The 461373-nt window shown below is 34.0% G+C and carries 430 protein-coding genes, 3 tRNA genes and 1 other RNA gene (2 of these 434 running past the window's edge); 201 read left to right on the top strand and 233 right to left on the bottom strand.

The window, feature by feature from the left end; all coding sequences use genetic code 11:
• From ACFSR1_RS22070 to ACFSR1_RS22050, 5 genes are all read right to left on the bottom strand, one after another.
• Positions 1 to 332: the 5' end (the start) of a CinA family nicotinamide mononucleotide deamidase-related protein gene (locus ACFSR1_RS22070; protein ID WP_378295197.1), read on the bottom strand. Its footprint begins 910 nt before the window's first position; 332 of the gene's 1242 nt are visible here — the first part of the coding sequence; the start codon lies at positions 330 to 332; its stop codon lies off the left edge, out of view.
• 1 nt (position 333) lies between these two features.
• Positions 334 to 672, bottom strand: a complete 339-nt coding sequence (locus ACFSR1_RS22065; protein ID WP_378295196.1) for an Hpt domain-containing protein — start codon at positions 670 to 672, stop codon at positions 334 to 336.
• Positions 673 to 1284, bottom strand: a complete 612-nt coding sequence (locus ACFSR1_RS22060; RefSeq protein ID WP_378295195.1) for a fumarylacetoacetate hydrolase family protein — start codon at positions 1282 to 1284, stop codon at positions 673 to 675.
• Between the two features lie 18 nt (positions 1285 to 1302).
• Entirely contained in the window at positions 1303 to 2082 is a 780-nt protein-coding gene (locus ACFSR1_RS22055) for an exonuclease domain-containing protein (RefSeq protein ID WP_378295194.1), read from the bottom strand.
• An 81-nt stretch (positions 2083 to 2163) separates the two neighbouring features.
• Positions 2164 to 2847 (bottom strand): metal-dependent transcriptional regulator, encoded by a 684-nt coding sequence (locus ACFSR1_RS22050; protein WP_378295193.1) that lies wholly within the window; start codon positions 2845 to 2847, stop codon positions 2164 to 2166.
• A gap of 51 nt (positions 2848 to 2898) precedes the next feature.
• Here ACFSR1_RS22050 and ACFSR1_RS22045 point away from each other — a divergent pair, with 51 nt between their 5' ends.
• From ACFSR1_RS22045 to ACFSR1_RS22010, 8 genes are all read left to right on the top strand, one after another.
• On the top strand, positions 2899 to 3693 hold the full coding sequence (locus ACFSR1_RS22045; RefSeq protein WP_378295192.1) for a transporter: 795 nt from the start codon (positions 2899 to 2901) through the stop codon (positions 3691 to 3693).
• Between the two features lie 38 nt (positions 3694 to 3731).
• Positions 3732 to 4646: a metal ABC transporter solute-binding protein, Zn/Mn family gene (locus ACFSR1_RS22040; RefSeq protein WP_378295191.1), complete on the top strand. Its 915-nt coding sequence runs from the start codon at positions 3732 to 3734 to the stop codon at positions 4644 to 4646.
• Positions 4646 to 5383 (top strand): metal ABC transporter ATP-binding protein, encoded by a 738-nt coding sequence (locus ACFSR1_RS22035; RefSeq protein ID WP_378295190.1) that lies wholly within the window; start codon positions 4646 to 4648, stop codon positions 5381 to 5383. The genes ACFSR1_RS22040 and ACFSR1_RS22035 overlap by 1 nt, the downstream gene beginning before the upstream one ends.
• A gap of 62 nt (positions 5384 to 5445) precedes the next feature.
• Positions 5446 to 5814 carry a four helix bundle protein gene (locus ACFSR1_RS22030; protein ID WP_378295189.1) on the top strand — a complete coding sequence of 123 codons (369 nt, stop codon included), beginning with the start codon at positions 5446 to 5448 and terminating at the stop codon, positions 5812 to 5814.
• Positions 5815 to 5854: 40 nt separating this feature from the next.
• Complete coding sequence (locus ACFSR1_RS22025; protein ID WP_378295188.1) at positions 5855 to 6985, top strand: metal ABC transporter permease; 1131 nt, start codon at positions 5855 to 5857, stop codon at positions 6983 to 6985.
• Complete coding sequence (locus ACFSR1_RS22020) at positions 6978 to 8141, top strand: metal ABC transporter permease (protein ID WP_378295187.1); 1164 nt, start codon at positions 6978 to 6980, stop codon at positions 8139 to 8141. The genes ACFSR1_RS22025 and ACFSR1_RS22020 overlap by 8 nt, the downstream gene beginning before the upstream one ends.
• Before the next feature lie 70 nt (positions 8142 to 8211).
• Positions 8212 to 8889 (top strand): hypothetical protein, encoded by a 678-nt coding sequence (locus ACFSR1_RS22015; protein WP_378295186.1) that lies wholly within the window; start codon positions 8212 to 8214, stop codon positions 8887 to 8889.
• 205 nt (positions 8890 to 9094) lie between these two features.
• On the top strand, positions 9095 to 10114 hold the full coding sequence (locus ACFSR1_RS22010) for a hypothetical protein (RefSeq protein ID WP_378295185.1): 1020 nt from the start codon (positions 9095 to 9097) through the stop codon (positions 10112 to 10114).
• 37 nt (positions 10115 to 10151) lie between these two features.
• On the opposite strand, the gene ACFSR1_RS22005 is transcribed toward ACFSR1_RS22010, so the two are convergent.
• Together ACFSR1_RS22005 and ACFSR1_RS22000 are read right to left on the bottom strand one after the other, a co-directional pair.
• Entirely contained in the window at positions 10152 to 10865 is a 714-nt protein-coding gene (locus ACFSR1_RS22005) for a metallophosphoesterase family protein (RefSeq protein WP_378295184.1), read from the bottom strand.
• A gap of 60 nt (positions 10866 to 10925) precedes the next feature.
• On the bottom strand, positions 10926 to 11417 hold the full coding sequence (locus ACFSR1_RS22000) for a hypothetical protein (protein ID WP_378295183.1): 492 nt from the start codon (positions 11415 to 11417) through the stop codon (positions 10926 to 10928).
• A 186-nt stretch (positions 11418 to 11603) separates the two neighbouring features.
• On the opposite strand from ACFSR1_RS22000, the gene ACFSR1_RS21995 reads away from it, so the two are divergent.
• The 4 genes from ACFSR1_RS21995 to ACFSR1_RS21980 all read left to right on the top strand — a co-directional run bounded on the left by ACFSR1_RS21995 (position 11604) and on the right by ACFSR1_RS21980 (position 13206).
• The gene (locus ACFSR1_RS21995) at positions 11604 to 12098 is read left to right on the top strand and encodes a MarR family winged helix-turn-helix transcriptional regulator (protein ID WP_378295182.1); all 495 of its coding nucleotides are present in this window, start codon (positions 11604 to 11606) and stop codon (positions 12096 to 12098) included.
• 300 nt (positions 12099 to 12398) lie between these two features.
• Positions 12399 to 12755: a hypothetical protein gene (locus ACFSR1_RS21990; RefSeq protein ID WP_378295181.1), complete on the top strand. Its 357-nt coding sequence runs from the start codon at positions 12399 to 12401 to the stop codon at positions 12753 to 12755.
• A gap of 54 nt (positions 12756 to 12809) precedes the next feature.
• Positions 12810 to 12983 (top strand): hypothetical protein, encoded by a 174-nt coding sequence (locus ACFSR1_RS21985; protein ID WP_378295180.1) that lies wholly within the window; start codon positions 12810 to 12812, stop codon positions 12981 to 12983.
• Positions 12984 to 13071: 88 nt separating this feature from the next.
• Positions 13072 to 13206: a hypothetical protein gene (locus tag ACFSR1_RS21980; protein ID WP_378295179.1), complete on the top strand. Its 135-nt coding sequence runs from the start codon at positions 13072 to 13074 to the stop codon at positions 13204 to 13206.
• Between the two features lie 393 nt (positions 13207 to 13599).
• On the opposite strand, the gene ACFSR1_RS21975 is transcribed toward ACFSR1_RS21980, so the two are convergent.
• From ACFSR1_RS21975 to recR, 3 genes are all read right to left on the bottom strand, one after another.
• Entirely contained in the window at positions 13600 to 14946 is a 1347-nt protein-coding gene (locus ACFSR1_RS21975; RefSeq protein ID WP_378295178.1) for a dihydrolipoamide acetyltransferase family protein, read from the bottom strand.
• Positions 14947 to 15036: 90 nt separating this feature from the next.
• Positions 15037 to 16146, bottom strand: coding sequence for a glycosyltransferase family 2 protein (locus ACFSR1_RS21970; protein ID WP_378295431.1), 1110 nt, complete (start codon positions 16144 to 16146; stop codon positions 15037 to 15039).
• A gap of 45 nt (positions 16147 to 16191) precedes the next feature.
• On the bottom strand, positions 16192 to 16812 hold the full coding sequence (gene recR / locus ACFSR1_RS21965; RefSeq protein ID WP_378295177.1) for a recombination mediator RecR: 621 nt from the start codon (positions 16810 to 16812) through the stop codon (positions 16192 to 16194).
• 182 nt (positions 16813 to 16994) lie between these two features.
• Here recR and ACFSR1_RS21960 point away from each other — a divergent pair, with 182 nt between their 5' ends.
• The 4 genes from ACFSR1_RS21960 (at position 16995) to secA (ending at position 21858) form a co-directional block, all read left to right on the top strand.
• Entirely contained in the window at positions 16995 to 17159 is a 165-nt protein-coding gene (locus ACFSR1_RS21960; protein WP_378295176.1) for a hypothetical protein, read from the top strand.
• A 169-nt stretch (positions 17160 to 17328) separates the two neighbouring features.
• A complete protein-coding gene (locus tag ACFSR1_RS21955) occupies positions 17329 to 17904 on the top strand; it encodes a cob(I)yrinic acid a,c-diamide adenosyltransferase (protein WP_378295175.1) in 576 nt (191 codons plus the stop codon).
• Between the two features lie 140 nt (positions 17905 to 18044).
• Complete coding sequence (locus ACFSR1_RS21950) at positions 18045 to 18266, top strand: DUF2795 domain-containing protein (RefSeq protein ID WP_006989959.1); 222 nt, start codon at positions 18045 to 18047, stop codon at positions 18264 to 18266.
• Positions 18267 to 18501: 235 nt separating this feature from the next.
• Positions 18502 to 21858, top strand: a complete 3357-nt coding sequence (gene secA / locus ACFSR1_RS21945) for a preprotein translocase subunit SecA (protein ID WP_378295174.1) — start codon at positions 18502 to 18504, stop codon at positions 21856 to 21858.
• An 83-nt stretch (positions 21859 to 21941) separates the two neighbouring features.
• On the opposite strand, the gene ACFSR1_RS21940 is transcribed toward secA, so the two are convergent.
• On the bottom strand, positions 21942 to 22550 hold the full coding sequence (locus ACFSR1_RS21940) for a hypothetical protein (RefSeq protein WP_378295173.1): 609 nt from the start codon (positions 22548 to 22550) through the stop codon (positions 21942 to 21944).
• The gene (locus tag ACFSR1_RS21935; protein ID WP_378295172.1) at positions 22547 to 22885 is read right to left on the bottom strand and encodes a PadR family transcriptional regulator; all 339 of its coding nucleotides are present in this window, start codon (positions 22883 to 22885) and stop codon (positions 22547 to 22549) included. Before ACFSR1_RS21935 ends, ACFSR1_RS21940 begins: the two co-directional genes overlap by 4 nt.
• A gap of 146 nt (positions 22886 to 23031) precedes the next feature.
• Between ACFSR1_RS21935 and ACFSR1_RS21930 the strand changes: the two genes are divergently transcribed.
• Positions 23032 to 23610 (top strand): DUF4377 domain-containing protein, encoded by a 579-nt coding sequence (locus tag ACFSR1_RS21930; RefSeq protein WP_378295171.1) that lies wholly within the window; start codon positions 23032 to 23034, stop codon positions 23608 to 23610.
• Positions 23611 to 23687: 77 nt separating this feature from the next.
• Here ACFSR1_RS21930 and ACFSR1_RS21925 read toward each other — a convergent pair whose 3' ends face one another.
• The 5 genes from ACFSR1_RS21925 to ACFSR1_RS21905 all read right to left on the bottom strand — a co-directional run bounded on the left by ACFSR1_RS21925 (position 23688) and on the right by ACFSR1_RS21905 (position 27752).
• Positions 23688 to 24329 (bottom strand): hypothetical protein, encoded by a 642-nt coding sequence (locus ACFSR1_RS21925; RefSeq protein WP_378295170.1) that lies wholly within the window; start codon positions 24327 to 24329, stop codon positions 23688 to 23690.
• Positions 24330 to 24684: 355 nt separating this feature from the next.
• Entirely contained in the window at positions 24685 to 25374 is a 690-nt protein-coding gene (locus tag ACFSR1_RS21920) for a peptidoglycan DD-metalloendopeptidase family protein (protein ID WP_378295169.1), read from the bottom strand.
• Entirely contained in the window at positions 25374 to 26702 is a 1329-nt protein-coding gene (locus ACFSR1_RS21915) for a flavin-containing monooxygenase (protein ID WP_378295168.1), read from the bottom strand. Before ACFSR1_RS21915 ends, ACFSR1_RS21920 begins: the two co-directional genes overlap by 1 nt.
• Before the next feature lie 86 nt (positions 26703 to 26788).
• Complete coding sequence (locus ACFSR1_RS21910; protein WP_378295167.1) at positions 26789 to 27181, bottom strand: hypothetical protein; 393 nt, start codon at positions 27179 to 27181, stop codon at positions 26789 to 26791.
• Complete coding sequence (locus tag ACFSR1_RS21905; RefSeq protein WP_378295166.1) at positions 27165 to 27752, bottom strand: RNA polymerase sigma factor; 588 nt, start codon at positions 27750 to 27752, stop codon at positions 27165 to 27167. The genes ACFSR1_RS21910 and ACFSR1_RS21905 overlap by 17 nt, the downstream gene beginning before the upstream one ends.
• 148 nt (positions 27753 to 27900) lie before the next feature.
• On the opposite strand from ACFSR1_RS21905, the gene ACFSR1_RS21900 reads away from it, so the two are divergent.
• On the top strand, positions 27901 to 28251 hold the full coding sequence (locus ACFSR1_RS21900; RefSeq protein WP_378295165.1) for a DUF6249 domain-containing protein: 351 nt from the start codon (positions 27901 to 27903) through the stop codon (positions 28249 to 28251).
• A 97-nt stretch (positions 28252 to 28348) separates the two neighbouring features.
• Here the strand turns inward: ACFSR1_RS21900 and ACFSR1_RS21895 are convergent, their stop codons facing one another.
• From ACFSR1_RS21895 to ACFSR1_RS21870, 6 genes are all read right to left on the bottom strand, one after another.
• Positions 28349 to 28987: a hypothetical protein gene (locus tag ACFSR1_RS21895; RefSeq protein ID WP_378295164.1), complete on the bottom strand. Its 639-nt coding sequence runs from the start codon at positions 28985 to 28987 to the stop codon at positions 28349 to 28351.
• 363 nt (positions 28988 to 29350) lie between these two features.
• Positions 29351 to 29650, bottom strand: coding sequence for a hypothetical protein (locus tag ACFSR1_RS21890; protein ID WP_378295163.1), 300 nt, complete (start codon positions 29648 to 29650; stop codon positions 29351 to 29353).
• Positions 29651 to 29912: 262 nt separating this feature from the next.
• A complete protein-coding gene (locus tag ACFSR1_RS21885) occupies positions 29913 to 31292 on the bottom strand; it encodes a hypothetical protein (RefSeq protein ID WP_378295162.1) in 1380 nt (459 codons plus the stop codon).
• Positions 31264 to 31875 carry a hypothetical protein gene (locus ACFSR1_RS21880; RefSeq protein WP_378295161.1) on the bottom strand — a complete coding sequence of 204 codons (612 nt, stop codon included), beginning with the start codon at positions 31873 to 31875 and terminating at the stop codon, positions 31264 to 31266. Before ACFSR1_RS21880 ends, ACFSR1_RS21885 begins: the two co-directional genes overlap by 29 nt.
• Entirely contained in the window at positions 31859 to 32350 is a 492-nt protein-coding gene (locus ACFSR1_RS21875; protein ID WP_378295160.1) for an RNA polymerase sigma factor, read from the bottom strand. The genes ACFSR1_RS21880 and ACFSR1_RS21875 overlap by 17 nt, the downstream gene beginning before the upstream one ends.
• A gap of 813 nt (positions 32351 to 33163) precedes the next feature.
• Positions 33164 to 34783, bottom strand: a complete 1620-nt coding sequence (locus ACFSR1_RS21870; RefSeq protein WP_378295159.1) for a phytoene desaturase family protein — start codon at positions 34781 to 34783, stop codon at positions 33164 to 33166.
• A gap of 64 nt (positions 34784 to 34847) precedes the next feature.
• Between ACFSR1_RS21870 and ACFSR1_RS21865 the strand changes: the two genes are divergently transcribed.
• Together ACFSR1_RS21865 and meaB are read left to right on the top strand one after the other, a co-directional pair.
• The gene (locus ACFSR1_RS21865; protein WP_378295158.1) at positions 34848 to 35408 is read left to right on the top strand and encodes a DUF2911 domain-containing protein; all 561 of its coding nucleotides are present in this window, start codon (positions 34848 to 34850) and stop codon (positions 35406 to 35408) included.
• Between the two features lie 94 nt (positions 35409 to 35502).
• Positions 35503 to 36561 (top strand): methylmalonyl Co-A mutase-associated GTPase MeaB, encoded by a 1059-nt coding sequence (meaB, locus tag ACFSR1_RS21860; RefSeq protein ID WP_378295430.1) that lies wholly within the window; start codon positions 35503 to 35505, stop codon positions 36559 to 36561.
• Between the two features lie 115 nt (positions 36562 to 36676).
• Here the strand turns inward: meaB and ACFSR1_RS21855 are convergent, their stop codons facing one another.
• Entirely contained in the window at positions 36677 to 39283 is a 2607-nt protein-coding gene (locus ACFSR1_RS21855) for a M4 family metallopeptidase (RefSeq protein WP_378295157.1), read from the bottom strand.
• Positions 39284 to 39717: 434 nt separating this feature from the next.
• The gene (locus tag ACFSR1_RS21850; protein ID WP_378295156.1) at positions 39718 to 40008 is read right to left on the bottom strand and encodes a hypothetical protein; all 291 of its coding nucleotides are present in this window, start codon (positions 40006 to 40008) and stop codon (positions 39718 to 39720) included.
• A 309-nt stretch (positions 40009 to 40317) separates the two neighbouring features.
• Here ACFSR1_RS21850 and ACFSR1_RS21845 point away from each other — a divergent pair, with 309 nt between their 5' ends.
• Positions 40318 to 42564: a transglycosylase domain-containing protein gene (locus ACFSR1_RS21845; RefSeq protein ID WP_378295155.1), complete on the top strand. Its 2247-nt coding sequence runs from the start codon at positions 40318 to 40320 to the stop codon at positions 42562 to 42564.
• A gap of 27 nt (positions 42565 to 42591) precedes the next feature.
• Here ACFSR1_RS21845 and ACFSR1_RS21840 read toward each other — a convergent pair whose 3' ends face one another.
• The 19 genes from ACFSR1_RS21840 to ACFSR1_RS21750 all read right to left on the bottom strand — a co-directional run bounded on the left by ACFSR1_RS21840 (position 42592) and on the right by ACFSR1_RS21750 (position 75182).
• Entirely contained in the window at positions 42592 to 45861 is a 3270-nt protein-coding gene (locus ACFSR1_RS21840; RefSeq protein ID WP_378295154.1) for a VIT domain-containing protein, read from the bottom strand.
• An 80-nt stretch (positions 45862 to 45941) separates the two neighbouring features.
• Positions 45942 to 46505: a phosphatase PAP2 family protein gene (locus ACFSR1_RS21835; protein ID WP_378295153.1), complete on the bottom strand. Its 564-nt coding sequence runs from the start codon at positions 46503 to 46505 to the stop codon at positions 45942 to 45944.
• A gap of 45 nt (positions 46506 to 46550) precedes the next feature.
• Complete coding sequence (locus ACFSR1_RS21830; RefSeq protein WP_378295152.1) at positions 46551 to 46778, bottom strand: hypothetical protein; 228 nt, start codon at positions 46776 to 46778, stop codon at positions 46551 to 46553.
• Between the two features lie 118 nt (positions 46779 to 46896).
• Positions 46897 to 47961, bottom strand: a complete 1065-nt coding sequence (locus tag ACFSR1_RS21825; RefSeq protein ID WP_378295151.1) for an OmpA family protein — start codon at positions 47959 to 47961, stop codon at positions 46897 to 46899.
• 146 nt (positions 47962 to 48107) lie between these two features.
• Positions 48108 to 49496 (bottom strand): MATE family efflux transporter, encoded by a 1389-nt coding sequence (locus tag ACFSR1_RS21820; RefSeq protein ID WP_378295429.1) that lies wholly within the window; start codon positions 49494 to 49496, stop codon positions 48108 to 48110.
• A gap of 130 nt (positions 49497 to 49626) precedes the next feature.
• Positions 49627 to 53517, bottom strand: a complete 3891-nt coding sequence (locus tag ACFSR1_RS21815; protein WP_378295150.1) for a carbohydrate-binding protein — start codon at positions 53515 to 53517, stop codon at positions 49627 to 49629.
• Between the two features lie 449 nt (positions 53518 to 53966).
• Complete coding sequence (locus ACFSR1_RS21810) at positions 53967 to 56351, bottom strand: cellulase family glycosylhydrolase (RefSeq protein WP_378295149.1); 2385 nt, start codon at positions 56349 to 56351, stop codon at positions 53967 to 53969.
• Positions 56352 to 56548: 197 nt separating this feature from the next.
• Positions 56549 to 63163, bottom strand: a complete 6615-nt coding sequence (locus ACFSR1_RS21805) for a glycoside hydrolase family 48 protein (RefSeq protein ID WP_378295148.1) — start codon at positions 63161 to 63163, stop codon at positions 56549 to 56551.
• 1276 nt (positions 63164 to 64439) lie between these two features.
• Positions 64440 to 65765, bottom strand: a complete 1326-nt coding sequence (locus tag ACFSR1_RS21800) for a M20/M25/M40 family metallo-hydrolase (RefSeq protein ID WP_378295428.1) — start codon at positions 65763 to 65765, stop codon at positions 64440 to 64442.
• Positions 65766 to 65874: 109 nt separating this feature from the next.
• Positions 65875 to 66753, bottom strand: coding sequence for a PPK2 family polyphosphate kinase (locus tag ACFSR1_RS21795; RefSeq protein WP_378295147.1), 879 nt, complete (start codon positions 66751 to 66753; stop codon positions 65875 to 65877).
• Positions 66754 to 66826: 73 nt separating this feature from the next.
• A complete protein-coding gene (locus ACFSR1_RS21790) occupies positions 66827 to 67348 on the bottom strand; it encodes a hypothetical protein (RefSeq protein WP_378295146.1) in 522 nt (173 codons plus the stop codon).
• Positions 67349 to 67364: 16 nt separating this feature from the next.
• On the bottom strand, positions 67365 to 67886 hold the full coding sequence (locus ACFSR1_RS21785) for a hypothetical protein (RefSeq protein ID WP_378295145.1): 522 nt from the start codon (positions 67884 to 67886) through the stop codon (positions 67365 to 67367).
• Between the two features lie 48 nt (positions 67887 to 67934).
• Positions 67935 to 69098 (bottom strand): sigma-54-dependent transcriptional regulator, encoded by a 1164-nt coding sequence (locus ACFSR1_RS21780; protein ID WP_378295144.1) that lies wholly within the window; start codon positions 69096 to 69098, stop codon positions 67935 to 67937.
• Entirely contained in the window at positions 69098 to 70000 is a 903-nt protein-coding gene (locus tag ACFSR1_RS21775; RefSeq protein ID WP_378295143.1) for a hypothetical protein, read from the bottom strand. Before ACFSR1_RS21775 ends, ACFSR1_RS21780 begins: the two co-directional genes overlap by 1 nt.
• Positions 70001 to 70028: 28 nt before the next feature.
• The gene (locus tag ACFSR1_RS21770; protein WP_378295142.1) at positions 70029 to 70943 is read right to left on the bottom strand and encodes a mechanosensitive ion channel family protein; all 915 of its coding nucleotides are present in this window, start codon (positions 70941 to 70943) and stop codon (positions 70029 to 70031) included.
• A gap of 1 nt (position 70944) precedes the next feature.
• Complete coding sequence (locus ACFSR1_RS21765; protein ID WP_378295141.1) at positions 70945 to 72246, bottom strand: ABC transporter permease; 1302 nt, start codon at positions 72244 to 72246, stop codon at positions 70945 to 70947.
• The gene (locus ACFSR1_RS21760; protein WP_378295140.1) at positions 72239 to 73168 is read right to left on the bottom strand and encodes an ABC transporter ATP-binding protein; all 930 of its coding nucleotides are present in this window, start codon (positions 73166 to 73168) and stop codon (positions 72239 to 72241) included. Before ACFSR1_RS21760 ends, ACFSR1_RS21765 begins: the two co-directional genes overlap by 8 nt.
• Before the next feature lie 345 nt (positions 73169 to 73513).
• Positions 73514 to 74629, bottom strand: coding sequence for a molecular chaperone DnaJ (gene dnaJ, locus ACFSR1_RS21755; protein ID WP_378295139.1), 1116 nt, complete (start codon positions 74627 to 74629; stop codon positions 73514 to 73516).
• Between the two features lie 10 nt (positions 74630 to 74639).
• On the bottom strand, positions 74640 to 75182 hold the full coding sequence (locus ACFSR1_RS21750; protein WP_378295138.1) for a nucleotide exchange factor GrpE: 543 nt from the start codon (positions 75180 to 75182) through the stop codon (positions 74640 to 74642).
• A 161-nt stretch (positions 75183 to 75343) separates the two neighbouring features.
• Here ACFSR1_RS21750 and ACFSR1_RS21745 point away from each other — a divergent pair, with 161 nt between their 5' ends.
• Positions 75344 to 76015, top strand: a complete 672-nt coding sequence (locus tag ACFSR1_RS21745) for a YceI family protein (RefSeq protein ID WP_378295137.1) — start codon at positions 75344 to 75346, stop codon at positions 76013 to 76015.
• 74 nt (positions 76016 to 76089) lie between these two features.
• On the opposite strand, the gene ACFSR1_RS21740 is transcribed toward ACFSR1_RS21745, so the two are convergent.
• From ACFSR1_RS21740 to ACFSR1_RS21730, 3 genes are all read right to left on the bottom strand, one after another.
• On the bottom strand, positions 76090 to 76992 hold the full coding sequence (locus ACFSR1_RS21740) for a TIGR01777 family oxidoreductase (RefSeq protein ID WP_378295136.1): 903 nt from the start codon (positions 76990 to 76992) through the stop codon (positions 76090 to 76092).
• Between the two features lie 108 nt (positions 76993 to 77100).
• Positions 77101 to 77787 (bottom strand): tRNA (5-methylaminomethyl-2-thiouridine)(34)-methyltransferase MnmD, encoded by a 687-nt coding sequence (gene mnmD / locus ACFSR1_RS21735; RefSeq protein WP_378295135.1) that lies wholly within the window; start codon positions 77785 to 77787, stop codon positions 77101 to 77103.
• Positions 77787 to 78293: a DUF4920 domain-containing protein gene (locus ACFSR1_RS21730; protein WP_378295134.1), complete on the bottom strand. Its 507-nt coding sequence runs from the start codon at positions 78291 to 78293 to the stop codon at positions 77787 to 77789. The genes mnmD and ACFSR1_RS21730 overlap by 1 nt, the downstream gene beginning before the upstream one ends.
• Positions 78294 to 78477: 184 nt before the next feature.
• Here ACFSR1_RS21730 and ACFSR1_RS21725 point away from each other — a divergent pair, with 184 nt between their 5' ends.
• The gene (locus ACFSR1_RS21725) at positions 78478 to 79545 is read left to right on the top strand and encodes a branched-chain amino acid aminotransferase (RefSeq protein WP_378295133.1); all 1068 of its coding nucleotides are present in this window, start codon (positions 78478 to 78480) and stop codon (positions 79543 to 79545) included.
• A gap of 74 nt (positions 79546 to 79619) precedes the next feature.
• Here the strand turns inward: ACFSR1_RS21725 and ACFSR1_RS21720 are convergent, their stop codons facing one another.
• The gene (locus ACFSR1_RS21720; RefSeq protein WP_378295132.1) at positions 79620 to 80006 is read right to left on the bottom strand and encodes a pyrophosphohydrolase domain-containing protein; all 387 of its coding nucleotides are present in this window, start codon (positions 80004 to 80006) and stop codon (positions 79620 to 79622) included.
• 659 nt (positions 80007 to 80665) lie between these two features.
• Here ACFSR1_RS21720 and ACFSR1_RS21715 point away from each other — a divergent pair.
• The 7 genes from ACFSR1_RS21715 to ACFSR1_RS21685 all read left to right on the top strand — a co-directional run bounded on the left by ACFSR1_RS21715 (position 80666) and on the right by ACFSR1_RS21685 (position 87775).
• Positions 80666 to 81745, top strand: coding sequence for a hypothetical protein (locus ACFSR1_RS21715; protein ID WP_378295131.1), 1080 nt, complete (start codon positions 80666 to 80668; stop codon positions 81743 to 81745).
• A gap of 13 nt (positions 81746 to 81758) precedes the next feature.
• Entirely contained in the window at positions 81759 to 82412 is a 654-nt protein-coding gene (locus ACFSR1_RS21710) for a hypothetical protein (protein WP_378295130.1), read from the top strand.
• Positions 82413 to 84305 (top strand): sensor histidine kinase, encoded by a 1893-nt coding sequence (locus ACFSR1_RS21705; protein ID WP_378295129.1) that lies wholly within the window; start codon positions 82413 to 82415, stop codon positions 84303 to 84305.
• Positions 84302 to 84928 (top strand): response regulator, encoded by a 627-nt coding sequence (locus ACFSR1_RS21700; RefSeq protein WP_378295128.1) that lies wholly within the window; start codon positions 84302 to 84304, stop codon positions 84926 to 84928. Before ACFSR1_RS21705 ends, ACFSR1_RS21700 begins: the two co-directional genes overlap by 4 nt.
• Positions 84929 to 85031: 103 nt before the next feature.
• Positions 85032 to 85949 carry a YfaP family protein gene (locus ACFSR1_RS21695; RefSeq protein ID WP_378295127.1) on the top strand — a complete coding sequence of 306 codons (918 nt, stop codon included), beginning with the start codon at positions 85032 to 85034 and terminating at the stop codon, positions 85947 to 85949.
• A 108-nt stretch (positions 85950 to 86057) separates the two neighbouring features.
• Positions 86058 to 86255 carry a hypothetical protein gene (locus tag ACFSR1_RS21690; protein WP_378295126.1) on the top strand — a complete coding sequence of 66 codons (198 nt, stop codon included), beginning with the start codon at positions 86058 to 86060 and terminating at the stop codon, positions 86253 to 86255.
• 350 nt (positions 86256 to 86605) lie between these two features.
• Positions 86606 to 87775 carry a cupin domain-containing protein gene (locus tag ACFSR1_RS21685; RefSeq protein WP_378295125.1) on the top strand — a complete coding sequence of 390 codons (1170 nt, stop codon included), beginning with the start codon at positions 86606 to 86608 and terminating at the stop codon, positions 87773 to 87775.
• 79 nt (positions 87776 to 87854) lie between these two features.
• On the opposite strand, the gene ACFSR1_RS21680 is transcribed toward ACFSR1_RS21685, so the two are convergent.
• Positions 87855 to 89906: a dipeptidyl-peptidase 3 family protein gene (locus ACFSR1_RS21680; RefSeq protein ID WP_378295124.1), complete on the bottom strand. Its 2052-nt coding sequence runs from the start codon at positions 89904 to 89906 to the stop codon at positions 87855 to 87857.
• Positions 89907 to 90092: 186 nt separating this feature from the next.
• Here ACFSR1_RS21680 and ACFSR1_RS21675 point away from each other — a divergent pair, with 186 nt between their 5' ends.
• From ACFSR1_RS21675 to ACFSR1_RS21660, 4 genes are all read left to right on the top strand, one after another.
• Complete coding sequence (locus ACFSR1_RS21675; RefSeq protein ID WP_378295123.1) at positions 90093 to 91127, top strand: SRPBCC family protein; 1035 nt, start codon at positions 90093 to 90095, stop codon at positions 91125 to 91127.
• Between the two features lie 84 nt (positions 91128 to 91211).
• Positions 91212 to 91577: a fluoride efflux transporter CrcB gene (crcB, locus tag ACFSR1_RS21670; protein WP_378295122.1), complete on the top strand. Its 366-nt coding sequence runs from the start codon at positions 91212 to 91214 to the stop codon at positions 91575 to 91577.
• Positions 91578 to 91636: 59 nt separating this feature from the next.
• Positions 91637 to 91975, top strand: coding sequence for a P-II family nitrogen regulator (locus tag ACFSR1_RS21665; protein WP_378295121.1), 339 nt, complete (start codon positions 91637 to 91639; stop codon positions 91973 to 91975).
• A gap of 300 nt (positions 91976 to 92275) precedes the next feature.
• A complete protein-coding gene (locus ACFSR1_RS21660) occupies positions 92276 to 93379 on the top strand; it encodes a porin (protein WP_378295120.1) in 1104 nt (367 codons plus the stop codon).
• An 84-nt stretch (positions 93380 to 93463) separates the two neighbouring features.
• Here the strand turns inward: ACFSR1_RS21660 and ACFSR1_RS21655 are convergent, their stop codons facing one another.
• The gene (locus ACFSR1_RS21655) at positions 93464 to 94180 is read right to left on the bottom strand and encodes a hypothetical protein (RefSeq protein WP_378295119.1); all 717 of its coding nucleotides are present in this window, start codon (positions 94178 to 94180) and stop codon (positions 93464 to 93466) included.
• A 102-nt stretch (positions 94181 to 94282) separates the two neighbouring features.
• Complete coding sequence (locus tag ACFSR1_RS21650) at positions 94283 to 94897, bottom strand: DUF1684 domain-containing protein (RefSeq protein ID WP_378295118.1); 615 nt, start codon at positions 94895 to 94897, stop codon at positions 94283 to 94285.
• Positions 94898 to 95023: 126 nt separating this feature from the next.
• Between ACFSR1_RS21650 and ACFSR1_RS21645 the strand changes: the two genes are divergently transcribed.
• A complete protein-coding gene (locus tag ACFSR1_RS21645) occupies positions 95024 to 96253 on the top strand; it encodes an MDR family MFS transporter (RefSeq protein ID WP_378295117.1) in 1230 nt (409 codons plus the stop codon).
• 11 nt (positions 96254 to 96264) lie between these two features.
• The gene (locus tag ACFSR1_RS21640) at positions 96265 to 97026 is read left to right on the top strand and encodes a DJ-1/PfpI family protein (RefSeq protein WP_378295116.1); all 762 of its coding nucleotides are present in this window, start codon (positions 96265 to 96267) and stop codon (positions 97024 to 97026) included.
• 717 nt (positions 97027 to 97743) lie between these two features.
• Here ACFSR1_RS21640 and ACFSR1_RS21635 read toward each other — a convergent pair.
• From ACFSR1_RS21635 to ACFSR1_RS21615, 5 genes are all read right to left on the bottom strand, one after another.
• On the bottom strand, positions 97744 to 99162 hold the full coding sequence (locus ACFSR1_RS21635) for a hypothetical protein (protein ID WP_378295115.1): 1419 nt from the start codon (positions 99160 to 99162) through the stop codon (positions 97744 to 97746).
• A gap of 79 nt (positions 99163 to 99241) precedes the next feature.
• The gene (locus tag ACFSR1_RS21630; protein WP_378295114.1) at positions 99242 to 100060 is read right to left on the bottom strand and encodes a mechanosensitive ion channel family protein; all 819 of its coding nucleotides are present in this window, start codon (positions 100058 to 100060) and stop codon (positions 99242 to 99244) included.
• A gap of 419 nt (positions 100061 to 100479) precedes the next feature.
• The gene (locus ACFSR1_RS21625) at positions 100480 to 102078 is read right to left on the bottom strand and encodes an alanine/glycine:cation symporter family protein (protein ID WP_378295113.1); all 1599 of its coding nucleotides are present in this window, start codon (positions 102076 to 102078) and stop codon (positions 100480 to 100482) included.
• A 102-nt stretch (positions 102079 to 102180) separates the two neighbouring features.
• A complete protein-coding gene (locus ACFSR1_RS21620) occupies positions 102181 to 103326 on the bottom strand; it encodes a helix-turn-helix transcriptional regulator (RefSeq protein WP_378295112.1) in 1146 nt (381 codons plus the stop codon).
• A gap of 31 nt (positions 103327 to 103357) precedes the next feature.
• Entirely contained in the window at positions 103358 to 103798 is a 441-nt protein-coding gene (locus ACFSR1_RS21615) for an Lrp/AsnC family transcriptional regulator (RefSeq protein WP_378295111.1), read from the bottom strand.
• A gap of 111 nt (positions 103799 to 103909) precedes the next feature.
• Here ACFSR1_RS21615 and ACFSR1_RS21610 point away from each other — a divergent pair, with 111 nt between their 5' ends.
• On the top strand, positions 103910 to 104293 hold the full coding sequence (locus tag ACFSR1_RS21610; protein ID WP_378295110.1) for a hypothetical protein: 384 nt from the start codon (positions 103910 to 103912) through the stop codon (positions 104291 to 104293).
• 11 nt (positions 104294 to 104304) lie between these two features.
• Here the strand turns inward: ACFSR1_RS21610 and ACFSR1_RS21605 are convergent, their stop codons facing one another.
• Both ACFSR1_RS21605 and ACFSR1_RS21600 read right to left on the bottom strand, forming a co-directional pair.
• Positions 104305 to 105486, bottom strand: coding sequence for a hypothetical protein (locus ACFSR1_RS21605; RefSeq protein WP_378295109.1), 1182 nt, complete (start codon positions 105484 to 105486; stop codon positions 104305 to 104307).
• 156 nt (positions 105487 to 105642) lie between these two features.
• Positions 105643 to 109077 (bottom strand): methylmalonyl-CoA mutase family protein, encoded by a 3435-nt coding sequence (locus ACFSR1_RS21600; RefSeq protein WP_378295108.1) that lies wholly within the window; start codon positions 109075 to 109077, stop codon positions 105643 to 105645.
• A gap of 519 nt (positions 109078 to 109596) precedes the next feature.
• Between ACFSR1_RS21600 and purU the strand changes: the two genes are divergently transcribed.
• Positions 109597 to 110451, top strand: a complete 855-nt coding sequence (purU, locus tag ACFSR1_RS21595) for a formyltetrahydrofolate deformylase (protein ID WP_378295107.1) — start codon at positions 109597 to 109599, stop codon at positions 110449 to 110451.
• Here purU and ACFSR1_RS21590 read toward each other — a convergent pair.
• Entirely contained in the window at positions 110446 to 111402 is a 957-nt protein-coding gene (locus tag ACFSR1_RS21590) for an MBL fold metallo-hydrolase (protein WP_378295106.1), read from the bottom strand. The two genes, purU and ACFSR1_RS21590, sit on opposite strands and share 6 nt — an antisense overlap.
• A gap of 149 nt (positions 111403 to 111551) precedes the next feature.
• On the opposite strand from ACFSR1_RS21590, the gene ACFSR1_RS21585 reads away from it, so the two are divergent.
• The 4 genes from ACFSR1_RS21585 (at position 111552) to ACFSR1_RS21570 (ending at position 117304) form a co-directional block, all read left to right on the top strand.
• Positions 111552 to 112271 carry a DUF4197 domain-containing protein gene (locus tag ACFSR1_RS21585; RefSeq protein WP_378295105.1) on the top strand — a complete coding sequence of 240 codons (720 nt, stop codon included), beginning with the start codon at positions 111552 to 111554 and terminating at the stop codon, positions 112269 to 112271.
• Positions 112272 to 112547: 276 nt separating this feature from the next.
• A complete protein-coding gene (locus tag ACFSR1_RS21580; protein ID WP_378295104.1) occupies positions 112548 to 115562 on the top strand; it encodes a SusC/RagA family TonB-linked outer membrane protein in 3015 nt (1004 codons plus the stop codon).
• A gap of 48 nt (positions 115563 to 115610) precedes the next feature.
• Complete coding sequence (locus ACFSR1_RS21575) at positions 115611 to 116975, top strand: RagB/SusD family nutrient uptake outer membrane protein (protein ID WP_378295103.1); 1365 nt, start codon at positions 115611 to 115613, stop codon at positions 116973 to 116975.
• A 176-nt stretch (positions 116976 to 117151) separates the two neighbouring features.
• Positions 117152 to 117304, top strand: coding sequence for a Lacal_2735 family protein (locus ACFSR1_RS21570; RefSeq protein WP_378295427.1), 153 nt, complete (start codon positions 117152 to 117154; stop codon positions 117302 to 117304).
• 6 nt (positions 117305 to 117310) lie between these two features.
• Here ACFSR1_RS21570 and ACFSR1_RS21565 read toward each other — a convergent pair whose 3' ends face one another.
• From ACFSR1_RS21565 to ACFSR1_RS21550, 4 genes are all read right to left on the bottom strand, one after another.
• A complete protein-coding gene (locus ACFSR1_RS21565; RefSeq protein WP_378295102.1) occupies positions 117311 to 118096 on the bottom strand; it encodes an alpha/beta fold hydrolase in 786 nt (261 codons plus the stop codon).
• Positions 118097 to 118177: 81 nt separating this feature from the next.
• Positions 118178 to 118960, bottom strand: a complete 783-nt coding sequence (locus ACFSR1_RS21560) for an ABC transporter substrate-binding protein (protein ID WP_378295101.1) — start codon at positions 118958 to 118960, stop codon at positions 118178 to 118180.
• A 343-nt stretch (positions 118961 to 119303) separates the two neighbouring features.
• Positions 119304 to 120125 (bottom strand): orotidine-5'-phosphate decarboxylase, encoded by an 822-nt coding sequence (gene pyrF, locus ACFSR1_RS21555; RefSeq protein WP_378295100.1) that lies wholly within the window; start codon positions 120123 to 120125, stop codon positions 119304 to 119306.
• A gap of 28 nt (positions 120126 to 120153) precedes the next feature.
• Positions 120154 to 121362: an NAD(P)-dependent oxidoreductase gene (locus ACFSR1_RS21550; RefSeq protein ID WP_378295099.1), complete on the bottom strand. Its 1209-nt coding sequence runs from the start codon at positions 121360 to 121362 to the stop codon at positions 120154 to 120156.
• Positions 121363 to 121469: 107 nt separating this feature from the next.
• Between ACFSR1_RS21550 and ssrA the strand changes: the two genes are divergently transcribed.
• Positions 121470 to 121869, top strand: a transfer-messenger RNA (tmRNA) gene (gene ssrA, locus ACFSR1_RS21545).
• 732 nt (positions 121870 to 122601) lie between these two features.
• Positions 122602 to 125115 (top strand): T9SS type A sorting domain-containing protein, encoded by a 2514-nt coding sequence (locus ACFSR1_RS21540; protein ID WP_378295098.1) that lies wholly within the window; start codon positions 122602 to 122604, stop codon positions 125113 to 125115.
• Positions 125116 to 125222: 107 nt separating this feature from the next.
• On the opposite strand, the gene ACFSR1_RS21535 is transcribed toward ACFSR1_RS21540, so the two are convergent.
• The 9 genes from ACFSR1_RS21535 to ACFSR1_RS21495 all read right to left on the bottom strand — a co-directional run bounded on the left by ACFSR1_RS21535 (position 125223) and on the right by ACFSR1_RS21495 (position 140194).
• Entirely contained in the window at positions 125223 to 125555 is a 333-nt protein-coding gene (locus ACFSR1_RS21535; RefSeq protein WP_378295097.1) for a hypothetical protein, read from the bottom strand.
• A gap of 302 nt (positions 125556 to 125857) precedes the next feature.
• The gene (locus ACFSR1_RS21530) at positions 125858 to 127879 is read right to left on the bottom strand and encodes a hypothetical protein (RefSeq protein WP_378295096.1); all 2022 of its coding nucleotides are present in this window, start codon (positions 127877 to 127879) and stop codon (positions 125858 to 125860) included.
• A gap of 50 nt (positions 127880 to 127929) precedes the next feature.
• Positions 127930 to 128691, bottom strand: a complete 762-nt coding sequence (locus ACFSR1_RS21525; RefSeq protein WP_378295095.1) for a T9SS type A sorting domain-containing protein — start codon at positions 128689 to 128691, stop codon at positions 127930 to 127932.
• A 48-nt stretch (positions 128692 to 128739) separates the two neighbouring features.
• Positions 128740 to 131004, bottom strand: a complete 2265-nt coding sequence (gene bglX, locus ACFSR1_RS21520) for a beta-glucosidase BglX (protein WP_378295094.1) — start codon at positions 131002 to 131004, stop codon at positions 128740 to 128742.
• A 9-nt stretch (positions 131005 to 131013) separates the two neighbouring features.
• Positions 131014 to 132381 carry a glucoamylase family protein gene (locus ACFSR1_RS21515; protein ID WP_378295093.1) on the bottom strand — a complete coding sequence of 456 codons (1368 nt, stop codon included), beginning with the start codon at positions 132379 to 132381 and terminating at the stop codon, positions 131014 to 131016.
• 54 nt (positions 132382 to 132435) lie between these two features.
• Positions 132436 to 133875 (bottom strand): RagB/SusD family nutrient uptake outer membrane protein, encoded by a 1440-nt coding sequence (locus ACFSR1_RS21510; protein WP_378295092.1) that lies wholly within the window; start codon positions 133873 to 133875, stop codon positions 132436 to 132438.
• Positions 133876 to 133885: 10 nt separating this feature from the next.
• A complete protein-coding gene (locus tag ACFSR1_RS21505; RefSeq protein WP_378295091.1) occupies positions 133886 to 136879 on the bottom strand; it encodes a SusC/RagA family TonB-linked outer membrane protein in 2994 nt (997 codons plus the stop codon).
• A 192-nt stretch (positions 136880 to 137071) separates the two neighbouring features.
• Positions 137072 to 139813 (bottom strand): helix-turn-helix and ligand-binding sensor domain-containing protein, encoded by a 2742-nt coding sequence (locus ACFSR1_RS21500; RefSeq protein ID WP_378295090.1) that lies wholly within the window; start codon positions 139811 to 139813, stop codon positions 137072 to 137074.
• Positions 139814 to 140002: 189 nt separating this feature from the next.
• Positions 140003 to 140194 (bottom strand): hypothetical protein, encoded by a 192-nt coding sequence (locus tag ACFSR1_RS21495; protein ID WP_378295089.1) that lies wholly within the window; start codon positions 140192 to 140194, stop codon positions 140003 to 140005.
• Positions 140195 to 140398: 204 nt separating this feature from the next.
• Between ACFSR1_RS21495 and ACFSR1_RS21490 the strand changes: the two genes are divergently transcribed.
• Entirely contained in the window at positions 140399 to 143797 is a 3399-nt protein-coding gene (locus tag ACFSR1_RS21490) for a VPS10 domain-containing protein (RefSeq protein WP_378295088.1), read from the top strand.
• Positions 143798 to 144097: 300 nt separating this feature from the next.
• On the opposite strand, the gene ACFSR1_RS21485 is transcribed toward ACFSR1_RS21490, so the two are convergent.
• The gene (locus ACFSR1_RS21485) at positions 144098 to 144454 is read right to left on the bottom strand and encodes a T9SS type A sorting domain-containing protein (protein ID WP_378295087.1); all 357 of its coding nucleotides are present in this window, start codon (positions 144452 to 144454) and stop codon (positions 144098 to 144100) included.
• Positions 144455 to 145205: 751 nt separating this feature from the next.
• Here ACFSR1_RS21485 and ACFSR1_RS21480 point away from each other — a divergent pair.
• From ACFSR1_RS21480 to ACFSR1_RS21470, 3 genes are all read left to right on the top strand, one after another.
• Positions 145206 to 145865 (top strand): response regulator transcription factor, encoded by a 660-nt coding sequence (locus ACFSR1_RS21480; RefSeq protein WP_378295086.1) that lies wholly within the window; start codon positions 145206 to 145208, stop codon positions 145863 to 145865.
• Between the two features lie 144 nt (positions 145866 to 146009).
• The gene (locus ACFSR1_RS21475; protein ID WP_378295085.1) at positions 146010 to 148433 is read left to right on the top strand and encodes a peptidoglycan DD-metalloendopeptidase family protein; all 2424 of its coding nucleotides are present in this window, start codon (positions 146010 to 146012) and stop codon (positions 148431 to 148433) included.
• 123 nt (positions 148434 to 148556) lie between these two features.
• A complete protein-coding gene (locus ACFSR1_RS21470; protein ID WP_378295084.1) occupies positions 148557 to 150863 on the top strand; it encodes an N-acetylmuramoyl-L-alanine amidase in 2307 nt (768 codons plus the stop codon).
• A gap of 91 nt (positions 150864 to 150954) precedes the next feature.
• Here the strand turns inward: ACFSR1_RS21470 and ACFSR1_RS21465 are convergent, their stop codons facing one another.
• The 4 genes from ACFSR1_RS21465 to ACFSR1_RS21450 all read right to left on the bottom strand — a co-directional run bounded on the left by ACFSR1_RS21465 (position 150955) and on the right by ACFSR1_RS21450 (position 153004).
• Positions 150955 to 151356: a rhodanese-like domain-containing protein gene (locus tag ACFSR1_RS21465; protein ID WP_378295083.1), complete on the bottom strand. Its 402-nt coding sequence runs from the start codon at positions 151354 to 151356 to the stop codon at positions 150955 to 150957.
• 18 nt (positions 151357 to 151374) lie between these two features.
• Positions 151375 to 151689 (bottom strand): rhodanese-like domain-containing protein, encoded by a 315-nt coding sequence (locus tag ACFSR1_RS21460; protein ID WP_378295082.1) that lies wholly within the window; start codon positions 151687 to 151689, stop codon positions 151375 to 151377.
• Positions 151690 to 151804: 115 nt separating this feature from the next.
• On the bottom strand, positions 151805 to 152431 hold the full coding sequence (locus ACFSR1_RS21455; protein WP_378295081.1) for a thioredoxin family protein: 627 nt from the start codon (positions 152429 to 152431) through the stop codon (positions 151805 to 151807).
• Between the two features lie 51 nt (positions 152432 to 152482).
• Entirely contained in the window at positions 152483 to 153004 is a 522-nt protein-coding gene (locus ACFSR1_RS21450) for a TlpA family protein disulfide reductase (RefSeq protein ID WP_378295080.1), read from the bottom strand.
• Positions 153005 to 153223: 219 nt separating this feature from the next.
• On the opposite strand from ACFSR1_RS21450, the gene ACFSR1_RS21445 reads away from it, so the two are divergent.
• The 11 genes from ACFSR1_RS21445 (at position 153224) to ACFSR1_RS21395 (ending at position 162842) form a co-directional block, all read left to right on the top strand.
• Positions 153224 to 153676, top strand: a complete 453-nt coding sequence (locus ACFSR1_RS21445; RefSeq protein WP_378295079.1) for a MarR family winged helix-turn-helix transcriptional regulator — start codon at positions 153224 to 153226, stop codon at positions 153674 to 153676.
• A 40-nt stretch (positions 153677 to 153716) separates the two neighbouring features.
• Positions 153717 to 154283 carry a YceI family protein gene (locus ACFSR1_RS21440; protein WP_378295078.1) on the top strand — a complete coding sequence of 189 codons (567 nt, stop codon included), beginning with the start codon at positions 153717 to 153719 and terminating at the stop codon, positions 154281 to 154283.
• A 229-nt stretch (positions 154284 to 154512) separates the two neighbouring features.
• The gene (locus ACFSR1_RS21435) at positions 154513 to 155910 is read left to right on the top strand and encodes an anthranilate synthase component I family protein (RefSeq protein ID WP_378295077.1); all 1398 of its coding nucleotides are present in this window, start codon (positions 154513 to 154515) and stop codon (positions 155908 to 155910) included.
• A 27-nt stretch (positions 155911 to 155937) separates the two neighbouring features.
• Positions 155938 to 156507, top strand: coding sequence for an anthranilate synthase component II (locus ACFSR1_RS21430; protein WP_378295076.1), 570 nt, complete (start codon positions 155938 to 155940; stop codon positions 156505 to 156507).
• A 148-nt stretch (positions 156508 to 156655) separates the two neighbouring features.
• A complete protein-coding gene (gene trpD / locus ACFSR1_RS21425) occupies positions 156656 to 157651 on the top strand; it encodes an anthranilate phosphoribosyltransferase (protein WP_378295075.1) in 996 nt (331 codons plus the stop codon).
• 91 nt (positions 157652 to 157742) lie between these two features.
• Positions 157743 to 158525 carry an indole-3-glycerol phosphate synthase TrpC gene (trpC, locus tag ACFSR1_RS21420; protein WP_378295074.1) on the top strand — a complete coding sequence of 261 codons (783 nt, stop codon included), beginning with the start codon at positions 157743 to 157745 and terminating at the stop codon, positions 158523 to 158525.
• Between the two features lie 6 nt (positions 158526 to 158531).
• On the top strand, positions 158532 to 159665 hold the full coding sequence (locus ACFSR1_RS21415) for an SDR family oxidoreductase (RefSeq protein ID WP_378295073.1): 1134 nt from the start codon (positions 158532 to 158534) through the stop codon (positions 159663 to 159665).
• Between the two features lie 18 nt (positions 159666 to 159683).
• Complete coding sequence (locus ACFSR1_RS21410; protein WP_378295072.1) at positions 159684 to 160361, top strand: phosphoribosylanthranilate isomerase; 678 nt, start codon at positions 159684 to 159686, stop codon at positions 160359 to 160361.
• Positions 160362 to 160412: 51 nt separating this feature from the next.
• Complete coding sequence (gene trpB, locus ACFSR1_RS21405) at positions 160413 to 161594, top strand: tryptophan synthase subunit beta (RefSeq protein WP_378295071.1); 1182 nt, start codon at positions 160413 to 160415, stop codon at positions 161592 to 161594.
• Positions 161595 to 161681: 87 nt separating this feature from the next.
• Positions 161682 to 162443, top strand: a complete 762-nt coding sequence (trpA, locus tag ACFSR1_RS21400) for a tryptophan synthase subunit alpha (protein WP_378295070.1) — start codon at positions 161682 to 161684, stop codon at positions 162441 to 162443.
• 216 nt (positions 162444 to 162659) lie between these two features.
• Complete coding sequence (locus tag ACFSR1_RS21395; RefSeq protein ID WP_378295069.1) at positions 162660 to 162842, top strand: DUF6576 domain-containing protein; 183 nt, start codon at positions 162660 to 162662, stop codon at positions 162840 to 162842.
• Between the two features lie 3 nt (positions 162843 to 162845).
• On the opposite strand, the gene ACFSR1_RS21390 is transcribed toward ACFSR1_RS21395, so the two are convergent.
• On the bottom strand, positions 162846 to 164108 hold the full coding sequence (locus ACFSR1_RS21390; protein WP_378295068.1) for a hypothetical protein: 1263 nt from the start codon (positions 164106 to 164108) through the stop codon (positions 162846 to 162848).
• Between the two features lie 215 nt (positions 164109 to 164323).
• Between ACFSR1_RS21390 and ACFSR1_RS21385 the strand changes: the two genes are divergently transcribed.
• Positions 164324 to 164905 (top strand): DUF1287 domain-containing protein, encoded by a 582-nt coding sequence (locus tag ACFSR1_RS21385; protein WP_378295067.1) that lies wholly within the window; start codon positions 164324 to 164326, stop codon positions 164903 to 164905.
• A gap of 17 nt (positions 164906 to 164922) precedes the next feature.
• Here the strand turns inward: ACFSR1_RS21385 and ACFSR1_RS21380 are convergent, their stop codons facing one another.
• The 4 genes from ACFSR1_RS21380 to ACFSR1_RS21365 form a co-directional block, all read right to left on the bottom strand.
• Positions 164923 to 166059 carry a nucleoside hydrolase gene (locus ACFSR1_RS21380; RefSeq protein ID WP_378295066.1) on the bottom strand — a complete coding sequence of 379 codons (1137 nt, stop codon included), beginning with the start codon at positions 166057 to 166059 and terminating at the stop codon, positions 164923 to 164925.
• A 27-nt stretch (positions 166060 to 166086) separates the two neighbouring features.
• On the bottom strand, positions 166087 to 167838 hold the full coding sequence (locus ACFSR1_RS21375) for an alpha-keto acid decarboxylase family protein (protein ID WP_378295065.1): 1752 nt from the start codon (positions 167836 to 167838) through the stop codon (positions 166087 to 166089).
• A gap of 12 nt (positions 167839 to 167850) precedes the next feature.
• The gene (locus tag ACFSR1_RS21370) at positions 167851 to 169596 is read right to left on the bottom strand and encodes a flavin monoamine oxidase family protein (protein WP_378295064.1); all 1746 of its coding nucleotides are present in this window, start codon (positions 169594 to 169596) and stop codon (positions 167851 to 167853) included.
• Positions 169597 to 169731: 135 nt separating this feature from the next.
• Positions 169732 to 170424 carry a uracil-DNA glycosylase family protein gene (locus ACFSR1_RS21365; protein ID WP_378295426.1) on the bottom strand — a complete coding sequence of 231 codons (693 nt, stop codon included), beginning with the start codon at positions 170422 to 170424 and terminating at the stop codon, positions 169732 to 169734.
• 417 nt (positions 170425 to 170841) lie between these two features.
• Between ACFSR1_RS21365 and ACFSR1_RS21360 the strand changes: the two genes are divergently transcribed.
• The gene (locus tag ACFSR1_RS21360) at positions 170842 to 171660 is read left to right on the top strand and encodes a phosphatase PAP2 family protein (protein ID WP_378295063.1); all 819 of its coding nucleotides are present in this window, start codon (positions 170842 to 170844) and stop codon (positions 171658 to 171660) included.
• 443 nt (positions 171661 to 172103) lie between these two features.
• Here ACFSR1_RS21360 and ACFSR1_RS21355 read toward each other — a convergent pair whose 3' ends face one another.
• From ACFSR1_RS21355 to ACFSR1_RS21340, 4 genes are all read right to left on the bottom strand, one after another.
• A complete protein-coding gene (locus tag ACFSR1_RS21355) occupies positions 172104 to 173762 on the bottom strand; it encodes an MBOAT family O-acyltransferase (RefSeq protein ID WP_378295062.1) in 1659 nt (552 codons plus the stop codon).
• Positions 173755 to 175035, bottom strand: a complete 1281-nt coding sequence (locus ACFSR1_RS21350) for a GDSL-type esterase/lipase family protein (protein ID WP_378295061.1) — start codon at positions 175033 to 175035, stop codon at positions 173755 to 173757. The genes ACFSR1_RS21355 and ACFSR1_RS21350 overlap by 8 nt, the downstream gene beginning before the upstream one ends.
• The gene (locus tag ACFSR1_RS21345) at positions 175022 to 176509 is read right to left on the bottom strand and encodes a lipase (protein ID WP_378295060.1); all 1488 of its coding nucleotides are present in this window, start codon (positions 176507 to 176509) and stop codon (positions 175022 to 175024) included. The genes ACFSR1_RS21350 and ACFSR1_RS21345 overlap by 14 nt, the downstream gene beginning before the upstream one ends.
• A gap of 193 nt (positions 176510 to 176702) precedes the next feature.
• Positions 176703 to 177425 (bottom strand): CDC27 family protein, encoded by a 723-nt coding sequence (locus ACFSR1_RS21340; protein WP_378295059.1) that lies wholly within the window; start codon positions 177423 to 177425, stop codon positions 176703 to 176705.
• 322 nt (positions 177426 to 177747) lie between these two features.
• On the opposite strand from ACFSR1_RS21340, the gene ACFSR1_RS21335 reads away from it, so the two are divergent.
• Positions 177748 to 181914 carry a T9SS type A sorting domain-containing protein gene (locus ACFSR1_RS21335; RefSeq protein WP_378295058.1) on the top strand — a complete coding sequence of 1389 codons (4167 nt, stop codon included), beginning with the start codon at positions 177748 to 177750 and terminating at the stop codon, positions 181912 to 181914.
• 77 nt (positions 181915 to 181991) lie between these two features.
• Here the strand turns inward: ACFSR1_RS21335 and ACFSR1_RS21330 are convergent, their stop codons facing one another.
• On the bottom strand, positions 181992 to 185444 hold the full coding sequence (locus tag ACFSR1_RS21330; protein ID WP_378295057.1) for a pyruvate carboxylase: 3453 nt from the start codon (positions 185442 to 185444) through the stop codon (positions 181992 to 181994).
• A 297-nt stretch (positions 185445 to 185741) separates the two neighbouring features.
• Here ACFSR1_RS21330 and ACFSR1_RS21325 point away from each other — a divergent pair, with 297 nt between their 5' ends.
• Both ACFSR1_RS21325 and ACFSR1_RS21320 read left to right on the top strand, forming a co-directional pair.
• Positions 185742 to 185927 (top strand): CsbD family protein, encoded by a 186-nt coding sequence (locus ACFSR1_RS21325; RefSeq protein ID WP_378295056.1) that lies wholly within the window; start codon positions 185742 to 185744, stop codon positions 185925 to 185927.
• A 104-nt stretch (positions 185928 to 186031) separates the two neighbouring features.
• On the top strand, positions 186032 to 186841 hold the full coding sequence (locus tag ACFSR1_RS21320) for a TerC family protein (RefSeq protein WP_378295055.1): 810 nt from the start codon (positions 186032 to 186034) through the stop codon (positions 186839 to 186841).
• A gap of 55 nt (positions 186842 to 186896) precedes the next feature.
• Here ACFSR1_RS21320 and ACFSR1_RS21315 read toward each other — a convergent pair whose 3' ends face one another.
• The 7 genes from ACFSR1_RS21315 to ACFSR1_RS21285 form a co-directional block, all read right to left on the bottom strand.
• Complete coding sequence (locus ACFSR1_RS21315) at positions 186897 to 188030, bottom strand: TRAP transporter substrate-binding protein (RefSeq protein ID WP_378295054.1); 1134 nt, start codon at positions 188028 to 188030, stop codon at positions 186897 to 186899.
• A 58-nt stretch (positions 188031 to 188088) separates the two neighbouring features.
• The gene (locus ACFSR1_RS21310; protein WP_378295053.1) at positions 188089 to 189435 is read right to left on the bottom strand and encodes a TRAP transporter large permease; all 1347 of its coding nucleotides are present in this window, start codon (positions 189433 to 189435) and stop codon (positions 188089 to 188091) included.
• Positions 189435 to 189938 (bottom strand): TRAP transporter small permease subunit, encoded by a 504-nt coding sequence (locus tag ACFSR1_RS21305; RefSeq protein ID WP_378295052.1) that lies wholly within the window; start codon positions 189936 to 189938, stop codon positions 189435 to 189437. Before ACFSR1_RS21305 ends, ACFSR1_RS21310 begins: the two co-directional genes overlap by 1 nt.
• A gap of 101 nt (positions 189939 to 190039) precedes the next feature.
• On the bottom strand, positions 190040 to 190801 hold the full coding sequence (gene yaaA / locus ACFSR1_RS21300; protein ID WP_378295051.1) for a peroxide stress protein YaaA: 762 nt from the start codon (positions 190799 to 190801) through the stop codon (positions 190040 to 190042).
• A gap of 174 nt (positions 190802 to 190975) precedes the next feature.
• Entirely contained in the window at positions 190976 to 191167 is a 192-nt protein-coding gene (locus tag ACFSR1_RS21295; RefSeq protein ID WP_027392365.1) for a cold-shock protein, read from the bottom strand.
• Between the two features lie 131 nt (positions 191168 to 191298).
• Positions 191299 to 192342, bottom strand: a complete 1044-nt coding sequence (locus ACFSR1_RS21290; RefSeq protein ID WP_378295050.1) for an RluA family pseudouridine synthase — start codon at positions 192340 to 192342, stop codon at positions 191299 to 191301.
• Positions 192343 to 192367: 25 nt separating this feature from the next.
• Entirely contained in the window at positions 192368 to 192946 is a 579-nt protein-coding gene (locus ACFSR1_RS21285) for a PASTA domain-containing protein (protein WP_378295049.1), read from the bottom strand.
• A gap of 94 nt (positions 192947 to 193040) precedes the next feature.
• On the opposite strand from ACFSR1_RS21285, the gene ACFSR1_RS21280 reads away from it, so the two are divergent.
• From ACFSR1_RS21280 to ACFSR1_RS21245, 8 genes are all read left to right on the top strand, one after another.
• Positions 193041 to 194045 (top strand): D-alanine--D-alanine ligase, encoded by a 1005-nt coding sequence (locus ACFSR1_RS21280; protein WP_378295048.1) that lies wholly within the window; start codon positions 193041 to 193043, stop codon positions 194043 to 194045.
• A gap of 60 nt (positions 194046 to 194105) precedes the next feature.
• The gene (coaD, locus tag ACFSR1_RS21275; RefSeq protein WP_378295047.1) at positions 194106 to 194567 is read left to right on the top strand and encodes a pantetheine-phosphate adenylyltransferase; all 462 of its coding nucleotides are present in this window, start codon (positions 194106 to 194108) and stop codon (positions 194565 to 194567) included.
• A gap of 27 nt (positions 194568 to 194594) precedes the next feature.
• Positions 194595 to 195329, top strand: coding sequence for a hypothetical protein (locus ACFSR1_RS21270; RefSeq protein ID WP_378295046.1), 735 nt, complete (start codon positions 194595 to 194597; stop codon positions 195327 to 195329).
• Positions 195329 to 195724 (top strand): VOC family protein, encoded by a 396-nt coding sequence (locus ACFSR1_RS21265; protein WP_378295045.1) that lies wholly within the window; start codon positions 195329 to 195331, stop codon positions 195722 to 195724. The genes ACFSR1_RS21270 and ACFSR1_RS21265 overlap by 1 nt, the downstream gene beginning before the upstream one ends.
• Positions 195725 to 195781: 57 nt before the next feature.
• On the top strand, positions 195782 to 197179 hold the full coding sequence (locus tag ACFSR1_RS21260) for a DUF1800 domain-containing protein (protein ID WP_378295044.1): 1398 nt from the start codon (positions 195782 to 195784) through the stop codon (positions 197177 to 197179).
• 13 nt (positions 197180 to 197192) lie between these two features.
• Positions 197193 to 198386: a DUF1501 domain-containing protein gene (locus ACFSR1_RS21255; protein ID WP_378295043.1), complete on the top strand. Its 1194-nt coding sequence runs from the start codon at positions 197193 to 197195 to the stop codon at positions 198384 to 198386.
• 331 nt (positions 198387 to 198717) lie between these two features.
• The gene (locus tag ACFSR1_RS21250) at positions 198718 to 199059 is read left to right on the top strand and encodes a hypothetical protein (RefSeq protein WP_378295042.1); all 342 of its coding nucleotides are present in this window, start codon (positions 198718 to 198720) and stop codon (positions 199057 to 199059) included.
• Between the two features lie 97 nt (positions 199060 to 199156).
• Positions 199157 to 199978, top strand: coding sequence for a class I SAM-dependent methyltransferase (locus ACFSR1_RS21245; RefSeq protein WP_378295041.1), 822 nt, complete (start codon positions 199157 to 199159; stop codon positions 199976 to 199978).
• Here ACFSR1_RS21245 and ACFSR1_RS21240 read toward each other — a convergent pair.
• The 4 genes from ACFSR1_RS21240 to ACFSR1_RS21225 are packed head-to-tail and all read right to left on the bottom strand — an operon-like array spanning position 199975 to position 203958.
• Positions 199975 to 200193, bottom strand: a complete 219-nt coding sequence (locus ACFSR1_RS21240; protein ID WP_378295040.1) for a hypothetical protein — start codon at positions 200191 to 200193, stop codon at positions 199975 to 199977. The two genes, ACFSR1_RS21245 and ACFSR1_RS21240, sit on opposite strands and share 4 nt — an antisense overlap.
• Positions 200190 to 201584: a radical SAM protein gene (locus tag ACFSR1_RS21235; RefSeq protein ID WP_378295039.1), complete on the bottom strand. Its 1395-nt coding sequence runs from the start codon at positions 201582 to 201584 to the stop codon at positions 200190 to 200192. Before ACFSR1_RS21235 ends, ACFSR1_RS21240 begins: the two co-directional genes overlap by 4 nt.
• Entirely contained in the window at positions 201574 to 202317 is a 744-nt protein-coding gene (locus tag ACFSR1_RS21230; RefSeq protein ID WP_378295038.1) for a prolipoprotein diacylglyceryl transferase, read from the bottom strand. The genes ACFSR1_RS21235 and ACFSR1_RS21230 overlap by 11 nt, the downstream gene beginning before the upstream one ends.
• Before the next feature lie 42 nt (positions 202318 to 202359).
• Positions 202360 to 203958, bottom strand: coding sequence for a SulP family inorganic anion transporter (locus ACFSR1_RS21225; RefSeq protein WP_378295037.1), 1599 nt, complete (start codon positions 203956 to 203958; stop codon positions 202360 to 202362).
• A gap of 152 nt (positions 203959 to 204110) precedes the next feature.
• Here ACFSR1_RS21225 and ACFSR1_RS21220 point away from each other — a divergent pair, with 152 nt between their 5' ends.
• Entirely contained in the window at positions 204111 to 205856 is a 1746-nt protein-coding gene (locus ACFSR1_RS21220) for a M14 family metallopeptidase (protein WP_378295036.1), read from the top strand.
• Between the two features lie 6 nt (positions 205857 to 205862).
• On the opposite strand, the gene ACFSR1_RS21215 is transcribed toward ACFSR1_RS21220, so the two are convergent.
• From ACFSR1_RS21215 to ACFSR1_RS21205, 3 genes are all read right to left on the bottom strand, one after another.
• On the bottom strand, positions 205863 to 206540 hold the full coding sequence (locus ACFSR1_RS21215) for an ABC transporter ATP-binding protein (protein ID WP_378295035.1): 678 nt from the start codon (positions 206538 to 206540) through the stop codon (positions 205863 to 205865).
• Positions 206537 to 207241, bottom strand: coding sequence for a hypothetical protein (locus ACFSR1_RS21210; RefSeq protein ID WP_378295034.1), 705 nt, complete (start codon positions 207239 to 207241; stop codon positions 206537 to 206539). The genes ACFSR1_RS21215 and ACFSR1_RS21210 overlap by 4 nt, the downstream gene beginning before the upstream one ends.
• A gap of 322 nt (positions 207242 to 207563) precedes the next feature.
• Positions 207564 to 208172, bottom strand: coding sequence for an NUDIX hydrolase (locus ACFSR1_RS21205; RefSeq protein ID WP_378295033.1), 609 nt, complete (start codon positions 208170 to 208172; stop codon positions 207564 to 207566).
• 8 nt (positions 208173 to 208180) lie between these two features.
• Between ACFSR1_RS21205 and pyrE the strand changes: the two genes are divergently transcribed.
• Together pyrE and ACFSR1_RS21195 are read left to right on the top strand one after the other, a co-directional pair.
• Positions 208181 to 208822, top strand: a complete 642-nt coding sequence (gene pyrE, locus ACFSR1_RS21200) for an orotate phosphoribosyltransferase (RefSeq protein ID WP_378295032.1) — start codon at positions 208181 to 208183, stop codon at positions 208820 to 208822.
• A 13-nt stretch (positions 208823 to 208835) separates the two neighbouring features.
• Entirely contained in the window at positions 208836 to 209228 is a 393-nt protein-coding gene (locus ACFSR1_RS21195; RefSeq protein ID WP_378295031.1) for an SRPBCC family protein, read from the top strand.
• 15 nt (positions 209229 to 209243) lie between these two features.
• Here the strand turns inward: ACFSR1_RS21195 and ACFSR1_RS21190 are convergent, their stop codons facing one another.
• Positions 209244 to 209975, bottom strand: coding sequence for a biotin--[acetyl-CoA-carboxylase] ligase (locus ACFSR1_RS21190; RefSeq protein ID WP_378295030.1), 732 nt, complete (start codon positions 209973 to 209975; stop codon positions 209244 to 209246).
• A 90-nt stretch (positions 209976 to 210065) separates the two neighbouring features.
• Between ACFSR1_RS21190 and rsfS the strand changes: the two genes are divergently transcribed.
• From rsfS to ACFSR1_RS21160, 6 genes are all read left to right on the top strand, one after another.
• The gene (gene rsfS, locus ACFSR1_RS21185) at positions 210066 to 210437 is read left to right on the top strand and encodes a ribosome silencing factor (protein ID WP_299213551.1); all 372 of its coding nucleotides are present in this window, start codon (positions 210066 to 210068) and stop codon (positions 210435 to 210437) included.
• 11 nt (positions 210438 to 210448) lie between these two features.
• Positions 210449 to 212395 carry an ATP-dependent zinc metalloprotease FtsH gene (gene ftsH, locus ACFSR1_RS21180; RefSeq protein WP_378295029.1) on the top strand — a complete coding sequence of 649 codons (1947 nt, stop codon included), beginning with the start codon at positions 210449 to 210451 and terminating at the stop codon, positions 212393 to 212395.
• Between the two features lie 120 nt (positions 212396 to 212515).
• On the top strand, positions 212516 to 213127 hold the full coding sequence (locus ACFSR1_RS21175; protein WP_378295028.1) for an LUD domain-containing protein: 612 nt from the start codon (positions 212516 to 212518) through the stop codon (positions 213125 to 213127).
• A 1-nt stretch (position 213128) separates the two neighbouring features.
• The gene (locus ACFSR1_RS21170; protein ID WP_378295027.1) at positions 213129 to 213938 is read left to right on the top strand and encodes a phosphatidate cytidylyltransferase; all 810 of its coding nucleotides are present in this window, start codon (positions 213129 to 213131) and stop codon (positions 213936 to 213938) included.
• Positions 213928 to 214575, top strand: coding sequence for a phosphatidylserine decarboxylase family protein (locus tag ACFSR1_RS21165; protein WP_378295026.1), 648 nt, complete (start codon positions 213928 to 213930; stop codon positions 214573 to 214575). Before ACFSR1_RS21170 ends, ACFSR1_RS21165 begins: the two co-directional genes overlap by 11 nt.
• A 2-nt stretch (positions 214576 to 214577) precedes the next feature.
• On the top strand, positions 214578 to 214847 hold the full coding sequence (locus tag ACFSR1_RS21160) for an acyl-CoA-binding protein (RefSeq protein WP_378295025.1): 270 nt from the start codon (positions 214578 to 214580) through the stop codon (positions 214845 to 214847).
• Between the two features lie 57 nt (positions 214848 to 214904).
• Here the strand turns inward: ACFSR1_RS21160 and ACFSR1_RS21155 are convergent, their stop codons facing one another.
• Positions 214905 to 217535 carry a valine--tRNA ligase gene (locus tag ACFSR1_RS21155; RefSeq protein ID WP_378295024.1) on the bottom strand — a complete coding sequence of 877 codons (2631 nt, stop codon included), beginning with the start codon at positions 217533 to 217535 and terminating at the stop codon, positions 214905 to 214907.
• Positions 217536 to 217661: 126 nt separating this feature from the next.
• Between ACFSR1_RS21155 and ACFSR1_RS21150 the strand changes: the two genes are divergently transcribed.
• Positions 217662 to 218066, top strand: coding sequence for a DUF1573 domain-containing protein (locus ACFSR1_RS21150; RefSeq protein ID WP_378295023.1), 405 nt, complete (start codon positions 217662 to 217664; stop codon positions 218064 to 218066).
• Between the two features lie 54 nt (positions 218067 to 218120).
• On the opposite strand, the gene ACFSR1_RS21145 is transcribed toward ACFSR1_RS21150, so the two are convergent.
• Positions 218121 to 219500, bottom strand: a complete 1380-nt coding sequence (locus ACFSR1_RS21145) for an aspartyl protease family protein (protein ID WP_378295022.1) — start codon at positions 219498 to 219500, stop codon at positions 218121 to 218123.
• Between the two features lie 105 nt (positions 219501 to 219605).
• Here ACFSR1_RS21145 and ACFSR1_RS21140 point away from each other — a divergent pair, with 105 nt between their 5' ends.
• The 4 genes from ACFSR1_RS21140 to ACFSR1_RS21125 all read left to right on the top strand — a co-directional run bounded on the left by ACFSR1_RS21140 (position 219606) and on the right by ACFSR1_RS21125 (position 222834).
• Positions 219606 to 220835: a pyridoxal phosphate-dependent aminotransferase gene (locus tag ACFSR1_RS21140; protein ID WP_378295021.1), complete on the top strand. Its 1230-nt coding sequence runs from the start codon at positions 219606 to 219608 to the stop codon at positions 220833 to 220835.
• A gap of 71 nt (positions 220836 to 220906) precedes the next feature.
• Positions 220907 to 221920, top strand: a complete 1014-nt coding sequence (gene murB, locus ACFSR1_RS21135; protein WP_378295020.1) for a UDP-N-acetylmuramate dehydrogenase — start codon at positions 220907 to 220909, stop codon at positions 221918 to 221920.
• Between the two features lie 102 nt (positions 221921 to 222022).
• Positions 222023 to 222229 carry a membrane or secreted protein gene (locus tag ACFSR1_RS21130; protein WP_378295019.1) on the top strand — a complete coding sequence of 69 codons (207 nt, stop codon included), beginning with the start codon at positions 222023 to 222025 and terminating at the stop codon, positions 222227 to 222229.
• 26 nt (positions 222230 to 222255) lie between these two features.
• The gene (locus ACFSR1_RS21125) at positions 222256 to 222834 is read left to right on the top strand and encodes an RNA polymerase sigma factor (protein WP_378295425.1); all 579 of its coding nucleotides are present in this window, start codon (positions 222256 to 222258) and stop codon (positions 222832 to 222834) included.
• Positions 222835 to 222890: 56 nt separating this feature from the next.
• Here the strand turns inward: ACFSR1_RS21125 and ACFSR1_RS21120 are convergent, their stop codons facing one another.
• Entirely contained in the window at positions 222891 to 223124 is a 234-nt protein-coding gene (locus ACFSR1_RS21120) for a hypothetical protein (RefSeq protein WP_378295018.1), read from the bottom strand.
• Between the two features lie 527 nt (positions 223125 to 223651).
• On the opposite strand from ACFSR1_RS21120, the gene lipA reads away from it, so the two are divergent.
• The 3 genes from lipA to ACFSR1_RS21105 are packed head-to-tail and all read left to right on the top strand — an operon-like array spanning position 223652 to position 227804.
• Positions 223652 to 224524 (top strand): lipoyl synthase, encoded by an 873-nt coding sequence (gene lipA / locus ACFSR1_RS21115; RefSeq protein ID WP_378295017.1) that lies wholly within the window; start codon positions 223652 to 223654, stop codon positions 224522 to 224524.
• A gap of 23 nt (positions 224525 to 224547) precedes the next feature.
• Entirely contained in the window at positions 224548 to 225552 is a 1005-nt protein-coding gene (gap, locus tag ACFSR1_RS21110) for a type I glyceraldehyde-3-phosphate dehydrogenase (RefSeq protein ID WP_378295016.1), read from the top strand.
• Between the two features lie 29 nt (positions 225553 to 225581).
• Entirely contained in the window at positions 225582 to 227804 is a 2223-nt protein-coding gene (locus ACFSR1_RS21105) for an ATP-binding protein (protein WP_378295015.1), read from the top strand.
• A 102-nt stretch (positions 227805 to 227906) separates the two neighbouring features.
• Here the strand turns inward: ACFSR1_RS21105 and lpxK are convergent, their stop codons facing one another.
• A complete protein-coding gene (gene lpxK, locus ACFSR1_RS21100; RefSeq protein WP_378295014.1) occupies positions 227907 to 228914 on the bottom strand; it encodes a tetraacyldisaccharide 4'-kinase in 1008 nt (335 codons plus the stop codon).
• Between the two features lie 197 nt (positions 228915 to 229111).
• On the opposite strand from lpxK, the gene ACFSR1_RS21095 reads away from it, so the two are divergent.
• From ACFSR1_RS21095 to ACFSR1_RS21085, 3 genes are all read left to right on the top strand, one after another.
• A complete protein-coding gene (locus ACFSR1_RS21095) occupies positions 229112 to 230206 on the top strand; it encodes a Nif3-like dinuclear metal center hexameric protein (RefSeq protein WP_378295013.1) in 1095 nt (364 codons plus the stop codon).
• A 3-nt stretch (positions 230207 to 230209) separates the two neighbouring features.
• Positions 230210 to 230989 (top strand): zinc ribbon domain-containing protein, encoded by a 780-nt coding sequence (locus ACFSR1_RS21090; RefSeq protein WP_378295012.1) that lies wholly within the window; start codon positions 230210 to 230212, stop codon positions 230987 to 230989.
• Between the two features lie 73 nt (positions 230990 to 231062).
• Positions 231063 to 232298, top strand: a complete 1236-nt coding sequence (locus tag ACFSR1_RS21085; RefSeq protein ID WP_378295011.1) for a glycosyltransferase family 4 protein — start codon at positions 231063 to 231065, stop codon at positions 232296 to 232298.
• A gap of 83 nt (positions 232299 to 232381) precedes the next feature.
• Here the strand turns inward: ACFSR1_RS21085 and rpsT are convergent, their stop codons facing one another.
• The 4 genes from rpsT to proS form a co-directional block, all read right to left on the bottom strand.
• Positions 232382 to 232630 carry a 30S ribosomal protein S20 gene (gene rpsT, locus ACFSR1_RS21080; RefSeq protein WP_378295010.1) on the bottom strand — a complete coding sequence of 83 codons (249 nt, stop codon included), beginning with the start codon at positions 232628 to 232630 and terminating at the stop codon, positions 232382 to 232384.
• 35 nt (positions 232631 to 232665) lie between these two features.
• Positions 232666 to 232737: transfer RNA gene (locus ACFSR1_RS21075), tRNA-Glu, on the bottom strand.
• A gap of 67 nt (positions 232738 to 232804) precedes the next feature.
• Positions 232805 to 232876 (bottom strand) — tRNA-Glu (locus tag ACFSR1_RS21070).
• A 79-nt stretch (positions 232877 to 232955) separates the two neighbouring features.
• The gene (proS, locus tag ACFSR1_RS21065) at positions 232956 to 234434 is read right to left on the bottom strand and encodes a proline--tRNA ligase (protein WP_378295009.1); all 1479 of its coding nucleotides are present in this window, start codon (positions 234432 to 234434) and stop codon (positions 232956 to 232958) included.
• A gap of 99 nt (positions 234435 to 234533) precedes the next feature.
• Between proS and ACFSR1_RS21060 the strand changes: the two genes are divergently transcribed.
• A complete protein-coding gene (locus tag ACFSR1_RS21060) occupies positions 234534 to 235592 on the top strand; it encodes a hypothetical protein (protein WP_378295008.1) in 1059 nt (352 codons plus the stop codon).
• Positions 235593 to 235627: 35 nt separating this feature from the next.
• The gene (locus tag ACFSR1_RS21055) at positions 235628 to 237145 is read left to right on the top strand and encodes an OmpP1/FadL family transporter (protein WP_378295007.1); all 1518 of its coding nucleotides are present in this window, start codon (positions 235628 to 235630) and stop codon (positions 237143 to 237145) included.
• Positions 237146 to 237209: 64 nt separating this feature from the next.
• Here the strand turns inward: ACFSR1_RS21055 and ACFSR1_RS21050 are convergent, their stop codons facing one another.
• Positions 237210 to 240935, bottom strand: a complete 3726-nt coding sequence (locus ACFSR1_RS21050; RefSeq protein ID WP_378295006.1) for a T9SS type B sorting domain-containing protein — start codon at positions 240933 to 240935, stop codon at positions 237210 to 237212.
• Between the two features lie 210 nt (positions 240936 to 241145).
• Complete coding sequence (locus ACFSR1_RS21045) at positions 241146 to 242687, bottom strand: T9SS type B sorting domain-containing protein (RefSeq protein ID WP_378295005.1); 1542 nt, start codon at positions 242685 to 242687, stop codon at positions 241146 to 241148.
• Positions 242688 to 243070: 383 nt separating this feature from the next.
• Here ACFSR1_RS21045 and folE point away from each other — a divergent pair, with 383 nt between their 5' ends.
• From folE to lgt, 4 genes are all read left to right on the top strand, one after another.
• Positions 243071 to 243748, top strand: coding sequence for a GTP cyclohydrolase I FolE (gene folE / locus ACFSR1_RS21040; protein WP_378295004.1), 678 nt, complete (start codon positions 243071 to 243073; stop codon positions 243746 to 243748).
• Between the two features lie 39 nt (positions 243749 to 243787).
• Positions 243788 to 245284 carry a cysteine--tRNA ligase gene (cysS, locus tag ACFSR1_RS21035; RefSeq protein ID WP_378295003.1) on the top strand — a complete coding sequence of 499 codons (1497 nt, stop codon included), beginning with the start codon at positions 243788 to 243790 and terminating at the stop codon, positions 245282 to 245284.
• Positions 245285 to 245293: 9 nt separating this feature from the next.
• A complete protein-coding gene (yidD, locus tag ACFSR1_RS21030; RefSeq protein ID WP_378295002.1) occupies positions 245294 to 245557 on the top strand; it encodes a membrane protein insertion efficiency factor YidD in 264 nt (87 codons plus the stop codon).
• Between the two features lie 94 nt (positions 245558 to 245651).
• On the top strand, positions 245652 to 246602 hold the full coding sequence (lgt, locus tag ACFSR1_RS21025; protein ID WP_378295001.1) for a prolipoprotein diacylglyceryl transferase: 951 nt from the start codon (positions 245652 to 245654) through the stop codon (positions 246600 to 246602).
• Positions 246603 to 246679: 77 nt separating this feature from the next.
• Here lgt and prfA read toward each other — a convergent pair whose 3' ends face one another.
• A complete protein-coding gene (gene prfA / locus ACFSR1_RS21020) occupies positions 246680 to 247756 on the bottom strand; it encodes a peptide chain release factor 1 (protein ID WP_378295424.1) in 1077 nt (358 codons plus the stop codon).
• 123 nt (positions 247757 to 247879) lie between these two features.
• Between prfA and ACFSR1_RS21015 the strand changes: the two genes are divergently transcribed.
• The 3 genes from ACFSR1_RS21015 to ACFSR1_RS21005 all read left to right on the top strand — a co-directional run bounded on the left by ACFSR1_RS21015 (position 247880) and on the right by ACFSR1_RS21005 (position 249152).
• Complete coding sequence (locus ACFSR1_RS21015; RefSeq protein WP_378295000.1) at positions 247880 to 248251, top strand: hypothetical protein; 372 nt, start codon at positions 247880 to 247882, stop codon at positions 248249 to 248251.
• Positions 248252 to 248340: 89 nt separating this feature from the next.
• Positions 248341 to 248538 (top strand): hypothetical protein, encoded by a 198-nt coding sequence (locus tag ACFSR1_RS21010; protein ID WP_378294999.1) that lies wholly within the window; start codon positions 248341 to 248343, stop codon positions 248536 to 248538.
• Positions 248539 to 248660: 122 nt separating this feature from the next.
• Positions 248661 to 249152, top strand: coding sequence for a peptide-methionine (S)-S-oxide reductase (locus tag ACFSR1_RS21005; protein WP_378294998.1), 492 nt, complete (start codon positions 248661 to 248663; stop codon positions 249150 to 249152).
• A 26-nt stretch (positions 249153 to 249178) separates the two neighbouring features.
• Here ACFSR1_RS21005 and ACFSR1_RS21000 read toward each other — a convergent pair whose 3' ends face one another.
• The 8 genes from ACFSR1_RS21000 to ACFSR1_RS20965 form a co-directional block, all read right to left on the bottom strand.
• Entirely contained in the window at positions 249179 to 250360 is a 1182-nt protein-coding gene (locus tag ACFSR1_RS21000) for an AIR synthase related protein (RefSeq protein ID WP_378294997.1), read from the bottom strand.
• Between the two features lie 77 nt (positions 250361 to 250437).
• Complete coding sequence (locus tag ACFSR1_RS20995; RefSeq protein ID WP_378294996.1) at positions 250438 to 251928, bottom strand: carboxypeptidase regulatory-like domain-containing protein; 1491 nt, start codon at positions 251926 to 251928, stop codon at positions 250438 to 250440.
• A 13-nt stretch (positions 251929 to 251941) separates the two neighbouring features.
• Positions 251942 to 253417: a CsgG/HfaB family protein gene (locus ACFSR1_RS20990; protein WP_378294995.1), complete on the bottom strand. Its 1476-nt coding sequence runs from the start codon at positions 253415 to 253417 to the stop codon at positions 251942 to 251944.
• Between the two features lie 6 nt (positions 253418 to 253423).
• Positions 253424 to 253831: a curli production assembly/transport component CsgF gene (locus ACFSR1_RS20985; protein WP_378294994.1), complete on the bottom strand. Its 408-nt coding sequence runs from the start codon at positions 253829 to 253831 to the stop codon at positions 253424 to 253426.
• Positions 253832 to 253849: 18 nt separating this feature from the next.
• A complete protein-coding gene (locus ACFSR1_RS20980; RefSeq protein WP_378294993.1) occupies positions 253850 to 254575 on the bottom strand; it encodes a CsgE family curli-type amyloid fiber assembly protein in 726 nt (241 codons plus the stop codon).
• 20 nt (positions 254576 to 254595) lie between these two features.
• A complete protein-coding gene (locus tag ACFSR1_RS20975) occupies positions 254596 to 255111 on the bottom strand; it encodes a hypothetical protein (protein ID WP_378294992.1) in 516 nt (171 codons plus the stop codon).
• A gap of 83 nt (positions 255112 to 255194) precedes the next feature.
• Positions 255195 to 256385: a hypothetical protein gene (locus ACFSR1_RS20970; protein ID WP_378294991.1), complete on the bottom strand. Its 1191-nt coding sequence runs from the start codon at positions 256383 to 256385 to the stop codon at positions 255195 to 255197.
• Between the two features lie 327 nt (positions 256386 to 256712).
• Positions 256713 to 258899: a glutamine synthetase III family protein gene (locus ACFSR1_RS20965; protein WP_378294990.1), complete on the bottom strand. Its 2187-nt coding sequence runs from the start codon at positions 258897 to 258899 to the stop codon at positions 256713 to 256715.
• Positions 258900 to 259117: 218 nt separating this feature from the next.
• On the opposite strand from ACFSR1_RS20965, the gene ACFSR1_RS20960 reads away from it, so the two are divergent.
• The gene (locus ACFSR1_RS20960) at positions 259118 to 260140 is read left to right on the top strand and encodes a glutamine synthetase beta-grasp domain-containing protein (protein WP_378294989.1); all 1023 of its coding nucleotides are present in this window, start codon (positions 259118 to 259120) and stop codon (positions 260138 to 260140) included.
• A 323-nt stretch (positions 260141 to 260463) separates the two neighbouring features.
• Here the strand turns inward: ACFSR1_RS20960 and ACFSR1_RS20955 are convergent, their stop codons facing one another.
• Positions 260464 to 261417, bottom strand: coding sequence for a calcium/sodium antiporter (locus tag ACFSR1_RS20955; RefSeq protein WP_378294988.1), 954 nt, complete (start codon positions 261415 to 261417; stop codon positions 260464 to 260466).
• A gap of 184 nt (positions 261418 to 261601) precedes the next feature.
• Between ACFSR1_RS20955 and ACFSR1_RS20950 the strand changes: the two genes are divergently transcribed.
• The 4 genes from ACFSR1_RS20950 to ACFSR1_RS20935 all read left to right on the top strand — a co-directional run bounded on the left by ACFSR1_RS20950 (position 261602) and on the right by ACFSR1_RS20935 (position 265244).
• Positions 261602 to 261958, top strand: a complete 357-nt coding sequence (locus tag ACFSR1_RS20950; protein WP_378294987.1) for a BlaI/MecI/CopY family transcriptional regulator — start codon at positions 261602 to 261604, stop codon at positions 261956 to 261958.
• Positions 261959 to 261962: 4 nt separating this feature from the next.
• The gene (locus ACFSR1_RS20945; RefSeq protein ID WP_378294986.1) at positions 261963 to 264089 is read left to right on the top strand and encodes a M56 family metallopeptidase; all 2127 of its coding nucleotides are present in this window, start codon (positions 261963 to 261965) and stop codon (positions 264087 to 264089) included.
• A 69-nt stretch (positions 264090 to 264158) separates the two neighbouring features.
• The gene (locus ACFSR1_RS20940; protein WP_378294985.1) at positions 264159 to 264311 is read left to right on the top strand and encodes an SsrA-binding protein; all 153 of its coding nucleotides are present in this window, start codon (positions 264159 to 264161) and stop codon (positions 264309 to 264311) included.
• Between the two features lie 114 nt (positions 264312 to 264425).
• Entirely contained in the window at positions 264426 to 265244 is an 819-nt protein-coding gene (locus ACFSR1_RS20935) for a hypothetical protein (protein WP_378294984.1), read from the top strand.
• 67 nt (positions 265245 to 265311) lie between these two features.
• Here the strand turns inward: ACFSR1_RS20935 and ACFSR1_RS20930 are convergent, their stop codons facing one another.
• On the bottom strand, positions 265312 to 265824 hold the full coding sequence (locus ACFSR1_RS20930) for an adenine phosphoribosyltransferase (protein WP_378294983.1): 513 nt from the start codon (positions 265822 to 265824) through the stop codon (positions 265312 to 265314).
• A 379-nt stretch (positions 265825 to 266203) separates the two neighbouring features.
• Here ACFSR1_RS20930 and ACFSR1_RS20925 point away from each other — a divergent pair, with 379 nt between their 5' ends.
• The 11 genes from ACFSR1_RS20925 (at position 266204) to ACFSR1_RS20875 (ending at position 273669) form a co-directional block, all read left to right on the top strand.
• Complete coding sequence (locus tag ACFSR1_RS20925; protein WP_378294982.1) at positions 266204 to 267544, top strand: SPFH domain-containing protein; 1341 nt, start codon at positions 266204 to 266206, stop codon at positions 267542 to 267544.
• 65 nt (positions 267545 to 267609) lie between these two features.
• Positions 267610 to 267837, top strand: coding sequence for a putative signal transducing protein (locus ACFSR1_RS20920; RefSeq protein WP_378294981.1), 228 nt, complete (start codon positions 267610 to 267612; stop codon positions 267835 to 267837).
• A gap of 44 nt (positions 267838 to 267881) precedes the next feature.
• A tRNA-Arg gene (locus tag ACFSR1_RS20915) sits at positions 267882 to 267955 on the top strand.
• 553 nt (positions 267956 to 268508) lie between these two features.
• On the top strand, positions 268509 to 268907 hold the full coding sequence (locus ACFSR1_RS20910) for a hypothetical protein (RefSeq protein ID WP_378294980.1): 399 nt from the start codon (positions 268509 to 268511) through the stop codon (positions 268905 to 268907).
• Positions 268908 to 269782: 875 nt separating this feature from the next.
• Positions 269783 to 270097 (top strand): LapA family protein, encoded by a 315-nt coding sequence (locus tag ACFSR1_RS20905; RefSeq protein WP_378294979.1) that lies wholly within the window; start codon positions 269783 to 269785, stop codon positions 270095 to 270097.
• Positions 270098 to 270129: 32 nt separating this feature from the next.
• Positions 270130 to 270618 carry a Dps family protein gene (locus tag ACFSR1_RS20900; RefSeq protein ID WP_378294978.1) on the top strand — a complete coding sequence of 163 codons (489 nt, stop codon included), beginning with the start codon at positions 270130 to 270132 and terminating at the stop codon, positions 270616 to 270618.
• Between the two features lie 507 nt (positions 270619 to 271125).
• Positions 271126 to 271758 carry a nitroreductase family protein gene (locus tag ACFSR1_RS20895; protein WP_378294977.1) on the top strand — a complete coding sequence of 211 codons (633 nt, stop codon included), beginning with the start codon at positions 271126 to 271128 and terminating at the stop codon, positions 271756 to 271758.
• A 56-nt stretch (positions 271759 to 271814) separates the two neighbouring features.
• Entirely contained in the window at positions 271815 to 272198 is a 384-nt protein-coding gene (locus ACFSR1_RS20890; protein ID WP_378294976.1) for a hypothetical protein, read from the top strand.
• An 11-nt stretch (positions 272199 to 272209) separates the two neighbouring features.
• The gene (locus ACFSR1_RS20885) at positions 272210 to 272509 is read left to right on the top strand and encodes an HPF/RaiA family ribosome-associated protein (protein ID WP_378294975.1); all 300 of its coding nucleotides are present in this window, start codon (positions 272210 to 272212) and stop codon (positions 272507 to 272509) included.
• Between the two features lie 10 nt (positions 272510 to 272519).
• Positions 272520 to 273200 (top strand): type 1 glutamine amidotransferase domain-containing protein, encoded by a 681-nt coding sequence (locus ACFSR1_RS20880; RefSeq protein ID WP_378294974.1) that lies wholly within the window; start codon positions 272520 to 272522, stop codon positions 273198 to 273200.
• A gap of 121 nt (positions 273201 to 273321) precedes the next feature.
• The gene (locus tag ACFSR1_RS20875) at positions 273322 to 273669 is read left to right on the top strand and encodes a DoxX family protein (protein ID WP_378294973.1); all 348 of its coding nucleotides are present in this window, start codon (positions 273322 to 273324) and stop codon (positions 273667 to 273669) included.
• 7 nt (positions 273670 to 273676) lie between these two features.
• Here the strand turns inward: ACFSR1_RS20875 and ACFSR1_RS20870 are convergent, their stop codons facing one another.
• The 6 genes from ACFSR1_RS20870 to ACFSR1_RS20845 all read right to left on the bottom strand — a co-directional run bounded on the left by ACFSR1_RS20870 (position 273677) and on the right by ACFSR1_RS20845 (position 279158).
• Positions 273677 to 274060, bottom strand: coding sequence for a DoxX family protein (locus ACFSR1_RS20870; RefSeq protein WP_378294972.1), 384 nt, complete (start codon positions 274058 to 274060; stop codon positions 273677 to 273679).
• Positions 274061 to 274070: 10 nt separating this feature from the next.
• Entirely contained in the window at positions 274071 to 274319 is a 249-nt protein-coding gene (locus tag ACFSR1_RS20865; protein WP_378294971.1) for a DUF7218 family protein, read from the bottom strand.
• Positions 274303 to 275214 (bottom strand): mechanosensitive ion channel family protein, encoded by a 912-nt coding sequence (locus ACFSR1_RS20860; RefSeq protein ID WP_378294970.1) that lies wholly within the window; start codon positions 275212 to 275214, stop codon positions 274303 to 274305. Before ACFSR1_RS20860 ends, ACFSR1_RS20865 begins: the two co-directional genes overlap by 17 nt.
• Before the next feature lie 67 nt (positions 275215 to 275281).
• Positions 275282 to 277021, bottom strand: a complete 1740-nt coding sequence (locus ACFSR1_RS20855) for a thiamine pyrophosphate-dependent enzyme (RefSeq protein WP_378294969.1) — start codon at positions 277019 to 277021, stop codon at positions 275282 to 275284.
• A 57-nt stretch (positions 277022 to 277078) separates the two neighbouring features.
• Positions 277079 to 277537: a hypothetical protein gene (locus ACFSR1_RS20850; RefSeq protein WP_378294968.1), complete on the bottom strand. Its 459-nt coding sequence runs from the start codon at positions 277535 to 277537 to the stop codon at positions 277079 to 277081.
• A 259-nt stretch (positions 277538 to 277796) separates the two neighbouring features.
• On the bottom strand, positions 277797 to 279158 hold the full coding sequence (locus ACFSR1_RS20845; protein ID WP_378294967.1) for an NAD-dependent succinate-semialdehyde dehydrogenase: 1362 nt from the start codon (positions 279156 to 279158) through the stop codon (positions 277797 to 277799).
• A gap of 181 nt (positions 279159 to 279339) precedes the next feature.
• Between ACFSR1_RS20845 and ACFSR1_RS20840 the strand changes: the two genes are divergently transcribed.
• From ACFSR1_RS20840 to ACFSR1_RS20830, 3 genes are read left to right on the top strand one after another with little or no spacing between them, the layout of a single operon-like run.
• On the top strand, positions 279340 to 279669 hold the full coding sequence (locus ACFSR1_RS20840) for a YtxH domain-containing protein (RefSeq protein ID WP_378294966.1): 330 nt from the start codon (positions 279340 to 279342) through the stop codon (positions 279667 to 279669).
• A complete protein-coding gene (locus ACFSR1_RS20835) occupies positions 279669 to 280016 on the top strand; it encodes a hypothetical protein (RefSeq protein ID WP_378294965.1) in 348 nt (115 codons plus the stop codon). Before ACFSR1_RS20840 ends, ACFSR1_RS20835 begins: the two co-directional genes overlap by 1 nt.
• 10 nt (positions 280017 to 280026) lie before the next feature.
• Complete coding sequence (locus ACFSR1_RS20830) at positions 280027 to 280230, top strand: DUF6327 family protein (RefSeq protein WP_378294964.1); 204 nt, start codon at positions 280027 to 280029, stop codon at positions 280228 to 280230.
• Positions 280231 to 280239: 9 nt separating this feature from the next.
• Here ACFSR1_RS20830 and ACFSR1_RS20825 read toward each other — a convergent pair whose 3' ends face one another.
• From ACFSR1_RS20825 to ACFSR1_RS20800, 6 genes are all read right to left on the bottom strand, one after another.
• Complete coding sequence (locus ACFSR1_RS20825; protein ID WP_378294963.1) at positions 280240 to 281301, bottom strand: AraC family transcriptional regulator; 1062 nt, start codon at positions 281299 to 281301, stop codon at positions 280240 to 280242.
• Between the two features lie 194 nt (positions 281302 to 281495).
• Positions 281496 to 281963 carry a hypothetical protein gene (locus tag ACFSR1_RS20820; protein ID WP_378294962.1) on the bottom strand — a complete coding sequence of 156 codons (468 nt, stop codon included), beginning with the start codon at positions 281961 to 281963 and terminating at the stop codon, positions 281496 to 281498.
• 40 nt (positions 281964 to 282003) lie between these two features.
• Positions 282004 to 282510, bottom strand: coding sequence for a Dps family protein (locus ACFSR1_RS20815; protein WP_378294961.1), 507 nt, complete (start codon positions 282508 to 282510; stop codon positions 282004 to 282006).
• Between the two features lie 187 nt (positions 282511 to 282697).
• Positions 282698 to 283243, bottom strand: coding sequence for a DUF2652 domain-containing protein (locus tag ACFSR1_RS20810; RefSeq protein ID WP_378294960.1), 546 nt, complete (start codon positions 283241 to 283243; stop codon positions 282698 to 282700).
• A 67-nt stretch (positions 283244 to 283310) separates the two neighbouring features.
• Entirely contained in the window at positions 283311 to 284594 is a 1284-nt protein-coding gene (locus ACFSR1_RS20805) for a DUF2254 domain-containing protein (protein ID WP_378294959.1), read from the bottom strand.
• A 35-nt stretch (positions 284595 to 284629) separates the two neighbouring features.
• Entirely contained in the window at positions 284630 to 285349 is a 720-nt protein-coding gene (locus ACFSR1_RS20800) for a flavodoxin family protein (protein ID WP_378294958.1), read from the bottom strand.
• Between the two features lie 310 nt (positions 285350 to 285659).
• On the opposite strand from ACFSR1_RS20800, the gene ACFSR1_RS20795 reads away from it, so the two are divergent.
• The 5 genes from ACFSR1_RS20795 (at position 285660) to ACFSR1_RS20775 (ending at position 289863) form a co-directional block, all read left to right on the top strand.
• Entirely contained in the window at positions 285660 to 286235 is a 576-nt protein-coding gene (locus tag ACFSR1_RS20795) for a hypothetical protein (protein ID WP_378294957.1), read from the top strand.
• Between the two features lie 87 nt (positions 286236 to 286322).
• Entirely contained in the window at positions 286323 to 286757 is a 435-nt protein-coding gene (locus tag ACFSR1_RS20790) for a hemerythrin domain-containing protein (RefSeq protein WP_378294956.1), read from the top strand.
• A gap of 36 nt (positions 286758 to 286793) precedes the next feature.
• Positions 286794 to 287876: a DNA topoisomerase IB gene (locus tag ACFSR1_RS20785; RefSeq protein WP_378294955.1), complete on the top strand. Its 1083-nt coding sequence runs from the start codon at positions 286794 to 286796 to the stop codon at positions 287874 to 287876.
• 22 nt (positions 287877 to 287898) lie between these two features.
• The gene (locus ACFSR1_RS20780; protein WP_378294954.1) at positions 287899 to 288786 is read left to right on the top strand and encodes a mechanosensitive ion channel family protein; all 888 of its coding nucleotides are present in this window, start codon (positions 287899 to 287901) and stop codon (positions 288784 to 288786) included.
• Between the two features lie 45 nt (positions 288787 to 288831).
• Positions 288832 to 289863 carry an AI-2E family transporter gene (locus ACFSR1_RS20775; RefSeq protein ID WP_378294953.1) on the top strand — a complete coding sequence of 344 codons (1032 nt, stop codon included), beginning with the start codon at positions 288832 to 288834 and terminating at the stop codon, positions 289861 to 289863.
• Between the two features lie 82 nt (positions 289864 to 289945).
• On the opposite strand, the gene ACFSR1_RS20770 is transcribed toward ACFSR1_RS20775, so the two are convergent.
• Positions 289946 to 290098, bottom strand: coding sequence for a YqaE/Pmp3 family membrane protein (locus ACFSR1_RS20770; RefSeq protein ID WP_378294952.1), 153 nt, complete (start codon positions 290096 to 290098; stop codon positions 289946 to 289948).
• Positions 290099 to 290379: 281 nt separating this feature from the next.
• Positions 290380 to 290595: a hypervirulence associated TUDOR domain-containing protein gene (locus ACFSR1_RS20765; protein WP_378294951.1), complete on the bottom strand. Its 216-nt coding sequence runs from the start codon at positions 290593 to 290595 to the stop codon at positions 290380 to 290382.
• Positions 290596 to 290981: 386 nt separating this feature from the next.
• Between ACFSR1_RS20765 and ACFSR1_RS20760 the strand changes: the two genes are divergently transcribed.
• Entirely contained in the window at positions 290982 to 291431 is a 450-nt protein-coding gene (locus ACFSR1_RS20760; RefSeq protein ID WP_378294950.1) for a ferritin-like domain-containing protein, read from the top strand.
• Positions 291432 to 291569: 138 nt separating this feature from the next.
• Here the strand turns inward: ACFSR1_RS20760 and ACFSR1_RS20755 are convergent, their stop codons facing one another.
• Positions 291570 to 292586 carry a helix-turn-helix domain-containing protein gene (locus ACFSR1_RS20755; protein ID WP_378294949.1) on the bottom strand — a complete coding sequence of 339 codons (1017 nt, stop codon included), beginning with the start codon at positions 292584 to 292586 and terminating at the stop codon, positions 291570 to 291572.
• A 241-nt stretch (positions 292587 to 292827) separates the two neighbouring features.
• Here ACFSR1_RS20755 and ACFSR1_RS20750 point away from each other — a divergent pair, with 241 nt between their 5' ends.
• Complete coding sequence (locus ACFSR1_RS20750) at positions 292828 to 293529, top strand: SOS response-associated peptidase (RefSeq protein ID WP_378294948.1); 702 nt, start codon at positions 292828 to 292830, stop codon at positions 293527 to 293529.
• Here ACFSR1_RS20750 and ACFSR1_RS20745 read toward each other — a convergent pair.
• From ACFSR1_RS20745 to ACFSR1_RS20735, 3 genes are all read right to left on the bottom strand, one after another.
• Positions 293519 to 293851 (bottom strand): hypothetical protein, encoded by a 333-nt coding sequence (locus ACFSR1_RS20745; RefSeq protein ID WP_378294947.1) that lies wholly within the window; start codon positions 293849 to 293851, stop codon positions 293519 to 293521. The two genes, ACFSR1_RS20750 and ACFSR1_RS20745, sit on opposite strands and share 11 nt — an antisense overlap.
• Before the next feature lie 145 nt (positions 293852 to 293996).
• Positions 293997 to 295028: a helix-turn-helix domain-containing protein gene (locus ACFSR1_RS20740; protein WP_378294946.1), complete on the bottom strand. Its 1032-nt coding sequence runs from the start codon at positions 295026 to 295028 to the stop codon at positions 293997 to 293999.
• Positions 295029 to 295193: 165 nt separating this feature from the next.
• A complete protein-coding gene (locus tag ACFSR1_RS20735) occupies positions 295194 to 296237 on the bottom strand; it encodes a helix-turn-helix domain-containing protein (RefSeq protein WP_378294945.1) in 1044 nt (347 codons plus the stop codon).
• 209 nt (positions 296238 to 296446) lie between these two features.
• Here ACFSR1_RS20735 and ACFSR1_RS20730 point away from each other — a divergent pair, with 209 nt between their 5' ends.
• Together ACFSR1_RS20730 and ACFSR1_RS20725 are read left to right on the top strand one after the other, a co-directional pair.
• Positions 296447 to 296611, top strand: coding sequence for a DUF1328 family protein (locus tag ACFSR1_RS20730; protein WP_378175535.1), 165 nt, complete (start codon positions 296447 to 296449; stop codon positions 296609 to 296611).
• 22 nt (positions 296612 to 296633) lie between these two features.
• Positions 296634 to 296816, top strand: coding sequence for a hypothetical protein (locus ACFSR1_RS20725; protein WP_378294944.1), 183 nt, complete (start codon positions 296634 to 296636; stop codon positions 296814 to 296816).
• Positions 296817 to 297190: 374 nt separating this feature from the next.
• Here the strand turns inward: ACFSR1_RS20725 and ACFSR1_RS20720 are convergent, their stop codons facing one another.
• Entirely contained in the window at positions 297191 to 297607 is a 417-nt protein-coding gene (locus tag ACFSR1_RS20720) for an arsenate reductase family protein (RefSeq protein ID WP_378294943.1), read from the bottom strand.
• Between the two features lie 123 nt (positions 297608 to 297730).
• Here ACFSR1_RS20720 and cls point away from each other — a divergent pair, with 123 nt between their 5' ends.
• Positions 297731 to 299152 (top strand): cardiolipin synthase, encoded by a 1422-nt coding sequence (cls, locus tag ACFSR1_RS20715; protein ID WP_378294942.1) that lies wholly within the window; start codon positions 297731 to 297733, stop codon positions 299150 to 299152.
• 4 nt (positions 299153 to 299156) lie between these two features.
• Here the strand turns inward: cls and ACFSR1_RS20710 are convergent, their stop codons facing one another.
• The 6 genes from ACFSR1_RS20710 to ACFSR1_RS20685 all read right to left on the bottom strand — a co-directional run bounded on the left by ACFSR1_RS20710 (position 299157) and on the right by ACFSR1_RS20685 (position 308788).
• Positions 299157 to 300050, bottom strand: coding sequence for a DUF6268 family outer membrane beta-barrel protein (locus tag ACFSR1_RS20710; protein WP_378294941.1), 894 nt, complete (start codon positions 300048 to 300050; stop codon positions 299157 to 299159).
• 9 nt (positions 300051 to 300059) lie between these two features.
• On the bottom strand, positions 300060 to 303770 hold the full coding sequence (locus ACFSR1_RS20705) for a metallophosphoesterase (RefSeq protein WP_378294940.1): 3711 nt from the start codon (positions 303768 to 303770) through the stop codon (positions 300060 to 300062).
• Between the two features lie 2 nt (positions 303771 to 303772).
• Positions 303773 to 305311, bottom strand: a complete 1539-nt coding sequence (locus tag ACFSR1_RS20700; protein WP_378294939.1) for a GH3 family domain-containing protein — start codon at positions 305309 to 305311, stop codon at positions 303773 to 303775.
• 8 nt (positions 305312 to 305319) lie between these two features.
• Positions 305320 to 306543 (bottom strand): Pycsar system effector family protein, encoded by a 1224-nt coding sequence (locus ACFSR1_RS20695; protein ID WP_378294938.1) that lies wholly within the window; start codon positions 306541 to 306543, stop codon positions 305320 to 305322.
• Positions 306544 to 306588: 45 nt separating this feature from the next.
• A complete protein-coding gene (locus tag ACFSR1_RS20690; protein WP_378294937.1) occupies positions 306589 to 307167 on the bottom strand; it encodes a hypothetical protein in 579 nt (192 codons plus the stop codon).
• Positions 307168 to 307351: 184 nt separating this feature from the next.
• Positions 307352 to 308788, bottom strand: coding sequence for a CotH kinase family protein (locus tag ACFSR1_RS20685; RefSeq protein WP_378294936.1), 1437 nt, complete (start codon positions 308786 to 308788; stop codon positions 307352 to 307354).
• A 160-nt stretch (positions 308789 to 308948) separates the two neighbouring features.
• Here ACFSR1_RS20685 and pafA point away from each other — a divergent pair, with 160 nt between their 5' ends.
• The 5 genes from pafA to ACFSR1_RS20660 all read left to right on the top strand — a co-directional run bounded on the left by pafA (position 308949) and on the right by ACFSR1_RS20660 (position 316074).
• Positions 308949 to 310592, top strand: coding sequence for an alkaline phosphatase PafA (gene pafA / locus ACFSR1_RS20680; RefSeq protein ID WP_378294935.1), 1644 nt, complete (start codon positions 308949 to 308951; stop codon positions 310590 to 310592).
• Between the two features lie 18 nt (positions 310593 to 310610).
• A complete protein-coding gene (locus tag ACFSR1_RS20675) occupies positions 310611 to 311501 on the top strand; it encodes a YihY/virulence factor BrkB family protein (protein WP_378294934.1) in 891 nt (296 codons plus the stop codon).
• A gap of 491 nt (positions 311502 to 311992) precedes the next feature.
• Positions 311993 to 312502, top strand: coding sequence for an RNA polymerase sigma factor (locus ACFSR1_RS20670; RefSeq protein WP_378294933.1), 510 nt, complete (start codon positions 311993 to 311995; stop codon positions 312500 to 312502).
• Positions 312503 to 312573: 71 nt separating this feature from the next.
• Positions 312574 to 313479 carry a FecR family protein gene (locus ACFSR1_RS20665; RefSeq protein ID WP_378294932.1) on the top strand — a complete coding sequence of 302 codons (906 nt, stop codon included), beginning with the start codon at positions 312574 to 312576 and terminating at the stop codon, positions 313477 to 313479.
• Positions 313480 to 316074 carry a TonB-dependent receptor domain-containing protein gene (locus ACFSR1_RS20660; RefSeq protein WP_378294931.1) on the top strand — a complete coding sequence of 865 codons (2595 nt, stop codon included), beginning with the start codon at positions 313480 to 313482 and terminating at the stop codon, positions 316072 to 316074.
• A gap of 167 nt (positions 316075 to 316241) precedes the next feature.
• On the opposite strand, the gene ACFSR1_RS20655 is transcribed toward ACFSR1_RS20660, so the two are convergent.
• The 8 genes from ACFSR1_RS20655 to ACFSR1_RS20620 all read right to left on the bottom strand — a co-directional run bounded on the left by ACFSR1_RS20655 (position 316242) and on the right by ACFSR1_RS20620 (position 324401).
• The gene (locus ACFSR1_RS20655; RefSeq protein ID WP_378294930.1) at positions 316242 to 317108 is read right to left on the bottom strand and encodes a M57 family metalloprotease; all 867 of its coding nucleotides are present in this window, start codon (positions 317106 to 317108) and stop codon (positions 316242 to 316244) included.
• Between the two features lie 574 nt (positions 317109 to 317682).
• Entirely contained in the window at positions 317683 to 318531 is an 849-nt protein-coding gene (locus tag ACFSR1_RS20650; RefSeq protein WP_378294929.1) for a M57 family metalloprotease, read from the bottom strand.
• A 353-nt stretch (positions 318532 to 318884) separates the two neighbouring features.
• Positions 318885 to 319160 (bottom strand): ATP-dependent Clp protease adaptor ClpS, encoded by a 276-nt coding sequence (locus tag ACFSR1_RS20645; protein WP_378294928.1) that lies wholly within the window; start codon positions 319158 to 319160, stop codon positions 318885 to 318887.
• A gap of 57 nt (positions 319161 to 319217) precedes the next feature.
• Positions 319218 to 320057 carry a 50S ribosomal protein L11 methyltransferase gene (prmA, locus tag ACFSR1_RS20640; RefSeq protein ID WP_378294927.1) on the bottom strand — a complete coding sequence of 280 codons (840 nt, stop codon included), beginning with the start codon at positions 320055 to 320057 and terminating at the stop codon, positions 319218 to 319220.
• 95 nt (positions 320058 to 320152) lie between these two features.
• Entirely contained in the window at positions 320153 to 320905 is a 753-nt protein-coding gene (gene tpiA / locus ACFSR1_RS20635; RefSeq protein ID WP_378294926.1) for a triose-phosphate isomerase, read from the bottom strand.
• Positions 320906 to 320959: 54 nt separating this feature from the next.
• Complete coding sequence (locus ACFSR1_RS20630) at positions 320960 to 322030, bottom strand: ABC transporter permease (protein WP_378294925.1); 1071 nt, start codon at positions 322028 to 322030, stop codon at positions 320960 to 320962.
• Between the two features lie 2 nt (positions 322031 to 322032).
• Positions 322033 to 323769 (bottom strand): BT_3928 family protein, encoded by a 1737-nt coding sequence (locus tag ACFSR1_RS20625; protein ID WP_378294924.1) that lies wholly within the window; start codon positions 323767 to 323769, stop codon positions 322033 to 322035.
• An 89-nt stretch (positions 323770 to 323858) separates the two neighbouring features.
• Entirely contained in the window at positions 323859 to 324401 is a 543-nt protein-coding gene (locus tag ACFSR1_RS20620) for a DUF1599 domain-containing protein (protein ID WP_378294923.1), read from the bottom strand.
• An 82-nt stretch (positions 324402 to 324483) separates the two neighbouring features.
• Here ACFSR1_RS20620 and folP point away from each other — a divergent pair, with 82 nt between their 5' ends.
• The 4 genes from folP to ACFSR1_RS20600 all read left to right on the top strand — a co-directional run bounded on the left by folP (position 324484) and on the right by ACFSR1_RS20600 (position 327871).
• Positions 324484 to 325314 carry a dihydropteroate synthase gene (gene folP / locus ACFSR1_RS20615; protein ID WP_378294922.1) on the top strand — a complete coding sequence of 277 codons (831 nt, stop codon included), beginning with the start codon at positions 324484 to 324486 and terminating at the stop codon, positions 325312 to 325314.
• 178 nt (positions 325315 to 325492) lie between these two features.
• Positions 325493 to 326269 carry a diadenylate cyclase gene (locus ACFSR1_RS20610; protein ID WP_378294921.1) on the top strand — a complete coding sequence of 259 codons (777 nt, stop codon included), beginning with the start codon at positions 325493 to 325495 and terminating at the stop codon, positions 326267 to 326269.
• Positions 326269 to 327063, top strand: coding sequence for a DUF3667 domain-containing protein (locus tag ACFSR1_RS20605; protein WP_378294920.1), 795 nt, complete (start codon positions 326269 to 326271; stop codon positions 327061 to 327063). The genes ACFSR1_RS20610 and ACFSR1_RS20605 overlap by 1 nt, the downstream gene beginning before the upstream one ends.
• A gap of 31 nt (positions 327064 to 327094) precedes the next feature.
• The gene (locus tag ACFSR1_RS20600) at positions 327095 to 327871 is read left to right on the top strand and encodes a DUF3667 domain-containing protein (protein ID WP_378294919.1); all 777 of its coding nucleotides are present in this window, start codon (positions 327095 to 327097) and stop codon (positions 327869 to 327871) included.
• A 2-nt stretch (positions 327872 to 327873) separates the two neighbouring features.
• Here the strand turns inward: ACFSR1_RS20600 and ACFSR1_RS20595 are convergent, their stop codons facing one another.
• Both ACFSR1_RS20595 and truA read right to left on the bottom strand, forming a co-directional pair.
• Positions 327874 to 329634 (bottom strand): ABC transporter ATP-binding protein, encoded by a 1761-nt coding sequence (locus tag ACFSR1_RS20595; protein ID WP_378294918.1) that lies wholly within the window; start codon positions 329632 to 329634, stop codon positions 327874 to 327876.
• 1 nt (position 329635) lies between these two features.
• On the bottom strand, positions 329636 to 330382 hold the full coding sequence (gene truA / locus ACFSR1_RS20590) for a tRNA pseudouridine(38-40) synthase TruA (RefSeq protein WP_378294917.1): 747 nt from the start codon (positions 330380 to 330382) through the stop codon (positions 329636 to 329638).
• A 118-nt stretch (positions 330383 to 330500) separates the two neighbouring features.
• Between truA and ACFSR1_RS20585 the strand changes: the two genes are divergently transcribed.
• Complete coding sequence (locus tag ACFSR1_RS20585) at positions 330501 to 330995, top strand: metallophosphoesterase family protein (RefSeq protein WP_378294916.1); 495 nt, start codon at positions 330501 to 330503, stop codon at positions 330993 to 330995.
• A gap of 57 nt (positions 330996 to 331052) precedes the next feature.
• On the opposite strand, the gene ACFSR1_RS20580 is transcribed toward ACFSR1_RS20585, so the two are convergent.
• Positions 331053 to 331463, bottom strand: a complete 411-nt coding sequence (locus ACFSR1_RS20580) for a DUF4293 domain-containing protein (RefSeq protein ID WP_378294915.1) — start codon at positions 331461 to 331463, stop codon at positions 331053 to 331055.
• A 203-nt stretch (positions 331464 to 331666) separates the two neighbouring features.
• Between ACFSR1_RS20580 and rho the strand changes: the two genes are divergently transcribed.
• From rho to ACFSR1_RS20565, 3 genes are all read left to right on the top strand, one after another.
• Positions 331667 to 333346 carry a transcription termination factor Rho gene (gene rho, locus ACFSR1_RS20575; RefSeq protein WP_378294914.1) on the top strand — a complete coding sequence of 560 codons (1680 nt, stop codon included), beginning with the start codon at positions 331667 to 331669 and terminating at the stop codon, positions 333344 to 333346.
• A gap of 171 nt (positions 333347 to 333517) precedes the next feature.
• Positions 333518 to 334189, top strand: coding sequence for a peptide-methionine (S)-S-oxide reductase MsrA (msrA, locus tag ACFSR1_RS20570; protein ID WP_378294913.1), 672 nt, complete (start codon positions 333518 to 333520; stop codon positions 334187 to 334189).
• A 905-nt stretch (positions 334190 to 335094) separates the two neighbouring features.
• Entirely contained in the window at positions 335095 to 336261 is a 1167-nt protein-coding gene (locus ACFSR1_RS20565; protein WP_378294912.1) for an SH3 domain-containing protein, read from the top strand.
• 287 nt (positions 336262 to 336548) lie between these two features.
• On the opposite strand, the gene ACFSR1_RS20560 is transcribed toward ACFSR1_RS20565, so the two are convergent.
• The 5 genes from ACFSR1_RS20560 to ACFSR1_RS20540 all read right to left on the bottom strand — a co-directional run bounded on the left by ACFSR1_RS20560 (position 336549) and on the right by ACFSR1_RS20540 (position 343521).
• Positions 336549 to 337433 carry a bifunctional 5,10-methylenetetrahydrofolate dehydrogenase/5,10-methenyltetrahydrofolate cyclohydrolase gene (locus ACFSR1_RS20560; protein ID WP_378294911.1) on the bottom strand — a complete coding sequence of 295 codons (885 nt, stop codon included), beginning with the start codon at positions 337431 to 337433 and terminating at the stop codon, positions 336549 to 336551.
• Between the two features lie 49 nt (positions 337434 to 337482).
• Positions 337483 to 338811 (bottom strand): signal recognition particle protein, encoded by a 1329-nt coding sequence (gene ffh / locus ACFSR1_RS20555; RefSeq protein ID WP_378294910.1) that lies wholly within the window; start codon positions 338809 to 338811, stop codon positions 337483 to 337485.
• A 237-nt stretch (positions 338812 to 339048) separates the two neighbouring features.
• Positions 339049 to 341229 carry a fasciclin domain-containing protein gene (locus ACFSR1_RS20550; protein WP_378294909.1) on the bottom strand — a complete coding sequence of 727 codons (2181 nt, stop codon included), beginning with the start codon at positions 341227 to 341229 and terminating at the stop codon, positions 339049 to 339051.
• A 132-nt stretch (positions 341230 to 341361) separates the two neighbouring features.
• Positions 341362 to 342714 (bottom strand): fasciclin domain-containing protein, encoded by a 1353-nt coding sequence (locus ACFSR1_RS20545; protein ID WP_378294908.1) that lies wholly within the window; start codon positions 342712 to 342714, stop codon positions 341362 to 341364.
• Positions 342715 to 342846: 132 nt separating this feature from the next.
• Positions 342847 to 343521 carry a hypothetical protein gene (locus tag ACFSR1_RS20540; RefSeq protein ID WP_378294907.1) on the bottom strand — a complete coding sequence of 225 codons (675 nt, stop codon included), beginning with the start codon at positions 343519 to 343521 and terminating at the stop codon, positions 342847 to 342849.
• Between the two features lie 95 nt (positions 343522 to 343616).
• Between ACFSR1_RS20540 and ACFSR1_RS20535 the strand changes: the two genes are divergently transcribed.
• The 3 genes from ACFSR1_RS20535 (at position 343617) to ACFSR1_RS20525 (ending at position 347592) form a co-directional block, all read left to right on the top strand.
• Positions 343617 to 344132 carry an RNA polymerase sigma factor gene (locus tag ACFSR1_RS20535; RefSeq protein WP_378294906.1) on the top strand — a complete coding sequence of 172 codons (516 nt, stop codon included), beginning with the start codon at positions 343617 to 343619 and terminating at the stop codon, positions 344130 to 344132.
• Between the two features lie 62 nt (positions 344133 to 344194).
• Positions 344195 to 345100 (top strand): FecR family protein, encoded by a 906-nt coding sequence (locus tag ACFSR1_RS20530; protein WP_378294905.1) that lies wholly within the window; start codon positions 344195 to 344197, stop codon positions 345098 to 345100.
• Positions 345097 to 347592, top strand: coding sequence for a TonB-dependent receptor plug domain-containing protein (locus ACFSR1_RS20525; RefSeq protein ID WP_378294904.1), 2496 nt, complete (start codon positions 345097 to 345099; stop codon positions 347590 to 347592). The genes ACFSR1_RS20530 and ACFSR1_RS20525 overlap by 4 nt, the downstream gene beginning before the upstream one ends.
• Here ACFSR1_RS20525 and ACFSR1_RS20520 read toward each other — a convergent pair.
• Positions 347589 to 348056, bottom strand: a complete 468-nt coding sequence (locus ACFSR1_RS20520) for a GNAT family N-acetyltransferase (RefSeq protein ID WP_378294903.1) — start codon at positions 348054 to 348056, stop codon at positions 347589 to 347591. The genes ACFSR1_RS20525 and ACFSR1_RS20520 overlap by 4 nt on opposite strands.
• A gap of 152 nt (positions 348057 to 348208) precedes the next feature.
• Between ACFSR1_RS20520 and ACFSR1_RS20515 the strand changes: the two genes are divergently transcribed.
• Positions 348209 to 350197 carry an ATP-binding protein gene (locus tag ACFSR1_RS20515; RefSeq protein ID WP_378294902.1) on the top strand — a complete coding sequence of 663 codons (1989 nt, stop codon included), beginning with the start codon at positions 348209 to 348211 and terminating at the stop codon, positions 350195 to 350197.
• Between the two features lie 4 nt (positions 350198 to 350201).
• On the opposite strand, the gene argS is transcribed toward ACFSR1_RS20515, so the two are convergent.
• Positions 350202 to 351980: an arginine--tRNA ligase gene (gene argS / locus ACFSR1_RS20510; protein WP_378294901.1), complete on the bottom strand. Its 1779-nt coding sequence runs from the start codon at positions 351978 to 351980 to the stop codon at positions 350202 to 350204.
• Between the two features lie 103 nt (positions 351981 to 352083).
• Here argS and ACFSR1_RS20505 point away from each other — a divergent pair, with 103 nt between their 5' ends.
• The 3 genes from ACFSR1_RS20505 (at position 352084) to ACFSR1_RS20495 (ending at position 354746) form a co-directional block, all read left to right on the top strand.
• A complete protein-coding gene (locus tag ACFSR1_RS20505) occupies positions 352084 to 352515 on the top strand; it encodes a hypothetical protein (RefSeq protein ID WP_378294900.1) in 432 nt (143 codons plus the stop codon).
• Positions 352516 to 352608: 93 nt separating this feature from the next.
• On the top strand, positions 352609 to 354042 hold the full coding sequence (locus ACFSR1_RS20500; RefSeq protein ID WP_378294899.1) for an SDR family oxidoreductase: 1434 nt from the start codon (positions 352609 to 352611) through the stop codon (positions 354040 to 354042).
• An 80-nt stretch (positions 354043 to 354122) separates the two neighbouring features.
• The gene (locus ACFSR1_RS20495; RefSeq protein ID WP_378294898.1) at positions 354123 to 354746 is read left to right on the top strand and encodes a chromophore lyase CpcT/CpeT; all 624 of its coding nucleotides are present in this window, start codon (positions 354123 to 354125) and stop codon (positions 354744 to 354746) included.
• Here the strand turns inward: ACFSR1_RS20495 and ACFSR1_RS20490 are convergent.
• From ACFSR1_RS20490 to rpsL, 38 genes are all read right to left on the bottom strand, one after another.
• Positions 354743 to 355153, bottom strand: coding sequence for an RrF2 family transcriptional regulator (locus tag ACFSR1_RS20490; protein ID WP_378294897.1), 411 nt, complete (start codon positions 355151 to 355153; stop codon positions 354743 to 354745). The genes ACFSR1_RS20495 and ACFSR1_RS20490 overlap by 4 nt on opposite strands.
• An 81-nt stretch (positions 355154 to 355234) precedes the next feature.
• The gene (ctlX, locus tag ACFSR1_RS20485) at positions 355235 to 356170 is read right to left on the bottom strand and encodes a citrulline utilization hydrolase CtlX (protein WP_378294896.1); all 936 of its coding nucleotides are present in this window, start codon (positions 356168 to 356170) and stop codon (positions 355235 to 355237) included.
• Positions 356171 to 356173: 3 nt separating this feature from the next.
• On the bottom strand, positions 356174 to 357088 hold the full coding sequence (locus tag ACFSR1_RS20480; RefSeq protein WP_378294895.1) for a dimethylarginine dimethylaminohydrolase family protein: 915 nt from the start codon (positions 357086 to 357088) through the stop codon (positions 356174 to 356176).
• Positions 357089 to 357395: 307 nt separating this feature from the next.
• Positions 357396 to 358682: a citrate synthase gene (locus tag ACFSR1_RS20475; protein WP_378294894.1), complete on the bottom strand. Its 1287-nt coding sequence runs from the start codon at positions 358680 to 358682 to the stop codon at positions 357396 to 357398.
• A 210-nt stretch (positions 358683 to 358892) separates the two neighbouring features.
• Entirely contained in the window at positions 358893 to 360185 is a 1293-nt protein-coding gene (gene eno / locus ACFSR1_RS20470) for a phosphopyruvate hydratase (RefSeq protein ID WP_378294893.1), read from the bottom strand.
• A 184-nt stretch (positions 360186 to 360369) separates the two neighbouring features.
• Entirely contained in the window at positions 360370 to 361485 is a 1116-nt protein-coding gene (gene carA / locus ACFSR1_RS20465) for a glutamine-hydrolyzing carbamoyl-phosphate synthase small subunit (protein ID WP_378294892.1), read from the bottom strand.
• Positions 361486 to 361613: 128 nt separating this feature from the next.
• Positions 361614 to 362081, bottom strand: a complete 468-nt coding sequence (gene rplQ / locus ACFSR1_RS20460) for a 50S ribosomal protein L17 (RefSeq protein ID WP_280930728.1) — start codon at positions 362079 to 362081, stop codon at positions 361614 to 361616.
• A gap of 64 nt (positions 362082 to 362145) precedes the next feature.
• Positions 362146 to 363138 carry a DNA-directed RNA polymerase subunit alpha gene (locus ACFSR1_RS20455; RefSeq protein ID WP_378177734.1) on the bottom strand — a complete coding sequence of 331 codons (993 nt, stop codon included), beginning with the start codon at positions 363136 to 363138 and terminating at the stop codon, positions 362146 to 362148.
• A 23-nt stretch (positions 363139 to 363161) separates the two neighbouring features.
• Positions 363162 to 363767, bottom strand: a complete 606-nt coding sequence (gene rpsD / locus ACFSR1_RS20450; RefSeq protein WP_378294891.1) for a 30S ribosomal protein S4 — start codon at positions 363765 to 363767, stop codon at positions 363162 to 363164.
• A 139-nt stretch (positions 363768 to 363906) separates the two neighbouring features.
• The gene (gene rpsK / locus ACFSR1_RS20445; protein WP_027392532.1) at positions 363907 to 364290 is read right to left on the bottom strand and encodes a 30S ribosomal protein S11; all 384 of its coding nucleotides are present in this window, start codon (positions 364288 to 364290) and stop codon (positions 363907 to 363909) included.
• Between the two features lie 112 nt (positions 364291 to 364402).
• Positions 364403 to 364777: a 30S ribosomal protein S13 gene (gene rpsM / locus ACFSR1_RS20440; RefSeq protein ID WP_298543194.1), complete on the bottom strand. Its 375-nt coding sequence runs from the start codon at positions 364775 to 364777 to the stop codon at positions 364403 to 364405.
• 2 nt (positions 364778 to 364779) lie between these two features.
• Positions 364780 to 364896: a type B 50S ribosomal protein L36 gene (gene ykgO, locus ACFSR1_RS20435; protein ID WP_013621733.1), complete on the bottom strand. Its 117-nt coding sequence runs from the start codon at positions 364894 to 364896 to the stop codon at positions 364780 to 364782.
• A 117-nt stretch (positions 364897 to 365013) separates the two neighbouring features.
• A complete protein-coding gene (infA, locus tag ACFSR1_RS20430; RefSeq protein WP_010181908.1) occupies positions 365014 to 365229 on the bottom strand; it encodes a translation initiation factor IF-1 in 216 nt (71 codons plus the stop codon).
• Complete coding sequence (gene secY / locus ACFSR1_RS20425; protein WP_378294890.1) at positions 365229 to 366569, bottom strand: preprotein translocase subunit SecY; 1341 nt, start codon at positions 366567 to 366569, stop codon at positions 365229 to 365231. The genes infA and secY overlap by 1 nt, the downstream gene beginning before the upstream one ends.
• A 10-nt stretch (positions 366570 to 366579) precedes the next feature.
• Entirely contained in the window at positions 366580 to 367032 is a 453-nt protein-coding gene (rplO, locus tag ACFSR1_RS20420) for a 50S ribosomal protein L15 (protein WP_378294889.1), read from the bottom strand.
• Positions 367033 to 367041: 9 nt separating this feature from the next.
• The gene (gene rpmD, locus ACFSR1_RS20415; protein ID WP_027392536.1) at positions 367042 to 367221 is read right to left on the bottom strand and encodes a 50S ribosomal protein L30; all 180 of its coding nucleotides are present in this window, start codon (positions 367219 to 367221) and stop codon (positions 367042 to 367044) included.
• 14 nt (positions 367222 to 367235) lie between these two features.
• Positions 367236 to 367760, bottom strand: coding sequence for a 30S ribosomal protein S5 (gene rpsE, locus ACFSR1_RS20410; RefSeq protein ID WP_027392537.1), 525 nt, complete (start codon positions 367758 to 367760; stop codon positions 367236 to 367238).
• Between the two features lie 6 nt (positions 367761 to 367766).
• A complete protein-coding gene (gene rplR / locus ACFSR1_RS20405; protein WP_378177752.1) occupies positions 367767 to 368123 on the bottom strand; it encodes a 50S ribosomal protein L18 in 357 nt (118 codons plus the stop codon).
• Between the two features lie 10 nt (positions 368124 to 368133).
• Positions 368134 to 368676 carry a 50S ribosomal protein L6 gene (gene rplF / locus ACFSR1_RS20400; RefSeq protein WP_378294888.1) on the bottom strand — a complete coding sequence of 181 codons (543 nt, stop codon included), beginning with the start codon at positions 368674 to 368676 and terminating at the stop codon, positions 368134 to 368136.
• A gap of 20 nt (positions 368677 to 368696) precedes the next feature.
• Positions 368697 to 369095, bottom strand: coding sequence for a 30S ribosomal protein S8 (gene rpsH, locus ACFSR1_RS20395; RefSeq protein WP_027392540.1), 399 nt, complete (start codon positions 369093 to 369095; stop codon positions 368697 to 368699).
• Between the two features lie 68 nt (positions 369096 to 369163).
• Positions 369164 to 369433, bottom strand: a complete 270-nt coding sequence (gene rpsN, locus ACFSR1_RS20390; RefSeq protein ID WP_010181917.1) for a 30S ribosomal protein S14 — start codon at positions 369431 to 369433, stop codon at positions 369164 to 369166.
• A gap of 2 nt (positions 369434 to 369435) precedes the next feature.
• Positions 369436 to 369987: a 50S ribosomal protein L5 gene (rplE, locus tag ACFSR1_RS20385; protein WP_378294887.1), complete on the bottom strand. Its 552-nt coding sequence runs from the start codon at positions 369985 to 369987 to the stop codon at positions 369436 to 369438.
• 2 nt (positions 369988 to 369989) lie between these two features.
• Positions 369990 to 370301, bottom strand: coding sequence for a 50S ribosomal protein L24 (rplX, locus tag ACFSR1_RS20380; RefSeq protein ID WP_378294886.1), 312 nt, complete (start codon positions 370299 to 370301; stop codon positions 369990 to 369992).
• Between the two features lie 13 nt (positions 370302 to 370314).
• Positions 370315 to 370683: a 50S ribosomal protein L14 gene (rplN, locus tag ACFSR1_RS20375; protein WP_027392543.1), complete on the bottom strand. Its 369-nt coding sequence runs from the start codon at positions 370681 to 370683 to the stop codon at positions 370315 to 370317.
• 2 nt (positions 370684 to 370685) lie between these two features.
• Positions 370686 to 370943, bottom strand: a complete 258-nt coding sequence (rpsQ, locus tag ACFSR1_RS20370) for a 30S ribosomal protein S17 (RefSeq protein WP_027392544.1) — start codon at positions 370941 to 370943, stop codon at positions 370686 to 370688.
• A 12-nt stretch (positions 370944 to 370955) separates the two neighbouring features.
• Complete coding sequence (gene rpmC, locus ACFSR1_RS20365; protein ID WP_027392545.1) at positions 370956 to 371150, bottom strand: 50S ribosomal protein L29; 195 nt, start codon at positions 371148 to 371150, stop codon at positions 370956 to 370958.
• A gap of 15 nt (positions 371151 to 371165) precedes the next feature.
• Positions 371166 to 371585: a 50S ribosomal protein L16 gene (rplP, locus tag ACFSR1_RS20360; protein WP_378294885.1), complete on the bottom strand. Its 420-nt coding sequence runs from the start codon at positions 371583 to 371585 to the stop codon at positions 371166 to 371168.
• Positions 371586 to 371605: 20 nt separating this feature from the next.
• A complete protein-coding gene (gene rpsC / locus ACFSR1_RS20355) occupies positions 371606 to 372334 on the bottom strand; it encodes a 30S ribosomal protein S3 (protein ID WP_027392547.1) in 729 nt (242 codons plus the stop codon).
• Positions 372335 to 372344: 10 nt separating this feature from the next.
• Entirely contained in the window at positions 372345 to 372752 is a 408-nt protein-coding gene (gene rplV, locus ACFSR1_RS20350) for a 50S ribosomal protein L22 (RefSeq protein ID WP_118461079.1), read from the bottom strand.
• 8 nt (positions 372753 to 372760) lie between these two features.
• Entirely contained in the window at positions 372761 to 373039 is a 279-nt protein-coding gene (rpsS, locus tag ACFSR1_RS20345) for a 30S ribosomal protein S19 (protein WP_027392549.1), read from the bottom strand.
• Positions 373040 to 373045: 6 nt separating this feature from the next.
• Entirely contained in the window at positions 373046 to 373870 is an 825-nt protein-coding gene (gene rplB, locus ACFSR1_RS20340; RefSeq protein ID WP_378294884.1) for a 50S ribosomal protein L2, read from the bottom strand.
• Between the two features lie 9 nt (positions 373871 to 373879).
• The gene (rplW, locus tag ACFSR1_RS20335) at positions 373880 to 374170 is read right to left on the bottom strand and encodes a 50S ribosomal protein L23 (RefSeq protein ID WP_378294883.1); all 291 of its coding nucleotides are present in this window, start codon (positions 374168 to 374170) and stop codon (positions 373880 to 373882) included.
• Between the two features lie 5 nt (positions 374171 to 374175).
• A complete protein-coding gene (gene rplD / locus ACFSR1_RS20330) occupies positions 374176 to 374805 on the bottom strand; it encodes a 50S ribosomal protein L4 (protein WP_378294882.1) in 630 nt (209 codons plus the stop codon).
• Entirely contained in the window at positions 374805 to 375422 is a 618-nt protein-coding gene (gene rplC / locus ACFSR1_RS20325) for a 50S ribosomal protein L3 (RefSeq protein ID WP_378294881.1), read from the bottom strand. The genes rplD and rplC overlap by 1 nt, the downstream gene beginning before the upstream one ends.
• Before the next feature lie 148 nt (positions 375423 to 375570).
• Complete coding sequence (rpsJ, locus tag ACFSR1_RS20320; RefSeq protein ID WP_010181931.1) at positions 375571 to 375876, bottom strand: 30S ribosomal protein S10; 306 nt, start codon at positions 375874 to 375876, stop codon at positions 375571 to 375573.
• A gap of 10 nt (positions 375877 to 375886) precedes the next feature.
• Complete coding sequence (gene fusA, locus ACFSR1_RS20315; protein WP_378294880.1) at positions 375887 to 378013, bottom strand: elongation factor G; 2127 nt, start codon at positions 378011 to 378013, stop codon at positions 375887 to 375889.
• A gap of 12 nt (positions 378014 to 378025) precedes the next feature.
• Complete coding sequence (gene rpsG, locus ACFSR1_RS20310) at positions 378026 to 378502, bottom strand: 30S ribosomal protein S7 (RefSeq protein ID WP_027392555.1); 477 nt, start codon at positions 378500 to 378502, stop codon at positions 378026 to 378028.
• A gap of 23 nt (positions 378503 to 378525) precedes the next feature.
• Positions 378526 to 378900 carry a 30S ribosomal protein S12 gene (gene rpsL / locus ACFSR1_RS20305; protein ID WP_024770883.1) on the bottom strand — a complete coding sequence of 125 codons (375 nt, stop codon included), beginning with the start codon at positions 378898 to 378900 and terminating at the stop codon, positions 378526 to 378528.
• A 183-nt stretch (positions 378901 to 379083) separates the two neighbouring features.
• Here rpsL and ACFSR1_RS20300 point away from each other — a divergent pair, with 183 nt between their 5' ends.
• The 5 genes from ACFSR1_RS20300 (at position 379084) to rlmB (ending at position 387789) form a co-directional block, all read left to right on the top strand.
• Entirely contained in the window at positions 379084 to 380778 is a 1695-nt protein-coding gene (locus ACFSR1_RS20300; RefSeq protein ID WP_378294879.1) for a ShlB/FhaC/HecB family hemolysin secretion/activation protein, read from the top strand.
• 407 nt (positions 380779 to 381185) lie between these two features.
• Entirely contained in the window at positions 381186 to 384398 is a 3213-nt protein-coding gene (locus ACFSR1_RS20295; protein ID WP_378294878.1) for a SusC/RagA family TonB-linked outer membrane protein, read from the top strand.
• 25 nt (positions 384399 to 384423) lie between these two features.
• Complete coding sequence (locus tag ACFSR1_RS20290) at positions 384424 to 386112, top strand: SusD/RagB family nutrient-binding outer membrane lipoprotein (protein WP_378294877.1); 1689 nt, start codon at positions 384424 to 384426, stop codon at positions 386110 to 386112.
• A gap of 25 nt (positions 386113 to 386137) precedes the next feature.
• A complete protein-coding gene (locus ACFSR1_RS20285; protein ID WP_378294876.1) occupies positions 386138 to 386971 on the top strand; it encodes a hypothetical protein in 834 nt (277 codons plus the stop codon).
• A gap of 83 nt (positions 386972 to 387054) precedes the next feature.
• Positions 387055 to 387789 (top strand): 23S rRNA (guanosine(2251)-2'-O)-methyltransferase RlmB, encoded by a 735-nt coding sequence (rlmB, locus tag ACFSR1_RS20280; RefSeq protein WP_378294875.1) that lies wholly within the window; start codon positions 387055 to 387057, stop codon positions 387787 to 387789.
• Between the two features lie 17 nt (positions 387790 to 387806).
• Here rlmB and ACFSR1_RS20275 read toward each other — a convergent pair whose 3' ends face one another.
• Positions 387807 to 388547, bottom strand: coding sequence for a rhomboid family intramembrane serine protease (locus tag ACFSR1_RS20275; protein WP_378294874.1), 741 nt, complete (start codon positions 388545 to 388547; stop codon positions 387807 to 387809).
• 152 nt (positions 388548 to 388699) lie between these two features.
• Between ACFSR1_RS20275 and ACFSR1_RS20270 the strand changes: the two genes are divergently transcribed.
• Positions 388700 to 389977 carry a replication-associated recombination protein A gene (locus ACFSR1_RS20270; protein ID WP_378294873.1) on the top strand — a complete coding sequence of 426 codons (1278 nt, stop codon included), beginning with the start codon at positions 388700 to 388702 and terminating at the stop codon, positions 389975 to 389977.
• A gap of 2 nt (positions 389978 to 389979) precedes the next feature.
• Here the strand turns inward: ACFSR1_RS20270 and ACFSR1_RS20265 are convergent, their stop codons facing one another.
• The 6 genes from ACFSR1_RS20265 to radC are packed head-to-tail and all read right to left on the bottom strand — an operon-like array spanning position 389980 to position 395544.
• On the bottom strand, positions 389980 to 390816 hold the full coding sequence (locus ACFSR1_RS20265; protein ID WP_378294872.1) for a hypothetical protein: 837 nt from the start codon (positions 390814 to 390816) through the stop codon (positions 389980 to 389982).
• On the bottom strand, positions 390816 to 392204 hold the full coding sequence (locus ACFSR1_RS20260) for a DUF5723 family protein (RefSeq protein WP_378294871.1): 1389 nt from the start codon (positions 392202 to 392204) through the stop codon (positions 390816 to 390818). The genes ACFSR1_RS20265 and ACFSR1_RS20260 overlap by 1 nt, the downstream gene beginning before the upstream one ends.
• Positions 392201 to 392809, bottom strand: coding sequence for a hypothetical protein (locus tag ACFSR1_RS20255; RefSeq protein WP_378294870.1), 609 nt, complete (start codon positions 392807 to 392809; stop codon positions 392201 to 392203). Before ACFSR1_RS20255 ends, ACFSR1_RS20260 begins: the two co-directional genes overlap by 4 nt.
• A gap of 47 nt (positions 392810 to 392856) precedes the next feature.
• Positions 392857 to 393546 (bottom strand): YjjG family noncanonical pyrimidine nucleotidase, encoded by a 690-nt coding sequence (locus ACFSR1_RS20250; protein ID WP_378294869.1) that lies wholly within the window; start codon positions 393544 to 393546, stop codon positions 392857 to 392859.
• Positions 393527 to 394837, bottom strand: coding sequence for a polysaccharide deacetylase family protein (locus tag ACFSR1_RS20245; RefSeq protein ID WP_378294868.1), 1311 nt, complete (start codon positions 394835 to 394837; stop codon positions 393527 to 393529). Before ACFSR1_RS20245 ends, ACFSR1_RS20250 begins: the two co-directional genes overlap by 20 nt.
• A gap of 8 nt (positions 394838 to 394845) precedes the next feature.
• A complete protein-coding gene (gene radC, locus ACFSR1_RS20240; protein WP_378294867.1) occupies positions 394846 to 395544 on the bottom strand; it encodes a RadC family protein in 699 nt (232 codons plus the stop codon).
• A gap of 228 nt (positions 395545 to 395772) precedes the next feature.
• Here radC and ACFSR1_RS20235 point away from each other — a divergent pair, with 228 nt between their 5' ends.
• The 3 genes from ACFSR1_RS20235 to ACFSR1_RS20225 all read left to right on the top strand — a co-directional run bounded on the left by ACFSR1_RS20235 (position 395773) and on the right by ACFSR1_RS20225 (position 397391).
• Complete coding sequence (locus ACFSR1_RS20235; protein ID WP_378294866.1) at positions 395773 to 396219, top strand: hypothetical protein; 447 nt, start codon at positions 395773 to 395775, stop codon at positions 396217 to 396219.
• A gap of 120 nt (positions 396220 to 396339) precedes the next feature.
• The gene (locus ACFSR1_RS20230; RefSeq protein ID WP_378294865.1) at positions 396340 to 396783 is read left to right on the top strand and encodes a DUF1569 domain-containing protein; all 444 of its coding nucleotides are present in this window, start codon (positions 396340 to 396342) and stop codon (positions 396781 to 396783) included.
• An 8-nt stretch (positions 396784 to 396791) separates the two neighbouring features.
• Positions 396792 to 397391, top strand: a complete 600-nt coding sequence (locus ACFSR1_RS20225; protein ID WP_378294864.1) for an FMN-binding negative transcriptional regulator — start codon at positions 396792 to 396794, stop codon at positions 397389 to 397391.
• A 3-nt stretch (positions 397392 to 397394) separates the two neighbouring features.
• On the opposite strand, the gene ACFSR1_RS20220 is transcribed toward ACFSR1_RS20225, so the two are convergent.
• On the bottom strand, positions 397395 to 398747 hold the full coding sequence (locus ACFSR1_RS20220; RefSeq protein ID WP_378294863.1) for a UDP-N-acetylmuramate--L-alanine ligase: 1353 nt from the start codon (positions 398745 to 398747) through the stop codon (positions 397395 to 397397).
• Positions 398748 to 399014: 267 nt separating this feature from the next.
• On the opposite strand from ACFSR1_RS20220, the gene ACFSR1_RS20215 reads away from it, so the two are divergent.
• From ACFSR1_RS20215 to ACFSR1_RS20105, 23 genes are all read left to right on the top strand, one after another.
• Positions 399015 to 405125: an alpha-2-macroglobulin family protein gene (locus tag ACFSR1_RS20215; protein ID WP_378294862.1), complete on the top strand. Its 6111-nt coding sequence runs from the start codon at positions 399015 to 399017 to the stop codon at positions 405123 to 405125.
• Between the two features lie 238 nt (positions 405126 to 405363).
• Complete coding sequence (locus ACFSR1_RS20210; RefSeq protein ID WP_378294861.1) at positions 405364 to 405687, top strand: hypothetical protein; 324 nt, start codon at positions 405364 to 405366, stop codon at positions 405685 to 405687.
• Complete coding sequence (locus tag ACFSR1_RS20205; protein ID WP_378294860.1) at positions 405668 to 406375, top strand: TauD/TfdA family dioxygenase; 708 nt, start codon at positions 405668 to 405670, stop codon at positions 406373 to 406375. Before ACFSR1_RS20210 ends, ACFSR1_RS20205 begins: the two co-directional genes overlap by 20 nt.
• Before the next feature lie 102 nt (positions 406376 to 406477).
• Positions 406478 to 407455, top strand: coding sequence for a hypothetical protein (locus ACFSR1_RS20200; RefSeq protein ID WP_378294859.1), 978 nt, complete (start codon positions 406478 to 406480; stop codon positions 407453 to 407455).
• A gap of 135 nt (positions 407456 to 407590) precedes the next feature.
• Positions 407591 to 408040, top strand: coding sequence for a hypothetical protein (locus ACFSR1_RS20195; RefSeq protein ID WP_378294858.1), 450 nt, complete (start codon positions 407591 to 407593; stop codon positions 408038 to 408040).
• A gap of 72 nt (positions 408041 to 408112) precedes the next feature.
• Positions 408113 to 409843, top strand: a complete 1731-nt coding sequence (locus ACFSR1_RS20190; protein ID WP_378294857.1) for a WD40/YVTN/BNR-like repeat-containing protein — start codon at positions 408113 to 408115, stop codon at positions 409841 to 409843.
• Positions 409844 to 410182: 339 nt separating this feature from the next.
• The gene (locus ACFSR1_RS20185) at positions 410183 to 410551 is read left to right on the top strand and encodes an FEKKY domain-containing protein (protein ID WP_378294856.1); all 369 of its coding nucleotides are present in this window, start codon (positions 410183 to 410185) and stop codon (positions 410549 to 410551) included.
• Positions 410548 to 410979, top strand: coding sequence for a hypothetical protein (locus ACFSR1_RS20180; protein WP_378294855.1), 432 nt, complete (start codon positions 410548 to 410550; stop codon positions 410977 to 410979). Before ACFSR1_RS20185 ends, ACFSR1_RS20180 begins: the two co-directional genes overlap by 4 nt.
• Positions 410980 to 411073: 94 nt before the next feature.
• Positions 411074 to 411493, top strand: coding sequence for a DUF3592 domain-containing protein (locus ACFSR1_RS20175; protein WP_378294854.1), 420 nt, complete (start codon positions 411074 to 411076; stop codon positions 411491 to 411493).
• 216 nt (positions 411494 to 411709) lie between these two features.
• Entirely contained in the window at positions 411710 to 411985 is a 276-nt protein-coding gene (locus ACFSR1_RS20170) for a hypothetical protein (protein WP_378294853.1), read from the top strand.
• Between the two features lie 27 nt (positions 411986 to 412012).
• Positions 412013 to 412279, top strand: a complete 267-nt coding sequence (locus ACFSR1_RS20165; protein WP_378294852.1) for a GNAT family N-acetyltransferase — start codon at positions 412013 to 412015, stop codon at positions 412277 to 412279.
• Between the two features lie 161 nt (positions 412280 to 412440).
• On the top strand, positions 412441 to 413577 hold the full coding sequence (locus ACFSR1_RS20160) for a hypothetical protein (RefSeq protein WP_378294851.1): 1137 nt from the start codon (positions 412441 to 412443) through the stop codon (positions 413575 to 413577).
• A 131-nt stretch (positions 413578 to 413708) separates the two neighbouring features.
• Complete coding sequence (locus ACFSR1_RS20155) at positions 413709 to 414278, top strand: hypothetical protein (RefSeq protein ID WP_378294850.1); 570 nt, start codon at positions 413709 to 413711, stop codon at positions 414276 to 414278.
• Between the two features lie 222 nt (positions 414279 to 414500).
• A complete protein-coding gene (locus tag ACFSR1_RS20150; RefSeq protein WP_378294849.1) occupies positions 414501 to 415061 on the top strand; it encodes a hypothetical protein in 561 nt (186 codons plus the stop codon).
• 139 nt (positions 415062 to 415200) lie between these two features.
• Complete coding sequence (locus ACFSR1_RS20145) at positions 415201 to 416259, top strand: ligand-binding sensor domain-containing protein (protein WP_378294848.1); 1059 nt, start codon at positions 415201 to 415203, stop codon at positions 416257 to 416259.
• 210 nt (positions 416260 to 416469) lie between these two features.
• Entirely contained in the window at positions 416470 to 416943 is a 474-nt protein-coding gene (locus tag ACFSR1_RS20140; protein ID WP_378294847.1) for a TlpA family protein disulfide reductase, read from the top strand.
• A gap of 95 nt (positions 416944 to 417038) precedes the next feature.
• Positions 417039 to 417764, top strand: coding sequence for a hypothetical protein (locus ACFSR1_RS20135; RefSeq protein ID WP_378294846.1), 726 nt, complete (start codon positions 417039 to 417041; stop codon positions 417762 to 417764).
• Between the two features lie 747 nt (positions 417765 to 418511).
• Entirely contained in the window at positions 418512 to 419192 is a 681-nt protein-coding gene (locus tag ACFSR1_RS20130) for a carboxypeptidase-like regulatory domain-containing protein (RefSeq protein WP_378294845.1), read from the top strand.
• A gap of 15 nt (positions 419193 to 419207) precedes the next feature.
• Positions 419208 to 420251 (top strand): transglutaminase domain-containing protein, encoded by a 1044-nt coding sequence (locus ACFSR1_RS20125; RefSeq protein WP_378294844.1) that lies wholly within the window; start codon positions 419208 to 419210, stop codon positions 420249 to 420251.
• A gap of 27 nt (positions 420252 to 420278) precedes the next feature.
• On the top strand, positions 420279 to 420404 hold the full coding sequence (locus tag ACFSR1_RS20120) for a DUF2200 family protein (protein WP_378294843.1): 126 nt from the start codon (positions 420279 to 420281) through the stop codon (positions 420402 to 420404).
• An 8-nt stretch (positions 420405 to 420412) separates the two neighbouring features.
• Positions 420413 to 421063, top strand: a complete 651-nt coding sequence (locus tag ACFSR1_RS20115; RefSeq protein ID WP_378294842.1) for a DUF2459 domain-containing protein — start codon at positions 420413 to 420415, stop codon at positions 421061 to 421063.
• 170 nt (positions 421064 to 421233) lie between these two features.
• Positions 421234 to 421644 carry a hypothetical protein gene (locus ACFSR1_RS20110; protein ID WP_378294841.1) on the top strand — a complete coding sequence of 137 codons (411 nt, stop codon included), beginning with the start codon at positions 421234 to 421236 and terminating at the stop codon, positions 421642 to 421644.
• Between the two features lie 200 nt (positions 421645 to 421844).
• A complete protein-coding gene (locus tag ACFSR1_RS20105; RefSeq protein ID WP_378294840.1) occupies positions 421845 to 422762 on the top strand; it encodes a hypothetical protein in 918 nt (305 codons plus the stop codon).
• A 119-nt stretch (positions 422763 to 422881) separates the two neighbouring features.
• On the opposite strand, the gene ACFSR1_RS20100 is transcribed toward ACFSR1_RS20105, so the two are convergent.
• Entirely contained in the window at positions 422882 to 423472 is a 591-nt protein-coding gene (locus tag ACFSR1_RS20100; protein ID WP_378294839.1) for a fasciclin domain-containing protein, read from the bottom strand.
• A 345-nt stretch (positions 423473 to 423817) separates the two neighbouring features.
• Here ACFSR1_RS20100 and ACFSR1_RS20095 point away from each other — a divergent pair, with 345 nt between their 5' ends.
• The 4 genes from ACFSR1_RS20095 to ACFSR1_RS20080 all read left to right on the top strand — a co-directional run bounded on the left by ACFSR1_RS20095 (position 423818) and on the right by ACFSR1_RS20080 (position 428483).
• Entirely contained in the window at positions 423818 to 425227 is a 1410-nt protein-coding gene (locus ACFSR1_RS20095) for an amidohydrolase (protein WP_378295423.1), read from the top strand.
• A gap of 15 nt (positions 425228 to 425242) precedes the next feature.
• The gene (locus tag ACFSR1_RS20090) at positions 425243 to 426295 is read left to right on the top strand and encodes a strictosidine synthase family protein (RefSeq protein ID WP_378294838.1); all 1053 of its coding nucleotides are present in this window, start codon (positions 425243 to 425245) and stop codon (positions 426293 to 426295) included.
• Between the two features lie 156 nt (positions 426296 to 426451).
• On the top strand, positions 426452 to 426778 hold the full coding sequence (locus tag ACFSR1_RS20085) for a GNAT family N-acetyltransferase (RefSeq protein WP_378294837.1): 327 nt from the start codon (positions 426452 to 426454) through the stop codon (positions 426776 to 426778).
• 277 nt (positions 426779 to 427055) lie between these two features.
• Complete coding sequence (locus ACFSR1_RS20080; protein WP_378294836.1) at positions 427056 to 428483, top strand: polysaccharide lyase; 1428 nt, start codon at positions 427056 to 427058, stop codon at positions 428481 to 428483.
• A gap of 41 nt (positions 428484 to 428524) precedes the next feature.
• Here the strand turns inward: ACFSR1_RS20080 and obgE are convergent, their stop codons facing one another.
• The 3 genes from obgE to ACFSR1_RS20065 are packed head-to-tail and all read right to left on the bottom strand — an operon-like array spanning position 428525 to position 431191.
• A complete protein-coding gene (gene obgE / locus ACFSR1_RS20075) occupies positions 428525 to 429523 on the bottom strand; it encodes a GTPase ObgE (RefSeq protein WP_378294835.1) in 999 nt (332 codons plus the stop codon).
• A gap of 53 nt (positions 429524 to 429576) precedes the next feature.
• On the bottom strand, positions 429577 to 430074 hold the full coding sequence (locus ACFSR1_RS20070; RefSeq protein WP_378294834.1) for a hypothetical protein: 498 nt from the start codon (positions 430072 to 430074) through the stop codon (positions 429577 to 429579).
• 10 nt (positions 430075 to 430084) lie between these two features.
• The gene (locus ACFSR1_RS20065) at positions 430085 to 431191 is read right to left on the bottom strand and encodes an adenylate kinase (RefSeq protein WP_378294833.1); all 1107 of its coding nucleotides are present in this window, start codon (positions 431189 to 431191) and stop codon (positions 430085 to 430087) included.
• Between the two features lie 167 nt (positions 431192 to 431358).
• On the opposite strand from ACFSR1_RS20065, the gene ACFSR1_RS20060 reads away from it, so the two are divergent.
• The 3 genes from ACFSR1_RS20060 to ACFSR1_RS20050 all read left to right on the top strand — a co-directional run bounded on the left by ACFSR1_RS20060 (position 431359) and on the right by ACFSR1_RS20050 (position 435692).
• Entirely contained in the window at positions 431359 to 432516 is a 1158-nt protein-coding gene (locus ACFSR1_RS20060; protein WP_378294832.1) for a 5-(carboxyamino)imidazole ribonucleotide synthase, read from the top strand.
• A gap of 79 nt (positions 432517 to 432595) precedes the next feature.
• On the top strand, positions 432596 to 433081 hold the full coding sequence (gene purE, locus ACFSR1_RS20055; protein ID WP_378294831.1) for a 5-(carboxyamino)imidazole ribonucleotide mutase: 486 nt from the start codon (positions 432596 to 432598) through the stop codon (positions 433079 to 433081).
• 589 nt (positions 433082 to 433670) lie between these two features.
• On the top strand, positions 433671 to 435692 hold the full coding sequence (locus tag ACFSR1_RS20050) for a M3 family metallopeptidase (protein WP_378294830.1): 2022 nt from the start codon (positions 433671 to 433673) through the stop codon (positions 435690 to 435692).
• 95 nt (positions 435693 to 435787) lie between these two features.
• Here ACFSR1_RS20050 and ACFSR1_RS20045 read toward each other — a convergent pair whose 3' ends face one another.
• Positions 435788 to 438301 carry a M20/M25/M40 family metallo-hydrolase gene (locus ACFSR1_RS20045; RefSeq protein WP_378294829.1) on the bottom strand — a complete coding sequence of 838 codons (2514 nt, stop codon included), beginning with the start codon at positions 438299 to 438301 and terminating at the stop codon, positions 435788 to 435790.
• 174 nt (positions 438302 to 438475) lie between these two features.
• Here ACFSR1_RS20045 and ACFSR1_RS20040 point away from each other — a divergent pair, with 174 nt between their 5' ends.
• From ACFSR1_RS20040 to ACFSR1_RS20010, 7 genes are all read left to right on the top strand, one after another.
• Positions 438476 to 438979: a GbsR/MarR family transcriptional regulator gene (locus tag ACFSR1_RS20040; RefSeq protein WP_378294828.1), complete on the top strand. Its 504-nt coding sequence runs from the start codon at positions 438476 to 438478 to the stop codon at positions 438977 to 438979.
• 96 nt (positions 438980 to 439075) lie between these two features.
• Positions 439076 to 439450, top strand: coding sequence for a hypothetical protein (locus tag ACFSR1_RS20035; RefSeq protein ID WP_378294827.1), 375 nt, complete (start codon positions 439076 to 439078; stop codon positions 439448 to 439450).
• Positions 439451 to 439786: 336 nt separating this feature from the next.
• The gene (locus tag ACFSR1_RS20030) at positions 439787 to 440197 is read left to right on the top strand and encodes a hypothetical protein (protein WP_378294826.1); all 411 of its coding nucleotides are present in this window, start codon (positions 439787 to 439789) and stop codon (positions 440195 to 440197) included.
• Between the two features lie 40 nt (positions 440198 to 440237).
• Positions 440238 to 441119 (top strand): methyltransferase domain-containing protein, encoded by an 882-nt coding sequence (locus tag ACFSR1_RS20025; RefSeq protein WP_378294825.1) that lies wholly within the window; start codon positions 440238 to 440240, stop codon positions 441117 to 441119.
• Positions 441120 to 441122: 3 nt separating this feature from the next.
• Positions 441123 to 441563: a hypothetical protein gene (locus tag ACFSR1_RS20020; RefSeq protein ID WP_378294824.1), complete on the top strand. Its 441-nt coding sequence runs from the start codon at positions 441123 to 441125 to the stop codon at positions 441561 to 441563.
• 11 nt (positions 441564 to 441574) lie between these two features.
• Complete coding sequence (locus ACFSR1_RS20015; protein ID WP_378294823.1) at positions 441575 to 442483, top strand: TIGR01777 family oxidoreductase; 909 nt, start codon at positions 441575 to 441577, stop codon at positions 442481 to 442483.
• Between the two features lie 5 nt (positions 442484 to 442488).
• Entirely contained in the window at positions 442489 to 442944 is a 456-nt protein-coding gene (locus ACFSR1_RS20010; protein WP_378294822.1) for an SRPBCC family protein, read from the top strand.
• Between the two features lie 194 nt (positions 442945 to 443138).
• Here the strand turns inward: ACFSR1_RS20010 and ACFSR1_RS20005 are convergent, their stop codons facing one another.
• Positions 443139 to 443702, bottom strand: a complete 564-nt coding sequence (locus ACFSR1_RS20005) for a hypothetical protein (RefSeq protein ID WP_378294821.1) — start codon at positions 443700 to 443702, stop codon at positions 443139 to 443141.
• Positions 443703 to 443878: 176 nt separating this feature from the next.
• On the opposite strand from ACFSR1_RS20005, the gene ACFSR1_RS20000 reads away from it, so the two are divergent.
• From ACFSR1_RS20000 to ACFSR1_RS19990, 3 genes are read left to right on the top strand one after another with little or no spacing between them, the layout of a single operon-like run.
• Entirely contained in the window at positions 443879 to 444433 is a 555-nt protein-coding gene (locus ACFSR1_RS20000; protein WP_378294820.1) for a sigma-70 family RNA polymerase sigma factor, read from the top strand.
• 6 nt (positions 444434 to 444439) lie between these two features.
• A complete protein-coding gene (locus ACFSR1_RS19995) occupies positions 444440 to 444700 on the top strand; it encodes a hypothetical protein (RefSeq protein WP_378294819.1) in 261 nt (86 codons plus the stop codon).
• Between the two features lie 39 nt (positions 444701 to 444739).
• A complete protein-coding gene (locus ACFSR1_RS19990; protein WP_378294818.1) occupies positions 444740 to 444994 on the top strand; it encodes a hypothetical protein in 255 nt (84 codons plus the stop codon).
• Here ACFSR1_RS19990 and ACFSR1_RS19985 read toward each other — a convergent pair.
• Positions 444983 to 445810 carry a hypothetical protein gene (locus tag ACFSR1_RS19985; protein ID WP_378294817.1) on the bottom strand — a complete coding sequence of 276 codons (828 nt, stop codon included), beginning with the start codon at positions 445808 to 445810 and terminating at the stop codon, positions 444983 to 444985. The genes ACFSR1_RS19990 and ACFSR1_RS19985 overlap by 12 nt on opposite strands.
• A 134-nt stretch (positions 445811 to 445944) precedes the next feature.
• Here ACFSR1_RS19985 and gcvP point away from each other — a divergent pair, with 134 nt between their 5' ends.
• A complete protein-coding gene (gene gcvP, locus ACFSR1_RS19980; protein WP_378294816.1) occupies positions 445945 to 448797 on the top strand; it encodes an aminomethyl-transferring glycine dehydrogenase in 2853 nt (950 codons plus the stop codon).
• A 67-nt stretch (positions 448798 to 448864) separates the two neighbouring features.
• Here the strand turns inward: gcvP and ACFSR1_RS19975 are convergent, their stop codons facing one another.
• From ACFSR1_RS19975 to ACFSR1_RS19925, 11 genes are all read right to left on the bottom strand, one after another.
• Complete coding sequence (locus ACFSR1_RS19975; protein WP_378294815.1) at positions 448865 to 449047, bottom strand: hypothetical protein; 183 nt, start codon at positions 449045 to 449047, stop codon at positions 448865 to 448867.
• Between the two features lie 218 nt (positions 449048 to 449265).
• On the bottom strand, positions 449266 to 449988 hold the full coding sequence (locus tag ACFSR1_RS19970) for an alpha/beta hydrolase (protein ID WP_378294814.1): 723 nt from the start codon (positions 449986 to 449988) through the stop codon (positions 449266 to 449268).
• Between the two features lie 108 nt (positions 449989 to 450096).
• Entirely contained in the window at positions 450097 to 451476 is a 1380-nt protein-coding gene (locus tag ACFSR1_RS19965) for an exonuclease domain-containing protein (RefSeq protein WP_378294813.1), read from the bottom strand.
• A gap of 91 nt (positions 451477 to 451567) precedes the next feature.
• The gene (locus tag ACFSR1_RS19960) at positions 451568 to 451978 is read right to left on the bottom strand and encodes a DUF3010 family protein (RefSeq protein ID WP_378294812.1); all 411 of its coding nucleotides are present in this window, start codon (positions 451976 to 451978) and stop codon (positions 451568 to 451570) included.
• 22 nt (positions 451979 to 452000) lie between these two features.
• A complete protein-coding gene (locus tag ACFSR1_RS19955; RefSeq protein ID WP_378294811.1) occupies positions 452001 to 452813 on the bottom strand; it encodes an SH3 domain-containing protein in 813 nt (270 codons plus the stop codon).
• A 30-nt stretch (positions 452814 to 452843) separates the two neighbouring features.
• Positions 452844 to 453902 carry a bifunctional transcriptional activator/DNA repair enzyme AdaA gene (locus ACFSR1_RS19950; protein ID WP_378294810.1) on the bottom strand — a complete coding sequence of 353 codons (1059 nt, stop codon included), beginning with the start codon at positions 453900 to 453902 and terminating at the stop codon, positions 452844 to 452846.
• 1 nt (position 453903) lies between these two features.
• Positions 453904 to 454659, bottom strand: a complete 756-nt coding sequence (locus ACFSR1_RS19945; RefSeq protein WP_378294809.1) for an isocitrate lyase/PEP mutase family protein — start codon at positions 454657 to 454659, stop codon at positions 453904 to 453906.
• A gap of 227 nt (positions 454660 to 454886) precedes the next feature.
• Positions 454887 to 455294 carry a hypothetical protein gene (locus tag ACFSR1_RS19940; protein WP_378294808.1) on the bottom strand — a complete coding sequence of 136 codons (408 nt, stop codon included), beginning with the start codon at positions 455292 to 455294 and terminating at the stop codon, positions 454887 to 454889.
• A gap of 81 nt (positions 455295 to 455375) precedes the next feature.
• Positions 455376 to 456284, bottom strand: a complete 909-nt coding sequence (locus ACFSR1_RS19935) for an alpha/beta fold hydrolase (RefSeq protein WP_378294807.1) — start codon at positions 456282 to 456284, stop codon at positions 455376 to 455378.
• A gap of 33 nt (positions 456285 to 456317) precedes the next feature.
• On the bottom strand, positions 456318 to 457067 hold the full coding sequence (locus ACFSR1_RS19930) for a DUF6597 domain-containing transcriptional factor (RefSeq protein ID WP_378294806.1): 750 nt from the start codon (positions 457065 to 457067) through the stop codon (positions 456318 to 456320).
• 106 nt (positions 457068 to 457173) lie between these two features.
• Positions 457174 to 457995, bottom strand: coding sequence for a CPBP family intramembrane glutamic endopeptidase (locus ACFSR1_RS19925; protein WP_378294805.1), 822 nt, complete (start codon positions 457993 to 457995; stop codon positions 457174 to 457176).
• Between the two features lie 137 nt (positions 457996 to 458132).
• Between ACFSR1_RS19925 and ACFSR1_RS19920 the strand changes: the two genes are divergently transcribed.
• A complete protein-coding gene (locus tag ACFSR1_RS19920; RefSeq protein ID WP_378294804.1) occupies positions 458133 to 458456 on the top strand; it encodes a winged helix-turn-helix transcriptional regulator in 324 nt (107 codons plus the stop codon).
• 200 nt (positions 458457 to 458656) lie between these two features.
• Here the strand turns inward: ACFSR1_RS19920 and ACFSR1_RS19915 are convergent, their stop codons facing one another.
• From ACFSR1_RS19915 to ACFSR1_RS19905, 3 genes are all read right to left on the bottom strand, one after another.
• Positions 458657 to 459517, bottom strand: a complete 861-nt coding sequence (locus tag ACFSR1_RS19915; RefSeq protein ID WP_378294803.1) for a M57 family metalloprotease — start codon at positions 459515 to 459517, stop codon at positions 458657 to 458659.
• Between the two features lie 553 nt (positions 459518 to 460070).
• On the bottom strand, positions 460071 to 460730 hold the full coding sequence (locus tag ACFSR1_RS19910; protein WP_378294802.1) for a CPBP family intramembrane glutamic endopeptidase: 660 nt from the start codon (positions 460728 to 460730) through the stop codon (positions 460071 to 460073).
• Between the two features lie 124 nt (positions 460731 to 460854).
• Positions 460855 to 461373: the 3' portion of a LytR/AlgR family response regulator transcription factor gene (locus ACFSR1_RS19905; protein WP_378294801.1), read on the bottom strand. The gene runs 318 nt beyond the window's last position; only the last 519 of its 837 coding nucleotides appear in the window; its start codon lies off the right edge, out of view; its stop codon occupies positions 460855 to 460857.

The raw sequence follows: 461373 nt of genomic DNA, 5'->3' as shown, positions 1-461373 counted from the left end.
ACTGGCGTGTGAATATATTTTGCAAAAAGCGCTTCGATATGACGCAGTACATCGTCATTCTGAATTAGTGTATCATCAAAAAACTCGCAAATAGTATGTTTTGTGATATCATCCTTTGTAGGTCCTAATCCACCTGTGATAAGCACAACATCTACTCTATTCTTAGCATCTTCCAGTGCATTAAGTATATGTTGTTTATCATCTTGGACAGAAGTTATTTGATATACATCAATACCAATTTTATTGAGCTCTTTGCCTATAAAAGCAGAGTTAGAATCCACAATCTGACCGATAAGGATTTCATCTCCTATGGTGATTATCTCTGCAAGCATATTATTGAAAGTCGGCTTTCAGATCTTCAATAGCACCATTAACTGTAGTAACTATATGGTTTAATATAGGCTCTATTTCTGACTGCGTTTTACCTGATCTAGACCAAGCCTCTACTTGTTTTATCTCTTTTAAAAGATCTATCCCGAATAACTGAAGATTTGGTTTCATTTTATGAGCAAACTGATATGCAGTCTTGGGATCATTATCTTTAACTGCTTGTCCCATGCCCTCTAGGTCAGGAGGTATTTCTTCCAAAAATGTTTGCACTAATACTGTTATAAACTCATCATCTCCACCAGACAATTCGTTGACACTTTCTAAGCTGTAACCTTTGCTCATTTACTTAATTCTTATTGAAAAAATTTGTTGTTTTTCTATAAAACCAGCCAGCGTATCCTCTGCTTTAACAGCGCCAACTCCTGCTGGTGTTCCTGTAAAGATAACATCTCCGATCTTTAAAGTAAAATATTTTGACACATATTCTATCAATTCATCAATCTTCCAAAGCATAAACCTTGTATTTCCTTTTTGAACAATCTCTCCATTTTTTTCCAAATGAAAATCAATATTATCTACATCCTGAAAATTTTCTTTAGACACCCAACTTCCGATAACAGCAGCTCCATCAAAAGCTTTAGCCTTTTCCCATGGTAATCCTTTAGACTTTAATTTGCTTTGTAAATCCCGGGCTGTAAAATCAATACCTAACCCAATCTCATCATAGTATTTATGAGCAAATTTTCTATCAATATGCTTTCCGACTTTTTTAATTTTCACCAAAATTTCGACCTCGTGATGTACGTCATCAGAAAAATCCGGAATAAAAAATGGTTGTTTTTTTAATAAGATAGCAGTATCCGGCTTCATAAACACCACCGGATCCGTTGGTTTTTCGTTCTCTAATTCCTCAATATGATCCGTATAATTACGGCCTATACAAATAAGCTTCATACAATTAGTTATAAAGAATTATAGTTTAAGGCTATTGTTTAATTTGCGAAGTCTAACCGCTGTAAGCACTTTCTTTGTGTATAAGGGAAAATCAGCATTCTGAAGCCACCCAAAATACCCAGGCTCTTCTTCCATTACTTTTTCTACCAATTTACCTTTATGCTTACCAAAAGAGAATATCTCTCTTCCTTCTTTATCATAAGCGATAAAACCGGCAAAATCTGCAAATTGTTTTCTGGAACTAAATTCTGCAAGAAACTTAGTGTCATTTTCTAAATCAGGATATCTGTCTAGCTGTGCTTTTAAAACTTCATAAGTTGCCATAGTATCTGCCTCTGCAGAATGCGCATCTTCAAGATCTTTATCACAATAAAATTTATAGGCTGCAGCTAAGGTTCTTTTTTCCATTTTGTGAAAAATAGTTTGCACATCAACAGCAACTGTATTCTTCATATCAAAATCAACGTCAGCACGTAACAACTCTTCTGCCAACAAAGGAATATCAAAACGATTAGAATTAAACCCTCCTAAATCACACCCTTTAATCATTTCACTAACTTTACTGGCCAATTGCCTGAAAGTTGGTTCATTAGCTACCTTTTCATCAGTGATCCCGTGTACTTCAGTAGTTTCTGGTGGAATTGGCATCTCTGGATTGACAAGCCATGTTTTGCTTTCCTTATTACCATTAGGGAAAACTTTTAGAATAGAAATTTCTACAATTCGATCTTTAGAAATATTAATACCGGTCGTTTCCAGATCAAAAAAACAGATCGGTCTTTTTAAATTAAGCTCCATACATTGATTGTGTGACCCAAAGATAATAGGTATATCTTACAAACCATTACAGTGTTACTTTTTTTAACATTTATTGTCGTATCATAGCACCTTTACAAAAACATTATCTGCAAATTTTCTGGTAACCGTTTCTTCTATATCATTAAATTTAATTTTTATCGAACTGTCGAATTCTCTTACTTCCAAAACTTTTATCTCACTACTTAGCGCCAACCCTATTTCTGATACATATTTTAGAAATGTAACAGAAGCATCGTTTACAGAAACCAATTTACAGGTCGCCCCTTCTTCTAATGATGATAACGTAATCTTAGGCAATATAGAATACTCTCCATCTGCATTTGGAATCACCTCTCCGTGAGGATCTCTGGCAGGAAAATCCATAAAGCGATCCAGTTCATTAATTAATTTTTGAGATTTAATATGTTCTAATTGCTCTGCAACCTCGTGCACTTCATCCCAACTAAAATTTAAGTATTTACAAAGAAACGTTTCCCAAAGCCTATGCTTTCTAATCAGCCGTACCGCGATAGACCTTCCTTCTTCAGTAAGCTCCAACTTACCGTACTTCTCACTAACCACGTATTTTTTGGTCTTTAACTTCTTAACCATATTGTTTGTGGAAGCAGGAGAAACCTTGAGATAATCAGCCAGTTGGTTGTTTCCAACTTTGCCGGAGCTATCCTCTATAAGTAACTGAAAAAGAGCTTTTAAATAATCTTCCTCACTCTTTGTTAAATTATTCAAATTTAATTTGTTAGTCATAGCTAACTTTTTTAGTTTTGCATCAATAATAAAACAAAAGTACTAAACCTAATGCAATTACACAGAATCATCTTACTCACTTTTTTGAGTTGTCTAAGTTTCAACTCCATTTTCTCTCAAGACACAAATACTTTGGGACCTCTTGTCACTGATAGACCTGATGCAACAGAATCACCTACAGTAGTACCCAAAGGATATTTACAAATAGAAACGGGAGCCTTTTATGAAGATGCCGGAGATGATACTTTTAAACAAAAAACCACAACCTTCAACACCGCTTTACTGAGATATGGATTATTAGATAACCTGGAACTTAGAGTGGGATGGGATTTTGCAGAAACCAAAACCGAAATTAACGGTACTGAACTTGACGATGTGGCTAGCGGATTATCACCACTATTATTAGGAGCAAAAATTGGAATTACAGAAGAAAAAGGATTATTACCGGAAATAGGTATTATTGGACATCTATTTTTACCGTTTACCGCAAGTGAAGACTTTAGACCAGAAACTACAGGTGTAGATTTTCGGTTTTCTTTTGCACATACACTTAGCGAAAAATCAAGTTTATCATACAACCTTGGAGCCGAGTGGGGAAATGATTCTCCAGAAGCTGCCTATGTATACACAATTGCTTATGGATATAGTATCACCGATACTTTTGGTATTTATGCAGAGTTGTACGGAGATTTACCAGAGGATAGCAGTGCTAATCATCTTTGGGATGCAGGATTGACTTACTTATTAAGCGATAACATTCAATTGGATGCCACTGTAGGCTCCGGAATTACTGAAGGACAAAATCTATTACTTAGTGCAGGTATTAGTGTTAGAATACCTAACTAATTAGTTTAATTTCTAAATAAAAAAAAGAATAAATAGTGATGAAAAAGATAGTATTAATTCTTACAATTTCTCTGATATTGTTTTCCTGCAAACAGGAAGTAAAAGATCCAAATCAAAAACTCAATGTGGTTACAACTACAACAATGATTACGGATCTAGTAGAAAATATTGGAGGCGATCTCATAACCGTAAATGGGTTAATGGGTTCTGGGGTAGATCCACATTTATATAAAGCCAGTGAAGGTGATGTGACAAAATTGGTGAATGCAGATGTTATATTCTACAATGGACTTCACCTGGAAGGAAAGCTTGTAGAAGTATTCGAGAAAATGGGGAGACAGGACATGAAAACTATTGCTATTGGAGAGGTTTTAGACAAAAATATCCTTATTGGATCCGATTACTTTGCCTCCAACTATGACCCACACATTTGGTTTAGCATCAACAACTGGAAACAGGTAGCTACTTTTACTATCAAAAAATTAAAGGAACTTGACCCTAAAAACGCCGAAGCTTTTGAAACCAATGGAAAAGCATATCTAGAAAAACTAGATAAACTTGAAACCCAACTTAAAACAACCATAGAAACCCTACCAATAGAAAAAAGAATACTTGTCACAGCACACGATGCTTTTAGTTATTTTGGTAAAGAATATGAGTTTAATGTAGTAGGTTTACAAGGATTATCTACAGCTACAGAAGCCGGTGTGCAAGATGTACAAAAGTTAGCCAGCTTTATTATAGAAAACGAAGTAAAAGCTATTTTTGTAGAAACCTCGGTTCCCAAACGCACCATTGAAGCACTACAAGCGGCTGTAAAATCTAAAGATCACGAGGTAACTATAGGAGGAACTTTATATTCTGATGCTCTAGGTAATCCGGGAACTATAGAAGGAACCTATATAGGAATGTTTGAGTATAATGTAAACACGATCATAAATGCATTGAAATAATGAAAAATAAAATCGCTGTACAAATAGATGACCTTACCGTTGCTTATAATTATAAACCGGTACTATGGGATATTGACCTTGCTATACCTGAAGGCGTCCTTATGGCAATCGTTGGTCCTAATGGGGCAGGAAAATCTACATTGATCAAGTCGATTTTGGATATCATAAAACCTATTGCAGGAAGTGTAAAAATATATGACAAACCTTACAATAAGCAACGATCTCTTGTTGCATACGTACCACAGAAAGGGAGTGTAGACTGGGATTTTCCTACTACCGCACTAGATGTAGTCATGATGGGAACTTACGGAAGTTTAGGCTGGATTAAAAGACCCGGACAAAAAGAAAAGAAAGCAGCGCTCGAAGCTCTAGAAAAAGTAGGAATGCTTGCTTTTAAAAACAGACAGATCAGTCAACTTTCCGGAGGACAACAGCAGCGTATTTTTTTGGCAAGGGCATTAGTTCAAAACGCATCGATCTACTTTATGGACGAACCATTTCAGGGAGTTGATGCCACCACAGAAAAAGCAATTATCAATATTTTAAAAGAGCTTAGAAAGTCTGGAAAAACAGTAATCGTAGTACATCACGATCTACAGACGGTTCCTGAATATTTTGATTGGGTAACTTTCTTGAATGTAAAGAAGATTGCAACAGGTCCGGTAAAAGATATTTTTAACGATGACAACTTGACTAAAACCTACGGGATCAATTATAAAGTAAGCGTTCAACAGTAATAGTTTTTAGTTGTTAGTTGTTAGTTGTTAGTTGTTAGTAAAAACTACAAATATTATTTTTAATGGAAGATTTGAAATTTAATTTTGAAGATTTAACGGTATATCAAAAAGGTTTAGATTTTGTGGATTCGGTATATGATACTTGTAAAAAAATTCTTAACACTAAAACCTACAATATTTCTTCTCAATATATTAGAGCTGCTACTTCCATTACATTAAACATTTCTGAAGGATCCGGAAATACTGATGCGCAGTTTAATCGTTATTTACAAATTGCGTTAGGATCTATTAGAGAATGTATAGTTTGTTCTACAATTGCCAAAAGAAGAAATTATATTTCATATGAGAGTGATCAGGCCGCTAGAACAAAACTAGTTGAACTATCCAAGATGATTACACGTTTACAGAAATACCTTAAAAGTAAAACATGATACACTCCCTACTACCTTCTAAAGACTAAAGACTATTATTATGGATATCCTAGAATACATACAGCTTGTTTTTACAGATTACACCCTTCGTACTATTACGCTAGGAACAGCCGTTTTGGGAGCAATATGTGGTATGCTTGGCAGTTTTGCTGTATTAAGAAAACAAAGTTTATTAGGAGATGCCATTTCACACGCTGCATTACCGGGTATTGCCATTGCTTTTTTAATTATTGGAGCAAAAAACAGTAATGCATTTTTATTAGGAGCTTTGGTAAGTGGTTTAATTGGTAGTTTTTGGATTAGAGGAATCATTAAAAAAACTCATCTTAAGTCAGATACAGCTTTAGGGCTTATACTTTCGCTATTCTTTGGATTTGGAATGCTTTTGCTTACTTATATTCAAAAACTACCAAATGCCAATCAGGCCGGACTAGAAAATTATCTTTTCGGACAAGCAGCTACATTATTAGAAAGTGATGTTTGGATGATGTCACTGGTAACCGGAATCTGCCTTATCGTCTTACTACTTTTCTGGAAAGAACTCAAACTATCCCTTTTTGATGCTGATTATACCAAAACTTTAGGGTTTAACACCAAATTTCTCGACATCCTTGTTACAACTTTTATCGTTATTGCCATTGTTCTGGGCTTACAAACGGTAGGCGTCGTATTGATGAGCGCTATGATTCTTGCTCCTGCAGCTGCGGCAAGACAATGGACTAATAGTTTATCAGTAATGGTCATTCTAGCCGCTATCTTTGGAGCATTTTCGGGAGTAGTAGGAACAGCAATAAGTGCTAGTCACAATAATCTATCTACCGGACCTGTCATTGTATTAGTCGCAGCAGTTTTTGTATTAGTTTCTTTTATATTTTCACCAGGTCGTGGATTACTATTCAGAGAGATTCGCTTTAGAAAAAACAGAAACGATCTTCAGTTACATAAAACACTTTCGTTTATGTACAATATTGCCAGAGATCACGATGATATTTCGCATCCGCATGCTATCAAAATATTGAATAATTTCCAAGGGTTTACCAAACGATCCTTGCAAAAGCTCGAAGACAAGCATTATGTGAAAATCGAAGGCAGTATGTGGTCTATGACTACATCTGGATATGAAACCGCAGCAAATTTATACAATCAATTAACACAGACAGAAGATGAGTAGCGCACAGATCGAAATACAATTAATTGCCAGCTTAGTAGCTGTAGCCTGCGCTATTCCGGGAACCTTTTTGGTTCTGCGCAAAATGGCTCTAATCACAGACGCTATTAGTCATTCTATTTTACCTGGTATAGTCATTGGTTTTTTTATAACACACGACCTCTCATCTCCTCTATTAATTCTTCTTGCTGCTCTAAGTGGAGTGCTGACAGTTGTTTTGGTAGAGTTTATACAAAAAACCGGATTGGTTAAAGAGGACACTGCGATCGGATTGGTTTTTCCGGCCTTGTTTAGCATAGGAGTCATTATGATTGCTCAGAACGCTAATGATGTACATTTAGACATAGATGCTGTACTTTTAGGAGAACTTGCTTTTGCTCCGTTTGACAGACTCATTATTAGCGGCGCTGATATGGGGCCTAAATCTTTGTGGATTATTGGCACTATATTGTTAGTGACTATAGGGTTACTTGTTGCCTTTTTTAAGGAACTAAAAGTTAGTACGTTTGATGCGGGTCTGGCAGCCGCATTAGGATTATCACCAGTGATTATGCATTACGGATTGATGACTGTAGCATCTATCACAACTGTTGGAGCTTTTGACGCTGTTGGAGCTATTTTGGTCATTGCATTTATGATCGCTCCAGCCGCTACCGCATATTTACTAACCAACAATCTTAAAAAAATGCTGCTTTTAGCCTGTATATTTGGTGTTATTGCAGCTATAGCAGGCTATTGGCTAGCACACGGATTAGATACTTCTATTTCTGGGTCGATGACCAGTGTACTAGGTATCATTTTTTTGATTGTCTATTTATTTGCTCCCAGCAGAGGATATTTCTCTGTATTATATCGTCAAAGACAACAACGCATTGAAGTTTCTTTATTAACATTTTTATTACACTTAGGAAATCACTCAGATGATGAAACAGAAAGACATGTAAAACATCTTAATGAGCATATTAACTGGCAAAAGGTAAAAGCAAAATCCGTATTAGATCTTGCACTAAAAAATAATATGATCATAATAGATAATGACATAGTTTCATTAACAGAAAAAGGGCAACATTTCACGACAGAAGCTATTGATTATATCGTAACTAATAAAAATTCTGAAATCGAAAAAATGAAGGATCGATTTTTCTTATTTAGAGGGTAGACAAAAAGCATCTGTTACGAATTTTAGCGAAAGAAAAACGAATCACTTATCTTTATTACAAAAAAGAAAGATGAAGCAAATTCTTAAAACCTATTCTAATTTTCTTCTTCCATTACTAGTACTTGGTTCTCTCTCAATTTATGCACAGGAAAAAACCGTCCATTTAGTTGAAGATGTTCAAAAAAAACGTACTACTATTTATGTACAAAATGATACAGACTCAGATAAAAGTGTTTTTCTAAAAATAAACCCTATCGGATATCGCAGAAGTGCACAGCGACCCATTATCAAAAACATACCAGCCAATAGTAAGGAAGAAATGTTAATTTTAATTCCATTGACAGATGTAGCATCTTCTTATACTTATGATTTAGTGGTGAATGAAGAATTAGAAAACATTGATGTTAAGCGACAAAAAGAAAAACCAAAAGAAGTCCCACCCCAAACAGTATCGAAATACAAGCTTTTTGTTTATACTGAACAAAATTGTGCAAGGTGTGATTCATTAAAACAAAAATTAAATGACAAAAAGGTAGAATTTCTCGAAGTTGATATTGATAGCAGAAACAATTTATTATCTCCTGTATTTTGGAGAAAAATGCAAGAAGAAGGATATACCAGAGAAAACATAGAACTACCTTTTGTTAAAAAGAACAAAAAGTTATATTATCCAATTTCAGATTTTGACACTTTTATTGAGGAAATTACCAGAAAACCAAAACGGGTAAAAAGAAAAACTCTTTTTTAGAAAAAAAAATTCTAATCGTTAAGTTCAATCACTTACTTAGCTAAGTATATAATACTAGTAAATCATATCACTCTAAAACTACTATATTAGCAGCCTAAATAATTTATAAAAAATGCATAACTTTTTCTCATCTATTTTAACTGGCCTACTATTATTTATCTGCTTTTCCTGTAATTCGGAGGATGATTCTATTGAATCCGAGAGAATGCCCAGTTTTATTGTTTTAGGAAAAAAAAACAACTCAGATGCCTTTCAATTTGATTATAATGAACAATCACAGTCAGGAACACTAATTAACCTTACCGAACAAGATCAAATACCTGAAAATTATAACTTTATAAGATTTACCGAAGATATTGTATCCTTTTATTTATTGAGTGATATATGGATTAAAAATATGAATACTAACACGGTAAATAAAGTAGAGTCTTATTTTGAAAGCACTAATGGAGAATTAGCATATCTGACTACAAACTCTGAAGACCGTATATTTACTGTTTATCTGAAATCATCTCAATCTAATGATCTGTATGTAAGATCTCGAAACATATCAAATTCCTCTATTGACGATACCCTTCTTGGGCAAGCAAATAACGTCTCTAATATATTATATTTTCAGAATCATTTGATAGTTTCATATAATTATTTTGATGGTCAGGAAAGAAAATATTATGTAACAGTACTCAATACAACAACCAATGCAATTATAAAAACTATAGAGTTTACTGAAGACATTAGATATGTTACAACAAGTTATTCCGGGGATTTAGTACTAGGTTATAGCCCTGATAGACTTCTGTTTGATATTAAGAGTTACAGATTAAATACGATGGAATTGATCAACGAATATAGTCCAAACACTTTCTTTTTTGGAGTTATTGAAGGACAATATAATCAGGGAATAATATATTATCAAAGTCCTTTCGCTCAACCGAGTCCTATTTCTTATCTTCCTGCTACGTACAATTTAGATAACAACATTGCCAACAATATCAACATTTTACCAGCTTTAGATAATTACGCACAAAAAGATGAGATTTTACGAGTTTCACACATAAACAATATTTTTGATTACGAAAGAAACACACTTATTGTTTCTACAACTATTACCTATGAAGATTTTACAAATAAAGTCGGGGTATTTTTATTCGACTTAAATGGTAACTTACTTAACAACGTAGTTATTGACGAAGATTTTATACCAAATTACGTTTTTTTAAGATAAGATGAGCTTTTAAGTTTTCGGGTTTTAGAATCATCATTTAATTAAATAAAATTAACTCGGTATAAAGTTGATCTTCATCTAGCTCAATAATCCTATATCCAAAAGTTCTATTATGCACCTTTATTTCTTTTGGATCTTTTTCTATTTGATAAGAAGCTGCCGGAGTGACGAATTGTGTTATGTTTTTATGAATACAATGATCTTCCATATGATAATGTCCGCAGAAAATGATTATATCATTATCTACTTTATGTAATAAAGCTTGTATTCTTTCTCTTCCTTTTAAATAAAAACGCTTATCCATAATATTGGGTATTGCTAAAATAGGATGATGAATAAATAACAATACTTTTTTCGGAGTAACTAATTCAGTCTTCAACCAACTTAGCTGCTCATCGCTTATCACTTCTGTACTGGAATCTAAAAATATAAACTTGAAATAACTTTGTTCCCAGCTATAATAAAGCGAATCAGCATCTATATAAGCTTCATTTTTATAATATTTTATGACTTCATAAAAATCATCATGATTACCCAAAGAGATAGACAATTTATACTCTTGTAGTGATTCAAAAAACCACGGATTAGATGACTTCTCACCGATGTCACCTCCATAGATAACCTCATTAATATCTCTTGAAGCTAAATCCTTAAGAATCATTTTCCAATTTTGACGTGCGTTTACCCCAACAGTTTTAGGAAATTCTTCGTCGATATGAACATCGGTAATATAAGCGATCCTTTCGATCATGCAAGAAATGTAAGGAATTTAAAAGAAGTTGTCTAATAAGATCTTTTCTCATTCAAAGTATTAAGCATACTTAGTGCTTAATACTTTACCTTCTTTTTTTGCCTTAGCATCCATCGATGCTCCAATAGCAAGTCCGATCGACATACCAATCATCATTCCGAAAGTCATTCCATAAATCAACCCGTTAGACACTTCAGAACCAGAACCAAAAACTATCCCAAAAGTCATTCCTAAACTCATACCAAAACACATCCCTAAACTCATTGCTAAGGTCATGTAATAGGCTTCTGTGATCATCGAGAATTCCTTTTTTAAGAAACTTAAAAACTCAGTAAGTTTTTTACGGTAGTATTTTTTTCTATCTCCTCGAGGTATCTCTACATCGAATGTGTCTAATCTATCTTCGATAACCTTTTCTTCTTCTTCAGACAAATTTTTATGTTCTAACTGCGATAAAATAGTAATGAATTTTTCATACACTCTTATTTCAGATTTTACATCGGTTTCAGTAATCAGATTTTTAAAAAATTTAGATGCTTCATTAATATTCATAGTTCATTGCAATTTAGTATTGTAAAATATACGCTACATAATTAGTAGCACTATGACCCAAATTGTTACAAATTGCTTTCTAGTAATTAATCAAATACAAAAGAGCATACAGTATATAGTTAAGACATTATTACCGGATGGTATATAATGTTTCTATCTTTGTGCATTACATTAAAAACCAGAACTGTGAAATATATTGAAATACTTGTGAAGCTTCGTAAAATAATTCGATCTATTAATTTAGAAAGCAAAAAGATCGAAAAAGAGTTTGGTATTAGTATTCCACAGTTATTAGTTCTACAGTTTTTATCGGAACAGGAAGATTATAGAGCTTCTTCTAAAGAAATTAAGTTGTATATCAATCTGAATGCGAGCACGGTGTCTGGAATTATTAGTCGATTAGAATCAAAAGGACTGGTAGCTAAACTCCCTAAACCGAATGATAAAAGAACCACTTACATTACACTTACAGCAAAAGGTGCAGATGTACTACATAGATCTCCTACTACTCTGCAGCAAAAAACCACAGAGAAGTTGCAGAAACTTACCCAAGAACAAATCAATGAACTAGACAGAAATATAGAACTATTGGCATCTATAATGGATGCTGAAAACATAGATGCAGCTCCATTAATTACTATCAAAGAAATGACCTCTGAAAATAATAAATCTTCAAAGTAAAAGGATTTTCTTCCTCCCTTTTTTCATTTTGTATTGGTTACACATTTCTAAAATATTTCTAGCGTCATTTGAGCACTAGGATGGTTGTTTCAACAATAATTTTAATTTATTTTCTATAGAAAGTAAATACTATTTTTTACAAATAAAAACTTGCACAAATTTTTAAAAAATGTTTTATAATTATGATATTAATAAAAAATAAATAGCAAATAGTTTCTATAGGAACTAATTTTTTTGTAGTTTTGTAAAACTCCTAATTAATCTAGGAGTTAAAAATTTTGTATCACTTAAAAGATTAGTATGAAAAAAGAAACTTATTTGGAGAAAGCATTAGCCTGGGCAGAAAAAAGAGCAACAATATCGTTAAAAGCGTTACCCGATGGCTATGAGGATCCGAAAGTTTTTCGAAGCACAAAAACTGATCTAAAGATTCAGCCGGATATATCTTTTGTAACACATGGTGGATCAAAACATTTTTCTGATATCGCTTTAAAAAATGAAGATGATAAAACACTAGTCGTTCGATGGAAGTTATTAGGATTCATGGCTCAGATGAAAAGAGGAAAACTGCACTTATTAGCTCCGCGTGGACACAGGTCATTTACAGAGAAGCTAGTAGCTCGTCACAATATCAACGCAGTGATTCACTCTATTTAAAAGCTTTATTCATTATTACCCAAAATAAATTTTAGTAGTAACCAAAATTAATATATGTCAATAAATACCTTTATTCCACAACAAAACGGAAGAACAATTAAAACAAAAGATGGTAAGAAAGTAAAAAACCAAATTGATTACTGGAAGACCAAAATTAATAGCAGAAAGTGCCAAGAGTTTTCTGAAATGTCTTATTGGGAAGTCGTATGTACCAGTAACGCACTATAAGATTCAAACCAGCTGACAACCCAATTTATTTATGAAAATTGTTAAAATTAAAAGAAAAACCAAAATTAAAAATATACATTCGAAAAACATGGGTAGGCTAAGCTCCCACGTAACTTCTATCAAGAAGTATTTACTAGGAATCCCAATTGCTACGCTGCATAAATACAGAGAAACGTATTACGGAGAAGTAAAAGACTGTAAGGATTGTATATTACAAGCGTAAACTTTAACCTAAAAATTACAAAAACAACAAAACCCTAATCCTCAGATTAAGGTTTTGTTTGATACTATTCATCTACTCAATTGACAAACATCTTTTTGGTTAGAAAGAATGATCATATAAAACAACTACTTTATTTTAACTAGACATCTTTGACAAAAAAAGAGAAACAAATACTTTAATCTCTATAACCATCTATGGTAACAATTTACAATAGTAATTATTGATATTTTAATTTATTATAACTGTTTATAAATATATTATAAACGTTTCATATTAGAATTGAAATCTCAATTTCAATAAATAAAAAAACCACAACAGGTTTGTCGTGGTTTAATTTATATAGTATTGTCAACATCACACTTCGACAAGCTCAGTGTTCGGTATAGTGTAATTTTAAAACTCTCTATTCACATCAAACGCTTCCAGGTAGTCTTTTACGCGTTGTACAAACTGCCCTCCCAATGCCCCGTTTACGACTCTGTGATCGTAAGAGTGTGATAAGAACATTTTATAACGGATACCAATAAAATCTCCGTCTGGCGTTTCGATCACAGCAGGTACTTTGCGGATCGCTCCTAATGCCAAAATAGCAACCTGTGGTTGATTGATAATAGGTGTCCCCATAATACTTCCAAAAGTACCTACATTAGTTACTGTATAGGTTCCTCCCTGGATATCATCCGGTTTTAATGCATTGGTACGAGCTCGGTTTGCCAAATCATTTACCGCTTTAGTCATACCTACCAGATTTAACTGATCTGCATTTTTGATTACCGGCACAATCAGATTACCATCTGCTAAGGCTGCTGCCATACCCAGATTGATATTTTTCTTTTTGATCACTGTATCACCAGATACAGAAATATTGATCATCGGAAAATCTCTGATGGCTTTTGCTACTGCTTCCATAAAGATCGGAGTAAACGTTAGATTCTCTCCTTCTCTTTTCATAAAATCTCCTTTCACCTTCTTTCTCCAATTCCAGATATTGGTCACATCAGCTTCGATAAACGATTGTACGTGGGCAGAAGTCTGAACAGACTCTACCATATGATGTGCAATCAGTTTACCCATTCTGGTCATTTCTATAATCTCGTCTTCTCCTGACGCTACTACTGGTGTTGCTTTTGGTGCTTCTACTTTCTTCACAGGTGTCGTAGGAGCTATTTTCTGTTCTGTTGCAACAGATGTAACAGGAGTATCTGTAGTTTTTCCTGTTTTACGATTTTCCACAAACTGTAGGATATCATTTTTGGTAACTCTACCGTCTTTTCCGGTTCCGGATATATTTTCTAATTCTGCAACAGAAATTCCTTCCGCCGCAGCAATATTTTTTACTAATGGAGAATAAAACTTAGAACTCTCAGAGAAATCAGCTTTTGCTGTTACAGTATCTGTTACCGCAGCCATATCATTTTCGATGACCTGCGCCGCTACTTCAGATGCAGCAATTACTTTTTCTTTAGTTTCTTGTGGAGCTACTGCCACAGTGCCTTCTCCTTCTGTCTCAATAATTGCGATGGTTTGACCAACTTTTACTACATCATCAACTTCAAAAAGTTTTTCAACCAATACACCTTCTACCTCGCAAGGGACTTCACTATCTACTTTGTCCGTAGCAATCTCTAATACTGCATCGTCCATCTCGATAGTATCTCCAACTTCTTTTAACCAAGTTGTTATTGTTGCTTCTGCAACACTCTCACCCATCTTCGGAAGTTTAAGCTCAAATTTTGCCATATTCTTAATCAAAGGTATTTATTAGTTATATTTTTTGCGAAATTAATAAAAGTTAAGCTCTTAAATTAATTTTTATTTATTAAAGTTTCTCTAAAAAGTGATCACCTCGCCTTTTCCGTCACTAAAATCACTTCCTAACACATATGTACAACCGGCGGGCCTGATCTTAAATGTTATATTTGATTTTTTTAATTCCTGCATTGCACTAATGATTTCTCCAAAGCTTAACATCTCATTGTCAAAGATAAGTTCGTTATTAGTATATCCCAAATTCTGCACCGATTCTAAAGAAATTAATTGGACTTCTTTTTGCAAAACCTCACGAAGCCTTTGTCTTAAGTGATCATTTTCTGATATCAAATAATATTGATCGACCACCTGCTTTTCTCTTTGGTGATTTTTGAACGATTGTACGACTGAGGTTAAACGTATTCCGGCAGACACCAGAATATCCAAAAACCAGTTACTCTTAAAATGCTTGTCATAAAACAATCTCATCGCTCCGTAAAAGCGTTTGATATATTCAGCATTTCGGTCTGTACTTTCACCTTTATAGTGAATAACAGGAACGGTTCCTATGTAATAATTTACCAAACCTTTCTTTTTCATCTTGTAAGAGAGATCGATATCTTCTCCATACATAAAGTAGTCTTCATCAAATCCCTTTACGGATTCATAATCTTCCTTTCGAACCAAAATAAAAGCTCCCACTAAAATATCTACATCACCAATCCCTGTTTCTGTTATATGATCTGCATAGTAGTCCTTCACTTTTCCAAGTTTAATTCCAAACAATCTTTTAAAAGATGTTAATGGCGAAGGTACATTACGCTTGCTTTCTGGCAAGAAATTACCAGTACCATCGATTAATCTTGGACCAAGCATTCCTGTATGTATTAACTTTTCTGATGCTTTGATCATCTTTGTGAAAGTATCTTCTGCCACCACAGTATCTGGATTCAAAATACAAATGTATGCTCCTTTAGCTAAGGCAACTCCTTGATTATTGGCTTTTGCAAAACCAACATTTTCTTTATTTTCAATCAACGTAATATCTGGAAAACGCTCTTTGATCATCATACAACTGTCATCCGGTGAGTTATTATCAACCACAATAATCTCAGCTTCTAAAGAAGCTACAGCTTTTTGTACACTAAGAACACATAGTTCCAGAAAGTAACGAACGTTATAATTAAGAATGATTACAGAAAGTTTCAGGAGGCAGGCTTTTAAAAGTGTAACATGTTATGAACTTTTTAATGCATTTTCAAACGGGATTCTATTGATAATACTTCTTCCTAAAGTTACCTCATCAGCATACTCTAATTCATCATTCACCCCAATTCCTCGTGCAATAGTAGATGTTTTCACCTCTACACCTTCTAATTGTTTATAGATATAAAAATTAGTGGTGTCACCCTCCATAGTTGCGCTAAGTGCAAAAATCAATTCTTTTACATCATCGGATTTTGCTTTTTCTACCAACGTACTAATCTTCAAGTCCTGAGGACCAATACCATCCATTGGACTTATCTTCCCACCTAAAACGTGATACAAACCTCTGTACTGACTTGTACTTTCGATCGCCATCACATCTCTGATATCTTCTACAACACAAATCAAATCCTGGATACGGTTAGGATTACTACAGATATCACAAACGTCTACATCGCTGATGCTATGGCATTTTTTGCAAAATTTTACCTCTTCTCGTAAGGTCCCTAATGCTTTTACCAAATGCTGTGTTTGCGTCTCCGGCTGCCGCAAAAGGTGCAACACCAATCGTAATGCCGTTCGTTTACCAATACCTGGCAACTGTGACATCTCGTATACTGCGTTTTCTAATAATTTTGACGAAAATTCCATAGCGATACAAATGTAATAAAATAGTAGATGAGTTTGTTAGTTTTTGGGACTATGAGTTTATGAGATGATTCTGTAAAAAGTGGCACTTCAAATACTCTGACGTTCTCAAACTCCAATACTCCATTGCTCAACGACTCAAATACTCATCACTATTTACTACTTTTACCACAAAAGAAGAAATCATGTTTGATGCATTTTCTGAAGAAACCCAGTTGGTATTAGTCGTTATAGGAATAGCGCTATTATTTTTTATCGTGCGATGGAATTCTGGGCGAAATAAAAGAAAACTATACGATCGGGACAAAAGAGATTTTAGAAAGAATTATTTCAAAAAGAAGAAAAAATAATCCTTAAGTGGTTATTTGCCATAAAACACAATTAGTATTGAATATACAATTGAACTAATACCCTCTCTGTCCCGATACTCGGGACATCTCTCCCAAAGGGAGAGAAGCTTGAATTGTTCTTTAATCAAAATCTATAACTTACTTGATATTACACACCTAAATAAAACAAATGAAGATATACACCAAAACAGGAGATAAAGGTACAACCGCATTATTTGGTGGAACCAGAGTTCCTAAGCATCACATCCGTATAGACAGTTACGGTACTGTGGATGAGTTAAACTCACATATAGGTCTGATTAGAGACCAACAAATTGATGAATTAAGTAAAAAAGTACTGATTAACATACAGGACAAATTATTTACTGTAGGAGCAGTTTTAGCAACCGATCCGAAGAAAGCGATACTAAAAAGTGGACAAAAACGGCTGAATATCTCGACCATCTCTGCAGAAGACATCATACTTTTAGAAACAGAAATGGATCGAATGAATGAATCATTACCACCCATGACGCATTTTGTTTTACCCGGAGGACATCAAACAGTGTCATTCTGTCACATTGCCCGCTGTGTATGTAGGAGAGCCGAGCGTTTAGCAACAGCTTTATATGAATTAGAGCCTTTTGAAGAGACCACTTTACAGTACTTAAACCGACTATCTGACTACCTATTTGTACTGGCACGAAAGTTGTCCAACGATTTGCAGGCAGATGAAATACAATGGATTCCTAAAAAAAATTCGTGACACTTTAATAAGCCTAAAAATAAGTTAAGGGTAATACCCGAAAAATCACGTTCTTATAATTATTGTTTAAATAATTAATTTTTTACTTGACTTTTTAAACTAAAAAATTATTTTTGCAAAAAAATTAAACCAGTAAGCATATGTATTGGACTTTAGAATTAGCATCTTATTTAAGTGATGCACCTTGGCCAGCAACCAAAGATGAGTTAATTGACTATGCAATTCGTACGGGAGCACCGCTAGAGGTTGTGGAAAACCTACAATCCATTGAAGATGAGGGAGATTCGTATGATTCTATAGAAGAGATATGGCCAGATTATCCTACTGACGAAGATTATCTTTGGAATGAGGATGAATATTAAAAAAATATTTAAATAGTATTAAAAGTCTCGCAAGAGGCTTTTTTTTTGCGTAAATTACGCCACTTTTTCAAGCTATCCTATAGCCTGAAAGGTATTGTATAATATTGCCGTTGAGGCGCTGAGATCACAATAGTTTCCAAGAATTGGAGTTTAACTTAGAATCACCTTTCACAGGTTCAACAAGTTAGTTTCATTTCAAGATTAAATCTCATTAAAAAAACACATAACCATAACCATGGGAGTTTTAGATTCTGTATTAAAAGTATTTGTTGGAGATAAATCCAAAAAAGATATAAAAGAAATCCAACCAAAGGTTGAATTGATCAAAAAGGAAGAACAAGCTATTGCAGCACTTTCTGACAATGAGCTTCGTGCAAAAACCATAGAGTTCAAAAATTTTGTTAACGATGCCCGTGCTGATATCAATGCTAAAATAGACGCTCTTGTAAAAGAAGCTGATGCTACAGAAGATATTGATAGAAAAGAAGACATCTACGCAGAGATTGATAAGCTGAAAAAAGATGCTTACGAAATAACAGAAAAAGCTCTAAACGAAATTCTACCACAAGCTTTTGCGGTGGTAAAAGAAACTGCTAAGCGATTTGCTGAAAACGATACAATTACCGTAGAAGCTACTGCTTATGACCGTGAACTTTCTGGAAACAGAGAACACATCACTCTAGATGGAGATCAGGCGATCTGGTCTACAAGTTGGGATGCTGCAGGAAAAGAGGTAAAATGGGATATGGTGCATTATGATGTACAGCTCATTGGTGGTATTGCTCTACACGAAGGAAAAGTTGCAGAGATGCAAACAGGTGAAGGTAAAACTCTGGTAGCGACACTTCCGGTATATTTGAACGCATTATCTGGGAATGGTGTACACTTAGTAACTGTAAATGATTATCTGGCACGTCGTGATAGCGAATGGATGGCACCAATTTTCCAATTCCACGGATTGACAGTAGATTGTATCGATAACCACAGACCTAACTCTGCAGAACGTAGAGCCGCTTATAATGCTGATATCACCTACGGAACCAATAATGAATTTGGTTTTGACTACCTGAGAGATAATATGTCTCATGCACCGGAAGATTTAGTACAACGCCCGCACAACTATGCAATCATTGACGAGGTAGATTCTGTATTAATTGATGATGCACGTACACCATTAATTATTTCCGGACCTATCCCAAAAGGAGATATACACGAATTTGACGAATTAAAACCGAAAATCGCTGATATCGTTGGGGTACAGCAAAAATATTTAACAACAGTTCTTGCCGAAGCAAAAAAACTTATCAAAGAAGGAAATACTAAAGATGGTGGTTTTAAACTATTACAGGTATATAGAGGGATTCCTAAAAACAAAGCATTAATCAAATTCTTAAGTGAAGAAGGAGTAAAAATGCTACTTCAAAAAACGGAGAATTTCTATATGCAGGATAATAATCGTGAGATGCATAAGATTGATGCAGACCTTTACTACGTAATAGAAGAAAAGAATAATCAAATTGATCTTACCGACAAAGGTGTTGATTATCTTTCTGGTAAAGATGATCCTGATTTCTTCGTATTACCACAGATTGGTATGGAAATCGCTAAGATTGAGGATCTAGGTTTATCAAAGGAAGATGAAGCTGAAAAGAAAGAAGATTTATTTAGAGAATACAGTGTAAAAAGTGAACGTATCCACACATTACGTCAGTTATTAAAAGCATACTCATTATTCGAGAAAGATGTAGAGTATGTAGTGATGGATAACAAAGTAAAAATTGTTGATGAACAGACCGGACGTATTATGGATGGTCGTCGTTATAGCGATGGATTACATCAGGCAATTGAAGCAAAAGAGAATGTAAAGATTGAAGATGCCACTCAGACTTTTGCTACGGTAACACTACAGAACTACTTCAGAATGTACGGTAAGCTATCTGGTATGACCGGTACTGCCGTTACAGAAGCAGGAGAACTATGGGAAATCTACAAGTTAGATGTTGTAGAGATTCCAACAAACAGACCTATCGCCAGGAAAGATATGGAAGATTTGGTTTACAAAACCAAACGAGAAAAATATAACGCCGTAATCGAACAGGTTACAGAGCTGTCCAGAGCAGGAAGACCTGTGCTGATCGGTACTACTTCTGTAGAGATTTCAGAATTATTAGGTAGAATGCTTACCATCCGTAAAGTACCTCATAATGTACTGAATGCAAAACTCCATAAAAAAGAGGCCGATATTGTTGCTGAAGCCGGTAATCCTGGAGTTGTAACAATAGCGACCAACATGGCAGGTCGTGGAACCGATATCAAGTTAAGTGATGAAGTAAAAGCAGCCGGTGGTTTAGCTATTATAGGTACAGAACGCCACGATTCTAGACGTGTAGACAGACAGTTACGTGGTCGTGCCGGTCGTCAGGGTGATCCTGGAAGCTCTCAGTTCTATGTATCATTAGAAGATAACCTGATGCGTTTATTTGGATCAGAACGTATCGCTAAGATGATGGATAGAATGGGACTGAAAGAAGGTGAAGTAATCCAGCATTCTATGATCTCTAAATCTATCGAAAGAGCTCAGAAAAAAGTAGAAGAAAACAACTTTGGAGTTCGTAAACGATTATTGGAGTATGATGATGTAATGAATGCACAACGTGAGGTGGTATACAAACGTCGTTACCATGCATTATTTGGAGAACGTCTTCGAGTAGATCTTGCGAATATGATCTATGATACTGCAGAAGTTATTACAGAAAGTAATAAAAATGCTCAAGATTTTAAAAACTTTGAGTTCGAATTAATTCGTTATTTCTCTATGAGCAGTCCAATTACTGCCGAAGAATTCGAAAAAATGGATGCTCAGAAAATTGCAGGAGAAGTTTATAAAGCTGCTTACGAACATTATCAGGACAAGATGAAGCGTAATGCTGAAGCTGCATACCCTGTGATCAAGCAAGTATACGAAGATCCTTCAAGCAAGTATGAGCGTATCCTAGTTCCTTTTACAGATGGAGTAAAAAGCCTGAATGTTGCTACCAACTTGGAGAAAGCATACGAAAGTGAAGGAAAGCAATTAATTACAGATTTCGAAAAAAATATCACTTTAGCGATTATCGATGATGCCTGGAAAACACATCTACGTAAGATGGATGAGTTAAAACAAAGTGTACAGCTAGCAGTTCACGAGCAGAAAGACCCATTGTTAATCTATAAGTTCGAAGCCTTTGAATTGTTTAAAGCCATGATCGAAGAAGTAAATAAAGACGTGATCTCTTTCCTGTTTAAAGGTGAATTACCTACAGGTAATACTCAGGACATTTCTGAAGCTCGTCAAGTACGCAGAAAAGAAAATCTGGAAACTTCTAAAGAGGAAATCCCTAATATGGATGAACGTGCTGCACAGAGTAGAGCTGCAGGACAAACACAGCAGCGCCCACAAGTAACAGAAACTATCGTTAGAGAACAACCTAAAATCGGACGTAATGACAAAGTTACTATCAAACACGTAATGAGTGGAGAAAGCAAAACAGTTAAGTATAAACAAGCGATTCCTTTAATAGAAAAAGGTGAATGGGTACTTATGAATGAATAGTCCTAAAAAAACAGCTCAATAAAAACAAAAAAACCTGAATATTACTTCAGGTTTTTTTTGTCACTATCAATCCTACATTTACCCTAGGCAAATGATCGTTTATACATCGTGAAGAACAAAAATGGTAGATATCCAATTGCGAAAATAAAAGCACCGGCTAATAATAACACCTCTGCTCCCATCCAATGCATCAACTTAAACAATCCCGACATACCAATAATAACACCAGAAACACAACCTAAAATAATTTTCAATCTTTCTGAAAGTGTTTTAGCTATTGCAACTTTATATCTGTCAAAAGCCAACATTGGTACAAAAACTAACAACAGTAACAGGAAACCGGTTATAAAAAGCTTATTGGCTCCAGGATACCATAAAATCTTAAATGTAATTCCGGTTGTTAATGTCAATGCTCCAATAAATCCAATAAAATACATCAGTTTTTTCATCATAATAATTCGTTTTGAGTTTAATAAAAAAAATGTTTTACGTTCTAAATCGATCAAACCATTGGGCGCCAATTCTGATATAGCATCCTGCAATGATTGTTCGAATGTTTTACCTGCTTTTAACTCGCTCTCCACAACACAACATAAATGATCCAATATATCATCACGTAAAGCAGGTAATTTTAACCCTTGTTTATCAACGAAGATTTTAATCTTCTCTTCCTGTTCTATGGTTAACTTCATATAATATCTAACTTTGGAAAAATGACATTGTTAAGAGTCATCATAAAATCTTTGAGTTCTTCTACATAAGTCACCTTCTTCTCTTCACCTTTTGGTGTTAACAAATAGTACTTTCTTACTCTTTTTCCTATATACTCTTCTTCGGAAGTCAATAAACCATCCTTCTTCATTTTTTGTAAAGCAGGATATAAAGAGCCGTCCTTTAACAAAATTTTGCCATCAGAGCGTTCCTTTACTTGCTGAAAAATCTCATAACCATACATTCTCCCTTTTTCTGATAAAAGATTTAGAATCATCACAGATAAGGTTCCCTTAAGTAGTTCTTTTGAATACATAGTTCAAATATACATAAAAATATAATACATCATAATTCTATGTATTATATTTTTGCAAAACCCTTACGTTATATTTTTCATCACCATTAAACAAAAAAGCTGAAGCAACCTTTTGGGCTTTTATTATCTTATAAAAAATGATTCTTATGAAAAAGACACTCCTATTACTGATCGTATTATTAACTCTTGGCTCCTGCAACGATGATGATGAAGTAATTGCAATTACTACGATTAGAGTAAATCATTATAAAACCACAACCAATGGATTCTTTTTTGGTGGTTTAGGCACTGTATTGTTAATTGAAGAAGGTGATCAGATCGGACAAGATAACTTTACACCAACTTTTAATGGAATTAACGGCTTTGATTATGAGTTAGGGTTTATATATGATCTAAAAGTTATTAAAACCAGGCTTGCAAATCCTCCTCAAGATTCTTCTAATATAAGGATCGACTTATTAGAAATTATCTCTAAAACACCAGTTTCAGTGGATACCGAGTTTAATGTGCGCTTGACCTTAAATCAGACTGATGGAGTATTTAACAATTGGATATTTGTAGATCAAGACAATAATTATTCAATTCTCAATTCTTCGATACGAATTGATTGCGAAAATTTATGTAATGAATTATCTACTAAGATTAGCAACCAAGAACAACTTACCGGTGTATTTACACACGGCGAAAACAATGAATATATTCTGATAGAGATTCTAAATGAATGATGTTGGATTTTATATAAAAAGCAAAAGCGAGTTCTTAATGAACCCGCTTTCGTTTTATTTCCCCTTTAATATCTATCCTATAAATCCGTAACACTGTTTTGAGCCTCTGTAAACTTTTCAACGATTACAGAATCTCCTTTATCATTCTCTAAAAGATACACACCAACAGGTAACTGACTTAAATCGATAACATTTGTAGTTTTTGACAAAACGTGTACTGTATCTTTTACTTCAAATAACTTTAGTTTATCACCTTCTTCAAAATCCAACACTATAATTTTACTACCTTCTCTCTGGATAGCTAATTGATTTTCGTTTGGGCTAATATAATCTTCAACAGATACTTCTTCAGCCTGTATCTCATCATTATCCTCCAAAGCTATTTCACTATCATTCTCAAGAGCAAATTCCTCTTCTTGCACAACAACAGCACCATTGATCACAAGTTCTTCTTCTAAGCGATCAATAATAATTGACTTCCCTTCATTATTTTCTAATAAATATGATCCCACAGGTAATTGACTAAGGTCTATACGTGAGTATGATTTTGAAAGGATATGATCCCCTGTTTCTAATTCAAATAATTTTAATTTATCTCCATCTTCAAAATCAGCTACTTCTACAACAAGACCATCCTGATAAACAGAAAGACCATCATCGGAGTTAGCGAAAATCGAAATAGATAAAAATAGACTGAATATTAGTGCTGTAACTTTCATAATTTTGGGGGCTTTGAAGTTAAGTTATTACGGCTTTACCATACAAGTATAACACTAAATACCTATGCCTCCAACTAGTAATCAGACTTTTAGACGAAATAGTCCGTATTTTCGTTAAACTACCAAAAATATGTTAAAATAAAGTTTAATAATTTGATTATCAGTATTTTATAAAATTTAAAAAGACGATAAAACAGATGAAACAATTATTTTTTCCGTCAAAAAACACACATTACCTGTTCTGATGTGCTTTTTTCTTAAAATCGAAATAACATTCATCGTGTAAAAAAGGATGAAATCCCTTTCTTGACTATGATCAACCTACTCTTATTCAAACATAAGCTGAAGTAATTATTCAAATTTTCAATAAAAGATTAGGATCTGGGCAATTCTGAAGGTAAAAATTAAGCTCCTTTCTATTAGACACTCCCGGATAATCTCCAACATTTCCTTGCATATCTTTTATTATCTGGAAATGTAGATGGGGTGCATAATCACCATTTACACTAGAATCTCCCAGCGTTGCCAAAACATCTCCCGGATTAAAACGCTGTCCAACTTCTAAATTTTCGATAGATTTTAGACTTAAATGTCCGTACAAAGTGTAAAAAGTAACATCCTCAATTTGATGTTGTAAGACAATCGTCGGACCATAATCGCCAAAATTCTCATTATTTTTAAAGCTATGTACTTTTCCCCCCAAGGGAGCTAAAACATCGGTTCCCGCATCACACCACACATCCAATCCTATATGAATATTACGCTCTGTTTCGGGATCTTGTTGGTTAAAATGTGTACTCCTTCTATAAATACCTCTGGTTTCATTATATCCTCCATAAGCAACCTTTGCTTTACTGATAGTCAAATAATGGTTTATATACTCTTCAAAAGCTTTAGAAGATGACACATCAACAGTTTTTAAACCATTACTGATTACTGATAAATCAATGAAAGTGTAATCTTCATTAGAAAATCCAGCATCTATAACAGGAATGAAATTTTGAGATAAACTTTTAATGAACTTAGGAAATAGAGAATCTGTCATCAGGCGCTTTTTGAAATTTTTAAAGGTTCTTTAGAAATCCAATTCTTTGGTAATTGCTTTAACAATGTTTTTCTAAATTTATGATAATCGACGGTGATGGTATGTCTTGGGGTATTAATCTGCTTATAATGAGGGTGCGTAACTTCTCGCTCACAAAGCTTCTTTATATTACCAGGCATTTTCCAATGACCGGTTAAGTAATTCGCTAATACTTTACTTTGTAACTCTGATCCCGGCCATATACAACCCAATGGTTGAAACATTCCGATAAAAAATAAATTATGAAAATCTTCATGAAACATTTTGAGATATAATGGAACGGACCCATTACTGTAATCAATTAAAGAAGGATCAAAAAAGGAATGTTTGAGCACGTATCCTGTACAAGCAATAATTACATCAAACTCTTCTTTCGTTCCATCCTTAAAGTAAACCATTTTACCATCCAGCTTTTCAATATCTACTTTGGGATGCACTTTGCCATGTCTCACCTTATAAAGAAGTTCATCATTAATCGTAGGATGAGTTTCACCAAACTTTGTCTTAACTTCTTGCAAGCCATACAACTTATTTTTGCCCAGCATTATATTCAACAACCTATCATTAAACCAGCTTCGGATTTTTACAGGAAGCCATGCAGATTTTGCTCCTACAATGTCTGAAGGCAATCCAAAAAAGAATTTAGGAATAATCCGATATCCTCTTCTCCAACTAATGGCAGTTTTCTGACTCACTCGACTTGTTTCTACAGCAATATCGCAAGCAGAATTACCGCCACCAATTACCAATACTCTTTTATCCACAAAAGGAGCTGCTTTTTTATAAGTGTGAGAATGCATAAACTTTCCAGAAAAACACCCTGGATACTTGGGCATTCTCGGAACGGAATGATGACCATTACAAACCACTAAGTCTGTAAAAGCTTCTGTTCGTTCTTTACCATTTTGTGTAATTCTTATACGCCATTCATTATTATTTATCCGCTCGCATCGCTCTACAGAAGTACTAAATTCTATATATGGATACAGATCAAAGTGTTTTGCATATGCCTGGAAATATCTTCTTAGCTCGTCATGAGATGGATAATCAGCCACCGTTTTATCAAAATCATCAAAAGTAAAATCTTCATATTGCGATAAAGTTTTTGAACTAATGATATGCGTAGTTTCAAACACACTCGAATGACTAATATCTTCAGAAAAAATCCAATTACCGCCCACTTCGTGATTTCGATCGTATACGACTACCTCCAGGTTTTTATCTTTTAGATTTTTAAGAGCAGTGATACCACTTGGCCCTGCTCCGATAATGCAAACTCTTCTTTTCATACTATATAACAAACGAGCATGTAAAATAAAGAATGTATTGAAGTTTAAAAAATATTTTATGAATTTCGATGGATAATCAATACAACTCAGGCAGCATACGTCTTATCAATTCTCCTTTTAATTACGGTAATTTGAAGCAAACATAAAATCGCAAGGAATATAATTCCATACGTAGTAGTCTTGTGAAACTTAAAACCAGAAAATGGATTTTTAATAGCATCTAAACTAAAAATTGAAAGGTCTAATGTATCCAGAATTGATGTTCCCTCTGATAAAAATGGTAACGAAACTAATAATACTATCACTGAAAGACTTATTAATACCCACGCCTTTTTTGAAATTAATGGCTGATACACCGGGGATTTGTCCATAGATACAGATGCTACCTCATCCATTACACTTTGCAAAAAATCCGTAGAAGGATTTTCTACTCCTGCTTCTTTTACTAATTTCTGTATGTCTTTATATTGCTCTTCCATTATTAGTATTTATTTCTGGTAAAACGTGATTCTTCAATATCGAATATAATTTTTTTCTGCTTCGATACAACTTTATTTTGATATTATCGTCTGTCAGACCTACGATCTCTTTGATCTCTTTTACGCTTTTCTCCTCAAAATAGTATAACGTTATAATTGCGGCCTCTTCTTCGGGTAATTTAAGAATACTATCGGATATCACCTGTTTTCTCTCTTTATCTTGTAAATAGCTCAATGCATCATTGATTATTCCAACTTCGCCTTCGCTAATTTCCTCTATGAGTTCTGTAGCAATAAAACGTTTATTTTTCTTAATCCTATCTAAACTTTTGCGATATACAATTGTATACAGCCAAGTAGAAAACTTAGCCTCTCCCCTGTAGTTGACCAAAGATTTATATGCCTTCACAAAAGCATCTTGCGCTACTTCTTCTGCTTCCTCCTTATTTCTAATCATTCTATATGCTACAGTATACACCATGCTCTGATAACGCTCTACCAGCACCGAAAAAGCATTTGTATCTCCTTCCAGTACCTGTTTGATATAATATTGATCTGATTGATGGTTCATTTAGCCATAAGACGACACTTTTTTATTTTCGGTTACATCTTTATACTAAAAAGATACAAAATATATTTTTTTAGATTTTTTGTAACCAGTATTTGATATTTGGCGTCATAGCTAAAAACGAACAGTTAAATCTTTAAATCTAAAAATTATGAGTTTTATTGAAGCTTTAATACCATTATCTATATTTGGATGCATCTTTGGTATTTTTTATTTATTTTTTACAGCGAGGAACAAGGAACGAATGGCTCTTATTGACAAAGGAGCAGATGCTTCTATTTTCTTTAGCAGCAAAGAGAAAAGAGTAACACCTGTATGGAAAGTTTTTATCCTTAACTTTTCTCTATTACTTATGGGAATAGGTGTGGGTATATTTATAGCTGGTATATTGCATTATTCTCTTGGGGTTGAAGAAGGTATAGCTTTCCCCGGAACTATCTTCCTAATGGCCGGCGTAGGTTTATTCACAGGCTTTACGATGACTAAGAACTTAGATAAATAACCAGACCTGTTTACAGAAACTATAAAGACCTATCATTGCTGATAGGTCTTTCCCCCAAATTCTACTTATTTTATAGTAATAAAATAAATTTAACTTTCTAGTTATAAGCTACTGTGTCTTCGTATTCCAGTTCCACATCGAACTTCTCTACCACAACAGCTTGCCCTCTGTCATTTTCTAAAATATATTTTCCGGAAGCCAATTGCGTAAGATCAACTACCTTAGTGGTTTTAGATAAAACGTGAATCTTACCAACCATTTCAAATAGCTTTATTTTATCTCCTTCTTCAAAATCTACAACTGTTATGATATCACCATCTCTTTTAATCCCTAATGGATTTACTTCTGATGTTAGGTAGTATTCTTCCAACTCTTCTTCAACACTTATACTATTAGCCGTCATTGATTCACTGTCATACTCCACGATATACTCAGCTCCTAATTCTTTTTCAATAAAGATATCATTATCAGTTTTCTCAATTACCACAGATTTTCCTTCGCTATTCTCTAATAAATATTTAGCAGGTGGTAACTGGCTAAGATCAATTTGTCCTCTTGTTTTAGATAAGATATGATCTCCTGTTTCTACCTCGAATAATTTAATTTTGTCACCTTCTTTAAAATCCAAAACAACGACAACAAGTCCTTCTCTTGCGATTTGCAAGTTATCATCTTCAATTCGCGCATTCACATTCGTGAAGAAAAGTAAGGCGAAAATAAATGCTAAAGTTCTCATTATCTGGATTTTTAAATTGTAATAATTTTACGTGATTACCTTACAATAATATCGTTAAATTGTCGTTTCCCGAAAAAAATAGCCCGTTTTTAGATCAAACGTTTTTGATTTTCGACCAATGACACAAAAAAGTGAGTTTTTACCGTTTTAAAAATCTAATAAACTGATTTACAGTGTATTAATTTTAAAAAGTTTGCCGAAATATAGATTAAAAGCATATATTTTAGACAAACAAACCAAAAATCAGAATTTGGACTACAACATCTTTCTTAAAAAAATATCAAGAATAGATTTAATATGTAAAGAAAATTAACAATTATGGTTGTGATTTGCCAGCTTACACCTTTTTTCATTGATTTCTCATCATTTGGCAAAAAACTCAGGATCGATTAATTTATCGACAACTACTTTTCGTCCATCTTTATCAATTAAAAGATATTTACCTGCCGGAAGTTGGCTAAGATCGAAGATTCCTCTTTTAGTTTTATAGGTAATAATCTTACCTGTTTTCAACTCAAATAGTTTGACTTTGTCCCCATCTTTAAAATCTACTACAGTAATAATGTTTCCATTACGTCTGACGATGAGGCTTTCGTCATTCCCATTATTTCCAAACAAAACTGTAGCACACATTAAAGAAAAAATTAGTAATAATTTTTTCATAAGCTACTAAAAATTAGATTAATATGATTTGTATTTCCCACTTTAAATTTACTACAAAAATGGACTGACAAAAAGAGGAATGATTTTTTTTAGTTTAAATTTTATTATATCCGATGAAATACACAAAGCAATTACGGCAGAATTTAAAGTGTAATCTAATGTTTACAGAAATATGATTTTTTACAGGTAAAATTATGTAATAAAAAAAGCCTTACTACATTGATTAGCAAGACTTTCTACAATTAACACATTATAAAAATCATTATTGTAATATAATATCGCTATACTTGGCGTTGATCGTAATCACTTTATCCGTATCTCTAGTTTTATTAAACCCATTTACAAATACATTTCCAAAATTTCTACGAGCATTTGTCTCTATAGTTTTTGGTAAAGAAATTCTACTCTGCACTCCACTATATGCAATATTAAATGCAGACTCTGGTAGCTTCAATTTAAAATCACTGTTCTCCACTGCCAGATCCAAAGTAGCGAATGAATCTGAAAGGTTAGCAACCGTTATAGCACCAAAACTACCTGATATAGCGGCGTTACCCTCTAACTCTTGAATAAAAATATTACTGGAATCAGCATTAACTCTAAGGTTTTTAGCGCTCTGGATTCTACAATTCTTCACGTAATTGACAGCTAGTCTGCCGTTATTCCATTGTTTAACAACTACAGGAGAATACGATGTTCTGATAAATGTGCGATCTCCATCAACGATATTAGCTTGAAGACTCGTATGAGATAAAGAAGCGATCATATTAATTGTTTTCTCTGCTAGTTGTACATTACCATGTCTAATATTTAATTTAAGCAATGCTTCTTTTGGCATTTTCACTTTTACAATTCTATGTATCGTTCCAGAATTATTCATTCTAGAACTATATCTATACACCGTCACATTAGAACCATTTGTTTGGGTTATTTCTAAATCTCCAGAAAACTGAGATGCCCAAGCTTGCATTCTTCTGGCAAATTCTTCTCCTCCCCAATCATTAGAAGTAATTCCGGTACTAGAAGGTATTTGCCCGGTACTCTTGCTTAATTCTTTCGTCCAGTTCTTTACTACGCTTTCATAATTATCACCAAACTTTTCTTTTATCTGGTCTCCCCACTGCTGAATATATTTTTCTTCATTCTCTTTAAACTTATTAGTATCGAAGTTCATACTCGCCAGATTTTCAGAAAGCGCACTTGGCATTGGATTATTTTCGATATTCTTCAGAATTGGTCTTAACATATCAGAAATAACCGGTTCTAATCGTCTAAGTTCAGGTGACTTGGTATTTTGCGCATTTGAGACAGGCGCTTTTCCCGACCAAAAATTTCCTGTAATAGAATTTATAGTAATTTCTTTACTATTCCCTAAAGCTTCTATTCTCCAATTCTGTAACAGTCGTTCTTTATTTTCATCTGTAATGTTATCACCCTCTATATACGCTTCGATCTCAACAGAGTTTTTATTCCAGGTTTCGAATACAACCTCGGTATGACTCGTATTTAGATGAATTGCAACATCTTTATTTACTACAAACTTTTCACTTAATTTATCTTGTTTATTCTGAGCAAACACTCCGGAAAAACATGCCAGACTAAGTGTTACAAGGTTAAGCTTGTATATCAATGTAATTTTCATTCTCAATTTTTTCTAATTCTTTTAGTTTGTCTTTTAGTCTATTCAAAAGGGAAAGTCTAAGTGTTAAATTTTCGATCATTGCTTCCGCACTTTGTACATTAGGCCCCACCTCTATTAATTCTTTATTAAGATCCTGATATTCTTTATTTAGATCACCTAACCGTTTCATAAAGCTTTCTACTAACTCTCTATTCGAATCATCTACGGTAATCTGGGATAATTGAAATTTTATACCTGTCAGTAAATAATTTTCTGTTTTTTCATACTCAGGAAACATTTCGGCGAGTGGCGATGTCTGCTTTGTTAACACAACAGTAGAATTTTTTGAATCTGGTATACCGGTATCTACAATCTGGGTATTATTCATTCCTTTGTTTCCAAACTCATTAAAAGCCAACAAGGAAACAGACAAAATTACAACCACACTTGCGGCAACCCTTAACCAGCCGTAATTAAACTTTCTAGCTTTTTTAGGAAGCTCTTCGTCTAACTTAGCCATAAAACGGTTTTGGTGACCTTCTGCCAAGCGTTCTGCAGGAATTCTGGTATCCTGTTTTAGTAACTCTCTAATATCCTGTCCCATCTCTCAAATGTTTTAATTGATCCTGAAGCTGTTTCTTTCCTCGATGCACCAATGTTCTGGATGCTACCGGAGTAATATCTAATATCTCACTAATCTCTTTATGATCATATCCTTCTATTAAAAACAACATGACCGCATACTTATATTTTTCTGGTAACCTTTCTATAGCGCTCTTCACCTCATCTACAGTAGTCGAATCCGAAACGGACCAGTCATCCTGCTCTTCGACTGTTGACATCACTTGTTCATTAATCGCAACCATATTCATTTTTTTTGCTTTGAGCATATCAATACTCTTATTAATCACTATGCGTTTTAACCATGCCCCAAACGTTACATCTCCTGTAAACTGATGCAGTTTCAAGAATGCTTTTATAAACGACTCCTGCATAGCTTCTTCTGCCTCAAAAGGATCCTTCAAAAACCTCAAAGCAACATAATACATGCCATCACAGTATTTGTTATAAAGCTTCATCTGCGCTTTACGATCGTTAGTCCTACATTTTTCTATTAGCTCGCTCTGTAACAAACTTTTCCGAATTATTTGGTTAGTGATTACTTCTTTAAAACTGTTCTAATTGCTATTCTCTTCTAAAGACGAGATTCATTAGCTATCTGTTGCAAAATTAAAGATAAAAACTTCAAAAAAAACAAAAGATATTGGATATCAAATATTTAACTAAAATATTGATTACCAAAATAGTGATAAACCATACTTATCTTTTTTAGATTCTTTTTCAATTCTAAAGAATAATACGATTTCATAAAACCATTATTGTTTTTTTTATCGTAAGTATCATAGCAAACCCTAAAATTTAAATTATGCAAGTTTTTATTGGTTCTAACTATGATGATTACAAAAGTACAGTTCAGCTGGAGAAAACAATTCACAAAATAGACCAGGTTTTAAACACTCAATTACTATCTGAATTAATATTAGAAAAATTAAGAAGAGAGCGCAGTGTAATTGCCATTTCTATAATGAATAGAAAAAGACTCGAAGTTTTATGAATACTTTTATAAAAAAGACCTAAATATTATCAATGAATAGTTAGGGCCCTTTAATAATGAATCTCCTATGACTTTACTACTTACTATTTATTTTTTTGTTTAAAAACTTCACGTATCCATTATAATCGAAACTATAAACCGGTTTAACTTGTATTCAATAGAGAATACATTTATAGTAAATTAAGCTTAGAAAGCTACAGATCATATTCGTAATACTGATAGACTCCTTAATTATATTCGAGACAGGTTACTAGAAGAACGGTCGTTAAAGCTAACCTTAATACTTAGCTGAAATCTCTTTAAACTGTTTACTCATATTCCATTTTATAATGGTTGTGGCGGTTAATATACCACTTCCCATGGCTCCACCCACTCCAACTAATGTAATATCCTGACCTGTAAGAAATAATCCTTTTATATGAGTTCGAGGTCGCAGAACTCTGGTCTTATAGCGTTCTGGAGCGTGTGTAACTCCATATATTTCTCCCTCGTTATAATTGCTAAATTTTTTGGTGGAAACCGGAGTAGAAACCTCGGCATGGATAATATGTTCTTCTAAATGTGGATATAATTCTCTTAGTAATGACAATCCTTTCTCTTTAAATTGATCTTTAATTTTGTCGTATTCTTCTCCCCTGTTTAACCAAGGCTTATCTTCATACGCTCTAAAATCTTTATACCAGGCTCTACCTATTAATTGTATAGTTGATTGATCAGGATGCTTAGTAGACCAAAGACTGTCCTTTGCAGATGGAAAAGAAATATATGCAAATGACAGCTGATCCTTGGATAAATTATCTTTGTCATTAAGAATACTATCTGTATCCTTATCAGCATACCACCATATGTTGTATTTTGGTAGCTTAAGCTCTGCATCGCTCTTATCTAGTCCTATATACAAACAAAGGTGACAGGTTGATGGTTTGATACTCCTAAAATCTATGTGTTTTTTATTATTCACAGATGAATCAAGCAAACGCTGAAAGGTATTATAAGCACCAGCATTACTAATAACTTTTTTACAAGAAAATTCTTTACCATTAATCAACAGCCCTTTTACAGATTTCCCTTTAGTAATAATTTTTTCAACATTAGCTTTGATAAATACTTTAACTCCCAGTGATTCTAAATTGTCAATAATCGTTTGATGAATACGATTGGCTCCTCCTCTTGGATAATATCCGCCTTCCATAAAATGATTAATAACAATACAATGAGAAGCAAAACTACTTTCTTTTGGAGATAACCCATAATTCCCGCATTGAGCACATAACACTGCAATAAGTTCCTGATTATCCGTTATGCTGCTTAACACTTGATATGTCGTTTTACTTGCAATGGGTTTTTGTATTCTTCTAAAAATAGGCCCCAAAACAGTATTTAGCAAACCTGGCAAGGCTTTTTGCACAAAATAAAGAAGATTCTTTTTAGTAGATTTTTCAAGTAATTCGAGGTATTTATCAATAGCATTCTTATCATTCGGAAAATACTCATGAAACTTTTTTCTAAAATTTTCTTTCCCTGAAACAAACTCAAATTTACGTCCTCCCACAAAGGCAACGTCATATGGATCGCCCATTGGATCCCATTCTAGTTTGTTGTCGGATAAATAATTAAAGATTCTTCGTAGTCCCGAATTTTCCTCCATATTCCCCACATAATGAACTCCAACATCCCAAACCAAACCTTTACGTCTTTTGAACGTATGCGTAAATCCACCAGGGGTGTAATGTTGCTCCAGAACTACTACTTTTTTACCAGCTTTGGCTAAAAAAACTGCAGTAGTTAAACCTCCAACTCCAGAACCTATGATAACATAAGTATCATTAGTAAACACAACATCCGATGTGAATTTTTTATAGGATTTTTCGACCATAAACCAGTAGTAAGAGCTCAAAAGTAAGCAATTATATGTACTTTCATAAGCAAATAAGTTATCTTTAATAATCAAATCTCCACATATGACAAAGCTTCTAAAAAGATCACTCATACTTATTATAGGAATTGTAATTATTGGTTTTACAGGAAGGTTTATTTTAAAATCAAACACTAAAAAACATAGTCCGGAGCAGACAGTTACACATAGTAGTAACGAGGCAAACTTTACAGTTTTCTACAATAGACCGTTTAAAAAGGACAGGGAAATCTTTGGTGATTTGGTTCCGTTTGATCAAGTTTGGAGAACCGGAGCTAATGAAGCCACTACTTTTACCACCGACAAGGATATTCTTGTAGACGGCTCCCTATTAAAGACCGGAACCTATACTTTATGGACTATCCCAGGACAAAATTCCTGGAAAGTTATTTTTAACAATAATAAATATAATTGGGGTGTAAGCTTTATGGATGGAAGCCCATCTCGTGATCCAAAACATGACGCACTAACGATAGAAGTTCCTGTGCAGCGTTTACTTAATACCGTAGAGCAATTTTCAATTTATTTTCAAGAAGCAAATAATTTTACCATTATGTATCTTGCGTGGGATCAAACTGCCATTGCTATACCAATAACATTAAAATAAATTCTTTTCTCTTTACATTACGCAAAATAATAATGAAGTATCCTAAAATGAATTTATAAATTTGTTCTAAAGCTACATTGTGAACAGGAAAGACATGGAATATCAAGATCAATCTTCTAAAACACCATCCGGAACTAATCAAGAGGCAATTGATCGTTTTAAAAAACTTCAACAAAAGGAAATTTCCGTACTTGATCTATTCGAAGGAATTATCTCAAAAAATACTGCGGCTCTTAGTAAAGGAATCACTTTAGTAGAAAGCACTCAGAAAAAACATAATAAAAAGGCGCAACAACTTATTGAAAAATGCCTTCCTCATGCTAATAATTCCATAAGAATAGGAATTACAGGAGTCCCTGGCGTGGGAAAAAGTACCTTTATTGAAGCTTTAGGCAATATACTTATAAAAAAAGATAAAAAAGTTGCTGTGCTCGCTGTAGATCCCAGTAGTACTATCTCAAAAGGAAGTATTTTAGGCGATAAGACAAGAATGGAATCACTGGTAAGATCACCTAATGCTTTTATCAGACCTTCTCCTTCGGGAAATTCTTTAGGCGGTGTAGCTCAAAAAACCCGTGAATCCATTATCCTTTGTGAAGCTGCCGGCTATGATGTGATCATTATTGAAACCGTAGGTGTTGGCCAGAGTGAAACTGCGGTACACGGAATGGTAGACTTTTTTCTATTGCTGAAGTTGGCCGGAGCAGGCGATGAGCTACAAGGAATTAAACGTGGTATCATAGAAATGGCCGACGCAATTGTAATTAATAAAGCTGATGGAGATAACCTAAAACGTGCACGAGAGGCTAAGAACCAATTTAGAAAAGCATTACATCTGTATCCTTTAGCCGAAAGTAGTTGGTCTCCGGAAGTATTGATGTGTAGTGCACTAAAAAATGATGGTATTGAAGAAGTTTGGAAACTGATTTTACAATATATCGAGGTTACCGCGATGAATAGTTATTTTGAAGAAAACAGAATCCGACAAAATAAATTCTGGTTGTTACAGACCATTGAAGAAGAATTGAAAAACTCGTTTTACAATCATCCCAAAATCAAAGAGGCCTTATCAGAACAAATTAAAGCTGTGCAGCAACATAAGATTACTCCTTTTGCTGCAGCAAAGTATTTATTGAGACTCATAAATAATTAAGCAAGATCTTTATTTCTGTAAGTAGTAATTGATAGTTTAAAAAAAATAAACGCTGCATAATAATAGAATTATCATGCAGCGCTTTATATACTTAAATTGCTATTCAGCTATTTGTCTATTGTCTTACTATTGGAATTACACCGTTCACACTTCCTGTAGTAATTGACATGAAGTAAACTCCACTTTTTAGATCGGTAATGTTAATCTCTTTTTCAATAGCCACATTAGAAAGATCAACAGTCTTTAACATTCTTCCATTTATATCATAAATCTCCGCTTTTACCAATTCGATATTGGTAAGCTTTCTTAAATTAACTATTCCATTTGATGGAATCGGATATACGCTTATATTTTGTGATATAAACTCATTATCTGCTACAGACAATGTTGTTTGAGCACAGTTAAACACAGTTACTTCATCGATATACCAACCAAATAATCCGCTACAAGAATCCGTTCCCATTTCAAATCTAAACTGAATGGTAGAATTATCAGTAACTCCTATGGATGATAGATCAACATGACTTCTACCCCAGCTTCCAGTATTAGAACCTTCATCTGTACCTGTAAATGCTGCTTCGCCTCTTAAAGGATTGTCATTAACAACATTTACCGTACTGCCGTCCGGCAAATCAAAATCTTGATCTGTAATAACCATAGCATTATAAGGACTTCTCAAAAAAGCGGAAGACGGTAATAATGTCCAGGCACCACCGTTTAAACTATATTTGATATTACCTCCATCCCAATCGGCTTCGGTAGCAACGAAATGATTAAAAGACATTTCAAAAGTTCCACCTTCAGCAACTGTTGGAATATTTATTACTGGACTCTGTAAACGTATAATACCATTTTGAAAGCTAGTTTGACAGTCCCCAAGGTTTGGATCTGTGCCAAAAATAGCTTGTCCTGCTCTTCCATCAGGAAGAGAAGACTCTAAAACCCAGTCCCTAGAAATCCACGTACTAGCATCTTCCGGAAGTTGCTCCATAGTCCATCTACCAGCCCCTGCTTCCCAATCCTCATAAAAAATAGCATTAGTGGTTGCATTACTACACAATGTCCCTCTATTAGAAAGTATTGTCGTATATCTACAAGAATTATCCGTTCTTAATTCCACAGCTAACATCGCGTTTTGTAATTGCGTAATATCATTGGCAGTAATTATCTCACCAGAAGGACCAGCAGGCGTTTCTGTTGTAGACAACCCTTCTAAATTAATTCCGAGTAGATCATTAGCAGAACCTTCTAAAGCATCGGCTAGATTGGCGAAATCACTTACTAATGTCAAATATTCACTCTGTGCTCTCCAAAATATATGCGCAGCCTTTGTTAAACCAATCGAATTGATGGTTTGACCATTAAACGCCCCACCATCTACCAATAAAGCAAACATATGATTAGGAATACCAGAATTAATATGAACACCTCCACTATCAGCTTCACCACATAAATATCTAAAATCATCTATACTAGCTGGATCGCCTTTACAATTGGGGCTCCACATATCTCTGATAGCTCCTCCAAAGGCAGAAGCATCTTCTCCCATCAACCACCTAACCGAAGTATCACAACCGGTACGAGCCGAAACATCTTCTCCATTGTCTGCATAGTTATTCAACAAATCAATAGTTTCTCCCCAGATATCTGAAAATGATTCATTTATCGCTCCTGACTCATATGCATAGATTAAATTATTAGTATATTCTGTGTATGCGTGCCCCCACTCATGTGCCACTACATCATCAGCAGCAGTCCCCGAACAATAATTGGTAGTAACACCGTTCCAAGATGCATTAGGGCAGTTACCATCTGGGTCATTATTAATAGTTATCATCCGTGCATCCTGACCATCATAAGAAACATACCCAAAAGCATTCTTAAAGAAATTATATGTATGAGCTGCAGCTTCTAACTCTGTTTGTTGCCATTCATCTAACGTTCCAGGAAAAGCATCTCCTTCTTGCCATACAAGATTACTTGTATCCCCTTCGTACAAAACTCTATCAATAGCATGAGCCATACCCGTAATTTGTTCTATAACGTTTCCTTTCTGAGCATTAACAAAAATATATTCTCTTACGTCCTTGTCATTACGTACTTCAACCTCATATGCTAAATATAACGGCCCATTCACTCCTTTAATTATACCTTTCTGAAAAACAAAAAGATTAGTTTTATTCACTTTTAAAGGAACACCCGATTTATTTAATCCCTGTTTTCTTACGGTTGATAGAGCAATAGCATTTACCTGAGATTCATTTAATCTTGGCTCTGTATTAAATTCTGATATTGGGATCACCTTACCGTTTATTGAAGTAATATTTTTATTTGAATCAAAATGGAATTTCAGTTCTCCTCCATACACAGGAACACCATTATGCTTTTGTTTAAGCACGACATGCTCTAAACCATAATTATCCTTCTTTGTTTTCTCTATAACCAAAGAATTATTAACGGATTCTATTTTATAAAGTGATTTGTAGTCTTCCAAAAAGTTGAACGCTTTTTGTTCAATAGTTCCTCCTTTAGCTTTCATCGCATTTCCAGCTGGGAACTTTACGAATTCTGTTAGTCCAGAATTTTCATCAACAGTTACAACAGCATTCGTTTGCTGTTGTAATTTTGCGATAGATTTTTGGATACTCTGTGAATTAACAGTTAAACCACTGAATAACAAAATCATCGACAAAACAATTTTAAAGGTAATCTTTAATTTCATAGTTCTTTTTTTATTGTTGAGTTTAATAAATTGAGTTTATCGCATAATCATTAAAAAAATGATCACACCTATTTACTATAAACAAGTGAAAACAAATAAACCCTAAAAAATAATTTAATTGATCCCTTACCTTACGATTTTGATTTCTTATCTAAATCAAAAAATATTCAGAAAAGAAAAATCTTAAGAATTATATCAAACGTGCAAATATAAATATTTTTTATCACTAAACATAAAATTATGTTAAAGCAGGATACCGAAGGGAATTAATTGAAAGTTCTCTTTATTATTAGAAATTAAGATTTTTTATTCTGTTTTCTTAAAGCTCATGGGCTTTTAAGAACAAATCAAAATCATTCTAAAACAACTTTTATTAAAATAGATATATTAATTTAGTAATTACAAAGTGCTATTTTAACCAAATCAAAAAAACATCAATCACCAAAATCCACTTCATCACCTACTTGTTCTTTTGAGACACTTGCAGGGATTTCTGAATCTGAAGAATTATCATCATAATCTTGCATTACACCTGCAAGACGTTCACTTATCTTAACTAAATAAATAGTATCGTCTGTTTTTACCTCTACCGCTTCAATAGTATCGTGATGATGGTTCTTAAAGGAAATAATATCCCGATCTGAATAACCATCAGGAAATTTCTCTACTAAAAGATTCAAAATATCTTTGTTCAGTTTTTTGTAGTCAACAATTACTCTTTTCATAATGTGTAGTTTTAGTTGGTTACTTCACTAACAAATAGTAAATAAGATTCTGTTTATATTACATTATTTTCTACAATACACTTAGAAGCATCATTCTATTGATGTTCTTTAGTTAATTTTCTTTTGATATTATATAATGGTATTCACCACTACAATTTATAATAAAAAAATTAAACTTTTGAGAAATAAGCTTCAAAAAAAGTAAGTGTTTTCCTTAAAATTATATCTATAAAAATTAAACGTAATCCTAAAGTCTTGTATCAGGCATTCCACCAATATTAACACTTTTTTTACGTTAAGAGTAATTATATGATGATACGTAAACTTTTACATAGAAAATGGATAAAGTGGCCGTTAATTGCCATTGGAGGATTTTTTTTAATTTTTACTACTTTTTACGTAAGTATTTATTTTGGTTTTTGGGGAGAAATTCCAACCAAGAACGAATTAAGCTCTTTAAAGCAGGCAGAAGCGACTCTGTTGTTGGACAAAGATGGGCGTTTGATTGGTAAGTATTTTATCTATGATAGACAACCGATAATTTATGATGATCTTCCTAAACACCTGATTGATGCATTGATTGCTACTGAAGATGTACGCTTTTATGAACACGATGGTGTTGATAATGTAAGTCTGGTCAGAGTATTTTTTAAAACTATATTACTCAGAGATAAATCTTCTGGAGGAGGAAGCACCATTACTTTACAATTAGTAAAAAACCTTTTCGGGAGAAAAAATTATGGATATTTTAGTGTGGTAGTAAACAAACTCAAAGAATCCATTGTTGCCAAACGTATTGAGGAAATATATACTAAAGAAGAAATCCTAACTCAATACTTTAATACAGTTCCTTTTCCTGATAACACCTATGGTATTGAGAGTGCTTCACAAAAATTCTTTAATAAATCCACCAGAGAACTCACCCTATCAGAAGCCTGCACTCTTATCGGAAGCCTGAAAGCAAATCACAGTTATAATCCAAGGCTTTTTCCCGAAAGAAGTCAATTACGAAGAGATGTGGTTTTACAACAAATGGCTAAATATGAATATATTACTCAGGATATTGCTGATCGGGTAATGAATCAAAACGTCAATTTGGACTATCAATATTTTAATCATGATCTTGGGTTAGCTCCTTATTTCAGAGAGGAGGTTAAAAAACAACTTAGTAAGATTCTAAAAAAATATAAAAAAGCTGACAATACTTTTTATGACATTTACAAAGATGGATTAATCATTCATACTACATTGGATTATAAAATGCAATCGCTTGCAGAAGAAGTGATGAAAGAGCATTTACAGAATTTACAAAAGGCATATGAAAAAGAGCACGGTAATAAAGCTCCATGGAAGACAAATACCGGCTTATTAGATAATGCACTGCAACAATTACCTATTTACCAAAAATATAAAGAACAGGGTCTTAATCGAAAGCAGATCATAGATTCTTTTTCGGTGAAACGCGAGATGGAACTTTTTGAATGGGGAGGAAATATTTCTAAAAAAGTTTCTGTACGCGATAGCCTACAACATTATCTGAAGTTCCTAAACGCAGGAATGATTGCAATTGATCCTTCTGATGGAGCCGTCAGAGCATATCTAGGAGGTATTGATTATAGATATTTTAAATATGATCACGTTTCTCAAAGTAAAAGACAAGTAGGTTCCACCTTCAAACCGTTTGTTTATACAGCAGCCATAGAAAATGGAATGAAACCTTGTTCATATTTCCCATTGAAAGAAGTTACATATACGAATTTGAAAGATTGGACACCAAAAAATTCATCTAGCGAAGAAGATCCTTATTTGAACTATAATCTAGAAACAGCATTGAGTAATTCTGTAAATACGATTGCTGTAAAGGTAATCGGCGAAATAGGTGTTAAAAAAGTTTTGGAACAGGTAGAAAAAATGGGAATCACTGAAGAGCTTCCAGAACAACCATCAATAGCTTTAGGAACAGCTGGAATAAAAATTAAAGAATTAGCAGGAGCTTATGCCAGCTATGTAAATCATTCTAAAGCAGTACAACCATTTTATATTACAAAAATTGAAGATCGACAAGGTAATCTTATTGCCTCATTTGAACCAAAAATATCAGAAGAAGTGGCTTTTAGTGATTACACGAGACAGATACTATTAGAAATGATGAAATCTACGGTTAATGAAGGTACAGCAAAAAGATTGAGATCTACTTATGGATTAAAAAATGAAATTGCTGGAAAAACCGGTACTACGCAAGATAACAAAGATGGATGGTTTGTGGGTATTACCCCTAATCTTGTAACAGTAACATGGGTCGGTAATGATAATTATACTATAGGATTTAAAAGTACTGCACAAGGACAAGGTGCTAATTCTGCTCTTCCGATTTTTGCCGGGCTTTATCAGAAATTGAATAAAGATGTTGCTTTTGATCCTATCACCAAAAGTAGTTTCGAAAAAACTTCAGATCAGGTTCTTGAAGATCTGGATTGTAAACCCGAAAAACGTGATAATTTTCTAAAAAGACTATTCAGTAAAAAAACGAAAAAGAAGAAATTTCGTAATAAATAAGTCACAACAACTAGTAATTAACTGAATCTAAAAAACAATTTTTGCAATAACTTCTTCATTATCTTTCTTAGTTAATCTAATAATTTTAGTCTCTCTTACTTCTTCTTTTGATCCATAGTTTTTGAACATAGTAACTTTCATAAAAGTCGGGTTTTCAACTTTCTGATACCTATCTCCATAGTATTTTATCTTAATAAAATATGTTCCTTTTATAGCTTCTTTTAATGTGAATTCTTCAGGACCAAATCCCTCCGTCATATCCTGTGACATATGACCGCCTATACTTGTTTTGTTATGACTGTAATAGCATTCTTCCAAATTAGGGTCTATAATGTGTAAATCAATATCTGTATCGTTATGATTCCAATCCGTAGTTACCCGGATATCGTACGTTACCGGAAGTAATAATTCTTTATCTATTTTACTGAGATCTAAATCATCTTTATATTTATGTACAAGAGTTCTTATTTCATTTTTTGAAATATTTTCGATTCCCTTAAATACACGCCTCTTGGAATTTTCATAAATCTCACCTGATACAATACTATTTAACAAATTCAGTGCTTCCTGACATTTTCCGTCATTTTCATATGCTAGTGCCAGATCCCTATATGATTGAGAATCTTCTGGCCTTAATTCTAATATTCGTTTAAAAATAAATACAGCCTGCGTATTATAATGATTGGCTTGTAACTGATATGCGTACACTTTTAATAATTCATAATTATCAAAATCTGTTTCTGGTATATTGGATAGTATTCTGGATGCATATACTTCCTCATTATATCTTTCTCTAAAATGATTAGAAACATCCACAAAATATGCCGGTAGTTTTATATACTGTTCTCGCTGCTTCAGATACATTTTGTAAGCTTCTTCTTTATTTTTTGCTTTTCTTAAAACCACTAAATAATCAAGTATTACTTTTCTGTCTTTTATTGTAAGATCTCCTGTATATTTTCTAAATGAAGGTTTCCTTATATTAGGTCTCGAGGAAGATATACTCCTATTGGAAGGTACTGTATTAGCTCTTAAAATCACATTATCCTCTTCAGTATATGTGCCCGATGATGCACCAATATCTTTTACATTTAAAACGATCGGAAGTACATAACTCACATCGACTGCTATATTTCTTTGCCTTCCTGGTGTCATCCTAGGCAATAACTTTAATACTCTGATTGCTTCTTCTGCTAACGTATTATGAGGTGCTCTTACTTCTATATTAACAACATCACCTTCTCTATCAATCATAAACCTTGCATATATTCTTTTGGTTCCTGGTGACAAATTAAAATCATTAGCTATCTCAGAATTAAATGATCTATTAATTAAGTTTTTCACACTATCAGAAAAACATTTCTTTCTGTCTTCATTAGTGTTATTTTGTTCACAACCAGGAAAAACAGGTACTTGTTCTATTACAGAAAAAGGTATTGACAACAATTCTTCATCTTCTTCAACATCAACTATTTCGTCTTCTTCTACGATTTCTTCTAAGTCATCATTAACCGATCGTAATAAAGGTTCCGCTAAAAACCCCTCTACTATCTTCTCTTCTTGTACAATTTCAAAATTTTGTTCAACTGGAATTTCTTCTTCAGTATCATCCATAGTACCTGAGAGTCTTCTTGCTAGGCCTTTCTTTATACCATCTTTTGATGCTAGAATCCGATTGTATTCTTCTAATAACTCCTCCGGAGGAGTTATTTGATATGCTATATAATCTTGCACATCTTCTAGAACAATTAATGAAGTATAATCCGTTACCAAACTATAATTTTTTCCTAAAGCTGTAATTTGTTCTTTATTGTTCTTTGCATCTCTCTGTAAATGATTTAACTTCTTCTGAGCCCAGATTCTATTTACATCAACACTTTTTATTGGACTGGCGTCTATTTTTATTCTTATGCTTTTTGTTATTTCATTACCGTATCCAAAATGTAACAACAAGGTTTCGCCTTTTGTAAAATCTTTTCCTGAAATAGAAAAATCATATGATAAGCCAACCGGTACATTCGGATATGCTTCTCCTTTTTTTGTTTTGGATTCATATCCTAAAAACTTAAACGGTTCATATTTAACAGCGACCATTGCATCCTCTATTGATTTTGTTTTCAGATTTATATAAGCTCCATTTGTTTTCTCTGCATTATTCTTTAAAAATGAATGATTTGCTTTAACAATGCTATTTAATATAAATACAGGACGATTACTCCCTATCGCAGACTCATCGCTTAAACTTGTAATGCCATCAGAAAATAAGAAGACAGCATCAGAGGCTTGTTTTCTTCCAAACAGGGAATCATACGAGGTTCCTCCATCATAGGATATAGTCTCTATTTTGTTTCTTAAAGATTTCCAATTGCCATCTTTTATTCTAAAAGTATCTTCTGATACTATAAGATTACTAAAAGCTATAAAATTTACATTTATGTCTGGTATATATAAGAAATAAGCATTTAAAAAATCTAATTCTTTCTGTAGATCTCTGTGTTTCATGGATAGAGAAGCATCCCAATATATAGTGATTTCATCAGATTTATCTCTCAATCTATTTTCTGGTTGTACTGTTTTATATACATAAAAATAATTCTCGGAAGTAATTACTTTCTCCGTATCTAATGGCACAGGTATTTTTATTAACAGATCCTTATTAGGTATGTAATTCTTTTTAGTTACTGTAGTACTGTACTGTTTTTCCCAATTAGAAAATTCAAGTCCTGATAGTTGTCCTTTCTCAATTATGGGCTTACTTTTTTGATCAAAAACAACTATTTTAAGTGAGAAATGATCTAATTTATTTTTAAAACTTAGTGGTAAATTATAGTAATGCGCTGTATCCGTATAAACTAATTCTTGTTCATATGCTAGTACAATTCTTTTATATCCATTAGCGGGTATTGGATAAATACGAGCTTTATAAGTATTTCCTGTTCCTTTTTCTAATAAAGCTGGATCCACTCTTTTCCTTACTACTGCTTCAAAAGCAATTCTACCCAACTCCTTTTCTACAACCACAGCCTCTCTAAGTTTACCATTAACATCTAATGCAAAACGGGAAACGTCGTGTCCTTCTCCTAAAGGAAATGAAAGTTCTCCTTCTAATACAGTATCCGTGGGGTTATAAAAAAGCATATCATATGTTGTGGTTGCTATATTACCTACAACATCAACTTTTATATCCAAAGAAGACAATCCAATTGGTTTATCAGATACTTTCAAAACAGGAATTTCCTGAGCCGATACTAAAAAAGAAAATAATAAAAACAGAAAAGAAGCGTATACTTTATTCATAAGATAACAATTAGCTGATGATGAATTTGATTGAATCAAGTTTTATGCCAATTGATCTTATCCTAAAAAATCAGAAAATATTATCCATATTTTTTAACGAGAAATGTATGTAATTTGAAGGCTCCAAAACCCAAAATTATACCCGTAGCCAAACCTGTGATCACATCTAAAGGATAATGGACTCCTAGATAAATTCTACTGTAACTTACAATTAAGGCCCAAATGACCATAAAAGGAAAAATATACTTCAAATGTTTTTGTAACGTTAAACCTGTAAAAAATGCCAGTGCCATGGAGCTAGTAGCATGTCCAGAAAAATAACCAAAACGACCACAATTCACTTCAATCGTTCTAAGAAACTCTGCTACGCCTTCTGCCCGGCAAGGTCTAGGTCGCATCACCAAGACATTTTTAAATAAAACAGAAATTTGATCTGATGCTGTAATTAAAAGTGCAACTGTGATTAAAGTGATAATTGTTCCTTTGACACCAAAATATTTATAAAAAAAATAAAGTAACACAAGATACAACGGAATCTGATAAAATTTCTCAGTCATAAATAACCAAAAGCTATCCCAAGTAACACTACCCAAGTTATTTAAGAAAATCATTAAATCTTTATCCAGCTGTATTAGTTCTTCCATAATTTTTAATGGTTATTGGTTCTATTTTTTTAAAAGCTAAACTAATTATTCATCATACCGTTGTATCTCTCGATCGTAAAAATCATTTGCTTCCTGGAACAGATTCTCAGCTTCGCTTTCTAATTCTTTTTCGTCACTTTTATCAAATTCTTCCAACCATTCTACTTCATCATCCTGCAGGTTAATGATAAATCTCGGAAACTCGGTATGAATCACAAAGATGGCTTCTGGATAATCTGTGTTATCTCCTAATAAGAATTTTGGAAAACTCATATGCTATAAATTAGATGTAGCAAAGCTACGAAGTTTACGCTCAAAGTAACAAAAACAATAAGAGGTAAATTCTAAAACTAAAATTTACCTCTCGTTGTATATAAACATTATTCTATCTCTATTCTATGATAATCTGTACTCTAGCGTTAGAACCTAATTCATTATTATCGATATCTTCTCCTTCTTTAGGTTGTGTATTGCTAACTCCCACGTATTCAATTAAGGTTTCGTCTATTCCATTTTCTATAAGATATTCTCTAACAAAACCAGCGCGAGCAGAGGAAAGAATTTCATTTTCAAACTCAATTTCAGAATCATTTGCGTGTCCAACAATTTTAATACTGTCGAACTTAAATACCTTCAGATACTGCAAATATGAATCCAGCGCAGCTTTAATTTCTTCATATACTTCACTTTCACCAATCAAATATTCAATATCTGAGAAATCTAATGCCATATTGCAAATATTATCTACATCTACTCCCTGAACATTTTGCATTTCTCTTAATTCTACATCATCTATATAGTAGTATGCATCGCTAAATGATCCCCCTCTTAATGATTTTCCGTTAGGGTTATCTGAAAAATATCCTAAAGAGATATACTTCTCAGTACCTTTTGCTTTATAAACACCACATACCTTGGTCCATTCCTTGGTATCACAAATCATTTCAGAAGATTCAATATGTAACTTATACGTGGATGTCTCAGTAATTCTTGGAACTCTGGCCGTAAAATAGGATCCAATAGAAGAAGTACACGAATTACTTACTCTTCCCTCTCCGAGTGAAACATACATATGAAAATAATAGTATTTACCAGCCTTTAGAGGACTAACCAATTTAGCTACGATAGATTCTTTTGTGTTATTACTGGTTATATATAATCCAACTTTGGATTCTCCTGATCTAGGTTCTTGGGGACCAAACTGGTTTAAAAAACCAGGTGCTTTGTGGTCAAATTTTACTTCACTTACCGCAGGATGATGCGCATCGGGTGTATTGGTTAATGCCTTCCAATCAGAAATAACGCCAAAATTCCGCATTTCATGCTTTAGTTTTTTAACTGCAGCATTGGTATTTTCAAAACTAGGATTCGGTATTAGATTCTGTGAGTAAGAATTGATATTTAAACCAATTATAAAAATTACAAGAAGGATAAGGTTAGATTGTGGGCTATTCATCTCTTTTCTTTTCGGGTTTTAGATATATTCGAAATATAGTTAAATATTTCTTAATATGAAATATACTTTGACAAGTAACAAAAACTAGTCCAAAAAAAGAAACGGAGTAAAACTGTCTATATTGTAACTGTTAAAAAAGATTATCTTCACAGGCTTATATTACCTTTTTTTAACACCAAATTCTTACTCAAATAATTAAACCTAAAATACAGTAACAATGCTGACACTGTTAATCCAGCCAGCAAACCAATCCATATCCCTTCACTTTTATATGCTGTATACAATCCCATATAATAACTAATAGGAAAACCTACAACCCAATAAGCAAAAAATGTAATGATCGTTGGAATTTTAACATCCTGTAATCCTCTTAAGGCACCAAGAACTGCTACCTGTATTCCATCTGATATTTGAAACAATGCTGCGATTACTAAAAGTTTTGCCGCAATACCAATCACCTCAGTGTTATCTGCAAAATTTTCTACATCTTTTACATTTAAGTAAATCTCAGGTAGCACATCATTAAAAACAATAAAAAATAATGCAAAAACAATCTCTATGAAGAGTGTTAATAGAAAAATCGAAAATGCGATTCTTCGTAATTCTCTAAATTGCTGCAATCCTTTTTGATTCCCTACTCTCACCATGGCTGCTACACTTAATCCCATAGCCACCATAAAGGTCATTGCTGCAAGATTTAATGCTATTTGATTAGCAGCTTGAGGATTTTTACCTAAAATTCCTGAAATCCAAATAGCAGCAGTAAAAATAGCTACCTCAAAAAACATCTGTAATGCAGATGGAAAACCTAAGGTTAGAATCTTCTTTAGCATATTGTTTTGAAGTACAAAAATTTTAATGTTGGTCACATATGCTTTTGACTTTTCTTTATATCTAAGAAAGACCCATAGAAAGACAACCATAATTAATCTAGACACCAGTGTACCCACTGCGGCACCAACTATCCCCATTTGTGGAAAGCCAAATTTCCCGAAGATCAACAAGTAATTTAAAACTACATTAACAATATTAGCAATCAGCGTTGCATACATAGGATATCTGGTCATAGATAATCCGTCCGAAAACTGCTTAAATGCCTGAAAGACTATTAAAGGAACTAAGGATATTGCCACTAAATCTAAGTAAGGGATTGCCAATTCCACCACCTCAACCGGTTGTTTCATTAGATACATCAAAGGTTTCGCGAATAATATACCAACGAATAAAACTATCCCAAGTGTAGTGCATAAAAACAATCCGTGTTTAAACGCCGATTTACCCTTAGCAAAATTATGTTCTCCATCAGCTTCTGCAACCAACGGTGTAATTGCCGTAGAGAATCCAATGCCAAGAGACATTGCAATAAACATAAAACTATTTCCTAAGGATACGGCTGCTAACTCTGCAGTTCCCAGCTGTCCAACCATAATATTATCGATCAACCCCACAAAAGTATGTCCTAACATCCCTAACATAACAGGTGCTGCTAATCGTAGGTTGTAGTTAAACTCCTTTGTGTATTGTTGTAACATTATTTCTTTTTATAGCTGCCAAAGATAAGGAGATTACTTTTCGAAATAAACCATCCTTAACGCAACTTTAATGGTACAAGAAAAGGCTGCCTTATTCAGACAGCCCTTTCCCACAGTTGAGTTTGTGGTTGAATTATTGTTTGATAACTTTCTTAGAAGAAAGTACCTTATTTGTTTTACCGGCTTCTAAAACATTCATAATATAGATTCCTGATGACAAATCAGTCATATCGACCGTATTTTGACCTTCTTCTAGCAATACTTGTTTTACGAGAACTCCAATAGAGTTGTACATTTTTATTGTCTTGCCTGAAGTACCTCCAGAAATGTTCAATACATTGACTACAGGATTCGGATAAAAACTGATGTCATCATTATTACCAATATCATCTCTGTTAGTTGTAAATGTAATTACCAATTGAGGTTTAGCAACAGATCCATTTTCTTTGGATGCAAATGCAAAATCATTACCAGAAACCGCATCGATAATCAGTGAAAGTCTATTTCCTGAAATCTGTGCCGTTTTTAACGGTATTGTTTTTGTGCTTCCTATTGGGAAATTTGCATTTAACGATCCTAATTGAGTGCCTTTTCCTGGTTTATTGGAATTCGACAAATTATTCTCTGTCCAATTGTTACTATTCCCTTTATTGACAGTTATATTACCATTTCCGGGATCAGAAAACACTGTAAACTTCAGGTCTGCTTTGGTAATTGTTCCATTGACAGAAGAAAGATCAAACATTAAATATCCGGTTCTCTTATTCAATTCTACTCGAACCATATCTGAATTATATCTTTTTGATCCTTCTAAAAATGCATCATGAATCGGTGACAAAGTAACCGTTTGTTCCACCGGTTGAAGCTTTGTAGTCACCACTTTATCGATATTATACAGATAACCAGATCCACCAATAAATGATAATCTCAATGTTTTCTCTCCTGATGTTAAAGAAACCGTTGTACTATATTTTTTATAATTGTGCCATTCTCCTGTTACAGGAATGTTAATTGAACCAACTACTGTACCTGATTCAACGATATCGATTTTTCCTCCTACACCTTTACTGGAAGCATAAAAATCAAATGTATATTCACCTGTAGCATCAACATTTACCGCATAATCTACGAAGTCTCCATTTCTAATATATCCTAAGTTTTTATCAGAGGTTGTTCCCGGAGTATTTTCGATACGAACACTACCAGATTTTATTTCGAAATCTTCTGCTTCAAAAGCCCCTGGAATGTCAATCACGTCCGTTGGAGGAACTGAATCATCTTCTACAGTAATATTTACAGATTGTGATGTAGTTTCTGCTCCTTCATTATCCGTAGCTTTGGCAACTATTGTATAGTTACCAGGAACATCTATAGTTGTCGAAGTATCATATGGTGTGATTTGCTCAGTAGCTACTAAGTCGTTATTAATAAAAAATTCAACTTTAGCAATACTGCCATCACCATCTGATGCATCTGCAATTAGAGGAATTGGTTCTCCTATTTCGAAACTAGCTCCGTTTGCTGGAGATGTAATTGATACTTGCGGAGAAGTGTTCTCATCTCCACAATCTACCAAGACTTCAGCAGGACCATTTCCGGTAGGTTTAGTATAACTCTTTGATAACACAAATTTATCTATCTCAAATCCATCTTCTCTCATTGAAAATGAAATTGTATGAACACCAGCAGAAGGTATATCTAAATATATTTGTTGTGCTTCTCCACAATGGTTAGCATTGGTACGTTGCTTACTTTCCCAAGTCCATTGATTTTTTCCTTGACACCATTGCATTCTTTGTCCTGATGCAGGCCAATTACCGTTAAGCCCAACGTGAATTCCATTGTCTTCAGACCCTGTAGAATAGGCACGCACCCAAACAAAATATTTCCCAGGAGTTGTAAACTTCACTTTATAATTTATGATTGCTACCTGGCCTGGGGTATTAGAAAAACTAACTCCATTCACTAAAGGATCATCATGTGTAACCCTTGTATCCGGTAAAATTTCAAGATATCCACCGTTACTCGCGCCAGAAGAATGGTCAGGATCCGGATCAGGCGTTGGTGTTGAACCACTTCCGTCCAGCACATACCACTGTCTGTCATTGGTTTTAGATTGGCTTTCAAAATGCTCAGCTTCTACGGCAACTACACCATTTTGTTCTAAAGCAACACATTGATCAGGGCCTCCACCGCCTCCGCCATCTTTTTTCTTGATTAATGCCACCCAGTCATTATTATCAGGAGCGACAAGATTTCCTCCTAGTGTTACTGCGCTAGTTAAACCACTACCTCCACGTGGGTTATACCATTGAACTTCATACTCTCCGTTTCCGGATGGCAAGCTAATCCCTGTAGAACCACCATTAGGTCTATAAACCGCATAAACTTCTCCTGCCTTTGCTAAAACGTAATCACTATTATTCGAGGTTACTCCATCTGCAGAAACCATATCTACTAAATCATCTTGCAAATAGCTATTAAAAAATCGCAATGCTCTGGCCGCATCAGAATACTTTCCGTCTCTTGATCGGTGGTTTTGAGCAGTTAAATCAGTTTGACCTGTACTATATCCGTAATAATATTCAACTCCGGCACCACCAGCCATCAATGCTCCCCATAAAACTTGGTGACGAACTAACTTATCATCTTTACCATCCTGATCTACTCCGATTTGGGCGTTTCCTTGTTCATCATTAGCCACTACCCATTTTTTGCCTGCATTTTTAGATTTTTCTATCCAGCGCTTCACATCATTATGTACTTTACTCTTATCTGTTTGGATCGATGCTCCTGTAAGCTCTGAATTATTTCCTAATAAAGGATTGTATCGCTGATCTTGCTGACCAGGATATGTATGAATTACAATATTATGATCATAAGGATCTTGTTGTTTGATAAAAGAAGCTGTGCTTTTTACAACATTATCTGGTATTGTCGTTTCTTCTGTAAGGTTCCAATTAAGGGCTAAATGATGTCCGAAACGAGCTATTAACTCTCTGTAATATAATTTCCTCTGGCGGCCAAAATTGTTTCCGTCCATAATATTATCATTCTCCGTCTCCATAGTTTTGAAATGCATATACATTCCTTTCTTATCAGCATATTCGAATATTTTTTCCCACTGTGCAAGTTTAGACACATCGAATCTGTCTTTGTGTACACCTTGGTTCCATTGTTGTCCATCATTGTAACTGTTATATGTTGAAACGGGTACTTTTAATAAATGTGGAAATACATTCTCATCATCACCGTGTAAGCTTAATGTCAAAAAAGAAAATGCATTTACTCCTTTATTTGACAGATAACGTACAGCTCCGAGCAATTCCGTTCCTTTTCCACCATCCCAAGTATAATTACTTGCATCACTTGCAGAATAATCTTGCTGATGAGGATTCCAGTTTTTTCTTCTATTACCTCTATTAGGTGTGTTATCAAAATCCTCATAGGCTAGTGTGTTTTCTGGAGCATCTGCACCTGCTTTTACAAACCAGTTTCCATTAGGATTATTTGGGTTTGTACCAACGTGTCTTAAATAGTGTTCTCCAACATATTTTAGTCTACCCAGATCCTTACTTCTAAAATCTCTACCAGATTTATCAGATTCGGTGATATTAAAAGATCCGGTATCACCATTCATAAATCCTGCATTAGATCCACCGCCATTGATTGCAACATTGGATCCAGATTTAAAAGAAACAGACCAATTCCAGGTTCCTGTTTGATCTGGCGTAAAGTGCACTCTCCATTTGTTTCCAGAGTCACAACTATTGTTTTCGGCATTTCCACAAGCAGCAAAGTAGCCTGGAACTTTATAGCTTCTGTTACTTCCTGAATGTGTAAAATTTACTTCTAAAAGATAATCCGAAAAAGGATTTGGATTTGCGGTCTCTGATGTGTTAGGACCGTTAAAAGTCAAAGTGACTTTATGCCATCTTTTCAATTCTCCTTCTGGAGTCTGTGCTTGCACCAAAAGGCCAAGAAATAAAAATGTAATTAAAATTCTGAGTTTGGTTAGTTTCATAATTTAAAATTTGACGATTGTGTGTGTGGTTTTAAGATGTTTATTTATTTACCTCTATTGCCATGAACGTTTTTTATTGTATTTAAGTCTTTAACAAAAAACCCAATAACTATCTAATTAACAGGTTTTAACACGTATTAAATATTTTAAAAACTATCGAATTTACTACATCATAAGTTCGTTATATTTAAGTAAACTATTAAATGACTCTACCGAAATAGAATTCGTTTAAATACAGAAAGAATTCGATTTAAAAATAGATTATCTATAATAGCTACATTTCTTACTTCATCATACCTACAGAAAGTTTATCTTAATAAAAAAGTGTTTTTTTTAACTTTTTTTTAACTATCAAATAAACCTTGTTTTAAGGCCGAAAGTAAAAAGAAGGAATTCAAGTTTTACAATACCTGATTCCTTCTTATCCTTTAATCTGCGATGAATATGGTTTACTTTTTCACTATTCTTTTTGTTGTAGTTACTTTATTATGATGAATCTTTATGAAATACAATCCTGAATTAAGATCAGATGTATTTATTTCTACTTCATTTCTTTTTGATGAAACAGAAGTTGTTCTAATAATTCTTCCTGTAACATCAACTAAATCGACTCTAGCGCCGTTCAGAACTTCTTGTGATTTCACAATCAATCGATCTGTCACAGGGTTTGGATATGCTTTAATTTCTATTTTACCTTCTGTAAATGGATCTTTTATTAAACTCTCACAGTTAGGAGCAACATTACTATTACTAAAGTAAATGGTAAAAGCGCCAGTTTTAGAAACTAGTGCAAAATTATCTCCATCTATAGTCGCACTATAAGCACCATCTAAATTAGGGAATCCGGTTCCGGACAAAGTAATACTTGGTTGTGAGGAATTAAAATTCTGACTAGTTACATTATTCTTAAGATCATTCCACCAACTTGGCACACCGTCATTGGTATTCATAGAAAATTGCCAAAGACCATTATTTTGTAAATCCCAATTAATTGTAAAATTAGTGACATTGCTTAAATCAGGACCTCCTGATCCTAGGATATACATCTTGGTATAAGCTACATTGGCAATAGTAGGTAATGGATTCGATAAAGGTGCTCCAAAACTACAATCTCCTCCATTATTAGGTTCAGTAATTACAATTGTAGTTGAAGCAGTATCTGATATTCCATCAGTATTAGAAACAGTTAATACCACATTATAAATACCTGCATTAATGAATTCATGATTTATTGTCACTCCAGAACCTGCGGATCCATCACCAAAATCCCAGTCATACGTCAATGCACTCCCATCAGATACCGTAGAACCCGAAGCATCAAAATTAATAGTTGTAGGTGCTACACCGCCATTAGCATCAGTAGAAATATTAGCTATTACCACTGGTGTATTAACATCTGGATCATTAACAGTGATTGTAAGAGTTTCTGTATCACTAAGCGTTCCGTCGCTTACAGTTAAAATCACTTGATACTCTCCCACATCTGTAAACAGATGAGAAATACTTTCTCCTGTAGCTGTGGTTCCGTCTCCAAAATTCCAACTGAATGTTAGATTATCGCCATCGGGATCTGAAGAAGTTGATGCATCAAATGAAACGGTTAGTGGTGCATCACCAGAAGTTATATTGCTCGTAAATCTAGCATTTGGAGGAAGATTACCTGTTCCTCCTATTACATTGGGAATTAATGGTGCAAAATATGGACTTAGCACATCTAATTTCCATTGATTAACAGTTGTCCAATCATCTTGTAAAATACCACCTGTATCACCAGAATTAGGATTCATTGTCCAAAAGGTCCAAGAGTAGATACCTCCCATGAAATCCGTAAACTCTGTAAACCAGGTATAAGAAATACCTCCAAAAGCGTCCTGGTCTTTAATTCCAAATTCTCCAACAAATAATGGAGAAGTTCCTTCTTCATATAAGTAGTGAAAATTATCTGTCCATAAACCAGGCATATTTTGTGGAAAGTCGCTCGCTGTAAACCAATCTTGTTGCGCTACTTCTGGGCCATATTCGTGTGCAGAATACATTAGTTTACTTGGATCTGACAATTGAATAGGATATTGCTTTGCTCCCATCAATTGTCCTCCCCACCAATAGGAATTTCCTTCAAACTCTCCAACTCCTTCTACAATAATTAGAACATTAGGATTTGCTGCTAGAACTGCATTACCACAACGTTCTGCAGCTTTGTTCCAATCGGTTGCCGGATTACTATCACCCCAGGTGGATCCGTGTGGTTCGTTATTTAAATCCATCCCCACAACAGCTGAGAAATCTTTATATCGATCTGCAATAAAAACCCAATCATTGATCCATCGTTCTTCAGAATACTGTGGTGTATACCAAACCGCTTCGTTTAAGAATCCATCAGCCGCTCTGGAATGATTGTCTAACACAATTTTCATGTCATTTTCCTGACACCAGCGAACAAAAATATCTAATAGTTCAATTGGTGTACTCACTGTAGTTTCTTCTTCATTCATCGGAGAAATCCCAGTATAAGGATCTGTACCATAAGAATTAATATTTATACTCGCTCCTGGATTTAGCATTTCATTACACCAAGGAACTCTAATTGTATTAAAACCTAAATCTTTGATTTGCTGTAGAACACTTTTCATGTCTCTACTCCAAATTCCATGTGGTTGATATAATGATGTTTCAAAACCAAACCAGTTCACACCCGTTAACCGGACTTCCTTTCCGGTAGTGTCATACAGTTTATTTCCGGATACCGTTAGGAAATTTTGTTGCTGCCCTAATACTTCTGATATATTGCCGACAAGCAATAACAGAATCACTAAATAATTTATGAATCGTTTCATGTATTTATTTTTTCACTTTTATGAATTGTTATGATATATTAAATCAAAAGTTTATGTAGAAATACGATCAAATGGAAAGTATGGTTAATCGTTTCTCACGATTTTAAAAATAACGATCGTGAGGTTTTCTATCTACTAAACTTGAAAGAGCTAAAAAATAAGAGAGAGGCTATATAACCTCTCTCTTTATTTTAAAATTAATTTTTGATAATCTTATTTCTGAATTTCTCTCCAGTAGTGATGTCAAAAATTTCCAAGATATACAAACCAGAAGGTAACCCGTTTACAGAAAGTCTGGTAGACTTTTGTTTATTAAGCATTGGTTCCGTTCTGATTACATTTCCCGCAATATCTATTATCCTAACTCTGGTGTTTTTCATATCAAAGTTAGTAGAAATCATTACATAATCCGATGCTGGATTTGGTGTAGCAGTAACTTTAAAAATCTCCTCAGGTGCTTTAACTCCTGGTTCTTGATCTCCGAAGAAGAATCCAAATTCTGCGTTAGCAAGAGCAACTTCTATTTGTGCCCAGCTTCTATGGTAACGTTGTGTAAAATCTTCTCCTGCATTGTAAGCTGTTTCTAATCTATCAAATTCCGGATCGTTCTTGTACCCTGATCTGATATCAAGAAACGTTACACCAGGCTTAATCTCATCTCCATTAGGCATCGTACCACTAAAACCACTTGGAATATAAACTTCCTCTTCAAAGATTCTTGTAAAATCCCCTCGATCCTCAGGAGAAGAAACTCCTTTATCATCTCTGTAGGTATTCCACATTCTGTCTAACACTTCTTTGGCAAGATCACGCGCATCTGTATCTAATGTAGCATGCTTTTGAGTTGCCGCTGCATAATAAATAAGTGCTTTTGCCATAGATGCTGCTACACCAAGGTCTTTTCCGTAATCTGTAACAACAACACTAAGATTATCATTACTTCCAGGACTGTTAGGATCCCAGGTATCGGGTTCTCCTGTCCATTCTAATGTTGCAGGAATTTCGAAATCATCGGTACCTATAAGTTTTACTTCACTCTTTACCCAAGTAGTCCATTTATCCATTAGACTTTTTGCCGTTGGATCATTAGTAATGTAGTAATACTCTGCTACTCTCTCCATAGACCAAGCTTGCCATCCAAACCAAGTTCCACTGCCTGGATCGTGATACACAGGATTGGTATCAAAAGCCATATCGTAGAATGTGGATTTCCCTGCCGGATAAGGACTATAATCTCCATTCCAACTATTAGTAGCGCCACCTGCGATAGCTCCTTCTTTAGACTGTAACCAGGTATAGAATTCCATCTGTCTTTTTAGACTTTCGTTCCAGTCCCTTTCTCCGTTTTGAGATTTTGGTTTTAATTCTTCTACTTGAGTCAAAGCATAGGCTGCCATAGGATTTTGATATCCAAAATGACAGTGACTAGAGCTTATTCTAAATGCCCATTGCGAAGCAGGATCTGCCGAACCACCCCAAGACATGTACCATGACATTAAGTAATGTGCACTGTCATATCCAGATCCCGCTCCACTGGTCGCACTTTGTACTCCCATAGGCTTAAAATATTTGTCAAACATTGCTAGTCTTAAGAAATCACCCATTTTAGATGCTTTATCTAAATCTAAATTTCCTAAGCTCGCTCCTTGTTCTTTAGCATACACCTGAGCCCAATACATTGCCTGTACTGCTCTGGCATCTGCGTCCGGAGCACTGGTATATCTCCATTGTTTAGCATAATTCTGATCTTCTATAAATAATGGAAGGTATCCATCTGATCCACCCCATTCAAAGCTTTCCCAAGATGGATGCGGAACTGTTTCATAAACAGATTCTTGCTCTCCTCTTTGAAAAGTATTGATATATGATGGAGTACTTACACCATCTCCTCTGTTACCAAATCCATAAAAATTATCGTTATCTAATAACCAATGCATCTGGTAAATATCGGCACCGTACGTTGCTGTTAAATCCGGAGAAACAGGATCCGATCCTACAGGGGCACTAAAATTAAGTGGTGCAGGATAATCACTTGGTAAAGGAAATTCACTTGCAAACGCTGCCGGAGAAGAAGGGTTGTATGCTCCATTCGTTGGTTGATCTGCTGTTGTTGGAATTATAAATTCTTCAATTTTATTCCATACATTGTTAAGAGGTGCCCAGTCTTGTGTGATTCTTCCGTTCATCACTTCTAACCACAACCAATATGAATACAATTCACTTGTCGACTCATGACCATAATCCGGAGCTTCTACGATTAAAGTCTCTACAGAATGATGTGGAGATCCATCAGCGCTGAAATACCCATTTGCCGGATCATAAAATTCATTTCGCATTTCTATAAAACGATCTATATATGCGTTCTCTCCTGTTGGTGGATTTATGATAATATCCCCATCAGTAACCGTAATTGTAATCACCGCTTGATCTATTCCCCCATTTCCATCATCTACCGTCAATGTAGTTGCATAATTTCCTATGGAAGCAAAAGTGTTCTCTACTGTTACGCCATTAGCGGTATTTCCATCTCCGAAATCCCAGTTATAACTTAGAGCGTCTCCATCTGCATCTGTAGAACCTGCAGCATCAAAAGTTACTAACAACGGAGCTTCCCCTGAAATAGGAGTTGCCGAAATATCTGCTATAGGATTGGTATTTCCTCCACCGGTATTATCGCAATCGGGAGCTATCGCAGAATTACTAAAATATATCGTAAACTCTCCGGTTTTTGAAACCATTACAAAATCGGTCTCATTGGTCGTTACCCAATAAGATCCATCAAAACCTGATATTCCTGTACCTGCTAAAGTGGCTTCGGGATTGGCAGTACTAAAATTATATGTTAGATTACCTCTAAGATCTACATACCAATTTGGTTGTCCGTCATTGGTATTCATTGCAAATACATAAAGTCCTGTATTTTGTAAATCCCAATTAATTGAGAATTCTCTAAAGTTACTAAGGCTTGGTCCACCATTTCCTAAAACGTGTACCTGAGAATATCTATTATTTATGCTAGGTAGTGCTGTTGAAATTGGTGTATCAAAAGTACAATCTCCACCACCATCAGTAACTGGGTTTCTAACAACCGATATTGAGTTAGAGAAATCAAAATCTCCTACTAAAGCAGAAACATTAGTATTTGCTGATAACCCTTGTAAACCATCTTCATAACTTAAGTGCCAAATCAAACAAGTACCGGTCCCGGCTCCATCAAAATCTACATCTTCTATATTTGCCGGCAATCCTAAAATGGTATTCTGATCATCAGTCACTACCCATTGCGAATTTGTACCGGAATTTCCAGATAAAGTGATTCCGGAAACATTATCTGCGATTCCATCTCCCACGGTAAAGGTAAATGGTCCTCCGCCAATAACACCACCATCAGGTCCTGGCTGATCTACTGGGTTTCTAATTACAGATATTGAATTAGAAAAATCAAAATCTCCTACTAAAGCAGAAACATTAGTATTTGCTGATAACCCTTGTAAACCATCTTCATAACTTAAGTGCCAAATCAAACAAGTACCGGTCCCGGCTCCATCAAAATCTACATCTTCTATATTTGTCGGCAATCCTAAAATGGTATTTTGATCATCAGTCACTACCCATTGCGAATTCGCACCTGTATTTCCAGATAAAGTGATTCCGGAAACATTATCTGCGATTCCATCTCCGATGGTAAAGATAAATGGTCCTCCGGCAATAACACCACCATCAGGTCCTATAGTTCCTCCCCCGCAATCTGGTGCTGTAGAAGAAGTACTAAAATAAATCGTAAATCCACCTGTTTTGGAAACTAATACGAAATTACTGTCATCAATAGTGGCATAATATGAACCATCAAATCCTGGAAATCCAGAACCAGTAATTGTCATTTCAGGTTGTGAAGCATTAAAGTTTTGTATCACGTTTGGCAAGAAATCATTCCACCAATTAGGAGTACCATTATTGGTATTCATAGAAAATTGATACAAACCATTATTTGCCAAATCCCAATTAATATTGAATTTGGTAACATTATCAAAATTAGGTCCACCATCTCCCAAAACAAATATATTCTGGAATTCTGAATTAATAGAAGGCAAAGCATCGACTCTTGGAGTATCAAAAGAACAGCTCACGCTACCATCTGTAACATTAATGGTTTTAGTTTCTGAATCTGTGTCGCCTGAGGCATTAGTTACCGTTAACACTACTGTTATTTGTCCAACTTCTGTATACGTAGTGGAAGTAGATACCGTAGAAGCAGTCTGACCATTTCCTAAATCCCAACTGTATGTAAGGTTTCCTCCTGCTGGATCTGAAGATCCCGAGGCATCAAATGTTACATCTAAAGGTGCCACTCCTGAGTCAGCACTTACTGTGAATGATGCAACAGGGCTTCCATCCGTAATCGTAATTGTTATGGTCTTGGTATCTTCTTTACTACCATCACTTACGGTAAGTTGAGCATCATATTCTCCTATAGTAGCATATTCGTGAGTAATTGTTACTCCAGACCCAGATTCTCCATCACCAAAATCCCATACATAGGTTAAAGAATCACCATTCTCATCAGACGATGCTGAGGCGTCGAAACTTACAGTCACAGGAGCAATTCCTGTAGTTGGAGTTGCTGTAAAATCTGCTACTGGCGCAATATTTCCGTCGAGTACAGTAATGGTTCTTGTAAATACTGAAGAAGTATTAGTTCCATCACTTACTGTAAGAGTCACTAAATAAGACCCAATTTCAGTATATGTAATTAAGGGATCGACTACAGAAGATGATTGTCCATTACCAAAATCCCAGTTATATGTTAACGTATCTCCGTTAGGGTCAGAAGAGGCTGATGCATCAAATGACACTTCCAATGGTGCCGTTCCTGACTCTGGTGTTGCTGTAAAAGAAGCTGTTGGCACTTCACCTCCATTAGGTTCTCTTCCTCCAACCAGTATTCCATCGGCATAAATAGGAACATTATTTGATATTTGTAAACCACTAGTTAATCCCTGGTAAGAAAAATCATTGGATGCATCCCAAGCAGATTCAGGCGCACTTGTAGGTAATGAAATTCTTAATTGTATTTCACTTCTATATTCTCCTTGTCCTCCGGGAAAAGGCATTTCATCTTGATCCACTTCTATTTCTGCATAATAAATATTACTAGTGGCATCCCATTCTTGTAAACCATTAATAGTTGTACTTCCAGCTCCTCTGGCAGTAAGCTCATAGTCACCAGCACTATAACCAGCTGCAATACCTTCAGAAATATCAACAAAATAACGAGCTTTTAAGGTGTTCGGAACTCTTGCAGGCCATCCAGAACGATTATTTAACCATATCGCTACTTCGGTAAATTTTGACTGGTCATTATTTAGTTTTACTTCATTAGCAAATTCCAATCCTGGAGTTTCTGGCTGTGGAAAGTTAGGTAATGGTGATCCTCCAAATTCCATGACCATCCTAGCAAGCACTCCTTGATAGCAGGCGTTATAGTCTGTTGCTACTTCATTAGCCTGAAAATCATCTCTATCTTCTTCAAAAGCATCATCGGGTTTAGAAGGACCTCCCATCAAGGCTCCCCACATGGTATGTCTCGATTCTACAGGATTTGCACTACTTCTTGTCCAACTAGAATGCTGGCCTCTATGATGTGGTTTTGTTGGCGGATTAACACCAAAACCAGTTACCAAACTTCTATTATTAGGGTTATCACCCAAAGCATAGTTCACTTGGTTTATAGCAAAGTTTTTATATTGACCGCTCTTAGGTGTATTTACATTATCACTATATATAAGTGCGGTTAAAGAAGCATTCATCGCGTGACGTAAAGATCCCCATTGTGTTAAATGAGCCTGACCTCCCGGAGAATAATTAACTCCTCCATTTCCTTCTTGCCACCAATCTAAATGACGTTCTGCATCAGCTTTATATGTTTCTTTTCCTGTGATAATTGACAACAAAACCATATTTCCATAGGATTTGTCTTCCCATACAAGACTCCATAAGAAATCTGGTTGTGCATATTCTGCTTCAGCTTTATCCAGATATTTTTGATCTCCGGTAGCTTTGTATAACCAAAGTGCTCCCCAAGTCAATTCGTCCTGATAATTTCCTGAAGTATAAGTTCCTACCGCAGGAATATTACCTTCTGCAGTGTAAAGACCTCTGTGGTTATCACCAAATTCATACAACTCGATGGCGTGACTCAATAATGTAGCACTATATGCCGGATCACTGTCTTTAAAAATGATACTAGCAGAAGCCAATGCCGCTGCGGTTTCACACGCCACATCTGTCCCCGGATTACTCGTAGTTAAAGCATAAGATTTACGTTGCCCATACATTGGGTGTACATCTACCATCTCTGCCGGCATCCAAAAATTATGATCCTGAGATTTACTATCGGCTACCTGTGCATAGAAAACATTTGGTGAAGGATGACATTTTATGAAGTAATCTGTCACCCATTTTATATTTCTCTTAAAGTGCTCTGTCTGATTTGCTGCATCGTATCCATCTTTGTATTCAAGAAAACCCCAATTAAGAGCGGTTACAGAAAAAGCCATAGGGAAACCAAATTTAACGTGGTCTCCTGCATCATTCCAACCACCGGTAAGATCAAGACCTACATCCGCCCCATCATTAACACCCGAATCGGATCGCCAACTTATTCTGTTCCAATCCGGTAATTTTCCTGATTGCTGTGTTTCATAGAAAAGCAACGATTTTTGCAAAGCTTCTCCATAATTAAACTGTGCTGAAGATTTAGCACAGAATAAGCACCATAGCATTATTGTGCTTATTTTAATTAAATTTCTCATTGTTAGTATAGTTTATTGATTTGTGTAATTTTTAAATTGTTTTGAATTTAACTTGTATATTTTTTAGTATTAAGATTAATATGAGGATGAAAATAGTCCTATACATACTTGTAGAAAGGCTTTAATTATTATGTGATGCCCCGTGGATAGAATTCGTAATGAATTGATTAGAATTCGATTTTAAATTGGTCAACCAATTTTTATCTCTGTTTTAACTTTCAATTCTAAATATTTATTAATTCAGAATTCATACTGAAGGAAGATCAAAAAATAATATGCTGGACTTTTACTTTATTTTGAAATTTTAAAGTCAGTTTTGAGCAAGACAGCTTATGGGATGTTACTGCCTTTTTGTTAGTAAGATCATTCATAGTTAGTATAGTTTTGAGTTTACGTTATTTCATTAAAACCATATCAGACATCAATTGAAAAATGCTTGATATGACGATAGTTCGGTTTACGTTTTTTCGTTCATCGATTCATTATTAAGCTAACATCGATTATGAAAACATTTCTTTATTATTGAAATATCTCAACGAACATTGATTAAAGTTATAACATCTTGAAGGTAAAAATATAGCTCCTTACACCTTTACTACATCTTAACATTGTATTCTATTTCTTCAACTAAATCAGTAAGTTATGCTCAGAACATACAGCTATAAGAGGATTAACAAATATTAAAAAACGTAATAATTTCTTATTTCAAAAAAAAGAAAAACCAAAATGTTAAGAAGATACTAAGAAAAAAGAGGAGAAAATAAAACAAAAAAAAGGCCATGTTATAATAAAAGAAAACTTTGCCAGTGGTAAAACCACAATAAAATTTAACAAAAATTCATTTTTAAGGAACAATTCCTACGAAAATATTGTTAAAAACGTTAAAAAATTAAACAAGAAACAACTTACATGATTTCTTTATTTTTACACAATATCAGATTAAAAACAGGAACTCATACTGATTCTAAAATCAAAAAAAGTAGTTATTTAACTTACCTAATACTATTTTAACGAATTCCACAAAAAGAAGGGCAATATTTTTACTTATTTAACCAAATCCGGTGCGTTTATTAGAATACTGACCCTTGTTATGATTTTATCCGAAACCTGAAGATAGCCTAACCACGATACTATTACTAATATAATATCTTTTTTAATTGATTATCCTTTGATGAGAATGAAAGGAATTATTTCAATAATACTGATTCGTATAATCTAAGATGAAAGTTTTAGGTTCATCTTTTAAATAAGGAATTGAATTATAATTAAATCATTGTCATTGTACACCATATTTATCAAAAAGATAGACCAAGCTTGCCATCGTAGCCGCACCCAGCTCTAACTCGCGTTTATTAATTGCATCGAATGTATCGTTCTTGGCGTGATGATAATCAAAATAACGTTGAGAATCCGGACGAAGTCCTGCCAAAACAATTCCATCTTTTTTAAGCGGACCGATATCGGCTCCACTACCTCCTTTAGCAAAATAATGAATCAAATAAGGTTCAAACAGTGGTTTCCAGCTTTGAATCTGAGTAAAGTTTTCATCATTACAATCAAAAGAGAAACCTCTGGGTGTAAAACCTCCTGCATCACTTTCTAAAGCAAAGACATGATTTTCTGCCTTATTTTTGGCAACTTCAGCATATTTTTTTCCTCCTCGTAATCCGTTTTCTTCATTCATAAAAAGAACTACACGAATAGATCTTTTTGGTTTGTATCCGGTTTCTTTAAACAGTCTTAATACTTCCATTGATTGAACCACTCCTGCTCCATCATCATGCGAACCATCTCCTAAATCCCAAGAATCCAAATGACCTCCTACTACCATATATTCGTTCGGAAATTCACTTCCCGTAATTTCTCCGATTACATTAAATGATTCTACATCTTTCCAGGTTCTGCAATTCATGTTGATTAAAAACTTAATATTTGGATTTAACGTAAGCATAGAATGCAATAATTCTGCCCCGTTTGTACTTATAGCTGCTGCAGGAATTTTTTCTAAATCCGTCAAATCACCATAACTCATAGTTCCTGTATGCGGAAAATCATCTAATCGTAAATTCATAGAGCGAACGATTACGCCAACAGCCCCAAATTTAGCAGCTTCTGCTGCTCCCGAGTATCGCTGATCTACACATCCTCCATATGCTTCAAAGGTATTGATAAGATCGGCTTGCATGGGGCGGTTATAGAATACGATTTTACCTTCTATATTGCTCGTTCCCAGCTTACGAAGATCTTCGAGTCCTTTTACCTCCACAATTTCTGCTTTGACCCCACCAATCGGCGTAGGTACTGATCCACCTAGGGCACAGATAGGAACATTAGTAGTTTGACCGGGCTCAGTTTCTATATACGCAAACTCCGTAACTCCTCTAGTCCATTTTGGGACCATCACAGATTGTAACCAAACCTTATCGAGTCCCACTTCTTTAAGTTCTTGTTCTGTCCATTCTACCGCTTTTTGCGCATTTAAAGAGCCTGATAATCTAGCTCCAATCTGATTTGATAAATGATCTAACCAAGCGTAACTTTTGCCTTTTAGTAATGAAGTATTGTAAAAATTTCTAATTGCGGTGGAATCTTGCTTATTCATATCCTTTTGACCAAAGGAAATCGAAGAAAAGACCATAAAAGTAATTAAGACTATGTTTTTCACAGAAATGTTTTTATATGCTGTTATTAGCTTACCGATTAAGATATCACTATTCGTTTTCTAGTTGCTGTTTATATAACTCTATATTAGATTTTGTTTCTTCATCTAATTCAGGTTCTCTGATATCATCATACTCCTTTAGGGTATCATATAGTGTTTTTGCCACAATATATCTGGCAGCGGGCTTATTGTCTGCTGGAATTATATACCAAGGTGCGTGTGGTAATGATGTTTTATTGATTGCATCTTGATAACAAGATTGATATTTATCCCACAATTTTCTTTCTTTAAGATCTCCGGAAGAAAACTTCCAGTTTTTTTCTTTTTTTTCTAACCTACGAAGCAATCTATTCTTTTGTTCATCTTTAGACAAATGCAAATAAAACTTATAAATCAACGTTCCATTCTCTGCAATATGTTTTTCAAAGTTTCTGATTTGCTCAAAACGTTTTTCCCAAAATGCATCATCAATATCTTCAACTGAATGAACATCTGGCAATTTTTCACTCATAATATATTGTGGATGTACTCTGGTTACCAAAACGTTTTCATAATGTGTTCTGTTAAAGACAGAAAACTTTCCTCGTTGTGGCAATGCAATATAATGTCTCCATAAATAATCGTGCCCCAGTTCTAATTCTGTGGGTACTTTAAAACTATGTACCACAACACCTCTGCTATTAAAATCTTTAAAAACCTCACGGATCAGGCTATCTTTTCCGGCTGTATCCATTCCTTGTAAACAAATGAGTACAGCATATTTATCGTGTGCATAAATAGTATCCTGAAATTTACCTAGTTTTTCTCTTACCTCTTCCAGTTCTTTTTTGACTTTTTTCTCACTTTCATCAAAATCATATGTAGTAGGAATCTTTGATAATTCTATAGACTGAGAAACTCTGAAGTCTTCGTGATTTATTTTATTCATAGTGTGATGCGTAATATCTCTGGTAAGATACTAAAGTTTTAGATGGCTCTAAAAAGAAAAATGTTAAGGAAGATTAAATACCTAAAGAATAGGTGAGGCCAAAGCCAAAAGTATCATAGCGTCTTCCAAAACTTTTCAGATTTAACTCCACAAATAGATGAATCGGATTAGTAATATTATATAATCCTCTAAATTTAAGTCCCACTCCGTGATTAAAATTTCCTGTCGAGAAAAACAGGTTAGAAGTATCTTCTGCTCGGCTTAATACTTCATAATCATTTCCGACATAACCAATTCCTCCGGTAATGCTTAAACTTTCCCATTGGATCAATCGTAGGTTATAAGAAAGTCCGACATCGTTAAACGCTCGAGTATTTTCTAACTCTTTAATAAAAAATCGATTATATTCTGCAACGTAAGTAGTTTTCCTGGATGAAGATGTATACTGAAATCTAATATCAAAACCCACTTCTTCTTGCAGGCCTACGCTAATAACAGCTCCCAACCCAAAATCGATAGTTCCTCTTTCGTAAATCTCCTGAGAAAACGTTGGGATCCAAATCAATACAACAAGAATAACTAGTACTTTTTTCACTTGTTAAACGTGGTATTTATCTTGCATCAAAGTCATAACTAAATCCAATAAGAAAGGTATCATATTGTCTGCCTAGACTTTTTATGTTTAATTCTGCAAAGATATGAACCGGAGTAGAAATCTGATGCAGCGCTCTCAACTTGATCTGAACCCCATGATTAAAATTACCTGTTCTAAAAGCAATTAATGCATCATCTTCTATCTCTTCAAAAACACTACTGTCATTTCCTATATAACCAAAACCTGCAGTTATTGTTGTAGGATACCAATTAAACAAAATTAAGTTTACTCCAAGAGCTAACTCGTTATAACCTTCTACCTCATCACCGCTGCTTAAAGAAAATAATCGATTATACTCTCCTAAATACGTAGTATAACAATTAGGGGCGTATTCAATTCTGGCTCCTAAACCAACTTCATCCACAGAGCCAAAACTTTTGATAGCTACCAACCCATAATTTATAGCACTTGGTTCATATTGCGCATTCGATGTAAACGAAAGGCATAATAGTATAATTATAAATAGTATTCTCTTCATTTAGGGGCAAACAAGTTTTAGAGATAGGTCGAAAGATAAGAACTATTCTTACTTAGCTGCAAAAAGTTTAACATCCTCTTCGCTTACTTCTTTTCCGCCCAAAATAATAAGGCGTTCTACCACATTACGCAACTCTCTGATATTACCTGTCCAATCATATTGTTGTAATTGTTTAACTGCTTTATCCGAAAAGGTCTTTACCGGTGATCCTTGTTCACCGGATATCTTCTTTGTAAAATAATCTACCAACAAAGGAATATCTTCTCTACGGTCGTTTAGTGCTGGTACTTTAATTAAAATAACCGCAAGTCTGTGATATAAATCTTCTCTAAATTTATTATCGGCAATTTCCTTTTTTAAATCTTTGTTGGTTGCAGCAACTACACGAACATCTACTTTGATATCTTTATCACTTCCTACGCGCTGAATTTTATTTTCTTGTAATGCTCTTAATACTTTAGCTTGCGCCGAAAGGCTCATATCACCTATTTCATCAAGAAATATAGTACCTCCGTTAGCTGCTTCAAACTTACCGGCACGGTCTTTATTAGCAGATGTAAATGCGCCTTTTACGTGACCAAAAAGTTCACTTTCGATTAATTCTCCAGGAATCGCAGCACAATTCACCTCTATCATTGGACCTTTAGAACGCTCACTTTTTTGATGGATCCAGTGAGCTACCAGTTCTTTTCCTGTTCCGTTTGGTCCGGTAATTAGAACTCTGGCATCTGTAGCTGCAACCTTTTCTATAATATTTTTGATATCTGAAATCGCATCAGATTCACCGATCATCTCATAATTTTTAGAGACTTTTTTCTTTAGCATTTTATTTTCTACTACAAGTTCTTTTCTGTCCAAAGCATTACGAACCGTATTTAATAATCTATTAAGATCCGGTGGTTTTGAAATATAATCGAATGCTCCCAATCGCATTGTATTGACAGCAGTATCCAAATCTCCATGCCCCGAAATCATAACCATAGGAATCTCTGGCTTAATTTTTTTAGCGGCTTCCAAAACTTCTACACCATCCATTTTAGGCATTTTGATATCACATAATACCAAATCATAATCATCAGTTTTGATTTTTTCAATACCGATTAATCCATCTTCTGCCTCAGAAACTTCATATTTATCACTTTCTTCTGATAATATTTTAACCAGCACTCTTCTGATCGCTGCTTCGTCTTCTATAACTAATATTTTCGCCATTATAATTTTAATTTAATTCCGCCTCTCATATAGAATGTATTTCTATCATTGAGAATTAAAACATTTTCTTGATTCTTATCTCTTAAACGGATTTCATTACTTAAAGTATATCCTGCATATGCAAAGAACAATAAGTGTTCCGTAAAATAATATTCATATCCCAAAGCGCTATTAACAATCAACATAGATGCGTTTTCTGCTACTTTGGTCTCACCATTTTCATCCACAAACACTCTATTATTCTGTATGTTTCCATAAAAACGATCCAACCCAATAAATGCTTGTAACGTATTTGTCTCATTAAAAAAAAACTTTATGCTCGTTTTTGGTGTACCCAATGCATAAGACCAACTAGGATGAAATCTTTTTGAATAATTAATAATTGGCAAAGGAAAATTAATACTCGCTGGAGATGCATATCTCAATCCTAAAATTAATCTTGCCGTCTTTGGTGATGTTTTGTCTCCATAACTTTTTACAAAATAAACAGATCCGGCATATCTAAAATCATCTCCATCTATTCCTGAAGCTTCTAAATTAGAGGAAAGTCTTGTTCCTAATTTAGCACCGAATCTCCAGTCATTTTTCATTTTATAAGTATATCCCAATTCAAATCCAATGGTATGAAATTCCTGTAAACCTTTTTTATCAAGAATTACCAGATCATCGTTTAATTGTAAGCTATTTAATCTATACTGAAAGGACATAACGAGGTATGTGCCTCGATCATTCATTTTTATAGGATAGTTTCCTGAAAATCTGAAACCATTGTAAACATTCTCACTTTTTGATTGAGGTATATACACATACTCTAACCTTGCCAAATTCGTATCCTGAGATCTTAATGTGTTGATAACACAGCAGATCGAAATACAAATCATCAGTAGGTTATTATTATTCATGTCTTACATCTAGGGACTTAACTTGATACTATTCTTTAGGTTTTAAGATAGTAACTTCTCTTTGAGGGAATGGAATATTAATATTATTCTCTCTAAACAAACGAATAATCTCAAATCTTATTTCACTTTTTGGAATTCCAGCCTGAAAACTGTCGTTCATGGTAAAAACAAGCTTAAAATTTAACGAGCTATCCGCAAAATCTGTAAACAATACTAATGGTTCCGGGGTTTTAAGAATCTTATCATTATCCATTGCAATTTTTATAAGCAACTCTTTTACCAAATTTACATCACTTCCATAAGCCACTCCAATCTCCACTGACTCTCGCGTAATAGACCCATTTTGAGTCCAATTGTACAATGTAGAAGTTAGATATTTATGATTAGGTATAATCAGCACTTTATTATCTATTGTCACCGCACGTGTCGTTCTTAGTTTGATCTCTTCTACTCTACCAACTTTACCATCAAGCTCTATAATATCACCAACGTGTACAGTTTGATCTATAAAAATAAATACGCCAGATATAATATCCTGAATTAGTGTCTGTAATGCTAAACCAACACCAACTAACAGTGCAGCAGAGGCCGCAAAAACTGCAGTAATATTGAATCCAATATTATCTAAGGTAATGAAGATAATAATGATATAAATAAAATACTTGGCAAATGAAAATACAGACTCAAACTTTACTTTATCCTGATGCGCTAATTTTTTGGTAATGATTCTTCTAACAAACTTCAAAAAAATTGAGGCTATTACTATCGATAACAACACCAAAACCACCACTCGAACCGTTAATATAACCGGGTCTTTAGTACCGAAATGAAATATTTCATAGTCTAAAAAATGTTTGATAGTACCCCAAACATCCTTTTCTATAACTTCTTTTACCTGTTCGGTAATTTCTCCTACCTGTTCTTTAATCTCTTCCTGGATCATGTTAATACTTTAGCCATTTAAACAACTCTTTATAGCTTGGCTTTTTACCATACATCAAGATACCAATTCTATAGATTTTACCAGCAAGCCAAACCATAAAAATAATACTCCCAATAAGTAACAAAATTGATATCAAAATTTCCCACCAGGGAACTCCAAAGGGTATTCGCATCAACATTACAATCGGAGATGTGAGTGGAATCATAGAAAACACTGTAGAAACAGTTCCGTGTGGGTTTTCTATCACTGCAAAGAAACCTACATAAATTCCTAACATCAACGGTAAAATAATAGGCAACATAAATTGTTGCGAATCTGTTTCACTATCAACCGCTGCTCCAATAGCCGCATAAATTGAACTGTATAAAAAGTAGCCACCTATAAAGTATACAAAAAATGAAAGTACTAATGTAAGTAGTGGAAGTTTCAATATATCCTGAATCAAAAGTTGAATTTCTTGTTGATTATTCTCTTGTAAAGCTATGGATGGATCTACTCCCACGGGTTGTGGTTCAATCCCAAAGACAGAAGTAGCGACTAACAATAGTACTCCTCCCAGAATTACCCAAACAAGAAATTGGAGAATTCCGGCAAAAGAGGTCCCCAAAATTTTACCCATCATCAATTGCATTGGTTTTACTGAAGAGATAATGATTTCGATAATACGATTGGTTTTTTCTTCGATTACCGAACGCATCACCATATTACCATAAATAATAATAAACATCATCAACAAATATCCTGCAAGACCACCAAATGCCATTTTTACGTAATTGGACATTTTAGAAGTTTTCTCTCCAGAAAAATTTTCTATCTGAATATTTATTTTTGCTCTCGAGTTCTCTATTGCTTCTAAATTAAGTCCTTCTGCCTTATAATTTTGTTTTGTTAGCTTATTCGCTATAATCCGTTCAATCCTGTTTAATATTGAAAAATTAGGAGATTCTTCTGCATAAAACTGAATAGACTCTGATAATTCTTTATTAGAAGATTTCTCTGGAATGTAGAGTAACCCATATAATTTTTTGGATATCACCGAGTCCTTTGCGGTCTCCAGATCAACATTACTATAATTAATATATGTTACTTCATCGGTATCTATAAGATCAGAAATAAACAATTCTGTTTCATCAACAACAGCAACTTTCTTAACCTCATCATTATTAATTGTTGTTAACCAAGTAATCAATGCAATCATTCCAACCACAATTAATGGGCTTAGAAATGTCATTACCACAAAAGTTCTGTTACGTACACGAGATATAAATTCTCTCCTAATGATTAACTGTAAATTACTACTCATTTTCGGTTATGGTTTTAATGAATATTTCGTTTACACTTGGTATTACTTCGTTAAACCGAACAACTTGTGCTCTTTCAGACAAATATCTTAGTAGTTCATTAGGCGAAGTATTTTGTTCTAAGGATATTTTTAACTTAAGCTGATCTTCTATAGTTTTAAAATCAGCAGGTGCAATTACGAATTTATCTTGTAAGCTTCTCTGTAATTCATCCTTGTCTTCTGACAATAATCCGACTTCGAATGTATTTGATTTATACTCTCTTTTGATATCAGAAACTTTCCCTTCTAATATTTTGTTAGATTTATTAATCAAAGCCATATGATCACATAATTCCTCTACGCTTTCCATCCTATGTGTAGAGAAAATTACCGTAGCACCTTCTTCACGTAATTGAAGGATTTCATCTTTGATAACGTTAGCATTGATGGGATCAAAACCACTGAAAGGTTCATCAAATATTAATAATTTAGGTCTATGAAGTACTGTTACAATAAATTGTACCTTCTGTGCCATCCCTTTAGATAGTTCTTGTATTTTCTTATCCCACCAGTGTGATATATCAAATTTATCAAACCAATATTTAAGTCGCTCTCTGGCTTCTTTTTTACTTAAACCTTTTAGTTGTGCAAGGTATAAAGCTTGCTCACCAACTTTCATAGATTTATACAATCCTCTTTCTTCCGGAAGATAGCCTATATCCTTAATATGATGAGGCTGCAAAGGTTCTCCATCCAGAAATACACTGCCGGTATCAGGAAGCGTGATTTGATTAATAATCCTAATCAAAGTGGTTTTACCGGCTCCATTTGGACCTAACAATCCAAAAATACTCCCTTTTGGCACTTTAATAGAAACATCATTTAGAGCTATAAAGTCTCCAAATTGTTTTGTTGCTTGTTGTACTTCCAAAAGATTGGTCATATAAAAAAATGTGATTTATTCTGAAATTAAAAAACGCTGCTAAGTAAGTTAAAATATTAATGAAATGAAATAAACACTGGTAGATTAAGTCATCTTATTATTAAATAAGACAAAGAATCAATAGTAAAACCATTCTAATATTACAAATCCACTCATCGCAACAATTTTGCTTTTATAAAAACAAAACCCACCCTAAATACAAGTATTAAGGATGGGAAAAAAATTGCTATGAAAAAGAAAAATTATCACTAAATGCGCTAGTGATGTCTCAAATATACGAATTTTTATTAAACAAAAATCAGCATTTAAGAATGATTGTACTTACACTGTAATCATTCTTGTTTTTTATGAAAACATATCTTTTACTTTTTCAAAAAATGATTTGTCTTTACTATCTGGGCTAGGTTTGAAATGATCATCCTGTGCCATTCTTTCAAAAAACTCTCTTTGTTCTTTATTGAGTGTTTTTGGAGTCCAAACGTTTACGTGTACTAAAAGGTCTCCTTTGCCGTAGCCATTAATACTAGGAATTCCTTTACCTCTAAGTCTTAATATTTTACCGCTCTGCACTCCTTCTTCTATCTTAATTCTAACCTTTCCGGATACGGTATCAATCTCTCTGGAGGCTCCAAGTGCAGCTTCAGAAAAACTAATATACAGATCATAATGAAGATTATCTCCTTCCCGCTGTAACTGCGGATGATCCTGTTCTTCTATAGCTACCAAAAGATCACCTGCTATTCCATTTCCTGGAGCTTCATTACCTTTACCAGCAACTTTTAGCTGCATACCATCTTCTACTCCAGCCGGGATTTTAATGCTTACTGTTTCTTCTGAAACTTTTAATCCTTGTCCATCGGCATCTGCAGGTCTGTGATCAATTGTTTGTCCGGCACCACCACAAGTAGAACAGGTAGTAGAAGTTTGCATTCTACCTAAAATTGTATTGGTAATTCTTGTCATCTGACCACTACCATTACAAGTTCCACAAGTTTTATACGTTGTTCCTGGAGCCTGAATCTTACGTTTTACTTTGATTTTTTTCTCTACTCCATTGGCGATCTCTTCTAGGGTAAGCTTTACTCGTATACGTAAGTTGCTACCTTTTACACGACGTTGTCTACCGCCTCCACCGCCAAAGCCGCCGAAACCACCAAAACCGCCGCCTCCAAAAATATCACCAAACTGACTGAATATGTCATCCATATTCATTCCGCCACCGCCGAAACCACCACCGCCTTCGAATGCTTGGTGTCCGAATTGGTCATAACGTGCTTTTTTATCAGGATCACTTAGTACTTCATATGCCTCTGCTGCTTTCTTAAATTTCTCTTCTGCAGAACTATCTCCTGGGTTTTTATCCGGATGATATTCTATCGCTTTTTTACGATACGCTTTTTTGATTTCGGCCTCGGTAGCATTCTTACTAATGCCCAAAATATCATAAAAATCTTCTTTCATCTAATTTGTCTTATTGTCCGGTTACCACCTTAGGAAAACGAATGACTTTATCTCCTAATTTATATCCTTTTTCTATTACATCTACGATCTTGCCCTTTAAGTCATCAGTTGGTGCAGGAATTTGTGTGATCGCTTCGTGATCATCTGCATTAAATACATCACCTGCTGCTACTTCTACTTCAGATAACCCCTTACTTTTCAAAGTTTCCTTCAGTTTATTATGAATAAGCTCCACCCCTTTCAATAAATCTTTGTCTGCAGATTTTTCTATCTCTTTCATCGCACGATCGAAATCATCTAAAACAGGCAACATAGATTGCATAACATCCTGACCAGCTGTCTTAAATAATTCTATTCGTTCTTTTGAAGTACGCTTCTTATAATTTTCGAATTCTGCAAAAAGTCTTAAGAACTTATCTTTTTCTTTTTCTAAGTCTTCTTTTAGTTGTGCTTCAACATCTATTTCTTTTACTTCTGTTTCCTCTACAGTTGTATCAAGTACTTCTTCTACTTGATCTTTTACATCTTCCTTATTTTTATTTTTCTTACTCATGTAACTAGTACCTTTTATAAGTTTCTTTTTTGAAGATGCAAAAGTACTGCCATTTTTGAATAAATGTCATAATGTCACTGGAATATTTTAGTATATATTTAAGAATATTCCTTTTCTAAAAAAATAATTTTGATTTTCTAAAACTATAAACTAACATTATTATGAAAACCAAATGGTTAAACCTATTCGCAATTGTTGTTATAATGGCAGCGGCGGTATCTTGTAAAGGAGAGAAAAAAAATGAAACAGAAGCAACTACTGCAGAAGAAGTAGTAGAAGCTCCTGCAGAAGCAGTTACATATGCCGTAGATACGGCAGCTAGTTCTATTGAGTGGACGGGTAAAAAACCTACCGGGCAACATACAGGAACTATTAGCATTGCCGAAGGAAAAGTAAAAACACAGGAAGGAAAAATCCAAAGTGGTTCTTTTGTAATTGATATGACGTCCATCAATGTGACGGATCTAGAAGGCGATGACAAAGCAGGCCTGGAAGGGCACCTTAAAGGTGAAGGCGAAGGAAAAGAAGATCATTTCTTTAATGTGGCTCAATTTCCAAACGCTTCTTTTGAAGTAACTGGTATTTCTGAAAAAGATGGAAAATCAATGGTGGAAGGAAACCTAACTATCAAAGGAATCAAGAAAAACATTTCATTTCCTGCTTCAACATCTGTAGATGGAGATACTATGACTTTGACAAGTGAGGTATTTACCATCAATCGTACTGAATGGGGAGTAAACTATGGTTCTAAATCTGTTTTCGAAAATTTGGGAGATAAATTTATCAATGATGATATCGAGCTAAAAGTAAGCTTAAAAGCGAACAAAGCTTAATTCCTAAACGAAATATATAATAAAAGGCTGGCACTTTTAAAATGCCAGCCTTTTATATTTTATTATTTATTCTGTTAAATAAGATCTTCAACTGCCTGGGTAATATTATCATACTTAAATTGAAAACCTGTCTCGATAATTTTATCATTACATACCCTTTGACTACTAAAAAGTAGAACATGCATTTCTCCTAAAATGAGTTTCATCATAAACCTAGGTATGTTAGGCAATATTATTTTTTTACCTACTTGATCAGCAACAACATTCGTTAATCGCTCATTAGAAACCGGATTAGGTGCTACAGCGTTATAGATTCCTGTTAATTCTTCTTCCACAACATACATAAACAAGCGTGCAAGATCTTCGAGATGAATCCAACTTTGCCATTGTTTTCCATTTCCAAAAGCTGCTCCTACTCCTTTTTCAATAGGTTTTGCTATTTTAGGAAATGCTCCTCCTTTATTAGCAAGAACTAGCCCTATTCTAAGGAGACTAACCTCAATATTCAGAGTTTCGAATTTACGAACAGCTGCTTCCCATTTGGTCACCACTTCCCCCAAAAAACCCGAATCTAGTTCTGTAGAATCTTCTTTGTAGTAATTCTGAAAAGAGTCCGGATATATTCCAATAGCACTTGCCGAAACGATATGACGTACCGAGTGTTTTATTTTTTTTAGGGATTCCAAAATAATGGAGGCAGTGTCTACACGACTATCTATAATTTCTTGTTTATACTTTTTGGTCCAGCGTTTTGCCACTGTTGCGCCAACAAGATTAATAATTACCTCCACATCCTCAAAGCAATCTAAATCTATTTCACCAGAAGAAGGGTTCCAGTAATATCCTTTATAATTCTTATCTGATGTTAGTTTATTTTTACTTGTTGTAAGGTAATTTACATCAATATTTGATTGATGACATAGTCCTACAATTTCCTGACCAATAAGTCCGGTTGCACCAGTAATTAAAACTTTCATTGTTGAGTTATTTAGTGCAAAGTAACATCCGCTTTTAACATAACCTACCTCTTTATTATAGGTTTAACAAATATTAAAATCATTGATTAAGAAAAACATAAATAACGTCTAATTCTTAGTTGCCCTTAACATTTCTCTTTTCCCTGGAGGCCCGGGAAGTCTTTCTACGAAAAAACCAACTTCCTGCATTGCACGTCTTACACTTCCTTTTGCTGAATATGTAACTAAAACACCATATTCAGAAAGTGCATCGTACATTTTTTTAAAAATATCCACACCCCACAACTCTGGTTGCACTCTTGCACCAAAAGCATCGAAATAAATTAAATCATAGCAATTTTCATCCTCGATATCTGCAAAAAATTGCTTTCGTTTTGTAAGAAAAAAAGAAGAAGATACTGTGTTCTGCTCTTCCCAAGACGATTCATGCAGCACATCAAAAATGTCTTGATCAGACTGAGCAGCTAATTGCTCTACATAATTTAATAATTTCGTTTCGTTGATTGAAACCGGATACGCTTCCACACCCACATAATTAATCTTTTGTTGAATTTTTGTAGCCTCTAGATAGGTTATAAAGGCATTTAATCCAGTTCCAAAACCGATTTCCAAAATATTTAATTCAAGAAACTTTCTGGAAGCTAAAATATGGTCAAAACCATTTTTTATAAAAACATGCTTCGCTTCATTAATAGCTCCGTGTTTAGAATGGTAATGCTCGTCTAACTCCGGAAAATGAATCGTAGTAGAACCGTCGGAAGTGGTTATAATCTCACGTTTTAGTTTCTTTTCCATTATTGTTTTACCAAAACCCCATCAGCCATAAAAGAATAGGTTTTCTTTGGAGCAGTAATCGCTGCTATTTCTTCTTCTGATTTTCCTGCATCGGAAGCCAAATGACGTAATTCTTCAACAGATGTTTCTGATACATATGCTCTACCCTGAACAATGATAGTATCATTTTCTATATCCTTTGGTACAAAAAATCCATAATCCTTAAACTTCACCATAGTCTCATTTTCTCCATCCAAAGCAACCTTCATCCAACAACCTTTGGCCTTACAAACATCATTTACGGTGCTCGAAAACGAAACGTCTATAGTATCACCTTCTGCAAGATTCTTATATTTTTCAGCAATTGCATCTTTATACAACACTGTTTCAGAAGAAATTTTTCCTCCGTAACCGCTATACTCACTTAATGCTATGTCCTGAACTGAGAAAGACTCTTTTTCTTTTTGAACAGAATTACAAGCTACTAAACATGACAATCCTGCAAAAAATAGTGTGATTTTTTTCATAATACATTATTATTAATAGTGTTTCGCAAAATTAAACATTTTTAAAATTCTTAATTTACCAGAAAAAGGTATTTTTGTTTAAAATTTTACTACGTGCCCAGATTCTGACTTTGTCAGGCTTTGTAAATAAAAAGCGTCGTAGTTGATTTTCAAAAACTTTCACAACCCTATAAATAACAATTGGATGAGAAATGCAGTTCCGCAGGAGATCGAAATCACCAAAGTAAATGAGTCAAAAATTGGACAAGTAGATTTTGAAAACTTAGCTTTTGGTAAAGTTTTTACAGACCATATGTTTGTATGCGACTATGTCAACGGTGCGTGGCAAACACCTAAAATTGTTCCTTACGGTCCTCTTACACTCGATCCATCTGCAAGAGTGTTTCATTACGGTCAAGCAGTTTTTGAAGGAATGAAAGCATATAAGGATGATAGCGGAGATACGTTTCTTTTTAGACCTGATGAAAACTTTAGACGAATCAATAAATCGGCAGAACGTTTAGCAATGCCCGAATTCCCAGAGGAATATTTTTTTGATGGCCTAAATACATTATTAAAACTAGACAATGAATGGATTAAGTCTGGTTTTGGCAATTCATTATACATACGTCCTTTTGTCATTGCTACGCAAGCAAGTGTTTCTGCATCAGAGGCAGATGAATACCGTTTTATGATCATTTGTTCTCCTGCACAATCCTATTATAGTGGTGATGTAAGTGTTTTGGTTGCAGAAAAATTTAGCCGTTCTGCGAGTGGAGGTTTCGGATATGCAAAAGCTGCCGGTAATTATGCGGGTCAATTTTACCCAACCAAACTTGCTAAAGAACAGGGCTATCAACAAATTATATGGACAGATTCCAACACTCACGAATATGTTGAAGAAGCTGGAACGATGAATGTTTTCTTTAGAGTAAATGACACATTATTGACAGCTCCTGTTAGCGATCGGATATTGGACGGTATTACTCGCAAAAGTCTTATTGCATTAGCAGAAAGACAAGGATATGCTGTAGAAGTCAGGCCAATAAAAGTAACCGAAATCGTAGAAGCCTATAAGAATGGTAGTTTAAAAGAGATTTTCGGAGCTGGAACAGCTGCTGTTGTAAGTCCAGTAAAAGCTTTTGGCTATAAGGGGGAACATTATGAGTTAGATAAACTAGATGACTCGTACGCCTCTCATTTTAAGAAAGAACTTATGAATATCCAATATAACAAATCTGAAGATCCATTTGGTTGGAGAGTGAAGGTGTAATTACGAATTAAGAGTTACGAATTAAGATAACTAAAAATGCCTCTAGAATATTCTAGAGGCATTTTTAGTTATCATTATCGATCAAGAATCTCTTTAATATTTGGTTTAAAGTAATTAGGTCCTTTCAGCACCTTACCATCTTCTCGATAGATTGGTTTACCGTTTTCTCCTAACTTACTCATATTGCTGCGCTGAATCTCTGTGAAAACTTCTTCTATTTTATGTTGCATTCCGTGTTCGATGATGGTTCCACACAGAATATATAACATATCACCAAGTGCATCTGCTACTTCTACTAAATCGTTATTCTGGGCGGCTTCAAAATATTCTTCATTTTCTTCTTTCATCAAATTAAAACGAAGTTTGTTTTTAGCTTCTCCCAGATCGGCAATAGGTTGGTTTTTATATCCGATTTCAAAAGCTGTATGAAATTCTTGTACAGCAGCAATTTTATCTTTCATCTGTATAATTTGAAGTTTTTAAAATTCTAAGAAGTAAAATTAAACAAATATATCGCTGTCAGCCTGAGCTTGTCGAAGACTTTTTCAACATAATAGTTAACTTCGCTTAGACAGACTCAGTGTGGCAAATTTATCTTTCATAAAATTTTATTTAAAAAACTTTTAAAATAAATCACTCATTCTTTTAGAGCCCTCATTCATATTTCTCCCGAGAGGAGAAAGGCACAAAGGTTTGTGTAATTTATTTTAAAAGTTTGTATAATGTAAATTATCTTTGCTGTAAAAATAACATAATATGTTTAGTACTGGTCAGTGGATATTTGCAGGATGTTTTGTAGTCGCTTTTATCATTTTAATGATATTTAGCTACCGAAAAGATCTTAAACTACATCGCAAATATTACAAAGGCAGTATTTATATTCTCATCGGTTTTATTATCTTTATTTTGTTGCTTTTTGTCTTAAAGATGTATTTAAGGCCAGAGTAAAAAAACTATACCCCTAGTTTTCAATCAAGTACTAGTTTTTATAGCCAATATCTTTGATAGTTGGTACAATATCTTTTGAGGTTTTTTACCTAGAAAAGGAAAAATACCTTGTATTGGGTATGGAACGCTTTTATTTTTTTGAAGAGATTTGGAATGACTAAATATTTTACTGATGTCTGGAACTGAAAACAAGTTTTATTCTTTTAATATTGACTACAAATATCAACTGCAAACCAATTGGTGTTGGGCAGCTTGTTTTCAATGGATTTCAGAGATACTAAATTTCACTCCTAAAATGGGTAAAGAACAGCATAATTTCGTTTCTTATTATAATGACAATTACAAGAACGGCTCTTGGAATTGTAATAAGGAAAACCCAGATTACAATTGTAACATTCCAATAGAATTTGATGATGTAGAAGGCTTGGTAGAAGATGTATTTGGCTTTGAATGCAATGAAATAGATCTCGTGTCATATAGCAATAGTGCAGAACGGACTTCAACTCTAAATAAATTACTCGATTATGATTATGTAAAAAGAACCCTGAAAGAAAACAACTTCCCGATAATCCTGGCAGTTTCAAATCATATCCTATTAGTTACTGGTTATGGAATCAAAAATGAATGTAAATATATTTTAGTTTCGGATCCAAAAAACAACAAGGGAGAGAGTTTTTGGGTAGATGACAATTACATCGGCAATAACATACTTCGAATCAAAAGAATTTGGATTACAAACAACACTTTTAGCCCTGATAAAAAAATAGTTGAGGATTCATTTATAAATTTCTATTCTCAAAAATCAATTGAATTCAATAATTCCATAAAAGAGAACATTCAGGCTCCTTATGAGGATGACTTTAGTATATTCTTTTTAGCCCAAGATATTAATCAAACTATTATCAACTATAAAGATCGTGATTCAAATTTGTTATTGGATCATATAGTACATAAAATAAAAGAGTTTGATATTAAAACTTCCTGTAGCATCAAAATTAAGAAAAAGGAGGTAGACAACTTAGAATTAATATATAATAGTGTTAGAAACTATCTAAAAACCGGAGAGTTGAATATTGACATAAATGATTTCGAAAACCATATCAATGAATATAGTACTCGCGTAAAATTAAATACTATTAAAGGAGGTTTATTTCTAAATATTATTGAAGCACCTGAAGAATTCGATATCATCAATAAAAATATTCCAAACGATGAATTTCATAAAATTTTAGAAGAATACAATAATAACTAAACTAAAAATCAAAATGGCACACGAGGCATTAAAATTTAACGTACAGGTAAAAGACTATCAAAATTGGCAACCAATAGTTGGTTGTCAACATTATGGAACTTTTTACATGATTTATATTAAATTTATTAAAGTTGAAAAAGAAGGTGATAAATTCATTTATACTTGCAGTTTTAAGCTACAAAATTATACTGGTGCTATTACCATGGGACTTACGGGGTATCCAAATATAGAAGTTTTAGATGATGAAGAAAAGAAAGACAATGAAAACTTTTTGAGGGAAAATATTCCAGGTTTTGACGAACTAACAGAAGAAGAGCAACAAAAAACTTTAGACACTCATAGAATAGACTGTGAGCTAACAATTTACACAAAACCATTTCATTATAATGAAGAAATTACTGAATGCAGATTAAATCCTATTAAAAGCCCTTTAGAAGGAATGACGCTAAACGTGGACTGTGTAAAAAATATTCCGGATAGTACATATTATAATGAATCAAACCCCTTACAGTCGAAATACATAAATCCATATCATTTTAGAAGAACTGGTGATGAACTATTAGAATTGGGTCATAAAAGACACATTATTGATGAACCATTTAGTGGAAGAAATGACGGCGGTACTCTTTTAAGTCAATGTAATCCAAGTAGAAGCTTTCTTATTTAATTGAAAAAAATAGTTATAATTATAACGTTACTTAATTGCTTTGTATCATTTTGCAATAATGATAGTAAGCAATTTTTCAATGCTATAAGAATTAGTGATTATCCTACCGCACAGATCATTCTGAAAGGGGTCGATGATAAAGCTTTACAGGAACAGTTAGAGTTTTTTTATGACATAATGCATAATAAAAGAACTAACCCTAGTCCAGTTTTTAAAGCTTATAACAATAACGATACACTTTCCTTGTCTTACAATCTTAATTTAATAAATAAAGCACTTTATGAATATCTGAAGGATGGAAATGAAATATCATCCTTTAGAACACTTAAAAAAGCCCTTAACCTTGCTAAAAAAAGAAAAGATAAAATTCTAATATGTGAAACTCTGAAAATCATTTTAGAAATTTATCAAAGGTTTACATCAGTAATTGGAGATGAATCTTACAAATATTACATTAGTGAATATAGGAAATATGCTTATGATGAATTTGAAATAAAAAACTGTATTCTTAAAGAGTTTAAATTAATAAAAAAACAGCATTATAACTCTGAAAAGAAATACTTAGTAAATTTTCTTAAGGTAAATGATCAGCTTTCGGATATTAACTTTACTTTTTTAAACGCTAAAAGAGATATTACGTTTTCAGCATATTTTCGATATGAAGAAGAAGATCTGGATAAAAGTGAATTCCTAATAAGGGAGGCAATAAAAAACTTAGAGTCTTTGGAAGGACTTTTTGAAAACGAAAGGCTTATCTGCGCAAAAATAAATTTATCCATAGTCTTATTTGAAAAAAGATTATTTAATGAGGCTTATAACGTAATAAATAAGATTAATACGAATCAAAACATTTATATCTATAAACTTCTTAAAACTTTTTTATATTATTGGAAATACGAGATTTACAAAGCATTAGGTAAGATTGATCAAAGCAAAGATTACTATATTAAATATTTAGAGTTAGAGTTACTGAATGACCAATCGAAAAAAAAACAATTAGTCTCTGAATACGAAACTAAATATCAGACTTTAGAAAAAGAAAAAAAAATAGTTCAGCTTCTAAATACAAATCTTAAAAGTGAAGCCGAACGAATTAAAAATAGAAATTTGCTTATTGGCTCTACTTCTATATTAATTATAGGCTCGATTATCGCTATATTGATGTACAAAAACACCAAACGCAAACAACGGATTGCAGAGCAAGAACGCGAAATCGAAATCCAAAAAACAGAAAAACTACTCAAAGAACAGGAACTCACTGCGATTGACGCCATGATCTCCGGGCAGGAAAAAGAACGGCAACGTTTGGCCAATGATCTACACGATAATCTGGGCAGTACACTAGCCACAGTAAAACTGCATTTTGATCACCTAAAAAACAATCGAGACAATCCTAAAGCGGAAAATATAGAAGAACTCTACAGCAAAACCAATAACCTACTGGATGAAGCCTACCAAAAAGTACGAACCATCGCCCACGAAAAAAATAGCGGTGTGATGGCGAAACAAGGATTGCTACCAGCAATAAAAAATCTAGCAAAAAAAGCATCTAACGGTGATGGTTTACTAATAGAAGTACAGGATTATGGTTTAGATGAACGATTGGATAATGCATTAGAGATTTCCATCTTTAGGATTATTCAGGAATTGATTACGAACACAATCAAACACGCGAATGCATCTGAGATCAATATCTCATTAACCAATCATGATTCCCTCCTTAATATTATTGTAGAAGATAACGGAAAAGGCTTTGATGCTAAAATACTGCCAGAAAAAGATGGTATGGGACTAAAAAGCATCGAAAAACGGATAGAACATATGGAAGGAACTTTTGAGATTGATTCTACCATAGGAAAAGGAACGAACATCATCATAAACGTACCAATATGATTACAGTAGCTATTGCAGAAGATCATCAGTCACTTATCGATGGTATTCATTTATTATTAAAATATGAAGAAGAAGTTAGCATCGTTGGTATGGCCAATGATGGCGAAGAATTATTAACCATCGTAAGAAGAAAGCAGCCCAAAGTAGTGCTCATGGATATCCGCATGCCTAAGATTGACGGTATAGCCGCTACAAAAATCATCAAAAAAGAATTACCGCACACCAAGATCATTGCTTTCTCTATGTTTGATCAGGAAGATGCTGTGAGACAAATGATAGCAGCCGGAGCTTCTGGTTATTTACTAAAAAACTCTCCACTAGAAGAAGTATTGACCGCTATCCAGGAAGTCATGAAAGGCAACACCTATTTTGATGCTACTATTGATCCTTCTTTCTTCTCTGAAGATACAGAACAACAGGCAAAAAAAACAGTTTTATCTAAAAGTGAACGTGAAATTCTAACACTTATAGGACAAGGAAAAACCTCTTCAGAAATTGCTGCTATCCGCTTCAATTCTGTATCTACTGTAGAGACACATCGCAAAAACATCATTCGTAAACTAGGACTGCACGGAAAAGGAGAATTGCTGCGGTACGCAATTGAAAAAAAATATGATTTTTAACGTCTAAGACGTATTTACAATGAAAACGAAAATACCCTGTTACGGGTATTTTTTTGTGCTTGTTTCTAAGGTAGATTTGGTGTAAACAAAAAACACCATTCAAATGAAAAATTTCTATCTAACAACGATTATTGGACTACTCTTCTGCTACGGTTGTAGCGAAGATAATGGCGATTCAGGAAACCCGGGGATTTCTGATCCGGCACAAATTGCGAATATCATGAACGACAATTTAGTACTACCTGCTGGTTCTTTTGTAGTAGATCCAAGTACTGTACAAATTGACGAATCTATTACTATTGGTAATGGTTCTTCTAGTGTTGTTCCGCTTGCTTCGGGGCAAGCTATGACGAATTCTATCTCTTTTAACGCACCAAACGGCAATGTAAACGCTGTAGGAATGCGTTTTGGAACTACAGGACCTATTTATTTTGTTCCGATAAATACCAATGGTGCAACTTCAGGTACCGGAAATTTTGATTTCTTGATCAATCAGGGAATTTGTGCAGATCTCTCACAAGTTTGTCATGATATTAAGTGTTATGAATTTGCCCAAACATCTGCCGGTAACATTTCCAGAGGTAATATCAGGGATGTAGCGATGCTGTGTGGTAATTGTGATGAACCTTCTTGTCAGGGTCTGGTCGATCCTGCAGATTGTGGAGGTTTGCAAGGACAAGACGGAAGTCCTCGATTTAATCTTACCTGGTCTGGTAGTGCCGACTTAGATCTGTATGTAACGGATCCAAATGGAGAAACACTATCCTATCTAAATAGACAATCAACATCTGGTGGAGCACTAGACGTAGACTGTACCGGAAATTGTGCCGGAGGCAATTCAGAAAATATCACCTGGGCTAATGGTGGTCCTTCTGGTGCCTATCAATTCTATGTAAACATATTTAGTGGTAGTTCCACATCTTATACCATCACCGTACGAGATAATGGTGGCACGGTTAACACATATAATGGTACTATTAGTAGTGGAAATTCTAATACAATAACGTATAACAAAAACTAGATTTGTTACTTTTTATTGAGTTAATTAAGCCAGAAAAATACCTGTAATCGGGTATTTTTTTGCCTTCAGTCCTTATTTAAATTTAACAAAACTTTAAAATATTTTATTATGACAAAATTGAAACTTTCAGATTTCGAAATTGACAATGTTTCTAAAAACTACAATTTCAGGAGAACATTTTATTCGGCCTTATTGGTATCATCACTTGCAGTAACAACTTCTTGTACCACAGATAGTCCAATCTGTACGGATAGCAATAGTGGAGATGCTGTGGGAGCCGGAGTTAACTGTGCAGATTCGGATTAATGGATAATCCGATTTTGAAAAACAAAAAAAGTTACTTCGTTGTTTCACAAAATTGTAACTGGAAAAATACCCGTTTTTGGGTATTTTTTTGTTTTGTGTTTGTATTTAATTTTAACATAACAACAAACATTCAAGTTATGATTACATATTACCGTTACAATACAAAACTCCTTGAGAATTTTAAAAAATTTACTACGAAGAATACATACATCTTCTTTTTTTTAGCCTGTCTTTTTATTCTCTCCTCATGCTCCTATCATCATCCAATCAACATATAAAATGATGATATCAATAAATCATACTCTAGCACCAAAAAACAAAAAACGTCATTCATATAAAACTACTAAAAAATGAATCTACAAGAAATATTACATCCGGTAACAACAGATACTTTTTTTGAAAAATATTTCGAAAAAAAACATTTAGTCATTAAAAATAGAGATCGAAAGTTCTTCGATAAATTACTTTCTGTAAAGGACCTAGACTCTATTTTATTTTCTTTGACCAACCATCATCCAGATTTTAGGTTAGCAGACCATTCTAAGACCGAAAAACCTAATGCTAAGGAATATACAATCAAAGATTCTGATATTATTGATCCATTAAAATTTTCTAATGCTTTTGAAAATGGAAGTACATTAGTAATGTCAGGACTTCAGAATAAAATATATAGCCTCAGAAAATTAACCAATGAGTTAGAAACTTTTTTCAAACATCGTGTACAAACAAACATTTATCTAACCCCAAAAAAGTCACAAGGGTTTTCTACTCATTATGACACTCATGATGTTTTTATTTTTCAATTTGAAGGATCCAAACATTGGCGTATATATGATCAACCAGTACCATTAGCCGACAAAACAACCCCTTTTGATAAAGAAACATTTGTTCCTGGAAACATAATTGATGAATTCACTTTAGAAGAAGGAGATGTTTTATACATACCCAGAGGCATTGTACACGATGCTTACTGTACCCATCAAAACTCGGGACACATCACCACTGGTATTATTGGCAAAACTTGGGCAGAACATCTGGCAGAAGTTCTTATCGAAAAATCTAAATCCATCCTTCCTTTAAGAAAATTTACCAAGTTTCATATGATGAACGAAGAGGAAAAAAATAATGAAATCAAAGAAGTTACTGATGTGGTAATCAATCTTATTAAAGAATTACAGCAGGATGAAGAAATTATCGATGATTTTTATAGTAGACAAAAATCTATTGCGCAAGGGCAATTAAGCCAAATGGTCAATATTGATCGTATTGACAAAGACTCTAAAATCAAAATCAGAGAGAAAAATAAATTTAGAATGATCAAAAACTGCGAAAAAATAGATGTGAAATTTTATGATTTAAAGCTATCGATGCCGATTCAATGTGAGTTATTTCTAAACACTCTCATAGTACAGGACAAACCATTACCTATACATAAAATTAACTGTAACCTAGATGATGAAAGCAAAATTTTGGTTACCAAGCAACTTTCTAAAATTGGAGTACTAGATATTGCTTCTTAGAGTTATCTTTAAAAAAAAAGAAATCACCTTCTAGAACTAGTTTTCCGGAAGGTGATTTACATTAAACGGTATTCTCTTCCTAATTCACTTCAGGCAAGAATCCGTATGTCTTACTATACTCTAGCATCTGCGTTACAAAATCTTTAGGCTGAGTTACATTGATCTTTGTAATTTCTCCGTTATCGTCCATTTCTGGAACTAAAACCGGATTTACAAATCCGCTATAAGGAGCAGATGTAAATTGTTCGTTTCTCTTTAGAACTTCAGCATGAATTGCTTGATCAACTTTTACACCATATCCTTCTACTAATTCCTCTGCTGCTTTAAAATCGCCTTCAGATTTGATACGTTGTGTTTCGCGTAATAAACGACCAAAGATCTCACGTAGTTTTGCATAGTCCTTAATATTGTAATATGTTTTTCCGTCTCTGGTAACCTTTTCGATTACATTATCTTTAGCTCCTTGTTCAAAAGCCCAAGCACTCACCCACTGGCGATTACGCATATGTGCTTCTTCTACATCATCACCAAGATTCAAACGTATTAGCTGTGTCATCAATCCATTTCTGATATAACCATCATAAGCAGCTTTTCCTACCTTTTCCCAGTCTTCTACCAATCCTAATTCTTGTAGTTTTGGATCCATTAAGTAATATAAACCTACTAAATCGGCACGTCCTTCCTCCATCGTAGAAGCATAATTTTTAAGTGTTTCTTTAGTTTCACCCACTCCTGGATTTAGTTTACCCGATGCATGTCCAACTACTTCGTGCAACGCTGTATGTAATTTATCCGCTAATTGTCCGTATTTCTCTTCTAATTCATATTCTTCATCATCATGAACATACTCCTTTAAACGTCCTGAACTACCTGCATTGTTATAAGCTCCAATAATATTCCCTAAGGATACTGACTTAGACCCAACTGCAGCTCTGATCCAATTGGCGTTTGGAAGGTTTACCCCTATTGGCGTACTTGGCGAAGCATCGCCTGCTTCTCCAGCCACCGTAACTACTTTATACGTAACACCAACAACACTATCTTTTTTATGTTCATCCATTAATGGAGAATTATCTTCAAACCATTGTGCATTTTCTGATAAAACCGCCATTTTTTTAGACATATCAAAATCCTTGATCTGCACGATAGTTTCATAAGACCCTCTATATCCCAATGGATCATTATAGACTTCGATAAAACTATTGATATAATCAATATTACCTTCTGTAGCCTTGGTCCAGGCCACATTATAATCATCCCAAGTTTTTAAATCTCCTGTTTTGTAATACTCAATTAATAATCCAATAGCATCACCTTGTGCTTTATTTTCTGCAACATCCTGTGCTTTTTCTAACCATTTGATAATCTCATCAATTGCAGTACCGTATAATCCTCCTGATTTATATACTCTTTCTTTAAGCTCTCCGTTCTCTTTTACTAATTGAGAGTTTAAACCATAAGACAATGGTTTTTCAGGATCGGGAGATTTCATATTTCCATAAAAAGAAGCTACATCTTTATTGGTAACACCAGGTCCATAAAAGTTAACCGCTGATAAGGCAACATTATCAACACCCTTTGCCTGATTTACTTTTTTAGCATCTTCCGCGTTAAAAATAACATCGATTGCATCCTGAGATAACTCAGTTTTGGTTTCTGTTAAAAGAGAAGTCAGATATTCTTTACCAAATTCTGGTTTGATCTTATCATTACTATAATGATGGTGAATTCCATTAGAAAACCAAACTCTCTTTAGATATGTTTCAAAAACTTTCCAGTCAGCTGTTGTTTTATCCCCTGTATACGTTGTGTACACTTTTTCTAATGCTTTACGAATACTTAAGTTATGTCGGTAATTTTGATCCCACATAATATCTCTACCACTCAAACCAGCTTGGGTAAGATAATAGACTAACTTTTGTTCTTTTAAGGAAAGATTTTCCCATCCTGGAATCTGATATCTAAGTACTTTAATATCTGCAAACTGCTCAACTACATAGTTAAATTTTTCTTCGGCTTTTTCCTGAGCTTTTTCTTGCTGGTTGATCTGATCCTGTATGCTTGGATCTTTTTTACAAGCTATTAGCATCATACTGATAGCCATAAAAAATAGTATACGATTAAGTTTCATTTGTTTATGTTTATTGTTCTCAGCAAATGTAACGAAATAAAAAAAATCATGATTTCAGAAATCATTTTAACTGTAAAAATCGAAATGTTCAAAATTAAAATGGCCAACTCTCTGAAAATCTTAAAACTAAGAAAGCATCTCAAAAATTGACTATATTAGCTACACAAACAATCTAAACTAACTAACATGAAAATCATAAAATATTTATTCTTTCTTTTATTACTCGTTGTTATTGGAGGAGCTGCTTACATCGCCATGACCGATGGGAAGTTTCAGGTAGAAGAAAGCAGAGTAATAGAAGCTCCCGAGGAACTACTATTTAATACTGTTAATGAATATAAGACCTGGGAGAAGTGGGGACCATGGATGGATGATTCTGATGATATGATTATGGAATATGCCAATCAAACTAGCGGTAATGGTGCCTCCTACAGCTGGAAAAGTGAAACCCAGGGTGATGGGAGCATGAAGACTATCAAAGTTGCTCCATTTACCAGTATCGATCAAAGTATTACATTTATTACTCCAATGGGTGAAAGTAAAAGTGAGATTTACTGGAAATTTGAGAAACTCGAAAGTAAAAAAACAAAGGTTACCTGGGGCATGAAAGGAGAGCAATCTTTTATGGAAAAAGCGTTCTGGATGACACAAGATAGCACATTGTCTCAAAACATAAAGCCAATGTATAGTAAAGGGTTAGAAAAGTTAGATGCTTTTGTACAGGAAAAAATGAAGGAACATTCTGTTCACGTAGATGGAGTAACAGAGCACAGAGGTGGTTTCTATATGTATATTGCTACTGCTTCTCCAATTGCCGATATTTCTCAGAAAATGGCTCAAATGCTTCCTGCAGTAATGTCCTATATACAACAAAACAATCTGCCTCAAACCGGAATGCCTTTTACCATCTATAACGAGTTTAATCAAGAGCAAGGAACTGCAATTTATTCTACGGGAATACCTGTTAGAGATGAAGTAATAACGCCTGCAGACAGCAATATTCTGTGCAGTTCTTTACCACAACAAAAAGTAGTAAAGACAACATTAAAAGGAGATTATGTAAATCTAAAAGAGGCCTGGGAAACAGGTTATAAGTATATTGAGGATAATGGTTTAGAAGCTAATTCTGCATCTCCTGCTTTTGAAGTGTATAGAACAGATCCTAGCATACAGCCTAATCCCGCAGAATGGATCACCGAGATTTATATTCCGATAAAGTAACAACCCAGACAGTTTGAAAAGCTAAAATTTAGAAGATTTTCTTATCTAAATTTTAGCTTTTTATCTAGCAACTAAGGTTACAAAATGAAACAGTTAATTCTAGTATTTATAGGAGGCGGCACAGGTAGTGTAGCAAGATTTCTGATTAGTAAATATTTAAATAGTGACACTACCGGAATTCCATACGGAACATTTACTGCCAATATTTTGGGTAGCTTTCTCATAGGTATTATTCTAGGACTGGCACTAAAAAATAACGCCTTATCGCAAAATACAGTTTTACTACTTGCCACAGGTTTTTGTGGCGGATTCACGACCTTTTCTACGTTTGCTTATGAAAATCATATGTTATTACGATCAGGAGACTTTATGAGTTTTAGTATTTATACTATAGGTTCTTTCGTTATAGGATTTCTTTTAGTATTTTTAGGTATGTGGATGGTAAAGTAAGGAATTCTTACCTTAAGCATTTATTAACCATCCTTCCACTTTTAAACAACCAACATTAAATGAAAAAAATTGAAGCTATCATACGTAAATCAAGATTTAAAGAAGTTAGAGATGCATTGCATGAAATTGAAGTAAACTTTTTTACGTATTGGGATGTAACCGGTGTTGGAAACGAAAAGAAAGGTCACGTTTATAGAGGTATTAGTTATAGTACTTCTGATATACAACGTAGATATCTTTCTTTAGTTGTATCTGATGAGTTTGAGGAAAGAACCGTACAAACGATCATTGATGCTGCCAAAACCGGCGAAATTGGAGATGGAAAGATATTTGTATCAGAAATACAAAATACCTATAGAATACGAACCGGTGAACATGGTAATCAAGCATTAAGTTAATATAAACACTAATTATTTATTAGAGGCTTATCAGTTTTGATAAGCCTTTTTCATTTTTAATTCTGTCATTTTTATAGTTCGCATCAGAAAAGTTAGGCCTGAAATTTCAAAATTTAAAAAACCCAGTTTCAAATTCTTAAAAAACCTTTAAATAAACGTTAATGTCTAATTTTTTAGGGGTATAAAATCAAAAATACTTAAAAATACCCCTTACCACCCCTTTTTTTATTGGGGTGAAAAAGTTTTGAACTAGTTTTACAGCTCCAATTAAAAACAAATTAATACCAATTAATGTTTATTATGAAAACAAAAACCGTAACAAAACTTTTTAAAAAAGTATGTCTTTTTTCTTTAGCACTTATTAGCTTTACTTCAATCGCACAAGAGGAAGAAGAAAAGAAATGGTTCGATAATTTTTCTGTTAATGGATCTGTAGATGGATATTTCAGATATAATTTTGGGGCACAAAACGATAATTCTACAGCACCGGCTACTTCATTTGCTAATGAATCTGGATTTGCTTTAGGTATGGCCAATGTAATTCTTGGCTATGAAGGAGAAAAAGTAGGATTTGTAGCTGACCTTGTGTATGGTCAAAGAGGAGAAGATGCTGTGTTTAACTCTACTGATTCTGCTCAGATTATTAACCAATTATATGCTTACTGGAACGTTACTGAAAAATTCAAACTTACTTTCGGTAATTTCAATACATATCTTGGGTACGAAGTAATTTCTCCGACAGGAAATTTTAACTATTCCACTTCTTATATGTTCTCTTATGGACCTTTCTCTCATACAGGACTAAAGGCTGATATTGCAATTAATGATAATTGGTCTGCAATGGTAGCAGTTATGAATCCAACTGATTATACAGAGAACAACCCATTCGACACCTATATTTTTGGTGCTCAAATAGGATATTCTGCTGATAATGGTAGCGCTTATCTTAACTTTAGATACGGAAACGAAGGAGAACCGGGATTGGTGGGTCCAACATTCCAAGCTGATCTTACTACAGGATGGGATCTTTCAGAAAAATTTTACTTAGGAGTTAATGCAACCTATTTAACTACAGAAGATCAAGGAGATGCTGATGCATCAGGATTTTATGGAGTAGCATTATATCCACAGTTTAAGGCTACTGAAAAGTTTAGTATTGGACTAAGAGGAGAGTATTTTGCTGAGTTTGAAGGTGGTGCAGGCGCGTTAGTAACAGATGCTGATGGAGATGGAAGCGTTGTTGCAGCTACACTTACAGGTAGTTATGACATAGGAAATCTAACGCTTAAACCAGAAATAAGATTGGATTCTACTTCTGAGGATACTTTCCCAGATAACGATAATCCAGCAGAGTTTAACAAGAGCCTTTCGTCTTTTGTACTTGGTGCCATCTATAAGTTTTAATATATTATAGTTTAATATATTGTTTGTTTATGCTAAAAGCGCTCTGAAATTATCAGAGCGCTTTTTTTAGTATTTTTAATCTAATTAAAAAAAGAACCTAACTTTTCCAATAGATGTAAATCTATTATTTAGATTATAATTACCAATGCTGATGTCTTTCAAGGAGAATCTCAGCACATCTGGATTAGATAAAGATCCAGGATTTTCAAATGCATAAAACCTTTCACCACGAATTCTTGGGTTTGGATTTGGATATTTCAAAATAAGATACGAATTATCGTAAAGCTCAACAGAAGATACCTTTTTTGTTAAATCTACTTGACAACTATAATCAACAGGAAGAATTCCGTGTACACAACGAGTTTTTAATGGTACAAACTTATAATCCGGGTAAGCACTATTTAAATGAAAAATTATATTTTCCCCATTGTAGTTTTCACCTTCATATAATGTTACTCGAGAATAAACACAACAAGATTTAGAGATATTTTCTGAAGTAAAATTATCATTATAATAATCTAATTTTCGAATCTTTAAAACATCCGATCCATCATTAGCTATTACCAAGTCTTCCGAATTTGACATTATTTCTTCAAATTCTAAGTAATCATTACTTACTAGATATTGTTTTTCTTCAAGATCATATTCTAGTTTAAGTTTTTTACCATTGAGTAATAAATAAGTTTCTTGTCGTATCTGATTATTAATTTGTTCAGAGGTTTCTATTTCATCCTTACTACACGATGTTGTCATAGAAATGAACATTAAAAAAACGGTTAGTTTTGATAAGTAGTTTTTCATAATTTTAGTTTTTAAGAGTTAATAAATACTTACTTAGTATTAGATAGTTTCTCAAAAACTATTAATGTTACTTTTAAATTTTCGCTTTAACTTTTAATTAACTTATTTATTCTCCTCTAACTTATTATACTTTTTAACACCAACAGGAATCTTTATTTCCAAATGATTTTCCTCTGGAGGAATCGGACAAGAATATCTTTCGCTATACGCACAATATGGATTGTACGCTGTATTAAAATCAATTAGAATCACCTCTCCTTCGGGAATTTTAAGATCCATAAACCGACCTCCTCCATAACTGGTTTCTCCATTAGTTAAATCCGTGAAAGGAAGAAACAAATAGTCTTCATACTCCGCTTGTGTCTTTAATCCCTGATTTTGGTATATATTTAATATCCATTCTTTTTCCTGAAGTACAAAATGAGCCTCGCCATATTTAACATATACTGGTTCCCTATTTGTAGTAGTTTTCATGATAAAAGGAGTCTCATAAGGTGTCCTGATAAATTTTGCTATCACACTATAAGTCGTATCAATATCAAAAAAATCCAATTCCTTGAACGTCTTGAAGTCCTTTGATGTCAATGGCGATTTTTCTTCAGAAGCAAACTCCTTATTAAGTTCTTCCTGGAATGCCAATATTTTTTTAATGGTTGTAGAATCCTGAGCCACCACATGGCCAAAGAATAGCAATAATAAAAAAGATAATCTGTACACTGCCCCTTATTTTTTGCAAAAGTACAAAGCATTCACAATAAACCAGTTAATATTCTCTAAAATTGTATATAGTTTTTCGACAAAAAGTTAATTTTATCGGTTCTTAACAAACTAACCATCCATAGAGTGAAAAAACTCTTACTTAACTATATTGATACTTTTTCCGGCTTATCAAAAGAAGTTTGGTGGTTAGCTCTTATTACTTTGATAAATAGAATGGGAGCTATGGTAATCCCTTTTTTATCTCTGTATTTATCAGATAATTTATGTTTTTCCTTGAGTCAGATTGGTTGGGTAATGACCAGTTATGGATTAGGTTCTTTGTTAGGTGCCTGGATAGGTGGTAGATTAAGTGATCGTATTGGTTATTACAAAGTGATTTTAGGATCCCTACTACTAACAGGTATTTCTTTTTTTATCGTTCAATATTTTTCTAGTTTCTGGAGTATCTGTATTAGCTTTTTTGTTCTTATAGCTATTGCAGATGCTGCACGTCCTGCTTTTTTTGTTGCGCTAAGCGCCTATAGTAAACCAGAAAACAAAACCAGATCCTTAACCTTTATAAGATTAGCCATCAATCTTGGGTTTTCTATGGGACCTGCATTAGGAGGTTTGATTATAGCTACGGTTGGTTATTCGGGATTGTTTTGGGTAGATGGAATTACTTGTGTCATTGCAAGTATAATAATGATTAAAACCCTACATCCTAAAAAAGCTAGAGTGATCGATAGAGAAATTGTTGTAGATAATCCTATGCCTGCATACATGGATAGAACCTATATACTTTTTCTAGTCGCACTAACGTTGTTTGGGTTTATTTTTGTTCAGTATTTTTCTACGATCCCTCTATATTACAAAGAAGTGCATTTTTTATCCGAACAGAATATTGGGTTGATATTGGCATTAAACGGAGCGCTCATTTTTGTTTTTGAAATGCCTCTAATAGCATATTTAGAATCTACATCCTTTTCTAAAATAGGAAATGTAGTCAGTGGATTTGTTTTAACCGGAATTAGCTTCGTGCTACTTTTAATAACTCCGTGGGCTGGAATTGTCATTGTTGGGATGATCATAGCAACGATTGGAGAAATGATTTCGTTTCCTTTTGGGAATGCTTTCGCTCTGGATCGATCAAAAAAAGGGAGACAGGGCGCTTATATGGGATTATATAGTATGTCTTTTTCTGTAGCCCATATCCTCGGCCATAACTCAGGTATGCAATTTATTAATCAATATGGTTACGATAATACATGGTTATTTATGGCTGGAATTTCGGCGATTGGAACATTTTTACTGCTTATGGTTAAGCAAAAAGTCAATAAAGAAAAAAGAACTCAAATATTAAAACCTGTTTAAGAAACAATATCATGAAACACTTGTTATTTATCTTAGTATCCATACTAATTATTGGTTGTTCAGAAAAAGAGGAAAAGAAACCGCTGACGAATCAGGAAGAACAGATTAAAATAATTGAAGAAGAAAAAACATTCCCTACACTAGAGACTAACCGCTATAATGTGGCTTTCTTGATTATGGACGGCACTTATAACACAGAGTTTACTGCTCCTTTTGATATTTTTCAACATACACAGTATCGAAAAAACATTAAGCAGATGAATGTTTTTACTGTTGCCAATACCGACGATCCTATTACTTCTTTTGAAGGTGTAAAAATTATACCGGATTATAATTACCTAAAAGATACGCTCCCAAAAATCGATATTCTGGTAATACCCAGTGCAGAACATCACTTGGATACCGATCTCAAAGATACGGCAATGATTGATTTCGTAACAAAGGTGGATCAAACTGCTACCTATATGACCTCACATTGTGATGGCGCTTTTGTGCTAGCCAAAGCAGGCTTATTAAATCAGGTAGTTTCTACTACTTTTCCGAGTGACATCGATAAGATGCGTGATATGTTTCCGGATTTGGATATACGAAAAGAGGTTTTGTTTGTTCACGATGGGAAATACATCACATCCGCCGGTGGAGCCAAAAGTTTTGAAGCTGCATTATATTTATGTGAACATTTGTACGGAGTCGAAATTGCAAGATCACTGGCCAAAGGGCTTGTAATAGACTGGAACCTAAAAGAAGTACCTCATTTAGTAATTTCGAAATAAAACACAAACTACTGAAAAATAAGAAAGCGTTCATTTTACAGAACGCTTTCATCAATTTTAGGGCAAATTACGTACTCTCTTTAGCTTCCGGATTTGGGGTCTTTCAGACTAATGTCCTCACACCTAATGAGCCCTGACGTATTCCAAACTAAAATTTTAAATCCATATCGTCATACAGTTTAAAATGTTAATTCTGGTCATACATCAGTGTGTTTTTAAGTTGAAGTAAATATATTGTAAAAAAATTGTTAACGCAAAATTTTTAACGATAAAAAACATAAATATTCGATGAAATACACAAAAAACTTTGTTTTTAGTAGTTTTTAGCATAAAAACAAGAAGCTTCAATTTCATTTTTATTTATTAATTCCCTAAATTAATCGAAAGTAAACTGAGAAAGTAGCATAAAAAGAAAAGCGACCTTTTACAAGATCGCTTTCTCTTATCGGGCAAATTATGTACTCTCTTTAGTTTTTAGATTTGGGGTCTTTAGACTAATGTCCTCACACTTAATTTATCCCAATGTGTATTCCAAATTAAAATTTCAAATCCATATCGTCATATTTCTTGATATGTTAATCTGTGTAATACACACCTTAATATATTTTACGTGTTATAAAAATAAATGAAATTTTACACCAAAACCGTATTCTATTAAAAAGTTATTAACAAAATACCGATTAAACGCGTGTTAATATCGACAAAATACACTTTACATCAGTTTTCTGAAAAGTATTTTGATTTCCCTAAATACTTTTTGATGATATTATTATACTCTTTGGATATCCTCAATGACAAGGTTCCTTCTATGGTGTATAGTGCTTCTAGATCTTTAAATCCATTTTGAAGCATTTTTTCTAAATAAAAAAGTGCTGTTCCATTATCCCGATCCAGCACACTTAGCGAAATAATTTTCCGATATGCTTCAAAATCATTTTTATCTACGATTGTGTTTAGAATATTTAATAATATTTTCCTGTCTATTTCCCTAGACTCCTTGGCCAATTCCTTTTTATACTCTAAAATCATATGTTTAAGAAATCCTTTTATTCTAACCGCCATATCAACAGCGTACTTTTCTTTACTTTTCTGTAATTTATCCAATTCAGTCATTCTATACTGCCACCATCCTAAATTATCATATTGACTAAGCTCTACATCTTCATCCAGTGACAAAGCGAAGGTTTGTCTTAAGAATATTTCTTGGTTTTGATACTTTGTTCTTTGCCTCTTCTCTTTTTTGTAAGCATTGATTTTCCTTATCTCTTTTTGCTCTTCTTTAAGTGTATCTTCTTCTCTAAATAACCGATATCTATCACGCATTTGGGTCAACTGATCATAAGCGTAAAGATATTTGCCATTTTCTTTGAGCATTCTAGCTTCCTCAAGATCTTTTTCATAAATATTCCTGATCCAGATAGAATCTTTTGGCACATTGCCTTTTGCCATTGCTTCTAATGTAAAGTAGGGTAAGGCTTTGGCAATGATTCTTTCTGATGGCAACTTTTTATTCCCTTCATATATATATACTTCAGATGAGATTCCTTTCTTGTTTAAATACTTCTTAGTGTCCAAAAAGTTTCTGTACCTAAAACTTTGTTCTCCTACAATTCCGACATAAGAGAAATTTTTATTTCTATTCAACTTCAGATTATAATTATAACCGTCTCCTATTGCTATAACACCATTAATCTGTTTATAAAGTATTGGTAAGGAAGTATTAAGTGGTGCATCCTTACCCACTCCAAAAACGTACATTCTTTTATTTTTAATAGGAAAAAGAGAAACAATGTGCTTCATAAAAAGCGCTATATAATTTGTTTTATCATTCACACTTAGTTTTTCCCCATAGTTAGAAACCGCAATAATATATCCAAACTCCTCGGCAGATTTACTAAAAAGATGCGTTAACGAACTCATATCGCCGTTATTATCAAAACCAAAAAGGATAGGCCAACCTTTATTCAGGTCAAAAGATTTTGGCAAGTACAAACTATACACTCCTTTACTCGAAGGAACGGTTAGAGAATCTATTACTATTCCTTTTTTTAGTGTTAAAGTGCTTTGGCTATAACTGTATGTGATGGAGCACACAAGCGCAAAAAACAAAATAGTTTTCATAGAATTAGATTTCATGTTGAAATTGGTTTTAATAAAGACAAAGCCACAAAAAAAGTGCCAGTCGCTTTATTCAAGATAAAGTATCTTACGAATACTAAACTCCAATACTTCCCAGTTCAACCCCTTCAGAATATGCAACTTTGATATGATGTTCACTAAACGCTCTTTTGATCTCCTGATGAGCTATAAAAGTAACATCCCAAAAATCATCGGGTTTAACATAAGGCCTCACTGCAATTGAAACGCTATGCGAATCAAAATTTTCGATCCCTATTTCAGGAATCGGTGTGTCTAGAATCTTATCTATAGGTTCTAAAGTATCTTCTATAATCTTTTTTATCTTCGGAAAATCTTCACTGTAAGGCATGGTTACGGTTATTTCTAATCGAATAACCCCTTCTCTAGAATAATTAGTGACTACATCATCCGTTATTTTGGAATTAGGAATCATTAGAATTTTATTACCCGGTGTTTTTACAGTTGTATTGAAGATCCCAATTTCCTGTACTTTTCCAAACTTATCATCCACCTCAATCCAATCGGTTACCTGATATGGTTTAAGAAACATAATCAGTATCCCAGACGCAAAGTTACCTAAACTACCCTGGAGCGAAAGTCCAATAGCAAAACTAATTGCCGCCAAAATCGCCACAAAACCAGAAAGATCAGCTCCTAAAATAGAGATGACGATAAAAAGAATGGCGATTTTTAATAATACCGAGATAATTGAGGTCAGGAATGGGCGCATTGTATCCGAAATATTCATACGCTTTAAAGCAGCTTCTATCAGCTTTAGTATTCTTTTGATAATCTTGAATCCTATCCAAAGTACAAATGCAGCTCCGATAATTCTTGGTGCAAAAAATACAATTTTATCAATAGCAATATGCAGGTATTCTTGTATTCTATCCATATAGGTATTTATTATACCTAAAAATAGGAAAAGAAATGCATTCTTAACTCCTATTCATAAAAAAACGCTCAGCGTTTTCTTTGAGCGTTTTTTCTATCTTTTCCTGTACTATCTTTAGTTCCTTGAACCAATGTCCTCACACAAGATTCTGATAAATTCTATACACAAAAATATTATCAAATCTTATGCCAAAATTTAGAAAACAAACATTTTAAACACATCTATGTTTTATGAAATGAACATTAAAAAAAACGTCAATTCCAGTGATTTCCAAAATGAAATAAGGGAAAATTAGCCTGCCCGCCTATGGAGGGGTATCGAAAATAGCTTTTCTTGATCCAAAATCCCATTCTCGATACATCCGCCTGAGGCGGACACTCGAATCGACGAATTTTGAATCAATATGCACAACGGTTTTTTTAAATAAATTTCTTATTAGAAATCGCCTGTTTGTATTTCTTAAGTTCTTTTGCTACCCTTGGAGCCAATAAAAACAGTCCAATCATATTAGGAACAAGCATGGAAAAAATCATAGCATCCGAAAAATCAGTTACCGCTGTTAAACTAGCCGCTGACCCTATAATTACGCAGATGCAAAATATTGTTTTGTAGATATACTCCACATATTTTTTTCTTCCAAACAAATAAGACCAGGCCTGATATCCATAATATGACCAGGAAATCATAGAGGAAAATGCAAAAAGAATAACAGCTAAACTCAAGATATAAGGAAACCAGGAAATACCACTTTCTAATGCGCTAGCTGTAAGTAATACTCCTTGTTCATCAGAAATTTCGGCTCCTACCTGAATTTGTCCTGTTATAATTAAAACGAGCGCGGTCATAGTGCAAATCACCACGGTATCTATAAAGGGTTCTAATAACGCTACTAACCCTTCGCTAGCTGCATATTTGGTTTTAACGGCTGAATGTGCAATAGAAGCTGATCCAATTCCGGCTTCATTAGAAAAAGCCGCTCTTCTGAAACCCTGAATCATAACACCAACTACTCCGCCGGTTATTCCTTCTGCACTAAAAGCTCCATCAATGATAGCATAAATCGCATCTGGTATCACCTTATAATTAATAGCTATTACTGTAATTACCGCTAATACATAAACAACTACCATAGAAGGAACAATTTTATCAGTTACCTTAGCTATTTTTTTAATTCCGCCGATAATTACAATTGCTACGAAAATTGCCATTATTACACCAAATAGCCATCCTTTACCGTAAATAAAACTATTTTCAGCACCGGTTACGTGTTCAAATAATTTGAATGCCTGATTCGCCTGAAACATATTTCCACCTCCAAAAGATCCACCAACACACATGATTGCAAAAATCACAGCCAGCACTTTTCCTAAGGTCGTAAATCCCTTTTCTTTTAAACCTTTGCTCAAATAATACATAGGACCACCATAAACGGTTCCATTGCTATCGATCTCTCTATAAGCAACACCCAATGTACACTCTACAAACTTAGATGCCATTCCTAAAAGACCAACCAAGATCATCCAAAATGTGGCTCCGGCTCCTCCTATAGATAAAGCAATGGCCACTCCTGCCACATTCCCCAATCCTACAGTAGCTGATAAAGCAGCTGTTAATGCCTGGAAATGACTTACTTCTCCATCTTTACCTTCTACCCTAACCGTATCCGGTTGATCTCCTTCTATGGTATGAACCGATTCCGAAACTTCTAAAGTGTTTGATGTTTCCAGATCATCAAATTTACCTCTAACAATATTTATAGAAGTCCAAAAATTTCTGAAATTAATCCCTTTGAAATAAATCGTAAAATAAGATGCTCCCAACAAAAGAACAACCAGGACCCAAGGAATCCCAACTTGAGATGTTATAGGGATTTCTGCAAAAATCGCCTCTACAAACCAATCCGTTGCATTCTTAAATCCATCATTGATTTGTTGATCTATGGTTTGTGAATAGGTTTCTTGCGCTGTGGCAGAAGCATTTGCTAAAAACGAAACGCACATGGCTATAATTTTCTTCATCTATTTGTAGTATTATAATTTTAGACGAAGATTGAATAAAAGACTTTATGACAAAAGGTTACGCACTAATGAATTTAAAAACAGGAATGATTAAGTATATGCTTAATCATTGTCAACGTTCTGAATACTGGCATATTTTAGCAGTTGATTGGCTTTAGCAAATGCTATTAATTGTTCTTTCCCACCTGCACCACTAATTTTAAGGACTTTTTTAATCTGATAAATGTGAGTTTGAAAACCATCTAAGCTGATATTCATTTCCTCGGCAATTTCGGTATATGACTTAATGGTTCCACAAACACCCAAGTTTCCTAATACTTCTTTTTGTCGATCAGAAAGTTCAATTTTTGTAGACTCTACCAATGAACTAATTTTTAAATCACTTTCTTTTAGGCGTTTTTGTAAAGAAGAAATAGTATCTAAATGACTTTCATTTGCCAACACCAATTTTTCTTGCCTACTTAATAATTCTTCTTTTTCTTTAGTAAGCATCTCTAATTCTGTTTGTTGTAATTCTTTTTCTGAAAGAAATTTCCAACTATATAATAAAATAGAGAATAGTAGAATGAACAAAAATTTAAAGGATAAGCCGGTAATCACTCCAAATAAACTCCAAAATCCCTGGTCAATAAATTCTAAAGCTTTGTCCTGAGGTATCATTCTATGTGTCACTGCAATCACAATCAACACAAATAATATGAAACAGGGAAATACCATGAACTTCATATTTCGATTAGCGAAAGCCTTATTAAGTTCATTTAATAACGCAAATGCCACAATCAAAGAAATTGGGATATCTATCAACCAAATGAAATTATTACTAATACCGGAATTATTGTAAGAAGTTGCTATAAAAACAAAAGCGATCATTAAAAGCACTCCACTAAAAAGAATAGTAAATTCTTTCTCAGAGAAACGCTGTACTAATCTAACCACTATATTACGTTCCTTTTGGTGTTCAATGGATGGAAGAGAAAGTAATATACTAAGCGAATTAGCCAAGGAAATAAAAACTCCTAGATAAATAACCGCTTTATGGGTTGGTTTAATTTCAACTAATTCTACAAGAATAATATTTATCAAAGCTCCAAAACCCCATAAAAAAATTGCCAAACCAAACCATTTAATTCCGTTAATGGATATCGAAGATTGATTTTTGACTTTTTCTTTATAGTATATTCTCTGAATCACAAAAGCTGTAATCAAACATACTATTGCCGTAACGTAATGTTCTAAAGTGACGTACATAACAATCTAAAGATAGTATATATTGGATTAATTAATCTTTTCTATTGAGAATAGGATTGTTTTCTACTACGTGAGATAAAATAATATGTGTTTTTGCTTCTCCATAAGTTATCAATCTATCTATAAACCCCTGAAGATGTACTTGGTCTTCTAGCACTACTTCCATAATTATATTTTCATTACCTGTAATTCTATAACAGTTAAGAACTTCGCTAAACTCAGGTATTTTTGATAAAAATGGTTTTAGCCGCCCCATAAAAGCTCTTAAAGTAATAATAGCTTTTAACTGGTATCCAGTTTTCGAATAGGAAACTTTTGTCGTGTACCCTTCGATAATACCAAGATCTTCCATCTTTTTTATCCTCTCTGCTACGGCCGGAGAACTCAATCCTACTTTTCGACCGATTTCTGCATTGGATAGTCTTGCATTTAACTGTAATAGTTGAAGAATTTTCCAGTTTGTTAGATCCATTATAATATTAAGTGATATGTAAATTATACATAATTTCCTAAAGCAAATTAACGATTATACTTTAAAATCAAAAGCAATATCTCTCTTAATACTATTATTTTTGGATTACCAATGGAATCAAGTCCTAAAAATATAATCCTTTACAAAAAAGCTCTTGAAATACTCATATTATCGAAGAGTGTTTCTAAGTATCTTGTTCACGATTTGGCCCCATTAGAAAAAAACGGAAGCGAAAATCCTTATATTTATTTTACTGGTGATATTATTAAAGATTCTGATTCTTTAGTTCCGGAAATTATCAAGGCAGAAAATCAGCCTTTCCAAAATGATCGCCTAAAACATGCAATTTCGTTAGAATATCTTACAAACAAACTTTATAGAAATTGTCAACGTTTAGAATACTCAGAAAGTAACGGTAGGGATTTTATTAAATTACTTCGCAAAGAAATCAAGAAATTCAAACGATTACAGCGTAATTGGATTATGACTCTATAATTTATAATCGCTTATTTTTTCCTGAACACTAGTTTTCTAATCATTCCGGTGAGTTCTTTTTGCTTTTCATTAGACTTTGTTGTACTAATTTGATTAACAGCATAAGAAGTTGCAAAAAGCTGGTATTTTAATCTTTCCAGCATTTTTTTTGTTTCGGGATCGTCGTTTTTATTTATCTTCTCTAATTTATTTAACTCTTTTTCCCACCAAGTAATATCAATTTGATTAGGGTTTTTATAATCTTCAAAAATTCGGGTAGTCAACTTTCTAGTTAGCTCTTTTTCTTTGTCAAAAATTTTAGATACTGACTTCAATAAACTTTTGTAGGATTTGCTATTATGAATCTTCTTTAGTCTATCTGATATGCTATCTAGCTTATAAAAAGAATGATACGTGGTTATTGCACGTTCATAATTTTCGACCGCAAGTAACAAATCATTGTCTTCTTGCTCCTTTAAGGCTGCATGGTATACTTTCTCATAACTTTTATAAATTTCTGGAGCCTCTTTATTCTTGATACCTTTTAGATGTGCCTGAATTTCTAACCAATCAAATGCTTTTATTATTTGATCATCTGGCGGCCAGGTATGATTCCCATCATAAGTAATCAGCGTATTGGTAAAATTTAATTTTTGAAGATATCCTTTCGCGTGTATCATCTCCTGATAATTCATATCTCGATTTCCACATACACCAACATAAGAAAATTGTTGAAAAGTTGGAATATGAGCTTGTTCCTGAGAAAATCCAGCTCCACAACCTACAACACCGGCAATTTGGTTGGTCAATACCGCAATTGCCGAAGCCAATCTGGATCCACCGGAGAACCCGGATAAATACATCTCATTTTGCTTTATCTTGAAATTGGCAAAAATAAATTCGAATAAACGATTGGTGATCTCAAAATTACGATCATAAGGTCCATTTTTTGTGTGATTAGAACACACTAACATATATCCATAAGCCTCAGAAGCCTTAATAAACGGACGGATACCTCTTTTTCCTTGTGCACCTGGATCAAATATAAAAACGATTGGTGATTCTGAATCGGGATCAAATGAATTGGGGAGATACATTGTAAATGTTTCTCCGGTCTTATTAGAAACCAGGACAGAATCTATGATTTTTCCTGTTTCATAGTTTTGAGCAAAAGTTGCCGTACAAATAAGAAATATAAAAACCACTCTCTGCATACATCCTTACTATTTCTCTAAAGATAGAAAAACTAAAATAAAAGAAAAATCCCGTCTGTCGACAGGATTTTCTCTTTCCTATTTTATGAAAGACCGCAAAACAAGTTTGAGGTAAGCGATCTCTAAGTTTTTGCATAAGCATAAGCAAGAGTCTGCTTACATATTTCGTCTATATTGCCCACCAACTTCAAATAATGAAGAAGTAATTTGTCCAAGCGAACATTTTTTACAAACTTCCATTAATGCCTCGAAGATGTTTTGATTATTTACTGCTTTTTGTTGTAAGTCTCTTAATAGTTCTGAAGTTTCGTCAGCATTTCCTTTATGCAATTCATTGAGCATCGTAATTTGATATTGCTTTTCTTCTTCTGTTGCTCGGATTACCTCTCCCGGAGTTACCGTTGGTGATCCTTTAGAGCTTAAGAATGTATTTACACCTATAATTGGGAACTCTCCGTTATGTTTTAGGGTTTCATAATACAAACTTTCTTCTTGTATTTTACTGCGCTGGTACATTGTCTCCATTGCTCCTAATACTCCACCTCTTTCGGTTATCCTGTCAAATTCAGTTAATACTGCTTCTTCCACCAAATCGGTTAATTCTTCAATAATAAAAGATCCTTGAATTGGGTTTTCGTTTTTAGCCAATCCTAATTCTTTATTGATAATCAACTGTATCGCCATGGCTCTACGAACAGACTCTTCTGTTGGTGTAGTAATCGCCTCATCGTAGGCATTGGTATGTAATGAATTACAGTTATCATAGATGGCATATAATGCCTGTAAAGTCGTACGGATATCGTTAAAGTCAATTTCCTGAGCATGTAAAGAACGTCCAGACGTTTGGATATGATATTTAAGCATCTGCGCTCTGGCATTGGCTCCATATTTATTCTTTAGAGCTTTTGCCCAAACTTTACGAGCCACTCTACCGATCACGGCATATTCCGGATCGATACCATTAGAGAAAAAGAAAGATAAGTTTGGACCAAACTTATTGATATCCATTCCTCTACTTAGGTAATATTCTACATAGGTAAATCCATTAGCTAATGTGAGCGCTAACTGAGTAATTGGATTCGCTCCAGCTTCAGCAATATGATACCCTGATATAGAAACCGAATAAAAGTTGCGTACCTGTTTTTCTATAAAATACTCCTGTACATCTCCCATCAATCGCAATGCAAATTCTGTAGAGAATATACAGGTATTTTGCGCTTGATCTTCTTTTAAAATATCCGCTTGTACAGTTCCACGAACAGTATTCAAGGTCATTGCCTTAATCTCAGCGTACACATCGGCTGGTAACACTTGATCACCGGTAACACCCAGTAACATTAAACCTAATCCATCGTTTCCTTCTGGCAGTTCACCCTGATATGCTGGTCTAGCTACTCCCTTATCTTTATATATTTTCTTGATTTTGGCTTCTACTTCAGCTTCAAGGTTATTTTCTTTAATATACTTTTCACAATTTTGATCAATGGCGGCATTCATAAAGAACCCTAATAGCATCGGAGCTGGGCCATTGATGGTCATACTCACCGAGGTCATCGCGTGCGTAAGATCAAAACCGGAGTATAATTTTTTAGCATCATCCAAACAACAGATAGAAACTCCGGCGTTTCCTATTTTACCATAAATATCTGGTCTGTGATCAGGATCATTTCCATAAAGGGTAACCGAGTCAAAGGCTGTTGACAAACGTTTTGCCGGCATTCCTAAACTTACATAATGAAAACGTCTATTGGTTCTTTCGGGACCACCTTCTCCTGCAAACATACGTGTTGGATCTTCTCCAGTACGTTTAAAAGGATATAAACCGGATGCAAAAGGAAATTCACCTGGAACATTCTCTTGTAAACACCATTTTAGAATATCTCCCCAAGCTTGATACTTTGGTAACGCCACTTTAGGAATCTGACTATGAGATAATGACTCTGTATGTGTTTCTATTTTGATTTCTTTATCCCTAACTTTAAAAGAGTATATAGGATCTTTATATTTCTGAACTTTTGCAGCCCAACCTGTTATTGTTTCCCAATTATGAGGGTCCAGGTTTAGTTTTACGCGATCAAATTCAGCTAATAATAATTTCAAAAAATCTTCATTATCATTATTCTTTGCGTTTCTGAGGCTTTCTTCAGCAATACCATTTTTAGATAAATCAATAAAATCCAGATTAGCAACACTACAAATAGTTTTGTAAATTCCGTATAACTTTTGCGCAACTTCTACCTGCGTATTTGCAGTTTTATCGTACGCTCTGTTATTCTCTGAAATCTCGGATAAATATCTTGTTCTACTTGGTGGAATTACAAATATCTTTTCAGACATTTCTTTAGAGATATGAAAATCAGATTTTAAGTCCGCTCCGGTTTTCTCCACCACTTTATCCATAATGGCTTTATAAAGCGTATTCATTCCTGGATCGTTGAACTGTGATGCAATAGTTCCATATACAGGTAAATCATCTTGTGGAATATCCCACAGCTGATGATTGCGCATATATTGCTTTTTCACATCTCTTAACGCATCCAGAGATCCTCTCTTATCGAATTTATTGATCGCTACTAAATCGGCAAAATCGAGCATGTCAATTTTTTCTAATTGGGTAGCTGCACCAAACTCTGGAGTCATTACATATAAAGAAGTATCACTATGTTCCAGAATCTCTGTATCCGATTGTCCAATACCTGAAGTCTCCAGAATAATTAGATCAAATTCTGCTGCTTTTAAAACCTCGATTGCCTCTGCTACATACTTAGACAAGGCTAAATTAGATTGTCTGGTAGCCAGCGAACGCATATATACTCTAGGAGAATTTATAGCATTCATACGAATACGATCTCCTAACAAAGCACCGCCCGTTTTACGTTTAGACGGATCGACAGAAATCAACCCTATTGTTTTTTCAGGAAAATCAATCAAAAATCGACGCACTAGTTCATCTACTAAAGAAGATTTTCCTGCTCCACCGGTGCCGGTAATACCTAGAACCGGAGTTTTTGAAGTTTTATTTTTTTCGTGTATTTGATCTAGTGTTTCTTTGGCGATCTCCGGAAAATTCTCTGCAGCAGAAATCACACGGGCAATCGATCCTATTTCTTTATCGGCTAGATGATCAGCTTCTCCATTTAGGTTATCTCCAATCGGAAAATCAGCTTGTTTTACCAAGTCATTAATCATTCCTTGTAGCCCCAGTTCGCGTCCATCATCAGGAGAATAGATACGGGTGATTCCATAATCCATGAGTTCTTTGATCTCTTCAGGCAGTATTACTCCACCTCCTCCTCCAAAGATTTTAATATGAGATGCTCCTTTTTCTTTAAGCAAGTCATACATATATTTAAAATACTCGTTATGACCTCCTTGATATGAAGTCATAGCAATTGCATTAGCATCTTCCTGAATTGCACAATTTACCACTTCTTCAACACTTCTATCGTGTCCTAAGTGTATTACTTCTACTCCTGTAGATTGAATAATACGGCGCATAATATTAATCGCTGCATCGTGTCCATCAAATAATGACGCTGCAGTAACGATCCTAACTTTATTCTTTGGTTTGTAAGGTGCAATTTGTTCCATTGACAATAAAAGGTGTTTTTAGAGCTGCTAATTTACGAAATACGCATCAAAAAGGATTATTTTTTTAGAATTATATAATTTATTTAACCCTATGGGTTGTTTCATTATTCATAGTTCAAATTTAACACTTATTCTTTCTAAATCTTGTTACAAAACACAATTACACTAAACAAATCACTATTAATAATATGTTAACACAATTGTTAAACGCTTTTTTACTATGTTTTCTAATAGTACCGGAGATAAATTATCGAAGGCACATAAAGATCATTTGAGAACATTAATTAACAATGTGATAGAGGATATCAAGTAATTTGTAATTCATTGCAAATCGCATAAGGCTGATTTTTACTAAAATCAGCCTTTGTTTTTTATAGATAATTTAGAAAAACTGCTTATCTATTTTAAATTATTTAAAAACGAATTGGATACTACATCTTTGTAAGAAATTATTACAAACTTTACCTACTTAAATAGTAAGTTTATATCCCAAAAACAGAATCATCAACCCAATCTTTTATGAAAAAAACAACCCTTCTGATCAATTGTTTAGATAAAAAAGGTATCATAGCAACAGTAACCAACTTCATTTTAGCTAAAAAAGGAAACACAGTATATATAGAACAACATGTAGATAGAGAATTGGGTGAATTCTTTATGAGATTAGAATGTGAGTTTGATCAGGATGAAGAAAAACTAGCATTGTTTAAAGAATCTTTTAATAAGGTAGTAGCCGATAATTACAATATGCATTGGGAAATGTATGATGCTGAAAAGAAACCAAAAATGGCACTTTTTGTTTCTAAATATGATCATTGCTTATATGATATTCTAGGAAGACACGCATCGGGTGAACTCAAAGTAAAAATTCCTGTTATCATTAGTAATCATTTAGATCTAAAACCAATTGCAGATAGTTTTAAAATCCCTTTTAAACACATACCCGTAAATAAAAACAATAAAGAACAAGCAGAAGCAGAGCAATTAGCATTACTAAAGGAACATAAAGTTGATTTCATTGTACTGGCGAGATATATGCAAATCCTTTCTGAAAATTTTGTAAACCAGTTTCCTAATAAGATTATCAACATTCATCATTCGTTCTTACCGGCTTTTCCCGGTGCAAAACCATATCATTCTGCCTATGAACGTGGTGTAAAAATAATTGGAGCTACTAGTCATTATGTAACCTCTGACCTTGATGAAGGTCCAATCATAGAACAAGAAATAGTAAGAGTGTCACATATTCATAACGTGCAGGATTTTATTCTGAAAGGTCGTGATCTGGAGAAGATCGTATTATCTAGGGCCATCAAACATCATGTAGAAAGAAAGGTGTTAGTATACAATAACAAAACGGTTATCTTTTCATAGCACAAATACATCATTCGTATTTGCGAATCTATACCCTTCTTTTTCTAACTCGATTCTTTGTTTGTTATTTTCATCAATTAAAGGATTAGAATGATTAAAGTGGATAAATATAATCTTAGACTTTACCTCTTTTGCTTCGTTTTTGAACAAATCAATGGTTTCTTGTATAAAGGGATGTGGAACTTCGGACATAGGTCTTGATATTTCCCCATCTCTAAAGAAAGTCGCATCGATAAACGCGTAATCTACTTTTTTCACTTCCTCAACAATGTTTTTTTTCCATAATGACCATTTATTGATATCAGGAATAAATAAAGCAGATTTGGATTCACTGTGAATTCTATATCCAACGGTTTCAGAAAACTCATCCCGATGTGGTACCAAAAATGGTGTCACTTTTATGTGCTTAGTGATATCTACAGAAACCTCATCTTGCAATGGATTAATCTTTATATTTTGTAAATCGACTAATTGAGACCAAGGTCCATTATTTTCTAGGAAAGATTGCATTTTTGGCATGGCAAACACCTTAATATTTTTTGCACCCATCGCTTCTCTTCCAAAGTACATAAGTCCTGTATAATGACCTATGTGCGCGTGTGTTAAAAATATTCCGTTAATAATTGGATCTTTTTTTAAATGATCAGTATCCAACATAGCAAGTTGTTCTGGCAAATCAGGAGTAGCTTCTATCAAGAACTTCTTTTTTTCCTGTCTATCTATAATTCCTAAAGAGACAACCAGTTCTTCGTGATACCTACCTTTTCTAACGCGCTCAAACTCATCAGTATTATTAATATGCGGATAGCCACCATCCTGCGCAATTCCTAAAATAGTTATATATTGATCATAATTATAAGCGGTCTGTGACCCTATTTTTATTTGATCTTCTCTATTTTTACAGGAAATGATTAAAATAGATAGTATGAAAAAAAGTAACTTTGAATTCATATTAAATCATTATCACCTCAAATCTAATAAGAAATTATGAAATAAGCCATAGCACTAGGTTGACACCAACCGATATGACTAAATGGCGATTCCATTCCCACACTGAGCTATGTCGAAGTGTGACAATTAAAAACAATAAACATAAACAGATGAAAAGATTTTTTTTAGTATTCGTTATATTTCAATTATCCAGTTGTGCAGAATTACAACAAGTTATAGAAAGTTTACCCCAAGAAGGAGGAACAGTAGGTCTTAGTAATGTAGATATAGGCAATGGTTTAAGACAAGCATTAGATAAAGGGATTGATAAGCAAGTAACGAAGCTCACACAAAAGGATGGTTTTTTTAGAAATGAATTAGTAAAAATTGTATTGCCGGACGAATTACAAAAAGTAGACAAAGCATTACGAGATATTGGCCTTGACAATTTAGCTGACGAAGGACTTAAAGTTCTTAATCGAGCAGCAGAAGATGCTGTAAAAGAAGCTACCCCTATTTTTGTGAATGCTGTAAAGCAAATAACATTTAACGATGCCAAACAAATCTTACTTGGTAATAATGATGCCGCTACGCAATATTTAAGAGGCACTACCAAGACCGCTCTATATTCAAAATTTAATCCGGTTATTAAAAATTCTCTGTCAAAAGTTGGTGCTGATCGTGTTTGGTCAAATATCATCAATAAATACAACGCTATTCCTTTTACCAGCAATGTAAACCCAGACCTTACAGACTATGTAACTAGTGAGGCCTTAGATGGAGTATATACTATGATTGCAGTTGAAGAAGGAGAAATCAGAACCAAACTTAGTTCCAGAACTACAGATTTATTAAGAAAAGTTTTTGCACTTCAGGATAGAAAACTATAGGAATAAGATAATTTGGATAGATAATTAATGCTCTTTAACGAAGAGAACATTGATTTTAACGATTTTTTAATTTTTCACAAAAATGCAAGCTTTTATCTATTTCTTAAAGATAATAACAAACAACATCTATTTTAATTAGAAATAAGGAAATTTCCCTCTTGTTAGCGGTTAGAAATCTTCATGATAAAACAAGCATTTTCAAGCAGTTATTATGATGTAGGAACATTTTTGTTACGGGATTAACGTAATTTTGCGCCCGATTTAAAAATGCCCTCAATGAAAAACTTAATCAAACTTAGCGTAGCTATGGCTATGCTTCTATGCTCTGGACTTACGAAAGCTCAAGAGAAAACAATAACAGGAACTGTTATTGACGCATCAGGAATCCCGCTTCCGGGAACAAATATTCTTGTAAAAAACACCAGCAATGGAGTTCAAACAGATTTTGATGGAAACTATTCTATCGAAGCTAACTCTGGTGATACACTGGTATTTTCCTATGTCGGTTTTGAAACTCAAGAAGTTGTTGTTTCAGGATCCTCCATTATCAATGTTACACTAAAAGATAATGTCGAAGGTTTAGACCAAGTAGTACTTATTGGATATGGTAGTTCTTCAAAAAAACAGATCACTTCCAGTATTGCTAGTATCCGAGCTAATGATATTGTTGACATTAATACTCCAAGTATTCAATCATTAATGACTAGTAAAGTTACCGGAGTTCAAATCACTCAACTTTCTGGTAGAGTAGAATCAGGAATTAAGGTGAGGATAAGAGGTATCTCTACTGTTGGTGCTTCGCAAGAACCATTATACGTTTTGGATGGCGTACCGTTAATAAATGACGATGAATCTATAAACAATTCTCCGATCAACCCATTAATCGGATTAAATCCCAATGATATTGATTCTATCGATTTTCTAAAAGATGCTTCTGCAGCTGCGATTTATGGTGCCAGAGGAACGAATGGTGTTATTATCATCACCACTAAAAAAGGAAAAACAGGAAAAGCTAAAGTTACCTTAAACACTGCATCAGGGTGGAATTTTGCCACTAACAAAAGAGAATTTTTAGACGCTGAGCAATACGTAGAATTTTATACAGAAGCTGCACTAAACAGTGGTCTTTCTCTAAGTGAGATCGAAACACAATTTGATCAATTATCCTTAGGTCGTGATTGGAGAACTAATGAAGTAGATACAGATTGGCAAGACCTGGCATTGGTAGATGGAATTACACAAGATATCGATTTATCTGCCTCTGGTGGAAGTGAAAAAATCAAATACTTTGTTTCTACCTCGTATAACAAAACAGAAGGTATCATTCTAGGAAACGAATTGGATCGTTACACCCTAAGAGGTAAAGTAGATGCTGATATCACTGAAAAATCTACGGTAGGAGTAAATATTAATCTATCCAAAGTAACGATAGATCGATTATCCAATGATAATGCGTTTGTTTCACCACTTCAATCGATAGCGCAATCACCACTAACACCTGCTTTATTAGAAGATGGTACTGCAAACGTGGATGGTAATTCTACCTTATTCCAAAACTTTTTGGGACAAGAACAAACAGGAAGATTTGTAACTGATATTTGGAGAACAACAGCAAATATTTATGGTGATTTTTATATCAACGACTATCTACAATTAAAATCTGAAATTGGATATGACGCCAATAATCAAAATGCCGAAAGATTCTCTGGAAGCTTAACTGAGTTTGCATCCGCAGGAGGTGTTGGTACGGTTAGTAATGCAATTACCGAAAGATATATCTTAACTAATTATCTGAGTTATAAACGAACATTTGGAGAATCTGTTGATTTTTCTGCTACGCTTGGAGGAAGTTTTGAAGAAACTAATCGTAAAAGTCAATTTACAATAGGACAAGGTTTTCCATCGGATGATCTACAAACATTAGACAATGCCGTATTAATCACTAATGGAGGTTCTAACAAGACGAAATATAACTTCTTATCGTATTTTGCAAGATCACGTTTTTCTATTGCAGAAAAATATCTTTTCAATCTAAGTATTCGTCGCGATGGCTCTTCCAGATTTGGAGAAGACTCACAATTTGGTTGGTTCCCTGCAGCATCTGCAGCCTGGGTGGTTAGTAATGAAAGATTTTTGAGTAACTCAAACTTTTTAAACAAGTTAAAACTAAGAGGAAGTTGGGGTATTACAGGAAACGCAGAGATCGGAGACTTTGCAAGTAAAGATCTTTATGGTGTTACTACCTATGACGAACGTCTTGGGGTATCACCAATACAGTTAGGAGATAATGAATTACGTTGGGAAAAAACTACTCAATATGACCTGGGAGTTGATTTTGGATTATTTAACAACTTCATTTCAGGAGAATTTGATTATTACAACAAAACCACTAATGATTTATTATTTAACCAACCATTACCTGGAACCTCTGGATTCACATCGGTTGTTAGGAATATAGGTGAAATAGTAAACAAAGGATTTGAGGTAAATCTTAATGCACGGATTATTTCTAAACCATCATTAACCTGGAATGTTGGCGCATTATTTACTAAAAATGAAAATGAAGTTACTGACCTACCTAGTGGAGATATCATTGACGGTGTAAATATTATAAGAAAAGGAGAAGCGATCTCGTCATTTTATCTGTATGAATATGCTGGTGTTGATCCCGCTAATGGGGATGCTTTATTTTACACTAATGCAACAAACCCTGATGGTTCGTTAGACAAAACACTAACTAACAGTGTATCTAAAGCCAATAAAATAGTGACAGGAGCTCCGTTTCCTGATTATCAAATTGGGTTTACCAATACGTTAAAAGTAAAAGGCTTTGATTTTCAGTTTACTTTTCAGGGAGAGTTTGGAGCTTCAATTTTTGATCAAGCCGGTAAATTCTCCTCGGGAAATGGTAAATTCTTAGACAACCAAACATTAGATCAATTAGATAGATGGCAAAATCCGGGAGACATAACGAATGTTCCGCAAGCCAGATTAAATCAGGATAACGGACAAGCCGATTCTACTCGTTATCTGGAAGAAGCCGATTTTATAAGACTAAGAAACATTACGCTGGGTTACACTATTAATCCTACGTATTCTAAAAAGTTTTATATGGAAAAAGTAAGATTCTATTTTAGCGGTCTTAATTTATTTACCATCACTGATTATGAAGGATATGATCCAGAATCTACAGCAGATTTTAACGGAAACTCTGGTGTAAGAACCGGTACTTCTTTTTACTCGGCTCCGCCAGCAAAAACATATACATTAGGAATTAATATTGAATTCTAAAAATTAGATTTTTTAAAATTTAATACTTCAACCTTAAAGTAAAAAATTATGAAAACATATATAAAAATAATACTAGTATTCACCCTTTCGATACTTTCGGTAAGTTGTGAAAATAAATTAGATATTGATCCTAGCCAATCATTAACTACTGAGGATGCTTTTGACACTCCAGAAAAAGTAACTAATATTCTTATTGGCGCATATGCACAAGCGGGACAGGCAGCAAGTTATGGTGGCCAGCTATATACAATTGCCGAATTACTAGCAAATGATCAAGAACTAAAATGGAACGGAACATTTACTGATCCAGGTGAGTTTAACAATAAAGTGATTAATACAGATAATACTTTTGTAGCTAACTTATGGCTAAATGGATATGACATCAGTAACCAAGCGAATATTGTCCTGGATAACTTAGATGTTTTTGAAAATCTTGATCGCAGAAATTCTGTCGAGGGTCAGGCAAAGTTTTTAAGAGCAGTTACCTATTTTGATTTAGTACGATTTTTCTCTAAACACAATAATAATAGAATTAATGATGGAGAACCAGGCGTTCCTATTATTAGAACTCCGATTATTACATTGGAGGATGTTACCTATCCATCTAGAAATACAATTGGCGAAGTATATGAATTTGTAATCAATGATTTAGAAGATGCGATTGTTCTACTACCTGAAACCAATGGAGTTTTTGCTTCTACCAATGCAGCCAAAGCATTATTAGCAAGAATACAATTACAGATAGGTAATTATGAAGCGGCACGAGATTTATCGAATGAAGTGATACAATCAGGAAGATTCTTGATCACAGAAAATCTTGACGATGCTTACAATAATGATGACAACTCTACAGAAGATATTTTTGCGTGGCAAGTAACAGACTCTGACGGAGCAAATAGTATGAATACATTTTGGGCTACAGACAGATTCGGTGGAAGACCAGGTAATCCTGATATCTCTATCGAGGATGCATTTTTTGGAATATTTGATGATTTTAACGACTTGAGGGCAAGTTATTTTTACGTTGATTCTGAAACCGGATCTGGTATAGCTTCTTATAAATGGATTTTGGGAAATGCAAACATTCCTTTTATTAGGTTACCAGAGATGCATTTGATTCGTGCTGAGTCTAATTTCATTCTTGGCACTGCGATAGGAACAGATCCAATCAATGATGTCAATCTGGTAAGATTTAGATCAAATGCCTTTTTACTATCTGATCTAACCTATGTGGATATCATTCTGGAAAGGTTAAAAGAATTAGCTTTTGAAGGACACAAATTACACGATTTTAAACGATTAGAAGTCCCTATCGGAGCATTATCTTTCGATGATAGTCGATTGGTACTACCTATCCCACAAAGAGAAATAAACGTAAATCCAAACCTCTTACCACAGAACGACGGGTACTAAAAACATAACAGTATTGAATTAGCAATAAAAAGGATAGTATGATTTTAAATCACACTATCCTTTTTTAGTATACTATTAGACAACCTTAACTACCTCTTAAGAACCTAATTGAATCACATCTAATACTTTTGTGAAAAAGAAAAAGAAAAATGTTTTAATGGTCTAAATCTAAGGATATAACTGATCTTCAAAAACTACAAAAGCGGTACTGTAGATTAATGAAAAACGCTTATAATCTTGCTATCAAGGATAAGGCAAAGAGTGATCTTTTGCATGCGGAAGCAAATAAAATTTTAATCGAAATTAAAAACATAGAACATCAGGCATAATCAATATCAAATCGAATATTGATGTAAAAATGCCAGTGACTCTTCATTAAAAACCTCAGGCTGTTCTACGTTTACCACGTGCCCTGAATTCTTTACTACGAAAAGATTAGAAAATTCGTGGATAGAGACGACTTTTTTGATCGAGGGTAAAAACAAATAATCCTCTTCGCCCATAACATAAAGCGTAGGTATTTTGATATCCTTATCTCTAAAAAAACGAAGCAAAGGATTAATTTCTGAGGTTAGCCTAAACCACCTTACAAATTCTTTTTGATATAGTTTTTTAGCTTCATTGGCAAAAAGCAACCTGGATTGCTTATGATTTTTTTTAGGCATAATAATAAAAGCAAAGAACTTATATAAAAACATATAAGGAATTACCGACTTAAATACCACTCCCAATCTCATTAATACCTGTGACCTAAGGTTTAGTTTCATAATAGCGCCGCCCATAATCATACTATCTACCCGATCGGGATATTTTTCAGCTAGGTTTCTGATCAAAATAGTACCAAGAGAAATTCCTATAAAATGTGATGATTTTATTTGCTCTTTATCTATTACTTCTATAATATCGTCTGTAATCGAATCAAATGTATACTTAGAACTAAAAGCATCTTTAATGGCAGGTTTAGAATTACCATGCCCTCTCAAATCCAACAATAATACATTATAATGTTTTCGAAATTCTCTAACTTGTTTAAACCAAATAGAAGAACTACCACCTGCTCCGTGTACAAAGGTTACCCAATGAGTATTCTCTGAATGATTATATATAGTATAATTTAACATATGCTTTTCCTCTGTAAATATAGTCACTATTTATTCACCGTAACAACGATTAACAGTATTTAATGTATTGTTCAACACTTCTTAGTGCAGCGTTTTAAAATAAGTAAACGCTTTGGAAAGTCTTGATCCATACCACGAAAAAAACTCACCGTCAACCAAAATTACTTCGGCATCAGGTCTAAGTATCTTAATTTCATTTATATGATTTTCAGAAAAAGGGAATGGTTCTGATGATAATAAAATAAGATCAAGATCTTTCAAATTTTCTAATTCTTTTTCAGAAATTTCAGGGTATCTATTCATATGCCCGTATATATTTACAAAGCCATTCGTCGTTAACAAGTGATCGATAAAAGTTCCATTACCTGCTAGCATCCAAGGTTTACGCCAAATAAAATAGGCTACTTTTTTCCTGGGTTTATCTTTTGTAAACTCTAAAAAACTATGTAATTCTGATCTGATTTCGGATATTAATGCACGCGCCTGATTCACTTTTTCAAAAATTTCTCCATATTGACCGATTAATTCTAAAGATTCTTCTATAGTACTTATATCAGAAACATAGACAGGATAAGTCTTTTGTAATTCTTCAACAATTTCTTTGGTATTTTCTTCCTTGTTACATAGAATAATATCCGGTTGTAATTCTTTGATTTTATCTAGATGTACATTTTTAGTTCCTCCAACTACACTCCTCTCTTTTCTAATAGTATCAGGGTGTACACAAAACTTGGTCACTCCAACTATACGATCCGATAAACCCAAATCTACTAAGAGTTCTGTTTGTGAGGGAACTAAAGATATGATCCTTTTAGGCTGCTTGGTTAACCTGATTTCTCTTCCTAATTGATCTATATACAGCATACCTTTTTTCTAAGAGAATTTTTAAATCGATTCAGTTATCATAAATAATTCATAAACCCTTAATAATTAAACTTTTAAAATTAGGAATTCCTACAAAAACTTCTTATCTTGTAGGAAGTATTAATTTAAAATCTTGGGGCTATGGATTCAGTATTACTTAACATTGTTATTTATGGTTTAATGGCGTTTTTAGTGTTTTTTATCACTTATGGACTTGTTGGATATGCAAAACAAGTTTTTAAAGCCAATAGACGTTAATTTTTTAATCCCTCATCGAGGTTTATTTCTTCGATGTTGTTGATTGAAAGAAAAAGGAAATTGAATGTAAATTTGATTTCCTTTTTTATTTTTTAGCCTCTAGTATCTCTTGCATTTGTTGCTGAAGCTCTTTTGCTTTTTCTCCCGCAACTGTATCAAAATCTAATCCATCTGAAGCATATATAATTCCTCTTGATGAGTTGATTAATAATCCAATCTGGTCATTAATCCCATATTTGCAAACATCTTGCAGGTTTCCGCCTTGAGCGCCAACTCCAGGTACCAGTAAAAAACTATCAGGAATAATATTTCTGATATCAGCTAGAAATTCTGCTTTGGTAGCACCTACTACATACATCAGGTTTTCAGAATTCTGCCAACCTTTAGATGTCTCTAGTACTTGTTTATACAACTCTCTTCCTTCCACATTTTTAGTTTGAAAATCAAAAGCTCCTTGATTAGAAGTAAGTGCCAGCATAATGGTATGTTTTCCTTGGAACGCCAAAAATGGTTCTATAGAATCCTTACCCATGTAAGGAGCTACAGTAACCGAATCGAACTCGAGGTCTTCAAAAAACGCTTTGGCATACATCGCACTGGTATTACCAATATCGCCTCGTTTGGCATCTGCAATGGTAAATACTTCAGGGTAATTCGTATTTAAATACTCAATGGTCTTTTCCAGAGATTTCCATCCTTTTAGTCCATAAGCTTCATAAAAGGCTGTATTAGGTTTATACGCTACTGCCAGATGGTGAGTAGCGTCAATAATTTTTTTATTAAACTCAAAAATTGGATCTTCTGTATCTAATAGATATTTAGGAATTTTATTGAGGTCCACATCCAGGCCTACGCATAAAAAAGATTTCTTTTTCCATATTTGATCAACAAGCTCTTGAGTAGTCATTTTTTAATATAATTTGTGTTGTATAAAACTATTCCTTTCCGTCTACATACTCTTGTAAATAAGCGTATCTGGGTGTTAACTTACCATCTTGAGTCATTCTTGCTCGTTCTAAAACTCCATTTACATCATTATTAAAAAATGCAGGGATTACGTGTTCTAAAAACATGTCTCCAAAACCTTCACTGGCATCTTTAGGTAATTCGCAAGGTAAATTATCCACTGCCATCACTGCAACCGCTTCAGAATCTTTAAAATCCACCTCTTCTTCTCTATCCGGGTGATATCCATAAATAGGATCTGCAATAGTTGAAGGTCTTATAGTAGTAGCAACAGGACCATCAATATCACAAGAAACATCTGCTACTACACTGATATTGAAGTCTGCTGATTTTGCATCTTCACGCGTGTAAATAAAAGGAGCTCCATCTCCAAAAAAATGACCAGCGATATACAGATCACTAACTTTAGCAAATCTCATAAAATCACTAACATACTCCTCTGGGTTCTTATAGAAATCGTTTTTATCTAAAACCTTCCCATCTTTTCGTTTGTTATAGTCCAGCACATCGATTTGGGTATATACCGGTTCCTCAAAAGTAGTATTTAGATACTCATCCACAGAGACTTCTTTGATTTTCATAGCATCCAAAATTTCTTTAGCTCCACCTCCTACTTTACCTCTTCCGGTAAGTACAATCTTAATGTTTGGTAAATCGATCTTGGACAGTTCTAATTCTAATGCATTTTGATCAGGTAAGGTCTCTGCTTTAGGAAGCTGAAAACTGTTATTTTTTAGCCCAAAAGCTCTAAAACCGTTATATGCACCCACAATTCCGGCATATCGACCAAAACCAATAAGTCTAAAACCTTTTTGGTTTACAATAACTTCGTGATCGTATAATTCAATATTTTTATCAAGAATTGCTTTTAACAATTTTCGGTTATATGGTTGTTTTTTGATAGTATGTGAAAAGAAAAAATATTTCTTATTCGGAATTAATGCTTCGATCGGGACTTCTTTTACACCCAATAATACTTCACAATCAGAAAGATCTTCAGAAACCTCGAAGCCTGCAGCTTTATAATCTTCATCACTAAAAATCCGTATATCAGAGCTTTCTACTTTAAAAGAAGCCTCGGGAAACCGAGACACTGTGTCACTAAGGCCTTTTGGTGAGAAGACTACCCGACGATCTGGCGGGTTTTTACGCTCTTTGATAATTCCGAATGTTGTCATATAGTTTTGGTATATATTTTGTTTATGTAAAAGCGCGGCTAAGATATGACAAATATGATTATCTTTGCCCACCATAATTCTGAATACAGAATTATGAATTAAAACTCGGGGTCGACTGGTTTTGACAGCGAGATTAATAGAGTGGTAAGCACGTCGAGCGCTGGGATATAGCTCGTAAATATCATATTTCACCTTTTTTAAACGGCGAGAATAACTACGCCCTAGCTGCATAATCTGAATTTTAGTAAGATTACGCCTCGTCCGACTAGGTCGGAAAGCAGGATACCTCTCAACAGCCTTGGTTTGCGGCGATTGATTATGAGGTATCGTAAAAGTAAACCTAGAGACTATAGGATCTTGATATAGTTTCGAAATTTAATTGAGAATAAGCGATACGTTGGCGGTTTTTGGTCTTTCATATCGACGAAAATTAAACAAAAACTAAGCGTGTAGAAAGCTATTGTATTACTTGTTTGGACGAGGGTTCGAATCCCTCCGACTCCACTTCAATCCTGCCATAAGGCAGGATTTTGTGTTTTCGGGGGATTCGGCATACGCGCCAGCTGGCTCTTTCGCTGTAAATGTCCACAGGACATTTCCTGATCGCTTCAGCCCTCTCCGACTCCACTTCAATCCCGCCAAATGGCGGGTTTTTGCGTATCCGGGGGATTCGGCAACAGCATCAACCGAGCATTTTTCGCACCACAATTTTATGTCTTTCTTGATGATTATAAATTATGTACTAGAATCCTAATTACTATCTACAAAGCTACCTTTGATTTCATAAAACATATATAACCTAGAAAAAATACGAACCAAAATATACATTCACATTAACCAATAAACAAAAGCTGTCTGAAAACCCCAAATAAGTTAAAAACTTAGATCCAGTGTTCGGAATGTCATTTTTATCAATTTTCAAAGACAAGAATTGATTACAAATGTCGCGAAGAACAATAATCCCTCACAATAACACAAAATTATAACATATTCCTTACGAAATACTCAAATTTTGCATATAAATATCACTAATAACGCATACATCAATACTACAGCAATACGTTAAATTTTAGCGTAATTATTTAGTTTAATTTCATATAATAAACTGATATACAGCTTATTATAAATTAAAAGATTTTCAAGTTTGTTACATCATTCAAAACACAAGGTGTAGTAAGTAACTTAGCCTTAACAATTTAAAAATTCTTTGAGAACAAAACTTATTTAACACACAAAAAAATGAAAACTTACATCTTATTTTTTGCGATGTTCTTCTTTAATCTAGGAGTTTATTCGCAAACTTTGGAAAATTTTGAAAATGGTAACCAAACCTGGAACAATTTTAATGGTACTTTTGCCAACGTAGTAAACCCCAACCCATCCGGAGAAAATACTAGTGCCCGATCTGGTCGATTTATAAAAGAAAATGCTCCTTTTGCATTTCTAACTACAAGTATCCCAGGAGGTTTCTTGGACCTCAACACCTTTAACGAATTACAGATAAAGATCTTGCAACAAATTAACGGAGGCAATGATGCTTTTACCCGTATTGTAGCCAAACTCGAAAATTCTGCTACCGGACAAGCATTAGAACGTAGAGGTTTTATAAGCAATTCCGGAGTCTGGACGACCTATGCTTTTGATTTTAGTAATGCTCCTACCGGAGCTGGTTACGACACATTGGTGTTGTTTTTTGGTTTTAATGAAGCCGCTAATACCAATAGTTTCTTTTTTGATGACATCACATTTAACAGAGCGCGAGGGTATTCTGTTGACAACAATCGATCTTTGGGACAATTGGGTAGAAATTCTTATGAAGTTTTTCGCTCTTTACGCTTGAGCAATGGTACGTATCGAGATTCAAAACTGCTTAACAGTAACGATGATTATCATCCGGGCTCTACTGCTTCTGTAGGTATGGGACTGGTATCGCTTTGCATCGCACATAAAAATAATTATGACACTGATGCGATTGGTAAGCTCATCAAAACACTGGAAACTATGACAGGAAGAACTGCTGGTTTTACTTTGGATAGAGATGCAAGTGGTTTTGCCAGACATTTCTTCGATCTATCTACCGGAGCGCGTGCATGGGAATCTGAATATAGTACTATCGATACTGCCATATTAGTATCAGGTGCATTATTCGCAAAAAATTACTTCCTTGATCCTTCTATAGCCAACAGACCTTCTGCACAACAACGAGATTATATCGCCCAAATGGCAGATGAAATGGTAAATGGAGTAAATTGGGATAGATCTATTGCTAGTGCAGGTGCTGGAACAATTTATAGGGAAACGAACGCTTCCGGGTTCGGAATAGCCGGATCAGAAACCAGTACGTTTAACGAATATATGATTGTAGCAAATATTGCCAATCAGTTTGGTGGTCAAGTTTCTAAAGACTTATGGAATAATTTTTATACCAATACAAATAATCTGCCTACAGCAACAGCAGTGTATACAAACCCAAATAATGCCACATTTCAACACACCACCTTAACTGATAGTCCGGGTCGATTTCTTCCCAGTTTTATAGTACAGTTCAATTATTTCCTTATTAACGGATTTTCCACCAACACACCATTTATAAATGCTATGCGGGATGCTAAAAATGCTGATAAAAACTGGTGGCGATTTGTATCCGAAGATTTTTATGCTAATCCGATTCCCAGACTAAGTTATGAATGGGGTACAGGTGCCGGAGATGCTAATGATATTAATGGCTATCGCGCCAATAGTATCTATAATGATGATGAAGAAAACTGGACCAAAATTGTATCTCCACATATTATTTCAGGATATTTACCAATAGATGAAGGTAATGAGATAGGAAATGATCTTGTCAACCTATTCAGATCAGGAAGAGGTATATATCGACTTCCTAATAGTTCTGGAACGAGAATTTTATGGCGTTATAGTAAAGAGGACGTAAATTGGAGAGCAAATGCAGTTCAAGGAGTAGATTTTGCTACTATGCTCTTTGGGTTACAATACCGCTTAGATCCATCTTTCTTTACTAAATACAACGATTATGATACTGTTATTGGGGGTGGTAATCAAAATAATATTACCACAACAATCAGAGCCAGAACTATTAATCGTTATGTAAGCAGCGAGAATGGTGTAAATCCTATGATTGCCAACAGAACGGTGGTGGGAACCTGGGAGACTTTTGAATTTGTTCCCAGAGGTGGAAATACCTATGCCATAAGGGGGAATAACGGAAGATATGTAAGTATTCAAAATACCGAGAACCAGCTAACTTGTAATCGAACCAGCATTGGAAGTACAGAAGAATTTACATTGGTTTCGCTGGGAGGTGACTTATATGGAATCCAGGGAAGTAACGGTCGTTACGTAAGCCACGAAAGAGGTAATCGATCCATGAGATGCAATCGAACGGCTTTGAGAAGTTGGGAAGAATTTATTATTCCGGGTCTTGGAAGCAATAAAACCTCTGGAGTAACGCTGCTAAATTCTTTAAAAGTATTTCCTAATCCTGTATCAAGCGCTAACTTAGCCGATTTAAAGATGGAAATATCTTTAGAATCACCCTCTGAGTCATTTATTAAAATTTATGATCTCACAGGTAAAATCATTTTCAAAGAAGATTTGGGGATGATGGATTCTGGTAGGAACACAGTGTCTTTAAAAAATCTAGAAACCTCTCGTTTAAACAACGGATTGTATATTATAAGCTTTCAGACTCAAGATTACCAAAAAAACGAGAAGCTTATTGTTACTAAGTGATTATAGCTCATTGAACATTTAAGTTTTTAACACTGAAATAGTTATTTAACTACAAAGATATTTGGCCTAAATTATATATTTACAAGTATAATTTAGGCCATTTTGCATCAACTGCCAATACCTGAAATGCCTAATATTTTGCAAGAAAAACATTTGTGAGCTACAACGTCAAAATTAAATTTTGCTTCATATTCCTTTATACATTTTTCAGTTACAAACAAAAACTCTTCAATTTCGGGACATAAGAAATTAATTTTCTCATTAGCATAGTTGATCCCTGATTCTTGATCTATTTTGTACCTTTCGACCTTTAAGAATAGTTTACAAGTTTTTAATTGCTGAATTAATCTTATTTCTCTTGAAGTTAGGTTTTTATCCAGATTTAAAATATCGTCGCATAATAGTTGGATTTCCGCCCTAGCGTGGTCAAATCTATCCATCCAATTTTTATCTTCAGCACATACTCTTTATAAAGATATATTCTCACTAGGTTTTACAGTTGCTTCATTTTCCAAGAAATGATCCTTAAGATTTCTATCTTATCGATTTAGTCAATCTACCTTTCTGTTGTTTTGAGTTACCGTATAAAATACATCTCAAAAAAGTCTACTTTTCCCCATTTATCCATTGATTTTCAATAACAGTTTATAAAAACATCAAAGTTTTGAACGCCATAAAAAAACGCAGTAACTTCATAAGTACTGCGTTTTCTAACAAAAAACAATCTAAAATATTGAAAAGTTTAAGGTGCTACAAATCGAATATCATCCAAATAATACAGATCTGTTGTGGTTCCATCTGCTTGAGCAAAATTGAAGAAAAGTACCAGTGTAGTATTTCCATTTCCTGCTCCAGGAGATAAGTCAAAGGTATAAGTGGCCCACTCTCCTACCGTATCGATGGTTATCGGTGGTGTTTCGAAAGGCTGGGTGCCACCTTCGATTTTCGCTACGAGTGGCACAGCTCTCTCAGTCAATATTTTTAATTGTAACTGATTCTCTACACTCAAGTCTATCGCTGTCCCAAAATCGGTAATCAGAGCATCAAAAGCTTCAGTACCATTGGCAATATACTCACCTACATTTGGGCTTCGGTTTTCACAACTGATATTAGGGTTGGCAACTACGGGCACCGATTGTGCTGTTAAACCTATTTGCATATTTTGCTGACAATCAAAATCGTTAATAATGCTTAGGTCTGTCATGACGGTACTGCAATCTAATTGCTCTACCGGACATTCCTGCGAGGTAAAACGAAGGTCGTCAATATAATAAATATCTGTAGTTGTCCCATCTGCCTGACCTGCATTAAAAAATATAGTCAATTGTGTATTTCCATTACCAATTGCTCCTCCAAAATCAAAGGTATAATTTTTCCATTCGTTAATGACGTCGACCGTTGTGGAAAGCTCTACCGGAGTACCGCCTTCTAGTTTTGCAGTGAGTGGCATTTGTCTTTCGGAATACACTTTGATATTAAATACAGAATTGACTGAAAGATCGATAGGGTCTTCAAAATTGATGATGAGTGCATCAAAACGATCCGTACCATCATCTGTATACTGTCCAACAGAAACACTAGAATTTTGTGGATCCATTTCTGGATTATCCACCACGGGTGCAGCGTCTACCATCGGGTCCAGACCGAGCATCACGTTTTGCTGACATTCAAAATCGCTAATAATGGAAAGATCTGGTACTACACCCTCACAAGGATCAGGAATATTTATAAATTTTAAATCATCAATATAATATACATCTTCCGTAGTTCCGTTTGTAGCACCTGCGTTAAAAAACAGCACTAAGGTTGTATTACCAGCATTAAGAGCATCCGAAAAATCAAAAGTATGCTGTTGCCATTCTCTAACATTCTGTACCTGAACGGATCTTTCTATAGCTGTCCCTCCTTCTAACTTAGCAATAATATTACCTTGCATAGGTGCCCAAACCTGAATACTGAATTGTGGAGTTAATGATAAATCTATCGGCTGCCCAAATTCAATAATCAAGGCATCAAAAGGTTCCTGACCGTTATCAATATAAGAGCCCACAAATGTACTTGTATTACTACCTGATGGATCAGGATTTGGAATTTTTTCAACCACCGGTTCATCAGGAGTACCGAATTCATAATTTTCCTGACAGTCAAAATCATTGATCACTGAGGGATCTTCAGTGACGCCTTCACAAGGGTCTGGAGCAAAGACAGAAACATCAAAAACCAGATTATCCAAATAAAATAAATCAGTTCCGTCGCTGGTGATTCCTTCATTAAAGAAAATACGTACCATTGAATAATCGCCAGAATCCTCATTACTAAAATTAAATTCATAAACTGCCCACGTATTTTCGCCATTTAGTACAGTAATCGCTTCAATAGGATCAGAGCTCCCTCCAGAAAGTATTACTTTAACTTCTGCTGCTACCGAGGATTTAATAATCATTTTAAACACTCCATTGGTGGACAGATCGATTCCGGAAAAATTAAACGTTAACGCATCATCAGCCGCTATACCGTCAAGATATTTTCCTACAAATCTACTAGTATTGATACCAGTTTCCAGAGGATTACGGACAACCTCAATATTTTCGATGATTACATTCGACTGGCATTCAAAATCCGTTACTATATTTGGATCCGCTACCACATTAATATCATCGCAGGGAACATAATTTATGGTTGGAAAAGTCGGTATTTCTCTCTCGCAAGATAAATTCCATAATGCGATAATAATTAGAAAAAAAATAGGGTTTGATGCTTTCATGATATTTAATTTTTGATAGAACTTTTCTTGGAGAAAGTTACTCTTCCGTCTTATTGTATTAAGACTTTTAATTTCTCTTCAATACCTTCCATTTGAACTTTGGCAAAATAAATTCCAGGTGTCAAGTCAGAGACATCTAACCTAGTTTCTTTTTGGCGAGATACTGATTTTACAGCAGCCAATGCTCCGGTTAGTGTAAATAAAGAAATCTTATCAACTCCATCATCAGATTGAATTACCAATTCATCAGGCGAAGGACTATAAGCTATTAGTCTCGAGTTTTTAACAAATTCAGGTGTATCCAGTATGTTCTGACTTACCCATCCCAAATCGTCAAAATAGTATAGATCATTTTGAGTTCCGGTAGTAACTGTAGGATTGAAGAATAAAACAAGCGTAGTGTGTCCATCACCGGCAGATGCACTAAAATCAAATGTAAATTCTTCCCAGGTGTTCACCTGTGAAAAATCGGAATAAATTTCTACGGGATTCATTCCCCCTTCAATCTTTGCTAATACCTGAATAGAAGTGGGAGTATAGATTTTGAACTGAAGAACATTGTTCGTTGATAAATCTATGGGAGCACCATAATTTATGACTAATGCATCAAATCCTTGTGTTCCATCGTCCGTATACTGACCAATTGTAGGACTCGTATTGATCCCACCGCTAAAATTATTAGTAATAGCAACAACAGTTGCTGGCAATGCCTGAGACGGAGGGTCACACTCAAAATCTGTAATTAATGGAGCCACACATTGCGCAACTGCGTAATGAGCTATAAACACGATAAAAAATACTATTTTTTTCATAATTTCTGATTTTTAGATATTTTCTGTTTCAGTTTGGTCTTAAGAGATTTATTTCAATTGTAAGCTAAATGAATTAGTAAATTTATGATCAGAATTACCGGCGACAAACACATCATAATCTCCTTCTTCATTTACATATTTCAGATCATTGTTATAAAATTTGAGATCATCTGCAGTGATTGAAAAGGTAACGGTCTTGGTCTCTCCTTTTTTAATAAATACTTTCTGAAAACCTTTTAATTCTTTAACAGGACGAGTGATACTTCCAAAACGATCCTTTATATATAATTGTATAATCTCTTCTCCATCATAATTACCGGTATTTGTAACTTTAGTTGTAATTTTGAGACTATCGCTTGTATTCAATGTTTTAGCACTTAGCTCTGGCTTAGTGTACGCAAAAGATGTATAACTAAGTCCGTATCCAAAGGGAAATAAGGGTGAATTTTCTACATCAATATACTTAGAAACGTAGCGTTCATTTGCTCCCGGAATATCTGCGGGACGTCCAGTATTTTTCATATTATAGTGAATCGGTATCTGTCCTATATTTCTAGGAAAGGTCACGGTCAATTTTCCGGAAGGGTTATAATCACCAAATAAAACATCGACTACGCCAAATCCTCCACTTGTTCCCGGAAACCACGCTTCTATAATTCCTTGTACTTGCTCGTTTTCCCAGGATAAATCCAGAGGTCTTCCGTTATACAATACCAAAATGATGGGTTTTCCTGTTTTTTTGATAGCTTTGATTAACGCACGTTGCTGTCCAGGGAGTTGAATCGAAGTACGACTAGCAGCTTCTCCACTCATTCGTTCTGATTCACCCATAACCATCACTACTACATCAGAAGATTTTGCAATGGTTATTGCTTCAGAAAAATCCACTTCATTTCCGTCAATTTCACAACCTTTAGTATATGTAAAACTAATCCCCTTTTCCTCAAAGGCTTCTTTAACACTAACCGCTGTTCCTTCTCGATCTCCTTTGGCTGACCAGTTTCCAATAATGTGGAATTCATCAGCTGCTAAAGGACCAATCAAAGCAATTTTACTTTCTTTTTCTACGGGTAAAACCTGCTCTTTATTCTTCAATAATACCATAGATTTTCGGGCAGCTTCTCTTGCTAATTGTAAATGATCCGGATGAAGGATTATTTCTTTTTCTTTTTGTTCATCGCAATACTTATATGGGTCATCAAAAAGGCCCAGTTCAAACTTCATTCTCAGAATATATCGTACTGCTCTATCCAATTTTTGGATATCCACGTGTTTCTGATTAATTGAATTTTCTAAATGATTTTTATACACTCCACCTTGCAAGTCCATATCTACTCCTGCGTTCAAAGCCATTTCTCCTGCCTTTTCCAAATTCTCTGCATAACCATGGTGCACCATTTCATTGATAGAAGTATAATCTGTAACTACGAAGCCGTCAAAATTCCATTGATCTCTAAGGATATCTTGTAACAAATAAGAATTACCAGTGGCAGGTACTCCATTAAGTTCGTTAAATGATGTCATAAAAGTTGCCACTCCCGCATCTACAGATGATTTAAAAGGTGGTAAATAGACGTTATGTAAAGTGTTTAGAGAGATATCCACCGTATGATAATCTCTACCCGCCTGCGCTGCACCGTAGGCGGCAAAGTGCTTTGCACAGGCCATAATTGTGTGCCTTTCTCCTAGATTATCACCTTGAAAACCTTCTACTCTAGCCTTGGCTATCAAAGATCCAAGATAGGTATCTTCTCCTGCGCCTTCTGCTATTCTTCCCCATCGGGGATCCCTTGCTATATCTACCATTGGTGCAAAAGTCCAATGAAGTCCTTCTGCAGAAGCCTCTAATGCAGCCGTTCTGGCCGTTTTCTTCATAAGTTCCAAATCCCAGCTAGAAGATTCTGCCAGAGGAATTGGAAAAATTGTTTTGTGTCCGTGAATAACATCGTATCCGAAGATAAGGGGGATGCCTAGTCGTGTTTCTTCAACAGCTATTTCCTGGAGTTTTCTGGTAAAAGCAGATCCCATCGCATTAAAAATTGCACCTATCTGTCCATTTTTTAAATAGGTTTGATAATTCTTATCTAAGACAGGACCCGTAACATCCTCTGTGCTGGAATATAATACGGTTTGTCCTATTTTTTCTTGCAGCGTCATTAAATTCATTATTGAATCCACTTTTTTATCGATCAAGAGATTCTGATCGTTTTGTAAGGATTTCTCCTGATTTTTCTGACAACTCAGTAAAGTAAAGACTACTATGATTCCGAATGAGATCCTTGTCAAAACTATTTTTTTTGAATTTCTATTCATCTTTTTAAATCAAAAGGTAAATCCTAATTTGGTCAATCCTTCCTGCACATCAGAATCGCTCATAAACAAATTCCAGAGCAATTGCGTTCGATAATTTTCTATCATTGCTATAATGGGTCCTTGGTCAATTGCCAAATATCCATCAGAAACCCACTCGGCCGATTCATTAAACGCATCATAGAAACCATATTCTCCCCATAATTGGTCATTTTTCTTATAATAGAAATGCTCTAATGCCTGTCTGGATTGTTCTGGAGTGAATGGAAATGCAGACAACGCTGCGGTTGGAGTAATTGTTCCATTATCTTCTGTAGGACTATGTACCCCATAGCCGCCTGGTTCGTCACTGGCAGTTAGTCCCCAGCTATCTCTGCTATACCCTCTAAATCCCTGAGGGTTCTCTACACAATAATTGTAGTTGATTAAAGAATGTGCTCTGTTTTGACTAAAATAATCAGCATATTGGTCACGTAGATTTCTTGGATCCAAGCCAATAAAGGAGTAATGAGAGAAGAATAAAGGTCCTCCAAGGTCTTCGCCCAAAGGTAAAACCACCCCTAAAAAGGATTTATTATTAGTCATCTCACCATTTCGAGCCCAACCATTATCATAGGTTTCTTTTGTAATCGGGTGCGTAGGCGAGGCTGCTCCAAGGACATACACTATCAAGGCTTCATTCCACCCTTGGACTTGTAAATTAAGATCAAAACCAAAATTTTCTGACCAATGCCAGGTAATTACGTTTTGTCCTCTCTCGTGCCAATCCCATTCTACGTTTTCCCAAATAGCTCTAATTCTACTTCGAATATTCCCTTCATCTACTGTGTCTTCCGTGAAGAACTGTCTAGCAATCAAAAGCCCCTGTATCAAAAAAGCCGTTTCTACAATATCACCGCCATCATCTAAAGTACTAAACGGAATTGTCTGACCGCTATCTCCCGAATACCAATGTGAATAGACACCGTGATACGTCTCTGCATTCTCCAGAAACGTTAAAATCTTTTGCATACGTTGTATGGCTTCATCTCTGGTTATCCAACCTCGATTTACCGCAGCCGGGAAACACGCAATTCCAAATCCAGATCCTCCGATGGTTATCAATTTAGAATCCGGACCGTTCTGTGATCGCTCCCTTGCCAGACCACTATCTGGTTCCGCAAAATCCCAAAAATAGCTGAAGGTACGTTCTTGCACCAGATCTAATAATTGTTCAAAAGGAATCTCTGGCACCTGATTTTCTTCCTCTACAATTGGAGCAACATCAGGAGGTGGTGGCGAGGTATCCTCTACCGTACAATTTTGAAATAAAAGTAATCCCATCCCCATCATTATACCTATCCCGATCATATTTCTATATCTTTTCTGTAATTCATTCATAATATTATTCTTATGCAATTTTTTACAATTCGGTGTTTTGCTATAACACAATTTTTAATACCCGTTATTTTGGATTAATAATCCCCCGCTGATATTGATTTGCTGTTGCGGTATAGGAAATACTTCATGTTTTCCATCGATAAATGGTTTACCATGAGCTCTCATAACAGCTCCCGCTCGCCCTTGACGGACCAAATCAAAATAGCGGTCGTGTTCAAATGCCAACTCCAGACGTCTTTCTCTCCAAACTGCCATTTGATCTACTGAACTAAGACTAGAAAGCCCAGCTCGATTTCTAACCAAATTTAATGGCGTAAGCGCATCACCACCTATCTGAGTAGCTGCTTCAGCGTTCATTAACAGGACTTCTGCATATCGAAGGACTCGTATATTTTTATCGCTTTGAGAAACTGCTGTAAACCTGCTGGAATATGCCTTTTGATTATACCTTGGATTCACTACAGTATTTGGTACTTCTCTACCATCAAATAAAGTTTCTCCTCTAAAAATAATGGTGGCATCTCTTCTTAGATCACCTGGTTCATAGGCATTAGCAAGATCCTGAGTAGGTGTATTGAATCCCCAACCCCAACCGCCAAGACCTCTAGCACCTTGACTTACGCTATATTCTAATATACCAGCAGCCGGAAGTTCTCCTCTTCCTTGTATTTCAAAAATGGATTCTTGATTATTTTCCTCTTCTGCTTTCCAGATATCTTCATAATTTGGTGTGAGACCATATTCTCCTGAGCTAATAATTTCGTTGGTTAACGTAAGTACTGTTTGCCATTTATTCTGATACATACTCACTTTGGCCAAGAGGGCTTTTGCGGCACCTTTTGTCGCTCTGCCTAATTCTGAAATGTTGTATTGGCTCTTTTCGGGTAATAATTCTATTGCATTTAGAAGATCCTCTTCTATAAAGGCAAACGTTTCTTCTCTGGATGCTCTTTGTAACAATGTTGTTGGATCGGCATTAATGTCAGGTACATCTTGGATTAAGGGAACACCTCCAAAGGTCTTTACCAGTCTAAAATACATTAGAGCCCGAAGAAAGGTAGCTTCTCCTATCAGTCTATCTTTCAACGAATCTTCAATCTCAAAATCCTTCAATCGATTTAAAGCCTGATTGGCTCTTTGAATACCATCATAATGTGCTTCCCAGACTTCGTTAAAAGAAAGAGAGGTAGCATCAAATGTAAGTGCATCCAATAAATTCTTATCTGCTCCGGTGTCTCCTGGATCACTTCCTTTATCCGCATCATCCGATGTAATACTTGAAACACCATTCCAGGAAAAAGAACTCATCGAAAATTGAAGAAAAATGTTATACACTGCGTTTACCAGCTCGGTTGCTTTTTCCGGAGTAATCGCTTCTTCTGTTTCCTGATTAGAAGGAACATCAAGATAATCTTCACTACAACCTACGAAACTGATAAACAGTATGGTCGTGAGTAATGTTATAATAATTTCATTTTTTATAGTTGCATTCATAAACCTAGATTTAAAATGATACATTCAGACCTACATAAAAAGATCGTAAAGACGGATATGCGTTTAATTCGATTCCGGCAGTACCTAATGGATCTCCAACTAACTCAGGAGTAAATCCTGAAAATTTTTGAAAGATTATTGGGTTCCTGGCTGTTCCATATACTCTGATTTTAGAAAATGGACCTGAAGCGTCCTCTGGTATGGTATATCCTAAAGTAATATTATTGATTCTGAAGAAATCACCGGATTCGAGGAAATATGTTGAAGACAGAGGAACATCATTAGAAGCAATCGGATCTGTATTACTTGGTCTACCAGATGTCCATCTTCTATTAAAAACCTGTTGTTCTATGTTTTCATTTCCGAATCGCTGTGCTTTTTTACCATTGTACACTTCGTTACCAAGATTGGCGAGCGTCTCGATTGAAAAATCAAAATTCTTATAATCCACACTGAGACTTGATCCAATTACTATTTTAGGTATATAGGAACCAAAATATTTTCTATCTCCCTCATCTACAATACCGTTATTATTGACATCATCGTACACTAATTCTCCGCGATCGTCAATTCCGATAACATCATATAGAAAGAAACTTCCTAAAGGTCTCCCCACAGTAACTCGCTTGGTAAATTGACCATTATCAATACTTCCCCCATCCTGTTCATTAAAAAACGGATTGGTAACTTTTGTTAATTCGTTTTGGTTATAGGTAAAATTTGAACTTAATGTATATCGAAGTTCCCCAATAGCATCAGACCAATTGATAACAGCTTCAAACCCTTCATTAACTACCTCTCCAACGTGAGAATTAAAAGGATCAAATCCAAAAACGTCGGGAAGTTGAATTTGCAAAATTGCATTTGTATTTGTTCTTTTATAATAATCCATCTCTCCGGTTAAGCGACGGTTAAAAACCGAATATTCAACCCCAAAATCGATTTCATTAGTTGTTTCCCAGGTCAATTCCTCATCGATAGTTCCGGTAATGGTGATACCTTGTTGTAGTTCTCCGTCCGGACCAAAAGGATAAAACCCTCCATCGCCAGTGGTTACATTAAGAATATTCTGGGGTACATTTTGATTTCCGAGTTCTCCGTAACTCGCTCTAAATTTGAGCACATCGAAAATGCTATTCTCCATAAAACTTTCTTCGCTAACTACCCAACCGGCGCTTAGTGCGAAAAAATCTCCAAAACGTTTTCCTTTCGTAAAATTACTGGAGCCATCTCTTCGATAAGAACCATTTAGTAGGTACTTATCCTTATAGTCATAATTAATTCTAGCGATATAAGAGAATAATTTACCTAAACCATCGTTGAAAGAACCTCCTGAAGTTTGACGGTCGTCTGCATCCCCGGTATCTAAGTTAAATCGAAGATTACGATCGGAGGGTACATTTACTCGTGTACCAACCAGAAATTCGCGTTTACCTTCTTCGGCTGTGATACCCAAGGTTGCCTTGATTCCGTGAATTTCAGCAAAACGTTTTTCAAAAGTTATATAGTTATCCCAAAACCAGCGATAAATATTCGATTGTTCTACTCTTAAAATTGTTTGGGGTCGATCTTCATCTTCACGAAAGAAGTCCAATTCTGTCAATGTAGGGTCATCTGCAAGAAATAGTCCTAAAATATCAACAAATTGATAAAATCTGGCTTGTTCATTTTCAATAGAAAAACGAGAAGTAGCTGTTAAAGATTCTAAGATTTGGTAATCTAGCTTAAAGGTTCCTTGTATTTTAAAAAACTTTTGATCTTCATCCTGAAAAAATAAATCTTTAACCGGATTGGATACATTATTTAATCCTTTGGATGTGCCAAAATTTCCATTCTCATCTCTAACCGGAATAATTGGAGCTTGTTTGTACGCATTGGTAAATGCATTAAAACTCTTTGGCGTTGCATTTGCTAATTGAACGCTTACATTATTAGAGAACGTAAATGAATCACTGATCCTATAATCTGTGTTGGATCTAAGAGTCAAACGATCAAAGTCATTACCTAATAAAATTCCTTCTTCTTTGTTGAAACCCATACTAAAAAAAGATCGTATGTTATCCGTTCCGCCAGACAAAGAGAGATTATGGTTCGTAATTAACCCTTGTCTTATAATCTCATCCAGCCAGTTGGTATTATACTGTTGATTCGCTAAAAGAAATCCAGTAGTATCATTATCATTATTAGGGTCACCATCTCTACGCAGATCTCTTCTCCTTGCTTCATTACTAAAAGTTACAAATGAGGATGCATCTGCCATTTCTACTCTGGTTACTATGTCCCGAAAACCTGTAAACGAATCAAAGTTAATTTTCATTTTACCAGACCTCCCCTTTTTGGTAGTTACCATAATCACACCATTAGCACCTCTGTTACCGTAAATTGCCAGTGAAGCCGCATCCTTCAATACATCAATACGTTCGATGTCAGAAGAGTTTATGTTATTAATATTATTGGTAAGAATACCATCTACGACATACAACGGTTCTCTTCCTCCTTGAATGGTTCCTAATCCTCTAATAATAACATTAGGAGCTTGACCAGGAGCATCGGAAGAAGTAATCTGAACTCCTGCGGCATTTCCTTGAAGTGCTTGCAAAGGATTGAGTACAGGTTCTGCTGCCAGATCATCTCCATCCACAGAAGAAACGGAACTGGTCAAAATAGCTTTACGCTGTGTTCCATATCCCACAACAATTACCTGATCCAACTGATCAATCTCTTCATTGAGCTGAATGGTGTATTCATCTTCTTTAGTTACAGCGAAGTTTGCTGTTTCAAAACCGACATAGCTTATCTCGATAATTGCTCCTTCTTTGGCTTTGATTTCAAAAATTCCATCAAAATCGGTTAGTGTCCCTGTAGTTGTTCCTTGAATAAGTACTGAGGCTCCTGGTAAAGGAGTATCAGTTGGATCAGTTACGGTACCTTTAATCATTTTTTGTGCAAGTCCCTGATGAAGAATCCCAGTAAACAACAAAATAGTAAGAAATGATAGTTTCATATTATAGTTATGTTTTCCTTTTGTGAAATTACACCAATGAGAAGAAATGATATCTCGAGTAGTTATCAAAAAAATGCTTTTTTAACTAAATAACTGATAATCAAATAGAAAAAGTATTGCTAAAACTTAAATTTTAACAGTATGATGTAGTAGTGATGCAGTAAATTTTACGGTAAAAAAGTAATAATATGATTAAAAAAGAGTTAAAAAATTATGAAAATTATCATCTGTTGCCAATTCTAGCTTTTTTCTTAATCGATAGCGATGCAATTCTACACCACGAACTGTGATACCCATTAATGGGGCAATTTCTTTAGTAGTCAAACCGGTCTTGATGTAAGCGCAGAGTTTCAGATCTTTGGTCGTAAGTTTAGGATATGATTCTAATAATTTTTTAAAGAAATCTTTATGAAGATCATTGAAACTAGATTGAAAAATTTTCCAGTCATTGTCATCACCCAAGTAATTTTTTGAGACTGATAATAATCGTTTGGTCCTATACTGATTAGGTGAGAGCTCTTTTAATCGATTTAATTCATTTCTCAATTCAATAATCATCTCATTTTTTTTGATCACAGAAGCTGTAGAACTGGTAAGCTCTCTTTTTTTATCTAACACTTCTCGTTCCAGATTTTCTTTTTCTATTTTTGCAATTCGCTCTTGAGTTTGTTTGATATATGCTCTTTGCATTGCTATCTGTTGCTTTCTTATTTTAATCTTATTTCTTCTGTAAATTAAAAAGATGATAAGAAGAAAAATAAGCGTGTAAACTAGTTTGAGATATATGGACAAGTACCACGGTGGTGAAATATTAAACTGCACTGTTGTTGTAGCATTCTTATTTCTAAAATCTAATTGATAATCTCCGTAAGGTAAGTTTTGTAAAATGACTTTTCCGTTTTCAAGCACTCCTTCTTGTGCCAGTCTGCCCGAAAGCTTATAGGATATCTCTCTTTCTATTGAATAAGGAGCATACACTTCAAAAGTTATATTTCGAGAATCATTAAATGGTAATATAAAATTTTCTTGAAGCTCTTGGTAGCCTTTGGGAATAATTATTTTATCTACGATTGGAGGATAAACAATTTCTTTATCTAAACTTTTAGCTAATAGCCTCAAATTCATCAGTACCATTCCGTCATTAAGATTTAACACACGTAATGAATCATTAAGAACATTTACCTTTTCGTATCCGGAAACTAATCGGTTTTGTAATTCTGAAGTTTTTAACTGAAAAATCGTAGTGAAATCCGTGTCGGTAAATACAATTTTCTCACCCATATTTTTATCAATAAGCCAATAGTGCCCATTGTCTCGACCTACAAGGTCTTTTCCTAATAGTTTGGAATATCCCAAGTATTCACCTATGCTATCACCTTCTTTAAAATATGAAAACCACCTACCAGAATTTTGAAACAATACTTGATTCCCTATGTGAAAAGGCTCTGTTGTGTATTGTTTAAATTTTTCATGTGTCCCATAATCCTTTTTATCAATAGCCCTAGTATGATCTTTATTAAGTATTATTCTGTAGATACCCTTGTATGGATGTGAAGCCCAGATAATCCCATCAGACTCTTGTATAATTTTTTGTACTGGAAACATAATATTTTCAACCAGCTGGGTTTGCCATTCTCCATCTTTGTAACTTAATTTAAGGATTCCGGAATATGTTCCTAAAAGGTATTCTTCATTTCGACCATCTATCGGTGTAATCTCAAAGACTCCTCCATTACTAAGATCAATAGGAAAAATTGAATCATTCTCTATGCGATATATTCCATTGTTGTGACCTGCTAACAAATGATCTTTAACAGTAAATAAATCCCACACCTGTCCTTCAGAGCCTTTAATTAACTCTAGATTTCCTGCTTCTGAAAGTTTATAAACTCCCGTATTACTTGCCAAATAATAGAATCCTTTAAAAAAAACTACATCATAAACAGTTCCCAAAGTACCGGTGATATCTGTATAATATGATAGCGAATTTTCGAAATTGATATTAGTAATTCCATTATCTAATGACACCCATAAATGTCCTTGATCAAATTTTAGTCCAAGCACTGTATTATTATGTAACCCTGAAGATTTTTCGAGTGTGTATGCCTTTTGACTACTTAGATTATAAACAATAACCCCCTTTTTAATTGTTCCGAAAGCAATCTCATTTTCGTTTATAAATAATGCTTTATTTAAAATAGTCGCTTTTAGTAAGGAATTTATTTGCGGAGAAAGAGAAATAACTTTATTGTTTTTTAGGATAAAACCTCCTTCTCCTTCATCATAAAGAAATAACATTTCTTTTGTAGCAGCTAAACTTGTAATAATTTGTAGTCTAAGATTGCTTGTATCCGATTGAAATGGTTTTAAAACTCCTTCTTTAAGTTCATACAAACCTGAATTTCTAATAGATATCAAAATTTTATCCTGAAATATTTCAATATCCACAACTCCTTGACTACCATCAATAAACCGAATTTGCTCACCATCGTACTCATACACCCCTCCAAAAGATCTAAAGTATATAGAGTTATTGTGCTGAATGATTTCCCAAAAATCTTCATTTACTAACGTATGATCAGGGCTAAGCAGATTTATTAAGGAAGTGTACTGATATAAGCCTAAAGTATCCTTGCTCCAGTACCCAAACTCTTCATAAGAACCGGTATATATCCTATCATTATCACAATATACAGATCTTACAATGGTTTTATTAGGCAACGGATACAAGTCCCAAAGGTGTCCATTATAACGTAAAAGCCCTCTGTTATTAGCTACATAAACTACACCCTGCTCATCGACATCAATACCCCAATTTTGGTTATCTGCCTTGTAGTTTTCTATAGTGTAATTTTCGATTTCAGGATAGAAAATTTGACAATATGCACTGATATTTATACACGTAAAAAGTAACGATACTATATAATACTTCATAATTATCAAGTATTCTCTTAGGTCTAAAAGTAATAAAATTTTATTGACAGACTTTATCAAATAATGTTAGATAAGCCTATTACTGCATTTTATTCTAATTAAATATTTTATCAATAGACCATTCACCAATAAGTTTGGTATTGCTATTTAAAATTTGTGCATTAGAAGTTTGAAATCACTAATTGTTCGTTAAAACTGGGAACAACGTTCTAATGCTTCATCAAAAGTATCTTCATCCAAAGATTGAATATCATCCGAACAACTAAAGGCCAAGAATGTACCTCCGTCTAAGTAGTTAAACTCTCTGCACCCACAATCCTCATCGTCGTTGGAGCAAGCAGAAATAACTATAAACATTAGGACGAAGTATACTTTTTTCATTCTTAAGAAATTTAGCAGCAAATAAACATAATCATCATTAATTTTTACAATATACACTAAACGTAACTTTCAGGAGTTATCAAAATCATATGTATTTGGTAAGAAACTACATACTTGGGGTAAAATTATAATACATGCCCTCAAAAAAATTAAATAAGTTGCACCATAAAATCTACTTATCGTTAACACACAAACCTCAACACTATGAAAAAAAGATTTTTATTTCTAATTGTATTACTTCTTTCTATATCAGTCCATTCTCAAAAAAAAGAAGTTACCAGAAACATTCAAGAAATTTTATCTAATCCTTTTACCTCTAAAAAAGATGGAGGAAAAAGAACCTTTGATGATATCATAAAAGAAGCCGATACGTTTTTTAAAATTACCTGTCCCGGATTAACATTTGCAGAATTATCTCAGGGTGATTTCAGAGATGGTGATTTTGTAAAATACCAAAGATGGAAAAGTTTTTGGAAACATCACTTAAATGAAGATGGTACTCTAGGAGATTTTACTCAATCCAATATTTCGCAAAAACGTTCTTCTAGTGCCAATTGTCAAGATTCGGATTATAATGCAGAGTGGAGCGCTGTAAATTACAATGGTAATTTTGGTTATCAAATCGATATGGGTAGAGTAAGTAGTATTGGTTTTCATCCTACAAATCCGGATATTTTTTGGGTAGGTGCTGCTTTTGGAGGAATCTGGAAAACCGTAGACGGAGGCCAATCTTACACCAATTTAAATGATAATTTGCCTCATACAGCGGTTTCAGATATTATTGTAAACCCTACTAATCCAGATAGAATTATTATTGCATTGAGTGATATCGTTTGGTATGGTCCTGCCGGTATTGGTATTTACGAATCGAATGATGGAGGTGTAAGCTTTGCTCCTACAAACTTGACTTTTACCCTGCCACAGAATATTAGAATTTATGAAATAGATGTAAACCCTAATAATGCTAATGAATTTCTGGTGGCAACTTCTAATGGATTATACAGAACTACCGATTATTTTAATACCACTACCAGAATAATTAATGCAAACATCAGAGCAGTAAGATATAGCTTAAACTCTAATGATGTGTATGCAGGCGGTTCTAGCGGGCAGTTTTATGTAAGCACTAACAATGGTCAAAGTTTTACGCTAAGCAATGACTTTGGTAGTGGACAAGTAAGAATTGCTGTTTCAAATAAAACAAATTCCGGATATGTGGCGGTTACAAACGGTTCTACATTAAATGTATCACCAGACTTTGGGCAAAACTTTAGCCAAAAAACGCTACCAGAATCCAACTGTGTGATTTCGTTTGCCAATAATTCTGATTCTAATATCGTTGTCGGTAACTTTGAATGTTATGCTTCTAGTGACGGAGGAGATAATTTTCAGGCTACCACACAATGGTTAGGACGAGATGGTCTTCCATTTATTCATGTAGATCAACGAAATATATATACCAACCCGTTGCAACCTGACTTTATTTATTATTGTAATGATGGTGGTGTTTTTAGGTATTCTGTGTCAGACAGATCTTTTGCTAATTTGTCTTCAGATTTGTTTATCACACAATACTATGATATTGCTGTTTCTCAAACCGATGCTAATATATTGGGAGCCGGATCTCAAGACAACGGAAATGTGACGCGTAACACAAATGGCACTTGGCAAAGTTACGAACCTACTGCAGACGGAATGGGACAAGAAATAGATTTTAATAATCCGGCCAATCGTTACTATGCCATTCAAAATGGAGCTTTACGAAAATGGGTCAATGGAACCCGAACTTTTATTTCTCCTCCCGGAGAGGATGGAAATGGAGCTTGGGAAACTCCTTTCAAGTTAGATCCTAATAATTCTAACCGAATTATCATCGGATACAACAGCGTATATGCATCTGATAATCAAGGGTCTAATTGGACTGTTATTGGAGATAATATCAGCCCATCTCAGGACTTAGAACAAATTGCTATTGCTAAAACAAATTCTGATAAAATATATGCTTCGCGAAGTAATGTAGTGTACGCAAAGGACGCAGCTAGTCTGAATTGGACATCCAGTGCTACTCCGGTAAATCAATATATTTCTGATTTAGAAGTGCATCCTACAGATGAAAATACGGTTTTTATCTCTTATGGAGGATATACCAATAATGGGAAAGTTTATAAATCTGTTGATGGAGGAAATAGTTGGCAAAACATCTCCTATAATTTACCAAACATTCCTGTTTTATCATTGGAAACCTATAACACCTTAGCTGGTTCTATTTTTATTGGAACATACAATGGTGTTTTCTTTTTGGAAAACGGCACACAAGAGTGGAAAAAATATGGGTGTCTGCCAAATACTTCAGTTAATGATATTGAAATTCAGTATTTAAATGAAGGTAAAATATTTATTGGAACTCACGGAAGAGGAATTTTTGAAGCCTCATTATCACCTTTACAGTGTAATGAAACAGTTACTCCTTATGTAAACAATGGTACAGAATGGTTACAACAAAGTACACTGGATGTATGTCTTGGAGCAAATATTTATTTAGGAATGCAAAATGTTGGATCACAAAATGTTCAAATACAATATCCTGATGGAACCATTGATGATACTCCAGATGTATCTACAGCCTGGATCTTCAATGATGTTCAGCCATCAGATTCAGGGTCTTATGTAGTTTCTTATAATAATAGATCTTGTACTGCACAAACTACCATAGTATTAAATGTACAAGAACCACTTGCGTTGACACCATTTGTAAATGATGGAAGCAGTTGGTTTCAACAAGATCATCTGGAAATTTGTGAAGGCGCCAGTATTTATCTTGGAGTCCAGAATGCAGGTACTTCGAATTTTGAGATCGAATATCCTGATGGAACCATAGATGCCACACCAGATTTATCAACTGCGTGGCAACTAACCAATGTACAGCCTTCTAATTCTGGAACTTATATCGTAAGATATAAAAATCAAAATGCTTGTAATGAAGATAGTACACAAAACCTTACCTTAACCGTACATCCTTCAAATCCTGACTTGTCTGATGCTGTTCAGATGAATGTGGATGATGCAGGATACGTAAATGTGCAAAATGCCTCAGAAATAAATATTGAAACGGGCAGTGATATCAGCTTGCGACTGCCATCAGCACTCTATAGTGGTTCTCTTACTTGGACGGCTCCAAATAACACCTCTTTTACATCAGAAGAAATTTCGTTTGCTTCTGTTGCTGATAATGATACTAATGTAGAAGGAAATTGGATCGTGCAAGTAGATTTTACAAATGACTGTAATAGTACTTCTCAAACTATGCAGTTTACTATTGATATTGCGCCTGCTTTAAGTGTATCAGAATTTGATAAAAACACTATTACTATTTACCAGGATCCCTTTCTTAATCATGTCTATATTAATGGTATTCAGAGTAGTTTGGCGACCGATACCTCAGTTTTTGATATCAGCGGAAAGCTTATACAAAAAATATCAAACGAATCAATTGGTCAAACTTCTCAAGTAATCGATTTGTCTTCATACAAAAACGGAGTTTACATTTTAGTTTTTAAGCAAGGAACCTCAAAATTTGTAAAAACAATAATCAAGGGCTCCTAGTGTAAAACATAAGTAAACCAATCAATAATAAAAAAGCTTCTTATAACAAGAAGCTTTTTTGTTATTAATCATCACCTTCTTATACTTTATTATCCTTTAAAAGTAAACCAATTCCTAGTATACATACAACTGGTCCAGAAATAAGTAGATAATATTGTATGGGCCAATGCATTATCCTGAATAGTATTCCAAAGAAAAACACTATCACTCCAAGGGCTATTAAAACCAAAGAAAAAAATTTCATTTTAGTCATTTAGCACCTTCTTACCAATTTAAGTCAAATTACTAAACAAGTCTATATCATCTGATATCTACACCGTCTCTGCCCTTGTAGAATCGTTTTACTTCCATATGATTACCCACATGAACTTTAATTAAATATAAACCTTCCTCTAAAATGGTAAGGTCAATCTCACGATCCAGATGTAGTTTCTTTTGTATTCTGATAAAACCGGATTTATCAATAATCTTCACTAACATTGGTTCTTTTACATCAGACCGTATGGTTATAGCCTGTTCGGCTGCGGTAGCATCAAGTTCGAAAGAAAAAGGTTTATCATTAGAGAGAGTCAACAAGGTAGTACCCATATCATCGAAATTAGGATATACAGGAATCAAACCAACAAAAAACAATGTAATAAGTAGTACTTTTTTCATAATTATATTTTTACTTTAAATTACTGTTTTTCAAATAACTAGACCGTTAAATATTCCCCAAAAAAGCACTTAAAACATATCTTTTTAGAAAAGTTTATAAATTGTTCAAGGGAGTTATCATAGTGTATTCGGCAAATTAATTTCAGGTATACGTAGATTAGGATGTTATCATTGAAGTATACGCTTTTGAGAAAACTATATACTAAAACAAACTATTTTACCTAAAAAAGTTTGATTACAGGAATTTTAAAAAAAATAAATACAAGTACAAAGCAACAAAACCATACCATCTCCCCATATCTTGTAGATATTACACCAAACAAAATAGTAGTCTTTAACCTACAAATACTACGCTAGTAATTAAAAATTACCACCTCAACAAATCAATTGAAACACCAGACTAATCCATTCGGATTACTCATGAATCATAACCTTAACTTATTACTTAACAATCCTTTGTCTTTTTATTTTTAGCTAAAAAAGACTGCATTATATCGAAAAATGCAAATCACTCAAGAAGAGAAGAAAAATAAGATTTAATTTTATAAGGTTCACACATAAACTTAACACCAATGAAATCATCAAACCAAGCCCAGGACTTTTTGTTTACTTCTGTAATCCATATTTCCCTCCGAGAAAAATAGCTTCTACTTCAGCTTTCCGATTTTAGTCCATATTAAATTTACCAGCAATATTCAATATCAACCGAACCCAAATTATTGCTGAAATTTCTTGATAAATCCCTAAAACTATGCAAGAATACAATGTTATTGTCGCTTATGAAGATCCTTTAAAAAGATTAGGAATTAGAGCGATGCTAGAGGCCCCCAAAGACATGAAGTTCAACTTATATGAAGATATCAGCGATTTAGAAAAACTACGAAAAGTAATTGTTGACAGCCAACCTGATTTTATCGTAATCGACGCTACTTTAAACTCCAACGATTCTGGAATTGAATTAGCAAAATACACGAAACTACACGCTACCAGAACTAAGATTGTTATTATGGCTTTTACCCTAGAAGATTGGTTAATCAAAGAACTTAAGGATCTGGAAATTAAATGGATTCTTTATAAAGCGGATACGGTAGAAAATCTTACGAAATGTGCAGGTAGAGCTATCCAAAATAAGCCATATATCAGTAGAAGATTCAGAGAATCATGGTGGAAAGAAAAAGCAAATCCAGTTCTGAAGGTTTCAGATACATCATATGACCAATTATCAAAAACAGAGCTGAAAATACTAAACGAAGTCGCCTTAGGAAAAACCAATAAAGAAATAGCCGTTGACCTTTTTAAAAGTGAAAAAACCATAAAAAATCATCGACAAAACATTTGCAAAAAACTACAAATCACAGGTAGTAATGCACTATTTAAATACACTATGAAACTGAAAGATGTATATCATTGATATGAAAGAATAATATTAAAAATGATTACATGTGCCCATGTTTTTCATAGATAGAGTTTCTAATTTTCGAGTTGCAAACTTATAATTTTAATGAATTACTGAATTTGCTGGAATTACAAAAACTCACTACACAAACTCATCACTATGAAAAACATTACACTCAAAGTTTTTTTGGCTCTATTCCTATATGCTTCAGTATTAAATGCACAAGAGCTTATTCTTAGCAAGAATCAACAATTATATACTCAAGACATCAATAGCAAAGAGACTAAATTATTAGATCATAAAAAAAAGCTATTACCCGTTACTGTTCAAACTGATAATATAGTACTACAAGCAAAGCAAATCTCAAATCAAATAAAGACAACACCTGATTTTGATTTTTTTCAAGGTTTACAAAGTCCGTACGATCCCGATTTATGGATATACCTGGAAAGAGAGCAAATAGGAGGTGCTTTTAGCCTACAAAAAGTAGATCTAAAAAATAACCAACAAACTACTTTACAACATACAACTAATGAAGATCGAAAAGACATCGTATTAAAACCAATTGGCTGGACAAAAAATCCAAACAAAATTTTTGTTGAGGCTTTATATCTCGATGCTGCTGAAGAACATGAAGGAATTTTTGTCTATGATATAAATACCAAAGAACTTCAACAACTTACGCTTCCATTTCGATATACAGAAACTCCCTTACTTTCTCCAAATCGGGATCATTTTATATTTCTGGGATCTACACAAAAGAAAATAGACCCTTTACACGGTATCTCTGATATTATTTATTATTATAGTATCGAAACTAAAACAAATAAAATTGTTCTAAAAACTAAAGGAAATACTATTCAAATTTTAGGTTGGAAAACTGATTCTAAAAGCAATAAAGAACAATTATTTAGTCAAAAATCTGCTTTATCATATTATTTACCCTGGGATTTTGGTAAAGAAAATTGTGTGTCCAGACATGGAACTCCCGGTCCTAATGGCTCACACAGTCCCGTAGGACAATGTGGTTATTTTACACCGGGTGGTCATCACGGATATCACGCTATTGATTTTGCAACTTCTCTGTCCGGTGATGATAACGTGAGAGCATCAGCAGCAGGAACCGTTTCTTTTTCGGGGATTAGTGGTAGCTTATCTAGCGGTTATGGTAGATTGGTGATCATCAGGCACAGCGATGGAACACGCACCTATTATGCCCATAACAAAACATTACTAGTGAGTCAGGGACAATCGGTACAGAAAGGACAAGTCATCGCATTAGAAGGCACTACGGGAGGATCTACCGGGGATCATATACATTTTGAATGGAGAGCTGCTGGAGGAAATTCACCAACTCCGGGTTCTTTTGTAGATGCTGGACAACCCAGACAAAATTATATATATCGTTCTCAAAATTCTTTTGGATCTTCTGCCGATACACAAGCTCCAACAACTACAATCAGCGCTGCAGGAGGAAGTACTCAATCTGGTGATTTTACCGTTACATATTCCGATTCTGATAACGTTGGAGTTACTCGTAGGTTCTATCAGGCATTAGAAAAATATGGTAGTAATTGGTATGCAAATCGTGGTAACGGATTCTTTAATGATAATTTCAATATTTTTTATTCCGGATATACTAAAGGAGCTGGTAATTGGACCATCAATAACGGACACCTGCGGCAATCCAATACTTCATCCGATAATACGAAATTAAACACTTTTTTATCACAAAATTCCGGACTTCCCTATTTATATGAGTTCTCTGCAAAAACCGTATCAACCAGTGGTCCTAGAAAATTTGGTATTCACATTATGGCTGACTCCCCCGATCTTAGTCAAAGAGGAAATTCTTATCTGATATGGTTTAGCGGAGAAGATAACAAAGTAAGAGTTTATGAAACCGTAAATAACCAGCTAAACTTCAGAGCTATTGATGATGTTCCTTTGGATAATAAATGGGCAAATTATAAAATCACGTATAGTCCGGGATTTGGTGTAATCGAAGTTTTTAGAAATAATAAATCCATCCTAAAATGGACGGACCCATCTCCTATCAAAAATGGTAGTACTATTTCGTTAAGAACAAACAAAACTATCATGGAATTTGATGATCTAAAAGTCTATAAATTCAGAGCCAACAATTCTACATCAATCTCAGCAGGATCAGGTGTCACCAAAGACATCAGAAGAAGAAATGGTAAAATCAAGAGCTTAGTACGAGATGCTGCCGGTAATTGGTCTACTCCCGGTAATCTGGACGTAACCATTAGTTCGCTTACCCGTCAAAATACCGAAATCCCGGATGATACATTTTTAGAAAACGAAATTCAGGTATATCCAAATCCTACCCAAGGAACAACTATAACACTAAGTTATCAATCCACATCAAATGCTTACACTACGATATCTATTACGGATGTTACGGGACGAGTATTAAAATCTTTTCAGGAGTATTCTAAAGAATCAATACATCGATCCCTGGATCTCAGCAACTACTTTACTTCTTTTCAAAATGGCCAATATTTTATTAAGGTAAGTAGTAAAAATGGTTCGAAAGTAATACCTCTGATCAAAAATTAGTTTGAAATGTGTGTGTAAAAGGGTTCAATCAATTGGTTAACGATGATGATAAGTAAGCTTATCAGAACCCTTTTCCTTTTCAAACTTACTTCTGTAACATAAACTTAAAACACAAACACTTATATGAAAACTACGAAACAAATAGTATACGTTGTTCTATTCTTATTGATCAATCAGATATTATATGCTCAAGAAGTCAAATTTAAAGGAGAGGAAACATCTGAAAATATTATTGAACTAAATTCAAAAAAAGCAATTGTCAACCCATCAAATGTGACATTTAATAAAAAAGGGGTTCTTTTTTCAAAAGCGACTTTAACAGAAATCAAGATACATCCTGTAAACATTGGTCTTATAGAACCAGAACCTTTTGTAAGTAGTCATCTTCAATTAAAAGGTACAAATCTGGATCCTGAATTTATTTCAATTACATATAGAACTTCAGAAAAAGGAAAAAGTTGGTCTACCTGGAAAAAAGTATCTTTTGAAGGGCATGCTGATAAAATAAATGATGAACATCTAATATCCTCTCTTTTATATTTAGACAAATCAATATCTTTTATTCAATATGCATTGAATATCGAGGCTAAAGAAGAAATTGTTTTGGAGAAAATGGTTTTAAAACATTATAGTCCCGGAGCTACACCGCAAAAAACCATCGATGAAATTAATAGTATTAAGGTACAAAATCAAAGTAAAGCAGCTTGCACAAAGCCCGCAGTGGTATCACGGTCTCAATGGGGAGCAAGACCACCAAGTAGTTCGTTTTCTACTTCTCAGGTAACACACCTTATAGTTCATCACGAATTTGGATCAAACTCCAGCAGCGATTGGGCTGCAAGAGTAAGATCCGTACAAAACTTTCATATGAATTCTAACGGATGGTCTGATATTGGTTATAATTTTTTAATCGATCCAAATGGAATTATCTATGAAGGAAGAGCGGGTGGTGATAACACCATAGGAGCACACTTTTGTGGTAGAAATCGAAATACTATGGGGGTCTGTATGCTAGGAAATTATTCCTCAGCTACTCCTAAAACTGCAACTCAGAATTCACTTAAACAATTACTAGCCTGGAAAGCTTCTAAAGAAAATATTAATCCTGTTGGATCCGCCTATCATTATTCAATAAATGGTTCATTAAAAACAATCTCCGGACATAGAGATGGTGGTGGCTGTTCTGCCTGCCCCGGTGATGGTGGGTATGCTATTCTACCGAGTGTAAGAACAGGTGTGCAAAATCTCATTAATAATGGTTGTTCGGGAGGAGGAACAGATACTCAGGCGCCCACCACTACGATATCTGCATCAGGTGGAAATACACAATCCGGTAATTTTACAGCAAATTTTAATGATAATGATAATGTAGGGGTTACCCGCAGATTTTATCAGGCTTTAGAAAAGTACGGTAGTAATTGGTATGCAAATCGTAGCAATGGATTCTTTAATGACAACTTCAATATTTTTTATTCCGGATATACGAAAGGTGCTGGTAATTGGACCATTAACAATGGACATCTGCGCCAGTCCAACACTTCTTCTGATAACACAAAACTGAATACCTTTTTATCACAAAATTCAGGATTACCCTATTTATATGAATTCTCTGCTAAAACTATATCTACTAGCGGTCCAAGAAAATTTGGTATTCACATTATGGCGGACTCACCTGATGAAAGTCAAAGAGGAAATTCTTATCTGATATGGTTTAGTGGTGAAGATAACAAAGTAAGAGTTTATGAAACCGTAAACAATCAGTTAAACTTTAGAGCTATTGATGATGCGCCTTTGGATAATAAATGGGCGAATTATAAAATCACTTATAGTCCTGGATTTGGGGTGATTGAAGTTTTTAGAAATAACAAATCTATTTTGAAATGGACTGATCCATCACCCATCAAAAATGGTAGTACTATTTCGTTAAGAACCAACAAAACCATTGTAGAATTTGATGATCTCAAAGTGTATAAATTTAGAGTAAATCAGTCACAAACGATCACAGCAGGATCAGCTGCCACAAAAGATATCAGAAGACGTAATGGAAAGATCAAAAGTTTAGTTAGAGATGCTGCTGGTAATTGGTCTGCTCCTGGCAATCTGGATATCACTATTAGTTCACTTTCTCGACAGAACCCTAATCTTCAGGACGATACAAAACTGGACACGAATCCAATCATTTACCCGAATCCCACCACAGGAAAATCTCTTACTTTACGTTACAATGCAGTTTCAAATCAACAGACGGAAATCTCGATCTGGGATTTAACTGGTAAATTACTAAACAAAATACAGGAAAAATCTACACAAGAAGATCGTCAAAAGATTATGGACATCAGTTCTTTACTAGAAAACATAACATCTGGAAATTATATCATAACAGTAAAAAATGGTAAAAACATATTCTACTCCAGAATATTGAAACAATAGGCTTTTCAGAAAAGAGCATAAACAATAAAACCGACCATATGATGGTCGGTTTTATTGTTTATATAGTTGATATTTAAAAGCTTTTATAAAATTACTTTACCAACTCCTTTCCTTTATACTTCCATTCTGTAATCCCACCATCTAGGTCATAAATCTTAGTAAATCCAGCTTTTTTCATATAAGCAGAACATTTACCACTTCTTCCTCCACGACCACAATAGACTGCTACAGGTTTTGATTTATCCACTTCAGAAATAAGCGTTTCAAAATTCTCATCACTAAAGTTTATGTTAATCGATCCTTCAATATGACCTTCTGCATATTCCTTTGGAGTACGAACATCAATGAGTTGTACTCTTTCCATTTCCAACAAAGAATCCATTTCTTCTACTGTAATCAATTCTACAACAGCAGCATCTTTGTTATTAGCATCTTTACAATTCAATAATAAAATTGAAAAAAAGATTACGGTTAATATTGATTTAATTTTCATAAGTATGATTAGCTATTATTATTCGGCAACTTCGCCATCCCAATTCATGAAACCACCGATCAGATTGTACGTAGTTTCAAAACCCATCTGATTCATTAAAGCACAGGCTTGTGCGCTACGTGCTCCAGAACGACAATAAACATAGTAATTTTTGGATTTATCCAGCTTCTCGACTTCATCAAGAAATCCTTGTCCCATACGAATATCCAGATTAAGCATATCAGGTATAAAACCATCTTCTACTTCTTCCTCGGTTCTAACATCCAGGATTATTGCATTATCATCTTTAGCGATAAGATCTTCCCACTGATCTTGTGTAATATCTTCGGCCATTTTATATTTCCATTTTTAGATTGAACTTTTATCTATGATTTCCTTACAAATATAAGAGTCCTTAATGAATTGCACGAAGCCCTACATTCATTTATCTAAAAATATAACATTAAACTTATGCTTTTATGCTACAGCCAATAGCTTTTGTGGTTTCCACAGGAACTTTTTCTCCTTTAAGCAAAGCGTTTACTGCATCTTCCACATATTTTTTATCAGCTGATCCTGCATCTTTGTAATTATTGTCTATAGCGCCAATATAGCGAACGATATTACCTTGTGCAGTCTTTTCCAGAATGTATACATGAGGTGTCTTTGTCGCTCCATATTGTGGATAAATCTTTTGTCCATCATCGAATAAATAAGGGAATGTAAACCCTTTTTCTTTTGCTCTCACTTTCATATTATCAAAACTATCCGTTGGATATGCTTTTGGATTATTAGGATTAATCGCAATAACTGGATATCCTTTTGATTTAAAAGCTTGATCTAAAGCAATAATTCTATCTTCATATGCAACAGAATATGGACAATGATTGCACGTAAAGATGACAATAAAACCCTTAGCATCCTTATAATCAGCTAATGATACCATGGTATCATCAATATTCTTAAGTTTAAAATCAGTGGCCGAATCACCTACTGTATATCCTGCATCACTATCTGACACATTAACTTTATCAATCGCAAATGCGCTTACCGCAATTACTAAAACAACCGCTACTAAAATCTTTAAAGTTTTCATTTGTTTGTTTTATTAAAGGTTCTTATCAAAAAGATTAGAAATCGTATGATATTATAATATTTTTTTTAATTCTCTCTCTAGTTCATCATAGGTAAAAGAACGTTCGTAGAAATTCGAAGTATTATCTTTATATATGATGGTGGCCGGGATAGATCCTGACCAGTTTTCATTTACCTTAGGAATCCAACTATTCGCATCCGCGTCATCTAATAATACCACTTTACTTTGTATTCGTTGCTTTCTAAGAAAGGGGATCAGTTTAGATTCTACCTGATTAGGAAGGTCTAAACTTACTAGAATTACCTCAACTTCATTATCAGGATATCTACTATTTATTAATTCAAAATATGGTAATTCTGCTACACAAGGTTTACACCAAGTAGCCCAGAAGTTAATAATTCTGGTTTTACCATCATTAATACTAAGTAAATGCTCAAAATTTTTAAAATCATACACAGGCACCTCCACCCCTTTGCCAGAAAATACATTAGAAGCTTCTATGGCAACTTTCTGCTCTCCTTTACAACTCACCATTAATATGGTCAATCCTATATATATGATCAATTTCTGCATCGTACTAAAGTATTAAAACGCTTTATTACCAAAAAGGAAATTAACAAGGTTTAAGTAGTTCATAAAGACAATTTTAGGATTTTAATCCGTATTTAACCAAACAATGATAATATTAAAGAATAGTAATTATTAGAATTTTAACAAAGAATTAGTATCTATTCATAATCCTCTAAACAGTAAATTATATTACATTTGTATATACAAATATTGTACATACAAATGAATATTGAAGATATTATCAAAACTAAAACCAAACTTCCTCTTTCCAGAAAAGCGATTGTAAATCTTTTGTACACCGAAAACTGGATAAGTGATCAGATAAACTCTGAATTGAAGGTATATGATATATCTATTCAACAATTTAATGTTCTTAGAATTCTTAAAGGTCAAAAAGGTAAACCTGCCAATTTATCTACCATACAAGAAAGAATGGTGAGCAAAATGAGTAACACCACTAGATTAGTGGACAAACTTATTAAAAAGAATTTGGTACAACGGGTACTCTGCGAAACCAATAGAAGAAAGGTAGAAATTACTATAACCCAACAAGGCAACAAATTTCTGGAACAAGTCAGTCCGGCAATGAATAGTTTCGAAAAAAAGATCACCTCTTCACTTTCTGAAGAAGAATTAATCACCTTAAACAATTTGTTAAATAAACTAAGAAGTTAATTAAGTAAACACTTTTATATAATTTTAAATTTTAAAAATCATGAAAACCAAACTTAAATCATTAATTCTAGCAATAACTTTAGTAGCAACAGCTTCCATCTACGCTCAACAAAAAGAAATCAACACCTCTGAAAGTTCCATCAATTGGACAGGTAAAAAAGTAACCGGCCAACACACCGGAACACTAAATTTTTCTAGTGGATTTCTAACATTTGAAAACAATACATTAAGTGGAGGAGAATTTGTAGTTGATATGACCTCTTTAGCAGTTACGGACCTAGAAGCGGGTAAAGGAAAAGAAAAATTAGAAGGGCATCTTACTTCTGATGATTTCTTTGGAGTGAAAAACCACAAAAATGCAAAGCTCGTAATCAAGAAAGCTTCAAAAATGGATGGAGGCTATAAGGTGACAGGTGATCTTACGATCAAAGGAAAAACCAATCCAATTACCTTTGACCTAGTCGTAAATAGAGCTACTGCTTCAACTACATTAAGTGTTGATAGAACAAAATATGATATCAAATACGGATCAGGAAGTTTCTTCGATAATTTAGGTGATAAAACAATCTATGACGAATTTGAATTAGCAGTAAATTTAAAAATGTAATTTTTTATTTTTTGAATTACAATTAATTTATATATTTGACTCAAGAAATTAAAAAATGAATTTAATCTTAACTAATACATGGTGGTGGTCATCTTATAACGAAAACGTCGTGAGATAGATCCTGTCATATAGTTAAGTAAACATATCAAAGGCTTGTCAAATCACGACAAGCCTTTTTTTTGTTCCATGAATAAAGGGGTTTTATAAATTATAAATATCAAAATGTAACATGAGTTATACATTAATGACACATTTCAAACAAATTCTCGCAGATACTATCACTCCGGTAAGTGTATATCTAAAAATTAGAGATCGTTTTCCTAATAGTTTGTTATTAGAAAATAATGATTACAGAGGTAGTGAGAACAGCTTTTCGTATATCTGTTGTAACCCTATTGCTACAATTAAAATTGAAAATGAGATTATTTACGAATCTTTTCCTGATAAAACCAACAAAGAAACTCCGATAACTAAGGACACTAATATCCCCTATATTATTGAGCAATTTGGACAGCAATTTAAAACGTCCAAAAGTGACTTTAAATTTATAAACAATGGACTGTTCGGATATATTTCTTACGATGCCGTTCGATATTTTGAAGATATTTCGATTTCAAAAAAAGAAGGAGGTTTAGAAATTCCAGACATGCAATACACTGTTTATCAAAATATTATTGCAATCAGCAACTTTACAAACGAAGCTTGTATTTTTGCACATTGTTATGAGTCAGATAGTAATATTGATGAAATAGAATCTTTATTAAAAGTTAAAAACTTTGCTTCTTACAACTTCACTACGGTAGATGAAACCACCTCTAACTTGGATGATGAACAATATAAGGAACACGTAGCTTTAGCTAAGAAACATTGTCAACGTGGAGATGTCTTTCAACTAGTTTTATCCAAGCGTTTTTCACAGAAGTTCAAAGGTGATGAATTCAATGTATATAGAGCATTAAGAAGTATAAACCCATCTCCTTACCTATTTTATTTTGATTATGGAGATTTTAAAATATTTGGCAGTTCACCAGAAGCGCAATTAGTAGTCAAGGATGAAATAGCTGAAATCCATCCAATCGCAGGAACTTTTAAACGAACCGGAAATGATGAGCAAGATGCAGAACTAGCTAAAAAATTATCCGCAGACGAAAAAGAGAATGCAGAACACGTGATGCTGGTAGATTTAGCGCGAAATGATTTAAGCCGCAACGGAAGTGAAGTTACCGTTGACACCTACAGAGAAGTACAATTTTACTCACACGTGATTCACCTGGTAAGTAAAGTAACCGGTAAAAAACACAAAGACACCACTACGATGCAAGTGGTTGCGGATACATTTCCTGCAGGAACGCTAAGCGGTGCACCTAAGCACATGGCAATGCAGCTGATAGAAAAATACGAAACCGTAAATCGTGATTTCTATGGTGGTGCCATTGGTTTTATGGATTTCTCCGGAAATTTTAATCACGCCATTATGATTAGAACATTTTTAAGTAAAAATCATCAATTGCATTGGCAAGCAGGAGCTGGATTAGTTAACGAATCAAACGAAGAAAACGAACTACAAGAAGTATACAATAAACTAGGAGCATTAACCAAAGCATTAAAACTAGCTGAAGAAATATAAGGAGCTGATAAACTCCTGAACAATGAGATGAAAAAAGTATTAGTAATTGACAACTACGATTCATTTGTTTATAATCTGGTTCATTATTTAGAAGATCTAGGTTGCGAAGTAGTCGTAAAACGTAATGACCAACTTAGATTAGAAGAGGTAGCACCTTTTCATAAAATATTACTTTCACCAGGACCAGGAATCCCGGATGAAGCCGGATTATTAAAAGAGATTATCAAAACCTATGCTGATTCCAAAAGTATCTTTGGAGTATGCCTTGGCCAACAAGCAATTGGCGAAGTATTTGGTGGAAGCCTTCTTAATCTGGATGAAGTCTATCACGGTGTCGCTACCGAAGTAAAACTCTCGGTATCAGACGAGCTTCTTTTTGATGGGCTTAAAAACACTTTTGACGTAGGTAGATATCATTCTTGGGTAGTGGCGGATACAGATTTACCTTCTTGTCTGGAAGCAACCTCTTTTGATGAAAATGGACAAATTATGTCCCTAAGACATAAAGAACTGGATGTTAGAGGTGTTCAATTTCATCCTGAATCTGTACTTACTCCCGACGGAAAAAAAATGTTAGAAAACTGGATAAATAACTAGTATAAAGTAATTAGTGTTGAGTAGTTAGCACGGATCAAAACTTACTGCTAACCGCAAAAAACAAAATAAATAAAATGACTATTAATTTAAATAACAACTCTGTAATGCTCCCTCTATCCTTTGGGGAGAGGACTGGGGTGAAGGGCCTATGAAACAATTACTCAATAGATTAATAAATCACGAGACCATTTCTAAAGAAGAAGCTAAACAAGTTTTGGTAAACATTTCTAAAGGTGAATACAACCAAAGCCAGATCGCCTCTTTTCTAACAGTCTATATGATGCGAAGTATTACCGTAGAAGAACTAGAAGGTTTTAGGGATGCGTTATTAGAACTTTGTGTTGCTATAAATCTTAGCGAATACAATCCAATCGATCTTTGTGGAACAGGTGGTGATGGAAAAGATACATTTAACATCTCTACGCTTTCATCTTTTGTGTCCGCAGGAGCAGGAATAAAAGTAACCAAGCACGGTAATTATGGAGTTTCTTCTAAATGCGGAAGTTCTAATGTGATGGAACATTTAGGAATCAAATTCAGTAATGATAAAGATTTTCTAAAACGAAGTATTGACGAAGCAGGGATATGTGTGTTACACGCACCTTTATTCCACCCGGCTATGAAAAATGTAGCTCCGATACGAAGAGAATTAGGAGTAAAAACATTCTTCAACATGTTAGGACCTATGGTAAATCCAGCATTTCCAAAAAACCAAATCGTTGGTGTTTTCAACCTAGAATTAGCTAGAATGTATGGGTATTTATATCAAAATACAGATAAAAATTTTACCATCATTCACGCTTTAGACGGATATGATGAAATATCATTGACCGGTAGTACCAAAACCATATCGAACAACACAGAAGGAATGCTAACTCCGCAAGATTTTGGAGTACATACCCTAAAAATGGAAGAAATTGTTGGAGGAGATTCAATAGAAGAATCTGCAGCTATTTTTATGAATATCCTAAACGGTAAAGGAACGGAAGCTCAGAACAATGTGGTATGTGCAAATGCCGGGATGGCTATCGCAACTGTAGAAGGATTAGAACCCATACAAGGATTCGAAAGAGCAAAAGAATCATTGCTCTCTGGGAAAGGATTAAAAGCATTGAAGAAAGTGCAGGAATTGAGTAAGAATTAGTTGATAGTGTCATTCCGGCGGAGGCCGGAATCCATAATAGAAACAAGTAATAATGAGATCCTGAAACAAGTTCAGGATGACAAGTAAAAAAATGAACATACTAGATAAAATAGTAGCAGACAAATATAAAGAGGTTGAACTTAGAAAAAGTTTAATACCTATCCATCAATTAGAAAATTCGGTGTTATTCAACCGTCAAACTAATTCATTAGCCTCAGCTTTGCGTAATAGTGAAACAGGAATTATTGCAGAACACAAACGTAGATCACCTTCTAAATCAGTAATCAATCAAAAGGTAAGCGTACAAGACGTAGCTACGGGATATCAGGAAGCTGGAGTTTGTGGAATGTCTGTTTTAACCGATGGTAAATATTTTGGAGGATCTTTGGACGATCTATTATTGGCAAGAGCTTCTGTAAATATGCCATTGTTACGTAAAGAATTTATCATCGACGAATACCAATTACTGGAAACCAAAGCGTATGGAGCAGACGTAATTTTATTAATAGCAGCCGTATTGTCTAGAGATGAAATAAAATCATTATCGGAGTTTGCTAAAAAATTATCGCTAGATGTGTTATTAGAAGTCCATAATCTACAAGAACTAGAGAAATCAATAATGCCTTCATTAGACATGCTAGGAGTTAATAACCGCAATCTTAAGACTTTCGAAGTAAGTACCGATGTGAGTAAAGAACTAAGCAAACATATCCCGGATGATTTTGTAAAGGTTTCAGAAAGTGGCATTAGTAGTATTGAAGCCATAAAGGATTTACAACAATATGATTACAAAGGTTTTTTGATAGGAGAAAATTTTATGAAAACCGAAAACCCAGGAGCTAGTGCTATAGAATTTATACAAAAACTAAAATAGAAAACAATGAATACAATATTAGTAACAGGAGTTACAGGAAATATAGGTTCGCACGTACTGTTTGAACTGTTATTTGATTTGTATTCTAAAAAGGAAAAAGCGCAAATTTATGTTTTAATTAGAAAACAAAGAGACATTTCTGCCAGACAACGCCTATGGGATGAAGTTTTCACTGAACAACTTATCCCTAAAAAAATAGCCCCTTTTTATAAAGAATATGTAACAGAATATATAAAAATAATAGAAGGAGAAATAAATAATTTCACTATTCCCGAAGAAGCAGGAAATAGCCTGATAGTTTATCATTTAGCAGCCTCGGTAAATCTAAGCAATACAGAAAAGGCTAGAAATGAAATCGCACATGTAAATTATAATAATACACAAGCTTTTTTTGAAGCTATTAAAAGTAGAACCAAAAAATTAGTTTTTGTAAGTACTGCCTTCTCCAGGGGAGAAATCGCTGGTAAAATTACGGATGACTATCATTCTGTTGTCAATTTTGATTTTAGAAACTTTTACGAAGCTTATAAAATGAAAGTTGAAAAACTAATATTAAAAATTGCAAAGGAAAACGATTTCAGTTGTACCATTGCCAGACCTAGCGTAGTATCCGGAAGACTTATTGATATGCCAAAATACGTAAGCAGTAGGTATATTGTTTTTTATTCTATTGGTGAATTCTTTAAAAAAATGAAGAAAACCTATCCAGAAATGGGGAAAATTAGAATGGCTTTAAATATGGAAGGTGGACTTAACATCGTTCCTGTGGATTATGTAGCCAAAGGAATAATTAGAGCAAGTGATAGTAAGGAAGAACAACTTAATATTACGTTAACTAAAAACGTTCCAATACGATATATCATCTATAGCATATTAAGTAAATGTGACGTAGAGATGGAATTAGTCCCTGATGAACCAAAGAACAAGACAACTATGGAAAAAATATTTTATAAAACTATTGGATCTCAGTTACTAAAATATTCGACTTCAAAAAAACATTATTTTGAATCTAAGTTAATTCGAAAATTACTTAGCGACATCGAAGAACCTGATATGGAAGAGCATTTTAAAAAAGTATATGATTTTGCGCACGATATCAATTTTAACAATGCTAATATTACATTAGAACCAAATCTTTAGCATTAAAAAGATAAAAACATGAAACTGAAGGTCTGTGGAATGAAATATCAAGAAAACATTGAAGCCGTAGCTGGATTACAACCAGACTACCTTGGATTTATTTTCTATGAAAAATCTCCCAGAAATTTTGATCAAGATATTCTTGAGTTACCAGAAACTATTAAGAAAACCGGAGTTTTTGTAGATGCGTCTATTGATTTTATTTTAGAAAAAGTAAAAAAACACAATTTCAAAGCTATTCAATTACACGGAAACGAATCTGCAGAATATTGTAAAGCATTATCACAAAAATTAAAAGAGGTCTCGACTCTGCTCGACCAGACAGCGTTGACTGTCATATCGAGCGGAGTCGAGATATTCAAAGTTTTTTCTATCAAAGATGAATTTGATTTTGAGATACTCAAACCCTACGAAGGCATTGTTGATTACTTTCTTTTTGACACCAAAGGAAAAGCAAAAGGAGGAAATGGATATACCTTTGACTGGAATGTTTTAAAAAACTATAATTCTACTACCCCATTTATTTTAAGCGGTGGAATTGGATTAGAAGAAGTTGCCAAAATAAAAGCGATCCTAAAAACAGATTTGCCTATATATGCAGTTGATGTCAATAGCAAATTTGAAATTGAACCAGGATTAAAAAACATAAACGATTTAGAAAAATTTAAAAAATTGCTATCCGTTGATCTCAAATAGTTTTTCAATACCCAAAAACTATTAAACATCAACTAAAAACTATAAACTAAGATGAGTTATCAAGTAAATGAAAAAGGATATTATGGAGACTTCGGTGGAGCCTATATTCCTGAAATGTTATATCCTAATGTAGAAGAATTACGATCTACCTATCTGGATATTATGAACGAACCTTCTTTTAAAGAAGAATTCAATCAATTATTAAAAGATTATGTAGGACGTCCATCTCCATTGTATTATGCAAAACGCCTTTCGGAAAAACACAACACCAAAGTATATCTAAAACGTGAAGACTTAAATCATACCGGTGCACACAAAGTAAACAACACAATTGGTCAGATTCTCGTGGCTAAGAAACTTGGTAAAAATAGAATCATTGCAGAAACAGGAGCCGGACAACACGGTGTGGCGACCGCAACAGTTTGTGCGTTAATGGGCATTGAGTGTATTGTATATATGGGAGAAATTGACATCAAACGTCAAGCTCCTAATGTTGCTCGTATGAAAATGCTAGGCGCAGAAGTACGACCTGCAAAATCCGGGAGTAAAACGTTAAAAGATGCTACTAACGAAGCCATCAGAGACTGGATCAATAACCCTGTGGACACGCATTACATCATAGGATCTGCTATTGGACCTCATCCATATCCGGATATGGTGACTAGATTTCAATCGATCATTTCTGAAGAAATCAAATGGCAGTTAAAAGAAAAGGAAGGACAGGAAAACCCAGATTATGTAGTAGCCTGTATCGGTGGAGGAAGCAACGCCGCGGGAACTTATTATCATTTTCTTGATGAGCCAAGTGTAGGAATCATTGCTGTAGAAGCAGCTGGAAAAGGCGTGAATAGTGGAGAAAGCGCAGCCACCTCTCAGTTAGGTAAAGAAGGAATCATTCACGGATGTAAAACCTTGTTAATGCAAACACCTGATGGACAAATTACAGAACCGTATTCGATTTCTGCCGGATTGGATTATCCAGGTGTAGGACCTTTACATTCGCATTTGTATAAAACCGGTAGAGGTGAGTTCTTTTCTGTAACCGATGAAGATGCCATGACAGCAGGACTGGAACTATCACAATTAGAAGGCATTATCCCAGCAATAGAGACATCGCACGCCTTGGCTATATTTAATGACAAACAGTTTAAACCTGATGATATTGTGGTCATAAGCCTATCCGGTCGTGGAGACAAGGACCTTAATACATATATAGAGTATTTTAAATTATAATAATTTGTAGTGAGTACAAAGTACTTAGTATTAAGAAATTTATTTATACTAACTACTGACTACTGACTACTCTGTACTAATAAAAAAATGAACAGAATTAATAAAGCTTTAGCACAAAATAAAAAACTACTATCTATCTATTTTACGGCTGGATATCCATCATTACACGATACTAAAAAAATTATTCAGGATCTTGAAGAAAACGGTGTTGATATGATAGAAATTGGACTGCCTTTTAGTGATCCACTAGCTGATGGTCCAACTATACAAGAAAGTTCTACGGCTGCTCTAAAAAACGGAATGACCACCAAATTATTATTTGAACAACTTGCAGATATTCGTCAGTCGGTAAGTATTCCTCTAATTATTATGGGATACTTTAATCCAATGATGCAATATGGCGTGGAAGCTTTTTGTGCAAAATGTAAGGAAATTGGTATCGACGGATTAATTATTCCTGATTTACCGGTGGCAGAATATCACGAACAGTATCAGGAGACTTTTGAAAAATATGGATTGATTAATGTGTTTTTGATAACACCACAAACCTCTGAAGAACGAATTAGATTCATAGACAGTGTGTCTAATGGATTTATCTATATGGTTAGTTCTGCAAGTGTTACCGGATCTACATCTGGATTTGGAAACACTCAAGAAGCGTATTTTGAACGGATTGCAAATATGAATCTAAAAGCTTCGCAGATTGTTGGCTTTGGTATCAGCAACAATGAAACCTTTACTCAAGCGACCAAAACCGCTAAAGGTGCTATCATCGGTTCTGCTTTCATCAAACACCTTACTCAAAATGGAGTTGATAGTATCCCTGATTTTGTAAAGGAAATACGATAGTAGGTAAAAATTGAAAATAAACTATATTTGGTCCTTTATAAATGAAGGTTCTATCTAATATCATTTACCACTTGAATTTACCGGAAAAGAAAATTCAAATGGTAAATGGTATAATTTTCTAAGTATTATCGTTTATTCATGAGTTTTATATCCATTCCCTTACTAATTGCTATCCTCATCATTTTATTGTTTATCAAATGGTTGAAACCCGACTTTTTGCAATTCAAAAAGAGTCTAACGGAAAAACCTGAAGGTTTGCTTGATGTAGATGATCGTTATAATGTAACAAAAGTGGAAAAAGAGAAGGAACTAAACCGATTGTTGGAAAAGATAAATAAAGAAGGAATCAATAACCTTAGTGCATCAGAAAAAGAGAAACTAAAAGAATTATCTAAATAAAACTTATTCTTTCGAAAAGAAATTATCAATAAATTTTTCTAGTTTTTCTTTTTTTAACTGCTGGATATTGAGTTTTAGTTTAGTGATAAAACCGAAAGAATCACCTTCGATCCCCATGGATCCTGAGATGTATAATTCATTTTTTGAATCTAAACGTATTTTATTAAAATCAAGAATTGGATATTTTAACAAAACAGATGCCACTCCTTCATTACCGTAATCTGTGTCGATTTCACCATTAGGTAATAGTTTTTTTATTAGTATTTCGAATTCACTGTCCAGGCTCTTAGAAATTACAAAAACTTCTCCTATTTCTGTCACTACAAAATCAGTATTGTAAATATCTGCACTAAATCCCATTTCTCCAGAATCGAAAAAAGTAGGATTCAGATTTCCGTTTGCGCCGTATTTACGTATACGATATATACCTTCAGACTCATTTTCGATTTGAGAAGTATATAGTTCTGTATTAGAAAGCACTATATGATCAAATGACTGATAATCGTCTTCTATGGTCAAACAGTACAAATTATTAGATGCCATTTGATTACTATCAAATCCTGCTAAATATGTAGATTGTTCCTCCCCGTCATCTATCGACTCAGAATATGCGAGTAATAGATAGTCGTTTTCCATGGCAGAGCAGTTTAAGGTAAAGTGATGATCATCATACAAACTGGATGATAAAGTCTCTCCAATATCCGATAGTTTAAGAATAGCAATTTTTTCTTGCTTTTTTGAAGTTTCTAAACCTTTTATCTTGGCAATAACAATGATTTCATCATTAGAGGAAGCATAAATATACTGCCCATAATTATCATCCAGATTATCTAATATATTCTTTTTATATACTCCACTGCTACCAAACCCATCATTAATAGTTCCATCTTCATAAAACCCATTAACAGAAATCATCCAGCTATATCCGTTCCAAAAGTTAGATAGCACCAAAACAGTGCCGTCGGATTTAGCACTCATGCCAACAGGTATAGTATTTTGATTATTTAAATTACTTGATGTTATATTAAATTGAATATCCTTTTTACCATTTTTATGAAGTCTTACCAAATTTTTCTTATCATTAGACTCATAAAGTACGTTAATTTTATTTTCTTCAACAACATCAAAATCAATAACGTGAGAAGAAAACACACCTAACTCCTTAAACAAAAGCAGTCCTTTTCTGGCAAAATCAATATCAATTTGCTGAGCGTAGCCACTTGTTAACAGACAATAAAAAAATATGATTAAGCGGTAAATTCTCATAACGAAATAGTAGCAACTTTATTTAGTCACCTTCGCTAAGGAGGTAAGATCAAAAAAAATAGAAGATTAGGGGTGTCAAATAAACCTTTACAACTAATTTTAAGTAACTAGTTTATTTTTAATCAGCATCAAAAAAAAGAATTAATCTATTATAATGCAAGATTTTTCTTAATAATAAAAAATTAATTTTGTTAACGTACTCAAAATATAACCATATGAACAAGCGAATCATATTTTTACTTTTCCTTCTAGTTTCTTTCTCTCTTTTTGCTCAGGAAGACTTCTATCATCGATTGTCTGACGCAAGCTTATCATTGACTGAACAAGATGTAACCTACGATCCTGCCTATTTCTCTATTGAGTATCCTAATGGCGATGTTCCCAGTGATAAAGGTGTATGCACAGATGTTGTGATACGAGCTTATCGAAAACTAGGGATTGATCTACAAAAAGAAGTACACGAAGACATGAGGACTAATTTTGGTGTATATCCAAAAAACTGGGGATTATCAAAAACCGATAAAAACATTGATCACAGAAGAGTTCCTAATCTAATGACATTCTTTTCTCGATTTGGCAAAGTAAAATCTATTGCTAAGAATGCAGAAGATTACCTACCAGGAGATATCGTTTGTTGGAATCTGGGTGGTGGACTCACACATATTGGATTAGTTGTGGACAAAAAATCCGAAGATCAACAACGGCATTTAATCGTTCATAATATTGGCGGTGGACAAGTGTTAGCTGATTGTCTTTTTGATTATAGAATTATTGGGCATTATCGTTATAACAAGTAGAATTATTTACAACAAAATTATTTCTTGCACTTCTCTTCATAAGCCCTTAACTGTTCTGCAAAGGCAGGAAAAATACTATTGTAATTCGTATAATAACATTCTCTAATCAGGTGACTATCTTTTTTAGGCTTCCAATATCCTTCTTCTGTCAGTATTGGAGAGAACACCTCATGTGATGGAACGGAACCTGGATCAATAAACCAGGCAATATTGATTAAATCCCAGATATTCCAGATTTGCCCAAAAAGATTGTTTTTATCTTTTCCATACCAAGTAAACAAAGGATTGTTAATATAACGATCATAGAGTACTTTACCTATGGGACCTGAGTCTTTGAACCAAGCTTCCATATCTGCCTGAGATAAGGTTAATTGTTGCCCCACATAAAACCCTGGAATATAAACCAAAGGAACACCGCTACTAAATAATATCTGAGAAGCTTCTATATCCTGCGATAAATTAAAAGAAGTATTTTGTAGATCGGTGACATTCGTTGGGTACCCTGCTGTCCAGGTATACACCACCTTATCGATAATATCCGGCGCTATCATTATAGCTGATGCCAAATTGGTAGCACAGGCAATACCCATAATATAAATCGGATCATCGATAGAAGCGCTACGCGCCAATGCTATAAAATGATCAACCGCTTCACTTCGCACCGGACAACCATCTTCTAAATAATGTGTAGCTCCCTTTAAAACCGGAATCTCTGGCTTATCAAAAAGCTTCATGAATTCGAGTAATTTATCATAACTACTCTCCATTCCTTCTTCAGGTGTCATCGCCACATGACTTCCTTTATCCAAAAGACTTTCGGGAGTAATCCCAAGTTTTTCTATAGCCTCTATTTGTACTTTGTATTTATTTACCAAAGCCTGTTCATCTTCTGTCAGATTATCTGGAGCAGCTTTGATAAGATCATTCGCTCTTAGTAAAGCTTTTAACCGCTCTAAAAATGAAAAAGGTGCTGCATAAATCCCTTCAACCTTAATATTTTCGTGAGGTAACAATAGCCAGGTTAACGCAAAGAAATCATCTATCTCATTGTCAAAATCAGTATCAACAACTACTCTTAATGGTTTATTTCTTTTGTTAGGTAACTGCAACAGATTTTTCATCTGTTCTTCTGATAATTTTTGGTGTGCACTCATATAGTAAGTTCGTTTAGTTTCGACTGGTTAGCATAATGACCAATCTGGATTTAACGTTTCGTCTTCTCCTGCTTTTTTAGTTCTATATTTTATCGAATTAGGAATGTCAGTTTTAGGAATGTGAACATGTACAATAAAATTATCGTTAGGATATTTATCAATTTGTTGCAGTGCTATATCCAGATCATTTTCTGTTTTGACTTCAAGTCCAATACCTCCAAAAGCATCTGTAAGTTTAGCATATTTCCAATTATTTAAATCATTGTATGGATACACTTTATTAAGATCTTCTTGAGGATAATCTATTTTATCTTTTCCTCTAAAAGGATTTGGATTTACCAACATTTGTTCGATACCATATATTTTATTGTCAAGTACAAAAACAACGGTATTATGTTTTAGATGATGTTGCGTAGAAACCGCTTGACAAGTTTCCTGAAATGCACCATCGCCTACAAACACCAGTACTCTCTGATTTGGGTCAGCACATTTAACGCCTATCGCAGCAGGAACTGAATACCCTATAGACAACCAATTGGCTTGTGCTATAAATGTATTCGGTTTACCTCTATGTAATCCTTGGGCTCCCAATAAAGGAAATCCTGCATCAACTACCACAGTATTAGAAGCTGTGATAAAACTATTCATTTTTGTAAAGAATTGATCATAGGTTAACTCATCGGAAGTTTGAACTTGTATTGATTTTTTTAGACCATTGCTAATGGCTGCATCCATAGAAAACTTTTTAAACTTCTCTTTTCGTTTCATCAACTCTTCTCTTAGTGCATCAACAAAGGCTCCTAATGACATATTCGCATAAAATTTTGCACCAACTCTGATTCCGGAGTGATTGGATAAAACCGTATTATCATCCCATATATTAAATCCTCCAAGATTTTTACCTGTGGTCCACGCACCGATACCTATTTTAGATCCGGCTTTTGTAAATCGTTCATAAACATCACCTGGAGAAGCATTTCCATTAAAAACTCCTTTAAACAATGGGTGATCCTCAGAAACAATAGATTTTCCCATAATAGAGGTTGTAAATTCAATACCTGTATCTTCTACCAGTTGTAAAAATTTCTTTTGAAGTCCTTTACGCTGAATTTCTACTCCTGCCCAAAAAATAGGCTTGTCTTTTGCTTCGATCAAATCGGCCGCAGCCACAGCAGCACTTTTCGCTATTGATACACATTGATCACTATGTTTTCGGGTAATTGGACGATCAGGAGCATCACATTCTGATCGCCAAACATCTTCAAAAACCTCTAAGTAGACAGGTCTACCATAACTAACCATAGCGTTTAAGACCGCATCTATTTTATAAGGCGCTTCTCCACCTCCTGTGACTTGTTCTGCTGCAACTGTTACATTACGAAAAACATTGATATTACTATACATATCACCCGTCATATGAGAAGCCATTAAACCTTCTCCCAAGTTTTTTGATTGCTCTGCGTTTGTGGGAGCTCCATTAATTACTAGTACGGGATTATGTTCTACATAAGAACCCGCTACCGGATTTAAAACACTAAATGCACCTACTCCATAGGTAACTCCCACTGCTCCAATGCCTTTTAATCGAGCATACGCATCTACACAATGTCCTGCATTTATTTCATTGGTATTTCCTATGATCTTAATTTTAGCTTTTGGATCCTCAATAATCGTATTTAGAAAGGGCGCTGAATAGTTTCCTGCAACACCAAAAACTGTGTCTAACCCAAGTTCCTCCAAACGAAGCTGTAGATATTTTGCTACTGTTATTTTGCTCATGATACTGGATTTTTAAAATTTTACAGGTGTTTCATTTACTTCCAATGCCGCTCGAATACCAGATTCGATAGCTCCTTCTATCCACGCATGCTTTAGCGATGTATGTTCTCCTGCAAAATGTGCTTTCCCATCCCATTCTGGTTTTTCTATTGATCCCTGCAGTAAGTTTAATTGCCCTGGTGTAAAAATAGCTGCCTCTCCAAAAGCATATGGATTCTGCATCCAAGATACGGTTGCTGCTCCTTTTATACCATCTACATACTCTGGATCTTCTGGTGCATCTGGATTGAAAACAGATAAAGATTTAATTCTTCTTTGTTCATCCAAATCGTCTGGCGCGTGTGCTACCGCAATGTTATCTAATGCATATATGTAACGGTCTTTATGACTCATAGAATCCCATTTTCTGGCATCATCTGCCCAACAATAACAGGCTAACATTAATCCATTTCCTTCTCTGTTTATATGCTGACTTGGATAGTAAATAAAACGGTTCGATAAATCAGTGATGGTTCCACCACCCACAATATTGTAGGGATCCTTTTCCCACCAACGTTCTTTAAATTCAACCAGAACTTTTGTAGCAGAGTCATAGTGAAGTTCCCTGATCGCTTTTCTTTTATCCTGAGAGAATTTTGGCCAGACATGTACCATCCTAAATGCAGAAAATGGTATAGTTACGATCACCTCATCAAACTCCATCTCGCTTACGGGTACTTCTTGTTTTTTATATCCTATTTTTTGGTAATAAGACGGATCTCGTTTAATCTCTATTTCTGTAGAGATTCTTACTTTCCCATCTCTTAGATAAAGATCCGTCATTTTTGTATCCAGATAGGTTATTTCTGCTAATTCATGTTTTTTATAAAAAGACTCTGTAATTATATCTGTTCCTCCAACAACCTGCCAAAAAACAGTATCATTTTTAATGATATTAGCTTCAATAAAACTCTGTAGAAAATCATAGGACATACGTGACTCCAAATTTTGAATCACAGCGATCATTTCTATGGCATTCTCTGAGTAATTGGTAAACTCTTTTAGAAAACGTCTCATAGAATATTCTCCTAATTTTTCAATTAGTTTAGGCCAATTCTCGACAGGATTAATAGCGATAAAATCCTTCAGAGGTTGTAATGCATTATGAAGTAAAATATTAGCCGCCTGATTTTCATCCGAAACGTTCGGATCTTTATTAGTTTGCACATTGTAGTGTAGTAACTTATTGATATCAGCATCTTTTTTATAATACTCTTTTTGAACCACTTGCTGATAATTTACATATAAAAAGGAATTGAAGGTTTTCTTTGGAAATGTAGCACTCTCCTTCTCATAATTCACGTAACCTTCTTCTTTGTTCTTTAACGCTTCCTTTTTGTCTACTGAAACATAATAAAAAGGTTCTAATGAAACATCGAGCTGCTTACAATACTCTAGTACCATATTATGAAAATTAGGTAATCGCATCGCTCCTGCCTCGGCATATAATGAGTCGTCCTCCCAATATTTCTTACCTTCCGCATTTCTGAAAGTTTTAACTCTTCCACCTATCCGCGTATTCGCTTCTACGATGGTAACGTTATGTCCTGATTCTCTTAAAACAGCTGCCGCAACCATTCCTGCCATTCCTGCTCCAACAACAAGTACATCTTTTTTCTTCCCTTTGGGTTTAGGAAATCCTGTTTTAATGTATTCTAAATATTTTTGAACAACCGGGTCATTATCCTCATCCAATAAGCTATGTAAATACGTTTTCATGTAAAGTGATTTTAGTGCGGTGAGAAACCACAGAAATTAGTATGATTTATGATATGATTAAACATATCCGAAAATACTTTATATCATCATGAAATGAAATAGGGGTTTATACGGGAAATGATAGGGAAAATGTGGTCAAAAGAATTTGCTGTACTGTATCACTCTAAAATCTATTGTATTGAATGCAGGATTTTGGTTTTTTAAGTCTTTATAAGATTGCAAACTTCCAATTGATCGATTAGCAGCCCCGGATGGTGCTGTTAAGGAAACTGTTTTTATAGTTCTATTTGAATTTTCTCTCGACTCCGCTCGAGATGACAGTTTTGAGGGAAGTATGAATTGATGTATTCTGGGAATATCATTCGATACTAATTCTAATTGTAACTGGTAGTTTTTAAGATGTTTTCTAAAGAAATATTCAGGCCCATTTTTGCTATTTCCACCAGTAAACAGTAAAGTATCTATCTTAGGATATTGATGTAGATAAGATATCAAATCCCTCAATTGGATATGTTGCATTCCCAGATCTGATGCATCTATTTTTTCTCGTTGACAACTATGTACAATGTCACAAACTCCTATTCCGCGAGAGGCTAAAAAATTCTTGCGTTGATTAATAGCTTCTTGCGTTGTTTCGAATTTTAGGTTTAAATCAAAAATACGATCTAAAACCGGCCAAAGCAATCCGCTGATACTTCCGTAACAAAAATCGACATCACCTTCTTTTAATTCTCCCGAGGTAAAACGTGGCGGTGGCAGGGTACCGACTATTAGTTTTGTGGCTCCCTCAGGAAAAAAAGGTTCGTATGGATGAATATGTTGAAACAATATGGAATTACGATTTACGAAGGTAGAAAGATTTTTAAGATAGTAGTGAGTATTAAGTAGTGAGTACATAGTAGTAAGAAGTTAAGGAGTAAAGAAGCGTTGAGGACTGAGGCTCCTCCTGAGGCGGACAAGTCTCGAAGTTCGAAGTTCGAAGACCAATGATTAAGTGTAAAGTAATGAGTACAAAGTGTTAGGTAGGAGTAGTCAACGAGTAAAGCAGGACTTTTTAAAATGGGTGATAAATCTTTACCCGCTGTACAAAAGGTAAAAGGATATGCAGAAACCAATCCGGGGTTTAAGAATTATTACATCGACAAAGTAATGTCGGGTAAATGTCGTGTATAAGACGTAACAGAATTTTTGGAATAAATACGCTAATGATAATCTTGTATGAAATTTCAATTAAATCACTTGTCCATGACCATAATTTATATATTTATTTCTTTAATAATCGTGCTCTTATTATTATTAAACAAAAATGACTATTTTCAAGATAATTGGGTAGTAACTTTAAGCGTACAAAGGGAGATTCTTATTTGCTTAGTTTTGATTGGATTATCCTATACATCTTTTGAACTTCAAAAAATAAAAGCAGACAATTTTACTGGATTTGAAATTGGAAGTTTAAACCAAACAAAAATTGATCAAATAAATGCTCTTGACAGAGGTATTACCGGGAGATGGGATATTCAGGCAAAAGACAATGGAAAGGTGTTCAAAAATATAGCTACCTATTTAATACCATTTTCTTTATTCCTTTTTGCTGGTAGTCTAAAAAGAAGACTTGTTTTATTTTTTATTTTTTCACAAGGTTATGTCCTAACTGAAAGTCTAACTGGTTTAACAAAAGGTCTAGTTAATAGATATAGACCGTTTGCATATATAACAATTGATAAAATTGAAACATTAAATCCTAGGGCAAAAGAAAAATTTTTAGAAGATATTGTTGATTATGATATTCTAAATTCTTTTTTTTCCGGTGACGCAAGTATTATTGCATTTGGTTTTGTCTTTTTTGCATATGCGTATAGCTTGTTTTATAAAGAACGAACGTATAAAAATGTAGTATGGATTATAGCTCTTATTGGCGTATTTTTAGGTTCTTATTATAGAACTTCATCAGGAAAACATTTTCCAACAGATGTTATGACTGGAGCTATAGTTGGATTTCTTGTAGCATTTGGAATTTTAATAATTCATAAAAAAGTTTTTAAATATGATCGCAGTGAAGTTTAACTGTTGCCAACAACATAATTCATAACTTCATTGGAACTGGTTTTAAATTAATTTCTAAAAAATAATCTTTTCAATTAAGAAAATCCGGTAACATAACCAGAACGACTCACTCGTAAATCTTTCTGGTTTTTTTATGATTATGTAGCACTTAAAGTTGAGTATAAAACATTCAAAATTGAATATAAATCACTAGATGTTGAACCAAAAACATTCAAAATTGAGTATAAAACACTCGATGTTGAGTATAAATGATTCAAATTTGAGTAGAAAAGACACGGTCTTATTTTGTCAAACCATCAACTAATTATCAGCTTTTATACTCAGATAACATCTGGATACATCCACCAGAGGCGGACATTCGATGTCACGTATTAGTCAAATAGTAAAGAAGTTAATGAGAGTTGAACGAAGTCGAAACCCGACACCTAATAGCAACACGTTTCTTAAAACTGAAAGTAAATAAACGGTTGAAAATCGGCAGCATAGGTTTGATAACAGATTATAGCCACAATCGTTGCTATTAATCCCTTAATGATCATATTACTTTTAATAAACTGATCTAACAACCAATCTTTGGTTTTATAAGGCAACCAATGGGTAATATATCCTATCAGCATTACAATAAAAACCACTCTATACTCCCAGAGCACTGCTAACGCATTAGTCCAGTCCATATTGGTCATAACAGATTGATAGAAACGATCGATATGATCCATACTATTACCTCTAAAATAAATACGGGTAAAGGTGATAAACACAAAAGTCAATGCAATACGCCATAATAAAGCATACCAGGCGTTAGAATTTTCGTAGGGACTTATTTTTCGCCAGTATTTATAAGTCACAATACCTAATCCATTTAAACCTCCCCAAATCACAAATTTCCAGGATGCTCCATGCCATAAACCTCCTACCAGCATTGTGATCATAATATTCACATTTCTATTAAAATGCCAAGCTAGTTTAGAGGAGAATAAAGTCACTATGAGTAACAATCCTATTCCGGCGGTAGAAATGATGGCGATACCAAAATCTGCATATGCAAATGCTCCTAAAAAGGTAAAAACAATAATGAATACATATGAAAATATGCTTCCATTGCGGTTTCCTCCTATTGGAATGTATAAATAGTCTTTTAACCAACTGGATAGTGAGATGTGCCATCGTTTCCAGAAATCTCCACAATGTATCGCTTTATAAGGCGAATTAAAATTAACGGGTAATTTGTATCCCATCAGCAATGCCAATCCAATAGCAATATCTGTATATCCCGAAAAATCACCATAAATCTGCAACGAATATCCAAACATTGCCATAATATTTGTAAACCCTGAAAACATCTCTGGAACATCAAATACACGATCCATAAAATTCATAGCAATGAAATCTGCGAAAAGCATCTTCTTGATCAAGCCTTTAAGAATCATAAAAGTTGCGTTACCAAAATCTTCTTTGGTAATATTAATCTCTTTTCTAATCTGAGGAACAAAATCCGCAGCACGAACAATAGGACCGGCAACCAATTGAGGAAAGAAACTTACGAAGAAACCAAAATCAATAATAGAATTCAACGGCTTGATTTGTTTTCTATAAATATCTACACTATAACTTATGGTTTGAAAGGTGTAAAAAGAAATCCCGACAGGTAAAATAATGGTATCCACTGTAAAATAATCCGCATTTGCCCAGGTATTGGCAAACTGTGCAAGGTAGTTGATTACCTGGTAGTCGGTATTAAACAAGGTGTTGTATGATTCTGTAAAGAAATAAGCATACTTAAAATAACAAAGCGTTCCTAAATTTATGATTACACTAAAAGCAACCAGAAATTTCTTTACTATAATGGATTTGCTATGATATATTGCCTTACCTAAAAAGAAATCATTGACCGTACTGAAAAGTAAAATCCCAATAAACAAGCCACTAGTCTTGTAATAAAACAGCAAGCTGATCGCAAAAAGATACGCACTACGGATACTCTTTTTACGATATACTATTGCATACAAAAAGTAGATCGCTGCAAAGAAAATCCAGAAATCCGCTTGTGTAAATATCAAAGGAAAATCCTCTGAAAAAGAAAAAATATCTTTTAATCTATTCATTAATAATTTGATTCAAAACAGAATTTGGCTCCAACTGTAGTTCTTTTTCCCACGAACTTGTCAACGCCTGTAATAGTAAATCTGCTTTAATTCTATATCCCAATTGTGTAAAATGTATTCTATCTCTTGGCATCAATTTATTTTGATACCAATCTTTGGAAGAATTAAAACCTCCCATAATTTCGTAAAAATCCCAAACGGCCATCTTATGCTTTTTTGCCAATTCATAAATAATCTTCTGCATTACTCTCGTTCTGGGGTTTGGGTATTTCTTTTTATAGTAAGAATCATTAGGTACGGTTAGTAAAACTGCACAATCAGGATTGGCTTTTTGGGCAGTCAGAATAAGACTTTCATAATACTTCCTATATGCTGACGGGTCAAAATCCGGGTGATATCCATCATTCGTACCTACCGAGACAATAAATAAATCAGGCCGATACAGCATTAATTGATCATTAAAATACTTACATCTATTATAGTAATTGAAACTTGCCCCATTAACTCCTATCGTCGTATACTGCACACCTCGATTATCATTCATTAACTCCATACCCATCATCAGAAATTCTGCCTGCTCCGGAGCACCGATTCTGCGGACACAAAACTCTAATTCTTCAACAATTTGTGTGAGTACAAACTCGATAAAATGGGCTTCTTTGTTTATTTTAGTATCCGCAATTAGCCCTGATTCTTTAAAATTGATTTCATAATCATCGGTCCAATTGTCATAAAAGATTCTGATTCTATTAAAGTCATATTGTTGTGCATCATATCCTCTATGATTAGCTTTTATCTTGATGTTAGCCAAAGAATCTTTAAATATGGCCGTTACACCGGCCATTCCCCAGGCAACACTATCTTTTTTAATAGAACAGCGATATCCTATCCAATCTCCATCATATTCAACATTGTAATTACTAGGATTATTTGTGCCTGCGATTTTGTATGGATAGATAAATCCTCGCTGCCCCTTTGCAGTAGGACTCATATGTTGCAAATACGTTCTCAATCGATTCGAATAAATATCCGCTTGTATATGAGATCCACCTATATGGAAAATATGAACATCCTCTTCTTTGCCTTTGGCAATTGTATCTAGCTTACGAAATAGTTTTGCAAAAGAAGGAGCTTCTTCTACAAACTTAATTTGGTTTGCTTTCCAGTTTACAAAAGGATATTTATTCTGAATAGTATCCAAAACATAATCCTGAGCCATCATTGAATAACTCACTAAGAATAGGAAAAAAGAGAATATCTTATGTTTCGTCATTCGGTTCTTCTTTTAGGTCAAGGTATAGGGCTGTAAAAAATAATTCTGAAATAATTTTAGTTCCTTTCCAGGTAAAATGCATATAATCATTAGCGGTAAGCTTTTCTTCTACCCAAAAAGGCATAGATCCTTTTCCTCCCATGGCATCATACATACTCCAATAGGCTACATTGTTCTTAGAGCAGGTTTCCATTAATTTGGTATTAAGATACGGTAGCAAGGGATAGGTCTCCATTTTTCCATTTACAGGAAGACACATATCCGTAGGTCCAATAAATATGATACTCACATTTTTTGTTCGGCGTCTCAACCAGTTTATCTGATTGACTATAGATTTGGCATAATTATCCACCTTTGTCGAATCTTTAAGGTATGGCATTGTATTTCCTCCATACTGCATAATGATGATCTTAGGTTTTAAATTTCTTGTCATCTGCCCATAGATAGAGGCATTGGTACTAGAAAAAATAGTCCCCGAAGAACCACGCATAGCCACGTTGTCCACTTGCACTCTTGATCCACCATCTAAGGTTAATCCATAAAAATCTGCACTTACTTTTCCTTCTAATTCAATTTTTAGATTACTAGGCGTGGTATTAGTTTTAATACGATATTTATGATATTTCCCATCGGGAATCAAACTGTCTTGTTGGATGAGTTTTCCATCATTATATACCGAAATTTTAATAGGGAAGTTACAATTACCGTAATGTAGCCCAATGTTTGTAAATCTCCTGAATTTAGCATATGCTTTTTTAGATTTACCAATAGTTACAGAAGCTTTCACTAACGGTAATGAGTCTAAACTAGTACTATCCGGAAGTGTTTTTTTATGTTCTGTAAATCGAGAAACAGACATATATGCTCCATATTTTCTATGCTTAAATTTCTCTTGAGTAGGATCGAATCTGGCATATCTAAACCAATTCTCACTGGGCTCTACCATTGCAGCAATTTGCTTATAAACAGGTTTTACAGGTATAAATCCAGGACCACTACCACCATACATACCTTGTAATCTATTTCTGATATACCCTGTAATTCTATCTCCTTCAATCTGAGAATCACCATAATGTATTATTCTACAGGATCTAGATGATAATTTAGCTTGTAACTCTTTAGCAAAATCAGGGTTATCAGCCGGATATGTAATTCTCTCAATTCTGGTAGTGTCTATTTTAGAAAAATCGGGTCTCTGAAGACTGTCTTTTTTGGCTAAGGCATCAGCAGTAAGGATTTCGGGTTCTATATCCGATTCATCCGCTACAGGCACAACAACTTCGGTAACTTGAAGAATATCTTGTTTCTTTATAAGTGATGAATCTTTTTCTAAGGCCAAAAAGGTTTTATACGTAGGATACTTAAGAGAAATCCCTTGGTAAGAGAAACCGTCTTCTTGTATTTGTTCTTTTTGGATTCCACCTTTTTCACTTAAAAACATAAGACCAAATAACCCACCCAATACGAGTATCAAAAACAAGGATATTTGAATAGGTTTGATTTTCAAGGTTATCGGGGGACTTTTGATTTTTGTAAAAATAGAAAGTTTTTGCGAAATGCAAAGCAATTATCAGTGGTTTACAGACAAATACCTTATCTATTAAGGTCAGATCATACCTTTTTAGAATTTAATCGACCAAAATCGAACACGAAACTTGACTAATATACTAAATTGATGCCATTAGTTTTTTAACATTATTAACCACTCCTCTATATTTATTGCGATTAGGTTTGGACATATGCTGAGATTCCAAAATGATCTCTTCCAAAATCTCTCTGGATTCAGCTATTTTACCTTTTTCGATAAGAAATTGTGCTAAGATATAACGTTCTTCATAATTAGAATATCGTTGATCGATAGGTCTTAGATTTTCTTCAGCTTCTTCGGATCTTCCGGACTTCTCTAATGCCAAACCATACAAAAATTGACTTCTGGAACCCTTGAAATCTGCTTTTTGATGTATTTGCTCTGCACAAAAAATAACTTTATCAAACTGACTTGTCTGATAATATCCTTCCAGTAATTTTTTAACAACTCCTGAGTCAGACTTGTAATTACCATTTAGAGCTATTTCATATTCACCGATACCTGCATTATAGTCTCCTATTTCATACAACGCATCCCCAAGATGTATTCGATTCTGGAACGTATCTGCAAATTCAACCTGTTTTTTAAGGTCATTTACTTTCTTAGTAGGATTGATAACACTTACGATCTCATTTTGAACAACATCCAAATCTTTTTTGTTAAATACCTGAGTTACCAGATAGATGACACTTCCGATAACAGGTAAAAATAAAATTAGGAAGTACCAGTAGTACTCGTTTCTGTTTTTAATAGCGTGATATATACAATACGCTTGTAAGGCAATAATTAAAAAATATGGCATCCGGCAAAAATAGTAAAACTCAATTATTTTACACTAACATTACCAGAAGCCTTGATGTTATAGATATAAAAAGTGGAACTGATTATCTAATATTGATTTTTAACCTTCTTTTATTGACCGAATTAACCTACAAGGTAAATGTATTTTATCGTTAAAGTTATTAACAAAAAATAATTATATATCTTTACGCCGTAAACATTTAATAACCTTAGAGTCATAATAGTAGACATCCTTATATAAATAAGCCCCCGATCTACATTGTTAATAACTTTTAAACAAAGTGTTGACAACTCAAAAAGGTGTATTTAAAAACACTTAGAAAGTGAAAAAAATTATACTTGTAATTGCAATATTCTTTATTGCACATACTAGCAATGGTCAATGTTCCACAGAAAATATTGATGAAACTCTTGTTGGCGTAACTAATGGTGCAGTTGATGGTTCATCTGGCCAAAGTTTTACACCTACTTGTAACGGAATTTTAAACACTATTGGCGTTCCAGCACTAAACAATAGTGCAAATGCAACAGTCACTATACGTAGTGGTGAAGGTTATGGCGGATCTGTTTTGGGAACTTTACTTAATCAAACTACATTTCCTTCAACAGATTTTGCAAACGACTATTCCGTATTTGATTTTTCTTCATTAAATATAGTCCTAATAGCTGGACAGCAATACACATTCGATATATCGAGTACCGCACTTATCGTGTTCGATAATGAGGCTGATCCTGATTATCCAAATGGACAACGCTATTCTGCGGGAATTGCTCAACCCGGAACTGATTTATTATTCTCATTGGATCTTACTGCTATTCCATGTACTGATCCAGATGTACCGATGGTAACTTTTGCTCCATCAACAATTTGTGACGGCAATAATGCCACACTTACTATTTCTGGAAACCTTAACGATGCAACAGCTTGGCATATATACACAGGATCTTGTGGTGGTACTGAAATTGGATCTACCACATCTAATTCATTTGTAGTATCACCATCTGTGCCAAGTACTACCTATTTTGTTAGAGGAGAAGGTGGTTTGTGTGTAATTCCTGGTTCCTGCGGAACCGTCAATGTCAATGTTACTGCAAATGATATTGTTACCTATACAGCTCCATCAGATCTATGTTTAGATGCAGGTGTACAAAACGGATTAGGTGGAGGAACCCCAACTGGAGGAATATATTCAGGTCCTGGTGTCACGGATGATGGTAACGGAATGACCTATTCTTTTGATCCTGCGATTGCAGGTCTAGGTACTCATATAATCAACTATACAAGTGCTGGCACTTGTAGTGACAGTGCTAATGACACCATAGAAGTATTTGATGTGCCAACAGTAACTTTTACTGCTCCGGCAGATCTCTGTATTGATGCAGGTGTACAAAACGGATTAGGTGATGGAACCCCAACTGGTGGAGTTTATTCAGGAACTGGAGTAACCGATGATGGTAACGGAATGACCTATTCTTTTGATCCGACTACAGCTGGTGCAGGTGTTCACACCATAACCTATAGCTTTACCAATGCCAACGGATGTATCAATACAGCATCCGATGATATAGAAGTATTTGATCTACCAACAGTGACATTGACAGCTCCGGTAGATTTATGTATTGATGCAGGTGTACAAAACGGATTGGGTGGAGGAACCCCAACTGGTGGAGTTTATTCAGGAACCGGAGTAACCGATGATGGTAACGGAATGACCTATTCTTTTGATCCGACTACAGCTGGTGCAGGTGTTCATACTATCACCTATAGTTTTACAAATGCTAATGGATGTACAAATACAGCATCAGATGATATAGAAGTATTTGATTTACCAACAGTGACATTTACCGCTCCAGTAGATCTCTGTATTGATGCAGGTATACAAAACGGATTGGGTGGAGGAACCCCAACTGGTGGAGTCTATTCAGGAACCGGAGTAACCGATGATGGTAACGGAATGACCTATTCTTTTGATCCGACTACAGCTGGTGCAGGTGTTCATACTATCACCTATAGTTTTACAAATGCTAATGGATGTACCAATACAGCATCTGATGACATAGAAGTATTTGATCTACCAACGGTAACCTTTACTGCTCTGGCTGACCTCTGTATTGATGCAGGTATACAAAACGGATTAGGTGGTGCAACTCCAACGGGTGGAACGTATTCTGGAAACGGAGTTACCGATGACGGTAATGGATTGACCTATTCTTTTGATCCGACTACAGCTGGTGCAGGTGTTCATACTATCACCTATAGTTTTACAAATGCTAATGGATGTGCCAATACTGCTTCGGATACTATTGAAGTATTTGATCTACCAACAGTGACATTGACAGCTCCGGTAGATTTATGTATTGATGCAGGTGTACAAAACGGATTGGGTGGAGGAACCCCAACTGGTGGAGTTTATTCAGGAACCGGAGTAACCGATGATGGTAACGGAATGACCTATTCTTTTGATCCGACTACAGCCGGTGTGGGTGTGCATACCATAAGTTACAGCTTTACCAATGCCAATGGATGTGCCAATACAGCATCAGATGACATAGAAGTATTTGATCTACCAACGGTAACCTTTACTGCTTTGGCTGATCTCTGTATTGATGCAGGTGTACAAAATGGATTAGGTGGCGGAACCCCAACTGGTGGAGTCTATTCAGGAACCGGAGTAACCGATGATGGTAACGGAATGACCTATTCTTTTGATCCGACTACAGCTGGTACAGGTGTTCACACCATAACCTATAGCTTTACCAATGCCAACGGATGTATCAATATAGCATCTGATGACATAGAAGTATTTGATCTACCAACGGTAACCTTTACTGCTCTGGCTGACCTCTGTATTGATGCAGGTATACAAAACGGATTGGGTGGAGGATCCCCAACTGGTGGAGTCTATTCAGGAACCGGAGTAACCGATGATGGTAACGGAATGACCTATTCTTTTGATCCGACTACAGCTGGTGCAGGTGTTCACACCATAACCTATAGCTTTACCAATGCCAACGGATGTACCAATACAGCATCAGATGATATAGAAGTATTTGATTTACCAACAGTGACATTTACCGCTCCGGCAAATCTCTGTATTGATGCAGGTGTACAAAACGGATTAGGTGGAGGAACCCCAACTGGTGGAGTCTATTCAGGAACCGGAGTAACCGATGATGGTAACGGAATGACCTATTCTTTTGATCCGACTACAGCTGGTGCAGGTGTTCACACCATAACCTATAGCTTTAACAATGCCAATGGATGTACCGATACAGCATCAGATGATATAGAAGTATTTGATTTACCAACAGTGACATTTACCGCTCCGGTAGATCTCTGTATTGATGCAGGTATACAAAACGGATTGGGTGGGGGAACCCCAACTGGTGGAGTCTATTCAGGAACCGGAATAACCGATGATGGTAACGGAATGACTTATTCTTTTGATCCGACTACAGCTGGTGCAGGTGTTCACATCATAACCTATAGCTTTACCAATACCAACGGATGCGCAAATACAGCTTCTGATACTATAGAAGTATTTGATCTACCAACGGTAACCTTTACTGCTTTGGCTGATCTCTGCATTGATGCAGGTATACAAAACGGATTGGGTGGGGGAACCCCAACTGGTGGAGTCTATTCAGGAACCGGAGTTACCGATGATGGTAACGGAATGACCTATTCTTTTGATCCGACTACATCTGGTGCAGGTGTTCATACCATAACCTATAGCTTTACCAATGCCAACGGATGCGCAAATACAGCTTCTGATACTTTGGAAGTATTTGATTTACCAACAGTAACTTTTACTACTCCGGCTGATCTCTGTATTGATGCAGGTGTACAAAACGGATTAGGTGGAGCTACTCCAACTGGTGGAGTTTATTCAGGAACTGGAGTAACCGATGATGGTAACGGAATGACCTATTCTTTTGATCCGACTACAGCTGGTGCAGGTGTTCACACTATCACCTATAGCTTTACCAATGCTAATGGATGTACCGATACCGCATCAGATGACATAGAAGTATTTGATCTACCAGATGCTTCAGTAGATGATTCTCTTATGCCTATTTTTACGGCTAATACAGCAGGAGCATCCTATCAATGGATTGATTGTGATACCGATACACCTTTATCAGGAGAAGTAAATCAGTCATTTACGGCAACTGAAAATGGTAATTATGCAGTAGAAATCACAGTAAATGGCTGTACTCAAAGATCTTCCTGCTTTTTGGTAGAAACTTTTAGTGTTGATGAACAAGAGCTTCTGAATAATAAATTACGCATATACCCTGTTCCAACTACAGGTATGGTCAATATATCCATTCCGATAAAAAAAGCAACAATCTATAATGTAATAGGCAAGAAAGTGTTCGAAACAAATACTAGCTCTTTTGATATTTCCCAATTAAATTCCGGAGTATATTTTATAAATATTGAAGGAGAAAAAGGAAACGCCATAAGACGAATCATTAAAGAATAAAGAATAGTAAATACACTATAAAATAGAAAAGTCTCTCAGTTTCCTGAGAGACTTTTCTATTTTATGATTATTAAGTTTTATTTTAAAGTAATCACTAAATCATCAGCTTCAACCATTGTTCCGGATTTCAATACAATTTTCTTGATGATAGCATCTTCATTGGCTGTTATGGTAGTTTCCATTTTCATCGCTTCTATGATAAATAATGGATCATTCTTCTTCACTTCCTGACCATTTTTTACTAATACCGAAGATAAAGACCCTTGTAACGGCGCTCCTATCTGTTTAGCATCAGTCTTATCAACTTTAGCATGTATAACTTTATCTACCTTGATGGAGTTATCCTTAATCTCTACATTTCTAGTTTGTCCATTCACTTTAAAGAATACAGTTACCATTCCGTCATCGTGAGGCTCTCCAATTGATATTAACTCAATCAATAAAATCTTTCCTTTATCTAGTTCTATGATGATTTCTTCTCCAGGAGTCATTCCATAAAAGAAGTTTTTAGTAGGAATGTTCATTACATTGCCATACTTAACGTGGTGGTTATAGGCTCCTGTAAATACTTTTGGGTATAGTTTATAAGAAAGAAAATCTGTTATATCCAGTTCTCTCCCCATTCCTTTCTTAAAAACTTTTACGAAGTCTTTGAACTCTGTTTCAAAATCCACAGGTTCCAAATGGGCATTGGGTCTATTGGTAAAAGGTTTCTGATCTTTTAATATTGATTTTTGAAGATCTTTAGGAAATCCTCCTTCAGGTTGCCCTAATTCTCCCTTGAATAAGCTAACTACAGATTGAGGAAAAGAAATAGTCTCGCCTCTTTCCTTGACATCTTCGATGGTTAGATTATTACTCACTAGATATTGAGCCATATCACCTACTACTTTAGAACTTGGTGTTACTTTTACAATATCACCAAAAAGGGTATTTACTTCTCCATACATTTTGGTAATCTCGTGAAAACGATCTGCCAATCCCAATCCTTGAGCTTGCGGTTTTAGATTAGAATATTGTCCTCCCGGAATTTCATGTTGATATACCTCACCGGTTCCGGCTTTCAGACCGGATTCGAACACATAATAATATTCGCGAACGGCTTCCCAATAATTAGAATATTCATTTAATTTTGTTGTATCCATAGGGTTTTCGCGATCGTGGAACTTCAACATTTCCATAATTGCGTTAAAATTAGGTTGTGCAGTTAATCCAGAAAGTCCTCCTAAAGCTACATCTACTACATCTACTCCTGCTTCAATCGCCTTTAGATAAGTAGCTGATTGTACAGAAGAGGTATCATGCGTATGTAAATGAATCGGAATATTGATTTCAGACTTCAATGCAGAAACCAACTCGTACGCTGCATACGGCTTCAATAAACCAGCCATGTCCTTTATTCCAAGAATATGTGCTCCGGCATTCTCAATATCTTTTGCTAGCTGAACATAGTATTCTAAAGTATATTTAGTTCGTTTAGGATCTAAAATATCTCCTGTATAGCATAAAGAACCTTCAGCCAGGCCCTGTGTGCGAGTTCTTACATGTTCGATACAAGGTGCAATCGATTTCATCCAGTTTAGCGAATCAAAGATTCTGAAGACATCTACTCCATTCTCCCACGATTGTTCTACAAACTTACCGATTAGGTTATCAGGATACGCTGTATATCCAACACCGTTTGATCCACGAATTAACATCTGTAACAATAAGTTAGGCATGGCTTCTCTCAAAGCACGAAGGCGCTCCCAAGGATTTTCTCTTAAAAATCGAAGACATACATCAAACGTGGCTCCTCCCCAAACCTCCATACTAAAGACTTCTGGATGGTTTTTTGCAAACCCTTCGGCCACTTTTTGCATATCATAGGTACGCATTCTGGTTGCCAATAAACTCTGATGTGCATCCCGCATAGTGGTATCCGTAAAGTGAACTTTCTTTTCATTTTTTAACCAGGCAGCAAATTTTTCAGGACCTAACTCTGTTAATAAATCTTTCGTTCCTTTTTTATATCCATTAGATCGATCGAATTCCGGAACTTTAGGCAAAACGAAAGTCTTTGTTGGATCCATGGTTTTTACATCAGGATTACCGTTCACAATAATGTCTCCTAAAAAATTCGCCAATTTGGTTGCCCGATTTCGAGATTCTTTAATTGTGAATAATGCTTTTGTATCTCTTATAAAATTAACCGTGACTGCTCCTTTTCTAAAAGTTTCGTGCTGAAGGATATTATCCAAAAATGGCATATTGGTTTTTACACCTCGAATTCTAAATTCTGAAAGCGCTCTACGCATCTTTCTACAGGCCCCATCCAAAGTTCTACTATTAGCAGAAACCTTTACCAGCATAGAATCAAAAAATGGAGAAATCGTAACTCCTTGATATACACTTCCTGCATCTAATCGAATACCAAATCCTGAGGCGCTTCTATACGTAGTAATGGTTCCGTAGTCTGGTTTAAAATCATTCTCGGGATCTTCGGTGGTGATTCTACATTGCACAGCATATCCGTTTATTTTAAGACTCTCCTGACTTTCTATCTTGATCTGTTTATCTGATAGTTTATAACCACCTGCGATAAAGATTTGTGCTTTGATTAAATCAATACCTGTTACTATTTCGGTAACTGTATGCTCAACCTGTACTCGAGGATTTACTTCTATGAAATAAATACTTCCATCATCATCTACTAAAAACTCTACAGTACCTATATTATTATAATCAACCGCTTTACAGATTGTTAAAGCATACTGATATAAATTATCAAGAATTTTCTGTTCTACACCAAAAGAGGGAGCATACTCAATCACTTTTTGATAACGTCTTTGTACAGAGCAGTCTCGCTCAAAAAGATGCACCATATTACCATGATGATCAGCTACGATCTGTATCTCTATGTGTTTAGGGTTCTCAACAAACTTCTCAAGAAAAACGGTGTCATCGCCAAATGCGTTTAGGGCCTCTCTTTGAGATTCTGGATATGCTTTTTCTAACTCCTCTACACTTCTGATCACTCGCATTCCTCTACCTCCTCCTCCAGAAGCCGCTTTTAGCATCACAGGAAAACCAATTCGTTTAGCTTCCTTGATAGCAATTTTTACATTAGTCAGATCTTCTTTATTACTTTGAATAATTGGAATATCATTAGCAATCGCTACTTCTTTTGCCATTATCTTATCTCCTAAGGAACGAAGTACAGATACTTTGGGCCCTATAAAGATGATATCGTTTTCCTGACATCTTTGCGCAAAATCTGCATTTTCAGAAAGAAAACCATATCCGGGATGTATAGCATCTACATTGTTACTTTTTGCAACCTTAATGATTGCATCAATATTTAAATAAGGTTTTAAAGGTTCATTATCTGCTCCGATTTGATATGCTTCATCTGCTTTATATCGATGTAATGAATATCTATCTTCATAGGTATAAACTCCTACGGTTTGTAAGCCAATTTCTGTACAAGCTCTAAAAATTCTGATAGCTATTTCCCCTCGATTGGCAACTAAAACCTTTTTGATTTGCATGGTAATGATTTTGTGTTTAAATAATATTTAGCGAACATTCGCTGCGAAGATATGGATTAGATAAATTCTTTGCAACGTAATTATTATCAAGTTATAAATAATTTTTATCCGAATTAATTACTCGAATGAAACAATAGATAACTAATTTTCAATAAGATATAAACTCTTCAATAATTAATAAAACATATAAGGCTATAAATATCATTATGATCAATAAATATTTTAATTGAGTTAAGATGTATTGCTTATTACAGAGATATTGCTGTACAATAAAATAATAACATAAAACTCAATATTATGAACACTGATCAGTTAGAAGGTAAATGGAAACAAGTAAAAGGAAAGTTCAAACAAAAATATGGAAAAGTCACTGATAATGACACTACATATTCTGAGGGTAAATTTGATGAAATGTTAGGCAAACTTCAGGAAAAAACAGGAAAAACAAAGGAAGAACTGAAAGAAGAAATTGATAAAATGTAAAAATAGATCATTTCAAATTTCATTGTTAACTCACTTAAAAAAATACAATTCTGACTATTGGAATTGTATTTTTTTGTTTTACTTCGTACAAATCTTCGAGTCAAATGCTAGATATACTAACAAACGCAGATGCTTGGGTAGCATTATTAACCCTGACCTTTTTAGAAATCATCTTAGGTATTGATAATATTGTTTTCATCTCTATTGCAGCAAGTAAACTACCAGCTCACCAACAAAAAACAGCTACCAATTGGGGTTTAATTCTTGCCATGGTTCAAAGAATTATTTTACTGTTAGGTGTTTCCTATCTTGTAGCATTAAAAGAACCTTTTTACACTATTGACAACTCTTGGCTAAGTATTGGTATTAGTTGGCAAAGCTTAATTTTATTTTTTGGAGGTATCTTTTTGTTATATAAAAGCACATCCGAAATTCATGACAAAGTTGATATACCTCAAAAGGAAGAAAATGAATTAAAAAACAAAAAAATTACTTCATTAAAAAAGGCACTCGTTCAAATTCTAATCATTGATTTTATCTTCTCTATAGATTCAATACTTACCGCTATTGGTATGACTAACGGAATTGGAGAAAAACCACAGGACGCCTTGGTATTAATGATTATTGCAGTGGTAATTTCTATATTAATTATGATGATTTTTGCTAATGGTATCAGAAAATTCATCAACAAACATCCATCTATGCAGTTGCTAGCACTATCATTTTTGATTTTAATTGGTTTTATGCTGATTACAGAAGCTGCGCATTTATCACACGCTGTTATTTTTGATCAAGAAATTGGAGCAATCCCTAAAGGGTATTTGTACTTTGCAATTGCTTTCTCTTTACTAGTTGAGTTTTTAAATATGCGACTAAAAAAGAAAATGGAATTAGTTGAAACTACCGAAGACTAGTCTTTGATAGTTTCATTTGGCTTATCTGTAATTGGTCTAAATCATTGATTGCATATTATTTCTGAATCTTATTGTAGTAGGCTTTTTCAGTAATTTCAGACCATTTGGAGATTCTTTTCTGAAAGCTGGAGTAACTCTCATACACTTCTTTTGATAGCGCGTCGTCTCCTATCATCTCTTGTAAAGCTTCATCAGTAAAGCCTCTTAATGCGTCCAGCGTTTCTTTAGAAAATTCTCTGATTTCCACACCTTCCTCATTTACCAACTTATCTAAATAAATTCCATTCTGTTTATCAAACTCTGACAATACCCAAACTTGTGCGCGTTTAGATGCGGCTTGTAATACAGCTTGTAAATGTGGAGGTAAACCATCATGAAGATTTTTATTAATAAAAAACTCTAACTGAGAGCCGGTTTCGTGCCATCCTGGAGTGTAATAATATTTTGAGATTTTATGAAACCCCATTTTATAGTCGTGATAAGGACCAATCCACTCTGTAGCGTCAATAACACCACGTTCTAAACTTGTATAAATTTCACTTCCGGCAACCAGCACTGCGGCGCCTCCTGCTTTCTCCAATACCTTTCCGCCAATTCCGGGTAGACGCATTTTCAACCCTTTGAAATCTTCTATAGAATTAATCTCTCGATTAAACCATCCTCCCATTTGGACTCCCGTATTTCCTCCCATAAAAGGAACTAAATTAAATTGCGCATAGGTTTTTTTCCAAAGCTCGTAACCTCCTCCTACTTCTAACCAAGAAGTTATTTGCTGGCTATTCATTCCAAAAGGCACTGCAGCAAAGAATTGTGCTGCCGGAGTTTTTCCTGCCCAGTAATACGCTGCTCCACACCCCATCTCAATAGTTCCTTGAGAAACTGCATCAAAAGCTTCCAGAGGAGGTACTAACTCTCCTCCTCCATACACTTTGATTTTTATTTGACCGTTAGAAAGTTCATCTACCCATTCCGCATATTTCTCAGCTACTTCTCCAACTACCGGAAAGTTTGGTGGCCAAGTAGTCGTCATCTTCCAATGAAATACTTTATTAGGTTTCGTCACATCGTAAGATGAAGGATTATTCATATTGGAAGGAGGTTCTCCTAAACAGGATAAGAAAAAAGTTGCTAATATGCTATTTAAGAACCATCCTGAAATATGCCGCATTTTTGCTTTGTAAAAACTCATAACTATTTTTTATACGATATCATAAGAGAAATAAACCCTTTTATAAATTAAGAATGTATTACTTAGAATTAAAAATAATCTCCGGAAAAAATATGACTAAACTTACTATGATTAATTGAATTATAATAAAAGGAATAATCCCACTATATATTTGGCTAGTTTTGACCGTTTCCGGGGCGACGCCTTTTAGATAAAACAATGCAAATCCAAAAGGTGGAGTAAGAAAGGAAGTTTGTAGATTCAATGCCATCAAAATTCCTACCCAAAGCATGTTCATATCAAAAGCATTAAAGATGGGTGTTACCACGGGTACTATTATAAAAACGATCTCAATAAAGTCAATAAAAAATCCTGCTATAAAAATCACAACCATTACTAATAATAAAAACATCAAAGGAGTTAGTTGAGAAGACATAATTAATTCCTGAAGATATCGATCTCCTCCTAATGTTCTAAAAACCAGTGTAAATGTAGTTGCTCCTAGTAATATAAAAAACACCATTGATGTCAATCTAGTGGTCTCTTGTGCAACTTCTTTCAATATCTTAAACGAAAACTTTTTTTGAATAATGGTTAACATAGTTGCTCCTAATGCTCCAATAGCAGAAGCTTCGGTAGGAGAAGCAATTCCTGTAAAAATTGACCCTAACACAATAACTATCAGAAGAACAGGAAGTAATAGCACTTTAAGTATTTTAGGAATAAAATTATCACCTCTAAAAACTGCTATTTCTTCTGCAGGAATACTTGGGGCATCTTCTTTATGGATAAATGATTTTATTAAAATATAAACAATATAAAGTCCAACCAATATGAGTCCGGGAAGTAACGCCGCAGAAAACAATGTCCCTACATCCACTGATGCAGCTCCTCTCGATGAACTATTTATTGTATCTGCTAAAAGCACCAATACAATAGAAGGGGGAATAATCTGACCCAAAGTTCCTGAAGAAGCAATAACTCCTACTGCAAGCTCGGTTTTGTATCCTCTTTTTAGCATCGTAGGTAAACTAATCAATCCCATTGTCACCACGGTTGCTCCTACTATTCCGGTGGATGCTGCCAATAAAGCCCCAACAATGACTACAGAAATTGCCAATCCTCCACGTACTCTTCCAAACATCATTGCCATCGTTTCCAGTAAACTTTGAGCTAATCCTGATTTCTCTAACATTATCCCCATAAAAATGAACAATGGAACTGCCATTAGAACATAGTTATTTACTACTCCCATAATTCTGGAAGGCAGTAAGTAAAATGTAGACATACTAAAATAGTCGGGGGCAAAAATCGATACACCAAAGGCAAAAGCAACAGAAATACCTCCTAAGGTAAATGCTACCGGATATCCTTTAAGAATTAAAATAAAGATAATAACGAATAATACAATTGCTAAAAACTCCATTAATTATCTTTATTAATAATGATCTGTATTGATTTTAGCATCTCAGAAATACCTTGAAGCAACAAAAAGACGAAACCCAAAGTGATACAAAACTTAAGCACATACAAAGCAGGTAATCCTCCAGGCTGTGCAGACCCTTCATTCATCATAAAAGAAGATAACCCATAATACCAGGAAGAGACAATTACCACATAACACCAGGGAATTAATAAACAAGCGCCTCCTAGCAAATCAATCCAGGCCTTACCTTTTTTAGACATTTTGGTATAAAAAACATCTACTCTCACATGCTTTCCATACTTGAAAGTATATCCTGATCCAACCAAAAACAAAATCCCAAATAAATAGATTTCTGTTTCGATCATCCAAATAAATGTAAACTGAAAAACATATCGAATAATTACATCTAATCCAATAATAATTGCCAAAAGCACAGCAACCCAACTCACTAGAGTTCCTGTTTTTTCGCCAATCCAATCAAGGAAGTGTATGATTTTTTGCATCTAATGATTTATGATATCTATCTAAGGGTTGAAGATACTAAAATTAGATGCATTTATAAATGGAATGTATTATTAGTGAAAATGACAAATCGAACTAAATGTTATCTCACAAAAACCAACTCATTGGGTTTAGTAGTTTGCTCTGGGCTAAAACCGTAGCCGTCATAATTAAAACCTTTTAAATCCTCTATAGTTTCTGCTCCGGTATCGATTATATATCGTACCATCATACCACGAGCTTTTTTAGCAAAGAAACTAATCATCTTTAATTTATCACCTTTCCAGTCCTTAAATTGTGGTGTAATTATCGGGACTTTTAATGCTTTTCTATCAATAACACTGAAATACTCATTACTTGCCAGATTTACAAATAATTCGTCATCTTCCAACTCTGCATTGAGCTGTTCTGTAACCTGCTTTTTCCAAAACTCATATAGATTGTTTTTGCGCCCCACTTTGAGCTTAGTCCCCATTTCTAATCTGTAGGGCTGCATCAAGTCCAGCGGTTTTAAAATTCCATATAAACCAGAGAGAATTCTTAGTTTATCCTGCAGTACATCCAACTTTTCTTCCGGTATGGTATAACTATCTAATCCTATGTATACATCACCCTTAAAAGCATATACAGCAGGTCTTGCATTTTCTTTGGTGAAAGGAAGACTAAAGTCTTGATTTCGTTGCCAATTTAGTTGAGCCAAATTATCGCTGATACTCATCAAATCAGATAATTTTTTTGGTGTTTTTTTCTGAAGTATTGTATTTAATTTTTCTGCCTCTGTTAAAAAAGATGGCTCTGTATATTTATCTGTTGGTAATGTGGTTTCAAAATCTAAAGACTTTGCCGGAGATACTACAATTTTCATTCGGGTAACTTTTGTTTTCTCAAAAATACAACAGTGCGATGACAAATAAAATCAGTCGAGGTAATTCTTGTCTATTCAAGTATTGAAATGTTTTATGTATACATCCCCTCAGAAAACAAAAAAAGCCTATCTAAATAGACAGGCTTGTGTTTTAAAAAAGTCAAAATGTATATATTATAATACTTTCACGTTTACCGCGTTCATTCCTTTTTTACCTTCTTTAAGTTCAAACTCTACTTCGTCACCTTCACGAACTTCGTCGATTAAGCCTGAAATGTGTACAAAATGGTCTTTGTTTGATCCTTCTTCTGTAATGAATCCAAATCCTTTGGAGTCATTAAAAAATTTTACTGTTCCTTTGTTCATTATAAATAATTAAAGCGCGAAGATACTATTAATTCGTGAGCAATCCCTATTTATTTCAAAATAAAGTTTTTAGTAACGTTTATTTAATATAGAAAAAAACTCTTTAAAAAAGAAGAAGAATACTGCTCTACCTAGGTCAATTGATTCTTGGCATAACTCCTCCAGCGCTCTGCACATTGCTGCATATCATCTGGTACAGAAGTTTCAAAATGCATTTTCTCACCAGATACGGGATGTATGAATCCCAGAGTCCTGGCATGTAAAGCTTGTCTTGGTAAAACTTTAAAACAATTCTCTACAAACTGTTTATACTTAGTAAAAGTGGTTCCTTTAAGAATCTTTTCTCCTCCATAGCGTTCATCATTAAATAATGTATGACCTATATGCTTCATATGTACGCGAATCTGATGGGTCCTTCCTGTCTCTAATCGACAAGAAACCAAAGTAACATATCCTAAACGTTCTATGACTTTATAATGAGTAACTGCTGGCTTTCCTTTATCAGCTTCATCTCCTTCAAAAACAGTGTTCTGCAATCTGTTCTTAGGGTGACGACCTATACTTCCTTCTATAGTCCCTTCATCCTCGGTCATATTGCCCCATACAATTGCTACATACTCTCGCTCGGATGTTTTGTCAAAAAACTGCTTAGCCAAGTGCGTCATGGCTTCTTCAGTTTTAGCGATCACCAATAAACCACTAGTATCCTTATCGATACGATGCACTAATCCGGGACGATCACTACTATTATTAGGTAGGTTGTCAAAATGATAAATCAAAGCATTGATTAACGTTCCTGAGTAATTTCCATGACCTGGATGCACGACCATTCCGGCGGGTTTATTAACAACCAACAACACATCATCTTCATATACAATATCCAGAGGAATATTCTCCGGGGTTAATAAATTCTCATAAGGAGGGTGTGAAAACAAAACCCGAACAACATCATTAGGTTTAACCTTATGGTTGGATTTTACCGCAACATCATTCACAAAAACACTTCCTTCTTTTGCTGCTTGCTGAATTTTATTACGTGTTGCGTTTTCGACAAAATTCATCAAAAACTTATCTACCCGCAGTGGTACCTGTCCTGCCCCGGCTACAAAACGATGATGTTCATAAAGATCATCTTCGTTAGGGCCTAAATCTTCAATATCTAGATTTTCTTCCAAAAGTACGTTGTTTCTAAATTTCTTATTATTGAGACAGTCGCAAGTTTCCACTCTCATCACCGACCACAAGGTCAATGGTCGAAGTCTTCATTATTTTATCACCAGGTTTCAGTGCTTTACCTTTATATCTAAGCTCAAGTACCTGATCAGATGGATCCGGTTTATACGTTATCGAACCAATTTTAAATCCTAATGCTACTAACCTTGGTTCTACTTGTCTTCTGGTTTTACGAATTACATCAGGAACCTCAATCTTTCGGTACCCTGAAGGATTTAGCGTTACATAGATTTTTCTATTTTCCTTTACCATATTGCCCGCTGCAGGGTTTTGCTCTATAACAGAATATCTTGGGAAATCAGGATTAAAATTAGCCGAATCCTGCACTTCAAATCTCAAGTCTTTGGCTTCTAAAAGCGTTTTTACCTCATCTAAAGTTTTTTTGCTTAAGCTTGGTACTACGATTTGCTGATCGTGATTGGTAGAGCTTTCTAACCACTGTAATGCTACGAAACAAAGAATCACAATCATTGTAATCGCAATTACAAGTTGGATAAGAAATGTTTTACTCCAAATAAACCTTAAAAGTCCTTTAAAAAAATCCATGTATCAATTGATAGTTTCGGCAAAGATATAAAAACGGAAACTTTTTAGCTTTTGTTGTTAGATAAATGATATTTTTGTTTGTAAACAGTATTAAATGAAGAAAAATATTGCCATCCTGATGGGAGGATATTCCAGTGAATTTGATATTTCTATACAAAGTGGAAATGTCGTGTATAAGCATTTAGATAAAAATCTGTACAATGCTTTTCGTGTTCATATTACAAAGGACTCTTGGTTTTATGTGGATGATGATCATCAAAAAACCACCATTGATAAAAATGATTTCTCTTTACATCTTGATGGTTCCAAAATTACTTTTGATGCTGCATTTAATATTGTACATGGTACACCTGGCGAGGACGGTTTGTTACAAGCATATTTTGAGTTAATCGGAATTCCACAAACTGCTTGCGACTTTTATCAAGCTGCCCTTACTTTTAATAAAAGAGATTGTATCAGCGTATTAAAACCTTATGGAATCCCAACTGCCAAAAACTATTTTCTAAACAAAGGAGATTTCATAAATACAAAAAACATCATAAATACCGTAGGATTGCCTTGTTTTGTAAAAGCTAATAAAGCCGGAAGCAGTTATGGTGTTTCTAAAGTTAAAACCGAAGAAGAACTACTTCCAGCAATTGATATTGCCTACAAAGAAGATGACGAGATTATTATAGAATCTTTCCTCAGCGGAACAGAAGTTTCGGTAGGAGTGATAACCTACAAAGGAAAAGACACCGTATTACCAATTACTGAAATTGTTTCTGAAAATGAATTCTTTGATTATGAAGCAAAATATCTTGGTAAATCTCAAGAAATAACGCCCGCAAGACTTAATAAAGAAGACGAAAAGAAGGTAAAAGAGCTGGCATTAAAAGTTTATCAAATACTTAAAATGAAAGGTTTTTCCAGAAGTGAGTATATTTTCCATAATGGAGAACCTCACTTTATAGAAATGAATACCAATCCCGGATTTAGCGAAGCCAGTATTCTACCTCAACAGGCAATTGCTGCTGGTATTAGTTTACAGGACTTATTGAACAATACAATTGAAGAAGCAATAAAAGCAGGCACACAACAAACATCCGAAATTAAATAACCTACTAATAGTAAACTTCGTACCTTTACTTATCTTTAAATAAATAATCACAAATCACTTATGAGAAGAGCTGTTTTTCCTGGTTCATTTGACCCTATCACTTTAGGACATTATGATATTATTGAAAGAGGATTAACCCTTTTTGATGAAATTATACTGGCCATCGGTGTAAATGCCGAAAAGAAATATATGTTCTCTTTAGAAGAACGAAAGCATTTTATTGAAGAAGCATTTAAAAATGAGCCTAAGATTAAGGTAATGACTTATAAAGGACTTACGGTAGATTTTTGTAAACAGCAAAACGCAGAATTTATCTTAAGAGGCTTACGAAATCCTGGGGATTTTGAATTTGAAAAAGCAATCGCACATACCAATCGAAAAATGACCGAGATCGAAACCGTTTTTCTCCTTACCTCATCAGGTAAAAGTTACATCTCTTCATCCATTGTTCGTGATGTGATTCGTAATGGTGGTGATTATACGGGCCTCGTACCAGATACCGTAATTGTGAAAAAAAAGTAGAATTCCTTAAACCCCAAAAAAATCTATATGAAAACTACATCTAATATTAGTAATCTACTAATAATTTCTATTATCACACTGTTTTTAGCTTGTAGTACAGATAATGAATCTGATGACAATACTATTAGTCCTATAACCTGTCAGAATCCCGATAGTGCTGTTTATGAAGAAAAAGACGGATTAGTTGTTGTAGAATTTGAAAGTATTCAAAACCATAATGATTGGGTAAAAGAAAACTCAACTACCGGATTTCTAGGGACACATTATCTAGTTTGGAAAGGAAATCAATTTCTAAACGCTCCCGGCAATGGCCTTCTTACTTATAAAATAAAAATCACAAATCCCGGAACCTACAGATTTATCTGGAGATCTAGAGTGACCAATGGCACATCAGGATCAGAACACAATGATTCGTGGTTACGATTTGCAGATGCATCTGGTTTTTATGGAAAGAAAGGAGAAAGCATTGTGTATCCTGCAGACACGGGCCAATCTCCTACTCCAAATGGTTCTAGTAAAGATGGTTGGTTTAAAATCTATAAAAGTGGCCCAGCCGATCAATGGAAATGGCAATCCTCTACAAGTGATAATGATGGACATGATATTTTCGTAGAATTTGATACACCTGGAACATATACGATGGAGGTTTCTGCCAGATCTTCCTTTCATGCACTTGATAGATTTGTTATTTTCTCTGAAAATATTACACAGAATGATGCCATTGATGAAACCATTGTCTTAAGTGAAACCATCTGTGATTAATGGTAAAAAGAAATATTGGAGCGATAACCTTAGTCGTTAAAAACTATGACGAAGCTATTCATTATTATGTAGCAAAGCTTAACTTCAAACTTATTGAAGACACTAAACTAAGTGATAAAAAACGTTGGGTTACCATTGCTCCTGAAAATAATTCTGAGACTACAATTCTACTGGCAGAAGCTGCTACTCCAGAACAAGAAAAATCAATTGGAAATCAAACAGGAGGAAGAGTTTTCTTGTTTCTTCATACTGATAATTTTTGGAGGGATTACAGTGACATGAAATCCAAAGGAGTGTCTTTTCTTGAAGAACCTAGAAAGGAAGTTTATGGAACCGTTGTAGTTTTTGAAGATCTTTATGGCAACAAATGGGATCTTATTCAGCATAAAAGTTAGGACTATTCATTAAACCTTCAACCCTAATCACAGTCTTATTATACAAAACCTGTGATTATGAGTACTTCTTTATCGGATAAACAGATACAGCATCTTTATTGGAGAACCGGTTTCGGAATTACCTCTTCAGAATTGAAATCTGTTAGAAAGCTATCTAAAAAAGAAATCATAAACCGTTTATTCTCTGAAAGCAAGGAAACAAAAGAACTTTCACTTGATTTTGGGGATTTACTTAAAGATCCAAGAAACTTATCCAGAGAAGAACGTAAGGAACTAAGAAAGCTTCGCAATCAAAAAATGCTGGAACTCAATGCGCTTTGGTTAAAACAGCTTACAGAAACAAAACAAGTTCTTAGAGAGAAAATGACACTATTTTTCCATGATCATTTTGCTGTTCGATTAAGAACTCCAAGAGCCTGTCTCCACCTTAATAACATAATTAGGAAACACGCACTAGGAAACTTTGGAGAAATGCTTATGGAAGTTTCAAAATCTCCGGCGATGTTATTATTCCTTAATAACCGACAAAATCGAAAAAATAATCCAAACGAAAATTTTGCTAGAGAAGTCATGGAGCTTTTCACATTAGGAAGAGACAATGGATATACGGAAAAAGATATTAAAGAAGCTGCAAGAGCCTTTACCGGATGGAACTTTTCTAAAAATGGTTCTTTTGTCTTTAGAAAAAATCAACACGACTTCGGATCTAAAACGGTTTTAAAAAAAACCGGAAATCTTACCGGAGAAGACGTTATTAAAATTCTTCTAGATCAAAAACAAACTGCCAGATATATCACAGAAAAAATCTATCGATATTTTGTAAACGAAAAACTAAATCCAAAACATATTGAAGACTTAGCAACTAATTTTTACGAGTCTAATTATAATCTGGAAGCACTAATGGAAAAGATTTTTATGAGCGATTGGTTCTATGATTCTCAAAATATTGGGATCAAAATAAAATCTCCTGTAGAATTAATTGTGGGACTTAGTAAACCTTTTAAGGTAGCATATAAAGATCCTAAAGTCCTATTGTATCTTCAGCGCAAGTTAAATCAAACCCTATTTCTTCCACCTAATGTAGCAGGTTGGCCAGGTGGAAGATCATGGATCGACAATTCTACATTAATGTTAAGATTGAAATTAGCTTCGGTAACCTTAAACAATGGAGTGATTGAATGGCATAATGAAACAGATGAAGAAGCCACAACGATGATGAGACAACAATTTTATAAAAAGATGAAATCACAAATTCAGAAAAAAGTAAAAGCTACACCAAATTGGAATAACTTCCTATCGTCTTTAGAACAAAAGAGCAAACAAGAACTAGTAGATTTTGTCATACAACCTAAATTATCAGCTGGTGCTAATGCAGTAATTGGTAAACTTGATGCAACAGACACTAAAAACTTCATCATAGAACTAATGAGCTTACCAGAATACCAACTTTGCTAACATCTAAAGAATCATGGACAGAAGAAATTTTTTAAAAAAGTCAATTTTTGCATCAGGAACTGCATTAGTCCCTTCTTTTCTAAAAGGAATGGAATTTCTGACACCCGATCAATTATCTGGATATAAAAATGTGATTATCATTCAACTTTCTGGTGGGAATGATGGACTTAATAGTATTATCCCAATTAATAACGATATCTATTATAGTCTTAGGCCCAATATTGCAAAAAAAGAAGCGCAAACCATTAAAATCAATGATAATCTAGCATTTAATGATAATCTAAAAGAAATTGCAAAATTATACGATCAGGGAGAAGTATCGATCATTAATAATGTAGGATATCCTAATCCTAATAGATCTCATTTTAGAAGTACGGACATCTGGCAAACGGCTAGTGATACTAACCAGTATTTATCTACAGGTTGGGTAGGCAGATATCTCGATGCCAATTGCCAGCATCCGTATCAGGCGATAGAAGTAGATAATTCGCTATCTCTTGCCCTGAAGGGAAATCAGATGAACGGTATAGCTGTTTCTGATCCTAATCAGTTATACCGTACCACCAGAGAACCTTTTTTTAATAAGCTTGTAGATAATACTCATGAAGACATGTTAGCTGAAGATAATCAGGGATACTTATACAAAACAATGCTAGAAACTTATTCATCTGCATCTTACATCTATGAAACTTCCAAAATATATAAAACCAATACCGAATACCCACAGTCACCATTTGCAAAAAATCTAAAAACAATAGCTGATTTTATTGTGTCTGGATTAAAAACAAGAGTATACTATAGTTCGCTTGGTGGTTTTGACAGTCACGTAAATCAACTCAATAGTCAGGACAGATTGCTTAAAACATACTCTGAAGCTATTGGAGCTTTGGTGAAAGATCTTAAAAAGAACAGCAGGTTTCAAGATACATTGATACTAACATTTTCTGAGTTTGGTCGTAGAGTAAAACAAAATGGAAGTCGCGGAACGGATCACGGTGCAGCTAATAATGTACTTGCTATCGGTGGTTCTCTAAAAAAGGCAGGCATTTATAATGAATTACCCAACCTATCCAATCTGGATACCAACGGAGATATTAAATACAGTGTAGACTTCAGGAGTGTTTATGCTTCTATTTTGAATAATTGGTTAGAGGTACGAGATAAGGATGTTTTGAATAAGGGATTCAAAAAACTAACATTCATATAGACTATACGAATCATTTATGAAACCGATATATTGTTTAATGTAATCCATTAATTACAAAGTATAAATTACATATAACGAAGTGTTACCCCGATTTTATTGAAAATAAGTAAATTATTATGATGAAATGATCATTTTCAATCACCAAAATAATCTAAATCTGATTTTAACTGCTAAAAATATTAGATACAAAATACGGTTAAACCGTAAAAATTGTGTTGTTTATCGATTTAAATTATCGCTTCATCTAAAAGATTCTAAAACATTTTTTTGCATAACTATTTGATTGTAAATTTGGTACAAACAAAGAAGTAAATTCATTAAGCCCCAAAATATGAAAACTATCATTCTTACCATCATCATCTTATTTTCTTTTTCTAATGTAAATGCTCAGGAAACTGTAGCTATAGAGTCTTTAAAGATAGAAGCTACTGATGTTAAGAATACCAAAGTAGATTTTTACGAAACATTAATCGCAGTTAATAATTTTGATATCAAAATTAAAAAAACTAAAACGGCTACTACTGAAACTAAAACTGATTTCTACAAGGCTTTAATGATCAAAAATGGTTTTACTGTTGACGATAAAAAAAGTACTCGATTAGCAAGTAATGACAAAAAAGAAAAAGATACCATTATAACAGATACCACACAAATTACGGGATTATTGCCATAATTTTTTTGAATATATCAAACTCAGCACACCGCTACTTCTTTGCTTGAAAGTAGCGGTGTTTTTTTTATAATTAAATTTAAATGACTTACATTTAATTATGCAAATTCACGAAACTGCCTTTATCATTTCTACATACCGCTCTTATCATGAGGACATAAGTAAAGATACGTATGCTAAGCTCTGGAATAATGCAAGAACCGAAGCTCTAATTCCTGGTATTCTAAATAACATATCTAAAGAAGAATCTATTTTACATAGTATCAGAAATAGATTCTTTTATGAAAGAATGAAATCCTTTTTTGAAAAGAATAATGGAGGAACATTGATCAATTTTGGAGCAGGTTTCAGCATGTATCAGTTCCTTTTGGACGACACAGTTTCTACCATCGAAATTGATAAAAAGGATATTATCGATTATAAAAAACAAAAGGTGCATCTTTGGACTAAAGAAGGAAAGCTACCTAAACGAAATATACACTACACAAGTTTGGATTTTAATTTGGATTCTGAAAAAGAAATGATCATTTCTCTAAAGAAACTAATTGCAGAAAAACCTACGTTTATACTGCTAGAAGGAGTTTTATTCTTTTTAAATCGAAAAATCACCAATAAACTTTTCAGAGTTTTCAAGCAACTTCAGAATCCTGGAGATATAGTAGGTTCTGTTTCTTATCTACCTGAAATAGAAAAAACAGAGGTCTATAAAAGGTTATTAAATTATTTTGATAGCAATAATGACACTAATGACACATTTTCTCACCAGACAATACCCAATTCGTATTATAATCAAGTAGAAGGATACACCCTAAAAGAGCAGGCCGATGAATATAATTTATCAAAAATGTATGCTCCAGAATTCGACATCAAGAACAAAGACCAAATTCTTAATGAACATCTATATTTATTAGAAAGAAACTAACTTTGAGCTATTATAGCCCCGCAAATCCCTAATCCAACTACAAGATAAACTCCTGCAAGAATAAAAAACACTTTTCCTGCCGTTCTGTTTTTGGTTCTAAAAAGAATCAAACCAATTAGTGCCAGAAATATGGGTGGACCTAATAAAATCAATAAGATCAGATATACTAATCCATCAAGATTTCCTACCTCTAATAAAATTGAATTTGTGATCATACGGTTTCTTTTCTTAATTCTTCTAAATACTCTTGTTTATCATCTCTGTAAAATAGATTCATGGTTTCAAAAGGGATAATTTTATAATCCTTATTCACTATATGCACACAGGATTTTTTAACAGCTCTTACATCAAAATTATAAGCATCAATGAATTGCATAATAATAATTCTAAATAGATTATCGTATCCCAGATCCGGTGCATCAATCTCTGGCAAACAACACATAATAGATTTCAAATTCTCTGAAGCTACATCTACAGAGTTTCCGGTACTAAACAATTCCAGCATTTTACCGTGCAATTCGGTGTCCTGTTCATAAACTATAGTATTTTTACCGTTATCTAATAAATCAGCTGGATTAATATATCGTGTTAAAGGAATAATTCCATCTTTATCCTTCAACGCATAACCCATTACCAAAGCATCCGGATTACATGGTACAGGAATTAAATCATCTGATTCAAAAACAGGAAACTGCTCTAATATTTTTCTACGAACCTCTGTCAAAGTAATTCGATTTTCCTGTGTATTAAAATCTTCCAATCGACCGGCAATTTGAGTAGGCTGCAGTGTTACTCCTCTCACACATTTCTGTTGGGTAGCAAAAGATATGATATCACCTATTTCTGAATCATTTAATCCTTTTTCTAAGGTAACTACTAAAGTTGTAGAAAGATTAAATTGATTTAAATTATTAATTGCCTGTTTCCTAATTTTAGTTAGATCTTCTCCTCTCAGTTTTTGTAAAACCTCAGCTTTTAGAGAATCAAACTGTAAATAAATTTCAAAATCAGGCATATATTCGGCCAGTCGTTCTGCAAAACCAATATCCTTTGCAATTCTGACTCCATTAGTATTTACCATTAAGTGTCGAATAGGTAATTGTTTGGCGTAATCAAGGATCTCAAAAAATTGAGGATGTATGGTCGGCTCACCTCCACTAATCTGTACAACATCGGGTTCTTTTTCATTTTCGACAATAGTATCCAACATTTTTTTTATTTCATCCAGCGTTCTATGTCTTCCGTAATGCGGTGATGAGGATGCATAACAGGTTGGACACGTTAAATTACATCTATCTGTAACCTCAATGATTGATAAACAAGAATGTTGCTCATGATCAGGACATAATCCACAATCGTATGGACATCCATAATCAGTTGCTGTATTAAATTTATAAGGAAACTCCGAGGGTTTATTATAATTTCTGATATTCTTATAATACTCAATATCATCCGCTATCAATACTTTTGATCGTCCATGTTCTGGACATCGTTTTAGCATAAAAACCTTTTCTTCTTCAAAAACAATTTTGGCATCAATTCTCTTAAGGCAGGTTGGACATAAACTTAATGTAAAATCGTAGTACGTATAATTTCTAGTTGGCATAAAAGAATTTTCGGATCGTTTTATGATAATATATCAAGCATAAGATACATAAATACTGAATACTACTAAGTCCTAATATTAAAAAAGTGTTCGGTTTTAAAAACTCTATTAAAAAACGAAACAGAAAATAAGAAATCATGAAATATTTAAAAAGCATCCCTGATTCTGAATTGAGTTTGTTTTGAAATCGCTTAAGAACAATCCATAACAATATCAGAAAGATTACTTCAAAAAGTGCAATAGGATATCTTAGCAAACCATCTCCTAAATCCATTCCTAAAAAAGAAGTTGTTTCTTTTCCGTAGGTAAATTCGTTAGTCCCTGCTAGAAAACATCCAACTCTTCCTATAATTATCCCAAGAATAATCGGAAACGTAAATAGGTCTCCCGAGGATTTTTTCTCACCTATTATTTTCTTGGCTAGTTCAACTCCAAGCAAGCCTCCAAAAAGACCGCCCATAATAGTTTTAGCACTTAACAACTGAACTAGATACTCCAGGCTAAACGACAAAAAAGAAGGATTTTCTAAAAAACCAATGATTCTAGATCCTAAAAATGCTCCAAAAACAGCACCTATAATTATTGACAACCTATTCGAAGAAGATATTGGATCTCTTGTATCTTTTTTTAGAATTAGATAGTACCGAAATCCAATAAAAAAAGCAGCGTATTCTAAAACCAAATGGATATTCACTTTAATACCAAAAACTACCGGTTCAAAAGGAATATCCATTTAATACTTATTTCGATTTAATGATCGAAATATACATTTTATTTATTGTTTAGCTTTAGCCATCACGTGGTATCTTGGATCATCAATGTCGTGTTCTATGACATTGGCCAATCTGGGAGAAGCTTTAATCATCAATGCCTGACATTCTTCGCTCAAATGCTTTACACGAACTTTCTTACCTGCTTCTTCATATTTACCAACTAGATTAAAAATAGCTTCTAGTGCAGAGTGATCACTTACACGTGATTCTATAAAATCAATCTCTACATTCTCCGGATCATTAGCTACATCGAACTTAGAGTTAAAGGCCTGTATGCTTCCAAAGAACAATGGGCCCCATATTTCATATACTTTAGTACCATCTTCTTTGATGTGTTTTCTTGCACGGATTTTTTTAGCATTTTCCCAAGCAAAAGCCAATGCAGACATAATAACCCCAGCAATTACCGCCACTGCTAAATCAAAAAAGACTGTTAGTAAGGAAACCGAAATCAACACAATAGCATCGGTTAATGGTATTTTAGTCAATATTCTAAAACTAGACCAGGCAAACGTACCAATCACTACCATAAACATCACACCTACTAATGCTGCAATAGGAACCTGCTCAATCAATCCCGAGGCAAACAATATAAACATCAATAAAGTAACCGCTGCAACGATTCCGGATAAACGAGTTCGCCCACCACCTTTAATATTAATAATAGATTGACCAATCATGGCACAACCTCCCATTCCACCAAAAAGACCAGTTACAATATTTGCGCCACCTTGAGCAAGACATTCCCTATTAGAATTTCCTCTTGTCTCTGTTAATTCATCTATTAGATTCAATGTCATTAATGACTCTATCAAACCAATGGCTGCGAGAATCAATGCATAAGGAGCTATAAACTTAAATGTTTCCCAAGTCATTGGCACTTTATTAAAAATATCAAACTGAAACTGTGGCAATCCTCCTTTAAGACCTTCTCCACCACCATCTCTGATAAAACTACCTACAGTAGCAACATCTAGCTTTCCTAAAATAACAATAGCAGAAACGACTAAAATTGCAATCAAAGCTTCGGGTAATTTAGCCGTTGCTTTAATTTTAGGTAATCCCCACATAATAGCCATTGTTAATAATACAAATCCGAGCATTAAGAATAAATTTGATCCTTGCATCCAAACTTTTTCCCCTTCTACATACTCCTTAAACATCCCCAACTGAGAAAGAAAAATTACAATTGCTAAACCATTCACAAATCCCATCATTACCGGATGCGGAATCAAACGCACAAATTTACCAAGCTTTAAAACACCTGCTAACATCTGGATAACCCCCATTAATATTACGGTAGCAAAAAGATAATACAATCCGAGTTGCTCTCCTTCAGCACCCATTGCATTTCCTTCGGCTACCAAACTCACCATCACCACAGCAAGTGCACCAGTAGCTCCTGATATCATTCCCGGACGTCCACCAAAAATAGACGTGATCAATCCAATCATAAAGGCTGCATATAATCCCACTAAAGGATCTACTCCTGCTACAAAAGCAAAAGCAACCGCTTCAGGAACTAAAGCTAACGCCACTGTTAAACCGGATAGAATATCATTTTTGGCATTTGCTACTCTTTTTCTTACAAACTCAGTCATAATCAGTCTATTTTGAGGGTGCAAAAATACAGTTATTTTATATCCTGACAAGCAAAATCAATTGCTATTCTACCCTTCATGCTTAACTAAAACGTTGTAGAAGATTCAAAAATCGCAAAACTTAGTATATTTATCCCTTACACATATCATCTATGCGAATTACACTACTCACTATCAGCTTACTAACATTTATCTCTTGTAATACTTCAGAAAAGAAAACTGCAGAAAACACTAATTTTACCACAGTTTTCGAAAAAAGTGGTGGTACTGAAACACCAACCTACCCGGAAGTGATTTCTTATTATCAAAATCTTGCTGAAACGTATCAAGAAATCGACATTCAAGAAATAGGAATGACTGATAGCGGTAATCCTTTGCATATAGTAACTCTCAATCCTGATAAAGTATTTGACTTTAAAAAAATTAGAAAAACCAAACGTATCCTATTAATTAATAACGGAATTCATCCTGGAGAAAGTGATGGTATTGATGCTACGATGCTACTTTTTAGGGATATTGCCAAAGGAACTTTTGAAGCGCCAAAAAATACTGTCTTAACAACTATTCCTATCTATAACATTGGTGGTGCGTTAAATCGCAACACCGGAACTCGTACCAATCAAAACGGACCTAAAACATATGGGTTTAGAGGAAATGCAAGGAATTATGACCTAAATAGAGATTTTATAAAAAACGACACAAAAAACGCACAAACCTTTGCTAAGATTTTTCATTTAGTGCAACCTGATGTTTTCATCGACAATCACGTAAGTAACGGAGCAGATTATCAATACACGTTAACCCATTTATTCACCCAACACAACAAATTGAATGGAGCTCTTGGTGATTATTTACATAATGAAATGCATCCACAGTTAGAAGCATCATTAAGAACTAAAAACTGGGATATTACACCTTATGTAAATGTTTGGGGAACGACTCCAGACAAAGGCTGGACACAGTTTATGGATTCTCCACGATATTCTACTGGATATACTACCTTATGGAATACGCTTGGTGTGATGGTAGAAACCCATATGCTTAAACCTTACAAGCCAAGAGTAGAAGGCACATATGAATTGATGAAATCTATGATTAACATCACCGAAAAAGATGGAGAAAAAATCAGATCACTTCGCGAGCAGGCTTTTGCAGATTTACCAAAACAAAACACATATCCAGTAAATTGGACCGTAGATACCACCAAAATATCAACATTTAGTTTTAAAGGATATGAAGGAGCGTACATTAACAGTAAAATTACGGGTGCCAAGCGATTAAAATACGACCAAAACAAACCCTATTCTAAAGAAGTGAGATACCAAAACTATTTCAAGCCTACTACTGAAATAGAAGTACCAACCGCTTACATAATTCCCAAAGGATGGTGGAGTGTGATTGATAAATTAGACCTCAACCAAATATCATACAAAACATTAGAAAAAGATTCTACTATATCGGTAGAGCTATATCATATCAAAGAATACAAAAGTCGAAAAATGCCTTATGAAGGTCATTATTTACATTATTCAACCACTGTTGAAAAAGGCACAGAAACAATTACGTTTAAAAAAGGAGATATTATCATTCCTACAGATCAAAAAGGGTTTAGATATCTCATAGATACATTAGAACCCGAAGCACCGGATTCTTTCTTTAACTGGAATTTCTTCGACACTATTTTACAGCAGAAAGAAGGCTTCTCTCCATATGTTTGGGAAGACAAAGCATTAGAACTATTGAAGCATGATGAAAAGTTAAAACAAAAGTTCGAAGAAAAGAAAAAAGATACTGCTTTTGCCAAAAATTGGTTTGCCCAACTAGATTGGATTCATAAACAATCTGATAACTATGAGAAAGCCCATATGAGATATCCTGTATATCGTGTTTTAAAATAGAAATTATTATAAATTCAACTTATCTATTTTAATCCCAATACCAGAGGCTTGCATCTCTTTTTCAATAATTCCAAATTCGGATTTATCGGCGCTTTTTACAATACTACCATTTTTTAAATAATGCAAATAATCACAAGTTTCATACAACGTAGAAAAAATATGCGATGATAAAACCACAATCTTATTAAGCTCTTTTAGCTTAAATAAGACTTGATTGATAATGGTATTACTATGGATATCAACTCCGTTAAATGGTTCGTCTAAAATAAAAATATCATTCTTTTGCAATAGAATCCCCGTCAATGCCAACTTCTTTTTCATTCCGGTAGAATATGTTTCAGCATATTGCTGCAGTGGCAAATCAAAAATATTTTTTTCTTTAAAATCAGTAATTTCAATATTTCTGGCATTACACAATAATTGTAAATATTCTTTTCCGGTTATCTTTGAAAGAAAATATGGATCCGTAGGTAAAAAACCCATTGAATTCTTTATGTTACCTCCTGTGTAATCTATAGTTCCCTTATAATTTTCCATTCCGGAAATTGATCTAAACAAAGTAGTTTTACCAGCTCCATTTTCACCAACAACACCGTGAACTTCTCCAGGATTAAATACTAGATTAATATCTTTAAGTACCTGTTTATTGCCGTAATATTTATGTAAAGATTTAATGTATATCATTTTAACAAAAGATCTAGATTATTTTTAGCCTTGTTATAGAAATAAGGTATTGCAATGATCATAATTGGAGGAAACAAAAGGCACAACACACCTATGACTCCTTGTAACATTTCTAACCCCTGATTCTGAAACGCATATCTTACTAATATATACATCATCAAGTACAGCCACCCCATACCCACAAAAAACAAGGTTATATGTATTTGATCGATATAAAAAAATGACAATATCAAAAAAACAGGAAATGATAATAGTAAACTATACCTAAAAGCTATAAAGATTTTATGTTTTAGAAATTCTTTAGAACTCATAGCATGAACCCAAATATAAAAACTAGAATCCGGTTTCATGTAATAACTGGAGCAAACAAAGAAAATCGAAACTAATGCAAATACCCCTAAATTAAAGTTGTCCTTAAACACAGCTACGATAGTTAGACCATAGATCAAAAAGAATACCCAAAATGTCTTTCTAAACCCTACAATAAACTCAGGAGGCTTTTTGCCAAAAGGCGTAGGTACTATTACAGAAGTTTTACTTCGTTTTTTTATAAATGAAATAAGAAACGCCAAAAACCAAACTAATAGCGCTTCTAAAAAAAACATTTTATACAATAAAAAAACTGCAAACGGAGTAATCTTTAGTACATTATTAAACACTATAATTCTGCGATAGCTAGCAGTAGAAAAGTGCTGTTTCATAAATTCATTATGTTCTGAATTGCCTACTACATAAACAAAAACAGAACTTATTAGAACATATATATAATTTGGGTATACCACGTTTTCAAAAATACTTGAGGAAATCAAGTAGAACAAAACAACGATTATCGGGTATCCTATAAAAGGTTCTGTACCGAAATCCTTAAAACTTCTATGAATGCGTTTATATTGTAATTGGTAATAATACCTCAAAGGTTATGAATTAAAAAAATGAAACAATATATATCATATGTCTCATTCTAATTGCAAAAGTTACAAGACCTTATTTAACAGACTTCTTCAACAAAGTATTAAACGTTTATCACGACATATAGTCGTGTGAAAAAAGTTTTTTTATATTCGCATAAGAGTTAGTTAATGCTTTTTTTGCTTTTTTCCTGTTTTTCCATTTTACTTTGGTAATACCTTCATTTTTTTGAGGCACTAGTTCACCATCAAAATCAGTTTTCATTTCGAACCAATAAGTAACTTTTAATCGAAATTCTCCACTTCTTTTAAACACATGGTAAGTTTTGTATAAAAATTTAGTGATTTCTAATCCGGTAACTCCTGTCTCCTCTTCTACCTCTCTGATTGCTGCAGTTTCTAAATGCTCTTTTTTCTCAACTTTTCCTTTTGGTAAATCCCATTTTCCATTACGACGTATAAATAAGATTTCATTATTTGAGTTATAAACCTTTCCTCCTCCTGCAATCACAACTGGCAATTTAGCGTATAAATGCTCCAACAGTTTATCTTCAGTTTTATGATAAAAATGATACTTAGCTTCTTGGCCAGCATCCTCTTTTTTTAAAATATCTCTTATTATTTTAGGAAATTCTACATCTTTGATATGAATTGTTTCATAATCCTCAATTCCTTTTTTTGAAGACAGAATAATGGGAGTATTATTCACAAAAACTTTATACATTTGCAACTATGATTTTCGATAAAAATACAGCAAAAAAAACTGCCGAACTATTATTGCAAATTAACGCAATTAAATTACAACCACAAGAACCATTTACATGGGCCTCCGGATGGAAATCTCCTATTTACTGTGATAATCGTGTTACCCTTTCATATCCGGTTATTCGCAACTTTTTAAGAGAGCACCTTGCTAAGTTTATTGAAGAAAAATATGGTAAACCTGATGTAATAGCCGGCGTAGCTACCGGTGCCATAGGTATCGGAATGTTAGTTGCCGAGCAATTAAACCTACCTTTTATTTATGTAAGACCCGAAGCAAAAAAGCATGGAAGAAAAAACCAAATAGAAGGAATTGTACCTTCTGGGAAAAATGTAGTGGTAGTAGAAGATCTGATCAGTACCGGAAAAAGTAGTCTTAATGCAGTAAAAGCCCTGAATGAGGCGAATGCCAATGTAAAAGGAATGGTTGCAATATTCAATTATGGTTTTGATATTGCTTCTGAAAACTTTAAAGAAGCGGCATTATCTTTGCACACGCTAAGTAATTATGAAAATCTTCTGGAACAAGCATTAGATACTAATTATATCACAGAAGAACAACAAAAAACGCTACAAAGCTGGAGAACGAATCCAGCAGAGTGGAATCAATAAATTTTTAATCTCAATGAATTTAGAAAGCCCTACAGTTACTGTAGAAAAAACTCAACAAGAAGTATTTGATTTTTTAACCAAAGTTGAAAACTTCGAACAGCTAATGCCGGAAAGCAAACAAAAATTTGAAAAATTAAGTGACTCAAGATTTCTTTTCCAATTAAAAGGAATGCCCGAAATAGTTTTGGAACAGAAAGGGAGTACAGAACACACGACTGTTGTTCTTGGAGCAGCTAGTGATAAATTACCATTTACGTTAACTGCTGATATCATAGATGCCGGAGATGGAAAAAGCACTACTCAACTTCTTTTTGAAGGACAATTTAATGCGATGATGGGTATGATGATCAAAAATCCTATCCAGAATTTTATCAATACATTAAGTGAAAATATTAGTAAGATCTAATTCTATAAGGATAAATTAGTATAGTAATCTTACCTCTTTCAGATCAAAACTTTTGATTATTTCATCTTCTAAAAGTATTTGAAGTTTTCCTGATGAAGTAATGTTCTGAATAATACCGACAAAAGAATCACCCTTTGCATCCAAAAATGTAGAGGGTTTATTTTTTCTAAAAAGCAGTGATTCGTATTCCTTTTGAAGATTATTAAAAATAGAGCGGCGAAGCACAAAAAATCGTTGCTCCAGCTTTGTCAATAGTACCGATAATATTTCTTCTAAATCGAAATTTTTACCTAAAAGCTGTTTTAAAGATCCTGCACGTGGAAGATTATCAAAACTAAGCTGATTTACATTTATACCAATCCCAATAATTGCACCTCGTAATCTGCCATTATTAACAATATTCTCTATCAATATACCACATATTTTAAATCGGTCTGACAGAATGTCGTTTGGCCATTTTATAGATAATTTTGGCAATAAAAGTGCATCTAAAACATCACAAACAGCCAAAGAAACTGTCATAGAAATATAAAACTGATCCATCACATCAATTCCTTTAACAGGCATGAACACGCTACAAGTAAGGTTTTCTCCAGGATTACTCTGCCAGGTTGTACCCATTTGCCCCTTACCTCTTAGCTGCTCTTTTGTAACCACACAAACAGGTTTTTCTAAATATTTCTCACGATTCATATCCCGTAGAAAACTATTTGTAGAGTCAATGGCATCAACTTTGATTATATCCATAAATAACGATGTGAAAGTTTTTACAAATGTCTGCAAATACAAACATTAAAACCATAAAAAGTAATAACTTTACACAAATTAAAAAAATGCATGACTAAAAAAGAAATCGGTACTGATCAGTTAATAACTCAAATTATTAAAGGTATTGAAGAAGTAAAGGGTAATGACATTAGTATCTTAGATCTAAGAGAAATAGAAAATACAGTTTGTAATTATTTTGTAATCTGTAATGGAACCTCTAATACTCAAGTAAATGCCATTGTTAATTCCATCCAAAAGACAGTAAGTAAATCACTTAAAGATAAACCGTGGCATGTAGAGGGAAGCGAGAATGCAGAATGGGTATTAATTGATTACGTAAACGTAGTTGTACATGTTTTCCAAAAACACATCAGAGAATTTTATGACATTGAAGGATTATGGGGAGACGCGAAAACAACAACTATTGAAACAAACTATTAAAAAAAGCATAAATGGCTAAAGAAAATAAAAAAATAGAACCTAATAAAAAACCAAAATTTAGTGCATATTGGATTTATGCAGTTATAATTGTTGGATTTTTAGCATTGAATTTTTTAGGAGGAGGTAATATGGGGACAGCTCCTGAAACTACTCCTTCTGATTTTAATAACTTTTTAAGTAATGGCGAAGTAGAACGTGTATTGATCATCAATAGACGTAAGGCTAAAGTTTTTCTTACCCAAGAAGCAAAAGGTCAGGAAAAACATTCTAAAAATAAAAAGAACACCATCCTACCTCAAAGCCCGAATGATCCTGATTATGAATTTGAATTTGGAGACTTACAAAATTTTGAGAATGACATCGCCAGAATAAAAAATGAAAATGGACTATCCACTGAGGTCAGTTATGACACTGAAAGCAACATGTGGGGAGATATTTTTATTACACTGCTTCCTTTTGCACTAATTATTGGAGTGTGGATCTTTATTATGAGACGAATGAGTGGCGGTGCAGGCGGAGGTGCTGGTGGTCAGATATTCAATATTGGTAAATCAAAAGCAAAACTTTTTGATCAAAATACGGATGTAAAAGTTTCTTTCGAGAATGTAGCAGGTTTAGAAGGCGCAAAAGAAGAAGTACAGGAAATTGTAGATTTCCTTAAAAACCCTGAAAAATACACCTCTTTAGGAGGAAAAATACCAAAAGGAGCTTTGTTAGTAGGCCCTCCGGGAACAGGAAAAACATTATTAGCAAAAGCAGTTGCAGGAGAAGCTAAAGTACCCTTCTTTTCATTATCCGGGTCGGATTTTGTAGAAATGTTTGTGGGTGTAGGTGCATCGAGAGTACGTGATTTATTTAAGCAGGCTAAAGAGAAGTCTCCAGCTATTATTTTTATAGATGAAATTGATGCTATAGGTAGGGCCAGAGGTAAAAATAATTTCTCAGGATCTAATGACGAAAGAGAAAATACTCTAAACCAGCTTTTAACAGAAATGGATGGTTTTGGAACAAATACAAACGTAATTGTAATAGCTGCAACCAACCGTGCTGATGTTTTAGACAAAGCCTTAATGAGAGCAGGTCGTTTTGACAGACAAATCTATGTAGATCTTCCGGATGTTAGAGAACGTAAAGAGATCTTTGAAGTACATCTTAAGCCCCTAAAAAAAGAAGAAGGACTAGATACTGATTTCTTATCAAAACAAACACCTGGATTCTCTGGTGCAGATATAGCCAATGTTTGTAACGAAGCAGCTCTTATTGCAGCTCGTAAAGGAAATAAAGCCGTTGGAAAACAAGATTTTCTAGATGCAGTAGATAGAATTGTTGGTGGATTAGAAAAGAAAAATAAAATCGTTACTCCCGAAGAAAAACGTGCAATTGCATTCCACGAGGCCGGTCACGCCACTGTAAGTTGGATGTTAGAACACGCAGCACCTTTAGTTAAGGTAACTATTGTTCCTAGAGGGCAATCCCTAGGTGCAGCCTGGTACCTGCCTGAAGAAAGACTCATTGTTCGTCCTAATCAAATGCTAGACGAAATGTGTGCTACATTGGGTGGCCGTGCAGCAGAAAAGGTAATCTTTAACGAAATTTCTACTGGCGCTTTAAGCGATTTAGAAAAAGTTACTAAACAAGCTCGTGCGATGGTTACCGTCTATGGCCTAAATGATAAAATAGGAAACTTAACGTATTATGATTCTTCTGGTCAAAGTGAATATGGTTTTACCAAACCTTATAGCGAACAGACCAGCGAGCTTATTGATAAAGAGATTTCTAATATTATAGAAGAACAATATCAGCGAGCTATTAAATTATTAGAAAATAACAAGGATAAGTTAACCGAACTTGCCGAAGTATTGTTGGAGAAAGAAGTCATTTTTAAAGATAATCTGGAGAAAATTTTTGGTGAACGTCCTTTCGACAAAAAAGAAGAAACAATAATAGAGCCTTCATAAGCAACTATTGAGTTTTTTACTAGTAAATTAAAAAAATCTTAATCTAATAAGAATATTGGGTTAAGATTTTTTTATCTTTGAAGGTATTGTTAACCCGTAATCCCCGATCGAATCTAAAAAATGAGTCTATTTAGAAGAATATTTTCCTCAAAATCTAAATCAGACCAAAAGAGTAAGGAACGTTTAGCTGAAGATCGCAGTAAATATATGCCCGAAATCAATCTTCCGGTTGATGAAAGCTTTATGATTAATTTCAAAAGAAATGGAGGCAAATTTTTATATTGCGATAGTGAAGATGAAGTACTTGACTCTTTTGATAAGATTCTTCTAGAGAACGATTGGTATGAAAAAGATGTATGTTGTTTCGATATGGGACTTGAGCACAAGTTTTCAGGATTCAATCTTAATTATGTAAAAAAATCTCCAGCTTCTTTCTTCTTCGCTACCTGCGAATATCTTATAGCTGATAGTGGTGCGATACTCATTTCCTCTAACCAATTAAGAGAGAAAAAACTAACCGAGTTGCCGGATGATTTTGTGATATTAGCATCTACCAGCCAATTAGTTAGTAGTATAGGTGAAGGCTTAAAAGGAATCAAAGAAAAAAATAAAAACTCAATTCCTTCCAATATCACCACCATTAAAAACTTCGAGCCACAAAAAGAAAAAGACTTCTTAAGCTACGGAAGTAGCTCAAAAAATCTATATTTGCTGCTGCTGGAAGATTTATAATATGAAGGAACTGCTCACAAGGTCTTTATCGGGTTTTTTTTATATCTCGATATTATTAATTTCTATATTCATTTCTAAATATACCTTCATTGGAATATTCTTAATATTTGGCATCATTTGCATATATGAGTTTCAGAAATTAATTCATCTAAAAAAGACTTGGCTTTACTTAGTATTTATTGGGTTTCTTCTTTTGTTTCATACTCCAAATTTTCAAGTCCCACCGTATATTACTTATACAGTTTTAGGGCTAACCATCATTACTCAGCTATTTTTAGTAAGAGATCTTATCACCATAAGAATCATTCCAATGTTTGAGAAAAGAAAATACTTTACTAGCATCTTTTTTCTTATTACCTCTATCCTATTTTTAACACTTATTCCAAGCTATAATGATGAATATAAACCCATTATGGTTGCTGGACCCTTATTGATGATTTGGACGAACGATACTTTTGCTTATTTGGTTGGTAAAAATTTTGGAAAACATAAGTTATTAGAACGGATATCTCCAAAAAAAACTATCGAAGGATTTGTAGGAGGTTTTCTTTTTACTTTATTAGCCGGATATCTAATTGCTGTCTTTTCTAATACTTTATCGGTTATGATTTGGTTGATTATAAGTATAATTATGAGTATTTTTGGTACTCTGGGTGATCTTATACAATCTAAATTTAAAAGGCAAGCAGGAGTAAAAGACAGTGGATCAATAATGCCTGGACATGGTGGGATTTTTGATCGTTTAGATAGTATTATATTTGCCAGTCCATTTTTATATGCATTTTTACAAATATTAAAGCATGTTTCATAAAGAAGGTTATAAAATCATTTCAGTAGCAATAGTACTTTTTCTTGGTATTAATGCAGCAGCGTATGTTTCGATTCAGATAGATGAGTGGATCATCGCTATATTTTCTGTAACATTGGTATTTTTGATACTGATATTACAATTTTTCAGAAACCCAAAAAGATATACTGATGTAAGCGACAATACGGTTGTGGCTCCTGTAGATGGAAAAGTAGTAGTGATAGAGGAAGTATTCGAAAAAGAATATTTTAAAGAAAACAGACTACAAGTTTCTATTTTCATGTCTCCAATTAATGTCCACGTAACGAGACATCCAATTAATGGAGAAGTAAAATTTAGCAAATACCATCCTGGTAAATATCTTGTTGCCTGGCATCCTAAAGCATCTGAAGAAAACGAAAGAACAACCGTAGTAGTAAAAAACAATTTTGTTGAGATTCTTTATCGACAAATTGCCGGAGCATTAGCAAAAAGAATTGTAAATTATGCCGAAGAAGGCGAAAAAGTAACTCAAGGTTCTGATAGCGGTTTCATTAAATTTGGATCCAGAGTAGATGTATATTTACCGTTAGGAACTGAGATCAATGTATCTTTAAATCAAAAAGTTAAAGGAGGAGAAAGTATCATCGCTAATGTTTAGTTATGACTAATGAGGAGTTAAATATCGCTTTCGAGAAGGCTTTTGAAAAAGCTTGCAATACTAAAATTGAATTGCCTCCTGATGTTATGCTACATTTTTATGCACACTACAAACAAGCGACACACACAGAAGGTTTCTACACACCATCTGGAGATAGCGAGCTTAGAAATGCATTTAAACTCAATGCTCTTTTTCAGGTAAAAAACCTTACCGCAGAAGAAGCTAAATTAAGATACATAGAGCTTGTAAACAAATACATTACTGACGTATAAAAAAGCTCTTTAATCAATGATTAAAGAGCTTTTTTTATACGGTTTCTTCAACAAAGTCTATTGCAGACCAGACAAACTAGATTTTAAAGTAGCTATCTTTGCTTCTGCATCTGCCTGTTTCTTACGCTCATTAGCAATTACCTGTTCCGGTGCATTATTTACAAAGCGTTCGTTTTGAAGTTTTTTCTGAACAGATTTTAAAAAGCCTTCGGTATAAGTTAATTCCTCTGTAAGTTTTTTAATCTCATCTTCAACATTAACAGTTCCAGAAATAGGAATGAAATATTCATTAGATTTCACTCTAAAAGAAAGTGCCCCGTCCACTTTATCAGTTACATACGCTAAAGAAGAAATATTACCCAACTTGGATACTATAGTATCAAAAGTAGCAGGAATATTTTCATTATTCACAATAGACAATTCAATGGTATCCTTAAACGATATGTTTTTTTCTTTACGGATGGTTCTAATTCCCGAAATTACATCTGCAGCAATCTCAAACTCTTTAATTAAACTTTCATCGATAGAATCAGCTTTTGGCCAACTTGATATTATCAAAGCATCCTCTGGAGTACGATCTGCAATTTGCTGCCATATCTCTTCAGATATAAAAGGAACAAAAGGATGTAGTATTTTTAAATTATCTTCCAAAATTGAGATTACATCCTGATATGTTTTAGCATCTATTGGAGCTTGATAAGCAGGTTTGATCATTTCTAATAACCAACTACAGAAGTCATCCCAAACTAGTTTATACGTTATCATTAACGCATCACTAATTCGATATTTAGTATACGCATCTTCTAATTCTACCAAAGCTTTCTGAAACTTAGATCGATACCATTCTATAGCTACTTTAGAAGCTTCTGGTTGCTGGATTTCAGCATTAACCTCCCATCCTTTAATTAATCTAAAGGCATTCCATATTTTGTTTACAAAGGAACTTCCTTGCTTACAAAGTTCTTCATCAAACATGAGATCATTACCAGCCGGAGAACTTAATAGCATCCCTACTCTAATTCCATCTGCTCCATATTGAGCAATTAAATCTAATGGATCCGGAGAATTACCAAGAGACTTAGACATTTTACGCCTCTGCTTATCTCTTACTATACCAGTAAGGTATACATTGGTAAAAGGTTTCTCTTGTCTATATTCATATCCGGCAATGATCATTCTTGCCACCCAGAAAAATAAAATCTCTGGCGCCGTCACCAAATCATTGGTAGGATAATAATAATTAATTTCTTTATTATCAGGCTCTAAAATACCGTTAAACACACTCATTGGCCATAACCAGGAAGAAAACCAGGTATCAAGAGCATCAGGATCTTGTTTTAGGTCTGCACTAGTTAAAGAAGCATTGCCGGTTTTTTCTTTTGCTAAAACCAATGCTGCTGCTCCACTTTCTGCTACAACAAAATCTTCTTTACCATCTCCATAGAAATAAGCAGGAATCTGATGTCCCCACCACAATTGGCGAGAGATATTCCAATCCCTTACATTTTCCATCCAATGGCGATATGTATTAATAAATTTCTCAGGAACCAGATTCACATCTTTTTCTAAGACAGCATCCAACGCAGGTTTAGCTAAACCTTCCATTTTTAGAAACCATTGATCACTTAACTTTGGTTCTATCACCGCTTTGGTGCGTTCGCTTGTTCCTACTTTGTTAAGATGCGTTTCCGTTTTTTCAAGAACACCTAGACCTTCTAATTCTTTTACAATCTCTTTTCTAACTACAAACCGGTCTTTTCCTTCATAATGTAATCCGAAAGAATTAAGAGTAGCATCATCATTAAAGATATCAATTACTTCTAATTTATGTTTATCTCCTAACACCTTATCATTCTGATCATGTGCAGGAGTTACTTTAAGACAACCTGTACCAAATTCCATATCTACATATTCGTCTTCGATAATCGGAATGCTTCTATTAGCAATAGGTATAATTGCTTTTTTGCCTTTCAGATGTGTAAAACGTTCATCATTTGGATTAATACAAATAGCGGTATCTCCCATAATCGTTTCCGGGCGGGTTGTCGCTATAGTTAGTGTATCTTCACTTCCTTCAATCTTATACTTCAAATAATAAAGATTCCCTTGCTTTTCTTCATAAATCACCTCTTCATCAGACAAGGTTGTCTTAGCTTCAGGATCCCAGTTTACCATCCTGTATCCCCTATAGATAAGACCTTTATTATATAAATCAACAAAAACTTTGATCACAGATGCCGACAAGTTGTCATCCATGGTGAACGCAGTACGCTCCCAATCACAAGAAGCACCTAGTTTTTTAAGCTGTTCGAGGATAATTCCACCATGTTTATGCGTCCATTCCCAGGCATGTTCCAAAAATTCTGCTCTTGTCAGGTCATTTTTATCAATTCCTTCCTCTTTTAGTTTTGCTACCACCTTAGCTTCTGTAGCAATAGAAGCATGATCTGTACCGGGAACCCAACAAGCGTTATACCCTTTAAGGCGAGCTCTTCTAATCAATACATCTTGTATGGTATTATTAAGCATATGTCCCATATGCAAGACTCCCGTTACATTAGGCGGAGGAATCACGATGGTATATGCCTCTCTTTCATCAACTTCAGAATGGAAATAATTATTTTCCATCCAGTAATTATACCACTTATCTTCTATTGATTTTGCATCATATTTTCCTGCTAAAGCCATAGTTTGGTCCGATTTTTGGAATTTAGAGTGCAAAAGTAATTATTATATACGACAACGTGAAAGTCTTTTGCAATTTTGAAGTTGGATAAAAAGTAACTACTTTTACACATTATAAAAACCTACGTTATGAGAAATGTAATGATGATTTTATTTATTGGTTTTCTGGGAATTACCCTAAACGCTCAGGATGCCAAAGCGAAAATCGAATTTAAAACAGATGTGATCGATTATGGTGAAATTACTAAGGGTAGTGATGGTGTTCGCCAGTTTGAGTTCACAAATACAGGAAATGCTCCTTTGATCATTTCCAGAGTATATTCCAGTTGTGGATGTACCATACCTAAAAAACCTGAAGATCCAATTGCTCCAGGAGCAACGGGAATTATTGAGGTTAAATATGACACAAAAAGAGTTGGACCTATTCGTAAAACGATCACAGTATATTCTAATGCCGAAGAATCTACTAAGGCTATCAAAATAAAAGGTACTGTGCTTGATGATACAAAAAGTGTTCTAGAGAAAAAGAACTAAGGTTGCAGTAAGATATACCAAAAAAGGTTTTACAAATATTTGTAAAACCTTTTTTTATATAACTTTTTTTAGAAAAAATGTAAATTTCATTTCCACACCCAAACGCTCTACTTTGATGGTGATTTTCTTTCCTTCTTCAGAATAAAACAAATCATTTAAATCAGAAAGCTTATACAAATGAGACTTTCTGCCATTAACCTCTAAAACCTTATCTCCTTTTAACAACCCTACTATCGCTGCAGGCGAATCAGGTCTTACTTCTGTTATTTTATATTCGGGTTGTAAGGAATATATGAACGTACTTGCATTTGCTCTAAAAACATTAATTGAGATTTTACCGTTATCTTTAGTTACAAAATCCAATGATGGCCTGGAAGCTCCTTGATAAAAATTATAATCTTTTGAAACTCTTACTCCACTATGCTGAATCGTAAGACCACTCATATTATAGTGAAATGGTTTACTAAAGAAACTATTTTTCTTAAATGTTATTTTTTTATTGGGATAGTCTACAATTAAGTTAAATCTTCTTAATACACTACCACCAACAGATCCCTGACGATCCTTTAATGAAATACCTTGTATATAAAGAGAATCAGGAAAAGATGCTGTAACCTCTTTAACCTTATAATCCCCAATACGCAAACCTTTAACCTTTGTTTTTTGACCATATATATCTCCGTTGAATCCTTTTCCTAAAAAATCTTCAAAAGAATCCTTAGGAACCGTAAGATCAATCTCAGGATTTTCGAACAACCATAAGGCAGAACTAGACCCTGAATCGAGCAAAAGATTGACATCAATCAACCCTGTATCTGTTTCATATTTAGCTTTAATTAAAGGTCTCCGTCTTCCATTATTTAGGTCTAAATCTGTTACATAACATTTTTTACATTTTTTATATCTATATAATTTAGGGTCGAAAATTTTTATAACTTCTTTAGAATAATTAATATTTAAAATAAATTTTCTAAAAAAATCATAACCAATAATCCCATGAACTGGAAATCCCATTAAGGGTGAAAAGTTCATTGACTCATCAAAAATCATATAAACGGTATGATTATTACTATAAGTATCTCCTATTTTTAATAAATTACCTGTGGATTTTATAGCTTCTGCCGGTGCTTCATTACCTAAACCTCTAAGAAAAATTTTAGTAGCATTTTTTAATTCTAAGGATTCTCTTTTATCAATACTAAAAAGAATAGTAGAACCTACTCCTGTATCTAAAATGAAAGACAATTGAACCCCGTTAAGCTCTACAGGTATAATGATAAGGTTATTAGCTAATTCAAAATTAATTTTGTCACCACGCACACCTTCAGGTAATTTAAAACCTTCCTGGGCACTACAAGTAAAAGAAACAATAAAAAATAGAATTAGGGCTTTCTCTTTAAGAAAATGATAAAAATCCAGGTACAAAATCTCCATTCCTCTAAATATAGAAAAATACTTGAAAATTCATGATAATAATTAACTTAAATCCTAAATAATTTAAGAAATTTACCGCTATTTTACTTTATAAATACAAAAAGAATGCCTGTAATATCAAGTAAAGGAAAAGCAATGCCCGAATCACCGATTCGTAAATTAGCTCCTTTTGCAGAAAAAGCCGTAAAAGATGGGAAACATATATTTCATCTTAATATAGGCCAACCGGACATCAAGACTCCAATAGAAGCTCTTGATGCTGTGAGAAACCATAAACTGGATGTTCTTGCTTATAGTCATTCTGCAGGTTTTGAAAGTTTTAGAAAAAAATTAGCTGGTTACTACGCCAAGCACGATATTACCATATCCTCTGATGATATCTTAGTCACTACAGGAGGAAGCGAAGCATTAATTTTTACGATGGGTAGCATTACTGATCCGGGTGATGAAATTATTGTTCCGGAGCCATTTTATGCTAATTATTACAGTTTTTCTACACAATCTACAGTAACCGTCGTACCAGTTATTTCTAAGATTGAGAACGGATTTGCCTTACCTTCGATTAAAGAATTCGAAAAACTCATTACACCAAAAACAAAGGCCATTCTTATATGTAATCCGGGTAACCCTACAGGCTACCTTTACAGCAAACAAGAAATACAACAACTTGCCGAACTAGCAGTAAAATATGATTTGTTTCTTATATCTGATGAAGTATATAGAGAATTCGTCTACGGAGATTCAGAACACTATTCTATATTGCAAGAAAGAACTTTGGATGATCACGCTATTGTAGTCGATTCCGTTTCCAAACGATACAGTATGTGCGGTGCTAGAATTGGTTGTATCGTAAGTAAAAACAAAAGTGTGATGGAAACCGCTATGAAGTTTGCACAGGCCAGATTAAGCCCTCCAACTTTTGCACAGATTGCTAGTGAAGCCGCTTTAGAGGCTCCGGAATCCTATTATAAGGAGACAGTAGCAAAATATAAAATAAGAAGAGACACCCTTGTAGAAGGTTTAAGACAAATTCCAGGTGTTAAGGTAGCTACTCCAAACGGCGCTTTTTATTGCATCGCAGAATTACCAATAAACGATGCAGATCATTTTGCAAAATGGCTTTTGGATGAATTTCACGTGAATAATGAAACTGTCATGGTTGCACCCGCTTCTGGATTTTACTCTAGTCCTAATGAGGGTCTCAATCAAGTAAGAATAGCATATGTCTTAAATAGAAGAGATCTTAAAAAAGCAGTTAATATCCTCAAATTAGCTTTAGAAGTGTATCCCAATCAGAAAACTTTTGTGGTTTCAGAAGAAAATGTTAGTTTGTAAAACTATAAATAACCATATCTTTCCGGTGTAAAACCAAAGGAAAATAGTACTTAATATAAACCATATCTTTTTTGAAAATAGAACGCAATAAATCTCTAAAAAAACATAATACGTTTGGTATTCATGTGAAAGCATCAGAATTTATAAAAATCAATTCTGAAAAAGAGCTAATAGAGACCCTTTCTGTTTATAAAGAAAAGAATATTTTCATTCTTAGTGGTGGCAGTAATATGTTACTCACAAAAGATTTGAATGCTTTAGTGCTGCATATAGCAATTAAAGGTATCACAACCGAACTACAATCTAATAATTCAGTATTGGTCTCTGCCAACGCAGGAGAAAACTGGCATGATTTTGTTCAATTTTGCATAGATAATAATTTTGGTGGCCTGGAAAACCTATCGTTAATACCTGGATATGTAGGCAGTGCTCCCATTCAAAATATTGGTGCTTACGGTGTAGAGCTAAAGGATAGTTTTGTTAGTTGTGAAGCACTTCATATCCATACCGGAGAAAAAAAAATATTCTCGAAAGAGGATTGTAATTTTGGGTATAGAAACTCTATTTTTAAAAATGAATTAAAAGGAGAATACATAATAACTAAAGTTACTTTTAGGTTAACAACTAAAGATCATGTTTTAAATACAAGCTACGGAGCAATTGAAAATGCTTTGAAAGAAAAAAACACTACGAATCCTACTATTAAGGATGTTTCTGAAGCGGTTATTGCCATTAGAAGAAGTAAATTACCGGATCCTAACGAAATTGGTAACAGCGGAAGTTTTTTCAAAAACCCTGTAATCTCTCAAGAAAACTTTTTCAAATTACAAAAGTCACATCCCGATATTCCGTTTTACAAAGTAGATGAAGAAAACATCAAAGTTCCGGCGGGATGGCTTATCGAACAAAGTGGTTTTAAAGGAAAACGTTGGGGTGACGCCGGTGTACACGCAAAACAAGCTTTGGTATTAGTAAACTATGATAATGCTTCCGGACAAGAAATATTAGAGCTTTCAAAAAAAATACAGCAAACCATAAAAGAAAAGTTTGACATTACGTTAGAAACCGAAGTCAATATTATTTAAGAAGGTTCATTTTTCCGATTTGTGTATATCTAATTTTCTATAAATCATAATTTCAGCTATTTTTCTTTGTATCTTTGCAAACTAATTTTGATAGTACAAAACATGAAACTTTTATTGCTTACTGTTGGTCTTTTATTGTTAGCATTTGCTGGAATTGCCATTAAATTATGGGCAAAAAAAGATGGAAAATTTGCGGGCACCTGTGCAAGTCAAAGCCCGTTTCTAAACAAGGAAGGTGAATCTTGCTCTCTTTGTGGTAAGACCCCTGATCAATACGCAAACTGCAATGAAACAGAGCACTCTAAATAATTGACTAAAGATTTCTATTCAAAAGTATTTCATTGGAAAAAGAGCTCTTAACCCTTTCAGAACATATAAAAAAAGCCAAAGAAGGTAAGCAAGGATCTTTTAATTATCTCCTTGATACTTTTTGGAATGATGTTTTTAATTTTCAACTTAAGAGAACACAAAACGAATATGAGGCTGAAGATATATCTATTCAAAGTTTTTCTAGAGCATTTGATAAAATAGACACGTTTAAAGAAGAATATAATTTTAAAACCTGGTTGATTCAGATTTCTAAAAATATTCATATTGACTTATTACGAAAAAAAAATGCTTCTATCCGTTCTAAAACAACTACAGAAGTCGATGACGCGGTGTATAAGATCATAGATGACACTCCCACACCAGAGGACAAACTAATTACTGAGCAGAACCTTGCCCAATTACTTAGATATATCAAACAACTTAAACCACATTATCAAGAAGTTATAAACCTGAGATATTTTCAGGAATTAAGTTATAAGGAAATTTCTGAAGTGCTAGATGAACCTATGAATAATGTGAAGGTTAAACTACTTAGAGCCAGAAAACTTCTTGCAGAAATTATTACTAATAAAAAAGAGAGCTAATTAAATTTCGAAATCTAATTAACTCTCTTTTTTTGTTCTCAATAAATCACTTCAATCTATCTAAGGCTAAAAGTGGCTATTCTTTTTAAGACCTCGTGTAATGGATTGATCCATTTATCATTTATTTTCTTATCGTATTTAATAAATTTTTGTACGAGTCCTTTAGGAGCAGATATTTCTTTTTCAATACCGGTTATATTAATAAACTTTTGATTACTAATTAACCATTTTTCTACTCGTTTTCTGTTTTTTTGTAACTGTTTCTGTTGTTCTAAATCTTCTTTTGACATTTGTGTTTGGTTTTTTAACTTTTTTTTAATAAATAAAAAATGGGGTTAAGCTAATTTTAACCATGATTTAAAGTATTTCTACTCAAAATTATGTATGTCAAAAATATGAAAAGAAATTATATTATGCACAAAAACCGCAATAAATTTACGGTTTTACCATAATTCTTATTTCCGTTAATTAAGAAAATATCCCTGAAAGCATCATAAATGTTTAATACAAAATGACCATAATTAACTGAAAATCAATTTAAAACATTTTAGTATTCCTTAAAAATATTCAACAGCCGTTAATCTCATAATTCTCATTTTTTTTATCTAAAAATTCCCTTTACGATATGTTTTATAAGGTTAATACTTCCAAAATAGGGTCGTTAGAAAATAAAAACTCATTGATAATACATTGTAGTATACAATATTCTGTTCAATATAATCGAATACTTGAGAACCAAATCAAAAAACATAAGAAAATCTAAAACAATATTCTAATCTAAGCTTTCTTTGTATTTTTGTGCAAAATAATGCTGAGTATGAACAATGATGTTACTACCGTAGCTCCTCCAAAGGGAAAACCAAAATGGCTTCGAGTAAAACTACCAACAGGAAAAAAATATACCGAACTTCGTGGTCTAGTCGATAAATATAACTTACATACGATATGCACTTCAGGAAGTTGTCCTAATATGGGTGAATGCTGGAGTGAAGGCACGGCTACTTTCATGATTCTTGGTAACATCTGTACCAGATCCTGTGGTTTCTGTGGTGTTAAAACAGGTAGGCCAGAAACAGTAGATTGGGAAGAACCCGAAAAAGTTGCTCGCTCTATTAAAATTATGAATATTAAACATGCAGTAATAACCTCAGTCGATCGAGATGATTTAGCAGATGGAGGGTCTATTATATGGGCAGAAACTATTCAAGCAATTCGTAGAATGAATCCTGAAACTACTTTAGAGACTCTCATACCCGATTTCCAAGGAAAAACTAAAAACATAGACAGGATTATTGCAGTAAAACCAGAAGTCGTTTCGCATAATATGGAGACTGTAAAAAGACTTACCAGAGAAGTTCGAATACAAGCAAAATATGAACAAAGTCTCCAAGTGTTGAAATACCTTAAAGACAGTGGTATTCCTCGTACAAAAAGTGGAATTATGTTGGGGCTTGGTGAAACAGAAGAAGAAGTAATACAAGTCCTAAAAGACCTAAGAGCTGTAAATTTGGATATTGTCACAATCGGACAATACCTACAACCTAGCAAAAGGCATTTGCCTGTAAAAGAATTTATTACACCTGATCAATTTAAAAAATATGAAGAAATCGGCCTGGAAATGGGGTTCAGACACGTAGAAAGCGGCGCATTAGTGCGTTCTTCCTATAAAGCTCAAAAACACCTGACCTAATATTTTTTATAAGTAATGATCTAATGAATATACCTATAAGAGTAGCAATTAATGGATTTGGTAGAATCGGCCGTAATCTGTTTAGACTATTAATCAATCATCCACATATTGAAGTTGTAGCAATCAATGATCTCGCCGATGCCAAAACATTAAGCCACCTTCTTAAATATGACAGTATTCATGGAGTACTAACTCACGAAGTTTCTTATATAGAAAACCACATTACTGTAAACAAGGCATCAATTCCTTTATTAAATCAGATCAATCCTATTGATTGTAATTGGAAAAAATATGATGTTGATATCGTTGTTGAAGCTACAGGAAAGTTTAAAACCGTAGAAGCTGCTCAGGCACATATTACAGCAGGTGCTAAAAAAGTAATTCTTTCTGCCCCTCCTTTGGATGAATCTATAAAAACGATTGTATTAGGAGTTAATGATCATATTCTTGATGGTAACGAAACAATAATATCCAATGCTTCTTGTACAACCAATAATGCTGCTCCGATGATCAAAGTAATCGATGAACTTTGTGGTATCGAACAAGCCTATATTACAACGGTTCATAGTTATACCACGGATCAAAGTTTACACGATCAACCTCATCGTGACCTAAGACGTGCACGAGCTGCAAGTCAATCCATTGTTCCGACCACAACTGGAGCTGCAAAGGCACTAACCAAAATTTTTCCGGAACTTAGCAGTGTTATCGGAGGATGCGGAATTAGAGTTCCTGTTCCAGACGGGTCACTCACAGACATAACATTTAATGTAAAAAAGGAAACCTCTATAGAAGAGATTAATAATGCTTTCAAAAATGCTGCAGCCTCTCATCTAAAAGGTATATTAGCCTACACAGAAGATCCAATCGTATCAGTAGATATTATTGGAAATCCACACTCTTGTATATTTGACTCTTTGATGACTTCTGTTATTGGAAAGATGGTAAAAATTATTGGTTGGTATGACAATGAAATTGGATATAGTAACAGAATAATGGATTTAATTATCAACATTTGTAAGAAATAACTATATTAGTTGAGTTATTTCGAGGAAAAATGCCAACCCAAATCAAATATTTTATACTAGCCATCTTAATCAACTGTAGTTTTCTGGCTTCTTCACAGACTGAAGAAACCCAAGAAAACAATCGAGTTAAAGATTCTATTGAAAACTACTTAACCAAAGCATCTCATGCTATTAATACCGCTCAATTAGCGACCGCTCTAGAAAATATCACCCTGGCAAAAGAGCTAGCTGTAGAAAATCAAAATAAGACTTATAAAGCAAAAACTAATAGTGTTTTAGCCGAATTATACCTAGAACTAGGTGATCTTAAAAGTGCAAAAGAACAAATTGAAAATGCAATAAAAATTCAAATCGAAGAGAAAGATGAAATTGCATTGGCTAATTCTTATAATATTTGTGGATCCATCAGCATTAAACTTAGAGATTTTGAAAATGCGAAAAAACACCTGGAACTTGCCTATTCCTTAATTGAAAAAAACAATCTTGAAAGACTAGAAGGTCCTGTAAAAATAAACATAGGCTTGCTTGCACTAGAGATGAACGAACTAGACCACGCCATAAAACATTTTAATAGTGCACTTCCTAAAATAGAAGCCCTGGAACAGTCTTATTACAAAGCTAAACTATATACTAATAAAGCAAGAGCTCAAATGGCAATGGGATTGTTGGATGATGCAATAGCAACTAACGCGTTGGCTATGCAGATAGGTTCAGAAATGAAATATCTCGAAATACAGTCCGAAAGTTTTGAATTATATAGCCAGATTTATGAAAAGAAAGAAGAATTTAATACGTCACTTCTTAATCTAAAATCTCATCAACAGTTTAAAGATTCTTTGTTTAATATCAATAAAGAAATCATCGCCCAAGACGCCAGAGCAAAATTGAACATGGAAGATGATAAAGTTAAAATAGAGGAGTTGGAAGAAGAAAATAAGCAGCAGCAAAAGTCTCTAAAACTGGGACGTCTCACAACCATACTAAGTATTGCCTTAATAACAATTCTATCACTTCTTACTCTTTCATTATATAAAAACAATAATCTTCGGGCAAGAGCCAATGAACTACTGCAAAATAAAAATACAGAACTTATTCTGGCAAAAGAAAATGCAGAACGCGCCAGTGAAGCAAAGGTTCAGTTTTTATCAACTATAACACACGAACTCAGAACTCCTCTGTACGCTGTTACAGGTTTAACTCATTTGCTATTAGAAGAAAGCCCTACTCCTAATCAAAAAGAGCATCTTAATTCTCTGAAATTTTCAGGAGAATATTTACTATCCTTGATTAATAATATTTTAGATTTAAACAAATTAGAAGCAAACAAAGTAGAGATAGAGAATACCTCGTTTAATTTACAAAAGAGAATTAATGATGTATTAATTGCTTTAGGGAAATCTGCAAAAGATCGCAACAACAAACTCCATTATGAATTCGATAAATCGATTCCTATCAAACTCAAGGGAGATCCCTTAAAAATTTCTCAAATCCTTATTAATCTTATTGGTAACTCGATTAAATTTACTCAAAATGGTGATATCTGGATTAAAGTAAAGATGATTAATCGTATCGAGAATAAAGTTTTCCTTAATTTCGAAATTAAAGATAATGGAGTCGGTATATCTGATAAAAAACAACAAAGCATTTTTGAAAACTTTACTCAAGGATCCGTCCAGATTAATAGAAAGTTTGGGGGTACCGGTTTAGGATTATCCATTGTAAAAAACTTGCTTTCATTAATGGATAGCGAAATTAAATTAGAAAGCGAGCTTGGACAAGGGTCCAGATTTCATTTTGACCTTAAATTTGAAGTTTTTGAAGACATTGTTTCGAATTATCAGGAAGAAGCTAAGAAAATTGATTATGGTGTTATGGTTGACAAAAGAGTTCTGGTTGTCGAAGACAATAAAATCAATCAACTCATCACCAGAAAGATTTTAGAGAAGAACAAAATGATTTGTGATGTAGCTGATAATGGAGATATTGCTGTCAATAAAGCAAAAAACAATGAATTCGACCTGATCCTAATGGATATTCACATGCCTGGAATCAGCGGAATCGAAGCTACCAAACTTATTAGAGAATTTGACACAGAAATACCAATTGTAGCATTAACTGCTGTAACGTTGGACGATAATTTGGACGAATTCTACAATAATGGTTTTAATGATATCATCCCTAAACCTTATAAAACGGAAGAGTTTTTTACCAAATTACACAAAGCATTATCAAAAAAGCAGACTACCTCTTAATAGTTTGGCACATCTATTGATAAATATCTAACTCAACATAAAGAATTATTTTTTCTTTGTTTGAGTTAGCCAAAACACATAAATGAGATCTTTTTCAAGGTCTCATTTTTTTATGTAATCGAGAATTACATTATCAAAAACTTCTGCATCTTCAATAAATTTCATCTCAATAGGCTGATACCACAACACATCTTCAGAAAAACCGCCTACTAACCTTACATAATCTTTTTCTGTAGTGAGTATACAGGTATATTTTTTTAACTGTTCGATTTCAGTTTTTGTAAAGTTATGATGATCTGGATATTTTATATGTGTAAAATCTAATCCTAAAGATTGATAATAATCAACCAAGGGTTGTGGATTCGCTATTCCTGTAACCAACGCAAATGGAATATTTTTCAACGACTGTACTGATCTTTCTCCAGATACACTTATAATATCATCTCCATAATCAATAGTAGCAAATAACAACGTTTGGGTTGTTTTTATCTTTAATTTCTTTGTTATCATCTCCCGAGCTTCATCTCCTAAATCATTTGGACATTTAGTAACCACAATAATATCAGCCCGATCAGCACCTTTACTAGGTTCTCTTAAATTTCCGGTGGGCAATACTATATCATCACAATACAAATCATAATAAGGAGTGAGAAGAATATAAAAACCTGCTTTTACTTTACGATGTTGATAAGCATCATCTAACAGAATAACCTCTGGTTTAGGATTCAATTGTATCAAACTTGATATCCCGTTGCGTCTATCTGCGTCCACAGCCACAGCAACATTGGTAAATTTAGTTTTAAACTGCAATGGCTCATCTCCTACTTCTTTAGCCGTAGAACCAATCTGTACCAATTGAAACCCTTTAGTCTCTCTTTTATAACCCCTACTTAAGGTTGCTAAGGTTACCTTATCTTTTAATAAACGAATAAGATATTCTACCATAGGTGATTTACCGGTACCACCTACACTTAAATTGCCAACCGCAATCACTGGAAAATTATAGGAAACTGATTTTTTGATTCCTAAATCATACAATTTATTGCGCAACCAAGTCACCAAATAGTAAAAAGGAACAATGGGTAAAAGTATTTTTCTTAATAAATCCAAACGTATAAACTTGCAGTTTCTAATCTTCTGTGACAAATGTATAAAACGAAACGAGCCATAACAAAATTTTGAAACATATTACGACAAATATCTGGAGAGCTCCATATGACCTTTAATAAGGATATTATAAACATTTGAAACGTTGATTATTGTCAAAAGTTTTTTTACATTCCATTAATATTTAAAAACAGTCGCAAATGCAAATTAAAGAGGTAATACAACACCTTGAAACTTTAGCTCCCACAAACTATGCTGAAGATTTTGATAATGTAGGGTTATTGGTTGGAGACAAAAACACAATAGTTACCGGAATTTTGGTCACCTTAGATACTTTAGAAGTAATAGTTGATGAAGCCATCGAAAAAAACTGTAACCTTATCGTAAGTTTTCACCCGATCGTATTCAAAGGCATTAAAAAATTTAATGGTACCAATTATGTGGAACGCGTGGTTATGAAAGCCATCAAAAACGATATTGCCATTTTTGCTATTCATACGGCACTTGATAATGCTTTGCACGGAGTAAACGATATGATGTGTGAGCAATTAGGGTTGTTAAATCGAAAAATTCTTATTCCGCAAAGCGGAAACATAAAAAAATTAGTCACTTTTGCTCCCGAAAAAGAAGCAGATTCTCTACGATCTAAATTATTCGAAGCCGGCGCCGGAACCATTGGCAATTATGATCATTGTAGTTTTTCTTCAGAAGGAACAGGAACTTTTAGAGCTTCTGAAAAAGCGAATCCCTCTATAGGAGAAGTTGGCAAAACGCATCACGAAAAAGAAACTCAAATACAAATTACGTATCCTAAACATCAGGAAAGCAAAATTTTAAAAGCCTTGTTCGATAATCATTCTTATGAAGAAGTAGCGTACGAAATCACAACCTTAGAAAATAAAAACCAACATATTGGTATGGGAATGATTGGTGAGTTACCTGAAGAAATGAATGAAATTACGTTTTTAAAATATATTAAAGAGGTTTTCAAAACAGGTTGCGTGAGACATTCGGCATTGTTGGGCAAACCCATTAAAAAAGTTGCTGTCTTAGGAGGAAGCGGTAGTTTCGCTATTAAAAATGCACAAGCAGCCGGAGCAGATGTATTTATTACTGCAGATTTGAAATATCATCAGTTTTATGAAGCAGAAAATAAGCTTATTCTTGCAGATATTGGACATTATGAAAGTGAGCAGTACACAAAAAACTTAATTGTTAGCTATCTTAGAAAAAAAATCAGTAATTTTGCAATCATTTTATCGGATAAAAACACCAATCCCATTCAATACATATAAAATATGGCAAAGAAAGAAGTTACTGTTGAGCAAAAATTAAGAGCACTATACGATTTGCAATTAATTGACTCTAGAGTTGATGAGATCAGAAATGTACGTGGAGAGCTTCCATTAGAAGTAGAAGATCTTGAAGATGAAGTAGCCGGATTAAACAAAAGATTAGAAAAACTAAACTCAGATCTTGAAACTATTGATGAAAGCATCAAGACGAAGAAAAACCTAATCGAAGAAGCAAAATCCTTAATCAAAAAATACGGAGAACAACAGAAAAATGTACGTAACAATCGTGAGTACAACTCTCTAAGCAAAGAAATTGAGTTCCAGGAGCTAGAAATCCAGTTATCTGAAAAACACATTAAAGAGTTCAAGGTTCAGATCGTTCAGAAAAATGAGATCATAGACCAGACTAAAGAACGTCTTGCAGAAAGAAATAAACACCTTACACATAAGAAAGGTGAGCTTGATGCTATTCTTGCAGAAACTGAAAAAGAAGAGCAGGCTTTAATCGCTAAATCTGAAGATTTCCAAAATAATATCGAAGAAAGATTGGTAGCTGCATACAAAAGGATAAGAAATAATGTAAAGAACGGATTAGCAGTTGTACCTATTGAGCGTGGAGCTTCAGGAGGTTCTTTCTTTACCATCCCTCCACAGGTTCAGATGGAAATTGCTTCTCGCAAAAAAATTATTACCGATGAGCATAGTGGCCGTATCTTAGTTGACGAGGCTTTAGCACAAGAAGAGAAAGAAAAAATGGAAACTATGTTCTCTAAGTTATCATAAAAACTATTTTTTTTAATAATATTATGGCCTCAGAAATTTCTGAGGCTTTTTTATTTCCTATAAAGACTAACAAATGATTCAAGTTCTCATCATAGGCAGCGTATGGCCAGAGCCAAATTCATCGGCAGCAGGAACCCGAATGCTCCAATTAATAGAACTATTATTATCAAAAGACTGCAAAATCACCTTTGCAAGTGCGGCTGCAGAAAGCGATCATATGTGGGACATAGAAAGTCTTGGCGTTACCAAAACCAATATTTTAATCAATGACACTAGTTTTGATGCTTTCATAAACAAATTACATCCAAGCATTATCATATTTGACAGATTTATGACCGAAGAACAATTTGGATGGAGAGTTGCAAAACATCTTCCAGAGGCGCTCAGAATTTTAAACACAGAAGATTTGCATAGTCTCCGAAGAACCAGACAAGAAGCATTTAAGACAAAAATTCCATTTAGTTATTCAGATTTAAAGAAAAGTGATGTCACAAAGAGAGAAATAGCAAGTATCTATCGCTCTGATCTCACTTTGATAATATCTGATATCGAAATAAACATCTTAAAAGAACAATTTAACATCCCTAATAATCTTATATATTATTTACCTTTTCTGTTAGACCCAATAACTGAAGAAACCAAAAACAACTGGCCGAAATTTGCAGAAAGAAGACATTTTATAACTATCGGTAATTTTCGTCACGAACCAAATTGGAACAGTGTGTTACACCTCAAAGAAACCATATGGCCCTTAATTAGAAAGCAGTTACCCGAAGTAGAATTACATATATATGGTGCTTATCCTCCTCCGAAAGCCACTCAACTACATAACCCTCAGCAAGGGTTTCATATTAAGGGTTGGGCAAAAAATGCAAAGGAGATTGTCACACAAGCTCGTGTATGCTTAGCTCCATTGCGGTTTGGAGCAGGAATCAAAGGTAAATTAGCAGAAGCTATGGTATGCGGTACTCCAAGTGTAACAACAACTATTGGAGCAGAAGGAATGCTTGGAGAGGATTCTGATTGGAATGGTTTTATTAAAGACAAACCCGAAGAATTCGCAAATGCAGCTGTGAGATTATACAATAATGAAAATATCTGGTATCAAGCACAACAAAACGGAATAGAAATTATCAACACACTATTTCAGAAAGAAAAATATAGTAACCAGTTTATTCAACACATAATTAAACTACAGAATAACATAGAAAACCATCGTTCTCAAAACTTCATTGGTTCAATGCTACAACATCATACAATGAGAAGTACAGAATTTATGTCTCGATGGATTGAAGAGAAGAATAAATAGAATGAAATAATTTATTTTTTCAAAACAAAAAAAGCCTCTTCACAAAAGTGAAGAAGCTTATATATCGTTAAAACTCTTTCTAATTAAAGAGCGCCTACGTGCTTCGCTAATTTAGATTTAAGGTTAGCTGCTTTATTATCATGGATAATATTACGCTTTGCCAATCTATCAATCATAGAAACTACAGAAGGAAACAAAGTCTCAGCTTCTTTCTTATCAGCTTCACGTAATTTTTTAATAGCATTACGTGTAGTTTTATGCTGGTACTTGTTTCTAAGACGCTTAGTCTCACTGTTTCTAATTCTCTTTAATGCTGACTTATGATTTGCCATCTTTTCTTTGTTAAATTTCTTTACTATAAAATTCGTAGCCCGTAGGGGAATCGAACCCCTCTTACCAGGATGAAAACCTGGCGTCCTAGCCGATAGACGAACGGGCCTTTTTCCTTTTTCAAGGATTGCAAATTTATAGCTTTCACTCTAAACTTGCAATTTTTTTTTAATTCGTAGCCCGTAGGGGAATCGAACCCCTCTTACCAGGATGAAAACCTGGCGTCCTAGCCGATAGACGAACGGGCCATAGTTGTTTGTCTAATTGCGGATGCAAAAATACAACTATTTTTTAATGGCGCAAGTGTTATTTTATTTTTTTCTAAAATTAATATGCTTTAGCAAATAACACTCTTTCTTTAGAAGGTTTTCCACTATACACACAGCTACCATTTTCCTCTTTTGCATCAAAAGGAATACATCGTATCGTTGCTTTAGTTAGTTCCTTTATCTTCTGCTCAGTTTCTACAGTACCATCCCAGTGAGCTGATATAAATCCACCTTTACTCTCTAGAACCTCTTTAAATTCATCAAACGAAGAAACCTCTGTAATATGATCATCTCTAAACTGAGTAGCTTTTTCGTGAAGACTTTTTTGAATCTCCTCCAGTAAAGACCCTATCGTATCAACAACCTCATCTTTATTTACGAATTGTTTAGACAATGTATCACGACGTGCTAGTTCTACAGTACCTTTTTCTAAATCTTTAGGACCAATCGCTATTCTTAAGGGAACTCCTTGCAATTCATACTGAGCAAACTTTGCTCCAGGCCTATGCGTATCTCTATTATCAAACTTTACAGAAATACCTTTACCTCTTAACTCATTTACCAATTCATCTGCTACTTCTGAAATTTGGTTCAATTGTTCCTCTCCCTTGTATATCGGAACAATAACAACTTGTATTGGGGCTAAATTAGGAGGTAATACCAATCCATTATCATCACTATGCGTCATAATTAGTGCTCCCATCAATCTGGTAGAAACACCCCAAGAAGTCGCCCATACATAATCGAGTTTCCCCTCTTTAGAAGTGAATTTTACATCAAATGCTTTTGCAAAATTTTGTCCTAAGAAATGCGATGTTCCCGCTTGTAAGGCTTTACCATCCTGCATCAAAGCCTCAATACAATAGGTGTCTTCAGCTCCCGCAAAACGTTCACTTTCGGTTTTTCTTCCTTTGATAACAGGAATAGCCATGAAATTCTCCGCAAAATCTGCATACACATTATTCATTTGCTCTGTTTCTGCAATTGCCTCTTGTCGGGTTTCGTGTGCTGTATGACCTTCCTGCCATAAAAACTCAGCTGTTCTAAGAAATAAACGTGTTCTCATCTCCCAACGAACTACATTTGCCCATTGATTAATTAAAATAGGCAAATCTCTATACGACTGAACCCAACCTTTATACGTATTCCAGATAATAGCTTCAGAAGTTGGACGAACAATAAGCTCCTCTTCTAATTTGGCTTTTGGATCAACAATTAACTTTGAAGCATCTTCTGGGTCTGTTTTTAATCTATAATGAGTCACCACTGCACATTCTTTTGCAAATCCTTCAGCGTTTTTTTCTTCTGCTTCAAATAGACTTTTTGGAACAAATAGAGGAAAATATGCATTTTGATGTCCTGTTTCTTTAAACTTTCGATCTAATTCTGCTTGCATTTTCTCCCAAATCGCATACCCATAGGGCTTAATTACCATACACCCTCTTACCGCTGAATTTTCAGCTAAATCAGCCTTTACGACCAGTTCGTTATACCATTTAGAATAATCTTCACTACGTTTCGTTAGATTTTTGCTCATAACCTGCTATTTGGCACAAATGTTGTGACTTTGTTAAATAAAAAATAGTTAGCGCAAAACTAACTAAATTTGTATTGTTCAACAATAAAATAAGGAGATATGCGACTTAAAAATTATTTTCAAAAAAACGGAGCTGTCGGGATGATTCTTGCAGCCTCTGTACTTATGTTGACATCTTGTGGTTCGTATGAGTATGCATCTTATGATGATGGTATTTATGGTGAAGCAAGAAGCCAAGGTAATTATGAACCTCAACCGACCACAACAGAAACTGAGACATCATCTAATTATTATTCTAATTATTTCTCAGAAAAATCTGCTCAGATTGATAATGTAATAGAGCAAGATGCCATTTTTACGGATATAGATTCATATTCTAGTGAAAATTACAATCCATCCGATACTACGGATGTTGCTCTAAACTATGAAGCCGGACAACCGGCATGGGGTAGCGATTATGATGAAGTATCTGTGAATATTATCAATACAGGATGGAACAACTGGGGATGGAACGCCTGGGGTCCTGGAATTGGCTGGGGTTGGAACAATTGGGGATGGAATACCTGGGGATGGAATGCCGGATGGGGTCCCGGATTTGGATGGGGCTGGAATGCCGGATGGGGCTGGAATGCCGGATTTGGATGGGGTAATCCATATTGGTATGGTGGTGGATTTTGGTGCCCGCCTTACTACAATAATGGATTTGGATTTTATGGAAGAAACCGAATTGCCTACAACAGAGGTTTTAGAAATAGAGGTTTTAGAAATGCATATGCAAGTAATTACAACTCCCGATCAAGAGCTTACACCAATAATAGATCCAGAAGTCGTGCATATAATAACCGAAGCACATACAACAACCGAAGAAGAATTTCTGCCGATAACAACAGAAGAACAAGAACTTCTACATATTCTAACGGAACAAGATCTTCTAATAATACGTATTCCAGATCTCGATCTAGCTCACCTAATAGAAGTAGCACAAGGACATACCGAGGAAGTTCCAGAAACAACTCAGGCACTAGAAGTTATTCCGGTTCCAGAAGTGGCAGTAGCAGAAGCTCTGGCTCATATAGAGGTAGTAGTAGATCCAGCCGAAGTAGCGGATCTCGCTCTGGAGGAAGCCGTGGTGGAAGAAGTCGCGGAGGAAGAAGATAAACTTTTATCAATTAAAGGAACATAATCATTAACATATGAAAAAGATATTTTTATTCATAGGTGTTTTATCTATGTCTTTTTTGAACGCACAAGACATTACCGATGCTGTAAGATATTCTCAGCAAGATATTCTAGGAACCGCTAGGTTTAGAGGAATGAGCGGTGCCTTTGGTGCCTTGGGAGGAGATATGTCTGCTCTACAGATTAACCCAGCAGGATCTGCAGTTTTTCTGGGCTCTGCAGGCTCCATCACTTTATCTACCTCAAATATTCAGAATGATGCCAGTTATTTAAATGGTTTTAGCACAGCTTCTTCTTCCAACTTTAATTTCAATCAAATTGGAGCTGTTTTTGTGTATAATAACAGAAATGAATCTTCAGTCTTGAATAAGTTATCCTTAAGTATCGCGTACGATCAGACTACAGATTTTGCGGATGAGCTTTTTGTATTTGGCAGCAGCAGTAATTCTATAGCTGAATACTTTTTGGGAGAAGCACAAGGGATACCATTAGACCTTATAACTGTTAGACCTGGAGAAAATATCGATGGTGTTTACAGTTTTTTAGGCGAAACGGAAGGGTATAGTGCTCAACAAGCATTTCTGGGACATGAGTCATTTATAATTGAAGCAAACGATCTTAATGACCCTAACAATACTTCTTATTTTTCTGGTGTAGTAAGCGATATTAACAATCCTGTTCTACAAGATTATTATTACGAAAGCACTGGGTTAAATGGAAAGTTTACCATTAACGGAGGTGCTCAAATACACGATAACTTTTATATCGGAGTCAACTTGAATTCTCACTTTATTAATTATGATAGAGTTACAAGATTTGATGAATTTAACAACAATACAGGAAGTGCAGTTAATGAAATTGCATTTACCAATAGGTTATCCACAATAGGAGCTGGTTTTTCTGCTCAAATAGGTGGGATTTTAAAAGTATCCAATATGTTGAGACTCGGTGCATCTTTAGAATCTCCTACGTGGTATTATATGGAAGAAGAAACAACACAAAGATTGTTAACTGATGGAGTAAACGGAAGAGTAAATCTAGATCCAAATGTAATTAATATTTTCCCTGAATATCAGTTACGCACTCCTGCAAGAGCTACAGGTAGTGTAGCGGTATTATTCGGTAAACGAGGTTTAATTAGCTTAGATTATTCTTATAAGGATTATGGATCCACTGAATTTGATTCTGATAGGTTTGATGATTTCTCAGATTTAAATAGAGAAATAGAAAACACATTGCAAGGAGCTTCGACACTAAGAATAGGAGGAGAACTAAGAAATGGTAATTGGAGTTTTAGAGGTGGTTATGTATATGAAGAAAGTCCTTATAAAAATGAAATAACTCTTGGTGACAGAGAAGGACTATCCCTTGGAATTGGGTATAATTTTGGAAAGGTAAAATTTGATGTTGCCTATGATTATTCTGAACAAGAACGCAATCAGCAATTTTATTCTAATTCTGCTTTTACAAATTTTGCCACTATAAATAGCTACAGAGATAATCTTACGTTTACGTTAAGTTTAAATTTATAATTATTACAATCGCATTCTCAATAAAAAAGGAGTTGGATTTTTACCAACTCCTTTTTTATTTGACCTACCTTATCAATGAAAAACTAGCATTAAATTCTTTGAAAACTCCATTCTCAGTGTATCTAACCTTAAACCAGTATTCACTAGATGGTAGTAAATTTCCGTTATACGTTCCATCCCACTCCCCTAACGCTCCTAGATCTTTAAGCAATTTTCCGGATCGATTAAAAATCATAATTCCATTAATTTGCACATTATCATTTCCTGTAATTCTCCAAGTCTCGTGAAAACCATCCCCATTAGGTGTAAAATATTTCGGATAATCAACAATAAACTCAACAGGTAATTCAATTTCTGAGCACATATTTACATCTCTAACATATATTACATGTTCTCCTCTAGAAACTCTTGTAAATATCGAAGAAGTCTGCCAATCACCATTATCAAATCTATATTCGTACTCTCCTATTGCATTTGAACTAACTATCACCTGAACGGTAGCATTGTCAGAAAAAGCTCCTGAAAGCAACTCTACCATAAAATCTTCCGGTTGTGGAGGATATGATTCTACCACCGTTGTTGATGATGATGAAACACAAGTAGTCTGAATATTAGTAACTAAAACAGAATATTGACCAGAAGCAACTGGATTATAGGTCGAACTTATCTCCCCGGGAATTTCATTCCCAGCTGTGGTAGTAGCACCAACATACCATTGAAACATATACACAGCATCATCTAAACCTGTATCGATAACATCTGTTGGTGTTAAATTAATGATCGTTCCATCATTTTCTAGGCAAAGCACGTACTCCTCTTCTAATATAAAATCAGGCAATTCATTTACTTCTAATTGAACAGCTATCACTCTAAAACAATCATTACCGTTTTCTAGAGGATCCAAACGAACATAAACAGTTTGACTAAACGCCTGTAAATTCTGGTAAGAAGAAGGAGATGTTATGGTATTGGCATTACCTAGTTCAGCATCCTGTACTATCTCATAATAAGAAACATCATAATCAGAAATATTTAAATCATTTGATATATCTGTGTCGTTCAAATTAAGAATATCTTGCAAAACAGCAGTAATATCAAATATTCCAACACCCTGTTCATTCAACTCACAGGTTTCCAATGGATTTGGAGTCAGATTAAAATCATCATACAATATGGTCTCTAGCTGAAGTGTAACGTTTGAAAAACACCCATTGTTGTTATCCCTACCAACTGCAATTATATCTCTAATCAGGATTGTACTAGTATAGGATGTAGGATCAAGAATAGGATTATCTATATCCAGGTCATTCTGAGATTCATAGTAAGTCAAAGTAATATTTGTGCTATTACCAATAATCTGACCTTCTCGTAGAGTTAAGTCATACACAGTATTTATCTGGTCGTTACATAATGTAATCGGATCCGGACTTGTTAATTCGGGATTTTGAAGCACCTTTAACTCAAAAGAAATAGTAGCCCTGAAGCATTCGTCAGCATCCCCTACACCATCATTATTATCATCAAACTGAGCACGAACCCATATGGTTTGTGGATTAACTTCATTTACAAACGGCCCTACTATAGCTCCTGTATTACTAATCGCCTCCTGCGCTGTTCTATGGTAACTGATTAATAATGCCTCTGTTTGAGCACCGGTAACCTCGGCATCTTTCTCTGTCAAATCAAAAGTGGCTTGATTAGGATCATCGCTACATAAAACAAAATCACTCACCGGATTATTTAAAGGCAATTGATCCACCACTAGTTGTATATGTTCACCTAAACCTAAACATTCATTATCCGTACCATCATCAACTCTTATATATAGATTTTGAACAAATGGAGAAGTATCATTTCTATAATTTGAAGGATCAGTAATTGCATTCTGTTCAGCCAGTGCATCTGCTAAATTTTCATAAAATGTAACTACTAAATTTTGTCCAGGAGGATACAAAGCTATGACCTGATTTGTTGCATCACTAAAATCAAAAGTTGTAATCCCATTAGTATCGTCGCCATCAATATCTGTATTATCACAAGCGTTATATGTAAGTCCAAAATTTACTGGAATCTGAGTTGCAGACACTACTAAATCAATCTGCGAAGTTCTAAAACAGCCCTCATTTGTTTCTATTCTGGAATAAACTGTACTATTAATAGGAATTGGATTAGGATACGTAGTAAAATCTACGATTTGATTTCCCGGATCTGCACTTATAGCTGCAGACTCTGTAAGATAATATGTAAAAACCTCATTTACAGAATTTGTAGAAATCAGTGTATTTGCTTCTGATAAATTAAATAAAGAAATTCCATCTGTATCGTCATCACATTGCAACAATGAGACCACTGATGATACTACAGGAAGTGGATTAACTATTAGCTGAAAATCGGTAATTTCATAACAACTTTGTTCTAATGCATTCTCTATCCTCACATATATAGTTTGAGGATTGCTCGTATTTGAATAATTAACTGGCAACTCTGTTCCTAGAACTCCCGCATCTGCCTCGGCTTGTGACTCGTATAAAGAAACAACAAAATCGGTAGGATTCTGTGTACCTAAGACTTCTATAATCACATTAGAAAGATCAAATTCTACGATGCCGTTGGCATCATTACCATCAAGATCATTATCGCATAATTCTATATCCGCAGGTTCATTTGCCGTAGGATTTTGATATACCCTTAACACAAAAGTTGCTATCTCGAAACATATTTGATTGGCTCCGCCAATCCTAGCCCATATGGTTTGATCTGTTGTGGTATTAACAAAGGTCTCTGGGATTTCAATAACATTATCACCCATAGCACCCGTATAATTCTGAGCATCTTCCTCAGTAACGTGATAGGTAATTGTAAACTCTGCAGAATCTTGAATTCCTAGAATAAGTGGTGAGTTTTGAGTAATATCAAATGTTTCCAGACTATTACCATCATCATCACACGCCATTAAATCCACTGGAGAATTTGCTATAATTGGCGGAGTATAAAAAGTAATTACTACCTCGTCTACCTCGGTATTACCATCTTCATCCTCTATCAATAACTGATAACGCCCTGTAACCGTTACGGTGTATGTTGGACTTGTTTCTCCTGAGATAACATCAAACACCTCGGTTGTTTCATTAAAAACTGACCATTCATAACGCACAGCTCCGTCTGATGTTCCATCCAAGATTACAGGATCTGAGCCACAGATATCCTGATTAGGCCCTAGCGCTGCTTCTAATATAGAACAGTCGGTAGAACCTGCACCACCATTTTGTTGAAAACTAATAAAACCTGGTTGTTCAGAAAAATTAGTGATCAAAACTAAGTAAAACTCACCTGCCGTTGCAGCAGGAATACTCATGGTCTCCACCGCATCTGCCGAATAACTACAATCCACAATATTAGCTGCTGTCAATTGCGCCGTACATGGAGAAACCGGATCAGGAAAAGGCCCATAACATATAAAATCTACATCCAATTGGTTACCCGTTCCATCTTCATTAGCCGATTGAGAAATACGAAAAGTCAAAGCTCCGGTATCTTCTATCTGCAAATAATACCATGCGGGAAAAGGTTGCGTTGCTAAACACCCATAGTTTGGTCCAACTTCAGAGCTACTTACACAACTAGCATTAGTATTATTACAATTAGGAAAAACTATTCCAGTAAAACTACAAAATGGATCTGCACCATCATCACCTACATTATCAGCACAGACAGAACCCTGAGCTAGACTGAAATTTGTACACATAAAAAAACATAAAAACAATATTAACCCAGGTATATTCTTAATCATTACTAATTTTTAATTCAAAGATGGAACCGTTTTATTTCTTCAACTCGAAATGCTTTCCTATATAAAACAAATATATAGCAAGAAACCCTAAGAAAGTTTGTTATTAAATTGAAATAATTTAAAAATGAAAATTATCACCTACTAACACATAAAACTAAGGAAGGAATCTTTGAATTATAGAAACCAAAAAAACAATAGGGTTTTAAGAAATTAACGAATCAGAGAAAAACTACCAGCAAAGACTCTTCTGCCTCTATTCGGATCTCGATCAGCTTGCTCATTAAACTCTACCCTAAACCAATATTGAGAAGATGGCATTAGGTTTCCATTATAAGTTCCATCCCATCCGGCTCCAGCTGGATTAAGCTGTTTTAGTAATTTACCATGTCTATCAAAAATATAGACTAAAGCTGGGGTAGGTTGATCCTCTGGATTAATTAAGTTCCACGTTTCGTGAAATCCATCACCATTAGGCGTAAAATATTTAGGATACCCAAGAATCATGATATCCACTGATGTTATCTCACTATCTGGACAATTAGCATATCTGGCGATAATTCTATAATCACCGGGAGGAACACCCTCAAAAACTGGTGAAGATTGATAAGCTCTATACTCCACAAAATTACCATTCATATCTATATCTCGATCTAAGCGATATTCGAAATCAGTGAATCCTCCTGCCTCTGCCTCCGGAGTTGATGTAACTTGAGCAGTTAGCGTATAAAACCCCGAGAAAGATTCTTCAGTTATACTATAGTCCACACTTACAACAGAAGAAGAAATATCAAGGACTACTACTTCATCTCTACCCACCTCATTACCCCCAACAAAATCACTATATCCTCTCAATTGATATGTTCCACTTGTCGGTACAGAATAAAACGGTGTTTGCACACCAGTGGAATCAAAATTTCCTGTTGTAGTATTTAATACAAACCATTCAAATGCCACCGCAGCAGGAATTTCAGGTGGACCTTCCACGCGAGGAAACCTTCCTTCTACAATAACTGGAAATTCTCCAGCTCCACATACAGCGATCCTATCCTGAGGAATCCCTGGTTCCAATACACTACAATCTGTAGTTCCTGCACCATCTTCTCCCAGATTTGTTTGCTCTAGTTGTATCACACCGGCTTCATCCGCAAAATTGGTTATCAATACAATGTAAAACTCACCAGTTTGTGCATTTGGTATGGTAAAGGTTTCGATAAAATTATCATCAGATGTTCTTGCATAACTACAATCTACGATATTGGTATTATCTTGACCTAAAGGAAGATTAGTAGTATAAAAATCGGGGTCATCTACATTATTCACACATTCTGCTGGTCGCACATTATCATCTGGTTCGACATCACAACCACGAGCTAGCTGATCTTCACAATCTAAAATAAAAGAAGTTTGAAATGGCCCCCACGCAATAAAATCGACATCCAATTGTCGCTCATTGCGATCCAGGCGATTATCCCCATCTGCATCCACCCATTGTCTAATATCAAAAACCAACTCTCCTGATTCATCAATAAGTAAAAAATACCAAGAAGGATTAGGCGTTGTGTTCAAACATCCCACTTCTCCCAACCCATCAATATCACCAATAGTATTAGGAAAAGTTAACTCCAATGAAGCATCCGAACAAAAGGGCTGAGAATTTTGACAGGCCGTATCAAAATCCTGTGCGTTTATAAAAGTGCTATTAAAACAAAATAGCACAAACAATAATAAGATTTGAGGTAGTAATTTTGTCATGTATATTATAACGTAGGTTCGTTCATTTTCTTATGTAGGAATTAAATTTACAAATTTTAAAATATAGTACTTCAATACTAATCATATTATTTATAATTGTTAACATAGCTTTTACTAAGTAAAAAGACAAAATCGTATCTTTGCAAACCATTTTACGGTTGATATTATAGAAATTCAGCATAACCCCTGAATTTATTAATAATTTTTAACCGGTATATTTTGGAAAATTTAAAGAAAGAATGAATTGAAGTGATATTATTTTAGTAGGCATCATTTCAATTTTAATAAGGAAAACGCATCATTAAAAGATTTTTTAAAACAAATATTTCGTAAGTGTGTTTTTATAATTCTTTTACATTTTATAATAATAAAATTTTGAACTTGTGAAGATAGACAAGGCCCTTGAAGCTATTGAAGCGCTAGGTGATAATCATGTAGCTACTAGCGCAACCACTCCTCTGAGAGAAGATGCATTTAAACTAAGTGACAAAGAAAAGATTGCTTTGATCAAAGATGATGTCAAACATATTATGGAAACTTTGGGACTAGATCTTAACGATGATAGTCTTAAAGGAACGCCACAAAGAGTTGCAAAAATGTTTGTGAATGAAATTTTCTCAGGATTACATCCTCAAAGAAAACCAGATGCTTCTACCTTTGACAATCACTACAAGTATGGTGAAATGTTAGTTGAAAAAAACATCACAGTGTATTCTACTTGCGAGCATCATCTTTTACCTATAGTGGGTCGTGCTCATGTAGCGTACATTTCTAATGGGACAGTTGTTGGGTTATCCAAAATGAATCGTATCGTTGATTATTATGCAAAAAGACCTCAGGTTCAGGAGCGTTTAACGATGCAAATTGTTCAGGATCTTCAGCTAGTTTTAAACACCAAAGATGTTGCTTGTGTCATAGATGCAAAGCATTTATGCGTAAATTCCCGAGGAATCAGAGATATAGAGAGTAGTACGGTAACCAGCGAATTTGGTGGTAAATTTAAAGATGAAGCTGTACGCAGAGAATTTTTGGACTATATCAAACTAGATACTACTTTTTAATTTTATCTTTACCAATAATCACAAGCATTTATTAAAATCATGGCAGTAGCTCCGTTGTACAAAACTCAGGAACTAAAGATTTATAATTCCATTTCAGGTCAGAAAGAAGTATTCACTCCAATTACCGAAGGTAATATTGGAATGTATGTTTGCGGACCTACAGTATATAGTAATGTACATTTAGGAAATTGCCGAACGTTTATTTCCTTTGATCTAGTGTATAGATACCTAAAGCATTTAGGATATAAAGTACGTTATGTACGAAATATAACAGATGCCGGGCATTTAGAAAATGATTCGGACGAAGGTGAAGACAAGGTTTCTAAAAAAGCAAGATTGGAGCAACTAGAACCTATGGAAATTGTACAGCGTTACACCTTAGACTTCCATAATATCTTAGCTAAGTTCAACAATATTCCTCCAAGTATAGAACCTACTGCTACCGGTCATATCGTAGAACAGATCGAAATTATCAAAACTATTATTGATAATGGTTTTGCTTATGTAGCAAATGGCTCTGTATATTTTGATGTAAAGAAATTTAATGAAACCAATACCTACGGAAAATTAAGCGGTCGTAATCTTGAAGATATGATTGCTAACACCAGAGAATTAACTGCACAAAGTGACAAAAAGAATCCACAGGATTTCGCATTATGGAAAAAAGCAGAACCAGAGCATATTATGCGCTGGCCATCTCCTTGGAGTGATGGTTTCCCCGGTTGGCATTTGGAGTGTACTGTAATGAGTACAAAATATCTTGGTGAACAATTTGACATTCACGGAGGAGGAATGGATCTTAAATTTCCTCATCATGAATGTGAGATTGCGCAAGGAGAAGCAGCTTGTGGTGTTACACCGGTAAATTATTGGATGCATGCAAATATGCTTACACTGGATGGTAAAAAAATGTCAAAATCCACTGGAAACATATTGTCTCCAGCTGAAATATTCAATGGTGAAAGTGATAAATTAAATAAAGCTTTTGCTCCTACCGTTGCAAGATTCTTTATGCTTCAAGCGCACTACCGAAGTATTTTAGATTTTTCGAATGATGCATTAGAAGCTTCAGAAAAAGGCTTTTATAGACTGATGGAATCCATTGAAACATTAGCGCATTTAAAAACAAGCAAAACCACAGAAGGTTTTGACATCCAGAATTGGGTTAACGAATGTTATGAAGCGATGGATGATGACTTCAACAGTCCAATTTTAATCGCAAAATTATTTGAAGCCGTTAAGTTTATTAATTCTGTTAAAGAAGATAAAGCCACGATATCAGAAGTTGATTATAAGCTGCTTCAAGAAACAATGAACGCATTTGTTTTTGATGTTTTAGGATTGGTAAACATTAATGAAGCTTCTTCGGACATTAGTGATAAGCTTTCTGGAACTGTTGAACTACTAATTCAGCTAAGAGCTGAAGCAAGAGCTAATAAAGATTTTGCTACCAGTGATAAAATCAGAGATGAGCTGCAAGCTATGGGTATTCAGCTCAAAGATGGGCGCGAAGGCACGAGCTTTACTCTTAATTGATACTATACTTTGGCTTCAAAATTAACATTAAAAAAGATTTTGATTGCGCCGTTTGTGGGATTAGTGAAATTGTACCAAAACTTAATTTCACCGTTAACCCCAGCTACGTGTCGCTACCAGCCAACTTGTTCTCATTACACTGTAGAAGCACTACAAAAACACGGATTGTTTAAAGGAGGAAGACTTGCTATAAAGCGCATTTTTAGTTGTCATCCCTGGGGTGGTAGCGGATATGACCCAGTTCCAGAACCTGACAAAAAAAAAGAAGGTTAACTCATTCAACTACCGCTTTACCTCATTATTATTCTAATTATAATTTCGAGTTCAATTAAATACCTATATTTACCCTTGAAAAATAAATTTCCATATGATATTCTCTAAAATAGTTTGGAATCCCATTGAAGGATTCGATCTAGGTTTTTTTGTTATTCGTTTTTACAGCTTAATGTTTGTAGTAGCATTCTCCTTAGGATGGTACTTGATGAAAAAAATTTATATCCGAGAAAAAATCTCTATGGAGAAACTGGATTCTGTATTTATATATGCAGTAATCGGCACACTATTAGGTGCCAGATTAGGGCATGTCTTCTTTTATGACTGGGATTATTACAGAAATAATTTACTGGAAATCATATTACCTTTTAAGTTCAATCCTGAGTTTGAGTTTATTGGTTTCAGAGGCTTAGCAAGCCACGGAGCTGCCATAGCATTTATTATTGCTATGTACTATTATTCTAAAAATGTACTGAAGAAGCATCCTTTATGGATTATGGACAGAGTTACCATTCCTGCGGCTGTTGGAGGGATTTTTGTAAGATTAGGAAACTTTTTTAACTCAGAGATTATTGGTGAACCTTCTGGCGATTCAGCTTTTGGAGTAAAGTTTATCAGAGATGGTTTAAGCAAAGGCGAAGTAATTAGAGAAACCGGAATTAAGAACGTTAATGAAGCTTATTCTGCAGTAGTAAACAACCCTCAATTCTCTAATCTATTAGAAGCAATACCATATCGCCACCCCGCTCAACTCTACGAAGCATTTGGGTATATATTTGTATCATTAATACTTTGGCTACTATACTGGAAAACTGACAAAAGAAATAATAGAGGATTCTTATTCGGAATGTATATGATGCTCATATTTATTGTTCGCTTTATTGTTGAAAACGTTAAAAAGAGTCAGGGTGGTTTTGAAGATGCTTTGGGTGATGCCTTGTCCACAGGTCAATGGCTAAGTATACCATTTATTTTGGTGGGACTCTATTTTGTAGTGAGAGCTAAAAAGGTTGAAGAAGATCCTAAATCCTATACATTAAAATAACAAACTCTGTTAGAGTTAAAAAAAGAGGATACATTCTAGAATGTATCCTCTTTTTTCGCTAGATATATTATATCTATCTAAAAAACCTCATTAGATTCTTTTAACTTTTCTGTATTTTCTGCTAACTGAAGTTCATCAATGATTTTTTGAATATCTCCATTAATAATATTACTTAAATCATACAAAGTAAGCCCAATACGGTGATCAGTTACACGGCCTTGTGGATAGTTATAGGTTCTAATCTTTGCAGATCGATCTCCAGAAGAAACCATACTTTTACGCTTTTCAGAATCAGCTGCCTGTTTTTTAGCTAGTTCTATATCATATAAACGAGAGCGTAGTACTTTTAATGCTTTTTCCAGGTTTTTATGAGATGATTTCTGATCCTGGCAACTCACAATCATACCCGTAGGTTCGTGATGCAACTTAATTGCAGAATAGGTTGTATTTACTGACTGCCCTCCAGGACCTGTAGACGTAGTTCTTTCTATTCGCACTTCTGTCATATCAAGCTCTACATCAAATTCTTCAGCTTCAGGTAATACCATTACAGTTGCCGCACTGGTATGCACTCGACCTTGCGTTTCTGTTTGCGGAACGCGTTGTACACGATGCACTCCTGCTTCGAATTTCATGGTTCCGTATGCATCTTCGCCATTAACTTCGAAAATAATTTCTTTATAACCACCACTGGTACCTTCACTAAGGTCCACAACACTTGTACTCCATCCTTTACCTTCGCAATATTTAGTATACATCCTAAATAAATCTCCTGCAAAAATACTGGCTTCATCTCCACCTGTTCCGGCACGAATCTCAACCACACAGTTTTTAGCATCTTCCGGATCTTTAGGCACCAACATATATCGTATCTTCTCTTCTAATGCAGGCAACTCTTCTTTAGCTTCATCTAATTGCATCTTAGCCATTTCTACCATTTCTGGATCACTACCATCAGCAATGATTTCTTCTGCCTCTTTTTTATTATCTGTGAGCTCAATATAACGATCCCTTTCGTCCATCAATGCCTTAAGATCTTTATACTCTTTATTGAGTTTTATATACCTCTTTTGATCAGCAATAATATCTGGTTGAATGATTAAATCATTCACCTCATCAAATCGTTGCTTTACAATATTTAATTTATCAATCATAGTTCTATCTATCCTCTGCGTGGAATTCACAAAAGTACGCTTTTTTGTGAAAAGGTCATATTCACTTTTAATATTCTATAACAGAATTACATATTTTAAAAAGTTGTATTTTTATACCTGAAAATGCCAAACAATACTAAGACATATAATAACAAACTGATTGCAAGTTGGTTCATCACACTCCTACTTTTCTTAGGTATTGGTGGTTATACGAACTACACCCAACCAGTTTCTTACCAGGAAAGTATTGAACTAGTTGTTTCTGAGGCTAGAAGCAAGACCAAAACCTTATCATTCGCAGAAGCAAAATATCCAAAACAACGTTTTGATCATTCTATAAATCTTAAGCTACTATCAAAACACCATAGCAGCATTTCTTTAATTAAGAATAGAGAGTTAGAAAAACCCTTCTCTTTAAAGATTATTACACATAAGACATTCCTTTTAAGAAGTAATACCTACACTACCGAAGAAGATCCATTTCATTTAGGATAACATTTTTATTTCAGGCTTTCTAGCCAATTCTAAAAAACAAATTCTAATACTGCTATTTCGATCTATAGCAGTTTTATACTATTTCCAAAATGAAAAGATTTAAAAAAATTATAAGACGTATTGTCTTACTCATGTTTATAGTTATGGTTGCAATGATTCCTGTACCCATTTTTTTTCAGAAAAAAGAAGGAAAATTTAATGATGACAACACCATAGAACTTGTAGAAACTAAAGAAGAAAACACCGAAACGAAAACTGTTCAGTTCAATGACGAACTAGGATCATAATAACATCTTTATTACAGATTAATTATCAAAGTATCGAAAATCTGAAAAACTTCTAAAAGAGATTTTTCAGGTTTTCGAAATAATCCATAAGGATTCATTATAATTTACGACATTTATACATTATGAGTACTATACGAATAGGTCTGGGCGGAGGATGCCATTGGTGTACTGAGGCAGTGTTTCAATCTCTAAAAGGAGTAATCAACGTAGAGCAAGGTTATATCTCAAGTATTGAGAAAAACAATACTTTTTCGGAAGCAGTCATTGTCACTTATACTCCTGAAAAAATAGATTTAAAAGATCTTATTGAGATTCATTTATATACTCACAAAAGTACTTCAGAACATAGTTTTAGAGAAAAATACCGAAGTGCTATCTACTATTTTGACATTCATCAGAAATCTGCCAGTGAAAACCACCTAAAGGATTTAAATAAAAATTTTGAAAATAAATTAATTACAAAAGTTTTGGAATTTAACAAATTCAAATCATCCAGAAAAGAACTTTTAGATTACTATAAAACAAATCCCGAAAAACCCTTTTGTAAACGATACATACATCCCAAACTTGATTTGCTTAGAGAAAAATATAGTGAAAAAATGAATTTAAAATAACCTTTCTATACTAATTAGCCCGCATCTTAGTTATACGTATAGGTTCCAAATTCACTATTGATAGTAAGTTTCTTTTCGTCAGCATTTTCGACATGGCCAACAATTCTAGCATCCACGTCAAAACTTTTTGAAATAGAAATAATCTCCTCTGCAATCTCTGGAGAGACATACAATTCCATACGATGTCCCATATTAAAAACCTGATACATCTCTTTCCAATCTGTACCGGAGTTTTCCTGAATCAATTGAAATAAAGGAGGTACCTCAAATAAATTATCCTTAATAATATGCAGATTATCCACAAAGTGCAAAATCTTCGTTTGTGCTCCACCACTGCAATGCACCATTCCGTGGATAGTCTCACTATCAAACTTAGATAATATTTTTTTTATAATCGGTGCATACGTTCTTGTTGGCGATAACACCAATTTTCCGGCATCAATGGGAGAATTCTTAACCTTATCGGTAAGATTTGTTTTTCCGGAATATACCAGATCAGAAGGTACCGCAGCATCAAAACTTTCCGGATATTTTTCTGCTAGTATTTTATGAAATACATCGTGACGTGCAGAAGTAAGACCGTTACTTCCCATACCACCGTTATACTCTTTTTCGTAAGAAGCCTGACCAAAAGAAGCCAAACCTACAATAACATCTCCAGCTTTTATATTGGCATTATCAATAACATCGCTACGTTTCATACGTGCAGTTACCGTAGAATCTACAATAATGGTTCTTACCAAATCCCCAACATCTGCGGTTTCACCACCCGTAGAATGAATGGTAACTCCAAAACTTTTTAATTCTTCTAATAACTCTTCTGTACCATTGATAATAGCAGAAATCACTTCCCCAGAAATCAGGTTTTTATTCCTCCCTATGGTAGAAGACAACATAATATTATCGGTTGCACCAACACATAACAAATCATCGATGTTCATTATTAGTGCATCCTGGGCTATCCCTTTCCATACAGAAACATCTCCTGTTTCTTTCCAATACATATAAGCCAGAGAAGATTTGGTACCGGCTCCATCAGCGTGCATTATTAAACAATAATCCTCATCACCCGTAAGATGATCCGGAACTATTTTACAAAATGCTTTTGGAAAAAGACCTTTATCTATATTCTTGATAGCGCTGTGAACATCTTCTTTTGATGCCGAAACTCCACGCTGAGCATAGCGTTTGCTAACTTCTTGACTCATCATTATTGAATTATACCGATAGTAAACCACAAAGATAGTTCAATTTCAGAATTTAGAATTCAGAATTCAGAATTATCTTATTCCCAATCTGCCATAAAGGCATCTTCTATCAGATCAGCTCTATCGGCTATCTCTATAATAGGCATAGTCTGTATATTTTTTTGTGATATCCCGTCATTAGAAGTATTCACAAAAACAACAGCAGCTTCATTAGGAGAAAAGCGTGCGTCTATATCATTCGTCCCAGCAGGCTTTTCTAAAGAGATATCTAAACTAGAGCTATCACTAAAGTTATATACAAACAAATGAGAATCTAATTGCCTATAATCGCTACTTTCGAAACCAGAAACATCCTGACAATATAAAAGTTTAGTTCCATCCACAGAAAGATTTACACTTCCTGCTGCTCCAGAAACACCCGACAGTACTGTTTCAAGCACTGTTCCTGACGTATTAATCGTAAAAATTTCTACTTCGTATCCGTCAAGATTATTTGTTTTTAGCACAATAATATTATTGTTATCATTTTTATCTACTTCTGAAATTAGGTTCCCATTAGCAGTCTGATATACCAGAGAAAGTCCGCTTCCATCCACATTGATACTATACAACTTATCTTGATTAGGAAATAACAATTTGGATCCATTGTCTGACCAGGAAAAATCGATTTCACCCAAGTTAAAACCGGCTACCGAAACCTGAGTAGTAACCTGGTTCATTTGAGAACCGTCCTCATTCATTGTAAACAAATGTGTTTGCGATCCCACGGATTGTAAAAAAGCTATTTTACCAGTCCCCACGTTACGTCTAGGCCTGAAACTATTTTTGGTATCCGAAGTAAGCTGAATTTCAGTGTCTCCTTGTTCATTCGCAGAATAAATAACACCATTACCATTTACAGATCTTGTGTAAACAATTCTATTGTTTGGAGGACTCATAGTTTCGAAGGCAAAAATACTACTGTTTACAGAATCATTAATCCCATCACTGCTACTCACCTGCCAGAAATATTTCACTTTATAAGAAAGATTAGTCAACGTATAGGTCGTATCCGTAATATTTTCAAAAATCTCTACATCAGAGTTCTCATCATTGCGCAAAGTAACTGTATATGTAAGTGTATCATCATCGGGATCAGATCCTGTCCAAACCAATGTTACCTCTAATGGCTGATCTACCGAATTATCCGCCGGCGAATCCAAAACAGCGGCATCAGGAGGCCTGTTACCTGCAGTTTCTATATCCATTTCAAAAACAATTTCCAACTCTCTATCAGCAATTACTGATATCGCCTCAAACTGGGCCAACAATCCTTCTCGCTGAGCAGAAAGTGAATAATCTCCCGAAGGTATGTTCTCAATCAAATACTCTCCATTTGCATCTGTAAATACGGTACTGGATGAAGGATTCGTAGATATTTTTACGTTTTCTAAAGGTTCGTTAGTTCCTACAGCTACTACTCGACCTTTCACAGCTCCTAAACCTTCTAAGTCAATAGTATCCTCACTACAAGAAGAAATCATTAACAGGGTAAAAATTGCTATTGTTTTTATGATATATTTTTTCATTTTCATTAGGGTTTTATTCTTTAGGAACATCACCATTTTCAATTACTTTACGATTCCTTTTTTTTAACTTTCTAAGCTCTCTATCTTCTCTTCGCTTTTGTTTGCGGAGTTCTTTATCCATCTTCAACGGATTTTTAAAATACCAGTTTAAACCTAAAGAAAAATTAAAGTACTGATCATCACGTTTACCTTGCGTAACATTATCCAGCTTATCCCCTAAAACAAGATTATGTGTTGCGTTTAATGAAACTCCTATATGATCAGCGACTAAATACTCAATTCCACCTCCGTACTGAAACTTAAAAAAAGTTCTATTAAAATCATCGCTATTAACTGTTCCCATTCCTCCAAAAAAGAAGGGAGTCAGCTTTTCAAAAGGCAACAGTGTTAATTCTGCATTTACATCTATAGCATTAAATCCTTCAGAAAAAGCACCTTCATTTCTCAACTGAAACTTGCTAAGACTTGCATTCGCATTTAGATATGGATTAAAAAACCATTTTCCTCCTACTCTGGTGGAATATGATAAATCTGCATTATTATAATCACCACTTATCAATGCTAAACCACCATTTACAAAAGCTGCTTTTTTTCCTCGTCTTTCTTTGAAATACCGCTCGTAAATTCCCGTGTTTTGCGCCTCATTTTTCTCTGCATTATAATCAGCAACAAGTTCATTTATTTGTTCGGGCGCTGCTTTAGAACCCCACAACTTATCCTCTATACCTTCTATTATCAGAGCTTCTACAGCCTTTTCTATCGCTTCGGAAACCGCTATTTGTCCAGGTTCATTTTTAGTAAAACCAGTTTCGGCTTCTAACAATCTACTAAACTTAACATATCTAAAGAAACTTGCATCTAGTGCCTGTGATAGTATCGTTTTGGAAACATATACGGTTTTCAGAATCTTACCGCTAGATGTAGATACTGCCCTCAAATAAACCGTAATTCTGTCTTGTCGATATTGTGTAGAACCACCAATTCCAAAATATCTTGCACCCAATCCACCGGTAATGATATTCGAATCATAGGATACAATACCTCCTTCCAGAATGATCCCTGCATATAGTAATGGAGGTAGCTGCGGTTCGTTTGAATTTTTATTTTTTCTATATTCTTTTCTAGTAGAGCGAATGATATTTCGCTCATTTAAGAGATTACTTAGATTTTCTCTTTCTATAGGCACAAACCATTTAGAATCTTCAAGAGCTTTTACCAAAATAGTTGTAGCCCCTTGGGTTACTGCAGTACTAAAAGTACTACCAGCTTCTGTAGGCTTGTATTGACCAGTTTGATCTCTAAACTTATAAACCCCAACTACTACTGGTTCTGTTGGTAAAGGAAAATCTCTTAGTGTCTTTGTAAATCGTGTATCCTCACCTATTCGTGCTTGTTCTATGGAGATAGGCTGATTAAAATAAGTACCACATCCAGACAACAACAATGTACAAGAAATTACTAGAATTACTTGATAAAATTTGTTACGCATTAAAAATTAATTAGGAATTATTACTTGAGATTGATCGCCGGTACTGGTGTCTAAGATATTGATTACCAATCCTTCTCCAGATGGAAAAATCTCTATAAACAATGTTCCAAAACTAAAGGTACCTTCTGTAAGACCTTCCTGTCCGAATTGTTCGTTAAATAAAGTTCTGGATATCTGACTTAACAATTGATTATTAAGACTTTCTGTAAATCTTTCCAGTTCTGACCTGTCATCCGCATTCGGATCATTATCATCCGTAAAGGTATTTTGGGATTCTGCAGAACTTAACAACCATTGATAATTAAAAGTATCACCGCCGAATGCTGGGTTTTTTGGCCTATACACTAGATCTTGCCCAAAACCATATTGGTATGCTGACAAAGCAAGTATAATAGTGATTATGATTGACTTCATTTGTTTTTGAATAAGTAATTAATACTGAAAAATATCTTTCTTTTGTTTCTTTAGGTCTTTAAAATATTTATAAACCCTACGTATTGAAATTTTAGACATCTGTTCTAAATATTCTATATCGGGTTTACCAAGGAATTCATGAATGACTTTATCTTCTATTTTCACCTGAATGATAGTACTTCTACCAAAACTCAGTGTTTCATACACCCCAACTATTTTAGAACCATTTATTCTATTCAAGGTATATGAATTATAAAAGAACTCGTAAAAATCTTTTCCTGGTTTTGTTTTGGTTTCTTCAACCACAATTCCTTTCAGTTCAATACCATCATCCTCAACGCGTTCTTCTTCTTCTTCTTCTTTTTTCTTAGTAACCTCGTTAAAGGTTATTCTATCTTTACCAACAATCGTTTCTTCTTCATAAATCAGCAAAAGAATTATAATTTTATCACTTTCATCAATACCTACAGTTGTGGTAGCTAGGCTTTTTTGTTCATTAGCTTCTAAGGTAAATCTACCTTCCTGATTGTTTTTAGAGATGTTGTTCTTAGTATCTGATCTAAAAACAGAAAACACATATCTTAGACTTTTATAAACTTCTGTAGCGTTTGTTGCTTCAGCACTTACAGAAACTATATCATCTATTCTTTCTGTTTTAATTTTAGCTATTACTTCGGTATTGGTGAACTGACCATTTGAATATTGAAATATCGATAAGAACAATATGATCAGCCTATAATTCATACAATAAATAATCTAGTTCTTTAAAAACTTCTAACGATAATTGTACGATTGTTTCCGGTCATTTTAAACTTTAGGTTCTTAGATAACTCATTACTGCCAAACCTCTCAAAAGAAAGATTATCTCCTTCCTGAATAAGCTCTAAACTTGTTGACATATTAGGATTAAAAGAGAAATCGGTCACTATGTTATTGTTACCATTTTGAGTAATAAACTTTTCTATTTCTTTAGATGTTTCATCTATCTCGATCAGATTTTGTTCTCCGTTCTGACTTAAACGAATATCTGATGATTGCGCTGTGATATTAGAAAACACTTGATTACCGGTACCTATTTGCTGAATAAATACTGAACTGTTAGCAGTCATATTTTCTCTAGCAACCTGCACACTAGTATTATTTTGTAATTGATTTAGTGTAATGAATCGTTCTTGACTTTCAACCAATGATTCATCCTGATTCTCGCTGTTTTGAGCATAAGAATTTCCACAAAGAAATAGACTAAATGCAACAAGACATAATGTGAAATACTTTTTCATTGGTACAAGGTATTAAAAGTAGTAAAAGAGTTACACCAACTTTGCAGTTAGCGTAACTCCTTCAAATATATTAAAATTATTTCTTAAAGCTCTCCTCCAGAACCACTCTGAGTAACTACAGCAGCATTTGCTGTTCCACTTTGAAGGATAACACTACTGTGAGATTCTCCTATTTGAGTTACAAAAGTTGTGTTTCCAGTTCCAAACTGAGTATCCTGTGCAAAGTTAGAATCACCTAACTGGAAGATATCACTTATATTACTAGCTCCATTCTGAGAAGAAACTGCAATATTTTCATCTCCGATTTGCGCTTGAATAGTTAAGTTACCTTCTCCAAAAAGACCGAAGTCCCCTTCCTGAGATGTAGTAGCAAAGTTTCCGTTACCAGACTGAAACTGATCTGCAACATTTTCTCCACCAAAGAATGCTAAGTTTTGAGTTGCAGAAACAACGTTACCGTCTCCAAACTGAGTTTGTACGATAACATTATTATCTTCTTCATGCTGAGCATACGCTTCATTCTCGTCTCCAATTTGTAACTGATCTACAACTCCTCCTCTAGAGTCAAAGAAACTACTACCTTGAAGAGAAGTAGCCACGTTACCACCACCATCTTGTACTTGGATCAAAAGGTTATTAGTTCCCCATTGCTCACCAGTACCTAAGTTAGCTTCACCTGTTTGTCTTTGGTCTGCTAAATTAGCATCTCCTACTTGCGCCATAGAAGCTGTGTTAAAAGAACCATCCTGAATGATTAAACTGAAGTTTTCTTCACCACCTTGAGAAGTAGTTGCAGTATTAGCATCTCCAAACTGACCTTGACCAGCATAATTTAAAGATCCAAATCCAAAGAAACCAGCTCCTTCTTGAGAAATAGTAGCAGTATTACCGTTACCTTCTTGAAGTTGTTCAGAAAGGTTGTCACCACCAAAGTTTAACAAGTTCTGAGTTGAAGAAGCAGAATTCCCATTTCCTACTTGTACTTGATACACTTCATTTCGATCTTCCTCGTGCTGAGCAAAGGCTTCATTTTTATCCCCTGTTTGCATTTGAGTAACAATTCCGTTTCTAGAAGCAAATGCATCGCTACCTTGAATAGCAACTGCGTTATTTCCTGTACCTAATTGTGTAGTTGTATTAGTATTTGCTAAACCTACCTGTGTGATATTGGCTCCATTCATATCACCAGATTGATCAACGCTACTAACGTTTGACTGTGCAACCATCACTGACGCGCTTAATAAAGTTGCTAGACTAAAAATTACTTTTTTCATACGTAAAATATATTAAATTTGATTAATAATTCAATTCAGTTTTAAATATTTTGGGGCGTACAAAGGAGTGCTAGACATCTTATCTAACGCTCTCTTTACAAAAAAATCTGGGGAAGATATTATGCAAAAAACAATATGCTTTTTGTTAACGAAGCAAATTTATGAAAACATTAAGGGTATTTTTAAATATTCTGTAAGATTTCGACAAAATGCATTACGGAAAACCCATAAAAAAAGCAATTTCCTATGGGTTTGTCAAGGGTTTAACAGATATTAATTTTTTGTTAAAAATAAAACAAAAAACAAGCTTAGTCAGTGAATTCTTACCTATCTGGTGAATAAAAGCTCTCTATACTTAGTCAAAGGCCATAATTCATCATCTACTAGTAGCTCTAATTTATCACAACTATATCGGATTTGATCAAATAATGGTTTTACCTTATTACAATAATCAGCTGCTTTCTTTTCCAAATCATTCAGCTTATTAGCTTTTCTTCGTTCTGCAGTCATTTCATTTACTTTTGTATTTATTTTACCAATATGCTCCGAAATTTCTTCTATAATCTCCATTTGCTCCTTCGCATATTTCTTAAAATCTTTTTCATATAGATTTTTTAATCCAGAAACATTACTAATCAACATATTTTGGTATTTGATAGCAGTAGGTATAATATGATTCCTTGCAATATCACCCAACACTCGCCCCTCAATCTGGATGCGCATTACATATTCTTCAATTTCTATTTCATATCGTGCTTCAGCTTCAATCTTATTCATCACACCCATTTCTTCAAAAAGATCCAATGTTTTTTTAGAAATCTTTGCTTTTAATGCTTCGGGTGTTGTTTTATTATTACTTAAACCACGTTTTTTCGCTTCTTTTTCCCAAGCTTCTCCATAACCATTGCCTTCAAAAAGAATATCCTTGGACTTTTTAATATATTCTCTTAATACATTAAAAATTGCCTCATCCTTCTTTAAATTCTTCTTATCTATAAGCTTATCAACTTCTTTCTTAAATTCTACAAGTTGTTTAGCCACGATTGTATTTAATATTGTCATTGGATTAGCGCAATTGGCTTTAGAACCAACCGCTCTAAACTCGAATTTGTTACCCGTAAATGCAAAAGGTGATGTTCTGTTGCGATCCGTATTATCTAAAAGAATTTCAGGAATTTTACCTACTACGTTAAGTTTAAGGTCTGTTTTTTCTTTTGGAGACAACTTTCCATCGGTTACACCTTCAAGCTCTTTAAGCACAGAAGTAAGTTGTTCTCCAATGAATACAGACATAATTGCAGGAGGCGCTTCATTAGCACCAAGACGATGATCATTGCTAGCAGATGCAATTCCGGCTCTCATTAATTCTTCGTGTTCATTAATCGCTTTAATCGTATTAATAAAAAAGGTTAAAAACTGAAGACTGCTCATGGGCGTTTTTCCCGGACTCAATAAATTTACACCTGTATTTGTGCTTAATGACCAATTATTATGTTTACCAGACCCATTTACTCCTGCAAATGGCTTTTCGTGCAATAATACTTTCAGATTATGCCTGGACGCCACCTTTTCCATGACATCCATAAGCAGAGAATTATGATCTACTGCAAGATTTGTTTCTTCATAGATAGGCGCAAGCTCAAATTGATTCGGAGCTACTTCATTATGACGTGTTTTTACAGGTATTCCTAACAACATACATTCTACTTCTAAATCTCTCATGAAAGCTAAAGCTCTGGCAGGAATACTTCCAAAATAATGATCATCCAGTTGTTGACCTTTTGCCGAAGAATGCCCTAACAGTGTTCTGCCTGTCATCACTAAATCCGGTCTGGATTCAACAAGCGCCCTGTCAATCAAAAAATATTCTTGCTCCCACCCAAGTGATGCATTTACCTTTTTAACATTTTTATCAAAATATTTAGCAATCGCTGTTGCAGCGGTATCAACCGCCTGTAGGGCTCGCAATAAAGGAGTTTTATAGTCTAAAGCTTCTCCAGTATAGGCCACAAAAACTGTAGGAATACATAATGTTGTTCCATAAATAAATGCAGGGGAAGTTGGATCCCACGCCGTATATCCTCTTGCTTCAAATGTATTACGAATACCGCCATGTGGAAAAGAAGAAGCATCCGGTTCTTGCTGTACCAATTGCCCTCCTTCGAACTTCTCTATTCCCTGACCATTACCTATGGTTTCAAAAAATGCGTCGTGCTTTTCTGCAGTTGCACCAGTAAGTGGCTGAAACCAATGCGTATAGTGTGTCACCCCTTTAGACAAAGACCAATCCTTCATAGCGGATGCAATTTGATCAGCAATTTGTCTATCGATCTTTGCACCGTGATCTATTGCATCCATCACACTATTATATGCGTCTTTTGTTAAATATTGGAGCATGGTAGCCTGATTGAATACATTCTCACCAAATAAAACAGATCTGCGTTCTTTTTCAGTAACTACCACAGAACTACGATGTAAGGTTTCTTTTAATGCTTGAAATCTAAGTGTCGACATAATTGAGTAATTTTTCACAAATATAAAGTAAGTTTTTATTGTTGATATTAAAAAAATGCTCTTATAAAATTAAAATAAAATCAAAATACCCTACAAAAAAGTAGGGTGTTGATAAAAATTAATAAAAAAACCATATTTGACCCCCTATTTTTTTTCGGTTATCACAAAATAAAACTAATTTTGAGACCTTTAAGAGTTCAATTTATAAAGTGTTAATTATGAGTAAAGCTAAATTAGAATACATTTGGTTAGATGGTTATAAACCAACTGCTAATCTAAGAAGTAAAACAAAAGTTGAAGACGATTTTAGCGGAAAGCTTGAGGATTGTCCGGTATGGTCTTTTGACGGTAGTTCTACAAAACAAGCAGAAGGAGGATCTTCTGATTGCTTATTAAAGCCCGTTGCTATTTATCCAGATCCAACAAGAAGAAACGGATACTTGGTAATGACTGAGGTTCTTAATGCAGATGGAACCCCACATGAATCTAATGCTAGAGCTACAATCGATGATGATGGTGATTTCTGGTTTGGTTTCGAGCAAGAATACTTTATTATGGACAAAGCCACTCAATTACCTTTAGGTTTTCCTGTAGGTGGATATCCTGGTCCTCAAGGAATGTACTACTGTTCAGTAGGAGGAAAAAACACTCATGGTAGAGATTTTGTAGAAGAGCATGCTGACCTATGTATAGATGCCGGACTTAATTTCGAAGGTATTAACCAAGAAGTTGCTAGTGGACAATGGGAGTTTCAATTGTTTTCTAAAGGTGCTAAAAAAGCAGGTGACGAAATATGGATAGCAAGATACCTTTTGGATCGTCTTACAGAAAAATATGGATACTATATTGAGTACCACCCTAAACCAGTAAAAGGTGACTGGAATGGTTCTGGTATGCACGCAAACTTCTCTAACGAAGTACTAAGAACTTGTGGATCGAAAGAAGTTTATGAAGCTATTTGCGAAGCATTTAGACCAGTAACTAAAGAACATATCGCCGTTTATGGTGAGTTTAATGATCAAAGATTAACAGGAGAGCACGAAACTCAATCTATCAATGAATTCTCTTATGGAGTATCTGACAGAGGAGCTTCAATCAGAATCCCAATTATCACTGTAGAAAACGGATGGAAAGGTTGGTTAGAAGATCGTCGTCCTGCTTCTAATGGTGATCCTTATAAAATTGCTGCAAGAATTGTTAAAACTGTTAAAACCGCTGATATTTCTGCAGTTACAGCATAATGATTCGAATCAAGTAAGTAACTAACTAAATTACTTGTTAAACGCAAAAAAAGCCTTCTGATATTTTCAGAAGGCTTTTTTCTTATGGCTATCCCATCCCGTCCTTAAATAAATGGACAGTAATACCATAAAAACTATCTTGATTTCTGATTACTAATCAAACACGTGTCAACTAAAAGAAAAGCTTTTACTATTCTGCATTATACCAATTGAAATTTACTATCACCCCTGATAAAACAAGAAACTTAAACTACGAACAAAAGTTGATCAGTTTTTATATAAAACGGTAAAATAGTTTTTTGTTCTTATATCAGGTTAGGCACTTACTTTATAAATACTAGAGCAATAAAAACACAATACCCGGCAAAAATCAAAAAACCCTTTGGTCTGCTCAAAATCATTTTTTTAGGAATAAAAGCCAATGGTAATAAAATCATTGCAAATCCGAGCATCCAAAAGATATCGATATTCATAAGACGGGTATCACTTACCACGATGGGTTGAATTAAAGAAGTAACCCCAAGAACAGAAGCTATATTAAAAATATTGGAACCAATTAAATTTCCTAGAGAGATTGCTTTTTCTTGTTTTAATGCAGCAATTACAGAAGCTGCTAATTCTGGCACACTTGTACCTACAGCTACCATAGTAAGCCCAATAACTGCCTCACTAACCCCCATTCTTGTGGCAATATCTTTTGCTCCTTCTACCAGTAACTCTGAGCCAAAATATAAAGCCAGACCTCCTATCAGTAACCAAAGTATCATCTTAAAATTAGAAACCTTTTCTAAAGCACCATCCACTTCTTCTACCATTTTATCCGCATGCTTTCGTGCTCTTTTAATCAACACAAACATATATACGAATAAAGAAAGTAAAAGTACACCACCTTCCATTCTTGTAAGCACTCCATCATTATCCAAGAAAAAATACAATGCAAACGATAGCAGCATCATTACCGGCCAATTGAACTTATAAAAATCTTTATCGATTGCCAAAGGCCCTATCAATGCAGTTATACCCAAAACCAATCCTATATTGGCTACATTAGAACCTATAATATTACTCAGAGAAAGATCTGCAGAACCACTTAGAGCTGCTTGTAAACTAACCAATAACTCCGGTGCAGAGGTTGCAAAAGAAACCACAGTAAGACCAATCACCATTTTGGACAATTTTAGTCTAAAGGATAATGCTACCGATGAACGTACTAAATACTCACCTCCAACAACAAGAAGTACAAACCCTATAATTACAAAAATTATACTCTGAATCATATGCCATTAATTTGTTTGCGAATATAGAACAAGTATGTCATATGTCACCGATGTTACTATATTTTTTGGGTTTTATCACTTATAATTTTCGTATTGAAAACTAAAAAAATAGTTAAATAACTACAAAAATAGTTGTAAAACTATAATTCTAGTTATATATTTGAAAATCACAAAGAACCTAAGGATGGAAAAATTAACAAATAAGGAAGAAGAAATTATGCAAGCGTTATGGAAACTAGGGAAAGCGTTTGCAAAAGAAGTTCAAGCCGAACTTAATAACACAGTACACTATAATACAGTTTCAACCATCATCAGAAATCTGGAAGAAAAAGGATACATAAGTCATAAAGCTTATGGCAAAACCCATCAATACTACCCTATTATCACTAAAGAAGCTTACAGAAGTAATTTTGTTAGCAAAGCAATGACACAATACTTCAATGATTCTTATAAAAATATGGTTTCATTTTTTGCTAAAGAAGAAAAAATAACAGCCGAAGAATTGCGAGAGATTTTAGACGTAATCGAACAAAAAAAGTAAACCCATGGAAACGTTTTTACTATATTTACTTAAGTCCAGTATTACACTATCCTTATTTTACCTAGTCTATATCCTTTTTTTAAGAAAAGAAACCTTCTTTACGCTAAACAGACATTTTCTTTTAGCAGGAATTATTAGCTCGTTGCTACTTCCCTTTCTAGAGTTTACTACCGTAGAATATATAGAAAAACCTGTTTTCCATTCAATAGAGTTTACTGCAATAACTTCTTCTCACCCAGAGAATGAATCATTATCTATAAATTGGTGGCTAATGGCCTTTATCTTATACATCCTTGCTGCCATATTATTATTCGGTCGTTTTATTTTTCAACTTATTTCCCTGAAAAGGATTTTTGCAAAAAGTCAAAACAAACAAAAAGAAGGATTTTCTATTTTAAAAACCCAAGAAGACATTGCTCCATTTTCTTTCTTCAGATACATCATATTCAACCCATTACTTCATAATAACGAAGAATTAAGAATGATCCTAAAACATGAAAAAATACACGCAAAACAGTATCACACCATAGATATATTAATCACGAACCTTTTCGTAATATTTCAATGGATAAATCCTGTATCATGGCTGTACAAAAAAAGTTTACAGCAAAACTTAGAGTTCATTGCAGATCAAGAAGCTATCCGAGATCTTCCTTCGAAAAAAGAATATCAATTAACATTAGTAAAAGTCTCGTCGAATAATTTTTCATCAATCACCAATAATTTTTATCAATCATTAATCAAAAAACGAATCGTTATGTTAAACAAAAAAAAATCAAATCATTACCATCTCTGGAAAGTAACAATCATAGTACCTTTGCTAAGTTTATTTTTATGGGGATTTAATACTAAAACAGAAATACAATATCTCCAGAATGAAACACCGGAACTATCCGTTTCATCTAACAAAAAGGAACAAAAAGAAGTAGTTCAGGATTCTCAAGAAATAACATTTCCTACCAAAGAAGGGAATCCCGTTATCCAAAGCACCCCTTTGTTTCCTAAAAAAAACGAATCGCTTAAAAAAAGTAATCCAAAAATTATCACTACCCAAAAAACGGTTTTAAAGAACCAGATAGAAAATGCACCTTCTAAAAAAGAGACACCTCTTACAAAACCAAAGATTGTGCAAACTAAAAAAAACACTGTTAAGTTTATAATCAACAAAAATTCTACAAAAGAAGATTTAGAAAGAATTAAACGAGTTTTTAAAAATGAATATGATGTAGAAGTTACCTTTAGTGATATCAATAGAAATGATAACGATGAGATTACCAGCATTGGTGTTGTATTATCATCTAAAAAGAGTAATGCCAATTTTTCTATTGCAAACGAAACCCCAATAAATCCATTTGTAATATCCTATGATAGTAAAAAAGAAAAAATAAATATCGGACAATCCAATAGCGGACAAAACAATGTATGGATCAGTAAAAGTACTAGTGGGGAAAATGATGGAGCACAAATTCTCGAACTGAAGTCTGATGATAACGGAAAAAGCATATTCATCGTAGAAAGCGATAAAAAACACAAAAGAAAATTATTCAAAACAAAAGGTGGCAAGAACAAGTTCGTCATAAGAAGTAGTGATGATGAACACGATAATCAGATTTTCATAAACTCTAATGACCACGAGACAATTTTTGATTTTGACGGCAATTCAGGAAAAGATCCTTTGTTCTTTATTGATGGCAAAAAAGCCAGTAAAAAAGAAGTGAAAAAATTAAAATCTTCAGACATAGAAAGTATTGATGTATCCAAAGGCAAAGCCGGTATTAAGAAATACGGAAAAAAAGCAAAAGACGGTGTCATCAATATTACCACGAAAAAGAATATTAAAAAGGGAACTGGATTTTCTTTTAAAAACGACCCTAAAAGTTATTCAATCGTTAATTCAAATAATGACAAAAAAGTAAAAATTAAAGTCTCTGATGGAATGAATTTTACCTCAGGAACAAGCAAGTCTAAACCTTTAGTATATATCGATGGAAAAAAAGCCGATTACAATGAACTACAAAAAATCGAAAGTGATCAGATAGCGTCAGTAAATATTTATAAGGATTTAAAAGCTCTGACAAGATTTGGCTCGGAGGCAAAAAATGGAGTTATAGAGGTTATTTTAAAGAACTAACCACATAATATTCAAAACAAGTAATTAAAAACTCATCGCCATGCGACGAGTTTTTTCTATTTTAGAAGCATGGAAAAACAGCTTTTTATCTTTCTCGCAAAACTAAACAAACTACTACTTCCAAGCTTTACCAAAAAACGCCTGGATCTAACCAAAGCCTCCAAACTACAAATGCTAATTTTTGGCTGGAGATTGTATGTAACCAAAAGAGCCTTAAGTTAATTTAAAAAACTCTTCTTTAAATATAGATTAGCTTGCAACATCAGAATCCTTTTTTCGTATTTATAACTGAATTCATTTCAATTAAAAATCGAAAACCAAAAAATAATATTTAGTATGAAAAAATGGATCATTATGGGAATGGGTATACTAGGTATATTCTCCTTAACAGCATTTACATCAGAATCACATCCAGAACAGATTCAGGACATTTCTGAGTTTAATGAAATCATCGCTACCATAAATAAAAACACAACTGAAAAAGAGCTAGAGGACCTCAAAACATTCTTTTCAGAAAATGGTATCGAATTAATTATCGAAAAAATAGAGTTTAACGATCAAAATGAGATTACCAGTTTAAGTGTTATTCTTAAAAAAGGAAACGCCAAAAGCAAATATTCCTCATCATCTACAGAACCTATATCCGATGTAGAACTTGGATATAAAAATGGAAATTTATACATAACCAATTCGGGAATGTTTGATATCAATTCCTGGAGGAATCAGATTGGTTTTAATACTAGAAATTTTGACATGGACAGTATTTTAAAAAATAAGAATTTCAGGTTTGATTTTGATTTTGACCAAGAAGGAGATTCTATATTTTTTAATGGAAAACACTTTGATATGGGTAAGTTAAAAGATCAGATTATGAATTCTTTTGATTTTGAAGAAGATGAAAACGGAAACTTCATTTTTAATGGGCAACAGTTTCCTTCTCATTTTAGTAAAACCAAGAAGTATAGTTTTGTAGACGACCCGGATATCGACAAATTAATTATTATCGATGGAAAAGAATCTGATTTTAAAACATTGGATCAATTAGCCAAATCAGATAAATTAGAAGAAGTTGATTTCCTTAAATCAACAACAGCTATCAGTATTTATGGTGACAAAGCAAAAGATGGAGCCATCATTGCAACTACCAAAAAATAATTCTGCACTAAATTTTATACAAAAAAGAGTCTTTAGTATTTTGAAGACTCTTTTCTTTTTCTATCAATCAATAACTTAATAAAGAAGCCACCGTTGTCTTCAACTTCTCTCTTCCGTTTAAAAAATCTAATTCCATAATAAAATTACATTGAACAACCGTTCCTCCTAATTCTTCTACAAGTTCGCACACTGCTTGCGCCGTACCTCCCGTTGCCAATACATCATCATGGATCAAAATATGTTCTCCTGCTTTAATCGCATCCATATGAATTTCTAAAATATCTTCTCCATACTCTAATCCATAACTTTTAGAATTCACTTTGGATGGTAATTTTCCTTTTTTACGAACAGGAATAAAACCTGCACCCAATCGTTGAGCAATCATACCTCCCAGAATAAAACCTCTGGCTTCAATACCGATCACTTTATCAATCTTTATATCTGTTGGACACAATCCTGCCAATCGATCCGCACAGTGCACTAATGCTTCAGAATTTGCCAAAAGTGGTGTAATATCTTTAAAAATAATTCCCGGCTTCGGAAAGTCAGGTATGTCTCGTACTAATTCTTGTATGTTCATGCCTGCAAAATAATCAAAATCAAAAAAAAGGGCTAAAAAATTATGAAAACTGCCTTGAATTTTAAATCCAGTTTCAAAAACAGCCTTGAATTATTATAGTTTTTAAATATAATTGTAATATATACTTACAATTTATAACAATAATAAAGACAATAAACTTTCATATTAAAACTTAAATCATCTTTAGGCTTATAAAAAATATTCACTTTTGCAGATTTTAGCATAAATATTTTTCTATTTATTTCTCTCCATATATATTGAATGGAAACGAAATAATTAAAATAATTCTTAACCTTATAATACGCATAGAAATCATGTAATCAATAGCATTTCTTCATTGACTAAAAAACTAATTAATAAATTTTAATATGCTATTACTATGCTAACATATCTAGGAATTATAATGGTGCTCATCGGAATCACCATTTTTATTATCAAGCCATTTTTTAAAGAATCCAAAACACTACATAAATTCACTCGACAAAGAAATATTTCAATGATCATCATTGGACTTGTGATGAGTGTTATCTCAGGAATGTTCTTTTATGCAGAGCCAGGTACGGCTTACGCAGTGCAGTATCCTTGGGGAAGTCAGAAAGCAGTTGTTCATCAAGGAATCCATACCAAAATGTGGGGACGACTTATACCTATACAATTCGAATTACCTATTAAATATGTGATTCCAAATAAAAAGAATGAATTAGGTGAGCAAAGTAAATATGCAAATGTTGATAAAGCCAAATACTGGGCGTTTAGCGATGCGGTAAAAGCAAGAATCGCAACCTCTGTGGTAATCAGCATTAATACAGCAGATCAAGACCAATTTTTGTCCGTTGCGGATCGTAATAAAACGGAGAAAAACTTAATTCGTTCCAGAATCATTCCTAATATTGATCAGTCTATAAAAAATACCTGTAAGCTTATGGATGCTCAGGATTATATATCCGGCCAAGCTTCTGATTTTGATAGATATTTTAAAGATCAATTAGAAAACGGAATGTATGTTCTCGAAGAGTTTATTGCCAATGAAAACAGAGAAACCATTGGTGATAGTGCTACAGTAAGAACTATAGTAAACAAAGAGTCTAAACAAAAACGTTTTAGAATAAAGTATGAAGACGGAGAGCCTGTTAGGGAAAAAGGAAATTCACTAGGAGGATATGGTTTAACAGTCGTACAAGCTGTTGTTACCGAGATTGATTGGGAGCCGGAGTTTGACAAACGACTTCAATTACAAAAAGAAGAAGTGGCACAAACCCAATTAGAGAAGCAACAAGCTGAACGTGAATTCTACCGAGCTCAGAAAGAAACTGCAAGAGGTGAAGCTGAAAAAGCTGCAGAAAGAGCACGATTAGAAAAAGAACAAATTCAAAAAACTATTGAAGCTGAAACGAAAGCCAAAGTAGCAGAATTTAATCTTATTGAAGAGCGTAAGAACTATGAAGTTGCACAGTTTAAAGCAAAAACTCAGAAGACTATGGCAGATGCACAATCGTATGAGAATGCCAAATTAGTAACGGCAGGGCTTACACCTCAAGAGCGCGCAGAATGGGAATATAAAACTTCTGTAAATGTTGCCAAGCAACTCAAAGATTTGAAACTACCTGAAATTTATATTCAGGATGGTGGTAAACAAAGTTCTGATAACAATTTGTTACAGTCTTTGATCGGCGCAGATCTTGCTAAAAAAATGATGTCTCAAAAAACATCAAAAGAGTAAACCAAAAAAGCGGAATGCTTCTTATGCATTCCGCTTAAATCAAAATATTTATTAAAATTTAAATTATGAACAAGTACATTAAAATATATACAGGCACATCAATTCTGGCTAATCGGTTAGCCTTTTTGCTAGACGAAATACATATTCCTTCTATGATTAAGGATCATAGAGAATCCGGAAGATTAGCTGGATTTGGCACTATTGAAGATTCAACGGAATTATTTATTTTAGATAATGATGTAAAAAAAGCCGATGAAATCATTAAAAATTTTAAAAAAGAAACTTTAAAATAGTTTTATAATTTACAAAATACTCATATATTTGCACCCGCAAAAAAGGCCTCGTAGCATAACTGAATAGTGCACTTGATTACGGCTCAAGAGGTTGCAGGTTTGAATCCTGCCGAGGTCACGAATGAATCAACAAAAAGTTGAAAACAAAGCAAGCTCAAAATAAAAGAGCTTGCTTTTTTATTTTGAGTAAAGCGTAGGTTTCTTTTGTTGATTCTCAAAGCGGAGCTTTGTCAGGGGAGACTTTAGCCAATCCTGCCGAGGTCACTTAAGAATGAAAAGTCTGCAGAATTGCAGACTTTTTTGTTTGGATGAGATTTGAACTAGTTCAAGAATCGAAATACAAACAAAAAAGTACAAATCTATGATTTGTGACTTTTTATTTAGACTACGGAGTTTAAAGGAACACCTAAAGGTAATCCTGCTACTTGCAAGCAGGCCTGCCGAGGTCACAAAATCTGTTAATATTCACCAAACAGAGATAATTTTGTTTCATTGTATTACTTCACGTGGTTAAAATAACAATCCTAAAAACTATGAGACCAAAGTCAAATCTTGGAAAATAATGTCAAAAAAACTACGTGTTTGTTACCTTCAAAGTATATTTTCTTATTTTAACATTTAAGTTGTGTAACTTTTTTAAATAGTGAGACACAAATATTAAAAAGTTATATATGCTTCAGATTATAAAAAAATATCTTCCTTTATTAGTATTACTAGTTTTTCTAGCTGCTTTGGGTATATTTTCTAATTACACCGACGGCAAAACCTATTTTTTTCCTATTACTCCTGATGCAAGTACTTATGGAACACCATTTGGGAATGGTTATAAAAAGAGTTATTCTATTGACACAAGAGACTACGATCCTCATACTACAAAGAAATTAGACTACGGAACACCTTATGGGAATAGCTATACAAAGCATTGTTCTATTGATACTGGAGAACATAATCCCCATACCCCAAAGAAATCAGACAGTAGATTTAATTATACTCCTTACATTTTTATATTGTTAGTTAGTGGATTTATGTTTTTATTGTGGTTAACGGTTAATTTTATAAAAAAAATCTAGATAGTTTATCACAAGTTACAGTATTGCTGATTTTAAAAAGAAGATTGTATAAATTCTATAAATACAACATTATAACAAACTAAATAACTAACTATTATTTTAGAGGAATCAAATAGAATTAAGTCATATACAATTACAATTCAAATATTAAATAAAGCTTAGTTCATTTTCCGTATTTTTCTTTTCAGTATAAATAGCAACCAGACTTGATTCTCTTTTAAGTACTCAAAAATTTCTTCTTAATTTTTGAATTTTGCTTGCTTGGAGTCACTACCAGCAAGAAACCACGTCCAAAAGACGTGGTTCTTTATTTTGTGGAAAAACCAAACGTAGTTTGAAGTTTTGGAATGAAATAAAGAACCAGAGCGATAGCTCGTGGTTTATTACCTGCCGGCCGGCCTGCAGGTTTGCAAAAGAGAGCTTATTGAGGATCAGCAGAGCTAATCCTAAAACCGACAGCCAATCCTGCCGAGGCCACTCGATAATCGAATCATTACAGAAATAAATCCCTATAACTCTCTTTTATTTACATAAAATTTGCATTTTTTTAAATTTCAACCATCTTCATTTCTATTCTTAAGGATTGTTTAGGGATCGAAACACTAATACAAGTTTCACCTAATAACAAATGGTACTATTTAATTACGTCATTGATTTTTCGTTGAAAAAATAATCCATTTCTCTGTGCAATACTGATTTATATTATTTGAATAATTATTATTTGCCATTGCAGTATACTTAAAATACCATTTGAGTCATTATTAAGATCATATGCGTTAATAAAATCTATAGAATTTTGTTTTATTAAATCTATATATAAATTACCTATACTTTCGTCTCATTTTAAACAAAAGGGTAAGGTGTAAAAAATAGAAATGAAAAAACTGGTTACATTAACAGTTACGGCAATATTATTAATAGGTATCACTATTTTTACATTGCAAAATTCTCAAATAGTTGCTATAAAACTATTTTTTTGGGAAGCCGAAGCGTCCTTGTCAATGATTCTGTTTACTACGTTTTCAACAGCTATATTAATCACGGTAGTAGCCATTATACCTACCATCTACCATTTAAAAAAGCTTAAAGACAAATCTCAGAAAGAAGTGAAATCACTTGTTAAAGAGAATGAGACATTATCAGAACCTGAAGCGAAAAGAATATTATCTGAAGGACAGGTAGAAAAATAATCTAAAATCATAAAATTAGTATGTCAGAAACGATGAAAAAACAAAAGTCTTATAAGAAATTAGGATTCACTTATTTGGAAACTGCAGAAATTGTGGTATCACTAAATCAACTATTATCAAATTATATAGTGCATTATCATAAATTGAGGATGTTTCATTGGAATGTAGAAGGAGGAGACTTTTTTGAGTTACACGAACAATTTGAAATTGAGTATAACGAAGTAAAGTCACAAATAGATATTCTCGCCGAACGTATAAGAGTATTTGGTTTGAAACCAAAAAACACCTTAAAACAGCATATAGCTTTATCCCAAATAGAAGAAGTAGAAAGGGAACTGATTCCAACCGCAATGGTACAAGAAATCTTAAAAGATTTTAATATAATACATAACTCACTACTAGACCTTATCGACGCCTCCTTAAAAACAGGAGATGCTGCTACAGAAGAATTAGCAACAGAATTTATGCGGAGATTAGAAAAGAGACACTGGATGTTTACCGCTTGGTCTAAGTCGTCATAAAATTATTTTTTTGAATATAAAGTAGATTTGTAAAGACAAGAATAACACAACAAAAAAAACAAGTTTTTGAACCTTATAAAACAGTCTCTATTTTATGCAGAACCTTCTCTATTTATCTTACCTTCGCTTACCCAAAGTATACTAAATTCAATCATTAATTATTTATATTTTAGATGAAAAACAAAGATAATATTCAAAGGCCAGGTTTGCGTAGAAAGAAATTTGGAAGCAAAGCGCATTTAAGAAATGTTAAGAAGAAAATCAGTAAGATTACCAAACCAAAGAAAGACGTTACACCATAGATGATAGCCGGAATAACAAAAATGTTGGTTCATCATATTTTTATTAATATCGCTATGACCTTTTCTGCTCTTGGCGTAAATATCAAAAATGAATTCTATTTATTTTTTCAAGTAAAATCACTTATACTGTATAAGAGTTAAGGACTAATTGTTTTGAGTTAAAATCATTCTTCAGTTCAGAGTATCTTTAAATAAAAAAGATACAATGAAAGAAACAATCCAAAAAGACACAAAATTTGACATACTGCCAATTTTAAGTGAACGATACAGTCCAAGAGTATTTTCGGAACTTCCAATTAGCGAAACTGAGCTCAGATCACTTTTTGAAGCCGGACGCTGGGCTCCTAGTTCTTATAATCGACAACCCTGGAGAGTTATTTGGGGGATTAGAGGTAGTAAAACCTATCAAAGAATCTTGAATTGCTTAAGCGAATTCAATCGATCCTGGGCAAGCAATGCTCCTGCACTATTATTAAATGCATATAAAACAACCACCGAGGACGGTAAAGAAAATTTCCATGCATTACACGATTTAGGTCTATTTATGGGAAATGTTTCCGCTCAGGCGCAACATCTCGGTATTGCTTTACATCAAATGGCAGGTGTGGATCATGAAAGCGCAAAGAAAGAATTTCAATTTCCAGAAGAATATCACGTTGCCACTGCGGTTGCTGTAGGCTACTATGGCGGGAATGTAAACGATTTACCAGAAGATCTTAGGGAAGAAGAAAATCCAGAAACCCGAACAAGAATGTTACAACGAGAGTTTACGTTTAATGGAAATTTCCAGAACGAACCAGGATTGAACTCTTCAAATCAAGAATCCATTACAACCTAAAAAGAAACTTATCTGCTAACTACATCAAAGAAATACTAACCTTTAGAACTGTAATAATGAAAAATATTCTTAAAATTTTTATACTCTTTTTGAGTACAATGGCAATAGCACAAAATCCGCTAACACAAAACATGGAAGATCCTCAGCTAGAAGAAGAAGCGAAAGAACTGACTCAAAAGTATGACGATCAATTAGGCTTAACAGAAAAGCAAATACTTCTTTTTGAAAACAAAGTTGAAGAATATTTGATCAATGCCAAAAAAATCAGAAACAGCAACCTTAAAACAAAAAAAAAGATTGCAGAACTTAAATTAAATTATGCGAAAGAGAGTAAAGACATGGGAGATATCTTAACCAACCCTCAACTTGATCTCTATAACGACTTGAAACCAAAATTTCAACCGATCAATCCGGTTGTGGTGAAAAAGGCGTCTAATTAAAATAAAAAAATATGAAAACAGTATTTGAATACACGAATGTATCCGCAAGCGATCGATTAGAATCTTTTGTGGAAGAAAAATTAAGCAACCTATCTAATAAGTATCCTTTTATAATACGTGGAGACATATTCTTTAAAAAAGAGAATAGAGACGACGACACGGGGCATATATGTGGTATTCGTTTAAGTGCTCCCGGACCAAGATTATATGCATCCTCTGACGAAACTAGTTTTGAGAACGCTATCTCAGAGACCATTCGAGACTTGAACGATCAATTGGGAAAAAGAAAAGACAAAATGAAAACTTATTAAAAATATAAAAATGAAAATTTTATTTGTATTAACATCACACGATAAACTTGGTGACACAGGAGAAAAAACAGGGTTCTGGATTGAAGAATTTGCTGCTCCCTATTATTATCTAGCAGACAAGGGCGTAGAAATCACATTAGCATCTCCAAAAGGTGGCCAGCCTCCTATTGATCCTAGCAGTGACAAACCAGAAAACCAAACAGAAGCTACCAAACGTTTTCACAATGACAAAGATTTAAAAGAAAAACTGAGCAAAACCTTCAAACTTTCTGATGTCAAAGAAAAAGATTTTGACGCTATCTTTTATCCGGGCGGTCACGGGCCTTTATGGGATCTTTCTAATGATCAAGATTCCATTCATTTAATTCAGTCATTTTATGAAAATAATAAACCGACCGGACTTGTTTGTCACGCTCCTGCTGCTTTAAAAAATGTAAAAACCACGGACGGTGCATATTTAGTAAAAGGAAAAAAGGTAACTGGTTTCACTAATAGCGAAGAAGAAGCTGTAGAACTGACCAATGTGGTACCCTTTTTAGTAGAAGATATGTTAAAAGAAAATGGAGGAGTTTATAGTAAGGCGAATGATTGGCAATCGTATTCTGTACAAGATGGAAATTTAATTACAGGACAAAACCCTGCATCTTCTGAAGAAGTAGCCGAAAAGCTTTTTAATTTGTTGAAAAATTAAGTATTGCTCAATACCTAATATCAAACGATTCAAAATATTTTTAAAAATGCGGGAATAAAAACCCCGCTTTTTTAATACACTTAAAGTTAGAATTGATTATTATCCAATATCTCAAAACATTATGAACTCGATAACAATTATCACTTTTTTCTCGGCTTTTTCTTTTCTTTTTTATGGTTTTAATTGTCTATTTACAGAGCATATGAAAAACGAGTTTATTCGTTATGGCCTAGAAGAAAAAAGAAGTCTTACAGGAATATTACAAATATTAGGAGGATTGGGATTAATTATTGGTTACTTCTACATGCCTATCCTTCTTATAATATCTGCTGGCGGCCTTGCCTTACTCATGATTCTCGGTTTTGGAGTACGAATAAAAATTAAAGACCCAATTTTACCGTCCATACCATCTTTTCTTTATGCAATTCTTAATTTGTATTTATGCGTAAAATATGCAACTCAAATTTAAAACTGACTTAAAAATAAAGTTTAATATGACTGCTCGCTGCTATAAGCGTACACATTACAAAAAACAAGAAGGCAGGGAATGATTTATACAAAGGGTCTTTGATCTTGAAATGCATAGCTATTGACCCTAATAAAAGCAAAGCCAATCCCAAAGCCGCAAACTCCTTAATCGCAGGATACCAAATCGAGGCTATTAATAGAATTGCCAATATAACTTTTAAACTTCCTATAAAATAACACGACCATTTTGGAAGTCCATAAGCTTCAAACTCTTCAATAATCGTACTAGCTGTACCACCTCTCCATTTGGTTGCCTTTTTATTCTGTATAAGCCACACATTTAAAATACTTAATCCAACGATAATTTGCATCGCAATAATTACATAATTCATAATTCGATTTTTAATTGTTTCTTAATGCTTTTATGAGTTCTTCTTTATCCATTTTAGATCGATCTTCGATACCAACTTTTTTCGCTTGATCGTATAATTCCTTTTTGGTTCGATCTTCATACTTCGTGGCGCTACCACCTTTCTCGCCACTATCAGCAGTATTTGCAATACGCGCAGCTTTTTCTTTACTATAGCCCTTATCTCTTAGGGCTTCATACTGATCTTCATTTTCTATACTTGGTCTATTGCTTTCCATCATTTTCTTCTTTAGTATTTATATCAACAGTCGTTTTGTCAGCTCCAAAAGCTGATTTCTTAGTGTTTTGACCATCTTTATTATAGACGTGCACTTCTCTTTGAGGAAAGGGTAAAGAAATACCTTTATCTTCTAATCTTTTCTTAGATTCTTCTACAGTATAGAAATGAATACGCCAATAATCATCTAGTGACGCCCAATATCTAAGTGATAAAGTAACTGCGCTGTCACCAAGTTTTGAAACCACCACTTCTGGTGCCGGATCTTGAATAACACCTTCTTGATTATTAATTAGGTCAAGAAGGATACTTTTAGCCTCCTTAATATTACTAGTGTATGAAATTCCTATTTCTAAATTATTACGGCGTGTTGATTCTGCAGAGTAATTGATGATGTTTTCATTAGATAGTTTTCCATTAGGAATTATTGCTAATTGATTTCCAAACGTATTTAATTTAGTTTTAAATATCGATATTTCCTTGACAGTTCCTGAAACTCCCTGCGCTTCTATAAAATCACCTATTTTAAATGGTTTAAAAAACAGGATCAATACGCCACCGGCAAAATTAGATAACGATCCCTGCAATGCCAGTCCGACAGCTAAACCAGCAGCACCCAGAATAGCTACTAATGAAGAAGATTGCACTCCTAATTGTGTAATAACTAAGATTATTAATAAGATTTTTAGCCCTATATTAATTAGATCATATAAAAAACTCTCTAATGTTTCATCGTAATCCTTCTTTTGGAAGAATTTCCGTAACCCTTTACTAAACATATTAATAATCCAAATACCTACAAAGAATATAAGAATTGCAGATACTACTCCTGGCACAAAATCCCAAACCCATTCTAAAAATTGTTGCCAGTTTTCTTCTGTAAGTCCTAATTTTTCCATTTCTAATCCTAATTTTATTTATTGTTATTAACTTGTTTACTTTTAGATTGTATCAATTCACATTTTACTAATCAAAATATGCTTCAATTTCTTGTTTGATATTTTCCCATTGTTCCTTTTCTCCATTAAAGGCTCGAAATATCTCTTTTACTTTGGATATTCCAAAACCTTTTGCTTCTTCAAATCCTATTTTGGGCGGAAGCGATAACTCTGCGTTGGTTACCACTGCATCAATTATAAACGGTTTTGTGGATTTCTTAGCTTTCTGTATCGCTGCAATGATATCTTTTGCGTGCTCTACTTTTACACCGTCACCTCCACATAATTTAGCATATTCAGCGAAGTTAAAGTTATTTACTCTTAAAGCATCAAAGTTGGGCGCTAATCCGGCTTCTTCCATCTCTATCTTTACAAACCCTAGTTGTGAGTTGTTGAAAACTATAATTTTGATAGGCAGTTGGTTTTTCACTGCGGTAGAGAAGTCCTGTAATGACATATTAAAAGCTCCATCACCTATCAATCCCCAAACTTCTCTATTTGGAAATTGAAGCTGTGCCCCTATAGCTGCAGGTAGACCTACCGCCATGGAACCGTGATTAAAAGATCCGATGATTCGTCGATCAGAATGGAAATTCATAAAGTTTGAAGCCCAAATAGCTGCTGTTCCTGTATCGATGGCAAAGATTGCATCATCTGAAGCCATGTCACTGACACCCTTTGCAAAAATATGAGGATGTAGTGGTTCCATATCCCGAGACGGATCTGCTTTTTGATCATTGGAAATTTTCCAATCATCAAATTTTTCAATCAATCTCTTTAAAAAATCATTATCCTTTTTTTCTATACATAAGCCTAAAAGCGATACGATTGTACTTTTAATATCCCCATGGAGTCCAAGTGTTACCGATGTACGATTACCAATATTCTCTGGCCTTACGTCTATCTGTATCGTTTTAGTTTTCTCTGGAAGAAAATCCGTGTATGGGAAATCGGTTCCAAGCATTAATAGTAGATCGCAATTCATCACTGCTTCATAACCGGAAGGATTACCTATTAAACCTGTTAATCCCACAACATTATTCGTCGAATGATCAAATACATCCGAAGCTCTCAATGTATGAGTAATAGGTGCTTTAAGTAAATCTGAAAATCGAATAACTTCTTCTCTTGCTGCTCTGCATCCTGCCCCTGCCAGAATCCCAACTTTTTTGGATTCATTGATCAGCTTAGCAGCTGCTTGCAGTTCCTGATCACTAGGTAAGATAGCACTGTTTGATCTAAAGACTTTGTGAACATAATTAATATTTTCTGCTTTCATTTGCGCTATGTCTGCCGGTAATTCGATTCTACATACACAATTATGGTTAACAGCTATGCGGATAGCTCTTAAAATTACCCTAGGCGCTTCTTCTGGTGATCTAATAATTGCTTGATATTCGCAAACATCATCATAAATTTTTTTGAGATCTGCTTCCTGATGATAATTTGTTCCTAAGTGTTCGATCGGAATTTGTCCTGTTATTGCGATTACAGGAGATCGTTCTTTTTTTGCATTATACAATCCATTAATTAGATGTAAAGCACCTGGTCCAACCGTGCTCGCACACACACCAAAGTTGCCATTTAACTCTCCTTGAGCAAATGCGGCGTATGAAGCATTTCCTTCGTGATTTACGCCTATCCATTCTATCATATCCTGCTTTCCTATGGCATCTACAAGAGGATTGAGCGCATCCCCTGCCACTCCAAAAATATGTTTTACTCCTTCTGCCTGTAATATTTTAAGTAATTGTTCTGATACGTTCATCTTTTTTGCTTTTAATTATACTATTCATCACCATTCACACTATTATTCGTCTATTTATCAAAACACTAACTGTGACTCAAAGGCTTCTGACCACTTTGATGCGCGGTATACAGCAGGAATTAATGTGGCAAACACTTTAAATTGCCTTGTGTAAACAGAGGTGTTATCCTGAAGTTTTCCTAGCTTCACGGTCATCGGTATTTTAATTGTAACATCCTTTTTATTCACCTCGCTGCATCTAATCAATCGGCTCTCTTTACATAAAAAATCATCCTTTCGATCATTTCTAACTACTCCGGATATCTCGGTGTCATCCCAATTGGCAATTAACACAAGAACATCATTAATCCCATGAATATCATACACAAAAACGTGAAGTATATACTCCATGTTTCCCGAAATATCTATCGGATGAAATTCAATATCAGTGTTTACTGTAATTGAATTTTTTTTTGCGTTATCAACCTCTAAATATTCGGGTACTCTATCAAGCTTTACTTGCTTTATCTTTGCCATGATCTTATTTTATTAATTCTTTATTGAAATGAAAATTTTTATTGCTTAGATGAATTGAAACAATATGTACTACTAAAAATATTCAAGAAACAAACCAGAAACAACTACGCCCACGACCAATAATGCCAACACTATTAGAACGAATTTTGCTCCTATTTTGGTTTTACTATTTTTTTGAAATATATAATCTCTTCTTTTTTCGTCTTCCTCTTTTATGAATTTCATTTGTTAGATTTCTATTTATTTAATTAAACTTTAATTATTTTATGTATACTGTTTTTTTGTTTACAAACTCCATGATACCTTCTTTAGAAAGTTCTCTTCCATAACCTGATAGTTTGGTTCCTCCAAAAGGTAATCTAGGGTCTGACTTGACTAGCTCGTTGACAAAAAATGCACCATCTTCAATACTACTTATTAGCTTTCTGGCTTCTTCTCTATCCTCTGTGAAAATCATTGTACCCAAACCAAACTTGGACTTAGATGCTAATTCAACAGCGTGATTTGTGCTTTTAGCTTTGACCACAGCGGCAACTGGTCCAAATACCTCTTCATCAAAAACCGGCATACCAGGTTCTACATTGATTAAGATTGTAGGTTCAAAGTAAGCCTTGTCTCTTTTATTTCCGACGATAACTTTTGCTCCTTTCTCCACAGATTCTGTTACTTGACGCTCCACCTCTTCTGCCAAATCAACTCTAGCCATAGTAGCAATATCAGTTTTTGGATCAAGGGGTTCACCAAACATTAAGGCAGCTACTCCCTCTTTGAACTTTTCTAAAAACCTATCATAAATTTCTTCTACAACTATAAACCGCTTGGCAGCTATACAACTTTGTCCTGTATTTTGCATTCTTGCTTTTACGATAGTCTCCATATATTTATCGAGATCTGCATCTTTAAGAATGATACAAGCATTATTTCCTCCTAACTCCAATACTGTCTTTTTCAAATTATGACCCGCAATTTTTGCAATGGCTCTGCCCGCTTTTTCGCTTCCTGTTAAACTAACAGCTTTCACAATCTCATTATTTATAACTTGTTCTATTTGATTGTGTGATGCTAACAATGTTTGAAAAACACCTTTAGGAAAACCAGCCGATTCAAAAATATCTTGAATTGCCAATGCACAACCTGTAACGTTATTGGCGTGTTTTAACAATGCCGTATTACCTGCCGTCAATGTTGGAACCGCAAAACGAAAAACCTGCCAAAATGGATAGTTCCAAGGCATAATTGCCAATATAGTTCCCAAAGGATCGTAGCTTATAAAACTTTCTTGGGCATCTGTTTGTATGAGTTCATCCGATAAAAAGTCTTCAGCGTTTTTCTCATAAAAATTAATCAACCAAATGCATTTATCAATTTCAGCAATACTCTCTTTATAGGGTTTACCCATTTCTTGAGTAATCAAATTTGCATACATCTCCTTTTCATTTTCCAAAACATTTGCTAATTCCTCTAATAAAGATTTTCGTTCCTTCATTGAGGTCTTTCTCCATTCTAAAAATGTATCATTTGCCTTGATCAAAATATTATCAACTTCTTTATCGGTATATAAACTATATTCTTTGATAGTTTCACCGGTAAAAGGATATTTAGTCGTAACTTTATTAGACATAATAATTGAAATTGATTAACAATTCAAAGTTATACTCATATTAACAACCAACTGAACGCATTTGAGATAAATATTAATTCTTTTACTAAAATTCATTTACGTTAATATCACTATGATTTGAGTTAATCTGTATTCTTTTATATTGAGAACTTTGTTATAATAATTACTAAAACAAACTAAAATGAGTAAAAGTAGCAGCACACTTCTTGGCATCTTGGCTGGAACTGCCTTGGGAGCAACGTTAGGAATTTTATTTGCACCTGATAAAGGTTCAAATACGAGAAAAAAATTAGTAGAAGAGGCACAAGCCACTAAAGATCATCTGGCCAGGGAAGCTTCAAACTTACAGCATCAAATAGCAGACACGGTAAGCTCTAAGAAAGATTCTCTAGACACTAAAGTGGAATCATTAATGTCGGATGCAAGTTATAAAGCAGAAGATTTAATAACAACCTTAGAGAAAAAATTAAGCGAATTAAAAGCTAAGAACAAAAAACTACAAAAGTCGTAATGGGTGTTTTTGACGCATTAAACGAAACCTCTAATAAAGCTCAAGACTCTGGGGAATCTTATTTAAAAGCATCTCAAGAATATTACAAGCTTAAAGTTTTTCAGCAGTTAACTAAGGCATTGTCCTTTTTTAGCAAGTTGGCGATTATTGGAGGATTACTTTTTATGAGTGCCGTTTTTCTAACGGTGTCCGGGACGATTTGGCTCGGAAAACTAATCGGTAATACCTCTTTAGCGTGTTTACTGATGGCTGGAATTCTTCTATTATTCACCGGACTGGCTTATGGATTTCGTAAACAAATAGACAGAAAAATCATTAAAAAAATGTCGAAAGACTTTTTTAATTAATAGACAACCTATGGCAAAAACATACAGTTCCTTTGAGGAAATAGAACACGATTTAAAAAAATATGATCTACAACGACAAATAAGTTTAGAAGAGATTAAGCTGCTTAAAACTGAACTTAAAGAAGATTTACAACCCTACCAATGGGTTTCTACTATCTTTAGTGCTGTTAAAAAATATGGCATTTATTATTTGATAAAGAGAATTTTCAAATAGACTTACTCATTAAACCGCTACCAACTCTTCTATCCTATATTCTGTTCGATTTTTAAACTCGTTGGGACTGATATTATATTTCTCTTTAAAAATCTTTGAAAAATAGCTACGGCTACTAAATCCAATAGAATATACAATCTCGGATATATTCATTTCGGTTGTTCTTATAAGGTCCCTAGCTGCTTCTAATCGAACATGACGAATATATTCTGTAACCGTTCTTGCATATAGCAACTTAAATCCTTCCTGCAATTTGGCCTGCGTTAATCCTGTTTCTTCAGATAATTGATCTAAACAATAATCTTTTGATACATCCTTAATAATTTTTTTAGCTAAATTTCTAATGATTTTCAATTCCCTTTTCAGTAAGGTAGTTGGTAAAACTTCTTCTTTCATTGCTCTATCGTGCTGCTGTATATGCATTGACAAAATTTGATAAATCATGCCTTCTATTTGCAAGATGCGTATCATACCTTTCTGCTTAACAGAACGTAATGCTCCTATCTGGTCTGCTAATCTAAGATTATATGTCCCAAAATATGCGAAAGTTCTTTCGTGATCTTCATCCATAAAAACTTGATAAAGCTTTTCATTAAGTTGTGAAACATTATTAAGTCGTTTCTTTAAATACTCTTGCCTGGATATTTGTATAACGTTGATCTCTAATTTTTCATCCTTCGGAAAATAACCATAATTATAGCCACCGTCTGTACTAGTTATAATTACTGACTGAAATTGTTCTAACGTGTGAATTTCGTTTTGATATCCAAAACGATGTCCACAATGCCCTTTGAGACAATAAGCAAAATGTATTGGATTATATTGGGAAGCATCCATAATCAATACCACTTCTTTGTGGAATGTGATATCGTACTCTAATAGACTCACTCCCCAATCAAAAGTAATAAACCTTATAGAACCGTGAGCATTAAGATTATTTACAGTAAGAGTAAACTCTCCCCAACGCTCTTCAATATCTCCTCCTATAACTTCTTGAATTTGCCTAACAGTTCCTTCTGTATCTTTTGCAGTAATATTAATTTCTAAAGCTGTGGTTGATAACGTATACATGACATAGGAGGTTTAAGTGAGTTACATTGATTTGTTTAACTTATTTTCAAATATAATAAACAAAATGAAGTGGGACTTGTAAAAGTTTGTTAAAAGGCTCTCTAGAATCCCCTCAGATAGGAGCGTGAAAACTAAGCAAAAAAAAACTTCCGATAACGGAAGTTTTTTTAGATATTAATTTTAGGGTCTTTTGCTTAGATAGAATCAAATTCGTCTACAAAAAAGAAGTCTCGATCTGCATTATTTACAAAGTATAATCCCTCTCCAAAAATATATTCTACATTTCTTTTATTTACTATAACTTTAAAACCTCTATCCGTTGGTTTTAATTCAAAACTGTCATTAGCATCCTTGTTGTATCGAAGCACGATATACTTGTCATAATCACTCCACATATCATTATCAACGTAAATCAATTTCGTTACTTGAGCAGGAACGATTTTTCTATCCTGATTTAATTGTCCTTTTTCTTCTTTCTGCAATTTTAATGGCGTCTTACTTGTTTTGAATACAGTTACGCGATAAGGTACAGATTTGCCGTCTTTTTTAAATTCAAAGGATTTGGTAGTTCTCGTTTTCATCATCTGAGAATTACTTTGAGCAACCGCTCCCGTTAATGTAAAGGTGATGAGTAATGTTGTTATTATTTTTAAAATTTTCATTGTATATAATTTTGATGGTTATTATTGAATTTACTTTTTCCTAAGATTGATTAATTAGACTTGTATCCAAATGGTCAGATGTACTTTTTGACCAAGCATTTAACATCCAACTGGATTTTTCTAATTCTCTAATGTAAGCTCCTATCAGATCTATAGTTCCTTCATCTCCCGCTTCGTCTGCGTGTCTCAAAATCGTTTTCATCTGCTTTAATATTTTCTTGTGGTCCCCTAAAAGTTCTTCGATCATTTCGGTGTCTTTCATTAAAGGAGCTATTTCTTCTACTGAAGCTAATTTGATATATTCTCTAAATTGACTAGCAGGGTGGTGCTGCAAGGTTAGAATACGTTCTGCAATTTCATCTATTTTGACTTTTGCTTCATTGTATAGCTCTTCGAATTTCACGTGAAGATCAAAAAAGTTCTTCCCCAAAACGTTCCAGTGAAACCCTCTTAATTTTTGATAATATAAGTTGTAATCTGCTAATAAAACGTTCAATTCTAAAACAACAGGTACTAATTTTTTTTCTTCTATATCTAAATAATTCATAGCAATTTTTTAAGATTAATAATTCATTTATACTGAACATTCAGAAAACAATTCTTTATGTTCATTACAAAGATAAACTGAGAAGAAAGCTATCCTTTGCTCATATAATATTAATCTTAACGCTATCGTTAAGAAGACTTTTTTTTGAATACGTTTTTCGTTTTCTGAGTAGAAAACCCCGAGAAATCTAGGATAAGAGAGGCTTTAAATTAATATAGCTATAATTGATCTCGCCTATATGTTTATATTCTGTTTCGTGATCGTGTAATTCGCCCCACCCAAAATTACGTTCAATAACATGATCCTTGTATTCGGATAGTAAATCTTCTGATAGAAGAATATATTCATCAATTGGAATACTATTTTTTAGCAACCTGTGAGCCACGATCACATCTTCTCCCATTAGTTTAATATTTTTTCCAATAGGCACTGCACTTATTTGCTTACCATAGTGTAATACAATTTTTAATCCAAGCATTTCCGGAATATGGTCTCTCTCTTCGTTGCCCTTATGTTTCTTATGTAAAAGATCTAGTTGAGCATAGAACTCTTCATAGAATCTCCTGCACTGGTCCACAAGTTCTTTGAAAGGCGGAAGATCACCGGATTTATAAAACAAAACGGCATCGCCCTCAATCTCTGAAACTTTTAAACCAATCTGATTAGCATAAATTACTTTATTAAGTAAGGCCGGAATTACTTCTGCACTCAACTCTATATTCGTTGAACTCATAAACTTGGTAAAACCACTGATATCTGGTATACATATTAATATTGATTCGGAACCCATTTTCTTAATCTTATTTTTCTAACAACTCCAAGATACGTTTTAGATCTTGATTATTTGTAATATTAGCTTTTAAATCCTGAATCAATGAGTTAATCTCACTTTGTATAGCTTCTACATAATCTGGAACAATTTCACTACTATTCTTTAGAAAAACTAAAGCATCTAATAATTCATAAGAAACAGAACTGTCGGCTTTTGCATATCCTCTAATCGGTTCTATTATAATCCGCACCATTTCAGAAGCAGAAATTTTATTGTGGACTACTATAATTTCGCAATTGGGTTCACAAATAACCGTTTTTGGTTTGATTCGTAATGCTTTATGCATTAACTGCCCTAATTTTGAAATCGCATTGATTGCTGTACCCGGATCATTAATACCTGGCGATAAGGCTTTAACCGCTACCTCTGTCAATTTAATCATTCCTCCTACACCGCTATCATCCTCGTGTCTATTAGACAAAATATATAAACAGATATGTAAAGACTCTAGTTCTTCTTTTGATATAGGATTTTTTATTCTAAGGATAGGATCTCCTTCCCAAATATGTTGGTCAGAATAGGGTATTATTTCTATGACATTTTTCTGTTTTTTCAAAGAGTCATTTAAGAGAAATTGATCAAAAGATCTATAATATCCAGTTTTTTTACTACGAATGGTTTTCCAGAATTGATTACCATCTAAATCAACTTTTATATCAGATTTTTGTTGCTCCTCAATTTTGTTTTCTATCAAGTTACAACTGGAAATGTAAATCTTATCTATAATATTATGAATCTGTATTGCCTGAGAAATACTATGAATAAAATAAACAAATAAACCTATACAAAATGCGCCTAATACTGCTGCCACCATCACAGAGAAACCCACTGCGTTGGTGGATGAGCCATACGCGCCTAAAGACATTAATACAATAATTGTGTACAATATGGTTCCTATATAAAAACCAAGTATTATTTGATGCTTCTTATTAGAAATCAAACCAGGAAGAAGTCTTGGAGAAAAATTAGAAGATGCCTGATTCAAAACCACCATCACCATTGTAAAACTAAATACTGTTAGAGATAATATCCCCCCGAATAAAGTAGACAAAATTGTTCTTGCTGTCTCATTATCTTGTACCAATAGATAAGGCACTTTTTTTTTGAAAGAATTGATTACTTCCAGATTCTCTATAAATAATAGCATAATCGCTAGAAAAAAGAATCCCGCACTAATCAATACCGGATAAAAAGCGATACTATGAAATACAGCATGTTTTAATCTTTTAAGAAACTTAAGTGTAGATTTCATAAGTAAAGAATAAAATGATCAACAGGTGCTTGTGGTTATCTATATTCAGGGTTTTCAAAATTCCAACGGGTTCCATCATCCCAAGCAGATCTTGAATTACCATAGGAAGGAAAGCCATCTTGTTTATGAAGCATATTTGCCAAATGCAAAAGGTTGTAGGTCATAAAAGTGGTATTCCTGTTGGTAAATTGGTTATTCTTAGCATTGGACTCTTCATCAAGATAGCTAGGTCCCGGTCCAGCCTCACCTATCCAACCACAATCTGCTTGCGGTGGAATAGAATATCCCAGATGTTGCATTGCATATAAGATACCCATGGCGCAGTGTTTTATACCATCTTCATTACCAGTAATGACACAACCACCTACTTTTCCATAATATATGTATTGCCCTTTTTCGTTGGTTTTTCCGCTCATCCCATACAGTCTTTCTATTAGTTTTGTTGCTATAGATGATTTTTCCCCTAACCAAATAGGTGTTCCCAGAACTAGTATATCTGCATCCATAATTCTCTCATAAATCTCAGGCCAATCATCCTTATCTTTCCCTTCTTCTTTCATATCCGGCATTAAACCATAGGCTATATCATAATCTACCAATCGCAGATAGTCAACAGAGACCTTTTCTGACTTCATTATATTCATAGACACTTTCATCAAACCCTCTGTATGACTTTTCTGAGAAGAATCCTTTAAGGTACAATTAATGTAAATTGCTTTTATGTTGGAAAAATCAAAATCTGCTGTTGCACCCATAATAAACGGTTTTAAAATTTTACTTAAGTCTTCTAATTTGCAAAATTGATTTTTAGCGATGGTGCGCAATTACCATTATTATTGACTCAAACGAAAACTATACTAAGCTTGCCTTATTGTAGCAGTCATATTGAAACAGTCAATTAAAAGTTTATATGCGCACAATTTTTCAACCTTTGAAAATTACCTTTGACCAGCATAAAAAATAAATTAAGGGCTACTAAAAATCAAAATTTAAAATATCATTAGGGCAAATGTGATGTGTTAATAAAAGTAGCCCTTATTCATGTAAACTCAAAACTCTTTAATTATGAAAAAACTTTCAGGAATATTTATGATCATTCTTTTAGTAACTAGTTGTGATGTTCAACAAAAAAAGGAAGCAAAGCTACCCGAAGTTGATGTAGAAGTGGATACAGAAGCTGGACAATTACCAACTTTCGATATCGATTGGGCTGACGTTAACATTGGAACCAAAACAAAAATGGTAAAAATCCCTAAAGTTGTTGTCGTTATGGAAGAAGTAGAGGTAGAAGTTCCTTATGTTGATGTAGATATGCCCAATAGTGGTGAAAAGGAAGAACTTACTCTAACCGTAGAGGCCGAAGTAAGCGATAAAGAGCATACAATAGAAATACAGGAAATTCTTGCATCTAATAACAAACTGTATGTGATTTCAGAATTAAAAGAAACTGATCAGACACTGGGAGATAAAAAGTTACGTATATCTGATCGAGTAATTTTAAATGCTCCTGATCTAAATGTTAAACATATTATTGTTGGCGAAAAACCAGATCGTGTTTTTAATGACCAATATAAATATGTTAAAGACATAAGCGCGTTTAAGTCTAACTTGAAAAATACCAAAGTAATTTATACTCGATAATATTGACGATAGATTTGGTTGATTTTTAACCGAAAATGGTCTCTTTGCTTTAAGTAAATGAGATCATTTTCATTTAAATAAAGAATTATGAATATTTTTGAAGCCTTACGAAAAGATCACGAAATACAGCGATCTTTACTTGAAAAAATAGTAAACACTTCAGGTGATAGCGAAGAAAGAAACGAGATCTTTAAATCACTTAAAAAAGAACTATCTATGCACGCTGATGGTGAAGAACGTCATTTTTATGTACCTTTAATAGATAGTGATAAAACGCAGGAAAAATCAAGACATAGTATCGCAGAACATCACGAGATAGATGAACTAGTAGAAGAACTGGAAAAAACTGAATACTCGTCTTCTGCGTGGTTAAAAATTGCTAAGGAGCTTAAAGAAAAAGTAGAGCATCACTTGGACGAAGAAGAACACGAAGTATTCCAAATGGCTGGAAAAGTTTTAACGGATGAACAAAAACAAACATTAGCTAATGAATACCTTTCACATATGCAAAAAAATAGATAATTCCGATATAACCTTATAAAACTAACGATTACCTCGGTGACAAATCCAAAATTCATAAAACAGATTATCAAGACTCCTGAGAAGGTTATTGATCAACTAGATCTCGTGTATGTTAATGATGATAAATTGACTATTTATAGAAAAAAAAATAAGAAAGGTTTTTTTTATCAATTAAATGGAAAAGAGTTGTCTACTAAAAAACATGTAGAAAGAATTAAAAGTCTAGTGATACCACCAGCCTGGAATAACGTTAGAATCGCGACCATCGATAATGGTCATTTACAAGCGGTAGGTCGAGATCTTAAGAACAGAAAACAATATCGCTATCACCCACTCTGGAAAACAATTAGAAATCAGACTAAATTTTATAAAATGGCTGATTTTGGCAAACAACTTACTAAAATTAGAAAGAAAGTTGATAATGATCTTGAAAAACCAGGTTGGCCAAAAGATAAAGTTTTAGCTCTTATCATCAGACTTATGGAAGAAACACACATTCGAATCGGTAATGAGCAATATGCTAAACGAAATAAAACGTATGGTTTATCAACCATGAGAACTCGACACGTAAATATTGAAAAAGACAATATAAAATTTGAGTTTGTTGGTAAAAAAGGTAAAAAGCATTCGGTTACTTTACGCAATAAAAAATTGATGCGCTTGGTAAACAGATGTGAAGAAATTCCAGGTTGGGAATTGTTCCAATATTATGATAAAAAAGGAGTTAAACACTCAATAGATAGTAGTATGGTTAACAATTATTTGCACGAAATTGCTGGAGAACTTTTTACTGCAAAAGATTTCAGAACTTGGGCCGCTACCAACATTGTATTTGAGAAACTGATGGATTTAGGATTGACAAGTGACGAAAAACAGCTACACAAGAATATTCTTGCAGCGTATGATACTGCATCAAAAAGTTTAGGCAACACAAGAAATGTGTGTAGGAAATACTATGTACATCCAGCTGTGATTTCACGCTATACCGACGGATCTATAAAACAATATTTCGATAAGGTAGACAAGGGTTATAGTAGTGAGGAATACTTTTCTAATACAGAACAGGTAATACTAGAATTATTGAACAACTATACACCCGAATTTTTAAAACAAAAATAACACGAATCAAAATAGAAATATCATGTATGATCAATTAGTAGAGGCTTGGAATAAAATGCTCGCAAAACTAGAGTCCTGGCTAGATGCCGTTATAGTCAACCTACCTAACCTTATAATTGCAATTGTAGTTTTTATCATCGCTTTGATAGCTTCCAAATATGTTAGTAAGCTAGTGCTGAAACTTTTGGATAGAAGCAACCTTCAGCGGTCCATGAAAAAAGTGATTGCAAAACTAGTTTCAATCGTAGTTATACTTTTGGGGCTATTTTTAATTCTGGGGATTCTAAATCTGGGCAAAGCTTTAAATACCATACTAGCTGGTGCAGGAGTTGCCGGTTTAGCCGTTGGTCTGGCATTGCAAGGCGCTTTAGCAAATACCTATTCCGGTATCATTTTATCGTATATCAAAAATCTAAAATATGGCGATTGGATAGAAACCAATGATTACGAAGGAGAGGTAATAGACATAGACCTTAGGGCAGTAACTATTAAACAGGTTGACAATAATCTAGTTTACATTCCTAATAAATTGGTAGTTGAGAACCCAATAAAAAACTACTCTACCACTTCTCAATCCAGAGTTATTTTGGAGTGTGGTGTTGGATATGAGTCTGATCTAAGAATGGTTAAAAAGCTTACTGTAGACACTGTCGTAAATCACTTTAAAGCTGTTGAAAAAAAAGATGATGTTTTGTTTCTATGGAAAGGATTTGGAGATAGTTCTATTAATTACGAATTACGTTTTTGGATTAATTCAACCTCTGCCTTAGAGGTGGCAAAAGCCAAAAGTGAAACTATGATGCTAATTAAGGATGTTTATGACAAAAACGACATTAATATTCCATTCCCAATACGTACATTAGATTTTCCTAAAGAGTTTAACTTTGCTAATAATTCAGGTGAATCCTAAAATAAATTATAATTTAATTCTTCATTTCATTGATACAAAACCCAGATGAAAAATATTAGTCCAAATATCATAAGACAGATATTTACATTATTACTTATTATTCTCATTGGCGGACTGATATTTAAAGAAGTCTTACCCTACCTTTCTGGAATACTGGGAGCCATTACAATTTATGTGATTCTTCGCAAATTAATGGTAAGATTAGTACGTAAAGGCTGGCATCCCGATCTAGCAGCTTCTGTTCTTTTGGCTGGTTCCTTTATCGGTATTTTGGTACCCGTAATTGGCCTTATACTCCTGCTAAGCAATAAGATCGGTAATGCAACAGAAAATTCTAAAAAGTTTGTAGTTGCAATAAAGAACCGTTTAGATACGTGGGAGTCTCAAATCGGATATGATATCAGTTCCAGAATTGATCCTGAGGCCATTTCATCGTGGATTGCCGAAAACTTACAGAATTTAGCAGGTGGTACATTCAATGTATTTATATCTATCGGAATTATGTACTTTTTGTTGTATTATATGCTTACAAATCGTAAAAAATTAAGAGAATCACTTTTTGAATATATCCCAATCAATGAAGAGAACTTAAAAATAATTGGTGATGAAAGCCAAAAAATGGTGCGTTCTAATGCAGTGGGGATTCCTCTAGTAGCTATCATTCAAGGAGTAGTTGCGTTAATAGGTTTTCTGATTTTTGGTATTGAAGATCCTCTTTTTTGGTTTGTTATTGTAACTATCGGATCGATGATCCCATTTATTGGAACTTTGATAGCTTTTCTTCCAATTTTTATTATTACACTTTCAGTCGGCCATACATTCCAGGCTTGGGGTATATTAATTTATGGGCTGGTGATTGTAGGTTCTTCAGATAATATAGTGAGGCTTTATGTTTTAAAAAGGTTAGATAATGTACATCCTATCATTACATTGATAGGAGTTATTGTTGGTGTTCCTTTGTTTGGCTTTATTGGACTTATTTTTGGTCCATTACTCATAAGCTTATTTTTAATAGTAGTACAGATTTACAAAGCCGAATATGGCAAACCCGATAATACAGGACAGGAAAGATTATAAATAGTTCAGATATTCTCTTTGCTAGACAAGGTATTCTTAAAATGAATTGATTTTTACTGTATCGGTTGGCAGTGAGAATTGATTATTGGTTGACAACAAATGCATGAATAACACCTGGAATCCATCCAATGAGAGTCAATAACAAGCTAATCAAAAAAGTGGTTCCTAAACCGTGTTTTAAAAAGACCGCAAGAGGCGGCAAGAAAATGTTCAGAATAATGGTTAATAATGACATATAAATGATTTTAATTATTATTTCTTGTTAATCTTTATTGATTTGGTCCAACAAAATTGACCTCGAAATTATTTTGAAGGAGGTGTGATCCATCAGAAGTTTTTACCTATAATGACATAAAGACGTCGCTTTATCCAACCAACGGATTTTCTTTTACTTTTTTTGTTATTCTATAAACATAGGTCTCTTCTACTACTCCAGACAAAGTAGCTTTATCTTGATTCCTTTGAACCTTTACTCCTTTCTTTATTATCAGGTTTGGTTCTACGTAAATAACATACTTATGAATCTATTCTTGTGACCTCGCTTTCACTTTTAAGCACATAATCACCATCTTTTTGTTTGATGTATAGTGCTTTATTTCCTTCCTCCCCATTCCTAGTTATTTCTGTTCCTTTTATTGTTTTAGTGACTTTTGACGTAAAACTTTCGACCACTTCACCTTTAGCAGTTCCTTCTCCCCAATTCCATTCTACTTTTGTTCCTTTTCGTATCATATCTTTTTTATTGCAATTTCATTTTTAATAACCATATTAATTAATTCAATCAAAATTTTTATTAGCTCAAATCATTGACCTCATCGTATTTAGCTAAACAAAAGTTAAAATTCAAATGAGTTAATTTTTCACTTTTTTGAACAATTTTTTTGACAGTCGATACCCTAGTTTTATGTCAACAGAAATTGCTTACGTATGGAATTAGAAATACTTCTCGTTTTCGTTTGTGGATTTGCCCTTGGAGTAATTGCTGTCATCTCCAAGAACTTATTTAAAACGAAAATCAACTTTAGACAACTATTCTCCAAAGATTAAAAGGAAACAACAAGATGTGAAGCAGTAAACATCTCTAAAGAACTTACTGTAAAACTTAAAACTCAAAAATTATGGCAACTTATTCTGAACAAGTTGGAAACAAATTAAATGATCTACTGGAAAAAACGTATGATGCAGAAAAAGGATTTAAAAAAGCTGCAGAAAATGTAAAACATTCTTCACTTAAAAATTATTTTAATCAGAAGGCTCAAGAGCGTTATGATTTTGGCCATGAACTAAAAAATGAAATTAAAGCATTTGGACAAGATGTTGACAAAGGGGGCAGTATGACAGGTAGCGCGCACAGAGCTTGGATGGATGTGAAATCATTTTTATCTAGTGATAATGAAGAATCCATGCTAGAAGAAGCTATCAGAGGAGAAAAAGCCTCCGTAGAAGAGTATAATGACGTTCTTTCTGAAACTTCTTTACCAACAAGCACACAATCTATTTTGGCAAAGCAGAAACAAACAATAGAAAATGGATTATCTACTATTAAACGATTAGAAGACTTAAATTAGAAAGGTAAAGTATTTATTTTTCCTTAGGAAAGATCACTCTAAGAAGCTTTTCATCCCATTTAGGCTTTTTAAGAGTGATTTTTTATGGGTTAATACGTTTGAATAAGGCTTATAAAAAACACTATAGTTTTAGAATGATCATATTTTTTTTAGTTTGTATTCTTTTGGACTGCATAAATGTTTTCTCTTGAAAATTTTACAAAAATAACTTCTGCTGGTAAGTCCAATAGAATAAACAATCTCAGAAATAGTCAAATCTGTAGTTCTGATTAATTTTTCTGCTTTTTCTAAGCGTACATTTCTTACAAAATCAGAAACTGTTCTCTCGAACATAAACTTAAAACCTTCCTGCAATTTAGCCGGAGAAAGCCCAGAATGCAAGCATAAAGTTTTTATGCTGTGTTGTATCTCTGGATTCTCCTTAATATATTCACTTATCTGTGATATCGCTTTTAATTCATCTTTTAATAAACCGCTGGTGTTCGAATTATTTTCAATTTCGGCGTGAAACTGTTCAATGTGCTTAGCCAAAATCAAATAATACCGTCCTTTCTGAGACAATAGTTCAGAAACCTCGTTACTATATTCTACACCAAATAATAGTTTTAATTGTTCGGCTATTTTGAGATTATAATTGCCTAAATGAAAATGCTTGGATTTACTTTCAATATTAACCAGTAGACTCTGAATCTTTTTACTGAATTGATTGTCCTGCGCACCAAACTTATCAAAATACTGCTTTTTATCAATACAAATCATATTCAGCACCAATTTGTGATCCTTTTTGATAATAATACTACTTGATAAACCACTATCACTGTGTACAACAGCAGTTTGAAATTGTTCTATTTTTGCTACCTCTTCAAATGTCTCAAATTGATGATAACAATGACCATCTAAACAATAAATAAATTGTAAAGAGTCTGAAGTAATAGAACATACCGGTATCTCTAAATCTTCATTTAGTTTAAGATTAAAATCATAGGTTTGTAAACCATTTTGTAAACTGGTATAACGTACTTGCCCTGATCCATACGAAGACGCTACAGTGAGCGTATGAATATCAAAATTAACTTCGATAGTACCTGGAAGATGTTTATGAAGAACATTTAACTCAGATGGAACCTTTTGATACTCATTCATTACATTTTCCATAATGTTCTTATTGAAGGTAAATTATTTGATTTTTAAATAGTTACAGTGATTATTTTTACAAAAATAACCCTTACTCTTACCTTTTATTATCGTTTTTAAATTTTTGATTAACTCTATTGCAGAAGAAAATGAAACAATTGTTAAGATTTCACATTCTACCTTTTAAATGCGTCATTATTTGAATGATACGAGATAACTTTTAGAACTATTTTTTGCTTACTTGCACAAGTAAGTTGGAAGAATGTATAAAAAAATTTCGAACATAGCAGAAAGAGAATTGATAGAGAAGGAAGTTGGAGTTCGGTATAGATTTCCAAAACTTCATACGCCTACACCCGTTTTAGATGGATCAGAAGAGTGTACTATATCTATCATTACTATGGATAATCCTCACTATATATCCTATGGTATCTGGGGTATATTACCAAGTGATTATAAAGAAGAATGGTCCGACTTTCAGAAAGTATATAATACATTACACCTACCTAAAGAAAGTCTAAACTCTAATGGCATATTTCAAGAACCCTACCAACAAAGGCGTTGCATCATTATAGTTACCGGTTTTTTTGTTTATCACTTGTACCAGGGTTCTTTTTATCCTTATTATGTGTATTTAAAAAACAAAAAGCCTTTTTACATTGCCGGAATATACAACGTACTTGATGATGGTTTTATAACCTGTTCCATGTTAATGACAAGAGCAACGGGCATTGTAGAAACTATTCAAAATCTGAATACTTCAATGCCAATAATCATCTCTAAAAATTCTTTAAATACTTGGTTAAATGAAGAAACTTCTACAGAAGAACTAAATCATATTCTAGACAACTCTAACACATCAGAGTTGTGCGCACATCCAATAGCAAAAGAGTTTTTTAAAAACGAAATCTCTTATGACTCCATGTTATCACCTGTGTTTTATAAGGGTATTCCTAATCCCTGACGTGGGAACTACTAAAATCACCCCCAATAATTTCTCCTTCTACACTACCTATATCAATTTTTAAAGTCATTGGTATTATACCATACCTAGGCCCTAAACCTTCTGTCATAAATTTACCTAGATATTGATGCGCCAATTCAATATTTTCAAAAATAAAAGTGCCGCCTACAATTTTGGTCTCATCATTAGTATAACAGAATAGAGAAATTAAACCTTTTGTCTTTTTTAGAATTTCTTTCCTCTCCCTAGAAACTTTGTTAATATCCTCAATTGATAAATTCGATTTAAACTTTAAATTCACTATTGCCTTCTTCTTATTCATTAGGTTTATTCGTTTTGATTTGGGATTATCCTTTTTGTATTCAATGGACAGTCACTGCCAATTATCCTTTGATACAGGCAGCAACAGTGATCCTTTGGAGAATTATCTCCACCGTTAAAAAAGTAATTTTTTTACAATAATGCTTTTACCTGGATTTATTCTTTTTTCTGTATTCTGCGGGTAAGATACCGTACCGCTCAAAAAAGATCTTAGAAAAATAACTTCTGCTTTTGAAGCCAATTTTATATACTATTTCAGAAATAGAATCATTAGTGTTTTTTATGTAGTCTCTTGAGATTTCTAATTTTAATTGACGGATATATTCATTTACTGATTTAGAATATAAAACCCTAAACCCAAGCTGCAGTTTTTTTGGACTTATACCTGCTCGGGTTGCTATAGAATTTACAGAAAGAGGTTCTGAAATATTATCAATAATATATCCTGACAGTTTATGAATCTTCTTAATATCCTCTTTACAAAGCGATTCTGGTAACCCTAGATCGTTTTCGTGATTATAGTGCTCTAGCATTTGCATCGCCATAATCAAATTAAGCTGTCCCTCTATAGAAAGTGTTCTAACAATACCACTATTATGACTTTCTTGTAGTTGTTTAATCAGATCCGCTATTTTAAGATTGTAATTTCCCAGATGCTTATATAATGAAGAATCAGATTCTCCATTGAAGACAGAAAACAAGCTTTTACCTAAGTGAGAAATATTATTGTTTTTTTTCTTCATATACTCATTAGGTAGTACATAAATAAAATTAACCTTGACCGCAGCGTTTTTTGGAAAAACGTAAGTTTCTTTTGATAATTTTTTAGTAGATATAATAATGTTTTGATAGCGATTAAACGAGAATAATTCTTCTTCCTCACTATTCTTATATTCTAGTTTACCTTCAGAAATGAATATAAATTCTATAGGATTTGCATCTTTGATATTGAACAATATTTTGGTGTCCTTTAAAAAATGAACATCATAATCGACCAACGTCACACCCCAATCAAAAGCAATGCTTCTTATAATTCCATTTCCCAATTCATTATTAAACTGAAGAATATGTTCACCCCATTGTTCGACTAGTTCTCCTTTCAAATAATTATTTAATTGCTCCAAAATCTGCACACCATCTACACCATGAATCTCAAATTTCTGCATACTACTACTCAATCTAACTTGTATTTTGTGTTTTGTACAAAGAAATTAGATTTGTATTAAACAGATTAACAATTTTGAAACTTATACTAACACTATTGGTCAGTTTTGAGCCATCTTTTTTACTCTATTGGCTCGAGAATTTAATCAAAAAAATCTACTGTTTTGATTTAAAAAGCTTTAAGCAGATTGAGAATCTCCTTTAGTATTTCTTACCTGATCCAAATACATTTTTGGAGTAACTCCATATTTTTTCTTGAAGAGTTTAGAGAAGTAACTTCTCGAATTGATCCCAACCTTGTAGGTGATTTCAGTAATATTGAGACTAGTTGATTCCAATAAATCTTTAGCAGTCTCAATTCTGTAGTTTTTTATGTATTCGTTTACTGATGTTTTGTATAACTGTTTAAATCCGGTTTGAAGTGTATTCTGGTTCAGTCCAACACGTTTAGCTAAGTTTACCACATTACCTATACTTTCTAATTCTTCTCGTATGATAGACACAGCTTGTTCAATACTTTCTACTGTAGTTTGTCTAAGTATTAATCGCTTATCTGGTTGATTAAGATCATCAAGATACTGTTGTAGTTGATGCGTTAAAATTTCATAAGTTTTACCCTCTAGGAAAACCTGTCGCATGAAACCTTCGAGTTCACATTCGGTAAATTCTGAAATAAACTTCGAAATCTCGAGACTATAATAATTTTTATAATAAAATTTATTAATCCCATTGACATCTCTGAAAAGCCCAATCAAATCATCATTCATATCCGGAAGAAAAGACTCTATTTTTTCCTCAAACTTTTTTCTATTAATCTGAAGAGTAAAAATACAAATGGGTGTGTTTGCAGGAATTTTAAAAAGATGCTTATTTTTTGGAGTACTAGAAAGCATAGCATTCTCGAGTCTTCTTATTTCTCTAAACTCCTGATCGTCCTCGAATTTATGATAAAAACTTGACTCTCTGTTAAACATTATTTTCAAAGGATGAACAATTCCTTTTTCCATTTCAAAATGGAAATCCTTTTTTAACAGATAATCTGTTTCCACTACTCCAATTCCAAAATCAAATTGAAAAGAACGTATATAACCAGAACCAAATTCTTCCGGTAATCGTACACAGCATTCGTGATATGATTCTTCATACTCTGCTCCCAAACTGCTCGCTAAATCAATGATAATGTCTTTTACGTTCTCATCTTTTATCTGAATTTTTTTCTTCATTTACGTTGGTTATTGGATGGTATTGTATAAAGATACTTTTAATTTATAAGATTTTGATTAAAACGATCCCTTAATAGTAATGGAGTCAATATTGCCAGCGATAAGGTCAAGAATTTCCCTCTTATTTAAAGAACTTTAACCCATTAAAGATTTGAAAATCAAATCACTCTCAAAAGAGAGTTCATAACAACTAATTAAACCATAATCATATGTTACGTTGGACAGTAATTTTTATCATCCTAGCAATAGTTGCAGGAATATTCGGATTTGGCGGTATTGCTGCCGGAGCAGCAAGCATTGCTAAAATATTATTTTTCATTTTTATTATTCTATTTATAGTGTCTCTCATATTCGGTAAAAAATTTAAAGCATAATTAATTTTAAAATTAAAGAACAATGAAAAAAACAATCATATCAATTGCAGCGATGTGTTTCATTATGGCAACCACACTAAGCTGTAGAGAGAAAAAAACTACAGGAGAAAAAGTTGAAGATGCTGTTGAAGAAGTAGGAGACGCTGTAGAAGATGGTGCAGAAGATGTAAAAGATGCAGTAGAAGATGCAACTGACGATAATTAACTAAAAGCAGATTACAACTGCGTGTTGGAAGCAGGTGATTCTGGTAAGCATTTGCCTGTTTCCATGTATAAAGCATATACACTACTAAGTCAAAAACTAGTTAGAAATCAGCTATGAATAATTTTCAATTAAAAAAAATAGTACGATTGACTATTCATTTTTTTGTGACTCTATTTATTATTATGTGTATATACTTGGCAAATATTCTACTATAAACAAGACACAAATAGCATTATTGATTTAAAATTTATGGGAAATTTTTAAAAGAAAAGAATAAGTGACCTCAACTAGACAAAAGCAACATATGTGAGAAAGCAAACGAACAGGAACCTATTAATTATAACTCGAATCCAACAAAGGATTGGAAATACCAATTAGTTTTCTTCCGCTGGATTTCTTGATATGCCTGCACTATCTGGTTCTATAAATTTTACAAAGTCAGAAGGGTTTTGTATTTGATGATATTCTTCTCCTATTATTACAATCGGATATCTTACAACTTCCGGATGTGTATCTAAAATCTTAAGCCAACCATTAGTCTCTAATTGTATATTAGAATTATAAAGTTCATTGAATTTTGGATGTTTTTTATCTATCAGATCAGAAATATCGATATCCAAATAATTACTAATTTCCAACCATTGGGTATCAGTGATATTAGTTTTAGCAGTATCAATAGATAAAATATCTTTTTTAGAAGAGTTTACATAGCCCAAAGTTTGCTTACCCAAAGAATTGTTTGAGTTATATATCAAAGTAATTTTATTTTTATCGGTCGAAATGATTCCCATAACATTTAAATTTTTAATTTTAATAAAATTATGCTATTACCTTAAATTACAGTATTCCATTACAGATAAATAGTAACTCATTTAAATTATTTAAAAACCTAACCCTTTAAAAGAATATCCGATATGATTATTACTATTGGTCTCTACGGAGTTCTTACTTTACTTGCTATAATACATATTATTCTTTATGGTTCAAGACCAACCAAATCATTAAGTTGGCTTCTTATAGTTTTGATTTTCCCATTTGTTGGTATTTTTTTATATGTAGTTTTTGGCATCAACAGGAGAAGATTTAAATTCTTCAAATTGAAACAAACGGTAAGAAGACGATTATACGAAGAAAATTTCCAAGATCGTCTGGTGAAAGAAAGACAGGTCGATTTTGAAAATAAAAAGAGTAAAAAATTATCCAAATTACTACGGAATAGTTCGAAATTTGCTGCTCAGCCAAACAACAAAGTTTCTGTATTGCAAAATGGAACGAAAACCTTCGATATTATTTTTGAAGAGTTGCAAAAAGCAGAAAAGTTTATTCATCTCCAATACTACATATTTGAAGAAGGAGAACTACTTGACAAACTTTATACGTTATTAAAAGAAAAACTTGAAAACAACGTAGAAGTTAGGATTCTTTACGATGCTATTGGCAGTTATTCTTTGCGAAAAAAAGCTATTAAAAAATTTAAGGATATTGGGGCAAAAGTATATCCAATTATGCCTTTGCACTACGGAAGCTTTTTATTTACACTAAACTACCGAAATCATAGAAAAATAATCATCATCGATGGAAAAGTCGGTTTTACAGGCGGTGTTAATATTTCTGACAAATACATTAAATCCAATTCAGAATTAGGTATATGGGACGATACCCATTTATATCTTAAAGGCCCTGCTGTTGACAATCTACACCGAGTATTTATAAAGGATTACTATTTTGCCAGTGATCAAGAACTTTTACTAAGAGATGAATACCTGCCCGAAATTGAAGAGCAGGGCAATGTAGCAGTCCAGATAATTGCCGGTGGTCCGGATTCTGATCATCCGTCCATTATGCAACAATATATATCGATGATTAATCTCGCCGAAGAGTATATTTACATCTCTAATCCTTATTTCATACCTAATAGTGCTATGCTGGAAGCACTCAGAATTGCAGCCTTAAGCGATGTGAATATAAAATTATTAGTACCAAAAAAATCAGATTCCTGGCTAGCTAAACATAGCATGCTTTCCTTTTTTGAAGAATTACTATTTCTTGGGATCGAAATATATCAGCAAAAAGATGATTTTCTGCATAGTAAAGTAATCGTGATGGATGGAGAAATAGCCTCTGTAGGATCAGGTAATTTTGATCATAGGAGTTTTGAACATAACTTTGAAACAAATGCCTTGATTTACGATAAAACTGTTACCGAAAGTATTTGTAAAGATTTTATCGCAGATTGTGAAGAAAGCTTATTGCTTGAATATGATACCTACAAAAAAAGATCTCTAAAACGGAAACTATCAGAAGGAGTTGCCAGATTCTTTAGCCCGTTGTTATAATAGTTTAAATTTTAAGCTTCAATCCTCCGCGAACGTAAAAACTATTTTGATCATTGATCGTTAATACATTTTCTTGATCATTATTACGAAGTCTTATATCATTGATCACCGTAAAACCGGTATAAGTGTAGAAAACAAGATGATCTGTTATGTATCTTTCATATCCGATTCCTGCCAATACTATTGTCATAGATATATTGTTAGCAATCCGTTCTTCAGAAGTTGTAAGATCTGTGAAACTTCTATTGTTTTGAATATTAGCAAAAAACCCATCCAAAGTCACAAATGCCTGAAGTGCATTCCTCCGTTTAAAACGAAATTTAATATTAGATTTTGGTACTCCGAGTACGAATGACCAATAAGGGCGAAATTCTCGATAATAGTTTACAAAAGGTAACGGAAAAGGTCTTCCAGCCGTTGTAGAATATCGTATTCCCAGAATTAATCGCCAGGGTTTGGGTAAAGCTTCTTTAGTTTTGTCCTTCACGAAGTAAATAGACCCTGTAAACAAAATATCATCTGTATCAATACCCTCTCCTTCAAAATTGGATGCTATGATGCCTCCGGCCTGAGCCGCAAAACGCCAGTTATTTTTCATTTTAAAAGTATAGGCAAGACTTGCTTCAAATGAACTGAAACGTTCCAGATCGTTGGTATCAAAATCGGTCTCATCACGATAAATGAAATTTACGTTTCTATATTCTATGCCTGGAACCAAGTAACTACCTTTATCATTCAGTTTTATAGGGTACTTGGCAAATACACGTAATCTCCTAAAAGAATTATCACTTTCTCTCTGCGGAAAAAAGGTATATTCTATTCTTGCCAGATCTGACACCTGAGATTGAAGTGGCGATACAAAAACAAAGACTAAAAAGAATAGAACATATTTTATCATAAACTCATTTTAAAATTTGAAAGCAAAAGAAAATGAAAATCTAGCTCCATCTTCTCCGGTAAATAAATTAAAGGTTGCGCTCAAGGCATCTGCACTATTAATCCATAATCCTCCTCCAAGACTACTATGCCACTTATCGGATTGATCATTATCAGAAATCCAAACTCTCCCGGTATCTGCTCCTGTAAAAATCCCAATTTGCAATGGTAAAACACTAGTCTTAAATTGTTTAAAACTATACCTGATATCTGCACTACCTGCTAACGAAGATTGTCCTGTAAAACGTTCTGTTCTATATGCTCTTAATAAATTATCGGCTCCTAATTGCGCACCTTGATAAAACTCAAAATTTTCTCCAATGTTAAATTGACCCTGAGCAGCTGTTTTCAATACAAGTTTTCTGTTTCTACTCAAAGCATTATAAAACCCCAAGTGTGGTTTTATGTATGCAAAGGTTCTATCTACATCGTCAATATTCATTCTTCCTCCAACATTAATCTCAAATTTCATTCCTCTTGTGGGATTTACAGTCACATCATAACTTTCATATCCATATGTCCCATCTATACCAGCAAACCATTTTCGTTCAAAAGCTTCAGGGTTAGGTAGACCTGCTTCTTGGGTTATGAATCGTTCATTTGTATCATCTACTTTTATTCCTTCTATAGATCCTTTATATTCAAAAAAACTACCCAATCGGCCGTTTTTAATCACTCCCAGTGAAGCACTATAGGTGCTTAATTTTACCCGATTATAATCAAAATCTAATTCATCCTGATTATTTTCCGTTTCATTTCCAAATCCAAAAAAATTCGCTGCAAAGCTAGGGCTTGTATATCTTAGATCTACTAACAAATTATAATCACCAAATATACCCGCAAACTCTCCTGAATATCCTAAATCGAACCCCTGAGTAGCAAAATAATATCCTCCAGAAAACGTGTGTTTGCTTGAAAAAGGATTACGATGGAAACCATTAATTGTAAAAATTGCCATGGGACCTATTCGGATTCCGTCATCAGGATTAAAACCAATCACCGGTAATACAGAGGATGTGGTTAACACATCTTCATTTTTATCGAAACTATTTATTTGATAATTATCCGTTAATCGAACTCTTGCATTATTTTTTTCATCTACGGTGTTTGGTTTACTTTTATGATCGTACACCTTAATTTTTCTACCCTTTTCCAACCTATAAACATCATTATTTTGTCCTCCAATAATGTTTATTCGTATGGGATTATTTACTTTCCCTTTTGATTCGAAAACATCATCGTCATCTAAGCCATAGATCCATATTTCTTTAGTATCTTTTTTATCAAAGGTTTTATCGCTTACTATTTTTCCCTTTTTACCATCCTTAATTCTATAAACAGTAACTCTTGTTTTTCCATTATCTAGTCGTTCTATATCAAAAAAATCATCTTTATCGGTACCCATTATTATCGAAAGACGGGTTAGACAATCGTAATATCGATTCGCTATATCAACGATATTCTGACGCCTTCCTTTTAGATTTTTTATGATATTATCTAAATCTTCTCCTTTAGCTTCGGAAGGAATATTTTTGAATGCATTCTCGATCGCAGTATCGGTTAAATTTTCTTGTATGTATTTTGCTTGTTTTAGCCATTCATCTCTTCCACTGTTTCGGATTAAAGTTCTATCCAATCGGGTTGCAGATGAATTTATCCACTTTACATCTTTTAATTCTTCGTCATAGACTTGAAATTGATTAGCAAATCCCATCAAACCTCTCAAGGTCCCTAGAAATCCACCATCAAAATTAGAAAAGGCCTGATCTCTATCTCTTGGTATAGGCTTAAAAACATGGTCTCCGTTCTCTAACTCATATTCTGCCCATCTCCACTGATCTTGATGACGATCCCAATCTCCAATCAACATATCAAAGATTCGAGCCCTAATGTATGAAGGTTCATCAATTTTATACTTTTCGTCTCTTCGTAAACGTTCATACACATCGGCGGTACTCTCTATATCATCAGGTTTGCCAAAAGTGGCTAAATCCTTATGGTTTTCTTCCGGTCTTTCTTCTATCATATATAATTCGTTACCAAAAGCTTCATTATATTTTCCAAGTGATTTCTGTTTTGGAATATAATATAGTTTAGGATTCGTGTGAAAAACTCCTACTGCATCAGATAACTCGGGTATTACTGTAAAAATGTATGGATGTCCAGCGGTGTAGAAATCAAGTAAAATATCTTCGGAAACAGTATTCTCTAAAGATTCTTCGATATAATTATTCCTAAAAACTGTAGACTGCAAGAATTTAATTCCACTTTTTTTCAAAGCTCTCATATTATATTGCTTGCCATTTTTATCCTGTAATCTGATAGAACGGGTTTGATGTCCTCCTCCTTTTCGAACTACCTCTAATCCACCGTAAAGAGTATCCAAAATAGCTACTTTAGCATTTATTTTTGTTCCATATAGTTCTCTATAATGATCGCCCCAAATACTTTCATAAAACTCAGTCCGATCTGTTCCTTCTGTTTCGTACACCGAGGCTTTAATCGTATTTTCTGTAACCTTGGGAATTGAAGAAAGATCATAAGTAGGTATTTTTGAGTAGATTTCTTTTCGAAACAATAGTTTTGGTTCATTGTTTTCACTTCCAAAATAAGAAGCCCAGGATGATCCATCTTTATGAATATCTAATCTAACAAAGCCTTGGCCTCCGTAGGCAAAAAGTCCATCATTACTTAAGGCAGCAAAAGAGTTTTTTGCACCTGCTCCAGAAACAATCTGTTTAATTCCTTGGTGCTCTATGTATTGCAATGAATGCTCATGTCCTGAGGCAAAAATAATACGATTAGCTCCTTTAGCTAGTGTCTCTAAGCGTTGTACAAGAGATTTATATTGTTTATTTTGGTTATCCTGGGTAGAAATTGCTCCACTAGTTCGAATCTGCATTGCCAAAGAGCCTAGAACAGGTAGTGGTATCTTTTTTTGTGAAGGATAAATATGTTTAATAGGTGCGTATTTTCCACCGTGAATCCCGTTAGTATATAAAGGGTGATGTAGTGCAAACAAAATTGTTTTGTCTTGATTTTTCTTAAACTCGCTTTCCACTTCCAAAAACATGGCTTCACGAGTTTTAATCTCCGGACAATTGTCATTTATCGTTGGGTGTTTATCCCAATCTTCCAGATACCATTGAGAATCCAAGATAATCAATTGTATATTGTCTGTTATTTCTATACTTTCCAAGGCACAACCTTTGGAGGGCCTAAATACTTTCTTGTCTTTTAACTTCTTCTCAAAATATTTTTCTTCTCTTTCCAAACCTTTTAAACCTTCATTATACCAGTCGTGATTACCAGGTATAAAATAGATTTGTCCATCAAAATTTTTAACAGCATCAATTTGCACATCCAATCGATGCTCTGCAATTTTTCTATCTTTTTTATCCTTTTTAGGCATTCCATCGGGATAAATATTATCACCTAAAAAAATAGCATAGTTTCCTTTTTGCTTATGACCTTCTAGATACTTCTCTAAAGCCAATAAAGCAGGAGTGCTTTGCCCAGGTTTCGCGTAACCTGCATCTCCTACCAGATAAAAAGTTTTCTCTATATTGTCTTGTTTGGGTTGTATAGAATCATCATAAGGTTCTCGATATTTTGGTTCATACAAAGCACAACCTGATATTAAGAGACTTAACACGATAATGATGGTATATTTATTACTCATAATTATTGATTTTGAGTTGTGGTGTTTTCAGAAATAAAAGCTTCCCATTCTGCAAACTTTTCCTCAGACATAACACGTTCCATTTTTACTTGCCCGCCTTTTTTCTTTTGCGCTCCACTCCATTCAGAAAATACTAGTGGAGGAACTGTTGTTACCTTAACTCCCTTCAGAGCTTTACTTCGAGCTACCCTATAGTTCTTATTTGCATTTTTTAAAACTTCATCTAGGGTCTCAGCGAGTGTTGTATTATCTACAGCAGTTTCTGTCCCTAAGTACCAATGGTGATGAAATTGGTTATTTATTCTGGTAGCTGCTAAAGTAAACTCAGGTATTTCTATATCAAATTTTTCTTCAATTTCGCGTAGTGCTGTATTCATTTTATTGACTGATAACTGTGATCCAACTACGTTTAGAAAAAATTTAGTTCTTCCGGTAATTCTAATCTCTGCTCTTTCTACATTGGTAAATTCTATAGTATCGCCAATGATGTATCTCCAGGCTCCAGATACTGTGCTCATCAATAATACATAATCCTGATCCACCTCCACTTCTGCAAGAGTGATGGATGGAGCATCTTGTTTTAAAGATCCATCCTGATTAATATATTCTGGATGAAAAGGAACAAATTCGAAATAAATCCCGTTATCAGTAATTAATTTCATAGCATCCGTTTCAGGGCGTTCTTGATATGCAATAAATCCTTCTGAAGCCAAGTAGGTATCAATAACGGTTATAGGATGTTTCAATAAGCTGTTAAAACTTTTTTCATAAGGCGCAAAAGCCACGCCACCAGAAGTATATACCTGTAAGTTAGGCCAGATGTCGTGAATATCTTCAACCTTGTGATGATCTATTACTTTTTGTAACATTAATTCCATCCAAGATGGAATTCCGCTCAACGCACCTATATCCCATTCTTTAGCTTTTTCTGCGATTCTTTGCACCCGTTTATCCCAATCATCAATCTTGGCTATGTCTCTTCCAGGTTTATAGAACCCCTCGAACCAGAAAGGAATATTACTTGCACTTATTCCACTAATTTCTCCTTCGAGATGCCCATCTCTTTCTTGTAAATCAGTAGAACTCCCCAACATCATTATTTCTTTTTCAAAAAATGAAGCAGGTAGATTAAAATTAGATAATGCTTCTACTTGCTTAATTCCTGCATTACGGATGGCTTCTATCATTTCATTGGTCACTGGAATACGTTTACTTTTTTTTCCGGTCGTTCCTGAACTTAGTGCAAAGTAATCGGGATTTCCAGGCCAAGTCACATTTTCTTCACCTTCTATTACTCTATGCCACCATTTTTCTAATAACTGATGATAATCAAAATATGGTACCTTGTTAGCGAATTCATTCTGTATGTTGCCTGAACTCACGATTCTCTCGAAATCATACTCTATACCAAAAGCTGTTTTCGAAGCTGTTTTCAACAACTTCTCAAGAACGTTTTGTTGTGCCTCTATATGATTAGGTTCTGAAGTGAGCGCTCCCTTTAAATTTATAGCTCCTTTTATAATACTTCCTATAATTTCCATGAATGTTTTTATTTTGAAATGATTGGTTCTGCAACCTTTTCGGCTAATTCTACGTTCGCAAATGCAAAAATAAATGCGATAACCGAAAGTATAATTCCCAGGGTAAATACAATGTATGTGATTTTTAAAAGCTTATATTTTCTTTGCAATACTATACCCAGCAAATAGAGATCTTTGGTTAACATTTTATATACATATTCTTTATCATTAATTACCTCATCAATAGCATCTTGATATTTTTCGTAAGGCATTTTGAAAAAATTTCCAAAAAACAATAAATTTACTTTACGTTTTCTTACCTGATCCTTAGTAAATTCTCCTCCAGTTACATTAGGTTGTGTAGACATAATAGAAAGAATGATAGATGCTACACTAAACAATACTAATATCAAACTAGGTATCATTAAATGTCTGTTTGATGGAGCGTCTAGTTTCGGAATTAAGTTGGCTAATGCTAATGATATAATGATAGCATTGACTGATAATAAAATATTAGCTTTTGTATCAGCAATGTCACTCAATTTAATATGATTACGCAAGGTTACCCGAAATAGTGTTTGAACTCCTCTTTCCGGACTTTCGTTTTTATACTTCGCTTTTAGCTTTGCTTTAAGATTTTCTTTTTGCCTCTTTTTCTTTCTTTTTTTTCCTTTTTTAATAATTGTTAAAAGGTTTTTGTTTTTCAGTGGCTCCCAGTTTTCGATGGCATATCTAGTGTAAAATTTATGCCCTTCTGTAAAAAGTTTTAAATTTTCCTCTCTCCACTCAATAGAAGAATACTCTCCTATTCCCTGCAAGCTAAACTCTTGTCTTAGCAGCTCACTGACTTCATCGTAATATTCTTTTGCCAAATGAGAATTATCAGCATCTTTTAAGATTTCTTCTAACTCGCTAGTGGGTTCTTTATCTAATTTAGTTGCTCTAATACAACCTATTGCTTTCTCTTTTTTGGTCTCGTCAAAAGATTCGTTATCAAGAAATTCTTTCAAAATCTCAACACCTTCCTCTTCGTGATTTTCTATTCCTTTTACATAACCAACATCGTGAAACCATGCGGATAATAGCAGTACCTCTTTTTCTTCCTCAGATACATCAGAGTTTTCGCAGATTTCTTCGACACTCTCTACGACTCTTTGCGTATGTAAAAAATTATGGTACAAAAATGTTTTCGGTAATTCATTTTTGAAAAGATTAAACACGTAATTCTCCGCTTTTTCGAGTATGGTTTCCATTTTCATTATGTTAATTAGTTTCATCTAAGGTAAGAACAAAACAAATTATTTTCCTTCTTGTTCTTTAACTAATAAAAGTATCTCATCCGGGGATAAATACAACTCTTTGATTCTAGCCTTATATCTTTCTGATAATGAACTATGATTAAGAATAAACTTTTTTGTTTCCAAGATATAGTCCTTCATCGAATGTGTAACAGCGTAGGTATCGGCTACCCGTTCTGCTTCCCTAATATAGTTTTTAGATAACCAATATCTGAGTCCAAAAAACACCAAATTTATGCTACTCCTATGATGATAATCCAAGATATGACCCAACTCGTGACCAATCCAACCAACTAAAACCTTGGAAGGAACATCTTCAATACTCAATTCTAACCCATCTATTTTGAACTTTCTACTCATTAAAATAACATACTTTCTTTTACTTTTAGAATTTAGAAGTGAAGAGAATTTTGGTTGCGCCTTCATAAATGATTTATTCAAAGAAGACTTAAATTTAAAATCAATATGAACTTCTTCTAATTCCGGATAATGAGATAAAGCTGTAGATACTTCTTTCGAAATACTTTTCGGGATAATTTTGTTTTTAGTAGATGTATCAGAATGTTGAGAAAAGGTCATAAATATGTTTAGAACCACAAGTATGTGGCTATTAATTATCATTTTGAAAAATAACGAGTCTTGCATATTACACTTTGCAATATACTTTGGAAGTAAAATAGTCCTTAATGCATATGAAAGAAAGGATAACTCTTTTGGTTAAAACACAAACAACCTAAAAATATAGTCAAATTGATGGGTGCTATTATAGCTTTGCGAAATGTTTGTCCAAAAAAACCAATCTCTCGGACAACCACGACTCTAAATATTCTAAATGTTCTGGCATCGTAATATCTGCCGGCCAAACTTGTATCTCCCTTTCGTAAACTTTATTTTCATCGAAGTACTGATAACTTTCTTTAAGATTGCTAAATAACTTTTCATTGCTAAATGCATCTTCTCGAAGACTAAACCAACGATCTTTCAAACGCTGGCGATAATTATTTGGATTTACTTTTAACAAACGATCAAACAAACCGTTACTTAAAATATCGTCTGTAGTTGGAATTCTTTTACCATCTTGTATGGTTCCCAAAACTCCATCTAGATCCCAAGGCACATTGAAATAAGGTTCATTCTTATCATATTTGGCTACATAAAAATTCTTTCCCAAATTATCAGTTGCGCGTATCAAATTAATAAACAGAAAATAATCCATGGCATTATCCAGATCAAATTTCTGCCCAATTTTTTTCTTAAAAACTTGATCTTTGGATTTAACAACAAACTTGGTGAATTTATAAATATTCTTCCAGTGGGATTTATAATTTATAAAAGGATATTCCATCTCGTAACCTGCCCAATGTGGAAATATGTTTTCATATTTTGGAGCACTTCTATAAGCAGGAGCTCCTTTGTAGCTTGCAGCTTTAAAAAGCTCTCCGCGTACAACACCTTTTTTGTATTTCTTTAGTTTCAGTAGTTTTCTATCTACCTGTTCTGTTAGTGCATGGATACCTGCATAAGAACTATCTATAAAAACCTCGGCGTACATTAAGTCAATACCACTTTTTGCATCCTTTTCCTTACCTCCATACCGAGGTTTATGAATGGACAACCACAATTTGTTACAGAAATACGAACGTAAACGAAGGGGTTCGTTATATAATCCATCGAGAATCCAATCATCATCTTTTCTTAGATTTCCAAACTGCATATCTTTTGAAGTTTGTTCATCGGGATCGTCCCAAAACTCTAAATCATAGGATTTTTTCGGAAACTTCAATGAAATATTTCCTCGATATTCAATACCAGTCAAAGCTTTTATCAAGGTGTCTTGGTTCGAGAAAGTTAATGTCGCCCTTGTTTTTGGATCATCTTTTATTTGTTGAGAAGATATAATTTGTATTAATGGAAGCTCGGTAAGGTAGAGTTTAAATACTTCATTTTGATAATCAACCTCATACCCTTTAGTATAGTTTATATCATTTATTTCTTCTGAAAATATAATATCATGATTGAAGACTACACTTATTTTATCAGAACCAGTGTTTTTATATTTAGAAATATCTGTATTCCAAACTATCATTTTATGTAGTTCATCTATAGCATAACTTTTTTGATTAGGAATAATCGTATCCACACTCTGAGACCTTAATTGAGCACATAGTAAAAGAGTTATCAAAAAAAAAATTAATTTCATTATATAAGTAGTATAAGTAAGTTTGATTCCTAATGAACGAATATTGAAATAAAAGAATAGAAAACTTAACACTATCACTATAAGTTTTATCTGTATCCGTATATTACTATCAAGTTAACTCCTTTTTGATTATTTTGAAGCTTCAAATGAATTTAATTTTATGTCTTATAAACTCTTCATATTATTTGTAGCGACATTTATGATTACAAATGCCCAACAAAAGACAGGTATAAGTCATAAAAAGGCAAAACCAAAACTTATAGTTGGTATTGTCGTTGATCAGATGCGATATGATTATCTCACAAGATTTTACAATCAATATGGCGAAGGTGGATTTAAAAAACTAATCAAAAAAGGATTTTCATTTAACAACCATCATTTTAATTATGTCCCCACCACTACTGCACCGGGACACGCTTCAATTTATACTGGTACCACTCCTCGTTTTCACGGTATTATTGGAAATAGTTGGTATGACAAAGTTCAAAAGCAAAAAGTGTATTGTGTAGCTGATATAGACATATCTCCAATTGGAACTGGCAGTTCTGACGGCAAAATGTCTCCATCAAAACTTAAAGTTACCACCATAGCGGATCAAAATAGACTTCATACTCAGATGAAAGGAAAATCAATAAGCATAGCCATAAAGGAAAGAGGTGCAGTCTTATCCGGCGGACATACTGCAAATGCAGCCTATTGGTTTAGAGGGAAAAATCAGGGCAGTTGGATTTCTTCATCCTATTATATGAATAAATTACCAAAATGGGTGATCAAATTTAATGAATCTAATATCATTGATAGTTATTATGAAAAATGGAATACACTTCAGGATATAAACTCTTACTTAGAAAGTGGGTCTGACAACACTGCTTTCGAAAGAGGTTTTAAAAGTAAAGATGAGGCTACATTTCCATACGATCTTAGCATCCTGAAAGAGTTTAATGGATTGTATGATATTATCAGACAAACTCCTTTCGGCAATAGCCTCACTGTGGATTTTGCCCTAGAAGCCATCAAAAAAGAAAAGCTGGGAAAAGATATATTCACGGATTTTTTAATGATTAGTTTTTCAAGTACCGATTATATCGGACATAATTTTGGAGTTAATTCTAAGGAAATTGAAGATACATATATACGACTGGATAAAGATCTAGAACGTCTGATCAATCATCTGGATAGCTTTATCGGAAAAAAAGAATATACGTTATTTTTGACTTCTGATCATGGAGCGAATCATGTTTCCGATTTCTTAACTTCGAATAAAATTCCCGCAGGTTATTTTAAAGAAGCGACCGTACATTTGGGTTTAAAACATCATATCAAAACTTTTTATAGTAAGGACAGTATCATTGAAAACATATCTAACAACCAAGTTTTTTTGAACCATACTATTATTAAAAATAACTCTTTAAATCCTGAAAAGATTGAGAAAGAAATAGCAAACTATCTTCTGAATACAAAAGGAATTCTGGAAGTTTATACACGTTCTCAACTGGAGCGTTCAAATTTTCAATCTGGAATGGGTTCAAAAATCAAAAATGGATTTCATCCAGAAAGAAGCGGAGATGTCTGTTACGTTTTGAATCCATCTTTAGTAGCTTATTCAAAAACAGGTTCTACTCACGGAAGCGGATATTCATATGATACACACGTTCCTTTGCTATTTTATGGTAAAGGAATCAAACTGGGTAAAACTTATAAAAAAACTGCTGTTTCGGATATAGCTCCTACAATTGCCACTTTATTAGGAATTGGTTTTCCAAGTGGTACTACTGGAACCACGCTGAAACAAGTTATTGACTAACTTTCAACAATACGCATGATGCAAATCATTAACAAAATAAAATCCTTTTACCAAACACTGATTATCACCTATAAGAACTGGAATGCTAATGAACCCTTTCAAATGAGTGCTGCGGTAAGTTACTATGCATTATTCTCTTTTCCAGCACTACTTATAATTATCATACAAACTACAGGCCTCTTTTATGAAAAACAAGAAGTAAAGGGGAAAATCATACGGGAAATAGCCGAGGTACTCGGATCAGACGCTGCAAAAACGGTAGAGGCCATGCTTAAAAATGCAATAGATCAAGAGCAATCTACTTTAGTAATCATCATTGGTATTATTACGCTTTTATATGGCGCGACCGGAATGTTTATTGCATTACAAAAATCTTTAAATACGATTTGGAAAGTAAAACCAAAACCTAAAAGTGAAATTCTGAAAATGATTAAAGATCGAATCTTTTCTTTAGGTCTTATACTTATGATAGGGTTTCTTTTATTAACTTCTTTAGTTTTAACAGCATTGATTACGGCGACTACAGAATGGATTGGTCAACATTTTCCTGATTTTATTGTACACGCTATTAAAGCGCTAAACTTTATATTTTCATTAATCCTAACGACCATACTATTCGCACTCATTTTCAAAATACTTCCGGACGTTAAAATTCAATGGAGAGATGTATGGTTGGGTGCTTTTGTTACCACTGTATTATTTAGTATTGGAAAATCTGCATTAGGCATCTACTTTGGTACAGTTAATCCAGGATCTGCATTTGGTGCTGCAGGATCAGTGATACTTATATTACTCTGGGTTTCCTACTCTAGTTTGATACTGTTTTTTGGCGCGGAATTCACGCGAGTACTAGCATCAAAATATGGTTCCGGAATACAACCAGCTACTTATGCGGAAAGAATTTCTTAATCAAATAAATTTTTATTACAGTCATTTTAGAATATACCTAGCACCTGGTCTTTTAAAAAGACTGGTGAGATCTGCTTCTTTTTTAAAAAGGTATAAAGAGTTATTAAAATGGAAGATTTTAATAACCTAAAAATGAATAAGAGAATATCGAGGCTTTTAGACTTCTGAGGTTTTGAAACCTCACACCCTCTATTTTCTTAAAGGCTCATCATTTCTTATAGGAATTAGTTTGAGTCCCACATATCCATAGATGGTGGGCACGGATAACTTCAAAAAATCAACAAGTTTTTTTTGAAAATTGCGAAATACCTCTTCCAAAGGCTCTCAAAAACCGAACTTTACTAAGATAGTCATCACCTGTTCTGACACCTCCTTCCTGAAGGTCATTGAATCTTTAAAACCATTCTTCTATTTATTAAATCACGAAAGAATAAAAAAATCAACTTCACGTTTTTTTATATATCCATAAAATAAATATCTTCGGAAAATATATGGAAGAGAAATCTGTTTGTGATGAAAAAAATTTTGAAGCAATCTTTAATGATTGCTCCGAGTCTCTGCGTAATCTCATTTACTATAAATGTAAGGATGTAGATCTAGCCGAGGATATTATACAAGATGCTTTCATTAAATTATGGCAAAATTGTAAAAAGGTGATTTTTTTCAAAGCAAAATCCTATCTATTCACAGTGGCTAATAACAATTTGTTAAATCATATTGCTCATAAAAAAGTAGTACTTAAATTTCAACAGAAACCACATTCAGATCTTAATAATCAAGATCCGCAGTTCCTAATCGAAGAAAAAGAGTTTATGTCCAAACTCCAAAATGCACTAGATGCACTTCCCGAAAAACAACGAGAAACATTTTTATTATCAAGGATTGACAAAAAATCTTATAAAGAAATTGCAGAAATCACCGGTGTTTCGGTTAAGGCAATTGAAAAAAGAATACATTATTCATTATTGACTTTAAGACAAAAATTAGGAGATATTTTATAATCATAATTAGGGTAATATAATACAAGCCTGTTATATAATAAAGAGGCATAATTGCAGAAAGAAAAAAACTAATGAAAAATCCATATTCAGACGAAACATTTTTGGCACGATGGCTTAATGGTGATCTGGACACTAATGAAAAAATAGAGTTTGAACAATCCAAGGATTATCAAAAATATCTAACTATTGTTAATAAAATAGACACATTAGAGTCTCCTGGCTACGACAAAGATAGAATCTTTAACACCATTAAAAATGATATTCATAAAAAGAATAAAACTGTACGTTTAATCCCTAGCTGGAGCTATGGGATTGCTGCTACCTTATTAGCATTAGTGGGACTGTTCTTTTTCTTTAATCGCGTTACCACATATGCAACTGATTATGGAGAACAAATCACTTTAGAGCTTTTGGATGGATCAGAAGTCATTCTTAATTCTAAATCCGAATTATCGTTTAAAAAGTCTGACTGGAAGGATACCAGAAAAGTAACCTTGACTGGAGAAGCTTTTTTTAAAGTTAAGAAAGGCTCTGATTTCATAGTTCAAACAGCTTCGGGAAGTGTAGAAGTTCTGGGAACTCAATTTAATGTAAACACCCAAAATGATTTTTTCGAAGTTATTTGTCACGAAGGAAAAGTTAAAGCTGTGCGCGATACTCACGAAGCAATCTTAGTTAAAGGAAATGCATTTAGAATAGCCAACAACCAAGTGGAAAAGTGGGAAACTAAAACAACAGAACCAAGTTGGATATCCGGAGAAACTTCTTTCACCAATACTCCGTTGAAACAAGTAATACATTCTCTGGAAAATCAGTTTAATATTTCTTTCGATAAAAAAAATATTGATCAAAATCAGCGTTTTACAGGTAGCTACAATCATAGTAATATTGAACTAGCTTTAAAAACAATCTTTGTTCCTATGGAAATTTCATATACTTTTAAAAACGAAAACAATATAGTTCTCGTTAAAGAATAAATGAAACCATTTTTTTTCTCTTTTTTTATTTTCATCAATATCAGTTGTTTTGCTCAGAAAACAGCAAAATTAGCGTATGAAAATACTGCGCTGGATACTATTCTAAAAGCCTTAGAACAATCTTACAACATCAAGTTTTCTTTCAATCCTGAGACCATTAAAGATGAAAAGATTACCATTTCCGAAAAAAAATCTTTAAAAAACACCTTACAAGCAATACAGTCACAAACCTCTGTTCTTTTTGAAAAGATTAATGAAAGATATTACATCATAAGAAAAAAAACTAAGGAAGGAAGAGTTTCTATATGTGGTTATTTGATTGATAAAGTTACCAAAACACCATTAATTGAAGCTTTTGTAAACAACGTTAGCCAATCTAAATCTGTCTTAACCGATGATAATGGTTATTTTCAGTTGTTCTTATCAAAACCTGATGATACTATTAATATTAGGTTTTTAGGATATAAAACCAGACAATTCATTGCTAAAGACCTTGAAAGTAAAGATTGTATTAAAATATATCTTTCTGAAGATGATTACCAATTAGGAGAAGTAGTAATTACAGAGTACGTAACTTCGGGCATATCAAGAGAAGGTGCAAGTAGTGCCATAAATATCGACCCAAGTAAACTGGGTATTCTACCAAGATTGGTAGAACCCGATGTATTACAAACTCTACAGTTTCTTCCGGGTGTACAAAGCCCAACAGAAACTGCTTCGGCCTTGCATATTAGAGGAGGAACCCCAGATCATAATTTGATTTTGTGGGATGGTATCAAAATGTATAGTACCGGACATTTTTTTGATCTTTTATCTATTTTCAATCCATATATCACTGAAAATATTAAGCTTTTTAGGAGTAGTACTGAAGCTAAATATGGAAATAGAATTTCTGGCGTAATTGACATAGAATCAAAGAATGAAATCCCTAAAGATTTTGGGTTTGGATTTGGTTTTAATATGACCAATGCAGATTTATATATTGAGGCACCTATAGACGAAGGTTTTGGAGTAGTGATTTCTGGTAGGAGAGCATTTACAGATTTTATCGAAACATCAACTTTCCGAAGTTATTCGGATAGGGCTTTTCAAAGTATTCGATTTTTTGTGGATAATCAAACATTTGATCAAGAGACTGTAGAAAATGAAAATGTATTTTATTTTACAGACTTAACAGTAAAAGCTATCCTGGATTTATCTGAAAATGATAAACTCATAATAAGCTCTATTTTCACTAATAACGATCTTGACTACACTCTTAATATTAAAAACATTCAGGGATTTAGCGAACCATTTGATGAAAATCAAAAAGACAACCTAGAGTTTATTAACCAAGGAGCTAATATAAAATGGGATAAAAAATGGAATGCCCATTTTTCTCATTCTGCAAATATTTATTTTTCGAACTATGATTTTAATTATACCGGACTTAGAGAATCCAGAGCGACTATAGATGGTTTTCTATTTTTTCAAAATAATATTGTAGAAAAAAATACGATTAGAGATGCGGGCACATCGATTCACACAGATTGGAAAATAAATACTAAACATAGTTTTGCCTCTGGCTATGATTTTTCTACCAATGATGTGATGTATAATGCTGACTACTCTGCACAAGGTATTTCTTTTGATGAAAGTGACAATAACATCACGCATGCAGTATTTGGAGAGTACAAATTCAATTCCAATGAAAAACTTAAAATCAGCGCCGGAATTAGAGGTAATTATTTCTCTGTTCTGGATAGAACCTACTGGGAACCCAGAATCAATCTAGAGATCAATTTATCTAAGGATGTTATCACCAAACTATCTGCAGAAAGAAAAAACCAGGTAATTAGTCAAGTATCCAACTATTTGCCAAATGATTTTAATCTGGATAACCAAGTGTGGTTATTAGCAGATTCAGAATTTGTCTCCATGCTGGCTAGTGACCAGTTTTCTGGTGGTTTTACTGTTAACAAAAATGATTGGTATATCGATATCGAAGGTTACTATAAATCTACTAACGGACTTACTTCGTTTGCCAACGGTTTTAATGCTGTATTAGACCTAGAAACAGGAGAAAGTGAAGTTTTTGGTATTGATTTATTAATCAAAAAAAGAATAAAAGATTATAGAACATGGATCGGATATTCATTTACGGATCAAAATTTCAAATTTGAAAATGTCAATGAAGGAAAATATTTCCCAGGTAATTTTGATATTAGCCATTATTTATCCTGGATTCATAGCTACCAATGGAATAATTTCGAATTCTCTTTAGGGTGGACTGTAAGAACCGGAAGACCTTTTACTCCTGCACAAGGTATCACCGAAACCAATGAATTTTTCCTTATTGATTATGGCGAAGTTAATAGTGAGCGCTTAGATACGTATCATCGATTGGATTTTTCTGCTTCCTATAAGTTTAATTTATCTAAAAGAGACACTTGGCGAAGTAAAATAGGTTTTTCTCTGTTTAACCTTTATGATAAGGAAAACATCTTAAACCGAACATACAACATTAAATTCGACAACAATAGTGCTTTATTACAGGAGGTGAATACTTTTTCTGCCGGAATCACTCCCAATGTGTCCTTTAGAGTCGATTTTTAAAAACATTACACCCTCTTGGATTAAAACCATATTGAATTAACTTTAAATGGATTTAACTTACTCAAGATGATCTTTTATAATAACCATATAAAAAACCATCCCGACACTACATCGGGATGGTTGCTAAAAAGTTCAAAGCTATTATATTTTATTGTCTATACTTAGTTTTAGTATAGGAATTCTAGAGCAACAACATCGAAGTTACTAAATTCTCCGTCTTCACTTCCGTCAAAACAAGAAATCATAAGAGAACCAGAATCTAATCCACTCTGACCCCAACGATTTGCTGTTGGAGTTCCTGGAATGTTGATCGCTCCAATACTACCTGCTGTACCTTCGTTAGAACCATCACATCTTCTACGTGCGTAGTCTGTGTGTCTGAAACCAACAGCATGTCCTATTTCGTGTCCAATCACGTGCTCATTTACGTTATTTACATTGCTTCCTCCAAATGAACCAGTTCCGGCATTAATCTGGATGAATTTCCCTGGTCTTCCACCACTTGGGAATTCTGCTTGTCCACCAGCACCGCCTTGACCGTTGTTATAAACAACCATATCGGCAGCCTCGAAGTTTGTTCCAAACGTTAATCTAAAATTAAGTCTTGTGCTAATTCTGTTATAGTTATTAACAGCCCACTGTAAACCAGTTTGCATAGTAGAAGTAAGCGCACAACAAGAACCCGTATAACCTAAGATATCGATAGTAGAATTGCTACTATTAATTAAGTTATTGGTTCGGTATTGTTTGTTACCATCTTCTAAATCACCAAGCTTATATTCGTTTTGCTCTAATTTCTCTAGAGGCAGAACAATATCTCCGGATTTTACATATTCCATGGATATTCCGTCCAAATTAGTAATAGTTTCTATGGAAGCATTTAGAGGATTAACACCTGCGTCTAATAATTTATCTTGTAAATCTTTGCTAAGTTCTAAAGAAACTGGTTGATCATTGGAGATTTCGTCTTTTTGGCAAGATGTGATTACACCAGCCGCGATAGCGCAAAGCGCTAATACTTTGATTTTTTTCATTTTTTAAAAAGTTGAGTTTGTGTAGTTACTATTAAACAAAATAAATCTACTACAGTATTTATTTTGATTGCAATTAATTTAGTAAAGCTTTGAACCTTTTTAAAATTTAAGCGGGTTGAAGATATAATAATTTTTTTAAAATATCAGTTAATTATTTGAACGATTCTTCAAATACCTCTGAAATACGTAGAATAAATTCAACAAATTCAACTAAACCTTAACAAAACCTTATCTTTAAATTACACGATAAAATCGATTAAATGCATGATACTAATTAAGTAAACCCCTTTCCTTTTAGCAAAAAAATATGATTAAATCAGGGCAGTTAAAGGAACCTAAAGAAATCCATTTTTTACACACTTATATAGTCTTTTTCTTACAAATCATAAATTTTTAACTAATGTATGTTAAAAATATACTAATTCAAGTTTTGCAGATTCATTTCGTTAAAAATCAATCGTGTAAGGTTCTAGATATCCTTAACTAAGCTTAAGTAAAAAGAGAAATATAAAAAAAGCCCAACCGAAGTTGAGCTTTTCTATTTTGATCTTTCGATATATTTTCAATACTAATCTTAGTAAAGATAGTTTAACGCAGTAACATCATTACCATTAAATTCTCCTGTAGCACTAGTACTGAAGCACGCTAACATAATAGATGTAGAATCATATCCTGTTGGTGTTCCCGGAATATGGATTGCTCCATCAGATCCAGCACTCTCACCTGATTGCCCACAACTTTGACGGCTAAACCAGTCCGTATGACGGAATCCAATTGAATGACCTATTTCGTGGGTAATAACGTGCTCATTGACGTTATTTGAATATCCTCCCAAACCGTAGATGGCGATTCCAAAATTAGGTCTTCCTTGCGCATCTGGAAATCCTGCAACTCCACCTTGTTCTCCGGCCGCTTCTTCGTTAGGGTCATGATACACCACCATATCTTTAGACTGATAATCGGTTCCAAAGGTTAACCTAAAAGTAATTGATAGGTTTAGTCTATTGTAGTTATTGACAGCCCACTGCAAACCTGTTCTTTCCTTACTATTTAAACCATTACTATTATTTCCTGTATAACCAATAATATCGATGGTTCGATTAGAGCCAGTAACTAGGTTGTTCGTTCTGTATTGTTTAGTATTAGCTTCTCCTGTTCCCAGAGCTGGAGTTTTCATTAAATTTTCTATCGTAGAAAAATAATCTCCAGACCGAACACCTGTAACCTGCGACCCATCTAAAAGTGTTCTAGTCTGAATTTTTGCACCATTAGGATTTACTCCTATTGCTTCTAATTGCAATTTTACTTCTTTAGAAACTTCTTTGTTTGCTGTTGGGATTTCTGTTGAAACTTCTTCTTTTTGGCAAGATGTAATAAAACCTGCTGCGATAGCACAAAGTGCTAAGAACTTAATTCTTTTCATTGTAAAAATGTGTTGAGTTTGTATAAATTATTTTGGGAAAGTACTTTCAAAACCAACGAATCGCGCTAGCTTAAAAATCAATAGGAAAGTTTTGGGGCGTACAATTTTTCCAATCCAAAGATATGATAATTTTTTACTAAAAAAAGTTAATCTATTGAATTATTCTTTGATAAATCGAAAAATTGTTAATTATTCATCAATAATATTGTTTTTTTTCGACAAATAACACAATCAAAAGAAATGCCTACAAATCTTACTGCCAATACGTTATAACCGTAATTTTAAATTTCTTGTAAAAAAAATCGCTCAATAAATAATTTTATTGAGCGATTATTCTTACAAATATTGTTTTGCTATACGATTTCGGCACTTAAACCCGCCTCTAATAACTTAGAACATCTAGGCACCAATTCTTCATAAACTCCTGTTTTTACAGTACACTTACCTTTATAATGTACTAACATCGCACATTGTTCTGCTTGCACCGGTGTATGCTCACAGGTATATATTAAAGTTTCGATAACGTGATCAAATGTATTAACATCATCGTTATACAAAACAATTTCATTATTATTCTTCTCGACAGTTTTTTCTAAAACTTTTTCTAAAACCTTTTCTTGAGTGCTCATCTCATCAATTTTATACAAATATACTATTTCGGATAGAAAAAATAATCTTCTATTAGATTATTTTAACTCGTAACCAGCTGCTATCCAATTATTTCGTTCAAAACACTCTACAAACTTTAGATTATTAGCAGCACATTCTTTATTAATTATCTCCAAATCTTCCTTGTAGAAACCACTTAAAAAAAGACTACCCCCTTTGCTTAACGTCTTGGCATAAACAGAAATATCTTCTAGTAAGATATTTCTGTTTATATTAGCTATAACAATGTCATACTGTTTATCAACTAACAGTGATGATTCTCCTTCATAGGCGGTTATATGTTTACAAGTATTACGTTCCACATTTTCGATTGTATTCAGATAACACCAATTATCAATATCAATTGCATCAACAGGTTTTGCTCCTTTCATTTCGGCTAAAATTGCCAAAACACCAGTTCCACAACCCATATCCAACACCTTTTTATCTTCTAAATCATTTTTGAGCAAATGCTGAATCATCATATGAGTCGTTTCGTGATGACCGGTACCAAAAGACATTTTAGGTTCTATTATGATATCATATGCTACATCAGGCTTTTCGTGAAACGGCGCTCTTACGCTGCAAATACCATCCACCAAAATGGGAGTAAAATTCTTTTCCCATTCTTTATTCCAGTTTACTTGTTCTATTTCCTTCTTGGTATAGGTTATTGAAAATTCATCAGAATTGAGAATATGAATATCATCCAGAATATTTTCATTCCATTCTGGTTTTTGAATAAAGGCTTCTACCCCGTTTTCAGTTTCTACAAAACTTTCGAAACCAGCATATCCTAATTCTGCAATCAAAATTTCTGATGCCGGTTGCAAAGGCTCAATGGTAAAATAATATCCAATATATATCGGTGTTGTCATGTTTATTTAAAATTAATGTGCAAAGTTAATCTTTTGACCAACAAAAAAGGTATTCGTCTGCACGAATACCTTTTCATAATTTTTAAAAATATTACTTAGAATGAACTTGCAATAGCCGCAAAACTTTCTGGATCCAAAGCCGCTCCTCCAATTAATCCTCCGTCAACATCAGGCTTAGCAAAAATCTCTTTTGCATTTGCTGGTTTTACACTTCCTCCATAAAGTATAGAAACATCCTCTGCAATTTTAGTATCAAATGCGTCAGCAATTGTTTTTCGAATAAATGCATGCATTTCTTGTGCCTGTTCTGGACTTGCAGTTTCTCCGGTTCCAATTGCCCAAACCGGTTCATATGCGAGAACAATATTTTTCCAGGCTTCATTATCTAATTTAAATAGTGCATTCTTTAACTGGCTTTCTACCACATTAAAATGATTATCACTCTTACGATCTTCTAATTCTTCTCCAAAACAGAATATAACGTTCATATCGTGCTTTAAAGCTGTCTTTACTTTTTCTTCTAACAATTCGTCAGTTTCGCCAAAATAAGCTCTACGCTCACTATGTCCAAGTATGACAGTTTCTACACCAATGCTCTTTAACATACTTGCCGAAATTTCTCCTGTAAATGCTCCGTTTTCTGCCTGATGCATATTTTGAGCAGCTACATCAATATCAAAACCCTTTAGTTCTTCAAAGGCATAATAAAGATTCGTAAATGTTGGCGCTACAATAATCTTAGCGTCTGGTGATTCTTTGAGTTTTGTTTTTAGTTCTGAAAGTAAAACTCCGGTCTCTGCCAGATTTTTATTCATTTTCCAGTTTCCTGCTACAATTTTTGCTCTCATTAATTTTAATTTATGTGTGTGGTTACTATATGGTTACATTTTAAAGTAAGACAATTACACCCGAATTCTAGGATCCAACCATCTATAAATAATATCTACAAATATATTGATTAGAATAAACACCGAAGAGATCACAATCACAGCTCCCATAATAATAGGAAGATCCGATGTATTCAATGCATCTACAATTTCTTTTCCTAGCCCATTCCATCCAAAAATATACTCTACAAACACTGCTCCTGCTAACATGGATGCAAACCATCCTGAAATCGCTGTTACCACCGGGTTTAGTGCGTTTTTTAACGCGTGTTTTCTAATCACTTGGAACAATGACAAGCCTTTTGCTTTGGCCGTTCTTATATAATCCTGGCTCATTACTTCTAACAAAGAGTTTCGCATTAATTGAGTAACCACCGCTAATGGCCGCACTCCTAAAACTATGGCTGGTAATATTAAATTTTTCCACTGGATATAGGCTCCTTCTCCAAAATCATCTACTTCATACAAACTACCTGTCATATTAAGATTTGTATATTCATGAAGTACATATCCAAACAACCAGGCAAAAATAATAGCACTAAAAAAAGAGGGAACACTCATTCCAATAGTACTCACTAATTGTATGAGTCGATCCGGCCATCGATCTTTAGTCAGTGCGCTAACAATCCCCATAGAAATGCCCAAAAATATAGCTATCAAAATTGCTGAAACTGCCAACACCGCTGTATTGGGCAATGTTTCTTTAATAACCTGACTTACTTTTTTACCGTTTTTCTGAAAAGATTCTCTTAAATAAGGATACTTGAAGACTGTTTTTGTAGTACCTATTGTAAATAATGAAATTCCGGAATATTTTTCAGCATCGAAATATGAAAAATCATCTTCCTTGGTGCTATGGAATGAAACTGGGGAAAGATCATTTAGATAATAACGATATTGGGTGCCTAATGGAAGATCAAAACCATACTTTTTATTAATAACATCCAGTTGTTCTTGATTTTCGTTCTGCCCCATCATCATCTGGGCAGGATCACCCGGAAGAATTGTAAATAATAAAAAAATCACAGTAATTACTCCTAATAAAGTAAGTAGTGCATACCCAAATTTATAGAAGTATTTACTCATTTCTAATTTGACTTTTCTTTCAGTTTCTCTACTTCTTCTAGCGTGTATGCTTTATATTCAAAAGTATCTCCATATAACATCTTACCATACTCTTCAATAGTAGTATCATATCCTGCTTCAGTACGTCGCTGATTAACATTTTCTGCATCTTTAATTGGCCAAATAATCTGTATTGGTTTATCTGTATTATAATTCAATGTTGTTCCCTGAGTACCATAAATTTGTTCTTCACCTATACGCATTAAATGACGATCTTCCATCATTGCAACAAGTCTAAAAGGGATTTCATCTTTTTTTCCGGCTTCTTTGATCATTGGAAGGTACTGATCAATTTTATCCGAATGCTGAATCACATACCAGGCAGCAGAATTGGTTGGCTCTCCCACAAGTGATTTCCCTGGATATCCGTACTTCTTAAACACTTTCTCTATAAAAACCGTGTTGGAAGAATCAATTGCGCTTTGCTGCCTCCATAAGTCTCCAACAGCTTCTTCTTTTGTTGCTCCAACAAGTTTAGCAATGCTATCTCTTTCCTCTGCAGTTTGTGCTTGCATTAATCTTCTGAACTTTTGATCTAACTTAGCTATACTATCCAATTGAGCTTTCAATGATTCGTTAATTTTAGGTTCTGGACGCTCTACTTTGTCTAAAATCAATTTATCTGCATCATTCCAATGTAGTTTTTCCGTGATGGTCCCTTTATTCAATTTTACGATTCCAGGATTAGAACGTAAAATTGTTTTAAGTGCTGTTTCATCTGTACTATAAAAATCAAAACTTAAGTTGTACTGTTCTTTTTTCTGAGAAATATCCTGAGGAGAAGATGCTGTAAGTCCTATTACATCATAACCCTGAGATAAAGCTTTATCAGTTAGCCCTTTCATGGCATTCATTCCTTCTCCTTCACTTTTAGAAAGATTATACATAATAATAAGGACAACATTTTCTTTTTCCAGAAACTCTGCGGTATAATCCTGACCATCTTTTTCTATTGCAAAATCATGAATAGGTGGAATATATCCTTCGTTAATCATTTTAGTTTCTACTCCTATATATTTACCTTCTACCTGTGGATATTCGCCACTGGTTTTGATAATTTCTTCTTTACCGTCAATATCAAATTTCCAAAAATATTCAAACTCAGCTTCCGGAGCTCCTTCGGGAACGGACATTCCTTCTTGTATGTTTGTCCCTATTTTGTAAGCTCTGAAATCAAACGTTGGTAAATGCATTAATACATGGTAAGCAAATCCTAAACAAGCGGTAAAGCACGCAAACACAATCCATTTATGAGAAGACTCAGCTAAGATTGGTGTTATATATTTTCTTCCGAAGAACAATATTAAAATAAAAACCAACAGAATAATATCCTTTGTAAAAGACTCCCAAGGTGTTAATGGTAAAGCATCTCCAAAACATCCACAATCTGTAACTTTATTAAAATAAGCTGAATAAAAGGTAAGAAAAGTAAAAAAGACAATCATACCCAATAAGGACCAGACCGTAAATTTTGGTAGATACCCCAGTAATAATGTCACTCCCACTATGATTTCAAAAATACATAAGAAAACAGCCATTAATAATGCAAACGGAATTAAAAACTCCATATTTAATACTCCTTCACTAAAGTATTCTTGCAGTTTATATGAGAATCCTAATGGATCATTAAGTTTAATAAATCCTGAAAACAAAAAAAGAGCAGCTACAAATATTCTGGAAAAACCAACGAGTATTTTCATTTTAAAAGGTAATTATAATTTATTTTGAACAAGATAATAGGTTTACATCTTGTTGCTTTTAGTTTAACAGTATTTTATAAAATCACAAACTATTCTGCTTCACCTAAGTGAATCATTGCAAAAACAGCATAATTAATCATATCCTGATAATTGGCATCGATACCTTCGCTTACCAATGTTTTACCTTTATTATCTTCAATTTGTTTAACACGAAGTAATTTCTGAATAATTAAATCTGTTAATGAACTAACTCGCATATCACGCCAAGCCTCACCATAATCATGATTTTTATTCATCATCAATGTTTTTGTGATTTCTATATGGGAATCATATAAATCCGTAGCTTCTTCTGTAGACAGATCAGGTTGTTCTGCAATTCCTTTTTCTAGCTGAATTAGTGCCATCAAACTATAATTTATGATACCGATAAACTCAGAAACTTCTCCTTCATCTACCTTTCTAACCTCATTTTCTTGTAGTCCTCTAATGCGTTGTGCTTTTATAAAAATCTGATCTGTAAGTGATGGTAATCTAAGGATTCTCCAGGCACTGCCATAATCTTTCATTTTCTTAATAAACAGATTACGACATTTGGTAATTACCGCGTCATATTGTGTTGACGTATCTTGCATATAACTGTTGAATTTTGCGTAAATTTCGCTTTAATATGGCAATTATACCAAATAAACATTAAAAAATAGCATAAACTCATATATGACCATTAACTGTAAAGGTTTCTTAATCGACCTATCCTCTCCTAAAGTAATGGGAATTCTCAATCTTACTCCAGATTCTTTTTATGATGGAGGAAAATATAAAAATGAAACACAAATCTTACAGCAGGTAGAAAGAATGCTTCTGGAAGGATCAACTTTTATAGATCTCGGAGCATATTCCTCAAGACCTGGTGCGGATCATATTTCCATTGAAGAAGAAAAGAAAAGAATTTTACCTGTAGTAACATTAATTCTCTCCAAGTTTCCAGATGCTATCTTATCGATAGATACCTTTAGAAGTGAAATTGCAAAACAATGTATTGATGCAGGAGCAGCAATTATTAATGATATTTCAGCCGGAAATCTGGATAAAAAAATGATCCAAACTGTTGGCCAGTTGAAAGTACCATATATCATGATGCACATGAAAGGTACTCCGCAAACTATGAAATCGCTAAATCAATATGAGGACTTAATAAAAGATATTCAGTTTTACTTTTCTCAAAAAGTAGCTGAAGCAAGAAGTGAGGGCATTAACGATATTATCATCGATCCTGGTTTTGGTTTTGCAAAAAACATAGATCAGAACTTTGAACTTCTAAGAAGTCTGGATTTATTGAAGTTTCAGGGATTACCAGTTTTAGCAGGGATATCTAGAAAATCAATGATTTATAAAACGTTAGACATTAACCCGTCTGAATCTCTTAATGGAACAACCTCATTAAACACCATAGCCCTACTAAAAGGAGCTTCGATCCTAAGAGTACACGATGTAAAAGAAGCAATGGAATGTATTGCTCTTACTAATAAGTATCGCGCACAATATTAACTAACTGATTTGAATGCTCTGCTCAAGGAGGATTTTCTAATCAGAGTAAACAATTTATTTTAATGGATCCCGTTCTTCAACGGGATTAGTTCAACTACTAATTAGAATGCTCCGTCTTGGGCGGATTTTCTAATCAGAGTTTCACTAATTTTCCTATTTTTACAAAAACTCCCAATATTTGGATTTAATCAACCTTAGAATATTAGATATCCTAGATATCGTACTTGTAGCACTGCTACTGTACTATATCTATAAGTTGGTTAAAGGAACTGCCGCCATCAATATTTTTATTGGTATTGTCATGATTTACCTAGTTTGGAAACTTACCCAGTTTCTTGCTATGGAGATGCTTAGTAGTGTACTTGGCGAATTTATTGGTGTAGGAATGTTTGCATTAATTGTCGTTTTCCAGCAGGAGATCAGAAAGTTTCTATTAATGATCGGATCTACCAATTTCGGAAGAAGACGTAAGTTCTTGCGACAACTAAAGTTTATAAGAGATACTCCAGAAGATAGTCTTACGGATGTAGCAGCAATTGTTAATGCTTGTCAAAAAATGGGCACCACTTTTACAGGAGCGTTAATTGTAATCAAAAGAAATACTTCTCTGGATTTTGTAAAAACTTCTGGTGATGAACTGGATATTTTGGTAAAAACCCCGATTATAGAAAGTATTTTTTATAAAAACAGTCCATTGCACGATGGAGCAATGATCATAGAAGATAACAGAATTGTAGCCACTAGAGTAATCTTACCGGTATCTAATGATCGAGATATACCGCTAAGATTTGGACTAAGACATCGCGCCGCGATTGGTATTACAGAGAAGACAGATGCACTAGCACTAATCGTTAGTGAAGAAAGCGGTCAGATGTCTTATATAAAGAATGGTGAGTTTGTTATTTTTAAAACTCCAGAAGAATTGATAGAAAAAATAAAAAGAGATCTTCAATAATGGATGATAATCTTACCGATCATGTAAGTTGTAAAAACTGTGGATTCCAAATAGATCATTACACTTTTTGTCCTAGTTGCGGAGCTAAAAAGATCACGAAACGTATTACCTTTAAAAACTTGACTCAAGAATTTAGTGATCGTTTTCTAAATCTAGATAATTCATTTATACGAACATTTATACATTTATTCACCAAACCAAGAACAGTAATTGATGGATATATTAATGGACTGAGAAAAAGGTACATAAACGTCTTTAGCTATTTTGCAATTTCTCTTACCATTGCCAGTTTATATATTTTCATCTTAGGGAAATACAAAGATGTGCTTTTCTCAAATGTTTTCACTGACGTTAATCAAATCGAAGCATCTAAAGCAGCTTCGGATATTTCTTTTGAGTATCAATCTCTGATCTCATTTTTGACCATTCCGGTTTTGGCCCTCATATCAAGACTTGTGTTCTTAAACTATAAAAAATATAATCTAACAGAACATTTTGTAATCCATTTATACGCATATTCGCACATTACAATGGTGATAAGTTTTATTACGTTACCGCTACTTTTAACTTTAAAAAATGCATTTCTAATTCTATGGATTCAATTTCCTATTTCGATAATCTACATCGCATATGTTCTTAAAAATCTCTACGAAATTAATCTTAAAAGAATAGTAATTAAAACCATACTATTCTTATTAATCATGAGCGTACTATTTGTGATTTTCTCAATTATTGTTGCAATTATTATGGTAAAAATGGGTTTGATACCTAATGGAGAAACTTCTTCTATTTAAGATTTTAAAAAAAATTCAAGATCAAAATATAATGACTAAAACTATTACAATTAACAATTGTAAAAATTGCGGAGACAACATAAAAGATGTAAACTTTTGTTCTAATTGCGGAGCAAAAAAAATAACTAAGCGTATTACATTTAAAAACCTTATCACTGAAGTAGGCGAAGTATATCTAAATGTTGACAACACTTTCTTCAAAACTATTAGAGATCTAACAATAAAACCTCATATAGTAATCGATGGCTATATTAATGGTGTAAGAAAGAAATATCTAAATGTACCTTCATATTTCTTACTATCTGTTACATTAGCTGCTATACTTTCATTCATAAAGGAACGGGGGTTTGATATACCTTCAGATTCAGAAAGGTTTGAAAAATCATCCAAGATAGTGCAGCTCTTCATAGAAGTAACAGAGAAATTCCCAACGTTAGGGTATTTTATTCTAATCCCCTTCTATGCTATCATATCACGCTTTATATTTAGAAAGTATAAAAAATACAATTTTACTGAGCATATTGTTATCAACTCTTACTTAACTTCTCATCTCACCATATTAACTTTTATCCCATATATCATAACATTTATTTTAGGAGACTATATAGAAGTAAGTAGTTTTATATTCTTACTAATTCAGTTAATGTATGCAACTTTTTTATTCAAAAATCTATACTTGATCAGTTATAAAAAAGTTATAATTAAAGGATTTGTTGGGTGGTTATTGATTGTATTAATTATTGCTGGAATTGCACTTATTGTTGGAATTTTTACTGGTATATTAAAAGAATATGGATTCATAAATTAAACCTAACTTACTTCGGCAAATTGCACATCATAAAGATTTTTATAATATCCATTTTCTACTTCTAGTAGGTCATTATGATTACCCTCTTCTACTATTTTACCATTATCCATCACGATAATCTTATCCGCATTTTTAATAGTAGCCAATCTGTGAGCAATTACTATAGAAGTTCTACCTTTAGTTATTTTGTCGGTAGCATCCTGAATGAGTTGCTCACTATGCGAATCAATAGAAGAAGTTGCTTCGTCTAAAACTAAAATCTCCGGATTCGTAACATATGCTCTCAGGAAAGAAATCAATTGCCTCTGGCCAGAAGAAAGCATCACACCTCTTTCTTTTACATTGTAATGATAACCGTTAGGAAGGCTCATTATGAAGTCGTGAATACCTATTTCTCTGGCTGCCTTCTGAACTTGTTCCTCCGTAATATCAGGATTATTAAGCGTTATATTATTCAGGATCGTATCAGCAAAAAGAAATACATCTTGTAATACCACTGCGATATGACTTCTCAAAGATTTTAGATCGATAGTATTTATTGGCTTTTTGTCAATTGAAATCGTTCCACTATGGATTTCATAGAACCTACTTAACAAATTAATAATAGTTGACTTACCAGCACCGGTAGCGCCAACAATAGCAACAGTCTCACCTGCATTTACAGATAAGGTAACTCCTTTTAACACTTCTTCTCCTTCTACATAACTGAATCTTACATTATCAAAATCAATATCTCCATTAATGGCCGGTAATTCTAACTGACCAAAATCATTAATTTTTGATTCAGTGTCCAAAATTGCAAATACCCTATTGGCAGCCACCATACCCATCTGCAGTGTGTTAAATTTATCTGCTATCTGACGTAAGGGTCTAAACAGCATTTGGGACAACTCGATAAACGCAATGACTACACCAAGTGTTATTACATCACCTTGTGCTGCTCTCAATCCACCGTACCAAACAATTAATCCAATAGTTATGGAGCTAGACATTTCTGCGATAGGAAAAAATATAGAGTTATACCAAACTGTTTTTACCCATCCCTTTTTATGCTTATCGTTAATTTCTTTAAAATTGGCATACTCTATTTCTTCTCTGGTAAAAAGCTGAACTATTTTCATTCCGGTAATCCGTTCCTGAACAAAAGAATTCAAATTCGAAACCTGCGTTCTCACTTCTTCAAAAGCGGTTTTCATTTTTCTTTGAAAAACCCTGGTAGCAAAAATTATAAAAGGTAATACTACCAAAACAATTAAAGTAAGTTGCCAGCTATAATAGATCATAAAACCGAGAATAACAATCATCTTTAGAAGATCACTAATGATCATAAAAAGACCTTGACTAAAAATACTGGCAATAGTTTCGATATCACTCACCGCTCGTGTAACCAAACGACCAACCGAAGACTTATCATAATACTGTTTTTTAAAACCAAGCATATGATCAAAAAGTTTTACTCTTAAATCCCTTATTACTTCTTGCCCTAACCAATTAGCAAAATAAATAAACAGGAATTGAAATACTACTTCTAATAACAACACTCCTAACATCAAACTGATATAAAACACTATCAGCTCTTCATCCTTTGGTATAAAACTTTTATCTATGGTTTTCTGTAATAAAAGAGGGCGTAATATTGCAAAAGCTGATAACAATATAGCAGACAAAGCCACAAAATAAAATGTGATCCGATATGGATTAGTAAAACTAATCAATCTTCTAAACAATTTAAAGTCAAATGCTTTACCGCTTTTTTCCGCCATTTTATATACTATATATAGTTTTTGGATATTGTACTTCTGTCAAATATAAGCCGTGAGCAGGGACAGAATATCCTGCTTTACTTCGGTTTTCGCTTTTTATAATATTTTTTAAGTCATCCAGATTAAGCTTATGCTCTCCAATTTCAATTAGGGTACCAACTATAGCTCTCACCATATTTCTTAGAAAACGATTTGCAGAAATTCTAAAAACCAATAGATCATCTTTCCTTTCCCAGACAGCATTGGTTATCTTACAATTATACGTTTTTACATCGGTTTTAGACTTACTAAAACATTTAAAATTAGTATAGTTTAACAGTAATTTAGCAGCTTCATTCATCAAATCTAAATCTAACTCTCGTTTCAAATAATACGCATTGTGTATCCTAAATGGATCTTTTGATAATGAAATAATATACTCATAAGATCTACTCACGGCATCAAATCTAGCGTGTGCATCTTCTTTTACCAAACTTACTGTATGTATAGCAATTTCTGGAGGAAGAATAGAATTGAGTTTATATTTCAACTGAACGGTATCTAACTCCATCAGACTATCAAAATGCGCCATTATTTGTTTAGCATGCACGCCTGTATCCGTTCTACCTGCACCTACCACATCTATTTTAGTTCTCAACACTGTCGACAATGAGTTTTCCAAAACCTCTTGTACAGAAATTGCATTAGGCTGGCGCTGCCATCCATGATATGGTGTACCATTATATGAAAGTTCTAAAAAATATCTCAAAGCTTTATTCTATTTTTGTTCAGAATATGATCGCAAATATACTTCATATTATAAAGATGATTCGTACAACTCGAACTCAGTTTATCCATAACATTATAAATTAATCTTATTCATCAATTTGAAAAAAATACTCCTACTTAGTGACACTCATAGTTATATAGACGACAGAATTCTTCATTATGTAAAAGAATCCGATGAAGTATGGCATGCCGGAGATATTGGAGATCTTAAGGTAACAGATGCAATTGAAGCTATAAAACCTATTCGAGCTGTTTACGGAAACATTGATGATGATAAGGCAAGAGCTACTTTTCCTTTACATCAAAGATTCTCCTGCGAGGATGTCTCCGTCTGGATCACCCATATAGGAGGATATCCACCAAAATACAATATTAATACTAGAGAAGAGATTAAGAACAACCCTCCAAAATTATTCATTTGTGGTCACTCGCATATCCTTAAAGTAATTCCTGATAAAAAAAATGGTGTATTACATATGAATCCCGGTGCGGCAGGAAAACACGGATTTCATAAAATTAGAACCATGCTAAGATTTACACTAGATAAAGGTAACATAGAAAACCTGGAAGTTATTGAATTAGGTAAAAAATAAGACCCGAAGTTGGCATACATCGGGTCTTAACGCACTAATACTACTAAGATTTTAGGTTTATCGTAATCGATCTACAGATTTTACGAGATTCTCATCCTTTTTGATAGCCTTGTTGGCCATTACTAATAAAACGATAGAAATAATAGGAATCAACATCCCAATACCTTTCTCCGAAACCATAGTTTCTCCAGATAAAGTTAGTGACCAATAAACAAATACTCCTAGTAAAATAAAGTTTAATAAGATATTGATACGCCCCAATACAAATTGAAGCTGTCTATTTTTAAACAAAAAAACACTTACCAAAGCTAATACGGCAGATCCGGTAAACATTCCTAAAACCAAAAAATTATTCTGAGACAATAATGCTTCTCCATTTTGATCCAACCCATATGGTAGTATTGTGGATATCCCGCCTGATAACACCACTACTAAAAACAAATAAATAGATTGAATTCTTTGTATCATTGCCCCCTTCTTCGTTTTGGAAAAGCAAAAATAAGAGTTTCTTTTTATAAATATGTGTAAAAAATCAAAAATAAAGTCGTATACTTGCAACACAAATTGTGTAACCCATTCTATTTAGGTTACTTACCTTCAAAATAAAATTTTCCTAGAATTCTTCTTTAGAAAATTTAATACCAGAACCTTAAATTATATAACAAATTTAAATGTTAGAGATTTCTGAATTAAAAGCGAAAAAGCTTCCTGAGCTACAGGAAATTGCGAAAAACTTAAAAGTACCTAAATTTCGCACCATGAAAAAATTAGATTTGGTATACCAAATCTTGGACTATCAAGCTGCAAACCCGAGCAAAGTAAAAGAAGTTATTACTGAAGAATCTTCTGGTAAAACTGAAAACGAAAAGCCAAAACAAGCTCCTCGTCAGAGAAGACCTCGTAAGGCTCCGAATTCTCAGAACCCTTCTGGTAAAAACCAAAACCCTCCTAATAAAAAGGAGACAAATACTGTTATAGAGAAAAGCCCAGCTCCTAAACCGGAACACAAAGAAACAGATAGCTCTAAATCCACAGAAGTTTCGGAAAGCAAAAAACCTCAACAAAAAAGAGAAGACAAAAAGGACGATAGAAAGGACGACAGGAAAGATAATCGTAATAGAAATAACGATAAATCCCAAAACAAAAACCGAAATACCAATAAAAAGGAAAATAACGGAAATAGAGATAGTGGTAATAGAGACAACAGAAATCGCTACAAGGAACCTGATTACGAATTTGATGCAATCATCCAGAGTGAAGGAGTATTAGACATCATGCAGGACGGATATGGTTTTTTAAGATCCAGTGACTACAACTACCTTTCTTCACCAGATGATATATATGTATCTCAATCACAAATAAGACTTTTTGGCCTTAAGACCGGTGACACGGTTCTAGGACAAGTAAGACCTCCAAAAGAAGGCGAAAAATATTTCCCATTAATTAAGGTAAATAAAATTAATGGTCTTGATCCACAAGTAGTAAGAGACAGAGTATCTTTTGAACATCTTACACCACTTTTCCCTCAGGAAAAATTCAAATTAGCAGAAAGACAGAGTACGATTTCTACCAGAATAATGGATTTGTTTTCTCCTATTGGAAAAGGACAACGTGGTATGATTGTATCTCAACCAAAAACAGGTAAAACAATGCTATTGAAGGATGTAGCAAATGCAATCGCTGCAAATCATCCTGAAGTATATCAAATGATACTACTAATCGATGAACGTCCTGAAGAAGTAACAGATATGCAGCGTAATGTGCGTGGAGAAGTGATCGCATCAACATTTGACAAAGAAGCCCACGAACATGTTAAAATTGCAAATATTGTATTAGAGAAAGCAAAACGACTGGTAGAATGTGGTCATGATGTAGTCATATTATTAGACTCTATAACACGTTTGGCAAGAGCATACAATACTGTACAACCTGCTTCCGGTAAGATTCTTAGTGGTGGTGTAGATGCTAATGCTTTACACAAACCCAAACGTTTCTTTGGTGCGGCTCGTAATATAGAAAACGGAGGATCACTTACTATTATAGCCACCGCTTTAACGGAGACTGGTTCTAAAATGGACGAGGTTATTTTTGAAGAATTTAAAGGAACGGGTAATATGGAATTACAGTTAGATCGTAAAATATCTAATCGTAGAATTTTCCCTGCCATTGACCTTACATCTTCAAGCACACGTCGCGATGATATTTTGCTGGATGAAAACACCATTCAGAGAATGTGGGTGATGCGAAAATATCTTGCAGATATGAACCCAGTCGAAGCTATGGAGTTTATCAATGAACGTTTCAAACAAACTCGGAACAATGATGAGTTCCTTATTTCTATGAATGGCTAAATTATAGAATACTATATATTAAGGTAACGGCTGTCTAAAATTAGACAGCCGTTTTTATTTAAAGTTTCTTTAAGACGATACCTATATTTATCTAATTAATTTTGCTCTTATAAATAAAAATGAAAGTTTTAGCAACAAATCCAGACTATTCATTATATAAAGACATTTATTATGAAGACCGTATTATATAGTGTAATTACTATTTCGTTAATTTTATCCAGCTGCCAAGGCAACAGCCAAACCCAGGATCAAAAAAGCACAGCATCACAAAACCAAAATACTACTCCAATCCAAACAGAGCCAATTAACGGATTGGAACGAGCATATTTTGCTAGTGGTTGCTTCTGGTGTGTAGAAGCAATCTACGAAAGCGTAAAAGGAGTAAGTGAAGTTATTTCTGGCTATTCAGGAGGACATACCCAAAACCCAACATACGAATCCAGCAACACAGGAAGAACTGGCCACGCAGAAGCAGTAGAAGTCATATACGATCCGAAAATTGTTTCATTTTCTACATTAGTAGATGTTTACTTTGGATCTCAAAACGTTACTCAGTTAAATGGACAAGGTCCGGATCGAGGATCTCAATACAGATCTATTATATTTTTTCAAAATGAAGATCAAAAGAATATTATCCAAAAGAAGAAGGATTTGTTAAGCAAAACTTTAAACCGTAAAATAGCTGCAGAAGTAACTCCTTTTCAAAAATTTTGGAAAGCAGAAGGATATCATCAGGATTATGAAAAAAGAAATCCTTACAATAGATATATACAGAATATCTCTATTCCTAGACTGAAGCGTTTTCAAAAAAAATTCCCTGAATTAATTAAGAATACCCATTGATCGATTTCTAACTAGACAATCACATATTCTTTTTTAAAAGAAACAAATTCTCACTATAATCGTACAGGTAAAAAACGGTCAGCAATTTCTGACGTAGTCATAATTCTCCAAAAAAAAACAGGGTGAAATCCCACATTTAAGGCAAATAAAAGAAATTCTGTTCGTTAATTTATACAGCATTTTTAACAGGTTACTAAAATTTGATGCATTTCGAAACTAACGAAAAAACGAAACCATAAACCCCTTAATATCAAATCCATACACTTTTCCTTCTAAAAATAAAGCGATTTAAAAATCAAATAATTACTATGCACGCATAGTAAAAAACGTTAAAGTATTGTGAAAAATAGTCATATTCATATCAAATAAATCTCGAGAAAAAAATAAAAAAAATGTCTTCGTAATTCAAATTATTCAATACCGACTTCAGCCCCCGTAAATACAGTATAAATCAGTTGTAATACACAAAATAATCGTTGAAAAACACAAATTGTTGAAAAAAAAAGTAGATTTTTATGCAAAAAAAAAGAAAACATGTTGTGTTTTTCATATTAATAACTTACTTTTGTTTATAGTTTAAGAGTTTTCAACTCAGTTAATTAATTAATAAGTTTAAACTGATACTAAAGAAAAACATGTTTAACTAATTGAAAAACAAGCTTTTAAACAAAATTAAGTTCTTTAAAAAAACGTGAATTTCAACACATTTAGAAATTTGTTAATTATTTAATAAATGCCGAAATAAATGTTTGGCATGTTTTTTGACAAGGCAATTTTAGATAAATATTAATAAGAATTTTAAAAATATATAAAGAAGAAAAAAGCGAAAAGATTAATAACCTTTTTAAGAAAGATCCCTAATCTGCTTTATTTTTGAATTTTAATTATGTAAACACAGAAAGATTATGAAATCAATTTTTACATTTATTTTGCTATTGGTGATGACATCCTCGACTTTTGCTCAAATAAAGTCTTTGGACAGATATTTAATGTCTACCGCCAAATTAGAATTAAGAACCGGACCAGGTGCTAACTTTGACATCATTGGTGAAATCCCACAAGGAACACAAGTATATGTGATCAGTTCTGGGTATGGAGACTGGAGTACTGTACAGTATAAAAACGGAAATGGTTTTGTACTTACGAAATTACTAGCTGAAGATAGTAGTATTGCAGAAGCAGAAAGAGCTGCTAAAGCTGCTGAAGCTAGAAAAAGAGCTGCTAGGCTTGCTGCTGAAGAAGCAATAAGAAAAGCAGAAGCTGCCAAAATTGCTGCTGCAGAAGCTGCAAGAAAAGCAATTGCTGAGGCTGAAAGATTACAAAGACAAGCTGAGGCTGAAGCTGCAGCTGCCGCCCAAGCTGCTCAAGCTGCCAATCAAAACAAAAGTGCTGCAGAAAGAAGAAGATTAGCGGAATTAGCTGATACACAGAAAGCACTAGAAGAAGCAAACAAAAGAACATTAGGTTCTACGGAAACTGCTTACAATCCTATAGAATCTAAAACTCCTTCAAATGGAAGTAATGCTAGTTCGTCAAGAGCTACTGCTGCTCCATCTAAAGTAACTAGAGAAGATAAGTTCGCTAGCTGGGAGAAAAAGACGTACAAATCAGGAGCTACTCCAAAATCATTTAACTTTAAAGGTAAGTTCGAATACAAGTTGGATAACTATCTTAAGGTAGAAGTTGGTAAAAATACTGACGTTGTTGTTAAGCTTGTGAAAATGGGTAAAACTGCAAAAGATGACGAAACTGTGAGAATTGTATACATTAACAGTAACCAAACACAGTTTATCAGAAACATTCCTGAAGGAGAGTACTATTGTGTAATTGCTTACGGTAAAGAATGGAAAGAATCTCCTAGTAAAAACGGAAAAAAGCAAGGAACATTTACAAAAAATCCTTTATATGAGAAAGGACAAGACATCCTAGACTTTAACACTATAAAGACTGATGACGGTATCAATGTACCTTCTTATAGCTTATCTTTAGATCTTATGCCAAATGGAACGTTATATAACAATGACGCAGAAGATCAAGACAATATTAATGCAACTGATTTTAATGCATTCTAAGAAAATGTTATAACAATAACATAAAATCAACATAATTATTTTTATTATCACCAATAATAAATGTAAAGTAAAAAGACACCATACAATGGTGTCTTTTTTATTTCTTAAGCATCTTGCAATTTTCTAATATTCTTGATTTATCTAATCAGGAAAGCAAGCCCAATAAACATTATAGAACAATTATGATCTAAGAAAATCATTAAAAAGATTGTCAAAACAGAAAGCCTCGGTGTTTATATTAAACTTCCGAGGCTTTCTATTTTGAAATAAAATTACTTTACAAATTTTTAAGCATTATTGCGGTGTCTTTCACGAGCTAATAATGTATTTTTCAGAAGCATTGCTATCGTCATCGGACCAACTCCTCCTGGTACAGGAGTAATAAATGACGCTTTTTTACTTACATTTTCATAATCTACATCACCCACAATTCTATACCCTCTTTCTCGTGTATCATCAGCAACTCTGGTAATACCCACATCTATGATAACAGCATCATCTTTTACCATTTCGGCTTTCAGAAAATTAGGAACTCCCAAAGCTGAAATAACGATATCCGCCTGTGAAATAATCTGTGTTATATTCTTCGTATGACTATGTGTTAAGGTTACCGTAGAGTTACCAGGCCATCCTTTTCTACCCATTAATATACTCATAGGTCGACCAACAATGTGACTTCTTCCAATAACCACAGTATGCTTCCCTTTTGTATCTACATTATATCGCTCTAAAAGTTCTAAGATACCAAAAGGAGTAGCAGGAATGAAAGTAGACATATCAAGGGCCATTTTGCCAAAATTCATTGGATGAAACCCATCTACATCTTTATCCGGATCCACAGCCAGTAATACTTTTTGTGTGTCAATTTGAGGAGGCAACGGCAACTGAACTATAAATCCATCAATATCCGAATTTTCATTCAGCTCTTTGATCTTGGCCAATAGCTCAATTTCACTAGTAGTACTAGGCATTTTAACTAAAGTAGATTCGAAACCTACTCTTTCGCATGCTTTTACTTTACTCCCTACGTATGTAAGACTCGCTCCATCATTACCTACCAAAACTGCAGCAAGGTGTGGAACTTTCTCGCCTCGGTCTTTTATTTTCTGAACTTCAGCAGCGATTTCATTTTTTATATCGTTACTTACTTTTTTTCCGTCTAAAACTTCCATATTAAGCCCCTACTCTATTTTTAAATTATATGTTGTGATATTGTACAAGTTATTTCATTTTACCCATCATCTGCATCATGCGTTTTCCACCACCACCTTGCATCATCTTCATCATTTTACTCATCTGATCAAACTGCTTAAGTAATTGATTTACTTGCTGTACAGAAGTACCTGAACCTTTACCTATACGCTTTTTTCTGCTAGCGTTTATAATTTGAGGTTTTGTGCGTTCGTCTGGCGTCATAGAATGAATAATAGCTTCTATATGTTTAAAAGCATCATCATCAATATCTACGTTTTTCATCATCTTACCAGCCCCAGGAATCATACCCACCAAGTCTTTCATGTTACCCATTTTCTTTACTTGCTGAATCTGTTTCAGGAAGTCATCAAACCCGAACTGATTTTTGGCAATTTTTTTCTGTAGTTTTCTTGCTTCCTCTTCATCAAATTGCTCTTGGGCTCTTTCTACCAGCGAAACAACGTCTCCCATTCCCAATATACGATCTGCCATACGAGAAGGATAGAAAACATCAATTGCTTCCATCTTCTCTCCTGTACCGATAAACTTTATTGGTTTATTGACAACCGATTTAATTGATATAGCGGCTCCACCTCTGGTATCACCATCTAATTTTGTAAGAATGACACCGTCAAAATTTAAAACATCATTAAATGCTTTAGCCGTATTCACCGCATCCTGACCTGTCATAGAATCTACAACAAATAATGTTTCATCTGGAGTAACAGCCTTGTGGATATTAGCAATCTCAGTCATCATTACCTCATCAACAGCCAGACGACCCGCTGTATCGATGATCACAACATTAAATCCATTTGCTTTTGCATGAGCAACACCTGCTTTTGCAATAGCAACAGGATCATTATTACCTCTATCGCTAAAAACTTCAACGTTTATTTGTTCTCCTACTACATGAAGCTGATCTATTGCTGCTGGCCTGTATACGTCACAAGCTACTAACAGAGGTTTTTTAGTTTTCTTATTCTTTAAGAAGTTTGCTAGTTTTCCGGAAAAAGTAGTCTTACCGGAACCTTGTAATCCCGACATTAATACTACAGATGGGTTTCCTGATAAATTTACACCTGCAACTTCTCCACCCATCAATTCGGTTAACTCATCCTTTACAAGTTTTACCATTAATTGACCAGGCTTCAGACTCTTCAGTACGTTCTGCCCTAGTGCTTTTTCTTTTACTGTCGCAGTAAAATCTTTTGCTATTTTATAGTTTACGTCGGCATCCACCAATGCTCTACGAACCTCCTTAAGTGTCTCAGCGACATTTACTTCGGTAATTTGACCATGGCCTTTTAGAATATGTAACGCCTTATCTAACTTATCACTTAAATTATCAAACATATGCTTTCTTCAGGTTTTTCAACATCCGCTTTTTTAGCAGATAGGTGCAAATTTAATGATTTGAAGTGTATTAATAAAGAATGCTTATGGTAGAATTCTAAATATAATTATAGAAATTTATGTTATAAAACATCACAGAGTTTACATCAAAACAAAAAAGCTATTAGAAAGATAAATTAAACTCTTTCTAATAGCTCTCCGAACATCATAAATCAGGCTAATTCAAAATGTATATTCTTATAAAGATGGAGGAATTAACACTCCACTGATTACGTGTACAATACCGTTTGATGCTTCTATATTTGCTATATCTACTCTTATATCCTCATTTAAGAATACTTGACCATTGATCATCTCAATAGTTACCTCATCTCCTTGCACTGTGGTCACTGTCTGACCGGCTAATAAATCATTGGCAGTGAACTTGCCTGCTGCCACATGATATAAAAGCACTTCGGTTAATGCTTCTCCCTGTGGAATCGCATCCAAAGCTGCAAATGCATCATTAGTTGGTGCAAAAACTGTAAAAGGACCATCGCCATTTAAAGTATCAACCAAGTCTGCCACTTGTAGCGCACCTACCAAAGTAGATAGTTCTGGTGTTCCAACCGCAATTTCTACGATAGATTGTAAACCTGCAGGTGGAATTAACACACCATCGATCACGTGTACGACACCGTTGGATGCTTCTATATCCTCCATAATCACCTTAATATTTCTGTTTAAAAAAACTTCACCATTAATCATCTCGATTGTAACCTCATCTCCTTGAACCGTTGTAACAGTCTGACCTGCTAGTAAATCTTCTGCAGTGAACTTACCAGCAGCTACGTGATATAAAAGCACTTCTGTTAATGCTTCTCCTTGCGGAATTGCGTCTAGAGCATCAAATGCATCATTAGTTGGAGCAAATACTGTAAAAGGACCATCACCATCTAAGGTATCCACTAAATCTGCGGCTTGTAACGCTCCTACCAAAGTAGAAAGTTCTGGGGTTGCTACTGCAATTTCTACAATGGATTGTAAATCAGCTGGTGGAATTAATACTCCGTCAATTACATGTACAATACCGTTGGATGCCTCAATATCCGCCATAATCACCTTAATATTTCTGTTTAAAAAAACTTCACCATTAATCATCTCGATTGTAACTTCATCGCCTTGAACCGTTGTAACAGTCTGACCTGCTAATAAATCTTCTGCAGTAAATTTACCAGCAGCTACGTGATATAAAAGCACTTCTGTTAATGCTTCTCCTTGCGGAATTGCATCTAGAGCGTCAAATGCATCATTAGTTGGAGCAAACACTGTAAAAGGACCATCGCCATTTAGTGTTTCTACCAAATCCGATGCTTGCAAGGCCCCTACCAAAGTAGAAAGCTCCGGAGTTGCAACTGCTATTTCTACAATAGATGGTAATGGCTGAAAAGAAGGTGGGATTAATACCGCATCGATAATTTGTATTACTCCATTAGATCCACCAATATTTGCTGAAAGAAGCTTTACAGTATCGTTAATTACAATTTCATTGTTTTCATTTAAGCTTACTTTTACATCTTCACCTTGCAATGTAGTTATCATTTCTTCTTGCAGTAACTCAGGCGTATTGAGTCTCCCACTAGCCACGTGATACAATAAAACTTGTTTTAAAACCTCTAATTCAGGAACTTCATTTAAAACAGCAAATGCTTCATCTGTAGGAGCAAAAACTGTAAACGGCCCTTCACCTGATAGAGGTGCTACTAAATCTGTTGCCTGTAATGCACCGACTAGTGAAGTAAATCTTCCGTCTTCAACAATCAGTTCTACTATTGTTTGATCAGGAAAAATAGTAGACGTTAATACTGCATTCCAATCTCCTCTTCCTATTCCATTACCAAAAATTCTAAATCCTCCCTCTAAATCACCGTTTTCATCTGCTCTTCCGATTCCGAAAATGAAATCTCTTCCAGGTGGATTAATTATTAAATAAACGATTCCGTCACTTACGATAGCACCTCGTGCTTTGGCTTTGGTTCCATCAGGCAACACCAGATTTCCACGTACAATGGTAAAACTAGCATGGTATAAAGTGAAGTTTAGCCTTAGCTCACCTTCGATAGTATTGCCAGCTCCTGCACCACTGTTAATTGTAGCGGAAAAATCATATGTCCTTCTTTCTCTGCTGATATCAATCCTAGAACTTTTATTACCTGAAAAAGCTTCTTCCTCATTTTCTGGTTCTAACAATTCTCCCTCAATAATATTTTGGGTCATTTCTTCGATTTCATCAAAACTTATAATCTTTGACTCTTCAAAATCGATTTGCTCCGGGTTTGTTTGATCTAATTCATTATTATCTGTCTGACAAGAGACCAAAAAAGTCATTACGAAAAGGCACAAGAAAGGTACCGTCAATCTTTTGATTAGCGTTTTCATTGGTTTTAATTTAAATTAGTTACTATTAAAATGAGTGTGTAAAAGGGCATTTAGAATTGAAAAAAGTGGGGGTTTCGATATCTAAATGCCCTTTCGGGGGAATATTTATTTTGAGGTAATAATTTTTATTACTTAGTTAGCAGCCGGCAATAATACTTGATCAATCGCGTGGATCACGCCGTTAGCAGCTTGAACATCAACTACAATAATGTTACTTGCACTAGTATTTCCAGCTCCGGTTACACTAGGTGCAGATGCATCGATCGTTACATCTCCATTTAATGTTGTAACAGCACCGTCGGTTAAATCTGTAGAACGTACATTTGCTCCTCCTACCACATGATAGTTTAAAATAGCAGCTATGTCATTTTCATCCGTTGGCACGGTAATCGCTGCAAAAGCATCATCTGTTGGAGCAAATACTGTAAAGGGTGCTGGATCAGTTCCTAAGGCAGTGCTCAAAATACCTGCAAAATCTGTTGATGGAGTCAACGTTGTCAAGGCAGCTACTAATGTTGAAAAAGTAGCATCTGCTATTGCGAAAGTAACTACTGTTGGTAGAGTGATTACTGCATCTACCTTATGAATCACTCCGTTAGATGCCACGATATCTGCTGTACTTACATTAGAAATTCCATTGAAAGAAACCCCGCCATCAGTATTTATATATATACTCAGGTTATTCATGGTGTCTCCGTATGTAGCTAATGTATTGCCATAACCTGTAGCAAGCCCTGTAGAAATGTTAATTCCACCTATCACGTGATTCAATAATATTTGCTCCAAATCTGCCGCCGAAAGTCCAGAAATATCTCCTAAAGCTGCAAAAGCATCATTATCAGGTGCTAATAAAGTTAAATTACTATCTGCTCCACTTAGCACTGCTGCAAAATCAGTGTCAAAACCTGAAGTTGTCGTAGCAGTTGTTGCTAAAGATGATAAATCACTATCAGCAGCAACAAAAGTTAACATTGTTGGTAATGGAATTACTTCATCTACAAAATGGATAATACCATTAGATGCCGCAACATCTGCTTGAACAACAGTTGAAACACCATTAATTACTACTCCGTTAGAAGTATTAATGTACATACTTAAATTTGCACTTGTAGAAGACTCGGTTGCTAAATTATTTACATATCCGGTAGTAAGCTGTCCAGAAGTCACTGTAGTTCCTAGAACGTGATTTAATAGAATCTGCTCTAATGTTGCTACCGGAACATCATTTAAAGGAGTACCATCTAAAAAATCAGCGAATGCATCGTTATCGGGAGCAAAAACTGTAAAAGTACCTGTACCGTTTAATGTCACGTCTAAATCAGTTCTTTCTAGAGCAGCTAATAAGGAACTATATTCTGCATTATCTGCCACTAAATCTGCAATAGTCGTAGTGGGAGGAATAAAGGTAGTATCGTCATCATCGCTACAAGCAGCTATCGAAATAATACATAATGCTAAAAAAGCTTTTTTGAATAAATTTTTCATGTTATTGGTTTTTATTTTGAAATTAATTGTTCAATGATGAAACAACTCATAAAACAAAAGTGCTACCCCGAAAAACGATTTTAATACTTTTTTAACTTTTTGTTTAACTTTATTGTTAAAATATTAAACAAATTAACCATCATTCTCTTCGCAAGATGTTTCAAAAGCAAGGATTCGGGATAGTAATTCTTCATTATGTCCTGCATCTAACAGCTCTCCTGTACTAATACGTAAAGCTATAGGATAATTTATAGAGACCACAGTATTCTCATCAAGATTTTCCATAAATCCAAATACCTGAGCATCATGAAGAACTTCTACCGTATTGATTACATTATTACTGGAATTAAACGTTGCAAATACTATAGGATACACAAAATCTACACACTCTATATCATCATCCTGAACCATACAGCTATCCGCTATTAATTGCAATTCTATATCATTATCAATAATTTCTTCTGCATGATTATCTCTCGTAATGGTTACAGGAAATTGAATTTGAATATCATCAGATTGATTTAACTGATTATAATCTTCTATTTGATTAATAATTATAACCTCTGTAGAATTTCGAGTAATAGTATATGGTAAATTTATACTGTAGCAATTCCCTCCATCCACTATATCATCATAAGATCCGTCATGTGTTACAATATTTCTCATTAATTCGGCTAGTTGCGAATCTTTTGCTATAGTGTTATCCAATGTAGGATCTATAAGCTCACGCTCTTCTTCCTGACAAGAAATCATTAAAAACATAACACTCATAATCACTCTAAACATATAAAATCTTATCTTTTCCATATTACTTTTTTTTCATCCTAATTACTATTATAACAATTTAAGAAATCAAATTCCCACTAGGTGAAGTTTTTTTTTAATTTTGAAAAAAAATTAAAATGCCTAAAGACCTTTTCGAAAATGTTTGTGAAGAAAGATTATTTTCAGAACTTTTTGCTAAACATTCCAAAAATCTTCACAACTTCATTTATTATAAATATGGAGAACATATAAACCCTAAAGATCAAGTCCAGGAGGCATTTATTAAACTTTGGGACAACTGTAATAAAGTTTCTTTGGATAAAGCTAAAAGCTTTTTATTTACTGTTGCCAATAACCTTTCATTAAATCAGATAAAGCACGATAAAATAAAACTAAAATATCAGCAAACAGAAATAAAAGGCAGCACTAATGAAAGTCCTCATTTTATCTTAGAAGAAAAAGAATACCTCCAAAAATATCAGACAGCTCTTGCAAATTTAACCGAGGCTCAGCGCGTAGCTTTTCTTATGAATAGAATTGAAGGCAAAAGGCATAAAGAAATAGCTGATTTATTGGGAATTTCCAGAAAAGCCGTGGAAAAAAGAATCTACGGAGCTTTAGAAAAATTAAGAAAAGACATTGAAGGAATTTAAAAAAATAAAAACAAGGGTAGGAATTTATCCTTATCGATTGTTATAATATCAAGAATCTTGTTATGAAAAAGGAAGATCTTATTACAAAGTGGTTGAATAACGAACAACTCACTAAGCATGAATCAGAGGCATTCGAGCAATTGAATGCCTATGATTCTTATATAAAGATATCTGAAACTGCTAAAAAATTTAGTGCTCCTGACTATGATGTAGAAAGTAATCAGGAAAAATTAAAAGAGCAGTTATCCAAACGAAAAAGCCCCGCTGCTAAAACATCGTTTCCCAAAATATTATTTCGCATTGCAGCAATATTTGTTATAGGAATAGGATTATATTTCTCATATTTTAAAGATTATGATACTACCATAAATACGATTGCTAGTGAGAAATCCACACATACATTACCTGATGAATCGAAGATTAGGCTCAATGCACTTTCTTCTATAACATACGATGATAAAAATTGGGATAGTGAGCGTAAAGTATTACTAAAAGGGGAAGCATATTTTAATGTAGCCAAAGGTAAAAAGTTTGATGTGCATACTTCCTTGGGTGTTGTAAGCGTTGTTGGAACTAGGTTTAATATTAAACAAAGAGAAGATATTTTTGAAGTGGTTTGTTATGAAGGGGTAGTAAGCGTCACTGTAGAAGGACAAACCAAATTTTTAAGAGCTGGAGATGCTTTAGAACTCATTTCGAATGAAATCATAGAGAAAAAAATTACAGACAAGGAACCTAAATGGTACTATAATAAAAGTTATTTCTACAAAACTCCTTTCGCTAGAGTGTTAAAAGAGTTCGAGTGGCAATATGGAGTCACAGTAAAAACAAAAAATATTGATCCCTCTATATTTTTTACGGGTAATTTTGTACATTCAGATATTCAAACGGCATTAAAGTCAATTACGATTCCGATGCGTTTGAAATATATGATTGATAACAAAACCGTAACCTTATATAAAGAGTGATTCAACCCAAAATCCTCGTTTCAATTTTTCTGATTTTTTTTGTTCTTTTTACGGCAAGTTCCCAAACCGAAAAAGAAACGTATTCTCTTATCTCTATTTTAAATGGGGTTCAGGATACATTTAGATATGACTTTTCTTATATTAATGAAGAGCTAGAAGGTCTTAAGATCGCTAAACCTTCTGATACTTTGAATTTTAAAGAAACCATTCAATATCTCGAAACAAATACCCCATTTAACTATACCATTTTAGCAAACAATACAGTAGCATTAAGTTTTAGATCCATAGAAATCTGTGGAACTCTAAAAGGTTTCGATAATATCATTATATCTGATGCTACTATCCAAGGGAAAAATAGTGCTGCCATTAGTGATTCTAAAGGTAAGTTCGCTTTAAAAATTGATGCCCCAAACGAAAAAATAACAATTAATTATCTTGGATATATTCCTATCGTGAAATCAGCTTTTGATTTTATTAATAACCCTTGCAGAGATGTAATTTTAACTCAAAAAGTTGAATATATTAATGAAATTATTCTCAATGATTATCTTATTAGGGGAATTGACAAACAAATAGATGGCTCTATACGCATAGATTATAACGATTTTGGTATCCTTCCCGGTCTTATCGAACCGGATCTATTGCAAACTATCCAAGCGCTTCCTGGAATTCTTAGTGTTAATGAAACAGTCTCGGATATCAACGTACGTGGAGGCACCAACGACCAAAACCTTATACTCTGGGATGGGATAAAAATGTATCAATCCAGTCATTTTTTTGGTCTTATCTCTGCATTCAACCCATACCTCACTAAAAACGTACAAGTTTTTAAGAATGGTTCGAGCGCCAGGTATGGAGATGGTGTATCTAGTGTAATTGCGATGAACACCGATAATAAAATTAATAATAAACTGGATGCTAGTATTGGTATCAACTTAATAAGTGTTGATGGTTATATAGATACTCCTATCAGTAAAAACTCTTCTATTCAATTAGGCTTAAGACATTCTCTAAATGAAGTTCTGGAAACTCCAACATATAACCAATATTTTGATAAAGCGTTCCAGAATTCTGAGGTTATCAGCAATAATAGTTCTGATGAGCGTTTCTCCTTTTATGATACAAACCTGAGATGGTTATATCAGATATCACCTAAGGATCTTATAAAAGTAAATGCGTTAGTTATGAAAAACGATCTTGTTTTTCAGGAAAATTCTAACAACAGTCAAATCGAAATTTCCAGGGAGAGTAGCGCCAAACAAAATAATATCGTAGGTGGTATATTATACCAACGAGATTGGAGCGATTTCTTTAGAAGCGAATTACTCCTTTATGGCACCAATTATAAATTAGAAACAGTTAACTCTGATATTCAAAATAACCAACGACTTTTACAAAAGAACGAAGTCCTTGAAAACGGTTTAAAACTTAATACCTTTCTTAAAACTATTTCGAATATAAATTTAAAATCCGGATATCAATTTAATGAAACAGGAATATCATACCTACGGGATCTGAATAACCCAACTTTCAGGGATTTTACAAAAGAAGTAATACGCACCCATAGCCTATTTTCTGAAGTAGAATACAAGTCAGACAGTAAATCTATGTATGCTAATGTAGGAGCGCGGATTAACTATTTAGAAAAGTTTGATACCTATATTTTTGAACCTCGTATCAATCTATATAAGAGGTTTACAAATCATTTTACACTAGAACTTCTCGGTGAAATAAAAAGCCAGTCAACTTCACAAATAATTGATCTTCAAAATGATTTTTTAGGTATCGAAAGTCGAAGATGGGTATTATCCAACGATCAAGATATTCCTATCCTGAAAAGTAAACAGGCCTCCATTGGCCTTAGCTATAATCACAATAACTGGTTAATCTCAACTGATATTTATTATAAGGACATTAATGGGATCATTACCCGAAGCCAAGGGTTCCAGAATCAATTTGAGTTCTTAAGGGATCACGGTAGTTATTCTGTTTTTGGAGTTGATTTTTTAATCAATAAAAGGTTTAAAAACTTTAGTACCTGGCTTAGTTATTCTTATGCGGATAACCAATATACATTTAACAATATAAGCCCTTCTAATTTCCCAAACAATATTGACATTCGCCATAACGTAAATTTTGCCATAGCATATAATAAAAACAATCTGAAAATCTCAGGAGGTATAAATTGGCATAGCGGAAAACCAACAACCTTACCCAATCCTGATAATTTGATTGAAAATGACACCATAAATTACTTGAGGCCTAATAGTACGCGTCTAAGTAATTACATCAGAGTAGATCTTTCTTCTACATATTCGTTTAAAATTACCAAAAAAATACAAGGACTTGCAGGAATTTCTATCTGGAATATTACGGATCAGGAAAACGTTTTCAATAATTATTATATTAGAAGAGATCAAGATGAGGTGGAAGAAATAAATGAATTCGGATTGCGTCTTACACCTAATGCGGTTTTACGCTTAAATTTCTAAAAATTCTTAACACCGCTATAACTGACTATTTCTTCACCACCAGATACTTTCTCGGCATTCTTAATAATTTTGAAGCCATTTTTCTCGAAAAAATCTTTTGTATTCAAATTAATTCTCGTGCTTAATGAATTTATACCAGCTTCTCTTGCAACTTCTTCTAAGGTTGAATATAACTTCTTTGCAATACCCCTTCCTTGATAATTCTGATGAACAAAAATATATTCTATCACTCCATCTTTACTTAACGAAAAAGAACCGATCACTTCGCCATTTAATTTTACATTATAGATATAATCTTCAATAAACTTTTGTGTCCAGTGATTTTTATCCAAAGCTAATCTGGAAAATATTTTCACTTCCTCTTTGGTAAAAATTTTAGATCCGTAAATGGTAACCGTCTGATAAAACAAACGCTGCATTAATGGTAAATCACTATCCGTAGCTCTGGAAATTTGATAATTCATTTAATTATAGTAGAAGAAAACTTCTTTTGTTATGGGGTAAAACAACTTTCTCCTAAAATAAGCAAAAAACAATCAGAAATAAAAATTTTTGTTAAAAAAAACATAAAATCAAATGAAAATATTGTAATTTATACCTGCCCTAAATAATATTTATGAAACAAATCCACCTTTATGTAACACTGGTGCTGCTATTTTTTAGTAGTATTTCTTTCTGTCAACAAAAAAAACTTGATAGCCTTATACAAGCTACTTATGCTACTTCGGATTCATTAAATATTGACGTGGCCGCCGATCTTGTTTATGAATTAAGTTTACAGGAAAAGTTTACCGAAGCCTTAATATATTGCGACACGCTCATACAGATATCCAAAAAAATAAAATATGACAAAGGCGTTGGACAATTGCACAATGAAAAAGCAGCAATCTATAATCAAACTGATAAACTATATGACGCCCTAACCTGTTTTGATCAAGCTGCTTTGTATTTTGGAAGGATAAAGTATAACAGAGGTCTTGCAATCATTCAGAACAACAAAGCGGTCATAGAACAGCGATTGGGGAACCCTGAAAAGAGTATAACGCATCTGCTAGAAGCCAATTTATACTATGAAAAACTAAAAGATAGTATAAGCCTGGCAACCACTATTAATAACATCGGTAATGTATATGGGGATTTAAATGATTTTGACGCAGCTAAAAAATACTATTATCAGTCTTTACAACTAAAAAGGAAAACCAATTCTAATACCGTAGGTGCCACTCTTAATAATTTAGCCTTAATCTATATCAAAGAAAAAAAACTAGACAGTGCTCTGGTACTCTTGGATGAATCTTTATTAGTAAACAAAAGAGATAATGATAGCCATGGAATCTCTGAAGCATATAGCGCATTAGGTCAAATTTCTTTTATCAAAAAGGACTACGAAAATGCTAAAAAATATTATGAGTCTGCGCTTTTTCTTGGCGGTAAAGTAGCATATAGGCAAAGACTTATCAGGGCTAAACTTTCCCTAGGTGAAATAGCTATTAAAACTAAAAAATTTAAAGAGGCAGAAAAATATATCTCTACAGCCAGAAAAGAATCTAAAAAACTTAACTCTACACCCTTATTACTACACAGTTATGACCTATCCTCTGTTTTGGATTCAGCGAGAGGTGACTATCTAAGCGCGTACAAATGGCAAAAAGAACATAAAAATTTATTTAATGAACATATTCTAAAAGAAACCAGCGATAAAATAGATCTTGTTAAAAAAAGGGTAGAAAATGAAAAAAAGCGACAAGCTCTTTTGGATGAGCAAAAAAGAGCCGAGCGTGAAGTTAAGGAAGAACTACTTATGCAAAAAATCTATACATATATTGCTATTGCTGCATTTGCAGTGGCCATTGTTTTTATCATTGGTATTGTAAAAAGCAGATTGCAAAGAGCAAAATATATTAAGGAATTAAATGAATCCAACCAGGTAAAGAATAAGCTATTTTCTATAGTCTCTCACGATTTAAAAAATGAAATTCATGGACTTGATAACACTCTTAACTTACTAAAGGATGACGTGATTTCTGAAAGTGAATTTAGGGAAATTATTCCTCTGCTCTCCACGAGTGCACACCAGACTTCCCTGTTGCTAACCAATCTTTTAAATTGGTCCAAATCTCAAATGAATGAACTCAAAGCCAACCCCAAAACTTTTGATTTCTCTCGAATAGTAAAAGATAAGTTTGTGTTTTTCGCGCCTAAAGCTTCTAACAAAGGAATTGAGCTTATTAACAACATGACCGAAAATATAACGGTATATGCTGATGAAGATATGTGTACAATTGTAACTCAAAATTTAATAGCCAATGCTATTAAATTTTGTAACTCAGGTGATACAATTACTATTTACAATAAAAAGATAGAAAATAACATCAAAATTTACTTTGAAGACACTGGAATAGGAATTTCTGAAGAAAATTTAACCAAACTCTTTTCTGAAGAACATCTAACGACTAAAGGTACCAACAACGAAACCGGCACCGGGTTAGGGCTAAAAATCTGTAAAGAATTAATCTCCCTTAACCAAGGAAATCTAGAAGTAAAAAGTACTTATGGTCAAGGAAGTACTTTTTGCATTACACTACCTAAAACATCAGTTGGATAATTTTTTACATTCGCTCAGGAACCTGAACTCCTAATAGTGCAAAAGCAGATTTTATAGTGGTCCCGACTATATCTGAAAGTTGAACTCTAAAAATCTTTTCAGCTTCAGAATCTGCCCCAAATATTGATACATTCTGAAAAAAAGAATTATATGCTTTCACTAAATCATAAGTGTAATTGGCTATAATTGCCGGACTTAAATCCTTTGCTGCATTCTGTATCATCTCAGGATAGATTTCTAATAGTTTTATAAGTTCTTTCTCTCTATTATCAAGAGTAATATTTTTTACAGTATCGTTCCAATCAAATTCTGCTTTACGCAAAATTGCTTGAATCCTGGCATAGGTATATTGAATAAAAGGTCCTGTATTTCCTTGAAAATCTACCGACTCTGCCGGGTCAAATAATATTCTTTTTTTGGGATCTACTTTTAGAATAAAATATTTCAATGCACCAAGGCCAATAGTTTTATAGACTATGCTTTTTTCTTCTTCAGAATACCCATCCAATTTCCCTAACTCTTTAGAAATTTCTCCTGCAGTTTCTGCCATTTCCTTAATAAGATCATCTGCATCAACTACAGTGCCTTCTCTACTTTTCATTTTACCACTTGGTAAGTCTACCATTCCGTAGCTTAAATGATGTAGATTTTCAGACCAATCATATCCTAATTTTTTAAGAATTAGAAAAAGTACTTTAAAATGATAATCCTGTTCATTACCAACCGTATAAATCATTCCACCAATATCAGGATTATCTTTTACACGCTGAATTGCTGTTCCGATATCCTGGGTCATATACACAGCAGTACCATCACTACGTAATACTAGTTTTTCATCCAGACCTTCATCTGTAAGATCACACCAGACAGATCCATCTTCTTTCTTAAAGAATACTCCATTAGCAAGACCTTCTTCTATATTATCTTTACCTAGAAGATATGTATTACTTTCATAATAATAACTATCAAAATCAACTCCTAATGTCTTGTATGTCTGATCAAAACCTTCATACACCCAATTATTCATAGTTTTCCAAAGCTTCACCACTTCATCATCTCCAGCTTCCCATTTTCTTAACATTTCTTGGGCTTCAACTAATATTGGAGCTTCTTTTTTTGCTTCGTCTTCTGTTTTTCCGGAAGCAATTAAATCTGATATTTGGCTTTTATATTCCTGATCAAATTTTACATAGTAATTCCCAACCAATTTATCCCCTTTTAATCCGGTAGATTCTGGTGTTTGTCCTTCACCGTATTTTTGCCAGGCAACCATACTTTTACAGATATGAATACCTCGATCGTTAATAATCTGGGTTTTATATACCTTTTTACCACTAGCTTTGATAATCTCTGCAACGGCATATCCTAACAAGTTATTCCTTATATGCCCCAAATGTAAGGGCTTATTAGTATTTGGAGAAGAATACTCTACCATCACAGCTTTATCTCCGTCTTTTGGAGTCACAAAACCATAATTTTCAGTGCCTTTAATAAGGTTGAAAAAATCAATATAATACGTATCTGAAATTACCAGATTAAGAAATCCTTTTACTACGTTATAACCAGTTATCTCTTCTACATTTTCTACCAAATACGCACCCACAGCTTCTCCTATTTGCACAGGATTGCCTTTTACCACACGCAACATAGGAAAAACTACCACTGTAATATCCCCTTCAAACTCCTTGCGAGTTCCTTGTAACTCTACAGATTCTAAGTTTGCGCCATAAAGTTCTTTTATAGCTGCTTTTACCTGTCCAGAAATAGTTTCGTGTAATGTCATTTTTAAATTGTATTTGATACAAAAATCAGGCAGCAAAGATAATAGAAATATAATCTTCTACCACTTCTATTTGTATCAATTCGTATCTTGTAACAAAAGAAAAATGCTAGTCAATAATACCTATAGAGATCCAGAACTTAAAAAGATTCTTGCTGAACAAGTTGGTAAGCCTTTTACCATTATGGAGCGAATAAAATTAGGAGGAGTTGGTTCTCCAAAACTTAGGATCGCAGCATCTAGCATAGAAATCAATAATTTATTGATGATGGACACTAGTTTAAAAACTTGTAATATAGAACTTAGACCCAAAGGTATTTTGGTAGGTTTTGGAGTACGATTACAAACATATCTTCTAGTTATCCCATTTTACAAATTAACTATCTATAAGGGAAAAGCCGAAGAATACAGCATCTACAGAGACAATTATTTTATTAAGTTTAGCGCAAAGAAAACAGACATTGCTATTCATACATTCATCAAAAAAATATTAAATTATAAGGCAGATAATGGTCCAACCAATATTGAGGATTTATAATTTAACCATATTAAACTTAGTCCTTCTTGCATAAACTTGTCGTTTAAAAACACAACTAAACAGTTTATTTATTTGTATCTTTTACCTAAAAAGATGCGAATACTACTTACAGGTGCTAATGGTTATATTGGTATGCGTTTATTACCTCTGTTATTAGACTCTGGTCACGATGTGATTTGTGCAGTTAGAGATAAAGATCGTTTTTCTATCGATGGGGAAATGGCAAAAAAGGTTTCCATTGTTGAAATAGATTTTTTAGACGATCCCGATCCAAATATCTTACCTAAGGATATTGACGCGGCGTATTATCTTATCCATTCGATGAGTTCCTCAACTTCTGATTTTGATAAAAAGGAAGAGATTTCTGCTCAAAACTTTAATAAATATGTAGCACAAACAAATATTAAACAGGTAATTTACTTAAGTGGTATTGTAAACGAGAAGAATTTATCAAAGCATTTATGGTCACGTAAAAATGTTGAAGAAACCCTGTATGAGGGAGACTTTAATCTAACTGTTTTACGATCTGGAATAATCGTTGGATCTGGTAGTTCATCATTTGAAATCATAAGAGATCTTTGTGAAAAATTACCGATTATGATTACTCCAAAATGGGTGAACACAAAAACGCATCCAATTGCAGTAAGAGATGTCTTAAGCTTTATGACCGGCGTCTTAGGCAACTCCCAATGTTACAATCAATCCTTTGATATTAGCGGACCTAATGTCATCACTTATAAACAGATGCTACTGTTGTATGCCAAAGTAAGAGGTATAAAACTTTTTATTTTCACATTACCTGTGATGACACCCAGGCTTTCTTCTTACTGGTTATATTTTGTGACATCAACGTCCTATAAACTAGCATTGAATCTGGTGGATAGTATGAGTGTTCCTGTAGTAGCAAATGATAATAGGCTACAAAACATATTGGGTATAGAGCCCATGACTTATACTAAAGCTCTGGAACTTGCCTTTATCAAAATAGAACAAAATCAGGTGGTATCCAGTTGGAAAGACTCTATGGTCAGTGGACGTTTCGATCAAGATATTCAAAAATACGTTACAGTACCTAAGAAAGGATGCCTTAGAGATAAGAAGAAAATCAAAGTCACAGACCCTAATCAAGTAGTTGAAAAAATATGGGCCATAGGTGGAGAAACCGGTTGGTACTATGGAGATTGGATGTGGAAAATAAGAGGATATATAGACAAGTTTTTTGGAGGAGTTGGATTGAGAAGAGGACGAACAAATCCAGATAAAATTTACTCGGGAGATGCCCTGGATTTTTGGAGAGTTTTGGTTGCAGATAAAGACAAAAAACGCTTATTACTTTTTGCCGAAATGAAGGTTCCCGGAGAAGCTTGGTTAGAGTTTGATATTGACGAAAATAATGTATTACATCAAACTGCAACATTTAGACCAAAAGGAATATGGGGTAGGCTGTATTGGTATCTAATGGTTCCCTTTCACTACTTCATATTTGGAGGAATGATTCGGAATATCACATCTGAAAAAACAAAATAAATACAGACAAAAAGCTTATTTTTATCGACAATTGACGCTTTTTTTGCAAAAATATTAGTATTTTTATAAAAAAGAATATGTTGAGATCATTACTATTTTTATCCTTATTGTTTGTTACAATAAGTTGTAACACTAAAATAGAACATGATTCTCCTATAAGCGATTTTACCAAAAATTTAATAGGGAAATTTTCTTCAAAAAATCAAGCCAATAAGGATTCTGGATATGCTTCAGTACATCTTGTAAATATCCCCATCTGGGAAGACAGACAAGGTCATTGGTTTTATCAGGAGTTATATGATGAAAAAGACAATTCTTCCATTTATAATCAAAGGATATTGAATGTTCAGAAACTTGATAGTTTAACCATTAGTAGTACGAGTTATGTAATTCCGAATCAGGAAAAATATGTAAACGCATGGAGGGACATTTCTATTTTTAATCATTTAACCCCTGACAGCCTGAAGATTAGAGATGGATGCGATGTATATTTCAAAAAGAAAACCTCCACTATCTACCACGGAAAAACAAAAAACGGAACGTGTTCCAGTACCTTTAGTAAAAAAATATCGTATACGACAAGTAATGTGGTGATTAGTAAAAACAAAATTACTTCTTGGGATAGGGGTTACGACATCAATGGTAAACAAGTCTGGGGTAAAATTCAGGGACCCTATAAATTTATTAGACTTGATGAGGATTAATCCATAAAATCTTCCAGAGTTTTATTTTCAAGAACTTTTAAAGTATTATCTCTAACCTCAATCATAAGTTCGTGAACTGCACAAGCATCTTCGTCCGGACAATCATCACACTTCTCATAAAAATTCAAACTTACGCAAGGTAACATTGCTATTGGTCCTTCTAGAACCCGTATAACCGATGCCATTGAAATTTCTTTGGGCTCTTTAATCAGATAGTATCCTCCTCCTTTTCCTTTCTTAGAACCCAGAAAACCATTCTTACGTAGTGTAAGTAATATACTTTCTAAAAATTTCTGAGAAATGTTTTCACTCTTGGCAATCTCGGATATTAAAACAGGATGTTCGCACCTTTTTCTCGCGATATAGGTTAGTGCTTTTATTCCGTATTTTGTTTTCTTTGAAAGCATCGTCTTACTTATTACATCAAAAATAATTAAAAGATATTACTTCCTGTTTTAAAGAAATATCTTTTCACTGTCTTTAGACCCTTATTCAGCTTCTGGAAGAAAAACTTCGGCCATCATACAACGAGCACTACCTCCGCCTAATTTTTCGATGGTTTCAAGATTACTATGAAGAATAGCGCAATGTTTTTCTATTTTTAATATTTGATCTTTTGACAAACTTTGGTATGCTGCAGAAGACATTACTAGATATCGTTTTTCATCTGCTCCCACAACCTGTAACATATTTCCTGCAAAATTATTCACCTGATTCTCTGTGATTGAAATAATCTCCTTCCCGTCATTTTTTAAATGACTTAACAGATTTTTTCGTTCTTTTTTATCGTCTATACAATCCAAGCATACCACTGCAAAAGTTTCTCCAATTCCCATCATTACGTTGGTATGATAGATAGCCAGACGCTCATCATTAACGGTTTGGTATGCGGTAAAAATTACCGGAGTGTATTCAAAATCTTCACAAAACTCGATAAGTAATTCTTCATCCGCCCTAGGAGAAAGAGCGCAATATGCTTTTCTATTCACTCTATCTAAAACAAGACTTCCTGTTCCTTCAAGAAACACATCGGTATCCTCAGCTTCTGTGTAGTCAATGATATTTTTTATTTCGAAACCAGCATTTTCGATGATGTCCAACACTTCAGGTCTACGCTCTCTTCTTCTATTTACCGCAAACATAGGATACAAGCCTACATCACCGTTCTCATGAAAGGATACCCAGTTATTCGGAAATATAGAATCGGGTGTGTCATTCTCAGCTTTGTCATCAATAACAATCACATTAACACCTACTAATCTTAGTTTTTCTATAAAACCATCAAACTCCTTTTGCGCTTTCGTGTTTGTATCCTCTGCGCTACTGTCTGATGTATTCTGATAGTAGTTATTTACTGCTGTTTGCTCATTCATCCTGAATCTAACCGGACGAATCATTACGATTGTATTTGTAACCTGTTTCATTATTTAATCTCTTATCAATGGCATAGTAGAACAACGTAAAAGCCCTTCTTGTTTTGCAATTTCAGAATATGGAACTTCTTCTACGATGATGTTTAAGCTACGAAGCCAAGTATTTAATCTTGTAAAATTTTTCTCAGAAATTACAACATCTTCTGATATAGAAAATATATTAGAATTCATATAATACATCTCATCTTTATCAATATGAAATAAATTTTCAATTCCGAAGAAGTCTACTAAATATCTGTAATCATCTAAATTCCTGAATCCTTCTTTATGAATTATAGCTTTGTTTTTGCCAACCGGTTGAAAACAACAATCCAAATGTAACGCGTTATCTCTGGGGTTATCCATCGACTTGTTTAGATCAAATTCCTTTACTATTTTATTTGGAAAAAGTGATCTAATATACTCCACGCCTTTCATATTAGTTCTCGCCACAATACAATCGCTATAATCATCTCCTTTATACGTCCCTATAAATATATGATCATTATGAATAATAATATCTCCACCCTCAAAATGTATATCTTCGGATGGGGCTTTATATACTTTTTTAGAATCAATTTCATCAATTACATATTGAATAGCTTTGATCTCCTTTTCTCTATCAGGAAGTATATTTGATTTTATAAATTTATCTTCTATGACCAATGCAATATCTCTTGCAAAAATCTGGTTGTAATTCTCAATTATTTGGGGTCTAAAAACCTTTACATCATATTTCTCAAAAACTTTGGCAACAGCTTCCATCTCTGCAACCATATCTGCTTCTTTAGGGTATGAACCTGCTTTGATGTGCTCTATAGATTTTGGATCATAGGCTTCTTCAATTTTTGGTATCGGACCATTACTTAAAGCAGTTCCCAAAACTACGGCTCTAAGTCTTGAGGTTTCATTTGTAATATTTAGTTTCATGTGTTTATAATATCGATTTAGAGGTCACATGGAACTCGCCCAAAATCATATTCTCTTGTGTTAAACTCTTTGTCAGGGCTCGTTTCAATCATTTAGTTTTTAGGCAAAAAGTATCATTGTTAACCAACATTGATGATCGAACAAATATAGGAATAGGGAGTAGGTAGATGCTAATTTTATTCAAAAAAAATATCAACTTTTTATCAAATTCTAAAATTTGACGATTGGAATTAAAATATATTGAAAATTTCATAAAAAAAGGGTACTAAAAAAATTCAGTACCCTTATTAAAATTATGGCATCCTTTTTAACGTTCAGAAACTGATTTAAAAGGTCTGTATGTTTCTCCAATATATATTTGTCTTGGTCTTCCGATTGGTTCTTTACGCAAGCGCATTTCTCTCCATTGTGCGATCCAACCAGGCAATCTTCCTAACGCAAACATCACAGTAAACATCTCGGTTGGAATACCTAATGCTCGATATATGATTCCTGAATAGAAATCTACATTAGGATATAATTTTCTTTTTACAAAATATTCATCTTCCAGAGCAACTTTGGCCAGACCTTTAGCAATATCAAGCACAGGGTCTTCAATTCCAAGATCTCCCAGAACTTCTTCTGCAGACGCCTTTATGATCTTCGCTCTAGGATCAAAATTTTTGTATACTCTATGTCCAAATCCCATTAAACGGAAAGAATCTTCTTTATCCTTCGCTTTAGCGATGTATTTTGCAGTATCACCTCCATCTTCTTTAATCGCTTCGAGCATTTCAATTACCGCTTGATTCGCTCCTCCGTGTAACGGACCCCATAAAGCTGAAATTCCTGCTGATAAAGAAGCGAACAATCCAGCGTGAGATGATCCTACAATTCTAACAGTAGAAGTAGAACAATTTTGCTCGTGATCTGCGTGTAGAATTAATAATTTATCCAAAGCATCATTAACGATCTTATTTGCTTCATATGTTTTATTAGGCCTAGAGAACATCATTTTATGTAAATTCTCAACATATCCCAAAGCGTTGTCTCCATAATCCAATGGTAAACTTTTTCTTTTTCTCATTGTCCATGCGGCAAGCACAGGAAACTTCGCCATTATTTTTACTATAGCGTTATACATAGCTTCTTCAGAATCTACATCTACAGAACCGGGATTAAAAGCTATTAAGGCGCTAGTTAATGATGAAAGAACCCCCATAGGATGAGCGCTTTTAGGAAATCCATCAAGAATTCTCTTCATATCCTCATCTACATGAGATTCCTCTTTAATATCTTTATCAAACTTATCAAGTTGTTCCGCAGTTGGTAATTCTCCAAAAATCAATAAGTAAGCTACTTCTAAAAAATCAGCTTTTTCAGCCAATTCTTCTATAGAATATCCACGGTATCTTAAAATTCCTTTTTCTCCATCCAGAAAAGTAATTCCACTCTCACAACTTCCTGTGTTTTTATATCCAGGATCAATCGTAGTGATACCACCTGTGGCGGATCTAAGAGTTTTGATATCAATTCCTAATTCTTTTTCAGTTCCTTCTATTATGGGGAACTCATATTTATTACCGTCGATTTCTAACGTAGCTTTTTTTGACATTGTGATTATTTAGAATTTTGCTGTTATAATAAGGGCTGCTAAATTACGAAATATAGTGTTAATATATTATTAATCCGACCATCAATTTTGGAATATAAATACAGCTTCGAGGTTCATTTCAAAACTTCATCATACGCCCAACAATTTTCATTGCAAACTTTAGTATAATAAAAAAGCTCACTAAAAAGTGAGCTTTTTTAAATTCGTTATTTATTTCTTAACCTTGAAGGCCTTTTCCTGCGGATAATAAGCGACTGTACCTAATTCTTCTTCTATACGTAATAGTTGATTGTACTTTGCCATTCTATCACTACGTGATGCTGAACCAGTTTTAATCTGACCTGTATTCAAAGCTACCGCTAAATCTGCTATGGTGTTATCTTCGGTTTCACCAGAACGGTGAGACATCACAGAAGTATATCCTGCGTTATGCGCCATATTTACCGCGGCTATTGTTTCGGTCAGGGTTCCGATTTGATTTACTTTAATTAGAATTGAATTAGCAATACCATTTTCAATTCCTCTTGACAATCTTTCTACATTGGTAACGAATAAATCATCACCTACTAGTTGTACTTTATCTCCTACTTTCTCTGTTAGATACTTCCAACCTTCCCAGTCATTTTCATCCATTCCATCTTCAATAGATATAATAGGGTATTTAGAAGCAAGTTCAGCAAGATAGTCTGCTTGCTCCTCACTTGTTCTTACGACACCTGTTTTTCCTTCAAATTTGGTGTAATCATATTTGCCGTCTACAAAAAATTCTGCAGCAGCGCAGTCTAAAGCTACCATGACTTCATCGCCAAACTTATATCCGGCTTTCTCCACAGCCAATGCGATAGAATCCAGCGCATCTTCTGTTCCATCTAATGTTGGTGCAAAACCTCCTTCATCACCAACAGCAGTACTTAATCCTCTATCGTGAAGTACTTTCTTTAAATTATGAAAAATCTCTGTACCCATTTGCATGGCATGAGTAAAATCATTTGCTTTTACAGGCATTACCATAAATTCTTGAAATGCGATTGGTGCGTCACTATGAGATCCTCCGTTAATGATATTCATCATTGGAACCGGAAGTGTATTAGCACTAACACCTCCTACATAACGATATAATGGCATATTTAACTCATTTGCCGCGGCCTTTGCAGCTGCCAAAGAAACTCCAAGAATTGCATTAGCACCTAATTTAGATTTATTAGGAGTTCCATCTAATTCAATCATAGTTTGATCCAGTAAATTTTGATCAAACACAGAATATCCTAATAATTCTTCAGCAATTATTGTATTTACATTTTCTACAGCTTTTTTTACTCCTTTACCCATATAATCACTACCACCATCTCTAAGCTCTACTGCTTCATGTTCTCCTGTTGAAGCTCCAGAAGGAACTGCAGCTCTTCCTAAAACACCATTTTCGGTAATCACGTCTACTTCTACTGTAGGGTTACCACGTGAATCTAAAATTTGTCTGGCGTGAATATTAATAATTACACTCATTTTTGATTTGTTTTTGTTGGATAATTTTAATTCTTCGCAATATACGAAACCGGTAAATTTAAATACCTCAGAAAACCTCTTAATTTATTGCTTAAACCCCAGTAAACATAACAAGTTATCAACTATAACGTTATAGATCAATTCATTATACAAACCACAATCTATTCACAATAAATGAACAAGTTTATGCTTCTACTTTTGCGTTTTTGATATTATTTATAAACTGATCGAATAAATAGATTGAATCATTTGGACCCGGACTTGCTTCCGGATGATATTGCACTGAAAAACAATTTTTGTTCTTCATTTTAATTCCCGCAACTGTATGATCGTTTAAATGTACGTGTGTTATCTCTATATCAGGATTCTTTTCAGTTTCTTCTCTGTTGATAGCAAAACCGTGATTCTGGGAGGTGATTTCTCCTTTACCTGTTGTTAGATTTTTTACCGGATGATTTATTCCTCTGTGACCGTGATGCATTTTATAAGTACTAATACCGTTGGCAAGTGCTATTACTTGATGACCCAAACAAATTCCGAATAAAGGTAAATCTCTTTTAATAATTTCTTTTGCCGTTGCTATTGCTTGTGATAACGGTTCTGGATCACCGGGACCATTAGAAAGGAAATAACCATCAGGTCCCCACTCACTCATTTCTTCAAAAGTCGTATCATAAGGAAAAACCTTTATGTAAGCGTCTCTTTGGGCCAGATTACGAAGTATATTCTTTTTAATTCCAATATCTAATGCCGAAATTTTATATGTAGCATCAGGATTTCCAAAAAAGTAAGGTTTCTTTGTAGAGACCTTAGAAGCCAATTCAAGACCATTCATATCGGGTACTTCGGCCAACCGTTTTTTTAAGGAATCAATATCATCTATCTCGGTAGAGATTAAGGCATTCATTGCTCCGTTATCTCTTATATAACTTACCAAGGCACGAGTATCCACATCTGATATCGCCAATAAATCATTTTTTTCTAAAAACTCTTGTAAAGACTCATCAGCTAAGTCACGAGAGAATTCATAACTAAAGTTCTTAACAATTAGACCTGCGATTTTTATAGAATCTGACTCTACCTCTTCATTATTGGCACCATAATTACCAATATGAGCATTCGTAGCCACCATTAGCTGCCCAAAATAAGAAGGGTCTGTAAAAATCTCTTGATATCCCGTCATTCCGGTATTAAAACAGACTTCCCCAAAAGCGGTGCCTTCTTTTCCAACAGCTTTTCCATAAAAAATAGTACCATCTGCTAATAATACAATTGCTTTTTTTCGAGATTGATATTTCATTCTAATATACTTTTTGATAGTAAACATCCTATTGAAGGATCTAAAATTTTATTTTAAAAATATTCAAAAAAAAAGGATAAACGATGAACGTTTATCCTTTATCCTTATGTGTAAATCACATTTTTCATTTATTCTTCTTCAGAACTAGTTGTTTCAACTACTGGAGCAGCTTCAGTTTTCTTTGTTCTACCTCTTCGAGTAGATTTCTTTTTAGCTGGCTTACCTGCGTTATACAACTCATTGTAATCCACTAGCTCGATCATTGCCATATCAGCATTATCACCAAGACGATTACCTAATTTGATAATTCTGGTATATCCTCCTGGTCTATCACCAACCTTTGCAGCAACATCTCTAAATAATTCTGCTACAGCATACTTGTTACGTAACTTACTAAATACAATACGACGATTATGTGTAGTATCTTCTTTAGACTTGGTTACTAGTGGCTCTACAAACTGCTTAAGCGCTTTTGCCTTTGCTACTGTAGTGTTTATTCTCTTATGCTCTATAAGAGAACAAGCCATATTAGCAAGCATAGCTTTTCTATGTGCAGTTTTTCTACCTAGGTGGTTTACTTTTTTTCCGTGTCTCATGACATTAAAAATTTAAGCATCATCTTGCTCAATCTGCCTCGTGCAGAGAGCAAAATATGATGTGTTAGTCTTTATCTAATTTGTACTTAGAAAGATCCATACCGAAATTAAGACCTTTAACATTTACTAGTTCTTCTAGCTCTGTTAAAGACTTCTTACCAAAGTTACGGAACTTCATTAAGTCATTTTTGTTATATGATACTAAATCTCCTAATGTATCTACTTCTGCAGCTTTTAAACAATTTAATGCTCTTACAGAAAGATCCATATCGATCAATTTAGTCTTCAATAATTGTCTCATATGTAATGATTCTTCATCATATGTTTCAGTCTGAGCAATTTCATCAGCTTCTAGAGTGATACGCTCATCAGAGAATAACATAAAATGGTGAATCAAAATTTTTGCAGCTTCAGTTAAAGCATCTTTTGGATGTATTGAACCATCTGTAACAATTTCGAAAACTAGTTTTTCGTAATCTGTTTTTTGTTCAACACGATAATTCTCGATGCTATACTTAACATTTTTAATAGGTGTATAAATCGAATCCGTAAAGATTGTTCCTATTGGAGCATTTGCTTTTTTATTTTCTTCTGCAGGAACATAACCTCTTCCTTTTTCTATAGTTATCTCTAGGTTTAGAGCCACTTTTTTATCCATATTACAGATCACTAAGTCCGGATTAAGAACTTGGAAACCTGAAATGAATTTTTGAAAATCTCCAGCAGTTAACTGCTCTTGACCAGAAATCGAAATTGTAACCGATTCGTTGTCTACATCTTCAATCTGACGCTTAAAACGAACTTGCTTAAGGTTAAGAATAATTTCAGTCACATCTTCTACAACTCCAGAAATCGTAGAAAACTCGTGATCTACTCCTTCAATTCTTAATGAAGTTATAGCGAATCCCTCTAAAGAAGATAGCAAAACTCTTCGCAAAGCGTTACCAACTGTCAATCCGTACCCAGGTTCTAATGGTCTAAATTCAAATTTACCATCAAACTCACTAGAGTCGATCATGATAACTTTATCGGGCTTCTGAAAATTTAATATTGCCATATTATTGTTTCTTCTAAGAGTTATTACTTCGAATATAATTCGACGATGAATTGTTCGTTGATGTTTTCCGGTATTTGAATTCTTCCCGGAACAGATACGAAAGTACCTTCTTTTGTATCATTATTAAAAGTAATCCACTCGTAAACTTTACTATTATTAGCAAGAGAGTTTTGGATAACTTCTAATGATTTTGATTTTTCTCTTACTCCCACAACATCTCCAGGTCTTAATTGGTAAGATGGAATATTTACTAATTCTCCATTTACAGTAATATGTCTGTGAGAAACTAATTGTCTAGCTCCTCTACGAGAATTTGCTAATCCCATTCTAAAAGCTACATTATCCAAACGAGACTCACATAACTGAAGTAATACTTCACCAGTAATCCCTTGAGATCTTGTTGCTTTTTCGAACATATTTCTGAACTGACGCTCTAATATTCCGTAAGTATATTTAGCTTTTTGCTTTTCCATTAACTGGATTGCATATTCACTTTTCTTTCCTCTTCGTCTGTTATTTCCGTGTTGACCAGGAGGATAATTTCTTTTTTCGAATGACTTATCGTCTCCGAATATCGCTTCACCAAATTTACGAGCGATTTTAGTTTTTGGACCAGTATATCTTGCCATTTTATTATTAATTTAATTTTAGAGGAGGTTATGAATTAAGGTCTCTTTCCTTCGATAATCCTTTATTCCCCTTTTAGACTTACTTTAATTACTATTTATAAGGTATAAAAGATCCCGAATTTTTTTCGGGATACAATTATTATACTCTACGTCTTTTTGGAGGACGGCATCCGTTATGTGGCATTGGAGTTACATCAATAATTTCTGAAACTTCAATTCCTGAATTATGTATCGAACGTATTGCTGATTCTCTACCGTTCCCAGGGCCTTTAACATATACCTTTACTTTCTTAAGTCCAGCTTCGATTGCCACTTTAGCAGCATCTTCTGCAGCTAACTGTGCAGCATATGGAGTGTTCTTTTTTGAACCTCTGAATCCCATTTTTCCAGCTGAAGACCAAGAAATAACGTCTCCTTTTTTATTAGTTAACGAAACAATAATGTTGTTAAAAGAAGCTGTTACATGTGCCTCTCCTACAGATTCAACAATTACTTTACGTTTTTTTGAAGTTGACTTTGCCATATTTTCTAGTTTTTAGTTGTTAGCTTTTAGTTGTTAGAATCCTAAACATTGCTATTTCAAACAGATTCATCTAACTTCTATTTACTAATGACTAATGTCTAATTTTTAATTATTATTTAGTTGCCTTTTTCTTGTTAGCAACTGTTTTTCTTCTTCCTTTACGTGTTCTAGAGTTGTTCTTAGTACGTTGTCCTCTAAGTGGTAAACCAGCTCTGTGACGAATACCTCTGTAACATCCTATATCCATAAGACGTTTGATATTTAATTGTACCTCAGAACGTAATTCTCCTTCTATAGTAAAGGTTCCTACAGCTTCACGAATACGACCAATTTGATCATCATCCCAGTCAGAAACTTTTATACTCTCATCTACTTTGGCAGTTGCTAAAATTTCTTTAGCTCTACTTCTACCAATTCCGAAGATATAGGTTAATGCTATAACTCCTCGCTTTTGTTTAGGTATATCTACCCCTGCAATTCTTGCCATAATTACCCTTGTCTTTGTTTAAATCTAGGATTCTTTTTATTAATTACGTAAAGACGGCCTTTTCTACGCACAATCTTGCACTCGGCACTTCTCTTTTTTATTGATGCTCTAACTTTCATCTCTTTGTGTTTAAATCCTGAAAATACATATTAAGCATTTCAGAAGGTCTCGTTAACAAGATTTTCAGCCTGCAAAAGTACATAAAAAATCTTAATTAACTAATATTCTTAAAATTATTAGTATCTATATGTGATACGAGCCTTTGATAAATCATAAGGACTCATTTCTAACTTCACCTTATCTCCTGGTAATAATTTTATATAATGCATTCGCATTTTACCTGAGATATGAGCTGTCACTACGTGACCGTTTTCTAGTTCTACTCGGAACATTGCATTAGACAATGCTTCGATTATACTTCCATCTTGTTCTATTGCTGGTTGCTTTGCCATTATGCTACTGCTTTACGGTTTTTACCAGTTTTCATTAATCCATCGTAATGTCTATTCAACAAGTATGAATTAACCTGCTGCATCGTATCTATTGCAACCCCAACCATAATTAGTAAAGAGGTTCCTCCAAAAAACAATGCCCATCCTTGCTGAACACCAAGGAGCTTAACAGCTACTGCCGGAAAAACAGCAATTAACGCTAAGAATATAGATCCTGGCAAGGTTATTTGTGACATTATTTTGTCTAAATACTCGGCTGTTTCACTTCCAGGTCTAATACCAGGAATAAAACCACCACTTCTCTTTAAGTCATCAGCCATTTTATTCGTTGGAACGGTAATAGCCGTATAGAAGTATGTGAATATTATAATCAACAATGCAAATAACAGATTATACCATAATCCGAAAATATCACTAAAAGCAGCGGCTATTCCTTGTGAAGTTTCAGACTGAGAAAGCCCTGCTACTGCAGCCGGAATAAACATAATCGCTTGTGCAAATATAATTGGCATTACACCAGATGCATTTAACTTTAACGGTATATACTGACGTGATCCAAAAACATTCTTTTCATATCCACCACTGGCAGTTCTTCTTGCATATTGTACAGGAATCTGACGAACAGCCATTACCAGTAGCACAGATGCTAATATGATCACAAACCAAATTACCAATTCAATCAGTACCATTATAATATCTCCTCCTTCTCCTGAAGTTCTTGAGATAAAATTCTGAACAAACGATTGTGGTAATGTAGCGATGATACCAACCATAATTAACAACGAAATACCATTACCTATACCTTTATCAGTAATTTTTTCACCTAGCCACATAGCAAAAATACAACCTGTGGTTAAGATGATCACCGATGATACAACGAAAACAGTTTGACTGATCTCTGTACTAAAAGCTGCAGGAGGAAGGGTAGCAAACAAGTTGTAAATATAACCAGGCCCTTGAACTAATGTAATTGCAATAGTTAACCAACGAGTTATCTGATTAATTTTCTTTCTTCCACTTTCTCCTTCTTTTTGTAATTTTTGAAGATAAGGAATTGCTATCCCCATTAACTGCACAACAATGGATGCAGATATATATGGCATGATTCCTAAAGCAAACACCGAAGCGTTTGCAAACGCTCCACCTGTGAAAGCATTAAGCAATCCAAGAAGACCGTCTTGAGTCTGTGTACCCAAGTTGGCCAACTCTGCCGCATCTACTCCCGGTAGTACAACCTGTGCTCCAAATCGATATACTAAAAGCAATCCTAAAGTGATTAAGATTCTATTCTTTAGTTCTTCGATTTTCCAAATGTTTTTTATTGTATCAATAAATTTCATGAAATATCTTTTATAAGGTTACTGCTTCACCACCTGCCGCTTCAATAGCTGCTTTTGCAGTGGCTGTAAATTTATGAGCTGAGACTTTTAACTTAGCCTTCAATTCACCTCTACCCAGTATCTTAACTAAATCATTCTTTCCTGCAAGACGTGTATCTAATATCACATCAAGATCAACGGTGTCAGTTATTTTACCAGCATCAACTAATTTCTGTAAGGTATCTAAGTTGATTCCTTGATATTCTTTTCTATTGATATTGGTGAAACCAAACTTTGGCACACGTCTTTGAAGTGGCATCTGCCCTCCTTCAAAACCAATCTTTCTAGAATATCCAGAACGTGACTTTGCTCCCTTATGACCACGAGCAGCTGTTCCACCTTTTCCGGAACCCTGACCACGACCTAATCGCTTGCTGTTATTTTTTACTGAACCTGCAGCAGGTTTTAAGTTACTTAAATCCATGTGCTTATATTATTTTGTTTCTACAGAAACTAAATGTTTAACTTTATTTACCATCCCAAGGATATTAGGAGTGTCATCATGCTCAACAACCTGACCGATCTTTTTAAGACCTAAAGCCTCCAGAGTTCTTTTTTGTCTCTGAGTACGGTTAATCGCGCTTTTTACTTTAGTAATTTTAATCTTTGCCATCGTTCCTAATATATTTATCCTTTAAACACTTTTTCAAGTGAAACACCACGCTGTTTTGCCACTTGCTCTGCACTACGCATTTGCAATAAAGCATCAAACGTTGCTTTCACCACATTGTGTGGGTTAGACGATCCTTGATTTTTAGAAAGTACATCGTGAACACCTACAGATTCTAATACTGCACGGATCGCTCCACCAGCAATTACTCCGGTACCGGTAGCAGCAGGCATCAATAATACTCTTGCTCCACCATATTTACCTTTTTGTTCGTGAGGTAAAGTTCCTTTAGTCAATGGTATACGAACTAAATTTTTCTTAGCATCTTCTACTGCTTTTGCAATAGCTTCAGCAACTTCTTTAGACTTACCTAAACCGTGACCTACAACACCATTTTCATCTCCTACAACTACGATAGCAGAGAATCCGAATGCTCTACCACCCTTAGTTACTTTAGTAACACGTTGTACTCCAACTAAACGGTCTTTTAATTCAAGTCCACTTGGTTTTACTAATTCTGCGTTTTTATATTTTTGATACATAATTTCTTAGAATTTAAGTCCTGCTTCTCTAGCTCCTTCAGCTAATGATTTTACTCTACCGTGATATAAATATCCTCCTCTATCAAATGATACAGTATCTATACCAGCTTTCTTAGCTTTTTCAGCAAGGGCTTTACCTACCAAGCTTGCCTTTTCTGCTTTATTTCCTGATGCAGCAGCAATATCTTTATCTCTTGAAGAAGCAGCACCGATTGTCTTACCGGTTACATCATCTATGATCTGAGCATAGATTTCTTTATTACTTCTAAAAACAGATAATCTAGGACGTTGTTCTGTTCCGCTTACTTTACCGCGGATTCGCTTTCTGATTTTTAATCTTCTTAAATCTTTTGAGAATGCCATAACTTCGTTATTATGCAGATTTACCTGCTTTTCTTCTTAATTGTTCTCCTACGAATTTAACTCCTTTACCTTTGTAAGGCTCTGGCTTACGGAAGCTTCTAATTTTAGCTGCCACCTGTCCCACTAATTGTTTATCATGAGAAGTTAATTTTACGATCGGGTTTTTACCTTTTTCTGATATAGTCTCTATCTTCACCTCTGGAGCAACATCTAATACGATATTGTGAGAGAAACCTAAAGCTAAATCTAGTTTTTGTCCTTGATTAGAAGCTCTATAACCTACTCCAACCAATTCTAACTCTTTGGTAAAACCTTCAGATACACCTTGCACCATATTGTTGATCAAAGCTCTGTATAAACCGTGCTTTGCTTTATGATCCTTAGCTTCAGTAGGTCTTTCTAGAACAACCTGACCTTCTTCTACTTTCACATTGATAGCATCTATCTCTTGTGTAAGCTCTCCTAATTTTCCTTTAACAGTAACAACATTACCTGTCACTTCTACCGTGACACCAGACGGAATAGTTACTGGATTTTTTCCTATTCTTGACATTTCTTTTGTCTTTTTTACTGTTAATATACGTAACAAAGTACTTCACCACCTACGTTCTCTTGCTTTGCCTGCTTACCAGTCATAACACCGTGAGAAGTAGAAACGATTGCAATACCTAATCCATTAAGAATTCTTGGTATTTCACTTGATCCTGCATATTTACGTAAACCAGGCTTACTGATTCTTTGTAATTCTTTTATTACAGGTTCTTTGGTTAATTTATCGTATTTAAGAGCTATCTTAATACTACCTTGTGTTGTATTATCTTCAAATTTATAACTTAAAATATATCCTTGATCGAATAATATTTTAGTGATCTCTTTTTTAACCTTCGATGCAGGAATCTCAACAACTCTATGTTGAGCACTATTTGCATTTCGTATTCTGGTTAAATAATCTGCTATAGGATCTGTATTCATTGTATATAATTTATGATCTTGGTTTTCCACTAGTTTAGCCGAACCTTAGACCAATTAATTTTTTATTATTACCAACTAGCTTTAGTTACTCCCGGAATTAATCCTTGATTAGCCATCTCTCTAAATGTAACACGAGAAATTCCAAATTGACGCATATATCCTTTTGGTCTTCCGGTTAATTTACAACGATTATGCATACGGATTGGAGATGCATTTTTTGGCAGCTTCTGTAATGCTTCATAATCTCCAGCTTCTTTTAAAGCCTTACGTTTTTCAGCATATTTAGCAACTGTTTTAGCTCTCTTCACCTCACGGGCTTTCATTGATTCTTTAGCCATAATTAATTCTTTTTAAAAGGTAACCCTAGTTCTGTTAACAATGATTTTGCTTCTTTATCAGTATTTGCCGAAGTTTCGAAAGTAATATTCATTCCTGAAATCTTATTTACTTTATCGATATCTATCTCCGGAAAAATAATCTGTTCAGTAATTCCTAATGAGTAATTACCTCTACCATCAAAACCAGTAGCATTAATTCCGTTAAAATCTCTTACACGAGGTAAAGCCGAAGTAATTAAACGATCTAAAAATTCGTACATTCTTTCTCCTCTTAACGTAACCTTAGCCCCAATTGGCATTCCTTTACGTAATTTGAAAGTTGCAACATCCTTTTTAGAAATTGTAGCAATCGCTTTTTGTCCTGTGATCATTGTTAATTCGTCTACTGCGTAGTCAATTAACTTCTTATCTGCTACAGCTGCACCAACTCCTCTACTTAAAACAATCTTCTTAAGTTTTGGAACTTCCATTACATTACTATAACTGAATTCTTCTGTAAGAGCTGACATTACTCTGTCTTTGTACTCTTGTTTTAGTCTTGGGATATAAGCCATAACTATATTACTTCATTAGATTTTTTAGAAAATCTCACTTTCTTATCTCCTTCTACTCTATATCCAACTCTTGTTGCATCACCATTAGATGTTAACAACGATAAGTTAGAAATATGAATAGCTGCTTCTTGCTTCACTATACCACCTTGTGGATTAGCAGCACTAGGCTTCTGGTGTTTAGACACGAGGTTAACACCTTCTACAATTGCCTTGTTCTTATCTTTCAATACCTTTTGTACTGTTCCCTGTTGACCTTTATTGTCTCCAGCGATTACTTTTACAGTATCTCCTGATTTAATTTTTAGCTTTGTCATCTTTGCTATACTATTAAAGCACTTCTGGCGCTAGTGAAACAATCTTCATGAACTGTTTGTCACGAAGTTCTCTTGCAACAGGACCAAAAACACGTGTTCCTCTCATTTCTCCTGCAGGGTTCAAAAGAACACAAGCATTGTCGTCGAAACGAATATAAGAACCATCCGGTCTGCGCACTTCTTTTTTGGTACGAACTACAACTGCAGTAGAAACGGCTCCTTTTTTAATGTTTCCATTAGGAGTTGCTTCTTTAACACTGACAACGATCTTGTCTCCTACAGAGGCGTATCTTCTTTTTGTACCACCTAAAACACGGATAACTAAAACTTCTTTACCACCTGTGTTGTCTGCTACTTTTAATCTAGACTCTTGTTGTACCATAATTACTTCGCTCTTTCAATTACTTCTACTAATCTCCAGCATTTGGTTCTACTCATAGGTCTTGTTTCCATGATCTTTACAGTATCACCAATATTGCAGTCATTTTTCTCATCGTGCGCAACATATTTCTTTGTTTTTAACACGAACTTTCCGTACATCGGGTGTTTTACTTTTTTTACTTCGGCAACAACGATTGATTTCTGCATCTTGTTACTAGTAACTACACCTATACGCTCTTTTCTTAAGTTTCTTTTTTCCATCTTTCAGCAGAATTAACCGTTTAATTCTCTTTTAGTTAACTCAGTCGCCATTCTTGCAATAGACCTTCTCACTTTACGTAATTGTAAAGGGTTTTCTAATGGAGACATAGCGTGAGCCATTTTTAAATCTGAATACTCTTTACGAGATTTACCAAGTTCTTCTTGCAATTCAGCTGTAGACGATTCTTTTACTTGTGATTGTTTCATAGTCTCTTTTGAATTTTAACCTTGATAGGTTCTTGACACAATAAACTTAGTTTTTACTGGTAGCTTTTGTGCAGCTAAGCGCAATGCTTCTTTTGCTACATCATACGACACACCACTGATCTCAAATAAGATTCTTCCTGGTTTTACAACTGCCGCCCAATATTCTACAGCTCCTTTTCCTTTACCCATACGTACTTCAAGAGGCTTCTTTGTAATAGGCTTGTCTGGGAAAATCTTGATCCACAGAGAACCTTCTCTTTTCATATAACGAGTAGCAGAAATACGTGCTGCTTCTATTTGTCTAGCAGTAACAAAACTTGAATCTAATGATTTGATTCCGAAGGTTCCGTTAGAAAGTGTATGTCCTCTATGAGAAAGACCTTTCATACGTCCTTTTTGTTGTTTACGGAATTTTGTTCTTTTAGGCTGTAACATTGTTAATTTACTTTAAAAAATTACTTTCTACGACGTGATTTATTATTTCCACCTCGTCCGGCTCCTCTATCGCCTCCTTTTCCTTGTTTCTTAGAAAGACCAACTAAAGGAGAAAGTTCTCTCTTACCATATACTTCGCCTTTCATAATCCATACTTTAACACCAAGTCTACCATAGGTAGTGTGTGCCTCAACCAAAGCATAATCTATGTCAGCTCTAAATGTTGATAAAGGAATACGACCATCTTTATACGACTCTGAACGTGCCATCTCAGCACCGTTCAAACGTCCTGAAATCTGAATTTTGATACCTTCTGCATTCATTCTCATTGCAGCCGCAATAGCCATCTTGATCGCACGACGGTAAGAGATACGACTCTCAATCTGTCTTGCAACACTAGATCCTACTAAAAATGCATCAAGTTCTGGTCTTTTGATTTCAAAAATATTGATCTGAACTTCTTTATCAGTAATTTTCTTAAGCTCTTCTTTTAACTTGTCTACCTCTTGACCACCTTTTCCGATAATAATACCAGGTCTAGCAGTAGTGATAGTAACGGTTACAAGTTTAAGCGTACGCTCAATAATTACCCTAGATACACTAGCTTTAGATAAACGTGCGTGTACGTACTTTCTAATCTTATCGTCTTCGGCAAGTTTATCACCGTAGTCATTACCTCCGTACCAGTTGGATTCCCATCCTCTAATGATACCTAGGCGATTTCCGATTGGATTTGTCTTCTGTCCCATACTATTTATATTAGCTTTGTGTATTATTTTTTGCTGCAACCACGATTGTTACGTGATTAGAGCGTTTTCTTATTCTGTGTGCACGACCTTGTGGAGCTGGACGTAGTCTTTTTAACATACTACCTCCATCTACACGGATCTCTTTTACAAAAAGATCTGCATCTTCGATGCTAGCGTCTTCATTTTTCGCTTGCCAGTTTGCTATTGCAGAAAGCAATAATTTCTCTAAACGACGCGATGCTTCTTTAGGGTTAAATCTAAGAATATGAAGCGCTCTTTCAACTTTTTCACCACGAACTAAATCTGCTACTAAGCGCATTTTGCGAGGTGAAGTTGGACAGTTATTAAGTTTAGCGAAAGCAATTTGCTTTTTCTCTTCCTTAATTCTTTCTGCCATTTCTCTTTTACGAACTCCCATAGCTTAAATTATTTTTTACCTTTATTTTTAGCACCAGCGTGCCCTCTAAAAGAACGTGTTGGCGAAAATTCTCCTAATTTATGACCCACCATGTTTTCTGTAATATATACAGGAACAAATTGGCGACCATTATGTACTGCAATTGTTTGACCAACAAAATCCGGAGATATCATTGATGCTCTTGACCAAGTCTTTATCACAGTCTTTTTGTTAGCCTCTACATTCGCAGCTACTTTCTTCTCTAGTTTATAGTGAATGTAAGGTCCTTTTTTTAATGAACGTGCCATATCTTATTATTTCTTTCTACGTTCTACAATATACTTATTACTCGCTTTCGTCTTAGAACGGGTTCTGTATCCTTTTGCAGGAAGACCTTTTCTAGAACGTGGGTGACCTCCAGAAGAACGTCCTTCTCCACCACCCATTGGGTGATCAACCGGGTTCATTGCTACTGGTCTAGTACGTGGACGACGACCAAGCCATCTTCCTCTACCTGCCTTACCTCCTACAACTAACTGATGATCACTATTAGAAACAGCTCCAATAGTTGCCATACAGTTTACTAAGACTAATCTTACTTCTCCAGAAGGCAACTTTACCGTAGCAAACTTACCATCTCTAGCCATAAGCTGAGCAAACGAACCAGCACTACGCGCCATAACAGCACCTTGACCGGGACGTAATTCTATACAAGAAATGATTGTACCTAAAGGGATATCACTAAGTGGCATCGCGTTTCCAATTTCTGGAGCAACATTACTTCCAGAAACAACGTTTTGACCTACTTGTAGACCATTCTGAGCTATAACATAACGCTTCTCACCATCCTGGTAGTTTAAAAGCGCTATAAAAGCAGTTCTGTTTGGATCATATTCTATTGTTGCAACGGTAGCAGGAATTCCTTGCTTATCACGTTTAAAATCAATAATACGATACCTTTTTTTATGACCACCACCTTTGTAGCGCATAGTCATTTTTCCTTGATTGTTTCTACCTCCAGATCTTTTTTTCGGAGCTAATAAACTCTTCTCCGGCTTATCAGTAGTAATGGCATCAAACCCATTAACTACTCTAAAACGCTGACCTGGGGTAATTGGTTTCAATTTTCTTACTGACATTTTTTAGTCTTAAAGATTACTATATAAATCAATTACATCACCTTCCGCCACCTGTACAATAGCTTTTTTAATAGCTTTTGTTTTACCAGTGACCACACCCGTTTTTGTATAACGAGTTTTACGATCCGGACGGACATTAATCGTACGAACTTTAGTAACAGATACTCCATAAGCAGCTTCTACTGCTTTTTTGATCTCCACCTTATTCGCTTTTTTATCTACTACAAAACCATAGCGGTTATACACCTCACTATCAGCAGTAGCCTTTTCCGTAATAATAGGTTTTATTAAGATACTCATGGCTTCTATTTACTTAAATTCGTTTCAATTCCTTTCAAAGAACCTTCTAAAAGCACAACATTCTTTGCGTTAAGTATTTTGTAAGTACTTAATTCTGAGGATGTTATAACTTCAGAGCTTTTTAAATTGCGTGACGACAAATATACATTTTTATTTGACTCTCCCAACACAAATAAAGATTTTTTATCCTCTAGTCCTAAAGACTTTAAAACTGTGGTAAAATTCTTTGTTTTAATTGTATCAAAAGTAAAGTCCTCAACAACTGTAATCGCTTTGTCGTTAGCTTTAATACTTAGTGCAGATTTACGTGCTAATCTTTTTAAATTCTTATTCAATTTAAAAGAATAGTTACGTGGTCTTGGACCAAAAATTCTACCCCCACCTTTGAAGATAGGTGATTTTATACTACCCGCTCTGGCTGTACCAGTTCCTTTTTGTTTCTTTATCTTTCTTGTACTACCTACAATCTCAGCACGCTCCTTAGCTTTGTGAGTTCCTTGACGTTGATTTGCCAAATACTGCTTCACATCTAAGTACACAGCATGATCGTTTGGTTCTATACCAAAAACAGCATCAGAAAGGTCTACCTTTCTTCCTGTTTCTTTTCCGTTAATATCAATTACTGCTACCTTCATTACTTCTGAATCGTTACATAAGCGTTTTTATGTCCAGGAACACATCCTTTCACAACAAGTAGGTTCTTTTCAGCAACTACTTTTAACACTCTTAAGTTTTGAATTTTTACTTGATCTCCACCCATTCTTCCGGCCATTCGCATTCCTTTGAATACTCTAGCAGGGTAAGATGCTGCACCTATCGAACCTGGAGCTCTTAAACGGTTGTGCTGACCGTGAGTTGCTTGTCCAACACCACCAAAGCCGTGCCTTTTAACAACTCCTTGAAAACCTTTTCCTTTAGAAGTTGCTGAAACATCAACAAACTCTCCTTCTGCAAAATGCTCTACAGTTACTGTATCTCCTAATTTGTACTCCTCCTCAAAACCTTGAAATTCGACAACTTTACGTTTAGCAACAGTTCCTGCCTTCTTAAAGTGACCTAAAGCCGCCTTAGTAGCATTTTTGTCTGCTTTGTCATCGAAACCTAGCTGAATAGCTTTATAACCATCAACTTCCTCAGTTCTGACTTGGGTAACCACACATGGTCCAGCTTCTATTACCGTACATGGAATATTCTTTCCATTTTCGTCGAAGATGCTAGTCATGCCGATCTTTTTTCCTATTAACCCAGACATATTTATTAATTATTAATTAGTATTCTACTTATTATTTTGCAAAAAAACAGGGTCAAAATACTTCAACCCTGAATGTATTTTTTTGCCGTTTTTCCCTTGCACGCAGCTTGGGACATTTATCGTAAGATTTTCTTACTTCGTAGTTTTATCAAACTTTGATCTCAACTTCTACTCCACTTGGTAATTCCAGCTTCATCAACGCATCAATCGTTTTTGAAGACGAGCTATATATATCCAAAAGTCTTTTGTAAGAACTTAATTGGAATTGCTCTCTAGATTTCTTATTAACGTGCGGAGAACGTAATACTGTAAAAATCTTCTTATGTGTTGGTAATGGAATCGGGCCTGTAACCACAGCTCCAGTACTCTTAACGGTCTTAACAATCTTCTCTGCAGACTTGTCTACCAAGTTATGATCGTAAGATTTTAGTTTTATTCTAATTTTTTGACTCATTTCTGTAAAATTAAGCGTTAACTCCTTTTGCTGCTGCAATTACTTCTTCTGAAATATTAGAAGGAGTTTCAGCATAGTGAGAAAATTCCATAGTAGATGTTGCTCTACCAGACGACAACGTTCTTAATGTTGTAACATATCCAAACATTTCTGAAAGTGGCACAGTAGCTTTTACAGTTTTTGCTCCAGCTCTATCACCCATATCACTAACTTGTCCTCTACGCCTGTTAAGATCACCTACGATATCACCCATATTCTCTTCTGGAGTAATAACTTCTAATTTCATAATAGGCTCCATTATTACTGCTTTTGCAGCTTTTGCAGAGTTTTTAAAACCTAACTTAGCAGCCAACTCAAAAGACAACTGATCCGAATCCACATCGTGATAAGAACCATCTTTTAATGTCACCTTCATAGCATCAACTTCGTACCCAGCTAATGGCCCATTAACCATAGCCATTTTAAATCCTTTCTCAATAGAAGGTATAAATTCTTTAGGAACGTTACCACCTTTAATTATAGATTCAAACTGGAGACCAACTTGACCTTCATCCGCAGGCTCAATAGTAAATACAATATCTGCAAATTTACCACGACCACCAGACTGCTTTTTATAAACCTCTCTGTGATCTGCAGCTGCAGTAATAGCCTCTTTGTACTCAACCTGAGGCTGACCTTGATTCACTTCAACCTTAAACTCACGCTTCAAACGGTCTACAATAATATCTAAGTGAAGCTCTCCCATTCCAGAAATAATAGTCTGCCCTGAAGCTTCATCAGTTCTTACTGTAAATGTTGGATCTTCTTCAGCTAACTTAGCTAAAGCCATACCCAATTTATCAACATCTGCTTTAGTTTTCGGCTCTACAGCGATACCAATTACCGGATCAGGGAAATCCATTGATTCTAGAACAATAGGATGCTTTTCATCCGACATTGTATCCCCGGTCTTGATATCTTTAAAACCTACTGCTGCTCCAATATCACCTGCTTCGATAAAATCAATAGCATTCTGCTTATTAGAGTGCATCTGATAGATACGTGAAATACGTTCTTTTTTACCGGAACGGTTATTCAATATATAAGAACCTGCATCTAAACGACCTGAATATGCACGGAAGAATGCTAAACGCCCTACAAAAGGATCTGTAGCAATCTTAAATGCTAAAGCAGCAAACGGCTCCTTTACATCAGGCTTACGTAATTCTTCTTGATCTGTATTTGGATTAACCCCTACAATACCCTCTTTATCCGTTGGAGAAGGTAAGTAACGACATACTGCATCTAAAAGGAATTGCACTCCTTTATTTTTAAATGCTGATCCACAAATCATAGGAATGATAGACATATCCATTACAGCAGCTCTAAGTGCAGCGTGCACTTCTTCTTCTGTAATAGAATCCTCATCCTCCATATATTTCTCTAGAAGATTTTCATCATAAGCAGCAACCTCTTCAATAAGTTTACCTCTTAATTCAGCCGCTTCTTCTTTTAATTCTTCAGGAATATCAATAACGTCAAAAGTAGATCCTTGTGTTTCATCATGCCAAATAATAGCACGGTTCTTTACCAAATCTACGATTCCTTTAAAATCCGCTTCATCACCAATATTCATAACGATTGGCACAGCATTGGATCCTAACATATCCTTAACCTGCTGGCAAACAGCCATAAAGTTAGACCCTTGACGGTCCATTTTGTTTACAAATCCAATACGTGGCACTTTGTAGTTATCAGCAAGTCTCCAGTTAGTTTCTGATTGTGGCTCAACACCATCCACAGCACTAAATAAGAAAACCAACCCATCAAGTACACGTAAAGAACGGTTTACTTCTACCGTAAAATCAACGTGACCCGGAGTATCAATAATGTTAAAGTGATATCCTTTTGTATCATCTATTGCTTGACCATTTTCTGTTGGAAATTTCCACTCACAAGTTGTTGCAGCAGAAGTAATAGTAATACCTCTTTCCTGCTCTTGCTCCATCCAGTCCATTGTAGCAGCACCATCATGCACCTCACCAATCTTGTGACTAACTCCCGTATAGTATAAAATACGCTCAGTTGTCGTAGTTTTTCCTGCGTCGATATGCGCAGCAATACCTATGTTTCTTGTATATTTTAAATCTCTAGCCATTTCTGTTCGTGATTAAAATCTAAAGTGTGAGAATGCTTTATTTGCTTCAGCCATCTTGTGAGTATCAACTCTTTTCTTAACAGCAGCTCCTTCTTCTTTTTCCGCAGCAATAATCTCTGCAGCAAGTTTTTGAGCCATAGACTTTTCATTTCTCTTACGAGAAAACTGAATCAACCACTTCATAGCAGTAGATATCTTTCTATCCGGTCTAATTGGGTTAGGAATCTGGAAGGTAGCACCTCCAACACGACGGCTTCTTACTTCTACGTGTGGCATTACGTTAGACAACGCATCTTTCCACATTTCCAAAGCAGTTTTTTCTTCGTTTTGTTTTTTCTCTTCTACGATATCTATCGCATCATAGAAAATTTTGAAAGCTACCGATTTTTTTCCGTCCCACATCATCATGTTTACAAAACGAGTCACTAATTGATCGTTAAAACGTGGATCCGGCAAAATAGGTCTTTTTTTAGCCTTTCTTTTTCTCATGTCTTCTTCTTAAAGTTTTTTAATTACTTCTTAGGGCGTTTTGCACCATACTTAGATCTACGTTGCGTTCTTCCTTCAACACCTGCGGTGTCTAAAGCTCCACGAACAATGTGATACCTAACTCCTGGTAAATCTTTTACCCTTCCACCTCTAACTAATACTATCGAGTGCTCCTGTAGATTGTGACCCTCACCTCCGATGTATGCGTTTACTTCTTTACCATTTGTTAATCTAACACGAGCTACTTTTCGCATAGCCGAATTAGGTTTCTTTGGTGTAGTAGTATAAACACGCGTACAAACACCGCGACGTTGCGGGCACGAATCCAAAGCAGCCGATTTACTCTTCTTAGTTATTTTGGCTCTACCTTTTCTTACTAATTGTGAAATTGTTGGCATAATTTGCTTTACACTATTATTAAAATATTTTTAAATACCTCTTTTATGAGGGCTGCAAAGGTAGAAATATTTTTGAGCAATTCAAATCCTAACGCATTAATTTTCAAATAGATTTAAAATCATATTATTTAACCGTAACAAATCCCTCTATTTTCCGTTATTTTAGCACTATTAAAAAATAAATTGAAAACATCTTTATTCTATATTCTTCTCCTTATTATATGTATACATTCATTTTGTAATGCACAAAATACTATTCTAAAACTCTCTATCAAAGGAAAAGACTCCATTGAATCCTCAAAAATCGATAGTATTGGCTACACTACAAATTTTAAAAATTTTCTAGACCTAAAAACCGAAATCGACATTACTCAAGAAAAACTTCTAAAATCCGGATACCTTGATGTTAGATTACTAGAACTAAAGAAAACATCTGACTCTTTGCTCACAGGTATTTTAGAATTAAACAAAAAATACAACCAACTAACTATTTATTACAACAAAGAATTAATCCCAAAAGAAATTCTAAACCAAATATCATCCAAGGTCACAGAAAGCCAATTTTCAATTCCCTTTGAAAAAACAGAACAAACCCTTCAATTTCTGACAGACCAACTCGTCAACCAAGGAAACACTTTTAGCAACTTATCACTCACCAAAATAAAAAAAGACAAAAATAACGTATTCGCAAAGTTAATAAGCTCAAAGAGCAAAACCAGAACAATAGACGATATCACAATCAAAGGATACAGCAAATTCCCTTATTCTTATTTAAAATACAACACAAGGATACGAACAGGAAACATCTTTAACAAAGGCAATATTATCGAAAAATCTAAAAAAATTGACAACCTTGGTTTTGCCAAAAACATCAAAGCTCCTGAGGTTTTATTTGAGAAAGATTCTACCAAAGTATATCTTTATTTAGAGAAAAGATCTGCCAACTCCTTCGACGGCTTTTTGGGATTCTCTTCAGACACCGAATCAGGGAACTTAGAATTGAACGGATATTTAAACCTAAACCTAATTAACAATCTGAATTTCGGAGAACAGCTTAATTTGATTTACAAAAGCGACGGAAATGAACAACAAAGATTTCAAGCCAATATCTCATTACCTTACTTACTTAAAACTCCCATTGGCATTGAAGCAGGTTTAGACATATTTAAAAAAGATTCAACTTTTTTAATCACGGAGCAAAAAGTAAACCTAAACTACCTTGTCAATGACAAAAACAGTTTATTTATAGGCTATAAAACAATTTCTTCAGACAACCTTCTTGACACTCCTCAACCGGCATTAAACATCTACGACTATACTTCATCATTTTACGGAATAGGCTTCAATCACACCAAAAGACAAAACAGCAACTTATTCCCTATCAAAAACAAATATGCCATAACAACCGAATTTGGCAGCAGAAAAACTGAAACAGAAAACACAAGTCAAATAAGAGGGAGTCTAAATATTAGCTACATATTTAAGCTAAACCAAAGAAATTCTATTTTCCTATCAAACACTGCCGCAGCCATTGTATCAGACGATTTATTCCTTAACGAATTATTCAGATTTGGCGGGATTAATTCGATCCGAGGTTTTGAAGAAAACAGTATAAACGCCTCATTATATAACGTAATAAATACTGAATACCAATACATATTATCCCAAAACTTATACATACACTCGATTATCGATTATTCTTATTTCGAGGACGAAAGTATTGAACTATCCAAAAACCTTACTAGCCTTGGTTTTGGACTAGGACTTAACACAAAGACGGGACTATTCAGGATTATTTTTGCAAACGGAAAAAGCAGCGAATCCAACTTCAAATTCTCTAATACAAAGGTCCACATTAGCTTAAATGCAACATTTTAAAGCCTTAAAAAGCATATATATCTTATAAAACAAACCAGCCCAAAAACACAATATACCGGTTTATTTGACTATAAGCAAAACTAGAGCCAAAATAACAAAACATTTACCAAAACCCTTTCTCCATAAACGATTATCTAAAACAAACAACGTTATAACAATCTCAAAACAAAACATTTACGATTAAATACAAAAAATTATTATAATCACTCGTAAAGATCAATTGTCTCCAACAAGAATATCCAAAAGCCAACCCAAAAAGGCCAAAACTTAGTACTATAACGTTATAGTAGGATTTCACATTATATTAACCTGACCTGAACAATAATTTAATTTTTAACTAAATAAAAGTTGTTTAATTAAGATATTATTATGATTTTTGGCATTGGCTAATTCAAATAAATTATAAAATGAGAACAAAGTTTAGAGGAATTCTAACGCTATTGCTGGCGTTTGTAGTGCAACTAACGTTTGCACAAGAAAAAACGATCTCAGGTAATGTGACCGACAATAGTGGGTTACCGTTACCAGGGGTGAATATCGTTGTAAAAGGTACTAGTAAGGGTACGCAATCTGATTTTGATGGTAATTATACTATTCAAGTAAATAGAGGAGCTGTACTTTCATTTAGTTATCTTGGTTTTACAACAAAAGAAGTTGTAGTTGGAGATGGTGACAGTATCAACGTTCAACTAGCAGAAGATGCAGCAACACTTGAGGAAGTTGTTGTTACTGCACAAGGTATCCGAAGAGAAAGAAAGTCATTAGGATATGCAATATCTACAGTGGCTTCCGATGATATTGAGGAACAATCCAGTGCGGATCTTGGTAGAATTCTATCGGGTGAGGCAGCAGGTTTAAACATTACAGCAACTAATGGTACTGCTGGATCAGGAACAAACATTGTTATTCGTGGTCTATCCACAGTATCAGGAAGCAACCAGCCATTATTTATAGTTGATGGAGTTCCTTTTGCTAATAACACAAACAATCAAACGTCTGTTTTTGATTCTTTAACGGAATCAAGTAGATTTTTGGATCTTGATCCAAACAATATAGAAAGCGTAAACGTTCTTAAAGGACTTAGTGCTTCTGTACTTTACGGTCAAGAAGGTAGAAATGGGGTTATTCTTATTACTACCAAAACAGGTTCTGCAAAAGCTTCTAACAAGAAATTTGAAGTTACTTTTTCTCAATCATTGTTTGCAGAAGAAGCTATCTTACCTGATTACCAGGATGAGTATGGTGGTGGTTTCCACCAGAACTTTGGATTTTTCTTTAGTAACTGGGGACCTAGTTTTAACAGAGACATAAGTGGTAACTCTTTATATAGAAGTGGTGCTCCTGGAAACTCTTTTGTTGCAAATCCGCTATCACAACTTTCTGATCAATCACTTGTTGTTGGATTTGAAGATATAGCAGCATCAGAATATGCATATAGACCATATGACAGTGTGGATAGATTCTTTAAAACAGGATTTATTTCTAACACATCTATCGGTTTGTCTGGTGGTAACGAAAATGCGTCGTTCAGCGCAAACTATAGTTATTTTGATCAAGATAGTTTTACACCTGGAAACCAATTAACAAGAAACAATATTGGTTTTGGTGGTAAAGCAAAACTAAGCAATAAAATTACTTTTCAGGGAACAGCGAACTACACAAACTCCCGTTTAAAAACTCCACCAATTTCTGCATCCCTTGGTAGTGGAACTATCGGTGGAGGTAGCTCTGTGTTTGGTGATATTTTATACACACCAAGAAGTGTTGACTTATTCGGTCTTCCTTTCCAATCACAAGATGGTAGAAGTGTATATTATAGATCTGGTAATGATATCCAGAATCCATTATGGACGATTGCAAATGCGAAAGTTACTCAAGAAACTGATAACATTTTTGGATCTGCAAGTCTTACTTATGGTTTTAACGATAATTACTCTTTAACTTATAGAGCAGGTTTAAATACATTTACCGAATTTAACACCAACGGACAAAACAGAGGTGGTGTTGATGGAGATGTTACTGGTTTTTATAGAACAATACAAGTAAGAAATACTATCTTTGATAACAGTTTAATATTAAACGGTTATGAGCAATTAAATGAAAACTTAGGTTTAACATTTATCGCTGGTTTGAATACGAGAAGAAACGCGTACATTCAGGAAGGAACACTTAGTACACAGCAGTTAGCTTTCGGAGTATTAAGACATTACAATTTTGTTAATCAGTCTACAGTTGATTTAAATTTAACAAATATTGATTTTCAAACAGAAGATAACACTATTGGTGTATATGCGGATGTAAGTTTAGATTACAAGAACTATTTATTTTTTAATGGTGTTATTAGAAATGACTGGTTCTCTACATTGGAGCAGGAAAACAATTCAATCTTTTATCCTGGAGCAAGTGTTTCTTTAATAGCAACAGATGCTATCCCAGGATTACAATCGGATGCATTTAACTACTTGAAAGCAAGAGTTGCTTATGGAGAGTCTGCTGGTGCTCCTACTGCATTTAGTACTAGAAATGGATTAAACTTAAACTCTAGAGCTACGGTTGATGCGCAAGGAAACGTTATCTCTAGTAACTCAGTTTCTAACAGATTAGGAAACGCAGATCTTAAGCCTGAGAGATTCCAAGAAGTTGAAGTTGGTATCGAAACTCGTTTTATAAACAATAGAGTTGGACTTAATGTAAGTTTATTTAAGAGAAACACTGAAGATTTGATCACAGATCAAGCTTTAGACCCTGCTTCTGGTTTTACAGTTAAAAGAGTGAATGCGGGTAAATCTGAGAATGAAGGTATCGAGGTTGATTTTGATATCACTCCTTGGAAAACAGAAAACTTCAAGTGGTTAATCAACGGTAATTTCTACGCTGATGAAAACGTAGTTACTGAGTTACCAACTGATCAAATCGCTCTTACTACTACAGTAGCCGGAAGACCTGCTAACTATGCAATTGCTGGAGAAGCTTTTGGTATTATCCAAGGTACTGCTATCCAAAGAGATGCAGATGGAAATGCGATTGTTGGTAGTGACGGTTTATACTTAGCAACCACAGATATAGAAATCATCGGGGATCCAAATCCAGATTGGACAGGAACAATAAAGAATACTTTCTCTTATAAAGGTCTTAAGTTTTCTTTTGATTTCCAATATAGACACGGTGGTGACATATTCTCTCAAACTGCATCTACTCTAGTAGGTAGAGGTGTTGTAGACTCTGACAACCCACTTGATCGTAGAGGTGCATATATTTTGCCTGGAGTATTACAGGACGGAACTCCTAACAACATTCCAATCACTGCAACAAATGTATTCTTTGGTAACTTCGGATTTGGACCAAACGAATCTCAAATCTATGATGGTACTACTTTAAGATTGAACGAAGTTAGTCTTAGCTATGATTTCAAGAAGGAATTCTTAAACAAAACACCTTTTGGATCATTATCAATCACATTACTTGGATCTAACTTATGGTATAAGGCATTTAACTTTCCTGATGATGTTAATTTTGACACTAACACTCTTAGTACAGGAGTTGGAAATGGACAAGGTATTGACTTTATAACTGGTCCTAGTTCTAGAAGATATGGTCTTAGTTTTAGAGCTACGTTCTAATTTTATTTAAACAAAAATGATAAATATGAAAAATAATATAAAAAGAATTTTATTCCTTCTAGTTCTAGCTTTGGGATTAAATTCTTGCGAAACAACGGAACTTGAGATTCTGGAAAGTCCAAATGTACTTAATCCAAATCAGGCTGATATAGATTTTTTCTTAAACAGTATGCAAATTACTACTGCTACTTTTTTTGAAAACATAACTGAAGAAGGAATGGAAGTAACTCGTATACTTCACCAGTTTGGTCCAACTTATGATAATGGCTATGGTCCTGGGCAATTAAACAATGCTTATACAAATGCATACGCAGGTATCATAGCTGATAATAGAGCAATGGTTCCACTTGCAGAAGAAAAAGGATTATTTACTCATATTGCAATTGGGCAAATTCTTGAAGCTTATGTAATGGCTACATTAGTGGACTATTTAGGAGATATTCCTTATAGTGAAGCTATTTTAGGTTTAGAAAATGAAAATCCAAATGTTGATGGTGGTCAAGCGATCTATGACGAAATGTTTATTTTGTTAGATAATGCCATTGCTAATCTTAATCTAACAGCTAGTGCAGAACCAGCTGTAGATGTTTATTACAATGGTGACAAAAACAAGTGGATCAGCTTTGCTAATACATTAAAGTTAAAGTTATACTTGCAGACACGTTTAGTTAACAGTGCTGCTGCGACCACTGGAATTAATAATATCCTAGCTAGTGGAAATTATATCCAAACCGCTGACCAAGACTTTCAATTTAATTACTCAACTGTAGATGCAAATCCTGACAGTAGACATCCGATATTTGGAAGAAACTTTGATAATGGTGTAACTGATTACCAGTCTAATTCATATATGGATTTGTTATTAAATGATAAATCACTAATCGATCCTAGAATTAGATATTACTTTTACAGAAATAGAAGTAACGCTTCTTCAGATCCTAATGCTCTGCCTTGTATTGTAGAAAATGCACCAGCTCACTACCCCGCTGGAGAAGTATTCTGTGTAGCTGGACAAGGATATAATGGTAGAGATCATCATGACAACGATGGTATTCCTCCAGATGAAAACGACAGAACAGACTGGGGTCTATACCCAATCGGAGCTCAATTTGATGATGATAGCTTCGAAGGTACAAACGATAGAACAGTTGGAGCACAAGGAGCTGGTATCTCACCAATTATGTTAAGTTCGTATGTAGATTTCATGTTGGCCGAAGCCTCATTAGAATTAGGTACAACCGGAGACGCTAGATCATACCTTAGATCTGGTATTGAAAAATCCTTTGATAAAGTAGTTAACTTCAGACCTGATTTAGTTGATTCAAATTTCACGCAAACATCTACAGTTAATGATAATGACACACCAGATGACCCTAGTGATGACTTCTTAGATTTCTCATTGGATATTCAGGATTATATTGACGAGGTTCTAACTAATTACGATAATGCAGCTAGCAACGATGAAAGATTAGAAATTGTAGTTACTGAATACTTTATTGCTTTATTTGGAAATGGTATAGAAGCATACAACACGTATAGAAGAACTGGAAAACCAGAAAACTTACAACCATCATTGTTAGCTAATCCTGGTGTATTTATTAGATCTTTCTTATACCCAAGTAACTTGGTAGATAGAAACTCTAGCGTAGATCAAAAACCTAATCAGGCAATTCCTGTATTTTGGGACACTAGAGCAGAAGGGTTTGTTGACTAATAAAAACATTTAAAATTTTTATAAAATGAAAAAATTATTTAAAATATTTCTAGTCGTGATGACAGCGACGGTATTTTTCTCTTGTGAAGATGATGAGAAAAATCAGATAACTGATACGGTTAATGCACCTTGGGCATATTTTACAGAAATATCCTCACCTGTTATTAATGTATTAGACCTTGAAGGCTCTGCTTATGAAGGAAGGATAGTTGATGGGTTTGGTACTATCGCTTCTTACGAAATGAGAGTGAATCGAAATGGCGGAGCATTTGTTCCATTTCGAACAATAACTGAGTTTCCTTTTGACCTAAGAGTGACTGCTACTGATTTAGCAGATGCATTAGGACTAACTCTTGCTGATCTTGGTCCCGGTGATAAGTTTGACTTTTTAGTTACTATTACCGACACAAATGGTTTGGTATTTGACGGAGAAGATGAACTACAATTTTTAGGTGATATTTCTAATCCTGGATTAGCACAAGCTTTGAGGTATACTACTTTTATTTCTTGTCCTTTTGTTTCTTCAGAAATTGGTGGTATTTACGAAATACAACCCGGAGGTACCGCAGGGTTATTTGCCGCTGGTTCTCAGTTCGAAGTTATTGCTGGACCAGGAGACAACCAATATTCCATAGTAGATTTTGGGGACCCTGCCTTCAATTCTAATCTTGTAATTAATGTAGACCCTGCCACAGGAATTTCGATCCCTTCTGGAGATCAATTATATGATTTCGGCTTTAGCTTGAATCCAGCAGAAAGTAATGCCGGTTTCACCTTTTCCTGTTCCGGGAATATTGTATTGACAGCATTCTCCTATACTTGTTGCGGTAACTTCCCACTTGTGATGAGTAAAATTTAAGTTCAATTAACAGAATTAGATTTTATAAACTATCATCCCGATGCCTAGGCATCGGGATGATTTTTTAATATATATTTGTCTTTATGAAAAATGAATCTCAAATCTTTGGTATCAGGGCAGTCATCGAAGCAATTAACTCTGGAAAAACAATAGATAAACTATTTATTCAAAAAGGGTTAACCGGTGAATTATCTAAGGAATTGATGGACCTCCTTAAAAAAGGAAATATTAGCTTTTCATATGTTCCCATTGAAAAGCTGAATAGGTTAACTCGTAAAAACCATCAAGGAGTTGTTGCACATATTGCTCCCATCGCATTTCACAATTTGGAAAACCTAACTCTTAAAGTTATTGAATCTGGAGAAACTCCCCTATTTCTAATTTTGGATCAATTGTCTGACGTTCGCAATTTTGGCGCAATTATCAGAACCGCTGAATGTACTGGTGTTCACGGTATTATCATTCAGAAAAAAGGTGGAGCACCGGTAAGTGCAGATACCGTAAAAACTTCCGCTGGAGCTATTTTTAAAATTCCAATATGCAAAGTTGATCATATAAAAGATGCAATGTTTTATTTACAAGCTTCAGGTATACAAATAGTAGCAGCTACAGAAAAAGCATCCTGCCCTATTTATGATATAGATCTTACTCCACCTACGGCAATTGTTATGGGAAGTGAAGGTAAAGGAATATCAAATTCAGTATTGAAAATTACGGACCACATGGCCAAATTACCGATGTACGGAGAAATAGCTTCACTCAATGTTTCCGTTGCTTGTGGTGTGTTTTTATATGAATCAATCCGACAAAGGCTATAAAACTCAGAATTTTACTTCTAATCATCTTTTTCTAGACTATCTTTAGTCTTAAGCTCATAAATTATCTCGATATCGTTTTTCCACTCTTCCTCCGGTAATCTTTCTATAAAATTACCGTTTTCATCAAAGTGTTTCAAAAATTCATCATCCTCTGGATTATAATCAGGAGATTCCCAATAATATGTTTTTGGTTTCGCGACTCCTTTTTTAATTAAAAAAGCCAATAAAATACCTACCAAAAGCCCTGACAAATGTCCTTCCCAAGATATTTTTGGGTCAACAGGAAGTGTATACCAAATCATACTTCCGTAAATAAAAACGACAACAAATGATAACGCTATTAACCTAAAATGCCTTGCTAATATCCCTTTAAAAAAGAGAAAACCAAAAAGCATATAAATTATACCACTAGCCCCAATATGATTTGCAGGCCGACCTAATGACCAAGTTAGAACACCAGTAAGTAATGTTCCTAAAAACAACACGTTCCAAGAATTTTTAGGGTAAAAAAAGAAAAGCGACATACATAGAATTAATAAAGGTAGCGTATTATGCCATAAATGAGACAAATCACCGTGTATAAAAGGAGAAAACAGCACCCCTCTTAATCCTATTAAGGTTCTAGGGTATATTCCAAAATTATTAAAATCAAAACCAAACCTTATTTCGAACCAAAAAACGATCCATATAGCCAATACAAATAATAATGGATACCCTATGACTCCTGTACTAAATCTAAACTGATTACTTTTTTCCATAAGCATTTTTTATAGATCAAAAAGCCAACCAAATACGAAACCCAGCTAAATTGTCAGCAATTCAACATAAAGTTCAAAATAACATTTTTCAATATTAATAAAGTTAATAATTATAATATCTCTAATAAACTCTGTTTAGTACCTTTGTAAATATGAACAAACCACTGGCAGAAAGAATTCGTCCTAAATCTTTAGAAGAGTACTTAAGTCAAGAACATTTAATAGGTGATGATGGCTCTTTAACCAAACAAATAAAAAGAGGCATTATTCCTTCTCTAATACTTTGGGGACCACCTGGTGTTGGTAAAACTACATTAGCCAACATTATAGCAAATCAGTCTGAAAGACCCTTCTATATACTCAGTGCTATCAATAGTGGCGTAAAAGAAGTTCGTGAGGTAATTGACAAAGCAAAGCAAAGTGGCGGATTGTTTACAGCAAAGAATCCAATTCTATTTATTGATGAGATTCACCGTTTTAGCAAATCCCAACAAGATTCTTTACTTGGAGCTGTAGAAAAAGGCTGGATTACCCTAATTGGCGCTACTACAGAGAATCCAAGTTTTGAGGTGATACCGGCATTGCTATCGCGCTGTCAGGTATATGTTCTTAACCCTTTTGGTAAAAAAGAGCTAGAAGCATTGCTTGATAGGGCAATGAAGCAGGATGAATATTTACTCTCGAAAAACATTCAACTTAAGGAAACAGAAGCCTTACTAAGATTGAGTGGCGGAGATGCCAGAAAATTATTAAACATTTTTGAATTAATCGTTTCCAGTCAGGATCAAGATACAGTAACAATTACAAACGATCTGGTTTTGAAACTTGTTCAACAGAATACAGTACGATACGACAAGACAGGAGAGCAACATTATGACATTATTTCAGCATTTATTAAATCTGTTCGAGGGAGTGACCCGAATGCTGCAGTATATTGGTTAGCTAGAATGATTGAAGGAGGAGAAGATTTAAAATTCTTAGCTCGTAGAATGATCATTTTAGCTTCTGAAGATATTGGCAACGCTAATCCAACGGCATTAATCATGGCCAACAATACTTTTCAGGCGGTTACGACTGTGGGATATCCTGAGGCTAGGATTATCTTAAGTCAGTGTGCGGTGTATCTAGCCACTTCTCCAAAAAGTAACGCTTCCTATATGGCTATCAATAAAGCACAACAATTGGTAAAACAAACGGGAGACTTATCTGTACCATTACATATTAGAAATGCTCCAACCAAGCTTATGAAAGAATTAGGTTATGGTGAAGATTATAAATATGCTCACGACCATAATAAAAACTTTGTGAAACAGGAATTTCTTCCTGAATCTTTAGAAAACACGAAGCTTTACGAGCCAGGGAACAACCAGCGTGAAAATTCGCTAAGAGCCTTTCTTAAATCACGTTGGGGTGATAAATATAACTATTGAAATTATTGACGAGCAAAGGTATCTGTTATCAACTTATCTGTTGCCGGATTAACTCTATCCAGAATAAAGTTTCCATAAGAATCAAAATAACCGCTTCCGCTTAAATCACCTGCTTGAATAATATAATTATTCTTTCTGCTAGACTTAAATACTTTTCCGATAGAAACGGATGTAACTTCCTTCTTTTGTTTTAATTCAAAACCGTACGGTTTACTTTCAAAAAAATACACCTCTTCTTTAAATAAAAAAGATATAGTCTTTTTCTCTGATGCCTTATTCACGATCTGCTTCTCATTATTCGCATTATTCGAAACCGGAGCGTCTTTTGTAGTTACAGATGGAGTCGTATATACCGGATCGGGGATTGCTTCAGCCTCTTTTTTGACAATACCTTCATTCTTACCATTGTATTTATAATTAAGGGCTTGAATATCTTTAAAAGCATTTCTAAGGGCCTCATGGTAGGATTTTTTAAATTCTTTCTCCCTACTGGTACCTTCTCTGGAACTAAAAATAGTTGTTCCATTACAATCGACTAAATTCACAACAAGTTTTGTCTTCAGTAATCCCGAGTTTTTTTTCACATCAGCTCTCAATCCTTTACAACCATTTATTTTAAGATCTTCTGGTAGTTTTTCTCCTTGAATAAATGCCCTAAACCCATATTTATTGAACAAAAACTTTGTCAAAGAGTTTAACTGATAATCATCATTCTCTCTCAAAAAAACATACCCCTCTGGCACTATGATATATTTATAATCATTCACACTATTCTGTGCAGAAATATTAGTTACAAACAAAAAAGCAAGCCCTAAAAATAAAATACGTGTTATATTCATTACATTATTACGTTAAATCCTAATTGAATAGATGCACCTCTGGCATCTGCAAGATTAGAATATTCTAAAAGATTATTTGCCGAAATATAGAAATTAATTTTGTCAATATGTGTAGATAATAACAAACCAATATTTTTAAATGAATAATCATCCACAGTATAAGTTACTTTACCTCTTAAAAAATTCGACAACCGCTTGTAATAAAAGAGCGATGCTGCATATTGGGGTCGTTTAGGTCTAAACTGAGTAAAAACCTGCAAACCAAAAGCATCCTGATAAGGAGGATCTGCGCAATTACAGCTACCATCATCGTATCGATTAAAGGAATACTTAATTGAACTATTAAGCTTAAGCGGGCGCAAAGCCGCGTAACTGGTATTTAAGGTATCAATAGGTATTGCCTCTTCTAACTCATCCAGAATATCCTGTCCATTATCATCAGTGATAGGAGTTTCCAATCCTTCGAAAGCAAAATTTCCTCTTGCTCTATACGTTTCCACATCTTTAGTATAAAAAATCATACCCAAGTCAGTCATACTACCGGTAAGCGTCCATTGCTCATCTATTTTATAACTAAATCCCATATCAACTCCAATTCCCAAATTACCACCAAGAAATGCTCTACCAAGAAACTTATTAAGCACCTGACTAGCTCCGTCAGAATTATCTTCGGATTCAATTTCGCGCAAAGAAGCGTACCCTGCAGTTTGCACACTAACATCTGCATCGCTAATCACATGTTGATATATGTTATTGCCTTGTGGGGTCTCTATGGTTGTAAAAGTCCCTCTGTTTTTTGTACTTCGGAAATTAAAAATACTGGAATATAATTTCGCTCTAGCTCCAAAAGTAAGTTTCTTATTTACTTTTTTATTATAACCAAAATGAAAGACCGTTAGTAATTCTCCTGTAGCACTAATATTAGAAAATCGAAACGGCACATTAATAAAATCTTGATTCCCCTGATATGCTAAGACAGCAAAGTCTTTTGGAAAATAGACAATTAAATCCAACTCCTGGTACAGTCCTGCCGAGTAATATAAATTAGGATCTTTTTTACTTCTCCATCCAAAATTTATGAGATCTAATTGTTGGGTAAGCGTAAAATAATCCTGACTTCCTAATCTATTTATGGTATTTTCAATTTTATCATTTATATCTCTACCGTCATCAGCAAAAACATCATAAACAGAAGCTCCTCTAAACCCAACATTAAAATGTATTTGAGATAAAAATGGTACTCCTGCGTGATACTTAAAATTAACTTCTGCTCCAGGATTAAGCATTAGCGATTGAGGCAAATCTGTAAAATCGTATAAGGTTTCTTTATTTTGAGAATATAACGAGCATCCCCATAAACCTAAACAAAGGCATAATAGGATTCTCATAATTGATAGTTTACGTAATAACTGGCTTTTGATCTTAGCTCTAGCTTCCCTCTTAAATCCGTATTTAACGCAGGTGGAGGAATAACAATTTCCGTAGCAATTTTTTGGGCAGAAGCTAATTCATTTAAATCACCAGCATCAAGTACAATTAAATTATCAGGATCTCCAGGTTGGGGAGAAACTACTGGCTCAGTACCTTCTCCTAATCCCGCCTGAACCTGAATCGTATATGTTTGGTTGTTTATCGGCTGCCCGGCTTGTGTTAAAAATTGAAACTGAAGCACGAATGATCTTTGTATTGTATTCCTAACCTCTATTGTCAGCTCTACACTATCTAAATTATCGATAGCAAAATCGGTACCCACTAAATCATAGTTGATCGTGTCTCGTAAAACTTCCGGTGGAATTGTGAATTCTGTGTTTGGAGGAGCGCCTGCGGGAATAAATTCCTCTACGTCAAACTCTGAATAAATAAAATCTGCCTCGAAGACAGGTGTTAGAACGGCATCTTCAAGTTGTTCAAAATCCAGCTCTTTCACACAAGAGGCTGTCATCAAAATTGCAGCAATAATCAGCAGCAATACATAGGTCTTTTTTGTTTTCATCTGGGGGGAGTTGTTTAACAATAACGAAAATATACAAATATTTATTACTAAATGTAACTTTTTATCTGATTTAATGCTGAAACCTGAATAGCTTCTCCCGGTAATTCTTCTTGATGATAGTTAAAACATATTGCCCTGATACCTAAAGCTTCAGCTCCAATAATATCTGCTTCATAATTATCTCCTATCATCAAACTTTTATCAATATCAGCCCCCGAAACTTTTAGTGCGTGCTCAAAAATGATAGGATTTGGTTTTTTAACCCCAACCTCTTCACTGTTAGTAACCGTTTTGAAATAATGATTGATTTTAGCATTAGAAAGTTTTGTATGCTGTACTTCTTTAAAACCATTAGTAATAATATGCATTTGATATTTTGGCATCAAATACTCTAATAACTCTATTGCCCCATTAATCAAGTAATTATTAAGTGGTAAAAAATTGATATAATCATCTGATAAGGCATCTATAATTTCTAAAGGCAATCGTTTGCCAAAAACAGCAAAAGCCTCTATAAGTCTTCCTCGCCGGAGTTCTGTCTTTGTTACTTGCTCTTCTCGATATAATTTCCAATATCGCAAATTTATCGGCTGATACACCGACAAAAACTGATCAATAGAAATCTGAATGTTGAATTTATCAAACATCAATTCAAAGGCTAAAGCCGAATTTCTATCAAAATCCCAAAGCGTATGATCTAAATCAAAAAATATATGGTCAATTTTTTCTATTTTCATCTTTGTTCCAAATAAACTCTAATATTGATTTCCAATAGGTTTGCTCACTAAGTTCACTAAATAAACCATTACTAAAAACCGGGATAAACGAACCGTTAACATTTTTTATTTTTTCTACGTAAGCGTTGAGCTCTTGCTTTACTGCATATTCGTTTTCTGCATTTTCAAAACTTTTGGGAGTACAGCAGAAAGAATGTATTACTAAAGGTGTTTGCACCTCATAATCAAGATCATAAAACATAAAGGGAGTACACGTTCCTGCTCTAAAACCTGAATGCCCGGGATATCCCATAGAAAAGTCTTCTTTGATTTCTAATTCAATAAAATTCCTGTAAGCCTCGGGTAGCTTTATTTTATAAAAAGCACATAAAGAATATCGTAGTTGTCTATTGACAATATTTTCTATTCTTGTTTTTTCTTCTTTTAGTATTGCAAGATCAGATATAGCTTCATAAGACACCTTTAGGCCAACATCTACATAATCCGAAACATGTTTAATTATTTCTTTGTGCTCCGGGTTATTATGGTTAATATTTTTTTCATAGTTGGTATAATCTCCTAACCCAAAAAACGTAATACAGTTTCTAATCTTGTTTTTTTGTAAATCAATGATAAAATCAAAAGTATTGTAAGGATCTTTTTTTATTCCGAGTATTACTTTTATTCTATCTGTAAACTCATTAATTTTTAGTTGCCATAGATCCCGAATAGCACCACCCAAAGATCTTACTATTCCCTTTTGCCAATATGCAAAGGTTTGATTTACGTATAACACAGGAAGCACATTAAATGTTCTTTCCTGAAATATGATATCAGGATATTTTTCTTTTAAAACATTCTTGAATTTAAGTGCCCAAATATCAACAACCGGTTCTTGTAAAAATCCGTTCTGATACGCTATACTTTCGGTAGCGATAAACCTTCCCAATTCATCTTTTACGTGTGGTAAATATTCTTCATACCTGGTTAACAAATAAAAGGTAGCGGCAAAAACATCAAACGGTAAAGCAGCATCGGGATGCTTCACCTGGAAAAAGCATTGAGTGTTTTCCCAAGGAAACACTTGTATATCTACTTCATTAAATCCATGTTCAAAAAGCAGATCAACACTTTGAAAATAAAGTTCTTTTCCCAATGGTTGTTTTCCATAAGATAATTTAGGACCATCGTGAGCAATAAAAGATTCTATTTTAGAAGTAAAGTCAACCTCCAATCCCAAGATTCTCTTGCAGATGTGCTTAAACGTATAAGATACTCTAGGAGTTATTTTTTGAACATAAACTAATAACATATTTATAATTATAGTATTGCTTCGTCTGCAAAGCTAAAATACTCCTTTTCTGTTATTATTAAGTGATCTAGTAGCTTAATATCTAAACTTACTCCGGCATGTTTTAATTTTTGGGTTAAGGCTTTATCCGATTGACTGGGAACCAAACTACCGCTAGGATGATTATGAGCCAAAATAATAGAAGTTGCACTAAACTCTAACGCAAATCTATAAACAATTCTTGGATCTACTAATGTCCCTGTCTTACCTCCTACGCTTATTTGCTTTTTTTGTAATATTCTATTAGAGTTATTAAGATATAATATCCAAAACTCTTCATGTTCCAGATCACCGATTAGCGGGTTTAAAACATCAAACACATCTTTACTACTTGTGATTTTACGTATAGCAGGAGCTTCTTCTTCCTTCCTCCTTCTCCCTAATTCCAGACCCGCAACAATTGAAATTGCCTTAGCTTCTCCGATACCTTTAAAATTCATTAATTGCTTCACCGATAGTCTTCCTAAGGAATTGATCTGATTATCTACACTTGCTAAAATACGTTTACTTAATGCAACGGCACTCTCATCCCGATTTCCAGAACCTATCAAAATCGCAATCAACTCAGAATCACTTAATGCATTCTTCCCTTTAACCAACAATTTCTCTCTTGGACGATCATTTTCATTCCATTCCCTGATAGAAAATGAAGAATTTGTCTTACTCATATAATTTTTTTATACAGTTTTATTCCCTCAACTTTTCAATATATAAGTATAAACTATTTATCTCAAACACAACATTTTATTACTTAAAATATTCTAACAATAATGGGATTTCGTGTTGATCTTGATACATAAATCATATTTATATTTGTTTGAAAATGAAAGTTTTACTATATTTGACCACCCATAATCTAAAAACAAAGAATTTAACAACTTCAAATTAACCTATTTATGAAGAACATTTTTACTTTCGTATTATTATTGGCTACTATTAGTTTCTACGGACAAGATAGAAAAAGAATCAGCTTTTTAAACCTAGTAGGAAACCACATACAAGTACCTAGAGGATGCCAGGCACAATCTGAGTTTGAGCTTCAAGCGTGTAATGGAACATCCATAAAATGGGATTATTACAGTGATGATATGTTAACCGCTGTTTTTGATGCTACTATCGATGCGTTTGCAGCCGGTAATACTTCTAAAACCGCAGTAACTTTTACTTCATTTGGATCACAACTAAAAGGTTTTAAATTTAAATCCGGAACTACATTTCAGTATTTCTTAATGGGAAAGATTAAGGATCAGCCTTTGATGATCAATTTAGGAACACCTTCGGATATTTCTGCCAACGGTGATTTAGAAGGTATTCTTAAACTTGTTTTCGAAAAAGTAGGTTAGAATTTATTTAACTTTTAGCAATCATTAAAAGAGTTATTTAGTAATAGCTTAGCATTTCTATGCTCCTTTTTTAAAATAATTCTATTATTTTTGAGTGTTAGTTGCTAAATCCTACTGTACATGAAATCTCTCTTTGACGAATCTGCTAAAAAAGAAATAGAAGATCGTATTCATAAATTATCGAATACCAGTGCTCCCTCGTGGGGTAAGATGGATATTTCTCAAATGTTTTATCATTGTCAATTCCCTCTAAAAATAGCACTAAAGAAGGAGTATCCGCCAATGAAGCCCAGTTTATTAGCCAAACTATTCTTCAAGAAAGCAATGTACAATGATAAACCGTGGAAGCGAAGCTTACCTACGCATCCAAAACTAAAGGTAGTGGATACAAAGGTTTTTGAAGAAGAAAAACAACAATTATTAGAACTTGTAAACGAATTCTCTGAAAAAAGAACTGTTTCTGAATGGGATCCACATCCTATGTTCGGAACATTTACTAAGGATCAATGGGGTAAAATGCAATACAAACATTTAGATCATCATCTACAACAATTTAACGTATAGTCTCTTCTGTGTATCCACCAAAACATCATCAAGACTATAACGAGGAAAATATTAAAAGTGTAGCAACTGCATATCCTTTTGCCACTTTAGTATCTGCTCAGAACACAATACCTTTTATCACTCATGCACCGCTTATTTTTCATGGTGATAAACTGGTAGGACATATCGATGCCAATAATCCGCACGTAGAATTATTAAAAGATAACTACCCTATCACTGTGGTTTTTCAGGGACCACAAACCTATATTTCACCTTCTATTTATACTACGAATCAACTACCAACCTGGAACTATATTATTGCACACGCCAGAGGAATCGTAAAAGAAATCAAAGAGCCGGAAATTGTAAAAAAATCTATGGTCGTAATGACAGAATTTCTGGAAACTCCAAATCACAATTTTAAACTATCCATAGAAGATCCCAGAATGGATCGTCTGGTTCCTTATATACATTGTTTTGAGATTGAAGTACAACAATGGGAAGGAAAATTTAAACTAAGTCAGGATAAAGTACCTGCTGATATTGAAAATGCCAGACAAGAGTTAATTAAAAACAATCAAAAAGATGTTGCTGATTTTGTTAATGGATTATTTGAGAAACATTTTTAAACCTTAAATCATCTCTTTAACCTCATCAAAGTCTAGACCACCGTAATTACCACTACTCATCAATAACAAGGTTGAATTTGCAAAATCTTTTTGTTTCAAATACGCTTGAAACTCTTCTGGATTCGTATAAACAATAAGATCATTTCTTTTAAAAGCCCCTGCTATCTGATCCTCAGAAACCTCTTCTAACTGTTTTATTTTTACAGCGTGGGGAGAATAAAAAACTACTGCTTCATCTGCAGCATCCAGCGCACCTTCATATTCTTTTAGAAAATCAGCGTTGAGGCTACTATAAGTATGAAGTTCAAGACAGGCAACCAAATGTCTATCTTCGTATTGCTCTTTTACCGCATTCGTCGTGGCACTTACTTTAGAGGGACTATGTGCAAAATCTTTATAAGCAACAGCAGTATTGCTTTCTGCTATTTTTTCTAGTCTTTTAGACGCTCCTTTAAACGATGCGATTGCTTCATAAAATTCTTCCTCATCAATACCCATATGTTGACAAATCCATTTGGCTCCAGCCAGATTACTTAAATTATGTGCTCCAAAAACTTCAATTGGCATTTCGCCTTCTGGAGTTTGCAATAATGTTTCGCCGTCTTCCACTCTATATTCAGGAGTATTATATGGTATTTTTCGAATTTGATCTTCTGAGTTTTCAACTACTTTAACTACTTCAGGATCTTCAGCATTATAATTTATACTTCCTCCCCGAACAATACTATCAACAAAAATCTGAAACTGTTCGACATAATTTTCAAACGTCGGAAACACATTAATGTGATCCCAGGCAATACCGCTCAACAATGCTATATTAGGTTGATACAAATGAAATTTTGGCCTTCGATCTATAGGTGAAGAAAGGTACTCATCTCCTTCCAACACCATAAAATCATTGTTTTCTGTTAGGTGAACCATCGTGTCGAAACCTTCTAATTGAGCACCAACCATATAATCAACTTCTTTCTCGTGATAATGTAAAACGTGTAAAATCATAGAAGTAATCGTGGTTTTACCGTGAGAACCGCCAATAACTACACGGGTTTTATTTTTGGATTGTTCATATAGAAACTCCGGATAAGAATATATTTTCAATCCTAATTCCTGAGCTTTATGTAACTCCGGATTATCTTCTTTGGCGTGCATTCCTAGAATAATTGCATCTATATCAGCAGTGATTTTTTTGGGAAACCAACCAAAAGTCTCAGGTAATAACCCATAACGATCTAATCTCGATTTTGAAGGTTCAAAAATTACATCATCACTACCAGTTACTTTGTCTCCTTTTTGATGCAATGCCATAGCCAGATTGTGCATCGCACTACCTCCTATTGCAATAAAATGTACACGCATAATTAAATTCTTGTTTCAAAAGAGTAAAGATAAAATTAATTACGAAGTTTGAATTACGATTTAGGATAAAACAAAACTCACTTACTCACCTACTCATTTGCTTAAAATACTCACTCACTTAAATCCTTCACTAAACAAAACAAGCTTTTCCCTAATTTATCGTTGCAATTATGTAGCTTTATATAGTTATTTACCTTCGTCAAGTTTTTAACCCCAAATGTGGTACGAGACTTGTTATCGTTTTAACAAACACAAAAAATCAAACAGATGAAAAAATATATCATTCTTGTTTTCATACTCTTTATTACAAACCTACATTATATGGCAGCGCAAGACAACCTTAACTATCAAGACGATTGGAAAAAAGTAGAAGATTTTGACCAGCAAGGGTTACCAAAATCTGCGCTGGAAATAGTAGAAACTATATATAACAAGGCCAAGAAATCAAACAACATCAATCAGATCACAAAAACCTTAATCTATAAAGCTAAATACAACCTGGTTTTAGAAGAAAATGCACAATTAAATATCATCCAGGAGTTTAAAACTGAAATTGCTAAAAGTAAATTTCCAAGTAAAAATATCCTGGAAAGTATTTTAGCCAATCTGTATTGGCAATATTTTCAGGAGCACCGATGGCAATTTTACAACAGAACCAAAACTTCAGAAAAAGTAGATAAAGAAGACTTTAGAACCTGGGATTTAGAAACCTTATTCGAAGAGATCCATTTGTATTACCAGAAATCACTAGAGAATGGTTTGTTAGCTCAGCAAACGGATTTAATGAAATTTAATGACATCCTTACGCAATCCAACGATTCAAAAATTTATAGACCAACGCTTTATGATTTTTTATCTCATAATGCCTTAGCGTTTTACAAAACTTCAGAGACCAGTATTACCAAACCTGCATATGTCTTTGAGATAGATTCACCGGATTATTTAAAAGATCACGCACAATTTTCCACAATTACCCTTAACACACAGGATTCATTATCGTTACAATTTCACGCCTTAAAGATTTATCAAAACCTTATCAATTTTCATAAAAGAGATAAGCAACCGGATGCATTGATTGAAGTAAATATAGAACGTTTAAAATTTATACACGACAATGCTATTTTTAATGACAAACAAGAACTTTTACTAGCGACATTACAATCTGAAAAGAAGAAACACCAAAACAGTCCTTCTTCCACGCTATATGATTACGAAATTGCAAACCTTTATAAGACACAAGCTGCCAGCTATATCCCTAATGAAAACGAAACACATCGATGGACGCTTCAGAAAGCAATAAAAGTATGTGATGAAGCTATGGCCAGCTATCCTAAATCCAGAGGTGCTAAAAATTGTGAATATTTAAAAGAACAGATACTAGATAAACAGGTTAATTCCATCAAAGTAGAAAGCTATATTCCTATCAACAAACCTTCACGACTTTTAGTGAACTATAAAAACCTGGACCTACTCTATTTCAAGGCTTTAAAGATTTCACAAAATCAATTAAAATCATTTCAGAAAATTTATGAAAGAGAAAAACAAATCGCTTTTCTGAATAAATTATCAGTAGTGAACTCGTGGGATGCCAAACTTCTTGACGAAAAAGACTATCAAAACCACAATATAGAAATTGCAATTCCTGAGTTAGCACAAGGAATCTATATGATTGTAGGATCGACAACTAAAGATCTTAGTGAAAAACATTTATTTTCTTTTGGTAATCTACAGGTGACTAATCTTACCCTAGTAGAAAACAAAACAGCGAGCGAAACAAAATTTCAGGTAATAGATAGAAATAACGGTGCACCGATTACAAATGCCAGTATAAAACTCGTATCAGATAGCAGAAGAAACAGTCTAAACCAAACCTTGACCACAAATGAAAAAGGTGAAGCTTCTTTTAATACAGAAGGTTATTATTACAATGTAACAGCCACTGTTAGCAAAGGATCTGATAAAGCATACTTTGGAGGATTGTATCTCAATCAATATGCTGCTAACGATACACCTGACAACAGTACCAGACATACCTCTTTTTTGTTTACAGACCGAAGTATTTACAGACCGGGACAGACCGTTTATTTTAAAGGAATTATGATGGCGGCAACAGGAAAAGAAGATCCTAAAGTAGTAGCCAACAGACCAACTTTTGTAAAACTTATCGATGTAAATGGCCAAGAAGTTAAAATGCTAAACTTTAGAACCAATGAATACGGATCCTTTGCAGGTGAGTTCATCCTACCATCCTCTGGATTAACCGGTAATTATATCATTCAAACGGATAATTACAATAGTACTTCATTCTCTGTAGAAGAGTATAAAAGACCCAAATTCGAAACAAAATTCAATCCGGTTACCGAAACGTATAAGGTTAACGACAGTATCAAACTAACAGGGACCGCCACTGCCTATGCAGGAAGTAATATTACGGATGCTAAAGTAGTATATCGAGTATATAGACAAGTGCAATATCCGCGCTGGTGTTATTGGTTTCCAAGAAACACCGAAGAACAGGAAATCACACACGGAGAAACTAAAACTAATGATACCGGTGAATACAACATTACATTTGCAGCAGTACCTGATAAAAGTGTATCAAAAGAAAATCAGCCCATTTTTACCTACAAAGTAATTGCAGATGTTACAGATATCAATGGAGAAACCAGAAGTACGACAACCTATGTAAACGTAGGATATCACGCGCTAACAGCATACATCAGCATACCTTCAGAAATTGACAAAACCAAAAAAGATCACACGCTTAGTGTAAGTACTCAAAATCTCAATAATGAATTTGTGGCCAATAACGGTACCATCAAAATCCATAAGCTAAAGGCCCCAGAATGCCCTTTGCGTGCTCGTCCCTGGAAAGCGCCTGATTATAACATTCTAACAAAAGAAGAGTTTAAGAGGTTGTTTCCTCATGATGCTTATCAAAATGAGGATGACTTTAGAAACTGGGAAAAAGGAAATCTGGTTTTTGATAAAACCTATAACACCATAGCAACCAAAGATAATGAGAAAGGCACACAGGAGTTATCGCTGGGAAATATCAAAAAGTGGGAAACCGGTAAATATGTAATCGAACTTGATACCAAGGACAAATTCGGGCAGGAAGTGAAAGATATCAGATACTTTAGTGTTTTTGATCAATCAAACAACACCATTCCGGATAATAAATTGTTTGAAATTACCTCAAATAAAAATACCTACAAAATTGGTGATGAAGTAATACTAAAACTTAGTTCTGCTTCAGAAGATATATATGTAACAATAGATATCGAAAAAAACCATAAGGTTATCGAAACTCAAATCATAAAACTATCCAACAGTAGCAAAACCATTAAAATACCGGTAAAAAAAGAAGATCTGGGTGGATTTGCTATTGCATATAGCTTTGCAAACTATAATGGATTCCAAAGTGGTACGCTACCGATAGCCGTTCCTTATGAACCTACAGAACTTACGATCGAGACCAAAACCTTTAGAGATAAGTTACAACCGGGACAACAAGAAACCTGGAGTTTTACAATCAAAGGTCCAAAAGGAGACAAAGTAATTGCAGAACTGTTGGCAAGCATGTATGATGCTTCATTAGATCAATTTAGACCACATCAGTGGTATTTTAATCCTATTAACAGACCTATTTATTACTCCTATTCTCAGCGAAAAGCCAACAGAAGTTTTGCACAAGAGAATTTTAATATCTACGACGGATACAGCTGGAAAATTGGTTTCCAATATCAAGGTTATGATCAACTGAATTGGTTTGGACTGTATTTTGGTAGTTCTTATTATGGAAACGATCTTTTAGGAGGCGTAAGAGGTAAGAAAATGAGAAGAATGGCTAATGAAAGTTCTCCCGCTCCAATGGCAATGGAAATGGCTACGGATGATTTAGAAATGGAAGAAGTTGCTGTAACTGGTAATGCAGTCAAAGAAGAAAGTGAAGCAGATTCTTTAGGTCAAGTTGAAAATAAAAGCAACAAAAAAGAAGACCAGAAAGATCCTTCTCTAGAAGCTGTCAAAATCCGTAAAAACCTGCAGGAAACTGCTTTTTTCTTTCCACAGTTAACCACGGATCCTGAGGGCAATGTAAGTTTTAACTTTACAGCTCCGGAAGCTTTGACCAAATGGAAATTACAGTTGCTGGCTCATACCAAAGAATTGAATGCCGGCACACAAGTATTAGAGACGGTTACTCAAAAAGAATTAATGATCTTGCCAAATCCACCAAGATTCTTACGAGAAGGAGATCAAATTATTCTAAGTTCTAAGGTATCTAACATTTCTACCAAAGACCTTACAGGGATTATCGAACTACAATTAACAGACGCATTAACCGGAAAGTCTATTGACACTGATTTACAGAATACTAATATTCGTCAGGATTTTTCTGTAAAAGCTGCAGGAAATACAAATGTATCCTGGGAACTCAAAATTCCGGACAATGTACAAACGGTTCAATATAAGATTGTAGCAAAAGCCGGGGATTTCTCTGATGGTGAGCAGAATGTATTACCTGTGTTATCTAACAGAATGTTGGTAACAGAAACATTGCCAATGTGGATACGCTCTGATCAGACCAAAACATTTACATTAGATAAGTTAAAAGATAATACATCTACTACCCTAAAAAACCACAAGCTTACGTTAGAAATGACTTCTAACCCGGCGTGGTATGCGGTGCAGGCACTACCATACTTGATGGAGTATCCATATGAATGTGCAGAACAAACATTCTCCAGGTATTATGCCAATTCATTGGCAAGCCATATTGCAAATTCTAATCCTCGTATCCAGGAAGTGTTTGATCAATGGAAAAATACAGACGCTTTATTGAGCAATCTGGAAAAAAATCAGGAATTAAAATCGTTGATTATACAAGAAACGCCCTGGTTAAGAGATGCCTTAAGCGAAACCGAACAAAAGAAACGCATCGCTTTACTTTTTGATTTGAACAAAATGAATAATGAACTGCAAAGCGCATTAAACAAATTACAACAAGTGCAGTTTGGTTCCGGAGCTTTCCCGTGGTTTAAAGGTGGAAGAGAAAATCGTTATATCACACAACATATTGCCGCTGGTTTTGGGCATTTAAAAAAACTGGGGGTAACCAAATTTGATAGCAAGACCCAAAACATGGTCCAAAAAGCAGTTCGCTATCTGGATCAGGAATTCGTAAAAGAATACGAAGAGCTTAAAAGATACTGTAAACGTAATAAAATAGACATCAATAAAGATCATCTAAGCTATACACAACTTCATTATTTATACATGCGTAGTTTCTTTTCGGATGTCAACAGAGCTAATAGTACCAATGAAGCCTGGGAATATTATATGGGACAATCTAAGAAATATTGGTTGGACAGAAGTTTATATTCACAAGGAATGCTGGCGTTGATACTACATAGAAATAATGAACCTGCTACGGCTACTAAAATCATTAGATCACTAGATGAAAAAAGTATTACCAGTGAGGAACTGGGTATGTACTGGAAATCTAATAGGGCAAGTTGGTACTGGTATCAGGCTCCTATAGAAACGCAGGCATTGATGATCGAAGCTTTTGCAGAGATCGAGCAAGAACCTAAAAAGACGGAGATTGTAGATAACCTGAAAGTTTGGCTATTAAAAAACAAGCAAACTAACCGTTGGAAAACTACCAAAGCGACTACAGAAGCGGTCTATGCATTGTTATTACAAGGCAGTGATTGGTTATCGGTAACCGATATGGTGGAAATTGTATTGGGTGATCAAAAAATTGATCCAAGCCAGATGGAAGATGTAAAAGTGGAAGCTGGAACAGGATATTTTAAAACTTCCTGGAACGGAAATGAAATACAGAAAGATATGGCTACTGCCAAAATCACGAAAAAAGGAAAAGGAATTGCCTGGGGAGCATTGTACTGGCAGTATTTTGAAAACCTGGACAAGATTACCTCTGCAGAAACTCCGTTAAAACTGAAGAAAAAACTGTTCCTAAAAAAGAATACGGATAAGGGAGAAGAAATCACAGAGATCACTGACGACACTCAATTGCAATTAGGAGATTTGGTGAGAGTACGTATAGAATTACGATCAGACCGTACGATGGAATTTGTGCATATGAAAGATATGCGAGCTTCTGGATTAGAACCTATCAATGTGCTCTCTCAATACAAATATCAAGATGGATTAGGATATTATGAAAGCACCAAAGATGCTTCTACTAATTTCTTTTTTGATTATTTACCAAAAGGAGTATATGTTTTTGAATATGACTTGCGGGTTAATAACAAAGGGGATTTCTCTAACGGAATTACTACAATCCAAAGTATGTACGCCCCGGAATTTAGCAGTCATTCTGAAGGAGTAAGAGTAAAGGTGGAGTAACAGTAATCAATACCAGTCAGTTGGCCAAAACGAACTGACTCGTATGATTACAAGAATGGATTAGTAGCTTTGTTTTCTGGGGAATTTTATGTTTCTTTCAGAATATAAAATAAAAATTAACCGTAGAATTAAACGTTTAATTCTACGGTTGTAAACAGTTGTTATAATAAAAATAAATACAATTGCTGTTATACAGTAGTTAGGCAAAATAGAAACAATAAATTGATCAAAAATAATTATGAATATTCAATATTTCTTAGATCACGATGAAGATGGTAATCCAATTCTAAAAAACATTGATATTGACATCACTGAAAATAAGTCAATTGAAGAGCTTATTATTAAATTACATGAAGCTATAGAAGTTCCGCTACATAAAGAGCTGAAATATGATGGAGAAATTATCAAGGTATCTTGTAGTCACTTCATTCAATCTGATCCAAGCGGAGGATTTTATAGTGGAATTGAAGATTTAAGTAAAAAAATAAGTGAATTCCCTAAATATGGGGTGAATGGAGAACTAAGCTTGTTTATAGAAAGAAATGAAGGACTGGTTAATTAAATATGATTTTGAAGAAAAAATTGATCCGAAAGAAATAATTAGTAAGTTAAATTATGGAACACATATAGTTCAAATTAAAAACTTCCCTAAAAAAGACTTAGCTTATGAAAATTTTATTACCAAATTAGGTAATCCAATAATCGAAAGAAGAAATAATCAAGGACGATCTGTTTTTGATGTAAAAATATCTCTTCAAAATAATCTCTTTAAGTCATTAGCGAATTCTAACTTACGTTTTCCTTTACATACAGATTGTTCTGATTTTGAAAAAATTCCTAATTGTATCGGAATGCTTTGTATAAAACCAGCATCCAAAGAACAAGGAGTAAATAGTTTTGCATTCTTAGATAATATATTAGATAAACTGAGTGATAGGGATAGATTATATTTAATAAATAAGAAATGGTTATTTAGAAATCAGAACCGTTCAATTCTAAATAAAGACAAACATCATTACAGAATATGTTATGATAGAGTTATGATAGAATCTTTTTCAAAAACAGATCACCAAGAACTGGAAAAATTAGATCAATTAGATAGAATTTTCGAAAGCTGTAAATTTAATCTTAAGATGAAAGAAGGTGACCTAATTATTTTTAGAAATGATATAATTCTTCACGGACGCGAAGGTTTTGACAAGAACTCTGATAGGCTTATTAAAAGGATCAGATTCAATGTTTTGAAATAAAAAAAACTTTGCCTAACAAATTGTATATTGCATATGCACCCTTCGGGAAGCAAACGCAACATACAAGGAACGTTATGTGTAATAAAAACTCTGAAACAAAAAATGAAAACTACTTCTGAAGATTACATAAAGTTGTTTGAAAACATTTTAGAATTAATACACAAAGCTCATTTATCAAGTTTGTTTTCCTATGAAGTTTTTGATTCTTTCCCAAATAATATAAGCGATAGCCTTAAATCAGACTTTAATAATGAAATATCTTATTCTTTGAAGGAAAGACAACTTTTCATTGAGGGAAAAAATAAAGAAGAAATTAAAGCGATTTTAGGAGAAAGAACGAAAAGTATAATAAACGGCTCTTCCTTCTCGTATCCATTTTATAAAATCCAAAAAATCGCCCATAAAAACTCAAATACACCTAAGGTAATTGCAGGTATAGGAAACAACAATTTATTAATATCCGAGATTGATTTCCATTCTATTATTTCAGAGAAACAGCTTGTATATATTGTTGGCGTAATTGAAGGGTTTATTTTAGACTCAGTCCGAGTTATTTATTACACTAATGAGGAATATATAGAACAGCATAATGTTAAGCCTGATTTTTCGACTTTAAAAAATTTAGAGAATTTTGAAAAACTTAAAACCGAAAGGATAATTCATATAACTCATAGAAAATGGGGGAAAGGAAGTTTCTCAACCAGAATGAAGAGAATTAAAAGCAAATTTAGGCTTGATTTCGACTTTGATAAACGCCTAGTGGAAATCTTAGATGAAGCAAACTTACTGAGGAATTGTATTCTGCATAATGGCGCAAAAGTTTCTATAGAGTATTTTGATTTTATTAAAGGCAAAAAAGAAACTAATATTGGTGATGACATTATGATTGATAGATACTTCACTGAGTGTTTGTATTACTTATCTCTCGATTTTGTTACAAAACTGTTTTACTTAGTCGAACCCATTACATTTAAAACAGGAATCGGAGAACTAGTTTATGACCATAGTTATTTTAAGGACGTTATGCTTAAAGAAGATAATTGGATTTATAAAAGGCTTACTGAAAATAAAATATACTAAACACAACAACGGTTAAGAAAACATAGGCAGACAAGGCTTTTAGAATGGTTCGTATATCTAGCCAACCTTGTTTTCGGTGGACAAGCAACCACTTCGAAAGCGCTATGTTTCTTAGCCGAGCCGTTACCATACATTATGAAAAACACATTTCTGATATTAATTTTCTTTATCACTTATTCTGGATTTGCTCAAAAAACTATTCGGAATAAAAAGAAAATGTGTGAAATGCTCACCGAAATGCGAAATGAAGACCAATTGCATAGAGGGACATTATCGGAATACATAAACAACAAAGAAAAATATTCCCAAAAAGCAATCGATTCGGTTTGGGCTTTACAGCTTGAAATAGACGTCCGAAATACTAAAAAACTAATTGAACTGACTAAAAAATATGGTTGGATTAGTGACGAGAGAATTGATTGCCCAAAACTGAATATCTGGCTAATTTTTAGACACGCTCAAGAAGAATATTTTGAGGAAATATCGGAATTAATCGAAAAAGAATATAAAGCGGAAAGATTAAAGACCTCGCATTATCGATATATAAAAAATCATTTGGAAGGAAGACCAAGAATGAATAACTGAAAAGTATAGTTTACTCAATCCGAATTTTAAAATAGAGCAGACTGAATTAGCTTCGTATAAACGAATGAAACAATGAGAAAATTACTCTTACTATTAATATTTATTTTACCATTATCAATCTTCAGTCAGGATATCTATTTAGCCAATCTTTCCATTAGTGGAGGAGTTTCGGAAATAGGTGTATCACCTTCAGAGAGGATTTGGATTGCTACGAAACCGGGAAACACATATTATACAGATAAAATTGGTGAACTGTGGCATATGGGACCTTTTGGTTCTCTTAATCCTAACAATCTTAGTTTTGGAAAAACCTTTGAAAGAGTAAACTTTTTCGATGAAAATACCCTAATGATTTCAGGGTTTATACAAGAAGGTGGAAAACAAAACTTTGTTTTTCGTTCAACTGATAAAGGAATAACTTGGAATAAAGTAAAATTCGGCAAAAGTAGTTGGATTGATGCTGCCTACATTAACGAAAATGGAAAGGCTTGGATGAGTGGAAATTCTCAACTTATTTATTATACTGAAAATAAAGGGAAAACTTGGAAAAGCTTTGATAAAGCAGGAAATGAAAACGCATTACGATTTGCTACAATTCATTTTGCTAAAAATGAAAAAACAGGTTTATTTGGTTCTTTTTGGAACATTCTGTATAAAACGACTGACAATTGTATAAGTTGGGAGAGATTACCAACACCCTTAGACCAAAAAAAATATGAAAGGCTTTCTAAAGAACATAGACCTGATATAAGAAAAATAAGAATTTTCGGTGATTATTATATTATTAATCAACAAGGAAATATCTTCTATACAAAAAGTGATAATATAGACTGGATAGAACTACCAAATATATCTGACTTTGAAACTACGTCAGATGAGTCTATTTATTTAATTGGCAAAGATTTGAAAACAGAATTAAGGGATTCAAATTTCGTATCTATTTGGCAATCCAACGAACGATTAAGTAGTATTCCAACGGCTATCAATACTAAAAACAATAGCCTTTTCGCTTTCACTTACGGAGAAATTTATAAAATCAACAAAAACGATTTTTTGGTATCAAAGCTTAAAACTAATGACATACCAATTAGAGAGCCTTACTTAAAAGTAAATTACGATGGGGAAGAAATTGGATTTGATGGAACTACTGTTTTAAGATTTGATAAAAATAGAACGGAATGGTATCGATATATGGAATTACCTATTAACGTTTCAAACGCAGTTATTTTTGAAAACCAAATTGTAATTGCAGACAATTATTTAGACAAAAGATTTGTTGTAAATATTGATGAACAAAAAATCTCTGAATACAAACTTCCAAAATCTCTGTTTAGTCTATCAAAAAATAATATTGATAAATTTTCAATTGAAATAGGCAGTCAAGGTTGTTTTCATAGCGATAGGCAATTCAGAGAGTATAGAGTAAAAAACAATTCATTTAAACTATATAAAAAAGGCAAACGTTTTTTATCCAAGATGAATAAAGAAATAAATCCTCAATTATTAAATAACATAGTTAACGAAATTGATAATTCTCGTTTTAAAAAACTAACAGTAAATGATTTAGAAATTTCGGAAAAAGACTTAGATAACTTTAAAGATTTCATAGATAAGGAAGAACAGAAAATAAAGAAAAAAGGTTACGACCGCCTTGACTATTATAATTATTACACTTTTCCAGGTGAGAACACAGATTTTAGTTTTTATAAAAATGTGGCTGACAGATTTGATTCGATTCCAGATGTTGTAATTAACCAAGTATTTAATACTGGATATGGAAATTGGAGTACCACAACCGTTTAGAGAAAAATAACAATTGATTTTAAAAATGGAGAAACCTTGACCATTGAAAATTCGGACGATAAACCAAATTATTTATATACACCTTGGATTATAAATTTTAACGGATTAATACTTAAAAGTAATTCTTTAAAATTAGGTAAGTTAATTAACGAACTAACTAATGGAGATTTATATTCAGATGTTTCCAAAGAAAAAAATTATGCTATCTACAAAGTATCTGATTTTCTTTACAAACAGTCACTGAATAAAAAATAACTGTAGGCAACAATTTGTATATTGCGTATGCCGCCTTAGGCAGGCAAACGCAATATACAAGGACCGTTGTACGTAAGTTGATCAATGAAACGCAAAAAGAAAATAATACTCGGAATTGGAATCTTTTTTATCGGAATTTTATTCTGGCAATTCGGATTTTTTAACCGATTCAATTATTTGACGGCAAAAATTGACGGTTGGAGAGATTCTGCTCGTATTGTATCAACCGAACCACCAATGCACGCTTGTGGAGTTCCTTGTATTGGACTAAAAGAAAAGTATGGTTTCCACGAACATTATACAAGCTGTGTTCAAACTGGGTCAACTATGCGAGGAATTAAAGCATATAATGCAGAAATTGAAAAATATCTCAATAGCAGAAACGGAAACGATTGGCGAGCTAAATACCAAGTAGAAATAAACCTATTAATAGAAAACAATTGGTTGGAATGAGTAAAACCTTAAAAATAATTCTTGGAGTTTTGGTAACAGCTTTAGTCACAATATTTGGAATAATAATGTTTGGACTTAATCTTATGGACGAAGAAGATAGATATGGAGATTTAGTTTATTTCAATCAAAAGGTAGAGGATGGAGATATTATTTTTCGCTGTAAACATTCCGGAGAATTAGGACAAACGACTGAATTTAATGAATACGGGTTAATAGAAAAATCTTTGAATAAGGTTTATGTTTGGGATAATCAAAATACAATTAAACAGGAACTTTACGATTGGGCTGGAAAAGGAAATGGTGAACGAGTAAAAGTATTTAGAATAAAAAAATCTGACTTTGATATAAACCAAGCGAAATTAAAAAACGGAACATATAACTATCTTATGAATTCTAACAAGATGGAATTCGTGACAGAAAATTATTAATAAAAAACCTACGTACAATTTGTATATTGCGTATGCCGCCTTTGGCAGGCAAACGCAATATACAAGGACCGTTGTAGATAATTCAATAAATTAAATGGAAAATTTAATCGGAGCTTTTGTCTTTTTGACGGTCGGAGGAAGTTTTTTATATGCAGGTTATTATATACGAAGTTCTAATCGCAGAATGCAAGCGAATGGAATTAAAACTAAAGCTAAAATTATTGACTTTGTTGAAGAACGTTCAAAAGATAGCGATGGATATTCTCAAACATACCACTTCCCTGTTGTACGTTTTACTGATCGAAACGGAATTCAAACCTCTCAAAAATTAAATTCAAGTGCAAATCCAAAAAGGATTAATGAACAGATTGATATTATTTACTTGAAAAAAAACGAGGAATACGAAATTATGATTAATAGTGAGTTTTGGAAAATATACTTCCCAATGATTTTTATAATCGGAGGATATTTATTTTCTGGAATTGGAATTATATGGTTGATAAATATACTTTGAACAAAAACTATCTACAACACTATATTTATGATCATAACGGCTAAATGATGAATCGAATAGTTATTGTATTTTTGGCAAGACGCAATGCTTCCAAAAGGTAAAAGTTAGCAACCAATGCGCGGATAAAGTCTACAGTTAGGTAATATTTTACTCTGCTGTGATACATATATTAAACCTTGGCTTTAATGCCCAAACTGAATTCTTAAATTAATTGCAATGGATAAAGTAATATTTTCTGAACTCACTGATGAAGAACTTATAATTGAAAAAAAGAAACTAAAAAAAAGAAAAGTAATCAATGCCCTATTGATTGGGTTTTTAGCAGGAATTGTTGCGGTTGGAATTGTATCTTGGAGTTTAGGTTCTAAAAAGAATCTTATAGCTTTTCTTCTTCCAATGCTTTTTCCAATTTACTTTATATATCTAATAATCAAAAAATCAAAAAAAGATAAAGATTTGGAAATAGTATTAAAGGAACGGAATTTAAAATAAAAACGGAATTTTAACGATTCAAAAGTATTGGTTATTCACAGATTAGTAATTGACCCAAAATATCAAGCAAAAGCCTATGCAAGAAAATTAATGGATTTTGCCGAGAAATTTGCAAACGAAAACAACTATTCTTCGATAAGATTAGATACATACAGCCAAAACAAAAGAGTTATTGATTTTTATGAGAAACGAAAATATTTTATTCGTGGAAATGTCAATTTCCCTGAAAGAAAATATATATTTCACTGTATAGAAAAAGAAATAATAACTTCCTACAGCAAAGTGTATAATTAATTGCTTTGTCACTGCCAACTTAAGAATATTCCTGCAAAATTTCCTCTGGTTCGTTTCATTTTTGCTAAATTAGTTATTTAACCACGTAAATAACCACACAAAAAACCTTTATGAGTAACTAAAAATTCAAAAAAATAAAAGACTTACCCAAAAATACTGACATGAAAAAATTAATATTTTTACTATCTTTTGTTTCTCTATTATCTTGTAGTTCTTCAGATGACACAGAGAATACTGTAATACCATTAGAAATCTCAAACTTACAAATTAGGATATCTAATATAAGTACCGAGTCGGTAAACATAACTCTTGAATACTCTGCTTCAGGAACGACAACGGATTTGACTGAAAAAGTCTTTTTAAAAAAAAATGAAGAACAAGATTTCATTGAAATTTCGCCAGGAAATATTTCTAATTTAGAACGTGGTGCTCGATATAGAGTATTTGCGCGAGTAACGAACAATGAAGTTTCTTTCGACTCAACAGAACGAACTTTCATAACGAAAGGGTTTCAAAATAGCAATGATCTTAGCGGATTTGTTAAAGAGGTAAATCAAATATATACTGTATTTAATAATTTTTCAAATTCCGATTTTGATGCTGCTGCCGAACTAAGTGCGTATATAAAAGTAGGAACAGATAGTATTGCTGTTGAAAAAATTACGATAATAGACAATCAAAATTTAGAATTAGAAATTGTCGACAATACATTATTACAACAATTTTTTAATATGAATGCTTCTAGTTATGAATCTGCAAAAGAATTTACCGTTGGACTTTTTAGCGGCGAATATTATCAAGAAATTATAGAAAGTTCGCAAAAAACATATGAGGACGTTACTTATAAAGGGTTTAGCTTCTTCAATCTTGTTCCAAATTTTGAAGAGTTTGTTATTCCTGCTACTGGTTGTGCAAACACAAACAATGAGGATAACTTTATTGTTTTTAAAGGAGACTTTTGGGGAAGAGTTCTAAATGGTAATGACACTGAAATTAATATTCCTGATGAAGTAATTATACAAATTACTAATACAAATGATAGCACAATACAGAGTGAATATACCCTAGCGAATATATATGAAGTTAGTGGACCTACTTTAGGTGTAACATGTGTACAAGATAGATTCCAATTTCTCAGAGAACTTATAGGGAATGCTATTCCGGGTTTTCATTGGGCAAATCAAATATATTTACGTTATGACAACAATATCCTAATACCTGGTAACTACGAAATTAGCATAGAAGTGGCGAAAGGTTTAAATCGTTATAAGTCTGATAAATTTTCATTCACACTTTAATGAGATTTTTATAAATTAAACAGGAAATAAAAATGCGCAAATAAGTCGATTAGCTCAGGTATACTTGCCTTGCTCCGATTCATATATTTGGCGTTACCACTAATTGAAAATAAACAGATAAAAACAAAATTATGAATTCAAAAAAATTACTTCTCCATTTTACATTAATTTTATTTTCCTTTATTGTATTATCCTGTGATTCAGACAACACAGATACACCTGATAATCAAACAACAACCTTTATGACCGCAGAGATTAACGGTGTAAGTTATGATAATATGAAACCTTTTGGTTATCCTAGTTTACAATCTGCAACCGAAGTTTATACTTTAATTGGACAACCTGGAAAATTTTTAAGGCTTGAAGGAAATCAAACCATTAATAACAATAATGTAACTATTGAATTGTTTATTGAAGAACAAAACTGGAATGTTGGAACATATGATTTAATAGCAGGAAGAAATGTAAATATTGATGGATCTAATAGTGTAACTATAACTATTAGTGATGGCTCAAATGTGCTTTATTCTGCTAATGATAATGGTGGAATAATGAAAATTGATGATTTTGATTTAGTAAACAAACGGATAAAAGGAACTTTCTCATTTCCCTATAATTCAGAGCCAACCAATGGAACTCCTGAAAATTTTGAAGTAACAAACGGCTATTTTGATTTTCCGTTAGACGATCCAGAATTTTGATAATAATTTGTTCTGTTGAATATACAAACAACTTATTTAATCATTGAGTCATAATAGATTATTATGAAAAACAAAATGGTAAAACCATATCAAATTAATTGCTGGTACAAGTCTACTTACAAAATTCTTTTCGGTTTTTTTATCTAACTTTTATTTATTGAATAGGTGTTCAACCAACGCAATAAGATCGATATAAATACGTCTTCAACAAGCTTAAAAAATATGAAAAATAAAACTAGTGATTTATTAATTCAAATAATTTCAGTTACTATTGGTGTTTTCCTTGGTTTCGCCATTTCAAATTGGTCCGAAAACAAGAAAGAAACTAAAAAATTTAATTCACTCATAGAAAACCTAACATCCGAAATTCAATCAAATATGAATAAAATAGAACAAGTTATTGACTACCATAAAACGGTAAGAGATAGTTCGCGTTTTTATCTCAGTCAAAAAAAATTGAATAACTTTAAACCCACCTTTTTTAAAGGAGTCAATACGTTATCATTTGACAATAGTGTTTATCAAACAGCGATACAAACGGGGCTTTTTAATAAATTGAAAATCGAAAAGTCTCAAGCAATCAATAATATTTACACAAAACAAAGAGCGTATGAAGAGTTTTCAAATCTACTATTATCTGGATTGATTACTATGGACTTTGAGCAGAATGAGAAATCCTATCGACGAATAGCAACCTATCTGTCGATTTCGATGACCGACATTGTTATTAAAGAGACTCAATTATTAGAAAATATGGAGGCAACGCTAAAATTAATAAATTAACAGAATAGAAAGTTGCCAACAATCTATACCCGTAATTATTAAAATCTGTGCTTACTAAATCAACTTATATCAACCCAAAATAGACTATTACAAAACAGGTTAATTTTAACGATATGACGAAAATACAGAATTCAATCAGATGACCATAAAACTAAACATATTTACGTTTTTTAGCGCTTTGGTTTTATTGACATCTTGTAATGGTCAGACCTCTAATAAGGAAGAAAACACCGACCAGTTTAAAGAACGATTGGTAAAGGGTGACACCGTAAGAGAACTTGATAGCAGTATAATGGTTACTTATCAGGACAAAAAGAATATTTATTGGTTTGGCAGTTGGAAAAAAGGGGTGTATAGATTTGACGGAAATACATTGATTAATTTTACCACCAAGCATGGTTTACCAAACAATAGAATCGATGAAATAAAAGAAGATAAATCTGGCAACCTATACTTCACCAGTTGTCACCCAAATTCCACGATATCTAAGTTTGACGGAAATACATTTACAACATTGTCAGCAATCCCCAGTAATGATTGGAAACTTGAATCCACAGATCTGTGGTTTAAACATTCTTATCAAAATGAGAAAGTATATCGGTATGACGGTATTACTTTATATGAATTGAAACTACCTAAACCAACAAACCTCTCCAATCCTTTTGAAATCTACAGCATCTATAAGGACAAGAAAGGAAATATTTGGTTTGGCACAAACCCTGTTGGAGTTTGCCGATTCGATGGAAAATCTTTTGCTTGGATTACAGAAGAAGACGTGACAGAGTTTCGCAATGAAGGTGCAAATGGAGTGCGTTCCATTACCGAAGACAAAAATGGAGACTTTTGGTTCAATACCGAATATCGTTATAGTGTTTATGATAGTACAACCTTACAAAGCACTAAATTTTACACAAGACACGAAAGCATACGCGGTTTAGATGGGAAAAAAGATAGCGATTTGGACGAGTATTTATCAACAGTAAGAGACAACAACAATAATTTGTGGTTTGTAACCTATCGCAACGGCGTTTGGAAATATGATGGAATAAAAATTACTCAATATGTAGTTAAAGACAATTCAAAAGACATTACGCTATTCAGCATTTACAAAGACAACGATGGCGAACTATGGCTTGGTACCCACCAAAACGGAGCATATAAATTCAATGGTAATACATTTGAAAAATTTAAACCGTGACTGAAGTAAAACAGGAGCCGCTAACAATGCTAAAACGGAAATAATCCCTATGCGGACTTACTGTACTTACACGAGACCATTAGCAAACATGTAAACGAAATGCAAAAAACTTATCTAATTCTTTTTTTGATTTTAACTTTTAGCTGTACCAAAACAAAAAAGACACAAGCTGAACAAACAAACATTTCTTCTCTTACCAAAAAGGAGCGAATGACTGCCGTTTCAGAGGGAAATAAAAGTCCAAATGCCAAAATAAAAACTGTTGACAACTCAATAGTTGAAATTGAGTCCTTCAAAGGTAAATTATTGATAATTGATTTCTGGGCTACATGGTGTGTTCCTTGCCTAAAGGAAGCTCCATTATTTAAAGACATAGCTAATAAATACAAAAACTCAAATGCCGAATTTATCTCTATTTCGGTTGATGAAGATTTTTTGGATTGGAAAAATTATGTGCAGGAAAAAAAATGGAATGAAAAACATTATTGGTTCGGAATGCAAGAGCATCAACCTTTTTTCTCTTTACTTTACTCTAAACACACAATGGAAAATAAAGAAATGATATTAATGGGAATTCCAAAATATGTAATAATTTCTCCAACTGGTGAAATTTTGAGTAATACTGATTTAAGACCTAGCAAACCTGAGTTTGAAATAGAAATAAAAAAGTATTTGAAACAATAAGATTGTATAAAACTATATATGCAATCAAACAAACTAAAAAATTAAGGTAACATTTTACCTCGCTTCGACACATATATTAAATTTTATGTTGTATTATGAAAAAACTAATAAATTTTATTGCTCTTACATTAATAGTATCTTCATGTAATCAATCTAACCCTAGAATAGGTATTGTTGAAGAAAAAGATCTTACTCAAATCCAAATAGATTCAATTTTAAATGAGTATAATTTTGTTTATGATGACTTGACTTTTATAGATAGTACTAGTCAGGTGCTATTCCCAATAACTACTCAAAAAAGTTATAATAGAAAAAGATACAGCAGTTCTGAATATGAGGCTGAAGATTATCCTCGGTATTGGAATATCCTATTCTACAACAACATTAATGGTGAAACAAGCCTATTAACAAATTCTAAAGTTCGAATTTCAGATTTCAGATGTAATATTAAAAATTCAGGTCCAATTTTAAAAGACCGAATTTTATACAGAATTGGGGATACAGACTACAACAAAGATAAGAGATTCAATTTCGAAGACCCTATTCACCTATTTGTTTCGAATATTGACGGAAGTGAGCTAACTAGACTTTCTCCACTAAATGAAGATTTAGAAACCTATCAAATAATACCAAATACTGATAAAATAATTTTTAGAACGACTAGGGATGTTGATTCTGATTTAGATTTTGATAATGAAGATGAACTGATATGGTACCAAATTGATTTATCGAAGGAAAATTCTCTTAAAGAAATTGTTAAAACTTCTGATAGAAAATTGATTGAAAAACTATATTTTGAACAATGGCTGGTTAAAGAGTAACAAAAGCATAACAAAGGGTTTTGTCCATTTCTACTAAATTTATTATGCAACATCTGACTGTTAGCAAATATTAAGAAACTAGATAAAAACCTTGTGTAGACATATATCTAAAATTCATTTTACTTGTTTTAATTGTAGAAAAACATCTAAAAAATGACATTCAAGGATTTATTACAAAAAAGAATGTTTTTACTTGTCGTTATTATTTTAATGATAGTTATTTATTTTGGAGGAATTCCAACCAGTTATAATAGGACTCTTGGCTGGCAGTGGGATACAAATTACTGGATATTCATTGCATACCCAATAATTTGGCTAATTCTATTAATCGGTTATGGGATTTTAGCATTAATGAAAACCGAGACTAATTATATATACTCCACAATACAATTGTCATTAATATTGATGCTTTTTTTATTAAAAAATGCTTTTTATTCTAATTATTTACTAATTCTATTGTTCTGCCTTTTCTCATTATTGATTTTCTTAATCAATTTTATTGCGTCTATCAAAAATAGAAAAAATCAATAGATAAAAAGCGCAGTTTACTAATGCATTAAAATTGGCATTATCACCAGTTTTTAGAAAGAAGCCAGTATCATTTTACTAGCACCTATCTTTTCTTCCATATTTCCTCCCTAACCAAAAAGAACACTTTACATATCTAAAAGAAGTGTTCCCTAATTCTACGTTTCATAAAAAGTATTGTACACGTAGGTTTGAAGTATAAACTAAAAACATACTACTATGAAAAAACAATTTAGCTTAAATGTCAAAACACCATGTACTGAGAATTTTACTAACTTCTCTCCAACAGAAAAAGGTGGATTTTGCAATTCTTGTACAAAAGAAGTAATTGATTTCTCCAGAATGGACACTACAGAAATCATTCATTACTTTGAAACACATTCGACAAAAAACACCTGCGGGAGGTTTAATAGCAATCAATTAACAACATATACAAATACCGATTCAAAAAGAAAGAACATTAGTCTTTTGACTGGTTTGGCATTTGCATGTATTACATTGTTCTCTTTTACCAAAACGCAAGCACAGAACATTAAAAATCAAACAACAACTACAAACAACAACCCTTCAAAATTTCAGAAAGTCATTAATGAAAATGACATTACGGTAAAAGGTATCGTTTCAGAAAACGGAATTCCGTTACCTGGTGCCAATATAGTTTTAGAAGGCACTACCACAGGAACCTCCACTGATTTTGATGGTAATTTTGAGTTTCCGGTACAACTAAAAAAGGGCGATGTTTTAGTATTTAGCTATATCGGTTTTACTTCTAAAAAAGTAGTTATCGAAGATAAAAATTCTGCCAATGATATCGCATTAAAGGTAAACCTAAAAGAATCTGGTTGTATCCTAATGGGAAAAGTAGCAGTGAAGAAAGTATATAGTTCTAAGAAAAACTAATCAGCCAGCATTGCTATGAGAACCAGCCTGTACATTTTTTTGTTTGCTCTTTTTACCAATTGCCTGTATGCTCAAGTATCTGATTTTGCATCTACAGACTTTACCAGAGCGGATAAAGTTGCCCAATTACATAGAGGAGCTTCTTTAGAGAACCTCCCTGTATTAGCGCATCAACTCACAAGCACTTTATCTACTGATGTAGAAAAGTTTAGAGCTATCTATATATGGGTTTGTCAAAATATCAAAGGTGACAATACACAGTTTACGAAAGTAAATAAGAAACGAAAAAAGTTACAATACGATTCCATTTCGTTTATGAGATGGAATCAAGAGTACAAGAAAACGGTTTTTAAAAAGTTGCTAAAACGCAAAAAAACCATGTGTACCGGTTATGCTTACTTGATTAAAGAATTATGCTATCTGGCAAACATCCCATGTGAAATTGTTGATGGATACGGAAGATCTGTAGCTTCGAATATCAAGGAACTGGAAATGGCTAATCATTCCTGGAATGCCATACAATTGAACAACAAATGGTACTTATGTGATGCCACCTGGTCAAGTGGCTATCTCAATGAATATAATTCTTTTGTAACCGCTTATAACGATGGTTATTTCTTAACAGATCCGTTTTTATTTGGAAAGAACCACTTCCCTTTAGAACAAAAGTGGTTGCTTAATGCGCAGGTAACAGCTACCGGGTTTGTAGAGGCTCCGTTGGTTTATGGAGAAACTTTTGAAAACAATATCACTCCTATCCATCCCAAAAACATGGATATTTCGATTAATAAGAATGACGAAATTACATTTAGCTTTAAATCTGCCAACAATGTTTTGAATAAAAATATTGCATTGGTACACTATGTTGGTAGTGAAGAAAAAACATTAAAGATTGACAATACCAAAAAAGTGGATAACATCATATCTTTTAAACATACCTTTAAAAATAGAGGAATTTATGATACTCACTTAAAAGTCAATGGTGATATTGTAGCTACCTATATAATTAACGTTAAAAAAAGTGATAGCAAATCCAATATAGCCTTCCATCAAAATTAAGTATCTTTTATTTCCAAATACGAGCTAATGAGTAAGACCTATAATCAGAATGAACATATTGCAAACACGACATTTGCATCAGTATATCTGCTTTATGTTAATAAAGTAAAAAAGAAAGATCTGACCAAAGAAGAACTTCTGGATTTTTCGTAACTAGCAATATGCGATTCATAAAAAGAATATTAAAATACTTGGGAGTTATACTCCTAATTCCCGCTACGTATTTTACCGTCGCCTTACTTTGTTCTTATATTCCGGTAACTCCAAAAACCAGTAATGTCGAAAAAAACAAAAGTGTGTATCTAGCTACCAACGGTATTCATCTGGAAATTATAATCCCCAAAACGGATATGGATGCTTCGCTATTAGATGGACTAAAACATACAAAAAAAACACAATTCTTATCCTTTGGTTGGGGAGATAAAACCTATTATACCAAAGCAGCTACTTCATTAGCTTTTACGAATATGAATAGGTTTCAGGCAGCATTGCTCAATACTCCTAGTTTAATGCACGTGACTAGACATACCAACATTCGGGATCATTGGGTAGAAATAGAAATAACAGCAGTTCAGTTTAAAAAACTACAAACTTATATCAACGAATCATTCAAAACTGACACTCATCATCATAAAACGGTCATTCCTGAAATTAGTTATGGTTCTACAGATAATTTTTATGAGGCTAACGGAAGTTACAATTGTCTAAACACTTGTAATACCTGGGTAAATACAGCTTTTAAGCAAAGTGAGCTAAAAGCTTGTCTCTGGACTCCATTTGATTTTGGGTTATTACGGATGCATAAAAAGTAAAATATTAATTATATTAAAAACGTTTCCTGAAAAAAGCGCTCAACTTACTGGTCCAGTCAAATTAAGTTGAGTGACCTCTCGACTCCGCTCGAGGTGACAGAAGCATAATTACTTTTAATAAACGTACATCTATTAGACAGAAATTACGTTAAAAAACAAAAAAGATTCTTGTGATTACGAAAATCCAGTTACTGATCCAGACCTTACAAAAGAATCCCAAACAACTTTTTCTTATTGACGGATTGGGTGCACTGCTCACTATATTTTTTCTGGCTGTAGTACTAACCACCTTTCAGGAGTATATAGGGATGCCCAAAACAGCCCTTTGTTTTTTATCTATGATCGCGATGATCTATGCAATTTATTCCTTCTCTTGCTATTTACTAAATCCTGCTAAATGGCAAATTTTACTTAAAATTATAGCTTTTGCTAATCTTACCTATTGCCTTATTACTATAGCGTATATGTATCATTTTTATAATAGTTTAACGGTTATAGGACTACTCTACTTTATCATAGAAATTTTTATCATAGTTGCCTTAGTATCTATAGAGTTCGTTATTGTTAGGTCAAAACAATAGAACTACAAAAAATTAGAATCCTGTTACCTCATTTAAACTAAGTGTTCCCTAATTCTAGATGGTATAGTCCTTCATGTTTTCAGAATTTTATAGTATATAAAACTAACAAGAAAAACATGAGAGATGGTCTGATACTTAAGTCGGAATAATATTTGTGACTTATCTCTGGTAAATCTGTATTTCTGCAAAAAGACATTACTATGAAAACAAAAGTGTTACTTCTCTTGATTGTATATATCGGATGCATCCAAAATATTCTGGCAACTAACTATCCTATTACACCACGACCTCTTCGAAAATTAATCGAAGAATCTAAGTACATTGTAATTGCCAATGTCATAAAAACCGTAGATGTAGACAATGAGCAAACCTGGAGCAATTCGAGAGCTGTGCTCGAAATTAGGGAAGTACTGCAAGGAAAAATAAAAACTGATACTATTTATGTATACTACTATCCCGGAATGATATGTCCTGCTCCAGCAAATTATCAAAAAGGTACAACGGTGCTAGCTTTTCTAGATAAAAATAAAAAGAATGAAGGATTTAGCACGCATGCACTGTCTTATGGTTCTAAAACTCTAGAACAAAAAGGCATTAAATTGTACAAAAGCAGAATACAGGAGATGCAAGCAATACAGAAAATCAGAAATAAAGAAGAAAAACTTACTAAAACTCTGGATTGGTTAATAAGATGTGCCAGTCATCAGGAAACAAGATGGGAAGGTACTTATGAACTGTCACCTGAAAGTGATTTTATGTCTTTTTATGATCGTGATAAAGAAACATTTATCAAAAAATATGAGCTATCTGATATCCAAAAAACAACATTAAGAAAAGTTTTGTTTAGCGATCCGGAAATAGAATATTCGGATCTAGGATTGGTGGATCTGGTGGCTAAACCAAAGGATACCGAAGTTGCCGACTTATTAATAAAATCTCTGAAGAATACTGAAGAAAGTATTTGGTATGCTAGTTTTTTAATGGTTAGGATTTCTCATATTATGGAAAGAAATGATCTTTTATGGATCACCGAAGAAGTCGAAAAATCGAATGGTTATGACCAAAAAAGTCAAGAAAAAAGAAAACAGTTGATTAAAGAATTTATTGAACGTATTTAGGGTAACTTTGTAGCCGAAATTATGAATATGTCAACATCCATTGAACATAAAAAAAACCTCACAACTCTATCTATTGTGAGGTTTTCCGGTTTTAAACAAACACATTAAATTATGTTTTCTTATTTTCTAGGTAACATTACGGTTTCCAGTGTATGGATCATTCCGTTAGTCGCTTCAATATCTGTTGTCATCAAACGACCAGAATTACCATTCTTGTCGATTAAATAGATTTTACCCCTTTTTCTACTCGCTATTAATCTAGTGCCGCCCAAAGTTCTTAGTTTTACACTTCCTCCTCCTTCGTTAATAGCTTTGATAATATCTTGCTCATTGATAGTTCCCGGAATTATATGACAGTTCATAATTGCCGTCATATCATCTTTATTTTCTGAGGACATCAATTTCTCAATGGTATCTTTCGATAATTTCTTAAATGCGCCATTTAAAGGAGCAAATACAGTATATGATTTTTGACCACTAAACTTTTCAGCGTATTCTGAAGATTGAACGATTTTATTTAACTCTGTAAACGCTATATCATATGATATTAACTCATTTATAGTAGAAACATTTGTAGGGATATCAGCTTGAGCAATGAGCTTATCGTTATCTAAAGATTTAGATTCTTTCTTCACAACCAAATCCTGACAAGACACAAAGGTGATAATGATGATAAACACTAAAAAGTTAAATGGGGTTTTACTCTTCATTTTTAATATTGGTTTTATTAATTATTCTCTGTTTTGATAACATTTTTATAATCAATGTATTACTTGACCACAGGTTAAAACTATTGTAATTAACGTTAAGAAATGTTAACAAATGAGTATTCGTAAGAATTGATTTAGTAATCGTTTTCATACGCATGCGGTTGTACCGTAAAAGTGATCATTAGCAGAACTACTTTTCTAGAAATTTAATTTTTTAGAAGAATGCTGTAAAATGTTAGTGTCAACATAAAAAACATTATTTTTAACGTAATCATCGTAATCAAACTCAAAAAAAACCGGGCTATTATGAAATCAAATAACTTTATATGCTTACTGCTTTGTTCTATGTTGATCATTCCAATCTATGGTCAAAAAAAATTATCCGATAACAAACAAGCGATTATAAAATCCATAGAAAAACATCAAAAAGCACTCATCGATATCAGTGATCAAATCTGGGCATTAGCAGAAACCGCTTTCGAAGAAAACCAATCTTCAAAACTATTAGCAGATTATGCAGAGAAGCAAGGGTTTACTGTAGCGCGTGGAGTGGCGGGAATGCCAACAGCTTTTGTAGCAACCTACGGATCAGGAAAACCAGTGATCAGTGTTTTAGGAGAATTTGACGCATTACCAGGAATCTCTCAAAAAGCTCAACCTACCAAATCTCCACTTAATGAAGGCGCAGGAGGACACGGCTGCGGACATAATCTTTTTGGGGCAGGAAGTTTAGGAGCCGCGATTGCAGTAAAAGAATTGATTGAAAGTGGTAAAATCAAAGGAACCATAAAGTTTTTTGGCACTCCAAGTGAAGAAAAATATTTTGGTAAAATTTGGATGGTGAGAGAAGGATTGTGGAATGATGTAGATGCTAATATTAGCTGGCATCCATCAGCATCCACAAAAGCAGATGTACAAAGTTCATTGGCGCTAGTAGATTTTAAGGTGGAGTTCTTCGGACAAGCCGCACACGCATCTGCAGATCCTTGGAATGGCAGAAGTGCCTCTGATGCCTTAGAATTATACACCACCGGAATCAATTATTATCGTGAGCATGTAAAACCAACCGTTCGCATGCATTATCATATTCAGGATGGCGGACAGGTAGTGAATGTAGTTCCTGATTACTCACGATTATGGATGCGAGTACGTGACACAAAAAGATCCGGTATGATGCCTGTTTATGAGCGGGTACAGAAAATGGCAGAAGGAGCAGCTATTATGGCCAATGTAGATTACAAAATCTCATTAATTTCAGGTATTTATGAAGTATTGGTAAACCGTGAAGGAGGGAAACTGATGCAAAACAACCTAGAACTTCTTGGTCCCATTACCTATACCGATGAGGAAATTGCATTTGGTAAAAAAATCCAGGAAGTCACCAAAAAAGAACAAGTAGGTATGGATAGCGCTATCAATCCCTTGGAAGAGACCAAAGAACATCCAGGCGGTGGATCTACAGATGTAGGAGATGTGAGTTGGAATGTACCCAATATTAATCTAGGTGTTACCACAGCACCAAAAGATACGCCCTGGCATTCCTGGGCTGTAGTAGCCTGTGGCGGAATGAGTATCGGTCATAAAGGAATGTTATACGCCTCTAAAGCGATGGCAATGACAATGACGGATCTGTATGAAAATCCGGAAGCCTTAGAAAAAGTAAAAGCCGAATATAAAGAGCGTAAAGGAGATGAAGTATATGAAGCAATCGTCCCAGACGGGCCTCCACCAATCCCAAGCAATACTAAGAAATAATAAGAAAGTCTATTTATGAAACGTATTATAAAAAGAATTGCGTGGGTTCTTTTAGTAGTAATCGTTGCTTTTATTATTCACACTTTGGTGTCTACCGGTTATTTTAGGACTGTTGAAAATAAATTTGAAGGAATAATTGCTAAGAAAATACCAATCCCCGGTGCTGAGGATATCACCATAAGTGCCACCGATAATTTTGCTTTAATCTCTTCCACAAAAAGAGAAATCTATCCACCTGTCAAAGAAGAGAAAGGAGGATTATATTTGATGGATTTGAAAAATGAGAATTTTGATCTTGTTCATCTAACAGATTCATTTAATCAATCATTTGCTCCTCACGGAATTTCGATGATCAAAAAAGATAGCCTCTATAAAGTGATGGCGATTAACCACACTCCTCAAGGACATTCGATTGAAGTTTTTTCCTTGCAGGATAAAAATCTGATTCACCATAAAACACTGAAACATTCTTTACTTGTTAGCCCAAATGACATTGTACTTATTGATGAACATCGTTTTTATGTTACTAATGATCACGGATATCCAAAAGGATTTGGTAAAGTATTAGAAGAATATCTGGGACTTTCTATATCTAATGTATTGTATTATGACGGGAAAAATTATACGGAAGTGGCAGACGGAATTGCTTACGCAAATGGAATTAATTATGATCCTAAACGGAATTTATTATTTGTAGCATCTCCCAGAAGTTTTTTAGTCAAAGTATATTCCGCAAATTCCGATGGTTCTTTAGATTTTATAGAAGATATAGATTGTGATACAGGTGTAGATAATATTGAAATCGATACACAAGGAAATCTTTGGATAGGAGCGCATCCTAATCTTTTACATTTTGGATCTTACGCTAAAGGAAAAAAAGAAACTTCTCCTTCAGAAATTATTAAGGTTACGTATCGAGGGAAAAATGATTATGATATAGAGCAAGTATATACAAATGATGGAACAATAATGTCGGGGTCCACGGTAGCAGCTCCTTTTAAAGACCTCATCATAACTGGAAATGTAATGGATGATCATTTCTTAATTCTGAAAAGAAAAAATAAATAGGTTTGTATCAACCTATCAATTAGATTTTTATTTGTCTATTTTCAGAATTATAAATTATAGACACCTTGCTTTTTCTTAATATCCCTTTTAACCATTCGTTAAGTGATTAGCAGTTATTTATATCATAATTTTGAAATATAACTTTAAAAACTGATTATGGAAAAGAATGACTGGTCACAACTGGAATTGATAAATAATACAGATCGTCCTAAAAAGAGATTCGAACTTCACGTTGAAAATGAAATCATATTTATCGAATACATACTTACCAACGACAATTCCGTATACCTTACCCATACTGAAGTTCCAGTTACTATGGAAGGAAAAGGATTGGGAAGCACGATTGTAAAAAAAACACTTAACTACATTCAGGAAAAAGGATATAAAATGATACCACTATGTCCTTTTGTGGCAGCTTATCTAAAAAAACATCCAGAAGCAGCAGATGGAATATTAAAAGAAGGGTACTCGGTTAAAGGTTGATATACCATTACATTTTGTTACTGTGCATATGTAAGAGTTAAAATCAATTACCGAATATTGCATCATTTTTTTTAAAAGTACTTTCGTTCTCAAGTCTATTAACCTAACACCTTGCAAATTTTAAGTAGATTTTCGTAGAATCTTTATACTAAATTGACAAAGAGTTTGTTTTACATCTAAATTTGATCCCTAACCAAACGCTAAAGACACTCAAAATAATAGTACTAAAAAAATCCTTTTGGGTAATTAGACTATTATGTTACAAACTCTTAACCACATGAAAAATCACTTACTTTGTTCTCTGCTTTTATTGATAACCGTAACGACTGCAAAAGCACAGATTTCCGGAACCGTTAAAAATCAATCAGGAAACCCAATCGAAAATGCATTGGTCTGTGATGCAAATAATGTGACCAATTATACCAAAACAGATGAAAATGGAATTTTCGATTTAACAACCGGCGATAATAGTACTCAATTAAGGATTGGTGCGTTAACATACGAAACTATAAAATCCACATCACAGAGAAATATTGTTCTTGCTCCAGATCCATTTTTAGAAAATGATGAATACCATATTAGCTTTGATCATATAAGAGTTGGTGACACCTATACAGAAGATGAGCTTAAAAAAGATTTTCCTACTTCTAACGGAATTGGATTTTATGACGGACAAACTGTAAATGGCCAAAAAGATGATACCCAGGATAGAGCTTCTATAGATTATGAAAATAGTATAGACCCTGGTGGAGTTTCCTTAAAGGTAAAATATCCTAAAGGATTGCTTAAAACTAATAGTTCTGGTATTGATACCAGGATACCTTTAATGAATACCTTTAAAGATAACTACTACGAATCTTCAGATTTATATCTATCGTATTGGATAAAGTTTAGTGACGATTTCGACTTTAGTTTATGTGGTGGTAAACTACCAAGTCTTGGTGGATCTGATCCTAATACTCCTAATGGAGAGAGAGACCGCAATCGATGGAAAGGTCGGATCATGTTCAGAAAAGGTGGAGCCATTCAATTCTATATGGAATTGCCTGGAGAACAAGAGCCAGCCGATGACGCTGCTAACGGGGATGAAAATGAACTTCGATTTTGGGGAGATCGCGTAGTAGATGGTTCTAACATTTGCTCTTTTGAATATGAGAATTATCTTAGAGCGCAAGGATGGCATAATATTGAACTACATTATGTACTGGAAAGCACTCCAAACGGTAGTGATGGGCTTTTTGAAGGATGGGTAGACGGGGTCAATTATGATTTTGTCGGATCTGATTATTTTAATTACTACAGAAATCCGTCAGAAAATAGAGAAAACATAACTATCAATCATATATTGATTTCTACTTTTCTGGGTGGGTCTAATGTAGATGATTACGCTCCAAAAGATAAAGATTACTATGTTTGGTTTGATGAGTTTAGAGTTTCTGAGCAAAGAATTAACGAGTGGGATTTTTACACGAATCCATTATCGGTAGAAGAGCATAATGACATATACAATATCAAAATTTTTCCTAATCCCAGCTCAGGATTCTATAACCTTCCAAAAAAGACAAGTTGGATTGTTTATGACATTTCTGGGAAAGAAATAATCAATGGCAATAACAAAACTGTTGATCTTACCGGACATCCAAAAGGAGTATACTTTTTAAAAATGGAAATCTCTGATGTTACTGTAAAGCTAGTGCTAAAGTAAAGTGCTAAAAAAATCAATAAGAACACAATGATTTTATTAATCTAATTATTTAGCATTTGCCAAAGCTTATCCTTGAGCTCTTGTAAACCTTGCTGAGCCACCGAAGAAACAAACAAATATGGTATATTTAATTGTGTATCCAACTCCGTTTTAAGCTCTGCTTTTAGCTCATCATCTAACATATCACATTTAGAAATCGCGATAAGTCGTTCTTTGTCTAACAAATCCGGATTATACCTACGTAATTCATCTAATAAGATTTCATACTGTTCCTTAATATCAGGAGCATCAGCAGGAACTAAAAATAGCAACGTAGAGTTACGTTCTATATGTCTTAGAAAACGATGACCAATACCTTTTCCTTCTGCAGCTCCCTCAATAATTCCGGGAATATCGGCCATGACGAACGTCTGAAAATCTCTGTACTCTACAATTCCTAAATTAGGCTTTAGTGTTGTAAACTCATAATCCGCGATTTTTGGTTTCGCAGAAGTAATAACAGACAATAAAGTGGATTTTCCTGCATTTGGGAAACCTACTAATCCTACATCTGCTAATATTTTTAATTCTAAAGTGATATCATATTGCTGCCCTTCTACACCAGGTTGTGCATATCGCGGTGTTTGATTCACAGAATTTTTGAAATGCCAGTTTCCACGACCTCCCATTCCTCCTTCGGCGATAATAATTTCCTGTCCTTCTTCTGTCAATTCATGAAGAATATTCTGAGTTTCTGTATCTCGAATCACGGTTCCTAGAGGGACATCAACATACACATCGCCTCCATCGGCACCACTACTCCTGTTCTTACTTCCGTGACCTCCGTGTTCAGCCCTAAAATGACGCTTAAACTTAAGGTGGTACAAGGTCCACATATTTGGATTAGCTCTAATAATTACGTGACCTCCTCGACCACCGTCACCACCATCCGGACCTCCTTTGGTAATATATTTTTCTCTATGTAAATGCACAGATCCCTTACCTCCATTTCCGGAAGTAACATGTAATTTTACATAATCTACAAAATTCCCTTCAGTCATAATTCTCTATACTATTTCTGTATACTCGTCATTCAAAAAACAAAATCCTAAATTTATTTCTTATTCATTGCTTTCATTACCTCCAAATTCAATTCATCAATAATAGAAATCCATTCAGTTTCACCTTTTGGCTTACCAAATATTTTATAATCCGCTACGGCTTTTTTTGAATTGAGATCAACATGTAATTCCATCAATTCATAAGTATCGCTAACGATATCTAACTTATATTTAAATCTTTTAACTTTCGCTTTTAACTGATTTACTTTATATAATCTACCTAATGCTATTTCAGAAACTTCATTTTCATATATATAACAAACCAAAAACTGTTTTCCTGTATTCAAATGAAGGTATGCTTTTACAGATGCACGAAGTCTAAATTTTTCAAGATCTTCTGGGTTATCACAAAAATTTAGAATAAGATTAGCAGCACCTTCGGCGCTATTTTTTAGATCATCTGAAAGTTCTTCAATCGGAATTTCACGATACTTTTTTGTACAAGCCAAAAAACTAACTGTTACCAGAACAAATATTAATTTCTTGACCATTGATTTAAATTTACAAATTATCTATCACACTGCTAAGACGTTCCGTGATCTCACTGATACCTCCTACTCCATCAACTCCAAAATACTTATCCTGTTTTTGATAGTAATTTTTAAGAATAGCAGTTTCATCATAATATACTTTGATACGATTACGAATTACACCTTCATCCGCATCATCCGGACGTCCGGATGTTTTCCCTCTTTCTAATAAACGTTGTACCAGTACTTCATCATCTACTTCTAATGCGACCATAGCGCTTACTTCTGATCCTTTAGAAGACAACAATTCTCCTAAGGATTCAGCCTGTGCTTCAGTCCTAGGGAAACCATCAAAAATAAATCCTTTAGCTTCCGGATTTTTATCTACTTCGGCATTTAACATATCAATTGTGACCTCATCTGGTACCAATTGACCCTTATCGATATAGGATTTTGCTAATGTCCCTAGTTCGGTAGCATTTTTTATATTATATCTAAACACATCTCCTGTAGAAATATGCACCAGATCGTATTTTTCTTTTAAAACTTCTGCTTGTGTTCCTTTTCCCGCTCCCGGAGGTCCGAATAACACTAAATTTGTCATGTTGTTTTGTTTTAATTGGTAAACATCTGTAAGATTTCGACCTAAACCATCATAGTCCAGTCCGTACCCTACAATAAATCTATTTGGGATCTTAACCCCAATATAATCTATGATTATTTCTTTGGTATATGCTTCTGGTTTAAAAAATAACGCTGCAATTTTAACTTCTTTGCATCCTTTATCTCTAAACATTTTTGTCAATTCTACAATCGTATTTCCGGTGTCTACAATATCTTCTAAAATGACTACTGTTCTTCCGGCAATATCTTCTTTTAATCCTATAAGCTCCTGAACACTGGAAGTTGTCTCAATACCATCATAAGAAGCTAACTTTACAAAACTCACTTCGCAGTCATGATTAAATCGCTTCAACACTTCAGATACAAACATAAAAGCACCGTTTAACACTCCTATAAAAAGAGGTTTTTTATCTGATAAATCTTCGTTAAGTTTATCAGATAATTTGTCTATTGCTTTGTTAATTTTCTCTTCAGCAATAAAGGGTACAAACTCTAAATCATGTAATGTAATCATTCTATAATGAGATTATCACAGTATCCATTTCGTTTTTAAAGCGGCAAAGATAGTGATTACAAACAAGATTTAAGATAGATATCAACTGCATTTACTCGCTAATATTGCGGTTTTTACTTATTAAAAATTTATTTTTGTTGCCTAAGGTAAATTAGATACTCCAAAAAATGACAAACTATTTTTCGTCAGACTTTAAGTTAGGTATTCTGGGTGGTGGTCAATTAGGTAAAATGATGCTCTACGAAACCCGAAAATATGATATCCAAACCTATGTTCTAGATCCCAATCCCGATGCTCCCTGTAGAATAGCCTGCGATCACTTTCAGCAAGGTGATCTTATGGATTATGAAACCGTATACAACTTTGGTAAAAAAGTAGATGTACTTACTTTCGAAATCGAAAGTGTTAATGTAAAGGCATTGGCAAGACTCGAACGTGAAGGGAAAAAAGTATATCCTGATTCCAAAACGTTAGAAAAGATTCAGAATAAAGGAAGACAAAAGCTTTTTTATAAAGAACAAGGAATACCTACCGCAGATTTTATGCAGTTTTCTAATAAAGCGCATCTGGCAGAAGGTATTACCAGTGGTAAAGTCAAATTACCTTTTGTTTGGAAAAGTACACAAGGTGGATATGATGGAAAAGGAGTTGCTATTATACGAACCGGAGCAGATATTGCGAAACTTCCGGATACAGAATGTATCGCAGAAACCTTAGTCGATTTCAAAAATGAACTCGCAGTAATCGTAGTTCGAAACCCCCAAAACGATATCAAAACATATCCTGTAGTAGAAATGGAATTTCATCCGGAAGCTAACCAGGTAGAATATGTAATTTGTCCAGCTAGAATTGACAAAAAGATTGCAGAAAAGGCAAGAAAGATCGCTCAAAAAGTATCAGAAGCCTTCTCTCACGTAGGTATATTAGCAGTAGAGATGTTTCAAACAAAAGATGATGATATTCTGGTAAATGAAGTTGCTCCAAGACCTCATAACAGTGGCCATTATAGTATTGAAGCTAGTTATACGAATCAATTCGAACAACATATAAGAGCCATATTAGATCTACCTCTTGGTGCAACTGAGAGTAAAGTGGCCGGAATTATGGTGAATCTTGTAGGAGCCGAAGGACATACAGGAAATGTCGTTTATGAAAATATCGAAACCATTATGAAACTGAAAGGTGTGACCCCGCACATCTATGGAAAAAAACAAACCCGCCCTTTTAGAAAAATGGGACACGTAACTATTGTCAATGAAGATATCGCTGAAGCAAGAAAAATTGCCGAAAAAGTGAAGAAGACTATCAAAGTAGTTACCGGTTAATAACTAACGGAAATAAAGTATTACAATATCTAGGATCAAAATATAAAACTAGCTTTTAACAATAAGAAATAGCACACAAATGAGTAAAGTAGGAATTATCATGGGTAGTACAAGCGATATGCCCGTTATGGAAAAAGCAATTGAAGTACTAAAAGGCTTTGATATAGAAGTTGAAGTTGATATTGTATCCGCACATCGTACCCCGGAAAAACTATTTGATTATGGAAAAAATGCTCATACCAGAGGAATATCAGTAGTCATTGCCGGCGCAGGTGGAGCTGCACATCTTCCCGGAATGGTGGCTTCTTTATCTCCTTTGCCGGTTATAGGAGTTCCTGTTAAATCAAGAAACTCTATTGATGGTTGGGATTCTGTTCTTTCTATATTACAAATGCCGGGCGGTGTTCCCGTGGCAACCGTAGCACTGGATGGTGCGTTGAATGCCGGAATCCTTGCTGCCCAGATTATTGGAGCATCAGACAAATGTGTATTGGATAAAATTCTCATCTATAAAGAAGGGCTAAAACAAAAAGTGATCGAAGGGGCTAAACAGATAAAAAAATAAACACTGAAATTACCCTATAAAAAAAAGAGTCGCTCCTCAGCGACTCTTTCCAATATCAGGTCTTACAATAGAATATAACAATATTTATTAACCAACTTAAATATATTACACAAAAAATTCATCGTAAGACCATACTCTTAAAACCTGACACAAAGGTAATCCCTTACTTTAATTACGCAATAATTATCTGTCAAAACTTATTAACATTTTCGACAAAACACGTTTTTTACCGATAAATAGCGGTAAAATTGTTTTTATTTCATTTTATTCCGATAGAAAAACATACATTTTGTGTATTTCTCAATTAAAACAATAAGTTTTTAATCAAATAGAAAAGAAAAGAGCTACAATAATTGTAGCTCTTTCAATATATTTGACCTATGCAAAGATTACTTCTTGTTGCCATACCCCTACAGCAATATTGTAATTAGGTTCTTTGTTTAGATCATTACTAATAAACCTAGACAAAGGTATGCGCATCATTTGTGGTTTCATCAAAATAGAATATTACAAAAACAGCGTTCATCGACAAAAAGCACACTTTTTCGACAAGCGAACATATAATATATAAAGAAAATATCATTAACTAATGAAAAACCCATTATTAGAATTATTTGACCTTGCTCCTTTTTCCCAAATACAATCGGAGCACTTTTTACCGGCAATCAAAAACGCAATTACGATTGCGAAACAAGAAGTAGATGCAATTGTAACGAATACAGAAAAACCTTCTTTTTCAAATACTATTGAAAAACTAGAATATAGTGGAGAATTGCTCGATAGAGTAACCAGTATCTTTTTTAATCTGAATAGTGCAGAAACCAACGAAGAAATCCAGAAGATTGCGCAGGAAGCATCTCCATTACTTTCTGAATTTAGAAATGACATTGCTTTAAACACGGATCTGTTTAAAAGAATCGAAGCTGTATATCTTGAAAAAGATGAATTAAATCTTTCTCCAGAACAATCTACTTTATTAGAAAAAAGATACAAATCATTTTCCAGAAATGGAGCAAACCTTCCAGATGACAAAAAGGAAGAACTAAGAGAAATCGATAAAGAACTTGCGCAATTAAGTCTAAAATTTGGAGAAAATGTTTTAGCGGAAACCAACAAGTTCGAAATGCTACTAACGGATGAAGCTGATCTTGCTGGTCTGCCTGATGGAGCTAAAGAAGCTGCCAAAGCACTTGCTGAATCTAAAGGAAAAAAGGGATGGATGATTACCTTAGACTATCCTAGTTATATCCCTTTTATGACTTATGCAGATAATAGAGAATTACGTAAAAAATTATCACTAGCTTTTGGATCCAAAGGCTTTCATAACAATGAACTGGACAATCAAGATATTGTCCTTAAAATTGCTAAGCTACGTCATGAGCGTTCTAAAGTTTTAGGCTATGCCTCTCACGCTAATTACGTACTAGAGGAACGTATGGCAGAAACTCCTGAAAAAGTATTTTCCTTTCTGAATGAAATTCTGGAAAAAGCAAAACCTGCTGCAGAAAGAGAATTTAACCAATTAGAAAACTTTGCCAAAGAATTAGACGGAATCGATCAACTGCAAAAATGGGATGGAGCGTACTATTCAGAAAAATTAAAGCAAAAACTTTTTGATCTGGATGATGAAAAATTGAAACCCTATTTTAAACTAGAGAATGTTATTGATGGGGTTTTTCAGGTCGCAACTAACTTATTTGGATTACAGTTTGAAGAAACAGATCAAGTAGACAAATATCACGAAGAGGTAAAAACGTACAATGTTACGGATTCTCAGGGTAATTTTATTTCCGTTTTTTATGCTGATTTTCATCCAAGACCGGGAAAACGAAACGGTGCTTGGATGACATCATATAAACCCCAGATGAGAAAGGGTGACAAAAATATCAGACCACATATCTCTATTGTATGTAACTTCACTAAACCTACACCCAGTAAGCCTTCGCTTTTAACTTTTAACGAAGTAACCACCTTATTTCACGAGTTCGGGCACGCGCTACACGGTATGTTAGCCGATACTACCTATCCTGGATTATCAGGAACCAGTGTATATTGGGATTTTGTAGAACTGCCAAGTCAGGTATTGGAAAATTGGTGTTATGAAAAAGAAGCATTGGAACTGTTCGCCAAACATTATGAAACCGGTGAAGTGATTCCGATGGAACTCGTGCAAAAGATAAAAGAATCATCCACTTTTATGGAAGGAATGGCCACGATGCGTCAGTTAAGTTTCGGATTACTGGATATGTCTTGGCACGCAAAGGATCCTAGTGACATAAAAGATGTAAAAACACACGAGAAAAAAGCTTTTGAAGGAACTTCTCTTTATCCCGATGTGGCAGAAAATTGTATGAGTACTTCTTTTTCTCATATTTTTCAAGGAGGCTATTCTGCCGGATACTATTCTTATAAATGGGCAGAAGTATTAGATGCAGATGCTTTTGAGTATTTTAAAGAAAATGGAATCTTTAATAAAGAAGTAGCTACTAAGTTTAAAGACAATGTACTATCTCAAGGAGGAACAGAAAATCCTATGACATTATACAAACGTTTTAGAGGTCAGGAACCAAAACCAGAGGCTTTATTAAAGCGCGCTGGATTGATTAAGTAACTAACTTTCTATAAATAACAGAAAAAAAGGTGCTTCAAAACTGAAGCACCTTTTTAGATTACGGTTTTAAGTCAATATTTCGATTTATTTTGGGATTATTGAATTACTAGTTTTCGCACGGCTAATTTTTCTCCTCCACTTTCTATCCTAATCAAGTATATTCCTGATCCCAACGATAGATTACTGGCAGAAATAGTATTCACTCCTGGATTTAATTGAATGCTGGCTGCCTTTTTTCCTAAAATAGTAAATACAGTTGCTGACATACTTTTACTGTTTGTTCCACTCACATTTAAGACAAAACTATCCTTCGTAGGATTAGGAGCAATGGTTATGATAGACGAATCCAACTCATCCTCATTACCTAATATTGGAGTTTGTGTTCCAAAATCTACAACCGTTGTTGAGGATCTTACACAAGAGCCCTCATAGATTTTTACGTTAGAAATAATAGAATTATTACCATTTCCTGCATCATTATCATTTATAAACACCAATCGGTCCATCGCACCTGTGTAAAAATCTCCAACAGGAATTACATAGGTCGCAGTGCCACCAGCATAATTATCATAGTTAGTTACTCCATAGTTTTGCGTACCATGAACCTTAAAATATCTGCTGGATGTTAAACTATTATCATTTTCGAAGCCAACTCCGTGAATCTCTCCTTGAGAAGAACTACTAAAATCAAATGCTAACACTGTAGATGCAGTTACATTATAATTTAAAGAAATATATTTCCAGGTATTATTTTGCATGGATAATCCGGCTCCCGCACTCACTACGGAGTAATCGCCTGCAGAATCCTGATTAGAAAACCCTGAGATTGTAAAATCATTAAAGTTCAATGCTACGCACGGATCTGGATCTGGATCCGGATCTACTGTAGATTCTTTAACCTCAATATTATCAATAGCAATATCACCTTGCCAGCTACTTCCTGTAACGGCTCTAAATCTCAACCATACTGTTGTTCCTATATATGAAGAAAGGTCTATATTGGCTGTATTCCAATTACTTCCCTGAGATCCTGACCTGCTGAATACGTTAGCATAATTTACTCTATCTTCTGTTACCTCTACGGTAAAACTTCCTACATTATCGCCTTGCATATGATATTGAAAACTTAACATAGCAGAAGACAAACCATCTAATTGTAGGCAAGGTGAAAATAAGTTTGCTCTTTTATTCGGATATCCAGAACCATTTCCTGAAGCTTCTACATACATATAATAAGAACCTTCTGCAGCACTACCCGGTCCTGTACCATTAGATGGAGTACCATTAGCATCTTTTAGCCAATCCATATCATCATCTACATCTTGCAACCAACCATTTAATGAACCTTCGAATCCTTCTTGATACGGATAATTAAAAACGGTATCCGCACAGGCATCTCCTCCCCCATCATTTACTCCATTACCTATTTCTATCAAATACTCAAGAGCCAGTTTACAAAATTTGGCTGCGTGTGTTGCATTTGGTGTCGGAGATCTATCAAAAGTATCTCGTGTGGTATGGATATTAGGGTTACTTTGGTTAAAAGTTGCTTCAAAAGGAAATGCAACATTATATCCTTCTTGTGCCCAGCTATAATGATCAGAACATCCATAGTTACATCTGGAAGTTCCATACGTAAGTGCGTGTGGTCCCGATGCGTTATAATAATTCATTAACTCTATTAAAAAGTCATTTAAAGTATCGTCATTATATGAATCCGTAGAAACATACACATCGTTAGTTGATCCTTTATAATTAGTCATATCCAGTTGCATATAACTAATTACATTTACGTTTCTGTTACGATAGTCTTCTGCTATTTCTCTGGATCCTCTGAGTCCAACTTCTTCTGCCGCAAAAGCCATAAACTCCATTGTTCTTTTTGGTTGAAAATTCATATCAAACAGCACTCTCGCTGCCTCGGTAATGGTTGCGATCCCTGATGCGTTATCATCGGCTCCGGGTGCATCATTATTAGTCCCGCCCGAAGTAGAATCTATGTGTCCGCCAATGATTACAAACTCATCTGGTTTTTCGGTTCCTGTGATCGTCATCACCAAGGAAGGCATGTTTGTGCTTGTGTGATTGACAATGCGTACCGACACATCACTTCTACTGCCTGCAAGGTTCTCCCATTTTGTTTTGAGGTCTAAAACCGCCTGTGTCGCACTACTCTTTGTGTGATAACGAGTACCGTAATTTTCTAATTCCTGAATTTGATTTGCAATATTAAGATTGTTTACCAAGTCTAAACTTTGAAGGACTAATTGATCCTGAGTGATAGAAAATCCTCCTGCAAGCTTTTGAGATAGTCTTCTTTGCTGTATAGAAGACAATGCTTTTTTCTTAGAACTTTGATAAATAAAACCAGGACCGTGAACTAAAACTTTATCGTGTAATTCATGGGCAGCTTCATCACTTAACATCACGGCACTATAGCCGTTATTGGATTCGATAATTTTGATGTCCTCCGGGTGATTTTTTTGAAGTGCAAAAGCATCTTTTGTTTCCATCGTAGCATAAAACATGTCTGATGGTTGTTGTGCGTAGCCATTATTTAAGAATAAGCACAGTACTACTGTTAAAATAATTAAGTTGAATTTTTTCATTTTTAATGAATTTGTGTTAGACCTTTAACTTACACAAAATCAAACTATTACCAAAGCGGTGAATCCGTAAAAAAATAACTGTACTAACATCTGTTAGTTTATGGTTTTAACATAATTAACAAATTAAACTTTCAATAATTTTTGAAAGTTTTAAATTTATTGTATATTTGTTCTATGAATTACACAGAAGCAAAAGATAAATTTATATCCACTTGGGGAGCGCTAGGAACCTTATGGGGCATTAACAAAGCCATGGCACAGATTCATGCATTGTTATGGATCTCACCAGAGCCACTTTCAATGGAGGATATTATGGAAGAATTACAGATCTCCAGAGGAAATACTAGTATGAACCTTCGTCAGCTAATGGATTGGGGGATTGTTTTTAAGGAAAGTAAACCAGGAGAACGAAAAGAGTATTTTGTTTCTGAAAAAGATGTACAGGAGCTTGCCAGGCAAGTAGCCAAAGAACGAAGCCGAAGAGAAATTAAACCTGTTATTAAAGTATTACGAGAAGTATCTGGGATCGAAGACGATGGGACAAAAAAAACAGAAGAATTGATCAAACAGACTAAGGCTTTATATGAATTAGCGGATAGTGCGGATACGATGATGAATAAAGTGGTGAATCAAGAGTCTAATTGGATTACAAAAACCTTGATGAAACTAATCAAATAAAACCTACAAACATAATTATAAGATACAAGGAAGAAATTCCTTTTCTTTTTCAAATTATGTTTCAAAAATTATTGAAACTTTTAAATTATTAGAATTATGAAAACAATACACAACATCAACAAATGGAGTTTTATCATAACCTTATTACTTTATATGACTGTAATTTTGGGGTTATTATCTCAGATTCTCTTAGGCTTCATTCAGGTAATTATTGCAATAATTATTTTTTCAAAATGGAAACAACACACATATAGAATTAGAAAATACCTAATTATCTATTTTAGTATAGTCGCTCTATATGGAGTTTTTTGGTTATTAGGAATCGCAGAAACATTCAATACAAATTCAATGGTTATGGATCCTAGCATATTATATCTGTGCATTATACCAATGTCTATCGCCGCATATTTTGTTTACGTCACTTACCAAATCAAAAAAAGTACTCATGAACTTAAACTTGATTACATATAGTATATACATATTGATAACTGTCTATATCATTATAAAAGTAGGATTGATTTGTTATCAAAATGGAAATGTATTTGTGACGCACCTTGTTCCTAATGACAAAGATTTCTGTTTACGAATAAACAATATGCTCTTGATAGGATATTATCTCATCAATATCGGATACACAGTAATAACATTATCCGGATGGACGACAATCAATTCCATTTCGCAAATGGTCGAAAGCCTATCTAAACATACAGCAATTATAATCTGTATACTGGCAATTTTACATTATTTCAATCTGTTCTGGATTACAAAATTTATTAAAAACATTAAATAATTATAAATACAAACTTTATGGAAACTTCTAAAATTTTTATAGGATATATTATCTACTTACCCATAGCAATTGCACTTACCTATTTTGTGTCTAAAACGCTTTTCAAGAATGGAAAAACTTTTATGATCGATATTTTTAAAGGCAAAGATGACATTGCAATCGCAACAAATCGTCTATTCGAAGTAGGTTTTTACTTACTAAATATTGGTTGGGCATTATTAATCCTAAAGATTGATAACTATCACTTTAATGATACCTATCAAAATTTAATAGAAATATTAAGCTTTAAAATTGGTGGATTTTCAATGTATTTAGGGTTAATGCTATTCCTTAACATGTATCTATTTTTTAGAGGAAGAAAAAAATCTAAACAAAGACCGCCAGTTGTTACTCAAACCATAAGACCAAAAGGACCACAGGTTCAATAAATATATTATGTTTTTTAATCATCAATAAAAGCATCCAGTTATGAATACTACACTCCCACTCTTACATAAAATCAGATTTCAAAAATCTAATAGAGAAAATCTTATCGAACTCTATGATGAAGCTACAGAAGACTATGAATTCTGGAGCAAGGATTTCAATATGCATTTTGGGTATTATATTCCTTTTAAAACAACGCTTTTTAAAAGAGATACCATGCTTAACGAAATGAACAATCAAGTGTTTAATCGATTACATTTCAACAAAAAGAATGGACTGATTGCAGATTTAGGTTGTGGAATTGGTGGTACGATGAGATATGGTTTACGCAAATATCCACGTCTTAGTGTTATCGGGGTTACACTTTCTCGTTTTCAGGTTCAGGAAGGCAATAAAAGATTTCACAATATGAACGGGTTGATTCTGGAAGAAAACTATTGTAACACTTCTTTTGCCGACGGCAGTTTTGATAGTGCATACGCAATTGAAAGTTTATGTCATTCTGGTCATAGTAAAGAAGCATTGGGTGAAGCCTATAGAATCCTAAAACCAGGAGCAAAATTTGTCATCGCGGATGCTTTTCTAAAAAAAGATGAAGAGCAATTATGTCCGGGAAGTCATTACTGTTATGATCAACTTTGCAAAGGATGGAGTCTGGAAGGATTGGGCAGTATACAGCGAGTTAAAAAATCTTTAAAGGAAGTTGGTTTCAAAAACATAATCGTAGAAGATATTTCTTTTAGAGTAGCACCTTCTGTATTGCATGTGCCCTTTGCGATAACCGGTTTTATTTTTAAAAAGCTATTCAAGAAAGAAACGCTAAAACCCCAAAGTTGGAAAAACCTAAAAGGATCTCTGTTTGCGCTACTATCAGGTTTGCATATGAAAAGCTTTGGCTATTATATCATAACAGCAGAAAAATAGGTAATGAATATCGGTTTCAGAACATATCAATGGATGTACATCATCATCGCTACCGTAATATCGACAGTCGTATTGTTTTATTATGCAAAAGCAATTCCGGAATTGATTCCGAATGATAATCTAACTAAGGAAATGATCATGTGTTCCGGTCAACTTTTGTGGCAGGGAAGTATCATACTCATTTTTATAAAGAGAAAGATTCACACCTATTTATCTCATATGATTACGGTTTCTCTGTTAGGTTCGTTAGCCTTAATTCCGTTGATATTTTTGTTTCAAAAAGAACCAATATCAATAGAGACCCGAATTCTTTTATTCCTACTAGTGGTTTTAGCAATGATTATAGAGCACGCAAGAAGAGTAAAAAAACTAGCATTACCATCTTATTTAACCATTACCTGGATAACATACAGAATCCTGTGGTTACCCATATTATTATTTTAATTTTAAAGAATATGAAAAAACTAATTATAGCAGCAGGAACAGGTTTCTTAGGAAACGTTTTGGTCGAGTACTTTAAAAATAAAGCAGAAACTATTGTGATCTTTACTCGTGGAAAAAATAAATCCATCGAAAACATCAAATATGTGCATTGGGATGCTAAAACTCTTGGAGTATGGAAACAAGAGCTTGAGGGTGCAGATGTTCTTATCAACATGACAGGAAAATCTGTTGATTGCCGATATCATCAAAAGAACAAAGATCTTATTCTTTCTTCCAGAATAGATTCCACGGCGATTTTAGGCAAAGCTATTCTTACATGTAAAAAACCTCCTAAAGTTTGGCTCAACTCATCTACAGCTACTATCTATAGACATTCTTTGGATAAAGAAATGGATGAAATCGATGGTGAGATCGGAACTGGTTTTTCTGTAAACGTAGCTACTAATTGGGAAAACACTTTCTTTTCTCAACCGACACCAACAACAAGAAAAGTAGCGTTACGAACTTCTATAGTTTTAGGAAAAAACGGTGGTGCATTACAACCCATACTCAATTTAGTAAAAATAGGTTTTGGCGGAAAACAAGGAAAAGGAAACCAAAAATTTAGTTGGATTCACGAAACAGATTTTGCCAGAAGTCTGGAATTTATTATTGAAAATCCAGTAATCGAAGGTTCTGTTAATATTGTTGCTCCTAAGCCAAGTGATAATAACAACTTGATGAAAACCTTGCGAACTGTTAAAAAAATTCCATTTGGTATACCTCTCCCCAAACCATTGTTGGAAATTGGCGCTATACTGATTAAAACCGAAACCGAATTGATTTTAAAAAGCAGAAATGTTATTCCAAAAAAGCTTCAGGATCACGGATTTCAATTTCGGTATCCCAACCTTACCAACGCTATCACCAACTTAACATAGGACTCATGACTAAAATTCAATTGATCACGAATATTGAAGCACCCATAGAAATTGTTTTTAATGCTGCCAGAAGCATTGATCTTCATATGGATTCTGCAACGCATACAAAAGAGAAAGCTATTGCCGGAAAAACTTCTGGTTTGATTAATCTATATGAAACTGTCACTTGGAGAGGAAAACATTTTGGTATTACCTTAAAACATCAAAGCAAAATAACATCCTTAAGATTTCCGACCTACTTTATAGACGAAATGGTTCGTGGTCATTTTAAGAGTTTTAAACATCAACACGTTTTTAAAGAAACAAAAAACGGAACGGAAATGATTGATCTTTTGGAATACAAAACTCCTTATGGTTTTTTAGGAAGATTTTTTGACCGATTGTTTTTAAAGGACCATTTAACTCAATTCCTTTCTACAAGAAACCAATTTATAAAAATGAAAACCGAGGAAACAACATAGTATAATCAAGAGTTTACCTGAAAAGTAGTATTATCAACTTTCTGAACTTACCTTCGTGGGCAATTCCGGCGGAGCCCTATTTATGAACGTCATTTCTCATTAATAGTATCTAGCTCATTCAGTGAGTAACCTATCAAATAAACTTTCCAGGCAAACAACTCCCAATTAAAATCTTCCCAGATTTTTATGCCACCTTACTCATCAATCCCAAAACAATAAATACGCACTTCTCCCGATGTACCCATAATATTATTTGCTTCTACACCTTTATAGATCGGCTGGAAAGCGTATTCACCAGGCAGTAAAGAAGGCATAATTATCTCATAAAGATTCCCTTCTATTTTTTTAAGTTCCGGAATAATAAGGTGTTGACTGATATCTTTACTTCCTCCTCCCATAGAATTTCCTTTTTGTATGAAGCGTCTGTATTTTTTCCTTTTCTTAACCACATCAGCTTTAGAAATCACAACGATATCAAACGGATCGATTCCTTCATCCAGCGATATAATAAATTTTGGTAACTGATTAGGTTTAAACCTAACATTGGAATATTTACTATTAAAAACCGTTAAGTATTGATTTACTCCACCATACCCAAAACCAATAGCTTTGGCTTCAATTTTTGCTCCTTTACGCTCAAATAATGTTACATTTCCATCTTTCATATAATATGGAACAAAGTTTTTTTCAACTTCTTGCGCTTGCATTGCGGATACCAATAGCAGTTGAATTGCGATAAGCAATGTAATTTTTCTCATGACTTTATTTTTAAAAAATGATTTACACAAACATAAAGTCATATTCATATCCAAAAAATACCCAATTACCGGTATTTTGTAAGATCTCTTTAACAAATTCTTCTACAATTCAATGGTTTAAACCTATTTGAGATTCAACTTTTTATCCTATTTTTGAGGAAAAGAGCTAATAAACTATGCCTACACACACGATAGACCCTAATACGTGGATAGATAAATACAGTGACTACTTATTTAATTATACCATAGTTAGAGTTGACGACAGAGAAATTGCACAAGATTTAGTGCAAGAGACCTTTTTTGCTGGTCTTAAATCCATGAAGAACTTTAAAGGAGAAGCTAGTGAGCGCACCTGGCTTATATCAATCCTAAAAAGGAAAATCATTGATCATTACAGAAAAATAAATAGTAACAAGGGTAAAGCAGAAGTGCGCATTAATTACACCAATGATGGTGAGACTGAAGGAGATTGGCTGGAAGAAAGAGTAGCAGATCCCTTCGACAAGAACGCCGAAGGTGAGATTGAAAATACAGAACTAGGAGTTGCCATTCATAATTGTATTGGTAAATTACCAGAAAAGCAAGCTCGTATTTTCTCTATGAAAACGATACAAGGATTCGATACAGAAGCAATCTGTAATGAATTCGATATTACTGCGTCTAACCTATGGGTAATCATCCATCGTGCACGTACCGCGATGGCAGAATGCCTGGAAAAAAACTGGTTTTAAATACACATGAGTACAGGAAACAAAATATTTGTAAGTTGTGAAAATGCTAATCACATCTGCGATAAAAGTCAATACAACGAATCTTCCTTTTGGGAAAAAGTAAAATTAAATATTCATTTAATTTATTGTAAGGCTTGTAGAAAATACACGTCTAAGAACATAAAACTAACGAAACTATTCAAAGATCCTAAGGTGGTAAGCATTAATCAATCGGCTAAGGATGCAATGAAAGAACAATTAAAGAAAAAAATGTCTGAACAAGATTAAAAACTAAAAAAAAGCCCCTAATAATTTTTTAAAATTGTAATGAAAACAAGTAATAGTTTATTAGTTTCCTGCGAGCAGGCAAAATTGATCTGTGATAAAAATCAATATGGTGAAGCTTCCTTGATGGAAATCATCAAATTGAACATAAGATTGCTGTATTGCAAGGTAACCAGAGTGTATTCTAAAAGAAATACCAAGCTCACCAAAACCATAAAAAAATCAAATCTTCAAGTGATTGAAGTTGCTAGAAAAGAAGAAATGAAGGAGCAATTACAAAAGGAATTAGCCAAGTAGGCTTTGCATCAAAATCAATATAAACAACCACATAATTGGAATACTTTCGACCCAAAAGGAGCAAAAGTATTCCGATTGTTTTTTATCAGTTCCCCACAAAAACAATAAGCTAATAATAGTAATAGCAACGGTGCTTATGATTTCGGTAGAATAGAGATCATCCTTAAAGGCGGTTAGTAACAAAAAGATCACCAGCAAAATACTTCCAAAAACCTTAGTTCTAGTAATACCTATTTTCTGAGGAATCGTCTCTAGTTCTTTTCCATCATATTGTAGATCTCTTATCTCAAATGGTAACATAATTACCACAATAAAAATAAAACGTTGAATGATTTCGATAATCATATCAATGCCAAAACTTCCTTCCGCATATATAATAGGTATAAAAGCCGTAACTCCCGCCCAAGTAGCTCCTATGATAAAAATTTTAATCCCTGAAACACTTCGCAGGTTCTTTTTATTTGGAAAAACAGGCGCAGCGTACAGGATTGTTAGTAGAATAAACGGAAACACGTAAATCCAGGTATCTAGTGATACTTGATACCCAAAATATGCAAATAACAAAGCGCAAACACTTGTAATTATTTTGATCCCGGTCATGGATTTAGTCAATCGTCGGTGGTATAATTTCGAAATATTTGCATACTTCACAAAGTTATATGCCACAATGGCTCCAACAAAACTGAAATATATGTAGGTATTACCTCCCAAAATTTCGAATTTTAAAAAAGTTAGTTTTACTAAAGCAGCAATCGCTAATGCAACGTGAATACTACTGTTTATATAAAAACTAAATATACTTTTTAGGGTTTTCACACTTCAAAATTAGGGGGATCTGTTAATAACAGCCTAAGTTGGTTAAAAACTTGATAGTGTTAGGTTAATTTATTGTGAAAATTTTAGGGATTAAATATGTACTTTTGCGCTTTCAATCTCAACTGTTTTTTGCTATGAAAACTGACTCATTTAAACTGCGTCATATTGGTCCTTCAGAAAAGGACCTTACTACTATGTTGAATACGATCAAGGCTGATTCTATGGATCAACTCATCCACGAAACTATCCCTGATGATATTTTACTAAAAGCCCCGCTAAAACTTGACGAGGCTATGAGCGAGCTAGAGTATTCTGCTCATATACAAAAATTAGCTGCTAAGAATAAGGTATTTAAAACCTTTATAGGTTTAGGCTATCACGAAGCAAGTTTACCGGCAGTAATACAACGTAACATCCTAGAAAATCCGGGTTGGTATACAGCGTACACACCATATCAGGCAGAAATTGCTCAAGGTAGATTAGAAGCATTGCTAAATTATCAAACCATGGTTTGTGATCTTACCGGAATGGAATTAGCGAATGCCTCATTACTAGATGAAAGTACTGCTGCTGCGGAAGCAATGACTATGTTATTTGCTGTAAGATCCAGGACTCAGAAAAAAGAAAATATTCATAAGTTCTTTGTTTCTGAAGAAATACTTCCGCAAACACTTTCATTATTAAAAACCAGAGCAATTCCTTTAGGGATTGAGTTAGTAGTTGGCGATCATGCAAAATTCGATTTTTCAACGGATTTTTATGGAGCTATTTTACAGTATCCCGGAGTATCCGGACAAGTATTTGACTACGCAGCATTTGTAGAAAAGGCACATCAGTCAGAGATAAAAGTAGCAGTAGCTGCTGATATTCTTAGTCTTGTGGCGCTTAAATCTCCAGGTAGTTTTGATGCTGATGTAGTCGTAGGTACTACACAACGTTTTGGAATTCCGTTAGGATACGGGGGGCCGCACGCAGCTTATTTTGCGACCAGAGAAGAATATAAAAGAAATATCCCGGGCAGAATCATTGGTGTTACCCAGGATATGAATGGAAACCGTGCCTTACGTATGGCACTACAAACAAGAGAGCAACATATCAAACGTGATAAAGCAACCTCTAATATCTGTACTGCACAAGTATTACTTGCTGTTATGGCAGGAATGTATGCTGTATATCACGGAAAAGACGGTTTACAATATATCGCGAATAAAGTAAACGCCTCAACCAATCTTTTAGCCAATGCTATTGAAAAATTAGGTTATCAACAACTGAATACAGTATTTTTTGATACTATTCGAATTAAAGCGAATGCAACAACTATCAAAGATATTGCTGAAGCACAAGAAGTAAACTTCTATTATCCGGATGCAGAAACAGTATCAATCTCTTTAAACGAGGCCACTACTATTGCAGATCTAAATACGATCGTTTCTATTTTCGCACAAGCTGCCGGAAAAGAAGGTACAGAAATAAGTTTTAGTGATACATCTGTAAACATTCCTTATGCTGTAAAGCGAAACACAGAATTCTTAACCAACGAAGTATTTAATACCTATCATTCTGAAACAGAACTGATGCGTTACATTAAAAAACTGGAGCGTAAGGACCTTTCTTTAAATCATTCTATGATTCCGTTAGGTTCTTGTACTATGAAATTGAATGCTGCATCAGAAATGCTTCCGTTAAGTAATCCACAATGGGGTAATATCCATCCAATGGTACCTGTGGAGCAAGCACAAGGATATCAGGAAGTACTAAAAAAATTAGAAGATCAACTGACAGAAATTACTGGTTTTTCAGGAACTTCTCTACAACCTAACTCAGGTGCTCAAGGAGAATTTGCAGGTTTGATGGTCATTCGTGCATATCACGAATCTAGAGGAGATCATCACCGAAATATCTGTCTGATACCTTCTTCTGCACACGGAACCAACCCTGCGTCTGCAGTGATGGCCGGAATGAAAGTAGTAGTAACCAAAGCAACTGAAGAAGGAAATATAGATGTAGAAGATTTAAGAGAAAAAGCCGAAAAGTATAAAGACAATCTTTCTGCCTTGATGGTAACCTATCCTTCTACTCATGGAGTATACGAATCCGCAATCAAGGAGATTACTAAAATTATCCACGATAATGGCGGACAAGTATATATGGATGGTGCCAATATGAATGCTCAAGTAGGATTAACACATCCCGGAGCTATTGGCGCAGATGTATGTCACCTAAACCTACATAAAACATTTGCGATTCCACATGGAGGTGGAGGACCAGGAGTAGGACCAATCTGTGTTGCAAAACAATTGGTGCCATTTTTACCAGGTAACCCGGTGATTACTACCGGAGGAGATCAGGCAATTACTGCTATTTCTGCAGCACCTTGGGGATCAGCTTTGGCATGTTTGATATCATATGGATACATTACGATGTTAGGCGAAGAAGGTCTTAGAGAATCTACAGAATATGCTATCCTTAATGCTAATTATATCAAAGAGCGACTAGATGGACATTACAGTACTTTATATTCTGGAGAACGTGGTCGTGCCGCTCACGAGATGATCATAGATTGCCGCCCATTTAAAACACACGGAATTGAAGTAACAGATATTGCCAAGAGATTGATGGACTATGGATTTCACGCACCAACAGTTTCATTTCCTGTTGCCGGAACTATTATGATAGAACCAACAGAGAGTGAGAGTAAAGCAGAATTGGATCGTTTTTGTGATGCAATGATCAGTATCCGTCAGGAAATTGCAGAAGCCAGCGCAGACAATCCTAATAATGTGATGAAGAATGCACCTCATACCATGGCTATGTTAACAGCGGATACCTGGGATTTTCCATATACCAGAGAGCAAGCTGCATACCCTTTATCTTATGTTGCTGACAACAAGTTCTGGCCAACAGTAAGGCGTGTAGACGATGCTTATGGAGATAGAAACCTTATTTGTACTTGTGCACCAATAGAAGAGTACATGGAGGAAGTCTAAAATCCAAATTGATATTAAAAAATAAGGTCAGTAATGATGAATTACTGACCTTATTTTTATGAGAGCTTTAACCAGGATGTGTCCGATTGACAGTTCCCGTAGTATTTCTAAATTGGTATTGGTCGCTATATAGCATTTTGCTATATAATTGTTCATTTACCTCTACCGGAGTTTCTAAATAGGGAAACTTTATTTGATATCTATCATTATTCTTCCCTACAAGTTGAACTTTGACAGGTTGTTTCTTCATAATCTAAAATTTTAAAATAATAAACCATAAAAAATTCATAAGAACTATTTCAAATTTTATTCCATAATCTAAGTACCTGTTATAACCATCTTAACATTTAGATTTTAAACATAAAATGATGACATTTTTTCGTTATAAGAACGTCATTTTGACATTTCGTTCATATAAATATTTTCAATAATACCAGTAGCCATAGAGAGCAAGTTATTATTAGATAATTATATTGTGTTCAAAAATCCTTTGACCGCTTTCCAATAGCTTTTATGGTCAGAAAAAGTTTCCCAAAGTACTCTTGATCCGTGATTACCTTTTGTTTCCGGAAGAAAGAATTGTTTTTTATCCGATGGAATCGCATCATAGATTCCTGACCAACTCTTTTTTTCATTCTTAGCCGAAGTAATAAACACAGGAACTTTAATATTAGCAGCACTGGCAGTAATAAAGTTCTTCTTCCCAAAGTATTCTCCCGGAGAAAATGATACTACCGCATTAATATCGTCTGGATGATCTCCGGCATATTTTAATACGAGTGCTGAAGAATAAGAACTTCCCCAAATAATAATTTTTTCAGGTTTATAGGTCTTTTTTACATAATCTACAGCAGCTTCTATATCCTGAAAGGCATCTACAAATTCTGTTTGCTTTCCTTCTTTTTTAGCCAAGGCTTTCGTTTTGTTTTTAACCTCATTTACTGCTCCTCCAGATCGTTGGTCCACTGCTAAACAATGATACCCCAACACTGTAAGTTTTGGAGCAATCTCCAGGTATTCTCCACGACTCCAACCAGCTTGATGAAAAAGAATGATAAATTGACTACTCTCTTTCGCCTCATAAACATCGGCCGTTATCGTTAGTCCATCTTTAGAAGGGAAATCAATGGTTTTTTGACCATATAAAGATATTGTCAGGAATACGATTACTGTAGTAAGAATACTTTTCATAGATAATAAATGATTAATACAAATAAGAATAAGTTTCTCAAAGTACTAATTTACATTATAGATGTATACTATTATTCTGTATAATTTTTAAAAGGATCATAAGAAAACCTATATTGGAACGATGTTTCTGTCCCCGTTTTTACGTAAGTAGCTTTTAATTATTTTGGTGGTATGATACGTATGTTTCTGTAGATTTAAAAAATTATCGAAATCTTCTACATTTACAATTTGCTCATCTTCCTGAATGTATCCAAATCCTTTATAAACACCATCCTGAATCATTACTAAACTTTGCTCATTAAACGTTCTGCCTTTTTCTTTAATGAAATAGCTTTTTTGATCTCTTCTCAAAGAAGCCAGTGCTTTTTGTACTCGCATATTGTATAAGGCAACAGATTCTTCGCCGACACAAATACCCTTGCAGTTTTTAATTTTGTAATGAGAACAGCGTTCTGTAGTACTCTGTAAACTACAATATCGTGGACATAACTGGTACGTTTCACAAAGCTGTTCTAGCTTTTCTACTGCCTCTGCTCTGCTATAGAATATTTCTACCGAATGATCTATAGAATGTGATCTATCTATTGCCAATTGGACAACTCCTTTTCTATTTGTATAAAACATAATACAATAAGGAGCTACAGGTTTCTTTTGCGCTCTATTAAATTTAGGATAATGTTTCTGAATTTTCTCTGATTCTAGTAACAAAGCTACTAATTCATTACCGGTTACTTCATAGTCTATAGCGTGAGTCTCCTGACCCAATGCATATTCTTTATTTTTTTTGTCATAAAAATGACTAATCACGCGTTGTTTGATATTTTTTGCTTTACCAGCATATATAACCTTACCTTTTTGATCTTTAAACAGGTAAATACCTGTTTCTTCGGGTAGTGTTTCGATATTTTCGGCTTTGAGATGTGGTGGAAGGGTTGCTTCTTTAGAACGAACATTTAGAAATTTATTGATCACAGTAAACTCAGGATCCAAACTTAGAATTCGCTGAAAAAGAATGACCGTTGCATCCGTATCGCCTTCTGCCCTGTGCCGATCTTCTAATGGTATATTAAGCGAAGAACAGAGTTTTCCTAAACTATAAGAAAACATCCCCGGAATCAACTTTCTGGATAAACGAACCGTACATAATTTTTTCCTTACAAACGAATAGCCCAACTTCTTAAATTCGCCCTTAATCACATTGTAATCGAAGTTTACATTGTGTGCTACAAAAATAGCTCCTGTGGTCATTTCTACAATTCGCTCGGCAATTTCATGAAATCTTGGTGCATTGCGCACCATATCGTTATCAATACCTGTAAGACCGGTTATAAAAGGTGGAATATTACATTCTGGATTGACAAGTGAAGTAAATTTATCTATGATGGTATCTCCTTGTAGTAATACAATGCAGATTTCTGTAATTCGATTACCGTGGATACCTTTGCCCGTGGTTTCAACATCGATAACAGCGTATAATTTTTCTGACATTACATTTCTTTTGAAATACAAATCTAAAAGAAATATTTGATATTTGGAATTTTTCCAATACATAAGGAAAAATTCCTATTGATCAAGATAATTATCTCAATACATACGCGGCCAGTCGAGTTGCATTTTCCTGGTATGCATTATCAAACGCTACCGGAAGCTTATTCTTTTTATAATAGGCTGTCAAGGTCTGTTTGGAGACAAAACTTACTGTTGTTTTCTGATAACATTGGATCAATGCTTCTAATTTAAAAGAAACTGCAGCTGCTGCAAATTTGCCTTTGGTTTGTCTGCTGATAATTGCTATTTGGTCTGGTTGCACGGTATCAAACAGTTCGTGAATTTCTTTCAGAAAATTCTGTATCTCCTGATTATTTTGATCATCCTTGATTTCAACATATTTGGTTTTACCCGTATGATTGGTGTAGGTATCCTGATCATCTTTGGACACTACTACACAAATGGCTCTTTTTTTATCTATTTCGATTCCGATTACTTTCATTTCATGGATGTGCTTTTAAAGATCAATTTTTATAATCCTCAGGTTGTAGTTTTTCTCCGTCCCAAGTAAGATTTCGTTGTTGGGATGTAGTCACATACCAATCGGTTTCTTCATCTTTCATTTCTCCATTTTCCTGCTTGTAGATAATCATATCAGGCACTCCTCCTGGATCTGACGGAAATATAAATTCGGATTGATAATGATATATCCCTCCATCTCCTATTTCTGAAGTATTTGCCATATGAATTAATTGATTACCATCATAAACTACATAAGATTTTCCTCCATCAATTCCACAAGCTTCACTATAATTATCAATAATAATGATGTCTTGTATTTGATCTATCCCTTTATTAGTCGAGTGTATAATCCCAAACGAACCATTACCAAAAAGTCGGAACTTTTTTTCACTGTTTACAGCTTTATTTTTAACAGATCGAATCATTACATAAACCGATCCCTCTGCATCTTTTTCTAACCCATATACAAAATAGTTATCTCCACTTATGGAACCGTTATGTTTTGTTAACGAAAGTAATCCTCCTACAACATATCCTTCTTGATTAGCATAAGACACCTGATACCAAGGCCCACTAACCCCCTTATATTCATATTGATCATCTTCAACTTTTAATACCGTTACTTTAGTACCTATAGACAGCAATCCTATAGTCTTTGAATCTGTATTTGGTGCCTCTCTCAATTTCACATTATCACCAAATAAATACACCTCATCACCTACCGAAAACTTGTATTGTTCATCATAGCCCTGCGCAACACTAATTTGAATTGCCAGTAAACCAATTAATAAAGTAAGACGTTTCAAATTTATCATGGATTAAATTTTACGCTAAAATACAGATTATTAAGATCCGATAGTATTCTTTTCATGCGTTAACAGCCATTGCTTTCGTTCGATACCACCACCATAACCAGTCATACTTCCATCTTTTCCGATGACTCTGTGACACGGAATGATGATCGAAATTCTATTACAACCATTCGCAGCAGCTACTGCTCTAATCGCTTTGGGGTTTTTGATTTTTTCTGCTTGTGATTGATAGGTAGTCACCTGTCCGTATTTGATTTCTTGTAAACTATGCCAAACGGCATTCTGAAAATCCGTTCCCGGTGTTTCTAAGGCAACCTCAAAGGTTTTTCTTTTTCCTTCAAAATATTCGGTGATTTCTTTTTTAGCTTGTTTCATATGTTCATTTTCTCCCGCTATGATCTGCGCTTGTAATCGCTTTTGCAAATCCTGAAACTCCGTTTCCAGCATGCGCCTGTCTACAAATTCTAACAAACATACTCCCTTTTCTGTAGCGCATACAAACATAGGGCCCAAAGGCGTTGTCAATCGACTAATTAAAATAAGGGTCTTATCTGTGATTTTTTGAGGAGATTTTCCGATTACTTTTTTAAACGTATACCCAAAACCACTCAAGGATTCATATCCCGAATCAAAAGCAGTATGTGTCGTATTTTTTCCTTTTTTTAACTCCTGAAAAGCATTGTTAATCCGATACATCCGCTGATACGCCTGAAACGTCATTCCGTAATTTTTCTTAAACCATCGTCTCACCACTTCTGGACTAATGGCTAATTTTCGTAACTGATCATCCGTGATTTTCTCCTTTGGGTTTTGCTTCACCAGCGTAATCGCTTTTTCTACGGGTTCCGGTGCTTCATTCGCGTTTTCGGTAGGCTTGCAAATTTTGCAAGGTCGGTATCCATGATCCAATGCTTCTTTAAACGAGGTATAGAATTCTACATTTTCTAATTTCGGTTTTCTGGCTCTGCAAGTAGCTATACAAAAAACAGAAGTCGTTTTTACACCCACAAAAAAGATACCCACAAAACTCTCTTTTCGTTCTAGCAACGCTTTATAATATGTTTCTATCGTTTTGTTTTCTGTAATCAACATCTTAAAAAATGGATTGAAATGACTGTTGGTTTACGACCTCTTTGGTGGTACTTTCTAACTGACTGTACATCCTGTCAAATAGAAAATTACCCATACTAATTCGTTGTACGCCTAGGTTCGCTAAGGTTTCAAAATCTGGAAGATTCGGCATACACATCACATTAATTGGTAATGGTGTACAAGTTACAATTTCTCTGATATCCGATTCATTTTCTGCACCAGGAGTAAAAATTCCATCGGCGCCTGCGTTTTCATATAATTCGATTCGTTTTTTTGTTGCTGCCACTATATTCGGATGCTTTAGTAAAAACGTATCTGTACGTACGTTTAAGAAGATATCAATATTTTCTTTTGACAGCAAGTTGTTTACTGCTATGAGTGTATCGGCAAATTCAGTTGCATCTAATAGTACTCTTTTATCGGTAACAATACTATCTTCTATATTGATTCCTACCACACCCAAACCTGCAAGTTCTTTAATATGTTTTGCAATGATCTTTGGATCTCGACTATAACCGGATTCCAGATCTACAGATAGTGGAAGATCGGTATTTGCTGTGATTCGTTTTACAAAATACAGGAGTTCAGAAAAATCCATTTCCTCGCCATCTTTGTATCCTAAAAGGCTAGCAATGGCAGCACTTGAAGTTCCTATGGCTTGAAATCCTAATTTCTCGGCTATTTTGGCACTGGGCACATCCCAAACATTTCCTAATAGCAAGGGTGTTTTTTGATGATGTAAGTCTTTAAAATTCATTGTTCTTTGTTTTTACACAAAGTACCAATGATCATATCTAGCCTGCAACCGAAAACTGGACGTGTATTTTTTTTATCTTGTATAAAAAAGAGTACGTAAAGAGACTGTCTTAAACGACAGTCTCATTGGTATTTTTTATTACTGTTATTTTAAGGTGTCACATCTTTACCGCCACGAGTCCGGAGCTGAGGAATTTTTCAGCTTGCGCCTAACCATATCGTATAAGGTTAGTTGTGTGTAGTCTTTTTTATTTTTGTCAACATGTGTGATAGTATTAAAAATAAGAACGCTATTCCGAAGCCTAAAACTCCAATATTAATTCCTACTATAGTCTTTTCACTTCCATCTAAATATTTCATAGAACCCCCATATCCATCTTTCAGGAAAAATGCTAATAAAAAACCTCCCGTAACTATGAGACTTAATATAGTGCTTAATTGAACTTCTTTTTTATACCAAACCAACCATAAGCATACTACTCCAATACTTGAGTTGGTAATCAATTGCCAAACCTCATGTATTCGAGCATGAGGCGTCCAATCTGGATTCCAAACATGCGTTTCATTGATATCCAGAAAAGGGACGACAATTGCATATAGAATTACACTAAATGTTATTGCTATTTTTTTTATCATTATTATTTATTTTAGATTACTCACAACTCATGTTATATGGCGTATTTCATTTCGAGCATTCTCAAGTTTTAGAAAACCTTTTTAATCAAGAGCGTTGCTATTAGATGTTTTATGAATTTCATGTCTAAATTCTTGATAATATGACAAAACACCGCTTGGATCCTCAATTTGTGGCCAATGTCCAATGTCTTGCCCCAGTAGCTTTACTTTAGGATCGGGAATCAGTTCTTTATATCGATTAGCCATATGAATACCAGAATTAGGATCGAATGGCCCATTTATAAAACACATTGGGATCTTTGTGTTTTGCATGGCGCTTATCCATCTTTCTTGATGGTTTAATTTATCAAAAACCAGCCTCCCAATCAAATATGCGATTGACTTGCCGTCATTATAATTTAAAATATCCCAGAATTGATTTATGAGTAGGTTCGTGGGTTGGGTGTTGGGGCCAAAAACTGATTTGATCGATTTTTCCAATTTCTTTTTAGTGAGAAGCTTGCTCAACAACTTTCCAATAGGTTTGGGAGATTGTGAAAGCAATCGTTGTATCATTCTAGGTTTGTAACTATCCATAAACAAACCACCGTTCATAAATACCACCGATTGTATTTTAAAGCAGTTCTGTGAAGCTAAGTCCCTAGCTAATAATTCTTGCACAATACTAACTCCTAGATCATGTGACAAGATATGGGTTTGTTCAATACCCCAAAACTCGATTAGAAAATTGACTATTTCGCAATGTTCATGAAAGCTATAGTCATGATCATTGGGCTTATCTGAAAATCCCATACCCAAATAATCAAATGTAAAAACGGTGTACTCTTTTACTAGATTTTCCCAAACAGATTTCCACTCGAAGGTATTGAAAGGATACCCGTGAAGTATTAAAAGGTTGGGGCCATTACCTTCTTTTATGTAAAATACTTGATGACCGTTTACGTCTATTGTTCGACCTTTGTTTTTCCAAGCAACCACTTCTTTGTCCATTCCTAGCTTGTTATAGTTAGTTATATCACAAAGTTACTTATTGGGGATGATAGAAATTTGTAAAAATCGGTCGTTTTCGTTATTTGACAGGGCTTTTGGAGTGTGGTTGGTATACTTTTTTATTTCTTTATTAAAATGAGATCTGTCGTAATAATTTTGGTTAGACAATAAATCTCCTTTTTTGATGTCTTTGAATGATGCCGAGCACCGTACGATATTACAGTAACTTTTTAGTGAAAGTCCAAACATTTTATTAAAATATCTGTTGATTTGCCTACGAGACCAAAATACTTTATCGGCAAAATAGTTCACGCTTTGATTACCTCTAGTTTGACTCAATAAGCTGAATAGACGAATTTTTCGATTGTCTGGATTATCTTCTTTATTGATTTTTTGGCTTATTATTAAACTTAACCTATCAATCGTATCTAAGTTTTCTGAAAAGTCAAATGAATTTAGATTCCAAAAAGCATTGGGCATTTTTTTTTCGGAGTTTAACAACGGAGCAATACTTTCACAGAATATATATTCCGCAGCTGGTAGTTTGAATTGTATTCCGAAAAGTTGATGATTTGGGGGAATTACTACTTCAACCTCTTTTGTATATAATCCCGTTAGTACAGTACTTTGGTATTTGTAATTCTCAAAGCGAACGATAACATCAAAAAAACCATCAGGTAAAATCGTGTAATCAAGATTTTTTGATGAATCGTTGTCTAACCACCAAAAACATCTGATGTACTCTTTCAAAACCTCATTAGATGCTTGTTGATAATAGGTCATGCTTTATACTTCAAGTGTATGTTAATGTATGTCATTTACCAGAGTGCTACAAACAATTCTTTGTTTTTTAATAGATTTTGCTATTTCAGGGATACCTATTATTGTCTTAATTAAAACTTTCGTTTAACTTTTTAACTACAGTTTCTTTTTTAATCTTTTTGGCTACAAAAAGACCAATAACCAAAAGAGGTAATGTTAAAATTATAGGAGCAATTGAGTTTCCCGTTTCTTCTAAAGGCACGATATTTTCAATATCCTTTATACCGGGTAGCAGCAAAATAGAAAAGAAAAAATTTATGAGCCCGTGGGTGAATGCTACGGGTATTATTTTATTCGTTTTTAAGACTAAAACACCGAAAAAGAATCCAATAAACGTTGCAAATACAACTTGAGTTAATACGGCACTTACATTATCATTTTTTGTCAAATTGATTAGGTGAAATAATCCAAAAACTATAGCTGGGAGTACTATACTTATAAGAATTCCATTCTTACTATGGACATATTTTTTTAAAAATACGGATTGCAATACTCCTCTAAATAAAAATTCTTCTGCGAACCCAACTGTCAAACAAGCAAAAAGTAGGAGTACTACGTTTCCTATATGGATTTCGGTTACATCTGTAGCTATAATGCCCGAAACTCCAATTATAATAAGATAAACAGGGATCATATTCAAATACTTAAATTTCCAATCATATGCTGAAGAGAGGCCAGTTATAGGTTCAATTTTCATTTTTTTTATAAAACCATAACTTATGATTAGAATGGATGCCATTTTAATCGCTAAACCAATGTATTCTGAGTGAAAATCTGAAAGTGACATTTTTAAAAGAATCGTATCAATTGGCAATAGTACTATGCTACTAATAACTACTAGTGTTATAATTGCAAATATTCCTGGAGAGATATTCTGGATGTTTTTCATACTATAAAATTGATGTACTTAGAAAATTAGTATAAAGAAAAGGTTTTAATATATTTGTGACAAGTACATACAATAAAGTGCACTACATACTAAAAGTATAGTATTACTGATTATCAGTTATTTAAATTTAAATAAAAATGAATAAAAAAAATGTAATAGCCTATTGTCCTGTAGATTATGCTTTCAAAAGAATAGGAGGAAAATATAAAGGACGTATACTTTGGGTTCTTAGAGACAGCTGTATGCGGTATGGAGAGTTAAAAAGAGCAATTATTGGAATTACACCTAAAATGCTTACACAAACATTGAGAGAATTAGAAGCTGATGAATTAGTTTCAAGAAAGGTATATTTAGAAGTTCCTCCAAAAGTTGAATATTCACTTACATCAACAGGAGAGGAATTGATTCCATTAATTAAACAATTGAGAAGTTGGGGTGAAAAACAAATGTCTAGAAATTAGATGTAAGTTGTAAAGCTATTTTAGGATTAATGTAAAATATGTAAACTTTTTTTAGGACGAGACACTCTTACGGCATGAGCGACACACTCGCACTAGTGCGGCCATTGCTTCGAATTAAAAGCAAAAGAATGTCAAAAAAATATAAGGCAACAAATTGAATTTGCTGCCTCTATACTATTTATAATTTACCTCTTATTATCTTAATACAAGATATTCAAGGCATCTCTATCTGACTGAGTAAACTCGCCATCTTCTCCGGTACCAAAGCAACCTAACATAATAGAATCTGCATACGGAGACCAAGGTGTTCCGGGAATCCAGATCGCAGCCGGGCTTACTGATGGTTCTGCAGGAAGTGGCCCTGTATAATTACAGCTCCAACGATTGTACCAATCCTGATGTCTAAATCCAACACTATGTCCAATTTCATGACCTATTACGTGCTCCACTACATTGTAACTCCAAGTGTTGCTGTCCAATCCGGAGTTAATACGCACATATCGATTAGGTCTACCCGCTGATGTTGGGAATCCGGCGGATCCTCCTGCACCTCCATTTACTCTATATACCACCATGTCTACTTGTGATTGATCATTACCATAAGTCAGTATAAAATTTAGTGTATTAGGTAACGCATTATAGTTTGCCACTGCCCAGGATAATGCGGTCTGCATTTTTGGAGTCAGGTCATAAATCGAACCTGTACCTGTCCAACCCAAAATCCTAATGTTTCTGAATTGCGGCGCCACGATATAATCAGATCGGTATTGTTTACTATCCCCGTTCTCAGATACCATATCCGGGTATTCCTTGAGATCATTGATAGGAATTGTAATATCCCCAGAAACCAGATATCGCTCCTTGGATCCGTCTGGTAACGGTATATCCTCTATAGTTACCTTTTCTGTATTCACCCCCATTCTAGACAGTTTATCCAGCTGTGCTTTGGTGGGTTGTTCTGCTGCCTCTTCTACAGCAGTATCAGAGATGTCTTCTTTTTGACAGGATACTAAACATCCGGCCACAATTGCGCAAAGCGCCAATAATTTTAGATTTTTCATTTGGTTGTGGTTTTAATAGTACAACATTCAGTTAGTAATATCCAATGATTGTATTGCATCAATTTCTATCAATGAAATAACATCTTATGCTATTTCTGCCCCGTTAAGATGGGTGGTCTCTAGGATGCAATACACGTTTGGGATATCATACCTTTTGCAAGTAATCTTATTGTGTTTATCATCAGGCTAACACCGCGGTTTGTATGACTGATGTAGGATAGGCTCAAATATACCCTGAAAATCAATTATTAAAAACAGACTTATCGTACACAAAAGTTTAAATTGAATTCAAGATGTTGAAAATCAGTTATTTATGATTAGTTATAAGGGAAATCAATCCTTCATAAACAGTTAAAAGACCTTTTGGTGCATAGGGAGAACACCTCGATTATTTTTAGTTGTTTCACCCAGAGAACACCCATTGTTACGGATGCAGATGTGTTACACGGAAAGGTTTTTGTTGTCATCTACCCTTTGATGCTACGAAGTTGCAAGCTTCGTAGATCGGGTTTTATAGGATTAATTTAAGGTGTAGGTGTATTACTTGGTATCGTTACGCCAAACCAAAGTAAATACAAGTTAAAGCTATGGTATTAAAAAAACCGTGTACGGCAATAATAAACCATAAATCGTATTTACGCAAGTAGAATATCAGGGCTAAGAGCGCTCCGACAATCCAAGTAACCAGTTGTCCGGTAATCCCTTGATAACTATGCATAAAGCCAAAAAAACCAGTGATTAGGATAATGTTAAGCACAATACTGACTTTGCTTTCTCCAAAGAATTTTACAAACTGTCGCATAAAATAACCGCGAAAGATTATTTCTTCTCCAAATCCTGCAGTAGCCCACACTAATAGTAAAAAAGTTAAAAAATAAGGCAGATTTCCTTTTAATTGATCAAAACCAGAATAATCTATGGGAACTCCTGTGAGTTTTGTAATTCCAGGAACCAATACAAAGACATAAAAAGCAAAAAGTCCTAGTGCAACTAATGGAGCCAATACGAAAATGTTTTTGAATGTGAATTTTTCACGTCGAAATCCAAGTGCTGAAAATGGTTTCCCTTTATATTCTATATAATTAGCTATAATGATTACTATAGAAATAATAATATTTTCTATGGTTATACGGAATGGTCCAAACCATAAAAAGCAGATGATTGCAATGGTAATTAATGGAATTAATATTTGTCGTAAGGTGATTTTGTTCATTGTTTTTTGATTTTAAATTCTAAACGAAATAATGAACAAAATCTCTGAAAACCCCTTTAAATCCTTATATTTTTACTGAATGGTCGTAATTTATAACTGAATAGTCGGTAGTTTTTGGCATCTTTTATCGAAACCAATCCATAAATGCTTTTCGCTTGTAACGACTGATATTGATTTCAGTAATCGCATCGTTTTTAATGAAAGCTTTTAACCGAATACGCAACTTGCCATTTTCAATCTTTTCAATTAAGTCTACAGTATCTTTGTGAATAATAATTTGTCGATTGGCTCTAAAAAACAATTGATCATTTATCTTTTCTTCGAGCTCATTTAATGTAAAATCGGTGTTAATCGTTGTGCCATCATTTTGAACAGTATACACAATTTTGTTTTCGCTATAAAAGCACGCAATATTTTCATAGGTAAGCTTTGTCATTTTCGTGCCGCTGTCAATAGTAATTTCAGCATCTCTTATAGATAACTTATATAAATTGTATATGTCTTGAGCATATAATAAACCTATGAGAATAAAACATATTAATAAAGTAATTAGTAAACCAATTAATATATAATAGAATTCTATTCGTCCACCTGCAATTGTTTCAACAATAATATTTATAGGAATATATATGAGTATAATATA

Origin of the sequence: Aquimarina rubra, from assembly GCF_042684305.1 — a bacterium.
Lineage (GTDB): Bacteria > Bacteroidota > Bacteroidia > Flavobacteriales > Flavobacteriaceae > Aquimarina > Aquimarina rubra.
The sequence above is the reverse complement of the archived record's forward strand: the minus strand, read 5'-3'. Positions and strand labels throughout refer to the sequence as shown.

Excerpts from the sequence above, each read along its gene's own strand:
- ACFSR1_RS22065 (WP_378295196.1), bottom strand. The coding sequence starts at position 672 with ATGAGCAAAGGTTACAGCTTAGAAAGTGTCAACGAATTGTCTGGTGGA.
- ACFSR1_RS22060 (WP_378295195.1), bottom strand. The coding sequence starts at position 1,284 with ATGAAGCTTATTTGTATAGGCCGTAATTATACGGATCATATTGAGGAA.
- ACFSR1_RS22055 (WP_378295194.1), bottom strand. The coding sequence starts at position 2,082 with ATGGAGCTTAATTTAAAAAGACCGATCTGTTTTTTTGATCTGGAAACG.
- ACFSR1_RS22050 (WP_378295193.1), bottom strand. The coding sequence starts at position 2,847 with ATGACTAACAAATTAAATTTGAATAATTTAACAAAGAGTGAGGAAGAT.
- ACFSR1_RS22045 (WP_378295192.1), top strand. The coding sequence starts at position 2,899 with ATGCAATTACACAGAATCATCTTACTCACTTTTTTGAGTTGTCTAAGT.
- ACFSR1_RS22040 (WP_378295191.1), top strand. The coding sequence starts at position 3,732 with ATGAAAAAGATAGTATTAATTCTTACAATTTCTCTGATATTGTTTTCC.
- ACFSR1_RS22035 (WP_378295190.1), top strand. The coding sequence starts at position 4,646 with ATGAAAAATAAAATCGCTGTACAAATAGATGACCTTACCGTTGCTTAT.
- ACFSR1_RS22030 (WP_378295189.1), top strand. The coding sequence starts at position 5,446 with ATGGAAGATTTGAAATTTAATTTTGAAGATTTAACGGTATATCAAAAA.
- ACFSR1_RS22025 (WP_378295188.1), top strand. The coding sequence starts at position 5,855 with ATGGATATCCTAGAATACATACAGCTTGTTTTTACAGATTACACCCTT.
- ACFSR1_RS22020 (WP_378295187.1), top strand. The coding sequence starts at position 6,978 with ATGAGTAGCGCACAGATCGAAATACAATTAATTGCCAGCTTAGTAGCT.
- ACFSR1_RS22015 (WP_378295186.1), top strand. The coding sequence starts at position 8,212 with ATGAAGCAAATTCTTAAAACCTATTCTAATTTTCTTCTTCCATTACTA.
- ACFSR1_RS22010 (WP_378295185.1), top strand. The coding sequence starts at position 9,095 with ATGCCCAGTTTTATTGTTTTAGGAAAAAAAAACAACTCAGATGCCTTT.
- ACFSR1_RS22005 (WP_378295184.1), bottom strand. The coding sequence starts at position 10,865 with ATGATCGAAAGGATCGCTTATATTACCGATGTTCATATCGACGAAGAA.
- ACFSR1_RS22000 (WP_378295183.1), bottom strand. The coding sequence starts at position 11,417 with ATGAATATTAATGAAGCATCTAAATTTTTTAAAAATCTGATTACTGAA.
- ACFSR1_RS21990 (WP_378295181.1), top strand. The coding sequence starts at position 12,399 with ATGAAAAAAGAAACTTATTTGGAGAAAGCATTAGCCTGGGCAGAAAAA.
- ACFSR1_RS21985 (WP_378295180.1), top strand. The coding sequence starts at position 12,810 with ATGTCAATAAATACCTTTATTCCACAACAAAACGGAAGAACAATTAAA.
- ACFSR1_RS21980 (WP_378295179.1), top strand. The coding sequence starts at position 13,072 with ATGGGTAGGCTAAGCTCCCACGTAACTTCTATCAAGAAGTATTTACTA.
- ACFSR1_RS21975 (WP_378295178.1), bottom strand. The coding sequence starts at position 14,946 with ATGGCAAAATTTGAGCTTAAACTTCCGAAGATGGGTGAGAGTGTTGCA.
- recR (WP_378295177.1), bottom strand. The coding sequence starts at position 16,812 with ATGGAATTTTCGTCAAAATTATTAGAAAACGCAGTATACGAGATGTCA.
- ACFSR1_RS21960 (WP_378295176.1), top strand. The coding sequence starts at position 16,995 with ATGTTTGATGCATTTTCTGAAGAAACCCAGTTGGTATTAGTCGTTATA.
- ACFSR1_RS21955 (WP_378295175.1), top strand. The coding sequence starts at position 17,329 with ATGAAGATATACACCAAAACAGGAGATAAAGGTACAACCGCATTATTT.
- ACFSR1_RS21950 (WP_006989959.1), top strand. The coding sequence starts at position 18,045 with ATGTATTGGACTTTAGAATTAGCATCTTATTTAAGTGATGCACCTTGG.
- secA (WP_378295174.1), top strand. The coding sequence starts at position 18,502 with ATGGGAGTTTTAGATTCTGTATTAAAAGTATTTGTTGGAGATAAATCC.
- ACFSR1_RS21940 (WP_378295173.1), bottom strand. The coding sequence starts at position 22,550 with ATGAAGTTAACCATAGAACAGGAAGAGAAGATTAAAATCTTCGTTGAT.
- ACFSR1_RS21935 (WP_378295172.1), bottom strand. The coding sequence starts at position 22,885 with ATGTATTCAAAAGAACTACTTAAGGGAACCTTATCTGTGATGATTCTA.
- ACFSR1_RS21930 (WP_378295171.1), top strand. The coding sequence starts at position 23,032 with ATGAAAAAGACACTCCTATTACTGATCGTATTATTAACTCTTGGCTCC.
- ACFSR1_RS21925 (WP_378295170.1), bottom strand. The coding sequence starts at position 24,329 with ATGAAAGTTACAGCACTAATATTCAGTCTATTTTTATCTATTTCGATT.
- ACFSR1_RS21920 (WP_378295169.1), bottom strand. The coding sequence starts at position 25,374 with ATGACAGATTCTCTATTTCCTAAGTTCATTAAAAGTTTATCTCAAAAT.
- ACFSR1_RS21915 (WP_378295168.1), bottom strand. The coding sequence starts at position 26,702 with ATGAAAAGAAGAGTTTGCATTATCGGAGCAGGGCCAAGTGGTATCACT.
- ACFSR1_RS21910 (WP_378295167.1), bottom strand. The coding sequence starts at position 27,181 with ATGGAAGAGCAATATAAAGACATACAGAAATTAGTAAAAGAAGCAGGA.
- ACFSR1_RS21905 (WP_378295166.1), bottom strand. The coding sequence starts at position 27,752 with ATGAACCATCAATCAGATCAATATTATATCAAACAGGTACTGGAAGGA.
- ACFSR1_RS21900 (WP_378295165.1), top strand. The coding sequence starts at position 27,901 with ATGAGTTTTATTGAAGCTTTAATACCATTATCTATATTTGGATGCATC.
- ACFSR1_RS21895 (WP_378295164.1), bottom strand. The coding sequence starts at position 28,987 with ATGAGAACTTTAGCATTTATTTTCGCCTTACTTTTCTTCACGAATGTG.
- ACFSR1_RS21890 (WP_378295163.1), bottom strand. The coding sequence starts at position 29,650 with ATGAAAAAATTATTACTAATTTTTTCTTTAATGTGTGCTACAGTTTTG.
- ACFSR1_RS21885 (WP_378295162.1), bottom strand. The coding sequence starts at position 31,292 with ATGAAAATTACATTGATATACAAGCTTAACCTTGTAACACTTAGTCTG.
- ACFSR1_RS21880 (WP_378295161.1), bottom strand. The coding sequence starts at position 31,875 with ATGGGACAGGATATTAGAGAGTTACTAAAACAGGATACCAGAATTCCT.
- ACFSR1_RS21875 (WP_378295160.1), bottom strand. The coding sequence starts at position 32,350 with ATGAAGCTTTATAACAAATACTGTGATGGCATGTATTATGTTGCTTTG.
- ACFSR1_RS21865 (WP_378295158.1), top strand. The coding sequence starts at position 34,848 with ATGACAAAGCTTCTAAAAAGATCACTCATACTTATTATAGGAATTGTA.
- meaB (WP_378295430.1), top strand. The coding sequence starts at position 35,503 with ATGGAATATCAAGATCAATCTTCTAAAACACCATCCGGAACTAATCAA.
- ACFSR1_RS21855 (WP_378295157.1), bottom strand. The coding sequence starts at position 39,283 with ATGAAATTAAAGATTACCTTTAAAATTGTTTTGTCGATGATTTTGTTA.
- ACFSR1_RS21850 (WP_378295156.1), bottom strand. The coding sequence starts at position 40,008 with ATGAAAAGAGTAATTGTTGACTACAAAAAACTGAACAAAGATATTTTG.
- ACFSR1_RS21845 (WP_378295155.1), top strand. The coding sequence starts at position 40,318 with ATGATGATACGTAAACTTTTACATAGAAAATGGATAAAGTGGCCGTTA.
- ACFSR1_RS21840 (WP_378295154.1), bottom strand. The coding sequence starts at position 45,861 with ATGAATAAAGTATACGCTTCTTTTCTGTTTTTATTATTTTCTTTTTTA.
- ACFSR1_RS21835 (WP_378295153.1), bottom strand. The coding sequence starts at position 46,505 with ATGGAAGAACTAATACAGCTGGATAAAGATTTAATGATTTTCTTAAAT.
- ACFSR1_RS21830 (WP_378295152.1), bottom strand. The coding sequence starts at position 46,778 with ATGAGTTTTCCAAAATTCTTATTAGGAGATAACACAGATTATCCAGAA.
- ACFSR1_RS21825 (WP_378295151.1), bottom strand. The coding sequence starts at position 47,961 with ATGAATAGCCCACAATCTAACCTTATCCTTCTTGTAATTTTTATAATT.
- ACFSR1_RS21815 (WP_378295150.1), bottom strand. The coding sequence starts at position 53,517 with ATGAAACTAACCAAACTCAGAATTTTAATTACATTTTTATTTCTTGGC.
- ACFSR1_RS21810 (WP_378295149.1), bottom strand. The coding sequence starts at position 56,351 with ATGAAACGATTCATAAATTATTTAGTGATTCTGTTATTGCTTGTCGGC.
- ACFSR1_RS21805 (WP_378295148.1), bottom strand. The coding sequence starts at position 63,163 with ATGAGAAATTTAATTAAAATAAGCACAATAATGCTATGGTGCTTATTC.
- ACFSR1_RS21800 (WP_378295428.1), bottom strand. The coding sequence starts at position 65,765 with ATGAATAAGCAAGATTCCACCGCAATTAGAAATTTTTACAATACTTCA.
- ACFSR1_RS21795 (WP_378295147.1), bottom strand. The coding sequence starts at position 66,753 with ATGAATAAAATAAATCACGAAGACTTCAGAGTTTCTCAGTCTATAGAA.
- ACFSR1_RS21785 (WP_378295145.1), bottom strand. The coding sequence starts at position 67,886 with ATGAAGAGAATACTATTTATAATTATACTATTATGCCTTTCGTTTACA.
- ACFSR1_RS21780 (WP_378295144.1), bottom strand. The coding sequence starts at position 69,098 with ATGGCGAAAATATTAGTTATAGAAGACGAAGCAGCGATCAGAAGAGTG.
- ACFSR1_RS21775 (WP_378295143.1), bottom strand. The coding sequence starts at position 70,000 with ATGAATAATAATAACCTACTGATGATTTGTATTTCGATCTGCTGTGTT.
- ACFSR1_RS21770 (WP_378295142.1), bottom strand. The coding sequence starts at position 70,943 with ATGATCCAGGAAGAGATTAAAGAACAGGTAGGAGAAATTACCGAACAG.
- ACFSR1_RS21765 (WP_378295141.1), bottom strand. The coding sequence starts at position 72,246 with ATGAGTAGTAATTTACAGTTAATCATTAGGAGAGAATTTATATCTCGT.
- ACFSR1_RS21760 (WP_378295140.1), bottom strand. The coding sequence starts at position 73,168 with ATGACCAATCTTTTGGAAGTACAACAAGCAACAAAACAATTTGGAGAC.
- dnaJ (WP_378295139.1), bottom strand. The coding sequence starts at position 74,629 with ATGAAAGAAGATTTTTATGATATTTTGGGCATTAGTAAGAATGCTACC.
- ACFSR1_RS21750 (WP_378295138.1), bottom strand. The coding sequence starts at position 75,182 with ATGAGTAAGAAAAATAAAAATAAGGAAGATGTAAAAGATCAAGTAGAA.
- ACFSR1_RS21745 (WP_378295137.1), top strand. The coding sequence starts at position 75,344 with ATGAAAACCAAATGGTTAAACCTATTCGCAATTGTTGTTATAATGGCA.
- ACFSR1_RS21740 (WP_378295136.1), bottom strand. The coding sequence starts at position 76,992 with ATGAAAGTTTTAATTACTGGTGCAACCGGACTTATTGGTCAGGAAATT.
- mnmD (WP_378295135.1), bottom strand. The coding sequence starts at position 77,787 with ATGGAAAAGAAACTAAAACGTGAGATTATAACCACTTCCGACGGTTCT.
- ACFSR1_RS21730 (WP_378295134.1), bottom strand. The coding sequence starts at position 78,293 with ATGAAAAAAATCACACTATTTTTTGCAGGATTGTCATGTTTAGTAGCT.
- ACFSR1_RS21725 (WP_378295133.1), top strand. The coding sequence starts at position 78,478 with ATGAGAAATGCAGTTCCGCAGGAGATCGAAATCACCAAAGTAAATGAG.
- ACFSR1_RS21720 (WP_378295132.1), bottom strand. The coding sequence starts at position 80,006 with ATGAAAGATAAAATTGCTGCTGTACAAGAATTTCATACAGCTTTTGAA.
- ACFSR1_RS21715 (WP_378295131.1), top strand. The coding sequence starts at position 80,666 with ATGTCTGGAACTGAAAACAAGTTTTATTCTTTTAATATTGACTACAAA.
- ACFSR1_RS21710 (WP_378295130.1), top strand. The coding sequence starts at position 81,759 with ATGGCACACGAGGCATTAAAATTTAACGTACAGGTAAAAGACTATCAA.
- ACFSR1_RS21700 (WP_378295128.1), top strand. The coding sequence starts at position 84,302 with ATGATTACAGTAGCTATTGCAGAAGATCATCAGTCACTTATCGATGGT.
- ACFSR1_RS21695 (WP_378295127.1), top strand. The coding sequence starts at position 85,032 with ATGAAAAATTTCTATCTAACAACGATTATTGGACTACTCTTCTGCTAC.
- ACFSR1_RS21690 (WP_378295126.1), top strand. The coding sequence starts at position 86,058 with ATGACAAAATTGAAACTTTCAGATTTCGAAATTGACAATGTTTCTAAA.
- ACFSR1_RS21685 (WP_378295125.1), top strand. The coding sequence starts at position 86,606 with ATGAATCTACAAGAAATATTACATCCGGTAACAACAGATACTTTTTTT.
- ACFSR1_RS21680 (WP_378295124.1), bottom strand. The coding sequence starts at position 89,906 with ATGAAACTTAATCGTATACTATTTTTTATGGCTATCAGTATGATGCTA.
- ACFSR1_RS21675 (WP_378295123.1), top strand. The coding sequence starts at position 90,093 with ATGAAAATCATAAAATATTTATTCTTTCTTTTATTACTCGTTGTTATT.
- crcB (WP_378295122.1), top strand. The coding sequence starts at position 91,212 with ATGAAACAGTTAATTCTAGTATTTATAGGAGGCGGCACAGGTAGTGTA.
- ACFSR1_RS21665 (WP_378295121.1), top strand. The coding sequence starts at position 91,637 with ATGAAAAAAATTGAAGCTATCATACGTAAATCAAGATTTAAAGAAGTT.
- ACFSR1_RS21660 (WP_378295120.1), top strand. The coding sequence starts at position 92,276 with ATGAAAACAAAAACCGTAACAAAACTTTTTAAAAAAGTATGTCTTTTT.
- ACFSR1_RS21655 (WP_378295119.1), bottom strand. The coding sequence starts at position 94,180 with ATGAAAAACTACTTATCAAAACTAACCGTTTTTTTAATGTTCATTTCT.
- ACFSR1_RS21640 (WP_378295116.1), top strand. The coding sequence starts at position 96,265 with ATGAAACACTTGTTATTTATCTTAGTATCCATACTAATTATTGGTTGT.
- ACFSR1_RS21635 (WP_378295115.1), bottom strand. The coding sequence starts at position 99,162 with ATGAAATCTAATTCTATGAAAACTATTTTGTTTTTTGCGCTTGTGTGC.
- ACFSR1_RS21630 (WP_378295114.1), bottom strand. The coding sequence starts at position 100,060 with ATGGATAGAATACAAGAATACCTGCATATTGCTATTGATAAAATTGTA.
- ACFSR1_RS21625 (WP_378295113.1), bottom strand. The coding sequence starts at position 102,078 with ATGAAGAAAATTATAGCCATGTGCGTTTCGTTTTTAGCAAATGCTTCT.
- ACFSR1_RS21620 (WP_378295112.1), bottom strand. The coding sequence starts at position 103,326 with ATGTACGTCACTTTAGAACATTACGTTACGGCAATAGTATGTTTGATT.
- ACFSR1_RS21615 (WP_378295111.1), bottom strand. The coding sequence starts at position 103,798 with ATGGATCTAACAAACTGGAAAATTCTTCAACTATTACAGTTAAATGCA.
- ACFSR1_RS21610 (WP_378295110.1), top strand. The coding sequence starts at position 103,910 with ATGGAATCAAGTCCTAAAAATATAATCCTTTACAAAAAAGCTCTTGAA.
- ACFSR1_RS21605 (WP_378295109.1), bottom strand. The coding sequence starts at position 105,486 with ATGCAGAGAGTGGTTTTTATATTTCTTATTTGTACGGCAACTTTTGCT.
- ACFSR1_RS21600 (WP_378295108.1), bottom strand. The coding sequence starts at position 109,077 with ATGGAACAAATTGCACCTTACAAACCAAAGAATAAAGTTAGGATCGTT.
- purU (WP_378295107.1), top strand. The coding sequence starts at position 109,597 with ATGAAAAAAACAACCCTTCTGATCAATTGTTTAGATAAAAAAGGTATC.
- ACFSR1_RS21590 (WP_378295106.1), bottom strand. The coding sequence starts at position 111,402 with ATGAATTCAAAGTTACTTTTTTTCATACTATCTATTTTAATCATTTCC.
- ACFSR1_RS21585 (WP_378295105.1), top strand. The coding sequence starts at position 111,552 with ATGAAAAGATTTTTTTTAGTATTCGTTATATTTCAATTATCCAGTTGT.
- ACFSR1_RS21580 (WP_378295104.1), top strand. The coding sequence starts at position 112,548 with ATGAAAAACTTAATCAAACTTAGCGTAGCTATGGCTATGCTTCTATGC.
- ACFSR1_RS21575 (WP_378295103.1), top strand. The coding sequence starts at position 115,611 with ATGAAAACATATATAAAAATAATACTAGTATTCACCCTTTCGATACTT.
- ACFSR1_RS21565 (WP_378295102.1), bottom strand. The coding sequence starts at position 118,096 with ATGTTAAATTATACTATATATAATCATTCAGAGAATACTCATTGGGTA.
- ACFSR1_RS21560 (WP_378295101.1), bottom strand. The coding sequence starts at position 118,960 with ATGCTGTATATAGATCAATTAGGAAGAGAAATCAGGTTAACCAAGCAG.
- pyrF (WP_378295100.1), bottom strand. The coding sequence starts at position 120,125 with ATGACTACTCAAGAGCTTGTTGATCAAATATGGAAAAAGAAATCTTTT.
- ACFSR1_RS21550 (WP_378295099.1), bottom strand. The coding sequence starts at position 121,362 with ATGACAACATTCGGAATTATCAAAGAGCGTAAAAACCCGCCAGATCGT.
- ACFSR1_RS21540 (WP_378295098.1), top strand. The coding sequence starts at position 122,602 with ATGAAAACTTACATCTTATTTTTTGCGATGTTCTTCTTTAATCTAGGA.
- ACFSR1_RS21535 (WP_378295097.1), bottom strand. The coding sequence starts at position 125,555 with ATGGATAGATTTGACCACGCTAGGGCGGAAATCCAACTATTATGCGAC.
- ACFSR1_RS21530 (WP_378295096.1), bottom strand. The coding sequence starts at position 127,879 with ATGAAAGCATCAAACCCTATTTTTTTTCTAATTATTATCGCATTATGG.
- ACFSR1_RS21525 (WP_378295095.1), bottom strand. The coding sequence starts at position 128,691 with ATGAAAAAAATAGTATTTTTTATCGTGTTTATAGCTCATTACGCAGTT.
- bglX (WP_378295094.1), bottom strand. The coding sequence starts at position 131,004 with ATGAATAGAAATTCAAAAAAAATAGTTTTGACAAGGATCTCATTCGGA.
- ACFSR1_RS21515 (WP_378295093.1), bottom strand. The coding sequence starts at position 132,381 with ATGAATGAATTACAGAAAAGATATAGAAATATGATCGGGATAGGTATA.
- ACFSR1_RS21510 (WP_378295092.1), bottom strand. The coding sequence starts at position 133,875 with ATGAATGCAACTATAAAAAATGAAATTATTATAACATTACTCACGACC.
- ACFSR1_RS21505 (WP_378295091.1), bottom strand. The coding sequence starts at position 136,879 with ATGAAACTATCATTTCTTACTATTTTGTTGTTTACTGGGATTCTTCAT.
- ACFSR1_RS21500 (WP_378295090.1), bottom strand. The coding sequence starts at position 139,813 with ATGAAGTATTATATAGTATCGTTACTTTTTACGTGTATAAATATCAGT.
- ACFSR1_RS21495 (WP_378295089.1), bottom strand. The coding sequence starts at position 140,194 with ATGAAAAAAGTATACTTCGTCCTAATGTTTATAGTTATTTCTGCTTGC.
- ACFSR1_RS21490 (WP_378295088.1), top strand. The coding sequence starts at position 140,399 with ATGAAAAAAAGATTTTTATTTCTAATTGTATTACTTCTTTCTATATCA.
- ACFSR1_RS21485 (WP_378295087.1), bottom strand. The coding sequence starts at position 144,454 with ATGAAAAAAGTACTACTTATTACATTGTTTTTTGTTGGTTTGATTCCT.
- ACFSR1_RS21480 (WP_378295086.1), top strand. The coding sequence starts at position 145,206 with ATGCAAGAATACAATGTTATTGTCGCTTATGAAGATCCTTTAAAAAGA.
- ACFSR1_RS21475 (WP_378295085.1), top strand. The coding sequence starts at position 146,010 with ATGAAAAACATTACACTCAAAGTTTTTTTGGCTCTATTCCTATATGCT.
- ACFSR1_RS21470 (WP_378295084.1), top strand. The coding sequence starts at position 148,557 with ATGAAAACTACGAAACAAATAGTATACGTTGTTCTATTCTTATTGATC.
- ACFSR1_RS21465 (WP_378295083.1), bottom strand. The coding sequence starts at position 151,356 with ATGAAAATTAAATCAATATTAACCGTAATCTTTTTTTCAATTTTATTA.
- ACFSR1_RS21460 (WP_378295082.1), bottom strand. The coding sequence starts at position 151,689 with ATGGCCGAAGATATTACACAAGATCAGTGGGAAGATCTTATCGCTAAA.
- ACFSR1_RS21455 (WP_378295081.1), bottom strand. The coding sequence starts at position 152,431 with ATGAAAACTTTAAAGATTTTAGTAGCGGTTGTTTTAGTAATTGCGGTA.
- ACFSR1_RS21450 (WP_378295080.1), bottom strand. The coding sequence starts at position 153,004 with ATGCAGAAATTGATCATATATATAGGATTGACCATATTAATGGTGAGT.
- ACFSR1_RS21445 (WP_378295079.1), top strand. The coding sequence starts at position 153,224 with ATGAATATTGAAGATATTATCAAAACTAAAACCAAACTTCCTCTTTCC.
- ACFSR1_RS21440 (WP_378295078.1), top strand. The coding sequence starts at position 153,717 with ATGAAAACCAAACTTAAATCATTAATTCTAGCAATAACTTTAGTAGCA.
- ACFSR1_RS21435 (WP_378295077.1), top strand. The coding sequence starts at position 154,513 with ATGAGTTATACATTAATGACACATTTCAAACAAATTCTCGCAGATACT.
- ACFSR1_RS21430 (WP_378295076.1), top strand. The coding sequence starts at position 155,938 with ATGAAAAAAGTATTAGTAATTGACAACTACGATTCATTTGTTTATAAT.
- trpD (WP_378295075.1), top strand. The coding sequence starts at position 156,656 with ATGAAACAATTACTCAATAGATTAATAAATCACGAGACCATTTCTAAA.
- trpC (WP_378295074.1), top strand. The coding sequence starts at position 157,743 with ATGAACATACTAGATAAAATAGTAGCAGACAAATATAAAGAGGTTGAA.
- ACFSR1_RS21415 (WP_378295073.1), top strand. The coding sequence starts at position 158,532 with ATGAATACAATATTAGTAACAGGAGTTACAGGAAATATAGGTTCGCAC.
- ACFSR1_RS21410 (WP_378295072.1), top strand. The coding sequence starts at position 159,684 with ATGAAACTGAAGGTCTGTGGAATGAAATATCAAGAAAACATTGAAGCC.
- trpB (WP_378295071.1), top strand. The coding sequence starts at position 160,413 with ATGAGTTATCAAGTAAATGAAAAAGGATATTATGGAGACTTCGGTGGA.
- trpA (WP_378295070.1), top strand. The coding sequence starts at position 161,682 with ATGAACAGAATTAATAAAGCTTTAGCACAAAATAAAAAACTACTATCT.
- ACFSR1_RS21390 (WP_378295068.1), bottom strand. The coding sequence starts at position 164,108 with ATGAGAATTTACCGCTTAATCATATTTTTTTATTGTCTGTTAACAAGT.
- ACFSR1_RS21385 (WP_378295067.1), top strand. The coding sequence starts at position 164,324 with ATGAACAAGCGAATCATATTTTTACTTTTCCTTCTAGTTTCTTTCTCT.
- ACFSR1_RS21380 (WP_378295066.1), bottom strand. The coding sequence starts at position 166,059 with ATGAGTGCACACCAAAAATTATCAGAAGAACAGATGAAAAATCTGTTG.
- ACFSR1_RS21375 (WP_378295065.1), bottom strand. The coding sequence starts at position 167,838 with ATGAGCAAAATAACAGTAGCAAAATATCTACAGCTTCGTTTGGAGGAA.
- ACFSR1_RS21370 (WP_378295064.1), bottom strand. The coding sequence starts at position 169,596 with ATGAAAACGTATTTACATAGCTTATTGGATGAGGATAATGACCCGGTT.
- ACFSR1_RS21360 (WP_378295063.1), top strand. The coding sequence starts at position 170,842 with ATGACCATAATTTATATATTTATTTCTTTAATAATCGTGCTCTTATTA.
- ACFSR1_RS21355 (WP_378295062.1), bottom strand. The coding sequence starts at position 173,762 with ATGAATAGATTAAAAGATATTTTTTCTTTTTCAGAGGATTTTCCTTTG.
- ACFSR1_RS21350 (WP_378295061.1), bottom strand. The coding sequence starts at position 175,035 with ATGACGAAACATAAGATATTCTCTTTTTTCCTATTCTTAGTGAGTTAT.
- ACFSR1_RS21340 (WP_378295059.1), bottom strand. The coding sequence starts at position 177,425 with ATGCCATATTTTTTAATTATTGCCTTACAAGCGTATTGTATATATCAC.
- ACFSR1_RS21330 (WP_378295057.1), bottom strand. The coding sequence starts at position 185,444 with ATGCAAATCAAAAAGGTTTTAGTTGCCAATCGAGGGGAAATAGCTATC.
- ACFSR1_RS21325 (WP_378295056.1), top strand. The coding sequence starts at position 185,742 with ATGAACACTGATCAGTTAGAAGGTAAATGGAAACAAGTAAAAGGAAAG.
- ACFSR1_RS21320 (WP_378295055.1), top strand. The coding sequence starts at position 186,032 with ATGCTAGATATACTAACAAACGCAGATGCTTGGGTAGCATTATTAACC.
- ACFSR1_RS21315 (WP_378295054.1), bottom strand. The coding sequence starts at position 188,030 with ATGAGTTTTTACAAAGCAAAAATGCGGCATATTTCAGGATGGTTCTTA.
- ACFSR1_RS21310 (WP_378295053.1), bottom strand. The coding sequence starts at position 189,435 with ATGGAGTTTTTAGCAATTGTATTATTCGTTATTATCTTTATTTTAATT.
- ACFSR1_RS21305 (WP_378295052.1), bottom strand. The coding sequence starts at position 189,938 with ATGCAAAAAATCATACACTTCCTTGATTGGATTGGCGAAAAAACAGGA.
- yaaA (WP_378295051.1), bottom strand. The coding sequence starts at position 190,801 with ATGAAAATTGTAGTATCTCCGGCAAAGTCTTTAGATTTTGAAACCACA.
- ACFSR1_RS21295 (WP_027392365.1), bottom strand. The coding sequence starts at position 191,167 with ATGAACAAAGGAACAGTAAAATTTTTTAATGACTCCAAAGGATTTGGA.
- ACFSR1_RS21285 (WP_378295049.1), bottom strand. The coding sequence starts at position 192,946 with ATGGATTTTTTTAAAGGACTTTTAAGGTTTATTTGGAGTAAAACATTT.
- ACFSR1_RS21280 (WP_378295048.1), top strand. The coding sequence starts at position 193,041 with ATGAAGAAAAATATTGCCATCCTGATGGGAGGATATTCCAGTGAATTT.
- coaD (WP_378295047.1), top strand. The coding sequence starts at position 194,106 with ATGAGAAGAGCTGTTTTTCCTGGTTCATTTGACCCTATCACTTTAGGA.
- ACFSR1_RS21270 (WP_378295046.1), top strand. The coding sequence starts at position 194,595 with ATGAAAACTACATCTAATATTAGTAATCTACTAATAATTTCTATTATC.
- ACFSR1_RS21265 (WP_378295045.1), top strand. The coding sequence starts at position 195,329 with ATGGTAAAAAGAAATATTGGAGCGATAACCTTAGTCGTTAAAAACTAT.
- ACFSR1_RS21260 (WP_378295044.1), top strand. The coding sequence starts at position 195,782 with ATGAGTACTTCTTTATCGGATAAACAGATACAGCATCTTTATTGGAGA.
- ACFSR1_RS21255 (WP_378295043.1), top strand. The coding sequence starts at position 197,193 with ATGGACAGAAGAAATTTTTTAAAAAAGTCAATTTTTGCATCAGGAACT.
- ACFSR1_RS21250 (WP_378295042.1), top strand. The coding sequence starts at position 198,718 with ATGAAAACTATCATTCTTACCATCATCATCTTATTTTCTTTTTCTAAT.
- ACFSR1_RS21245 (WP_378295041.1), top strand. The coding sequence starts at position 199,157 with ATGCAAATTCACGAAACTGCCTTTATCATTTCTACATACCGCTCTTAT.
- ACFSR1_RS21240 (WP_378295040.1), bottom strand. The coding sequence starts at position 200,193 with ATGATCACAAATTCAATTTTATTAGAGGTAGGAAATCTTGATGGATTA.
- ACFSR1_RS21235 (WP_378295039.1), bottom strand. The coding sequence starts at position 201,584 with ATGCCAACTAGAAATTATACGTACTACGATTTTACATTAAGTTTATGT.
- ACFSR1_RS21230 (WP_378295038.1), bottom strand. The coding sequence starts at position 202,317 with ATGGATATTCCTTTTGAACCGGTAGTTTTTGGTATTAAAGTGAATATC.
- ACFSR1_RS21225 (WP_378295037.1), bottom strand. The coding sequence starts at position 203,958 with ATGACTGAGTTTGTAAGAAAAAGAGTAGCAAATGCCAAAAATGATATT.
- ACFSR1_RS21220 (WP_378295036.1), top strand. The coding sequence starts at position 204,111 with ATGCGAATTACACTACTCACTATCAGCTTACTAACATTTATCTCTTGT.
- ACFSR1_RS21215 (WP_378295035.1), bottom strand. The coding sequence starts at position 206,540 with ATGATATACATTAAATCTTTACATAAATATTACGGCAATAAACAGGTA.
- ACFSR1_RS21210 (WP_378295034.1), bottom strand. The coding sequence starts at position 207,241 with ATGAAACAGCACTTTTCTACTGCTAGCTATCGCAGAATTATAGTGTTT.
- ACFSR1_RS21205 (WP_378295033.1), bottom strand. The coding sequence starts at position 208,172 with ATGTATAAAGTTTTTGTGAATAATACTCCCATTATTCTGTCTTCAAAA.
- pyrE (WP_378295032.1), top strand. The coding sequence starts at position 208,181 with ATGATTTTCGATAAAAATACAGCAAAAAAAACTGCCGAACTATTATTG.
- ACFSR1_RS21195 (WP_378295031.1), top strand. The coding sequence starts at position 208,836 with ATGAATTTAGAAAGCCCTACAGTTACTGTAGAAAAAACTCAACAAGAA.
- ACFSR1_RS21190 (WP_378295030.1), bottom strand. The coding sequence starts at position 209,975 with ATGGATATAATCAAAGTTGATGCCATTGACTCTACAAATAGTTTTCTA.
- rsfS (WP_299213551.1), top strand. The coding sequence starts at position 210,066 with ATGACTAAAAAAGAAATCGGTACTGATCAGTTAATAACTCAAATTATT.
- ftsH (WP_378295029.1), top strand. The coding sequence starts at position 210,449 with ATGGCTAAAGAAAATAAAAAAATAGAACCTAATAAAAAACCAAAATTT.
- ACFSR1_RS21175 (WP_378295028.1), top strand. The coding sequence starts at position 212,516 with ATGAGTCTATTTAGAAGAATATTTTCCTCAAAATCTAAATCAGACCAA.
- ACFSR1_RS21170 (WP_378295027.1), top strand. The coding sequence starts at position 213,129 with ATGAAGGAACTGCTCACAAGGTCTTTATCGGGTTTTTTTTATATCTCG.
- ACFSR1_RS21165 (WP_378295026.1), top strand. The coding sequence starts at position 213,928 with ATGTTTCATAAAGAAGGTTATAAAATCATTTCAGTAGCAATAGTACTT.
- ACFSR1_RS21160 (WP_378295025.1), top strand. The coding sequence starts at position 214,578 with ATGACTAATGAGGAGTTAAATATCGCTTTCGAGAAGGCTTTTGAAAAA.
- ACFSR1_RS21155 (WP_378295024.1), bottom strand. The coding sequence starts at position 217,535 with ATGGCTTTAGCAGGAAAATATGATGCAAAATCAATAGAAGATAAGTGG.
- ACFSR1_RS21150 (WP_378295023.1), top strand. The coding sequence starts at position 217,662 with ATGAGAAATGTAATGATGATTTTATTTATTGGTTTTCTGGGAATTACC.
- ACFSR1_RS21145 (WP_378295022.1), bottom strand. The coding sequence starts at position 219,500 with ATGGAGATTTTGTACCTGGATTTTTATCATTTTCTTAAAGAGAAAGCC.
- ACFSR1_RS21140 (WP_378295021.1), top strand. The coding sequence starts at position 219,606 with ATGCCTGTAATATCAAGTAAAGGAAAAGCAATGCCCGAATCACCGATT.
- ACFSR1_RS21130 (WP_378295019.1), top strand. The coding sequence starts at position 222,023 with ATGAAACTTTTATTGCTTACTGTTGGTCTTTTATTGTTAGCATTTGCT.
- ACFSR1_RS21120 (WP_378295018.1), bottom strand. The coding sequence starts at position 223,124 with ATGTCAAAAGAAGATTTAGAACAACAGAAACAGTTACAAAAAAACAGA.
- lipA (WP_378295017.1), top strand. The coding sequence starts at position 223,652 with ATGAACAATGATGTTACTACCGTAGCTCCTCCAAAGGGAAAACCAAAA.
- gap (WP_378295016.1), top strand. The coding sequence starts at position 224,548 with ATGAATATACCTATAAGAGTAGCAATTAATGGATTTGGTAGAATCGGC.
- ACFSR1_RS21105 (WP_378295015.1), top strand. The coding sequence starts at position 225,582 with ATGCCAACCCAAATCAAATATTTTATACTAGCCATCTTAATCAACTGT.
- ACFSR1_RS21095 (WP_378295013.1), top strand. The coding sequence starts at position 229,112 with ATGCAAATTAAAGAGGTAATACAACACCTTGAAACTTTAGCTCCCACA.
- ACFSR1_RS21090 (WP_378295012.1), top strand. The coding sequence starts at position 230,210 with ATGGCAAAGAAAGAAGTTACTGTTGAGCAAAAATTAAGAGCACTATAC.
- ACFSR1_RS21085 (WP_378295011.1), top strand. The coding sequence starts at position 231,063 with ATGATTCAAGTTCTCATCATAGGCAGCGTATGGCCAGAGCCAAATTCA.
- rpsT (WP_378295010.1), bottom strand. The coding sequence starts at position 232,630 with ATGGCAAATCATAAGTCAGCATTAAAGAGAATTAGAAACAGTGAGACT.
- proS (WP_378295009.1), bottom strand. The coding sequence starts at position 234,434 with ATGAGCAAAAATCTAACGAAACGTAGTGAAGATTATTCTAAATGGTAT.
- ACFSR1_RS21060 (WP_378295008.1), top strand. The coding sequence starts at position 234,534 with ATGCGACTTAAAAATTATTTTCAAAAAAACGGAGCTGTCGGGATGATT.
- ACFSR1_RS21055 (WP_378295007.1), top strand. The coding sequence starts at position 235,628 with ATGAAAAAGATATTTTTATTCATAGGTGTTTTATCTATGTCTTTTTTG.
- ACFSR1_RS21050 (WP_378295006.1), bottom strand. The coding sequence starts at position 240,935 with ATGATTAAGAATATACCTGGGTTAATATTGTTTTTATGTTTTTTTATG.
- ACFSR1_RS21045 (WP_378295005.1), bottom strand. The coding sequence starts at position 242,687 with ATGACAAAATTACTACCTCAAATCTTATTATTGTTTGTGCTATTTTGT.
- cysS (WP_378295003.1), top strand. The coding sequence starts at position 243,788 with ATGGCAGTAGCTCCGTTGTACAAAACTCAGGAACTAAAGATTTATAAT.
- lgt (WP_378295001.1), top strand. The coding sequence starts at position 245,652 with ATGATATTCTCTAAAATAGTTTGGAATCCCATTGAAGGATTCGATCTA.
- prfA (WP_378295424.1), bottom strand. The coding sequence starts at position 247,756 with ATGATTGATAAATTAAATATTGTAAAGCAACGATTTGATGAGGTGAAT.
- ACFSR1_RS21015 (WP_378295000.1), top strand. The coding sequence starts at position 247,880 with ATGCCAAACAATACTAAGACATATAATAACAAACTGATTGCAAGTTGG.
- ACFSR1_RS21010 (WP_378294999.1), top strand. The coding sequence starts at position 248,341 with ATGAAAAGATTTAAAAAAATTATAAGACGTATTGTCTTACTCATGTTT.
- ACFSR1_RS21005 (WP_378294998.1), top strand. The coding sequence starts at position 248,661 with ATGAGTACTATACGAATAGGTCTGGGCGGAGGATGCCATTGGTGTACT.
- ACFSR1_RS21000 (WP_378294997.1), bottom strand. The coding sequence starts at position 250,360 with ATGAGTCAAGAAGTTAGCAAACGCTATGCTCAGCGTGGAGTTTCGGCA.
- ACFSR1_RS20995 (WP_378294996.1), bottom strand. The coding sequence starts at position 251,928 with ATGAAAAAATATATCATAAAAACAATAGCAATTTTTACCCTGTTAATG.
- ACFSR1_RS20990 (WP_378294995.1), bottom strand. The coding sequence starts at position 253,417 with ATGCGTAACAAATTTTATCAAGTAATTCTAGTAATTTCTTGTACATTG.
- ACFSR1_RS20985 (WP_378294994.1), bottom strand. The coding sequence starts at position 253,831 with ATGAAGTCAATCATAATCACTATTATACTTGCTTTGTCAGCATACCAA.
- ACFSR1_RS20980 (WP_378294993.1), bottom strand. The coding sequence starts at position 254,575 with ATGAATTATAGGCTGATCATATTGTTCTTATCGATATTTCAATATTCA.
- ACFSR1_RS20975 (WP_378294992.1), bottom strand. The coding sequence starts at position 255,111 with ATGAAAAAGTATTTCACATTATGTCTTGTTGCATTTAGTCTATTTCTT.
- ACFSR1_RS20970 (WP_378294991.1), bottom strand. The coding sequence starts at position 256,385 with ATGAAAAAAGTAATTTTTAGTCTAGCAACTTTATTAAGCGCGTCAGTG.
- ACFSR1_RS20965 (WP_378294990.1), bottom strand. The coding sequence starts at position 258,899 with ATGTCGACACTTAGATTTCAAGCATTAAAAGAAACCTTACATCGTAGT.
- ACFSR1_RS20960 (WP_378294989.1), top strand. The coding sequence starts at position 259,118 with ATGAGTAAAGCTAAATTAGAATACATTTGGTTAGATGGTTATAAACCA.
- ACFSR1_RS20955 (WP_378294988.1), bottom strand. The coding sequence starts at position 261,417 with ATGATTCAGAGTATAATTTTTGTAATTATAGGGTTTGTACTTCTTGTT.
- ACFSR1_RS20950 (WP_378294987.1), top strand. The coding sequence starts at position 261,602 with ATGGAAAAATTAACAAATAAGGAAGAAGAAATTATGCAAGCGTTATGG.
- ACFSR1_RS20945 (WP_378294986.1), top strand. The coding sequence starts at position 261,963 with ATGGAAACGTTTTTACTATATTTACTTAAGTCCAGTATTACACTATCC.
- ACFSR1_RS20940 (WP_378294985.1), top strand. The coding sequence starts at position 264,159 with ATGGAAAAACAGCTTTTTATCTTTCTCGCAAAACTAAACAAACTACTA.
- ACFSR1_RS20935 (WP_378294984.1), top strand. The coding sequence starts at position 264,426 with ATGAAAAAATGGATCATTATGGGAATGGGTATACTAGGTATATTCTCC.
- ACFSR1_RS20930 (WP_378294983.1), bottom strand. The coding sequence starts at position 265,824 with ATGAACATACAAGAATTAGTACGAGACATACCTGACTTTCCGAAGCCG.
- ACFSR1_RS20925 (WP_378294982.1), top strand. The coding sequence starts at position 266,204 with ATGCTAACATATCTAGGAATTATAATGGTGCTCATCGGAATCACCATT.
- ACFSR1_RS20920 (WP_378294981.1), top strand. The coding sequence starts at position 267,610 with ATGAACAAGTACATTAAAATATATACAGGCACATCAATTCTGGCTAAT.
- ACFSR1_RS20910 (WP_378294980.1), top strand. The coding sequence starts at position 268,509 with ATGCTTCAGATTATAAAAAAATATCTTCCTTTATTAGTATTACTAGTT.
- ACFSR1_RS20905 (WP_378294979.1), top strand. The coding sequence starts at position 269,783 with ATGAAAAAACTGGTTACATTAACAGTTACGGCAATATTATTAATAGGT.
- ACFSR1_RS20900 (WP_378294978.1), top strand. The coding sequence starts at position 270,130 with ATGAAAAAACAAAAGTCTTATAAGAAATTAGGATTCACTTATTTGGAA.
- ACFSR1_RS20895 (WP_378294977.1), top strand. The coding sequence starts at position 271,126 with ATGAAAGAAACAATCCAAAAAGACACAAAATTTGACATACTGCCAATT.
- ACFSR1_RS20890 (WP_378294976.1), top strand. The coding sequence starts at position 271,815 with ATGAAAAATATTCTTAAAATTTTTATACTCTTTTTGAGTACAATGGCA.
- ACFSR1_RS20885 (WP_378294975.1), top strand. The coding sequence starts at position 272,210 with ATGAAAACAGTATTTGAATACACGAATGTATCCGCAAGCGATCGATTA.
- ACFSR1_RS20880 (WP_378294974.1), top strand. The coding sequence starts at position 272,520 with ATGAAAATTTTATTTGTATTAACATCACACGATAAACTTGGTGACACA.
- ACFSR1_RS20875 (WP_378294973.1), top strand. The coding sequence starts at position 273,322 with ATGAACTCGATAACAATTATCACTTTTTTCTCGGCTTTTTCTTTTCTT.
- ACFSR1_RS20870 (WP_378294972.1), bottom strand. The coding sequence starts at position 274,060 with ATGAATTATGTAATTATTGCGATGCAAATTATCGTTGGATTAAGTATT.
- ACFSR1_RS20865 (WP_378294971.1), bottom strand. The coding sequence starts at position 274,319 with ATGATGGAAAGCAATAGACCAAGTATAGAAAATGAAGATCAGTATGAA.
- ACFSR1_RS20860 (WP_378294970.1), bottom strand. The coding sequence starts at position 275,214 with ATGGAAAAATTAGGACTTACAGAAGAAAACTGGCAACAATTTTTAGAA.
- ACFSR1_RS20855 (WP_378294969.1), bottom strand. The coding sequence starts at position 277,021 with ATGAACGTATCAGAACAATTACTTAAAATATTACAGGCAGAAGGAGTA.
- ACFSR1_RS20850 (WP_378294968.1), bottom strand. The coding sequence starts at position 277,537 with ATGGCAAAGATAAAGCAAGTAAAGCTTGATAGAGTACCCGAATATTTA.
- ACFSR1_RS20845 (WP_378294967.1), bottom strand. The coding sequence starts at position 279,158 with ATGTCTAATAAAGTTACGACTAAATATCCTTTTACCGGTGAAACTATC.
- ACFSR1_RS20840 (WP_378294966.1), top strand. The coding sequence starts at position 279,340 with ATGAGTAAAAGTAGCAGCACACTTCTTGGCATCTTGGCTGGAACTGCC.
- ACFSR1_RS20835 (WP_378294965.1), top strand. The coding sequence starts at position 279,669 with ATGGGTGTTTTTGACGCATTAAACGAAACCTCTAATAAAGCTCAAGAC.
- ACFSR1_RS20830 (WP_378294964.1), top strand. The coding sequence starts at position 280,027 with ATGGCAAAAACATACAGTTCCTTTGAGGAAATAGAACACGATTTAAAA.
- ACFSR1_RS20825 (WP_378294963.1), bottom strand. The coding sequence starts at position 281,301 with ATGTATACGTTATCAACCACAGCTTTAGAAATTAATATTACTGCAAAA.
- ACFSR1_RS20820 (WP_378294962.1), bottom strand. The coding sequence starts at position 281,963 with ATGAAAATTTTAAAAATAATAACAACATTACTCATCACCTTTACATTA.
- ACFSR1_RS20815 (WP_378294961.1), bottom strand. The coding sequence starts at position 282,510 with ATGAATTATTTAGATATAGAAGAAAAAAAATTAGTACCTGTTGTTTTA.
- ACFSR1_RS20810 (WP_378294960.1), bottom strand. The coding sequence starts at position 283,243 with ATGAGTTCAACGAATATAGAGTTGAGTGCAGAAGTAATTCCGGCCTTA.
- ACFSR1_RS20805 (WP_378294959.1), bottom strand. The coding sequence starts at position 284,594 with ATGAAATCTACACTTAAGTTTCTTAAAAGATTAAAACATGCTGTATTT.
- ACFSR1_RS20800 (WP_378294958.1), bottom strand. The coding sequence starts at position 285,349 with ATGGGTGCAACAGCAGATTTTGATTTTTCCAACATAAAAGCAATTTAC.
- ACFSR1_RS20795 (WP_378294957.1), top strand. The coding sequence starts at position 285,660 with ATGAAAAAACTTTCAGGAATATTTATGATCATTCTTTTAGTAACTAGT.
- ACFSR1_RS20790 (WP_378294956.1), top strand. The coding sequence starts at position 286,323 with ATGAATATTTTTGAAGCCTTACGAAAAGATCACGAAATACAGCGATCT.
- ACFSR1_RS20780 (WP_378294954.1), top strand. The coding sequence starts at position 287,899 with ATGTATGATCAATTAGTAGAGGCTTGGAATAAAATGCTCGCAAAACTA.
- ACFSR1_RS20775 (WP_378294953.1), top strand. The coding sequence starts at position 288,832 with ATGAAAAATATTAGTCCAAATATCATAAGACAGATATTTACATTATTA.
- ACFSR1_RS20770 (WP_378294952.1), bottom strand. The coding sequence starts at position 290,098 with ATGTCATTATTAACCATTATTCTGAACATTTTCTTGCCGCCTCTTGCG.
- ACFSR1_RS20765 (WP_378294951.1), bottom strand. The coding sequence starts at position 290,595 with ATGATACGAAAAGGAACAAAAGTAGAATGGAATTGGGGAGAAGGAACT.
- ACFSR1_RS20760 (WP_378294950.1), top strand. The coding sequence starts at position 290,982 with ATGGCAACTTATTCTGAACAAGTTGGAAACAAATTAAATGATCTACTG.
- ACFSR1_RS20755 (WP_378294949.1), bottom strand. The coding sequence starts at position 292,586 with ATGGAAAATGTAATGAATGAGTATCAAAAGGTTCCATCTGAGTTAAAT.
- ACFSR1_RS20750 (WP_378294948.1), top strand. The coding sequence starts at position 292,828 with ATGTATAAAAAAATTTCGAACATAGCAGAAAGAGAATTGATAGAGAAG.
- ACFSR1_RS20745 (WP_378294947.1), bottom strand. The coding sequence starts at position 293,851 with ATGAATAAGAAGAAGGCAATAGTGAATTTAAAGTTTAAATCGAATTTA.
- ACFSR1_RS20735 (WP_378294945.1), bottom strand. The coding sequence starts at position 296,237 with ATGAAGAAAAAAATTCAGATAAAAGATGAGAACGTAAAAGACATTATC.
- ACFSR1_RS20730 (WP_378175535.1), top strand. The coding sequence starts at position 296,447 with ATGTTACGTTGGACAGTAATTTTTATCATCCTAGCAATAGTTGCAGGA.
- ACFSR1_RS20725 (WP_378294944.1), top strand. The coding sequence starts at position 296,634 with ATGAAAAAAACAATCATATCAATTGCAGCGATGTGTTTCATTATGGCA.
- ACFSR1_RS20720 (WP_378294943.1), bottom strand. The coding sequence starts at position 297,607 with ATGGGAATCATTTCGACCGATAAAAATAAAATTACTTTGATATATAAC.
- cls (WP_378294942.1), top strand. The coding sequence starts at position 297,731 with ATGATTATTACTATTGGTCTCTACGGAGTTCTTACTTTACTTGCTATA.
- ACFSR1_RS20710 (WP_378294941.1), bottom strand. The coding sequence starts at position 300,050 with ATGATAAAATATGTTCTATTCTTTTTAGTCTTTGTTTTTGTATCGCCA.
- ACFSR1_RS20705 (WP_378294940.1), bottom strand. The coding sequence starts at position 303,770 with ATGAGTAATAAATATACCATCATTATCGTGTTAAGTCTCTTAATATCA.
- ACFSR1_RS20700 (WP_378294939.1), bottom strand. The coding sequence starts at position 305,311 with ATGGAAATTATAGGAAGTATTATAAAAGGAGCTATAAATTTAAAGGGA.
- ACFSR1_RS20695 (WP_378294938.1), bottom strand. The coding sequence starts at position 306,543 with ATGGAAACCATACTCGAAAAAGCGGAGAATTACGTGTTTAATCTTTTC.
- ACFSR1_RS20690 (WP_378294937.1), bottom strand. The coding sequence starts at position 307,167 with ATGACCTTTTCTCAACATTCTGATACATCTACTAAAAACAAAATTATC.
- ACFSR1_RS20685 (WP_378294936.1), bottom strand. The coding sequence starts at position 308,788 with ATGAAATTAATTTTTTTTTTGATAACTCTTTTACTATGTGCTCAATTA.
- pafA (WP_378294935.1), top strand. The coding sequence starts at position 308,949 with ATGTCTTATAAACTCTTCATATTATTTGTAGCGACATTTATGATTACA.
- ACFSR1_RS20675 (WP_378294934.1), top strand. The coding sequence starts at position 310,611 with ATGCAAATCATTAACAAAATAAAATCCTTTTACCAAACACTGATTATC.
- ACFSR1_RS20670 (WP_378294933.1), top strand. The coding sequence starts at position 311,993 with ATGGAAGAGAAATCTGTTTGTGATGAAAAAAATTTTGAAGCAATCTTT.
- ACFSR1_RS20665 (WP_378294932.1), top strand. The coding sequence starts at position 312,574 with ATGAAAAATCCATATTCAGACGAAACATTTTTGGCACGATGGCTTAAT.
- ACFSR1_RS20660 (WP_378294931.1), top strand. The coding sequence starts at position 313,480 with ATGAAACCATTTTTTTTCTCTTTTTTTATTTTCATCAATATCAGTTGT.
- ACFSR1_RS20655 (WP_378294930.1), bottom strand. The coding sequence starts at position 317,108 with ATGAAAAAAATCAAAGTATTAGCGCTTTGCGCTATCGCGGCTGGTGTA.
- ACFSR1_RS20650 (WP_378294929.1), bottom strand. The coding sequence starts at position 318,531 with ATGAAAAGAATTAAGTTCTTAGCACTTTGTGCTATCGCAGCAGGTTTT.
- ACFSR1_RS20645 (WP_378294928.1), bottom strand. The coding sequence starts at position 319,160 with ATGAGCACTCAAGAAAAGGTTTTAGAAAAAGTTTTAGAAAAAACTGTC.
- prmA (WP_378294927.1), bottom strand. The coding sequence starts at position 320,057 with ATGACAACACCGATATATATTGGATATTATTTTACCATTGAGCCTTTG.
- tpiA (WP_378294926.1), bottom strand. The coding sequence starts at position 320,905 with ATGAGAGCAAAAATTGTAGCAGGAAACTGGAAAATGAATAAAAATCTG.
- ACFSR1_RS20630 (WP_378294925.1), bottom strand. The coding sequence starts at position 322,030 with ATGAGTAAATACTTCTATAAATTTGGGTATGCACTACTTACTTTATTA.
- ACFSR1_RS20625 (WP_378294924.1), bottom strand. The coding sequence starts at position 323,769 with ATGAAAATACTCGTTGGTTTTTCCAGAATATTTGTAGCTGCTCTTTTT.
- ACFSR1_RS20620 (WP_378294923.1), bottom strand. The coding sequence starts at position 324,401 with ATGCAAGATACGTCAACACAATATGACGCGGTAATTACCAAATGTCGT.
- folP (WP_378294922.1), top strand. The coding sequence starts at position 324,484 with ATGACCATTAACTGTAAAGGTTTCTTAATCGACCTATCCTCTCCTAAA.
- ACFSR1_RS20605 (WP_378294920.1), top strand. The coding sequence starts at position 326,269 with ATGGATGATAATCTTACCGATCATGTAAGTTGTAAAAACTGTGGATTC.
- ACFSR1_RS20600 (WP_378294919.1), top strand. The coding sequence starts at position 327,095 with ATGACTAAAACTATTACAATTAACAATTGTAAAAATTGCGGAGACAAC.
- ACFSR1_RS20595 (WP_378294918.1), bottom strand. The coding sequence starts at position 329,634 with ATGGCGGAAAAAAGCGGTAAAGCATTTGACTTTAAATTGTTTAGAAGA.
- ACFSR1_RS20580 (WP_378294915.1), bottom strand. The coding sequence starts at position 331,463 with ATGATACAAAGAATTCAATCTATTTATTTGTTTTTAGTAGTGGTGTTA.
- rho (WP_378294914.1), top strand. The coding sequence starts at position 331,667 with ATGTTAGAGATTTCTGAATTAAAAGCGAAAAAGCTTCCTGAGCTACAG.
- msrA (WP_378294913.1), top strand. The coding sequence starts at position 333,518 with ATGAAGACCGTATTATATAGTGTAATTACTATTTCGTTAATTTTATCC.
- ACFSR1_RS20565 (WP_378294912.1), top strand. The coding sequence starts at position 335,095 with ATGAAATCAATTTTTACATTTATTTTGCTATTGGTGATGACATCCTCG.
- ACFSR1_RS20560 (WP_378294911.1), bottom strand. The coding sequence starts at position 337,433 with ATGGAAGTTTTAGACGGAAAAAAAGTAAGTAACGATATAAAAAATGAA.
- ffh (WP_378294910.1), bottom strand. The coding sequence starts at position 338,811 with ATGTTTGATAATTTAAGTGATAAGTTAGATAAGGCGTTACATATTCTA.
- ACFSR1_RS20550 (WP_378294909.1), bottom strand. The coding sequence starts at position 341,229 with ATGAAAACGCTAATCAAAAGATTGACGGTACCTTTCTTGTGCCTTTTC.
- ACFSR1_RS20545 (WP_378294908.1), bottom strand. The coding sequence starts at position 342,714 with ATGAAAAATTTATTCAAAAAAGCTTTTTTAGCATTATGTATTATTTCG.
- ACFSR1_RS20540 (WP_378294907.1), bottom strand. The coding sequence starts at position 343,521 with ATGGAAAAGATAAGATTTTATATGTTTAGAGTGATTATGAGTGTTATG.
- ACFSR1_RS20535 (WP_378294906.1), top strand. The coding sequence starts at position 343,617 with ATGCCTAAAGACCTTTTCGAAAATGTTTGTGAAGAAAGATTATTTTCA.
- ACFSR1_RS20530 (WP_378294905.1), top strand. The coding sequence starts at position 344,195 with ATGAAAAAGGAAGATCTTATTACAAAGTGGTTGAATAACGAACAACTC.
- ACFSR1_RS20520 (WP_378294903.1), bottom strand. The coding sequence starts at position 348,056 with ATGAATTATCAAATTTCCAGAGCTACGGATAGTGATTTACCATTAATG.
- ACFSR1_RS20515 (WP_378294902.1), top strand. The coding sequence starts at position 348,209 with ATGAAACAAATCCACCTTTATGTAACACTGGTGCTGCTATTTTTTAGT.
- argS (WP_378294901.1), bottom strand. The coding sequence starts at position 351,980 with ATGACATTACACGAAACTATTTCTGGACAGGTAAAAGCAGCTATAAAA.
- ACFSR1_RS20505 (WP_378294900.1), top strand. The coding sequence starts at position 352,084 with ATGCTAGTCAATAATACCTATAGAGATCCAGAACTTAAAAAGATTCTT.
- ACFSR1_RS20500 (WP_378294899.1), top strand. The coding sequence starts at position 352,609 with ATGCGAATACTACTTACAGGTGCTAATGGTTATATTGGTATGCGTTTA.
- ACFSR1_RS20490 (WP_378294897.1), bottom strand. The coding sequence starts at position 355,153 with ATGCTTTCAAAGAAAACAAAATACGGAATAAAAGCACTAACCTATATC.
- ctlX (WP_378294896.1), bottom strand. The coding sequence starts at position 356,170 with ATGAAACAGGTTACAAATACAATCGTAATGATTCGTCCGGTTAGATTC.
- ACFSR1_RS20480 (WP_378294895.1), bottom strand. The coding sequence starts at position 357,088 with ATGAAACTAAATATTACAAATGAAACCTCAAGACTTAGAGCCGTAGTT.
- ACFSR1_RS20475 (WP_378294894.1), bottom strand. The coding sequence starts at position 358,682 with ATGTCAAAAAAAGCTACGTTAGAAATCGACGGTAATAAATATGAGTTC.
- eno (WP_378294893.1), bottom strand. The coding sequence starts at position 360,185 with ATGAGTGTAATTATTAATATTCACGCCAGACAAATTTTAGATTCACGT.
- carA (WP_378294892.1), bottom strand. The coding sequence starts at position 361,485 with ATGAAATATCAATCTCGAAAAAAAGCAATTGTATTATTAGCAGATGGT.
- rplQ (WP_280930728.1), bottom strand. The coding sequence starts at position 362,081 with ATGAGACACGGAAAAAAAGTAAACCACCTAGGTAGAAAAACTGCACAT.
- ACFSR1_RS20455 (WP_378177734.1), bottom strand. The coding sequence starts at position 363,138 with ATGGCAATATTAAATTTTCAGAAGCCCGATAAAGTTATCATGATCGAC.
- rpsD (WP_378294891.1), bottom strand. The coding sequence starts at position 363,767 with ATGGCAAGATATACTGGTCCAAAAACTAAAATCGCTCGTAAATTTGGT.
- rpsK (WP_027392532.1), bottom strand. The coding sequence starts at position 364,290 with ATGGCAAAGTCAACTTCAAAAAAACGTAAAGTAATTGTTGAATCTGTA.
- rpsM (WP_298543194.1), bottom strand. The coding sequence starts at position 364,777 with ATGGCAAGAATTGCAGGGGTAGATATACCTAAACAAAAGCGAGGAGTT.
- ykgO (WP_013621733.1), bottom strand. The coding sequence starts at position 364,896 with ATGAAAGTTAGAGCATCAATAAAAAAGAGAAGTGCCGAGTGCAAGATT.
- infA (WP_010181908.1), bottom strand. The coding sequence starts at position 365,229 with ATGGCAAAGCAACCAGCAATAGAACAAGATGGAAGTATAATCGAAGCA.
- secY (WP_378294890.1), bottom strand. The coding sequence starts at position 366,569 with ATGAAATTTATTGATACAATAAAAAACATTTGGAAAATCGAAGAACTA.
- rplO (WP_378294889.1), bottom strand. The coding sequence starts at position 367,032 with ATGGATTTAAGTAACTTAAAACCTGCTGCAGGTTCAGTAAAAAATAAC.
- rpmD (WP_027392536.1), bottom strand. The coding sequence starts at position 367,221 with ATGGCAAAGATTAAAATTACTAAAGTAAAAAGCGCGATTAACCGTACT.
- rpsE (WP_027392537.1), bottom strand. The coding sequence starts at position 367,760 with ATGTATCAAAAATATAAAAACGCAGAATTAGTAAAACCAAGTGGACTT.
- rplR (WP_378177752.1), bottom strand. The coding sequence starts at position 368,123 with ATGGCATTCTCAAAAGATTTAAGAAGATTAAAAATCAGAAAGCGAATC.
- rplF (WP_378294888.1), bottom strand. The coding sequence starts at position 368,676 with ATGTCAAGAATAGGAAAAAATCCAGTAACTATTCCGTCTGGTGTCACG.
- rpsH (WP_027392540.1), bottom strand. The coding sequence starts at position 369,095 with ATGAATACAGATCCTATAGCAGATTATTTAACCAGAATACGAAATGCA.
- rpsN (WP_010181917.1), bottom strand. The coding sequence starts at position 369,433 with ATGGCTAAAGAATCAATGAAAGCCCGTGAGGTGAAGAGAGCTAAAACA.
- rplE (WP_378294887.1), bottom strand. The coding sequence starts at position 369,987 with ATGGCTTATATCCCAAGACTAAAACAAGAGTACAAAGACAGAGTAATG.
- rplX (WP_378294886.1), bottom strand. The coding sequence starts at position 370,301 with ATGACAAAGCTAAAAATTAAATCAGGAGATACTGTAAAAGTAATCGCT.
- rplN (WP_027392543.1), bottom strand. The coding sequence starts at position 370,683 with ATGGTACAACAAGAGTCTAGATTAAAAGTAGCAGACAACACAGGTGGT.
- rpsQ (WP_027392544.1), bottom strand. The coding sequence starts at position 370,943 with ATGGAAAAAAGAAACTTAAGAAAAGAGCGTATAGGTGTAGTTACTAGT.
- rpmC (WP_027392545.1), bottom strand. The coding sequence starts at position 371,150 with ATGAAACAATCACAAGTAAAAGAATCGTCTACAGCTGAATTGCAAGAA.
- rplP (WP_378294885.1), bottom strand. The coding sequence starts at position 371,585 with ATGTTACAGCCTAAAAGAACAAAATTCCGTAAACAACAAAAAGGACGT.
- rpsC (WP_027392547.1), bottom strand. The coding sequence starts at position 372,334 with ATGGGACAGAAGACAAATCCAATCGGAAATCGCCTAGGTATCATTAGA.
- rplV (WP_118461079.1), bottom strand. The coding sequence starts at position 372,752 with ATGGGAGTTCGTAAAAGAGAAATGGCAGAAAGAATTAAGGAAGAGAAA.
- rpsS (WP_027392549.1), bottom strand. The coding sequence starts at position 373,039 with ATGGCACGTTCATTAAAAAAAGGACCTTACATTCACTATAAACTAGAG.
- rplB (WP_378294884.1), bottom strand. The coding sequence starts at position 373,870 with ATGTCAGTAAGAAAATTGAAACCAATTACCCCAGGTCAGCGTTTTAGA.
- rplW (WP_378294883.1), bottom strand. The coding sequence starts at position 374,170 with ATGAGTATCTTAATAAAACCTATTATTACGGAAAAGGCTACTGCTGAT.
- rplD (WP_378294882.1), bottom strand. The coding sequence starts at position 374,805 with ATGAAGGTAGCAGTAATTGATATTAACGGAAAAGAAACAGGAAGAAAG.
- rplC (WP_378294881.1), bottom strand. The coding sequence starts at position 375,422 with ATGTCTGGGTTAATAGGAAAAAAGATCGGCATGACTAGCATCTTCGAC.
- rpsJ (WP_010181931.1), bottom strand. The coding sequence starts at position 375,876 with ATGAGTCAAAAAATTAGAATAAAACTAAAATCTTACGATCATAACTTG.
- fusA (WP_378294880.1), bottom strand. The coding sequence starts at position 378,013 with ATGGCTAGAGATTTAAAATATACAAGAAACATAGGTATTGCTGCGCAT.
- rpsG (WP_027392555.1), bottom strand. The coding sequence starts at position 378,502 with ATGAGAAAAAGAAAGGCTAAAAAAAGACCTATTTTGCCGGATCCACGT.
- rpsL (WP_024770883.1), bottom strand. The coding sequence starts at position 378,900 with ATGCCAACAATTTCACAATTAGTAAGAAAAGGTAGAGCCAAAATAACT.
- ACFSR1_RS20295 (WP_378294878.1), top strand. The coding sequence starts at position 381,186 with ATGAGAACAAAGTTTAGAGGAATTCTAACGCTATTGCTGGCGTTTGTA.
- ACFSR1_RS20290 (WP_378294877.1), top strand. The coding sequence starts at position 384,424 with ATGAAAAATAATATAAAAAGAATTTTATTCCTTCTAGTTCTAGCTTTG.
- ACFSR1_RS20285 (WP_378294876.1), top strand. The coding sequence starts at position 386,138 with ATGAAAAAATTATTTAAAATATTTCTAGTCGTGATGACAGCGACGGTA.
- rlmB (WP_378294875.1), top strand. The coding sequence starts at position 387,055 with ATGAAAAATGAATCTCAAATCTTTGGTATCAGGGCAGTCATCGAAGCA.
- ACFSR1_RS20275 (WP_378294874.1), bottom strand. The coding sequence starts at position 388,547 with ATGGAAAAAAGTAATCAGTTTAGATTTAGTACAGGAGTCATAGGGTAT.
- ACFSR1_RS20270 (WP_378294873.1), top strand. The coding sequence starts at position 388,700 with ATGAACAAACCACTGGCAGAAAGAATTCGTCCTAAATCTTTAGAAGAG.
- ACFSR1_RS20265 (WP_378294872.1), bottom strand. The coding sequence starts at position 390,816 with ATGAATATAACACGTATTTTATTTTTAGGGCTTGCTTTTTTGTTTGTA.
- ACFSR1_RS20260 (WP_378294871.1), bottom strand. The coding sequence starts at position 392,204 with ATGAGAATCCTATTATGCCTTTGTTTAGGTTTATGGGGATGCTCGTTA.
- ACFSR1_RS20255 (WP_378294870.1), bottom strand. The coding sequence starts at position 392,809 with ATGAAAACAAAAAAGACCTATGTATTGCTGCTGATTATTGCTGCAATT.
- ACFSR1_RS20250 (WP_378294869.1), bottom strand. The coding sequence starts at position 393,546 with ATGAAAATAGAAAAAATTGACCATATATTTTTTGATTTAGATCATACG.
- ACFSR1_RS20245 (WP_378294868.1), bottom strand. The coding sequence starts at position 394,837 with ATGTTATTAGTTTATGTTCAAAAAATAACTCCTAGAGTATCTTATACG.
- radC (WP_378294867.1), bottom strand. The coding sequence starts at position 395,544 with ATGAGTAAGACAAATTCTTCATTTTCTATCAGGGAATGGAATGAAAAT.
- ACFSR1_RS20235 (WP_378294866.1), top strand. The coding sequence starts at position 395,773 with ATGAAGAACATTTTTACTTTCGTATTATTATTGGCTACTATTAGTTTC.
- ACFSR1_RS20230 (WP_378294865.1), top strand. The coding sequence starts at position 396,340 with ATGAAATCTCTCTTTGACGAATCTGCTAAAAAAGAAATAGAAGATCGT.
- ACFSR1_RS20220 (WP_378294863.1), bottom strand. The coding sequence starts at position 398,747 with ATGCGTGTACATTTTATTGCAATAGGAGGTAGTGCGATGCACAATCTG.
- ACFSR1_RS20215 (WP_378294862.1), top strand. The coding sequence starts at position 399,015 with ATGAAAAAATATATCATTCTTGTTTTCATACTCTTTATTACAAACCTA.
- ACFSR1_RS20210 (WP_378294861.1), top strand. The coding sequence starts at position 405,364 with ATGAATATTCAATATTTCTTAGATCACGATGAAGATGGTAATCCAATT.
- ACFSR1_RS20205 (WP_378294860.1), top strand. The coding sequence starts at position 405,668 with ATGAAGGACTGGTTAATTAAATATGATTTTGAAGAAAAAATTGATCCG.
- ACFSR1_RS20200 (WP_378294859.1), top strand. The coding sequence starts at position 406,478 with ATGAAAACTACTTCTGAAGATTACATAAAGTTGTTTGAAAACATTTTA.
- ACFSR1_RS20195 (WP_378294858.1), top strand. The coding sequence starts at position 407,591 with ATGAAAAACACATTTCTGATATTAATTTTCTTTATCACTTATTCTGGA.
- ACFSR1_RS20190 (WP_378294857.1), top strand. The coding sequence starts at position 408,113 with ATGAGAAAATTACTCTTACTATTAATATTTATTTTACCATTATCAATC.
- ACFSR1_RS20185 (WP_378294856.1), top strand. The coding sequence starts at position 410,183 with ATGAAACGCAAAAAGAAAATAATACTCGGAATTGGAATCTTTTTTATC.
- ACFSR1_RS20180 (WP_378294855.1), top strand. The coding sequence starts at position 410,548 with ATGAGTAAAACCTTAAAAATAATTCTTGGAGTTTTGGTAACAGCTTTA.
- ACFSR1_RS20175 (WP_378294854.1), top strand. The coding sequence starts at position 411,074 with ATGGAAAATTTAATCGGAGCTTTTGTCTTTTTGACGGTCGGAGGAAGT.
- ACFSR1_RS20170 (WP_378294853.1), top strand. The coding sequence starts at position 411,710 with ATGGATAAAGTAATATTTTCTGAACTCACTGATGAAGAACTTATAATT.
- ACFSR1_RS20160 (WP_378294851.1), top strand. The coding sequence starts at position 412,441 with ATGAAAAAATTAATATTTTTACTATCTTTTGTTTCTCTATTATCTTGT.
- ACFSR1_RS20155 (WP_378294850.1), top strand. The coding sequence starts at position 413,709 with ATGAATTCAAAAAAATTACTTCTCCATTTTACATTAATTTTATTTTCC.
- ACFSR1_RS20150 (WP_378294849.1), top strand. The coding sequence starts at position 414,501 with ATGAAAAATAAAACTAGTGATTTATTAATTCAAATAATTTCAGTTACT.
- ACFSR1_RS20145 (WP_378294848.1), top strand. The coding sequence starts at position 415,201 with ATGACCATAAAACTAAACATATTTACGTTTTTTAGCGCTTTGGTTTTA.
- ACFSR1_RS20140 (WP_378294847.1), top strand. The coding sequence starts at position 416,470 with ATGACTGCCGTTTCAGAGGGAAATAAAAGTCCAAATGCCAAAATAAAA.
- ACFSR1_RS20135 (WP_378294846.1), top strand. The coding sequence starts at position 417,039 with ATGAAAAAACTAATAAATTTTATTGCTCTTACATTAATAGTATCTTCA.
- ACFSR1_RS20130 (WP_378294845.1), top strand. The coding sequence starts at position 418,512 with ATGAAAAAACAATTTAGCTTAAATGTCAAAACACCATGTACTGAGAAT.
- ACFSR1_RS20125 (WP_378294844.1), top strand. The coding sequence starts at position 419,208 with ATGAGAACCAGCCTGTACATTTTTTTGTTTGCTCTTTTTACCAATTGC.
- ACFSR1_RS20120 (WP_378294843.1), top strand. The coding sequence starts at position 420,279 with ATGAGTAAGACCTATAATCAGAATGAACATATTGCAAACACGACATTT.
- ACFSR1_RS20115 (WP_378294842.1), top strand. The coding sequence starts at position 420,413 with ATGCGATTCATAAAAAGAATATTAAAATACTTGGGAGTTATACTCCTA.
- ACFSR1_RS20105 (WP_378294840.1), top strand. The coding sequence starts at position 421,845 with ATGAAAACAAAAGTGTTACTTCTCTTGATTGTATATATCGGATGCATC.
- ACFSR1_RS20100 (WP_378294839.1), bottom strand. The coding sequence starts at position 423,472 with ATGAAGAGTAAAACCCCATTTAACTTTTTAGTGTTTATCATCATTATC.
- ACFSR1_RS20095 (WP_378295423.1), top strand. The coding sequence starts at position 423,818 with ATGTTGATCATTCCAATCTATGGTCAAAAAAAATTATCCGATAACAAA.
- ACFSR1_RS20090 (WP_378294838.1), top strand. The coding sequence starts at position 425,243 with ATGAAACGTATTATAAAAAGAATTGCGTGGGTTCTTTTAGTAGTAATC.
- ACFSR1_RS20085 (WP_378294837.1), top strand. The coding sequence starts at position 426,452 with ATGGAAAAGAATGACTGGTCACAACTGGAATTGATAAATAATACAGAT.
- ACFSR1_RS20080 (WP_378294836.1), top strand. The coding sequence starts at position 427,056 with ATGAAAAATCACTTACTTTGTTCTCTGCTTTTATTGATAACCGTAACG.
- obgE (WP_378294835.1), bottom strand. The coding sequence starts at position 429,523 with ATGACTGAAGGGAATTTTGTAGATTATGTAAAATTACATGTTACTTCC.
- ACFSR1_RS20070 (WP_378294834.1), bottom strand. The coding sequence starts at position 430,074 with ATGGTCAAGAAATTAATATTTGTTCTGGTAACAGTTAGTTTTTTGGCT.
- ACFSR1_RS20065 (WP_378294833.1), bottom strand. The coding sequence starts at position 431,191 with ATGATTACATTACATGATTTAGAGTTTGTACCCTTTATTGCTGAAGAG.
- ACFSR1_RS20060 (WP_378294832.1), top strand. The coding sequence starts at position 431,359 with ATGACAAACTATTTTTCGTCAGACTTTAAGTTAGGTATTCTGGGTGGT.
- purE (WP_378294831.1), top strand. The coding sequence starts at position 432,596 with ATGAGTAAAGTAGGAATTATCATGGGTAGTACAAGCGATATGCCCGTT.
- ACFSR1_RS20050 (WP_378294830.1), top strand. The coding sequence starts at position 433,671 with ATGAAAAACCCATTATTAGAATTATTTGACCTTGCTCCTTTTTCCCAA.
- ACFSR1_RS20045 (WP_378294829.1), bottom strand. The coding sequence starts at position 438,301 with ATGAAAAAATTCAACTTAATTATTTTAACAGTAGTACTGTGCTTATTC.
- ACFSR1_RS20040 (WP_378294828.1), top strand. The coding sequence starts at position 438,476 with ATGAATTACACAGAAGCAAAAGATAAATTTATATCCACTTGGGGAGCG.
- ACFSR1_RS20035 (WP_378294827.1), top strand. The coding sequence starts at position 439,076 with ATGAAAACAATACACAACATCAACAAATGGAGTTTTATCATAACCTTA.
- ACFSR1_RS20030 (WP_378294826.1), top strand. The coding sequence starts at position 439,787 with ATGGAAACTTCTAAAATTTTTATAGGATATATTATCTACTTACCCATA.
- ACFSR1_RS20025 (WP_378294825.1), top strand. The coding sequence starts at position 440,238 with ATGAATACTACACTCCCACTCTTACATAAAATCAGATTTCAAAAATCT.
- ACFSR1_RS20020 (WP_378294824.1), top strand. The coding sequence starts at position 441,123 with ATGAATATCGGTTTCAGAACATATCAATGGATGTACATCATCATCGCT.
- ACFSR1_RS20015 (WP_378294823.1), top strand. The coding sequence starts at position 441,575 with ATGAAAAAACTAATTATAGCAGCAGGAACAGGTTTCTTAGGAAACGTT.
- ACFSR1_RS20010 (WP_378294822.1), top strand. The coding sequence starts at position 442,489 with ATGACTAAAATTCAATTGATCACGAATATTGAAGCACCCATAGAAATT.
- ACFSR1_RS20005 (WP_378294821.1), bottom strand. The coding sequence starts at position 443,702 with ATGAGAAAAATTACATTGCTTATCGCAATTCAACTGCTATTGGTATCC.
- ACFSR1_RS20000 (WP_378294820.1), top strand. The coding sequence starts at position 443,879 with ATGCCTACACACACGATAGACCCTAATACGTGGATAGATAAATACAGT.
- ACFSR1_RS19995 (WP_378294819.1), top strand. The coding sequence starts at position 444,440 with ATGAGTACAGGAAACAAAATATTTGTAAGTTGTGAAAATGCTAATCAC.
- ACFSR1_RS19990 (WP_378294818.1), top strand. The coding sequence starts at position 444,740 with ATGAAAACAAGTAATAGTTTATTAGTTTCCTGCGAGCAGGCAAAATTG.
- gcvP (WP_378294816.1), top strand. The coding sequence starts at position 445,945 with ATGAAAACTGACTCATTTAAACTGCGTCATATTGGTCCTTCAGAAAAG.
- ACFSR1_RS19975 (WP_378294815.1), bottom strand. The coding sequence starts at position 449,047 with ATGAAGAAACAACCTGTCAAAGTTCAACTTGTAGGGAAGAATAATGAT.
- ACFSR1_RS19970 (WP_378294814.1), bottom strand. The coding sequence starts at position 449,988 with ATGAAAAGTATTCTTACTACAGTAATCGTATTCCTGACAATATCTTTA.
- ACFSR1_RS19965 (WP_378294813.1), bottom strand. The coding sequence starts at position 451,476 with ATGTCAGAAAAATTATACGCTGTTATCGATGTTGAAACCACGGGCAAA.
- ACFSR1_RS19960 (WP_378294812.1), bottom strand. The coding sequence starts at position 451,978 with ATGAAAGTAATCGGAATCGAAATAGATAAAAAAAGAGCCATTTGTGTA.
- ACFSR1_RS19955 (WP_378294811.1), bottom strand. The coding sequence starts at position 452,813 with ATGATAAATTTGAAACGTCTTACTTTATTAATTGGTTTACTGGCAATT.
- ACFSR1_RS19950 (WP_378294810.1), bottom strand. The coding sequence starts at position 453,902 with ATGTTGATTACAGAAAACAAAACGATAGAAACATATTATAAAGCGTTG.
- ACFSR1_RS19945 (WP_378294809.1), bottom strand. The coding sequence starts at position 454,659 with ATGAATTTTAAAGACTTACATCATCAAAAAACACCCTTGCTATTAGGA.
- ACFSR1_RS19940 (WP_378294808.1), bottom strand. The coding sequence starts at position 455,294 with ATGATAAAAAAAATAGCAATAACATTTAGTGTAATTCTATATGCAATT.
- ACFSR1_RS19935 (WP_378294807.1), bottom strand. The coding sequence starts at position 456,284 with ATGGACAAAGAAGTGGTTGCTTGGAAAAACAAAGGTCGAACAATAGAC.
- ACFSR1_RS19930 (WP_378294806.1), bottom strand. The coding sequence starts at position 457,067 with ATGACCTATTATCAACAAGCATCTAATGAGGTTTTGAAAGAGTACATC.
- ACFSR1_RS19925 (WP_378294805.1), bottom strand. The coding sequence starts at position 457,995 with ATGAAAAACATCCAGAATATCTCTCCAGGAATATTTGCAATTATAACA.
- ACFSR1_RS19920 (WP_378294804.1), top strand. The coding sequence starts at position 458,133 with ATGAATAAAAAAAATGTAATAGCCTATTGTCCTGTAGATTATGCTTTC.
- ACFSR1_RS19915 (WP_378294803.1), bottom strand. The coding sequence starts at position 459,517 with ATGAAAAATCTAAAATTATTGGCGCTTTGCGCAATTGTGGCCGGATGT.
- ACFSR1_RS19910 (WP_378294802.1), bottom strand. The coding sequence starts at position 460,730 with ATGAACAAAATCACCTTACGACAAATATTAATTCCATTAATTACCATT.